The organism is Rhizobium sp. HT1-10 (assembly GCF_049472505.1).
Taxonomy (GTDB): Bacteria; Pseudomonadota; Alphaproteobacteria; order Rhizobiales; family Rhizobiaceae; genus Rhizobium.
Map to the genome: position 1 here is coordinate 173,015 of NZ_JBCEBQ010000002.1, position 455,136 is coordinate 628,150.

A 455,136-nucleotide genomic window follows, 5' to 3' on the forward strand; every position below is an offset into this window, starting at 1 on the left:
TCCGTTCCCATCCGTCCCGCGGGTTCGGGAGCTTCGCATCCTGAGATCCCGCCTGGTGGCTGTTGCCGATCCTGGCCGCTTGGCCCGAGCGAAAGCTACAGCGGATTTTGGAAGCGGATGCAAGTCCGAAGGGACAAGTTGCAGACTTGGCTTCTGCAAAGCCAGTCCTCGGGCCGAAATCGCTAATCTTGTGACTTGCAAGCTCCAACGCGATAGGCTACCGAACTGTACGGTTCGGTTCGAAAGCGTAATCGAGATGTTATTGTCTCGGTCGTGAGATGGGCCTCACCCGTCGGCGTTACAAGCGACGTCATTATTTTAAGCGGCGTGAAATGTCTGTGAATCCCAAAGAGATGGTCCACCGTTTACCTCGGGGTCGTCCTCGTCTCGATCCCGATCTTCGCAGGACCGGCATCGTTCGCACCGCGCTCAGGGTGTTCATCGAGAGCGGCTATGTCGACACCACCATGGAAATGATCGCGGCGCGCTGTGGCATATCCAAGGCAACGCTGTATGGCGCCTTTTCCAGCAAGAGGGACCTCTTCACTGCCGTCGTCGAAATCGCGGTTCGATTGGACATACCGGAGGAAATCGAAGACCAGTCGGTGGCCAAGACTCTGGAAACGATCCTCATACCGACTTCCGATGGACATGAATCGGAACTGGACGATCGCGATGCCATCCTGCGGATCGTCTACAGCCAGGCGCAGGACCATCCCGAGCTGTGGGATATCTATCGGAGCACCACCAGCAAGGAATCCGAGCGCCTCACCGAATGGCTGCTGGAGCAACAGACGAAGGGCCTCCTGGTGGTCGACGACGCACCGATGATCGCCCAGATGTTGATGAACGTGGCGCTTGGCTATCCGCCGAACCGCGCCGAGGTGGTTGTAGGGCCACTGACGCGGGTGCCCTACCTGAGAGAGTTCGTGACCATATTCTGCCGCGGACTTGCCATCGGCTGAGGCCTATCTCGTGACGCCGAAGATAGCGCCGGACCAGATTCCAATGTGGATAAATGTATCCCTCACGATAATCCAGCGAGATAAGAGAAAGCGCTTTTGCGCTCGCAGACGCGCGGGCCGCAGATTGTCGCCGGACGAATCCTCGCCACAAAGCGGTGGACTTTTGCCATAGCCACATCGCGCGTGGCAATTTATGCGCCCCACGGCCTCCGACTAGCGATCATAGCGCTCGATCATCATTTTGAGCTGATCATTCTGCATACGAAGCCTCATGGCCAGTTGCTGCCTGAGTTCTTTGATCTCGTTATCCAGCGTGATGGCCTCTGAGGCAGGCTCTGCCACCAGGGCCGGAGTGGCGTCATCGACATCCATGCGCAGGCCCGCTTCGGGCTTATTCTTTTTGGCGCTGTTGCCTTGTTTCGTTCGCGGTGACTTTGCTGACCTTGTTGACCTCAAAACCGGTTCAACGGAAGCTCCCATCTCATCGCTCGAAGGCTTGTTTTCGAGCGCCGCGCTTTCCTGAACGTCTTCGACTGTGATGGGAAGGTCGGCCGGAAACGACCCATCGCGATCGCCTGGTGGAATAGCGGTGGTCGCCAGAAGATCATTCTGAGAGCTTTCGTCAAGGACGGGACTCGGTTGCGTCTCTCCGATTAACTGAGGAACGCGGAGGGTCTCTTGCTCGGCCGCCTCTGGCGCGCGCGCGATCTCGACCGCAGCGCCTTCAGCTGTTTGCGGCTGTCGACGAGACGTCAACTTGGCGAAAAGCTTCCATGGTGATTTCATATTGTTCGGCCTCGTGATGCGTTTTGCGCGACGTCGCATCGATTTACATCGTGACCGAAGCCAAGGACAGCTTAATATCGATGGAAGTGCAAGTTTAGGCCGAGCGGACGAAGCCGCCTCTTGCTGGAACCGAAGCACCTCGGGCGCCTCGCTGTTTTGTGCCCTCGAGAGATGTTCAGAAGCGGCGAGAGCCGGTCGCTTGATAAATCAGCGAAGAGTGCTGGCAGATTGCGACGTCATCTGAGTAAGGTCTTAGCGCGGCCGCATCAGACAGGCGCTTACCTATCTGCGAAAATCCAATACGAGATCTTAAAGGTATAAGCCGGCGTCAAGCAGCAGAACATTTCGACATATCTAGCGACAGTGTAGCCAAGACGATGTCTTATTCGGCGGCGCAGGTCGACCTCGGTGCGGATCGATCTCAGGACCGATCCGCCGCCTTGACCCAATCAGGCCTGGCCAAGCCGCTTGCGCAGGTCGGCATTTTCGGCGCGAAGCTTCTCGGAAAGAGCCTTGCGAAGTGCTTTGTTTTCTTCTTCGAGCTTAAGCAGGTCGGCAAATTCGTCGATGGGTGCAGATGTGGCCGGCCGTGGCTCGGCCTTAGTGGCGCCGCCAGTTGTAGAGGCTCCCCTAGCGATCGGCTTGCTTGCCGTCGACTTGCCGGCAGTGTTCGGCTTGCTCGCTTCAACAGATGCGCCCTGCTTCTTGGCATTGGCCTTCTGCAACTTTGCTGCGGCGACAGCCGCCAGTTCAGCGGGAGTACGACGCTTTGCTCGCTGCTTTTTGGGCTTGGACGTAGTAGCTGGCTGTTCTACGTCTATGTTTTCAGTGGCGGCATTCGTGTCGTTCTCATCAACCATTGAACTCTCCTTTTGTGCGTGATTCTTCTCGACCGAGTATCAGTCGGAGTCAACATGAATACTATGCACCGACGCTTCAATTGGAAAGAAGACATTGACTTATGACTTACGAATAGGGCGTCCGATCTGCGGATTGGTTGCCATTGTTGCAAGCCATCAAACGTCCCGACGGTGCGTGCTATCGCGAGAAGACCACACTTCGGTTCCGTCAACGCAGCGGGACTTGGGAAATGCAGGCTGGAAAGATCAAGCTACGGATTCAGAGCGACAAATGGGCAGCGAGGTCCGGAGCAGTGCCAGGAAGGAGGTCGACGTTGGAAAATCCCCGAGGGTCAACGATTCAAGGGGCGCTGGCGCGCTACGACAGGAGCGACAAATTCGACAGGGTAATTCGAAGCGAGCTCGACTAGACCCGAAACCATGGTCGCTAATGTCGGTCGACCAGTACGGAGCAAGCCGCGCCTCTTGTGATTCGATCGACGACGGAGCCGAACAGGGCGTCGGTGATGTCCTGGACATGGGAGCCGACGATGATGAGATCGGCTTTTTGCTCCCGCGCGACATCGAGAACCGTCGGTGCGGCACGGCCGACCTTGACGAGGCACGACGTCTCGACATCGAGGCCGTTGCAGAGTGATTTCAACTTGTCCTCGACCTCGTTTATCCAATTGAGCTGCGCATTCGACGGCGTCAATTGAGCCAGATTTTGCGGCACGGATTCGACCACGTGCAGCACGATGATCTCACCGGTGCTGTCGAGCAGGTCGCGGGCGCGGCTCAGAATGTGCTCGGCCTTTTCGCGTGGCCCAAGCCCAATCGCGCAGATAATCCTGGAAAACATGCTGTTGATACCCGGCTTGACGTTGATCGATCCGTCATAGTGCCTCCATGCGCTTAATGCTGCGTTGATGAAGATCAATGTAACTGAGATCGGGCGCGCCGCGCGGCCGGCGTCAGGGAAAAAGTCCTGCACAGCGCGCGGTATTGCGAACATGGGTTTCCATCTCGAACTTGGCGCGGTCGACATCGTTCGAGCGCAGGGCAGCGATGATGGCGCGGTGTTCGGCGACGGAGGCCTGCATCCGCGATGGTTCGGTGATCGGGATAGGCTGCCGCTGGGTTTCGGTGAGCTGCTCGCGCACGGTCTGATAGAGTGCTCTTAGCATGGCATTGCTGCAGGCGGATGCGACGATGCCGTGGAATTCAAGATCGGCTTCGACATTGGTCAGGAGATCGCCGCTTGCCCAGCACTCTTCCATGGTCCTGGTCGCCTGCTCCATGGCCTGCAACTGGCTGCCCGTCAGCCGACCCGCGGCGAGGCCGGCAATGCTGCCTTCAAGCAGGATGCGCGTCTGGAAGACATCGAACACGGAATAGCTGTCGGCATAGCGCCAGGGTGCCATGGCGTTGGTCGCCGAAGGTCTGTTTCCCGCCACGAAGGTCCCCCGCCCCGCCTCCGTCTTCAACAGGCCAAGGGTTTCGAGGGTCAGCAAGGCTTCGCGCAGCGATGCCCGGCTGATGCCGAGCCGGACGGAGAAATCGCGCTGTGACGGTATTTTCTCGCCTGCCTTCAGTTCTCCCGCCTTGATCATATCCTGGATGAGCCGGGCGGCAGACTGGGGGACGAGTGTTCTGGTGAGCATAGAGACGTCTTCTTCGTGCTGGAGCGCCCGACCCTGCCGACCGCGATTTGTTCAAACTCTATTTTACTTTGCCGCCGTCTTGCAAATGGGCAGCCCGCGTGCTTGATTGGTCTAACTGGTCCGACCAGTTAGACCACATAAAACTTATGGGTAAAATAAATCAAGGGGAACCCATGCGCACTCCGTCATTTCTGAAGACAACTATTCTCACCGCCGTCCTGGCCTTTGCCGGGACCTCGCTTTCCCATGCCGCCGATCTCTCGGTCGGCGCCAATATCGGCAACGTCCCCTGGGAGTTCCAGGACGAAACCGGCAAGACCGTCGGCTTTGAGGTCGATCTCGTCACCGAGGTTGCCAAGCGCCTCGGCAAATCCGTCGAGTTCGTCAATATTCCGTTCAACGGCCTGTTCTCGGCCGTGCAGTCCGGCCGCATCAACATGGCCGTCTCGTCGATCACCATCACGCCGAAGCGCTTGGAATCCGTCACCTTCGCTCAGCCCTACTACGACAGCGACCAGTCGCTGACCGTGACGGCAGCCAGCGGCATTGCCGATGTTGCCGGCATGAAGGGCAAGGTCGTGGGCGTCGACACCGGCTCCACCGGCGACATGTGGGCGACCGAAAACACCGGCAAATACGGGCTCGGCGAAATCCGCCGCTTCGAAGGCCTGCAGCCGGCCATGCTCGATCTCGTCGCCGGCCGCATCGACGGCTACATCAGCGACATCCCGGCCCTCCAGTATTACGTCAAGGACAAGCCGAACCTGAAGGTCGTCGAGCGCATTCCGACCGGCGAGAAATATTCGATCATGTTCAACAAGGGCGATGCGCTCGCCAAGCAGGTCAACGACGTCATCACTACGCTGAAGGGCGAAGGCTATATTGCCAAGCTGCATCAGACCTGGTTCGGCGCCAAGGCCGAAGACACCACCTCGACCGTCAAGGTCATGGACATGCCAGCCGCCAAGTAGCCGCTTGCCCTCAGGGATGGCGGCTGACGCCGCCATCCGTTTCCCGACGATCTGACCGGCGGTTTCATGGATATTTTCACGACGTTTTTCAACGTTCCTGTGCTGATCAGGGCGTTTCCACTGTTGATATCGGGGCTCTGGGTGACGCTGGAGATCGGCATCACCAGCATTGTCGCAGGCCTCGTCGGCGGCATGTTTCTGGCCCTGCTGCGCCTTTACGCGCCGGCGCCGATGCGGGCGGTCGCCAAGATCTATACCGATTTCTTCCGTTCCATCCCGCTGCTGGTGCTGCTGATCATCGTCTACTACGCCCTGCCCTTCGTCGGCATCCGCTTTTCGCCGTTCTTCTCGGCCGTGGCCGCCCTGACGCTGGTGTCGATCGCCTACACAGCGGAGATTTTCCGTGCCGGCATCGAGGCGATCCCGCGCGGCCAGTTCGAGGCGTCCGAGGCGCTCGGCCTCTCCTATCGGCCGATGATGGTCGACGTCATCCTGCCGCAGGCGATCAAGATCGTCATTCCGCCGCTCACCAACAATTGCATCAACGTCATCAAGGACACGGCGCTTGCCTCCGTCGTTGCCATGCCGGATCTCTTGAAGCAGGCGACGCAGGCACAGGCGCTGATGGCCAACCCCTCGCCGCTGATCGGCGCGGCCATCATCTACGTCGCCTTCCTCTGGCCGCTGGTGACCATCGTCGCGCGCCTTGAAAAGCGCTTCAACGTCGGGAGACGCCCATGAGGCCGATCATCAGCATCAAGGATCTGCGCAAGTCCTACGGCGATTTCGAGGTCCTACACGGCATCGATCTCGAGATCGGCGAGGGCGAGGTCGTCTGCGTCATCGGGCCGTCCGGCTCCGGCAAGTCGACGCTGATACGCTGCATCAACCATCTCGAGGCCTTCTCGAAGGACAGCACGATCCATGTCGACGGCATCAAGGTCGAGCGTGGCAAGGCGCTGGCACAGGTCCGCGCCGAGGTCGGCATGGTCTTCCAGTCCTTCAACCTGTTTCCGCATCTGACAGTGCTGAAGAACGTCATGCTGGCGCCGATGCGGGTGCGCGGCACGAAGCCGGCGGATGCGGCCCGCAAGGCACGCGAGCTTTTGGCGCGCGTTGGTATTTCCGAGCAGTCCGACAAATATCCGGAGATGCTCTCTGGCGGCCAGCAGCAGCGCGTCGCCATTGCCCGGGCACTGGCCATGGAGCCGCGGGTGCTGCTGTTCGACGAACCCACCTCATCGCTCGATCCGGAAATGGTCGGCGAAGTACTCGACGTCATGCGCAAACTCGCAGGTACCGGCGTGACGATGATCGTGGTTACCCACGAAATGGGCTTTGCCCGCCAGGTCGCCGACCGGGTGATCTTCATGGATGGCGGCCGCATCATCGAGGCGGGCACGCCGGGCGACATCTTCGACGCCCCGACCCAGGATCGGACCAGGAGCTTCCTGCGCGCCGTCCTCAATCACTAAAAAAATTTACAAATCCGGGAGACACCAGGCCATGCAACGCACCCTCGACATCGATTTTGCCCGAAGCCAGTTTCCGGGCCTCGCCAACGGATGGACCTTCTTCGACAATGCCGGCGGATCGCAGATCCTCAAGCCCGCCGTCGATCGCATGGTCAGCTTCCTCTACGACAAGAACGTCCAGATCGGCGGCAGCTATGACATCTCGCTTCAGGCGGCCAAGGCACTGGCAGACGGACGGATGGCGGCGATGCACCTCGTCAATGCCGCCCGCCCCGAGGAGATCGTCTTCGGAGGCTCCACGACAGTGCTGCTACAGAACCTTGCCAAAGGCATGCGCAGCCAGTTGCAGCCGGGCGACGAGATCATCGTCACGATTTCCGACCACGAATCCAACATCGGCCCCTGGGAAAGCCTCAAGGAATTCGGTATCGTGCTCAAGTTCTGGCCGCTCGATACAAAGACCTATGTGCTCGACATGGCCGATCTCGCGCCGCTGATGACGGAGAGGACGAAGCTCGTCTGCGTCACTCACGTCTCCAATATCCTCGGCTCGATCAATCCGATCGCCGACATCACTGCCTTCGTCCACGCACGCGGTGCCCGCATCTGCGTCGACGCCGTCGCCTATGCACCGCATCGGGCGATCGACGTGCAAGCCTGGGACGTCGATTACTATGTCTTCAGTCTCTACAAGACCTACGGCCCCCACTACGCCATGATGTACGGCAAGTACGATCATCTGCTTGAACTCGATCCGCTGTATCATTTTTTCTACGGCCGCGACAAAGTGCCCGGCAAGCTGGAGCCGGGCAATGCCAACTACGAACTCGCCTATTCCCTGACCGGGATCGTCGACTACCTCAGCGAGCTCGGCACGCGGGCAGGCGCGGGCGGCACGCAGCGCGACAAGATCGCCGCCGCCTTCGACGCCATCGCGCAGCAGGAGAACGCGCTTGCCGACCGGTTGCTCGCCTATCTCCGGGGCCGCAACGACTGCCGCATTTTCGGCGAACGCGACAATGCGCGGGGCAGCCGCATACCAACCATCAGCTTTGCCTTCGAGGGACGCAACTCGGAGAGCATCTGCCGGGCCATGGACGCCTACCAGATCGCCATACGTTTCGGCGATTTCCATGCGCGCCGTCTCGGCGACCATATCGGCCTGCCGCAGTATCATGGCGCGGTCCGCGTCTCCATGGTGCACTACAACACGCTTGAAGAAGTCGACCGGCTGATCGCAGCGCTCGACGAGATACTCGCCAGCGACGCCGCTCCGATAGGCGCGACGGCCTGATACGAAACTGACGGGGAGACTAGGAAGAATGCGCTTCGATACGATCATCAGGAACGGCACCGTCGTCACCGACACCGAGACATTGGTCTGCGATGTCGGCATCCTCGACGGCCGCATCGCGGCCCTTGCGGCGGGTTTGGCGGATGCCGATGAGATCATCGATGCGAGCGGTCTGTATGTCATGCCCGGCGGCATCGACAGCCATGTGCACATCGCCCAGCCCTCGGGCGATGGCATCGTCATGGCCGACGATTTCGCCAGCGGCACGCTTTCGGCGGCCTTCGGCGGCAACACGACGGTTCTGCCCTTCTGCATGCAGGAGAAGGGCACCAGCCTGCGCGAAGGGCTGAAGATCTATCACGCCGAGGCGGACGGCGAGTGCTATGTCGATGTCGCCTTCCATCTCGTGGTCACGGACCCGACGGCAGCCGTGCTCGGCCAGGAACTCCCCGCCCTCGTCGAGGATGGCTACACCTCGATCAAGGTCTTCATGACCTATGAAAACCTGCGCCTGCGCGACGACCAGATCCTCGACACGCTGGATGCCGCCAGACGCTCGGGCGCCGTCGTCATGGTCCATTGCGAAAACGAGGACGCGATCCAGTATCTGATCGGCAAGCATGAGGCCGAGGGAGAGCTCGCGCCGAAATATCACGCATCGAGCCGGCCGATCGCCGCCGAGCGCGAGGCGACTCACCGCGCTTTGTCGCTGGCCGAGATCGTCGACACTCCCATCGTCATCGTGCATGTGTCCAACCGCCAGGCAATGGAAGAGATCCAGCGGGCGCGTCTTCGCGGAGTCAATGTGACGGGCGAGACCTGTCCGCAATATCTGGTCCTCACCGCCGACGATCTCGATGCTGCCGAGCTGGAGGGTGCAAAATTCGTCTGCTCGCCGCCGCCCCGCGATGTCGAAAGCCAGGTCGCCTGCTGGGAAGGCCTGCAAAACGGAACCTTCGAGCTATTTTCCTCGGACCATTGCCCCTTCCGCTATGACGACGATCAAGGGAAACTCAACGAAAAGGGCAAGCGGAACTTCCGCTGGATCCCGAACGGCATTCCGGGTGTCGAAACGCGGCTACCCATCCTGTTTTCCGAGGGCGTGACCAAGGGTCGGATCGACATCAACCGCTTCGTCGCTCTGTCCTCCACCAACCATGCCAAGCAGTATGGTCTCTACCCGCAGAAAGGCACCATCGCCATCGGCTCCGACGCAGACATCGCGCTCTGGGATCCCTCGCGCTCGGTGACGATTACCAACGACATCCTTCACCACGGCGCCGACTATACGCCCTATGAGGGCTTCGAGGTGACCGGATGGCCGGTGCGCGTCATCCTGCGGGGCAAGACCATTGTCGACGGCGAGCAACTGCACGGCGCAAAGGGAGCCGGCCGCTATCTCGAGAGATCGGTCGGCTAGCGCTGATCCATCTTGATCGTTGTCTGAGTTGTTGCCCGGCTACCGGCACCTGTGCACAGCCTGCCAGCCTTCGCTGCGGCTATTTGACGTAGTCGCCGCGTACAATGCCGTGCCTCTGGAGCTTGTCGTAGAAAGTCTTGCGGGGAATGCCGAGCGCCTCGATCGTCAGGCGGATATCGCCGTCATGCTCCCGCAACGTTCCCCGGATGAGGTCGGCCTCGTATTGTTCCATCCGGGCGGGCAGGGATAGGGACATGTCCGTCGCCGCGCCGGCCCCATTCGCATCGGTATCGATATCGGCCAGCCCAAGCACGAAACGCTCCGCGAAATGGGCGAGTTCGCGCACATTTCCCGGCCAATCATGGGTCAGCAGATGGTGCAACGCGTCCGGCGAAACCGGTGGCGCCAGCTTGTTGAACCGCACCGCCGCACGATCGAGGAAATGGCCGAACAGCAACGGGATATCGGCCCGCCGGTCTCGCAGCGGCGGGATCGAGATCGTCACCACGTTGAGGCGATAAAAAAGGTCTTCGCGAAAGGTGTCGCGCTGTTTCGGGTCACCCAGATCGACCTTGGCGGCGGCGACCACGCGAAGATCCACCGGTCTCACCTCGTTGGTCCCGAGCGGCGTCACTTCGCGCATTTCCAGCACGCGCAGCATCTTGACCTGGGCCGATTGCGGCATGCTCTCGATCTCGTCGAGGAAGAGCGTCCCCTCGCTGGAATGCTCGATGCGGCCGATGCGCTTCTTCTGGGCACCGGTGAAGGCCCCGGCTTCATGGCCGAAAAGCTCGCTCTCGATGACGCTCTCAGGCAAAGCGCCGCAATTCAGCGCCACGAAATTGCCCTTGGCGCGGCGGCTCCAGCGGTGCAGCAGGCTTGCCACCACCTCCTTGCCACTGCCCGTCTCGCCGGTGACGAGAACGTCGACATCGGTATCGGCGATCTGGCGCAGCGTCCGCCGCAGCCGCTCCATCGCCGGTGTCTGGCCGATCAGTGGCAATCCATCCTGGGCCTGGTCGGTCGCCTCGCGCAGCGCCCTGTTGTCGAGCACCAGGCGCCGCTTCTCGATGGCGCGCCGCACGCTCTGCACCAGCCGGTCGGTGGCAAAGGGTTTGGGGATGAAGTCGTAGACGCCGTCCTTGATCGCCTGGACCGCCATCGGAATATCGCCATGGCCGGTCATCAGGATGACCGGCAGATCCTCGTCCATCTGCCGCACCCGGGCGAAGAGCTCCAGCCCGTCCATCCGTGGCATCCGGATATCGGAGACGACAACCCGCACCGAGCCGATGTCGAGAGCCTGGAGCGCATCCTCCGGTCGCAGGAACGGCGTGACGGCAAACCCGGCCAGTTCGAGCGTCTGCGCCGTTGCCCGCAACAGGTCTCTATCGTCGTCGACGAGCATGATGAGGGGCATATCGTTCATGAAGGCGCCTTTAACAGATGCAGGGTGAACCGCGTTCCGGTCTCGCCGCTGTCGACATCGATGCGACCGCCGAAATCGGCGGCGATGTCCTTGGAAATGACCAGGCCGAGGCCGAGGCCACCGGGCTTGGAGGTGTTGAACGGGGTAAACAGCGAGCCGAGAATCTCCGGCGCGATGCCGGGGCCGTTGTCGGCGATGCGGATGGCAACTTCCCGCGCCGTTTCTCGGACCGAGACTTCTACCCTTGCATCGTCGCGACCCTCGAGCGCCTCCAATGCGTTCTGGAACAGATTGATGAGGACCTGCTCCAACCGCACGCGGGTGCCCATCACCATGAGGCCCTTTGGTGGCAGGTCGATCGCCAGCGCATCCAGCCGGCCGGCGAAGCGGCTCCTCAAAAGCACCACGGCGCCCTCGATGATGCTCCTGACATCGACCGGCACCGGCGACGTCCGACCCTTGCGGGCAAAGGCCTTCAGTTCCTCGGTGATCGTGCCGATGCGCTCGGTGAGGGCGGCGATGAGGCCGAGATTGTCCTTGACCGGCCCGACCTGCTGGCGCTCCAGGAAGATCTGGGCATTGTCGGCATAGGCGCGGATGGTGGCAACCGGCTGGTTGATCTCGTGCGCGACGCCGGCCGCCACCTGGCCAAGGATGGCTAGTCGGTTCGCCTGGACGAGTTCCTGCTGCACGACCTGCAGTTTCGCCTCGGTGCTGCGGTGGCCCGACATTTCCGCCTCGAGCCGGTCGCGGGCACGGGTGAGGTCGTCGGTGCGCTCGAGCACCCGCCGCTCCAGCTCCTCGCGCGCCACCCGCCCGACCGCCAGCTCCATCGCCGAAACATGGCGGCGCCGGAGCAGGAAGGCGGCGAGCGCAAGAATAGGCAGCACCGTCGCCAGGGCGATAAACCGGTCCTCACGGATGGTTGTCGCGACGGCGGCCTCGGTCGGCACCAGATAGTTCAACAGCCAGGGCGTCGAGGGGACGGGGGCTTTCAGGCGCAGAAATTCGCTGGCGTTCGTGCCGGGCAAAACGGCCCTCAGGATCGAGGTCTCCGCATTAAGAGCTGTCATGGAGGTGATCGGCAATGGGGCGAGCGGCGCGTCGCCGAACTGCAGGCTGGCGCGGATGGCGGTCAGCTCTTGCCTAGAGAGCGGCGCATCGGTCATGAACCGCCAGGACGGAATGCTCGTCACAAGGACCACCCCGCGCTCGTCCGTCACATAGGCCGGGCGCGCGGTTTCGCGCCAGTCGGCTTCCAACTGGTCGAATTCCATTTTTACGACAACCACGCCGATCGGCGACTTCGCGTCGCCGACACGCCGCGAGATGTAGAGGCCCGGCCGATTGCTCTTGTTGCCGAGCGCGAAATGCTCGGCCGTGCCATCGGTCATGGCCCGGCGAAAATAGTCGCGGAAGGAATAGTCGTTACCGACGAAACTCAGCGGGTCCTGCCAGTTGCTGGAGGCGATGGCGACGCCATGCCGATCGATGACGTAGAGCACCGACGCGTTGGTGCCGGAGACCAGGCTTTCGAGCTTGCGATCGAGCACCCGCACTGGTTGGTCGTCGACGCTGGCGAGTGCATCGCGAACCTGCTGGTCGTCGGCAAGCAGCAACGGCAGCGCGCGCGGCCGCTCGAGGACGGCCCGCAGCAGGGCGATCTTCAGGTTTGCGTCGGTGCGGCCCTGGCTTTCGAGTGCCTCAAGGGCGACGGAGCGGCCGTAGATGCCGGCGCTGTAAAGCAAGCCGGTCAGGATCAGGGCGCTGACGGCGGCAAGCACGATCCAGACGCGGCGGTGACCTTGTGCGAGGTCCGCTGGGGTGGGCATCGGCTGTTGCGCTGTTCGCTGGAGCATCGACCATCTTGTGCATAAATCCAGCCTGATCTCAACGTGTTTTGTCCGGAATTCCGCACTAGCATTATGCCGTTTTTCACTCGATTGCAAAAATATTATTGGATTTCAAACGCCTGGCGCTGGCGGGTGCATCTGGCATGGCGGTTGCTAACTAAACGACTTGCAGTCGGAGGACTGCGTTTAATCTGCGCCCCGGAGGGCCGAGCGATCGGTTGGGGTTATAAGGAGGACTCCATGATCGTTCCCGCATCAGCCGGCTCCGTGCCTGCCAAACTACCCTTTTACCGTCAGATGTACGTCCAGGTTCTGACGGCGATCGCCGCCGGCATATTGCTGGGGCATTTCTATCCCCAAATCGGCGCCTCGATGCAGCCTTTGGGCGATGCCTTCATCAAGCTGGTGCGCATGGTTATCGCCCCCGTCATCTTCCTGACCGTGACGACCGGCATCGCCGGCATGTCGGACATGAAGAAGTTCGGCCGCGTCGTCGGCAAGGCGCTGCTCTACTTCCTCGTCTTCTCGACGCTGGCCCTGGTCGTCGGCCTGATCGTGTCGAATGTGCTCCAGCCCGGCGCCGGCATGCACATCAACGCCGCCACGCTCGATACCAAGGCGGTCAATAATTATGCCGCCCAGGCCCATGATGCCACCATCATCGGCTTCCTGATGAACATCATCCCCGACACGATCGTCGGCGCCTTTGCCAAGGGCGACATCCTGCAGGTGCTGTTCTTCTCGGTCTTCTTCGGCATCGCGCTCGGCGCCGTCGGCGAACGCGGACGCGTGGTCTCGGATTTCCTGCAGGCACTGACGGCGCCGATCTTCCGGCTCGTCGCCATCCTGATGCGTTTCGCGCCCATCGGCGCCTTCGGGGCGATGGCTTTCACCATCGGCAAATACGGGATCGGCTCGATCGCCAATCTCGCCTTCCTGATCGGCACGTTCTACCTGACCTCGATCCTGTTCGTGCTGGTCGTGCTCGGAGCGGTTGCCTGGTACAACGGCTTCTCGATCCTCAACCTGCTGCGTTACATCAAGGAAGAGCTTCTGCTCGTGCTCGGCACGTCCTCGTCCGAGGCCGCCCTGCCCGGCCTGATGAACAAGATGGAGCGGGCGGGCGTCAAGCGCTCGGTCGTCGGGCTGGTCATTCCGACCGGCTATTCTTTCAACCTCGACGGCACCAACATCTACATGACGCTGGCGGCCCTGTTCATCGCCCAGGCGACCGATACGCCGCTGACCTTCGGCGACCAGATCCTGCTGCTGCTGGTGGCGATGCTGAGTTCGAAGGGCGCCGCCGGCATTACCGGCGCGGGCTTTATCACCCTGGCTGCGACGTTGTCGGTCATCCCCTCCGTACCGATCGCCGGCATGGCGCTGATCCTCGGCATCGACCGCTTCATGTCGGAATGCCGGGCGCTCACCAACCTGGTCGGCAATGCGGTTGCGACCGTCGTCGTCGCCCGCTGGGAAAATGAGCTGGATGAAGTTCAGTTTGCCGCCGCCATGAAGGGTGAACTCACCGGCGAGCCGGAACTCTCGGCGCTGCAGCCGGCGGAATAGCGATACGGCTCGACAAGGCCTTGCACGGCGCCCGTCACTCCGGGCGCCGTGTTTACTGAACGATCAAGTACTTTTCTAAAATTGAGATCGACGAAGCGACGGCGGCGCTTGCCTCCCGCCGATCCCGCTTGAGAGCCGCACGGGGTTGATGTCCGCAGGCCTGATCGTAGGTCGCAAGGACGACATCGACAGCCTCCAGAAGAAACTGCTCCGGATCGGCTCCTTCCTCGCCAGAGAGCGAGGTGCTCGGCAAGAACTGCCGCAACAGCGTCTCCGGAATGACGACGCCGCGCAGTGCGGCCAGCAACCTGGCCACGGCCTCAACAGCCTCCGACTTGCCCCAATAGTAACGGATTCGGTCGCTGTAGCTGTAGTGCCGCTGGATGCGCAGTGCCTGGTCGTCGCCATGATAATGCCCGCGCCAATGGGCGGGGTCATCCAGCATGATATTCTCCATAGCCCTTGCAAGCGGGCGGTCGCCATAGTCAGCCACCAGCTCGGTGGCGATCAGGTCGAGCCCGTAGAGCGCCTCGCGATAGGCGAAGGTGAGGCCTGGTCCGACCTTGAGGATCGGATAGCCATCGCGCACCAGCGCAGACAGGACCTCGACGGTCTGGTAGTCGGTGGAATGAGCTTCGAACACGAATTGCGGCACATCGCCAAGCACGGCGCTGAGCGCGGACGCCGCCTCCGGCCGATAGGCGATGACGTTGGCGTTGCCGAACTCGACGCCGGGCTGCACGACGAAGGCGATGACACGCGTGAAGGCCTCGGCCAGGCCTGCCTGTTCGAAGACCCCGCGGTGAACGTCGATGGTCGCCCGGGCGTCGGCAGCCGAGGTCGGGACGACACTGTCGAGCGCGTGGTCGGCGCCACCGGGAACAGGCACTTCGGTTCCGAGCACATAGACCGGCGGGACGAGACCGTTGGCAAGCGCCGTCTGCTCGGCAACCGCGGTGAGACGCACGGCGCGTTCGGCGATGATCCTGTCGCCGAGATTGGTGGGCTCGCCGGCACAGGCCATCGAGGTATCGAGGTGGATCTTGCTGAAGCCGGCAAGCACGTAGTCCCGCACCAGCACTTCCGAGTTCGCCATCGCCGCTTCGGCCGGCTCACCCTTCCAGGGATTGGGGCCAAGATGATCGCCGCCGAACAGGATGCGGGAGCCGTCGAGCCCTTCCTCGCCGGCAATGCCCCGGACGAAGGCGATGAAATCCGCCGGCGTCATGCCGGTATAGCCGCCGAACTGGTTGACCTGGTTGCAGGTCGCCTCGATCAGGACCTGGCGACCATTGTCTTTCGCCCGCCGCAGCGCGGCCCGGATGACCGTGGGATGGGCGGAGCAGACGGAGGTGATGCCGAAGGGCTCGCCGTCCTGCCGAGCCGGGGCAAGGCGGGTCAATAACTGGTTCATCTAGTTCACCCTTGGCGTCGATTGAATGAAGGCTTGCAACTCAATGAGCGTCGACACGCCCTCCATCGGCCCCTGTCGCGTGACGTTGCGGGCTCCTGCGGCATTGGCAAGCAGCAGCGACTGGTCCGCCGTACGGCCCATCCGTCTCGCCGTCAGATAGGTGGCGCCAAAACAGTCGCCGGCTCCGGTCGGATCGACTTCGGCAACCGAGAAGGCCGGGCAGTCGAGCCATGTCTGACCGGATGCGAAATAGGAAGAGCCGTAACGGCCGCGTTTGAGGACGATCTCGCCGATGCCGGCGCCGAGCAGCCGGTCGACCGCGGAGCGCTCATTGTCTACGCCCGCCGCGACCAGCAGTTCGTCGTCCGAGGGAAGCAGCAGATCCGTCACCGCGAGCATGTCATCAAGCAGTTGCCGGCCCTGTCCGTCATCGGCCAGTTCCTTGCGGATATTGGGATCGAAGGACACCGACCCGCCGCGCGCCTTCACGGTGTCGATGGCAAGCCGGATGATGTCGGCGACGCCGGGGATGGCAAAGGCCGATCCCATCACATGCACATGGCCGGCACGCCCGATCAGCGCCTTCGCAGCTTCGGTCAGCGCGATGTGGCCGGCGGCGGAGTGGGCGATGTTGAACACGAAATCGCGGGCGCCATCCGGCCGGTAGCGCACGAAAGCGCTGCCCGTCGGTCGGTCGGCAATGACGGCAATGGCCGAGACATCGACGCCATCGCGGCGCAGCCTGTCGATGTTGAGCCTGCCGAAGTCGTCATCGCCGACGCTGGCAATGATGCCCGACGCGCCGCCCATCCGCGCGACCTGATCGATGAAGATCGCCGGCGCGCCGCTGGCGAAGGGGCCGGCCAGTGCCTGCGGCTCCAGAAATCCCGTTCCCACCGACATCGCCATGATCTCGACGAGGATCTCGCCGATCGTGATGGTCGGCCCGAGGGCCTCCGGCGCCAGCCCGGCGCTGCGTGAATTCGACATGCTGCCTCCCTCGCCCCGGCGCCATGCCTCCGAGGCTTTCCAAAAGAGCTATTCAAGGTTTTGGTGCGAGTCAACAAAATTGACGCGGGCAAACTAGTAGCGGCAGGATATTTTCTCTTTCGAGCGGCGTCCCTCCGCATTCGCATATTTTGTAGTCAATTTATCAATAATTTAGGCAGGAAGATGCGTTTTGGCCGCTGAATTTCCCCGTGATCCAATTGACAAAGCTTGGCCAGATGGATCATAAAAATTTACGCATGTAATTTTTGTGCGCTCGCTTTCGTTTAAGGAGGAGAAACGAAGCCATGACCAGAATTATTCGTACGCTTTACGCATCCGCCGTCGGTGTCGGCCTGATGGCCGGCATCGCTCAGGCCGAAGAGCTGACCATCGCCACGGTCAACAATGGCGACATGATCATCATGCAGAAGCTGGCGCCCGCTTGGGAGAAGCAGACCGGCAACAAGCTCAAATGGGTCGTGCTTGAGGAAAACGTCCTGCGCCAGAAACTGACCACGGACATCGCAACGAAGAGCGGCCAGTTCGACATCATGACCATTGGTGGCTACGAGGCACCGATCTGGGGCAAGTCGGGCTGGCTGGAATCCGTCGATGATCTCGGCGCCGACTATGGCTATGACGATCTTCTGCCGCCGATCAAGGCCGGCCTGACTGTCGACGGCAAGCTCTACGCCGTGCCCTTCTACACCGAAAGCTCCTTCACGCTCTACCGCAAGGACCTGTTCGACGCGGCCGGCATCAAGATGCCCGATCAGCCGACCTACGACCAGATCAAGGAGTATGCCGCCAAGCTGACCGACAAGTCGAAGGAGCAATACGGCATCTGCCTGCGCGGCAAGCCGGGCTGGGGCGAGAACATGGCGTTCCTCGGAACCATGATCAACACCTATGGCGGCAGCTGGTTCGATATGAAGTGGAAGCCGCAGATCAATTCGGCTCCTTGGAAGAAGGCCGTCACCGACTATGTCGAGCTGCTGAGCAAATACGGCCCGCCCGGCGTTACCTCGAACGGCTTCAACGAAAATCAGGCTTTGTTTGCGACCGGTCATTGCGCCATGTGGATCGACGCGACGTCTGCCGCTGGCCGTGTTTTCGACCCGAAGCAGAGCAAGGTCGCCGACAAGATCGCGTTTACCAGCGCCCCTATTGCCGTGACGCCGAACGGCGCCAGCTGGTCCTGGTCGTGGAACCTCGCGATCCCGGCCACGTCGACCAAGGTCGAGGCGGCGAAGTCGTTCCTGAAATGGGCGACCTCCAAGGACTACATCAAGCTGGTCGGCGAGAAGGAAGGCTGGGTTTCCCTGCCGCCCGGCACCCGCAAATCGACCTATGACCTGCCGGAGTACCAGAAGGCGGCGCCGTTCGCGGCCACCGTCCTCAAGGCCATCCTGTCGGCCGATCCGACCAAGGCAACCAAGGATCCGGTTCCCTACACCGGCGTCCAGTTCGTCGCCATTCCCGAGTTCCAGGGGATCGGCACGATCGTCGGCCAGCAGATCTCCTCGGCGCTTGCCGGCCAGCAGACCGTCACCGCCGCCCTCGACAATGCCCAGCGCCAGGTCGAGCGCGACATGAAGAAGGCCGGCTACCCGAAATGATCGTTCCAGCCTGCGGCTGTCGGGCCGCAGGCAACTCCCGGAGGAGCCCCGGCAGTCTACTGCCGGGACTTCCGCTTTCTGAATGGGATAGGGTCTTCCCATTGCCGGCATGCCTCGAAAGACTACCGGACCGATCGACCACTGCGACGCCGCGGCCCTTCCGAGACCGGCCGGCAGACACCCGCAAACATCGTCAATACGGAGCGTGATATGAAACTGAAGGACAAAGTGGCCCTGATTACCGGCGGCGCCCGGGGTATCGGCCTCGCTTTCGCAGAGGCCTTCGTTGCAGAAGGTGCGCGGGTCGTGATCGCCGATATCGACATCGATCGCGCTACCAAGGCCGCGGCTGTCATCGGCGACCGCGCCCGGGCGATCAAGCTCGACGTCACCGATCTGGCGGCGATCGAGACCGCGGTCAAGGCCGTCGACGCAGAGTTCGGCGGCATCGACATCCTCATCAACAACGCCGCCATCTTCGACATGGCGCCGATCACGGATATCACCGAGCAGAGCTATGAGCGGATCTTCGACATCAACGTCAAGGCGCCGCTGTTCCTGATGAAGGCGGTCTCCAACGCGATGATCGCGCGCGGTCGCGGCGGCAAGATCATCAACATGGCAAGCCAGGCCGGCCGGCGCGGCGAAGCGCTGGTGCTGCTCTATTGCGCCTCGAAGGCGGCGATCATCTCCGCCACCCAGTCGGCGGCCCTCGCGCTCGCCAAGCACGGCATCAACGTCAACGCCATTGCTCCCGGCGTGGTCGACAGCGAAATGTGGGATGTGGTCGATGCGAGTTTTGCCAAGTGGGAGGGTCTGAAGCCCGGCGAGAAGAAGGCCGCGGTAGCCAAGGCCGTGCCGATCGGCCGCTTCGCGCAGCCCGACGATCTTAAGGGCATCGCCGTCTTTCTCGCATCCGCCGACAGCGACTACATTCTCGCCCAGACCTACAATGTCGACGGCGGAAACTGGATGAGCTGACCGATCGGTCGGGTCGCAAGCAGGCTGGAGGACGTCTTGGAAGCCATCAACTACACATCCATGGGCGTCGCCGCCATCGCAGAGCTGCCCATGCCGGAGCTCGCGCCCGGTCATGCCCTGGTCCGGGTCAAGGCCTCCGGCCTCTGCCATACCGACATCGACGTGCTCTACGGCCGCTATGGCGAGGGGCACTATCCGGTGGTTCCGGGGCATGAATATGCCGGTGTCGTCGAGGCCGTTGCCGCCGATGTCCGCACGCTTAAGGTTGGCGCCCGCGTCGTGGTCGACCCCAATCTCCCCTGCGGCCATTGCGACGCCTGCCGCAAGGGGCTGAGCAACCTCTGCCGGACCCTCAAGGCCTATGGCGTGACCCACAATGGCGGCTTTGCGGCCTACAGCGTCGTCAAGGCCGGGCATCTGCACGATATCGGCGACATGCCCTTCGAGCTGGCGGCCCTTGCCGAACCGCTGGCCTGCGTCATCAATGGCCTCGGCAGCGCGGACCTGCGCACCGGGCCGATGGGAACCCGCACGGCGCTGGTCTTCGGTGCCGGACCGATCGGATTGCTGCTTGCCCTGTCCCTGAAGGCCGAAGGCGTCGAGGACGTCACCGTCGCCGATCTCAACGAGAGCCGGCTTGCCTTTGCCGAAAGCCTCGGCCTCGGCGCTGTCGTCTCGGGTTCGCAGGCGCTCGGCGAGCGCCGGCGCGGCTTCGATTTCGTCGCCGATGCCACCGGCATTCCAGGCGTCGTCGAGGGCATGATCGACTTCGTCACCGATGGCGGCACGATGCTGGTATTCGGCGTCTGCGCCCCGGATGCGAGGATCGCGCTCTCGCCGTTCGAGATATTTCGGCGCCAGCTGAAACTCGTCGGGTCGCATTCGCTCAACAAGACGATCCCGGATGCGCTGGAAATCCTCAGACGGGACGGCGACCGGATGGGGCGGCTGGTCTCGCACCGCCTGCCGCTTGCCGAGGTTGTTCCCTTCCTCACCAGCAAGTCGAAGGACGCGGCGACCATGAAGGTTCAGTACGTCGCCGACTGATCGACGGGCCTGGCAACCGCCCTCGATTTCCGCCTTTTCGCCGGATGGTGAGTCATCTAGAGGTGGAAGCTGCGCGCGCTCAAGGAGATCAAGTTGGCGAAACCGATAAGGACGATGGAGGATTTCGCCGAACTCGTCGGCCTCTCCCGCCCGACCGTGTCGAAATATTTCAACGATCCGACGTCGGTGCGCCGCAAGACGCGCGACCTGATCGAGAATGCGCTGAAGAAATCCGGCTTCCGCCCGAACGTGTTTGCCGTCAATCTCAACCGTCGGCGCAGCAACATCATCGGCGTCATCATCCCGAACTCGACCGATCCCTTCTATATGGCCCTGACGCGCCGGATCGAGCTGATCGCCAACAGTGCCGGTTTCCTGGCCTTCGTGCTTTCCTCCGATGGCAAGGCAGGCATGGAGGACGAGGCGATTAAGACCTTCAAGTCGCTGAATGTCGCCGGCGCCATCATCGCGCCGCTGGGCATCCAGTCGCATCACGCCACGCTCGAGGCGCTCGGACAGAGCATCCCGCTGGTCTATGTCGATTCGCCGCTCGACGAGACCTCCGCCTTCGTCGGCACCAACAACCGCCAGAGCTTCAATCTGATCGTCGATTACCTTTGTCGTTCCGGCGCGCCGCCCTGCTATTTCGGCATGCCCGAGGTCAACACCAATGCCGCCACCCGGCGCAGCGCCTATGTAGAGGCGATGGAGAAATTTCGGATGACGCCCGAGCTGGTGGCGATTTCCGATATGGCGAGCTGGGATTTCGAACGCTTCGGCTTCGAGGAGGCGACCCGCATCCTGGCTTCGACATCCGGCTTCGCTTCGAAAACGATCCTCTGCGCCAACGACCGCGTCGCCTTCGGCGTCATCTCGGCTGCCTACCAGCGCGGCTTGCGGGTCGGGCACGGCGCCGACTGCGACCTGCGCGTTGCCGGCCATGACGACCATCCCTTGTCGCGCTACGCCTGCCCGCCGATCACCACGGTGGCGCAGAACTACAACGAGATCGGCAAGCGCGCCATCGAGATGCTTCTGACCAAGCTGGGCGAGGCAGCCTCCTCCTCCGTCTCGCCGATCGCCGAAGAGCGTGTGCTGCTCGATGCCGAGCTGATGCTGCGCAGTTCCGCGTGATCGAGGTCTGGTAGCGCTGAACGCAGTTTGCGGAGGACAAGCCGCTCCGCTCACGCGGCGGATTCCGTCCGTGTCATGGGCATTTTCGGTATCCTTTTCGCCTTTCGGGCAGGCTTTCGCCGCCTGGGCAGGCCGGATCGGCCGGGGCACATCGGGTGCCTGATAGGTTTAGTTTAGGTGACACACGATGTGCCCCGTTCGGCTTTTTTATCCGCAACTTCGGATCCTCTGTTTCCGACCCAGGTTCCCTTGCGGGAAAAAGCTGCCGGAGTTACGCCACACAGGCATGCCGGGCTGCTTGATGCCGCCGCCCGAAGGGATCCATTTTCTGCGGACTCCTGTCGAAACCGCCTGCGTAGACAGCAACCCCGACAAGCACCGGCCCCACCTCGCCGGCAACGCAGACCGGTGTATCCGAGGGTGGAACGGGAGAATTATAGGCCGGGCCGGAAAAGTGGGGACGAAATTATGCTGTTTTCATTGATTCCATTGGAAAATCCCGATGGTTTATCCCCAGGTGTGCCGCAAGCGACGCATCGTTTGGCGGCGCGCACAGTCCCTGCCTCACCTCATTCCTGTGCTCGTCACAGGAATCCAGCCACGGCGCGTCAGCGCCGTCAATATCCTTGTAGCTGAGGAGCCTCGCGCTAGTAATGAGAAGGAACCCCTTACACTCAGTTTCTGATTGAAATATACAACCCAAAGGCATCTCATTGAGGATGTGGGCGGTGCGGAGCTTTCATGGCAAATGGACAATCGTTAGAGCTATTCTTCATCGATGGGAAACCGGATGGAATGCTGACGGCGGAGATTTTCAATTGGACTGGCCACGTGTTGATGACTCCCAGGACGCAGATTAGCGAGGCGCTTCGCAGAAAGGAAGCACGCTACACCGGTGTCTATTTGCTACTCGGTGAGGTCGAGGGCGAGCCTCAGGCCTACATTGGTGAAGGAGAGGATATTTCTGAGCGCATTCGCAATCACGATTCACGGAAGGAGTGGTGGTCTACCGCGGTTCTGATCGTGTCGAGCGCCAACAATCTCAATAAGGCTCACGTAAAGTACTTGGAATCGAGGCTGATTGAACAAGCACGGTCCGTCGGAAGCCTGCGCTTGGAAAACGGCAACGTTCCGGCGAGACCATCGCTCTCTGAGGCGGCACAGTCCAACATGGAGGCGTTCCTTGAATACATACTTATGGTGCTGCCCGCGCTGAGGATCGACAGTTTCCTTGAGAAGAAGCGGCCACAGGTTTCATCCGTGGCGGTAGCCGAGACTGGGATCGAGTTCGAGCTTTTCCTTAAAAAGGAGAACATTGCTGCGACGGCGGTACTTTTGAATGGAGAGTTTATCGTTGAAGCTGGTTCAATGGCTCGGAAAGCCTGGATAGGTGGCCGCGAGGACAAAACATCTTATTGGAAACTGTTTGACGATCTGGTTGAAAAAGGTGTCCTTGCCGATTCTGGCAGCCATCGAGTCTTTAGGGAAAGTTACGCCTTTTCAAGTACTAGCGCTGCTGGCGCTGTGGTCAACGGTCGCTCGACTGCGGGTCCTCTGGCTTGGAAGCTCAAGGGAAGCAGTAAAACCTATCGGGATTGGGAAACGGAGCAACTCACCCTGCAAAATCCTTCCCCCTCCTGACTGCGCAGCCAACCCCAACCTCCCTCATTCCTGTGCTCGTCCGGAATTCAGCCGCCCAAGTCCTTGGGCGAAAAACTCTTCGCGGAGGTCACTGAGTCTTCTCACGGCGCAGACGCGCCGTGGCTGGATCCCTGTGACGAGCACAGGAATGCCGGAACTGTAGGCCTTGGAGGCCTCGAAATTCGGGGCGTTGCGGCGCTGGCAAGACAGGCCTTGCTTGCCTGCCGGGCTTTCGACCATTATGCAGACACCCAGATGATCCGCCTCAACTGCGCCAGGATAAAGCCATGAAGCCCATTTTCGTCCAGCTGCAATGCGCGCCCGGCAAGACCTATGAGGTTGCCGATGCCATCTATCAGACGGAACTGGTCTCCGAACTCTATTCGACCAGCGGCGACTACGACCTGCTGATGAAGGTCTATGTCGGCGAGGACCAGGATATCGGCAAATTCATCAACGACACCATCGCCAATATCCCGGGCATCGTTCGCTCGCTGACGACGCTGACCTTCCGGGCTTTTTGACGGGCGACCGGGTGGCCATGCCGGACGTTGCCGCCAGGCGCGTTAACGGTCCCGCAGTTCGCATTAACCTTACAGCAGCTATGCCGACAGCGATTGAGCCACATTAGCGCTTCCTTAAGCGGCGCGGTGATTTCCTGTTCCATCGGCATGGGACGGATGTCGCGCCGCGGATCAGCCGCCGGCTGGGGAGCGGACGGATGGCATTGGCGCAGGTGGACGGCTTCGACGACGGCAGCGCTTTAGAGCAGCGACCGCTTGTCGTCCACGTCATCAGGCAGTTCCAGCCGCAAGAGAGCGGCCCCGACGATCTCATCGCCAATCTCTGCCATCAGCTATTGGCCCGCCGCTACCGCGTCCGCGTCGTCACCTGCGACAGCTCCGATCCGGAGCGCGACAGGCCGGGTGATGGCGGTACCGACGGCCTCGAAATCGTCCGCATTCCCTGGTTCGGCAGCGCCAGCTATCCCGCCGCGCCGCAGGTCTTCAGGCACCTGGCCGATGCCGACCTGCTGCATGTCCACGATGCCGGCTTCTTCTTCGACGCGCTCGCCTGGGGGCGGTTGCTGCATCGCCGACCGATGGTCGCCACGACGCGCGGCGACTTTGCCCAGGACCAGGAACGGGCTGGCCTTCGCAGGCTGTTGCCGCGTCTTGCCAACAGGATCTCCTGCCACGCCTATCGGCGGCTCATCTGCAGCCGCCCGGCCGACTACCGGCTGTTGGAACCGATTGCCGGCAGCCGCGCGACACTGATCGAAGGCGGCGTCGACATCACAAAATTTGCCAGTTGCGCCGCCCTCGACCCTCGCCGCAGGATCGTCACCCTTGCCCGGCTTTCGTCCGATGAACGGTTGGAACGGCTGCTCGCCGTCATGCAGGCCCTGGCGCCGCGCCACCCCGACTGGCATCTCGACATCATCGGCATGTCGGGCGATCTCGACCGGACGGTGCTGGAGACGGAGATCAGATCTCGCGGCCTGTCGCGGCATGTCTCCGTACATCTGTCGCTCGACGACGGCGCCATCCGCAACCTCATCGCCCGCGCCTCGCTGTTTGCCTCGGCCTCGGACAGCGAGACAAGCGACCGTGCCGCTGTCGAGGCCATGAGTGCCGGTCTGCTGCCGGTGCTGCACGACAACCTATCTTTTCGGTCCCTGGGGGACGCCCATCCGGCCCTGAGGATCGCCGATTTCTCCTTGCCCCAGCAGGCCGCGAGATCCCTCGAGACGGCCTTCACGCAGCTGGCGACGGAGGGAGAGGCTTTGCGCGAAACGCTGATCCGGGGCTCGCGCGCCCATGCCTGGGACCGGGTGGCGGAGCGCTATATCGCCGCCTACGACGCGGCGCTGCTTGCCGACCACCGCTCTAGCGCGGCGCCCCACCGGTAACGCCTGCGGGCATGGCGTCGATCACCGCGCCGGAAATGTGCGCCCGGCAGTTCAAGCCGAAAAGCCGCGACGACTGCTGACGGTGCCGATCTCCAAGCGCGGCGGCACTTCGCCCTGTCCTTCCCCGGTCGGGATGAGCTTGACCCTGCGCAGGACGCCGGGTGCGAGATGGAACCAATCGTCCTCTGCGCGGTATCCGTCGGCGTCGATGTGGACGCTCTGGGCGAGCCTGTCGCTCTGCAGGTCGACGAACCACTGCCCCTCGCCACCGCCCAGGCTTGCGACGATTTCGGCATCGTGGAAGGCCCTGGCGCGGCCGAGCGGAAAATGGAAGGCCTCGGCGACAAGGTCGCCCGAGACCAGCGACCGCAGCCGCGCAACGGTGACATCGTGGGAGGGAGGGCCGAAGCGGAACGCGTAGGTCGTGTCGAAAAAGGCGCCGAACAGGTCGGTGCAGGCGATTTCCGCGTTGGCGCGCGCCGCCAGCGCCACCTCGCGGCGGCCGCTGACCACCACCTGCCGACCGTCCCGCAGCGCCGAGACCTCGAGATCGAGCGCCAGCGGCAGGCCGGTCTCATTGATGACATGGACGCTGAGGCCATTGGTGCCCTCGTCGGTCAGCAGCACCTGTACCGCCCGGAAGGCCCGGCGCATCGCATACCAGACCGGCTTCGGCAGGGCGGTGGAATCGATCACGCCCCAGCCGGGGCCGGGCATGAGGTCCTGCAGCGTCCAGACCAGCGCGCCGTTGCAGCCGGAGCCACTGCGGCGCCACTCGCCATAGGTCGCCTCCAGCACCTCGCCGGTGACGGCACGCGACAGATCGAGATAGAACTCCGGGTCCTCGCGGCGCAGGCGATCCGGCTCGAAGCCGTAGAGTTCCCTGAGATAATGATCGCGGACATCCTCGAAATCCCAGGAGGCGCCGCGGTCGCGTGGCACGCGAGATTTCCATAGCGGGCTATGGACTGCGGGCACGGCGAGATGGGCGGAGAGCGTGCTCTGGCACGGAACATGCGCGAAGGCGAGGCTTTCGGCCGCAAAGCGGACGTCGGCGCGGCGCGCATCATCGAGCGGCCGCATATAGGCGCCGACGCCGTAGTAATGCGTAACGCCATGGCTGGGCGAAAACGGCATGGGGCCGCCGATGGGAGAATTGGCGACATAGGCAAGGTCGGGACGCTCGCGGAGCGCTACGCCCGGCAGGATCTGCTCCGTCACCGGGTTCAGCCAGAAGCGTTCCGGCAGGCCCATCATCGCCGCCTGCTGATACATTTCGCTGCCACCGCAGAGGATCGCAAGCGACGGCGACAACCGCGTCGCATCGAAAAACTGTGTGGCTTCACGCTCGACATGGGCGTGGAAGGCCTTGTCCGCCTTCGGATAATCGAAATTGGCGAACATGAAGTCCTGCCAGACGAGGATGCCGAGTTCGTCGCAGAGACGGAAGAATTCGGGCGTCTCATAGGCCATCGTGCCGCCGATCCGCACCATGTTCATGCCGGCTTCCGCCACCAGCTGCAGCCAGGGCTCGTAGACCTGTCGATCGCCGGGCATTCGGACGATGTCGGCCGCAGCCCAGACGGCGCCCCGGCAGAAAATCCGCTCGCCATTGACGACGAGGCCGAAATCCCGGCCATCGGCGCCGCGGTCGATCGTGATGCGACGAAAGCCGGTCCGGCCGGCATCATGGGCAACGCCATCGATAACAAGCGCGATGTCATGGAGAACGGGCGATCCGTGGCTGTTCGGCCACCAGGGCTGGACGTTGGGGATGCGCAGCGTTCCGGCCCAATGGCCGCTGCCATCGTGAACGAGGCTCTGTTCAACACCGGCGCAGCGGAGAAGAATGGAGCCGGTGGTGCCCTCGACATCGAACGAGGCGTGCAGCACGCCCTCGCCGGCCTCGGTCAGATCAGGCTGCAGCTTGAGATCGCGGATGACGACGACGCCCGGTCGCAGCAGCGACACCGGCCGCCAGGGGCCGACGCAATGGATTTCCGGGCACCAACCGGGCATGTAGCCGAGCAGCGTCGTGCGCACCATGCGCAACCCCTGCTGCGCAATCATCTGCGGCCGCCAGCGGGCACGCGGACCGGGCTCTGACAGAAGCGGCGCAAGCGCGCGAAAACACAGCGCCAGCTCGTCGCCGCCGACAAGCGTCACCGGCAGGTCATGGCTCTCGAACATGCTGTCGCTGGAGAGAAGCTTCACACCGTTGAGGAAGACGTCGCAAAGCGTGGCCAAGCCGCCGAGCCTGAGCACGGCATCGCCCGGCGCAGCATCGACCAGCCGGCAGAGATACCAGGCATCCTGATTATCGAGCGGCCTCGGCCGCTCGCGGTCGAACAGCCCCGCCTTCTCCAGCGCCCCGGCAACCGTGCCCGGCACCATCGCCGGAATGAAGGCCGCCCCGATCGACACGTCGGCCGGCGTCTCCCAGGCGCCCGGCGCGGTCAGCACCAGGTTCCATCCCTCGGTCAGCAGCACCTCTTCAGCACCGATGCCTGCCAAACGCCGCTGCATTGTCATGTTCCGATCAGATCTGCCGTTCCAACTGCCCGACCATGGCATCCCATGCCTCGGCGGCCGGATCAAGGGCTGCGTGCAGCGGCTCGAATTTCCGCCGCGTCACCGCCCGGGCCATCTGGAACTGCACCGATTTCGCTGCCTCGGACAGGCAACGGGCAGCGCTACTGGCGGCTGCGAACTCAGGCGAAAGCCAGTCGAGATGGCTGCCGGCCAATTCGAAATTGGCGCCGACCTGGCGCAGGGTGTTGAAGGCATATTTGTGGAAGACGGAGAACGGCCGGTCGGCGATGGCCTCGACCTCAGCGGCAAACACCTTGGCAAAGGCGCGGATCGGGTTTTCCGCCGGGCGCCGGGCAAAGTGAAAGGCCAGCAGACGACGCGCCGTTTGGCGGATCTCCGCCTCCGCAGGCGGGCGTTCGGCGAATTTGGCGAATTCGGCATAGGGCAGGAAAGGCAGCGCGTCTGCGGGCTGGTTCTTCTGGAAGACGCCGTCGTAATCCTCGCCGTCAAGCCGGAAGAAGCCGCCATTGTGGAAGTAGTCGAGCTCCCGGCCAATGGGGTCGAGCCGGTTGATCGCCACCGTCGTCTTGCCGTGCTCGATGCGATAGGCGACGCCCTTGGTATCGGGCATATGGAAGGAATCCATCTCGACGAGGCAGAGCCGGCCGCGCGCGATCTGGACGGCAATATGCCGCTCGACATCGTCGTAGATGGCAAGTTCGGTGCATCTGATGCCATAGAGCGCCTCGAGGTCCTCGAGCGGCACCTTGAAGAAGGTGAACTGGTCGCCCTCGAAATCCTGGCCCATGGTGAAGCCGAGCATGGCCTCCGGCGGCAGGCCGATTGTATTCAGGACCTCGATCCACAGATCGATATAGCAGTTGGTTTCCGGCCACATGCGCGCGCTATCGTGCAGCACATGGGTTGAATAGGCTGCCGGATCGAGCCCTGAAAAGACTGATGGCATCGACGCGATCAGCCCCACAGGACGTCACGCACCGAAGCTGGCCAAGCCTTGACGTCGAGGCCGTGGTGGTGGAACAGCGCCAGCGCGATGCGCTCGAGGCCGAAACCGACGCAGGCCGTGTGCGCGACCTTGCCATCGGCAAGGTTGAGGCCCCACTTGGTGCCGAACGAATCCTGGTGATAGTTGAAGCTCATGCAGGCCGTCGGATTGGCGGTCGAGGTGATCGGGATCAAGAGCTCGAATTTCAGGTTCTGGTCGCGCTGGTTGTTGACCATCATCTTGCCGGCGCGGCCGAAGAAAGGATCGTTGGCGACATCGATGACCACCTCGAGACCGACCGACTTCATCATCTCGACGCCGCGATCCATCCAGCTCTGGCGGAAATCGGTGACGTGCTGCTCGGTGCCCATGCAGACATATTCGCGCATGCGGAACAGCTGCTGGCGGGCCGGATCCTGCGACGGTTCATGGCGGAAGCAATAGGACTGCAGGTCGAACAGCGCGCCCTCCGTCGGCAGATTGCCGCGCTTTGCAACCGTCGGATAGAGCGGATAGCAGGCGGCCGGCGTCAGCACGATCTCGGTCGCTTCCTGGCCCTTGGTCCAGTCGTCGCCGACTTCCATGCATTTCAGAAGGTTCATGTGGTCCATCTCGCCGCCGCAGAAGCTGTGGACCGTGCCGGCCAGCTGCGGGAAGCTCTTCATGTAACCGCTCTTTTCGAAGATGGCGCGGTTCATGCCGGGCGGGAAGCGCATGGCCTCGGCGCCATCGCCGCCGCCGAACCTGTCGATCAGCCGCTCGAAGGCGGCGATGACGTCCTCGAACTGGCCGCTGCGGCCGTAGAGGCCGTCGACGCCGGTGTCGATCAGTAGTCCGGATTCAAAGAGGCGGTCGAGAAAGGAAACCTGCATGTCCATGGCGCTTACCCCAGCAAATTTGTGTCTTGTTTGTGGACCAGCAGCATCGTCGATGTGTTGGCAAGGATGCGGTCGTTGGAAATCATCAGCTGCGCGGAATAGGCATCGCGCAGATGGCGTCCGAGGCTGTAGGGCGTGCCGTTCTTGTAGCCCATGATGCCGCAGATCAGCATGGCCTCGTTGATGATCGGCAGGATCGCCTCCGAGGTGGAAATCTTGACGTTGTTCATCGATGCGGCGAAGGCCATCGACGACAGCCGGTCGACATCTGCCTTGGCGTCCTCATAGACTTTCAAAGCGGCAACGACGTTGGACTTGACCATCTGCAGCTGGCCGGAGGCATCCGCCAGACGCAGGGCACCGGGAGGCGCTGTACCCGGCGACTTGCGGGCGGCAGCGCGCACGAAAGCCTGGGCCCGGGCAACCGCGTCGGCGGCGATGCCGTACCAGAGGGCGCTCCACAGCAGATGCGAGGTCGCCAGCATCGACTGCGCCGCGATTTCGGCGAAGGGCTTCGGCAGGATCTGGACGGCAGGTGCCTCGCCCTTGAACAGAAAACCGTCCGAGCAGGTGCCGCGCATGCCGAGCGTGTCCCAGACGACCGTGCGCTCGAGCGAATATTGATCCTTGAGGAAGGCCGTCAGCACCTGGTCGGAGGGCGCTGCATCCGCGTGGGCGCGGGAGGTGATGAGGATGGCATCGGCGTGGTTGCCGTAGGAAATGACCGTGGCGTCCTTTTCCAGGAAGCACTGGTCGCCTTCGACGCGGATGGCGCAGATGCTGTTGCGCATGTTGCCGCCAATGCCGCCTTCGGTGGTGGCGGAGGCAAGCAGCAGTTGGTCGCGGGTGATGCGGCGCATGAACTCGCGATGCCAGTCGCTGGCGGCGCCATGTTCGACCAGGCTCGACAGCTTGATCTGGTGCATGGCGAAAATCATCGCGCTGGCAGCGCAGGCCTGGCCCAGCACGGCGCAGAGGGCTGCGATATCGGTGATGCTCGCCGCCTCGCCGCCGAAATCCGTGGGGATCTGAATGGACAGCAGCCGCTCGGCTTTCATGGCGGTCACCGCCTCGCGCGGAAACCGGCTTTCGCTATCGACCGCATCGGCGTGCTTGGCTGCGATCGCGGCGACGCGCGCGGCGCGGCTCGTCAGGTCGTCTGTCCCAATCGCCACCGCCACGTTCATCAGGCGACCTTTCGACTGCCGAGGATCATGTCCACCGTCTTTTCGATGGCGCCGATGCTGGCGAAGGATTTGCGGTTGAGCAGATTGTCCGGGAATTCCATGTCAAACTCCTCTTCCAGGCCCAGCATCAGCTGGACCGAGGCGAAGGAGGACAGGCCTGCCGCATACAGATCGGCATCGTCGGCAATGTCGGCAACCGGCACAGGCAGGCCACCAAAACGGGTCAGCAATCCGCGAATTGTTTCATTCATTCGATCATCTCCAGGTGTCGCAGGCAGCCAGCCCGCCTCATCTGGAGTTGTTCTAGCGTTAAAAATCGAACATTCCGCTAACTGGTCTGGTTAAAGAAAAGTAAGGTTTTCCATCGAATTTTAGTGGAGCGCGCCGGGCCTATGAACAAAATCGGACAACAGACATGAGAATAGCATAGTTTAGCGAAGCTCGCCTTACGGAATAAACTCGTGCGCCCACAAAATTACCTGTGGTTTTCTAAAACATGGATCACTACGGCACACTTTCATTGGTTAACGCAGCCCGTTCTACGAACTGCCTTTTGCCGGCGGATAGTCATGCGACTGGCCTTGATAGTCCGAAACCGAATAACACCCCTCGCCGACGTCGCGGATGGCGCTCTTCCCGATGTCGGCCTTGCCATAGCCGCCGGGGATGTCGAGGATGTAGGTCGGTTGGCAAAGCCCCGACAACCGGCCGCGCAACTCCGCCACCAGCCGCTGCCCCTCGGCGATCGCCAGCCGGAAATGGCTGGTGCCCGGCGCAAGGTCGGGATGGTGCAGGTAATAGGGCTTGATCCGCGTCTCGACGAAACCGCGCATCAGCGCGGCGAGCACGGCGGGATCGTCGTTGACCCCCTTCAAAAGCACGGACTGGCTGACCATGACGATACCGGCATCGACCAGCCGGGCGCAGGCGGCGCGCGCCTCGGCCGTCAGCTCGCGCGGATGGTTGGCATGCAGCGCCACGTAGACGGTCTTGCCGCTGGATTTCAACGCCGCGACCAGCGCCGCGTCGACCTTCTGCGGGTCGACGACCGGCACGCGCGTGTGGAAGCGGACGATCTTGACGTGGTCGATGGCGGAGAGGCCGGCCAACAGCTCCTCGAGCCGACGCGGAGACAGCACGAGCGGATCGCCGCCGGTCAGGATGACTTCCCAGATCTCCGGATGATTGCGGATATAGTCGAAGGCGCCGGCGAGCTCGCCCGCATCGAGCGTGCCGAGACCCTGCGGACCGACCATTTCGCGGCGGAAGCAGAAGCGGCAATAGACCGGGCAGACATGCACTGCCTTCAGCAGCACCCGATCCGGATAGCGGTGGACGATGCCGGCCACCGGACTATGGGCCGCATCGCCGATCGGATCGGCCCGCTCCTCCGGCGTCACCACCAACTCAGCCTGGTCGGGGACAAATTGCCGGGCGATCGGATCGTTGGGGTCCGAGCGGTCGATCAGCGCCGCGATGGCAGGCGTCAACGCGATGGCATAGCGGGCGGCAACTGCCTCCAGCGACGCCGCCTGCGCCGCATCGACCAGCGATGCCCGCTCGAGATCCTCGACGGTCTTGATCGGCCGCAGCACATTCATGCGCCGAACTCCGCCACCGGCGCCCACAAAACCTGCTCGATGCGCGAGGCACCGGTCGCCAGCATCGCCAGCCGGTCGAAACCGAGGGCAATGCCGCTCGCTTCTGGCATGACGGAAAGCGCGTCGAGAAAATCCTCGTCGAGCGGATAGGTCTCGCCGTAGATCCGCGCCTTCTCGGCCATCTCGATCTCGAACCGCCGCCGCTGCTCGTCGGCATTGGTGAGCTCGCCGAAGCCATTGGCGAGTTCGACGCCGCAGGCATAGAGTTCGAAGCGCTCGGCGACACGGGGATCGCGGGCGGAAGGCCGGGCAAGGGCCGCTTCCGATACCGGATATTCGTCGAGCACAGTCGGCCGGCCGAAGCCGAGATGCGGCTCGATCTTTTCCACCAGCACGCGGCTGAACATATCGGCCCAACCATCGTCCTGGGCAACGCGCATGCCGACACGCCTGAGTTCCGCAGCCAGGCTCTCCCGGTTGGTCTGCCCGTCCGGGGCGACGGAAGACAGAAGGTCGATGCCGGCATGGCGTTCGAAGGCAGCGGCGACGCTGAGGCGCTCCGGTTCGGCAAAGGGATCGCACTCGGCGCCGCGATAGGTGAGCCGGCCGGCGCCGACGGTTGCTGCGGCAAGCCGCAGGATGGCAACGCAATCGGCCATCAACTGCTCGTAGCCTTCACCGACGCGATACCATTCGAGCATGGTGAATTCGGGATGGTGCAGGGGCCCGCGCTCGCGGTTGCGATACACATGCGAAAAGCATGCAATGCGCTGCTCGCCGGCCGCCAGCAGCTTCTTGCAGGCAAATTCGGGCGATGTATGCAGATAGAAGGCCGCCGCCTGGCCGTCCGTCGTCAACGCCTCGGTGGCGAAAGCATGCAGATGGGCCTCGTTGCCCGGTGATCGCTGCAGCGTCGCCGTATCGACCTCGATGAAGTCGGCCGACGCGAAAAAGCCGCGCAGGGCCGCCTGGATGGCGTTGCGGCCAAGTAGAAAGGGTCGCCGATCCGCATGAACGCCGGGTGTCCACCAGGGAGATGCTTTTGTCATGCTGGCGTTCATTCCGCGCTTTCTTTCAAGGATACGCCGCGACGGGGTGGCTATTTCCGCGATTTTAGGTTAGTTGCGCCCCCACGAAAACATTGCTGCATCGGGAACTCGGCTCTGCCCGTCCTCTACGATGCCCAAAGCCGCGTTACAAGGAAGTCTTATGGTCAAGGTTATCGCCTCTTCGATCCGCAAGGGCAACGTGCTTGAAGTGGACGGCAAGCTCTACGTCGTGCTGACGGCCGCCAATTTCCACCCCGGCAAGGGCACGCCGGTCACCCAGATCGACATGCGCCGGATTTCCGACGGCACGAAGGTGTCGGAACGTTGGCGCACGACCGAACAGGTCGAGCGCGCCTTCGTCGAAGACGTCAACCATCAGTATCTCTACGAGGACAGCGAAGGCTTCCACTTCATGAACCCGGAAAACTACGACCAGGTCGTGGTTGATGTCGAAACCATGGGTGACGACAAGGCCTATCTGCAGGAAGGCATGACCTGCATCCTGTCGATGCATGAAGGCATCGCGCTCGCCATCCAGATGCCACGCACCGTGACGCTGGAAATCATGGAGACCGAGCCGGTCGTCAAGGGCCAGACGGCGTCTTCTTCCTACAAGCCGGCCATGCTGTCGAACGGCGTGCGCACCATGGTACCGCCGCACATCAATGCCGGCACCCGCGTCGTCATCATGACTGAGGACAACTCCTACATGGAACGCGCCAAGGACTGATCCGAACCTTGAGCCGCCCACATGACAAAGCCCCGAACGCGCAAGCGTCGGGGCTTTTTCGTATCCGGCGACCATGAACATCAGACGGGAGGCGCCGGTTCCTTGCGGAGCGGCACGCGCCGGGTGGCGCTCGGCCTGCGGACGCCTGCAGCCCCCGGCTTTTGCGGTGGCGCCGTCGGGTCCGGTGGCACCAGGGCCTGCAGATGCAGCACGCGTGGCGACATGGCTTCCAGATAGGCCTCGGAGCGGCCGATGTAGATCATCGTCGTCTCCTTCAGCTCGCTGAGAACGGCAACGAGCCGCTTCTGCAGATCCGGTTCGAGGCCCTCAAGCGTCTCGTCGAGGATCAGCCAGCGGGGCTTGGCCAGAAGCGCATGGGCAAAGCCGACGGCCTTCTGCTCGTCGCTGTCGAGCACGCGGTCCCAGCGGGCCTGCGTGTCCAGCTTGCCCTTCAACCTGCCAAGCCCGGCCTTCTCGATCGCCATCATGAGATCGGCGTCCGGATAGGCCTGGTGTTCCTGCGGGAAGGTCATCGCCTCGCGCAGCGTGCCGCTCGGCACATAGGCGCTGTGCGGCATGAACAGCATGTCTTCCATCGGCGGCAGATCGATTTCGCCCTTGCCGCAATGCCATTCCCCGGCCAGCGCCTGGAACAGCAGCTTGCGGTTCACCCCGTGGTCGCCATTGATCATGATGTGTTCGCCGGCCGTGATGGTGACAGTTCCCTCGCGGATGCGGAAACCGTTCTCGATGACGTCATCGGCCGTCTTGGTGGAGACTTCGAGATCCTTCAGCACCAGCATGTCGGGCGCGGCGCGGGCGACCTCGATCATGTTCGGCAGCTGTTCCTCGACATCCATCTCGACCACCGCCTCGCGGAAATCGGTGACGCGCATCAGGGTCGCCCGCCATTCGGCGATCGGGCCGAAATTGGCGACATACCAGCGCAGCGCCGTGTTCACCTGGTTGAAGGCGCCGACCACCATCATCAGCTGGCCGATGCTGAGCCCGCCGGAGAAATAGGCGGGGGCCGCCACCAGGATCGGGATGACAAGCACCATCCAGCCATAGCTGGCCGACACCCAGGTCAGGTTGGTGTTGGCCATCGCCAGCTTGCGGATGACGCCGAGCACCGAGGAAATATCGCCGTTGATGCGCCGGCGCTCGTTTTCCTGGCCGCCGGCGATGGTGATCGACGGCATGTATTCGTTGGCATGCATCAGCGCGAAGCGCAGCTCGGCTTCCTTGGAGTAGCGGTCGGCATTCAGCCGCACCAGCTTGCCGCCGACGAACTGGCTGAGGAAGGAGGCGGACGCCGCATAGATGATCGCCGCCCAGACCATGTAGCCGGGGATGGAGAAGCTGGTGCCGCGGAAATGGAAGATGAAGCCGCTCGACAGCTCCCAGAGCACGCCGATGAAGCTGATCAGAAGGATGGTCGACTGGACGAGGCCGATGGCAAGACCGGTGGTGCTTTCGGCGAGATTGCGGGCGTCCTCGTGCAGGCGCTGATCCGGGTTGACGCCGATCAGGCCCGATGACGCCAGCCTCAGCGCGCGCTTGCCCTTTAGCCACTGGTCGACCAGGTCGCGCGCCAGGCCCTCGCGCATGTAGAGCGCCGCCATCTGGTTGAGCCAGGCCTGGATGACGTTGAGAACGAGCAGGGATCCGGCGATCATTCCGAACACGCCGAGCTGCTTGACGAATTCGTCGATATCCCGCCGGGCGAGCGAATCGTAGAAGGGCGCGTTCCATTCGTTGAGCAGGACCTGCACATAGGCGGTCACGAGAATGATGGCGAACAGCGATACGACGAGCGAGATGAGCCGGAAGCGGACCGGCGAATGCCAGAAGGCCGATATCATCATTCTCAGCCTGTAAAGGAGACTGAACTCGTAACCGACGCGGGCATCGCCCTGTACGCTGGGCTTCTCTGTCGTATCAACGGCCATTCGTCATTCCTGAATTCTCTTCCCTCAGATAGTCATGGCCACCGCACATGTCCATCCATGCGAGCCCAAAGCGCCTGGCGCCTGCGGTTCCTGGCCTGGAACCGCCCTCCTCCAGCCCGAGATTGCGCTCCAAACCTTATAAAAGCCTTATACGGCCCAGGCGCATCAGAGTTTCGCAGCCGACCCTTGCCCGAGGCGTTCAAGCGATGCTTATTGATTCGCAGCCCGTCCGGCGCTATCTAGGCTCGGTGGTGATTTGGCCGGCCGGCTTGCAGCCACGTTAAATAAGTCGCTAAAATCTGGGCCGCATGCGGACCTCTAGCGATTCGATTTATCGCCGCCGGTTTTTGTTAGATCGAGTAACGCGCATGCCCATCAAGATTCCCGACACGCTGCCCGCCTTCGATACCCTCGTCAACGAAGGTGTCAGGGTGATGACCGAGACGATGGCTGTCCGCCAGGACATCCGTCCGCTGCAGATCGGGCTTCTCAATCTCATGCCGAACAAGATCAAGACCGAGGTGCAGATGGCCCGCCTGGTCGGCGCCTCTCCCCTGCAGGTCGAACTGTCGCTGGTCCGCATCGGTGGCCACAAGGCGAAGAATACCTCGGAAGAGCATCTGCTGTCCTTCTACGAGACCTGGGACGAGATCAAGCACCGCAAGTTCGACGGGTTCATCATCACAGGTGCGCCGATCGAGCTGCTGGACTACGAGGACGTGACCTATTGGGAAGAGATGCGGCAGATCCTCGACTGGACGGCCACCAATGTCCATTCGACGCTGAACGTCTGCTGGGGCGCCATGGCGGCGATCTACCACTTCCACGGCGTGCCGAAATACACGCTGAAGGAAAAGGCATTCGGCGTCTACCGGCACCAGAACCTGAACCCTTCTTCGGTCTATCTGAACGGCTTCTCCGACGATTTCGGCGTGCCGGTGTCGCGCTGGACCGAGGTGCGGCGCAAGGAGGTCGAGGCGGTGCCGGGGCTCGAAATCCTGATGGAATCGCCGGAAATGGGCATTTGTCTGGTGCACGAGAAGGCTGGCAAGCGGCTCTACATGTTCAACCATGTCGAATACGATTCGACCTCGCTCGCCGACGAATACTTCCGTGACGTCAACGCCGGCGTGCCCATCAAGATGCCGCACGACTACTTCCCGCACAACGATCCGACGCTGACCCCGCCGAACCGCTGGCGCAGCCACGCCCACCTGTTCGTCGGCAACTGGATCAACGAGATCTACCAGACGACGCCTTATGATATGGCCAAAATCGGCGAGCAAAAATAAGCACTTCGACAGAGTCCCGACAGGCTTCGCCCAGTTCGCGGGTTGCGGATGACAGCGAATGGAGGCAGGGTCGGGGCCTCACTTTATAGCCAGATGGGATGAGCAAATGACGGACAGCACTTTGCAGCGAGACGTTTTCGGCAAGACCGCGGACGGCGAAACGGTCCACCGTGTCAGGATACAGGGCGGCGGGCTGACCGCCCACGTCATTACCTGGGGTGCCGTGATCCAGGACCTGCGGCTCGAAAACCATGGCCCTTCCCTGACGCTCGGCTTCGACACGTTCGAGAACTACCCGCTCTATTCGCCCTATTTCGGCGCGACGCCGGGCCGCTGCGCCAACCGGATTGCCGATGGCAGGTTCACCCTCGAGGGCAAGGACTACCAGCTCGACCTCAACGAGAAGGGCACCACCCACCTTCACGGCGGCAAGGACAACATTGCACTGCGCAACTGGACGATCGTCGAGCACGCGTCCGACCGCGTCGTGCTCAAGATCGTCGATCCCGATGGACGCGGTGGCTATCCGGGCAATTGCACGATCCAGGCGACCTATTGGGTGCATGGCAGCGGCGAGCTGTCGGTGACCTACGAGACGACCAGCGACCAGCCGACCGTCGCCAATGTCTGCCAGCACGCCTATTTCAATCTCGATGGCCGCGACGATGCGCTCGACCACGACATCATGATTGCCGCCGACCACTATCTCCCCACCGACGAACGCCAGATTCCGACCGGCGAAATCGCCCCCGTCGCCGGCACGCCTTTCGATTTCCGCGAGATGGCGCCGATGAAGCGCTTCGTCGGCAGCGAGCAGGTTCTCTACGACCATAATTTCTGCCTGTCGCGCACGCATGTCGCCAAGCGCGCAGTGGTTCTGGCCCGCAGCATCAATTCCGGCGTCTCGCTGGAAGTGCGCACCACTGAGCCCGGTGTCCAGCTCTATGCCGGCTTCAAGCTCGATGTGCCGGTGCCCGGCATCGACGGCAAGAAGATGGGGCCATTCGCCGGTTTCTGCCTGGAGACGCAGATCTGGCCCGACGCCATCAACCAGCCAGGCTTCCCGAATGCAGCGCTTCATCCCGGCGAAGTGCTGCGCCAGGAAACCGATTACATCTTCAGCAAGAACTGAGCCGAGCCACCGAGCAAACCGGCCGAGCAGCGCTTGGCCGGTTTTTTCACGTCGACACTTGCAAATTGGTTCTACATAGGTTCTAGTCTGGATCTATGGATAGAACCAGTTTGATCGTTGAGCTGAATGGCCGGGGCCTACGCGATGCGGCGGCCAGCGGTCCGCTGTACAAGCGGCTGGCGCTGGCGCTCGCTGGCCTCGTCCAGGAAGGCCTGCTGAAGCCGGGGGCAGCCCTGCCGGCCGAGCGCGATCTCGCCGAGGCCCTGCAGCTCGGGCGGGTGACGGTGCGCAATGCCTATCGCGACCTCCTGACCTCGGGCACGCTGGAATCCCGCCATGGCAGCGGCACCTTCGTCTCCCAGAAGGTCGAGCGCATGGAGCAGTCGCTCTGGCGCCTCTCGTCCTTTTCCGCCGACATGCGCTCACGCGGCCGCTCGCCGGCGGCGCGCATCCTGTCGCGCACCGTCTCCGAGCCCTCCCCCGAGGAGACCTTCCTTCTGGCGCTCGGTGTCGACGAGCCGGTGCTGCGTCTGGATCGGTTGCGGCTGGCCGACGGCCTGCCGCTTGCCATAGAACGCTCCGTCATTCCGACGAAATTTCTGGCCGAGCAGGCGGCCGGCGAAGGCTCGCTTTATGACGCCCTGACCGCCAATGGTTTTCGGCCTGTGCACGCCCTTCAGCGCCTGACCGCCGTCACCCTCGACCCATCATCGGCGACGACGCTGAACGTCCAGGCGGGGGCCCCGGCGCTGCTGATCGAGCGCATCTCGCGCCTGGCCGACCAGCGGATCGTTGAATACACAAGATCGCATTATCGCGGCGACGCCTATGACTTCGTTGCCGAGCTGAAAATTGGAGATGACCTATGACGCAATCCCTGATGCTAACCGAAGCCGGCCAGTCGCCGGAGGTCGTGGCTGATCTGCTGGACAAGGAGCGGCCGGTCTTTGCCGAGATCGCAAGACTGTTCTCGACGGCGAGACCCTCGGTCATCACCACGGCGGCGCGCGGCTCCTCGGATCACGCTGCCACCTTCTTCAAATATCTGTTCGAGATTTCCTGCGGCGTGCCGGTCGCCTCGATCGGACCGTCGATCGCCTCGGTCTACGGCGCGCCCCTGCATCTGAAGGGCGGCGTCCACTTCACCGTTTCGCAATCCGGCGGCAGCCCTGACATCATCGCGCTGCAGGCAGCCGCGAAGACGGGCGGCGCAACAACCATCGCCGTCGTCAACGTCACCGACAGCCCGCTCGCCCAGCAGGCCGACATCGTTCTCGACCTGCATGCCGGACCGGAGAAGAGCGTCGCCGCCACCAAATCGTTCATTACGGCCGTTGCGGCCTTGTCGGCCGTGACAGCCGCGATCGCCGACAGCGGCAGCTTGCGGGACGGATTGTCGCGGCTGCCGGAAGCGCTGGCGGCGACGGCGGGTATCGATGGGGCGGCGGCGGAAGATGTGCTGTTCGGCGCCAGCTCGCTCTATACCGGCGGTCGCGGCCCGGCCTTCGCCATCGCGCTGGAATCGGCGCTGAAGGCCAAGGAAACCTCCGGCCTGCATGCCGAGGCCTTTTCGCTGGCCGAACTGATGCACGGACCGATGCGGCTGGTGCAGCCCGGTTTCCCGGTCATTGCCTTTGCCCCCGATGACGCAGCCTTTGCCAACAACGCCCAGGCACTGGAGCGGTTGGCCAAGCTCGGCGCAACCGCCGTATCCTTCTCGACGACACCGCTGCCGGGCGTCAACCTGCGCATGCCGTCGACCGGCAACGGCCTCTTGGACCCGCTGGTGTCGCTGCTCTGCTACTACCGCCTGATCGAACAGGTCACCCGTCGCAAGGGTTTCGACCCTGACAAGCCTGCCAATCTTCTGAAGGTCACGGAGACGATGTGATGGACTATACCGTCTTTACCGGCGCCCGCATCTTCGACGGCGAGCGCTTTCACGAAGACAGCGCGCTGGTCGTCGGCGACGGCCGGGTCCAGGCGATTACGTCGTGTAACGACCGGCCGGAAGCAGCCGAGCATGTCGAGCTTGATGGCGGCGTGTTGTCGCCCGGTTTCATCGATGCGCAGGTGAACGGCGGCGGTGGCCGGCTGTTGAACGAGGACCCGACACCGGAATCGATGTATGTGATTGCCGATGCCCATCGGCGCTTCGGCACGACCGCCCTGTTGCCGACGCTGATCACCGACGTCGGCAGCGCAACCACGCACGCGATCGAGGCCGCGATCGAGGCGGTGAAGGGCGAACGTGGGGTGGTGGGGCTGCATCTCGAAGGCCCGCACCTGTCTCCGGCCCGCAAGGGTGCGCATCTGCCGGAGCTGATGCGGCCCGTCGAGGATAGCGACGTCGAGAGCTTCATCCGGGCGCGCGAGGCGATCGGCACGCTGCTGGTCACCATCGCCGCTGAACAGGTCACCCCGCGACAGGTGCAGGCGCTGAACGAAGGCGGCGTCATTGTCAGCCTTGGCCATTCCGATTGCTCGGCCGATGAGGCCGAAGCGCGCTTCGACGCCGGCGCGAGGGGTGTCACCCATCTGTTCAATGCCATGAGCCAGCTCGGCCACCGTACCCCCGGCCTGGTCGGGGCGGCGCTCGACCACCCGCTCGCCTGGTGCGGCATCATTGCCGACGGCCACCATGTCGATCCGCGCGCCCTGCGCATCGCCCTGCGCGCCAAGCGCGGCGAGGGAAGGCTGTTCTTCGTGACAGACGCCATGCCGCTTGTTGGCTCCGACGCCAACAGTTTTGAACTGAACGGCCGCACCGTCTATCGCAAGACGGGCGACTTCTGCTCGAAGATCGTGCTGGCCGACGGCACATTGGCCGGCGCCGATATCGATATGGCCTCGACGATCCGCTACGGCGTCGGCATGCTCGAGCTGCCGCTGGCGGAAGCCTTGCGCATGGCGACCGCCTATCCCGCCCGCTTCCTGCGGCTGGCCGACCGTGGCCACCTGTCGCCGGGTGCCCGCGCCGACCTCGTCCACATCAACGACGGGATCGAGGCAACTGCCACCTGGATCGGCAGCAAACCCGCCTGACATTTCTGGAGATGCTGCAATGACCGCGATCACAGATGCCTATTTCCTCGAGGTCATCGCCCGGATGGAGGCGTTGCGCCAGTCGCTTGCCGAGCCGATGGCCAAGGCCGCCCGCGTCATCTGCGCGGCCGCGCGCTCGGATCGGCGAGTCTATATCTTCGGCACCGGCCATTCGCACATGCTGGCCGAGGAGGTGCATTACCGGGCGGGTGGCCTTGCAATCACAATTCCGGTGCTGGTCGGCTCGGCGATGCTGCATGAGGGCGCGGTCATCAGCTCGGTCTACGAGCGCACCGAAGGGCTGGTCCGCCCGGTGCTCGAGCGCTACCGGATGGAGCGCGGCGACGTGCTGATCATCGCCTCCAACTCCGGCGTCAACGCCGCGCCGACGGAGGCGGCCGATTATGGCCGCGAGATCGGCGCTACGGTCATCGCCATCACCTCGCTCGCCTACTCCACGGCGATTGCCAACGGCCGCAGGCGGCTGGCTGATCTGGCCGATATCGTTTTCGACAACGGTCTGCCGCCGGGCGATGCGCTGGTGGACCTGCCCGGCAGCGACATCAAGGTCGGCCCGGCCTCGACGGCCATCGGCGCAACGCTGCTGAATGCCATTTTTGCGGAAGTCGCCGCCAGATTGTCGGATGAGGGCGATCCGCCGGTCTACCGCAGCGCCAACATGCCGGGCGCCAGGGACATCAACCAGGCGCTCGTCAGCAAGTACAGGCCCCGCAACCCGCATTTGTAACCTGCGGAAACGGTAATAGGCCGAAGACCGGGTCTCGGCGCGCTCGGGAATTAAGACAGCATGCTATGGAATTAATCCGGCCTGTTCTGAAGCCGGACAAATGTCATCGCGATCAGGCGGCGAAGACCTGCATGTCGGATGGCACGGCTGCCAGCTGGCCCGAGATGCGGCGGAGCGCATATTTCAGCGTCTGCGCAACCATTCCAGGCTGCACAGGCTTGCGCAGCACGCCGAGCGTGCCTGCAATGCCACCGGCAACGGCTTCCGGATTGGCGGTCATGAAGATGACGGCTATGCCGTATTGCTCCGCAAGCATACGGCCGATGGCCGGACCGGTTGGGCCGTCGGAAAGATTGACGTCGACCAGAGCGATGTCAGCATAGGGTGCGGCGGCCATGGCCCTCGCCATGCTGTTGGCGACGCCGGCAACCTTCAGCCCGTTGCTTTCCACCATATATTCGAGGTCGAGAGCAATCAGCATCTCGTCCTCCACGATCAGAACCTTCTCGTCCATCACTCAAGACCTCCAGCAGGCTGGCAAAGGCATAAGCCCTACCGCGTCAGCCCTACGATACAGCTACATCGCCTGGCGCCGTAAGTTGTCGCGCTCGCCACGTCGAAATCGCATGGTCAATGTACCGCTACGGCAATGGTTCCATTCGAGATAACGAATACTGCTCGGATCGCGTGCGGCGTGTTCAACCGCTTGCGGCCGTTATCCGCCCATCTGCTCGCGCAGCGTCTCCAGCTCGAGCCATTCCTCTTCCATCTTCGTTACCTTGGCCCGGAGCTTTTCCACTTCCTTGGCAAGCGCGTTGAACGTTGCCGGGTCCTTGGAAAACAGCTTCGGATCGGACATTTTCAGTTCGCGCGCGGCGATCTCGGCCTCGGCCTTGGCGATTTCCTTCGGAATGTTTTCGAGCGCGTAGGTCTGCTTGAAGGAGAGCTTCGCCTTGCCCTTGTTGCCGCCCTGGCTGCCGTTTGAGCCGCCGGAGGTCCGCGCCTTTTCGGCCTTGGCCGCCTTGCGCAATTCGTCGGCAACGCCCTTGCGCTGTTCCAGCATGTCGGTATAGCCGCCGGCATATTCGATCCAGCGGCCATCGGGCGCATCGGGGTTCATGGGCGCGATGGTCGATGTCACGGTGCGGTCGAGGAAGTCGCGATCATGGCTGACGAGGATGACGGTGCCGGCGAAGCTGGCGACGGTTTCCTGCAGCAGGTCGAGGGTCTCGATGTCGAGGTCGTTGGTCGGTTCGTCGAGGATCAGAAGGTTGGTCGGCCGCGACAGGATGCGGGCGAGCATCAGCCGGGCGCGCTCGCCGCCCGACAGTTTCCGGATCGGCGTGCGGGCCTGTTCCGGCGCGAACAGGAAGTCCTTCATGTAGCCGGTGACATGGCGCTGCTCGCCGTTGACGATCAAGCTTTCTCCGCGTCCGTCGGTGAGATAATGGGCCAGCGTTTCTTCCGGGTCGAGATCCTCGCGCTTCTGGTCGAGCGTGGCGATCTCGAGATTGGTGCCGAGCTTGATCTTGCCGCTGTCGGGCTTCAATTGGCCGGTCAGCATCTTCAGGAGCGTGGTCTTTCCGGCGCCGTTCGGACCGACCAGGCCGATGCAATCGCCTCTGTGGACGCGGATCGAGAAGGGCGCGACGATGCTGCGCTCGCCATAGGTCTTGGTGATCAGCTCGGCCTCGATCACCAGCTTGCCGGATTCCTGCACGTCGGAGATATTGGCGTTGACCGACCCCTGCGGACCCTTGTGGCCGCGATAGTCGGCGCGCATCGTCTGCAGATCGCCGAGGCGCCGCATGTTGCGCTTGCGCCGCGCGGTCACGCCATAGCGCAGCCAGTGTTCTTCCCGCTCGATCTGCTTGCCGAGCTTGTGCTGTTCCAGCTCCTCCTGTTCCAGCACCTGGTCGCGCCAGGCCTCGAAGAAGCCGAAGCCCCTGTCGAGGCGACGCGAGGTGCCGCGATCGAGCCAGACGGTGGCTGTCGAGACCTTTTCCAGGAAGCGACGGTCATGCGAGATGACGACGATGGCGCTGCGGGTTTTCTGCAGCTCGCCTTCCAGCCATTCGATGGTCGGCAGGTCGAGATGGTTGGTCGGCTCGTCGAGCAGCAGGATGTCAGGCTCCGGCGCCAGCACGCGGGCGAGCGCCGCCCGGCGCGCTTCGCCGCCCGACAGGCTGTTCGGGTCTTCCTCGCCTGTCAGGCCCAGATGCGACAGCAGGTAGGTCAGGCGATAGGGATCGTCGCCCAGCGTCAGGCCTTCCTCGGCATAGGAGAGCACCGTCTTGTGGTCACCGAAATCAGGTGCCTGCTCGAGATAGCGGATCGTCGATGAGGGATGACGGAAAACCTCGCCGGACTGGGCTTCGACCATGCCGGCCGCGATTTTCAGCAGCGTCGACTTGCCGGAACCGTTGCGGCCGACCAGTGAGATCTTGTCGCCGGGCTCGACCTGGAAGTTGGCGCCAGCCAGCAGCGGCGCACCGCCGAAGGAAAGAAAGATGTCGTCGAGTTTCAGAATGGGAGGGGCCAAGGGTCAGACTCCGGAAAGGTCATAGGGGCGGGCAAGGACGATGGCCCTGCCGCTCGAAAGCGAGAAGGTGACCGCACCTTCCGCCACATTGGAAATGGTGCGGGATGCACCGAAGGGCAAATGGAAACCGGCGAGCGGATAACGGGCATTGGCGATCGACAGCCCCTCGAGGGCGTCGAAGCCGGAGACGGAGAACAGGCTGCCGGCCGGCAGGTCGAGTTGTAGCTCTCCCGCAATGAGCGGCACCGCTTCCTCCTCGCCTGATGTCAACAGCATCGAGAAGCCCTGCTCCGCAAGATGGACGCCATAGAGCAGCAGCGCCAATGCATGATCGGAGCGCTCCCCGCCCAGGGCGCCAGCGAGCACCAGGCGCCGGGCACCGCGGCGGATCGCCTCCTCGATGGCGATCTCGCCGTCCGTCTGGGCCTTGGCCGCCGGATAGGGCTGACGGGGCACGTCGGGGAAGGCAAGGCCGAGGTTTGCTGACGTGGAATCGAAATCGCCGACCCACAGCTCCGGCATCACGCCGAGCGCCTGCGCATGGCGCATGCCGCCATCGGCTGCGATGAAGCGGCTATCCGCGACCGCAGCTTTGAGCCGCTCGGTCAGGTGCAGCGCCCCGCCGAGCAGGATCGTGAAGGTGGATGAGGTCATGGGCAAGCCCATAGCGCAAACACGGGTCGATAGGGAAGAGCGGCAGCCCGTCATCGGCGAAATGAGGGGTTCAGTCCTCCGATTCGCGGTAGCGGGCCTTGAACGCCTGCTCGAAGCCGCCGATGAACTGGTCGAACAGCCGCGAGAACAGTTCGAGGTCCGCCTCCGACCAGTCGCCGACGATGTCGCCGATCAGCGCCCGCTTCTGCGCCTGCACTTCCGCCAGAAGCCGCTGGCCAAGCGCCGTCATGACGACGACGATGCGCCGGGCATCCGCCTGCGAAGCCTTTCGGCGCAGCACGCCGCGCGTCACCATCTCGGCAACGATGCGGCTCGCCCGTGACGGATCGATACGCATGATCTCGGCGACCGAGCCGACAGTCACTTCGCCAGCGGCCTCTGCCCGCCTGACGGCATCGAGCACGTCGAGATGCGACAGTTCCAGGTCCGGCGCCACGTTCTGGATCGCCAGCCGGCTGATCATCCGGCGGCCCGTCATCAGGCGCATGCGCGTCATCACCTGGCCGATCCGCAGGATCATCTCCTCCTGCGTCGCGTCTGAAGCCGGCTCTTCTGTCTTCACAACTGATGTCATCTAGCCAATGTAACAGCTCCTCTCGGAAAATTGAACATGCAGAATGCATTAAAGTGCTCTTGACAGATATATGCTGTTAGCACATATGTCGGTCATTCTCGCTGGATACTCATCATGGACATGCAAACCACGCCTGCGCCCCTCGTGACGGATCCCCGTCGGCGGCTGATCCTCTATCTATTCCTGATGGTCGCCATGTTCATGGCGATGCTCGACAACCAGATCGTCTCAACGGCGCTGCCGACCATCGTCGGCGAGTTCGGCCATCTCGAGCGCTTTGGCTGGATCGGCTCGGCCTACCTTCTGTCGCTGAGTGCCGTCATGCCGGTCTACGGCAAGCTCGGCGATCTGTTCGGCCGCAAGTATGTCATGATCACGGCCATCGCCATCTTCACCGTTGGCTCGGCCATCTGCGGCCTCGCCGTGTCGATGAACACCCTGATTGCCGCCCGTGTCCTCCAGGGGCTGGGCGGCGGCGGCATCCTCGTGTCAATCTTCTCGATCAATGCCGACCTGTTCGAACCGCGCGAACGGGCCCGCTACCAGAGCTATTCGAGCCTCGTGCTGATGGCGTCAGGCGCCATCGGCCCGGTGCTCGGCGGTACGATGAGCGACCTGTTCGGCTGGCGCTCGATCTTCCTGGTCAACATTCCGATCGGCTTTATCGTGCTCGCCGGTCTCATTACCATGCTCCCCTATCGCAAGCCCGCGCGCAAGCCACGCATCGACTATGCTGGCGCCATCGCTCTGGCCATGACGACCACCTGCATCGTGCTCGCCGCCGACGGAACGCAGCTGTTCGGCTCGCTGCTGTCGCCGGGCGTGCTTGGCATCATCGGCGTCGGCATCGTCTGCGCCGTCGCCTGGGTCTTCATCGAGCGCCGCGCGCCGGAACCGATCGTGCCGATGCAGTTGTTTCGCAACCCGACCTTCGGGCTGCTACTGATCACCTCGCTGACCAGCGGCGCCGTGGCCATCGGCATGGTCAACTATTTCGCGCTGTTCCTGCAAACGACGACGGGACTTTCGCCTTCCGTCGCCGGCCTGCTGTTCATTCTTCTGACCGGCGGCATCGTCTGCGGCTCGCTGTCGGCCGGACGGCTGATCTCGGCCACCGGCCGCTACAAGCCCTTCGCCATCGGCAGCGCCGCCTGCAGCATGATTGCCTTCGCGGCGCTGTCGCAGGTGCATGCCGGCACGCCGGTCTACCTGATCGGCGCGCTGATGCTGCTGCACGGCATCGGCATAGGCCTTGCCCAGCAGGTGCCGGTCATCGGCATCCAGAACGCCGCACCCAGCCGCGACATCGGCGCCGCCACGGGTGCCGTCACCCTGTCGCGCATGGGCGGCGCCTCGATCGCCATTTCCATTTACGGCGCCATTATCGGCTCTAGTTTGCTGCATGTGGGCCTGTCGATCCCCGGCATCGCCAATATCGAGGAAGTGACCCCGAAAATGATGGCGAGCCTGCCGGAGGCCACCCGCGAGGCCGTCGCCGAAGCCTACGCCGCCGCCTTCAACCCGCTGTTCCTGACTGCTGCCGGCATCTGCCTCGTGGGCCTGGTGACGGCGATCTGCCTGAAGAACGTCCAGTTGCCGGGCGCGACCGCCATCCAGAAGGTCGATCCGTCGGCTGCCGCCCATGCCGCTGAGTAACGAGCCATAAGCACGCTACCAATAGGGGAAACGCCCTCTTGCCATCGGCCGGCCGCCCGGCTACATCTCTCGTCGCTCTAACGGGGTGCCTTATGTCCATCAGGACATCTGGCTGAGAGGCCTTCACCGGCCAACCCGCGGAACCTGATCCGGTTAACACCGGCGGAGGGATTAGACGCGCGAAAATCATAGCGCCTATTCTCCGTGACAACACCAACCAAGGAGGAGGCGCTGCAATGCCCACCCGATCACTGACGACATGGATGGCCGGCCTGATTCTGGCGGCCGGCGCGAGCCTTTTGACCGCAACCGCCAGCCAGGCGGCCGACAAGACGCTCACCGTCTATACCTATGAGAGCTTCACCGCCGACTGGGGCCCCGGCCCCAAGGTCAAGGCCGCTTTCGAGAAGACCTGCAGCTGCACCGTCAACTACGTGGCCGTCACCGACGGCGTCGCCCTGTTGTCGCGCCTGAAGCTCGAGGGCAAGGACACAAAGGCCGACGTGGTCCTCGGTCTCGACACCAATCTCGTCGACGAAGCCAAGGACACCGGCCTGTTCGAGCCCGCCGGTATCGACACATCCGCCGTGAAACTGCCCGGCGACTTCAAGGACGATGTCTTCGTGCCCTATGATTACGGCCACTTCGCCGTCGTCTACGACACCCAGACCATCAAGAACCCGCCGAAGAGCCTGAAGGAACTGGTCGAGGGCGATCCCACCCAGAAGATCGTCATCGAGGATCCACGCACATCGACGCCCGGCCTCGGCCTTCTGCTCTGGGTAAAATCCGTCTATGGCGACAAGTCGGCGGAAGCGTGGAAGAAGCTGAAGGGCCGCATCCTGACGGTCACCCCCGGCTGGTCGGAAGCCTATGACCTCTTCACCAAGGGCGAGGCACCGATGGTGCTCTCCTACACGACCTCGCCGGCCTATCACATGATCGCCGACAAGACCGACCGCTACCAGGCGGCATCCTTCTCGGAAGGTCATTACATCCAGATCGAAGTGGCAGGCCTGACGAAGACGTCCAAGAACCAGGAGCTCGCCCGCGACTTCCTGAAATTCATGATCACCCCCGGCTTCCAGGATATCATCCCCACCAACAATTGGATGATGCCGGTCTCCGCCACCTCGGAGCCGCTGCCGGACGCCTTCGGCAAGCTCGTCGTGCCGACCAAGACTTTCCTGATGAGCCCGGCCGAGGTCGACAAGAACCGCAAGGCCTGGATCGACGAATGGCTGACCGCCACCAGCGGCAACTGACAAAGCCTGGATGCTGACGGCACCCGAGCGAAAACAGGCACTGACCGGTGGGGCAATCAGCCTTGCCGGCATCCTGCTGTTTATCGGCCTTGCCGTCGGCGCCCTGCTCGCCGCCGGGATCGAGGCGACGGACAGTGCGCCGCTACTCGATCCCTATCTTCTGCGCATCCTGCGCTTTACCCTTCTCCAGGCTGTTCTCTCCACCTTGCTTTCGGTGGTCTTGGGCATCCCGATCGCCCGGGCACTGGCCCGCCAGCCCCGCTTTCCCGGCCGCCTCTGGATGATCCGGCTGATGGCGGTGCCGATGGGCCTGCCGGTGCTGATCGGCGCCATGGGCCTGCTCGGCATCTGGGGCCGGCAGGGCATCGTCAACGGCGCGATGCAGGCGCTGGGTCTGGCGCAACCGGTCAGCATCTACGGCCTGTCCGGCATTTTGCTCGCCCACGTCTTCTTCAACCTACCGCTGGCCGTGCGTCTGATGCTGCCCGGCCTCGAACGCGTCCCGCCGGAATACTGGCTGGTGGCCTCCGGCCTCGGCATGCGGCCAGGCTCGGTCTTCCGCTTCATCGAATGGCCTGTGCTGCGAGGCCTCATCCCGGGCATTGCCGGACTGATCTTCATGCTCTGCGCCACCAGCTTCACCCTGGTGCTGATGCTCGGCGGCGGACCGGCGGCAACCACGATCGAGGTCGCCATCTACCAGTCGCTGCGGTTCGACTTCGATCCCGCCCGTGCCGTCGCGCTGTCCCTGCTGCAGATCGCCCTCACCGGCGGCGTGCTTGCCGTGATGGCGCTGCTGCCGGCACCTGCGGACGCCGGAGTGTCCAGCGGTAGGCCGCCGCGCCGCCTCGACGGTCAAAGTCCGCAGGCCCGTTTTGCCGACGGAGCGCTGCTGGTCGGCGCCGCACTCTTCGTGGGCCTGCCGCTGGTCTCCGTCGTCTCCCATGGCCTGGAAGCCGATCTTAGCAAGCTCGTAACCCAACCGGTCTTCCTGCAGGCGTTGCTGACAAGCCTCGCCATCGCGCTTGCCGCTGGGATGCTCGCCGTCCTCGCCGCGCTGGTGATCGTGCGCGCCCGCTATGCCATCTCCTCCAGGCGGCGGGCGAACCTCGGCCTGCGGTTTTTCGGCTCGACGCTGGGGGCGGTCTCGTCGCTCGTGCTCTTGGCGCCCCCGATCGTGCTGGCAACAGGCTGGTTCATGGCGCTGCGACGGTTTGGCGATCCGACGCAGTTCGCGGCAAGCCTCATCGTCTGCATCAACATGCTGATGGCGCTGCCCTTCGTCATCCGTGTCGTCGAGCCGGCCTTTGCCATTCACACCCAGCGCACCGGCCGGCTCTCCGCCAGCCTCGGGCTCACAGGCCTGTCGCGCCTGCGTTTCGTCGACTGGCCGGGGCTGCGCAAGCCGCTGCTGACGGCTCTGTCCTTTGCCATGGCACTGTCGCTGGGCGACCTCGGCGCTGTTGCGCTGTTCGGCTCCGGCGATCTCGTCACCCTGCCCTGGCTGGTGTATAGCCGGCTCGGAAGCTACCGTACCAACGACGCGGATGGCTTTGCCCTGCTTCTCGGCATCCTTTGCCTGCTGCTGACGGTGGCCGGAACCGCAGGCCAGGGAGAGCAGCGCGAGAAAGGCAACACACCGTGACGTCTCCTTCCGATCTTGTCCTGTCTGAGGTGCGGCTGCGGCTGGGCAGCCACGATTTCGCCTTTGACTGCACCCTGCCGGAGGGGCGGATCATCGCCGTCACCGGACCGTCCGGTTCCGGCAAGACGACCTTTCTCAACCTGCTCGCCGGCTTCGAGACCGCCGACAGCGGCAGCATCCGCCTTGCCGGCGTCGACGTGACGGCGATGAGCCCTGCGGACAGGCCGGTATCGCTGGTGTTTCAGGACAACAACCTCTTTGCCCATCTCGATCTCTTCACGAATATCGGCCTCGGCCTGAACCCCGCCTTGCGCCTAGACGCCAACGACCGGCGCCGCATTTCCGAGGCGCTCGAGCGGGTTGGCCTGCCAGGCTTCGAAAAGCGACTTCCCGCCACGCTGTCCGGCGGCGAGCGGCAGAGGGCGGCCTTTGCCCGAGGGCTGATCCGCGACCGGCCGATCCTGTTGCTGGACGAGCCCTTCGCAGCGCTCGACCCGAGCTTGCGCGCCGGTATGGTCGATCTCCTCCTTGAACTGCACAGGGAAAGCCGAAACACGGTTCTGATCGTCTCGCACGATCCCCGCGAGGTCCGGCAGCTGGCCGACCACGCGCTCTTTATCGAGGGCGGGAAAATTGCCCTTTCCGCGCCGATCGACGTCTTCCTGGACACCACGGATCTGCCCGCTCTGCAGCGATTCATGCAGATTTGAGGGAGCTGCCGCGCGGGCGCTCGACTTTTGCCGTATTTTACGTGTTGCACGGCAGGGAATATCCGCAGCATGCTTGCCAAAATGCAACGACGCCACAATTAAGCAGAGTCTCGCTATGCAACAATGGCCGAAATCAGCTAGAGCAAAGAATGCAGACTATCTAAAAAATGGGCCCGACAGTCGGGATGGATGCAGAGTTTGAGCATGCGGGAAAACGATCAGCAGGATCCGAATACCCGCCTATCCGAAGACGAGACGAGCGGAACCGAAATCCTGAAACAGCCCCAGCGCATGGAACGATCGGCAAGACGCTTGCGCCAGACCTGGACGCGCGGCGCCGTGGTGTCGTGCCGGCGCTTTGCCCTGCTGCTGGCGGCGGCAACGGTGCTGAACAGCTGTCAGTCGCTGATGGACCAGACCTATCAGCCGAACGTGTCGCCATCGGCCAATCCGCAGATCGTCTCGGAAGTCCAAAAGAACGACCCGCGCGCCCAGATGGGGGCCCGCGAACATCCCCGCATCGTCGCCAGCTACGGCGGTGAATACAAGGATGCCAAGACCGAGCGACTGGTCGCGCGCATTGCCGGCGCGCTGACCAGCGTGTCTGAAAATCCGCAGCAATCCTATCGCATCACCATCCTCAATTCCCCGGCGATCAACGCCTTCGCGCTGCCCGGCGGCTATCTCTATGTGACGCGCGGCTTGCTGGCGCTGGCAAACGATGCCTCCGAAGTGGCTGCCGTGCTCTCCCACGAGATGGCCCACGTCACCGCCAACCACGGCATCGAGCGACAGAAGCGCGAGGAGGCTGAGGTCATCGCCAGCCGCGTCGTCGGCGAGGTTCTGTCCAGCGATATCGCCGGCAAGCAGGCGCTGGCACGCGGCAAGCTGCGCCTCGCGGCCTTCTCGCGCCAGCAGGAACTGCAGGCCGACGAGATCGGCATCCGCACGCTCGGCCAGGCCGGCTACGACCCCTATGCCGCGGCGCGTTTCCTCGATTCGATGGAAGCCTACAGCCGCTACCAGTCGGCCAACTCAGACGCCGACCAGAGCCTCGACTTCCTGTCAAGCCACCCGAGCACGCCGCAGCGTATCGACCTTGCTCGCGAACATGCGCGTGAGTTCGGCGAGCAGGGCAAAGTCGGCGACAACGGCCGCGACTACTATCTGAACGGCATCGACGGGCTGCTCTACGGCGACAGCCCCGAGGAAGGCTATGTCCGCGGCCAGGTCTTCCTGCACGGCGGTCTCGGCATTCGCTTCGAGGTGCCGCCGGAATTCCGGATCGACAACAAGGTCGAGGCGGTGCTGGCGACGGGTCCGGGCGATATCGCCGTTCGCTTCGACGGCGTCGCAGATCCGCAGAACCAGACGCTGACCAACTATATCTCAAGCGGCTGGGTGACGGGCCTCGACCCGGCGACGATCCGGCCGCTGACGGTCAACGGCATGGAGGCGGCGACAGCCCGTGCCTCGGCCGACCGTTGGGATTTCGACGTCACAGTCATCCGGGACAAGTCGCAGATCTTCCGCTTCCTCACCGCCGTGCCGAAGGGCAGTGGGGCGCTGGAGCAGACCGCCGAGGTCCTGCGCGCCAGCTTCCGCCATATCACGCCGGCGGAGGCCGCCTCGCTGAAGCCGCTGCGCGTGCGCGTGCTGACGGTCCAGCAGGGCGACAACATCACCACGCTTGCCTCGCGCATGATGGGCACCGATCGCAAGCTCGATCTGTTCAAGTTGATCAACGCCCTGCAGACCGGCTCCTCGGTGTCGCCAGGCGATCGCGTCAAGATCATCTCGGAATAGCAAAAGGCGCGGCCATTGCGACCGCGCCCTGCAAAATGTCTTATCGATTTGTGGCGCCTCAGGCGAACGCCGCCATGTGCGGGTCGGCGACGACAAGCGCACTGCGCAGCTTTTCGATGGCGCGGCTTTCGATCTGGCGGACCCGTTCCTTGGAGATGCCGAGGTCGGCGCCGAGCTCTTCCAGCGTCGCACCGTCTTCGGCAAGGCGGCGGGCGCTGATGATCTTCATCTCGCGCTCGTTGAGATGCGTGAGGGCCGATGCCAACCACTTGCGGCGACGCTCGCCGTCGATCATCGAGGTCACCTGCTCATCCGGCAGCGGCTCGTTGCTGACCAGGAAATCCATCCGTTCGGCGCTGTCGGAATCGCCAGAGATCGATGGCGCCTGCAGCGATGCGTCGTTGCCGGACAAGCGGGCATCCATCACCTGGACGTCGTTGAGGCTGACACCGAGGGCCGCGGCAATCTCCTGGTGGATCGACTGCACGGTCAACTGCGTGTCGCCCTTGGCGAGCTTGGCCCGCAGACGACGAAGGTTGAAGAACAGCGCCTTCTGCGCCGAACTTGTGCCGCCACGGACGATCGACCAGTTGCGCAGGATATAATCCTGGATCGAGGCACGGATCCACCAGCTGGCATAGGTCGAGAATCGCACTTCCCGCTCCGGCTCGAACCGCGCTGCGGCTTCCAGCAGGCCGACATAGCCTTCCTGCACCAGATCGCTCATCGGCAGGCCGAAGTTGCGGAACTTGCCGGCCATCGAGATCACAAGGCGCATATGGGCCGTTGCAATCTTGTTGCGGGCGCCACGGTCGTCGTTTTCCTTCCAACGGAGCGCCAGAGCATGTTCCTCGCCACGCTCGAGATAGGGGGCTGCCATTGCCATCTTAATCATGCGCCGATCTGCAGACATGGTCGTCATATCATTCTCCCTAATGTCGGCGTCGCGCCGGAAGCAGAAAAAGCAAAACCGTTTCCGCGCAGGGGGCTGCGCGGATGACATTCAGCGTTCTTGAACCGGGGCTTGAAGGAATGAGCCCCGGACACTCGTCGAGATTTCGTTAGGGGTTGTCAGATCGATGCGGCGAACTATCTACTGTCTGAGAGACACAAAAGTCCGAGGTTGGGCGCATGATCCGGTCCCTTGTTGGTGGACACGGCAGGTCCTCTGCCGAAGATACATGCGATAAACGCCATTAAAAAAGAAAAGTTCCAAAGAAAAACCCGGCACAGGGCCGGGTTTTTGAAAAATGCTGCCTATATGGTTTAGGCCGCTTCGTCCTGCGACTCATCCTCTTCCAGAACCTTGCCGCGCTTCGGTCCCTTGTTGAGGTTGGTCTCGACAATCCGCACCGCTTCCGTATCCGAAAGGCGATTGACGGCAGCGATTTCGCGGGCCATCCGGTCCAGCGCCGCTTCATAAAGCTGGCGTTCGGAATAGGATTGCTCGGGCTGGTTCTCGGCACGATAGAGATCGCGGACAACCTCAGCGATGGAAATCAGATCGCCGGAATTGATCTTGGCATCATATTCCTGCGCCCGACGTGACCACATGGTGCGCTTGACCCGGGCCTTGCCCTGTACGACCTTCAAGGCGCGCTCGACGAAATCGCTTTCGGAAAGCTTGCGCATGCCGATACTCATGGCTTTCGCCACCGGAACCTTCAAACGCATCTTGTCCTTTTCGAAATCGATGACGAAAAGTTCAAGCGTCATGCCAGCCACTTCTTGATCTTCAATCGCGGTGATCGTACCTACGCCGTGGGCGGGATAGACGATCGATTCGCCGGTCTTGAAGCCGTGGCGCACTGAAGGTTTCTTCTGTTGGGTCGTCATTCTTATCAAAAACTCCCTGTTATGCACCCGGCGAGCGCCGAGGCCGGGTCAGTCAGGCCCGGATGAGACGGTAAACCGTCGGGGTGACTACAAGCTGGTCCAACGAAGGCGCAGAAAAAAGATCCGTTCATCGCGATCCCTGACCCGACAACTCATAATGTTGATATGTCAAGGAAACCGCGCGCGGATTGTTTGGTTGCATTCGTGGTGAAAAGAAGCATCGGGATGCCTCAATGGATCAGTTCTTAGACGTTACCACAAAAATCTGAGGAAATCAATAATTTGCTTTGCCGTGCCGCATTTGCACACGGCACGAACGCAAAGTTTGATTCGAGGCATCGCCCGATCGGAGATGGGATTTAGTCGCCGGAGCCAGGGTTGGCCGAGAAGTACTTCTCGAACTTGCCGGTCTCGCCATCCATCTCCTTGGCCTCGGCCAACGGCTCGCGTTTGACGGTGATATTGGGCCAGATCGCCGCATAATCGGCGTTGATCTTCAGCCACTTGTCGAGGCCCGGCTCGGTATCCGGCTTGATCGCCTCGGCAGGACATTCGGGTTCGCAGACACCGCAGTCGATGCACTCGTCGGGATGAATGACGAGGAAATTCTCGCCTTCATAGAAGCAGTCGACGGGGCAGACTTCGACGCAATCGGTATATTTGCAACGTACGCAGTTGTCGGTCACGACATAGGTCATGATGCACTCCAGGATTTTTCACATTGTCCGGGGACGCACGACCTGGAACGTCGCGACTTCCTTCGGGTGCCGACACGATCTGCTCCCGCATGGATAAGCAGCCGGCCGGTTGTCTGAGCAGGTTGCTCGTCAAGTATCGGCTTTGCCCGCGAATTTCAAGAATAAACAATTCGCAAGTCCGGGCCAGATGGCCGCAGTCTATTCGTCGTCGGACATCAACCGATCGATTTCGCGCCGTTCTCGCTTGGTCGGTCGCCCGGTGCCGGGGTCGCGCAGAGCCTGTTCGAACGGCGTCAGCTTCTTGGTCTCGTCGGGGGGCAGCGTCAGATCCTCATAAAGGAGCTTTGCCTCCTCGAAAGGTCCGCGTCGATCCCCCGGCAGACGGACAACGAGAATGATGTCCCGTCGTTCCAGTGTGAGCTCGACCTTGTCGCCGGGCCTGATGCCGTGGCTCGGCTGGATGATCCGCTCGCCGTTGATCCGCACATGGCCCTTCATCACGAAAGCCTGTGCCAGCGAGCGGGATTTCAGCATGCGGGTGAAGAACAGCCATTTGTCGATGCGCTGTCGCGAACCGCTGGAGACCTGTCTCTCATCCGCCATAGCCTACTTCTTCATCTGCTCCTTGAGCGCAGCCAGCTTGGCGAAGGGCGAATCCGGATCCATCGGCTTCTCCTTGCGGGGAGGCTTCGCCTCGAAGCGCATGGGCTGCGGCGCGGGACGGTTGTTGCGGTCGTTGCGATCTCCGCCACGGTCGTTGCGCTCGTTGCGATCGCCGCCGCGGTTATCGGGACGCTTGCCCTGCTGGGGCGGACGACCACCCTCCTTGCCGCCGCGTGGGCCGCGATTGTCCCGGCCTTCGCGTTCGCCCTGCGGCTGATCGCCGGAGGGACGACGGTTGTTGTTCGGCTGCGCCTGCGCCTGATCCTGTCCCTGACGGGCACCCTGCTGTCCACGGCGATCGCCCTGGCGCGGCGCTGGGCGCTGATTGTCGTTGCGGCCACCCAGGCGCCACAGCAGCACCGGCTTCGGCGGCTCGACGGCAACCACCTCTGCGGCAGAATTTGCGTCCGTCGCCTCGGCGTCGGCTTTGCCTTCGGTCGAAGCAGCAGCTTCCGGCTCGGCAGCGGGGGCTTCTTCGGCAACCGGAGTTGCGGCTTCGGCCTCCGGCGCGCTGGCCACCGTCTCGGCCGGCTCGGCATCCGTGACCTCGGCGCCAGGCGTCTGCTCGGAGGTCGTGGCGGCGTCGCCATCGACGGCTGCGGGCGCTTCGGCAGATGCCACGGGCGCAGCAGCAGCCGGGACATCCTGCTTGCTGAGATGGCCTGCAGCTTCTTCCGCCGGCACCGCATCGGCGCGATAGCCGAGACCCTTCAGGATCTCTTCCATGTCGTCGAGCGTTGCGCCGAGGATCGACAGCATTGCCGTCGTCGTCGTGAAGCGACGGCCGTCATAGGCACCATCGGGGCGCGACGGCTGGCCCGGCTTCCACTGCAGCAGCGGCCGGATCAGGTCGGCGAGACGTTCGAGGATGTCGATACGCACGGCGCGCTTGCCGAGGAAACGGAAGCCGGCGAGCTTGTAGAAGGTACGCTCATAGGTCGAATCCGTCACCACGGAGGTGCGGCCGGCGGCCAGCACCGGAATAAGGTCACCGTAGCCAGGCTTGTCGATGCCGTCATTCTTCAGCGCCCAGAGCAGGGTGATGAGTTCGGCCGGAGCCGGCTTCAGCAGGGCCGGAACGAAGATGTGGTAGGCGCCGAAGCGGATGCCGTAGCGGCGCATCGAGGCGCGCGCGTCCTGATCAAGCGACTTCACTTCTTCCGTCACGTCGCGGCGGAACAGCACGCCGAGATTCTCGACGATCTGGAACGCCAGACCCTTGGCAAGGCCATGCAGGTCCTCGGCGCGCGAGAGATCGTCAAGCGGCTTCAGCACGGTCGAGATGTGATGATTGACGAAGCGCTCGATGCGGGCTGCGACATGGTCACGGGCGTGGCCGGTCAGCTGCTCGTCGGCGAGCAGGATGACGCGCGGGCGCATGATATGATCGCTACCGGTCAGTCGGGCGACGGGATCGCCGAGCCAGCGCACCGTGCCATCGGCACTGATCGCCAGGTCGCCATTGCCGGCCGCATGCATGCGGGCCGCGCGCGCCTCGAATTCCAGACCAAGCGCTTTGAGCGACGCGTTCTGCACGGCCTTGGCGTCCGGACCGTCGGTGCCGCCAATGGGAGAGAACCGGAAACCGGTCAACTGCCCAACATGATGCCCTTCGACGAAGACATCTCCATTTACACTGATTTCAGCTTCCAGCATCGCATTCTCTCTCAGGCGCTTCATGAGCACAGATGTCCTGCGATCAACAAAGCGGTTCGTCAACCTTTGATGTAACGCGTCGGACAATCGATCTTCGATTTCCCGCGTCTTTTCTTGCCAGTGTGTCGGATCGGCAAGCCAACCGGGCCGATTCGAAACATAGGTCCAAGTTCTTATCTGCGCGATTCGCGCCGAAAGCGTGTCGATCTCGCCATCGGTACGGTCAGCGCGCCTGACCTGCTCGGCCATGAAATCCTCGTTCACCGTGCCATGCTGCACGAGATCGGAAAACAGGGCCGAAATCAGATCGGCGTGTTGGGCAGGTGTGATACGCCGATAATCCGGCAATGCACAGGCTTCCCATAATTTTTCTACACGCGCCCTTCCGACGGCGAGACGGGCAACTTCCGGATAGCCGGTCAGTTGCTCCAATGCCTGCTGGTCGACGGAGGGCAGCGAGCGTGTCAGGCCATGGACGCGCGGCGCCGCATCGAGGCTGAGCTTCAACTCCGCAACCGAAGAAAAATCGAGATCCTTGGTGCGCCACTGCAGCACTTTGACATTGTCGAACTGGTGGCTCTCGATGCGGCGCACCAGATCGGAATCGAAGGGATCGACCTGGCCGGTCACCCCGAAGGTGCCATCGCGCAGATGACGGCCGGCGCGGCCGGCGATCTGGCCGAGTTCGCCGGGATTGAGATGGCGGAACTGGTAGCCGTCGAATTTCCGGTCCTGGGCAAAGGCGACGTGATCGACGTCGAGATTGAGGCCCATGCCGATCGCATCGGTGGCGACCAGATATTCGACATCACCGTTCTGGTAGAGCTCGACCTGCGCGTTGCGCGTGCGTGGGCTGAGGGCGCCCAGCACCACGGCGGCGCCGCCGCGCTGGCGGCGGATCAGCTCGGCGATCGCATAGACCTCGTCAGCCGAAAAGGCGACGATGGCGCTGCGCTGCGGCAGGCGGGTGATTTTCTTCTGGCCGGCATAGGCAAGATGAGAAAGCCGTGGCCGCTCGACGACGGTGATGCCCGGCAGCAGGTGTTCGAGGATCGGCCGCATGGTACCGGCACCCAGCAGCAGGGTCTCGTCGCGGCCGCGCAGATGCAGGATACGATCCGTAAAAATATGGCCGCGCTCGAGATCGCCTGCCAGCTGAACTTCATCGATGGCGACGAAGGAGGCGCGCGTTTCGCGCGGCATGGCCTCGACGGTACAGACCGAATAGCAGGCGTTCGGAGGCGCGATCTTTTCTTCGCCGGTGAACAGGGCAACATTCTTGATGCCCACCTTTTCAACGAGACGGGTATAGACTTCGCGCGCCAGCAGCCGCAAAGGCAGGCCGATCATGCCATTGCCGTGCGCGACCATGCGCTCGATGGCGTAATGGGTCTTGCCGGTATTGGTCGGTCCGAGCACCGCGGTTACACCGCGACCGCTCAAAATCATGGGCTGCGAAGTCAGGGTCATATGTCCATGCAAGATGAGGCGCAGCAGCCTTCAGGTTCAGGAACGCTTCGATGAAGCTCCACACAGATGACGAGCATACGTGGCAAACGCAAGGCCCGTGAGCAAAAACAATCTCGATCCCGCAACCACCGCCAGTATTGGAGGGCTGCGCAGCCGCATCGCCGAGCCTATGAATGCACAGGAACAGCCAAGGAACAAAGCGGCGACGAATCAGTGACTCCTGTGGATTCACCCTTCGTTCCAGGCTGCATGGTGGCTGATGCGCGCCCCGAGAGGGTCGCCTCGGCACCCTGCCCCATCTCTTTTCTTGCGCCTGACGGGCTTACGTTGGCGCAGGCGCCTTGATGGTCGTCAAAGCAAATATTTGAAGAGACAAGCGGAACAAGTTTCCGTGAGTCGCGTTGCTAGGGTCAGTGAAATCGACTGGAGTGAAGGGAACAGACCATGCTAGGCACAATCTTACTCGTTGTACTGGTTCTTCTATTGATTGGTGCTCTGCCGAACTGGGGCTATAGCAGCGGTTGGGGCTACGGTCCTTCCGGTGGCCTTGGTCTCGTCGTGGTCATTATTCTCGTTCTTGTCCTGATGGGACGGATTTAGTTCGTAATATGTGTTAGACCGTTCCGGTCCATTAACTAGGGAGCAAGACATGAAAAAAATCATTATCGCAGTCGCACTTATCGGCACGCTCGCATCGTGCACGCCTGAAGAGCGCGGCACGGCCATTGGTGCCGGCACCGGCGCGGTTATCGGCGGTGCTGTCACCAATAGCTGGGGAGGCGCAGCAGTCGGCGCAGTCGCAGGCGGCCTCGTCGGCAACCTGATCGGCCACTCGGAACGCCGCGGCTACTGCGTCTATCGCGACCGTTATGGCCAGCGTTACGAAGCACGTTGCCGCTAAGCTTCGGCACAAGCATTGGAATTGGGCGCTGCGGCGCCCTTTTTCATGGGCGCTTTCGGAGGGCGGCACGCCGTTGACGACGAAGTGAACGGTAGCCCCTTTCATTTCCCATCCGCTGTACCGATATACCTGGAACACGAGCAATACTGCCCGTTCCCTGATGGGATACTCGCTGAAAGGAGTGGCTGCTTCATGGTTGAGTTGGTCACAGAAATAGCAGCGATTGCCTCGATCGCAGTCGCCGCCGCCGTCACTACCGCCGCCGTATTGTCCAACCAGCGCAAGGAGCGCAGTCGCGTGCTCGTGCCGGTTCGCTCGAGAAACGGCCGCCGCTGAGCCGTTTGCAGGGAGAGCGTTTCTAGGAAAACGGAAACGCTCAGGCTCCTGACCTCGATGTGCTCGGACGTAAATCCCAGCCTACTCGGTGAAATCTCCTAGGCGAAATACTGACCGCCATTGGCGGATATCGTAGATCCCGTGATGAAACCGGCGTCGTCGGCAACGAGAAAGACGACGCAGCGCGCGATCTCTTCCGGGTCTCCCAGCCTGCCGACCGGGATCTGCGGCAGTATCTTCTCTGTCATGACCTTTTCAGGCACCGTCAGCATCATGTCCGTCGCGGTATAGCCGGGGCAGATCGCATTGACGGTGATGTTTTTCGAGGCGCCCTCCTGGGCAAGCGCCTTGGTAAAACCGATGTCGCCCGCCTTGGCAGCGGAATAATTGGCCTGGCCCATCTGGCCCGTCTGCCCGTTGATCGATGAAATATTGACGACACGGCCGAAATTACGCGCGCGCATGCCTTCCCAGACCTGGTGCGTCATGTTGAAGAGGCCGTTGAGGTTGGTGTTGACCACCTCATGCCATTGCTGCGGCGTCATCTTGTGGAACATCGCATCGCGGGTGATGCCGGCATTGTTGACGAGAATCTCGACCGGCCCGACATCGGCCTCGACCTTTGCGACGCCTTCGCGACATGCCTCGTAGTCGGTAACGTCCCAGCGATAGACGGAAATACCCGTCACGGTGTGGAAGGCATCGGCCCGCTCGTCGTTACCGGCATAGGTTGCAACGACCCTGTAGCCGGCATTGCGCAGCGCCATGGAGATCGCTGCGCCGATACCGCGTGTGCCCCCGGTGATAAGTGCCACCCTGCTCATGATACGTCCCCCGTCTGGCCGCCCAAAATGCAAGCCGCGTCGTCAATACAGCACGGCACCGGATGGATCAAAATGCTTCGATGCACATTGCCACGCCCATGCCGCCCCCGATGCACAGGGTCGCGAGACCCTTGTTTGCACCGCGGCGCTTCATCTCGAACAACAAAGTGGTCAGAATACGGGCACCGGATGCACCGATGGGATGGCCGATGGCAATCGCGCCTCCATTGACGTTGACGATAGCGGGATCGAAGCCCAGTTCGCGGCTGACGGCACAGGCCTGGGCGGCGAAGGCCTCGTTGGCTTCCACCAGATCGAGATCGCGCACCGTCCAGCCTGCTTTTTCCATCGCCTTGCGCGAGGCCGGGATCGGCCCGGTGCCCATGATCTGCGGATCGACGCCCGCCGTTGCCCAGGAGACGATACGACCAAGCGGCGCGATGCCGCGGCGCGATGCCTCCGCTTCGCTCATCAGCACGGTCGCCGCCGCGCCATCGTTGAGACCGGATGCATTGCCGGCCGTGACCGTGCCATCCTTGTCGAAAACCGGACGCAGACGCGCCATGCCTTCGAGGGTCGAGCCGGGGCGGATGTACTCATCGCTGTCGACGATGATGTCACCCTTGCGCCCGGCAATCGTGAAGGGCACGATTTCGTCGCGGAATCGGCCTGCGGCCTGCGCTGCCTCGGCTTTGTTCTGTGAACCAACAGCGAATTCGTCCTGGTCATGGCGCGACAGCTGGAACTGGCGGGCGACATTTTCCCCCGTGATACCCATGTGGTAGCCATAGAAGGCATCGGTCAGGCCATCCCTGATCATCGTATCGATCATCGTCATGTCGCCCATCTTGGTGCCGGATCGCAGATGCGCTGCGTGCGGCGCCATCGACATCGATTCCTGGCCGCCGGCAACGATGATGCGAGCATCGCCCATGGCGATCTGCTGCATGCCGAGCGCGACGGCGCGCAAACCCGAGCCGCAGAGCTGGTTGACGCTCCAGGCGGTGGCTTCCTGCGGCACGCCGGCCTTCATCGCCGCCTGGCGCGCCGGGTTCTGGCCCTCGGCCGCCTGCAGCACCTGACCAAGGATGACTTCGTCGATTTCAGCCGGATCGACGCCAGCGCGCTCGACCGCGCCACGGATCGCCGCGGCTCCGAGCTCATGGGCCGGCACGGCTGCGAAGGCGCCATTGAAGGCGCCGACCGGCGTGCGTGCTGCACTTGCGATAACGACGGATGGTTGGCTCATAAGATCCTCCTCGATGCTAGGCCGGCGGGGGAGAAACTGTCAAAGCCGCGGGGGCAAGTCAAACGACAAGACTTCAACCCGACATCTTTTCTCTCTGCCTCACAAAACCGAAAAAACCGACTGCGGGAAAGGGATTGCCGCAGCGCACAAAGCGATTGTCACCGGGCTTCCTTTCCGTCTACACTCTCTGGTGGAGGAGTATCCATAAAATCAGACGGGGTTAGGAGACTGATAATGGCAAAAAACGAGGGCCAGGTTCTCATAAAGAAATACGCCAATCGCCGACTCTACAACACAGGCACCAGCACCTATGTGACGCTGGAAGATCTGGCCGAGATGGTGAAGAAAGGGGAGGAGTTTACGGTTCAGGACGCCAAGAGCGGCGACGACATCACCCATGCGGTGCTGACGCAGATCATTTTCGAACAGGAATCGAAGACGGGCAACACGTTGCTGCCGATTTCCTTCCTGCGGCAGCTGATCGGCTTCTACGGCGATCAGATGCAGATGGTGGTGCCGAGCTTTCTCGAGCACTCGATGAAGTCCTTTACCGAGCAGCAAGTGCAGATGCGCGAGCAGATCGGCCGCGCCTTCGGCGAAACGGCACTTGCCAAGAATTTCTCGCTGCCGATCCAGATGGTCGAGGAACAGGTGCGTCGCAACACGGACATGTTCCAGCAGGCCATGGAGATGTTCTCGCCCTTCATGAAGGCGCCGGTCAAGGAAAGCCGCAAGGCCGAGGCGCGCGACATCGACGAGCTGAAGGAGCAGATGAAGGCGTTGCAGGCCAAGCTCGACAGCCTGTGATCCAAAAACAGGCCGCAGTACGCCTTTCAGGCTGCGGCCTTGTTCACAGCCCGATCGACACGTCCCGTCCAGCGGTCCGGATGGAGACGGCGAAGCCGCCGATGACATCGATGAAGGCGGTGGTCATCAAGATGAAGAAAATCTGCGTCGCGGCATCCCGCACCAGCAGGAACTCCACCAGGAAGGCGATGAAGACCAGCATCGACAGCATGTGATTGCCGAGCGAGCCGACGTTGCGGGTGGCCTTCAGGATCTCGAAAAACAACAGAACCAATGCGATCACGATGAAGAGGTCGCCGAGCGCCATGCTCCACATCGCCCCCGACAGCATCGACAGGACGATGACGTCGTTGCCGAGCGCGCCAATCCCGCCGCCGCCCATCAAGCCGACCATGGCGAGATTGTAGAGCACGAAAGGGATAACCATCAGCGGGAAAGCGGCAATCATGATCGGCAAACTCCATCGGGGATGAACAGCTGTGCCGCACTCATAGCGCATGTCGTATCGGTTTGAAACCTAAGCGTTCAAAAGCAAAAAGGCCGGCCAATGGCCAGCCTCAATACTGAAATCGCGAAAGCAAAGCTTATGCGGATTCCTTCGGCGTCAGAACCTGACGGCCGCGATACATGCCGGTCTTGAGATCGATGTGATGCGGGCGGCGCAGTTCGCCGGAGTTCTTGTCTTCGACGTAGGTCGAGGTCTTGAGCGCATCAGCCGAACGGCGCATACCGCGCTTGGACGGGCTTGTTTTTCTCTTCGGTACAGCCATTTTCGTTACTCCACTGTGCGGATAGACATGACAACGGCCAGCCAGGCGGCCGAAACGACATGCAATCGATTTCGGAAATTTGGCGCGCTTATACATCGGGGTTGGGCCTTTGACCAGTCCCTTGCCGCATTTTTTGCGGAAGCGGCTGATTCAGGCGTCAAGCCTCGTCTTCAACGACGATCCAGGTTTCTTCCAGCGCCGCCGTCTGCCACTTCTGCCAGGCCGGATGGGCTTTCATGACGGCCATATAACTCAAAGTGTCCTCGGCGACAACAAGGTCGTAGGTTTCGAAGCGATTGACGACCGGCGCGAACATCGCATCCGCCGCCGAGAAGGCACCAAACAGGAAGGGACCGCCCGACTGCGCCCGCATCTCGCGCCAGATGGTTTCGATCCGGGCGACGTCGTCCATGACCCCGGCTGGCAGCTCGAGCAACCGCCGCTTGGGGCGTCTGAGGTTCATCGGGCAGGCATTGCGCAGCGCCCGGAAGCCCGCCAGCATCTCCATCGAAATCGAGCGTGCCTGGGCGCGGTGGGCCGCATCCGCCGGCCAGAGGCCTGCCTGCGGAAACAATTCGGCGACATATTCGATGATGGCAAGCGATTCCCAGACCCGCAGGCTGCCATGGTGCAGCACCGGCACCCGCGCCGTCGGCGAAATCGCGTGAAAGCGTGGATTGCCGGCCGGGAAATCGAAGGGAATGAGCACTTCCTCAAAATCGACGCCGCACCCCTGCATCGCCAGCCAGGGTCGGAACGACCAGGACGAATAATTCTTGTTGGCGATGTAGAGGGTCAGCTTGTCCATAGGGCATTCCTGTCTCAGGGCTTGAAGTTGAAAACCTGCAGTTCTTCGAAATGGTTCATGTCGTCGAACGAGCAGAAGGCCGGCGGCTGCAGCTCGAGGATCGGCACGCGGGCAAGAATGTCATTGGACACCTCGTCGAGCAACTGCTGCCAGCGTGGCAGCGCCTCGTCCGACAGCCGCTCTATGACATAGGCAAAGGTGATGTGGAACGCGTAGGTGTCATGGTCCGGATGGCGGTAGCCGAGAAGATCGGCGAAGGCGTCGCGCCAGGCGCGCATCGTGCGGCGATCTTCCTCAGTCGCGCCGTCGACAACCAGGCCGGACGGACGCGCATGGGTGACGGCCACCTTGAACGGGTCGCGCATCGAAAAGCTTTTGAGACGCTCGCCCATGACCTCGGTGATCTCGTCGATCGGCATGTCGGAAGGCAGGTCCGCCGGCCAGAAATTCGCACCGCGGCGATGTTCGATGATGCCCTGGAAGAGCGTCATGTGCAGGCTGGAGATTGGCGTGAAGGTAAATTGCCCTGCCTCCGGCATGGCCAGATACTTTGCACGCGCGTCGACCAGCGCCTGCTGGGTCTCCGAGCCCTCCACCACATGGCAGACCACGGTATTGCCGGGCTCGTATTGGAATGTTCCGGAGAGATCGAAGCGCCGGCCGAGATGGACCGAAGGCTCGGGATGGCGGCTCTTGGAATAGAACAGCAGGTCAGGTGAAAGGTGGGCGGCGCTCATCGGGACATCCGTTTATTGATGGGAGACGATGCGCCCCTTACGTCATGACCAAGAATGCCAGATGACAACAGCCTGTTCGAGCGACAAGTTGTGATGTCAGTTATAAAGGCATTTGATGTAATCGCCGGCCCCCTGCGCTCGCCGCTGGATCAGAGCGGCGAGTTGCCGGAGACCACGACCCGGCTTGCTGGCGACCCGCTCGATCGGATTGGGCAGGGATACGGCGAGCAGCGCCGCCTGGCGGGCCGAGAGTTTAGAGGCCGGAATCTTGAAATGGTGCTGGGCCGCCGCCTCGATGCCGTAGATGCCGGGACCCCATTCGGCGATGTTCAGGTAGTTCTCCATCATCCGGCGCTTGGACCAGACGACGGAGGCCGTCACCGCCAGCGGCAGCTCCAGCGTCTTGCGCACGAAGGACCGGCCGTTCCAGAGGAACAGGTTCTTCACCGTCTGCATCGGAATGGTGCTGCCGCCGCGCGTCGACTGGCCGTGCAGCGTATCGGCCACCAACATGCCCATCTCGCCCCAGTCGACGCCACCATGGAAGCAGAACTGCCCGTCCTCGGAAACCATCACCGATTTCACCAGCACGGGCGCGATCTGCTCGAAGGAGACCCAGCGGCGATCATAGCCGCGCAACAGAACGGCATCGCGCAGCATGAGGTTTGATACGGGATGGATGAACGGCAGCAGGTAAATAAAGATCAGAACGTAGGGCAGCAGCAGCAGACCGACGACCCCGATCACCACGCGCTGCCAAATCGGCCGGCCAAAAAACCAGGCCAATCGCTCCTCCCTGGCAGGCGCAACCTCCTGCTCGTCATTCTGCGTCGATATGTCCAAATCCGAACGCCTGCCTTCACCCCTGCAAAAATGTCATACCGTCTGGATAAGGGGATGGCCAGAGCGGCTTTCCGGCAAAACCGCTCTCCTGACAATTTCGTTGCCAGCATCTGGCACTCATGGCAAACAGCGGCAATGGATAGCACGACCCGCCTCTTCGAACAGCGTCTCAAGACCAACGCCGTCAAGGTCGAGGCCATGCTTGCCGCGGTTCTGACCGACACGCCGCTTGCAGACGAGATTGATCGCCCGGCGCCGCTGATGGCAGCGATGCGCCACGGCGTGCTCAACGGCGGCAAGCGGCTGCGCCCATTCCTGGTGCTCGAAACAAGCCTGCTCCTTGGCGGCGATGCCGATGCGGCCCTGCGCATCGGAGCGGCGCTCGAAGCGGTCCACTGCTATTCGCTGGTGCATGACGACCTGCCGGCGATGGATGACGACGACCTGAGACGCGGCAAGCCGACCGTGCACATCGCCTTCGACGAGGCGACCGCCATTCTCGCCGGAGACAGCCTGCTCACCTATGCCTTCGATATCATCGCCGCGCCGGAAACGAACCTGCCGCCGGCGCAGAAGTTGGACATCATCCTTGCCTTGTCGCGGGCCGCCGGTATCGGCGGCATGGCGGGCGGCCAGGCGCTCGATTTGGCCGCCGAGAGGAGCGCGCCGGACGAACAGGGGATCAAGACCCTGCAGGCGATGAAAACAGGTGCGCTGATCCGCTTTGCCTGCGAGGCGGGCGCCATCATCGCCGGCGCTTCCAGCGACGACAGACAGAGGCTGCGGGCGTTCGGCGAGAAGATCGGCCTCGCCTTCCAGCTGGCCGACGACCTTCTCGACCTCACTGCCGACGCCGAAACCATGGGCAAGGCCACCGGCAAGGACGCCGGCCGCGGCAAAGGCACGCTGGTGGCACTGCATGGGATCGCCTGGGGCGAGGAACATCTGGCGCGCCAGGTCCGCGAAGCCGCAGAGCTGCTGGAACCCTATGGAGACAAGGCCGCCGTCCTGACCGAGGCCGCCCAGTTCATCGCCAGCCGCAAGAGTTGAACACGGCCATTCTCACGCAGCCCGCGCTGCGGAGAGCAAGGCCAAGCCTCGAAACCACCGAACCGGAGTATCGCCGCATGCATGAGGCGCTCGCCTACCTTCCTCAGATCCTGCCTGCCTATGTGGCCTATCTGATCGCCGTCGCGAGCCCCGGCCCCGCGATCATGGCGATTATCTCGACCTCGATGACCCAGGGCCGCAGGGCCGGAATGACGATCTCGCTTGGGATTTTCGGCGGTTCGATGACCTGGGCCTGCGCGGCAGCGCTCGGTCTCGCCACCCTGCTCCAGACCTACGCTACCGCACTGGAAATCATGAAGATCCTCGGCGGCCTCTATCTGCTTTATCTCGCCTACAAGGCTTTTCGCGCCATGCGCTCGCGGATCGACATGCCTGCCGCAAGCGCGGCCAAGAAGGACAGCGCCCGATCACTCCTGCTCCGTGGCTACGGCATCCACGTCACCAATCCCAAGGCGATCTTCGCCTGGCTGGCGATCATCACACTTGGCATGCCGCAGGGCGCGCCTGCATCCGTGGCCGTGCTGATCATCGGCGGCTGCATGATCATCGGTTTCACGACGTTCATGGGCTATGCAGCGATCTTCTCGACCCCGCGTGCCCTCAGCGTCTACAAACGCCTTCGCCGCTGGATTGAAGGCGCAATGGCGACCTTCTACTGCTTTGCCGGGCTGAAGCTGTTGGCCAGCCGCATCTGAAGCCGGCCTATTCGTTGGCCAGCCGCATCTGAGGCGAGCCGGTTTCGGCCTATTCGGCGGCCAGTGTCTTCTGGCCGAATCGCTTTTCGATGTACTCGGCGACCAGTGCCTCGAAATCCGATGCGATGTTCGGCCCGCGCAGGGTCATCGCCTTCTGGCCGTCGATGAAAACGGGGGCAGCCGGGCTCTCGCCGGTCCCAGGCAGCGAAATGCCGATATCGGCATGCTTGCTCTCGCCGGGGCCGTTGACGATGCAGCCCATGACGGCCACGTTCAGCGCTTCCACGCCCGGATATTTCTCGCGCCAGACCGGCATGTTCTTGCGCAGGTCGTTCTGGATGTTCTGCGCCAGTTCCTGGAACACCGTCGAGGTGGTGCGACCGCAGCCCGGACAGGCGGCGACGACAGGCACGAACTGGCGGAAGCCCATGACCTGCAGCAGCTCCTGGGCCACTTGCACTTCGCGCGTCCGGTCGCCATTCGGCTCCGGCGTCAGCGACACGCGGATCGTATCGCCGATCCCGTGCTGCAGGACGTAGCCCATGGCTGCCGACGAGGCGACGATGCCCTTGCTGCCCATGCCGGCTTCGGTGAGCCCGAGATGCAGGGCATGATCGGAGCGTTCGGACAGCATCGAATAGACGGCGATCAGGTCCTGCACCTGGCTGACCTTGGCGGACAGGATGATGCGGTTGCGCGGCAAGCCGATTTCCTCGGCAAGCTGCGCCGAAATCAGCGCCGATTGGACGATCGCCTCGCGCGTTACCTGGCGGGCCGAGAGCGGGAAGCCTTCGGCCTGGTTCTTGTCCATCAGGGCGGTGAGCAGGTCCTGGTCGAGCGAGCCCCAGTTGACGCCGATGCGCACTGGCTTGGAGTATCGGATCGCCATCTCGACGATCTCGGCAAATTGCTTGTCCTTCTTGTCCTTGAAGCCGACATTGCCCGGATTGATCCGGTATTTCGCCAGCGCCTCGGCGCAATCAGGATGGTCGGCGAGCAGCTTGTGGCCGATATAATGGAAGTCGCCGATCAGCGGCACATCCAGCCCCAGCCGCACCAGGCGATCGCGGATGCGCGGGACGGCAGCAGCACTTTCGTCCCGGTCGACCGTGATCCGAACCATCTCCGAACCCGCCTTGAACAGCGCGGCCACCTGCGCGACCGTGCCATCGATATCGGCCGTATCGGTATTGGTCATCGACTGCACGACAACGGGCGCACCGCCGCCGACAATGACGCCGCCGACATCGACGGCAACGCTGGCGCGGCGGGGTTTGGGATCGAATTCGCTGGCTGAAGACATGCAAAGCTCGTTTTGGCTTAGGGATGCTAGGGCCTTCAGGTGGCGTACCGCGTTCGGCTTGTCAACCATTCCAAGCATCACTTTTGCTCGGCCGATGGCTCAATGGCCACTCTCGTGACCGTTGTCGGCATAGCGCGCCAGACCGGAAAAGCCGAGGACGATCAGCAGCAGCAGCGGCAGCAGCAGGAACACGGCGGAAAAGCCGATATGCTCGGCGGCAAAGCCGATGGCCGAGGGTGCCACCAGCATGCCGGAATAGCCGAGCGTCGTCACTACCGAAATGCCGATGCCCGGCTGCAGCCCCGGAATGTTGCCGCCGGCCGAGAAAGCAATCGGCACCATGTTGGAAATACCGACGCCGCAGAGCGCGAAGCCAATGATCGCCAGCGCCGCATCCGGCGAGAGGGCCGCCATCAGCATACCGACGATGGCAATCACCGTGCTCACCCGCAGCGTGTTGACGGCGCCGAAACGATCCCGCACGGCATCGCCGGCAAAGCGCATGATCGACATGGTGAGCGAGAAGGCGGCAAAGGCAAAACCGGACAGCGTCGCCGTCGCACCGAACTCCTGGCGCAGATAGAGCGCGCCCCAATCGAGAACCGCACCCTCCGGCACCATGCAGAACAGCGCGATCACGCCGAGCAGCCAGGGCAGCGGCGTCATCGGCAGCTTGGCCTTCGTCTTGACCTCGCTCGGATGCGGCTGGTCGCTGAAGATGATCGGCCAAGCGGCCACCAGGAAGACGATGGCGAGCACGGTCGCCACTTCGGCATGGATGAGAACGCCCCAATGGCCGATCAGAAAGCCGCCGATTGCCGAACCGATCAGACCACCGAGGCTCCAGAAGGCGTGGCAGGACGACATGATGGCACGGCGCATGGATTTCTCGACGACAACCGCATTGGCGTTCATCGCCACATCCATCGCGCCGACGAACCCGCCGAACAGAAACAGCACCGCCGCGCCGGTCCAGACATCCGGCACCAGGGACAAGAGGATCAGCATCGGCAGCAGCAGCACCGCCGTGACCTTGACCACGAATTTGGAACCACGCCCGGCGATCTGCGCGCCGGCAACCGGCATCATCACGAGGGAGCCGATGCCGAAGAACAGGATCATCAATCCGAGCTCGAATTTGCTCAGCTGCAGGCGTTCGGCGAATTCAGGAATCTTCGGCGCCCAGCAGCCAACGACAAAGCCGTTCAAAAGGAACAACAGCGACACGGCCACACGCGGCCGCGTCAGCCAAGGCGCTTTCGCACCGCCTAAAATTTCAGTCGTCTGCACTGATTCTCTCCCCAGCAATCCAGCCCGCACCCTATTTCAATCGATTGAATTCACAAGTACCGATCGACGGCGGCAGAATCACGTTTGATCTCGCCTCGTAACCTGAGCAATTGCGCGTCCGATCGAGACATAGAGGCCAATGGAAAAAGGCGACCCATGCGGGCCGCCTTTACATCCATAGCACTGCATCTATCCGGTCAGGCCTTGTAGACGACCAGCAGGTCCTTGGCGTCGATCTGGTCGCCGGCATTGACCAGCACTTCGGCAATCGTGCCGTCGGCCTCGGCGTGCAGCGCCGTTTCCATCTTCATGGCCTCAATCGACACCAGCACGTCGCCGGCCTTGATCGCCTGTCCGGCCGCCACGAAGACGCGGGAGATAACGCCTGGCATCGGCGCGCCGACCTGGGCGGCATTGCCGATCTCGGCCTTGCGGCGAACCGCGCCGCCAGCGGCACCATGGACGCGATCCGGCACCTTGATATGGCGCGGCTGGCCGTTCAACTCGAAGAACACGGTGACCATGCCTTTTTCGTCGGTCGCGGTCATCGCCTGGTTGAGGATAACCAGCGTCTTGCCCTTTTCGATCTCGGCAAACAGCTCCTCCCCCTCGGGAAGGCCATAGAAATAGGCCGGCGTCGGCAGGGCCGAGACGGGGCCGTAGGTATCGTGGGCAAGCGCGAAATCTGTAAAGACCTTCGGATACATCAGGTAGGAGGCAAACTCGAAGTCGTTGACCCTACGCTCGATCTTGGTCTCGATCGCCTTGCGTTCGGCATCGAGATCGGCCGCTTCGAGCAGCGAGCCTGGGCGAACGGTATAGGGCTTCTCGCCCTTCAGCGCCTTCTTCTGCAATGCTTCCGGCCAGCCACCGGGCGGCTGTCCGAGATCGCCCTTCAGCATCGACACGACCGAGTCCGGGAAGGAGACATCCTTGGCCGGGTTGACGACATCGGCAACGGTAAGGTCCTGGCTCACCATCAGCAACGCCATGTCGCCGACCACCTTGGACGACGGCGTCACCTTGACGATGTCGCCGAACATCTGGTTGACGTCGGCATAGGTCTGGGCGACCTGGTGCCAGCGGCTTTCGAGCCCCAGCGAGCGGGCCTGCTCCTTGAGATTGGTGAACTGGCCGCCCGGCATTTCATGCAGGTAGACTTCCGAGGCTGGCCCCTTCAGGTCGCTCTCGAAGGCCGTGTACTGATGGCGCACCGCCTCCCAGTAGAAGGAGATGCGGCGGATCCATTCGGGATCGAGGCCGGGATCGCGCTCGGAGCCGCGCAGCGCCTCGACGATCGAGCCGAGGCAGGGCTGCGACGTGTTGCCGGACAGCGCATCCATGGCCGCATCGACGGCATCGACGCCGGCATCAACCGCCGCCAGCACGGTCGCCGCGGCAATGCCCGACGTGTCGTGGGTGTGGAAATGGATCGGCAGGCTGGTCGCCTCGCGCAGGGCCTTGAACAGCACCTTGGCCGCAGCGGGCTTCAGCAGGCCGGCCATGTCCTTCAGCGCGATGATATGGGCGCCGGCCTTTTCCAGCTCGACCGCGAGATCGGTATAATATTTGAGATCGTATTTCGGCCGCGCGGAATTGAGGATATCGCCGGTGTAGCAGATCGCCGCTTCGCAGAGCTTGTTCTCTTCGATGACGGCATCCATCGAGACGCGCATGTTCTCGACCCAGTTCAGGCAGTCGAAGACGCGGAACAGGTCGATACCGCCCCTGGCCGCCTGGCGGACGAAGTATTTCACCACGTTGTCAGGATAGTTCTTGTAGCCGACGCCGTTGGCACCGCGCAAAAGCATCTGCAGCAGCAGGTTCGGCGCGCCTTCGCGGATGGACGCCAGCCGCTCCCAGGGGTCTTCGGTCAGGAAGCGCATCGACACGTCGAAGGTGGCGCCGCCCCAGCATTCGAGCGACAGCAGCTCCGGCAGCGCGCGGGCATAGGTGCCGGCGACCTGGGCGATATCGAAGGTCCGCATGCGGGTGGCGAGCAGCGACTGGTGGCCGTCGCGCATGGTGGTGTCGGTCACCAGCACACGCTTTTCGTTGCGCATCCATTCGCCGAATTTCTTCGGCCCGAGCTGATCGAGCTTCTGCTTGGTGCCGTCGGGGATCTTGGCGTCGATATAGGGCAGCACCGGCTTGGCTATATTGTCCGACGGTGCGGGGCGCCCGCGGGCTTCCGGATGGCCGTTGACCGTGACATCGGCAAGATAGGTGAGCAGTTTGGTGGCGCGATCCTGGCGCTTGACCTGCTGGAACAACTCCGGCGTCGTGTCGATGAAGCGGGTCGTATAGGTGTTGTCGCGGAATTTCGGGTGGGTGATGATCGCTTCGAGGAAGGTGAGGTTCGTGGCAACGCCGCGAATACGGAATTCGCGCAGCGCACGGTCCATGCGGGCAATCGCGTCGCCGGGCGACGGTGCCCAGGCTGTGACCTTTTCCAGCAGCGGATCGTAATAGCGGGTCACAACACCGCCGGCGTAGGCGGTGCCGCCGTCGAGCCGGATGCCAAAGCCGGTGGCCTGACGATAGGCGGTGATGCGGCCATAGTCCGGAATGAAGTTGTGCTCGGGATCCTCTGTCGTAATGCGGCACTGCAGAGCATGACCGTTCAGCCGGATGTCCTTCTGCGCCGGTACGCCCGATTCCGGCGTGCCGATGGCAAAGCCGTCGAGGATATGGATCTGCGCCTTGACGATGTCGATGCCGGTGACGACTTCGGTCACGGTATGCTCGACCTGGATGCGCGGGTTGACTTCGATGAAGTAGAACTTGCCGGTGTCCATATCCATCAGATATTCGACCGTGCCGGCACCGATATAGCCGGTGGCATTGGCGATCTTCAGGGAGTAAGCGGCCAGTTCCTGGCGCTGCTCCTCGCTGAGATAGGGGGCGGGCGCGCGCTCGACGACCTTCTGGTTGCGCCGCTGCACGGAGCAGTCGCGCTCGAACAGGTGCACGGCGTTGCCATGGGTATCGCCGAGGATCTGACTTTCGACGTGGCGGGCGCGCTCGACCAGCTTTTCGAGATAGACTTCGTCCTTGCCGAAAGCCGCCATCGCCTCGCGCTTGGCTTCGGTAACTTCCTTGATCAGGTCCTTGGGGTCGCGGATGGTGCGCATGCCGCGTCCGCCGCCGCCCCAGGAGGCCTTGAGCATGATCGGGTAGCCGATGCTGTCGGCCATTCTTGCCACTTCCGCCATGTCGTCGGGCAGCGGCGCGGTGGCAGGCACGACAGGCACGCCGATCTCGATCGCGAGATTGCGGGCCGCGACCTTGTTGCCGAGGCGTCGCATGGTATCGCCGGTCGGACCGATGAAGATGATGCCGGCTTCCTTGCAGGCATCAACGAACTCAGGGCTTTCCGACAGCAGGCCGTAGCCGGGATGGATGGCGTCCGCGCCCGACATCTTGGCGACGCGGATAATTTCCTCGATCGACAGATAGCTTTCGATCGGCCCGAGATCCCTTGCCAGATGCGGGCCGCGACCGACCTGGTAGCTCTCGTCCGCCTTGAAGCGGTGCAGCGCAAGTTTGTCCTCCTCCGCCCAGATGGCCACCGTTTTAATGCCCAGTTCGTTGGCGGCGCGGAACACGCGAATCGCAATCTCGGAACGGTTGGCAACCAGGATTTTGGAAATGGGCAAGACAATCTCCTCATGGGTCGAAACGAGCATGTTGCACCCGCGAAGAAAATTCTTAACGGCTTGTCACAAGAAGTTCAATTTGCTCGCAAGGCTGTAAATCAAATTTCTTGATTAGACGATTAAGCCATAACGGAAGGCCAGAGCGACGATGTTCTGCCTGTTCTTGGCTTTCATCTTGTCCTGTATCCCGTTCATGTACCAGTCGACGGTATGGTTCGAGATCTTCAGCAGCTTACTGATCTCTATCGAAGTAAGCCCTTCGGCGAGATAGTTGAGGATCTCCATTTCTCGCCTGGTCATCTGGATATCGATGTCCGAACCTTTCTCGAGAGCCTCGGCCTCTCCACGCAACTCGAGTATTTTCCAGAAAGCCTTGCGCGCCGCCGCATCGAACAGGCTTATCTCGATCGGCGAAAGATCTACAATATCCCCGCCGATCGTCATGTTGCCTAGCAGGCCGCCCTGGCCGTGGATGGGGAATATATAGCCGTCCAACAGCCCGTGGCTGCGGGCATCCATCATCATCTGCTCCATCCGCCGCCGATGAGGATCATTGCGGAAGGCGACCATCGTGTCGCGCCAGCGAAAGGGCCGCTGCGCGCGCGACAGATAGCGGACAGTCGGATCGATCAGCACATACTTCTTCGCAATGTAGATGGGCGGCCATTTTTCCGGCCATTTGCCGGCAAGCACCAGTGTCATCGGATCGATGTTGGGCTTCGGCTGCTTTAGCAGCCCGTAATAGTTGAAGCGATAGGAGCGAATGACGCGTTCCAGTTCGGTGACGACTTCTTCGATAGTGCGGCATTCTTCGATAACGACAAGCAATTGATTTAAAGAATGAATATTCACATATACCCCCTGGCGCCCGAGAGCGACGGACGCGTGGAAACCACCAAAACACGTCCGCCCCATACGAAGCGCATGCTATTTACAAAGCCATTTTTGCAGGAAATTCAGGGGGCGTCACCCGAGAATTTTCACGCGGCGCGTGCGGACCATCCAAACCCTCCCCCAACCCGCTAAAAACCTTGATCCTTATCAAGTGACGCTCAGCGGCAGCCTGCTGCTAGGCCTTGGTAAACCGACACTTGCGTGCGGCGCAGCCCGCGATAACGCCTTGTCAGGATTCGTTAATCGCCGGTTCAGGTAGCAAATCGTAAAGGTGGCACCATCGGAATTCGCAGATGCACAAGGGGTATCGACGTGTCGCTTATAAGAGTTTACGCAAGAGCTTTGCAGTATCTTGCCGCATATCGGCTCCGCGTTTCTTTTGTCGTGCTGGCAAACATCGTACTGGCCGCCATCACGATCGTGGAACCGATCCTGTTCGGTAAGATCATCGATGCCATGTCTTCCAAGGCACCGGTCCAGCCGATCCTGATCATGTGGGGCGCGTTTGCCGTCTTCAACACGATCGCCTTCGTGGTGGTCGCCCGAGAAGCAGACCGGCTGGCCCATGGCCGCCGCGCCACTCTGCTGACGGAAGCCTTCGGCCGCATCATTTCCATGCCGCTCTCCTGGCACAGCAAGCACGGCACGTCCGCTGCCTTGCACACGCTGCTGCGCGCTTGCGAAACGCTGTTCGGCCTCTGGCTCGAATTCATGCGCAACCATCTCTCGACGGTTGTCGCCCTTGCCCTGCTCGTGCCCACGGCGATCTCCATGGACGTCCGTCTGTCGGCAGTCCTCGGCGTGCTCGGCGTCGCCTACTGGCTGATCGGCCGCGTCGTCATGAGCCGCACCAAGGACGGCCAGGCTTCTGTCGAAGACCATTATCATACGGTTTTCTCGCATGTCAGCGACTCGATCAGCAACGTCTCGGTGCTGCACAGCTACAACCGCATCGAAGCTGAAACCCGCTCGCTGAAGTCTTTTGCCGACCGCCTGCTGGCTGCCCAGTATCCGGTTCTCGACTGGTGGGCTCTTGCCAGCGCGCTGAACCGCATGGCCTCGACCATTGCCATGATGATCATCCTGATCATCGGCACGACCCTGGTCCAGGCCGGCAGCCTGCGCGTAGGTGACGTCATCGCCTTCATCGGCTTTGCCAACCTTCTGATCGGCCGCCTCGACCAGATGCGCATGTTTGCCACGCAGATCTTCGAAGCCCGTGCCAAGCTTGTCGACTTCTACGCTCTGGAAGACAGTGTCCGTGATCGCGAAGAGCCTGCTGGCCTTGCCGAGATCAAGGACGTCAAGGGCGACGTCGAGTTCCGCAACGTGTCGTTCGGCTTCGGTGGCGAAAGCTCGCAGGGCCTGCATGATGTCAACTTCACGGTCAAGGCTGGCCAGACGGTTGCCATCGTCGGTCCGACCGGCGCCGGCAAGACAACCATGGTCAACCTGCTCCAGCGCGTCTTCGATCCGCAGGTCGGCCAGATCCTCGTCGACGGCACCGACATCTCCAAGGTCACCCGCAAGTCGCTGCGCCGCAGCATTGCCACGGTGTTTCAGGATGCCGGCCTGCTGAACCGTTCGATCAGCGACAACATCCGCCTCGGACGTGAAGATGCGACGCTCGAGCAGGTGATGGAAGCAGCCAGCGCTGCCGCCGCTGCCGACTTCATCGAGACCCGCGACGACGGCTACGACACCCGCGTCGGCGAACGCGGCAACAAGCTCTCCGGCGGCGAACGCCAGCGGATTGCCATTGCCCGCGCCATCCTCAAGGATGCGCCGATCCTGGTCCTCGACGAAGCAACCAGTGCGCTGGATGTGGAAACCGAGAACCGCGTCAAGGTAGCCATCGACAACCTGCGCCAGAACCGCACGACCTTCATCATCGCCCACCGCCTGTCGACGGTCCGCGAAGCCGATATCGTGCTCTTCCTGGAAAACGGCCGGGTCGTGGAAAACGGCAGCTTCGATGACCTGAGCAAGAGCAACGGCCGCTTCGCTGCCCTGCTCCGCGCCAGCGGCATCCTGACGGACGACGAAGTCCGCAAGGCACACGCCACGTCGGCAGCCTAAAACGGCATGCACATTGCGAGACAAAGGCCGGAGGGATGACATCCCTCCGGCCTTTTGCGTTGTGGGCGGCGCGATCTAGAGGGTGCGGAACGTCGAGCCGGCGTGACGCGACGGAAGGCGGTCGCCTTCGCCGAACAGCCGGTTTCGCAGGCATCCCTCGCCATAGGCCGTCTTGTAGATGCCGCGATCCTGAAGGGCCGGCACGACATAGGCGATGAAATCCTCATAGCTCTCCGGCGTCACCGTCCGCGTCAGGTTGAAGCCATCGATCTCGCCTTCGACGATCCATGATTGAAGCTCGTCGGCCACATGCGAGCCGTCGCCGACGATTGTCGGGTAGCGCCCACCGATCGCCATTTCGCCGAGCAACTGCCGTTTGGTCCAGCCGCGCTGCTGCGCCACCTGGGCCGCCGACTGGCTGGCGTTCGACGGGCCACCATAGGCGATGGTTTCGTCCATGCCGTAGCGGGAAAAATCGATGCCGGTGCTGGCGGAAAAATGCGCAAGCCCCGCCTCGGGATTGGCATAGCGCAGATAGTCGGCGTATTTCTCCTCCGCCGCTTGCCGAGAGTGATCGGCGACGACGGTGATGCCGACGAGGATCTTGATATCGTCGGCGCGGCGTCCTGCGGCCACCAGTTCCTCCCGCAACAGCCTCGACGTCTTGCGGGCCGATGCCTTGTCGGTCGCAGTGATGAAAACGCATTCGGCATGGCGGATGGCAAACTGCCGGCCACGCCCCGAGGTCCCCGCTTGAAAAATCACCGGCGTCCGCTGGATCGACGGCTCGGAGAGGTGACAGCCGTGCACCTGGTAATAGGGTCCGTCATGATGAACGGCCCGCACCCTGGCCGGATCGGCATAGATCCGAGCGGCGCGATCGGCGACGACGGCATCGTCGTCCCAACTGCCCTCCCAGAGCTTGTAGAGCACGTCGAGATAATCGTCGGCGCGGTCGTAGCGCGTGTCATGGGCGGCCTGGCCGTCCTGTCCCAAAGCCCGCGCGGCGCTGTCGAGATAGCCGGTGACGATGTTCCAGCCGATCCGCCCGCCGGTCAGATGATCGAGCGTCGACATGCGGCGGGCAAACAGATACGGCGCCTCGTTATTGACATTGACCGTCACCCCGAAGCCCAGATGCCTGGTCACGGCCGCCATCCCGGACACCAGCAGCGCGGGGTCGTTGAGCGGCAGCTGGATCGCTTCGCGCAGCGTCAGGTCGACGGAGCTGTTGTAGACATCGTAGACGCCGAGGATATCGGCGAGGAACACGCCGTCGAACAGGCCGCGCTCCAGCGTCTTGGCAAGCGATGTCCAATAATCCAGTGTCTTGTATTGGTCGGATCGGTCGCGCGGATGGGTCCACAGGCCGTGGTTGATATGCCCCACCGAATTCATGGTGAAAGCGTTGAGAACGATCTGCTTTTTTACATCGCTGCCCATCAATCGGTCACCTGCTGATCATTCTGTCTGACATCCATACGCACGATCATTCCTCCGCAATCCCGTCAAGCTCGTCGGCTGGCGACGGCTGGCCGCAATCATAGGGGCGTTGACGGGACCGACAAAGGACCGACTGCCTTCTGTGGAGGCGGCCTTAGAGAAATCGGCCTGCTGTGCACAGCAAATCAGAAAACCGTTCTCATTTTCGACTCCCGCTCGCTGACCCCAGAATCCTCTTGGGCGACCCGGGCAGCATTCTGTTCAAGACTTCATCCCCAAAAGCGTAGTGGTGCATCAACGCCGCAACCGCGTGCAGTCCAGCGACAGCGATGATTCCCCAGCCGATGTCGTTGTGCAACGCCGCCAATAGCGGCCGGAACGACGGGTTAATAAAGACCGGAACGGGAATGGCGAAGAGATCGAAGAAGGGCAACGGCTTCCCGGTCGACCAGCTGAACATCAGGCCGACCGCCACCTGCCCGGCCAGCAGAGCATAAAGAACCATGTGGACGGCCGAGGAAGCCAGTTTTTGCAGCCCGTGCACCGCAGACGGCAACCTGTCGCGCTTCAATAGCCGCCAGCCGATCCTCACCACCATGGTCACGGCAAGCAGAATGCCGAAGGCCAGGTGCATCATGATCAGGTCGATCCGCAAGGGCGTACCCTTTTCCAGAAGATCCCAGACATGGGCGCTGGCAAATTGCGCCAGCACCAGGAACGCCGTGATCCAGTGAAAGGCGATCGTAACAGGGTCGTGGCGGACGGCGGTGCGTCCCAAGGGGCGCCGAATCGTAAGGCTGGTCATATGCATGCTCTCCAGGATTTATGGACTGCAAACACCTCGGGAGACGAATTATTCGGTCGGAGCAGAAGCTTGGCCGACACTGGCGTAGAATATACGTCCCTGCAACGAAGAGGAGCCCGGCATCGAAATTGCCAAGGCGATGACTTGGCCGCTATAAGTCGCTCCCGGTTGGCAGCGGGGACTTCGATGGCGAAGAGCGAGACGGACGAAGGCGAGGAAACCACGCGGGTGCGAGGCTCCGGCACCCAGAGCGTCTATGCTGCCCTGCGCGGCGAGATCCTTGCCATGACGCTGGCACCGGGAAGCCCGCTCGACGAGGTGCGGCTATCGGAACGCTTCAAGATGTCGCGCACGCCGATCCGCGAGGCACTGCTGCGGCTGGCGTCGGACGGCTTCGTCACCACGCTGCCGAACCGCAACACCATTGTCGCGACCATCGATTTCGCAACCCTGCCGACCTATTTCGAGGCTCTGACGCTGATGTATCGCGTGACCACACGCGGTGCGGCGCAACGCGGTGCGCCGGCGGCAATGGCGGCGATACGGGCTCGACAACAGGAATTCGCCGATGCGGTCGCAGCGCAGGATGCCTATGCAATGATCGAGGCAAACCGCGAATTCCACGTCGCCATCGCCGAACTCGGGGGCAACGCCTACTACACCACCTTTTTTGCACGCCTGCTGGACGAGGGCCGGCGCATTCTCAGGCTCTATTATTCGACTTTCGACGACCGGCTGCCGCGCCAATATGTCGAGGAACATGAGGAAATGATTGCCGCCATCGAGACCGGGGATGTCGAGCGCGCCGATCGGCTGGCCATCGATCACGCCGCCCAGATCGTTCGGCAGATCCAGGAATACGTGGCTCGCGACCTGCGGAAGCCGATCGAGCTGAAGATCGAATGAGCGCGGTCCGCGCGGAAATTTTAGGGACGGCCACGTCGTTTCGCGGCAGCAGGAGAGACGTCAATCTGCCCGCCCGATCCTATCCTTAAGTTGATAGCAATCGCGCCCTGTCCTTGCGGACGGTGGCTTGTGGCAGATTTTTGACAGCAGTGAAATCGGTACGGCGCTAAAATCTGGAATTTTTCTCAAAAGCATATACAAATGAGCAGATGTCGCCGACCTCTGCGGTGACGGAATGAACAACGATCGCCAGGCCGGTCGGAGCACTGCAGACCGGGGATCGTATTGAAGTCCATCCACCAGCGAATTTACGACGACATCGAAACCAAGATCATGGACGGCACCTGGCAGCCCGGCCAGCGCATCCCGTTCGAGCACGAACTGGAGCTGGAATATGGTTGCTCGCGGATGACGGTCAACAAGGCGCTGACCGCCCTTGCCGACCGCGGGATGATCCTGCGCAAACGTCGCGCCGGATCATTCGTCGCACCGCCGCAGATCGACCGGACGGTGATGGAGATCCAGGACATCGCCGCCGACGCCCGCAGTGCCGGGCACGAGTACACGTTCCAGATCCTGTCCAGCAGGGTCGATCGGCTGACCCCGGCGGAGGCAGTCAAACTCGGCGAGGAGAGTGGCAAGGAAATGCTGCGCCTGAGTTGCCTTCATGTCGTCGACCAGAAAGCCCATGCCCTCGAGCATCGGATCATCATGCTGGACACAGTACCGCGCGCCAGATTCGAGACCTTCGAGACGAAGCCGCCCGGCAGTTGGCTGCTGGAGCAGGTACCCTGGTCGGAAGCCCGACATGTCATCAAGGCAATTGCCGCCGACAGCACCACCGCAAAAGCGCTTGGCATGCAGAAGGGCGAGCCGTGCCTCGTGCTATCCCGTCAGACCTGGCAGAGCGGCCGCACCGTCACCTTCGCCGAGCTCGTCCACCCCGGCGACCGATATCAGTTTGCCGGCGTCTTCCGGCCGCTGAGCGCGACGACATGAGCCGATGTCGCATCGATGACACCGCCGCCACAACCGCAAGCAGGAAGCGACCATGCATGTCCTTCGCCTGAACGACTATAAGAGGATGCCTTGGAAGAATGGTGGCGGCGAGACGCTCGAGATCGCCGTCTGTCCAGCAGATAGTCCAACCGTCCCCTTCGACTGGCGCGTCAGCATGGCGACAGTCGCCTCCGACGGCCCCTTCTCGTCTTTTCCCGGCATCGACCGCGTGCTGACGGTCATCGACGGCGACGCCATGGAACTCACGGTGGAAGGTCGCGCGCCGATCCTGCTGGACCAGCACTCCGAGCCCTACGGCTTTCCGGGGGACCTGCCCACGTCCGGCCGCCTGCGGGACGGACCGATTGTCGATCTGAATGTCATGGCGAGGCGAGGCTTGCCCCATGCAGTCACCCGGCTCGACGCCGCCGATCTGCCGCGAACGAGCGTGACGGCGGCAACACTGTTCGTCGTCGCGCTCGAGCGCGTTGTTTTCCGCACAGGCTCGGATGAACACGAACTCCAGCCGCATGACACGGTGTCACTGGCGGGAACGAGACTGTCCGACCTCGAGGTCCTCGGCTCAGGTCCCATCCTGTTGATCGCGATCGGCTGATCCACCGGCAGCGTTTCAAAGGCCGCGTTCCTTGATGGCCTGCATGACGACGAAGGTCGAAGTGCTGGCGACATGCGGCAGGCTGGAGATCTTCTCGCCGAGCACCTGCCGATACTTCTTCACGTCCGAAGTCCGCACCTTGAGCAGATAGTCGAACTGCCCAGCGATCATGTGGCACTCCTCCACTTCCTTGATCTTCGCCACCCGGCTGTTGAATTCATCGAGGGCCTTCTCGCGCGTATCCGATAGCTTCACTTCGGCAAAGGCAATGTGATCCAGCCCCAGCTTCTGCGGATCGAGGCGAGCATGGAACCCCAGAATGTAGCCCTCCTCCATCAGTCGTTTCAGCCGAACCTGACACGGCGTCTTCGACAGGCCGACCCGTTTCGACAGCTCGGTGATGGTCATCCGCCCGTCTTCAACCAGCGCATCCATGATCTTGCGATCGAAATGATCGATTTCACCGCCGCTGCTGTCGATAGCCATCGCTTTCACCTCCAAAGACAATTTATTTAGAGAAATGACGATTCTGCATTCAGATATACGGGCAGATCGACTTTGCGACCAGTGCTATGAATGATTCACGTGAAATAGCCCGTTGGGCAGGGGTGATCGCATGCAGACCGAAGCTTTGGACACATCAGTCGCGACCGGCCGCGCGCCGCAGATTTTCGCGGATTTTGCGCCTCCCGTCTCACCCCCGACGCCCTTGCGCCAAGCCATCACCGCCGCCTATCGGGTGCCAGAGACGGAATGCGTCCCACGCCTGGTCGAGGCCGCCACGCTTTCCGACGATATCCGCGCTGCCGCCAGGAAAACGGCGACCAAGCTGATCCTCGCCCTGCGCGCCAAGCACAAGGGCAGCGGCGTCGAAGGACTGGTGCACGAATATTCGCTGTCAAGCCAGGAAGGCGTGGCGCTGATGTGCCTGGCCGAGGCGCTGCTCCGTATCCCCGACACCGCGACGCGCGACGCGCTGATCCGCGACAAGATCGCCAATGGCGACTGGCGTTCGCATATCGGTGGCGGCCGCTCCCTTTTCGTCAACGCGGCAACATGGGGCCTTGTCGTCACCGGCAAACTGACCTCGACCGTCAACGATCCTGGCCTTTCGGCAGCCCTCACGCGGCTGATCGCGCGCGCCGGCGAACCGGTGATCCGCCGTGGCGTCGACATGGCGATGCGGATGATGGGCGAGCAATTCGTCACCGGCGAAACAATCGACGAGGCCCTGCGCCGTTCACGCTCGCTGGAAGCCAGAGGCTTTCGCTATTCCTACGACATGCTGGGCGAAGCAGCGACGACGGCGGCAGACGCCAGGCGCTATTTCGCCGATTACGAGAATGCCATCCACGCCATCGGCAAGGCCTCGGCCAGCCGTGGCATCTATGACGGCCCCGGCATCTCCATCAAGCTGTCGGCCCTGCACCCACGCTATTCCCGCGCCCAGAGCGCCCGCGTCATGGCCGAGCTGCTGCCGGCCGTCAAAAAGCTGGCGCTGATCGCCAAGGGCTACGATATCGGGCTCAACATCGATGCCGAGGAGGCCGACCGCCTGGAACTCTCGCTCGACCTGCTCGAAGCCCTGCGCCTCGATCCGGATCTTTCCGGCTGGAACGGCATGGGTTTCGTCGTCCAGGCCTATGGCAAGCGCTGCCCCGCTGTGCTCGACTTCATCATCGACCTCGCCGAAAGGTCGAAGCACCGCATCATGGTCCGCCTGGTGAAGGGCGCTTATTGGGATGCGGAGATCAAGCGCGCGCAGGTCGACGGCCTCAGCGATTTCCCGGTCTATACCCGCAAGATTTACACCGACGTCTCCTACATCGCCTGCGCCCGCAAGCTGCTGGCCGCAGGCGACCGGGTGTTCCCGCAATTCGCCACTCACAACGCCCAGACGCTGGCCACCATTCACGCAATGGCAGGCCCTGCCTTCAAGGTCGGCGACTATGAGTTCCAGTGCCTGCATGGCATGGGCGAGCCACTCTATGATGAGGTTGTCGGCCCCGCCAACCTCGATCGGCCCTGCCGGATCTACGCACCCGTCGGCACCCATGAAACGCTGCTTGCCTATCTCGTGCGGCGGCTGCTGGAGAACGGTGCCAATTCCTCCTTCGTCAACCGCATCGCCGACCCCGCTATCTCCGTCGACGAACTGACGACCGATCCGGTGGAGATCGTGCGCGGGATGCCTGTCGTCGGCGCCCAGCACGAGCAGATCAAGCGCCCGGCCGACCTCTACGGCGAACGCCGCAATTCCCACGGTCTCGACCTCTCCAACGAGGCCACCCTCACCGAACTCTCCGACGTAATGCGCAAGAGCACGGAAGTCCGCTGGACGGCCGCACCGCCGCAGGACAACGGCAATACCGCCCAACCCGTTCGCAATCCCGGCGACCACCGCGATATCGTCGGCACGGTCAGGGAGGCCAGCGATGACGACGTGCAGCAATCCGTCGCCAAGGCCGTGGCTGCAGTCGCCGGCTGGAGCGCAAGGCCGACGAGCGAGCGCGCCGCCTGCCTGCTGCGCGCCGCCGACCTCCTGCAACAACGCATGCCCGAGCTGCTCGGGCTGATCATGCGCGAAGCCGGCAAGTCGCTGCCGAATGCGGTTGGCGAAGTGCGCGAGGCGATCGATTTCCTGCGTTACTATGCCGAACAGGCAAACCGAACGCTCGGGCTAGCCCACCACGCGCTGGGGCCGATCGTCTGCATCAGCCCCTGGAATTTCCCGCTGGCAATCTTCTCGGGGCAGATCGCCGCCGCACTGGTCGCCGGCAATCCGGTGCTGGCAAAGCCCGCCGAAGAGACACCGCTGATCGCCGCCGAGGCCGTGCGCATCCTGCACGAAGCCGGTATTCCGGCGGATGTCCTGCAACTGCTGCCCGGAGACGGTAAGGTCGGCGCAGCACTGGTCGGCAGCGAGGCCATTGCCGGCGTGATGTTCACGGGCTCCACGGATGTGGCGCGCCTGATCCAGGCCCAGTTGGCACCGCGGCTTTCACCAGCCGGCAAGCCGATCCCCTTCATTGCCGAAACCGGCGGCCAGAATGCCATGATCGTCGACAGCTCGGCGCTCGCCGAACAGGTGGTCGCCGACGTCATCGCCTCCGCTTTCGACAGCGCCGGCCAGCGCTGCTCCGCCTTGCGGGTCCTTTGCCTGCAGGACGAAGTCGCCGACCGTGTCCTCGACATGCTGAAGGGCGCGCTCAATGAGCTCGTGATTGGCCGCACCGACCGCCTGGCCGTCGATGTCGGCCCAGTCATCTCGGCGGAAGCCAAGACCAACATCGACCGGCATATCGACGCCATGCGCGGCATCGGCGCCAAGGTCGAGCAGCTGGCATTGACGGCGGCGTCACGCGAAGGCACGTTCGTGCCGCCAACGATCATCGAACTGAAGCGCTTGTCGGATCTGAAACAGGAAGTCTTCGGGCCTGTTCTGCATGTGCTGCGCTACGAACGCGATGACCTCGACCGGCTGATCGATGATATCAACGCCACCGGCTATGGCCTCACTTTCGGCCTGCACACACGGCTCGACGAGACGATCGCCCACGTCACCAGCCGCGTCAAAGCCGGCAATCTCTATGTCAACCGCAACATCATCGGCGCGGTGGTCGGCGTCCAGCCATTCGGCGGCCGCGGCCTGTCCGGTACCGGCCCGAAGGCTGGCGGCCCGCTTTATCTCGGCCGCCTGGTATCGACGCCTCCGGTTCCGCCGCAGCATAGCTCGGTCCACACCGATCCGGCCCTGCTCGACTTCGCCAAGTGGCTGGATGGCAAGGATTTAAAGGCGATGGCAAGTGCTGCGCGCAACACCGGCATGGGTTCGGCGCTGGGGCTGATTTCGGAACTGGCCGGCCCGGTCGGCGAGCGCAACCTCTACGCATTGCATCCGCGCGGCACGATCCTGCTCCTGCCGCAAACGTTGGAGGGCCTGTACCGACAGCTGGCGGCGGTGCTTGCAACCGGCAACAATGCCATCATCGATGCATCGACGGGCCTGGAGCCCGGGCTTGCCGCCCTCCCCGCCAGCCTCTCGGCCAGAGTGTCGTTCAGCGCGGATTGGACATCGGCAGGGCCCTACGCCGGCGCGCTGGTGGAAGGCGATAGCGAGCGGATACGGGCCGCGAACAAGGCGATTGCCGGACTGCCCGGACCGCTGATCATCGTTCAGGGCGCTTCGAGCCAGGGGCTGATCGACGACCCTAATAGCTACTGCCTCAATTGGCTGCTGGAGGAAGTCTCGACCAGCATCAACACCACGGCCGCCGGGGGCAATGCCAGCCTGATGTCGATCGGCTAACGAACAGGCCTTGAAGCAAAGATGGCCGCCTTGGGGCGGCCATCTTCATATCTATGAAAGCTGCCTGGAATCACTCAGGAGCCTTCTGGGTCTGCATGCATTCGGTGAGGCCCATGAAGGCCTTTTCGACGCCTTCGAGCGGGAAATCGGCGCTCTGGGTGTTTGCCTTGACGGTCAGCGTCTTACCCGAAGTCAGCGCGATGACAGCCTCGGTGGTGTTCGGCACGTCGAGGGTGGCGGTGCTGGCGGTATCGGCGGTCGACGAAAACTCGGTTGAGGCACCGCCGTCCACGGACCAGCTGCCCTTGACTTCATCGCCCTTGGCGATGGTGAATTTCGGCGAATTGGCAAACAACACGACCTTGTCGCCAACGGCCAGGAGGCCGACGGTGGAGGTGGAGTTCTGGGCGAGGCAGCCGGTGAAGCTGTCGCCATCCTTCAGCGGCGTGATGTTGAAGTCGGCGGCCTCGGCGGCAGCGCCGGAGAGCAGCATGGCGGTAATGGCCAAGCCGGAGAGATTGAAGAGATTCACGGATATTTCCTTAAACGGAGGATATGGACGGCACGGCACGTGTGTCTGCCAGGCTGGATAGGCCCGGCAGACGGTAGTCCCGCGACAGCCAAAGCCGCCGCTGGAAACTTAGTGATTGTCGCGCGGAATGCCTTTGGTCTGGGCAATCCGCTGATAGTTGACCGCCGGCTCGAGTACGGCACCGGTTTCCAGCTGACCGACAAAGCTCCGCTGGATTTCCTGCCAGGGCGTCTGGCTGTCCGGGTAGACATAGCCGCCGGCCGCTTCGAGTGCCTTGCGGCGCGACGCCAGTTCCTCGTCGTCGATGAGGATGTTGGCGGACCCCTTTTTGAGGTCGATGCGCACCATGTCGCCGGTGCGCAGCAGCGCCAGCGCGCCGCCGGCCGCAGCCTCAGGCGAGGCATTGAGGATCGATGGCGAACCCGACGTGCCGGACTGGCGCCCGTCGCCGATACAGGGCAGAGAATTGATGCCCTGCTTCAGCAGATAGTCAGGCGCCCGCATGTTGACCACTTCGGCTGCGCCGGGATAGCCGATCGGACCGGCGCCCCGCATGAACAGGATGCTTTTGAGATCGATAGCCAGCGATGGATCGTCGATGCGCGCGTGGTAATCCTCCGGACCGTCGAAGACGATTGCGCGCCCGGTGAAGGCCTCCGGGTCCTCAGGATCAGACAGATAATGCTCGCGGAATTCAGGCGAGATGACGCTGGTCTTCATGATCGCCGAGGAAAACAGATTGCCGCGCAGCACCCGGAAGCCGGCCCTCTCCTTCAGCGGCCGGTCGAAAGGCCGGATGACCTTCTCGTCCTCGATGCGGGAGTTCGTGTAATTTTCACCGACGGTGCGGCCGTTGACGGTCATGGCGCTGGTGTCGAGCATGTCATGCTTGATGAGCTCCCCCATGACAGCCGGCACGCCGCCCGCATGGTAATAGTCCTCGCCCAGATATTCGCCGGCCGGCTGCAGATTGACCAGCAGCGGAATGTCCTCGCCATGGGTCTGCCAGTCATCGATATCGAGTGCGACGCCGACATGGCGGGCGAGCGCATTCAGGTGGATCGGCGCATTGGTTGACCCACCGATGGCGGAATTGACCTTGATGGCGTTGATGAAGGCTTCGCGGGTCAGGATGTCCGACGGCTTCAGGTCCTCGCGGACCATCTCGACGATGCGCAGGCCGGTCTCATAGGAGATTTCCTGGCGATCGCGATAGGGCGCGGGAATGGCGGCCGCGCCGGGCAGCTGCATGCCCAGCGCCTCGGCCAGCGAATTCATTGTCGTCGCCGTTCCCATCGTGTTGCAGTAGCCGGTCGACGGAGCCGACGACGCAACGAGCTTCAGGAACCCCTTCTGGTCGATCTCGCCCTTGGCGAGCAGTTCGCGGGCCTTCCAGACGATGGTGCCCGACCCGGTGCGCTCGCCGCGAAACCAGCCATTGAGCATTGGACCGACGGAAAGTGCGATGGCCGGAATATTGACGGTGGCCGCCGCCATGAGACAGGCCGGCGTCGTCTTGTCACAGCCGATCGTCAGCACCACGCCATCGAGCGGATAACCGTAGAGAACCTCGACAAGCCCGAGATAGGAGAGATTGCGGTCGAGACCGGCAGTCGGTCGCTTGCCGGTTTCCTGAATAGGATGAACCGGAAACTCGATTGCTATGCCGCCGGCATCACGGATGCCCTCGCGCACGCGCTTGGCAAGTTCGAGGTGATGACGATTGCACGGCGACAGGTCCGACCCGGTCTGGGCAATGCCGATGATCGGCCGTCCGGACTGCAATTCTTCCAGGCTCAGCCCGAAATTCATGTAGCGTTCGAGATAGAGCGCCGTCATGTCCGGGTTTTGCGGATTGTCGAACCAGGCACGCGAGCGGAGCGGCACGTCGCCCGACAACGGCGTTGGAACAGAGGCGGGTGTTTTCTTGTCCATGACGATATCCATTTGACGATGAAGCAATCGCCAGACTAACGGATCGCGCGAGATTTTATAATCACATTCGTGCCGACTTGCGGAGAGCAGATCGCGGTTCGCACCAATCTTGAGCTTCATCGGTGACCGAGTCGCGGAAATCCTTGGCCGGACGAGCGATGTGCTCATCCGGCGGCTTTGCATAGCCGGCAATCCAATCCTCACACTATTTGGTGAGGCTCCCTTCAGCGTGAAACTGGTCGAGCGCCGCGATGACGCCACGGAGTTCAGCCAGCCCCTTCAACCGTCCGATGCAGGAATAGCCCGGGTTGACGACCTTTTCCTGGTCATCGATCAGCAGATGCCCGTGATCAGGCCGCATCGGAATGACCGCATCGCTGCGACCGGCGGCCAACCGGCGACGCTCCTCACGGCGCAACACCGAGATCAGCGACACCATGTTGACGTCGCCACCCAGATGTTCCGATTCGATGAATGAGCCATCCGGCTCCTTGGTGACGTTTCGCAGATGGGCGAAATGGATGTGCTCGGCGAAGTCAGACGCCAGCCCGACCACATCGTTGCCTTCACGCGAGCCATAGGAACCGGCGCAGAGCGTGATGCCGTTGGCGGGATCGTTGACGGCACCCAGAATCGTCCGGATGTCGTCTGCCTGCGAGACGACCCGCGGCAGGCCGAACAGGGAGAACGGTGGATCGTCGGGATGAATGGCCAGCCGAACCCCGTTTTCCGCTGCCACCGGAACTACCTCGCGCAGGAACTCGACGAGGTTGGCACGCATGTCGTCGAAGGACAGGTCGTCATAGGAGGCAATCTGGCCACGGATGGTTTCGCGGGTATGGCTGTCCTCGCCGCCCGGAAGACCGGCGATGATGTTGGTCTCCAGCGTCAGGATCTCGGCCTCGCCCATCGCCTCGAAGCGGCGACGCGCCGTCTCGACAATGTCGGATGCATAGCTCTCCTCGGCCGCACGGCGCTTCAGCACGAACAGATCGTAGGCGGCGAAATCGACCATGTCGAAGCGCAATGCGAGACCGCCTGCTGCCGTCGGGAAAAGCAGATTGGTGCGCGTCCAATCGACGACCGGCATGAAATTGTAGCAGACGACCGGAACGCCACCCTTGCCGAGATTGGCAAGGCTTTCCTTCCAGGCATCGACATAACGCCGCCAGTTCGCGTTGCGCAGCTTGATCGCCGAATTGACCGGGATGGACTCGCAAACCGACCAGACCATTCCGGCCTTCTTCACCAGCGCCATCCGCTCGGCGATGTCGTCAGGCGTCCAGACGCGCCCGTCGTAGATATGATGCAGGGCGGTCACGACGCCATGGGCACCGGCTTGGCGCGCATGCGATAGCGTTACCGGATCCTGCGGCCCAAACCACCGCCAACTTTCAAGCATGTTGTCCTCCCGATATAATGTTGGGCAATTAAAGCGAAAAAATTTGGATTGACAAGATACTGCTCCATATTGTGACTTTAAACCCAACATAATAAAACTAACCAGGAGCAATTGAGGATTGACGTATGGGGGATGGTAGCAAGGCGTCAGCCGTCGACGACGTGGTCCGACAGATCCGCGGGATGATCCGGGAACGGGGCATGGGCGTCGGCGATGTCCTGCCTGGGGAAGCCGAGCTTGCCGTCCTCTTCGATTCCAGCCGAAACACCGTTCGCGAAGCATTCCGTACGCTGAAGGCCTATGGCGTCGCCGAATCCCGGCAAAAGATCGGCGCCGTGCTGACGGACCAGCACCAGAGCGCCATGCAGCGGCTGTTCGCTTTCGCCATGGACGTATCGGTCGATGCCTTTCGCGACATCCAGGGCTATCGCCGGCTAACCGAGATGAACCTGTTCGACCAGCTGATGGAGCGCCTGACGCCCGAAATCTTGGACGAGATGGAGGCGCTCAACCAGACGATCCTGTCGAGCCAGGATGCCGAGCAGGCATCGGAGCGCGACTTCCGGTTCCATGCTCTGCTGGTCAATGCGGCCGGCAATCGCACGCTCTCCGAGACCTATGGCATGCTGCAGCCAGTGATCCAGCGGCTGATGATGGCCGGCAAATCGCAGCGGCTGACGCTGGAGACCGTCGTCGGCGAACATGCGGCGATCGTTGCTGCCCTTCGCAGCGGAAATCGCATCGCCTTTTCCTACCAGATGGATCGGCATCTCGATGCCGGTCTCGAATTCATTCCAGAGGCGCCGCGTGCGACGCCATCAAACAATCGCACCATGCCGCGCAAAGGACGCAAGTAATGGCAGAGTTTACCAACAAGGTGGCAATCGTCACGGGAACGACAGGCATCGGCCGAGCCGTTGCTCTCCATCTCGCGCGCCGGGGCGCCGCTGTCGCTGCCCTTGGGATCGATGCGGCGGCGAATGTCGAGTTGCAGCAGCAGGCATCGACCGAGCGCCTGCCGCTCATCGTCCTTACCGCCGACGTTTGTATGCCTGACATGGTCGAAAGCGCGCTGCAGGAGGTCGTCGTGGGCTTTGGCGGCGTCGATATCATCGTCAACGCGGCAGCCGTGCATCCCTATGGCGACGCCACGGACACGTCTTTCGAGACCTTCATGCGCTGCATGGCAGTCAATGTCGGCTCCATCCACCTGATGGCGCAGTTCGGCGTGCCGGAGATGCGCAAGCGCGGCGGCGGCGTGATCGTCAATCTCTCAAGCGTCCAGGGCCATGCCTGCCAGCAAGGCGTCTCCGCCTACGTCGCCTCCAAGGGCGCGATCCACGCGATGACCCGCGCCATGGCACTGGATTTTGCGTCCGACCGCATTCGCGTCGTGTCGATCAGCCCTGGCTCGGTGCGCACGCCGATCCTGGAGCTCGCCGCCCGCACCTTCGGCGGACCGGATGCCGATATAGACGATGCCTTCCGGCGCTTCGGCGAGGCCCACCCGCTCGGCCGCATCGGCGAGCCGGAGGAAGTGGCAGAACTCGCGGCCTTTCTTGCCTCCGACAAGGCTGCCTTCATCACCGGCTCCGACCACCGCATCGATGGCGGCCTGACAGCCGGTATCGGCGTCAAATAACGAGGGAAGGCGAGGAACTCCCATGACAAGCCTCATGAAGCGCAGCGAAATCAACCGGATCATCCGTGAGGCCGAGGCCTTCATGCGGTCCTTTGGCTATATCCTGCCACCCTTTGCCCATTGGTCGCCCGCAGAAATGCAGGCCCGCAGGGGCGAGATCGGCGCCATCACCGGTGCCAACCTCGGTTGGGACATCACCGACTTCGGCCTCGGCGACTTCACCCAATCCGGCCTCTTCCTCTTCACCGCCCGCAACGGGAGGTTCGAGGATCTGCGCAAGGGACGCGGCATGCTCTACGCCGAGAAGGCGATGATCTCGCGCGAGGGTCAGGTCACGCCGAGCCACACCCACGTGCTGAAGGCCGAAGACATCATCAATCGTGGCGGTGGAACGCTGGTGATCGAACTTTTTGGCGATACCGATGGCCGCTGCGACCGCTCGAAGGGGACAAGTGTGTTTTGCGACGGTCTGCAGCGCAGCCTAACGCCCGGCGAACAGCTGCGGCTGGCACCGGGCGAGAGCGTGACGTTGATGCCGGGCGACTGGCATGCCTTCTGGGCCGAGGAGGGCGATGTCTTTGTCGCCGAGGTCTCCACCGTCAACGACGACGCCACGGATAACATCTTCGACAACCCTGCCGTCTCGCGCTTTTCAGGAATAGACGAGGACGAGGCACCGATGCGTCTGCTGGTTTCCGACTATGCGACGTGGCTGGGCTGAAGCGCCATTTGATTTCCAAGGGCGCTGCCGCTATCCGTTGACGGGAAGCAGCGATGAGCAAGAAGGGTGCAAAGCATGTCCGAGGATCTGAAAGACTGGCAGCCGCGCCCGAGGCCCGAGCGCCGGGTCATCGAAGGACGCTACGTCCGGCTCGAACCGCTGAATGCGGCCAAGCATGGCGACGGTCTCTATGAAGCCTCGACGGTCGAGGACAGCGATGATCGTTTTGCCTGGCTGCCGGACTCCCCGCCGGAAAGTCGCGCCGCCTTCCAGCCCTGGCTCGACAAGGCGGAAGCCAGCGACGATCCGCTGTTCTTCGTTCTGATCGACAAGGCGACCGGCGAGGTGGCCGGACGACAGACCCTGATGCGCATAGAGCCAGCGCTAGGCGTGATCGAAATCGGCAATATCTATTGGGGACCGCTCGTCTCGCGCAAGCCGGCGGCGACGGAGGCATTCTTCCTGTTTGCACAATACGTCTTCGAAGAACTTGGCTACCGCCGCTACGAGTGGAAATGCAACAAGCGCAATGAACCCTCGAAGCGAGCGGCCGACCGTTTCGGCTTCAAGTTCGAGGGCGTGTTCCGCCAGCATATGATTGTGAAGGGCGAAAACCGCGACACGACCTGGTTCTCGATCATCGACAAGGAATGGCCGGCCTTGCGCGCGGCCTATGTCGCCTGGCTAGATCCCAGCAACTTCGACCAGGATGGAAGGCAGAAGCGCCGGCTCGAAGACTTTCGCGCCGGCTGACGAGCTTAGCGAGGGTCGCGACGAGACGGCAGCGCCATCGCTGGAGCGACCGGCGTCACGCGCGAACGTTCGCGATCGAGCAGACGCTTGTTCTCAAGATGCTCGGCATAATAAAACTGCACCACGATACCGAAGACAACGAAGAGCGGACCAACCACGTGGTCGTTGTTGGTCACGTAGAGCAGGACCTGGCCGATCATGGCCAGGATCGTGCCTGCCGCAAAGATGTTGAGCGAGTGGCGACCGAGAACCGTCAGCGGGTTGGCCGAGGAAAGCCGGAGCAGACGCGAGATCGCTGGGATATTGATCACCAGATAGGCGAGCGCCAGGACATGCAGCAGGCGGGGCAGCGACAGGAATGTCTTGTCGAAGCCGCTAATGACCGGCGGCAACCCGGTCGCGGCAAGCAGGCCGCCGAGTGCCCAGAGCTTGAACGTCACCCAAATGAAGGACAGCGCGACATAGCCCGCCGCCAGCGCAAACAGCGCCGGGTGCTTGGGCAGAGTGCCGCCGCGGCGGACATGCATCATGCAGACGATGCCGATCACGAACAGGAACTGCCAGGACAGCGGATTAAGGAACCAGAAGCCGGGCAGCAGAAAATTATGGGGCGCGATCTGGTAGACGCCGGCCGCCATCCAGACGGTCGCCGAAATCAGCAGCAGCAACTTCGGGCTTAGCGCCTCGAGCCAGAGAATAGCCGGCACCATCAGCAGCAGCGCGCCATACATCGGCAGGATATTGTTGTAGCCGATCTGGTGACCGAGCAGCACGAGCGAGGGAATGCCGGCCGTCAGGTTGGTCAGCACCGGCAGGATGTTGATTTCGCAGAGCAGGCCGGGCCGGCTGAAAACCCAGGCGCCTGTGATGAACAGGCCGATCGTCATGAAGGTCGTGATCATGTGCGCCATGTACAGCGTGCCGGCCCGCTTGATCGCCTTGTAGGACGCTGCGAGGCGATTTCCGACCACGAAGCGGCCGCCGTAGGCAAGGCCGATGGAAATGCCGGAAATCAACACGAAGGCCTCTGCCGAATCGGAGAAGCCGAAATGCTTAGTCGTCAGGTTCTCGAAGATCTGGCCGGGGACGTGATTGATGAAGATCGCGATCAGGGCCAGCGCGCGTAGCACGTCGAGGCGTGTATCGCGTTGTCCTGCGCCTCTCGAACCACCGGCATTGCCTGTGGAAACGGACACTGTCCTCATGTTCGGGGCCATCCGGTCCACTCCTGTTCGGCCTTAAAACGCGAAGGCGGCCAAAGGGTTCCCCCTTTTGGCCGCCTCCGTCAATTCGAGCCGGATCAAAAAAGAGTGACCGTCAGCCGATCGGATGTCCCTCCTCGGGACCACCGAGCGCCCTGTCGTTGATGACGACAGAGTAGCCATCGGCATTGGCCGATTTTGAGACCACAATGCGATATTTTGTGTCTGCTATGTCCAGTTCCGCCGTAAAGCCATTCCACGCAGATGGCAAGGCAGGCTTAACATAAAGGTGGCCATTGGCGACGCGGATCCCCAGCAGCCCCTCGATCGCGACGCGGTACATCCAGCCAGCCGAGCCGGTGTACCAGCTCCAGCCACCACGCCCGGCCAGTTCGCCCTCGCCATAGATATCGGCCGCCACGACATAGGGTTCGACCCGATAGAGATCGCTGGCGTCCTTGTCGAGCGCGTGGTTCACCGGATTGAGCAGACTGAAGCAGCGCCAGGCATCGTCTCCCCGGCCCATCTCAGCCAGCGCCAACACGACCCAGGTCGCCGCGTGGGTATACTGCCCGCCATTTTCGCGAACGCCCGGCGGATAGGAGCGGATATAGCCGGGATCGCGCGGAGACTTGGCGAAGGGCGGCGTGAACAGCCGGATAATTCCCTTTTCCTCGTCGACCAGCCGCTCGAGCACGGCATCCATGGCCTTTTCGCCTCGGGCCCGGTCGCCCTCGCCGGACAGGATGTTCCAGGACTGGGCGATGGAGTCGATCTGGCATTCGAAGTTCTCGTTCGAACCCAGCGGCGTACCATCGTCGAAGAAGCCACGGCGATAGTAGGCGCCATCCCAGCCGGCCGCTTCCAGAGCCTTCTTCAGCTCCGGCAGATGGGCCGACCAGCGGGCGACGCGGGCGCTGTCGCCGCGTGCTTCCGCGTAGGGAATGAACGAGGTCAGCGTGCCAGCCAGGAACCAGCCCAGCCAAGTGCTTTCGCCTCGGCCCAGCATGCCGACGCGGTTCATGCCGTCGTTCCAGTCGCCGCCCAGAATAAGCGGCAGGCCGTTTCCGCCCTTGCGACGAATGGCAAGGTCAAGCGCCAGCGCCGCGTGTTCGTAGAGGCTTGCCTTGGTGGAAGACAGGTCGGGCTTGTAGAAGGCATCGTGCATGCCCGACGTCAAAACAGCACCTTCGATGAACGGCAGTTCTTCGTCGAGAAGAGCGCGATCGCCGGTCACCGTGCAGTACTGGTCGATGGCATAGGCGAGCCAGACGACGTCGTCCGAGATATGGGTGCGCACACCCGCACCGCTGCCGGGCAGCCACCAATGCTGCACATCGCCTTCAGGGAACTGGCGCGATGCCGCGTTGAGGATCTGCTTGCGGGCAAGCTGCGGCGAGTGCGTCAGGAACGCCAGCGTATCCTGCAGCTGGTCGCGGAAGCCGAAGGCGCCGCTTGCCTGGTAGAAAGCCGTGCGAGCCATGATCCGGCATCCGAGGCTCTGGTAGGGAAGCCAGGTATTGACCATGTTGTTCATGGCCTTGTCCGGCGTCGAGATCTGCAACCGGCCGGTAAATCCGTTCCAGAAGGACTGGCTTGCCTGCAGCAACTCGTCGAAGCTTTCTGAGCGTATGGCGGATACCAAGGCTCGTGCTTCGTCGGTCGAAGCGGTATCGCCCATATAGAAGCAGATATCCCGCTGTTCGCCCGCCTGGAGCGTCACGTCGATGGCGAGAGCCGCGCAGGGGTCGCCCTCGAGATCGAAGGAGCCCGAGAGGATGGCACCGGAAGCAACCGCCTTGGGCATCTGGATCGAGCCTGAGCGTCCGATGAACTCGCGCCGGCTGCTGGAGACGCTGCTCGGCGTCTCGTTTGCTGCCATGAAGGCAACATGGGTCGAGTAATCGATGCTGTAGGGATTGCTCGCAAACAGCGCGCCGGTCTCCGCATCCTGCGATGACAGGATGAAGGGGCCGGTCTTGCGCGGATTATTGCCCAGGACCCATTCTGCGTAGTTGTAGAGCCGCAGGCGGCGTGCCGTCGATCCGTCGTTGCGCAGGCGGAGACGGGTCATCTTCACGGGCCGCTTCTGGTCCACCGTCTGCGTTACCTCAAGCGCGATCTCGTCCTGAACGCTGGTGAAGACGGAATAGCCGAGGCCATGGCGTGCTTCGAAGACGACAGACGAGCGGCGCGACAAGGCCGCATAGGGGGTCATCACGGCACCGCTGTCGAGATCGGCGACATACATCGCTTCGCCCGGACGGTTGATGACCATGTCGTTCGACCAGGATGTCAGCTGGTAGTCGCGCGAATTGGTGCTCCAGGTGAAGGCAGCCCCTTCGGCGGCAACGTGGAAGCCGAAGTTCTCGTTGGAGATCACGTTGATCCACGGCTGCGGCGTCGACTGGCCGCCAAACAGGCGAACCACATATTCGCGGCCATCACCGGAGAAGCCGCCGTAACCGTTCCAGAAATCGAGGTCGCCGCGATCTTCCACCGCTGCGGCCGTCAACGCCCGCTCCTGGATCGTGGCCACGACCGAGGTGCGCCGCATTTCCGGCTCGCCACTGTGGACGGAGGCGAACAGGGCCGGCGCACGGGTGATCTGGTCGACGATCGTGCCATTGCGGGCATGGAAGACGACGCGCGAGGCAGCCAGCACGGCCTGGTAGGTTTCCGGCTCCATCAGATCCTTGCGAGCCGCAAAGATGTTCGGCCGCAAGCCTTCGCCCTGACTGGAATGGCGCACGGCTTCGCAGAGCGCATCCAGATCATGCTGCATATCCTGCGCGTAGGACGCAGCACGCTCGTTCATGATGACGAGGTCGGCGGCGATGCCCCGCGAGCGCAGATATTCCTGCGCACTCAAGGCTTCCTTCGCGATCTCGAGATCGACGTCATCGTTGATACGCAGCGTAAAGATCGGGAAGTCGCCCGAAATCGCCAGCGGCCAGAGCGCCGACTGCGGCTGCAGTCCTGCCTGAACGACGGCCGCTTCGGCACGCAGATGCATGTCGGGATAGATCAGGTAGCGGGCAAGATGCTGGAAGATCTTGGCCTGCTGCGAGGTGACGCTGATCTGGCGCATCTGCACCTGGGTGCGGGTCCAGGCATGCACCATTTCCTGGCCGAAGACTTCAGGATTGCGGAAGCGTTCGACGGCCTTGTCGATATCCTCCCGGTTCGGGGCGGCGATCGTCCAGAAGATGACGCTGACCTTCTTGCCGGCCGGCACGCGCACGACGCGGCGCAGCGACAGGCAGGCATCGAGCGTGAACCCATCGGTACCGGAAAGGTTTGCACCGGCATCGAAGGCTGCCGCATCGCCGAGGCTTCGGCCACGGCCGATGAAGCGACGGCGGTCGGTTTCGAACTCCGTCGGCCGCTCGGACCCGGCATTGTCCGCGACCATGTGAGCCATCGCCATATCCGGCTCGTTCGGATCGCGCTTGTTGCGCTCGACCCGGATCACATCCCCACGCTTGCCGATTTCGGTCTTCACGAACATTCGGGCAAAGACCGGATGGGCCGCGTCGACATCGTCGTTGGCGATGACGGGCTCGAGATAGGAGGTCACTTCGATGAAGCGGTCTTCCGAGCCGGCATTGTGCAACGTCACCCGGCGGCCTTCGGCGTCGTGATCCGTGGCGATGATGCACTCAACATCGCTGGTCAGCTCGCCGACCGTCTTCGAGAATTCGGCCTTGTCGTCGCTGAAGACGACGCTCGCCTTTTCACCTTCGACACTGCGCGGTTCTGATGTCGCCGACCACCACTGATGCGAGACAGTATCGCGCAGGAAGATGAACGTGCCCCAGCGGTCTTCAGTCGGATCGGGCTTCCAGCGCGAAACGGCAAGGCCGTTCCAGCGCGAGTAACCGGCACCGGTTGCCGTCAGCATGACGGAATAGTGGCCGTTAGAAAGCAGCGCCAGTTCGCGATCCTGACGGGCAGGATTGTTGATCTTGCGGACTTCCGCCTTGAGAAGATCCTCCTGGATATTGGCCGGAGCATCGGTCTCGTGTTTGGCCGCCATGACAGGAATATCCCGCGGCGCCTTTTCCTGCAGCAGCAGCTCGGCCGCTTCGATCACCGGATCGGCGTGGAAGAGCTCGCGAAGCCTGCCGTTGAAGGCGACGTTGGCGACGGCCGCGATCGACATGCCATGGTGGTGGGCATAGTAGTTGTAGACGATCGCGTATTTCTGGCCGTCCGGAACGCGGGTCGGTGTGAAATCGACGGCATCATGGAAACCGTACATGCCGAGAGCGCCAACCTTGCGCAGACGGTTGAGGTTCTCGAGCGCCGCCTCCGGATCGTACATGGCCGCCAGCAGCGAGGCGTAAGGCGCGATTACGGCGTTCTGACCGAGACCCCGCTTCAGACCGAGCGAGGGCACGCCGAAGTTGGTGTACTGATAGTTCATCTGGTGGTCGCGGGCATTGAAAGCCGCTTCCGAGATACCCCACGGCACGCCCAGCCGGCGACCGTAGTTCATCTGCTCGATGACGATCAGGTTGTTCGTCTGGTTGAGAATGCCGCCCTGACGCTCCTGCATGACCAGCGGCGGCATCAGATATTCGAACATCGAGCCCGACCAGGAGACCAGCGCACCGCGCGAGCCGACCGGCACGACCTGACGGCCGAGACGATACCAGTGCTCCGTCGGCAGGTCGCCCTTGGCAATCGCAAACAGGCTGGTGAGACGGGCTTCGGACGCGAGAAGGTCGTAGCAAGCCGCATCCAGCTCGCCGCTTTCGACGCGATAGCCGATCGACAACAGGCGCCGCTCCGGTCGGAACAGGAAGGCGAAGTCCATCGAGAAGGCAATGTCGCGGCTGCGATCCCTGAGGTTGATCAGACGCTGGCGCAGTGCCTCGACGTTGGACAGGTCGAAGACGCTGTCGGCAATATGGGCTTCGCAAACCTGGATCAGCGATTCAGACCAGCAGATGACCTCAGCGCTTTGAGGCGACTTGACTTCGTGATCGAGGTTGGCCGCGAGCTTCTTGATGTCGCGGGCGAGCACGGCAAGGTTAATGATGCGGATCGAGGCAAATTCGTGCTCGCGCTTGACGGCTGCAAGCGCGTTCTGGAAGCCGATGATACGCTCTTCCAGCCGGCGGCGCAGCGGACGGACGGTCTTTCGGTCATCGGGAAGATCCGCAAGGATTTCCTGAAGAACGCCCGACACATCGCCGACGCCATCGAGGCTGCCCTGCATGTGCGCCGACGGCGCTTCGGCCCAGATGCGGCAGGCCGACGAGACGGCGATCAGGTGGCCGGCAAGGTTGCCGCTATCGACGGCCGATACATAGCGCGGCCCAAGCGTCTTGAGGGTGTCCGTGTGATACCAGTTCAAAAGGTGGCCGCGGAATTTCTCCATCCGGTCGACCGTGGCGATCGTCTGTTCGAGACGGGTAATCGTCTCCTCGAAGGACACCCAGCCAAAATGGCGGGCCGACACGACGGAAAGCAAATAGACGCCGATATTTGTGGGCGACGTGCGCGGCGCGACGACCGCGTGCGGTGTCTGCTGGACGTTGTCCGGCGGCAGGAAGTTCTGCTGCTCGACGACGAAGGTCTCGAAATAGCGCCAGGTACGCCGGGCGATCTTGCGCAGCTCGGTCGAGACATGCTCGGACACGTCGAGCCGATCCTCCGTCTCCGCCGACTGGCTGACATAATAGGCAACAGCTGGCGAGAGGACCCAGAGGACGACGAAAGGAATGCCGACCAGATAAGCATAATCGCCACTCAGAGTAGCAAGTCCGAGCGCCAGCAGTGCCAGGACGGGAGCCTGCCACATGACCTTGTAGTGGCCGAGGATCGTGGTCTGCGCCGCGGCCTGGGCGCTGGCGGCCGTGCGCCATTGCAGCATCATCTTGCGGCTGACGAAGGTGCGGTAGAGCGAGCGACCGATGGCATCGGCCATGCCGCAGGCGGAGTCCGCCAGGAACACGATGCGCAGTGCCACCTGGGCATTGGCATCGCGGATGTCTGTCCAGATCGTATAGAGATGGGCGCGCGCGACGATATCGCTGGTGCGCGGGATGATGCCGTTGATGAGGCCGAGCGTCGGGGCGACGAACAGGCAGAAGATCAGCACGATCTGCCAGACCAGCGCCGGGAACGGCGCCAGGAAGTACCAGCCGAGCACGGAGGCGAAGAACCAGGCGATCGGCGTCAGCGAGCGGCGCAAATTGTCGAACATCTTCCAGCGGCCGAGGCCGGTGATACCGCGCAGCGGATTGAAGATGTAGGGCAGCAACTGCCAGTCGCCACGCGCCCAGCGATGCTGGCGCGAGACCTCGACTTCGTAGCGGATCGGGAAGTCTTCCACGAGTTCGCAGTCGGTGACGAGGGCACAGCGCGCCATCGAGCCTTCGAGCAGATCGTGGCTAAGGACGGAGTTTTCGTCGATCTTGCCACGCAGGGCATTCTCAAAAGCATCGACGTGATAGAGGCCCTTGCCGGTAAAGGTGCCTTCGCCGGCGAGATCCTGATAGACGTCGGAAACGGTGAAGACGTAGGGATCGAGACCCCTGTTGATCGAGAACACGCGCTGGAACACCGAGGCGTCCTTGCCCGTGGTCAGCGACGGCGTCACGCGCGGCTGCAGCACGCCATAGCCACTGACGACACGCTTGGTTTCCGGATCGACCACCGGACGATTGATCGGATGGTAGAGCTTGCCGACCAGCTTGGTGACGGTGTCGCGCATCAGGCGCGTGTCGGAATCCAGCGTCATGACATACTGGACGTTTTTCGGAACGATGTTGGCGCCGGGCAGGAAGGTGGTGTCGCGGTCGCCGCGCAGCAGCAGGTTCAGCTCGTGCAGCTTGCCGCGCTTGCGCTCCCAGCCCATCCAGGCCTCTTCGGCCGGATTGTAGAGGCGGCGGCGGTGCAGGAGGTAGAAACGCGTCTTGCCGTCGAAATCGTAGCGCTGCGATAGATTAGCGACTTCGCGGCGGGCGTAGTCGAGAATTTCAAGATCGCCTGCGGTTTCCTCGACCTTGCTGTCGGGCCAGTCGCTGAGCAGAGCGAAATAGACTTCGCCGCGCGGATTGGCGAGATAGTGGACCTCGAGGTTGCGCACCAGTTCGTCGACGCTGTCGTGGCTCGATATGAGTGTCGGGACGACGACGAGGGTACGGGCATCCTCGGGGATACCCTCCTTGAACTCATAGCCGACAAGCCGCACCGGCGTCACGAAGAAGGTGATGATGGTGTTGAAAAGCCCGGTCGCGCCTTCGGAAGCCGGCAACGAGAACATCAGCAGCAGGATGACGATCCCGGCTGCGCTCAAACCGGCATTCGCCAGGAAACTGCCGACCAACGCCATGGCGATGATCGTCAACAGCACGACGGGGCCGGCGATGGCGAGCCAGCCGAGCTTACGGACCTGGCGGACGAAATGCTGGACCGGCAAAGGCTTGTAGTTGATTGCCTCTTCCAGCTTCATCCGCTGCATTCCAACCAGGAAGCCGCCGACATTCGGCTCATGCGATTGCGGCTCGGACGAGGCCTTGGCCGCCGCCGTCATGTCGATCGCCTTCTGGGCGATCTCGATCTCCGTCTTGTCGGAGCGACGCGCCAGCTTTTCGATCTGCTTGCGATATTTGTTGCGCGAGCCTGCGTCGAGCGCGCCGTAATCGGTCTCCGCCCAGAGCAGCTTGTCGACCTTGCTGACCTCCTCGACCCAGACGGACCATTCGGTGTCATCGATTTCCCGCAGGCTGCGGATGATGTGACCCATCGTGGCATTACCGGCGGCAAGCCGGGTATGCTCGGCCAACATAACGGCTTCGTAATCGGTGCCGGCTGCTTCTATCCGCTGCTCCAGCCAGTCGATGGCCATGCTGGACGTCTGGGACCCGTCACGCAAACGATAGAGAAACTGCGTCGAAAACGTATTGTCGTGGGTAAGCGGCTCGAGCGTCGTCAGATATTCAGCGCATTTGGCCGGGTCCGCAAGACGGATCAACTCGTCGGCCGCCTCGTTCGCCTTGCTGCGCATGCGGCGGCTATGCTCGACCCGGATCGATATCCGGCGAAGATTGTCGACCAGCACGTAGCGCACCAGCGACGGCAGCGCCCAGAGCTCGCCGATCTTGAAGATCTCGCGCTCCTGGAAGCCATCAACGATGGCCATCAGGCCCTTGTAGGAAATCCTGCTATGGGTATGGGCGACGTAAAGCCATGCGACGGCCAGCGCACGCGGCATCACCATCCCCTGGATGGTGATGGTCGGCAGCTGCCTGTAGAATTTCTTCGGGAAATCGCGCCGGACTTCCTGGATGGCCTCTTCGATCACGTAGTGATTGTCGAGCAACCACTCGGCCGCGGGCGTGATCGACTGTCCTGCTTCGACGTCCGCAGCCGCTGCGCGGTAGACGCGCAGGATTTCCGTCTCGTTCTCGCGGTGACGGGCAAAAAACTCGAAGGGCTGGAAATTCGGCAGCGAGGCTGCGCCATCGCGGGCGAAGGCTTCCCCGCATTCTCTCAACTGGTCGTTGGACAGAAAGCTCGCACGGATCGAATCGTTGAAATCGATCGGGTTGGATTCAGGAGCGCGCGGCGAAGGGGTCGGGGAATTTTCAGCTGACATGGGTCGGGTTCTGGATCCAAACGGAGTGACGAGCATTCGCCGAGACCGTTATCCGGACAACACCCATCGTGACTCTAACCCTCGGCCCACCGGGCATAGGAAAAGGCTTTGACGGCATTACCGTAGCATAACCAGTTTCGGCGGAGATTTTCATGGGCGTTCAACCATTGGGCAATTCCCCATTGTCGATCCGGTTCCATGAAACCTTGGAAGCGCCCACTATAAGTTAAGCGAGCACGGCGGCAAGATTACATCAAGGCGATCGAGTTCATCGGACATTCTCCACATTGCACCGCGAATCGCGCCGGCAAGACGTCAGCGTGACACGTACCTAACTCCATAGGCCCGCAAATATGAACTTAAACTGAACTGAGCGAGCAAGATGATGAAGACGGCAGCATCTTGCTAGACGCCGCTGCGCTCGGGGTAGGAAATGATAGACAAGAAGCGGATCGGCAACTCGACCAGCACTTCCGGGCCGTGCGGCGCATCGGCATCGAAAAACAGGCTGTCGCCCGGCAGCATCGTATAGAGCTTGTCGCCATGGCGGTATTTGACCTCGCCTTCCAGCATATAGATCAGTTCCAGGCCATCATGCTGAAACGCGGGGAAGACATCGGAATCCGCTGTTAGCGTGATCAGGTAGGGCTCGACCTGCAGGCCGCTGGCACTGTTGCCGATATGACCGAGCAGGTTGTACTGATGACCGGCACGGGTGCCCCGCCGCTCGATTTCCAGTCCCTCCCCCGCCTTCACGAAAACCGCGTTGCGCACCTCCTCGAAGCGGCGGAAGAAGGCCGTGACGGGCACGCCGAGCGCGGCGGCCAGCGCCTGTAGGGTTGTCAACGAGGGCGAGGTGTTGCCATTCTCGATCTTCGACAGCATGCCGAGCGAAATCCCTGTCGCCGAAGCGAGATCCGCGCCGGTGATGCCCAGCGTCTTGCGGAAAGACCGAACCTCGCGACCGATGGCGACTTCGAGATTATTTTCCTTGGGATCGCGAAGCGAATGGGGATCCTGCTTCAAAACGGCCTTGGCGGGAGTGCTCTTGATCTTCACCGCCCCTGGCTCGACGCTTTCGGGCGTCGTTTCCGTCTTATCCATTCGTCTTTCCCGCGCTTTTCGACGTCGCAGCTTACTGGTTTCCGCCGGTGCATGCCATCCGGAAGGTGAAATTTATGAGCCGGCGTGCATCCCGCACACAGAAATCCGGCAGCCCTTGGACCGCCGGATTTGAGTTGGACGCGAATCAGGCACGCCGAATGACCCGGGCGATCAGCGACACGACGAAAAGGACGAGGAACAGGAAGAACAGAACCTGTGCAATTGATGCGGAAGCGCCGGCAATGCCGCCGAAACCCAAAACACCGGCGATGATAGCCACAACGAGGAATACGAGTGCATAATAAAGCATGGCGATCTCCTTGGTCTCAATGGACAGGAGAACGGCGATTTCACTCTATTGTTCCAATCGGGAAAGCTCAGGGTTGCGCCGATATTTCCGGCGACATTTGATCGTCGGTCCTAAAGTCCGATCCCGCAGACGATAGCAGCCACAAAAGCGAAGGCTGCCACGAAGAGCGCGACGTGGAATGCGGTTTCCCACTGACGCCGCTTGGAAATCGCAGTCGTCGAAGCCAGGCGCCGACGCTCCGAGGGCTCATCGAAACCACGAACGGGCACATTGGATAGACCAAGATTTGCCATGTGCTACCTCCGTTGTCAGATTGGATGCGTCATCGTTCGGCTATAGTCGGGCAATAACGTCCGGATTGGGAGAGAAGGATTTTCGCGCCCGGCACCCGTGCGGAAAAATTAACCCTCGATCAGCCGAAAATGCAGAACTAGCAGAGAATGCGACGGGCCCAGAGAAGGGTCCGCTCCAGGGCACCGTCTCCCGGTGCCGGTGCCGGCGGCAAGCGTTGCACCACCCCATTGTCTTCTTCAGAGGCCGTAGCACTGCCGTCGGCGCGTTTTGCCCGAACGGGAGCATGAAGGTAGCCAAGGGTCATACCGCCCATGAAAAACATGCCTTACCTCCGTCACGCGATCACAAAGTGTTAATCACCGTTAACAAGATCATGACACAAATGCGGCAGCTGTCAATAGTCTAGGTTCTTGGTCGTGTTTAAACCAGGCCTTAACCCTCCTTAGAGTTAACACGTTGAAATCTATACTTAGTCTCGGGAAAAGCCTTTGCTCGCGATCATCAGATTACGCGTATAATCCTCAGAGACGCGGCCGGCTGCCAGATCGGAAGATGAAATTCGCTCGACGACGGAGCCGTTCTGCATGACGGCCAGATGATCGCACATATGGGTGACGACGCCGAGGTCATGGCTGACCATGACGAAGGTGAGGTTGCGATCGCGGCGGATCTGTTCCAGCAGGTTGAGGACTTCGGCCTGCACGGAGGCATCGAGGGCCGATGTCGGCTCATCCAGCAGCAGGATCGACGGCTCGATAATCAGCGCCCGCGCGATTGCCACCCGCTGCCGCTGGCCGCCCGAGAGCTGGTGTGGGTAGCGGAAGCGGAAGCCGGCGCCGAGGCCCACTTCGTCGAGCGCCCGGGTGATGCGCCGCTCGCCGTCGTCGATCCCGTGGATCAACAACGGCTCGAGCAGCAGCCGGTCGATCGTCTGGCGTGGATGCAGCGATCCATAGGGATCCTGGAACACCATCTGGACATCGCGATAGAAGCGCTTGCTGCGCCTGGCGCCCTTCAGCGTTTCGCCTTCGATGCGGATCGTGCCTTCGTTGACCGGCGCAAGGCCTGCGACCGCCCGCAGCAAGGTCGACTTGCCGGAACCGGATTCGCCGACCAGACCGAAGGACTGGCCCTTTTCGACGGCGACGCTGACAGCGTTCAGCGCGTAGTAGCCTTCATAGATGACGCTGAGATTGTTGATCGACAGGGTCGTGGTCATGCAGCCCACTCCGGCTTGCGCTCGAGCACCGGCAATGGATGACGATCTTCGCCAATGACGGGCATGCAGTTGAGCAGGCCCCTTGTGTAGGGGTGCTGGGCGTTGCGCAGTTCCGACGCCGGCAGTTCCTCGACGATCTTGCCCGCATACATCACAATCACGCGGTCGCAGAAGGACGATACCAGCCGCAGATCGTGCGACACGAAGATCAGCCCCATGCCGCGCTCGGAGACCAGCTTGTCCATGATCCTGAGCACATCGAGCTGCACCGTCACGTCGAGCGCCGAGGTCGGCTCGTCGGCGATCAGCAGTTCCGGACCGGCGATCAGCATCATGGCGATCATCACCCGCTGCCCCATGCCGCCGGACACCTCATGCGGATGCAGGTCGTAGACCCGCTGCGGCTCGCGGATCTGCACCGCCTCCAACATGGCGAGCGCCCGATCGCGGGCCTCGGCCTTGCTCACCCGCTCATGGGTCCGCAGGGTTTCGCAAACCTGCCTGCCGATGGTCATGACCGGATCCAGCGAATATTTCGGGTCCTGCAGCACCATGGCGATGCGCTTGCCGCGCAGCGCCCGCCGCTCCCTGGGCGTGGCCTTCAGCAGATCCATGCCGTTGAAATCGAGCCTGTCAGCGGTCACGATCCCATGCGACTGGGTGAGGCCCATGATGGCACGGCCCGTCTGTGATTTGCCGGATCCGCTCTCGCCGACGATGCCGAGCCGTTCGCGACCGAGGGTGAAGGAAACGCCGCGAACGGCCTCGATCACGCCGGTGCGTGTCGGATAGCTTACCTTCAGGTTATCGACCGTCAGCATCGTCATCGGCCGCTCTCCTGCGGATCGAGCGCATCGCGAAGGCCGTCGCCCAGAAGATTGAAGCCGAGGCTGACGATGAGGATGGCAAAGCCCGGCATGGCGGCGACCCACCATTGGTCGAGGATGAAGCGGCGACCGGCCGCGATCATGGCGCCCCATTCGGGAAGCGGGGGCTGCGCGCCGAGCCCGAGGAAGCCGAGACCGGCAGCCGTGAGGATGATACCAGCCATATCGAGCGTCACCCGGACGATCAGCGAGGAGATACATAGCGGCATGACATGGCGGAAGATGATCCGCAGCGGCGAGGCACCCATCAGCCTGACGGCTGAAATATAATCCGAGCGCCGGACGGTCAGCGTTTCTGCCCGGGCAATGCGCGCATAGGGCGGCCAGGAGGTGATGGCGATGGCGATGATCGCATTCTGGATACCCGGCCCGAGGGCTGCCACGAAGGCCAGCGCCAGGACGAGCTTCGGGAAGGCAAGGAAGATGTCGGTGATGCGCATCAGAACGGCATCGAGCCATCCACCGACATATCCCGACACGGTGCCGACCAACAGTCCGATCGGCGCCGAGATGATCGCCACCAGCACGATGACCAGCAATGTCAGCCGCGATCCGTGCATGATCCGCGAGAAGATGTCCCGGCCCTGGTCGTCGGTGCCAAGCAGATAGCCCTGCGTTCCCGGCGGCAGCAGCCGGGCATTGGCCAGATCGCCGATCACGGGAGACTTGGTGGCGATCACATCGGCAAAAACCGCCATGAACAGCAGCCCGACGATGATCACCAGGCCGAGCACAGCCAGGTGATTGGCGGAAAACTGCCGCCAGGTGATGTAGGCGCGCCCGAGTCTTGCCTGCAGGCGGGACTGGGGCCGGTCGGAAAGAAGCCACTGGCGGCGGGTGAGCGGTGCTGCTGGTGTCGTTGGACCCGTCATTTGCGTCGTGTCCTTGGGTCGAGCGTCCGGTAGAGGATGTCGGACAGAAGGTTGATGCCGATGAAGACAGTGCCGATGACGATGGTGCCGCCGAGCACGGCGTTCATATCGGCATTCTGCAGAGAATTGGTGATGTAGAAGCCGATGCCCGGCCAGGAGAACACGGTTTCGGTCAACACGGAGCCTTCGAGCAGGCCGGCGTAGGACAGCGCGATGACCGTTACCAGCGGCACGGCGGCATTGCGCAACGCATGCGCCCAGATCACCCGTGTCTCGGACAAGCCTTTCGCCCGCACGGCAACGATGTATTCCTGGCCGAGCTCGTTGAGCATGAAGCTGCGCGTCATGCGGCTGATATAGGCAAGCGAGAAATAGCCGAGCAGCGAGGCCGGCAGGATGATGTGACGGAAGACGTCGTTGAACACGTCCCACTCGCCCTGCAGGGCGGCGTCGAGCAGGAACAGTCCGGTGATCGGCGTGAACGTGTATTCGTAGGTGATGTCGATACGGCCCGGGAAGGCTACCCAATTCAATTTGGCATAGAAGATCACCAGCGAGATCAGCGCCATCCAGAAGATGGGCACCGAATAGCCGACCAGCCCGATGACGCGCACCAGTTGATCGACAAAACTGCCCCGACGAACGGCGGCGAGCACGCCGAGCGGCACGCCGATCACAGAGCCGATGATCGTTCCAAGCGTTGCCAGCTCCAGCGTTGCCGGAAAGGCGCGGCGGATGTCGGTCATCACGGGGTTGGTGGTCAGCACCGAGGTGCCGAAATCGCCTGACAGCACGCCCTTGATATAGATGAAAAACTGCTCGTAGAGCGGCAGGTCGAGGCCGAGCTCTCGCCGCGTCCGCTCGATGACATGGGCCGGCGCCCGGTCGCCGAGGATGGCGAGAACCGGATCGATCGGCACGACGCGGCCGATGAAGAAGGTAACGGCCAAAAGGCCGAGATAGGTTGTTATGGCGATGCCGACAAAGCGCAGCACGGCCTTGACGATGGGCATGGTGCGGCCACCTGCGGGCCGCACCTCCATCCTGCGTTCAACTATGCTCAATGGACCAAACCTTCCGGACTACTCCTTCGATATCGGTCCGACGAAGTTGGTGTCGAAGCTCGGGCCGAGCGCGAAACCCTTGAGGTCCTTCTTGAAGGCGGCCACTTCGATCTGCTGGAAGATGATCGCGAACGGGCTGTTGTGCAGGAACTGCTTCTGCACGTCCTGATACATGGCAGCGCGTTTGTCAGCATCCGGCTCGAACAGGGCTGCGCGCGTGATCTTGTCGAGTTCAGGCGTCACGAAGGTGTTGCGCCAGGCGAGCGTCTTCACCTTGCCGGCGTCCGAGTTGTCCGGGTTGGTGGTGAAGGTTTCCGCGTTGGAGTTCGGATCCCAGTAGTCCATCCCCCAGTTGCCGATATAGATATCGTGGTTGCGGGCGCGGTACTTCGTCAGCGTCTGCTTGCCGTCGCCGGGAATGATCTCGAGCTTGATGCCGGCCTGCCCCAGCGTCTGCTGGATCGACTGGGCAACGCCGGTGATCGGCTCGATGTTGCGCACGTCCATGGTCACCGAGAAGCCGTCCTTGAGGCCTGCCTTGGCCAGCAATTCCTTGGCCTTGGCGACGTCGAACGTGAACGGCTTTTCCTCGAGCGCGCCGAGCACGCCCTTCGGCTCGAACGTCTGGCGGATTTCGCCGACGCCCTTGATCAGCGTCTTGCCGATGGCATCGTAGTCGATCAGGTAGCGGAAGGCTTCCTGGACTTCCGGCTTGGCAAGGTTGGGGTTCTTCTCGTTGAGGCTGATATAATAGACCGTGCCCTTCGGCGCGTTGGTGACGGAAACCTTGTCGCCCTTGGTGAGCGCATCCAGATCGCCCGGCTCGAGGTTTCGTGCGACGTCGATGTCGCCGTTTTCAAGCGCCAGCCGCTGGCCGGAGCTTTCCTTCATGAAGCGATAGATGACGCGGGCAAGCTTCGGCTTCTCGCCGTAGTAATTGTCGTTGCGCTCGAGAACGATGGCCTCGTTGGCGCGCCATTCGCGCAGCTTGAAGGGTCCAGAGCCGGCATAGCCGGTCTTCAGCCAGCCATTGCCGAAATCATTGTCGTACTTGTAGTCGGCCGACGGCGTGACCGGCTTGACGTGGTCGAGCACCAGCTTCTTGTCGACGACATTGGCAACAGTCGAGGTCAGGCAGTTCAGCACGAAGGACGGCGCATAGGCCTTGTCGACAGTGAAGGTGAAGGTCGTGGCATCGACAGCCTTCGCCTTTTCAGTCACGTTGTCGCCAGTAAGGCCGAACTGGGTGAGGATGAAAGCGGGGCTCTTGTCGAGCTTGACGGCGCGCTCGAAGGACCAGGCGACGTCTTCGGCCGTGATCGGGTTGCCGGAGGCGAACTTGAGGCCAGACTTGAGCTTGAACGTATAGGTCAGATGATCGTCGGATACCGTCCAGCTCTCGGCCAGGTCGCCCTTGACCTTGGTCGTGTCGGCGACGTCGAGGCGAACCAGCAGGCTGTAGGTATTGCCGGTGATCTCAGCCGTCGAGAGCTCGTAGGCCTCGCCCGGATCCATCGAGATGATGTCATCGAAGGCAAAGCCCTCGACCAGCGTATCCTTCGGCGTTGCAGCAAAGGTCACGCCCGGCGCCGAGGCCATCAGGATGGAAAGCGCAGCGCTCGCCGCGAGAAGGCGGGCGTTGCGGTGAATTGTGGTGATGATCATTTTGCTATTCCCCTGTTTTTTTAAAGTTTTATTCTTCGATGTCTCAGTGGGCGCTCGTCTCTCCCCAGGCGGACGCCAGAACCCGAAGCCAGTTTTCCCGGCACAGTTTCACCAGATCCTCCTCACCATAGCCAACGTTCAGCAGGGCAGCAATCAGCTTCTGGTTGCCGGCGGCATCCCCTATTTCCTCCGGAATGGTCGCCCCGTCGAAGTCCGAACCAAGCCCGACGCAGTCGATGCCCATGCGCTGCACCAGGTAGTCGACATGGCGGATCATGTCTTCAAGCGGGGTGTCTGCCTCTGAGCGGCCGTCGGCCCGCAGCATCGCCGTCGCGTAGTTCAGGCCGACGATACCGCGTCTCTCCTTGATGGCATCGAGCTGCCGGTCCGTCAGATTTCGGGCAACGGGGGTAAGCGCGTGGGCATTCGAATGGCTGGCAACCAGCGGCTGGTCGGAGGTTTTCGCCACGTCCCAGAAGCCCTTCTCGGTGATATGGGCAAGGTCGATCAGGATGCCGAGTTCGTTGCAGCGCCTGACCAACGCGAAACCGGCGCCGGTCAAGCCGGGACCTGTGTCTGGCGACATCGGAAAGGCGAAGGGCACGCCATGCGCAAAGACGTTGTTGCGGCTCCAGACGGGGCCGAGCGAACGCAGTCCGGCTGCATGGAATGTCTCGAGCGCCACCAGATCGGCATCGATCGCCTCGCAGCCTTCCATATGCAGCACGGCAGCGAAAACGCCCTTCGCCATGCTGTCGCGGATATCACTGGTGGTGCGGCAGAGCTTCCAGGCACCGTCGCGATCGAGGCGGAGGGCGATCGCCGCCATCTCGTGCGCGATGTCGAGCGACGCGTGGCGCTCGAGCGGCGCAGCCATGGGTGTGACGTAGTGGCCGTTGTGGTCCGGCTCGGCGAAGACGAGATCGCCGGAGGGAATGTAGATGGCACAGAGCCCGCCTGCCAGGCCACCCGCCTTGGACCTCGGAGCGTCCATATGGCCGCTGGACGTTCCGTCCCTGAACTCGGCGACCGGATCGGCCCCTTTTTTCTGATGCGACCAAAGCCGCAGGAGCACGTCGTTGTGGCCGTCGAATACCAATTGCATGTTCAATCCTGGCAGTCTGCCGATCTATCGGAATCATCAGCATAAAAAGGCTGACAGGATTCGCCATCCCCCAGCGAAAATAAATCGTGCCGCCGTGACCCCTGCCCCAACGCGCAAGGTTTAATCTTCGCGGCAGCGAAACGGCCGATGACATCGGCCACGGCGGACCCCATTTCTTGCGCCAGCGTCATGCGATGGACCGCCGGAACGGGCAGGACGTCGCTCGCAACGCGCCACCACTCGTCACAAGGGAGATTACGATGACGCTTTCAATGTACCGCATGACTGTGCCTGTCTTTCAACGCGGTCTCGCGACCCTCAACGCCTATCTCGATAAGGCGGAGGCTCACGCCACGGAAAAGGCGCTCGATCCAGGGATGCTGGTCAATGCCCGCCTGGCTCCCGACATGCTGACGCTGTCCGGCCAGTTCCAGCGCGCCAGCGATACGGCCAAGCTGACGATCGCCCGGCTCGGCGCCATCGATGCACCCTCGTTCGAGGATAGCGAGACAACGATCGCCGAGTTGCGCGAGCGCGTGGCTAAAACGGCGGCTTTCCTGGCAACCATAGGAGAGGACACGCTCGCTGGCAGCGAGACGCGCCAGGTGACGATCTCGCCCGGCGGCGTCAAGATGACGTTCCGGGGCGACGATTATCTCGCCAGCTTCGCGCTGCCGAACTTCTACTTCCATATCGCCACCGCCCACGCGATCCTGCGCCAGCAGGGAGTGGCCATCGGCAAACGGGACTATCTCGGCGCTTTTGCCTGAGCCTAGGCTCCGGGCCGGTACGTCACCGGCCCGTCTGCCGTGAGCTCGGTATAGGCGAGCGTCTGGTCGAGATGCTCTGCCCTTAGCGCCAAAAGGCGCTCGGCATAGGCAAGCCGTGTCGCCAGGTAGTCGGGTTCGTCGGCGAGATTGACGAGTTCGGACGGGTCGGCCTTGAGGTCGAACAGCAATGGCGGCAAGCCGGCAAAATGCACGTATTTGAATGCCTCGTCGCGAATGACGGAAAGATTGCAGGCATTCGACTTCAGCCCGAAATGCGCTTCCGCCTGTCCTTCGGCGATGTCGCGGAAATCGAACTCCCAGAACGCCGCATCGCGCCATGTCTGTGGACCTTCGCCATCGAGAAATGGGACCAGCGTCTCGCCATCGACATGGTTGCCAGGTCGAAGACCAAGCCTGTCGCAGAGGGTCGGGAAGACGTCGACCGAGCTGGTGAAGCTTTCGACCACGGTCCCGGCGCTGTGGGGCGCCTTAGGGTCGCGAATGACCAGCGGGATATGGTAGCTGCCGTCGAAAAAGCCGGCCTTGCCCAGCGTCCAGTGGTCGCCGGCCATCTCGGCATGATCGGAAGTGAAGATGATCAGCGTGTTGTCCCAGGCACCCGCGTCCTTCAGCGCCTGACAGGCGCGGCCGATCTGCGCGTCGACTTCCGCGATCATGCCGTAATAGATGGCGCGGATGGCGCGGAAATCCTGCGACGACCAGTCGCTGAGCGGCCCATCGGCACCGTGGATGAAATGGCCCTGATTCCCCCGTGACATCATATAGGCGAGGAACGGATGCGACGCCTGCTCGACCGCCGCCGTTTCGGCGCGGGGCATGTCCGGCCCGTCATCGGCGCTGAACATGGTGTTGTAGGGCGCTGGGACGGAAAAGGGCGGATGCGGCCGCAGCAGCGACACATGGGCGAACCAGGGTGCCTCCTGTTCTCCCAGCCAGCGCTGGAATTCCCCGATCAGGAAGGCCGTCTGCGTCTCATCCTTGGAATAGCAGGGGGAGCCATCCGAGATCTCTCCGGGTTTGGCCCCGACGGGAATATGAATATCGCGGCTGGTCGCCTCGCTGTGGCCACGTTCCCGCAACCAGGAAAGCCACTGCTTCTCGTGCTCGGGTAGCAGCTGGCGGGCGGTGAAGCCGGGAAGGACGCCTTCATAGGTCGTCAGGTGCGGATCCCGGGCATCGAGGCGGCGCGGATCGCGCGCAGTGTCAGTATAGCCGAACAGGGTCGGCTCATATCCGGCTCGGCGGGCGGCCAACGCGACATTGTCGAAACGGGCGTCGAGCGGAGACCCATTGCGACAGACGCGATTGTTCATCTGGTAGAGGCCGGTATAGAGCGTCGCCCGCGCCGGCGAGCAGGGTGCGGTTCCCGCAAAATGCCGGCGGAACAGCACGCCCTCGGCGGCCAGTGCATCGATGTTCGGCGTACGCACAGCGGGATGCCCGACGACTGAAAGGCAATCGCCTCGCCATTGGTCGGCAGTGATCAGCAGCACATTCGGCCGGTCGGGATGGGAAGGCTCAGTGATGGTTGGTTTTTGCATGCCAGTTCCAGGCAGATTGAATGATCTGCGAGAGGTCGTAGCGCGGCACCCAGCCGAGCACGGCCTTCGCCTTGTCGTTGTTGGCAACAAGCGTGGTCGAATCGCCTTCGCGACGATCGACATATTCGACCGGGAAAGGCTGCTTCGTCACGTCCTCGATCGCCGATAGAAGCTCCTTCACCGTCGTGCCCGTCCCGGTCCCGAGATTGAGCGCCACGGAGGCCCCGCCCTCCAGAAGATACTGGACGGCCCGGACATGGGCATCGGCGAGATCGAGCACGTGGATATAATCGCGCACACAGGTGCCGTCGCGCGTCTCGTAGTCGCTGCCGAACACCTTGAAGCCGGCGCGCCGACCGAGCGCCGCATCGATTGCCAGAGGGATGGCATGGGTTTCCGGCTTGTGCCACTCCCCGACCCGACCCTCGAAATCAGCGCCGGCCGCGTTGAAGTAGCGCAGGATGACCGAATGGAAGCCGGTGTAGCGATCGTAATCCGCGAGCGCCTGCTCGACGATATATTTGGTCTGGCCGTAGGGATTGATCGGCACCTGCCGATGGGTCTCGTCGAGCGGCACGCTCTGCGGCAGCCCATAGGTGGCGCAGGTCGAGGAAAACACGAAGGCCTTGATCCCGGCCGCCTGGGCCGCCGAGAGCAGCGTCAAGGTACCGACAACGTTGTTCTCATAAAAGGCGACGGGGTCCTTGACCGATTCTCCGACTTCGATCAGCGCCGCGAAATGCAGGATGGCCGATGGCTTGTGTCGCGCGATCACCTCGTCGAGCCGCGCCCGGTCGCGAATGTCGCCCTGTTCGACAGGGCCCCATTTGACGAATTCGGGATGGCCGTTCGAGAAATTGTCGTAGACGACGGGCAGGAAGCCCTTGTTGGCGAGGTCGAGGCAGGTATGCGAGCCGATATAGCCAGCGCCACCCACAACGAGAATCGTTTCTCCGGCCATGCGTCGCTCTCCGATTGTTAAGCCCTGAAAGCCTTAGACCAGTCGCTTGACAAGAAAAAGGTAGGCCGATCAAAAATCGAACCGATGGGCCGCTTGACTGTGCACGGGCTCCCACGCTCCGCCAATGACGGAAAACCTGAGCGCCTGAACCGAGACAAGCGGAATGCTCGGATGGATCGAAGCCGCCTAGCGTGCAGACATGGCAAAGCCGCCGGTTCGCGGCTATGCAGGCTCAGATGTATGGAGAGTCCGGGAGGACCGGCCTTTCGACCGGAAGCGCCTACTTGTTGCGCATCAGCCAGATCTTGCCGGCCATGGTGATTTCGTGGGCGTCCAGCTCGGGCGCTTCTTCCTGGTTGCAGCGCTCGACCAGCCCCATCTCGCGCAGTTCTTCGAGGGTCGTGTTGGTCAGGAACTTGACCTTCTGCGGCCGCTCCTTGAAACGGTCGGTCTTTGCATAAGTCACCACGGCATTCAGGTGAGTCCACTTCTTCGGTGGCTGCGGAAAAAGCTTCCCGTCCTTGGCAAGCTTCAACCCTCTGATCTGAGTCGGCGTGAGCGTAATCATAGTGTGTCCTTGAGATTCTAAAAGTTGTGCCTTACGGCCAAAAAGAGGGCTTGAACAACCCTCTTGTTTTTCTGTTGTCGCCCTCCCTAGCAGATCAATCGGCAAAAAGATAAGGATCTGTGCAATCCGACCGCGTTTCAGCGCAATCAAGGCTAACGCGATCCCATTATTTCGTCTTATATTGCAAATTCAGCAGGCGGCACCGGCCAGTCTCGCGACTTTCATTGACCGCCGAATACGGGCGGCGCCCCGTGGATCACCACCAGCAGCGCTCTTATATCTACATGCGAAGGCCCATCTCCCCATTGCCGCAGCGCTACGCAGGCCATGAAGCACATGATTTTCTCCACCAACAAGGGCCCGGCCAGTGCGGAGGTAGAGAGTCGGGCGCGTCGATAAAACGACGGCCGCAGGCGAATGCGCAGTCCGCCCTCGTTCAGGCGATGTTCTGATGAACGCCCTGCACGGGCTTTCCCCATGTCAAAGTCCACAACGGCTCTTCACCGGGCATGTGCGTATAGGTAAAGCGCTCCGTCACGGCGGCCTCTCCGAGCACGTCGACGATCCATTCCGTCGGAGCGCGGCGACAAAGCTGTCTGTTCTTCAGCCACGAACTGAGATCCTGCCTGCTGCCGTAGACGATTTCGGTCGGCTTATCGGGAAGTTCGAGAGTCCAGTATATCATTGCCGTTCTCTAATTTAGATAATGGCCCGTTACTGGAAAAAGCTTACACCTGCCTGAACAACCCTCGCGCCGAGAACGGTTCCACAGACATCTCGCAGGAGATGGCGAATAGGTTAGGGCTGGTCGGGTCAGAAACGGCGGAAGACGGGAATGGCGGAGAGGGTGGGATTTGAACCCACGGTGCCCTTGCAGGCACGCCGCATTTCGAGTGCGGTACATTCAACCACTCTGCCACCTCTCCGCGGAACCGGTTGACGCTGTGAAGCGCGCCGTCCTCATAGCGAGAGAAACTTCATATGGCAAGGGCGAAAGTCGATAGTTTTCACCCTTTTGCCTTGACAGATTTTGACCCCTCGCGTAAGTGCCGAGCCCAATAGGCGTGGAGAAGTCCCGCCCTTTGCGCTTTCGCGTTCCGCGCAAGCATCACCGGCAGGCCGGTTCGGGCACAAGCCCTTTCCCCTGCTCAATGTCGACTGATAAAAAGACGGCCCCCTCAGGGAGAGCCGGAACGAACATGAAAGGATAACCAATGTTCGCAGTCATCAAGACCGGCGGTAAGCAGTACCGTGTGGCAGCAAACGACGTGCTGACCATCGAGAAGCTCGACGTCATCGCCGGCGATATCGTAGAATTTAACGAAGTCCTGATGATCGGCGTCGGCGCCGACGCTTCCATCGGCGCTCCCTTCGTTGTCGGCGCAACCGTCAAGGCTGAGGTTGTCGAGCACAATCGCGCCCGCAAGGTCATCGCCTTCAAGAAGCGTCGTCGTCAGAATTCCAAGCGTTCGCGCGGTCATCGTCAGCATCACACGGTTGTCCGCATCACCGACATCGTCGCTGCCGTTTAAGATCACGGACAGGTTTAAAGGAGAAATCCCATGGCACATAAAAAAGCAGGCGGTTCGTCGCGCAACGGTCGTGATTCCGAGTCCAAGCGCCTCGGCGTGAAGAAGTTCGGCGGCGAAGCTGTGATTGCAGGCAACATCATTCTGCGCCAGCGTGGCACGCAGTGGCATCCGGGCGCCAATGTTGGCCTCGGCAAGGACCACACGATTTTCGCGCTGACCCCAGGTAACGTCGCCTATCGTACCAAGGCCAATGGCCGCGTCTACGTATCTGTAATGCCGAAAGCAGAAGCAGCGGAATAAAGCCGGAAGCGTTCTAGCAGCCGGCGTCTCATCGACCCGGCTGACCGCATCAGGTTCAGTCTTAGAAAAAGGGGAGATGGGGCGCCATCTCCCCTTTTTTCTTTACCCCCACAGGAGGACTGAACAGTGCAAAGCGAATTGTTAAGGGAGGACCAATCGAGGTCGCCCCAAGACCGGTCGAGGCCGGAGAGGTTAAGGCCCGATTGCCCCGTCTTGTTATCGGAGCGGCTCGTTCTGCGCGCGCCGCACAAAGACGACATCGAAGCCCTTGCCCATCTCGCCAACAACGCCAATGTCGCCACCATGGTATCGCGCATGCCGCACCCATATACGACCAAGGACGCCGCCGATTTTGTGCGACGCACGACGTCTGGCGAGATTGGCAAGTGCCTCTATGCGATCACCAAACAGGAAAACGGCGCCTTTCTCGGTTGCTGTGGCATAGAGCCGGGCCAGGATCCCGCAACCGTCGAGATCGGCTACTGGCTGGGCGAGCCCTACTGGAACCAGGGCTTCATGACGGAAGCAGCCCACGCGCTGATCGACATGGTGTTTCGCACGAGGCCTGAGGTCGAGCAAATCGACGCGCGCTGCAGGGTTACCAACGTCGCGTCGCGGCGGGTGATCCACAAGTGCGGCTTCCAGTTCCAGGGCTCCGGGCTGGTGGCGTCGCTGGCGCTCGGCAGCACGGTGTCGGTCGAGTGGTTCCGGCTGGATCGCCGGACCTGGATGTCGTTGCGCAGCTGGGGGGCACTGAGATGAACGCCGCCGTCCTCCAGCGTCGCCCGACCCCGATGACGGGCCCCGGCCCCGAACCGGTCATACGCACCGCCCGCCTGACGCTACGGCCCCATCGCCTGAGCGATGCCGACGCGATCACCGGCTCCCTGTCGGATTTCGCGGTCACCCGCATGCTGGCGCGGGTGCCGGTGCCGTACGTCAGGCAGGACGCCCTCGACTGGCTGGTGCCGCGCGCGTCCGGCATCCTCGATGACTGGGCGCTCGCCATCACCGAGGGTGACGATGTCCATATCGGCACAGTTGCCATCGAGCGGCGCCACGACCGCTGGCACGTCGGCTACTGGCTGAACCGCTACTACTGGAAGCGCGGCTTCATGGGCGAGGCGGTTGCTGCCACTCTGGAACGTTTCGGCCGGCGGATGCCGGGCGAGACTATCCATTCCGGCGTGTTCGTCGACAATCCTGCGTCGCTGAAGCTGCAGGCCAATCTCGGCTTCCGCATCACCGGCTGCTCGGAGGTCTACAGCTTTGCCCGCAGCACCATGGTGCCGCATGTCGAAACCGTGTTGGCGCTCGGCGATTTGCGGTTGCCGACAGCCGCCTGACACAGAAAAACCGCCGCCGGATTGCCGGCGGCGGTCCTTTATAAGCAGACTGCGAGACCCTCGCCGGCAGCTATGCTATAGCTGCTGCAGATAACGATAATCTTTGACCTCCGTCACAACCGCCTATATCGAAGGCGGAATGACGGGCGCAAACTGACCGAATAGCGAAGAATACGATGAAATTTCTCGACGAAGCAAAAGTCTACATCCGCTCCGGCGACGGCGGCGGCGGCAGCGTCTCCTTCCGGCGTGAAAAATTCATCGAGTTCGGCGGCCCCGATGGCGGCGACGGCGGACGCGGCGGCGACGTTTGGGTCGAGGCGGTCAACGGCCTGAATACGTTGATCGATTTTCGTTTCCAGCAGCATTTCAAGGCGCAGATCGGCACCCACGGCATGGGCCGCAACCGCACCGGCGCCAATGGCGAGCACGTGACGCTGAAGGTGCCTGTCGGCACGCAGGTCTTCGAGGAAGACGCCGAGACGATGATCTGCGACCTCACCTTCGAGGGCCAGCGCTTTCGGATCGCTGCCGGCGGCAATGGCGGCTTCGGCAACGCCCATTTCAAATCCGCGACCAACCAGTCGCCGGATTGGGCCAATCCGGGCCTCGAGGGCGAAGAGAAGACCATCTGGCTGCGGCTGAAGCTGATTGCCGATGCCGGTCTCGTCGGCATGCCGAATGCCGGCAAGTCGACCTTCCTCGCCTCGGTCACCCGCGCCCGGCCGAAGATCGCCAACTATCCTTTCACGACGCTGCATCCCAATCTCGGCGTTGCGACCGTCGACGGAACCGAATTCATTCTGGCCGACATCCCGGGCCTGATCGAAGGCGCCCATGAGGGCGTCGGCATCGGCGACCGCTTCCTCGGCCATGTCGAGCGCACCCGCGTGCTGCTGCATCTGGTCTCGGCCCAGGAAGAGAAGGTCGGCAAGGCCTACAAGACGGTCCGGCACGAGCTCGAGGCCTATGACGAGGCGCTTGGCGAAAAGCTTGAGATCGTCGCCCTGTCGCAGGTCGACATTCTCGACGATGCCGAACTCAAGAAGAAGACCAAGGAACTCGCCCGCGCCTGCGGTCACACGCCCTATCAGATCTCGGCGATCACGGGCAACGGCATGACCGACCTGCTGCGCGCGCTGCGCGACATCATCGCCATCGGCGAAACTGAAGACAAGCCGATGAAGGCGCTGAAGAACCGCCACAGGGATACGGTCGACCTGGTCGCGGACGAGAGCAACGAAAGCGGGGACGAGGAGCAGGAGGGATGACAGCCCGACAGCCGCTCGACCGCTACCGGCGCATCGTCATCAAGATCGGCTCGGCGCTGCTGGTCGACCGCGGCACCGGGCTGAAGAAGGCCTGGCTCGATGCCATCTGCGCCGACATCGCAGCGTTGAAGGCCGGGGGTGTCGATGTCCTCGTGGTCTCCTCAGGCGCCATCGCGCTTGGCCGCTCCGTGCTCGATCTCGCCAGCGGCGCCTTGAAACTCGAGGAAAGCCAGGCGGCAGCGGCTGTCGGACAGATTGCGCTGGCCCGTGCCTGGTCGGAAAGCCTGTCGCAGGGCGACATCGTCGCCGGCCAGATTCTCCTGACGCTCGGCGACACGGAAGAGCGCCGCCGCTATCTCAATGCCCGCGCCACCATCAACCAGCTGTTGAAACTCGGCGCCGTGCCGATCATCAACGAGAACGACACCGTCGCCACCAGCGAGATCCGCTATGGCGACAATGACCGGCTCGCGGCGCGTGTCGCCACCATGACCGGCGCCGACTTGCTGATCCTCCTGTCCGACATCGACGGCCTCTACACCGCTCCGCCACATCTTGACCCGGACGCCCGCTTCCTCGAAACCGTCGCTGAAATCACGCTCGAAATCGAGGCGATGGCCGGCGGTGCTGCTTCGGAGTTGTCGCGCGGCGGCATGCGCACCAAGATCGATGCCGGCAAGATCGCCACCGGTGCCGGCTGCGCCATGATCATTGCCTCCGGCAAGACCGACCGACCGCTCTCCGCCATCGACCAGGGCGCCCGCTCTTCCTGGTTCGCGCCCTCGGGCACACCGGTGACGGCGCGAAAGACCTGGATTGCCGGACAATTGCAGCCGGCTGGCGAGCTGCATGTCGATGCCGGCGCGGTCACCGCGCTCGGGGCCGGCAAGAGCCTGCTGCCGGCCGGCGTGCGTTCGGTCGTCGGCCACTTCGGCCGCGGCGATACGGTCGCCGTCATCGGCCCCGCCGGCCGCGAGATCGGCCGCGGGCTCGCCGGTTACGATGCCGAAGAGGCGCGTCAGATCACCGGCCGCAAGTCGGCGGAGATCGAGGCCATTCTCGGCTATGCCGGCCGCGCCGCCATGGTCCACCGCGACGATCTGGTGATGACCGCCGGAACACAGGCGGCGAAGAACCGAAGGGACGAAGCCCATGCTTGATGCCGTGACATCCAGCCCCGACATCGATCGCCTGATGGCAGAGATCGGCCGGCAGGCCCGCGCCGCATCGCGGCCTCTGTCCTTTGCCTCGCCCGATTCGAAAAACCAAGCGTTGAACGCCATGGCCGACGCCATCCTCGCGCGCCGTGCCCACATCCTGGCTGAAAACGCTAGGGACCTGCACGACGTCGAAGGCACCGGCATGCTCGCCTCGTCGATCGACCGGCTGACGCTGACCGATGCCCGCATCGACGCCATGACCGACGGCATCCGCACCATCGCCGCCCTTGCCGATCCGGTCGGCGAAGTCATTGCCGCCTGGGATCGGCCGAACGGCCTGAAGATCGAACGGGTCCGCACGCCGCTCGGCGTCATCGGCGTCATCTTCGAAAGCCGCCCCAATGTTACAGCCGATGCCGGCGCGCTTTGCCTCAAGGCCGGCAATGTCGCGATCCTGCGATGCGGCAGCGATTCGCGCCGGTCGTCGCAGGCGATCCATGCCTGCCTCGTCGAGGGATTGAAGGCGGCAGGCCTGCCGGAGCACGCGATCCAGCTGGTGCCGGTCACCGACCGCGCCGCTGTCGGCGCCATGCTTGCCGGCCTCGACGGCAACATCGACGTCATCGTGCCGCGCGGCGGCAAGAGCCTGGTGGCGCGCGTGCAGAGCGAGGCCCGCGTGCCGGTCTTTGCCCATCTCGAAGGCATCTGCCACATCTACATCGATGGCTCCGCCAAACTGGATATGGCGAAGGACATCGTCGTCAATGCCAAGATGCGCCGCACCGGCGTCTGCGGTGCCGCAGAGACGCTGCTCGTTGATCGGTCGGTCGCAGCCACGCATCTGAAGCCGCTTGTCGACGCGCTTTCGGCAGCAGGCTGCGAAATCCGCGGCTCGGGCGAGGTGCTCCAGACTATCCCCGGATTGAAGCCGGCTACCGACGAGGATTGGTCGACGGAATATCTCGATGCCATTATATCGATTGCTATCGTTGATGGAGTCTCCGGCGCGATCGAACATATAGCCCGCTATTCGTCCCACCACACGGAAGCCGTCATCGCCGAGAATCCTGATGTAGCCGAACGATTCTTCACCGAAATCGATTCGGCGATCCTGCTGCACAATGCCTCGACCCAATTTGCCGACGGCGGCGAGTTCGGCATGGGCGCGGAAATCGGCATTGCCACGGGCAAGATGCATGCGCGCGGGCCCGTCGGCGTCGAGCAACTGACCTCGTTCAAATACCGGGTACGCGGCAGCGGACAGATTCGGCCTTGATGTGACGATAGACAAAGTCGACGCCCATTATCTGCGCATGCCACATGCTGAACGCGGCATGGTCGTTGGCCTGTTCGGCGGCTCCTTCAATCCGCCGCATCCGGGCCATTTTCTGGTCGCCGAGATCGCCATTCGCCGGCTCGGGCTTGACCAGCTCTGGTGGATGGTCACGCCGGGCAACCCGTTGAAAAACATCAGCCAGCTGGCGCCGCTTGCCGAGCGTATCGCGCTCAGCGAGAAGATCGCCACAGATCCGCGCATCAAGGTGACCGGCTTCGAACAGGCGCTGAACATGCGCTACACCGCCGATACGCTCGCCCGCGTCAAGGCGCTGAACAGCCACGTCAATTTCATCTGGATCATGGGCGCCGACAGCCTCAGCAGCTTTCACAAGTGGCAGAAATGGCAGACCATCGCCAACACCTTCCCGATCGCCGTCATCGACCGACCGGGTTCAACGCTGTCGCATCTGTCGGCAAAGATGGCAAAGACCTTCCACTACGCCCGCGTCGACGAGGATGACGCCCGTATCCTGTGGAAGAAGCGCGCGCCAGCCTGGACCTTCATCCATGGACCGCGCTCGACGCTGAGCTCGACCGCCCTGCGCGAAGAACAACAGAAGACTTAATTTCGGAAATTGAAACCCTCCAAAATGAAAAGCCCGACGGGGGAGGAGATCCGTCGGGCCTATCAAAACTGATTAACAGCTGGGAGGAGGAGCGCTGTCAATCCAAATCGAAAGGCGCTGGGAGGAGGAGTGCGCCGTTCGATGATTTGAATTTAGCATTTTTATCCGGGATGAAAATCCCCGATATCGCAATGCAGCCATGCATAAAACGCATGATTAGAAGATGATGGTGCCCAAAATTAGCTCTTTTGAAAGGTTTGAGGGGGCGCACCGACTGGATCACCCGACATACACCTGCAATTTCTCGACAATCACTCCATTTTGCGAGCCGGCAACACGGCGTGAAGTCGCCGTCGTGGCGTGAGCTATGCGCAATCGACAAGACCGGTAGAGTTTCGCCTAGTGGACGAAATAGCTGAAATCGTTGTCAATTAGCTCTCTTTCCCACGCCCCTCTAGTCAAAGGCAGATGAGCGATATATTCCTTGAAATATGTCGCTTGTCCGGAGATCCTCATGTCCAACAGCCATTCATGGTGGAAGCCTGCCGTCGCCTTTGTTGCGCTCTTTTTAGGATTTGCGTCTGGCTCGGCACCGGCCGCTGCTGCTAGCTCTCAGAAGATCGTCATTTTCGCGGCCGCTAGCCTGAAAAACGCCCTCGACAATGCCAATGCGGCTTATACCGCCCAGACCGGCAAACAGGTGACCGTCTCCTATGCGGCGAGTTCGGCGCTCGCCAAGCAGATCGAGGGCGGCGCTCCTGCCGATATCTTCATATCAGCCGACACCGACTGGATGGCCTATCTCGGCGAGAAAAATCTTCTCAAGCCGGACACGCAGGTCAACCTGCTTGGCAACGAAATCGTTTTGATCGGCGCGAAGGACAAGGCCCAGCCGGTTGAAATCAAGGCCGGCATGGACCTGGCGGGCCTTCTCGGCGCCGGGCGCCTTGCCATGGGCCAGGTCGATTCCGTGCCTGCCGGCAAATACGGCAAGGCAGCGCTGGAAAAACTTGGCCTATGGTCGTCGGTCGAAAACAAGGTGGCCGGCGCCGAGAGCGTCCGCGCCGCGCTGGCGCTCGTCTCGCGCGGCGAGGCCCCCTATGGGATCGTCTACCAGACCGACGCCGCCTCGGACCCCGGCGTTGCTATCGTCGGCACATTTCCGCAAGCGAGCCACCCGCCGATCATCTATCCGCTGGCCATCACCGCAACCAGCAAGAACAAGGACGTCGATGCCTACTATGATTTTCTGAAATCCTCGAAGGCCGAGCCTTTCTTCCAGGATGCAGGCTTCACGATTCTGAACTGACGGGTTCTCGTAACAATATTCCGATATCGAGGCTTGCCGGCGGGCTGACGTGAAGAGAGGGCGGCTTTGGACGGGTGGCAACTGAGCAACGACGAGTGGACGGCGATTCTGCTCAGCCTGCGCGTCTCCTGCGTCGCCATGCTCGTTAGCCTGCCTTTTGGCATAGGCGCCGCACTCCTGCTTGCTCGCGGCCGCTTCTGGGGCCGGTCGCTGCTGAACGGCGTCATCCACATGCCGCTCATCCTGCCGCCCGTGGTGACTGGCTTTATCTTGCTGATCCTGTTCGGTCGCCGCGGCGTCATCGGCGCCTTTCTCGACAGTCATTTCGGGATCGTCTTCTCGTTTCGCTGGACCGGCGCAGCACTTGCCTGCGGCATCATGGGCTTCCCCTTGATGGTGCGCAGCATCCGCCTCTCGCTCGAGGCAGTCGACCGCAAGCTCGAGGAGGCCGCAGGCACGCTGGGCGCCAGCCCCCTATGGATATTCCTGACCATCACCCTGCCTCTCACCCTGCCCGGCATCATCGCCGGCATGATCCTCTCCTTCGCCAAGGCGATGGGCGAATTCGGCGCCACCATTACCTTCGTCTCGAACATTCCCGGCGAGACCCAGACCCTGTCCTCGGCGATCTATACCTTCACCCAGGTGCCGGGCGGCGATGCCGGCGCGCTGCGCTTGACTGTCGTTGCTATACTGATCTCGATGGCCGCGCTGCTGGCCTCCGAGTTCCTCGCGCGCTGGGTCGGTCGGAGGGTCGAATTCGAATGACGCTGACCGTCGACATCCGCCACCGGCTCGGCGCCTTTGCGCTGGAAGCCGCCTTCACGGCAGAAGGCGGCGTTACCGCGCTTTTCGGACGCTCCGGCTCGGGTAAAACCTCTCTGGTCCGCAGCATTGCGGGTCTCATTCGCCCCGACCACGGCCATATCGCCCTCGACGGCCGGGTCCTGACGGATACCGACCGCAATGTCTTCACACCGCGCCACCGTCGCCGCTTCGGCTACGTCTTCCAGGAGGCACGGCTGTTTCCGCACCTTTCGGTGCGCCAGAACCTCGCCTATGGCCGATGGTTTGCCAAGAGCCCTCCACGCGACGACCAATTCGGCACCGTCGTCGAATTGCTCGGCATCGGCGAGCTTCTCGACCGCCGACCCGGCCGGCTTTCCGGCGGAGAGAAGCAGCGTGTGGCGATCGGGCGCGCCCTGCTCGCCAGACCTCGGCTGCTGCTGATGGACGAGCCGCTGGCGGCTCTCGACGAAGAACGCAAGGCCGAGATCCTGCCCTATCTCGAGCGGTTGCGCGACGAGACGAAAATTCCGATCGTTTATGTCAGCCACTCGATCGCCGAAGTGGCGCGGCTCGCCAACCAGGTTGTGCTGCTTCGTGACGGTCGGGTCGAAGCCATAGGCAGCGCCGTCGAGGTGCTGAGCATGCCATCGACCGCCCAGGGCATGGAACGCCGGGAGGCCGGCGCGCTGCTGCAAGGCCGCGTCGAGAGCCTATCGCAGCAGCACCACCTGTCGACCATTGTCCTGAAGACGGCAACGCTGCTGGTGCCAGGCATCTCCCTGCCGGTCGGCAAGGACGTGCGGATCCATATCCCTGCCCGCGACGTCATGCTGGCAACGCGCCGGCCGGAGGGACTGAGCGCCCTCAATGTTCTCGAAGGCACCATTACCGCCATTACCACCATCGCCGACGGCACGTTGGAGGTCCGCGTCGCCTGCGGTGGCGATGCCATCCTATCGCGCATCACCCAATTGTCGGGCGAGCGGTTGGGGCTTGCCGATGGAATGACGGTCTATGCGGTGATTAAAACGGTCGCCCTGCAGTCCTGACCGGCGTTGTCAGCCCTCGGGCGGCGGCGTGCCGGCTGAGCCTGGACGATAATGGGCTTCGAGCCATCCGATATCGTCGGCAAGCAGCGTCTCGGCGGCACGCTCCATTGTGCGGAACCGCTGCAGCAGCGCCTCGCCGAAGGGCGTCAACGCTGCCCCGCCGCCCTTTTGCCCGCCGCGCTGGGATTCCACCGATGGCTTGTCGAACATCCGGTTGAGATCGCTCACCAACAGCCAGGCACGGCGATAAGACATATTCATCGCCCGGCCGGCGGCAGAGATCGAACCGGTGGCACGAATATGCTCGAGCAGGGCCATTTTGCCACGGCCAAGCCTGTCTTGTCCGGGAAAGGCGATTCGCAGGATGACATCTGCAGTCTGGCGGGAATCTCTGGTCATGACCGGCAACTTTCGAGCGATGTCACCCTATACGCGGCGACGTCCGGGCTGTATATGGGCGAACCCGGAGCCAAGGAGCCTGGACTGGGCTTCATTTGCGTGCATTTGCGCGCGAGCGATGCCACAAAAGCACCAGATGCCGATAAACTCGGCTCCGACCGACCACGCAGACCTGCGCGCGTCTTGAAACCTTAAGGGTTTAATGTCTATCTTATGAGTCGATTTGGACGCTCGTTCAGATCGATCGCGTGCATGTTCTGTTACTCCTGAAAGGAAAAGCACTGACAACAGTACACGCCAAGGGAAGAACGCTCGCCGTTGCCCCGAAGAGCCCGGAACGTGGCGTTGATGCCGCCGCCCGCGCCCTGCAAGCCGTCCTCGCCAGCCTCGAGGATTCCAAAGCTGAAAATATCGCCACCATCGACATTGTGGGCAAGTCCGCGCTCGGCGACTACATGGTAGTCGTATCCGGCCGTTCGAACCGCCATGTCTTGGCGATCGCCGACCACCTGACCTCCGATATCAAGAGCGAAGGTTTTGGCAACCCGCGCGTCGAGGGTCTGGACGCCGGCGACTGGGTGTTGATCGACACCGGTGACATTATCGTCCATGTCTTCCGTCCGGAAATCCGCGAGTTCTACAACATCGAAAAGATGTGGGCCGCGCCGGATCTCGACGAGGGTACGATACACTAGCAGATCCGGTTTCCCGGACTGTCGCGCAGATTTGACTGGCCGCCATGGCGAATGCCGCGCGGCAAGCTCATTTTTGTGGCCTTGATGGCCTTAGTCTCGGGAGTGGATATGCGCATTGGATTGTTTGCCGTTGGCCGGTTGAAAACCGGTCCGGAAAAGGATCTTGCGGCCCGCTATTTCGACCGCTTTGCCAAGACCGGGCCGGCCATCGGCCTGGATTTCTCGCGCGTCAACGAGGTGGCCGAAAGCCGCGCCTCGAACGGTGAAACGCGAAAACGCGAGGAAGCATCGATGCTCTTGAAGGCGCTGCCGGACGCCGGCGTCCTGCTGTTGCTCGACGAACGCGGCAAGGCGATGGACAGCGAAGCCTTCGCCGCTCTTCTCGGCCAATATCGCGACCAGGGTAAGCGCGACCTGACGATCGCCATCGGCGGCGCCGATGGTCTCGATCCCTCGCTCTACGACCGCGCCGACGCCACTGTCTGCTTGGGCAAGATGACCTGGCCACACCAGCTGGTGCGCATCCTGATTGCCGAGCAACTCTATCGCGCCGTCACCATTCTGTCCGGCCATCCCTATCATCGCGTCTGATCTTAACGGATCACTCACAGAGGCGTGATTTCGGCCGACATCCGCGGATAACTCTTGGCCATCGGCGGCAAATCAGCTTACGCCTGCGCGACAGAGAAACCTTAAGCATAACAGAGATGAACCGATCCGCCGCCCCGCTGCCGCGTCTGCTCCTGCCGCCCGTCGCGGCATGTTTCGGCATGGCCTTGCTGCTGGCCGCAATCGCCACAGGTGGCTGGCAGGCGCGGGCCGAAGACGGCGTCGCCGACCCGACGGCCGCCCGCACACCGTCAGACCAGACCGCGAGCCCGGACGCGGAAGCGGCGGCCAGCCAACCGCCGGTCGATCCCGCCGCCGACCTGGCAGAGAAACGTGACCAGACGCGCGCCGAGCTCGATAGTCTGTCGAAATCCATCAGCCTTTCAGCTGAAAAACAGAAACAGCTTCAGGACAGCGTCGCCACCCTCGACAAGAGCAATGCCAGCCTGCGCCAGGCGCTCATCGATTCGGCCGCGCGCCGAAAGACGCTCGACCAGAAGATTGAGGACAGTGAAAGGGCGCTGACCGATCTCAAGGTCAAGGAAGGCGGCATTCGCCGCTCGCTGCACCAACGGCGCGGCCTGTTGGCCGAAGTGCTGGCCGCCCTCGAGCGAATGGGACGCAACCCGCCGCCGGCCCTGCTGGTCAGCCCCGACGACGCGCTGAACTCGGTGCGTAGCGCTATCCTTCTCGGCGCCGTCGTGCCTGGAATGCGCAAGGCGACGGAGAAGCTGCTGGCCGACCTTGGAGAACTCTCGACGCTCGAAGCCTCGACGGCAAAGGCAAAGGCCGATCTCTCGAAGACGCTGACCGACAGCCTCGAGGAAGAGCGCCGGATGGATCTGCTGATCGCCGAGAACGATCGTCAGAGCAAGGAAAGTGCGGCGCAGATCGAAGCGGAGCGCAAGCGCGCCGAACAATTGGCGGGACAGGCAACCAGTCTCGAAGGCCTGGTAGCCTCGCTCGAAAGCCAGATCGGCTCGGTGCGCAGCGCCGCCACGGCCGCGCGCGAGGAGGAAGAGCGCCGCCAGCTGATGACCGACGAACAGCGCGCCGCGGCCAAGGCCCTGGCCGAAAGCGGGGTGCCCGATAAAAACCGCATTGCCCCCGCATATCGATTTTCAGACCTCAAGCAGAAGCTCGAGCTGCCTGTGGCCGGTGACATTCTTCGGCATTTTGGAGACGACGACGGAACGGGACATACGGCCTCCGGCTTGACGCTGGCAACGGGTCCCGGCGCGCTTGTCACAGCGCCCGCCGATGGCCTGGTGGTTTATGCCGGCGCCTTCCGCAGCTACGGACAGATGATCATCCTCGATACCGGCGACGGCTTTCACATGGTGCTTTCAGGCATGGATGCGATCAAGACGCGCCAGGGAAAATTCGTTTTTGCCGGTGAACCGCTTGCGGTGATGGGCGAAAAAAGAGTGGCAAGTGCGACGGCATTGGCGCTGGAAACGAACAGGCCAACGCTTTACATTGAATTTCGAAAAGACGGTAAGCCGGTTGATTCTCAACCCTGGTGGACCGCAAAGGATACTGGAAAGGCACGCAATGATTCGTAGGGCTTCTCTTGTCGTCATCGGCGCATTGATGGGTGCGACCGCCATGGGCGTCATTTACTCAGCAGGAGTCCCGGCGGAAGCTGCGAGCGGTTCCACCTATAAGGAACTGTCGGTATTCGGCGATGTCTTCGAAAGGGTGCGCGCGCAATACGTCACGCCGCCGCAGGAAGACAAGCTGATCGAGGCCGCCATCAACGGCATGCTCGCCTCGCTCGATCCGCATTCGAGCTACATGAATGCCAAGGACGCCCAGGACATGCGCACCCAGACCAAGGGTGAGTTCGGCGGCCTCGGCATCGAAGTGACGATGGACAAGGACCAGATCAAGGTCGGCTCGACCATCGAGAACACGCCCGCCGACAAGGCCGGCGTCAAGGCCGGCGACTTCATCACCGCCATCGACGGCGCACCGGTCAAGGGCCTGAAGCTCGAAGACGCCGTGCTGAAGATGCGTGGCGAGGTCAAGACACCGATCAAGCTCACCCTGCAGCGCACCGGCGTCGACAAGCCGATCGAACTGACGATCGTCCGCGACATCATCCCCGTTGCCGCCGTACGTTCGCATGTCGAGAACGATGTCGGCTACATCCGCATCCTGCAGTTCACCGAAAAGACGACACCGGATCTGGAAGCGGCGATCCAGAAGATCAAGCAGACGGTTCCGGCCGACAAGCTCAAGGGCTATGTCCTCGACCTGCGCCTCAACCCGGGCGGCCTGCTCGACCAGGCAATCAATGTCTGCGACGACGTGCTGGAACGCGGCGAGGTCGTTTCGACCCGCGGCCGCAACCCGGACGAAACCCGTCGCTACAATGCCGGTCCCGGCGACCTGACCGACGGCAAGCCGATCATCGTCCTGATCAACGGCGGCTCGGCCTCGGCCTCGGAAATCGTCGCCGGCGCCCTGCAGGACCTGCGCCGCGCGACTATCCTCGGGACGCGCTCCTTCGGCAAGGGTTCGGTCCAGACGATCATCCCGCTCGGCGAAAACGGCGCGCTGCGCCTGACCACGGCGCTCTACTACACGCCGTCGGGCCGCTCGATCCAGGGCACCGGTATCACGCCCGACATCAAGGTCGACGAGCCCCTGCCCGACGACCTGAAGGGCAAGATGGTCACCGAAGGCGAATCCACCTTGCGCGGCCACATCAAGGGCCAGTCGGAAACTGACGAAGGCTCTGGCTCGGAAGCCTATGTGCCGCCTGAGGTCAAGGACGACGTCCAGCTGAACTACGCGCTCGACCTGTTGCGCGGCGTCAAGAAGGACCCGGCCTTCCCGCCGAACCCGGACAAGGCGGTCGTCGCCAAGTAAGAACAATAGCGCCGGGCTGGAAACAGACCCGGCGCCTTCACGAGACGAACAGCGTTTCCGGTTTTGGGGCGGACAGGAAAATTGGGAACGGATCTACACGCACCGCTTGGACAGAACCGTCCTCCGCGCCGCAAGCGCCGTCTGCCGCCCTTCGGGAGCCTCCTGGCTGCCCTTTGCCTGATGGCCGTTGCCGGCTTTTCCCTTTACACATCGCTCATCCGCGATCCGCTCGAGAAGACCGCTCCGGTTGAAACCGCGGCAAAAGCGCCGCCGGCGACGGTTCCCGGCGATGCGCCGGCCGTCGATGACGCCACGCCCGAGGGCATGCCCCGAGCCGATCCGCAGTCGGGCGCCAATGTCCAGCGCACCTTGACCGGCGATGGCTCCGTCGTCACCACCTATGCGCCCAAGTCGCGTGACGGCAGTGGCGCCGTTCTGGTCGCCGGGAACCAGATCGGGCAGGACCCGCGCATGGCCGCCACGCCCAATGACACACTGTTGGAGACTTCGCCCTTTGGCCGCCTGCCGATCGTCTCGCCCACGGGCCTGCGGCCGATGGACCAATATGCACGCCCCTGGTCCGGCGCCCATGGGACCCGCATCGCCATCGTTGTCGGCGGCCTCGGTCTCAGCCAGACAGGCACGCAGCGGGCCATCAAGCAATTGCCGGAAGAGGTGACGCTGGCCTTTGCTGCCAGTGGCAACAGCCTGCAGCGCTGGATGCAGGACGCTCGGCGCAGCGGCCATGAGATCCTTCTGCAGGTGCCGCTCGAGCCTTTCGACTACCCCGCGAACAATCCTGGCCCCGACACTCTTCTCACCTCCCAATCCGCCGCCCGGAATATCGAGAACCTGCACAAGGCGATGGGCGAGATCACCAACTATACCGGCGTCATGAATTATCTCGGCGGCCGCTTTCTTGCGAGCCCCGCGGCGCTCGAACCCGTCATGCGCGACATCGGCAAGCGCGGCCTTCTGTTTCTAGACGACGGCACTTCGGCGCAGTCGAAATCCGGCACCCTGGCAAAGAGGCTGGCGGTGCCCCACGCCTTTGCCGATATCCAGCTCGACGGTGAACTCAACGCCGACGCCATCACCCGCAAGCTCGATGAGCTCGAGCGGATTGCCCGCCGCAACGGTTCGGCGATCGGCATTGCTTCCGCCTTCGACGAAAGCGTCGACGCGATCTCCGCCTGGTGTGAGAATGCTGCCACGCGCGGCATCGAGATCGTCGCCGTTTCGGCGCTGGCCAATGACCCGAAACGCCCCTGACACGAGGATCCCATGAGCAACAAATCCACTCCCGTCAAAGCCGACGACCTGCCCTATCGCCCCTGCGTCGGCGTCATGATTCTCAACGCCGAGGGCCTCGTCTGGGCCGGCCGGCGCATTCCGATCGGCAATTCGGAATATGACGGCTCGTCCAACCTTTGGCAGATGCCGCAGGGCGGGATTGACGACGGCGAGGATCCGCTGGAGGCCGCGTACCGGGAGCTCTACGAGGAGACCGGCATGAAGACGGTGACGCTGCTTGCCGAAGCCAGCGACTGGATCAACTACGATCTTCCGCCGGCGCTGATCGGCATCGGCCTCAAGGGCAAGTTCCGCGGCCAGACACAGCGCTGGTTTGCTTTCCGCTTCGACGGCGACGAAAGCGAGATCGCCATCAACCCGCCACCCGGCGGGCATCAGGCGGAATTCGACCAGTGGGAATGGAAGAGGATGGAAGAACTGCCGGAGTTGATCGTCACCTTCAAGCGCGCGGTCTATCAACAGGTGGTGGCCGAATTCCAGCATCTCGCCGGCATCGAAAAAAGTGACGGCTGATCGGGAAGGGGGCGCGGCAGCCTGAGCTGCCGTGCAAAGCTATTCGGCTGAATCTGCCGAGTCGGCGTTGAGCTGGCCGTATTTTTCGGCACCGATCTTGGAGAACAGCTCGAGCTGCGTCTCCAGGAAGTCGATGTGGCCCTCTTCGTCGGCGAGCAGCGTTTCGAACAACTTCATCGAGACATAATCGCCGGCATCGTGACAGATGTCGCGTGAAATCTTGTAGGCCGCGCGAGCGTCATATTCGCCGGCAAGATCAGCCTCGAGCACTTCCTTGACGTTCTGGCCGATGCGCAGCGGCGCCAGTGTCTGGAGGTTGGGATGGCCGTCGAGGAAAATGATGCGCGCGACCAGCTTGTCGGCATGCTGCATCTCTTCGATCGATTCGGCGCGTTCCTTCTTGGCGAGCTTGGTGTAGCCCCAGTCTTCAAGAAGGCGGTAGTGGACCCAGTACTGATTGACTGCGCCCAGTTCGAGGAACAGGGCCTCGTTAAGCCGCTCGATGACTCTTAAGTCGCCTTTCAATATCCGCTCTCCTCTGGTCTTCATGGAATTTTTTGAGACGGGACATGAAATCAACTATTTCGCTGTCTGTCGAGTGGCGGCGGGCGTGGTAGTCTTCGGTTGTCTGTATGATCAGGTCGACAACAGCGGGAAAGCACCCGCAGCAGCGGCCGCGCTTCGACATCGCGTGATAGACTTTCGAGGGCACGATCAACTGCCAGCAATCCTGATCCAGCAGCTCGGTGATGACCGCCCTGATGTCGTGATCGGTGATGTAATTACAGCTGCAAACCAGCATGGTTCTTCAGTCCGTCAAACATGACACTTGCTATCCTGTTTTTGCAAAAGAAGAGCCGGGATGTCAAGAAAGATTCCGTTGCTAGCCGCCTGAAGCCGTTGTCAAAGTGTCACATCGCCGTGAGCCGCACTGAATTCAATGGAAATTCCGCCCGCGTGGCATGACGCTGGCGGTCTCGGCGACCTCGGCATCATGGGCAAGACTGCGCGCAAGGCGCTCCTTTTTCAGCCGTTCGCTCTGCAAGGCCTGCTTCTTCTGCCGGTGATCGGCTGTCGGTCGCAGGGCCTCGTCGGCCCTTTCGCTGGCACCGAAGCGGCGGGCCTCGCGCTGGAGGAGGCCGAGCGACGGTGTCAGATCCTCAAGATGGTCGGCAACGACGTGAATGACGCCATTGGCGCTCTGCAGCCGGCCACGCACTTTGACCAGCCGCGCCCCCATGGCGATGGATCGGTATTTCTCGAAGATCTTCGGCCAGACAATGGCATTGGAAACACCGGTCTCGTCCTCCAGCGTCATGAAAACCACGCCCTTGGCCGAACCGGGCCTTTGGCGCACCAGCACCAGGCCGGCAATGGTAAGCTTGCGGCCGGACGGCACGGTCAGAAGATCGACATTGCGGACAATGCCCATCTGCGCGAAATCAGCCCGCAGGAAGGCCACCGGATGCGCCTTCAGCGACAGCGACAGGGCGCGATAATCCTCGATCACCTCTTCGCCCGGGAGCATGGCGGGGAGGATGACATCGGGTTCGATTTGCAGATCGGCGCGGTCGGCAAGATCGAACAGCGGCAGCTTTTCCGCAGCGCTCCTGGCATCGAGCGCCCGCACCGCCCAGAGAGCCTCGCGCCTGCTAAGCCCAATCGACTGGAAGCCATCGGCATCGGCCAGCTTCTCGATGTCGCTTTTCGTCAGTCCCGAGCGCAGCCAGAGATCGCGCACGGACCCATAGCCACCACCACGCCGGGCCACGAGCCTATGCCGGATATCCTCCTCCGACAGGCCGCGCACCTGACGGAAGCCGAGCCGCACCGCCTTTTGCGTCCGGATGACATCGCGCATCGAGGCATGCCGCCGATCGATGGGCGATCCCCTCGCACAGGATTCGAGGGTCGAATCCCATTCGGACAGGTTGATATCGACCGGACGCACCTCAACCCCATGCTCGCGGGCATCGCGCACCAACTGCGCCGGCGCGTAGAAGCCCATCGGTTGCGAATTCAAAAGGGCTGCGCAGAACACATCTGGATAGTAGGCCTTGAACCAGCAGGAAGCATAGACCAGCAGCGCGAACGAGGCGGCGTGGCTCTCCGGGAAGCCGTATTCGGCAAAGCCCTCGATCTGGCTGAAGCAGCGCTCGGCGAATTCTTGGGTATAGTTGTTCGCCAACATGCCGGCGATCATGTCATCCCTGAATTCGTTGACCTTTCCGGAGCGCTTGAAGGTTGCCATGGAGCGGCGTAGGCGATCGGCCTTGGCCGGGGGAAAGCCGGCGGCGGTAATGGCAATCTGCATCGCCTGCTCCTGAAACAGCGGCACGCCGAGGGTGCGCTTCAGCACCTCCTTCAGCGCCGGGCTCGGATAATCGATCTCCCGTCCGAGGCGGACATCTTCCCGCCGCTTCAGATAGGGATGCACCATGTCGCCCTGGATCGGCCCAGGCCGAACGATGGCCACCTCGATCACCAGATCGTAGAAAACGCGGGGCCGCAGGCGTGGCAGCATGCTCATCTGCGCCCGGCTTTCGATCTGGAAGACGCCGATCGTATCCGCCCGGCAGATCATGTCGTAGACCGGCTCGCCATCCTCGTGATCGCGGTTGCCGAGATCGGCCAGCGTCTTCTTGACCTCGTAGTGCAGCGCCAGCATCTGGAACGCTTTGGCAAGGCAGGTCAGCATGCCGAGCGCCAGGATGTCGACTTTCAGGATGTCGAGCACATCGAGGTCGGTCTTGTCCCATTCGATCATGTAGCGATCGGGCATGGCGGTATTCATGATCGGCACGATCTCGTCGAGCCGGTCGCGGGTGATGACGAAGCCGCCGACATGCTGGGTCAGGTGGCGCGGAAATCCCATCAGTTCCGACGCGTAGGACAGCACCCGCTGGGTGGTGCGGTCCGACAGGTCGAGCCCCGCGGCGCGCGCCTCGCGCTCCGACAGGTCGTCGGATGACCAGCCCCAGACGGTGCTCGCGAGAGCCGACTGCACGTCTTCCGAGAGCCCGAAAGCCTTGGCGACCTCGCGACCGGCAGAGCGCGCGCGGTAGCTGGTCACCGCCGCCGTCAGGCCGGCATGGGCGATGCCATAGGTCTTGTAGATGTGCTGGATTACCTCCTCGCGACGGGCATGCTCGAAATCGACATCGATGTCAGGCGGCTCGTCACGGTCCATCGAAATGAAGCGCTCGAACAGCAGCGTGCTCTTCTCCGGATTGACCTCGGTGATCTCAAGACAATAGCAGAGCGTCGAATTGGCCGCCGAGCCGCGCCCCTGGCACAGGATATTCAGCTCGTAGCGGGCGTGCTGGATGATGTTGTGAACCGTCAGGAAGTAGGATTCGTAGCCCTTCTGGCGAATGAGGTCGAGTTCGTAGCGGATCTGCGTGGCGATTTTCTCCGTCACGCCCGCCGGATAGCGCCGCGCGGCGCCAAGCCATGTCAAGCGCTCCAGGGTCTGCGCCGCCGTCTCGCCCGGCGCGCTTTCGTCCGGATAATTATGCTTCAGCTCATCGAGCGAGAATTGCAGGCGCGCAAAGAAGCTCTGGCTGTTTTCGACCGCACTGGGATAGGCGGCAAACAGCCGCGCCATTTCCCGCGCCGGCTTCAGGTGCCGCTCGGCATTCGGCGCCAGCAGAAAGCCGGCGTCGGCGACCGCCACATGTTCGCGGATGGCCGTGACGATATCGGCCAGCGGGCGACGGGCAGGGACATGGTAGAGCGGCTGGTTGGTGGCGATCAGCGGCAACCGCACTTTCGATGCCAGCATCGCAAAAGCCTCGAAGACCAAGCGGTCGCGGCCGTCATAGGACGGTGAGAGGACCAGGTGCAACTGCCGTGGAAAGCGCGTCCGCAATCGTTCGAGACAGTCAGACAGGGCCTGCCAGCCGGCCTTGTCCTCGACAAGGGCAGGCGCGGGGACGGCGGCCAGCATCATCGCGTCGCCCCAGGCAATAAGATCCTCCTCATAGAGGATGCAGGCGCCCTTTTCCGCGCGCAGATTGCCGGCGCTGAGCAGGCGGCAAAGATGGCCCCATCCCTTGCGGTTTTGGGGGTAGGCGAGAATATCCGGCGTCCCATCGGCAAACACCAGCCGGGCGCCGGGCTGGAAACGATAATTGCTCTGCCGGGCAATCGCATGGGCGCGCACCACGCCCGCCACGCTGTTGCGATCGGCGATGCCCAGCCCCGCAAGGCCCACGACCTCGGCCGCCCCGACCATTTCCTCCGGGCTCGACGCTCCCTCGAGGAAGGAGAAATTTGTCCTGGCGCCGATCTCGAAAAAGACGGCGGAAGCGGCCGGGCTCACGCGAAGACCCCGTGCATCAGCCAGCGCGGTGGCGCGCCATGGCCATAGAGCCCCTCGCGAAACATCCAGAAGCGATGGCCGCCCTGCACTTCCAGCCTGAAATAATCGCGCGGCGGCGCATCCTCGCCGTCGATCCACCATTCACGCGCCAGCCGCTCCGGCCCCTCGGCGCGCAGCACCTCATGCATCGTCCGCCGCCAGCGAAACCGTTGCGGCGGCCCTTCCGGAACCTCGGCCATGAAGGTTTCGACCGGCTCGGGCGTCCTGAAAAGCCGCACCGGCCGCTCGGAGCGGCCTGAGCCAGCTGCAGGAGCGCGATCCGGAGCCGGCTTTTCCGACAACAGCCCGGCCGCGGGCACAAACTGGGCCGCGCGCTCCGGCACGTGGCTTTCCACCATTTCCAGCGCCTGAAGGCAGGCGCTCCCCAAACGGGCCGCGACCTGGTCGACAAAAGCAGCCAAAGACTGTTCCGACTGCCCCGCAGCGGTAAAATCCGCCTGCAGCGCATCGAACACCTCGTGCTGCAGCACATTGAGCCGGACGATTTCATAGCCGAAGCCGGCATCGAGGTCGTCGTGCACAGCCTTGATGCGCTCGCGAAACAATGCCGCAATCCGTTCCGGCTCGCGCAAAGGCTTGGATGCTCCCGCCAAAACCCGGAATACGGCACCATCGACCCGGAAGAGAAGCAGTTCGAACAGCCTCCCGCCGACGCCACGCGCCTCCAGCCCCGGCTTCAGCGCGAGCCCGAGCTGGCCTGCCAGTTGAAGAATATCGTCCTCCGCGCGCACTGGTTCGATCAGGCGCCGTTCGGCCGAAAGGCTTGCCACCGGACGGCGGGGCGAGATCGGCTCCTCGTCGAGCCCAAGCGCCTGGTCGAGGCGCAGCAGCAGGAGCGAGCCGAAGCGGCGCGCCAGCGGCGCCCGGGCGGCCGACAGGATGTCGCCGACCTGCTTCAGGCCGAGCTTGTGCAAAGCGGCCACGGTTGGGCCGTCGAGCCGCAGCGACGCCACCGGCAGCGGCGCAAGCACCGTCTCCATCTCGTCCTCTTCCACAATGCCGCTGCGACCGAAGCGGGCGACGGCCCAGGAGAGGCCCGGCGAGGAGGAAATCGCACCCCTCACCTCCAGGCCGAGATGGAACAGCCGGAACAGGATGTCCTTCAGCAGGGCCTTTTCGCCGCCGAACAGATGGGCGCAGCCGGTGATATCGAGGAACAATCCGTCGCGACCGTCGAGCGACACCAGCGGCGTATAGCGATCGCACCAATCGGCCATGGCCTCCAGCAGCCGCCGGTCGGCCACCTCGTCATCCTCGACCACATCGAGATCCGGGCACATCGCCCGCGCCTCCGCCACGCCTTGCCCCGGTTTCAGCCCGATGACCTCGGCCGCAGCTTCCAGCGCCGTCAGCCGCATGGCATTCTTCACCCGCCCGGCGCAGACCAGCGGCGACGCCTCAGGACGCCCGGTGGTACGCCAGGACAGACCCCATCGCTTGCGGGCGATCCGATCGGTCGGCAGGCGCGGAAAGCTGAGCGCCAGGATACGCTGCTGGCCGCGCGACAAGGGCAGGGTACTGGGAGACAGGGGAAAATTGGCGGTCATGGGCATTCCATTCCAGGACAAAGGAGAGGGGAGCCGGGTTGCGGCTTTTTTCCAGGTTGAGACGGAAAGACGGGTTGCCGATGCTGCCGCCCAGCATCGATCCGTCCGGCAAGGACCGCGCCGAGGCCGGCGCAGGTTCGACATGGAGGCGCAGCAGGGCGCTGCTCGCCTCCTCTTCTCCGGCCTGCCGAAGGACGAACAGCGGTCGCCCTGCCGCCTTGGCCCGGAGACTGAGGCGCCGACTTTCCGTCAGCCCGAAATGGTTGGGATTGCCGCGCACCTCCAGCACGACGAGGGTAAAGGCGGCGCTGGCAAGGGCAGCCTCCGCCAACCACAGCGCCTCGTCGAGCTTGCGCGGCGCTGCGTAGAGGAAACCGCGGGGCGCGACGCCAAAATCCCGAAGCCCCAGCGCGTAGGGCAGGCCAGCTTCCAGCATCGCCATCCGCTCGCCGATCCACAGGACCGGAGAAAGTCCGGCCTCACCGTCCCGTGTCCTCAGCCTTGCCGTCAGCGCCAGAGCAAAGCCTGTCGTCGCTCCAGCATCGCGCAGGCTTGACGAGCGGATCTCAGTCAGCGCGTCCAGGGGAAAACCACCCTGCAGCACCGCGTCGAGATCGGGCACGCCGGTGGAAAGCACCTTGGGTGCCTTTGGGCCAGGGGGTCGCGAGACCGGCGAAAGGCCTGCCAGAACAGCGTGTTCAGCCGCCGCAAGGGCCGGCACGGGCTTGCCTTCCAGACGGGCGATGGTTTCGCGCAGGGCAAAAAGCGTCTCCCGCGCCACGGCATTGTGGGCCATGGACGTTAGCTCCTGATGAGATCGTTCCTGTTATGTTCCCATAGATTCCAGACCGCTAAAGAAGAGTCAACAGGGATTCGTTGTGAATTTATTCCTGCATTGAATTGGCTCTCGAAAAATTCCGCCAAAGCCTCTATATGGGCCGAAAGAAGGGAATGAAATCATGGCGCGCATTGACCAGAGCGACGATTGGCGGGACCGCCATGCGCCGACCATCAGCGCATTCGAGTCGCTGGCGGCCGAAGCCTATGGTCATCTGCCAGAGGAATTCCGCGCGCTGACCGGCAACCTCTCGATCGAGATCGAGGACTTTCCGGACGACGAGATCTTCGAGGACATGGCACTGGAAACGCCGTTCGACCTGCTCGGCCTGTTCGAGGGGCGCGGCATTTCCGAGCGTTTCACCGTAGAAACCGGCGAGATGCCGAACCGAATCCGGCTCTATCGCCGACCGATCATCGACTACTGGGCCGAGAACGACGAGACGCTTGGCGATATCATCACCCATGTGCTGATCCACGAGATCGGCCACCATTTTGGTCTCAGCGACGCCGACATGGAGCGCATCGAGGCAAGTGCCGAAGAGGCGACCGACCGCTAAAGCTGCTGGCTATTGCTCGGACAGCTTCATCTCGGGATCGTAGTCCTTGCCCTCGACGTCCTTCACCACCGCCTGGCCGCACTGCATTGCGCCGGTGGCCGCGTTGAAGGCGTAGGTCGGCGAGCCCGACAGCACCCAGCCCTTGGCAAGCGCGGCCGAAACCTTGTGGCAGAAGGAGGCATCGTCCGGGCCGGTGAGGAAGCGATAGAGTTTCATGAAGGCGTCTTTCTATCTGCAATCAGGCTGGCCTTATGGACCAGCGCTTCGGCCTCGACAAGATGCAGCCGCTCGACCATCTGCCCATCAAGAGTGATGACGTTGAGCCCGGCAGCGGCCGGATCGGCAAAGGCGGCGATGATCTTTCGTGCCTGTTCGATGGCCGCCTGGTCGGGGCCGAAATGCCGGTTGGCAGCCTCGATCTGGGCCGGATGGATCAGCATCTTGCCGTCGTAGCCCATCGCCCGCCCCTGCGCGCATTCGGCGGCAAGGGCATCGAGGTCCTTGAAATCGTTGAAGACGCTGTCGATCGCGTCGAGCCCGTAGGCGCGCACCGCCAGCACCACCTGCATCAGCCATGGCACTAGATAGCTGCGGCCCGGCAAAGGCAGCACGCCGGTCTCCTTGCGCAGGTCGTTGAGACCGACGACGAAACAATCGAGTCGCGAGCCGGCTGTCCGGCCGGCCTCGGCGAGCGCGGCGGCATTCAGAATCCCGCTCGGCGTCTCGATCATCGCCCAGATGCGAAGGCTCTCCGGCGCATCGGCCTCATAAAGCCGGTCGCTGACCGCCATGATATCCTGTGGCTCGTCGACCTTGGGCAGAAGCACGGCATCCGGCTGGAGGGCCAGCACCAGATCCAGGTCCGCATTGCCGTATCCGGAGGCCAGCGCGTTGATGCGGATGATGCGCTCCTTGCCGACTGGCAGAGGGCCGGCGAAGAAGGTGCGCAGATTGTCGCGGGCTTCGGCTTTGCTGTCCGGCGCCACCGAATCCTCAAGATCGAAAATCACCGCATCGCAGTCGAGACTGTGGATCTTGTCGAGCGCCCGCCGGTTGATCGCCGGCACGCTGAGGACGGAACGACGCAGGCGGGTGGAACGGGTGTGCGGTAAACGGCTCATCAGCGAGTTCTGCCAAGCTTTACCCTCTCAGGCAAGACAACAAAAAGCCACGCTCCTCTTGCAAGCAAGGAGATCTGGGGCCACATTGGCTGCAGAGAAAGGTCCCAAAGCCATGAAGAATATCCGTTCGCTGTTCTTAGCCGTCGTCGGCGTCGCCGTTTTTGCGGGGCTTGCGCTTCTCACCGTTTCACTGACGCTGGTTTTCGCCGCCATTCTCACGTTGTTTCTCGCCGTTCGCGTGCTTTCGACCCGCGCCAAGCCGGTGCCCGTTCGCGCCAAGGCGGACCGCAGCCGATCCATGCGCGTCTGGAACGATGGCCGAGGCACGATCATCGACATGTGAGCAGCGCGGCCTGATCGCCAGGGTACGCGTCGACCGGGCATCGCAGTGATATTTTTCTTCATTTCTTGCCCGATTTGCTCTATGGGCTGAAAAAATCCGTTGATACGGCGAAATCGCAGGCAGGAATTCCCATGGACAAGTTCGTGAAGCTGACGGGTGTCGCGGCACCTCTTCCGGTCGTCAATGTCGATACCGACATGATCATCCCGAAGGATTATCTGAAGACCATCAAGCGCACCGGCCTCGGCGTCGGCCTGTTTGCCGAAGCCCGCTACCGGGACGACGGCACGCCGAACCCCGATTTCGTTCTCAACAAGCCAGCCTACCAGAACGCCAAGATCCTGGTTGCCGGCGACAATTTCGGCTGCGGCTCGTCGCGCGAGCATGCGCCCTGGGCCCTGCTCGACTTCGGCATCCGCTGCGTCATCTCGACCAGCTTCGCCGATATCTTCTACAACAACTGTTTCAAGAACGGCATCCTGCCGATCACGGTCTCGCCCGAGAATCTGGAAAAGCTGATGGACGACGCCTCGCGCGGTTCCAACGCCGTCCTGACGGTCGACCTCGAAAACATGACGATCAGCGGCCCCGATGGCGGCTCGATCACTTTCGACCTCGATGCCTTCAAGCGCCATTGCCTGCTGAACGGCCTCGACGACATCGGCCTGACATTGGAAAAGGGCGCGTCGATCGACCGCTTCGAAAAGGCAAACGCAGCCTCCCATCCCTGGGCCTGATGCTAGCGACTGACGATCTCCAAAGCCGGGCTGAAATGCCCGGCTTTTTTGTATTTCGTCAATTTTGGCACCGCCGCGCACCAGCCAACCTTGCTGCTCGAATTTGGCACAGTCTCGTCCGAGACCGGGGTTTTCGGCTTAACTCTTTCTTCGTTTGAATCCTTTAGTCCTCGTCCGAGGACAGATAGCTGTGTGTTATCGGGAATGAAAATGAGCGGCACCAAGAACTTTACCGGCTGGGCCATCGATCGGGCTGAAGCCATCGTTGCCGATCAGGGATTCGATATCATTGAATCGACAGACAACTCTTCAGGCTGGACGCGGGAGCAGCGGGTTGTCCGGCTGACGCTCGCCATCATCGAAGCTCTTGTCGATGCTCACAATTACCATCGCGGCGACGAAAGACCGACGCGCGGGCTGCATTCCTGAGACGAAGCCAAAAACCCGCTTCCTCCGGCCTTGATAACCCCGCCTCTATGCAGACAAAGCCCCGCCAACTGTGGGCGCACAGATCCGTTTCCATGACCGATATTGAAACGCCGGCTACAGTTTAAGCTCAGCCGCGAATAAGCATGCCCTTAATAATTTTGGGCTATATGTTCACATTCGTGACAATACAGGACTGATATGGACGAGCGTGACATCATCCCCCCGGAGGTATTGGCTTCTATGCTGATGCGGATGTTCGAGCTGGCACCGATCGCCATGGCGATAACCACCAGTGACGCGAAAACCTCGAGCTACGCCAAGGTGAACGACGCCTATCTGCGGCTCACCGGGCAGAGCTGGGACAGGATCAAGGGCAAGATATTGACCTCCGAGGGCTCGGCCATCGATAGCCCGGCCCGCGACCGACGTCATCGCCTGCTGACCGAGGAGGGAAGCTTCGAACTCGAAGAGGTCGATATCTGCCATGTCGACGGCACGACGATACCGACGCTGATCTCCGCCCAGCGCACCGTCGTCGATGGTGTCTCCTTCGATGTCGAGGTCATCGTTGATGTCTCGTCGCGCGTCCGCCAGCAACGGGAGATCGAAAACGCGTTGAAGGCATCTGCCCGCACGGACGCCCTTTCGGGACTGCCGAACAGGGCCAGCTTCGACGAATTTATCATAGATCATATCGCCAGTCACGGGCCGACCAATGACACGCTGGCGCTCGCCTTCATCGATCTCAATGGATTCAAGGCCGTCAACGACAGGCTGGGCCATGGCGCGGGAGACGAGGTCCTGCGGACTGTCGCAGCGCGCCTGCGAGAACATTTCCGTGCCAACGACTTTATCGCACGGATCGGCGGCGACGAGTTCGCCGTGCTGATCAACATCGACCCGGCATTGCGGATAAGCCTCGGGCAGACCATCCAGGAGACCATGGAGCGTGTCTTCAAGCCGATCGCCATTGACGGCATGGTGACCTATACCGGCGCCGCCATCGGCGTAGCCTTCCTGCAGGCCGACGACGGAATGGCATCCTTCGTCAAGCGTGCCGACAACTACATGTACATCGCAAAGACCACAGGCGAGCGCATAGCCGTCGTTTGCTTCGGGCAAATTCTCAACCCTATCCCGACACCGACAGGTGTCAGACGTGCCGCGATCGGAGCGAAACGGGGCTGACGCAGCCGACATCGCGAACGGGTAGGCTCAATGCGCACCGGCTGGCGCTCCGCCACTGAGGTCGATCTTGCGCAGGATTAGCGCCAGCGGGATGACGGCGAGCGAGATGACCATCAGCGTGTGGAACACGTCGATATAGGCGAGATAGCTCGCCTGTTGCTGCACCTGATTGCTGATCCAGGCGAGCGCCTGCGATTGCGCATCGGCCATGCTCGATCCGCGCCCGATGAAATAGTTCGTCACCGATTGCAGGCTGCTGGTATAGCCCGGATCCGATGGCACCACGCCTTCGACCAGCCGGCTCTGGTGGAACTGCTCGCGATGGGCGAGCACGTTCGAGGCAATTGACACGCCGATCGACCCGCCGGTGTTGCGCGCCGCGTTGATCAGCGCCGAGGCCTGGTCTGTCTGGTCGGGCCGCAGCCCATCATAGGAGGCGGACGTGATGGGGATGAAAATCAGCGGCAGGCCGAGACCCAGATACATGCGCGACCAGACGAAGAAGCCGAAATTGAGATCGCCGTAGAGCCGCGTCATGTCCCACATGGCGGCCGCGATGATGCCGCCGCCGATGGCGATCAGATAGCGCGGCTGCACCTTGGTCGCCAGCCGACCGCAGACGAACATCATGACCATCGTGACGAGGCCGCCGGGAGACAGCGCCAGGCCCGCCCAGGTCGCGGTGTAGCCGAAGTTTTCCTGCAGGACCTGCGGAATGAACTGGGTCGTGGCGATCAGGATGGCGCCGGTTGCCAGCATCACGATGAAGCAGGACCCGAACTGCCGGCTGGCCAGCAGCCCGACATCGATGATCGGGTTTCGCTTCGTCATCAGCCACGGGATGGCGGCGATGAAGGCGGCGACGCAGAGGGTGGTGGTGACGACGATGAAGGTCGAATCGAACCAGTCTTCCGTCTGGCCGCGATCGAGCACCATCTCGAGGGCACCGAGGAAGGTCGCAACAAGCAGGAAGCCGACGATATCGAAGCGGATACCCTTGCGGCGCATCTCAGCCCGCTCCTGGCGCAGCTTTTCCGGCTCCTTCACCAGCATGTAGACCAGCGCGATGGCAAGCACGCCCACGGGGCCATTGATCAGGAAGCACCAGTGCCAGGAGAAGTTGTCGGACAGATAACCGCCGAGCGTCGGGCCGACGACCGGCGCCACGACGACGGCGACACCGAACAACGCAAAGGCCTGGCCGCGCTTGGCCGGCGGAAAGGAATCCGCCAGGATCGACTGCGAGATCGGCACCATGCCGCCACCGGCAAAGCCCTGGATCATGCGGAACAGCAGCAGCGACTCGAGGTTCCAAGCCAGCCCGCAGAGGATCGAGGAGACCGTGAACACGGCAAGGCAGGCGAGATAGAAGCGACGACGGCCGTAGCGCTTGGCGATGAAGCTGCTCGCCACCAGAACGATGGCGTTGGAAACGAGATAGGTGGTCACCACCCAGGATGCCTGGTCGGAACTGACGGCGAGGCCGCCGGAGATATAGCGCAACGCCACATTGGCGATCGTCGTATCCAGCACCTCCATGAAGGTCGCCAGCGAGACGACCATCGCGATGAGCCAGGGATTAACGGTGGGGGAAGCATCCGACTTCGCCCCGCCGGCGGTGACAGCGCCGCTCACGCTCAGTGCCTCGGGCGCACGGTGACGGTCGGGATCACCGACATGCCGGGTCCGATCGAAACATCTGATGGCCATTTGTCTACGACGATCTTGACCGGCACCCGCTGGGTCACCTTGACGTAGTTGCCGGTGGCGTTCTCGGCCGGCAACAGCGAGAAGGCCGTGCCCGAGCCGGGCTGCACGGAGGCGACCTTGCCTGCAAGCACATGATCCGGATAGGCGTCGATCGTCACATCGACCGGTTGCCCCGGGCGCATGTCGGTCAACTGCGTTTCCTTGAAATTGGCCGTTACCCAGATTTCATCCGGCACGAACATGGCCACCGCCTGCGCCGCCTGCACATACTGGCCCTTGGAACCGCTGAGCCGGACGACGCGGCCCGGCTGGGCCGCCGTGATCGTCGTATATTTGAGGTTCTGCTCGGCGGTCTCGACCTGCGCCTCGGCCTGGTGAAGATCGGCGACGGCGCTGGCGCGCTGGGCTTCGGCCGCCGCCTTGTTCTTGACGGCGGAGGTGACGCTCGCCTGCGCCTGGGCCAGATTGGCTTCGTTCTGGCGCAGGGTCGACGTCGCCTGCTGTTGCGTCTGCTGCGAGCCGGCACCGGTTTTAAGCAGCTGATCCTGACGAGCAGCCTCGTCCTTGGCGAACTGCAGCGCGGCCTTTGCCGAGGCTTCCTGCGCCTTTTGCTGATCGATCGAGGCGGCGCTGGCTGCGATCTGCGCATCGGCATTGGCAATGGCGGCATTCGACACGTCGATCTGGCTCTTCGCCTGGTCGAGCGAAATCTGATAGTCGCGCGGATCGATCCTGAGGATCACGTCGCCGGCATTGACATGCTGGTTGTCTGTCACCGGCACATCGGAGACATAGCCCGACACCTTGGTCGCAACCGAAAAGCTGCGGGCATCGACAAAGGCATCGTCGGTCGTTTCATAGGGATGCACATAGATCAGCCAGTAGGCATAGGCGCCGACAGCAAGCAGAACGATGGCGATCGCCGCCAGCAGCACGATGAAGGGATGGCGGCGAAATACCGAGGGTTTCTTTTCCGCCTCGGCCTGCGCTTCGTCCTGTTCCTGCCCATCGGCGGTCGGCGTCTGGTTCTCGTCCTCCACGGCATCGGCAGGCCTTTCGGCGCGACGGGTCGGGGCGTGCGGGGTATTGTCCAAGGTGGCATCCTGAGATGATGGAGAATGACCACCAGAACGCAGTCCCGATCAATAGGTTCCCAATCGAATTAGTCGCCGAGATCGCTATTCCGTCTCGAAAAACACGAAGGAGCGATCGGCGGTTTCGAGCAGCGTATCGGCGATGGCGCCATAGGACAGGCGCTCGCCCGCCCTGCGGCTGACGCCGAGCACGATAAGGCTGTAGTTGCCGCGCCGGGCATGCCGCAGGATCGACAGTTCCGGGGCTGAGCCCTCCTGGACGATCTTGCGCACCTTGACGCCATTGTAGAGGGCGATCTCGTCGATCTTCTTGAAGGCGGCGACATGGGCATTGCTGGAATCGCTGACACGCGGCAGCGAACGCATCTGGTGCGGTTCGCGGATGTAAAGCACGGTGATCCGGCACCCCGTCGCCTTGGCGATGACGAAAGCCAGCTCGGCCGCGCGCGTCGAGCGCTCGGTGCCGCTGATCGGCACGAGGATGCGCAAGTCCGGGTCCGACGGCAAATCGCCACGACAGGAGACGATCGCAGTCGTTCCCTTGAAAGCCGAGGTCATCACCGACAGTTGCTCGTGGAAGCCGCCGGCCGCATCGACGGTCGGCTCCACCCCGACGAACAGCAGGTCATGCCCCTTCTCGGCACTCTCGCCGAGGATCTTGCGCAGGTTGGCATCCTTAATCTTGGTGGTGATGTGAATATCGGTTGTTTCGGTCGATGCCGGATCGGTCGTCGCGGCCACTGCCTCATCGGCCGCCGCCTGGACGCGCCCGGCGCCGTCCTCGAGGCGGGCCTCGGCCGCCTTGGGATCCGTATCGGCATCCGCCTTTTCAGTGCCCGTTTTCGACTGGGTCGGAGCATCTTCCCCGACGATATCGAGCACGGTGACAGGTGTCTTGCGCACGGCGGCGAAATGGCCGGAGATGCGCGCCGCCAGATGGCTGCTCGGCGACACGTCGATTGCGAGCAGGATGCGCTCGAACTTCTGCAGGAAGCTGCGCTCCTCGAACTCCTCGTGCTTCAGCCGCTCACGCTCCTCGTCGCGCATCGGCAGGCGCGCCAGGGCCCAGCGCAGCGTCGGCGGCATGGCCATGGTGGTCACGACCGCCATGGCGACGATGACCGAAAACAGCCGCTCGTCGAGAACGCCGACCGACAGGCCGATGGTGGCGACGATCACCTCGGTCGAGCCGCGGGCATTCATGCCGCAGCCGAGCGCCAAGGCCTCGGCATTGGAGAATTTGCCGATCTTGGCACCGGCAAAGGCACCGCCGAACTTGCCGAGGCTGGCGATGACGATCAGCCCGACGGCCAGCAACAGCGTCGAGGGATCGGCCAGCACGCTGAGGTCGGTATGCAATCCGGTGAGGCCGAAAAACACCGGCATGAACAGGGCCGTCGTCAGTGCCCGCAGCTGCTCGTCGATCTGTCGCGTCAGGATCGGCGATTCGCCGACCAGAATACCGGCCACGAAGGCGCCGAGCACCGTATGGACACCGATCGCGTTGGTGATGATCGCCATGCCGCCCATGATGGCGATGATGGCGCTCAGAACCGGCAGGTCGCTGCGGAAGCGGTCATTGGTGAAGCGAATGATCTCGAACACCAGTTTGCGGCCGATGGTGAAGCTGAAGGCCATGAAGGCGAGCGTGCCGATGACGGCCTTGGCAAGCGTCGGCAGGTCGACCGCACCCTTCTCCGCCAGGCTGAAGGTGACGGCGATGATCACCCAGCCGACCGTATCGTCGATGATCGCCGAGGCGACGATCAGCTGGCCGACATTGCGGCGCATGAAATCCATCTCGCGCACGACAGAGGCGACGATCTTGACCGACGAGATCGACAGCGCGGTGCCGAGAAACAGCGAGGTCACCAGCCGCTTGTCCGGATCGGGCAGGAAATCGGTCGGGATCAGCTCGCCGAGCGCAAAGCCGAAGGCGAACGGCACGACGATGCCGGTCAGCGAAACGCCGAGCGCCGCCCGTCTCAGGCGCTTCGCCAGCCCTAAGTCGGTCTCCATGCCGGCCAGCAGTAGCAGGAACAGGATACCGAGCTGCGCCACGGCATCGATCATGCTCTTCTGCTCCGGCGAGCTCGGGAACATCTGCGCCTGCGCATCCGGCCAGATCTGGCCGAGCACGGAGGGACCGAGCAGAATTCCGCCGATGATCTGTCCCATGATCGATGGCTGGCCGATCCGCACCATGGCCTCGCCGAGCAGGCGTCCGATGACCACCAGGATGACGATCTGGATCAGGAACAGGCTTTCCGAGCCCCCGCCCTTGGCGCCTTCGGCGGCAAAGGCCGCTGACGGCGCCAGCATAGCGGAGGCTGCCGCCGTCCACAGGGCGCGACGGCGGGAGAAATCTGGTAATTTACGAAAGAGCATCAATCGGAGGGCCTCGTTGCGTCTGCCTGCAACGTCGATGGAGACGGCGCGTTCCCTGGCAATAAACGTCCAGATGGGCTCGATCCAGAAAAATCAACCCGAGCACGCCTTGCGGCACGGGCACCGGGCTCGCGGCCGGTGTTCAGACATCGGATCGGGCGGCGGCATAGCAACATTGGCGCACGCCCTTGCATACGGACAGGTGCAGGCTTAAATCGCCCGCTAACGAGACCGGATCGGAGACAAGATGAACCCGCTCACCAAGCCGCAGCGCGAAGGAAAGTATCGCGACAGGGATATCGACTGCCAGGAGGCCTTGGAAAAGGCGTTCATGGAGATCGCCGGCGTTCAGTCCAACACCGTGGTCGCGGCAGCAGGCGGCACCATGTCTCCGGCGCTGGCAGCACTTGCCAAGCGCGCCGAGGCTGTCGGATGGTCGCTGGAAGAAGCCGAGGTCGCCATCAGCGAGCTGGCACAGAACCTGCTGGACGAAGACGCAGCCAACGCGGCCGAAGACGAATAGCTGGCTTGACGGGGGAGGCGGTCAGCCGCGCAGGATGGCGTCCGCCTCTTCCAGGCTCATCTCGAACACGGCATTGCCGATCGTGAAGCCAAAACCGTTGCGGGCAAGCGCCGAGAGTTCCTTGGCCTTGCGCTTTTCGTCCGCGTCTCCGCGTCGGAATGGACCAAAGGCGCGCTTGCGGGCAAAGACAACAGCGGCGTAGAGATCGTCGGTTTCCTGAAGGGCAGTGGCGGCAACTTCCGTATCGACGCCTTTCGCCGACAGCGTCTGGGCAATAAAGCGCTTGGACTTGCCGTTGCGCACCGCCGATTGCGTCTTCTGCCGGGCATAGGCGCCGTCGTCCAGCGCCTTCTGCTCATAGGCCAGCGCCACGGCCGCAGCCGAAATGGCTTTCAGCTGCTCCTCCGTGACATCCTCGAATTTTGCCTTGGCTTTCTTGACGATCGCTTCGGAGAGTTCCCGCTCCGTCATCATCCGGCGTTCGAGGCGGGAAAGCGTCGCATTGCGCGCCCAAGAGAGCATCCGCGGCGTCGGCAGGGCTGCCTGTTCCTCCTCGCTGACTTCGGGAGGGCGGGCTTTTGCCTTCGGAAATTCGATCAGAATCGCCGCAGACCCCATTCGCGCTCGAATTCGGCGTCGGCATCCAGTTCCTGGACGACCGGGTTCGGGCTGCGCTTCTGCTGGACGGGCGCTTCAACCTTGGGGGCAGGAGCCGGCGCTGCCAGCAGCACCAGGTTTTCGGCAAAGATCTTGCCGTTCTTGTCGCCCAGCGTATATTCCAACGATGTCCCAGGCTCGAGCGGCGGAAGCTTGGCCTCTTCTATTTTACGAAGGTGCAGAAAGACATCGGCACTACCATCGTCCGGCGTGATAAAACCATAGCCCTTGGTTACGTTGAACCATTTTACCTTGCCCGTGGCCAAATCCCGCTTTCCCCGTCGCTGCAAATCATTTGAACCATACTGGCACTACGCCCGCTGAAATTCAACGCCGCGGCGACCCTATGGCCCTGGCAACAGTGAATATTGTTGCCATTCGGTCGGCAAAAACGGCGTCGGTGGCAGGCGCGGGGTCGCCGCTTCGTGACTGGCCCTTCGTCAGCGCTGGTCTATAATGACCGAATGCGGCTGTGGTCGCTTTGCCCAAATCGATCAGGAAGAGGAAGCACCGTGAGCAAGAAGCGTCCCGAAGGCATCGAAACCTATGACGCGCCGGCTGGCGGCTGGGGCGCGCTGCGCGCCGTCGCCAAGACGCTGGCCCAGCAGCAGGTGGTGGCGCAGGGGACAGCGACGCTGCTGAAGGCGAACCAGGCTGATGGCTTCGACTGTCCCGGCTGCGCCTGGCCCGATCCGAAACACACCTCCTCCTTCGAATTCTGCGAAAACGGCGCCAAGGCGATCACCTGGGAATCGACCGCCAAGCGCGTCGGCCCGACCTTCTTTGCAGACAACACCGTCAGCGACCTCTGGCACTGGACCGACCACAAGCTCGAAGACGCCGGCCGCCTTACTCACCCGCTGGTCTACGACCGCGCCAGCGACCGCTACGTGCCGATCGAATGGGACGAAGCCTATAGGCTGATCGGCGCCGAGCTGAACAAGCTGCCCGATCCGCACATGGCCGAATTCTACACCTCCGGCCGCGCCTCGAACGAGGCCGCCTTCCTGTTCCAGTTGTTCGTTCGCGCCTACGGCACCAATAATTTCCCCGATTGCTCGAACATGTGCCACGAGGCGACCAGCGTCGGCCTGCCGAAATCGATCGGTGTCGGCAAGGGGACGGTGACGCTCGACGATTTCGACCACTGCGATGCGATCTTCTCGTTCGGCCACAATCCCGGCACCAACCATCCGCGCATGATGGGAACCCTGCATGAGGCGGCCCGCCGCGGCGTGCCGATCATCGTCTTCAACCCGCTGAAGGAGCGGGCGCTGGAGAAATTCGCCTCGCCGCAGAGCCCGGTGGAAATGGCGACCTTCTCCTCGACGCCGATCGCTTCGGCCTATCACCAGGTCCGCACCGGCGGCGATCTGGCGGCGCTGAAGGGCCTGATGAAGGCGATCTTCGAGCGTGATGCCGCCGATCTCGCTGCCGGCGGCACGGGCGTGCTGGACCGCGAGTTCATCGAGACCCATACGGTCGGTCTGGAGGCATTGAAGGCGGATGTCGACGCCACCAGCTGGGAGACGATTCTCGAAAGCTCGGGCCTGACACGCACCGCGCTCGACAGTGCCGTCGACGTCTACCTCAATGCCAACAAGGTCATCCTCTGCTACGGCATGGGCATCACGCAGCATGCCAACGGCACCGCCAATGTCCAGCAGCTTGCCAATTTCCTGATGCTGCGCGGCAATATCGGCAAGGAAGGCGCCGGCATCTGCCCGTTGCGCGGCCACTCCAACGTCCAGGGCGACCGCACGGTCGGCATCACCGAGATTCCCACCAAGTCACTGATCGACGGCATCGAGCGTGCCTTTGGCTTCCGCCCGACGATGGACAAGGGCCATAATGCGGTCGAAGCCGTCGAGGCGATCCGCGACGGCACGTCGAAGGCGCTGATCTGCCTCGGCGGCAACCTCGCCGTGGCGATGCCCGATCCCGACGCCACCTTCGCTGCCATGCGCAAGCTCGACCTCGCGGTCCACATCACCACCAAGATTAATCGCTCACACCTGCTGCTCGCAAAGACATCGATCCTGCTGCCGGTCTTCGGCCGCACCGATCTCGACACCCAGAAGTCCGGGCCGCAGTCGGTGACGGTCGAGGATTCCATGTCGATGGTGCATGCCTCGCGCGGTTTCCTCAATCCGCCGAGCGAGCACCTGCGCTCCGAACCCTCGGTCGTTGCCGGCATGGCCAAGGCGACGCTGGGCGACCGCTATGGTATCGACTGGGACGGCATGGTCGACAACTACGACCGTATCCGCGACAAGATCGAGGTGGTCTTTCCGGATTTTCACGATTTCAACGCGCGCGTCCGCGTCAAGGGCGGCTTCCGGCTGGATATTCCGGCAAGCTACCGCACATGGAAGACCGAAAGCGGCAAGGCGACCTTCCTGGTCGCCCCCGGCGTCGACGAAGATCCACGGCTCTCCAATGACAACATCCTGGTGCTGACGACGCTGCGCAGCCACGACCAGTACAACACCACCATCTACGGCATGGACGACCGCTATCGCGGCGTCTTCGGCCGGCGCGACGTGGTGTTCATGAACAAGGACGACCTGGCGGCGCGTGGCCTCGCGGAGGGCGACAAGATCGACATCATCGCCAGCCACTACCCCAACGAGAGCCCGGCGGCAGAAAAAACGGTGCGCGGTTTCACCGTCGTTACCTACGATATCCCGAAGGGCTCGGTCGCCGGATACTATCCGGAAATGAACAGCGTCATCGCCCTTGGCCATTACGACCGGAAATCGGGAACGCCGGCCTACAAGGGTGTTCCGGTCGAAATACGCGCGTCCGTCTAAGGACGCGTTACGCCGTAGATAGCATGCGATGGAGGCCTCTTTCTGTGGGACGGCGCCTCGCTTCCTTGCCTTCGCGCGCTGTTTGACAGCGGAAATCGGCATCAGAGCTTAAAACTGTGATCTGCACTCCCTATATGGAGGGCTGGACAATTCGTGCCTCACAGGAGAAGCAATGCCCGCTGCCCCGCGTTTCGCCAAAATCGCCCTTATTGCCGTCGTTTCCGCGGCGAGCGTCTTTGCCACAATGAGTGACGCGGACGCCCGGCGCGCCGGCGGTGGCATGAGCTTCGGCAGCCGTGGCACCCGCACCTATTCGGCACCGCCCGCAACCAGCACCGCTCCCACGACGGCAGCGCCGATCGAGCGCTCGATGACACCGCAGACCGCGCCGCAATCGGCTCCGCAGCCCGGCGTCAACGCACCGCGCACCGGCGGCATGTTCGGCGGCTTCGGCCGTTCGCTGCTCGGCGGCCTGGCGATCGGTGGCCTGCTCGGCATGTTCCTGGGCCATGGCTTCGGCGGCGCTGCGGGCTTCCTCGGCATGCTGCTGCAGATCGCCGTGGTCGGCGGCCTCGTCATGCTGGCCATGCGCTTCTTCGCCAATCGTCGGCAGGGCGCTTCTGCAGCACCGTCGGCGCGCCCTGGCGCCAATGCCTATGCCGGTCCGTCGCCGATGACGCCGTCCTTCCGCATTCCGACCATGGGCGGGTCTGGCTACGGCTCCGGCAATGGACCGAAGACGGCCGCCAAGCCGAGCGACGAAATCGGCCTGTCGCCGACGGACTATAGCCGTTTCGAAGCGCTGCTCACGAAGATCCAGACCGCCTATGGTGCCGAGGACTACGGTGCCATCCGCGCCCTGACGACGCCGGAAGCTATGTCCTATCTCGCAGAGGAACTCGGCGAAAACGCCACCAACGGCGTGCGTAACACGGTTTCTCAGGTGAAGCTGCTGCAGGGCGACGTCTCCGAAGCCTGGCGTGAAAACGGCGTCGACTTTGCCACGATGGCCATGCGCTATTCGAGCATCGACGCCATGGTGGATCGCAGCAGCGGCAAGCTCGTCGACGGCGACGACCGGAATGCCAGCGAATCGACTGAAATCTGGACCTTTACCCGCCGCCCGGGCACGGAATGGCTTCTGTCCGCCATCCAGGGAACAGAGACGACACGGCATTAAGTCTGCAGACTGCCACGGCTGGGGTCAAACCCAGCCGTATGCCCAGACACCCGACAGAATGACGATGCCGATCAGCACGAGGTAGGCGACGAACGGCCAGGCGGAAAATTTCTCCAGAAACCGCATCAATCCCCATATCGCTGCAAACGACGAGATGCTGCCGACGATCAGTCCGACGACCAGCACGCTCCAGGCCTCCGCCGGAATATGGGCGCGATAAAGCTCGAACAGCTCCTTCAATCCCGCCAGGGCAATCGCCGGCACACCCAGCAGAAACGAGAAGCGCGCCGCTTCCTCGCGCTTCAGGTCGAGAAACAGCGCCGCCGTCAGTGTCGAGCCGGAGCGCGATACGCCCGGCCACAATGCACCGACCTGGGCAATGCCGACGATCAGCGCATGCCGCAGCTTCATGTTGTCCATCGTCTTGGTATGACGGCAGTAAAGCTCTGCCACCGCCAGCAGCCCGCCCATGCCGAGGCAGGCGGCGCCGATGACCGACAAGCTGCGGATCGACGTGCCGCAGGCATTCAGCCGGGACGAGAGAAGCAATCCGCCAATCACGATCGGGATCGTCGCAACGACGATCGCCACCGCCATGCGAAAGGCCGGCGCCTGCCATTGCCGGTCGCGCAACGCCACCAGCGACCCTGTTGTCACGGAACGGACGTCACTCCAGAAATAGGAAACGATGGCGGCAAGGGCTGCCAGCTGCATCGCCGCCGAAAAGGCAGAGCCCGGGTCCTGCCAGCCGAGAAGTGCCGGCACCAGCCGCATATGCGCGGTCGAGGAGACCGGCAAAAGTTCGGTCAAACCCTGCACCAGCCCGAGGAAGGCGATCCTCGCATAGCCGAGACTGGCAAAGCCGGTGTCTATCCCCTGCGTACAAACTCCGGCCATGGCGCGCTCCCGTGATCTGCCGAAACTCTGATCGGTTTCCGCCACGCGCGCCCCACGTTCGATGCCGGATTTAACGCCAAGCCCAACCATCCGACCTGGCCCTTTCCAAGGCCGTCATCGGGATTGCGCTTGTACTTGGCGCAAAGAAAAACCCCGGCAAAAGCCGGGGTCTGGTGCAGGTCCATCGAACGAACGGAAACTCAGTACTGGTCTTCGTCCTCGTCCTTCGGGGCGCGCAGCGACTTGAGCTTGGCGAAGACGGCATCGGCGTCGATGGTCTTTTCCTTTTCTTCGCGCTCGTAGGAGAACGGCAGCTTTTCGGTTTCCTGCGACGGCTGCAGGGTGGCGCCGAGTTCGGCGGCGGTCGGCAGCGGACGGCCCTTGGCAGCCTTTTCGACTTCGAAGTCGAGGTCGATCTGGCTGCAGAGGCCGAGCGTCACGGGATCCATCGGCGCAAGGTTGGTCGAGTTCCAGTGGGTCCGGTCGCGGATCTGCTCGATCGTCGACTTGGTGGTGCCGACGAGACGCGAGATCTGGGCGTCCTTCAGTTCCGGATGGTTGCGCACCAGCCAAAGAATGGCGTTCGGGCGGTCCTGACGCTTCGACACCGGCGTGTAGCGCGGGCCGCGACGCTTGGATTCGGGCACGCGCACCTTCGGTTCGGAAAGCTTCAGCTTGTAGTCCGGCTTGCCTTCGGCGCGGGCGATTTCCTCGCGCGACAGCTGGCCGGTGGAAATCGGGTCGAGGCCCTTGATGCCCTGCGACGCTTCGCCGTCGGCGATGGCTTTGACTTCCAGCGGGTGAAGCTTGCAAAACTGCGCGATCTGTTCGAACGACAAGGCAGTGTTGTCGACAAGCCAGATGGCCGTAGCCTTCGGCATAAGCAGTTGTTGGGCCATGCATATAGTCCTTCTGTCCGTCCGCGCCGGGGTCGCGGTCCGTGGGTGTTTTTCACCACTGATGTCCGGGAAATGACGCTCTGTATATCGCGAGTGCCGCAGAATTGCAATTCTTTGCCGACGAAATGCGCTTTGTCCAATGGACGCTGTATCTTAAGCTGCTATTTGTGAGGACAAAGACCGCAGCTTCTGCGCAAAAGCAGGGCGCGCCAGGCATTTCGAGGAGGAAACATGTCTGAAAGAATTTATCCGGTCACCAAGCCGGCCAAGCAACGCGCTCTGATCACACGAGAAAAATATGACAGTTGGTACGCCCGCAGCGTCACCAATCCGGACGCCTTCTGGGGCGAGCACGGCAAGCGGATCGACTGGTTCAAACCCTATACCAAGGTGAAGAATACGTCGTTTACCGGCAAGGTGTCGATCAAGTGGTTCGAGGACGGGCTGACCAACGTCGCCTACAACTGCATCGACCGCCACCTGAAGACGCGCGGCAACCAGGTCGCCTTCATCTGGGAAGGCGACAATCCCTATATCGACAAGAAGATCACCTATAACGAGCTCTACGAGCAGGTCTGTCGCCTTGCCAACGTGCTGAAGAAACACGGCGTCAAGAAGGGCGACCGGGTGACGATCTACATGCCGATGATCCCGGAAACGGCCTATGCGATGCTCGCCTGCGCCCGCATCGGCGCAGTGCATTCCGTCGTCTTCGGCGGCTTCTCGCCTGATGCCCTGGCCGGCCGCATCGTCGATTGCGAATCCACCTTCGTCATCACCTCGGACGAGGGCGTGCGCGCCGGCAAGCCGGTGCCGTTGAAGGACAACACCGATACGGCGATCCATATCGCCGCCCGCCAGCAGGTGATGGTCGACAAGGTGCTGGTCGTGCGTCGCACCGGCGGCAAGACCGGCTGGGCGCCGGGTCGCGACCTCTGGTATCACCAGGAAATGGCCAAGGTTCCGGCCGAGTGCCCGCCGGCAAGGATGAAGGCCGAGGATCCGCTGTTCATCCTCTACACATCAGGCTCGACCGGCAAGCCGAAGGGCGTGCTGCACACCACCGGCGGCTATCTCGTCTACGCCGCCATGACCCACGAATACACCTTCGACTACCACGACGGCGACATCTACTGGTGCACCGCCGATGTCGGCTGGGTCACCGGCCACTCCTACATCGTCTACGGCCCGCTCGCCAACGGCGCGACATCAGTCATGTTCGAGGGCGTTCCCAACTTCCCCGACCAGGGCCGCTTCTGGGAGATCATCGACAAGCACAAGGTCAATATCTTCTACACCGCGCCGACAGCGATCCGCTCGCTGATGGGCGCAGGCGACGAATTCGTCACCCGCGCCTCGCGCGCAAGCCTGCGGCTGCTCGGCACGGTCGGCGAACCCATCAATCCGGAAGCCTGGAACTGGTACTACAATGTCGTCGGCGATGGCCGGTGCCCTGTCGTCGACACCTGGTGGCAGACCGAGACCGGCGGCCACATGATCACGCCGCTGCCTGGCGCCACCGACCTCAAGCCGGGCTCGGCAACCAAACCCTTCTTCGGCGTCATCCCGGAGCTGGTCGACGCCGAGGGCAAGGTGCTCGAGGGCGCCGCCGACGGCAATCTCTGCATCGCCGACAGCTGGCCCGGCCAGATGCGCACCCTCTACGGTGACCACAAGCGCTTCATCGAGGCCTATTTCTCGACCTACAAGGGCAAATACTTCACCGGCGACGGCTGCCGGCGCGACGCGGACGGCTATTACTGGATCACCGGTCGCGTCGACGACGTGCTCAACGTCTCCGGCCACCGCCTGGGCACGGCCGAAGTCGAATCGGCGCTGGTCTCCCACAATCTGATCTCGGAGGCGGCCGTTGTCGGCTATCCGCATGCGATCAAGGGGCAGGGGATCTACTGCTACGTGACGCTGATGTCGGGCCACGAAGGCACAGATGCTCTCCGCGCCGAGCTGATCAAGCATGTCCGCGCCGAGATCGGCCCGATCGCCACGCCCGACAAGATCCAGTTCTCGCCGGGCCTGCCGAAAACCCGCTCCGGCAAGATCATGCGACGCATCCTGCGCAAGATCGCCGAAGACGACTTCTCGGCCTTGGGCGATACCTCGACGCTGGCCGATCCCGCCGTCGTCGACGACCTGATCGCCAACCGGCAGAACAAGGCGGAGGCCGCCTGAGCGACGGCGCTACTGCGGGCAAAGCTCGGGCGCCTTACGCCCCCCATGGTAGGACACGGCATAGCCGGACGACAGCAACATGTCGGCCGGGTTGCGGCCATCGGCGATGGTGACATCGGCGAGGATCCGACCGAAATACTTGTCGCCCGATATTTTCGTCAGCTGCACCTCGCCGGAGGCCGGCATGATCTCTTCGAGCGCCGCCTGCGCCCGCTCGGCCTCCTCGCGCACCGCGGCGCATTTGGAATGCAGCTCGGGTGCATCGATGCCGCGCAGCCGCACATAGACCTCGATTGTCTGCTGCGGCCAGGGCGCTGCATCGACAAGAATGGTGTCGCCGTCGATCACTTCGATGATCTCGGCAGAGACAGGGCCCGCGATGGTCTCACGGACAGTGCTGGTCTTCGCACCCGCAGAGAGCGGGGAGACGAGAAAGAGACAAAGGATGATGAAGGATCGGACCATAATTCAGGAATTATTTCCTGAATTGCTGGAATGTCAATAGGAATAATTACCGGTCAAAAATCGATCGCGCGGCCGTTGATCTCCCAGTCGCCGAAACGGGATGGCTCTGCGCCGCCGCGACCGCCGATTTCGGGCGGCAGATCGGCCCCTGCCTGCAGCCGGCGACGCTCTTCGGCCTCGGCCAGGGCCCGCTTGGCAGCCGGCGACAGCGGCTTGCGGGGTGCTACGGTCTCGCCCGTGGTTTCGACGGGTTCGCTGTTGTCGTTGTCAGCCATTTGCATGCCGCTCTCCAGCAAATATTGATTTAGGCGGGCGAATAGCCAGATTATAGGCTGTCGCGCCGGAATTGGAAGCGCGACAGGGGCAATTGACGGAGAAGACCATGAACATGAAGCGAACCGCGATGCTGCTGGCCTTCATGACGGCGCTCTTCATGGGTGTCGGCTTTCTGATCGGCGGCCGGTCCGGCATGATGATCGCCTTCGTCGTGGCGGCCGGCATGAACTTCTTTTCCTACTGGAATTCCGGCAACATGGTGCTGTCGACCTACAATGCGCAGGCGGTCGACGAGCGCAGCGCGCCTGAATTCTTCGGCATGATCCGCGATCTCGCCGCCAATGCCGGCCTGCCGATGCCGCGCGTCTACCTTTACGACAGCCCGCAGCCGAACGCCTTTGCCACCGGCCGCAATCCGGAGAATGCCGCCGTCGCGGCCTCGACCGGCCTGCTCAATGCGCTGACACCGCAGGAAGTGGCGGGCGTCATGGCCCATGAACTCGCCCATGTGCAAAACCGCGACACGCTGACGATGACGATCACCGCAACACTCGCCGGCGCCATCTCCATGCTCGGCAACTTTGCCTTCATCTTCGGCGGCCGACGCGACAGCAATAGCCCGCTCGGCGGCATCGGCGCGCTGGTGGCGATGATCGTCGCGCCGCTGGCGGCCATGCTGGTGCAGATGGCGATCAGCCGGACGCGCGAATATGCGGCCGACCGCCGTGGCGCGGAGATCTGCGGCAATCCGCTGTGGCTTGCCTCGGCGCTCGGCAAGATCGCCGGTGAGGCCTCCCATATTCCCAACGAGGACGCCGAACGGCATCCGGCAACGGCCCATATGTTCATCATCAACCCGCTCTCCGGCCGGCCGATGGACAACCTTTTTTCCACCCATCCGAATACCGAAAGCCGCATCGCCGCCCTGCAGGCCATGGCCATGCACGGCAGCCCGAGCACCGGCGCCTTCACCGGTGACGGCTCGACGTCGCCGGTCCGGCCTGCTAATGCAGTGCGCAAATCGCGCTCGGTGCCGAATACGGGGTCCAGTCGCGGTGGTCCACAACCGCCCAAAGGACCCTGGTCTTGACGTCAGACGACACGAAATCCACCGGCCGCCGCCCGGCTCGCTCAAACCAGGCCGAACGCGGCGCCCGCCGCCCGGACGATCGCGGCCCGGTGAAGCCCGGCCTTGCCGCCCGTGCCGCCGCCTCGAAGATCCTCGCTGCCGTCATCGACCGCAAGACGCCGCTCGACGGCATGCTCGACGGAGACCATGGCAACCCGGCCTACCGCGTGCTCGAGGACAACGACCGGGCGCTCGTGCGCGCCATTCTCAACTCCGCCCTCCGCCACCTGCCGCGCATCGAGGCCGCCATTGCCTCGCTGCTCGATGCGCCCCTGCCGGAGGGTGCGCGCGCCCTGCACCATGTGCTGGTCGTGGCCGCAGCGCAGATGCTCTATCTCGATATTCCGGACCACTCGGCCGTCGACCTTGCTGTCGAGCAGGCGAACCAGGACCCGCGCAACCGCCGTTTCGCCAAGCTGGTCAACGCGGTGCTGCGCCGAATGGGGCGCGAAAAGGACGAGATCCTCAGCCGCACCGCCACAGTCCCGGTCATGCCCGCCTGGTTTCTGTCACGGCTGGAGAAGGCTTACGGACGGGCCGAAGCGCTAACCATTTCGGACACGCAGCTGCAGCCAGCGGCCATCGACGTGACAGTCAAATCCGATCCCGAAGGCTGGGCGCGCCGGCTGAACGGCCTGGTCCTGCCGACAGGCAGCGTCCGCCTTGCCAACTTCGACGGTACGATCCCCGCTCTCGACGGGTTCGATGAGGGCGAATGGTGGGTTCAGGACGCGGCCGCCAGCATTCCGGCAAAGCTGTTCGGCTCGCTTGCCGGCAAGCGCGTCTTCGATCTCTGCGCCGCCCCGGGCGGCAAGACGGCCCAGCTGATCCAGGCAGGCGGCACCGTCACCGCGCTCGACCAGTCGGAAAGCCGCCTGCGGCGCCTGACGTCCAATCTTGCCCGCCTTGGCCTCAAGGCCGAGACGGTCGTCGCCGATATGGCAAAATATGCGACCGACGAGCTGTTCGATGCCGCCCTGCTCGATGCACCCTGCTCCTCGACCGGCACCACCCGTCGCCATCCGGACGTCCTGTGGACCAAGGGCCGTGAGGATATCGCCAAGCTCGCCGCGCTGCAGGAGCGGCTCCTGCGCCATGCCTTGACCCTGGTCAAGCCCGGCGGCATCGTGGTGTTTTCGAACTGTTCGCTCGATCCCAGCGAAGGCGAGGAGATCGTTGCCCGGATTCTTGCCGATATCCCTGACGTCGAGCGCGTCGCCATCCGGCCACAGGACTGGCCGGGTCTCGAAATGGCGATTTCTCCGCTCGGAGATTTCCGCACCACTCCCGCCATGCTGTCCTTGCCGGAAGGTTTTGCCTCCGGCCTCGATGGATTCTATGCCAGTGTGCTTCGCCGTGGCGATTGATGGACGAATGCCTTTGGCGCCCTATCTGCGCCGCTATGGGGCAGTTTTTCGCCGCTAGCGCCGTTTGCTAACGCTGCGTTAACGCTAGAGGCGGACAATCGCGATCGATAATATCAAGACTTTGGCGGGCGTTGTGTGAGTCTTTACGCACGGGAGGCATGGCGGCGGCTATCGCGTCGCGCAGCGTTGACACGTCTGCGCCTGACCCGACACACGGTGCGTGTGCCGGAACGTCTGATCGTGGCGCCGACCGACCTGCGTAGCATCGATCCCTTCATTGCCGAGGAAATGATCAACGGCCGCATCACGCTCGCGGGTCGAGTGATGGAGACGAACGGCCGCTCGCCCTTTTCTCAGGAACTGCCGTCCGAGATCTTTGCCACAAGGCTGCACAGCTTCAGCTGGCTGCGCCACATGCGGGCCGACAAGACAGGCCAGGGCAGCGTGCTTGCCCGTTCGCTTGTCAACGACTGGATCAGCCTGCACGGACGAAAGACGGTCGGCGTTGCCTGGGACACCGACATCGCCGCCCAGCGGCTGATCGCCTGGCTGTCGCATTCTCCCGTGGTGCTGCAGGGCACCGACAGCGGCTTCTACCGCCGCTTCATGCGCTCGCTCACCCATCATGTCCGCTACCTCCGCCATGTCGCGGCAACGGCGCCGGATGGCGAAGCACGTTTCCGTGTGCGCATTGCGCTGGCTATGTCGTCGGTGTCGATGCCGACGCGCGCGGCGACCATCAAGCGGGCGGGGCAGGCGCTGGACCGCGAAATCGACCGGCAGATCCTGGCCGACGGCTCGCATGTTTCGCGCAATCCCCGCGCCGCCCTCGAACTCTTGCTCGACCTGCTGCCGCTGCGCCAAACCTATATCAATCTCGGCCATGACGTACCCTCGCGCCTGATTGCGGGCATCGACCGCATGTACCCGGCGCTGCGCTTCTTCCGCCACCAGGACGGCGATCTCGCCTTGTTCAACGGTGCCACCTCGACCTTTGCCAACGAGCTGATGTCGGTTCTGCGCTATGACGAAACGGCCGGCAAACCGTTCAAGGCGCTGCCCCATGCCCACTACCAGCGCCTCTCTTCTGGTCAGACGCTCGTCATCATCGACACCGGCGGCCCGCTGTCTGTCGACCTGTCGCGTACCGCCCATGCCGGCTGCCTCTCGTTCGAAATGTCGTCCGGCCGGCACCGGATCGTCATCAATGCCGGCTCGCCGAAATTCGCCGGCAGCCGCTACGTGCAGATGGCCCGCGCAACGGCGGCGCATTCGACCGTGACACTGGACGACAGCTCGTCCTTGAGTTTCTCCCGATCCGGCATGCTCGGGCCGGTCATGACCAGCGGCGTCAGCGCGGTTTCCGTCGAAAGGCAGGATACCGAGGATGGACGCGACAGCGTCAAGGCCGCCCATGACGGCTATGTCGCCAACTTCGGGCTGATGCATGAGCGCGAGATCACACTGAACAGCGCCGGCACCATCATCACCGGCTGCGACCGTTTTTTCGCGCCGGAGCAGCGCAAGGCTCCGAAGAAAGCGGATGCCGAGCGTCGCGCCTCGGCCCGGTTTCACATCCACCCCTCCATCAGCATCGACCAGACGCGGCCCGACGCCGTCACGCTGACGGCACCGGACGGCGAGACATGGACATTTTCTTCGCCCGGCAACGACGTGCTGATTGGCGAGGACGTATTTTTTGCGGATTCGTCGGGCGTTCGTGCCTCCGAGCTGCTGGAGATCGCCTTCTCGATCCCGGAAAAAACCGAGATCCGCTGGTTTTTATCGCGCCGCTGAGGTGCCCGAAGGTTTTATCATCCGGCCGGCTGTGCTAACGCGACGCCATCATCTCGAGCGTCCCTGCCGGACGCCTTCCGAAGACAGGACCGGAGAACGATCATGGCCGTTGTATCGAAGAAAATCCCAGCTCCCGACAAGGTGAAGGTCAGGACCGCGCTGCTGTCGGTGTCCGACAAGGCGGGCATCGTGGAGCTGGCCCAGGCGCTGCACGACAAGGGCGTCCGCCTGCTGTCGACCGGCGGCACCCACAAGGCCATTGCCACCGCCGGGATCGCCGTCATCGACGTCTCCGAGATCACCGACTTCCCTGAGATCATGGACGGCCGCGTCAAGACGCTGCACCCGCGCGTCCACGGCGGCCTGCTCGCCATCCGCGACGATGCCAAGCACCAGGCGGCGATGAAGGCGCACGGCATCGAGGGCATCGACCTCGTGGTCGTCAATCTCTACCCCTTCGAGGATGTTCGCGCTGCCGGCGGCGACTATCCGACGACGGTGGAAAACATCGACATCGGCGGCCCCGCCATGATCCGCGCCTCGGCCAAGAACCATGCCTATGTCACCATCCTCACCGACCCCACGGACTATCCCGAACTGCTGGCGCAGCTGTCGGGCGATGCCGGTCAGACCGCCTATGCCTTCCGCCAGAAGATGGCCGCCAAGGCCTATGCCCGCACCGCCGCCTACGACACGATGATCGCAAACTGGTTCGCTGAAGCCCTCGACATCTCGACGCCGCGCCACCGCACCATCGGCGGCGTGCTGCGCGAGGAAATGCGCTACGGCGAGAACCCGCACCAGTCGGCCGGCTTCTACGTGACTGGCGACAACCGCCCGGGCGTCGCCACGGCGAAGCTGCTGCAGGGCAAGCAGCTCTCCTACAACAACATCAACGACACGGACGCAGCTTATGAGCTGGTGGCGGAATTCCCGCCGGAGCAGGGTCCTGCCTGCGCCATCATCAAGCATGCCAATCCCTGCGGCGTCGCCACCGGCCCGACGCTGGCAGAAGCCTACCGGCGGGCGCTCGCCTGCGACAGCACCTCCGCCTTCGGCGGCATCATCGCGCTGAACGGCCTGCTCGACGCCGAAACGGCTGAAGAAATCGTCAAACTGTTCACCGAAGTCATCATCGCCCCCGAGGTCAGCGACGAGGCCCGCGCCATCATCGCCGCCAAGCCGAACCTGCGGCTGCTCTCGGTCGGCGCCCTGCCGGATCCGCGCGCCCGCGGCATCACCGCCAAGACCGTCTCCGGCGGCCTCCTGGTCCAGAGCCGCGACAATGTCATGGTCGACGATCTCGAACTGAAGATCGTCACCAAGCGCGCACCGACGGCCCAGGAGCTGGAAGACATGCGCTTCGCCTTCCGCGTCGCCAAGCATGTGAAATCCAACGCCGTCGTCTATGCCAAGAACGGCCAGACCGCCGGCATCGGTGCCGGCCAGATGAGCCGCGTCGATTCCGCCCGCATCGCCGGCATCAAGGCCGAGGACGCAGCCAAGGCACTCGGCCTCCCCGAGCCCCTGACCCGCGGCTCCGCCGTCGCCTCCGAAGCCTTCCTGCCCTTCGCCGATGGCCTTCTATCCGCCATATCCGCTGGCGCCACCGCCGTCATCCAGCCCGGCGGCTCGATGCGTGACGCCGAAGTCATCGCCGCTGCCGACGAGCACAACGTCGCCATGGTCTTCACCGGCGTCCGCCACTTCCGCCACTGAGGGATATCCTCATCGCAAATTGGGATATACCGTCGCCCACTCGTCTTTAGAGAGGAGCGGGCGACACCCCGCCGTCGTCATCCTCGGGCTCGTCCCGAGGAGCTACCGGGCCAGCCAAGGGGCCGGGATGGATGCTCGGGACAGGCCCGAGCATGACGGAGACACACGAGGCTATACCAGCGCCTCGTCGTTCTTTGAATGGTGACTTGACCCACACCCTCCGCCGTCATCCTCGGGCTCGTCCCGAGGATCTACCGGGCCAGCCAATGAACCGGGTTGGATGCTCGGGACAGCCCCGAGCATGACGGAGAGCACGTCAAACGCGCTGCGGCTTCGCATCGGCGGGGTAGGGCGCCGGTAGCAGCAGCAAGAGGCCGCCGGCGAGAAACAGGATCAGCGTCGCCATCCCGAGGCGGGCCGAGCCGCTCCAGGTCGTCACAACCGAGAACATCAGCGTCGCCATGAAGCTCGTGGCGCGGCCTGACAGCGCGTAGATGCCGAAATACCGGCCGGCCTCCTCGAGGCTGACGCTGCGCGCCAGATAGGAGCGCGACGAGGCCTGCACCGGCCCGAAGGACAGCCCGATCAGCAGCCCGTACAGCACATAGGCCTTTTCCGCCGCCGTCCCGAACAGTCCGCCGGAATCGACGGTCGATAGTTGCACCAGTCCGAACAGCGTGAAGCCGGGACCGGTCGAGATGAATCCGACCGTGGCGATCAGCAATATCACCAGGCTGGCGACGATCATCGTCTTCGAGCCCAGCCGCGCATCGAGCCGGCCGGCAGCGAGGCACCCGAAGATCGCGACGACGTTGAGGATGATGCCGAAGATGCCGATCTCGATGGTCGGCCAGCCGAACATGCCGGCGGCAAAGGTGCCGCCGAGAATGATGACGCCATTGACTCCGTCCTGATAGACCATCCGCGCGATCAGGAACCGGGCGATGCCCGGCCGGTGTTTCAGTGTCTTGACGGTCTTCACCAGCTCGCTGATGCCGCTGCCGACGGCTGTTCGCAACGGCAGGCCGCGCGGCGCGTCGGGCGTGAACAGGAACATCGGCAGGATGAAGATGAAATACCAGATAGCGGCAATCGGCCCTGTGATGCGGGCATCTTCCCCGAGGACGGCGTCGAGGCCGAACAGCGGCTTCAATCCAAGGATGGTGCGCCCAGTCTCCGGGTTGCCGGCCAGCAGCGCCACGACCGCGATCAGCACGATCATGCCGCCGAGATAGCCGAGCCCCCAGGCGGTATTGGAAAGCTTGCCGACATCGTCCTTCGAGACCAGCCGCGGCATCATCGAATCGTTGAAGACGATGGAAAACTCCGCCGCGATGGAGGCGAGGATGATGAACACGAAGGGATAGATAACAGGCGAACCCGGTGCCGCCCACCACAGGCCGAACAGGCTGGCAATCTTGATGACGGCGAAGAAGGCGATCCATGGCTTGCGGGAACCGGACTGATCGGCGATCGAGCCGAGGATCGGCGACAGCACAGCAATGACGATCGAACTGATCGTCGCCATGTTCGACCACATCGCCTGCGCGCCGACCGGATCGGTGGTCAGCCGGGCGACGAAATAGGGGCCGAAAATGAAGGTTATGACGACGGTGTAGAAAGGCTGCGCCGCCCAGTCGAACAGCATCCAACCCCAGATGCCCCGCGCCGGCACTTTCGCCGTCACGGCATCGTCACGCTCTGTAACGGTCACTCTCTATTCCCTGCTAGGCCAAAGGCTATCGCCCGGACCTTGCCATCCCGAACCAGGCAGTGCAAGCGCGGGGGGCATGGTGGCAGCAAGGGTGACGGACGAGGGTGCCATCCTCGCTGGTCCCTATGACAAAGACAGGGCTCAGGGAAGCACGATACCCGACCGTGCCCGCCCGCTCGTCGCCGCCCCGTTATATTTCGGACGCGCAACCGAAGGGCAATCGAGCCGCTGCCGATAACCCTCTCCTCGCTCATCCCTGTGCTCGTCACAGGGATCCAGTGCGCCCAAGTCCTTGAGCGCCGGGAACTATCTGTTGCTGCGAATCGACTCATCCCACAGCGCGGACGCGCCGTGGCTGGATCCCTGTGACGCGCACAGGGAAGAGGGAAGGAGAGGGCCTTCGTCCCTTACAAATGTCGACCGGCACTCAAACCGACATGCTCCGACGCCCCGCGTCGCTCCGGCGCGCCAACCCCGCCCCGCCTCACCGCGGCAAATCGTGGGCGAAGTCGCTGAGCAAGCCTGCCGCCACGGTGATGCGGGCGAGGTTTATGTCGCCGCCTTCGCTGAGGCCGGCCAGCTCCTCGGCGATGCGGTTGATGCGGATGCGGTCGCTGGCATGCCAGGCGGCGATCGGCTGCTTGTCCTGGCGGTGGGCGTTGAGGGCGGCGATGACGATGTCGCGGCGGGCGGTGGCGATGCGGTCGAGGCTGCGGGCGAGCGCCAGGTTCTCGTAGTGATCGCCGGTGACGATGCGGCTGCCGGACACCAGTAGCCGGCTGACGCGGAATGTCTGCGAGACCTCGAAATAGGTCTCCGCCGCCCGCGACAGGGGCTCGCCGGTGTTCTCGGCGATCTGCATGACGTCGGGGACGAGCGCGAAGGTGCCGAGCGTGGCGATTTCGGCTGCGAGCGCCTCGGGCACGCCGGCCGCCAGGTAGTCGGCGCGGCGGCCGTCGATCTCGGCGGCGAATTCGGCCGGAATGCGGCCCGACAGCAGCGGCCGCAGCTTCTTCGACGCCTGATGCAGCCGCGCGACGGTCTCGCCGATCTCGGCCTTCACCATGGTGGTCTTCAGGAGCAGGCGGGTGAGCACCGTATAGATCTGGCCGATGTCGCTGTAGAGCCTGTTCTGTATCTCGCCGCCGATCTTGCCGTCGAGCGCATCGGTTTCGGCCCAGAGCCGGTCGAGGTCGAAGCCGTCGCGGGCAAGCACCGCCGCCTTGACCACTTCTGAAGCGCCTGCCGCCGTCGCATCCATCATCGACACGACGAAGGCCGGCCCGCCCCGGTTGATCGCCTCGTTGGCGAGATCGGTGGCGACGATTTCACGGCGCAGCCGGTGGCCGGCGATATCGCTCGCATGGCCGCGCTGCATCTTCTGCGGAAAATAATTGGTCAGGGTGGCAGCGAAATAGGGATCGTCCGGCAGGGGACTTTCCAGCAGCGCGTCGAACAGCACGATCTTCGCATAGGAGAGCAGCACGCCGATCTCCGGGCGGGTCAGCGGCCGGCCGTTGGCATAGCGCTCGGCGAATGTCGCCTCGTCGGGCAGTGTCTCGACCTTGCGGCTGAGCTTGCGGGCGGCCTCGAGTACGCCGATGAAGCGGCCGAGCTCCAGGCCGTTGCCCGTGCCCTTGCGCTCGGTCAGCGAAATCGCCAGCGATTGCAGATAGTTGTTGCGCAGGACGAGGGTTGCGACCTCAGAGGTCATCGAGGCCAGCAGCTGGTCGCGCTTGGCGCGTGTCAGGCGGCCGTCCTGCATCGCGGAGGCCAAGGCGATCTTGATATTGACCTCGACGTCGGAGGTGTTGACGCCGGCGGAGTTGTCGATGGCGTCGGAATTGCAGCGTCCGCCCTTCAGGCAATAGGCGATGCGGCCCTTCTGGGTGACGCCGAGATTGGCACCCTCGCCAATCACCCGCGCGCCGACCTCGTCGGCATTGATGCGGATCGCATCGTTGGCGCGGTCGCCGACATCGGCGTCGGTTTCGGTCGGCGATTTCACATAGGTGCCGATGCCGCCGAACCACAGGAGGTCGACCTTGCTCTTGAGGATCGCGGTGATGATCTCGAAGGGCGTGGCGACGCTCTTGCCGATGCCGATGGCGGCAGCGGCTTCCGTCGTCAGCGTCACCGATTTTGCCGTTCTCGGAATGATCATGCCGCCCGGAGACAGCAGGCTCTTGTCGAAATCCTGCCAGCTGGAGCGTGGCAGGTCGAACAGCCGCTGGCGTTCGGCAAGCGTTGCCGCCATGTCCGGGTCTGGATCGATGACGATATCGCGGTGATCGAAGGCGGCGATGAGCCGGATCTTCGGCGACAGCAGCATGCCGTTGCCGAACACGTCGCCCGACATGTCGCCGACGCCGACGACGCTGAACGGCGTCGTCTGGATGTCGATGTCGAGCTCGCGGAAATGCCGCTTGACGGTTTCCCAGGCGCCACGGGCGGTGATGCCCATCTTCTTGTGGTCGTAGCCAGCCGATCCGCCCGAGGCAAAGGCGTCGTCGAGCCAGAAGCCTGCCTCCTGGGCGAGGCCGTTGGCGGTGTCCGAGAAGGTTGCCGTGCCCTTATCGGCGGCGACGACGAAATAGGGATCGTCGCCATCCAGCCGGAGCGTATCGGCCGGCGCGATGATGTCGGCGCCGGAGATGTTGTCGGTGATCGATAGCAGCGTGCGGATATAGGTCTTGTAGGCCTCGCGGCCGGCATTGAAGATGGCGTCGCGGCTGCCGCCGACCGGCAGCTGCTTCGGATAGAAGCCCCCCTTGGCACCGACGGGCACGATGACGGCGTTCTTCACCTGCTGCGCCTTGACCAGACCCAGCACTTCCGTTCGGTAGTCTTCCGCCCGGTCGGACCAGCGAAGGCCGCCACGCGCGACCTTGCCGAAGCGCAGGTGCACGCCCTCGACCTCGACGCCATAGACGAAGACTTCGCGGAAGGGCCGCGGCTCCGGCAGGCCTTCGAGTTCCTTCGGGTCGAGCTTGATGGCAAACATCGCCTTTGGCAAACCATCAGGGTTGCGCTGGAAATAGTTGGTGCGCAGCGTTGCATCGACCGCATTGACGTAGCGCCGGAGAATGCGGTCGTCGTCGAGGCTCGGCACGGTGGCAAGCTCGGTCTCGATCGTCGCGTGGAGAGAAGCCAGCCGCTTCAGCCGTGGTTTTTCCTCGAGCGACGGGTCGAGCGAATCCAGGAACAGCCGGACGATGCTGGCGGCGATGCCGGGATATTTGTCGAGCGTGGTGGCGATATAATCCTGCGAATAGGGAATGCCGGCCTGGCGGAGGTAGCGGGCATAGGCGCGCAGGATATTGACGGTGCGGGCCGTGAGATCGGCCGACACGATCAGCCGGTTGAAGGCATCGTTGTCGATGCTGCCCTCGAAGGCGGCGAGGAAGGCCTCCTCGAGGGCAGCACCATGGCGTTTCAGATCGAAGGCGACGCCATCGCGCGCCTCGAGTTCCATGTCGTGCAGCACGACATCGCCGTGAACGTGGTCGCCATCGACGCGGATGTCGAAGGTTCGTTCGCTGAGGACGTTGAAGCCGAGGTTTTCGAGCAGCGGCACGCGTCGGGAAAGGGCAAGGTTGCCTTCGCCGTGGAAGATTTTCAGTGACAGGATATCGTTGTCGCTGAAACTGCGGGTGTAGAAGCCGATGCGAATAGGCGCATCAGAGGCGCAGGCAATGATGTCGGGAAGGTCGGCAACGGTTTCTTCGGGCGTGAACGCCTCCTGAAAGGCCTGGCTGACGGCAAGGCGCGGTGCGGCGGGACCGCCCAGCGCCACGAGCCTGTCGATCCAGCGTGCCGCGATCGACCGCACCGCAGCCTCCAGCACGGCCTGCGCAATATGTGGCGTCTTGCCGATCGTCCGGCCGATGATGAAGTGCACACGCGCGACACCGCCTTCGGGGAAGGCCGGATAATAGGCCGAAACGCGGCCGTCATAGACGGTGCGCAGATAGGCGCCGATCTTCTCGCGCACCACAGAGTCATACTCCTCGCGCGGCACGTAGACGATGACCGAGACGAAGCGGTCGAAATGATCGATGCGCGGCAGGACGCGAACCCTTGGCCGCTCCGTCAGGTCGTTGATCTGCTCGCAGAAGGTGGCGAGCAGCGTCGTGTCGATCTGGAAAAGATCGTCGCGTGGATAGGATTCCAGCGTGTTCTGCAGCATGCGGCCGGAATGGCTGGTCGGATCGAAGCCAAAGTGATTGGTGACCTCACGGGCCTTCGCCCGAAGCAGCGGAATATCCGAAAGCTCCGCCGTGTAGGCGATCGAGGTGAACAGGCCGACGATGCGCAGCTCGCCTGTAATATTTCCGTCCGCATCGAAGCGCTTGACGCCGACATAATCCATATAGGCGCGCCGGTGGACCACCGACTTGACGTTGGCCTTGGTAACGATGAGGAAATTCGGCCCGTTGAGGAAAGCGAGGATCTCGGGCGTCGTGGTGACCGCGTCCTGGCCCTGGCGCAGGACCCGCACGTCGGGATTGGAGAGGATGCCGAGACCGGTGCCCCTGTCGCGCTCGACGGTGGCGTCCTTGCCCTTGCCGGAATAGACATAGTCGCGCATGCCGAGGAATGTGAAATTATCGTCGCGCAGCCAGGAGAGGAAGGCCAGCGCCTCGTCGCGATCGGCCGCCCGACGGCCGGCGGAATGGACTGCGAGTTCCTCGATCACGGTATCGAGCTTGGCCAGCATCGGCTGCCAGTCGCCGACCGCCAGATGCGTCTGTTCCAGTACCGTACGTACCCGCGCGGCGAGCGCTTCCGCCTGCTCTTCCGTCAGCGGTGCGAGATGCAGCTGGATGTGGCTGAGCCGCTTGCCGGCGTCGCTATTCGCCGCTGCCTTCAAGGCAGGTCTGCCGTCCTCCTGCAGCGGCAGGATGGGATGGACGGCCATGGAGACGTCGCGGTAGCTGCTGGTGACCTCGCCCATGACGGATTCGTAGAGAAACGGCATGTTGCGATCGGTGATAGACAGCACCGAAACGGCAATGCCTTCGGGCGTCACGCCTTCGATCGGAGCGACGCTGACGCGCGCTTCGCCCGACCATTTGTCGAGCTCGTCGGCAGTGTGGATGGACGCCAGCGCCAGCATCTCGGCGCTGTAGCGGGCAAGATCGTCGTTGCTGGCCTGGCCAAACAGGATCCTGGGATCGAGAAAGCTCTTGCCCGATGCGCTGGCAACCTTCGCAGCCGCCTCGATCAGCTTCTCGCGCTTTGGATTTGTTCTGGCCACGAATACATCCTCCCGATGGATCAAGTTTTTCAGCAAATCATTAGACGTGATAGAGATGCAATTGCAAAACAATATGACGGAGGCCCGGATCGTCATAAATGCCTTGGAAGAGACTGCTACCGGCAGGGAGCATGGCCCCGGCGCATCGTACTGGGGCTGGCATCGGCTCGACCTCCGATTGACAGATTCTGCAACAAAATATCATCTAGCTGCCAGAAATTACGGAAAACAACAGCATGTCTGACACAGCCCAAGGCGCCGTTCTCGTCATCTCCAGCCACGTGGTGCGCGGCTCGGTCGGCAACCGCGCCGCCGTCTTCGCACTCGAGACGCTGGGGCACCCTGTCTGGGCGCTGCCGACCATCGTGCTGCCCTGGCATCCAGGCCACGGCCGATCGACGCGGCTGACTTTTTCCGAAGCGGATTTCGACCTCGCCATCGACGATATTCTTGCCGCCCCTTGGCTACCGGAGGTCAAGGCAGTGCTGTCGGGCTATTTCGCCAATGCCGCGCAGGCCCGTTCGGTGGCAAGGCTGGTGACGGCGCTGCGCGAAAAATCGCCGGAGCTGTTTTACGCCTGCGATCCGGTCATCGGCGATCTCGGCGGCCTCTACGTGCCGCAGCCGACGGCGGAGGCAATCCGCGACCATCTGCTGCCGCTCGCCTCGCTGGCGACGCCGAACCGCTACGAGCTGGCCTGGCTCTCCGGCGCACCGCTCGACGACAACAATGCGGTGATGGAGGCGGCCTTAGCGCTCGGGCCGTCGCGCATGCTGGTGACCTCGGCCGTGCCGATGATGACCGGCGGCACCGGCAATCTCTACCTCAGCGGCCGCAATGCGCTGCTTGCCGAGCATCGGTCGATCGACAATGCCCCGAACGGCCTTGGCGACCTGCTGGCGTCGTTGTTTCTGTCGCGGCTGATGTCCGGCATGGAAGAGGAAAGGGCGCTGCAGCTGGCCACCGCCAGCGTCTTCGAAGTGCTCGCCCGGGCGGTCAAGCGCGGCAGTGACGAACTGACGCTCGCCGCCGACGCCGCCAGTCTTTCGACCCCCATGGCCATGGTTCAGATGCGCCATCTCATGCATCCATCCCAGCGCCGAAAGAAGTGACAGGCGGCTTCAAGAGTTTCAAACGGGTGTTGATCTCCGCGCCTCTCCGCGCTAATCGAGAAACATGCAGAGATTTCCATCGTTCCTGATCGACGGTTACAACAACTTCATGAGCGGTCGCTACGTCGACGAGCGCGAACGCTATCGCAGCCTTGCCGAACAGGGCCAGAGCCCCTCGACAATGGTGATTGCCTGCTCCGATTCGCGGGCAGCGCCGGAGACCATCTTCGACGCCGGGCCCGGCGAGATGTTCGTCATCCGCAACGTCGCCAACATGGTGCCCCCCTACGAGCCCGACGGCCATTTCCATGCGACCTCGGCGGCCCTGGAGTTTGCAGTTCAGGCGCTGAAGATCGAAAACATCATTGTCATGGGCCATGGCCGCTGCGGCGGTATCCGCGCAGCACTCGATCCGAGTGCCGAGCCGCTGTCGCCGGGCGATTTCATCGGCCGCTGGATGTCGCTGGTGGCACCTGCTGCCGAGCAGATCCAGAGCAATGACATCATGACAATGGCCGAGCGTCAGACGGCGCTGGAGCGGGTGTCGATCCGCAACTCGATCGCCAACCTGCGCACCTTCCCGGATATCACCGCCCTGGAAGAAGAAGGCAAATTGCACCTTCACGGGGCATGGTTCGATATCTCGACCGGCGAATTGTGGGTCATGGACAGCGAAACCGGCGATTTCATCCGCCCCGGCGCCTGACGGACTCAACAGAAAGTTTAGCAGGATCTCAGAAACCGTTACCCCTGCTCCCGCATCCGGTGATAGCATCCTATGCGTTTATGCAAGGGGCTTCGATGAAGTTCGAAACTATCAAGAAGACCGTGATCACGGCAATCATGCTGCCGTTCATATTCATGGTCGCGGAAAGTGTGCAGCTCATGCGCCTTTCCTTCGAGCAATACGGTACGTTAGAAAGCGACCGTAGGGTTGCCGCGCTGCTGGCAACGGGCGGCGCCATTGCCTCGACGGAAATACCGGCCGAGATGAACGCCACGCATGCCTTCTTGCGCGATCCCGGCCCGGAGACAGCCGCAGAGTTGCGCCGCACTCGGCTGGCGGTGGATGGCGCCCGCCAGGCCTTCTTCGACAGATTGCCTTTATCAGGGACTTTTTCGAGCGGCATAAACGCCCAGCTGACAAAACTGCGTTCCGCTTACAGCCGGATCGTCGGCCTCAGGTCGGCGGTGGACGACGGGCGCTATGACAGCCAGGCCGATGTCGGCTACGTCTATCGTCAGGCAGCCCTTCGCCAGCTGGGCGTCGGCGATTCCTTCTCCGCCCTGATCCACGACCCGCTGCTGCTGCGCAAATCGAACGAACTGATGAGCATTCTGCTGACCTATCACGGCGAGCTCATCGTCGATTACATCGGCGGCCATTATCTCAAGCGCTCTGGCTTTTCCACCATGTCGCACGAGCAGCTGCTGCAGGGCGACGTGACGCGGCGGCTTGGCACTGACCGGCTGCGCTTCCACACCTCCGTGCCTGTCATCCGCGGCATCATCGACTTCCTCAATCGTCCGAGCGAAAAGCGTGCCGATATCTATACCCAGGCGATGATGTCCGGCGTCCTTCGCCCGACGCCCGAGCTACGCCAGATGTGGACCGTCGGGGAGCAGGCGAGGCTTGCCTTTCTGCGCCAGAATATCCTGGCGGTGACCCATGATCTCGAGGAAACCGGCCAACGCATGTCTGCGGAGGCTCAGAAGCATCTGATGATCGTGCTCTCGCTTGTGCTGGCATTGGCGTTGCTTGCGGCCGTCGTCGGCGGGCTTGGCGTCAAGGGCATCCGGCTTCTCGACCGCTTGACCCGGGAGCGCGAAGCGTTGGTCGAGGAGTTGCGCAGCGCCTCCGAGACCGACCTTCTGACCGGGCTCTACAATCGCCGCGGCTTCGAGGCCGCCGCCGCTGCCATGCTCGATGGCAACCATGACGGTCCCGTCGCCATCGTTCTGTTCGATCTCGATCATTTCAAGATGATCAACGATAAACACGGCCATGATGTCGGCGACCTCGTGCTTCGCCATGTGGCGGAGATTGCCAAGCGCACCTTCCACAGCATCGACTTGATCGTCCGCCATGGCGGCGAAGAGTTTCTGGCCCTGTTGCCCGAGCTGGACAGGGAAGAGGCGGCGCTCGTTGCCGAGCGGGTGCGGGTGGCGGTCGAGGAGGCCCGGATCCCGCTTCCGTGCGGCGAGACGCTTGCCGTCACCGCCAGCTTCGGCTGCGCCGCCCGTCCCCGTTCGGCCAAGGGCGACCAGTTCGAGGACCTGATCAAGAAGGCCGACCTTGCGCTCTATGCCGCCAAGGCCAGCGGCCGCAACTGCGTCGCGACCTCGGCCATCATCGGGCAGCGCCGCCACAAGCCGGCATGAACCATAAAAAAGGGCCCCGATCGCTCGGAGCCCCTCACATCATGACAACGACAAGGCCTATCTTGCGTCGATCTGCTTGCCGATATAGGCGATCGCCTGCTGATAGACGACAGCCGCGTTCCAGCCGGCAATGGCATTGAAGTTCGGCTCGCCGGGCTGATAGCCTTCGCCCGGACGCCAGCCATGGCCGCGCAGGAAGTTGGCGGTGGAGGCAAGCGCATCGGCCTTCGAGCCGACCATGTCGATGCGGCCGTTGCCGTCGCCATCGACGCCGAAATTGACGACGTTGCGCGGCAGGAACTGCGTCTGGCCGATCTCGCCATGGGCAGCACCGCGCGCCGACGGGCTCAGATAGCCTTCGCCCACCAGTTTCAGCGCCGCATAGAGCTGGTCGGTGAAATAGTCGCTGCGGCGGCAATCGTAAGACAGCGTCGAGACGGCCGACAGCGTGTGCTCATTGCCCATGTAGCTGCCGAAGCCGGTTTCCATGCCCCAGATCGCGATCAGCGGGCCGGCGGGAACGCCATATTTGCGCTCGATGCTGGCAAACAGCGCCGCGTTCGCCTGCTTCATGCCGCGGCCGCGATTGATCACCGTCTGGCCGCCGCGCTTCTTCATGAACTCGTCGAAGGACAGCTTGAAGCTCTTCTGGCCGCGATCGGCGCGGATGGTCGGCTGGTTGTAGTGCACCTCGGCGAAGGCCCGGTCGAGCACCTGGCGGCTGACGCCCTGGGCTGACGCTTCCTGCTTGAACTGCTCGACCCAGGCAGGAAATCCTGCCGCAGTGTTCCCGCATTGGGCAGCCTCTGCCGCCACCGGTGCCGTCATCATGAGCACGGCAGCCAGAGCCGCCCAACCAGACCTTTTCATCCGCATTCCTCGTTCCCGTGTTCTGACGCCTACCCATCCTGGCGGCGCAACCGATTATTTGACCCGTCGAGCCTGACGGGATGTACCGGGCGTGGCGGCAAGAGCCGCCGGCCGTGGAAAAACCCCGCCATCCGTGGTCGAATAGCGGGGTATATAGGTAAAATATTTATAAACGGTAGTGCCTCAGGCCGCTTGCGAGCGCGGCTTGATGAGACCCCTGTTGATCAGCAGTTCGGCGATCTGGATGGCGTTGAGCGCGGCACCCTTGCGCAGGTTGTCGGAGACCACCCAGATGTTGAGACCGTTCTCGACCGTCGCGTCCTCGCGGATGCGCGAGATGTAGGTGGCATCCTCGCCGGCGGACTCGTATGGCGTCATGTAGCCGCCGTCCTCGTGCTTGTCGATGACGATGCAGCCGGGTGCCTCGCGCAGGATATCGCGAGCCTGGTCGGCGCTGATCTCGTTTTCGAACTCGATATTGACCGCTTCCGAATGGCCGATGAAAACAGGAACGCGCACGGCCGTGCAGGTCACCTTGATCTTTGGATCGAGGATCTTCTTGGTCTCGGCCAAGACCTTCCACTCTTCCTTCGTATAGCCGTCCTCCATGAACACATCGATGTGCGGGATGACGTTGAAGGCAATGCGCTTTGGAAACTTCTTGTTCGACAGCGGGTCGGCGACGAAGACGGCGCGCGTCTGGTTGAACAGCTCGTCCATGCCGTCCTTGCCGGCGCCCGATACCGACTGGTAGGTCGAGACGACGATGCGCTTGATGTTGGCGAAGTCGTGCAGCGGCTTGAGGGCCACGACAAGCTGCGCCGTCGAGCAGTTCGGATTGGCAATGATGTTGCGGCGGGTGAAGATGTCGATGGCGTCTGCGTTCACTTCCGGAACGATCAGCGGAACATCCTGATCGTAGCGCCAGGCCGACGAATTGTCGATGACGACGCAGCCCTGCGCACCGATCTTCGGCGACCACTTCTTCGAAATCTCACCACCGGCCGACATCAGGCAGATATCGGTGTCGGCAAAATTATAGTTTTCGAGGTTCTGAACCTTCAGCGTCCGGTCGCCGAACGACACTTCGGTACCCTGCGAGCGGGCCGAGGCGAGCGCCACGACTTCGTCGGCGGGAAAGCCGCGTTCGGAAAGGATGTTGAGCATCTCGCGACCGACGTTGCCGGTAGCGCCTGCAATTGCGACTTTGAAACCCATTTCGTGCTCTCTTTTCTCATCTCTCCACTGTCCGGTGAGGGGGGAGCCGCCATTGGCGGTTCCCTGTCCCCAGCCGAGCCGGGGAGAGAGCGGCGGGCCAGGAACGTCAGACGGTTTTCGTCGTGGTTTTGGCCTTGGTTTTGGAAGACAGTGGAAAACGGCAATCAGGCCCGGCATGCGATGCCAGGCGAGCGCAGACGCGGATCTGTTCGAAACGAACCATGGACCGTCTTCCTTTTCCGCCGCAGGTAATAAAATATTTTGTGAAAGAGTCAAGAGATCAGCCGATGGGCCGGTTCTGGAGCGAGCCTGCGGCTGGATCTTCGCATTTGTCAGCGAAACGGTTCGATCTGCTGCGCAATGGCGCAGGATTTTGAATAGGAGGCGTTCGCAATGATACGCCTGCGGCCGCAACCGCTTTAGATAGCACGCGATGTTGCACATAGACCGTAGGCTATGTGTTATGTCGCCGGAGCAGGGATATGGAATTTATAGTATCGGTAAGACTCGAAACGGCATCGATACGATTTGCGGTTTCTGTGCCTCATACTCGGGACGCGTCGCCAGGACAGGGAGCGGCGACTGCGTGCGGCAAGGGCGTCTTGCGCCCAAGACCGTGTCGATTAGCCGACGAACTGAAACATCAGGCCGAGCGCAGCGGCAGAAGCAGCGATGAAAGCGATAGCCGTGAGGCAAGAAGACTTGAGCTGGGTTACATCATAATCGGTCATTTTATCTTCCTTTGTTTTCCTGCCTATACAATGCGCCACAACTGGAAAGGTTGCATCGGCGGTCAAACAATCGAAATCCTCGATTATAGTGATGTTCACCGGCTATTACTTGCCATGCTCCTCATAGGAGCGAGAGAAACCCAAAAGGCCAAAACGCGAAAGGACGGGGATGCGATCCCCGTCCTTCCTCATTCATGCCCGAATAATCAGAGCTTCTTGTCGGCGTAGTCCGAAGCCGCATGGGCGCCGTCCTTGACGGTGGCTTTTGCATCGCCGACGGCCTGCTGGCCTTCGCCCTTGATTTCCTGCAGCTTGCCTTCGGCCTGCATCTTTTCGTTGCCGACCATCTTGCCTACGCCCTGCTTGACGTTGCCTACGGCTTCGTTGGCGAGACCTGCGGCTTTATCAGATGTGCTACCCATTTGACTTCTCCTTTTGATTTCCAACCAATTAACGGATGGCCCCGGAGATTCGTTCCAAAAGACGCCGGGAAAATCAGATCCGGGAACAGAACCGCGCGCGCTGGCGCAGTGGAGGGGCCGCCGTCGCATGCAATTCATTCGTCAAATGGGGGACGTTTGGCGGCACAAGACGCGATCTGCATTCTGCCAACGCGTAGTCTCATGACACCCGTTGCCATGCCGACACGCCTCCCCAAGCTTCCCGTCATGCGACCACGCCCCGCTTGAGAAAGTGCTGCGGCGCTTGCGGCATCGTGGGGGACAAACCGTTGGGATTTTCCAATGGAATCAATGAAATGAACATTATTTCATCCCCACTTTTCCGGGCTCACCTATACTTCTCCCTGTTCCACCCTCGGATACACCGGTCTGCGTTGCCGGCGAGGTGGGGCCGGTGCTTGTCGGGGTTGCTGTCTACGCAGGCGGTTTCGACAGGAGTCCGCAGAAAATGGATCCCTTCGGGCGGCGGCATCAAGCAGCCCGGCATGCCTGTGTGGCGTAACTCCGGCAGCTTTTTCCCGCAAGGGGACCTGGGTCGGAAACAGAGGATCCGGAGTTGCGGATAAAAAAGCCGAACGGGGCACGTCGTGTGTCATCTAAACTAAAAACTATCAGGCACCCGATGTGCCCCGGCCGATCCGGCCTGCCCCAGGCGGCGAAAGCCTGCCAAAAAGGCGAAAAGGATACCGAAATGCCCCATGACACGGACCGAAACCGGCCGCGTGACCGGACAGATGTGACCTTCGGAGGCTGTGTCGGCGGTGCCTGGGCCGGGCGTCGCAAATGGCCTTTCGCAACCGCAAGTCGGGCGCTAAGGTGCCGTGACGCAACGACCGGACAGAATGATGCTCAATGACCCGCGCTCCCATGGCCTATGGGAAAAGACCGCCCCGCAACCGCCCGTGACCGAGCCGCTTTCCGGCGCGATGTCGGCCGATGTGGTGATTGTCGGTGGCGGCTATACGGGCCTGTCGTCGGCGCTGCATCTGGCCGAAGCCGGCACCCGCGTCGTGCTGCTCGAGGGTAACGAGATCGGCTTCGGCGGCGCCGGGCGCAATGTCGGGCTGATCAATGCCGGCATGTGGGTGATGCCGGACGACGTGCCGGGCGTGCTCGGCCCTGTCTACGGCGAGCGCCTGCTCGATATTCTCGGCAACGGGCCGCAGCTCGTCATGGCGCTGATCGACAAGCATCAGATCGCCTGCGAGCTCGAGCGCAACGGAACGCTTCACTGCGCCGTCGGCGCCGAGGGTTTTAAGGAAATCGAGGCCCGCTGTTCCCAGTGGGCAAGCCGTGGTGCGCCTGTCAGCGTGCTCGACGCCGAGGAAACGCGCCGTCGCGTCGGCAGCGCCGGCTATTCCGGATCGCTGCTCGACCTCAGGGCCGGCACTTTGCAGCCGCTCGCCTATGCCCGGGGCCTCGCCCATGCCGCCATCCGCGCCGGGGCGACGCTGCACACCGGCAGCCGCGTCACCGACACCAGCCGCGACGGCAGCCGCTGGGTGGTGAAGACGGCAGGCGGCAGCGTCACCGCCGACTGGATCATCGTCTCGACCGATGCCTATTCGACCGGTCCCTGGCAGCAGGTGCGCGGTGAGCAGGTGCATCTGCCCTATTTCAATTTCGCCACCGTGCCGCTCGGCGATAACCTGTGTAAATCCATCCTGCCCGCTCGCGAGGGCGTCTGGGACACCAAGGAAGTCCTCTCCTCCTTTCGCATGGACCAGGCCGGCCGGCTGGTGTTCGGCAGCGTCGGGGCGCTGCGCAACACGGGTGCGGCGATCCACAAGGGCTGGGCCCGGCGGTCGCTGAAGCGGCTGTTTCCGCAGCTCGGCGATGTCGAGTTCGAATGCGAATGGTACGGCAAGATCGGCATGACCGACGATGCCCTGCCGCGCTTTCACAAATTCGCCGATAATGTCGTCGGCTTCTCCGGCTATAACGGCCGCGGCATCGCGCCCGGCACGACCTTCGGCAAGAGCCTTGCCGCCCATATCCTCGGTGAGATCGGCGAAAGCGACCTGCCGCTGCCGACAAGCGCGGTCGGCGCCCCCCGCTTCCGTGCCGCCAAGGAAATGTGGTACGAGGCCGGCGCCCAGATTGCCCATCTGGCCGAGTCCCGCTTTTAAGCAGCGGCCAGGCCATCATCAGACAAGAACAAGGGACAGCCCGCTATGACCGCTCTCGACCTAGCCCAGGAAACCAAGAAGATCCTCGCCGATCTCGGCGTGCCCGCCGACCGCTTCACCGGGGGCACGCTGGCTGTGACCTCGCCGATATCGGGCGCCGAAATCGGCCGCCTGCCGGAGCACTCGGTCGCTGAGGCCAAGGCTGCGATCGATGCGGCGCATGAGGCCTTCCTTGCCTGGCGCCAGGTGCCGGCGCCCAAGCGCGGCGAACTGATTCGACTGCTCGGCGAGGAGCTCCGGGCCGGCAAGGTGGCACTCGGCCGGCTCGTCTCCATCGAGGTCGGCAAGATCACTTCCGAGGGGCTTGGCGAAGTCCAGGAGATGATCGATATCTGCGATTTCGCGGTCGGTCTGTCGCGCCAGCTCTATGGCCTGACGATCGCCACCGAGCGTTCCGAACACCGGATGATGGAAAGCTGGCATCCGCTGGGCGTCACCGGCATCATCTCGGCCTTCAATTTCCCCGTTGCCGTCTGGTCGTGGAATGCGGCGCTCGCCATGGTCTGCGGCAATTCGACGGTGTGGAAGCCGTCGGAAAAGACGCCGCTGACGGCGCTTGCCACCCAGGCGCTGTTCGAGAAGGCGCTGAAGCGCTATGTGGCCGAGGGCGGAACGGCGCCGGCTAACCTTTCGACGCTGCTGATCGGTGGCCGCGCTATCGGCGAGGCGCTGGTCGATCATGCCAAGGTGCCGCTGGTGTCCGCCACCGGTTCGACCGCCATGGGCCGCACCGTCGGCCCGAAGCTCGCCGCCCGCTTTGCCCGCGGCATCCTCGAGCTCGGCGGCAACAATGCCGCCATCGTCTGCCCGACGGCTGATCTCGACCTGACGCTCCGAGGCGTCGCCTTCTCGGCCATGGGCACGGCCGGCCAGCGCTGCACCTCGCTGCGGCGCCTGTTCGTGCACGACAGCGTCTACGACCAGCTGGTGCCGCGCCTGCAGAAGGCCTACGGCTCGGTCAGCGTCGGCAATCCGATGGAAGACGGCGTGCTGGTCGGACCGCTGATCGACAAGCCGGCCTTCGACAAGATGCAAGCCGCACTGACGGCAGCCAAGGCCGAGGGCGGCTCGGTAACCGGCGGCGAGCGCGTCGATGCGGCGGGGGCGGATGCCTTTTACGTGCGCCCGGCGCTGGTCGAGATCCCCGGCCAGACCGGTCCGGTCGTCGAGGAAACCTTCGCGCCGATCCTCTATGTCATCAAATACAGCGATTTCGATGCGGTGCTTGCGTTGCATAATGCCGTGCCGCAGGGCCTGTCATCGTCGATCTTCACCAACGACGTGAGGGAAGCCGAAACCTTCCTCTCATCGCGCGGTTCCGATTGCGGCATCGCCAATGTCAATATCGGTCCGTCCGGCGCCGAAATCGGCGGGGCGTTCGGCGGCGAGAAGGAAACCGGCGGCGGCCGTGAATCCGGCTCGGATGCCTGGCGCGCCTATATGCGCCGCGCCACCAACACCATCAACTACGGCCGCACGCTGCCGCTCGCCCAGGGCGTCAGGTTCGACGTGGAATAAGGGCGAAAGCCTGCGATGCGCGGTGGCTCGGGCCACCGCGTGTTCCTTGACGAGAAAGTTGGAAGATCAGGCGACGGCGGCCGTTTCGCCGTCCAGCCAGCCGCCCTTGAATCCGGCCTTTTCCAGGCCTTTGCGGATGATCGGCGAGCCCCGCAGCAGCTTCCAGATCATGCCGGTGCGGTCGTTCTCGATCATGATCACCAGCAGGCCTTGGTCGATGGCGACGGAGCGGTCGTCGACCCAGCCTTCGGGACCCTTGCCTTCGACGGTCGGGTTGAAGCCGCCGACGAAGCAGCCGTCGAGCAGGATGGCGGGATAGGCGGCCATCATCGTCCGCGTGCCGCTGAGGGCCGCCTTGCGGTCGAAGGGCAGGCAGGCCAGCGGTGCCCAGGGGGCGATGGTGCCGTCGTCGGGACCGAATGGGGCGCCACGGGCGGCGTAACCCAAAACCTTCTGCCGGCCGCGGCGGCTGTGCCGGCTTCCGGTGGGGTTAGGGCCGTCGCAAGCGGTCAGGCCCCAGACCTCGCGGCCGTAGCCGGAAAAGTGTCCGGGGTTGCGGTCGGCATAGTCTCGCTGCGCGTCGATGGCGATCTGGGTGTTGAGGAAATAGTCGCTGTCCTTTTCTGTCATGTACTTGTCGCGGATGCCGCGGAAGTCGATCCAGGCGTGGGAGAACAGGTGGATGAACAGCGGCCCGGCATAGAGGAACGGCTTGTCCTTGACCATCATCCAGCTGTAGGTCGAGGCGAAGGCGTCGTAGCATTTCGCCGGGATCGGATGGGTCGGCGAGGCCATCGCCATGGCGTAGAGCAGGATGGCTTCGTCATAGCCCTGATAGCGCCAGCGCAGAAAGCCGCCGCCCGGCTTCCAGCCCATCGACAGCGTGTCGCCCTTGTTCAGCGCCCAGCGCCAGTCGGCCCGTTCGTAGAGGAATTTGGAAAGTTCGCGGATCTCGACATCGTCGGCCTCGTCGCGGTCGAAATATTCGGCGATCGTCAGCACGCCCATGAACAGCAGAGCGGTGTCGATCATCGACAGCTCGCTGTTCCAGGCGCGGTTGCCGGTCTTCATGTCGATGAAATGGTAATAGAAGCCCCGGTGGCCGGTGGCGCCGCGCATTTCGCCCTGGTCGCTGTCGGCAAAGAAATTCAGCGTCGTCAGGATGATCTCGGCGGCTTCCGTGCGGTCGATCCAGCCGCGCTCGATGGCGACGGGATAGCTCGAAAGCGCAAAGCCGACGGCGGCGATGCTGCAGTGACTGCCGCCGATCGAGGTATCAGCGACGAGCCCATTCTCTCGGTTGGTGTGGCGCAGGAAATATGTGAAGGCAGATTTCTGCAGGCGGTCGACGAGAAGTTCGTCGGTCTCCTCACTGCGCTGAAGCATTGCAAATCCATCCATTGTCCGCTCCCCCCATGTGCTGCGCGACACGTCTAACGTCAACTGCAAATCACTGTGATCGATGCTGCCACCTGTTTATCAACGAGTGCTTAAGAATGCGGCGTTTGCCCTATCGTTCGGCAAAGATAGTTGCGCAAAGCTTTCGCGGATCAACTCCTAAAGGCATTGATCGATTTTGCCGGCTAAGACGCTGGCGGGCCTCAGCGGTAACCATGACGAGAAAATTGTGCCGCCGTGCCGCCGCGTTGCTTTCTTTTTTTGTTTTCGGCACTATTTCGCGACTGCTGCCATCCCGGCATCGGATCCGCTCGGCGCCTGGCGCCCAACAACATTGCAACGGGTATTCCATGGCCTTGGTGAAGACATCCGATCTGGCCGCTAAGCGCAGCTCTCCGCCGACCCCTGTCGGCTCCTCGCCGACCCCCGTCCGCAGCGCGGAACAGCCTGAAATCAAGCCTGTCGCGGCGCGCCGGGCGCAGGATCGCTCCCGCGCTCGCCAGCAGAAGGCAGCCGAGAGAATCGGAGCTGCCACGGAGGAGCTCGCGAGCGGCGTTTCCGAGGCCGCATCGGCCGCCGAGGAGCTGCGGCGCGCGCTGGAGCAGATCGCCGCCGGCGCCGAAGAGGCGGCCGGTGCCGCCCATGAATCGCTTTCCGCCACCATCCATCTCGCCAGCCGCTTCGCCGAGACCCGGCTCGAGGTCGAGGCCTCCAGGCGTCGGACGGAGGCGCTGCAAGCCTCGGTGTTCGATGCGACGGCGCAGATCGATGCCTCCATCGACGCCATCGCCGCCAATGCCGAACGACAGCTGACATCGGTCGCCGTCATCGACAGGCTGCAGGCGCAGGCGGAATCGATCGGCGCGACGACGCTGATGGTCGCTGATATCTCCGATCGCACCAATCTGCTTGCCCTCAACGCCGCCATCGAGGCGGCCCGGGCCGGTGCCGAAGGCAAGGGCTTTGCCGTTGTCGCCGATGAGGTGCGGGCGCTCGCCGAGACAGCCGAGCGCAGCTCGCGCGACGTCACCGAAAATGCCGCCACCATCGTCGATGGCGTCCGCGGCGTGGCCGACCGTATCCGCGCGGCTGCCAACACGGCGCGAAGCCAGTCGGACGCCAGCCGTGACATCACCGAAGAGCTGAGCGCGATCCGAACCAATCTGACGGCCCTGTCGGAGAGCAGCCAGTCGATCCTGACGGCCGCCATCGAGGCCGATGTGGCGACGCGGGAGGCGCAGAAGGGCTCCGAAATCGTCGCTTCCGCCGCCGAGGAACAGGCCGCCGCCGCAGCGCAGGCGCAGCGCTCCGTCGAGCAGCAGAGTGCCGCGCTCGATCAGAGCCAGCGCACCGCGCAATCGCTGGCGGTGCTGGCCGACGATCTGCTCAGCGACGTCAAGACGGCGACCCTGTCGGAAGAGGTGAGCTCCGCCGCCGAGCAGCTGTCGGCCACGGTGCAGGAGCTTTCGGGTGCGGCCGGCGAAATTCTGATCGCCATCGAGCAGATCAGCCGAGGCGCCGAGGCGCAGGCGGCCGCCACCCAGCAGTCGCACACCGCCATGGCGCAGATCGAGAAGAGCGCGCTGCAGACCCACCGCAGCGCCGAGCAGGCGAGGAACCGGGCGGAAGACATCATCCAGCTGATCAGCCGCAACAAGAAGAGCGTCGAGGCCGTCGCCTCCGGCATGGCATCCGCGCTTCGCGAAACCCGTGTTGCGCTGGACAGGTTGTCAGCGCTGGGCGAAATCGGCTTCCGGATTGAGCGCACCGTCGATCGCATCGTGCTGGTGGCCGTCCAGACCAGCATGCTCGCCGTCAGCGGTTCGGTCGAGGCGGCGCGGGCCGGCGAGGCAGGACGCGGCTTTGCTCTGGTGTCGTCCGATATCCGCAAGCTGGCGTCCGATGCCGGCGAAAACATCGACAGCGTCAAGGACGTCGTCCGGGCGCTGCAGATCCAGATTGCCACGGTGGCCCGCGAGCTCGAGATGATCGTGATCGCCTCGGAAGCGGAGATCGCCAAGAGCCGGCTGATCATCGATCGGCTGTCCGTCATCGATGCGGATGTGGGCCTCATCGCCAAGGGGAACGACAGCGTGATTGCCGCCGCCGAAGCGATCCTGCTGGCGGCCCGCGAAGTCCAGGCCGGCACGCAGCAGATCGCCACCGTCGCCCAGCAGGCGAGCACGGCAACCGAGGAGGCGGCGACTGCCGCCCGCCAGCAATCGCGCGGTGCCGAGGATCTGGCGGCTGCCGTCGAGGAGATTGCCTCGCTCGCCGACGAGTTGCAGCTGGCGGGGGCCTGATCATGGATGGGGCTTTGCCCACGACGCAGGCCGACCGTCGCCATCTGGTCTTCCGGATCGGCAGCGAACTCCATGCGATCGATGCCGGCCGGGTTCTGGAAGTGATCCGCACGCCTGCCGTCACGCGCGTGCCCTATGGTTTTGCCGCACTGGTGGGCATCGCCAACCTGCGCGGAACGCCCTTGCCGGTGGTCGCTGTCGCAACGCTTCTCGGCAAGCAGCAGAGCGGCGCGCGAAAAGTCATCGTCTTCGAGCATGGCGAACCGGTCGGACTCCTGGTCGACGACGTCGTCCGTTTCGATACGAATGACGCCCCGGATCGGCCGACGGTGGTGGATATCGCCGCCCTGCTGGCCTCGGCCATGGTGGCGCCGGCGAGACCCCGTCCGGCGCTGGCCCGTTCGCTCGGGGCCGTCGACCGGTCGCGCGTGGCAGCCGAGGTTGACCGCATCCGGACGTTGCTGACCTTCCGCGCTGCCGGCCAGACGTTCGGGCTGAGGCTCGACAGCGTCTCCGAGATCCTCGCCTGGCCGGAAGGTCTCGTCACACCTGCAAACGGCAAGAGCTTCGTCGGCATGACGACCTACCGGGACAGAGCGCTGCCGATATTCATGCTCGCGGCGCTGCTGGCTCTGCCCGATGCGGGATCGACAGCGTCGCGCATCGTCGTCGTCGAATATCGAGGTGGCCTGGTCGGTCTTGCCATCGACCAGATCGATGCCATCCGCCGCGTGCCCGAAAGCGCTATCGAGCCGCTGCCGCCGGTGCTTGTGCGGAGCGCGGAAAGCCCGGCGGAAATCGAGGCGATCGGCCGGGTCGAGGGCGGCCGGGCGTTGGTCTCGATTCTTTCGGCGGAAAAATTGTTCGGCAACGACGCGCTCGAACAGGTGGTCAACAGCAGCGGCGGGGAAGCACCAATGCCGATCGAAGCGGACGACATGGAATTCGAACGTTTCCTGATCTTCACGCTGGGCGAGGAGAGCTATGGCCTGCCGATAACAGCGGTGGAGGAGGTCATTCGTTTGCCGGATTCGATCACCCGGTTGCCGAACGCCCCGGCTTTCGTTTCCGGCATCATCAATCTGCGCGGCAAGGCCCTGCCGTTGATCGACCAGCGGCTGCGTTTCGAGGCCTTGTCCGGCGGCACGACGGCTCGACCGCGCGCCATTGTCGTGACCATCGACCGCTTGACAGCCGGATTCATTGTCGACGGGGTGTCGGAAGTGGTGGCCATTCCTGCCTCTGCCCTGTCGGTGGCGCCGGAGTTCTCCGACGATCGCGCCGCCGTGTTCGATCGCGTCGCCCATATCGAGGCGCTCGACCGGATGATCCTGCTGGTCGATCCGCGCGAGCTGCTCAGCCGCGCCGAGCGGGATGTGGTGGCATCTCTTTCGGAAACGCCCGTGGCGGTCGCCTCGTGATCAGGCTGCTTGTTGTCGACGATTCCGCGCTGATGCGCAAATTGCTCTCCCGCATCTTCAAGGACGAGGGCGACTTCGAGGTCGAGGTGGCGCGCGACGGACTGGAGGCCCTGGCGGCCATCAAGGCCTTCAACCCGGATGTCGTCACGCTCGACATCCACATGCCCGGTCTCGACGGTCTCGCCTGTCTGGACAGGATCATGCTCGAACATCCCCGCCCGGTCGTCATGGTCTCGGCGCTGACCGAGGAGGGCGCCGAGGAGACGCTGGCGGCGCTCGACATGGGCGCGGTCGATTTTGTCGCCAAGCCGGGCGGCGCCATTTCGCTCGAGATCGACAGCCTGGCGCCGCAGCTGGTGGAGAAGGTGCGCAACGCTGCCACCGTCCGCGTCCGCCGCAGCCGCCGGCTGGTGGAGCGCTTGCGCGGCGGACAGCGGGAACAGCCGATCGCCCGGCCTGCTCTTGCGCCGACTCCAAGGCTGAAGCCGCGTCCGGCAACGCAGGAGGTCGAGGGTGTCGTGCTCATCGGCGCCTCCACAGGCGGGCCGCCGGCACTGGATGCCGTGCTGTCGCTGCTGCCCAAGGATTTTCCGTGGCCCGTCATCGTCGCCCAGCACATGCCGGCGTCGTTCACCGGTCCGCTGGCGCGCCGGCTCAATGCGATCTGCGCCCTCGAGGTTCGGGAAGTGACCGCCCAGACGAGGATCGAGCCCGGCAACATCTACATCGCCAAGGGCGACGCCGATATCATTGTCGCCATGCGGGCCGGTCGGCTGGTCTGCCTTCCCAGCCCATCGGATTCCAATTGGCTGTGGCACCCGAGCGTCGAGCGGCTGGTGCGCTCGGCGGGAGAGCACATTGCGGCCCCCAACCTCGTCGCGGTGCTGATGACCGGCATGGGCAATGACGGGGCCGCCGCCATGGCCGCGCTGCGGCGCGCCGGCGGCCGGACCATCGCCGAATCGGAGGAGACTGCCGTCGTCTGGGGCATGCCGGGGGCGCTGGTCGGCCTGGAGGGCGCCACCGTCATCGCGCCGCTCGACCGGATCGCCGCCACCGTGCTGGAGATGGTGGCATGACGAACAATGGATCACCGGGGCGGCCGACCGGCAACGAGCCGCTGGGCTCGGCGGAACTGGAGGAGCTCTGCGCCATCATCTATGCCCGCACCGGCATGGTGTTCGGCGAATCCAAGCGCTACTACATCGAACGCCGCATCACCGACCTGATGGAGGCAAGCGGCGCCGCCTCGGTGCGGGCCTATGTGGCGATGCTGAAAGACGATCCACGCGCCGTGGAGCCGCTGATCAACAGCTTCACCGTCAACGAGACCTATTTCTATCGCGAGGAACATCAGCTCGCCTGCCTCAGCCGATCCATCCTGCCTGACATCATCAGGACGAAGAAGCCTGGCGACCGTATCCGGATCTGGTCGATGCCATGCTCGAGCGGCGAGGAACCCTACTCGATCGCCATCTGGCTCCTGGAAAACTGGGCGCTGGTCGATGCCTACAACGTCGAAATCATCGGCTCGGACATCGATACGGCAATCTTGAAGCAGGCGGCCGAGGCGGTCTACAGCCAGCGCTCCCTGTCGAGGCTGCCGGACGCGGTGGTACGGCGCTACTTCGAGCCGGAGCAGGACCTGCCACGCAGGCTGATCGGCGATCTCCGCGAATCGGTTTCCTTCGTCAAGGCCAACCTGGTCGACCGGGCCAGCCTGTCCTCGCTCGGCAAGTTCGATGTCATCTTCTGCCGCAACCTGCTCATCTATTTCGACGATGCGGCGCGGGAAACGGCGGTCGACAATCTGCACGACTTTCTTGCGCCGGGCGGCTACATTTGCCTTGGGCACACGGAATCGATGACGCGCATTTCAGGTCTCTTCGAAGCGGCGCGGTTCCCCGACGCGATCGTCTATCGCCGTGCCGGAGGCGCGTGATGGAAGAGTTGATGCAGCAATTCGCCCTGGAGGCGCGCGAACTGGTGCAGCAGGCCTCCGACGACCTTCTGGCGCTGGAGCGGACACCGCGCGACAGGCCTCGGCTGGAGAGCGCCTTTCGCGCCATTCACACCCTCAAGGGCTCCGTCGGCCTGTTCGATTTCGGACCGATGCATGGCGTTTTGCACCAGGCGGAAGACCTGCTGATGGCGGCACGCGCCGACAGCATCGACATCGATGCCGGCTTGATCGACCCGTTGCTGGCGGTTGTCGAATGGGTCGAGCGATGTGTCGAGGATATCGCCCGCGACGGCTTGCCCTCAGTGCCGGTGGCCGGCGAGGCGGGCTCGCTGCTGGCCATGCTTCGGCAGGAGGGCGAGACCTCGACGGACGCCACTGGTGCCCATGCGCCTGAAGAGGGCATTCCCGAATGGGCGAGCGAACTTCTTCAGCTTTCCGGCCAGGCGCTGGACGCGGGCAGCGCTTGTGTGGCGCTGCGCTACGAACCCCATGCGGAATGCTTCTTCAACGGCGACGACCCCCTTGCCACCATGGCGCGGGTCCCGGGCATCCTTCATCTGCGGGTCCAACCGCGCGAGCCCTGGCCGGCGCCCGGCGAATTCGACCCCTTTCGCTGCAATCTGCTGATCGAGGCAATCACGGCCGCGCCGCTCTCGGAGATCGAGGCGGTGTTCCGGCTGATCCCCGACCAGGTGCGGATGATTGCCATGGCACCGGCGCTGCGGCCCGAGCCCGAGGCGGACGTTCCGCAGGCAGCGGTGCAAGCCGAGAACGCGCCGGCGACGATGCGGGTGGATACGGCGCGGATCGACGCGCTGGTCGAGATCGCCGGCGAGTTGATCACCGCCAAGAACGGGCTGCTGCCTCTCGCCGACGAAGCACGGCGGGCTATCGGGGACGAACGCCTGTCCCGGCAGATCCTTGCCAGCCACCATGAGATCGAGCGCCTGGTCGGCGCACTCTACGGCGCCGTCACCAAGGCGCGGCTCATTCCGCTCAGCCAGACCTTCCGGCGCTTCCCGCGTCTCGTGCGGGAAACGGCCGGTCGTCTGGGCAAGGCGATCGACCTGGTCATGGAAGGCGATGGCGTCGAGGCGGACCGGGAGATCGTCGAGGACCTGTTCGAGCCGCTGCTGCATCTGCTGCGCAATGCGCTGGACCACGGGATCGAGCCCGAAGCGGAGCGGCTGGCGGCGGGAAAACCGGCCCGCGCCACCGTCAGGCTGACGGCGCGGCAGCGGGGCGAGCATATCGAGGTGGAATTGCGCGACGACGGTCGTGGCATGGCGCCGGCCCGCATCGCGGCGGCGGCGGTCTCCAAGGGACTGCTCAGCGCCGCCGAGGCGGCAGAACTGCCTGATGCCGCGGCCCTGCAGCTGGTGTTCCTGCCCGGCTTTTCGACGGCTGCCAGCGTCAGCGATCTCTCCGGGCGCGGCGTCGGGCTCGATGCGGTGAAAAGCGCGGTGCAGCGGCTGGGCGGCACGGTCGAGCTGTCGAGCGAACCATCGGTCGGCACATCGTTCCGGCTGACGCTGCCGGTCAGCTTCGCCATGTCGCGGCTGATGGTGGTCGAGGCGCGGGGGGAACGCTACGGCATTCCGATCGAGGGCATCGTCGAGACGTTGCGGCTGCCGGCGGCGGCCATCATGCCGGTCCGATCCGGCGAGGCTTTCGTGCTGCGCGACGGGACGATCCCCTTGCTGCATCTGGGCACGCTGCTGCAGCTCGATCTGGAGCGGCGGCCGGCCGGCGATGCGCGGGTGCTCGTCGTCGAGGCGAACGGCCGGCGCGTCGGCATCGCGGTCGACGCCATCGCCGAACGGGCCGAGACCCTGATGCGGCCGCTCTCCGGCCTGCTGCGCGGCATGCCGGGCATCGCCGGGACGACGCTGCTCGGCGACGGCAGGGTGCTTCTGGTGCTCGATCTGGAGGCTTTGATCGGATGACGGTAAGACTGGAAGCCCACGCGATCATTCTGGAAGGCCCCTGCGGCGTGGAGCAGGCGGAAGCGCTGTTCGGGCATATCGAGACCCATCCGACGCTGCCGGTGGATGTCAGTGGAGCGGAGGCTGTGCACACCGCGCTCTGGCAGGTCATTCTCATGTTCAAGCCAAGGCTGGAGGGCGCCCCGAACAATATATTCATCAGCGAGCATATTCTGCCGGCGCTGGCCAAGCACTATCGATGAACAAATCGACCCCGACTGGCGCTAAAACTTGCGAAGGTCGCGTCTACACCTTAATACGACAGCTTGAAATTGCTGCACGTTCGACAATACGGAGAGATAATATGCCGGTAACAGTTCTTGTCGTCGATGACAGCAAGCTTGCACGGATCGTAGCCGGCAAGGCCATTGCCGCCCACCAGCCCGATTGGCTGCGGGTCGAGGCCAGCAGTGCGGCCGAAGCGATCGATATCGTCGAGGGGCAGACGATCGACGTTGCGGTGCTCGATTTCAACATGCCGGAAAAGGACGGGCTGGCGCTTGCGGCCGAACTGCGTGCCGCCCACCCGCACATGCCGATCGCCGTGATCACCGCCAATATCCAGGACGAGATCATCGCCGCCGTTCGCGCCCTCAACGCTACCTTCGTCGGCAAGCCGGTCACCGAAGATGCCATCGGACCGTTCATCGCCGGGGCTGCCTTGCGGCTCAGAAAGAGCGGAGTATGACGGGCGAGGTGTACCTGGACGAGCTGGAACGCGATGCGCTGACCGAACTGGTGAATATCGGCGTCAGCCGTGCTGCCGCCAGCCTGCGCAAGATGGTGAGCAAGCAGGTGCTGCTCTCCGTCCCCTCGGTCGAGATCGTCACCCGCGCCTCCGCCGCCGCCCTGATCGGCCAACGGGAGAGCGAAGACCTGATCGCCGTGCAGCAGCAGTTCGACGGCGCCTTTTCGGGCAGGGCGTTGCTGATGTTTCCGGAGAGCAACGGCTTGCGGCTGGTGCGCGCCATGGTCGGCGACGACATGGAACAGGACGAGGTCGTCTCGATGGAAAGCGAGGCCCTGGCCGAGGCCGGAAATGTCATCCTCAACGGCTGTCTCGGCTCGATGGCCAACATGCTGCAGCAGTCGCTGAAAATGACGCTGCCCGATGTCCGGCGCGGCAACAGCGAGATGCTGTTCGATGTCGCCAGCAATCCGGTCGAGGAGAGCTTCGTGCTGTTCCTCTACATAAATTTTTCGGTGCGTGACCGCGACATTCGCGGCTATATTGCCATGATCTTGGATCTGCCGTCATTGGAAATCCTGAAGCAATTGATTGCAGCCTTCGTCGAGCGCGTAACACAGGATACGCCTTGACCCATCTGATCGCCGAACGGGGCCGTGCATGAACGAGGAAATTTCCGATTACCCAGCAACAGCTTTGCCGGATTCGGGAACGGAAGCGCGCGGCCTCGAGAGGGAGCTGGCGCAGCTGAGAGGCGAAGTGGAAGTCGCACGCCGGCGTCTCGACCTGACGCTGGAGGCGGCTGGCGCCAGCTGCGGCTGGGAGTGGGACATTCCGACCAGCACGCTTGTCGCCGATGCGCGCTTCGCGGCCGTCACAGGCCAGGACGAGGTTGCGCTTGCCGAGGGCGTGCCCAGTCGCCAGTTCTTCGTCGGCATCCATCCGGACGACCTGAAGCGCATCCGTCTGGCGGTGGCCGGCATCATTGCCGGCGCGGAGGTCTTCTCCAAGGAATACCGGCTGATGAAGGAAGATGGCGGCTTTCGCTGGGTGCATGCCCGCGGCCGCGCCGTCTTCGACGAAGATGACCAGCCGGTGAAATTCATCGGCATGCTGGTCGACATCACCGAGCAGAAAAGCATCCAGGAGCAGCTGCGCATCGCCCAGGTGGCGGGCGGCATCGGCACCTTCGAATATGTCTCCGGCTTCGGCACGGTCACGGTTTCCGAACAGTTCTGCCGGCTTTTCGGGCTGCATCCGACCCGCGTGCTGCCGGTGCGCACGCTCAACATCCTGATCCATCCGGATGATCCGCCGATCATCGACATTACCGCGCCCCACGGGATGCAGGACAATGCCAGCAGCGAGTTCCGCATCACCCGCGCCGACGACGGCGCCGAGCGCTGGCTGGCCCGTCGCGGCGAATATGCCGAGGATGCGAGCGCGCCCGGTCGCCGCTTCATCGGCGTGATCTACGACGTCACGGCCGCCAAGCAGACCCAGGCGCGGCTGCGCGAGGCGAACGAGGCGCTGGCCGAGCGGGTGCGGGAAAGCACCCGGGAGCGGAACCGAATGTGGCAGAACTCGCGCGACCTTCTGGTCGTGCTCGGCGCGGACGGGATTTTCCGGGACGTCAACCCGGCCTGGTCGGAGACGCTCGGGCATGGTCCGGAGCAGGTCATCGGCAAGAGCATCTTCGACTTTACCTTTCCGGACGACACCGAGGTGATGCGCGCCGGTATCGAGAGGGCGGCGGACAACACCCACACCGATCTCGAAGCGCGGCTGATCCACCAGGATGGCTCGACCATCTGGATTTCCTGGATGACCTCCCACGAGGAGGACATCATCTATGCCTATGGCCGTGACGTCACCTTCCAGAAGGAGCAGGGCGAGACGCTGCGCGACACCGAAGCGCAGCTGCGCCAGTCGCAGAAGATGGAAGCGCTCGGCCAGCTGACCGGCGGCATCGCCCATGATTTCAACAACATGCTGACTGGCGTCATCGCATCGCTCGCCATCCTGCGCCGGCGGATCAGCGCCGGTCGGCTCGACGATGTCGACCGCTTCATCGATGCCGCCACGACCTCGGCCCAGAGGGCGGCAGGGCTGACGCATCGGCTGCTGGCCTTCTCACGCCGGCAGTCACTCGATCGCCAGCCGCTCGATATCAACGCGCTCGTGACCTCGATGGAAGACCTGCTGCATCGCACGCTCGGCGAGCAGATCGCCCTGTCCGTTGCCCTCGACGACAGCGCCTGGCAGGCGGTCACCGATGCCAACCAGCTGGAAAATGCCATCCTCAATCTGGTCATCAACGCTCGTGACGCGATGCCGGAGGGCGGCAAGCTCACCATCGAGACCGCCAACGCCGTCTTCACCGCCGCCGATCTCCTGCGCAACGAGGAATTCCAGCCGGGCAGCTATGTCGTGCTTGCCGTCAGCGATACGGGCATCGGCATGTCGAAGGCGACGATGGAAAAGGCCTTCGAGCCGTTCTTCACCACCAAGCCAATCGGCCAGGGCACCGGGCTCGGCCTGTCGCAGATCTACGGCTTTGCCCAGCAATCCGGCGGCCATGTGCGCATCTATAGCGAGCTCGGCCAGGGCACGACCATCAAGCTCTATCTGCCGAGCAGCGACGTCGTGGCCGGGGCTGAGGCAGACGCGGTGGTCGAGGACAGTGCGCCGCCGATGGGCGACGGCGAAACGGTCATGGTCGTCGAGGACGATGATGCCGTCCGCATGCTGGTCATCGCCGTCCTGCAGGAGCTCGGCTACAAGGCGTTGGAGGCAATCGACGCGGACAGCGCGCTGCCGATCATCGAATCCCGCCAGCGCATCGACCTGTTGATTTCGGATGTCGGGCTGCCTGGTCTGAACGGACGGCAGCTGGCCGAAATCGCCATTTCCGCCCGCCCTGAACTGAAGGTGCTGTTCATCACCGGCTATGCGGCCACCGCTGCCTCGCGGGCAGACTTCCTGGCCCCCGGCATGCGGATGATCACCAAGCCCTTCGCCATCGACGATCTCGCCGAGACGGTGCGCGACATCCTGACGACATCGCGGGCATAGGCACAACGTTGCTGCTCGCAGCCGTCAGTGTTCCTCGCTGGTAAAGACGATATGGGCCGTGCAGACGAGGGTGCCCTCGTCGTCGAACAGCTCGACCGTGAGATCGATGCTGGCGGGGAAGCGGTCGCTGAGCGAATCGATGGCGGCGCGTTTTGCCTCATCCTTGGCAATCTCGAGATTGGGCATCTCGAAGCCGCCGTTGACGTCCGTCCACTCCTCGCGATCGCGGATATTGTAATAGAATTTCGGCAAGAATTTCGAATTCGCTCTGTGGATGCATGTCTGCAGTCAAAACCGTGTCACCTTTCAATTGGTTCCGTTCCACTGCGTCCGTATCCACGCTGTGCGCGTAGCTTGCGACCCGGATGGTCCCTACGTGTCCCCAAAAGAGGGTCGATTCGCCGGCAAAATGCCTGACCTTCCTCCGCCGGAATAGGCTCGGAACAAATGCTCGGGATGCAGGTTGAGTCACCGGAATACAAACCCCAAGGAGAATATCATGGCTGAGAAGACCCTCAACGACCTGTTCATCGACACGCTCAAGGACATCTATTTCGCCGAACGCCAGATCCTCAAGGCACTGCCGAAAATGGCACGCGCCGCCCAGTCGGACGAGCTGAAGGCTGCATTCAAGAAGCACCAGGAAGAAACCCAGGGCCAGATCGAGCGCCTGCAGCAGGTCTTCGAACTGGTCGGCAAGCCAGCCCGCGGCAAGACCTGCGAAGCCATCCAGGGTATCATCGCCGAGGGCGAAGAAATCATGGAAGAATTCGCCGGTTCGCCAGCTCTCGATGCCGGCCTGATCTCGTCTGCCCAGGCTGTCGAGCACTATGAAATCGCTCGCTACGGCACGCTTAAGAACTGGGCCGCCCAGCTTGGCATGACAGAAGCGGCCGAACTGCTCGACGCGACGCTGCAGGAAGAAGGCGCCACCGACGAAGCCCTGACGCAGCTGGCCGATGCCTCGGTCAACGCCAAGGGCAAAAAGAACAAGGCTGCCTAAGCTATCTTAGCTGGCTAACTGAAGGACGGCCGCTCCAGGATCGGCCGTCCTTCGGCGTTTTATCGCTCGACGCGCCGGCCGTCGTATCTGATATGCCGGCCCCGACTGCAGTGACGGTTCAACCGGTCGCGGCCCAAGGCGGTGCCTCCGGAGTGCATCTAACCTGGCACGCGGCGAGGCTGTGCGGCGCTGGCGGATGAGCTATGCGAAGCTTGGCCTTGCCGGTTGCGCGCATCAGGGCGTATTGAGGATTGCCTGCAGAATGATGTCGTCCGGCCTGGCGGCTGGTGGCGACGGGAGACCGCGATGACCTTCTTTTCCGCCTACGACCAGGGTTTCGTCCGGGTCGCCGCCTGTACCCCGGTATGCGAGATTGCCGATCCGGTTGCCAATGCCGCTGAGATCATGCGCATGGCAGCAGAAGGTCACGCGCAGCATGTGGGGTTGATGCTGTTTCCCGAGCTGTCGATATCAGCCTATGCGATCGACGACCTGCTCGGGCAGAGCGTGCTGCTCGACAGCGTCGAGCGAGCCCTCCTCGACATCGCCGCCTTTACCCGCACGATCGCGCCGGTGCTGATCGTCGGGGCGCCGTTGCACAAGGATGGCAGGCTCTACAATTGCGGCATCGCCATCCATGGTGGCCACATCCTCGGCGTGGTGCCGAAGGCCTATCCGCCCAATTACCGCGAATTCTACGAGCGCCGCTGGTTTGCCTCGGGCCGCACCATCCGCAATTCCACGATCACGGTCGGCGACCAAAGCGTGCCCTTCGGCGTCGATCTCCTGTTCGAGGCGGAAAACCGCAGGGACTTCGTCTTTCATATCGAAATCTGCGAGGATTTCTGGGTGCCGACGCCGCCGAGCGATTTCGGCGCGCTGGCAGGCGCAACCATCCTCACCAACCTGTCCGCCAGCAACATCACCGTCGGCAAGTCCGACACCCGCAAGCGGCTCTGCGCCACCCAGTCGTCGCGGGCGCTGGCGGCCTATGTCTACTCGGCCGCCGGTCCCGGCGAATCGACCACCGATCTTGCCTGGGACGGGCAGGCCTGCATCTATGAACTCGGCGACCTCCTGGCCGAGACAGAGCGTTTTCCGTCCGGTGCGCAGATGTGCATCGCCGATGTCGATGTCGAGCGCCTGAAGCAGGAGCGGCTGCGGCAAGGGACATTTGGAGAAGCCGCGCTCAATGTCGGCCCGGACCGCGAATTCCGCCGCGTCGGCTTCATTGCCGCGCGACCGGAAGGCGATACGGATTTGCGCCGCAGCGTTGCCCGCTTTCCCTTCGTGCCCGCCGATGCGAGCCAGCTGGCGCAGGATTGCTACGAGACTTTCAACATCCAGGTGCAGGGCCTGCAGAAGCGGCTGCAGGCGACCGGCATCAAGCGGCTGTGCATCGGCATCTCGGGTGGGCTGGATTCGACCCATGCGCTGCTGGTGGCAGCGCGCGCCTTCGACCAGCTCGGCTGGCCGCGCTCCGACATCCTCGGCTTCACCATGCCGGGCTTTGCCACCGGCGACGAGACGCTGGCCAATGCCTGGGCATTGATGCGCAGCCTGCAGATCACGGCCGACGAGATCGACATCAAGCCGCTGGCGCTGCAGCTGCTCAAGGATCTCAGCCATCCCTTCGCCGGCGGCAAGCCGGTCTATGACGTCACCTTCGAGAACGTCCAGGCGGGGCTGCGGACCGACTTCCTGTTCCGCGCCGCCAACCAGCGCAATGCCTTCGTGCTCGGCACCGGCGATCTCTCGGAGATCGCGCTGGGATGGTCGACCTATGGCGTCGGCGACCATATGAGCCATTACAACGTCAATGCCTCGGTCTCGAAGACGCTGATCCAGCATCTGGTCCGCTGGGTCATTCAATCAGGCGATTTCGATGCCGATACCAATGCGACGCTCGACAGGGTGCTGAACACGATCATCTCACCCGAGCTGGTGCCGGCCGATGCCAATGGCGAGATGCAGAGCACGGAGGACCGCATCGGCCCCTACGCGCTGCACGATTTCGCCCTCTATTATATCAGCCGCTACGGGTTGAAGCCGTCGAAGGTGGCGTTTCTGGCCTATCATGCCTGGAGGGATATCGAGGAAGGCGCCTGGCCACCCAATTTCCCGGCGGAGAAGCGGCATGCCTATGGGCTGCCTGAGATCAAGCACTGGCTGGAGACCTTCCTGTTCCGCTTCTTCACCATCAGCCAGTTCAAGCGCTCGGCCTCGCCGAACGGCCCGAAGGTCACCTCGGGCGGCTCCCTCTCGCCCCGCGGCGACTGGCGCGCGCCGTCTGACGGCAATGCAAGGATCTGGCTGAAGGAACTGGCCGACAACGTGCCGGACGTGTGAAGCGGGGGAGAGGGCAGGCGGTCGCCCGGGTCATCGACGGGCGGGGCATGCCGCCCGGCTCCCTGCCTGTCCGCAGAGGCGCGTCGAGACGATGCCCGATCACCGGCAGAGGTGGTCGCTGGACAAAGCAGGTCCGATCGTGCCGGACAAAGTGGCGGGCTGTTTTAGGAAATGGGGCTCGCGATATTTGCTGGGATTGTGACCGGCATTCGGTCGCTTCAGACTAAGGCTTGCAGCAAACAAAGCTGAATGCTGCTGTATCGAGTAATTTAAAATCTGGATGGATTTTTTCCCGTAGGCGTCTCTACACCGACAAAGGCCGGGAGAGAAATTGGAGCGGGTGAAGCGATTCGAACGCTCGACCCCAACCTTGGCAAGGTTGTGCTCTACCCCTGAGCTACACCCGCTCAATCCATCGGTCCGGGGGTAGTCGGTGGACCGTGGCGTCACCTTGCGGCGACGGGCGCTATATGGCCCAACCGTTTTTCAAATGCAACAGGAAATCTTTCGACGACGCGAAAAAAGTGTCACACGCTCCGTGGCATCGGCAAAAAACCCAGCAAATGCAGGAGTTTCGGCCGGAAAGATTGCCAAAGACCGGGCAGGAACGTATCAACGCAACGACCATTTCCGCACCGTGCCGAGCGAGACCCATGACCGAGCCCTCTTTGAAAACCCGCACCGAGCTGTTTGCCTTCCTGGACGGCTTGGGAATCGCCCACAAGACGCTGGATCACCCTGCCGTGTTCACTGTGGCCGAGTCGGTCTCGCTGCGCGATGCGATCCCCGGCGGCCACACCAAGAACCTGTTCGTCAAAGACAAGAAGGACAATTTCTTCCTGCTGACCGTCGAGGAGAATGCTGTCGTCGACCTGAAGACGGTTCACACCATCATCGGCGCGGCCAGCAAGGTGTCGTTCGGCAAGCCTGAGAAGCTGATGGAATACCTGGGCGTCATCCCGGGCGCGGTCACGGCCTTCGGCGCGATCAACGACACCGGTCACAACGTCACCTTCGTGATCGATTCGGCGCTGATGGAAGAGGAGATCATCAACTGTCATCCGCTGGCGAACGATGCGACCACGTCGATCGGTTCGCAGGACCTGCTTCGCTTCATGGAAGCGACCGGACACACAGCGCTCGTCTTGAAAGTCGCGGGCTGAGATACGATTATAACGCTATAATTTCGGTCCGACATGCGGACAGGCGGGAGACACTCATGAGCGGCACAGACAACCCTTACAACGCGGCCTCCCTCGGCGGCCAGATGTCGGCCTCGATCAATACGGGTGCCCCGGTGGCGGCCGGCGGTTCGCACATCAAGGACACGACCACCGCGAATTTCACGCGTGATGTTATCGAAGAATCGCGTCGCCAGCCCGTGCTGGTCGATTTCTGGGCGCCCTGGTGCGGTCCGTGCAAGCAACTGACGCCTGTCATCGAAAAGGTGGTCAACGAAGCCGCCGGCCGGGTCAAGCTGGTGAAGATGAACATCGACGACCATCCCTCGGTCGCGGGCCAGCTCGGCATCCAGTCGATCCCCGCCGTCATCGCTTTCGTCGATGGCCGGCCGGCCGACGGCTTCATGGGCGCGGTGCCGGAAAGCCAGGTGCGGGCCTTTATCGAAAAGATCGCCGGGCCCGCCGGTCCGACCGACGAAGCGGCCGAGATCGAAGCCATCCTAGAGGAAGCGGCGGTCTTGCTCGCCAATACCGATATCCATGGTGCTGCCGAGCTGTTCGGCGCCGTTTTGCAGGCGGACCCGGAGAATGCCAAGGCGCTGGCCGGTATGGCCGAGTGCATGATCGCCGCCGGACAGAGCCAGCGGGCCCGTGAGGCGCTGACGGACCTGCCGGAGACGCTGTCGAAGGATGCCGGCATCCAGGCCGTCGTCAAGAAGCTCGACCAGATCGAGGAAGCAGCCAAGCTCGGAGATCCCGCAGCGCTCGAGCAGCAGCTTGCCCTGCAGCCGGACGATCATGCGGCGCGCCTGAAGCTTGCCAAGATCCGCAATGTCGAAGGCGATCGCAACGCTGCGGCCGAACACCTGCTGACGATCATGCGGCGCGACCGGACATTCGAGGACGACGGCGCCCGCCGCGAGCTTCTGGCGTTCTTCGACGTCTGGGGGCCGAAGGATCCGGCGACGATCGCCGCAAGACGGCGGCTGTCGTCTATCCTGTTCTCGTAAACTTCGGCCTGCCGCCTTGCGTTTTCGGCGGCAGGCACCACATTTTGAAGAGACAAGGGCGCGTCACGGGTGCAGTGTGCTCGAAGCTCCGGGATGGGAAATGTTTTCATGCAGGTTGGCAACGCCAGATATCTGAAGCCCAGCGATCTTCCCCAGGCCGTGCCGATCTTCCCTCTGAGCGGCGCGCTGCTGCTGCCCGGCGGCCAGCTGCCGTTGAATGTCTTCGAGCCGCGCTATCTCGCCATGTTCGACGCGGCGATCTCGGGCAACAGGCTGATCGGCATGATCCAGCCGGCGCTCACCGAGCCCTCCGAAAGCGGTCAGCTCGCCCATGTCGGCTGCCTCGGTCGCATCACCTCCTTCGCCGAGACCGGCGACGGGCGGTACATGGTGTCGCTGACCGGCATCTGCCGTTTCCGGTTGATCGACGAGGTCTCTGGCCATCATCCCTTCAGGACGTTCCGCATCGCTCCCTTCATCGCCGACCTCAAGTCCGAGGACGAGGAGGGCAGTGTCGATCGTCCGGCCCTGCTGTCGGCCTTCAAGGCCTATCTCGAGGCCAACAAGCTGGAGGCGGACTGGGAGAGCGTCGAGCGGGCCGGCAACATGACGCTGGTCAATTCGCTGGCGATGATGGCGCCGTTCGAGCCGGCTGAAAAACAGGCTCTGCTCGAGGCGCCGGACCTGAAGACGCGGGCGGAAACCTTCGTTGCCATCACCGAAATCGTGCTCGCGCGCGGCTTCGGCGATTCCGACCTTATTCTGCAATAGGCTGACGTGATGGACGATGCCGTCAGCAAAGTTGATACCAAGCTGCTTGACCTGCTGGTCTGCCCGCTCACCAAGGGCCGGCTGAGCTACGATCGCGAGCGCAACGAGCTGATTTCCGAAAAGGGCCGACTGGCCTATCCGATCCGCGACGGCATTCCGATCATGCTCATATCAGAAGCGCGCCGCCTCGAGGACTGAGGCGTCGTTGCCTTGACTGGACGCCTCCGGCTGAGATCAGATCGCCTGACCCGTCAGCAGGCGCGGATTGTGGGGTGCCGTTGTCCCGGACGCTTCGCCGATAAAGTAGGATTTCATCATGGGAAGCCGGTCGACCAGACCGAGGCCGAAGTCGCGGGCGGCGCGCAGCGGACCGATATCGTTGGAAAACAGCCGGTTCAGCACATCCGTCGTCACACCCATGCGGAAGGTGTCAAAGCGCCGCCAGGTCTGGTAGCGCTCGAGCGTGTGGATGGAGCCGATATCGATGCCGAGCCGATCGGCCTCGACGATGGTTTCGGCGAGTGCGGCGACGTCCTTGAAGCCGAGATTGAGGCCCTGGCCGGAAATCGGGTGGATGCCATGGGCAGCGTCGCCGGCGAGCGCGAAGCGGGGCGCGACGAAGGCGCGGGCGAGCGTCAGGCCGAGCGGGAAGGCGCGCTTGCTGCCGACCACCTTGAGGCCGCCGAGCTTGTGGCCGAAGCGGCGCTCCAGTTCCTCTTCGAAGATCAGGTCGTCGGCCGCCACCAGCCGGTCGGCATCGGCGGTGCGCTCGGTCCAGACCAGCGACGAGCGGTTGTTCTTGAGCGGCAGGATGGCGAAGGGGCCGGAGGGCAGGAAATGCTCCTCGGCGCAGCCATTGTGCGGCCGTTCGTGCTCGATGGTAGTGACGATGCCGGACTGGCCGTAGTTCCAGCTGACGGTCTTGATGCCGGCCATGTCGCGCAGCTTCGACTTGACGCCATCGCAGGCGACCAGCAGCTTGGTCTCGATGGTGCTGCCGTCCGAGAGGGACAGAGACACGGAAGCATCTGTGGTCTTGAAGCCGGTCGCCGACAGGCCCTCGCGGATGGTGATGCCAAGCCGCTCGCAGGCACCGCGCAGCGCGCCGACCATGGCGACGTTGGGCACCATATGGGCAAAGGGTGCGCCATCGGTGACGGCGCCCTCGAAGGTGAGGAAAACCGGGCGGACCAGATCGGCGGTGCGCGAATCGGTGACGATCATTCGGGTAATCGGCTCGGCCTCGGGGCGGATTTCATCCCAGACGCCGAAGACATCCAGCATCCTCGAGGCGGCGGTGATGATGGCGGAGGCGCGCTGGTCCTTCTTCCAGCTGCCCTCTGGAGCAGCCTCGATGACCATCACGTCGAGATGCGGCGCCGCCTGCTTGACCGCCACCGCTGCCGCCAGGCCCACATAGCCGCCACCCACCACCAGCATGTCCAACATTGCCTGCTCCTGCTTCCCGTGATCCATTGCGACTGTATATAGAGCAGCCTGTCGTCCGTTCCTACAGCCGGAGTGCATCCATTATGTCGCGCCATCCCAATCCCGATGCCATGGAGCAGCTGCTTTCCATCCTCGACCTCGAGGCTCTGGAGGTGAACCTGTTCCGCGGGCTCAGCCCCGATGTCGGGTGGCAGCGCGTCTTTGGCGGCCTGGTGGTTGCGCAGGCTGTCATGGCGGCGCAGCGGACGGTGGATGCGGAGCGCCACATCCATTCCCTGCACGGCTATTTCATGCGCCCGGGCGATCCCGCCGTACCGATCCTCTATCAGGTTGAGCGGCTGCGCGACGGCGGCAGCTTCGCCACGCGCCGGGTGCTGGCCATCCAGCACGGCCAGGCGATCTTTTCGATGTCGGCGTCGTTCCAGTTCGACGAGCCCGGCTTCGATCACCAGATCGCCATGCCGGACCGGCCGGCGCCCGAGGATCTGCTCGGCGAGCAGGAGATCAAGGAGACCTACCTTTCCAAGGCGCCGGCGCCGATCCGCAAATATTGGGAGCAGCCACGGCCGATCGAGATCCGGCCGGTGTCGCTCACCCATTATTTCTCCAACACCAAGCTCGATCCGCAGCAGGACGTCTGGGTCCGGGCGACCGGTCCCGTTCCCAGCGACCGGCACTACCAGGCGGCGGTCCTTGCCTACCTGTCCGACATGACGCTGCTCGACGGCGCGCTGTTTGCCCATGGCACCTCGATCTTCGATCAAAGCCTGCAGGTTGCCAGCCTCGATCACGCGATGTGGTTCCATCGTCCCTGCCTGCTCGACGACTGGCTGCTCTACACTCAGGACAGTCCCAGTGCCTCAGGTGCCCGGGGACTGGCGCGCGGTAGCCTGTTCACGCGATCCGGCGTCCTGATTGCGTCCGTCGCCCAGGAAGGTCTGATTCGGAAAAAGGCAAATGCCTAAATAGTTTGCAAATTCTTGAATTTGCCTCATATTTGCTCGGTTTGGCCGGGCAAATTTGCCTCCTTTTTGGCAATGCGATTTTAAATCTTATTATTTCAATAACTTAATCACTCCTTTCAAACTGGCACGGCCTTTGAATGTAGAAGGGCAGTCGCTGCCCATTTGCTGGTCGGCGTCGAGGAGAGTCGGCCCCGCGCCGAGGGTAACAAAGGATGGGAACCAGATGAAAATTGTGATGGCCATAATCAAGCCGTTCAAGCTCGATGAGGTCCGCGAGGCCCTTACGGCGGTCGGCATTCAGGGCCTGACCGTGACGGAAGTGAAGGGTTACGGACGTCAGAAGGGGCACACCGAAATCTATCGCGGCACGGAATATGCGGTCAGTTTCCTCCCGAAGCTGAAGATCGAGGTCGCTGTGGCCACCGAGATCGTCGACAAGGCGGTCGAGGCCATTGCCACGTCGGCAAAGACCGGCCAGATCGGCGACGGCAAGATTTTTGTTTATTCGATTGATCATGCCGTGCGTATCCGTACCGGCGAAACCGATTCAGAAGCGCTGTAAGTCACGGCCGATCAGGGAGTTTTCCGCAATGTCTCTTTCTAAGTTGTCTTCCACGCTGACAGGGCTGGGCGTCGCTTCTGCCGCTCTGCTCGCGCCGGTGATTGCGTTCGCGCAGACGGCCGCGCCTGCCGCCGCCGACGCTGCTGCGACCGCCGTCGCCGCTGCCCCGGTTCCCGACAAGGGCGACACCGCCTTCATGTTCATCTCGACGATCCTCGTCCTGTTCATGCTCGTTCCCGGCCTCGCGCTGTTCTACGGCGGCCTCGTCCGCTCCAAGAACATGCTCTCGGTTCTCATGCAGTGCACCGTCATCGGCGCCACCGTCATGCTGATCTGGGTGATCTACGGCTACTCCTTCACCTTCGGCGGCGGCACCAGCCCCTACTGGGGCGGCACGGCCAAGATGTTCCTGTCTGGCGTGAACATGAACTCCACGGCTGCGACCTTCTCGAAGGGCGTCGTCATTCCTGAATTCATCTTCATACTGTTCCAGATGACCTTTGCCGCCATCACCCCGGCCCTGATCATCGGCGCCTATGCCGAGCGCATCAAGTTCTCGGCCTCGGTGCTGTTCTGCGCTCTCTGGGTTACCTTCGTCTACTTCCCGATCGCTCACATGGTCTGGGATGCGAACGGCTTCCTGTTCGGTTTGGGCGCCCTCGACTTCGCCGGCGGCACCGTCGTCCACATCAATGCCGGTATCGCCGGGATCTGCGGCGCCCTGCTCATCGGCAAGCGCACCGGCTACGGCAAGGACATGATGGCGCCTCACTCGATGACGCTCACCATGGTCGGCGCTTCCATGCTCTGGGTCGGCTGGTTCGGCTTCAACGCCGGCTCCAACCTTGAAGCTTCGGGCGGCGCGATGCTCGCCACCGTCAACACCTTCGTCGCCACGGCGGCTGCCATCATCTCCTGGTCGCTGGTCGAAACCGTCACACGCGGCAAGGCTTCCATGCTCGGCGGCGCATCCGGCATGGTTGCCGGCCTCGTTGCCGTCACGCCGGCTGCAGGCATCGTCGGCCCGATGGGTGCCATCGCTCTCGGCCTCATCGTCTCGCCACTCTGCTACTTCTTCGTCTCCGTTGTGAAGAACAAGTTCGGCTACGACGATACGGCTGACGTGTTCGGCGTCCATTGCATCGGCGGCATCTTCGGCGCGCTGGCCACCGGCGTCTTCGCCAGTGCATCGCTCGGTGGTGTCGGCTATGTCGGCGAAGGAAACAACATGGGCCACCAGTTGTATGTTCAGGCAATCGCTGTGCTGACCACCATCGTCTGGTGCGGCGTCGGCTCGCTCATCCTCTACAAGGTTGTCGATGTCATCGTCGGCCTGCGCGTCACCGTCGAAGCCGAGCGCGAAGGCCTCGACCTCGCCTCGCACGGCGAAGCTGCCTACCACAGCTCGTAAGTTCCAAGCCTTGCCCTGCCGCAGCAACGTCTGCGGCAGGGCTGAACATCCCGTCGCTGCCTGTGGAAACACAGGCCGCTTTTGGCCCGGACCCTGGTTCGGGCCTTTTTTGTTGGCCTGCCGCTGCTTTTGTTGGCCTGCCGCCGCGGCGTGTCCGCATGGTTAACATCGCTTTAACCCTCCTCTGGTTAGTTGGACGGGACGTATTGAATGATCGGCATTGCGTCGATTCGTCCGATCATCGCCAACAGACGGGCTTAAGCATCATGGGCAGAAGCAATTCGGCAGCGTTGGATGGTCGTCCCGACCGGTTCACGCTCTCGACATTCGTAATTCGGCAGATCACCGGACTTGCCGGTTTCGCGCTGTTTGGCCTGCTGGCGCTGGCGATCGCCGCGCTGGCGACCTGGAACGTGATGGATCCGAGCTATTCCTACGCCACAGGCAATGCGCCCACCAATATCCTCGGCAGCTACGGCGCCATCTTCTCAGACATCGTCATGCAGGCGCTCGGCCTTTCCAGCGTCATCGTCATGCTGCCTGTTGTCGCCTGGGCCCTGGCCCTCATCTCGGGACGCCGATTGCACCGGCTGCCGGCCCGCTTGAGTGCCTGGGTCGGGGGCGCCGCACTTTCGGCTGCGGCCGTCGGCTGCATGCCGGAGCCGTTGACCTGGCCTATCCCGAACGGCATCGGCGGCGTCGTCGGCGACATGATCCTGCGCTTCCCCGCCCTGTTCGTCGGCGCCTATCCGAGCGGCGTCTTCGGCGCCATCGTCGGCACCGTCTTTGCCGTGCCGGCCATCTGGTGCATGCTGTTTGCCGCCGGCCTGATCGGCAACACCATCGACGACTTCGAAGAGGAAGACGAAGACGATATCCCGAGCCGCATGCGCGCGGTCGGCGACGACGAGGAAGACGAGGAGCCTCGCTTCCTGGCCTTCGGCGTCGTCATCCACATGTGGTACAACGCCAAGGCGCGCCTGCGCCGGCTGTTCGGCATGGGCCCGCGCCAGCGTCGCGACCACGCCTTCGATGCGCCCTATGATTTCAACGACGACGAATTCGGCCGCCTGAACGAACCGGCGCGGGCCAAGGCGCCGGTCCTGCGCGGCGAACGGCTGGAACCGTCGATGGACGGCGGTCCGTCGCGCCGCGTCATTTCGGCGCCGCCGATCTCTGTCGGCAACGACGGCTATGACGACGACAACGATCCGCCGTTCGACGCCGATCCGCGCCGCCCGGCCGGCATCCTGCCCGATGACGAGGATGACGATGTCATTCGCCCGATCGGCTCGCGGGCTTCGCCGTCCAACGCTGGCCACCGAGTCATTCCGCCTGCTCCACGCCCGAAGCCCGGCGCGCGCGCCGAGCGCGAGGCGCAGACCTCGTTCATCCGTCCGCAGGGCTTCCAGCTGCCGGCCGTGCACCTTCTTGCCGAGCCGAAGGCCGTCGTGCGCGATTCGACGCTGTCGGCCGATGCGCTCGAACAGAATGCCCGCATGCTCGAAGGCGTGCTGGAGGATTTCGGCGTCAAGGGCGAGATCATCCATGTCCGTCCCGGGCCCGTCGTCACGCTCTACGAACTGGAGCCGGCGCCCGGTATCAAGTCCTCGCGCGTCATCGGCCTTGCCGACGACATCGCCCGCTCGATGAGCGCGATTGCCGCCCGCGTCGCCGTCGTGCCCGGCCGCAATGCCATTGGCATCGAGCTGCCGAACAACATTCGCGAAACCGTCTATCTGCGCGAGATGATCGCGTCGCGGGATTTCGAGACCTCCAAGGCGAAGCTCGCCATGGCGCTCGGCAAGACCATCGGTGGCGAACCCGTCATTGCAGACCTTGCCAAGATGCCGCATCTGCTGGTGGCCGGTACGACCGGCTCGGGCAAGTCGGTGGCGATCAACACGATGATCCTGTCGCTGCTCTATAGGATGACGCCGGAGCAGTGCCGGTTGATCATGATCGATCCGAAGATGCTCGAATTGTCCGTCTATGACGGCATCCCGCATCTGCTGTCACCCGTCGTCACCGACCCGAAGAAGGCTGTCGTCGCGCTCAAATGGACCGTCCGCGAGATGGAAGAGCGCTACAAGAAGATGTCGAAGATCGGCGTGCGCAACATCGACGGCTTCAACACCCGTGTCGAGCAGGCCGCCGCCAAGGGCGAGGCGATCTCGCGCACCGTGCAGACCGGCTTCGACCGGGAGACCGGCGAAGCCATGTACGAGACGGAAGAGTTCGATCTCAAGCCGCTGCCCTATATCGTCGTCATCATCGACGAAATGGCCGATCTGATGATGGTCGCCGGCAAGGACATCGAAGGCGCTGTGCAGCGTCTGGCGCAGATGGCGCGTGCCGCCGGCATCCACGTCATCATGGCGACGCAACGCCCCTCGGTCGACGTCATCACCGGCACGATCAAGGCCAATTTCCCGACCCGCATCTCGTTCCAGGTCACCTCCAAGATCGACAGCCGTACGATCCTCGGCGAACAGGGTGCCGAGCAGCTGCTCGGCATGGGCGACATGCTCTACATGGCCGGCGGCGGCCGCATCCAGCGCGTCCACGGCCCGTTTGTTGCCGACGGCGAGGTCGAGGACATCGTTGCCTACCTGAAGACGCAAGGGCAGCCGCAATATCTCGACGCCATCACCGCAGACAGCGACGAGGACGACGAAGATGGCGACGGCCCGGCCGGTACCGGCAACCTGTCGGATTCGGACGATCCCTATGATCAGGCCGTGGCCGTGGTGCTGCGCGACGGCAAGGCCTCGACATCCTATGTCCAGCGTCGTCTCGGCATCGGCTACAACCGCGCTGCCTCGCTGATCGAGCGGATGGAGCAGGAGGGCATCATCGGACCCGCCAACCACGCTGGCAAGCGCGAGATCCTGGTGCCGACCGAAGCCGACATCCTCGACCGCTAGGCGGGATAGTCGGGGTCGCGTGGCCGGGGCGCCGTCGGGCACTCGGCAAATCCGCGCCGCGCTCTATATCCGTTGCCGAAAAGGTCATGAAGCCGCCGATTTTCAGCGCCATAGAATCGGCAAAGGAGATTTGAATGAAAAAGACCGAAGCCGGCGCCGTCGCGCGCAGCCCGTTGCATTTGACGCGCCGCCATTTTATCGGCGCCTGCGCCATCGGGATGGTGGCCGCCGCCTTGCCCTTCAACGCCTTCGCCCAGGCAACCTCCAACGCACCGCCACCGGCCCTTGCCCAGGCGATTGCCGACCATTTCTCCGCCACCCGGACCATGCAGGGCGCCTTCGTGCAGTTTGGCCCGCGTGGCGACCAGACCGGCGGCCGGTTCTTCATCGAGCGGCCCGGCAAGATGCGCTTCAACTACGACGATCCGTCGCCGATGCGGGTGATCTCGGATGGCTACAATGTGGTCGTCGGCAATTCGCAGCTGAAGACCTGGAACACCTATCCGCTGTCCAAGACGCCGCTGACGCTGCTGCTCGCCAGCAAGATCGACCTGTCGGCCGACATGGTGCGCAGCGTCAAGGTCGAGCCGGAGTTGACGACCATCGTGCTCGGCAGCCGGACGATCTTCGGCGATTCGACCATCACCATGATGTTCGATTCCAAGACCTACGACCTGCGCCAGTGGACGGTCACCGACAACCAGGGCAAGGACACCTCGGTCGTCATTAGCAACGTTAAGACCAACGTCGCCTTCGACGAAAGCGTGTTCAAGATTCCGAGCGATACGTCCGCCCGCCACTGAGCTTCGATCGGGCGTTTTCAAACCGTCACAAAGCGGGCAGGCCTTCGGTTTTCGAAGGCCTGCCCGTTTCTTTTCAACGCGGCTCGGTCTAATCCATGGGCTTTCGTTCAAGAGGCATGGCATGGGCTTTTCGATCACCACCTGGAATATCAACTCGGTCCGGCTGCGCATGCCGATCATCGAAAAGCTTGTGATGGAGCGACAGCCCGACATTCTCTGCCTGCAGGAAACCAAGGTCATCAACGACCTCTTTCCGCTCGCGCCGCTGAAGGCCATGGGCTACGAGCACATCATCATCCACGGTCAGAAAGGCTATCACGGGGTCGCCATCGCCTCGCGCATTCCGCTCGTCGAGGATCGCCGCCAGGATTTTTGCGGCGTCGGCGATGCGCGGCACATCTCGGCGATTTTCGAGCAGGGCGGACGGCGGGTGCGGCTGCACAATTTCTATGTGCCGGCCGGCGGCGACGAGCCGGACCGGGCGATCAATCCGAAATTCGGCCACAAGCTCGATTTCGTCGAGGAAATGAAGCAACTGAGCGCCAACGCCGAACCCGACACCTCGGCGATCCTCGTCGGCGACCTCAACATCGCGCCGCTGGAGCATGACGTCTGGTCGCACAAGCAGCTGCTGAAGATCGTTAGCCACACGCCTGTTGAAACGGACGGTCTGCTCGAGGTGATGCAGCGCGGCGCCTGGGTCGACCTGATGCGCCAACAGGTGCCGGCCAGCGAGAAGCTCTACACCTGGTGGAGCTATCGGGCCAAGGACTGGCAGGAGGCCGATCGCGGCCGCCGCCTCGACCATATCTGGTCGTCAGCCGATCTCGGGCCGCTCCTGCAGCGCATCGAGATCCGCAAGGATGCGCGCGGCTGGGATCGTCCGTCCGACCATGTCCCGGTTACTGCCTATTTCGATCTCTGAGCGCGTCAGGTGAAGCGGTGGAGCATGGCGGTTGCCTGCTTCACCATGGCCGCGAAGTTCTCGCGCAGCCGGCCTTCGATCAGCTGGGCTGCCTCTGGATATTCCTCGATCAGGCGGTGGAAGAGGGCCCGGGTGATGCGGATGACGGTGGAATCCTCCAGCGCGACCGCAGTATATTTGCGCTCGACCAGTGTTACCAGCGCCAGTTCCGACAGCAGCGTGCCTGCCTCCACCACGGCTTCGACACGTGAGGCGCCGCGGGCATCCAGCGTCGTCAGCTCGAAGCGGCCGCTTGCCACCACATAGGCGCATTCGGCCGGCGAGCGCTCGCGAAACAGCGTCTGGCCGGCTGCCAGATGGCGGCGGTCGGCACCGAAGGCGATCAGCCGCAATTGGTCGTCGCCCATGCCCTGAAACAGCGGCAGCTGCGAAAACAGATTGATATCGTCAACCAGCGCCATCGGTAATCGCCTTACGGAATGATCTTGTAGCCGCCATTTTCAGTCACGAGAATTTCGGCGTTGGAGGGATCGCGCTCGATCTTCTGGCGCAGGCGATAGACATGGGTTTCGAGCGTGTGAGTGGTGACGCCGGAATTGTAGCCCCAGACTTCCTCGAGCAGGATGTCGCGGGTGACGACCTTCTGCTCGGCGCGGTAGAGATAGCGGATGATCGCCGCTTCCTTTTCCGTCAGCCGAATCTTCTGCCCGTCCTCTGTCGTCAGGAGCTTCTGGCTCGGCTTGAACAGGTAGCGACCAACGGTGAAGGTCGCGTCCTCGCTTTGCTCATGCTGGCGCAGCTGCGCCCGGATGCGGGCGAGCAGGACGGCGAAGCGGAAGGGCTTCGTCACGTAGTCGTTGGCGCCGGCTTCGAGGCCGAGAATGGTGTCGCTGTCGGTGTCGTGGCCGGTCAGCATGATGATCGGCGGCTTGAAGCCACCCTTGCGCAGCAGCTTGACGGCTTCGCGGCCGTCCATGTCGGGCAGGCCGACATCCATGATCAGCAGGTCGACGGCGGTGGCGCGGGCTGTGGCGATGCCCTTGCCGGCATTGGCTTCCTGCAGGACGGTAAATTCCTCGTAAAGCGACAATTGTTCGACCAGCATCTCGCGCAGATCGGTGTCGTCATCCACCAGCAGAATGGTGCGTGCAGTCATACGGCTATCGTCCTCGTGCTTCGATCGAGTGAAAGGCTTACGCCAAATTGCATTTTTGGCAAGCGAAGCGACGCTTGCTGCTTGGTCGTCCCCTTGAAACTGCTAGAGTTTCATCAAGACGCCGTTGAACGCAGAACATGGGAAAAAGATGGGCAAAGCAAGGCAAAGGGCGCCGAAGTTGACTTCCGTTGTCACCGTGCGCCCCGCGCCGGGAGATCGCAGCCGCGCGCTGGTGGCATTTGGCACCGTCGTGGTGCCGGCGGCGATCGGCAGAAATGGGCGGACAGTGCGCAAGCGAGAAGGCGACGGGGCGACACCGATCACGGCGATAAAGCTGCTCTCCGGCTTCGTGCGAGGGGATCGTTTGCGACTGCCACCGACGACGCTGCCGATGCGCCGCATCCGGCCGGACATGCTATGGTGCGATCAACCCGGGGATGCCAATTACAATCGCCTCGTCCGAAGGCCACTCCGATCCAGCCACGAGACGATGCGCCGCCCGGATGGGCTTTACGACATCTGCCTGGTGCTCGACTGGAATATCTCGGACCGCCGCCGCAATCGTGGGTCGGCAATCTTCTTCCATCTGATCCGCCCCGGCTACGAGCCGACCGCCGGCTGCATTGCCGTCAGCCTGCCCGATATGCGCCGACTGATTCCGTATCTGCGCGCAGGCTCCGTCGTGCGGGTGCTGTGACGCGGCCGTCACAAAAAGGGATGATAAACGCCGACGAAGACCTATATCGGAGCTGTCGGTTCTTTTGGCCGGCGGGGGCCTGGTGCCCGGGCAGATGCGGTCCGGGCCCGCCCTGCGCAACGATAACATACCATTCTGGAGAGACAGCATGACCGATCAAACCAGCATTACCTTCAATGACGGCCGCTCCATTCCGCAGGTCGGCCTCGGCGTCTGGCAGACACCGAACGAAACCGCAGCGCCGGCCGTCAAGGCCGCCATCGAGGCCGGCTATCGTCATATCGACACGGCCGCCATCTACGGCAACGAGGAGGGCGTCGGTGAGGGCATCCGCTCTTCCGGTGTCGACCGCAAGGACATCTTCCTCACCACCAAGCTTTGGAACGAGGCGCAGGGCTTCGACAGCACGCTGAAGGCCTTCAACGAGAGCCTGAAGCGTCTCGGCACGGACTATGTCGACCTCTACCTCATCCACTGGCCAGCGCCGAAGAAGGACCGTTACCTCGACACCTGGAAGGCCTTTGTGCAGCTACACAAGGAAGGCCGCGCAAAATCGATCGGCGTTTCCAACTTCGCCGGCGAGCACCTGAAGCGGATCATCGGCGAAACCGGCGTCACGCCGGTCCTCAACCAGATCGAGCTGCATCCGGATTTCCAGCAGCGGGCGCTGCGCGAGACCCATGATGCGCTCGGCATCAAGACCCAGTCCTGGAGCCCGCTCGGCCAGGGCCAGCTGCTCGACAATGCCGTGATCGGCAAGATCGCTGGCAAGCACGGTCGCACCCCGGCGCAGGTGATCATCCGCTGGCACATCGACAACGGCCTGATCGTCATTCCGAAGTCGGTAACACCGAGCCGTATTGCCGAGAATTTCAAGGTCTTCGATTTCAAGCTCGATGCCGACGACCTGAAGGAGATCGACACGCTCGATACGCCTGATGGCCGCATCGGTCCGGATCCGATGACGGCGACGTTCTGATCAATCGTCAAAGAATTTCCCGCTCCCGTCTGGCCTGCCGGCCGGGAGTGGGGTAGGCATCTCGCATCGAACCCGTGATCCCGAGTGCTGCCCGTGAGCTTCCTGCATGATGCCTGGTCGTCTATCCAGCCTTTCCTTCACGAATACGGGCTGCTCACACTCTTCCTCATTATCTATTTCGAATCGCTTGGAGCGCCGCTGCCCGGAGAAAGCGCGCTTGTCAGCGCCTCGCTGCTGGCGTCCCGTGGCGAACTGGATATCGTCAGCGTCTTCTTCGTGGTCTGGGTGGCGGCCGTCGCCGGCGATTTCACCGGCTACCTGATCGGCCATTACGGCGGTAGGCCGCTTCTTGAGAAGCATGGCTGGATGGTGCGGCTGACACCCGAACGACTGCACAAGTTCGAGGAGATCTTTCGGGTTCGCGGTCCGATCATCGTCGTCACCGCCCGCTTCTTCATCCTCTTGCGCCAGCTCAACGGCCTCATCGCCGGCTCGATGGGCATGCCCTGGGCCCGCTTTCTCGGCGCCAACATCATCGGCGCAGCTCTCTGGACCGCAGTGTGGGGTCTCGGCCCCTATTTCTTCGGCGACTTCGTCGGCCGGGGCTTTGCGGCGGTGAAGGCGATGTTCTGAGGGGAGTGTCGCACGAAGTGGGCTCCTCCCAACATCCCTCATTCCTGTGCTTGTCACAGGAATCCAGCCACGGCGCGTCTGCGCCGTGAGAGGACAACGTTATGTGAAGGTTTATACGCGCCGCAGACGCGGCGCACTGGATTCCTGTGACAAGCACAGGAATGAGGGAGGAGAGGGTAGCGCCACGCTGACCAATTCTCGTACGGGGCTATCCCCAAACTGAAGGCCGGTCTCCCGGCCTCCAGAAAAATCATAATCTATTCCTACCCGCCTACTTCCACTCGCGGATGTCGACGAAGTGGCCGGCGATGGCGGCGGCGGCGGCCATGGCGGGGGAGACGAGATGGGTGCGGCCCTTGTGGCCCTGGCGGCCTTCGAAATTGCGGTTCGAGGTGGAGGCGCAGCGCTCGCCCGGCTTCAGCCGGTCGTCGTTCATCGCCAGGCACATCGAACAGCCAGGTTCGCGCCAGTCAAAGCCGGCGGCCTTGAAGATCTTGTCGAGGCCTTCGGCTTCCGCCTGTTCCTTGACGAGGCCGGAGCCCGGCACGATCATCGCGTCGACGGTGGAGGCCACCGTGCGGCCCTCGACGACCTTGGCAACGGCGCGCAGATCCTCGATGCGGCCGTTGGTGCAGGAGCCGATGAAGACGCGATCGATGCTGATGTCGGTCATCTTGGTGCCGGCAGTCAGGCCCATGTAGTCGAGTGCGCGCTGCTTGGAGGTGCGCTTGTTCTCGTCTTCGATCTCAGCCGGGTTTGGCACGACGCCCTGGACGGAGACGACGTCTTCCGGCGAAGAACCCCAGGAAACGATCGGCGGCAGGTTGGCGGCGTCGAGCACGACGATCTTGTCGTAGTGGGCGCCTTCGTCGGTCTGCAGTGTCTTCCAGTAGGCGATGGCCTTTTCCAGGTCCTCGCCCTTGGGCGCGCGCGGCTTGCCCTTGATGTATTCGAAGGTCTTTTCATCGGGCGCGATCAGGCCAGCGCGGGCGCCGCCCTCGATGGTCATGTTGCAGACCGTCATGCGACCTTCCATCGACAGCGCGCGAATGGCTTCGCCGGCGAATTCGATGACGTGGCCGGTCCCGCCGGCCGTCCCGATCTCGCCGATGATGGCCAGGATGATGTCCTTGGCGGTGACGTGGTCGGGCAGCTGGCCGTCGACCCGCACCAGCATGTTCTTGGCCTTCTGCTGGATCAGCGTCTGGGTGGCGAGCACGTGCTCGACCTCGGATGTGCCGATGCCATGGGCGAGCGCTCCGAAGGCGCCGTGGGTCGAGGTGTGGCTGTCGCCGCAGACGATGGTCATGCCGGGCAGGGTGAAGCCCTGCTCGGGGCCGACGATGTGGACGATGCCCTGGCGGATGTCGCTGGCGGAGTAATATTCGACGCCGAATTCGGCAGCGTTGGTGGCCAGCGCCTCGACCTGAATGCGGCTTTCCTCGTTTTTGATGCCGAGGTGGCGATCCGGCGAGGTCGGCACGTTGTGGTCGACGACGGCGAGCGTCTTTTGCGGCGCGCGCAGCTTGCGACCGGTCATGCGCAGGCCTTCGAAAGCCTGCGGCGAGGTCACTTCGTGGACCAGGTGGCGGTCGATGTAGAGCAGACAGGTGCCATCGTCTTGCGTGTCGACGACGTGGTCGTCCCAGATTTTGTCGTACAGGGTGCGGGGTGCGCTCATGGCTTCAGATCCATATGGGGTTGGGCGTGGCAAAGAATGGAAGCGACGGAAAGGGTCCGCCGGCCGCAGGGCGAGATCAGCGAAGTCGGCTGTTGAGCGCGCCTGAAATCATCGCAAAGAAACGGGCCGGCAGACGCTTATGGTCCTGCAGCACGAAAGTCTCTCCACCGATGCACTTAAACTTCGATTCCATGGGTTCGGCTTTATCAATTTTTCCGACGCTCGGCAATTCGAATCATCGGAGCCCTATCGCCGGGTCTGGCGCATCCGCTTTTCGAACTGGCGCAAGAGCAGCGACAGGCCGACCGTCAGGATCAGATAGATATAGGTGACGATCGAATAGGTTTCAAAGAAGCGGAACGAGCCTGAGGCATAGACCTTGCCCATCTGGGTGAGGTCGGCGACGCCGAGCACCGAGACCAGCGAGGAATCCTTCACCATCGACACGAAGTCGTTGGACAGCGGCGGCAGGATGACGCGGATCGCCTGCGGGAAGACCACCAGGCGGAAGCGTTGCACCCTGGACAATCCGAGCGCCTTCGATGCCTCGATCTGGCCGTGGTCGACCGCCTCGATGCCGGCGCGGAAAATCTCGGCGATGAAGGAGGCGTAGCCGATCGTCAGCGCGATGATCGCCCGCCACATCAGCGACAACTCGCGCACCATCATGGGCTCCGTCCAGCCGGCTGACACCAGCGGCGCGGTCAGGAAATTGTAGAAGGCGACGATGGCCGGCGCACCGACGAAGGCGACGTAGAACAGCAGCACCAGCATCGGGATGCCGCGGATCACCTCGATGTAGAAACGCGAGATCTGCCTGAGGACGACGTTGTCGGCGCGGCCGAGCAGCATGATGCCGAGCCCCAGCAGCGTCGCCAGCGCAAAGGACACCAGCGTCACGAAGACAGTGATGCCGACGCCGGTGACGACGGTCAGAAAGACCTGGGTATAGAGGCCGCTGGTGGCGATGACGACGGCGACGGCCAGGCAGATGACGACGAGGGCGACCAGCCACCAGGGATAGTCGCTCCGATCCTTGCCGCCTGGCGAGGGACGGGCTGCGATCACCGGCGGCGCTTCACTATAGCGCGCATCAGTTGCCCATCTTGTAGTCGACGAACCACTTCTGATCGAGCGCCTTGAAGGTGCCGTCGGCCCTCAGCGCCGCGATGGCAGCGTTGACCGGCGCCACGAGATCGGAACCCTTCGGGAAGATGAAGCCGAAATCCTCGACGCCGAGCGGGCCGCCGATCAGCTTCAGGGCGCCGGCGGAGCTGTCGACGTATCCCTTGCCAGCAGTGCCGTCGGTCAGCACGGTGTCGACGTCGCCTGTTTTCAGCGCCTGAACGGTGGCGCCGAAGGTTTCGAACAGCTTGATGCGCGGGTTCTGCTCGTTGCCATCAAGCACTTCGTAGACGGCGGTGTAGAAAGGCGTGGTGCCCGGCTGGGCGCCGACCAGGCCGTCCTTGAAGGCTGCGAAGGTCTTGGCGTCGGTAAAGCGCTTCTCGTCGCCGCGCACCAGCATGAATTGCTGGCTGCGCATGTAGGGATCGGAGAAGTCGACCTTCTGCTTGCGGTCTTCCTTGATGGTGATGCCGGTCATGCCAATGGCATACTGGCCGTCGGAGACCGCCTGGATCATCGCGTCCCAGCTGGTGTTCTGATACTCGACCTTGAAATTCAGCCGCTTGGCGATCTCGTTCATCGCATCATATTCCCAGCCGATTGCCTTGCCGGTCTTCGGCTCGACGAACTGCAGCGGCGGATAGGCATTCTCCGTCACGACAACGACTGTCTTGCCCTTAAGATCAGGCAGGTCGGCGGCGAAGGCCGCCAGGGGCGACAGGACAAGGGCGGTGAGGCCCAGCAGGAACGAGCGGCGGAACGGCATGCAATATCTCCCCAAAGGACGTCGGCAATTTAGTCATCAAATTCTGCCGCGTGGCAACAGGCACGGACGGCTATTTAAAGTTTCCGCTGCGAAAGCAACCAGAATTTATGGATCCAATCTTCCACCACGTCGGCATCGTGCCACGACATTTCAATCATCTTGATGGCGGCGTAATCCTCGCCATTGCTGGCACGTGCGACGAAATCGTCCAGGCAGCCGAGTCGGATGCGCAGCAAAGACAGATAAAATCGCCTCAGATAGGCGAAATTGTAATGCTCCAGCAGGTTGCGGCTCGACAGCCACGCGTTTGCAGATGCAATGGCATAGATGGGGTTTGCGAAATAGGCCACGTTGGACGTGAGATTGTCGGGTTCAGATGGTTCGAAGGGCCGCAAGGCCATGACGGACAGGGCCGACAGTGCAGCCTTCTTGTAGTCGTCGGTATTGCTTATCTGGTTGCGTCGAATCTTGTAGGAATCATTGAGCAGAAAATAGGCATGTCCCAGAAGGACCGGGGCATCGGCTCTGAATGTTGTCGCATCGGCCAAGCCAGGAATTTTGCTCTGCATCCAGTTGGCTATATCCGCAAACACCGGCGCCCGCTTCAATGCACGAATGCGGACAGGTTCGGGATCCACGGATCACTCGCCCAGTTTCGCGTCACCGAGGAACTTGAGCTGCGTGGAGAGATACGAGTCCGAAAAGCTGCGGAAATTTTCCAGCGCCTTCGCTTCATCTGCCGCATCGGCATGATTGTCATCGCAGGCGAGCTGCAGCCTGTCAACCGCCGGGCCATGCAGATCGTAAAGTCCGAGTTTTGATTTTTCTGTCATCAAACCCTCCGAATCAAGATCGCCGGACCATGCCCGGCGATCTGTGTCAAGATCATTCAGTTGACCATGCAAGTCAACCCTAGATTTTATTCTGCTGCAGGCTCGGCAGCGGCGGCGGCTGCTTCAGCGGCCTTTGCCTTTGCTGCTTCTTCGGCGGCCTTGGCTTCTGCGGCTTCGGCTGCTGCCTTCTCGGCGGCCAGAGCCTGTGCTGCGGCTACCTTCTCGGCTTCGATGCGTGCCTTTTCTTCGGCAACGGCAGCGCGCTCGGCGTCGTTCAGCTTGCGGGCGCGGATGCCGGTGTCTTCAACGATACGAGCCGACTTGCCGCGACGATCGCGCAGGTAGTACAGCTTGGCGCGACGGACCTTACCGCGGCGAACGACTTCGACGCTTTCGATCATCGGCGAGAAGATCGGGAATACGCGCTCGACGCCTTCGCCGTAGGAGATCTTGCGAACGGTGAAGTTCTCGTGGATGCCGCCGCCCGAACGGCCGATGCACACGCCTTCATAGGCCTGTACGCGGCTGCGGGTACCTTCGGTCACCTTGACGTTGACGCGGAGCGTATCGCCAGGGGAGAATTCCGGCAGCTTGCGGACGGCTTCGATCTTGGCAGCCTGTTCGGCTTCCAGCTGTTGAATGATGTTCATTGGTCTAACCTTTTCGAGTTCTTCTGAAACAGCCAGAGCGCTCTGCCGGAATCCTCAGGTCGATGCCGCGGGATTTTGTCCTTTCGGACGGGAGCGAATGCACTATTCTTTATTTGCTGGTCGACGGGGTTGACCCCATGTCCGGGTGGGCAGTTACACCAACGAGGACGGTTTGTCATCCCTTGGCCGGTATTTTTCTCGATGGACAGGCCGGAAACGCCGGGTTTCCGGGGCGCGTATCATTCCAACGGGACATCGAGCACCTCACCGGCCTGTAGCGCACGGAACCGCTCCGGCGCGACGCCCGCAACGATGAGGGCTGCCTTCAGCCTGACCAGCGGATCGTCGATCGCCTCGTCCGTCAGCTGGAACGTGCCGAAATGGTGCCCGACGGCATGGGCGGCATTGCAGAGCTGCATCCCCTCGACGGCTTCCTTCGGGTCCTGGTGCTGCCCCTTCATGAACCAGCGCGGCTCGTAGGCGCCGAATGGCAGGATGGCGAGGCGGAAGCCGCCATGCTTTTCGCGCGCCGCCCGGTAATTGATGCCGTCGTGAAAGCCGGTATCGCCGATGTGGTAGATCTTGCCTGCCGGCGTCGAGAGAACGAACGCCGCCCAGAGCGCCATCCTCCGGTCGCCCGCCCCACGCGCCGACCAGTGGTGGCAGGGCTCGGCGTCGATGCTGACGCCATCGGCGATCTCGAGCCTGTGGCCCCAGTCCATGGTGACAATATCGGCGTCCGGAACGGCACGGCGGATGATCGTGTCGTTGCCGAGGGGCGTTGCAAATCGCGGCCTGTGCGCCTGCTGCAGACGTTTCAGCGTCGAAAGGTCGAGATGGTCGTAGTGGTTATGCGAGACGAGCACGATGTCGATCGGCGGCAGGTCGGCAAAGGCAATGCCGGGGGCGATGACGCGTCTGGGCCCTATAAAGGAGAAAGGACTGACTCGCTCCGACCAGACGGGATCGGTGAGGATGTTGAGGCCAGTGACCTGGATCAGCATCGAGGCATGCCCGACCATCGTCACCCGCAGCCCTTCGCCGGAAATCCGCGCCTCAGGCTTGGCCGGTGCAAAAGGGCTTTCCACCGTCTTCGGCCAAGGCACCCGCTGCCGCCCGCTGCCGAACTGCCATTTCAGCACATCGCGAAACCCACCGGGCTCGATGCCATCCGGATTGAAGAAGCGCACGCCATCGAAATGGTCGGTGACCGGCCCGGAGTAGTAGGGATTCTTCGTCTGCGCCACGCGGGATTTTTCCATCCGGTTGATGTCGCCCTAAGGTGGGGATGGATACGCGGCCGTCAAGCAGCGTTTGCAACCGCATTCGATCTATCTATTGCCGAACGCCATGTTATGGATTGCGCATGGCTTTCGGCGTTTTCATCCACCGTGCAGATTCAATATACAAAGACCGGCCGGCCGAGCATTATCGGTTCCCTAGCCAGTATCTCGGTCGCGTTGAAGCGTGCCTAGGCAGCTGGATTATATACTATTCGCCTGTGAAAGTCTCCGAATCGCGGGGGTACTTTGCCATCGCAAAGGTTCAGCAGATCGTTCGCGATCCGGAGACGTCGGACATGTACCTCGCGTTGATTGAGCCGGGGACCTATCTGGATTTCGCCGATCCCGTTCCATTCCGCAGGCTTGAGGGAGTGGTCGAACTCGGCTTGCTGAACGCATTGGGCAAGATCTCCGGCAGAGCACAATCGGCCGTTCGACCAATTTCGGCTAGCGACTTCAACCGTATCCTGGCCTTGGGCTTCAGTGACAGCGACCCATTGCTGCCACGTGTTGACGACGCCTTCAATTCGACCGGATTTGCAGAAGACCAAGCGCCTTTCGATTTCGAACAGCAACGCGATCGAATAAGCTATGTAAATTCGCGGATCGTCCGCGACCGCGTTTTCCGGCGAATTGTGTTGCGCGCCTACGACGAACGATGCGCGATAACCGGATTGAGATTGATCAATGGCGGCGGGCGAGCGGAAGTGGAAGCGGCCCATATCCGACCCGTCGAGGCCAACGGCCCGGACAGCGTTACCAACGGCATCGCCCTTTCCGGCACGGCTCACTGGATGTTTGACCGGGGACTGATAAGCCTGACGGATGAGTTCGAAGTCTTGGTGTCCCGGCAGGCGAACGACCAAGATGCCGTGCGCGCCTTCATCAACAAGAGTGGTCGCGCCTTGGTGCCGCGTCAGGTACTGCAGAGACCACACCCACAGTTTCTGAACTGGCACCGCGAAAATTGCTTTAAGCAGTAGAACTGCGTTTCATAGGGACAGGGCATCCGGCCAATTTCCCCACCGATCTTGACTTTCCCGGCCAATTGCTGTTTACCGCGCCCATCTGCGACGAGCTCAAGCCTCCTAGCCGCCGACCGGGACCCCCGAAAGGGATGTGGATCCCGGAGGTCAACACCCGACAGCGCGATGCGCCCTCGGGTGCTTTTTGGCTTTGCGTCTTGTTTTCGTCAAGGAAAAGAACAACGTTTCCGGCGGGCGACGGGCAGGCCATCAGGCATGCGCGGCAGATGATCTGGAAGCGAGAAGGAAGAGCAGATGTTTGAAAACCTCCAGGACCGCCTTGGCTCCATTCTGAATGGACTGACCGGCCGTGGCGCTTTGTCGGAAGCCGATGTTGCCGCGGCGCTCCGCGAGGTTCGTCGTGCCCTGCTCGAAGCCGACGTGGCGCTCGATGTCGTGCGCGGCTTTACCGACCGCGTCCGCGAGAAGGCCGTCGGCGCCGAAGTCCTGAAGTCGATCAAGCCCGGCCAGATGGTCGTCAAGATCGTCCATGACGAGCTGATCGAGATGCTGGGCGCCGACAGCGTCGGCGTCGACCTCAATGCGCCGGCCCCCGTCGTCATCATGATGGTCGGCCTGCAGGGCTCGGGCAAGACCACGACCTCAGCCAAGATCGCCCACCGGCTGACGACGCGCGACCGCAAGAAGGTGCTGATGGCATCGCTCGACACGCGCCGCCCGGCAGCCCAGGAGCAGCTGCGCCAGCTGGGTGTGCAGGCCTCGATCGACGTGCTGCCCGTTATCGCCGGCCAGTCGCCGACCGATATCGCGGCGCGTGCTGTCCAGGCTGCCCGCCTCGGTGGCCACGACGTCGTCATCCTCGACACCGCCGGCCGCACCCATATCGACGAGCCGCTGATGGTCGAGATGGCCGAGATCAAGCGCAAGTCGAACCCGCATGAAATCCTGCTGGTCGCTGACTCCCTGACCGGTCAGGACGCCGTCAACCTCGCCCGCAATTTCGACGAACGCGTCGGCATCACCGGCCTCGTCCTCACCCGCATGGACGGCGATGGCCGCGGCGGTGCGGCGCTTTCGATGCGCGCCGTCACCGGCAAGCCGATCAAGCTGATCGGTGTGGGCGAAAAGATGAGCGAGCTGGAGGAATTCCATCCGCGCCGCATCGCAGACCGCATCCTCGGCATGGGCGACATCGTTTCGCTCGTCGAGCGTGCCGCCGAGAATATCGACGCCGAAAAGGCGTCCGCCATGGCCGCCAAGATGGCCAAGGGCAAGTTCGATCTCGACGATCTCGCCGACCAGCTGCGTCAGATGCAGAAGATGGGCGGCATGGGCGGCATCATGGGCATGATGCCCGGCATGTCCGGCATGAAGGACAAGATGGCCGCTGCCGGCCTCGACGACAAATTGTTCGGCCGCCAGATCGCCATCATCCAGTCGATGACCAAGGCCGAGCGCGCCAATCCCGATATCCTCAAGCATTCCCGCAAGAAGCGCATCGCCGCCGGCTCCGGCACCGATTCCGCCGCCATCAACAAGCTCCTGAAGATGCACCGCCAGATGGCCGACATGATGAAAGCCATGGGCGGCAAGGGCAAGGGCGGCATGATGAAGCAGATGATGGGCGGGCTGGCCGGCAAGATGGGTCTTGGTGGCATGGGCGGAATGGGCGGAATGGGCGGCATGCCCGATCTGTCGAGCCTCGATCCGAAGCAGCTGGAAGCCCTGCAGAAGCAGGCGGAAGCCGCCGGTCTCGGTCGTCCGGGCGCCATGCCCGGACTTGGTGGCATGGGCGGACTGCCGGGTCTCGGCGGTCCGAAGCTGCCGGGCCTCGGCGGCGGTTTTCCAGGCCTGCCCGGCCTGCCGAAGAAGAAGTGAGGGAGTGCCCGCATGACTGATATCGACGTCAAATCCCAGCTTGCCGGCTACCGCCAGTCGATCGACAACATCGACGCGGCGCTGGTCCACATGCTGGCCGAACGCTTCAGCTGCACCAAGGCCGTCGGCGTTCTCAAGGCCAAGTACAATTTGCCGCCGGCCGATCCGGCGCGCGAGGAATACCAGATCGAACGTCTGCGGCGGCTCGCCAAGGATGCCAATCTGGACCCGGATTTCGCCGAGAAGTTCTTGAACTTCGTCATTACCGAAGTCATCCGGCACCACGAACAGATCGCCGCCGAATTCAAGGCGTGATCGTCAAAGACTGAAAGACCAAGGCCGCCCGCCAAGGCGTCCGGACAACACTCTGAAGGAGTATGATACAATGGCACTGAAAATTCGTCTCGCCCGCGGTGGCTCCAAGAAGCGTCCTTACTACCACGTCGTCATCGCCGACGCCCGTTCGCCACGCGACGGCCGCTTCCTGGAAAAGGTCGGCTCGTGGAACCCGATGCTTGCCAAGGACGATGCCAAGCGCGTCGAACTCGACACGGCCCGCATCCAGCATTGGATCGAACAGGGCGCCCAGCCGACCGACCGCGTCCTGCGCTTCCTCTCGGAAGCCGGCGTTGCCAAGCGCGACCCGCGCAGCAACCCTGAAAAGGCAAAGCCAGGCAAGAAGGCCGAAGAGCGTATCGCTGAACGCGCCCAGAAGGCCGCTGACCTCGCCGCCGCTGCCGAAACGGCTGCCGCCGAATAAGCCTTCACCGGCAATCCTTGAGCGGGTGGCATGGCAACATGCCGCCCGCTTTTTATTTGCCATCGTTCCCGGTTCCTCTATGAAAAGAACGATGTTCACCCTCACAGTCTGCGGCATAGTCATGGCGAAACTCGAAAACCCTATCCTGATGGCCACGCTTGGCGGCGCGCAGGGGCTGCGCGGCGAGGTGCGGGCCAAATCCTATACCTCCGATCCGATGGCGCTCGGCGAATACGGCAATTTGCATGCTGCCGACGGCCGTGTGTTCGAGGTGCTGGATATCCGCCCCAGCAAGAATATCGTCATTATTCGCTTCCGCGGCATCAACGACCGCGATGCTGCCGAGGCACTGAACGGCCTGGAGCTTTTCGTCGAGCGCGACAACCTGCCGGACGACGAGCTCGAAGACGACGAGTTCTTCTACGCCGATCTCGAGGGCCTCGAGGCCGTCGATGCCCAGGGTGTCGGTTATGGCGTCGTCAGCGGCGTCTACGATTTCGGCGCCGGGGATCTGCTGGAGCTGAAGGGGCCGGGCAAGCGGCCGGTGCTGATCCCGTTTTCCGAAGCGGCCGTGCTGGAAATCGACCTCGAGAACGGCAAGGTGCTGATCGACCCGATGGCCGCCGGCCTGATCGACGATCCGACCGATATCGGCCAGCCGCCGAAATCCGACCGCCCGAAGAAGTAGGCCCGATGACGTTTCGGGCGACCATCCTGACGCTCTATCCGGAAATGTTTCCCGGCCATCTCGGCACGTCGCTCGCCGGCAAGGCAGCGGCGCGCGGCCAATGGTCGCTCGACACGCTGCAGATCCGCGATTTTTCCACCGACCGCCACCGCACCGTCGACGACACGCCCGCCGGCGGCGGCGCCGGCATGGTGCTGAAGCCCGACGTGCTCGCCCGTGCCATCGACGAGGCCGGCACCGACGACGGCCGTCCCCGCCTGCTGATGAGCCCGCGCGGCAAGCCCTTGACGCAGGCTCGCGTCCGCGAACTGGCGGATGGCCCGGGCGTCGTCATCGTCTGCGGCCGTTTCGAGGGCGTCGACCAGCGGGTGATCGATGCCCGCCATCTCGAGGAAGTCTCGATCGGCGATTACATACTCTCCGGTGGCGAGCCGGCAGCACTTGTGCTGCTCGATGCCATCGTCCGCATCCTGCCTGGTGTCATGGGCAACGATCTCTCAGGCACCCATGAGAGCTTTGAGAACGGTATGCTGGAGCATCCGCACTATACGCGCCCCCAGCAATGGGAAGGCCGCGACATTCCGGCGATCCTCACCTCGGGCAACCATGCCGCCATTGCCAAGTGGCAGGCCGAGCAGTCCCTGCAGCTAACCCGGAAGCGTCGGCCGGATCTGCTGGACAAGGCAGATGTTGCCGACGATTGATGCTCGGGCAGCTGCTTGCCCATGGGAGTGAATGTCTGTGTCTGACGGCGGGTCACGCATCGCACCAGGCTGGTTGCAACGCCTGGGCGCAGGATCGGCATGAACTGGGGCTTCCCGGTTTTCGATCTTGGGCACAGATCGGAAGGCGGGCAATTTTTTACGTCTTTGCGGTAAGAACTGCAGCATAATTCAAGTCGAGGCCGTCGATGCTGAAAGCTGCCCTTGCCAGACGTCTAGCACGACCACGGCGGCTGTCTGCCATCGCGTGGCTTGCCTTGCCTTTGCTGCTGCTGATCGCGGCATACGTTCTTTATGCAAATCCGTCGGTCGATCTCGAGCACAGGCTCGAGAAAATGGACTTTACCAATTACTGGGTGGGATCGAAGCTGATCCTGGGCGGCAGGGCGATGGAGCTCTTCAGTGGGCAGCAGACCTATTTCGCGGCGTTGCGCGAATTTGCCGGGCCGGACATCGGATGGCACAACTGGAGCTACCCGCCGCATTATCTCTTCTTCATCATGCCGTTCGGGCTTTTCGGCTACCTGCCGGCGGCGGCCGTCTTCCTGGCCCTGACGCTTTGCATCTATCTCCACGCCGTTTTGCTGTCGGCCGGGGGATCAAGGATGCTGCTGCTCCTTCTGCTGCTTCCGGCCATTCTCGGCAATGTCGTATTCATCCAGAACGGGTTTCTGATCTCCGGCCTCTTTGTCTATGGGCTGACGCTGCGCCAGAGCCGGCCGGTGCTTGCCGGCATCGCCCTCGGCATGCTGACCATCAAGCCGCAGCTCGGCTTTCTGCTGCCGGTCCTGCTGATCTTCGAGCGCCGTTGGGCTGTCATACTTTCGGCCACGGCCACGGCATCGATGATGATCGGCCTGGCAACCCTCATTTGGGGGCCGCAAGCCTGGGTCGGCTATTTCACAGTCAACCTTCCCTACCAGGGCGATGTGATGCTGCACCTCACCGGCATCTTCACGCATATGATGCCTTCGGTCTACGGATCGCTCCGGGCGCTGTCGGTCGCTCCTGATACGGCGCTTCTCGCGCACCTTCCGGTCGCGCTCCTGTCTTTCGTTGCCTACCTCATCTGCCTGCGACGGACAGACGGTCTACAAGCCCGCGCCACGGCAACGGTCTTTGCCACCTTCATGATCTCGCCCTATTCGCTGATCTACGATTTCTGCGCGCTGGCTGCGGTCGCGGCGCTTGCCGTCGTTTCGGCGGTCGAAACGGGCGCTCTCAATCGTCGGAACGGTCTTCTTGGTCTCGTGCCTCTGTTTATCGTGTGCCTGTTGCCGCTTCTGACACTGCCGCTCGCCCTTGCAGGCTTGCCCGTATCGCCCGTCATCATCGCCTTTGGCTGGTTTGCCGCCATGAGGTCCACCCAGACTGGTAATTCCCGGCAGTTTCCGCCATATACAGCCGAGAACAACGGAACGGTCTGATGAGCAACACGGTCGAATTCGCGCGGATGAACGGGCTTGGCAACAAGATCCTGGTCGTCGACATGCGCGGTCGCAAGGACAAGGTGACGCCCGAGGCGGCGATCGCGCTGAATGCCGACCCTGCCACCGCCTTCGACCAGATCATGGCGATCCACGATCCCAAGGCATCGGGCACGGATGCCTTCATCGATATCCTCAACTGCGATGGCACCAAGGCGCAGGCCTGCGGCAACGGCACGCGCTGCGTCGTCCAGGCGCTGTCGTCGGAGACCGGCCGCAAGTCGTTCACCTTCCAGACGGTCGCCGGCATCCTGAATGCCGTCGAGCACGACGACGGGACGATCTCGGTCGATATGGGCAAGCCGCAATTCGCCTGGGACAGGATCCCGCTGTCGGAAGAGTTCTTCGACACCAGCCGCATCGAACTGCAGATCGGGCCGATCGAGGCGCCGATCCTGCATTCGCCGTCCGTCGTGTCGATGGGCAATCCGCACGCGATCTTCTGGGTCGAGCGCGATGTGATGTCCTACGATCTTGCCCGCTTCGGGCCGATGCTCGAAAACCATCCGATGTTCCCGGAAAAGGCGAATATTACGCTGGCGCAGGTCACCTCGCCGTCGTCGATGATCACCCGCACCTGGGAGCGCGGCGCCGGGCTGACGCTCGCCTGCGGCTCGGCCGCCTGTGCCGCCGGCGTGTCCGCCGCCCGCACCGGCCGTACCGCTCGCACCGTCGAGATCGATGTGGCGAGCAGCGTGCCGCGCGGCACGCTCCAGATTGAGTGGCGCGGCGACGACCACGTCGTCATGACGGGTCCTGCCGTTTGGGAATGGTCCGGCCGACTCGATCCGGTGACGGGCGTCTTTACGCGCGACGAACAGCAGGCAGAGGTCCTGGCGCGGTGAGCGGCGTCGAGGTCATCACCTTCGGCTGCCGGCTCAATACCTACGAATCCGAGGTCATGCGCGGCGAGGCCGAGAAGGCCGGGCTCAACAACGCCATCTTGGTGAACACTTGTGCTGTGACCGGCGAGGCGGTGCGCCAGGCGCGCCAGGCCATCCGTCGGGCGCGCCGCGACAATCCGCATGCCCGCATCATCGTGTCAGGCTGTGCCGCCCAGACCGAGAAACAGACCTTTGCCGCCATGCCCGAGGTCGACATGGTGCTCGGCAACGAGGAGAAGCTGACGCGCGACAGCTACCGGGCGCTGCCTGATTTCGGCGTCTCGGCGGAGGAAAAGCTGCGGGTCAACGACATCATGAGCGTCCGCCACACGGCGCCGCAGATGGTCAAACATATCGACGGGCATGTGCGCGCCTTCATCCAGGTGCAGAACGGCTGCGACCATCGCTGCACCTTCTGCATCATCCCCTATGGCCGCGGCAATTCCCGCTCGGTGCCGATGGGAGCGGTCGTCGCGCAGGCGCGGCAGCTGGCGGCCTCGGGCTATGTCGAGATCGTGCTGACAGGCGTCGATGCCACGAGCTATGGTGGCGACCTGCCGGGCCAGCCGTCGCTCGGCATGCTCGCCAAGACCCTGCTCCGCCAGGTGCCCGAAATCCGCCGGCTGCGGCTGTCGTCGATCGACAGCATCGAGGCCGACCGGCATCTGCTCGACCTGATTGCCGACGAGCCGCGCTTCATGCCGCATCTGCACCTGTCTCTGCAGCATGGCGACGACATGATCCTGAAAAGAATGAAGCGACGCCACTCGCGGGCGGATGCGCTGGCTTTCTGCGCGCAAGTGCGCTCGCTCAGGCCCGACATCAGCCTCGGTGCCGACATGATCGCCGGGTTCCCCACGGAGACGGAGGCGATGTTCGACAATGCCGTGAGCATGGCGGAAGAGGCCGGCATCGCCCATCTGCACGTCTTTCCCTACAGTCCGCGACCCGAAACGCCGGCAGCGCGCATGCCGCAGCTCGACCGGGGTGTGGTCAAGGAGCGAGCGGCGCGGCTGAGGGCCACTGGACTTCGGCTGCAGCAATCCCATCTCGATGCCATGGTCGGCACGACGCAATGGCTGCTTGTCGAAAACAACGGCATGGCGCATACGGAAAACTTCACGCTTGTCGCGGCACCTGGCCTTGCGCCCCGCGCGCTGGTCGCAGCCGTCATTACCGGCCACGACGGCAAGCGTCTCGACATGCAACTTGACCCCGCGCAAGCGGCCTGACTGACGGAAATTCCATGGCGCTCGGATTCATCAAGAAAGTCTTCACCTTCCGTCACGACCAGCCGGGCTTCAACGATGTCCCGGAGGTGCCGGTCGAGGACAAGGCTGTCACGTCCGAGCTGGAGCCGAAAAGTCGCGAGGAACATCTGCCTGTGGCGGCCGATCCCGTTCTCGCAGCGGAGATGGAGACGGCCGGCGGGCCTGTGGCCGATGGGATCGTGGGCGATGGCGAGGATGAAACGCCGCCGATCCTGCCCGATGTCATGGCGCTCAACGATCTCGGCGTCACGCCTTTGGCGTTGCTGGAAGCCGAGGCTGAGATTCCCGAGGGTGGGGCGACACCCCCCTCTGTCCCTGCGGGACATCTCCCCCACAAGGGGGGAGATCAGCCGGAGGATGACGCGGCTCCGACGACAATCGTTGATAGCCTCGCCTCCCCAGCGAAGGGAGTGGTGCCCGAAGAGGCTGCCGCATCCCCAATCTCCCCCCTCGTGGGGGAGATGTCAGCGAAGCTGACAGAGGGGGGCGATCTGGCCCCGCAGCCGACCATCCCGTCCCCTCCCATCCTCCCCAAGGGTTTTTCCACCGGCCCGGCCATCGTCGCGCCCGTGCCGGAAGCCCCGAAGACCACCTGGTTCGAGCGCCTGCGCGCCGGCTTGTCGCGCACGTCTTCGCAGTTGACCGGGCAGATCACCGCGCTGTTCACCAAGCGCAAGCTGGACGACCAGACGCTGCAGGATCTCGAGGATCTGTTGATCCAGGCCGACCTCGGCGTCGAGACCGCGCTGCGCATCACCGATACGCTGGCCTCCGAGCGCTACGGCAAGGATGTGTCCGGCCAGGATGTCAGCCGCATCATGGCGGCCGAGATCGTCAAGGTGCTGAAGCCGGTGGCCAAGCCCTTGCAACTCGACCTCAGCCACAAGCCGCATGTCATCCTCGTCGTCGGCGTCAACGGCACCGGCAAGACCACGACGATCGGCAAGCTGGCCTCCAAACTGTCGGGCTCCGGCCTGAAGGTGATGGTGGCGGCGGGCGACACGTTTCGCGCTGCGGCCATCGAGCAGCTGAAGATCTGGGCCGACCGGACGAAGTCGACCTTTGTCGGCACCAAGATCGGCGCCGATGCGTCCGGGCTCGCTTACGAAGCCTTCCAGCAGGCAAAGGCCAACGGCACCGACGTGCTCATCATCGACACCGCTGGCCGGCTGCAGAACAAGAAGGAGCTGATGGACGAGCTGGAAAAGATCGTCCGCGTGCTCGGCAAGCTCGATCCCGAGGCGCCCCATACCGTGCTGCAGACGCTCGATGCCACCACCGGCCAGAACGCCCTCAACCAGGTCGAGATCTTCCGCAATGTTGCCGGCGTTAACGGTCTTATCATGACCAAGCTTGACGGCACGGCCCGCGGCGGCATTCTTGTCGCCATCTCGGCCAAGCACAAGCTGCCGGTCTATTTCATCGGCGTCGGCGAAGGGGTGGACGATCTGGAGCCGTTCGAGGCCGAGGAGTTCGCCCAGGCGATCGCCGGGATTGACGGATAGGGCCGGCTGGCGGCGCAAGCGCCTTGCCCGCCATAGATAAGCCATCGACGCCGATCATGGCGCAACGGAATTTGGACCAGGTCAGGACGGATAATGACGAGCAGCGACAACGACGTAACACCGAGCACAGCGGATCGTCAGAATCCGATGTTGAAGATGGCGCTCGAGATCGGGCCGCTGATGGTGTTCTTCTTTGCCAATTTGCGCGGCCCCTGGCTGGTGACGCAGTTCCCAGCGCTCTCCACACTGGGCGGACCGCTGTTCGTTGCCACCGGGCTGTTCATGGCGGCCACCATCCTGTCGCTCGTCGTCTCGAAATTCGTGCTCGGCCATCTGCCGATCATGCCCTTCGTCTCCGGCATCGTTGTGCTGGTGTTCGGCACGCTGTCGATCTACCTGCAGGACGAGACCTTCATCAAGATGAAGCCGACGATCATAAACGCGCTGTTCGGCTGCGCCCTTCTCGGCGGGCTGTTCTTCGGCAAGTCGCTGCTCGGCTATGTGTTCAACGCCGCCTTCCAGCTCGATGCCGAGGGCTGGCGCAAGCTGACCGTGCGCTGGGGCATCTTCTTCCTGTTCCTCGCCGTCCTCAACGAAGTGATCTGGCGCAACTTCTCCGACGATTTCTGGGTCGCCTTCAAGGTCTGGGGCACGATGCCGATCACCATCCTCTTCACGCTCTCGCAGATGCCATTGATCATGAAGCACACCGTGCAGCCGCCCGCTGCCGCGGATGCCGAGAAATGACGGTCGTCGAAGAGACGCACCGGGCAAACCGCCACACGGCATGGTTCGTCGCCTGCCTCGCCGTGCTGCTGGTGCAGGTCGTTGCCGAGCACTTCATGGGCCGGGTTGCCATCTGCACCTGCGGCTATGTCAAATTGTTCGAGCCTGGTGTCAATTCCAGCGGCAATTCGCAGCATATCGCCGACTGGTACACGCCGTCGCACATCATTCACGGCTTCCTGTTTTTCGGTCTGACGCACCTCATTCTGCGCGCCAAGCCTCTGTCGCTCCGGCTGTTCGTCGCCATGCTGATCGAAACCGGCTGGGAGATCCTCGAGAACTCGCCCATCATTATCGACCGCTATCGGACGACGACGATGTCGCTCGCCTATGTCGGCGACAGCATCCTGAATTCCGCGATGGACACGGTGTTCATGGTCGTCGGCTTCCTCTTCGCCTGGCGCGCGCCGGTGTGGCTCACCATTGCCATCGCCATCTTCTTCGAGCTCCTGACAGGCTGGCTGATCCGCGACAACCTCACTTTGAACGTGCTGATGCTGGTCTGGCCGGTCGAGGCGGTGAAGACCTGGCAGGCGGCGCTGTAGGTCTGGCAGCGTTCTGGCTTTGCAGGCAGCGATATAGGTGTGTCGGGGCAGCGCTGTAAGTTTGGCAGGCAGCGCTGTAGGTCTGTTGAACGAAGAAGCGCCACCCCCACTCTCCCTCATTCCTGTGCTTGTCACAGGAATCCAGCCACCGCGCGTCTGCGCGGTGAATGATGCCCTTGCAGAGTCATGTCCCCCCGCGCCGCAGACGCGGCGCACTGGATCCCTGTGACAAGCACAGGGATGAGGGAGGAGAGGGTGGCGGCTAACGCTGTGGCTAGTGGTTCAGGTGCGACTGGTGGCCCGCCGCGCGAGGTTAATGAACGACGGCGGGCGTATCGAGGTTACGATCCCGGCTTGCCCAATACCTTGTCGATCGCTGGATAAAGCCCTTCCTTCAGGCTGAGTGCGTCGAAGGGGCCGACGCGTTTGTAGAGGATGGTGCCATCAGGGGCGACCAGGTAGGATTCGGGGACGCCGTAGACGCCCCAGTCGATGGCCGCTGCCCCCTTCGGATCGACACCGATCGCCTTGAAGGGATTGCCGAGTTCCTCGAGGAAGCGCAGCGCGTTGGCGGGCTGGTCCTTGTAGTTGATGGCGACGATGTTGAGCCTGCTGTCGGCGGCCAGCTGCTTCAGGAGCGGATGCTCCTCGCGGCAAGGAATGCACCAGGAGGCAAAGACGTTGACCAGCGTCAGCTTGCCCTTGATCGCCTCATCCGTGAGGGCCGGTACGTTGGCGCCTTCAAGCGGCGGCAGCGCCAGCGAGGGCGCCTTTTCCCCAATCAGCGCCGAGGGAATGGCGGCGATGTCCTTGCCGTGAAAATCCTGGTCGTAGAGCATCTTGCCGGCTGTGCCGGCGATGATCCCGAAGACCGCGAGCGGCAGCAGGGCAAAGGCAAAGCGGCCGATGCCGCGTCGCGGCGGGGTGGTATCCTCGTTGATGTTTTCGGTCATGGTGCGGTCGCTTCCGGCTTGGGCTGCGACCGGCGGCGGATGCCGGAGGCTTCGAGGGCTGCCAGTTCGCGCAGGCGCAGGCGGCCGTCGGCCCATGTCCAGCCGACGAGGGCAAGGACGACAAACGCGGCGAAGCCGTAGGATCCGTAGACGTAGAAGGCGTGATCCATCGTCTCAACCCTCGCGGCTTGCCATGCGGGCGGCAAGGCGGCGCTGGGCGGCGATGCGGCGGCGCCAGATTTCGTTGCGGATCGCCATCAGGTGCAGCGTGAAGAACAGCAGCGTGAAGGCGAGCGCCATCACGAACAGCGGCCAGAGAAATTCCGGCGCGATGGTCGGCCCGTCCAGCCGCATGATGCTTGCCGGCTGGTGCAGCGTGTTCCACCATTCGACGGAGAACTTGATGATCGGGATGTTGACGAAGCCGACGAGGATCAGCACCGCCGTCACCCGCGCACCGCGCGAGGGATCGTCGATGGCGCGGCTGAGCGCGATCAGGCCGAGATACATCAGGAACAGGATGAAGACCGAGGTCAGCCGCGCGTCCCAGACCCAGTAGGTGCCCCACATCGGCTTGCCCCAAAGCGAGCCGGTGACCAGCGCCAGCAGCGTGAAGGCGGCGCCGAGCGGGGCTGCGGCCTTGGCGGCGACGTCGGCCAGCGGATGGCGCCAGACCAGCGTGCCGACGGCAGCAAGGCTCATCACCGTGTAGCACATCATCGACAGCCAGGCGGCCGGCACATGGATGTACATGATGCGCACGGTATCGCCCTGCTGGTAGTCGGCATCGGTCGAGAAGGAGAGATAGAGGCCGATAGCAAAGAGGAGCGCTGTGATCGCCGCAAGCCAGGGAATGACACGGCTCGCCAGCGCCAGAAACCGGGTCGGATTGGCCAGATCGGAAAACCGGAGGGCAGGGCTGACGTCGCTCATCGATTGTCCTTAGCGCGATATTGTGAAGGCTGCAATTCATAGGCCGATGGCACGGCAATCAATCCGTCGTGTTTCTGAGTGCCAGCACGGCTGCGACGGGTCCGAGGACCGCAAAGAACAGCGTCAGGGCGATGAGGATCAGGAAGGGCGGCAGGAACGGCGCCGGCCCCTCGACCGCCGCATAGGTGGCGGAAACGCCGAAGATCAGCACCGGGATTGCCAGCGGCAGGATCAGGATCGACACCAGCAGCCCGCCGCGCGGCAGGGCGACGGCGACGGCTGCGCCGACCGCGCCGATCAGCGTGATGGCCGGCGTGCCCACCAGCAATGTCAGCATGGTGGCACCGATTGCCGTCTCGTTCATGTTCATGAACAGGCCCAGCAGCGGCGAAGCGATCACCAGCGGCAGGCCTGTCGCCGTCCAGTGGGCGGCGCATTTGACGAGCACGGTCAGCACGAGCGGCGTCTCCTGCATCAGGAGCAGATCGAGCGAACCATCGTCGCGCTCGGCCTGGAACAGCCGGTCGAGGCCGAGCAGCGCCGACAGCAACGCGCCGATCCAGACGATGGCCGGGCCGATCCGGGCCAGCAGCTTCAGGTCCGGCCCGACGCCGAAGGGGATGACCGCGACGACGGTGAGGAAGAACAGCACGCCGATCAGCGCGCCGCCGCCGGAGCGTACGGAGAGTTTTAGGTCGCGCAGGAAGAGGGCGATCATGGGTGGGCTCCGTCGGTGGGCAAGTTGCGCGTGTCCGGAGAGTTGCCGAGGCTTCTGTCGTGAGGAGGGTCACCCCCCTCTGTCACCTTCGGTGACATCTCCCCCACAAGGGGGGAGATTGGGCGGTCGTGGCTGCTTTTGACAAGCAAGGACCTGCGATCGCGTGCGAGGTTGGCAAGGAAAAAGAATGATCTCCCCCCTTGTGGGGGAGATGTCACGCAGTGACAGAGGGGGGTAGGCTGCCGCAAACTCAAGACCATCAACCCCACACTCCCTCATCCACCCCGGCAAATCCGGTCATTGCCAGATCGCGGGCATTGTTGAGCCCGAGAGGCTGGTGGGTGGCGGCGAGGACGATGCCGCCGCGTTGCTGGTGGGCGGTGATGAGGTCGGCAAACAGGAGGTCGGCGCTGGCGTCGAGGGCGGCGGTGGGCTCGTCGAGGATCCAGACCGGGCGATGGGCGACGAGCAGCTTGGCAAAGGCGAGGCGGCGCTGCTGGCCGGCCGAGAGATAGCCGAACGGCAGGTGCAGGATGCCGGCAAGACCGACGGCGTCGGCGGCGTCCTCGACGGGCAGTCCAGGGGAGTGGCCGGGGCTTGTGCCGTCGTCGGCATCGCCGAGGAAGGCCCGCCAGAAGGTGAGGTTTTCGGCCACGGAAAGCTCGCTTTTCATCGCGTTGCGGTGGCCGAAATAGTGGCTGATTTCCCGCACCGGGCGCTCGGCACTGCCCTTTTCGTCGACGAAGATCGTCCGTCCCTTATCTGCGGCCAGAAGGCCGGCGACGACCCGCAGCAGGGTCGATTTGCCTGAGCCATTGCGGCCGGTCAGGATCAGCGCCTCGCCGGCGCTCAAGTGAAAGGAAATGTTAACGAAAATCAGGTCTTCGCCCCGCCTGGCAGCCAGCTTTTCGGCACTCAGATGCATGGGTGAAGGCCTTCCCTGTTGGCACGAAGCAGACGCAAAAAATTGTCCGATTTTGCGCTTGTCTGCTATGGCAAGTTTTTTAGAAATTATCTATAAGACCTGCAACGCGCCAGCGGTCGGCGTGAACTTCATCCTAGCGCCGAACTTGCGGTTGTTTTCAAAGCAATCTCACGTGCGGACAGCGGAAATGGCCGTACCCGCATCCTGATGTGCATTACGTGCATAGGCGTCCCGCACGACTGTGTTGGCTATCAGAACGGGGTCTCTCGTGTCTAAATCTCTCGATAGTTTCAATTGCCGTTCCACGCTCAGCGTGAACGGAAAGGAATATGTCTACTACAGCCTGCCCAAGGCTGAGGCAAACGGCCTTTCCGGTATTTCCAAGCTGCCCTATTCCATGAAGGTCGTGCTGGAAAACCTGCTGCGCAACGAAGACGGCCGCTCGGTTGTCAAGAAGGACATCGAAAGCGTCGCCGCCTGGCTCTCCGACAAGGGGACCGCTGAAAGCGAGATCGCCTACCGTCCGGCCCGCGTGCTGATGCAGGACTTCACCGGCGTTCCCGCCGTCGTCGATCTGGCCGCCATGCGCGATGCCATGGTCGCTCTCGGTGGCGATCCGGAGAAGATCAACCCGCTGGTTCCGGTCGACCTGGTCATCGACCACTCCGTCATCGTCGACGAGTTCGGCACGCCGACGGCGCTCGCCCGCAACGTCGAGCTCGAATACGAGCGCAACGGCGAACGCTACCGCTTCCTCAAGTGGGGCCAGCAGGCCTTCAAGAATTTCCGCGTCGTTCCTCCGGGAACCGGTATCTGTCACCAGGTGAACCTCGAATATCTCGGCCAGACCGTCTGGACGAAGGAAGAGGATGGGGAAACGGTGGCTTACCCCGACACCTGCGTCGGCACCGATAGCCACACCACGATGATCAACGGTCTCGGCGTTCTCGGCTGGGGCGTCGGCGGCATCGAAGCCGAGGCTGCCATGCTCGGCCAGCCGGTTTCCATGCTCCTGCCAGAGGTCATCGGCTTCAAGCTGACCGGCAAGCTCAAGGAAGGCTGCACGGCAACCGACCTCGTGCTGATGGTCGTGCAGATGCTGCGCAAGAAGGGCGTCGTGTCCAAGTTCGTCGAATTCTTCGGCGTCGGTCTCGACAGCATGTCGCTTGCCGACCGCGCCACCATCGGCAACATGGGTCCGGAATACGGCGCCACCTGCGGCTTCTTCCCGGTCGACGGCGAAACCATCAACTACCTCACCATGTCCGGCCGCACCACCGACCGGATCGCGCTGGTCGAAGCCTATTCCAAGGCGCAAGGCATGTGGCGCGACAATGACGGCTCCGAGCTGGTCTTCACCGACACGCTGGAACTGGACCTCGGCGACGTCGTGCCCGCCATGGCCGGCCCGAAGCGTCCGGAAGGCCGCGTTCCGCTCGAAGGCATCGCCGCCGGCTTTGCCGCAGCGCTTGAAGCCGACTACAAGAAGCCAGGCCAGCTCGGCATGCGCTACCCTGTCGAAGGCACGGACTATGACCTCGGTCACGGCGACGTGGCGATCGCCGCCATCACCTCCTGCACCAACACGTCCAACCCGTCGGTGCTGATCGCTGCCGGCCTGTTGGCGCGCAATGCCGTTGCCAAGGGCCTGACGTCCAAGCCGTGGGTGAAGACCTCTCTCGCACCAGGTAGCCAGGTCGTTGCCGAATATCTGGCAAAGTCCGGCCTACAGACCGATCTCGACCAGCTCGGCTTCAACCTGGTCGGCTTTGGCTGCACCACCTGCATCGGCAATTCCGGCCCGCTGCCGGCGCCGATCTCCAAGACCATCAACGACAAGGGCCTGATTGCCGCCGGCGTTCTCTCCGGCAACCGCAATTTCGAAGGCCGCGTGTCGCCCGACGTCCAGGCGAACTATCTCGCCTCGCCGCCGCTGGTCGTCGCCTACGCGCTTGCCGGTTCGGTACAGATCGACCTGACCAACGAGCCTCTCGGCACCGACAAGAACGGTAGCCCGGTGTTCCTCAAGGACATCTGGCCAACCTCGCATGAAATCCAGGAATTCATCCTGAAATACGTCACCCGCGAACTCTACGAAACCAAGTACGCCGACGTGTTCAAGGGCGATGTCAACTGGCAGGCCGTGCAGGTTCCTCCGGGCCAGACCTATGCCTGGGACGACAATTCGACCTATGTGCAGAACCCGCCCTACTTCGTCGGCATGGGCAAGAGCGGCGCCGGCATCTCCGATATCAAGGGTGCCCGCGTTCTCGGCCTGTTCGGCGACAAGATCACCACCGACCACATCTCTCCGGCCGGTTCGATCAAGGCGGCGTCGCCTGCCGGCGCGTATCTCCTGGAACACCATGTCGGCGTTGCCGACTTCAACCAGTACGGCACGCGGCGTGGCAACCATGAAGTGATGATGCGCGGCACGTTCGCCAACATCCGCATCCGCAACCACATGCTCGGCCCGAACGGCAAGGAAGGTGGCTACACCATCCACTACCCGTCCAAGGAAGAGGAATCTATCTACGACGCGGCCATGCAGTACAAGGCCGAAGGCGTGCCGCTGGTCATCTTCGCCGGCGTCGAATACGGCAACGGCTCGTCGCGTGACTGGGCTGCCAAGGGCACCAACCTGCTCGGCGTCAAGGCCGTCATCGCCCAGTCCTTCGAGCGCATCCACCGCTCGAACCTGGTCGGCATGGGCGTCATCCCCTTCGTCTTCGAAGAAGGCACGACCTGGGCCTCGCTCGAATTGAAGGGCGACGAGACCGTCACCATCGAAGGTCTCGAGAACATCAAGCCGCGCGAAAAGAAGACCGCCGTCATCACCTACGGCGACGGCACGGTGAAGAACGTGCCGCTGATCAGCCGCGTCGATACGCTCGACGAGGTGGTCTACCTCAACAATGGCGGCATCCTGCAGACCGTTCTGCGCGACCTCGCCGCCTGATCGCATTCCTGTCGATCCATAACGCCGCCGGAGAGCGATCTCCGGCGGCGTTGTCGTTTCACGCTGATGTGTATTGCCGCGTGTCGTTGCGGCGCTGTCTCACCCGTTCGTGACTTTGCTGCGAGGTTGCGAGCCATTATCTCTTGTTTCAGGTTTGTCAGGCTTGATGCCGGCCACGGATTTTGACAATCAAGGTCTGAAATGAGGTGTTCTGCCATGTCCCTTCGGCTCTTGATCCCCCTGCTGGCTGGCGTTGCCCTTGCCGGGTCGGCGCATGCGCAGCAGCTTGGTAAGCTGAAGGGCGTCGTCGAGCTGTTCACCTCGCAGGGCTGCGCTTCCTGTCCTCCCGCCGATGCCGCCTTGCAGCGGCTGATCGCCCAGGGCGACGTCGTCGCGCTCGCCTATCACGTCGATTATTGGAATTACCTCGGCTGGAACGACACCATGGCGTCGAAGGAAAACACCGATCGCCAGTACAGCTATGCGCGCACCCTCGGGCGAAGCAGCGTCTACACGCCGCAGGCCGTCCTCAATGGGCGGGATCACCTGAACGGAGCGGATCTCGGCGCCATCAACGTCAAGCTCGACGATCTTTCCCGGGCCGGGCAGGGGCTGGTCGTCCCGGTCAGTGCGGCCATGAAGGGCGACGAGCTGGAAATCGATATCGCGGCGGGTCAGGGCAAAGCCAATGTCGTCGTCGCCTATTTTGATAGACAGCAGCGCGTCGACGTAACCAAGGGCGACAATGTCGGTCAGCAGATCGCCTATATGCACAGCGTTTCGGACGTCGAGACGGTTGGCATGTGGGAGGGCAAGCCAATGCACCTGACGCTGCCTGCCAACGTCATGGAAAAGGCTGGCCGCAAGGGGCTCGCGGTTCTGCTGCAGTCCTCGACGCCGGCGGGAGACCCGGCGGCGATCATTGGTGCAACGGCCATGACCCTCGGCGCGGACGACTAGGCAGTTATATGCCAAGTCCAAGGCGGCCAGCCCGGCAGGCGATTCAAGGCTTGAGGGGGGATGCCGAACCTGCCCGCCGGGGATTCCTGGCAACGCGACCAGGAATAGCAATAGAACTGGCGCAGCGAGGCTTGTCGTCAAGACAGACAGATCAAGAACTCCGCCGTCTTGCATTTTTGCAGCGGCGGGGCGACACTGTCATCCTGCTGTCACGAGCGGAGGCTTCGAGGAATTAATGACTGATCAGCCGGATTTAAGGCGCGGCGAAGGCCATGGCGTCGAGAACAACAGTTCCGTCGTCGTCGATATCAGCCAATACAAGCAGAGCAAGGACACCTTGCCGGTGACCTTCCATCGCCGCGAGCTTGACGCCATTCTGTGGATCTACGGCCGCATGGTCGGCGAAAACGAGTGGCGCGACTACGCCATCGACCATACCCGCGACAAGGCGATTTTCTCGGTCTTCAAACGCTCGGGCGAACTTCCGCTCTTTCGCATCGAGAAGGATCCGAAGCTTGCTGCCAAGCAGGGCGCCTATTCCGTCATCAACACCAACGGCATGATCCTGAAGCGTGGGCATGAACTGCGGCAGGTGCTGAAGGTGTTCGACAAGGCGCTGAAGCTGGTGGAAAAATAGCCAGACCGCGCGCCAGTCTGAGGCGGCGTGCCGTCCGCCAGCATGTCTCAATGGGTGCGGTAGACGAGATAGAAGGCCAGGGCCCAGCACATGATGGTCGATAGGCTCAGAAGAATAATTCCGGTACGCAAAAAATCTCTCCGCAACTTGTGGTGCCAAGCAACCGGGTACGAAGTCGGTGGCTAAAGAGTTTCAACCCACGACCAGATTCGGCAACTCCCGTGGGTATGTCCCGCCAAAATGATGTCGAGCGCCAGCGGTGCGAAGCGTGGCGGTTCCACCAGATAGCCCGCTCCTCGTTGACTGCAAAAGCAGGATCGAAATCCTAACTCCTTCCTTGCCGTGAAGTTTATCGACACGCGCGCTTTCCTCAGCTCTCCCGTCAATATTCACGGTGAACGGCGCATTGTGGGTTGGGATACCTCCTCACACCGGCGGTTGTATACTTATATGGTGCTATTCAAGATAGAAATAGACTAGGATTTTCATCCTATCTGATTCTGCCTTGGGACGATCCCGTGGAAATATCAACGCAGTCGGAGGCGGTCGCCGTTACGCCCGGTGCGGTCCCCGAGCTGCGTCTTTTAACCTCTGGTGTCGATGATCCCGTCGATGCCTGGCGCGCCTGCCTCGATGTTCTGTTTGACGGCGTGCATTTTTCCACAGGCAATGATTTTCAAGCCAGCCTGACCGTCCGGCATCTTGGTACGTTTCTCCTCTGCAGGAGTTTTGCGGGCGGTGCTCGGTTTTCGCGTAGCGCGCGGCTGGTCGAGAGGGACGACGTCGATCATCTCGTCATCTCGTGCCTGCTGAGTGGCCGCATTGCGGCGGGCAGCCCAGCGCGGGCCATTCGCCCGGGGATATCACCATCGTCGACCTTACTACACCGCTTGTCTTTGCGATGTCGGCGGCGGATGCGCTGCACGTGATCGTGCCGCGCACGGCACTGCCCAGCGCCGTCGCCTCGACGGGCTCCATGCCGTGGCGCGTCCTGAAGAAGGAGACGGCGATGGGTATCCTGCTGCGCGGCGTGATCGATGGGCTCTTCAAGGCGTCGCAATATTTCGATGCCGGCTAGGCCGGTGCGCTCGGCGCCTATTTTCCCGAACTTCTCGGCTGTCTGCTCGCTACGCCGTCTGGCGCGGTGATCGCGGTGGCGGCGAAGGGCGGTCTCGGCCGCCGGCTGCGCCGCCACATCGAAGACAATCTCAATCGGACGGATCTGACATCGGCACGGCTGGCGCGCGAGGTCGGCATTTCCCGGAGCCAGCTTTATCGGCAGTTCGAGGCGAGCGGCGGTGTCGACCGCTATATCCGCCGGCGCCGGCTGCGCCGCTCGCTCCAGGCCCTGACCGATCCCCGTCGCGCCGGTCTCAGGATCGGAGACATCGCCTTCGATGTCGGCTTTTCCGACGAGGCGCATTTCAGCCGCCTGTTCCGGCAGGCCTATGGACAATCGCCTCGGGAGGCGCGGACGGCGGCGCGGGACAAGCGCAGCCAGGCTGCGGCCGCCAATTTTCCTGGCTCCGGCACGTCTTTTGCCGAGTGGCTGCTCACCCTCGGAGTTCAGTGATCCGCCGTCTGTCGATTGGGACGGCCGTCCAGGTTTTCGGGACGCCTGTCCAAGGACATTCGGCACCGCATCGCTACTATCGACCCCAACGAAGCCATTGTTACTGCAACGAAATCTTGTGAACCCAAGGCGAGGAGATGCGCCCATGTCGACTGCGACACCATCCAGCGAATATGATCCAGCCGCTATCCAAGCGCCTGCCAGCGCCGCCACGACCTTTCAGCTGGCTGCGAGCAATCAATCCAGCACCCTCGGTGATGGCTATTTCAACGTATACCCGCCGGCGCTCACGAATCCACTGGCGAGTGTCCAGACGCTGCTGGCGCTGGTGTCCGATGGCATCTCCCAAGGCAACGCTACCGCTATGACGTGGCAGGGCGGGAGCGGCGCGCTCGCTTTGTTTGCCCTGGCTGCCGGCTCCAAGCTCGCCGATGCGCCGAGAGAACCGGTGGCGCTCGGCGATACAGTCACCCTCGACTGGGCGAATGGAGCTTTCACATTCACAGCCGTGTCCGGTGGGCCGGCGGATAGCATCGTCCTGACGTTTGCGCCGGCAGTGCCCGTCGATACATGCATTGGAATGGTGGTCGGACCCGGCGCCATTCTCGTCGGGCGGGCGGGCAGTCAGGCGAACTTGACGCTGACGCCGGATCTTTCTCCCGTGGCCACCGTGGTGTTCGGCACCGCCTTCCAGTTTCCCGCCGGCGATTTCTCGGATGTCGGCGCTCCGCAACTCATCACCTTCACGCCGATAGCCTCGAGCGCCGAGCCTACGGCCGGCGCCAGCATCGAAGTCAACGCCGACAATCTCATCGTCCAGATTGGCTGATTACCCGTTTGCCCGGCCTCCGCCAACCGAGCCGGGCATTCCCTCGCCGCTCCCAAGCGCCCTGCCATGGGAGCGGCGAGGACGGACCTGCACCGCGTCCTCTCCCGGGCGGTGCCGGTCCCCTTTGATCCGGGGGATGCACCGAAACGAAAGGCTACTCCAATGACCTCTTACTCACTGACTTGCGTCAACAATTCGCAGATGTCCGGCAGCTTTGCGATCTTCCAGAAGCCGCCACCGATGACAGTCCCCGGCAATGTCTTCTCGTTGGCCTGGTTTGCCCGCCCGACGGCCATCTCCAGCACGGTTACCTTCACCTGGGGCCTCGACTACAGCTTCGTCTGGTCGGAAACCGGCGTGCTGCAGGCGGGTATCAACTTCGCGGCGAACCAGAGTCGGCCGGCCGATCCGAACGGGCAGAATATTGTCCAGCTGACCAAGGACAGCTTCGGTGCAACGACCTTCGCAAATCCCGGCAGCACCGGTGCGCTCGGTTCGTTGACGATCCAGCAACTGCCCAATGTCGCGCCGGGCCGCACATCCGTCGGCGTCGGAATGGCCGGCTCCGGAACCTTCGCGGTTCAGGCCGCACCGAACATGACGGCGGTGTTCACGCCGCACCCGAACTACTGGGTGATCTTCGGCAACTACCGGACAGGCGACGTCATGGACATCGAGGACATCACCTCGGCCGTCGAAGTCACCTATGGCGGCGCGCTGACGTCACGCACGGCCACCCTCGGCCTGAACAACGTGATCGTCGTCGATTGATCCTGAGGACGGCGGCCCGATTGCCGCCGTCCCCCTTCGCCAGTCAGAACAAGTGACTGGAGATGCACTGGTCCCGAGTGTGCGGCAAGCACGCGCGCGGCCAGGCATCCGATGAGCGGGTTGCGTTTTGTCACCCACTCGGACCCGGCGCGCACCGAACGCGCTCCGCATGCCCCGTAAACTGGCGGCGACACCGTCTCCGCAACTCCCAAACGCTCCAGCGACGACCTCGCCGGGCAACGCTCCCCGCATGGTGCGACGAGCGATCAACCTCTGTTGTGAAAAGGAAAATCAGTCGTGAAAACGTATAAACTCCATCTGCGCTTTCTTGCCGTCGTGTTCGCTCTGGCGACCGCCCTTGGTCTTGCAAGCCACGCAAATGCCTACGACGTCTACCGCCGCGTTGCCGCTAATCCAGGCAACGGTGCTGTGGTATGGAACGCCGCCAACTTCGGAGTTGGTGGCCACGCCCCGACATTGTCGTTCTTCCACTTTGCCAATGATCCGGCAGCGCTGGTCGCCATGCCGGCGGCACAATGCTTTGTCAAGGTCGACCTCTCGGCCACCGGTCCCGCGCCGATCCCTGGCGCCACCGATACGGTGGGCGTGCTGGGTCTCGGATTTGTAGCCAACCCAGCTGACCAAGCGCAGCCCTTCCTCTGGACAATCGATTTCGACAACAATCCGGCCAATCACTGGAGCATCGCAAAGGCGCAGATGACGGCCGCAGCTTCAAACAATGCCGCAAGCCGTGTCGCCGCGGCGGGCTTTCATATCCTGGCATTGACACCGGGCGCCCATGTTACTGTTGTCAACGGCACCCTCGGCATTTGTCACGCTTGATGAGCTGCTGATACAGAAGATCATTTACTAACTTCGATAACTCCGCCGGGGACCAGTCCGGCGGTTTTTGAAGGAGAAGTGACATGGCCGTTTTGCACCACGCCTTTCGACGACCGTTCACGGCGGACTTCGAAGCAGAAGTTGCTTGTGTTTTCGCCGCCTGGGAATCTGGTGATCTAGCCCGACTCTCAGCGATCTCGCTTGATGGCTATGCGAAGCTGGCGGAGAGAGAAGAAGTTCATCGTGCCTTCCTGTTCGATCCTGAAGGCTCAGCCACCTCCTGGATGCAGCCGGATTTCGTCAGTCCGGGCCTGGCGGCGCTTGCCGTCCTCGCCGATGGAATGGCCGAAGTGCCCAATCTCAGCGCCAGCGCGGACACCAACCACTACCTGCTCGAGACGCACTTGCCGCAACTCGGCTGGTCCGTGGCAGACATTGCCCTGCTCGTGCACGGGCGGCCGATCGAGGCGATGTTGCAGAGTTATGTGAGCTCGGTGCGACCCATAGAACAGGGCGGCTTTCGTCACACCGGCGGCTGGACGACGGGCCAGGCGGCACAGGCGATGAAAGCCCGCATCGACCGGCTGGTCGTCGGTCCTCCTGATGGCAGCGATGAGAGTGCTATGGCAGCTTGGCGATTGCTGGCGGACAGCGGCGCGCTTGCCGATGCCCATGCAATGCTGGCGGCGATCGGCGAAAGCGACTGGCTGGTGATGGCGATTACGCATTGATTGCAGAGGTCTTGACGCGATAGGCGGGGCCACCTGCGCACAAAAAAACGGGAGCAATCATGCCCCCGTTTCCCGAAGAATTTCCAACTGCTGCCGGCAAAGCCGACCAGCTGTCTTACTTGCGGTTGCCCATGAACTGCAGCAGGAACATGAACAGGTTGATGAAGTCGAGGTAGAGGGTCAGTGCGCCCATGATGGCCTTGCGGCCGGCAACGACGCTGTCATCTGCTTCGAAGTACATTTCCTTGATCCGCTGGGTGTCGTAGGCCGTGAGGCCCGCGAAGACCAGGACGCCGATTGCCGAGATGGCAAACTGCAGGGCCGAGGACTGCATGAAGATGTTGACGACCGAGGCGATGATGATGCCGAACAGGCCCATCATCAGGAACGAACCCATGGCCGAGAGGCTGCGCTGGGTGGTGTAGCCGTAGAGCGACAGGGCACCGAAGGCGGCAGCCGTGATGAAGAAGGTCTGGACGACGCTACCGGTCGTGTAGACCAGGAAGATCGACGACAGCGACAGGCCAACCAGCGCCGCATAGACCATGAAGGTCGTGCGGGCAGCCGAGACGCTCATGCTGTTGATGCGGAAGCTGAGGAAGAACACGGCCGCCAGCGGTGCGAGCATGATGACCCACTTCAGCGGCGAGCCGTAGACGGCAACGCCGGCGCTGGTCAGCATGACGCCGTGGAAGTTGGCCGCAGCCTGAGCCGGGTCGTTGGTGGTCGTCGCAGCAATCAGCGCGTAGGCGGCAAGACCGGTGATCACCAGGCCAAGTGCCATCAGATTGTAGACCTTCAGCATGTAGCTGCGAAGGCCCTCGTCTATCATCGCGCTCGATTGCGCACCGGTTGCCCGGTTGGGAATATTGCGAAAGTCAGCCATGTTTTCCTCTTTCAAGCTCCGAGTGGATGACGGTGTCGGGCACTTCAGTCCCGGGCGCCGCTGCGGAGCTCCAGCATGCCTGACGAGAATATGAGGCTTTCGCGTCGCGCGTACAAGAGCCCCATAACGCGAATCGGGTTAAATCGATGTAACTTTAGGGCTTTTGGTCGCTTGGGTTAAAGTCGTCCCCTAGAGTTCGCGCAGCACGGGTGCGGCTTTCTGGCCGAGAATGCGCCAGGTGCCGATCAGGCCGATACCGACCGTCAGCACCAGGGCGATGACAATGGTCGAGACGGCGACATCAGGCAGGAAGCTCGACGGCAGCTTCATGATGCGGCTGACGACGTACCAGGCGGCGACCGCGCCGGCGGCCAGCGCGAAGATCGCCGTCGCCACGCCGAGGATCAGGTATTCGAAGGTGAAGGCGCGGATCAGCACGGCGCGCGTCGCCCCCAGCGTCTTCAGCACGACGGCATCATGAATTCGGGCGCGGTTGCCGGCGGCCAGCGCGCCGGCCAGCACCAGCACCGAGGCAATCAGCGCGATCGAGGCGGCGGCGCGGATGGCGGTGGCGAGCTGGGCGACCAGCGAATTGATCATGTCGAGCGCGTCCTTGACGCGGACGCTGGTGATGGTCGGGTAGGCGTTGGTGACGGTCCGCAGGATCGTCGCCTCTTGCGCAGCGGTAGCCGACGGGTCCGTCAGCGTCGCCAGCCAGGCGTGCGGGGCGCCCTTGAAGGTGTTTGGCGAAAAGACCATGACGAAGTTGATAGAGAGATTTTGCCATTCGATCTTGCGGAAATTGGCGATCTTGGCGGTGATGTTGCGGCCGAGGACGTTGACGGTGACGGTGTCGCCGAGCTTCAGGCCGAGCGCCTTGCCTTCTTCCTGCGAGAAGGACACCAGCGGCTCGCCGGCGTAGTCCTTGTCCCACCACTTGCCCTCGGTGACGGAAGCGTTTTCCGGCGCTGTCTCGGCATAGGTGATGCCCCGGTCGCCGCGCAGCACCCATTGGCCGGCCGGCGGCACCTGGCGCTTGGTGACGTCCTCGCCGTTGAAGGCGGTGATGCGGCCGCGCAGCATCGGCACCTCGGTCAGTTTGCCCTTCGGCGCCTGTCCCTGGACCAAGGTCTTGAAGCCCTCGAGTTCGCTGCCCTGGATATCGACGAAGAAGAAATTCGGTGCCTGATCTGCCATGTGGCCGGTCAGTTCGCGGCGCATGTTGCTGTCGATCAGCGTCAGGGTCACCAGCAGAGCGAGGCCAAGGCCGAGAGACAGCACGACCGATGCCGTCAGCGCGCCGGGCCGGTGGATGTTGCCGATCGCCAGCCGCAGCGCCGGCGAATTGACCCGCGGGCTTCGCTTGGCAAGCCATGCGAGGCCCCAGGCCACCAGCCGCAGCACGACGAAGGCGGCGGCGATGGCGACGATGAAGACGATGGCGATGAAACGGTCATAGGCGGTGAAGATCGCCAGGGCCGAGAGAGCAGCGAGCAGCAGGGCTGCGCCGAGCAGGTAGGGCCAGGAGGGGAGTTTGCGGGTTTCGAAGCCCTGCTCTCGGAACAGCGCGGTCGCCGGCACTTCACGGGCATGGCCAAGTGGCAGGATGGCGAAGGCAAGCGTGGTGAGCAGGCCGAACAAGGCGGCCAGCAACAGCGCGCCGGGATAGAGCGTAGGCGCGGTCGAAACCGGCAGGAACTGCGCCATGAATTGCGCCGCGAAAAGGGGCGCAACGGCTCCGAGGACAAGACCGACGAAAATACCGGCAAGGGCAATCAGCGCAATCTGGATCAGGTAGATCACCACCACCACGGCAGCCGGCGCTCCGAGGCATTTGAAGGTGGCGATGGTGGTGCGCTTGCTGTCGAGAAAGGCGCGCACCGCATTGGCAACGCCGACGCCGCCGACGATCAGCGCGGTCAGGCCGACCAGAGTGAGGAATTGCGAGAAGCGGGTGATGTTGTCGGCCAGCGAAGGCGCTGCCTTGTCGCTGGTGCGGATCGACCAGCCGGCTTGCGGAAAGGCCTTGTTGGCGCGGTCTGCGATATTCCGCATACCATTGACGGGGTCAGCCATGCGGATCTTGTAGCCGTGCTCGACGAGGCTGCCGTTCTGCACTAGGCCGGATGCGGTCAGCGCATCGGCGCTGGTGAGCAAGCGGGGTGCAAAGGCAAAGCCCTCGGAAATCGCGTCCGGCTCGTTCTTGATCGTGCCCGAAATTCGCAGTTTCGCGTTGCCGAGCAGCAGTTCGCTGCCGATCTTCAGGTTGAGGCGGTCGAGCAGCAAGGGAGCGACGAGTGCGCCGTAGGTGCCGTCCTTGGCCGTCAGCAGCGTTGGCAGCGGTTGATCCGGTTCGGCTTCGAACTTGCCGTAGAGCGGATAAGCCTGGTCGACAGCCTTGACCTCGACCAGCGACTGGTCGGAGCCATCCGGCAGGCGCGCCATCGAGCGGACGCCAGTCGTGGCCGACAGGGTGCCGAGGCCCTTGAGGTAGGCAAGCTCCTCAGGGGTCGCCTCGCGATTGTTGATCTCGAAGCGCACGTCTCCGGCCAGCAACGTCTGACCCTGGGTGGAGATCGCATCGGTGATGGATTGCGACACGGAATTGACGGCGGCGATCGCGCCTGTGCCAAGCGCGATACAGGCGAGGAAGATGTAGAATCCGCCGAGGCCGCCGCGCAGTTCGCGCAGCGCCAGACGGAAGGCGAGGGACAGGCGGGCGCTGCCAAGCGTCATGCGAGGACCGTCCGCTGCTCTGTCGTGCGCGTGTTGTCGCTGTCTATGGCGCCGGAGCGGACGCGGATCTGGCGCGAGCAGCGGGCAGCCAGCGCGTTGTCGTGGGTGACCAGCAGCAGCGTCGTGCCGCGCTCGGCCTGCTTTGCAAACAGCAGGTCGGCAATCTGCCTGCCGGTCTCCGTGTCGAGGTTTCCGGTCGGCTCGTCGGCGATGATGAGGGCGGGCGAGGGCGCGAGCGCCCGGGCAATCGCCACGCGCTGCTGTTCTCCGCCCGACAACTGGCCCGGATAGTGGCTGAGACGCTCACCGAGCCCGACGGAGTGCAGTTCGCGCCTTGCGATGTCGAAGGCGCCGCGGACATTGGCCAATTCCAGCGGCACCGCAACGTTTTCCAGCGCCGTCATGTTGGCGATCAGATGGAACGACTGGAAGACGATACCGATGTTGCGGCCGCGGAAATCGGCGACCTTGTCCTCGCTCAAGGCATGCAGCGGCGTATCGCGGATGACGATCTCGCCGCTGTCGAGGCTTTCGAGGCCGGCCAGCACCATCAGCAGCGTCGACTTGCCGGAGCCGGACGGGCCGACGATGCCGACGGATTCGCCCTCAAGGATGGTTAGGTCGATGCTCTTCAGCACGTGAACAGATGCGGCGGCGTTGCCCAGCGTCAAATCCGCCTTCTTCAGCTCGATGATTGTTTTAGCCAATGACAACTGCCCTATATAAGCGAAGACGGGTCGGCGCCGTGCGACCGATGCAGGCAATCTAGGGAATCGATCATGCGTTTTAAAGTTGCTGGGTTTCAATTCGTCGTCATCGCCACGGCGATCATGCTTGGCCTTAGCGGACCGGCGGCGGCAAAGACGATTAATCTGGTCGGTCTCGGCGACAGTCTGATGGCCGGCTACATGCTGCCGCCGGGCGACGGCTTTCCGGCCAAGCTGCAAGCCGCGCTCAAGGCCAAGGGGCTCGACGTCGCGGTCTCGGACGCCGGCGTATCGGGCGATACGACCTCCGGCGGTCTGGCGCGGGCGGATTGGTCGGTGCCAGACGGTACCGATGGCGTCATCCTCGAGCTCGGCGCCAACGATGCGCTGCGCGGCATTGCCCCGGAGGAAAGCGAGAAGAACCTGGACGCGATCATCGCCAAGCTGAAGGCCCGCAACATTCCGGTGCTGCTCGCCGGCATGCTGGCGCCTCCCAACATGGGCGGCGACTATGCCGCGCGTTTCAATCCGATCTACACGCGTCTGGCCGACAAATATCAGCTGCCGCTCTACCCTTTCTTCCTTGACGGCGTTGCCGCGCAGCCCAAGTTACAGCTGGAAGATGGCATGCACCCCAACCCTCAAGGGGTGGATGTCATGGTGCAGCGGATTATGCCACAGGTGACAAGTTTCGTTGGGACGATCGGGGCCGCGGGGAAATAGACACTTGCGCCCCATTTGATTGCGTGATTCGCTGCGTGTATCTGCAAAAGATTCGGGGATCTCGCCATGCCGAGACTGTTTACCGCCCTCGAAATTCCCCGCAACGCGGCGATGAGCCTGTCGTTGTTGCGCGGTGGTCTACCGGGCGCCCGGTGGATTGACGTAGAGAACTACCACATCACCTTGCGCTTCATCGGCGACGTCGACGGTCGGACCGCCGATGAGATCGTCGAGCGGCTCGACCGGATCGAAAGGCCCGAATTCCAGATAAAGCTGGATGGTATCGGCGCCTTCGGCTCGAAGAAACCGCATTCGGTCTGGGCCGGCGTTACGCCCAATCCGGAAATGTACGCGCTGCAGGGCGAGATCGAGCGGATCTGCCAGCGGGTGGGCCTGTCGGCGGACCCCCGGAAGTTCATGCCGCATGTGACGCTGGCGCGGCTGAAATCCTCCCGGCTGGACGATGTCGCGCATTATCTGTCTGGGCGCGGCAATTTCCAGACGTCGCTGTTCACTGCCTCGCGCTTCGTGCTGCTGTCATCCCGGGAATCGGTCGGTGGCGGCCCCTATCTCACCGAAGAGGTGTTCCCGCTTCACGAGGTGCGCAGCTTTCCGGCGGTGTCCAGCAAGGATGTGCATCCGGTCAAGAGCATGGTGTAGACGCGATCGAAGTCCTCCCGGCCGCCGTAATAGGGGTCGGGGATGTCTTCATCGATGCCACGCGCATAGCGGCTGAAAAGCTGGAGCTTGTCGGTCTCTCCCGCCGGGACGATCTTTCGCAGATTCCTCAAAATGTCACGATCGAGCGCCAGGATCAGGTCGAAGCGGTCGAAATCGCCGACCGCAATGCGTCTCGCACGCTGGGTGGAGATGTCGACGCCGTGGGCTGCCGCAACGGCGACGGAACGGGGATCTGGCGGGTTCCCCTGGTGCCAGCCGCCGGTGCCGGCGGAATCAATTTCGAACTCACCGGCGCGTGCGGCGTTGTCAGTCATATGTTTGAAAATGCCTTCGGCCAGCGGCGAGCGACAGATGTTGCCCATGCAGACGAAGAGGATCTTGAAGCGGTGCATACGATCTTTCGGTTGTTAAGAAGGGACCATCGCATGAAATACGAAAAACTGGAACGTGCTGCCGTCGATGAAAAATTGACGGCGCTGGAGGGCTGGACATTGGCGGGCGATGCAAAATCCATCGCCAAGGCATTCAAGTTCGCAAATTTCCGCGAAGCCTTCGGCTTCATGACGCAAAGCGCGCTGGCGGCGGAAAAATTCGACCACCATCCGGAATGGTTCAATGTCTACTCGCGGGTCGAGGTGACGCTGACCACCCATGACGCGGGCGGCCTGACTGAACAGGATTTCCGCATGGCGAAGGCGATGGACAAGGCGGCGACCGGCCGGCTTTCTTGATATGACGCCTGACCGGTCGCATATATGCACGGAGCTTAATAGGACGTTCGGCCATGGAAAACATCAAGTTCGGTGAGATTCTGCTTCCCGGCGACGAGGATACCCGTCAGCGCCGGGAGAAGATCGTGCGTGGCAAGTTCTGGCCCGCGCTGCGCAAGGCGGTCCGCTATGTGCCGTTCTCGCGTGACCTCGTCGCGGCGTTCTACTGCGCGCTCGACCCGCAGACGCCGACCCGCGTGCGCGGCATTCTGCTCGCAGCGCTTGCCTATTTCATCATGCCGTTCGACATCATCCCTGATTTCATGGCGGTGGTCGGCTACACCGATGACATCGCCGTGCTGACGGCGGCTTTCCGGATGGTCAGCGGGCATATCAATGACAGTCACTACCAAGCTGCCGACAAGGCGCTGGCCGACGAAGGCGAGGCGGACAAGCCGGCCTGAATTGGCCGTCACCAGCAGGACCGGCTGGTGAGGTCGTTGCGGAATTGCTTCAGATTGCTTGCGCTTCCAGCCGCTTCTTCAATTTACCGAAAGCCAGCCGGATGCGCGATTTCACCGTCCCAAGCGGCAGCCCGGTGATCGCGGCGATCTCCGAGTGGGATTGCCCGAGAAAGAAAGCGGCGCGCAGGAGCTCCTGTTGCTCGCGGGGCAGTTCTGCCAGGGCCCGCCGAACCTGCGCATCTCGATCTTCGCTCTCCAGCGTTGCGTCGGCGGCCGGTGCCGCCGACGGCTGGAGACCAGGGTCGCTGTCATCGAGAACACGAACTCTTGATCGACGCTGCATGTCTATACGGCGATTGCGAGCGATGCGGAAAAGCCAGGTGGAGAGCGAAGAGCGCGTCGAATCGTAAAGTGCGGCCTTGTGCCAGAGAACGATCATCACCTCCTGCACCAATTCTTCCGCTTCGCCGTCCGGCATGCGCTGCCTGAGCAGCCAGGATTTAAGCCTGGGCGCGAAATAATCGAACAGGTGCGAAAAGGCCGTCTGGTCGCGGCGCTCTGCAACGGCCCTGGCGAGGGCAGCGAAGCGCTGCTGTTCCTTCGCATCCATTCCCCGTCACCTGCCCCTTACGACTGCCGTGCGCAACCAATTGTTCGATTGCTTAATGAGGTACAGCGGATTCAAAAAACGTCAAACTCTTGCCTGAATCTTTCTGGATTAAATCGCCGTGAGGGCTGGTGTTGTTGTCCTCCAGGCCCATCTCTCTTCAAACTTCGAATTCAGTCATCATCATTTGGCTGCAATGGCACAGTTAACAGGCAATCACCCCATCCCATTGACGGTTTGGTAACCAGAATTACGCCAAAATACAGCGCCTCGTGAATACGCATCTCCCGACGATATTCACGTCGGGCTCTGGATCGCAAGAAACCGGCAGGAAATCATGTTTGTAAAAAGCTCCGCACTCGCCCTTACGCTCGTTCTGGCCACCGCCGGCATCGCATCCGCCCAGAAGACAAAGCCGAAGGCCGCCCCTGCCGCCGCGGCGCAGACCCAATCGGCAGCCCCGACCCGCATCAAGCAGTTCGATGCCTGGGGCGCCTATTCCTACCAGTCGGGCACCGGCAAGGTCTGCTACGTGCTGTCCGTACCGACGGCAAAGCTGCCGGCGACCGGCATCGACCATGGCGATAACTTCTTCATCGTCACACAGCGCCCTGGCCAGAACATCTCCTACGAGCCGCAGGCAATGATGGGCTACGTGCTGAAGGAAAATTCGAAGGTCAACGTCACCATCGACAACAAGACCTTCGTGATGTTCACCAAGGACAAGGCCGCCTGGGTCGAAAACGCTGCGCAGGAGCCGGCGCTGGTTTCGGCCATGAAGACCGGCCATTCGCTGACCGTCACCGCGACGTCGAAGAAGGGCACCGGCACGTCCTACACCTATTCGCTGGCCGGCATTTCCGCTGCTCTGAAGCAGATCGAGAGCTGCAAGTAAGCTATCGCGGATCTTCGGCCTTTCGCCGAATCGCGAACTTGTCATCATTGAGGCTGGCCGTGGGCCGGCCTCTGCTGTTTTCAAGGGGATGACGAACAGCGAAAATAGTGCTATTGCCGCCGCGAACTGCGGATGTGCCTGCGACAGCGTCGCCCCTTCCGTCTCCGAATTCACTTTTTCAGTGCCCTCGATCGCGCCTGCAGCTTCCCGGAAGCACGGCAGGCATCAACCGTTTGGATGATCCCATGTCCGTGATAGATGCCATGACCATTGCCAAGCCGATGCCGGCCCCGGTTCCCCGTGGCGGCGAAGCCTTGCCAAAACCGTCGCTGATCGGGCTGACGCGCGAGGAGATGGGGCAGGCCCTGCGCGAGAAGGGCGTGGCCGAAAAGCAGATCAAGATGCGCGTCAGCCAGCTCTGGAACTGGCTCTATGTGCGCGGCGTCTCGGATTTCGACGCGATGGTCAATGTTGCCAAGGACATGCGCGAGATGCTGAAGCAGCATTTTACCATTGCCCGGCCTGAGATCGTCGAGGAGCAGGTTTCCAACGACGGCACCCGCAAGTGGCTGATGCGCTTTCCGGCCCGCGGCGCCGGCCGGCCGGTTGAAATCGAGACCGTCTATATTCCCGAAGAAGGCCGTGGGACGCTCTGCGTCTCCAGCCAGGTCGGATGCACGCTGACCTGCTCCTTCTGCCACACCGGCACGCAGCGCCTGGTGCGCAATCTCACTGCCGAGGAAATCCTGTCGCAGCTGCTGCTCGCCCGCGACCGGCTTGGCGATTTCCCGGACCGCGACACGCCCGTGGGCACGGCCATGCCTGCCGAAGGCCGCAAGGTCTCGAACATGGTGATGATGGGCATGGGCGAGCCGCTCTACAATTTCGATGCCGTCAAGACGGCGCTGCTGATCGCCTCCGATGGCGACGGCCTGTCGCTGTCGCGCCGCCGCATCACGCTCTCGACCTCGGGCGTCGTGCCGGAGATTTTCCGCACCGGCGACGAGATCGGCGTCATGCTGGCGATCTCGCTGCATGCGGTGCGCGACGACTTGCGCGACATTCTCGTGCCGATCAACAAGAAGTATCCGCTGAAGGACCTGATCGACGCTTGCCGCAAGTATCCCGGCCTGTCGAACGCCCGCCGCATCACCTTCGAATATGTGATGCTGAAGGACGTCAACGACAGCCTGGAGGACGCCAAGGGGCTGATCCAGCTGCTGAAGGGCGTGCCGGCCAAGATCAACCTGATCCCGTTCAACCCATGGCCGGGCAGCAACTACCAGTGTTCCGACTGGGAGCAGATCGAGAAATTCGCCGATTTCATCAATGCGGCCGGCTATGCCTCGCCGATCCGCACGCCGCGCGGCCGCGACATCCTCGCCGCCTGCGGCCAGCTGAAGTCGGATTCGGAACGCATGCGCAAGACCGACCGGCTTGCTTTTGAGGCCATGATGATCGCCAATCACGGTGAGGACTGATGAATAGCCTCGTCCGCAACGAAAGGACGAAGTTGACGGCAACCTATTTTAACGGGGTTGCCATTGCGATTTTTGCAGTCGGTGCCTTGGCGCCGTCGATAAATGCTGCGGGCTCCCAGGCCCCGTGGTGGCCAGTCGTTGCACCCACCATCGTGGTTTGCATTTTGATCTCCGCCATATTACATTTCACTGCGAGGCGTATTTTGAAAGGCCTTGAAGATGACGAATGAGCTGATCCAGTTTCTGACATTCATGATCGCACCCGCAGGCGCGCTGATTTTTGCTGGAATCATGCTCTACATCACCCGTCACGATCGTCGTGACGCTGAGAAAAAGCACTCTTCCCACTAACTATCTTGCATGCGTGAACAGGATCTTCGCTGCGAAGATCGAGAAGACGCCGGCGAAGGTATAGTCCATGCCGCGCAGCACTTTCCTGTTGTCCTGCAGCCATGACGCCAGCTTGTCCGAAGCCAGAACGACCAGTGCGTTGACCGGCATGCCAACCAGGATGAACAGGAAGCCGAAGAACAGCAGTTTCTGGGTGACGCCAGGATCGCCTGCGGTGACGAACTGCGGCAGGAAAGTCATGAAGAAGATGATGACCTTCGGGTTCAGGAGATTGACCCAGAAGCCGCTGGCCATGTTCGACAGCGGCGATCGCTTGGGCTCCTCGACTGCATTGACGCTCAACTTAGAGCCGAAGCGGATGGCCTGCACGGCCAGCCATAGCAGATAAGCCGCGCCGCCGGTCTTCAGGATGGTAAAGGCGAGAGGCGAGGCGGTGATCAGTGCTGAGATGCCGAAGGCGACCAGCATCGTATGGACGACGATTCCTAGGCTCGTGCCGAGCACCACGAACAGCGCCGGTGTCTTGCCTTGCGACAGCGCCCGGCTGATGGACAGCGTCATATCCGGCCCGGGTGTCGCGGCCAGAAGCAGACTGGTCCCGATAAAGGTCAGCGCCGTCGCAAAGCTCGGCAGGAAGTCCATGTCATGCTCCTCGGATGCAATGCGATCTCGGACTTCCTAGCCGGTTTGCAGGCTATTGCCAATCAGCCCTTCGCGTTGAGGAAGGCCTTGAAGGCCTCGTCGTATCCGCCATGCCAGCGCGACAGCGGCGGGCGGTTTTCGACGATGTCGCCGGCGGCCCAGAGGATGCGGCGTTCGTCGGTTGCCCGGGGCACGTCGTTGTCGGGGCAGAGGATGTAGAAGTCGCCGCGTTCGAGGCTTTCCATCATGAAGGCGACGGTCTGCTCCGAGGTCCAGGCCGCTGCCGGCTTCTCCGTGCGGTCGCCCTTGGTCAGGCCGGTGAAGACAAAGCCGGGGATCAGCAGGTGGGCGGTGATCTTGCAGCCTTCCGTCGTGCGCAGTTCGTGCTGCAGCGCCTCGGTGAAGACTTTGACGCCGGCCTTCGAGACATTGTAGGCCGGGTTGCCTGGTGGCGTGGTGATACCCTGCTTGGAGCCGGTGTTGATGATCACGCCGGGCTCGCCGTGGCCGATCATATGCTGTCCGAAGGTGCGCGTGCCGTTGACGACGCCCATAAGGTTGACGCCGAGGATGTTGTCCCAGCCGGCCTGCGGGCTGAAGATCGACGTCTCCGGGCCAATGCCGGCATTGTTCATCAGCACATGCACGCGGCCGAAGCGCTGGATGACCGTCCGTTCCAGCGCGTCCAGGGATTCCTTGCTGCTGACATCGGTCTCGATGGCCATCACCTGCTCTTCGCCGCCTTCGGCGAGCGCGATGACGGCGGCCTTGGCCTCGGCCAGCCGGTCGCCGCCGAGGTCAGCGAGCACGACGCTCATGCCCAAGCCGGCAAAGTGCTTGGCAGCGGCAAGGCCGATGCCGGAGGCGCCACCGGTGATCACGGCAACGTTGGATTTCGCAAAGACTGCCTGGGTGTTCGTCATGTCGTCTCTCCCGGTTGAGACATTGTTCGGACGCTGGCAGATATGGTAGTTTGGCAAGCCAAGTCAAACCGCAGGAGACGAGGATGACCAAGGTCGTGTCGGTGACGCTCGATCCGCAGATGAACGAATTCATAGATGCGCAGGTGACCGGCGGCTTCTACGGCTCGACCGCCGAGGTTGTGGAGGCCGCGCTGCGCCTTTTGCGCGACCACGCGGAAATCGAGGCGATCCGCGCTGCGATCATCGAGGGGGAGGAATCGGGGGAGCCGGAGCCGTTCGATTTCGATGAATTCCTTGACGAGATGCGTCGCAAGCATGGCCGCTAGCCGATCGCCTGTCCAATCCCACTTCGTCGTCTACAAAGCCGACGCGACGACCATCACAATCATTCGTATCCTGCATCAACGCATGAATATTACTGCGCATCTGGGCTGAATGCAGGCTTCAGTTTTTCTTGCGCGCCGCGACAATCTCGATAAAAGTGCCGCGACATCCAGATTTGCGGCACCTGGCGCCGCGTATATTCGAACGGACCTCACAACCATGGCATCGCACAAAGACGTGAAAAAAGTCGTTCTCGCCTATTCCGGCGGCCTCGACACCTCGATCATCCTGAAATGGCTTCAGACCGAACTCGGCGCTGAGGTCGTGACCTTCACGGCCGATCTCGGCCAGGGCGAAGAGCTCGAGCCGGCCCGCAAGAAGGCCGAGATGATGGGCATCAAGGAAATCTACATCGAGGACGTCCGCGAAGAATTCGTGCGCGATTTCGTCTTCCCGATGTTCCGCGCCAATGCCGTCTACGAGGGCGTCTACCTGCTCGGCACTTCGATTGCCCGGCCGCTGATCTCCAAGCACCTGATCGACATCGCCCGCAAAACCGGCGCCGATGCCATCGCCCATGGCGCCACCGGCAAGGGCAACGACCAGGTTCGTTTTGAGCTCTCGGCCTATGCGCTGAACCCCGATATCAAGATCATCGCTCCCTGGCGCGACTGGAACTTCAAGTCCCGGACCGACCTGCTGGCCTTCGCCGAAGCCCACCAGATCCCTGTGGCCAAGGACAAGAAGGGTGAGGCGCCGTTCTCCGTCGATGCCAATCTCCTGCACTCCTCTTCCGAAGGCAAGGTCCTCGAGGATCCGTCCCAGGAAGCGCCTGAGTATGTGCACATGCGCACCATTTCGCCGGAGTCAGCCCCTGACAAGGCGACCATCATCAAGATCGGTTTCGAACGCGGCGATGCGGTTTCCGTCAACGGCATCAGGATGAGCCCGGCGACCTTGCTCGCCACTCTCAACGACTACGGCCGCGACAACGGCATCGGCCGCCTCGATCTGGTCGAGAACCGCTATGTGGGCATGAAGTCGCGCGGCGTCTACGAGACCCCCGGCGGCACGATCCTGCTCACCGCCCACCGGACGATGGAATCGATCACGCTCGATCGCGGCGCCGCCCATCTGAAGGACGAGCTGATGCCGCGTTATGCCGAGCTCATCTATTTCGGCTTCTGGTACTCGCCGGAGCGCGAGATGCTGCAGGCGGCAATCGACAAGAGCCAGGAGCATGTCGAGGGCGAAGTGACGCTGAAGCTCTACAAGGGGAATGTCATGGTCATCGGCCGCGAGAGCCCGAAGTCGCTCTATTCCGACAAGCTGGTCACCTTCGAGGACGACCAGGGCGCCTACGACCAGAAGGACGCCGCCGGCTTCATCAAGCTCAACGCGCTGCGTCTGCGCACGCTCGGCAAGCGCAACCTGTCGAACTGAGCCATAACGCAAAGCCATCAATGCCCGTCATCGCTTGCGATGGCGGGTTTTCTGTTTGTGGTGGCAACTGACGGGACGGACGGGCGAATGCGCGAGCTGTCGCGACGGCTTGTTCGCTGAAAAGCGTAGTGGTCAGCTGTCGGGTGAGAGAGGCTGGTGCGGCGTCAGCGGTCGCCAGCGAGCACCAGTTCACTTGCCGGCTGATCGGCCTTCTGCAAATTCTGGCGGAAGCTCTTCAGCGAACGGCTGACATGGGCAAGAGCCTCCTCGTCGAGACCCTGTGTCGCCTCCCGCTGGACGGCGGCGATTTCGATGCTGATAGCGCGGATCATGTCTTCGGCGGCATCCGAGAGAAAGATGCGCTTGGCGCGGCGGTCGAGCGGATCGGGCTGCCGCTCGATCAGGCTGCGAGCCTGCAGGCGGTCGAGGAAGGCGCTGACGGTCATCGGCTCGAGCCCCATTCGGATGGCAATGTCCAATTGGCGGCTACCATTGACGGCGGCAATCTGGATGAGGGTCCGCGCCTCTCCAGCGGTCAGTCCAAGACCAGCAGAGAGAATCCGCTTCTCGAATGCCATTCTCATCAACCGCGCGCAGTCGTAGACAAGAAAAGCAAGCGAGTCGGTGTCTATGGTGATGCCCATGGTGTTTCTCTGTTCAGTTCTTTGACTTCCCCTGATTTTCCATAGTGACTTCAAGGTACAAACACAATTGAATCTTTAAGCGTACTCCAATGCCTTGACCCGGAGCAGGCCGGCGCTAAGCTGCCTAAATACTCTTTGGAATCCGCGTCATGACATATTCCCTCCTCGCCGGAACGTTCCTCGCAGCGTTGTTCTACGTTCTGATCCCAGGGCCGGCTTTCCTGGCGTTGCTGGGGATCGGCGCGGGCCAGGGCCGGCGGGCGGGAGCGCTCTTCATGTGCGGCCATCTGTTCGGGGATCTCCTGTGGTCGGCCCTGGCGCTGACCGCAATCATCGGTGCACGAACGATCGGCAACTTCGTTTTCGACCTGCTCGGGCTGTTCTGCGGCCTCTATCTCGCCTGGATCGGCTGGCACGCGGTGACCGCCAAGCCGAGGGCCGATGGCGCCGCGCTGCTTGCGGTCGAGAGGCCCTTTCGCCGCGGGTTGATCTTCGGCGCCACCAATCCCAAGGGCTATCCGGTCGCGCTCGCGACCTTCACGGCCCTAGTCGCCGGATCGGCCGGCGCGCTGCAGTTCAGCGCATTGCCCGTGCTGTTGGCTGTTGCCTTTGCGGGCTTTGTGACTGCCGACATCATCCTGATCGGCATCATCGGGGCCGGGGCCGTGCGGCGCGTCTACCGGTCGCACGAGCGGCTGATCGTGCGCTGCTCCGGCGTGCTGTTCATGGGTTTCGCGGCGCAGGCGCTCTGGCATTCCGCGCCAGGGCTGCTTGGCTGGCGGAAAGCCTGAGACCTACGCGTCGCAAACCGTCCAAACTGTCTTTTGCCGCATGGCGGCGATGGCCATAACAATCGCGATTTCGGGCTCCTATATGGCCCCTAATGCCTATGATGCCGAAAGGATGCCCAATGTCATCGAAACCCCTCGTCAATACCGCGCTGGTCGAATGGACCGGGCATCAGGGACTGCCTCACTTCAACCTGGTGGTCGATAGCGACTTCGGGCCTGCCTTCGATGCGGCGCTGGCCCTGCATGATGGGGAGATCGACCAGATCGCCGGCAACCCCGAGGCGCCGACCTTCGCCAACACGATCGTCGCCCTGGAAATCGCCGGAGACGAGCTTTCGCGCGTGTCGGCGCTGTTCTGGAACAAGGCCGGCGCGCACACAAACGAGGTGATCCAGGCGCTGGAGCGCGAGATCGCGCCGAAGATGTCGCGGCATTATTCGAAGATCGGCATGAACGTGGCGCTGTTTGCCCGCATCGATGCGCTCTGGGAAGCCAAAGACACGCTCGGACTGACGCTCGAGCAGAGCCGCGTGCTGGAGCGCCATTGGAAGGGTTTCGTGCGCTCAGGCGCGAAACTGGCAAAGCCGGAGCAGGAGCGGCTCGCCAAGATCAACGAGACGCTTGCGGGCCTCGGCGCCAGTTTCGGCCAGAACGTTCTGGCCGACGAGAAGGGCTGGGCGCTGGTGCTGTCCGACGAGGCCGACCTTGCCGGTCTGCCAGGCTTCGTCACCGAGGCGATGGCGGCAGCGGCGACGGAACGCGGCGACGCCGGCAAGTATGCGGTGACCCTCTCCCGCTCGATTATCGAGCCCTTCCTGACCTTCTCCGAACGCCGCAATCTGCGCGAGCAGGCCTTCGAGGCCTGGGTGGCGCGCGGCCGCAATGGCGGCGCCACGGACAATCGCGAGATCATTGCCCAGACGCTGGCGCTGCGCTTCGAGAAGGCGACCCTTCTCGGCTACGCCAACTATGCCGAGCTCAAGCTCGACAACACCATGGCCAAGACCCCCGAGGCAGTGAATGAACTGCTCACCACCGTCTGGGGCAAGGCGGTCGCCCGCGCCCGCGAGGAGGAGGGCGACATCGCCGCGCTGATCAGCGCCGGCGGCGGCAACCATGACGTCATGCCCTGGGACTGGCGCTTCTATTCGGAAAAGATTCGCACGGAGCGTTTCGATTTCTCCGAGGCGGAGCTTAAGCCTTATCTACAGCTCGACAAGATCATCGACGCCTGCTTCGACGTTGCCAATCGCTTGTTCGGGCTGCATGCCGTCGAGATCTACGACACGCCGGCCTATCATCCCGATGTCCGCGTCTTCGAGATCCGCGATCGGTCGAATGCCCTCGTCGCGATGTTCCTCGGCGATTATTTTGCTCGTCCGTCGAAGCGTTCCGGCGCCTGGATGAGCGCCTTCCAGTCGCAGCACAAGCTGCCCCTGAAGAATGAAGCGCTCGGCGAGCGGCCGATCATCTATAACGTCTGCAATTTCGCCAAGCCCGCCGAAGGCAAGCCGGCGCTGCTGTCGATGGGCGATGCCTTCACCCTGTTCCACGAGTTCGGCCATGCGCTGCACGGCATGCTGTCCGACGTCACCTACCCGTCGGTGGCCGGCACGGGCGTGTCGCGCGATTTCGTCGAACTGCCGTCGCAACTCTACGAGCACTGGCTGACCGTGCCCGAGATCCTCAAGCAATATGCGGTGCATTACCAGACGGGCGAGCCGATGCCGCAGGCCCTGCTCGACAAGGTGCTGGCTGCCCGGACCTTCAATGCCGGCTTCAACACGGTGGAGTTCACCTCCTCGGCGCTGGTCGACATGGCGTTCCACACCCGCGGCCCGGTCGAGGATCCCATGGCCGTTCAGGCCGAGGTGCTGGAGGCGCTCGGCATGCCGAAGTCGATGGTGATGCGCCATGCCAGCCCGCACTTCCAGCATGTCTTTGCCGGCGACGGATATTCGGCCGGCTACTATTCCTACATGTGGTCCGAAGTGCTCGATGCAGACGCGTTCGCCGCCTTCCAGGAAACGGGCGATGCCTTCAATCCTGATCTTGCCGAAAAGCTGAGGGCGAATATCTATTCGGTCGGCGGCTCGATCGATCCGGAAGACGCCTATCGCGCCTTCCGCGGCAAGCTGCCGAGCCCGGATGCCATGCTGGCGCAAAAAGGGCTTGCAGCTTAAGGCCTTATCCGCCGCTCTGCCCAATGAAGAAGCAGTCCCTGCTCCAGCCTTGCGAAAGCGCTGGGGCAGGGATGATGCCGCTTTGTCGTGCCCCCCCTTTCGCAAATGCGAAAAACAGGGTAAGAGCGCCTCAACTGAAGATTAGGGCCGCACATCGGCTGCCCGCAAACCCTCCGAGTAGCCCATATGTCTATGCGAAATATCGCGATCATCGCGCACGTTGACCACGGCAAGACAACGCTTGTCGACGAACTCCTGAAGCAGTCCGGTTCGTTCCGCGACAACCAGCGCACGGTTGAGCGCATGATGGATTCGAACGAACTCGAAAAGGAACGTGGCATCACGATCCTGGCCAAGGCGACCTCGGTCGTCTGGCGCGATGTTCGCATCAACATCGTCGACACCCCCGGCCACGCCGACTTCGGCGGCGAAGTCGAGCGTATCCTGTCGATGGTCGATGGCGCGATCGTTCTGGTCGATGCTGCCGAAGGCCCGATGCCACAGACCAAGTTCGTGGTCGGCAAGGCGCTGAAGGTCGGCCTTCGCCCGATCGTCGCGATCAACAAGATCGACCGTCCGGACGCCCGCCACGAAGAAGTCGTCAACGAAGTGTTCGACCTGTTCGCAGCGCTCGATGCCACCGACGAACAGCTCGATTTCCCGATCCTTTACGGTTCGGGCCGTGCAGGCTGGATGAACACCGCGCCTGAAGGCCCGATGGACCAGGGCCTCGGCCCGCTTCTCGACCTCGTGCTGAAGCATGTTCCGGAGCCGACCGTCGGCGAAGGCCCGTTCCGCATGATCGGCACGCTGCTCGAAGCCAACCCCTTCCTCGGCCGTATCATCACCGGCCGCATCCATTCCGGCTCGATCAAGTCGAACCAGCCGATCAAGGTCATGGGCGTCGACGGCAAGACCATCGAAACCGGCCGTATCTCGAAGATCCTCGCATTCCGCGGCATCGAGCGCCAGCCGATCGAAGAAGCTTTCGCAGGCGACATCGTTGCCATCGCAGGCCTCTCCAAGGGCACCGTTGCCGATACCTTCTGCGACCCTGCCGTCACCGAGCCGCTGCATGCCCAGCCGATCGATCCGCCGACCGTCACCATGTCCTTCATCGTCAACGACAGCCCGCTGGCTGGCACCGAAGGCGACAAGGTCACCTCGCGCGTCATCCGTGACCGCCTGATGAAGGAAGCCGAAGGCAACGTCGCGCTGAAGGTCGAAGAGTCGGAAGGCAAGGATTCGTTCTACGTCTCCGGCCGCGGCGAATTGCAGCTGGCCGTTCTGATCGAAACCATGCGCCGCGAAGGCTTCGAGCTGGCCGTGTCGCGTCCTCGCGTCGTGATGCATGACGACGAGAACGGCAACAAGCTGGAGCCGATCGAAGAAGTCGTCATCGACGTCGACGAAGAGCATTCCGGCATCGTCGTGCAGAAGATGTCCGAGCGCAAGGCCGAGATGATCGAGCTGCGTCCGTCGGGCGGCAACCGCCTGCGCCTGGTGTTCTACGCGCCGACCCGTGGCCTCATCGGCTACCAGTCGGAACTGCTTACGGACACGCGCGGCACGGCGATCATGAACCGCCTGTTCCACGACTACCAGCCGTACAAGGGCGAAATCGGCGGCCGCAGCAACGGCGTGCTGCTGTCCAACCAGTCGGGTGAAGCGGTGGCCTATGCCATGTTCAACCTCGAAGACCGCGGCCCGATGATCATCGAGCCAGGCGAAAAGGTTTATGCCGGCATGATCATCGGCATCCACACCCGCGACAACGACCTCGAAGTCAACGTGTTGAAGGGCAAGCAGCTCACCAACATCCGGTCTGCCGGCAAGGACGAAGCTGTTCGCCTGACGCCGCCGATCCGCATGACGCTCGATCGCGCGCTCTCCTGGATCCAGGACGACGAACTGATGGAAGTCACGCCTAAGTCTATCCGTCTGCGCAAGACCTACCTCGACCCGAACGATCGCAAGCGTTTCGGCAAGAAGAGCGCCTAAGCTTTTCAGCCGCTGAATGATCGGACCCCGGTGCTTGCACCGGGGTTTTTTATTTGTTCCGTTCGAATCCCGCCCCCTTGTGACATCGGTTAAAAAAGGGTTAACTTTGGTTGCTCGTCCACAAATAAAGCCTGTGGGCAAACAACCGCCTGATATGTTGATGGATGGTTAATTTGCCGTTGCCGGGCCAGAGTGCGCGTTATGAAAACGTTATCTATCGATGTCCGGCGGGCTGAACCGCACGATGCCCGAGCCATTTCGGAGACGCATCGGCTTTCATGGCAGTATGCCTATACCGGCATCATTCCGCACCGCTCGCTGGCGCAGATGATTGAGCGCCGCGGCGAGGCCTGGTGGCGGCGCGCGACGCGCGGGCCGGCGACACTGCTGGTTCTCGATGTCGCCGGCACGGTTGCCGGCTACGCCACACTCGGTCTCAACCGGGCCCGGGCGCTGCCGCAGGAAGGCGAGATCTACGAACTCTATCTCCGCCCCGAATACCAGGGTATCGGCCTCGGGCGCCTGCTGTTCGGCGAGGCCCGCAGACTTTTGAAATCGCTGGGCTGCAAGGGCATGGTCGTTTGGTGCCTGGAAGACAACGAGAATGCCGAGCGCTTCTATCGCGGCCATGGCGGGGTCGATTTGTGCGAGGGCCTGGAAACTTTTGGCGAGGCGCAGGTCAAGAAGATCGGCTTTGTCTGGCCATAGTGGCTGTCGATTTCGGCGGAGGCGCTGTCTATCCGCTCTTGCGAATTTCGGGACGAGCGCCAGAGCTTCTGCCTGGATCGGCGCTTGCAAATGCCCTGTATTCGAGCCGCAGGAATTCGCCGAATATCCCGCTGCGGCCGCATAGGGTGGTTTCTCTCCCGCCATTTTGCGGTCGCCGCCAATCTTCGGGCAGGTTTGAAAGCCTTGTTGCCTTACCGAATAATTCCGATTAAGTGGCTGCCAGGCATCATAGTTTAGAGGACTCCCATGCGCATCGACGCTATTTCCATCGGCAAGAACCCGCCCGAAGACGTCAACGTCATCGTCGAAGTCCCTGTTGGCGGCGACCCGATCAAGTATGAAATGGACAAGGAAGCCGGCACGCTGGTCGTCGACCGCTTCCTCTACACGCCGATGACCTATCCGGGCAATTACGGCTTCGTGCCGCACACGCTGTCGGAAGACGGCGACCCGATCGACGTGCTGATCGCCAGCACGCGGCCGCTGGTTCCCGGCTGCGTTATCAATGTTCGCCCTATCGGCGTGCTGATGATGGAAGACAATTCCGGCAAGGACGAGAAGATCATCGCCGTGCCGTCGCCGAAGCTGACGTTGCGTTACGAGAAGGTCAAGGAATATACCGACCTTCCCGACATCACCATTAAGCAGATCGAGCATTTCTTCCAGCACTACAAGGATCTGGAACCCGGCAAGTGGGTGAAGATCTACGGCTGGAAGGGCGCCAAGGAAGCCGGCGAACTGATCATGGAAGCCATCGCCCGCCACAACGAGACAAAGAAGGCCTGATCAGGCTTTATAGACCGCATCGCCCAAAGCCTCCGGATCGTCATCGATCCGGAGGCTTTTTTTTGTTCGCGGCATTGGAAGAGACGATACGGAGGCGGCGGGCTTCCTGCGGTGCTCGAGTTCCTCGCGGGAAGGGTGCTATCTCGTCGACCCTACCCAGACGATGTGTCGGTCTGGGTGCTATCTCTCCTCCGTCATCCCTTTGCTTGTCACAGGGATCCCGTGCGCCCAAGTCGTTGGGCGCGGGAGGCTTCTCGAGTGGCTGCGCGGTCATCTCTCAGGATGCAAAGTTCAGTGGCGGCGCCCGATGGCGAGCGCTTCCATGGGAACAGCGGAAGCAGCCTCGCTGTTTACATGGTCAGCTGGAGAAGGGCTGGGTAGACGGTGTTGTGCAGGACGGCCTGGATGAAGAAGATGATGAGCAGGACGACGATCGGCGAGATGTCGATGCCGCCGAGGTTCGGCAGGACGCGGCGGAGCGGGTTGAGCACCGGCTCGGTGACGTTGTAGAGGAAGCGGCCGACCGAGTTGACGAACTGGTTGCTCGAATTGATCACGTTGAAGGCATACAGCCACGAGAAAATGGCGCTGGCGATCAGGACATAGACGTAGAGCTGTAAGATAATATCGATGACTTGAAAGAGCGCCAGAAGTATCCCGGACATGTAAGTCTCCATTTCGCTGGTGACAGACATGTAGACATTGGCGAAGGCACGAGCAAGTGCTATGCCCGCCGCCATGCTGAATCATGTTTAACGGCAGCGGGCATGCCGCGCCCCGGGCCTGAAACCGAAAGCCACAGATGTCGCTTCTAACCTCCACGGATCGCTTTGCCGCCTTCCGCCACGTCTCCTATACGCGTTTCTTCTTCGCTCGCTTCCTTGTCTCCTTCGCCGCGCAGATCATCAGCGTCTCGGTCGGCTGGCAGATGTACGATCAGACGGGCAGCGCCATCTATTTAGGCCTGATCGGTCTCGTGCAGTTCCTGCCATCCCTCGTGCTGACGCTGGTCACCGGTTCGGTGGCCGATCGCTATAGCCGCCGCCATATCGTGGCGATCTGCACGCTGGTCGGCGCGCTCTGCGCCGTGGCGCTCTGGGTAATGACCGCGACCGGCTCCTTCGCGCCGCTGCCGGTGTTTCTCATCCTCACCGTCATGGGCATCGAGCGAGCCTTCCTCGGGCCGGCGACCCAGTCGCTGGCGCCGAACCTGGTGCCGCCGGAGGATCTCTCCAACGCCGTCGCCTGGAACTCGTCTTCGTGGCAGACGGCTGCCATCGTCGGCCCGGTCGCCGGCGGACTTCTCTATGGCGTGGGACCAAGCCTGGCCTATGCCGTCGCGGCGATCTTCTCCATCCTTGGGGCCATCCTCATCCAGATGATCGCCAAGCCGGCCCAGCACAGCACCGGTATGGCGACCAACTGGAACACGATCCTTGCCGGCTATCGCTTCATCTGGTCGGAGAAGGTGGTGCTGGGCGCGATCTCGCTCGACCTGTTTGCCGTGCTGCTGGGCGGTGCCGTCGCGCTGATGCCGATCTTCGCCCGCGATATCCTGACGCTCGGGCCCTGGGGCCTCGGGTTGCTGCGGGCAGCCCCCGGCGTCGGCGCCATCGCCACGGCGGTGCTGCTTGCCACCTATCCGCTGCGCCATCGCGCCGGCATCTACATGTTTGCCGGCGTCGCCATGTTCGGCGTGGGCACGCTGCTGTTCGGCCTGTCTGAGACGCCGTGGCTGTCGATCGTCGCCCTCATGATCATGGGTGCCTCCGACATGATCTCGGTCTATGTGCGCGAGACGCTGATCGCGCTGTGGACGCCGGATCATGTGCGCGGCCGGGTGAATGCCGTCAACATGGTGTTCGTCGGCGCGTCCAACGAGCTCGGCGAATTCCGCGCTGGGACGATGGCATCGCTGTTCGGGGCGGTGCCCGCCGTGGTCATCGGCGGCGTCGGCACGCTGGCGGTGGCGATCATCTGGGCAATAGGCTTTCCCCAGCTGCGCAAGATCGACACGCTGGATGCGCCGGAACCTGAAGGCGCTGCCAAGCCCGTCTGAAGGTGTCGGGCCCGTCTGATTGTGTCAGGCTGCCAGCGCGCGCTGCTTGGCAAAGACGATATCGAGGAAGTGCGACAGCCATAGCTTGAGGGCATCGTCGAACAGCATGCGGCCGTCGAGGTGCTCGCGCCCCTGTTGGGCGTTGGGCAGGACGAAGCGATGGGCGCCGTGCACGACCCAGCGGTGCATCATGGCGCGGGTGAGCTCGGCGTGGAACTGCAGGCCCCAGGCATTATCGCCATAACGGAAGGCCTGGTTCGGATAGGTTTCGCCCGTCGCCAGCAGCTCCGCCCCATGAGGCAGATCGAAGCCTTCGCGGTGAAAGTGGTAGACCATCTGCGGCCAGGCGCTCAGCAAACGGCGGCCGCTGTCTGTCGGATGCAGCGGATACCAGCCGATCTCGGCCTTCTCGTCGGCCCGCGCCTGGACGTTGCCGCCGAGATGGCGGACCAGCATCTGGGCGCCGAGGCAGATGCCGAGGAAGGGGCGGTTTTCCTTCAGCGGCACGTTGAGCCAGCCAATTTCCGAGCGCACGAAGGGATCCGGATCGTTGGCGCTCATCGGGCCGCCGAAGACCACCGCGCCGCCATGGTCGACAAGCGTCGCTGGCAGGGGATCGCCGAGCACCGGGCGGCGGATATCGAGATCGAAGCCCTTCTGCAGCAGCATCTGTCCGACCCGGCCAGGGCTGGAGCTCTCCTGGTGCAGGACGATCAGGATCGGCCGGCGGTGGTTGCTGTCAGCGGCGTCAATCCGCATCGTCTGCCTCGATCACCAGGCCGGGAACGCGCGCGGCTGCCTCCTGCCGCTTCATGATACGCTCGCGGCCGGAGACGCCGAGCAGCTCGGCGATGCGCCAGATGGCGTCGTCCTCCATCTCGCTGCGCTCGCCATCGGCATAGACGATGTCCCAGAGAATGCCGATCAGCTCGATCCGCTGATCGCCGTCGAGATGGCGCTTGAGATCGGAGGTGAAGCGGAAATAGTCCACGGCCTCGTTCTCCGCCTCGGTGCCGGCGGCGATCAACGCGTCGAGTTCGCGGCCGTCGAGGCCGTATTGGTCCTTGAGCAGCCGGCGCAGCGCCTTCTTCTCGCTCGCCTCCACCGTGCCGTCGGCTTCCATCACCTGGATGCAGAGGGCTGCGACGGAGATCCGCGGATCGTCGGGGGCAAGGCCCGTCTTTGGGTGCTCGGTGGTCAGGCTTTGAAAGAATTCCTGGAAACGTTCAAACATGCGGTCTCGTTCTCAAAAGAGCTTCAGCCGGGTCTTGGGCTCCGGGTCGGCGGGGGTCTTGCGAACGCCCGGATCGTCCGGCGCGCCGCCGAAGAAGGGGCGCGGCTCGGGCGGTCTCGGGCTTTCGGGTTTGGTCACCGTCACCAGCGCCGTCGACGGCTTGGCGGGGGCGGCTTTGGCTGGCAAAGGCTTTGCCGGTGCGGGCTGGGTCGAGGCAGGCTGAGCCACCGCGGGTTTGACAGGTGTCGCTGGCGTCGACACAGTTTGGGCCGGAACAGGACGCGCCGCAACGGGCTTGGCGACGGCTGATGCATCCCTGGCAGATTGAGCGGGAGCGGCAGGCGCAGGGGGGCGGAAGTCGGAGAGCGGTGGCAGGCTGCGCAGAGCTGTCTCGAAGGAGGCGAGCGAGCCTTCCTCGACGGGGCCGTCGATCTGGCTGAATGGCGATTTCCATTCGAAGGCGTCAAGTTTGCCTGTCACCGGCGAGATCGGCAGCCATTTGTCGGAGATGACGCCGTCGGCCATCCAGGCGGGATCGCGGGGCGCCCGCAAGGCCTGGGCAAGCCAGTGGCGGGTGCGACCCTGATCACGGGTCTCGGCGTCCTCGATGTCGGCCAGGAGCATGAAGGCGCCCTCGCGTGGGCTCATGCGGGCGGCGGCTTCGGCCTTGCTGCGTGCCACGGCGAAATTGCCGGCGTCGAGCGCCGCCTGAGCGGAAATCAGCAGCGCCTCGACATTGTTTGGGCGCAGCGCTTCCAGCTTCTCGGCTCGCTTCAGGCGGTCCAGCACGCTGTCGCCGCTGCGGGCGCGGACATAGGCGCGGCCGATTTCCGGATGGGGCGAGACCTTCCAGGCATCCTCGAGCACGGAAGCGGCCTTGCGACCCTTGTCTTCGCGGAACAGGGCCTTGGCGGCGATCAGGGCTGCCGGCACCAGGTTGTCGGCGAGCTTCAAGGCGGCCAGCGCGTCCTCGCGGGCGCCAGCCGGGTTGGCATCGAGCCGGTCGGCGGCGCGGGCGGTGAGAAGCACGGCGCGCAGACGGTGGGCCTCGTCCTTGTCGATCACTCTGGCGATCTTCTGCTGGTCGAGCAGGCGGATGGCATCGTCCCAGCGGCCGGCGCGGCTGCGATATTCGAGCGTCGCCTGTGCGGCCCAGGGGAGGTAGGGTGCCTTGTCGGCGGCCTGTTCGGCATATTGCCGGGCTGCTTCGTCGGCACCGAGGCGCTTGGCCTCGAGATAGAGACCGCGCAGGCCCAGTTCCTGGGTTTCTGGATCCTTGGCCATCAGCTCGAATTTGGCGCGCGCTTCATCGTGATTGCCTTCGATGAGGGCTGCCTGCGCCTCCAGAAGATTGATCAGCGGTTCCTGGTCGGCGCTGATCAAGCCGCGCGTTCGGGCTGCCATCTTGCGGGCCAGGAGGGCGTTGCCGGCGCCGGCGGCGATAAGGCCGGTCGACAGCGCCTGGTAGCCCCGGTCGCGCTTGCGGGCACGGAAATAGCGGGTGACGGAATGGGGCGAGGTCCAGATCATCCTCACCAGCGACCAGAGCAGCATGACAGCCGCGATGATGGCGATCAGCAGGCTGGCCGCGACGATCAGCTTGGTCTGGTAGAGCTCTCCGCCCCACATCAGCGAGAGATCGCCGGGGCGATCGGCCAGCCAGGAGAAGCCATAGCCGAGGGCCAGAACGATAACTATGAAAACAAGCAGTCTGACGATCATTCTCTTACCCTCAGCTCTGCTTGCCGGCGCCGGCGATGGCCTTGGACAGGGTCTCGCCGACGAGATCCTCGACCTTTATTCTCGCTTCAATCGACTGCTTGAAGGCGGCGGACGCCGTCTTGGATGCTTCCGGCAGGCTGTTCCACTCAGTGACGGCGCCCGGCAGGTCGCCGTTGCGGATCTTGTCTTCGAAGCGGGCGGCAATGGCCTCGACCGTGGTGCCCTCGATATTGCCGACTGGGCGCACGGTGACCAGCGACTTGGCGCCGGCCATCAAGCGGTCGCTCCAGCCCTGGCTTTCATCCGTCTTCTTTGAAGCGCCGATGATGGCATTGGCGACATCGGGCACCTGCCGGATCAGCTCGGCCCGCGACGGCACGCCGGTGTCGGCAAAACTGCTGAGCGTGGCGACGGCGGGGTCGTTCGGCGAGACGCCGGCGAAGGTGTCGAGCTCAGGCCGGAAGGAGCCGCCACGGTCGATGGCGGCCTTGAGGCCGGCAGCCGCGATCGCCTGGGCAACGGCGACGTCCTTGCCCGGCTCGCTCAGCTTCTTCTCGGCATCGTCCAGCCGCTTGGTGATATCGGCGCCGGTGGCGGCCTGGGTTTGCGTCGTCTGCGTCACGTTTGCCTTCAGCTGGTCGACTTCGGCCGTCAGCTCGGAGATTTTCTGCGCGGAGGCGGCATCGGCCCCCGGCGCTGCGCCACCGGCAGAGGCGGTCTGCGGCTGGTTCTTGATGGCGGTCTCAAGGGCGGCCACGCGCGCCTGCAGTGCCTGATCCGGCTCGCCTGCCGGAGCCGCTGCGAGCTTGGCAACCGTCTGCTTCAGACCCTCGACATCGCTGCCCAGCGTCGCGACTTCCTGGCTGCTGTCCTTCGAGACGGAGGGCGTCGGCAGCAGGCCGGCATATTGCACCGCTCCGGCGCAGACGAGGGCAATCAGGCCTCCGACGATGCCCGATGCGATCAGCGCCGAGGTGCTGTGGCCTGATGGCGCTGCCGATGGCGATGAATGTTGCGGCGGGGAGGGTGGCTCCGTCGCCGCATGGGGAGCAGCGTCCTCCCGGATTTTCGCGGCAGCGTCGCCCGGTGTTTCCGGTTCTGCCTGCGGCGGTGTCTGGACGTTGTCCGTCGAGGGTTTGTCGACGGTGCTTTCGCGGCCGTGCGCAGCGTTGGCTTCCAGCTCGATCGTCACTGGTTCGTCGTCGGGCTTCGAATGATGCGGCGGATTCCCCGGGATCATGGCGTCCTCATTTCATGCAGTGCGAAGAAGGTAGACAGTGAAGCGGTTTAAGGAAAGGCCTCAGAGCAAATTAGCATTCCCGTCGGGATCGAGAAGGTCCATCAGGCGCTCTTCTTCCGGCACCGAGGCGACGGCGATCCCAGACCGCAACGGGTAGGGGACGATTGTGGCAATCGTCGCGCTCAGGCAGAGAAGCCGCGTGTTTTTCAGCCGATCCAGGTTTTTCCCGACATAGTCGAGACCGAAGAAGCGCTCGGCCCCGTGGCGAGAATAGAAGAGCATGGCGCCGACAGGCCGGTCGAGGAGGGCCTGGCGAAGCTGCACATCGGATGGGTCGACCGGCTCCATGCGGTAGCTTTCGACGATGTCGAAGGCGATACCCTGTGCCAAAAGCCCCGCTTCGAGCCCGGAGGCGCGGGGGGAGCCGGCGAGATAGGTGAGCGGCCGATCGCCGAGCAGGTGGCGCAGGCCGGCAATGTGATCGGCGAGTTCTGCGCCATCGCCGGTGGAGTGATGGACGGTAGAAAAGCCAGCAGCGCTGGCTTTCTCGGCGGTTGCCTTGCCTACCGCAAAAAGCGGGCGTCCGAGATGCGCAGACAGTGACCCGCCCAGCGCGCCGAGCGCGCGGATGGCTTCGGCGCTGGTGACGACGAGGGCACCGGTCGAGGCTGCGAGACCGGCACTCGTTGCCTGCAGATCGTGAACCGCTTTTGTCAGCGGCAGGAGCACTGGCTGATGGCCGCGCGCCTCAAGTTTCTTCGCGGTGCGCTCGCCCGATGCCTTGGGACGGGTGACGAGCACGCGCATCGCTCAGCTCCAGCTATCGAAGAAGGTAGCGCCCGCCTTGTCGCGGACCGTCTGGCCGGCGGCGATCCCGAGAGCCTCGGCATCCCGGCGGTGGCCCTCGACGGTGATGCTGTGCTCGAGGCGCCCGTCCGGCGTCAGTATCATGCCGAAAAAGCGGAGATGATCGCCATTGCAGGTGGCGTAGCCGGCGATCGGCGTGCGGCAGGAGCCGTCGAGGGTCGCGAGGAAACCGCGCTCGCAGGAGACCGCATCGAAAGTGGGGATGTCGTTGAGCGGCGCCAGCAGCGCCTCGGTGCGCCGGTCGCCGACGCGGCTTTCGATGGCGATCGCGCCCTGCGCCGGGGCGGGCGGAAAGGCGTCGGGATCGAGGATGTCGGTGAGGACCTCGACTTTGCCCAGCCGTTTCAGCCCGGCAACGGCGAGAAGCGTTGCGTCCGCCTGTCCTTCGTTCAATTTGCGCAGACGCGTGTCAACGGCGCCGCGAAACACGATGACATTGATATCCGGGCGCAGCCTGCGGATCAGCGCCTGGCGCCGCAGCGAGGCGGAGCCGACGGTGGCACCCTGCGGCAGATCCTGCAGTCTCGGTGCAGTCCGACCGATGACGGCATCGCGTATGTCTTCGCGCGGCAGGAAGGCGGAGAGGTACAGACCTTCCGGCAGCTTGGTTGCCATGTCCTTGGCGGAATGGACCGCAAAGTCGAGATCCTCGGTCATCAGCCGCAGTTCCAGTTCCTGGGTAAACAGGCCCTTGCCGCCGATTTCGGCCAGCGAGCGGTCGGTGATGCGGTCGCCCATCGTCGTCATGACGACCAGCTCGAACATTTCCGGCGGCAGGCCATGGGCGGCGATCAGCCGGTCCCGCGTCTCATGGGCCTGGGCCAGCGCCAGCGGGCTTCCGCGCGTGCCGATCCGGAAAGGTTTTGTTTGCATCCGTCATGATCCGTTGTTACCGACAGTTCTCGTAAACAGGTTTACCCACCACCGCAATCCGACGTTCAGGTTCCATGACGCCCTTCCTCCGCATTCTCGGCATCGAAACAAGCTGCGACGAGACCGCCGCCGCCGTTGTCGAGCGTCAGGCGGATGGCGCGTGCACGGTGCTGTCCGACGTCGTTCTCAGCCAGATGGAAGAACACAGCGCCTATGGCGGCGTGGTCCCCGAGATCGCCGCCCGTGCCCATGTCGAGGCGCTTGATACGCTTATCGAAGACGCTTTGAAACGCGCCAATGTGTCGCTTGCCGATGTCGATGCCATTGCCGCCACGTCGGGGCCGGGCCTGATCGGCGGATTGCTGGTAGGCCTGATGACGGCGAAAGCGATGGCCCGCGCCTCGGGCAAGCCGCTCTATGCCATCAACCATCTCGAAGGCCATGCGCTGACGGCGCGGCTGACCGACGATCTGTCTTTTCCCTACCTGATGCTGCTGGTCTCGGGTGGGCACACGCAGCTGATCCTGGTGCGTGGCGTCGGCGTCTACGAGCGCTGGGGCACGACCATCGACGACGCGCTCGGCGAAGCCTTCGACAAGACGGCCAAGCTGCTGGGCCTGCCCTATCCCGGAGGTCCCGCTGTGGAAAAGGCGGCCAAGACCGGCAATGCCGACCGCTTCGTCTTTCCGCGACCGCTGGTCGGCGAAGCGCGGCTCGACTTTTCGTTTTCCGGCCTGAAGACCGCCGTCCGGCAGGCAGCGATGGAGATCGCGCCGCTGTCCGATGAGGATATCGCCGATGTGTGCGCCTCCTTCCAGAAGGCGATCTCGCGGACGTTGAAGGATCGCATCGGGCGCGGGTTGCAGCGCTTCAAGTCCGAATTCCCGGCCTCATCCGAGCCTCCGGCCCTGGTCGTCGCCGGTGGCGTTGCCGCCAATCTCGAGATTCGCCGCACGCTGCAGACCCTCTGCGACGAGCAGCGCTTCCGCTTCATCGCACCGCCTCTCCACCTTTGTACCGACAATGCCGTGATGATCGCCTGGGCCGGGCTCGAGCGGATGGCGTTGGGTGAGCCCGCCGACGATCTCTCCGTCGAACCGCGCTCGCGCTGGCCGCTTGACGCCAATGCGACGGCGCTGGTCGGCCACGGCCGGCGGGGCGCCAAATCGTGAGCGGTCCCGAGCGCATCGCCGTTATCGGCGCCGGTGCCTTTGGTACAGCACTCGCTTCCGTTGTCGCGCAGACCGGGCGCAGTTCGGTGGTGCTGGTCGGCCGCGATGCGGCGCTGATGGCACGGATGGCAACGACCCGTCTGCATGAGACTGCGCTGCCCGGCATCGTGCTGCCCGACACGCTTGAATTTTCGGCAGAACCGGAGGCGCTTGCTGCCGCCGATATCGTGCTGTTCGCCATGCCATCGCAGGCGCAGGCCGAGGCCGCCCGACATTATGGTCCCCATCTCGCCAGGCACGCTGTTGTCGTCACCTGCGCCAAGGGGATCGATCGGGTGTCCGGTTCGTTGCTGACGGAGATGCTCGAGCGCGAATTGCCCGAACACGCCATCGCCGTGCTGTCCGGGCCCGGTTTCGCCGCCGATATCGCCAAGGGCCTGCCAACGGCCATGGCCATTGCGGCTGCCGACATGGCCATTGCCGAACGGCTGGCGCTGGCAATCTCGGGCCGGACCTTCCGGCTCTACGCCTCCGACGACCGGATCGGCGTGCAGCTGGGCGGCGCGCTGAAAAACGTGCTGGCGATTGCCTGCGGCATCGTCGAGGGCCGGGGGATCGGCGATTCGGCCCGGGCCGCGCTGATCAGCCGGGGGCTCGCGGAAATGTCGCGCTTCGTCGGCGCGCAGGGCGGGCAGGCGGAGACCGTCCGTGGTCTGTCCGGCCTTGGCGATCTCGTGCTCACGGCCACCAGCCACCAGTCGCGCAACCTGCGCTTCGGCATCGCGCTCGGCCGGGGAGAGCAGCATAAGCCGGCGCAGGGATCGTTGGTCGAGGGCGCCCTTGCGGCCTCCGTTGCTGCCCGGCTTGCCGCCGGTCTCGGCGTCAGCATGCCGATCACCGATGCCGTTGCCGCCATCATCGATGGCAGGCTCGACATTGCCGACGCCATCGAACAGCTGATGACGCGGCCGATCACTACCGAATAGATATGACGATCAAACAGGAGCAACCGATGCTTTTCGCTTTTCTCTGCAAGGACAAGCCCGACCATCTCCAGGTCCGCATGGACACCCGCCCGGCCCATGTCGAGCACCTGAACAAGCTCAATGCCGAGGGTACCTTGAAAATGGCCGGCCCCTTCCTCGGTCCGGACGAGAAGCCCTGCGGCAGTCTGGTGATCGTCGAGGCCGCCTCGCTGGCCGACGCGCAGGCGCTGGCCGATGCCGATCCCTATGCCAAGGCAGGCCTGTTCGAGAGCGTCGAGGTCAAGCCGTTCAACTGGGTGTTCAACAAGCCGGAGGCGTGATCATGGCCCACTGGCTGTTCAAGTCCGAGCCAAAGACCTGGGGCTGGCAAGCCCAGAAGGATGCGGGCGAAGCCGGCACCGAATGGACCGGCGTGCGCAACTATCTGGCGCGCAACCACATGCGGGCGATGAAGATCGGCGACAAAGGCTTTTTCTATCACTCGAACGAGGGGCTCGAGGTCGTCGGCATCGTCGAGGTCTGCGCGCTCTCGCATCCGGATTCCAGCGCCAAGGGCGATCCGAAGTGGGATTGCGTCGATATCCGCGCCGTCTGCGACATGCCGAAGCCGGTGACGCTGAAGGATGTCAAGGCAAGCGAGAAGCTCGCCAAGATGTCGCTGGTCACCTCGATGCGGCTTTCCGTGCAGCCTGTCACGGACGAGGAATATCTGGAGGTCTGCCGCATGGGTGGCCTCGACAATCCGCCGCGCTGAGCCCGGTGTGAAGACCGATCCGGAAACCTTCATCCGCGCCAACACCGATGTGATGGCGCCGCCGCACGTGCCGGAAATCCGGCTGCATCTGGCGACGGAAGCCCACGATCTCTGGCTGAAGACCGAGGAGGAGCTGGAGGAAATCGGCCTGCCGCCGCCGTTCTGGGCCTTTGCCTGGGCAGGCGGGCAGGGCCTCGCGCGCTTCGTGCTCGACAATCCGGACATCGTCGCCGGCAGGCGCGTGGTGGATTTTGCCAGCGGCTCCGGGCTGGTGGCGATTGCCGCAGCACAGGCCGGTGCCGCCTCTGTGCTGGCCGTCGACATCGATCCCTGGGCGGCCTGCGCGGTGCGGCTGAATGCAATGGAAAACGATGTCACGATCGGCTTTTCCGGCGGCGACCTCATCGGCCTGCCGGTCGACGCCGACATATTGCTGGCCGGCGACGTGTTCTACGATCGCGAACTCGCCAGCAAGCTGGTGCCGTGGTTTTCTGAACTGGCGAGCGGTGGGACTGTCGTGCTGGTCGGAGATCCCGGCCGCGCTTATCTCCCCAAGGACGGTCTGACATTCCAGGCGACCTATCAGGTGCCGGTGACGCGTGCGCTTGAGGACAGCGAAGTCAAGAAAACGACGGTCTGGCGGTTTCAGCCCGCCTGACCTCAGGGCCTGATGACGCAGACGCCGCCTTCATAGCTGCAGGCGCTGCCCGCCTTGGCGACGTCGATGATCTTCGCGCGCGGGCGCAGAACCAACACGCTCGGCCCATCATAACCACCGTCGCTGTAGCCGGTGACGTAGGTGCCGCCATTGGCGTGGTAGACATCGATCGAGCCGGAGTAGCTGCCGGCAAAGCTGTCACGGATCTCACCACGCTCCACGACTGAAATGCCGCTGCCACGCTGAGGGGGCAAGCGGTTCGAGGACAGCATGCGCAGATGCCGCACATGGCCCTGGCCAACCCATCCCTGATGGTCGAAGCCGTTGCCTACGCCGTGGAAGCGGCTCCTATGGTGCCAAGCGTGCCGACCTCCGGCGTCAAATGCGAAGGCGTTGACCCCGTGTATGAAATTGCCTGGACCGGGGCGATGACCTCCGCGATGGAATACGGCTCCATCCTGCCCGTGGTCGGCGGCTCCCACCGGCAGGGCAAGCGCGCTGCACAGGGCAATCCCGGCAAACAGCATTCCGATTCGCGAAAAACCGCCAGACATTCCGGCCTCCATGACACAATCGTTAACGAAACGTTAACGCAAGGTGCCGGAAATGGAGGGACAAGTCCACGCGAAGGGCTGGGAAACCCTGTCGAATGGTTAATTTGCAAGAGAGTCATACGGCGAAATCGGCGTGCGGATGGGGTCAATCGATTAAATTTTTCGATCACAGCAATTGTGCTTGTCGCCAGGCGTTCCGGTGATTAAACCACGCGTTTGATGCAACGCACATAGGACTTTGTCATTCGTGTGTTGCCCGGGATTGCCCGCATTGGAAGCGCATCGTAACGCCGCGAGGTCTTGATGGCGAACGTCACACATAATCGGCCTATATCGCCGCATCTTCAAATCTACAAACCCATTCCCACCATGATCATGTCGATCGTCCACCGCATCACCGGTGGTGCGCTCTACGTCGGCACCCTGCTGGTCGTCTGGTGGCTCGTCGCTGCTGCCTCCGGGCAGTTCTATTTCGACTGGGCCAACTGGTTTCTCGGCACGATCATCGGCCGGTTGATCCTTCTCGGCTATACCTGGGCCTTGCTGCACCACATGCTCGGCGGCTTTCGCCACTTCATGTGGGATCTCGGCTACGGCTTCGGCAAGGCGTTTTCCACTAAGCTGGCGATCGCCAATCTCATCGGCTCGCTCTGTCTCACCGTCATCGTCTGGGCCATCGGCCTGGCGATGCGTTTCTGAGGGCAATGTCCATGGATATGCGCACTCCGCTCAGCCGCGTTCGCGGTCTCGGCTCTGCCAAGGATGGTACCGAGCATTTCTGGCGCCAGCGGCTGACCGCCGTCGCCAACGTCCCCTTGTTCCTCTTCTTCGTCGTCTTCCTGATGATCTATGCCGGCGCCCCTTACGCCGTCGTCGTGCACGCGCTGTCGAACCCGTTTGTTGCCGTCATCTTCGCGCTGATGGTGATTTCGGGCGTCGTCCACATGCGCCTCGGCATGCAGGTGATCATCGAGGACTACGTCCATGGCGAAATCAGCAAGCTCGTCTTTCTGATGCTCAACACGTTCTTCTCGATCGTCGTTGCTGGGCTCTGTCTCTTCGCCATTCTGAAAATCGCGTTTGTAGGATAATTGCATCATGGCACCCACCGCACCCCATCAGAATGGGCCAGAACGGACCGGCAAGGACTACAAGTATGTCGATCACTCCTATGATGTGATCGTCGTCGGCGCCGGCGGCGCGGGTCTGCGCGCCACGCTCGGCATGGCCGAGCAGGGTTTCAAGACCGCCTGCATCACCAAGGTTTTCCCGACCCGTTCGCACACGGTCGCCGCCCAGGGCGGCATTGCCGCGTCGCTGCGCAACATGACGCCGGATTCGTGGCAGTGGCATCTCTATGACACCGTCAAGGGCTCTGACTGGCTCGGCGACGTCGACGCCATGCAGTACCTGACGATGGAAGCGCCGAAGGCTGTCTACGAGCTCGAGCATTACGGCGTGCCCTTCTCGCGCAACGAGGAAGGCAAGATCTACCAGCGGCCGTTCGGCGGCCACATGCAGAACTACGGCGAAGGCCCGCCGGTACAGCGCACCTGCGCTGCCGCCGACCGTACCGGCCACGCCATCCTGCACACGCTGTATGGCCAGTCGCTGAAGCACAACGCCGAATTCTTCATCGAATATTTCGCGCTCGATCTGATCATGTCGGACGACGGCTCCAAGTGCATCGGCGTCGTTGCCTGGTGCCTCGATGACGGCACGATCCATCGCTTCTCCGCCAAGATGGTGGTGCTGGCGACCGGCGGCTATGGCCGCGCCTATTTCTCGGCAACGTCTGCCCATACCTGCACCGGCGACGGTGGCGGCATGGTCGCGCGCGCCGGCCTGCCGCTGCAGGACATGGAATTCGTGCAGTTCCATCCGACCGGCATCTATGGCGCCGGCTGTCTCATCACCGAAGGGGCGCGCGGCGAAGGCGGCTATCTCGTCAATTCGGAAGGCGAGCGCTTCATGGAGCGCTATGCTCCTTCAGCCAAGGATCTTGCCTCGCGTGACGTCGTGTCGCGCTGCATGACGCTGGAAATCCGCGAGGGTCGCGGCGTCGGCAAGAACAAGGACCACATCTACCTGCACCTCGACCATCTCGATCCGGCCGTTCTCAACGAGCGCCTGCCGGGCATTTCGGAATCGGCTAAGATCTTTGCCGGCGTCGACGTGACGCGCGAGCCGATCCCGGTCCTGCCGACGGTGCACTACAACATGGGCGGCATCCCGACCAACTACTGGGGTGAAGTTCTCAACGCCGACAGCGAAAACCCGGAGCGCATCCTGCCCGGCCTTATGGCTGTCGGCGAAGCCGGCTGCGCTTCGGTGCACGGCGCCAATCGCCTCGGCTCCAACTCGCTCATCGACCTGGTCGTCTTCGGCCGCGCTGCCGCGATCCGTGCTGCCGAGGTCATCGACCGCGCGGCTCCGATCCCGCAGCTGAACGTCGCTGCCTGCGAAAAGATCATGGATCGCTTCGACAAGCTGCGCTTTGCCAACGGCAACACGCCGACCTCGGTGCTGCGTGAAAAGATGCAGCATGCGATGCAGGACGATGCTGCCGTGTTCCGCACGCAGGATTCGCTGGCATCGGGCTGCGAACGCATGTCGGCGATCTGGAAGGAACTGGCCGACGTAAAGGTTACAGACCGCTCGTTGATCTGGAACTCGGACCTCGTCGAGACGCTGGAGCTGCAGAACCTGATGGCCAACGCCATCGTGACGATCTACGGCGCCGAAGCCCGCAAGGAAAGCCGCGGTTCACACGCCCGGGAAGACTTCACCGACGGCCCGTTCGGCGGCCGCGACGACGTCAACTGGCGCAAGCACACGCTCTCCTGGGTCAACGATGCCGGCGAGGTGAAGCTGGATTACCGTCCGGTTCACACCCAACTGATCGCCGAAGGAATGGATCCGCAGAAGATCGAACCGAAGGCGCGTGTTTATTGACGAGGGTTGTGGCAAGATAGGCGGAGGTCATCGCCGGAGGCACTGTGATGGGTGAAATGCGGATCAGGATCGACGAAGGCTTGCTCACCAAGCTTGAGAGCCTCGCGCGCGCCCATCAGAGAACGCTGGAGGAGGAGATCAACGAACGGCTAACCGCTTCAGTCGCTCCGGGTAAGGAGAGCCTATATGAAGCTGCCGTTCGCATCGCTGCGATGACGCCGAAAGGCGTCAAGCAGACCGACAGTGTCGAGATATTACGCCAGATTCGTGATGAGGAATGATTATCGTCGATGCTTCGGTGGTGGTGAAATGGTTCATTGATGAGGAAGATCATCTTGAGGCCCTGGAACTCACGAAAATGCCGAAGAAACTGAAGGCTCCCGATATTGTGTTGCCAGAAGTGGCGCACGTTCTTCGTAGAAAAGTCCGCATGAATATCATCTCCAACAGTCAAGCAGCCGATGCTCTTACGACACTCAAGTCAACATTCAAAAATGCGACACCGTCGATCGCCTTGATCGACGTCGCTTTCGAACTTTCGAGGCTGATGGATCATTCAGTCTATGACACGATGTATCTGGCATGCGCCCTTGGGGATAAGGACGATGTTCTTGTGACCGCTGACAAAAAGTTTGCTGCAAAGGCCATAGCGGCCGGATTTGACGATAAAATTCGTATTTTGGGAGCCGCATCGGCGGAAACTTCCCTGCGACAGGAAAACGGACATGGTTGAACTCGCTCTACCCAAGAATTCCCAGATGCGCGAAGGCAAGGTCTGGCCGAAGCCGCAGGGTGCAAAGAACACGCGCGAACTGCGGATCTACCGCTGGAGCCCGGACGACGGGCAGAACCCGAGCATCGACACGTTCTACATCGATGTCGACGATTGCGGTCCGATGGTGCTGGATGCGCTGCTCTACATCAAGAACAACATCGACCCGACGCTGACGCTGCGCCGCTCCTGTCGCGAGGGGATCTGCGGTTCCTGCGCGATGAATATCGACGGCACGAACACGCTCGCCTGCACCAAGGGCCTGGATGAGGTCAAGGGTACCGTCAAGGTCTACCCGCTGCCGCACCTGCCTGTGGTCAAGGATCTCGTGCCTGATCTCACCAACTTCTACGCCCAGCACCGCTCGATCGAGCCCTGGCTGAAGACGGTGTCGCCGGAGCCGGCGAAGGAATGGAAGCAGAGCCACGACGACCGCCAGAAGCTCGACGGTCTCTACGAATGCATTCTCTGCGCTTGCTGCTCGGCCTCCTGTCCGAGCTACTGGTGGAACGGCGACCGCTATCTCGGCCCCGCCGTCCTGCTGCAGGCCTATCGCTGGCTGATCGATTCGCGCGACGAAGCCACCGGCGAGCGTCTCGACAATCTGGAAGATCCTTTCCGGCTCTATCGCTGCCACACGATCATGAATTGCGCCCAGACCTGCCCGAAGGGTCTCAATCCGGCCAAGGCGATCGCTGAAATCAAGAAGATGATGGTCGAGCGTCGCGTCTAGCCGCTGCGTATGCCCTTCTGACAAGACCTCGAGGCGCTCTTCTTCGAAAGAGGGAGCGCCTTTTCTCTTGAATTCGTCAAAAATGCGCCAAATTTGTCCCAGACTTGCGCCATGGACCTGTCCGTCAACAATTTGTCCTTGTGCTGACTTGATTCATCAAGGCCTTTCACGATAATTCCGCCGTGATTGCGCGCCACCTTCGGGGCAGGGCCGGGCTAATTCAGGAGTTTGACGATGCGATTTCAATATGCTGCGACGGCTGCGGCAATCGGCCTGACGCTGGCGGGATGCCAGCGCACAGGTTACAACAACGATTACAGCGCCTCGCCAGCCTATTCGCCGCCGCCTATCCAGGCCGCGCCAGTGGGGCAGGTCCAATCCAGCCAGCTCCCCGATCCGACAGGCAACGGCTCGCAGTTCCCGGCTCCTCCGACCACTGCGCCAGGCAACGGCGCACCGCAGCAGAATGCGGCGATTGCGGCCTCCGGTCTCGATGTCACCAAGGAATCGATGGTCGGCAGTTGGAAGGTCGGCAACGGCGGCACCACCTGCGACATGTTCCTGACACTTACCAATCTCGGCAGCGGATCACGCGGCGGCACGCGCGGCTGCGTCGGCGAGCTGACCAACATGGGTTCGTGGGAAGTGGCCGGCAAGCAGGTCGTGCTCAAGGATCGCAGCGGCAACCAGCTGGGTTCGGTCTACAAGACAGCCGATTCGCGCTTTACCGGAACTACAGCATCCGGCCAGCCAATCAGCCTGAGCCGCTAAACTCCCCGGCCGGCGGGCCATCTCCCGACGCTTGAGGCAGTCTTGTCCATGCAGCCTATGCCTGACTACTCCATCAGCGTCAGCGAAAAGTTGAAGTCGCTGACGGCCTCCGGTTCATTGCAAGTCGATGCGGCGCAGATGGACGTCGCAAAACATCTCGACCGAGTGCTGGCCGCGCTGAAGCAGCGGCGCCCGGCCGCCAAGTCGAGTGCGCTCGGCTGGCTGTTTGCCGCGCGCAAGAAGCCCGAACCGATCCGTGGCCTCTATATCCACGGAAGCGTCGGGCGCGGCAAGACGATGCTGATGGACATGTTCTTCGCCATGGCGCCGTCGAAGAAGAAACGGCGGGCGCATTTCCACGAGTTCATGGCCGACGTCCACAACAGGATCGCCGCCCACCGGCTGAAGATCAAGAACGGCGAGACAAAGCTTGCCGACCCGGTGCCGCCCGTTGCTGCCGATCTGTTCGCCGAGGCCGAACTCCTGTGCTTCGACGAGTTCAGCGTCACCGACATCGCCGATGCGATGATCCTGTCGCGGCTGTTCTCGGAGCTTTTCTCGCTCGGCTGCGTTCTGGTCACGACCTCGAATGTCGAGCCGGACAATCTCTACCGCGATGGCCTCAATCGCTCGCTGTTCACGCCGTTCATCACCCTTCTCAAGACTTATGTCGACGTCGTAACGCTGGATTCGCCCACCGACTACCGGATGGAGAAGGACGACAGCCAGCCCGTCTATCTGACGCCGCTTAATGCCGAGACCGACCGGGCGATGGACGCGGCCTGGGCAAGGGCGCTGCACGGGCGCACGGCACAGCCGACCGAGATCCCGCGCAAGGGACGCGTCGTCCATGTGCCGGCTGCGGTCGACCGGCTGGCGCGCTTTTCCTTCGCCGATCTCTGCGAAGCGCCGCTCGGGGCAGGCGACTTTCTTGCCATCGCCGCCCGCTTCGATACCATCTTCATCGATCACATTCCCGAACTAGGACCGGAAAAGCGGAACCAAACCAAGCGCTTCATCATTCTGATCGACACGCTTTACGATCATGCGACGCATGTTACAATCTCGGCGGCGGCGATGCCGGAGGCGCTGCTCGTGCAGCGTCGCGGAACGGAGGGCTTCGAATTCGACCGGACGGCATCGCGTCTTTTCGAGATGAGAAGTGCGGAATATCTCGCCCAGATTCGTAACCGGTCTGCGGCAGAGTAACGTTTTGGTGACAATTGTTCTTACGTTTACGTAAGAGTTTTTATATCTAACCGATTGAATTTTAACGTCACAAAATAATCAATTGCCATTTTAGCCCGTTGGGTCTAAGCGATTGCTGCCGTGGTCGATGCTTCAATGTGTCGCGCCATCGTTTTCGATCGCAAAGGATATTCCGAAATGGCGCGTAACAAAATCGCACTCATTGGTTCTGGCATGATTGGTGGCACGCTGGCGCATCTCGCCGGCCTGAAGGAACTGGGCGACATCGTCCTGTTCGACATCGCGGACGGCATTCCCCAGGGCAAGGGCCTTGATATTTCCCAGTCTTCGCCGGTCGAAGGCTTCGACGTCAACCTCACCGGCGCCAGCGACTATTCGGCGATCGAAGGTGCTGATGTCTGCATCGTCACCGCCGGCGTTGCCCGCAAGCCCGGCATGAGCCGTGATGATCTGCTCGACATCAACCTCAAGGTCATGGAACAGGTCGGCGCCGGCATCAAGAAATATGCCCCCAACGCTTTCGTCATCTGCATCACCAACCCGCTCGACGCGATGGTCTGGGCGCTGCAGAAGTTTTCCGGCCTGCCGGCCAACAAGGTCGTCGGCATGGCCGGCGTTCTGGATAGCTCGCGCTTCCGCCTCTTCCTTGCCAAGGAATTCAACGTTTCCGTCCAGGACGTCACCGCCTTCGTGCTCGGCGGCCACGGCGACACCATGGTGCCGCTCGCCCGTTACTCGACCGTCGGCGGCATTCCGCTCACCGACCTCGTCACGATGGGTTGGGTCACCAAGGAACGCCTCGAAGAAATCATCCAGCGCACCCGCGATGGCGGCGCCGAAATCGTCGGTCTGCTGAAGACCGGCTCGGCCTACTACGCACCGGCCGCCTCTGCCATCGAGATGGCTGAGTCCTATCTCAAGGACAAGAAGCGCGTCCTGCCTTGCGCCGCCTATCTCTCCGGCCAGTACGGCGTCAACGACATGTATGTCGGCGTGCCCACCGTCATCGGTGCCGGTGGTATCGAGCGGATCATCGAGATCGACATGAACAAGGCTGAAAAAGAAGCCTTCGACAAGTCTGTCGCTGCCGTCGCCGGTCTCTGCGAGGCATGCATCAACATCGCTCCGTCGCTGAAGTAAATTCGGCGCAGAAATAAGTCTGGCGCTGAAGCAGGCGTCGCGCTCCAATAGGGATAGATCCATGAATATCCACGAATACCAGGCCAAGGCTCTGCTCAAGAGCTTTGGCGCCCCGGTCGCTGAAGGTGTTGCCATCTTCAACGCGTCGGAAGTCGAAGCCGCCGTCAAGCAGCTTCCCGGCCCGCTTTATGTCGTCAAGAGCCAGATCCATGCTGGCGGCCGCGGCAAGGGCAAGTTCAAGGAACTGCCGCCGGAAGCCAAGGGCGGCGTACGTCTCGCCAAGTCGCTCGAGGAAGTCCAGGCTTTCGTCAAGGACATGCTCGGCAACACGCTGGTAACAGCCCAGACCGGTGACGCCGGCAAGCAGGTCAATCGCCTCTACATCGAAGACGGCGCAGACATCGACCGCGAACTCTATCTGTCGATCCTGGTCGACCGTGCCGTTGGCCAGGTTTCCTTCGTCGTTTCGACCGAAGGCGGCATGGACATCGAGACCGTTGCCCACGACACCCCGGAAAAGATCATCAACGTCGCGATCAACCCGACGACGGGCGTCACGGCCGCTGATGTCGCCAAGCTCAGCGATGCGCTGAAGCTCGAAGGCGAAGCCCGTCAGGACGCTGAAAAGCTTTTCCCGATCCTCTACAAGGCCTTCGTCGAAACCGACATGGCGCTGCTCGAAGTCAACCCGCTGATCGTCATGACCAACGGCCGCCTGCGCGTCCTCGACGCCAAGGTGTCGTTCGACGGCAACGCGCTGTTCCGTCACGAAGACATCGTGGCGCTGCGCGACACCAGCGAGGAAGACGAGAAGGAAATCGCCGCCTCCAAGTACGACCTCGCCTATGTCGCCCTCGACGGCAACATCGGCTGCATGGTCAACGGCGCCGGTCTCGCCATGGCCACCATGGACATCATCAAGCTCTACGGCGCCGAGCCTGCGAACTTCCTCGACGTCGGCGGTGGCGCGACGAAGGAAAAGGTCACGGCCGCCTTCAAGATCATCACTGCCGATCCGGCCGTGAAGGGCATCCTGGTCAACATCTTCGGCGGCATCATGAAGTGCGATGTCATTGCTGAAGGCGTTCTGGCTGCCGTCAAGGAAGTCGGCCTTCAGGTCCCGCTCGTCGTTCGCCTCGAAGGCACCAACGTCGCGCTCGGCAAGAAGATCATCAACGAATCCGGTCTCAATGTCATTTCCGCAGACGACCTGGACGATGCCGCCCAGAAGATCGTCTCAGCTGTGAAGGCGCTTTAATCGATGGCCAAATCACCGAAGAACCCCAATCGCCAGCCTTTCGGCCCGAACGAGACAGATGCCAATCTGTGCTACTTCGTCTGCTGGGACAGTGAATACGACAGCGAAGACGGTACGGCCGAGCGTTGGGCGCATTTCACGCACAATGACGACGCGCAGGCCTATTTTGCCGAGAAGATCAAGGATGCAGACCTGTTCGTCTGGAAGGGCGAGCTGGGCATTTCCCAGGTCGACCAGCATTATGACTGGTTCCGCACCCAGTGGTCCAAGAACCTCGAGGCGCACCTGACGCAAAAGTCGGCCGCCGGCAAAGGCTACCGCTTTTCCAATGACGCCTTTGAAGCATTCGATCCCCTCGAGTTCGAGGAAGAGGAAGACAACTAATGTCCATTCTGATTAACAAAAACACCAAGATCCTTGTTCAGGGTCTGACCGGCAAGACCGGCACGTTCCACACGGAACAGGCGCTTGCCTACCACGGCACCAAGATGGTCGGCGGTATCAACCCTAAGAAGGGTGGCGAGACCTGGTCGGGTTCGGCTGGCGAATCCCTGCCGATCTTTGCGACCGTTGCCGAAGGCAAGGAAGCAACCGGCGCCGACGCATCGGTCATCTACGTGCCGCCAGCTGGCGCTGCCGCTGCGATCCTCGAAGCCATCGAAGCTGAAATTCCGCTGATCGTCTGCATCACGGAAGGCATCCCGGTTGCCGACATGATCAAGGTCAAGGCTCGCCTCGACGCCTCCAAGTCGCGCCTCATCGGCCCGAACTGCCCGGGCGTGATGACACCGGACGAATGCAAGATCGGCATCATGCCGGGCTCGATCTTCAAGAAGGGCTCCGTCGGCGTCCTGTCGCGTTCGGGCACGCTGACCTATGAAGCCGTGTTCCAGACGACCAACGAAGGCCTCGGCCAGACCACGGCTGTCGGCATCGGCGGCGACCCGGTCAAGGGCACCGAGTTCATCGACATCCTGGAAATGTTCCTCGCAGACGAAGAAACCAAGTCGATCATCATGATCGGCGAAATCGGTGGTTCGGCTGAAGAAGACGCAGCCCAGTTCATCAAGGACGAAGCCAAGCGCGGTCGTTCCAAGCCAATGGTCGGCTTTATCGCCGGCCGTACGGCCCCTCCCGGACGCACCATGGGCCATGCTGGCGCCGTGATCTCCGGCGGCAAGGGCGGCGCGGAAGACAAGATCGCTGCCATGGAAGCCGCAGGCATCCGCGTCTCGCCGTCTCCGGCGCGCCTCGGCAAGACGCTGGTCGAAGTCCTCAAGGGCTGATCCTATATACAAAGGGCAGGGACGCGAGCCCCTGCCCATTCGGATTCTAGGGTCTAGGCCCGAGTGACTGCCGCTTCTGGCGGAAACATTGAAAATGCGGCCGCCGGACATGCCGGCAATCCAATCAAGTCGGGAGGCGGACCTCAGTCCGCGGATCACCATGGCAAGACAAGAAGCCAACGAGCAATTTCAGATCACGTCGTTCCTCGACGGCGCCAATGCTGCTTATATCGAGCAGCTCTACGCCCGTTACGAGGCGGACCCGAAGTCGGTCTCCGACGAGTGGCAGTCTTTCTTCAAGGCGCTGGATGACAATCCAAGCGACGTGAAGCGCGCTGCCAAGGGTGCTTCGTGGCAGAAGAAGAACTGGCCGATCGCGGCCGGCGGCGATCTGGTCTCGGCGCTTGACGGCAATTGGGGCGTGATCGAGAAGGTCGTCGAGACCAAGGTCAAGGCCAAGGCCGAAGCAGCCGGCAAGCCGACCGACGGTGCCGACATCATCCAGGCGACCCGCGATTCGGTGCGCGCCATCATGATGATCCGTGCCTACCGCATGCGCGGCCATCTGCACGCCAAGCTCGATCCGCTCGGCATTGCCGCTCCGGTCGAGGATTATCACGAGCTGTCGCCCGAGGCCTATGGCTTTACCGACGCCGACTACGACCGCAAGATCTTCATCGATAACGTGCTTGGCCTCGAATACGCCTCGGTCCGCGAGATGATCGAGATCCTCGAGCGCACCTATTGCTCGACGATCGGCGTCGAATTCATGCACATGTCCAACCCGGAAGAGAAGGGCTGGGTTCAGGAGCGCATCGAAGGCAAGGAAAAGGGCGTCGCCTTTTCGCCTGAAGCCAAGAAGGCGATCCTGCAGAAGGTCATCGAAGCCGAAGGCTACGAACAGTTCCTCGACGTCAAGTTCAAGGGCACCAAGCGCTTCGGCCTCGACGGCGGCGAATCGCTGATCCCGGCGCTGGAGCAGATGCTGAAGAGCGGCGGCGCGCTCGGTGTGCGCGAAGCCGTGTTCGGTATGGCCCACCGCGGCCGCCTCAACGTGCTGTCCCAGGTGATGGGCAAGCCGCACCGCGCCATCTTCCACGAATTCAAGGGCGGCTCCTATGCGCCCGACGAAGTCGAAGGCTCCGGCGACGTGAAGTACCATCTCGGCGCCTCCTCCGACCGCGATTTCGACGGCAACAAGATCCACGTCTCGCTGACGGCCAACCCGTCGCACCTGGAAATCGTCGACCCGGTCGTCATGGGCAAGGTTCGCGCCAAGCAGGACATGGGTGCCACCGTCTGGGACGGCGACACCATTCCGTTGACGGAACGCGCCAAGGTCATGCCGCTGCTCATCCATGGCGATGCGGCGTTTGCCGGCCAGGGCGTGATTGCTGAAATCCTTGGCCTCTCCGGCCTGCGCGGTCACCGCGTTGCCGGCACCATGCACGTCATCATCAACAACCAGATCGGTTTCACCACCAATCCGGCCTATTCGCGCTCGTCGCCCTATCCGTCCGACGTCGCCAAGATGATCGAAGCGCCGATCTTCCATGCCAATGGTGACGATCCGGAAGCCGTCGTCTATGCGGCCAAGGTTGCCACCGAATTCCGCATGAAGTTCCACAAGCCTGTCGTCCTCGACATGTTCTGCTACCGCCGCTACGGCCATAACGAAGGCGACGAACCGTCCTTCACGCAGCCGAAGATGTACAAGGTCATCCGTGGCCACCAGTCGGTGCTGCAGCTTTACTCGGCCCGCCTGATCGAAGAGGGCGTCGTGTCGCAGGAAGACGTCGACAAGATGAAGGCCGACTGGCGCACCCATCTCGAGCAGGAGTTCGAGGCTGGCCAGCACTACAAGCCGAACAAGGCCGACTGGCTCGATGGCCAGTGGTCGGGACTGCGCGCGGCTGACAATGCCGACGAGCAGCGCCGCGGCAAGACCGCCGTGCCGATGAAGACGCTGAAGGATATCGGCCGCAAGCTGTCGGAGATCCCTGAGGGCTTCAACGCCCACCGCACGATCCAGCGCTTCATGGAAAACCGGTCGAACATGATCGCCTCGGGTGAGGGCATCGACTGGGCGATGGCGGAAGCACTTGCTTTCGGCGCGCTCTGCGTCGAGGGCACGAAGATCCGCCTGTCCGGTCAGGATTGCGAACGCGGCACCTTCTCTCAGCGCCACTCGGTGCTCTACGATCAGGAAACCGAACAGCGCTACGTGCCGCTCGCCAACCTGTCGGCGACGCAGGGGCGCTACGAAGTCATCAACTCGATGCTGTCCGAAGAGGCCGTGCTCGGCTTCGAATACGGCTACTCGCTGGCCCGTCCGAATGCGCTGACCCTCTGGGAAGCCCAGTTCGGCGACTTCGCCAACGGCGCGCAGGTCGTGTTCGACCAGTTCGTCTCGTCGGGCGAACGCAAGTGGCTGCGCATGTCGGGCCTCGTCTGCCTGCTGCCGCACGGCTACGAAGGCCAGGGTCCGGAGCATTCGTCGGCCCGCCTCGAACGCTTCCTGCAGCTCTGCGCGGAAGACAACATGCAGGTCGCCAACGTCACGACGCCGGCTAACTACTTCCACATCCTGCGCCGACAGCTGAAGCGCGACTTCCGCAAGCCGCTGATCATGATGACGCCGAAGTCGCTGCTGCGCCACAAGAAGGCCGTGTCTGGTCTGGCCGAAATGGCCGGCGAGAGCTCCTTCCACCGCCTGCTCTGGGACGATGCCGAAGTCATCAAGGACGGCCCGATCAAGCTGCAGAAGGACGCCAAGATCCGTCGCGTCGTCATCTGCTCGGGCAAGGTCTATTACGACCTGCTGGAAGAGCGCGAAAAGCGTGGCGTCGACGACGTCTACCTGCTGCGCATCGAACAGCTCTATCCGTTCCCGGCCAAGGCGCTGATCAACGAGCTCAGCCGCTTCCGCAATGCGGAAATGGTCTGGTGCCAGGAAGAGCCGAAGAACATGGGCGCCTGGTCGTTCATCGACCCCTATCTGGAATGGGTGCTTGCCCATATCGACGCCAAGTACCAGCGCGTCCGCTACACCGGTCGTCCGGCCGCTGCCTCGCCAGCAACGGGCCTGATGTCGAAGCACCTGGCCCAGCTGGCCGCCTTCCTCGAGGACGCCCTCGGCGGTTGAAAATCGGTCGGGGGAGAGGCTGCAAGGTCTCTCCCCCGCATCCCGTAATTGATGACGTCCGCTGCCGCGCTACATGAGATTATTCTTCGGCCTGCCGCCGTCCCACCGATAACGATCAAAAATTCAGGATTTGAACATGGCCACTGAAATTCGCGTACCCACCCTCGGCGAGTCCGTCAGCGAAGCGACCGTCGGCACCTGGTTCAAGAAGGTCGGCGACGTCGTCAAGGTCGATGAGCCGCTGGTTGAACTCGAAACCGACAAGGTGACGATCGAAGTGCCGTCGCCGATCGCCGGCACGCTGTCGGAAATCGTCGCCCAGGCTGGCGAGACCGTCGGTCTCAATGCGCTGCTTGGCCAGATCGCTGCCGGTGGCGCCGCCGCTGCTCCGGCTGCTGCCGCCCCTGCCAAGGCCGAGCCTGCTGCTCCTGCGGCGGCTGCACCTGCCGCTTCCGTATCCGCTCCGGCTGCTCCTGCCGCACCGACATCGATGCCGCCGGCGCCTGCCGCTGCCAAGATGATGACGGAGAACAACGTTTCCGCTGATCAGGTCGATGGCTCTGGCAAGCGTGGCCAGGTTCTGAAGGGCGATGTGATCGCTGCCGTGGCCAAGGGCCTTTCGGCGCCGGCTGCCGCTGAGCCTGCCAAGGCCGCAGCACGTGCGCCGACGGCGGTCGAAGACGCGCCGCGCGAAGAGCGCGTCAAGATGACCCGCCTGCGCCAGACGATTGCCCGTCGCCTCAAGGACGCGCAGAACACCGCTGCCATGCTCACCACTTACAACGAAGTGGACATGACGGCTGTCATGGCTCTGCGTACGAAGTACAAGGACATCTTCGAGAAGAAGCACGGCGTGAAGCTCGGCTTCATGGGCTTCTTCACCAAGGCGGTCACCCACGCGCTGAAGGAACTGCCTGCTGTCAACGCCGAGATCGACGGCACCGACATCATCTACAAGAACTATTGTCACGTCGGCATGGCCGTCGGCACCGACAAGGGTCTCGTCGTCCCTGTTATCCGCGACGCCGACCAGATGACGGTCGCCGAAATCGAGAAGGACCTCGGTCGTCTCGCCAAGGCTGCCCGCGACGGCACGCTGTCGATGGCCGACATGCAGGGCGGCACCTTCACCATCACCAATGGTGGCGTCTACGGGTCGCTGATGTCCTCGCCGATCCTCAATGCGCCGCAGTCCGGCATCCTCGGCATGCACAAGATCCAGGAGCGCCCGGTCGTCGTCGGCGGCCAGATCGTCATCCGTCCGATGATGTATCTGGCACTCTCCTATGACCACCGCATGGTCGACGGCAAGGAAGCCGTCACCTTCCTGGTCCGCGTCAAGGAAAGCCTCGAGGATCCGGAACGCCTGGTTCTCGATCTCTAAGAACATCACCTGCCCTTCAGCGGCATCCTTGCGGGGATGCCGCTGACCTCGTTCGCCGGAGAGCATCATGCAGCCGACATTTCTTGCCGCGTCGCCGTTTCTGCCGCTGGTTGGCCTCAGCGTCGTGCTGCTGATTATCCACATCATGCTACAGGCGATGTCGGCGACAAAGGAACTTGGCTCCAGCTGGAATGCCAGCCCGCGGGATGATGAAAAGAAGCCGACCGGCAAGCTTGCCGGCCGCGCTGCGCGTGCTTCCGCCAACTTCCTCGAAACCTATCCAGCCTTCATTGCCCTGGCGTTTGGCCTCATCCTTGCCGGTGATCCCCATGGTTTCGGCCTGACCGGCGCATGGCTGTGGCTGGTGTGCAGGATCATCTACATCCCGCTCTATCTGGCAGGCATTCCCTACATCCGGTCTGCCGTATGGGTGGGGTCGATGGCTGGTCTGGCCACCATGTTGCTGGTGTTGTTGTTCTAGGGCTATCGCTGCCGTGTCGCATCGAATGAGGAAAGTCTATGCATCCCTACTTGCTTGAACTTGCATCGCTGATGGCGATTTTCTCCTTCGGTATCATATCTCCCGGTGCCGATCTGGCCATGGTGATGCGCCAGTCCCTGCTGCATGGCCGGCGCGAGGCGCTCATCACCAGTTTCGGCATCGGTACGTCGCTGATGTTCCACGTCACCTATACGATCCTTGGTCTCGGGCTGATTATTTCGCAGTCGATCTACCTGTTTAATCTCGTAAAATGGTGCGGCGTCGCCTATCTCTTCTATATCGGTTACAAGGCGCTCAGGGCCAAAAAGGCTGACTTGACGGTTCAGCCAAAGGAACAGGTCGGCGAGAAAGTGCAGCAATCCGCTGCAAAGTCGTTTTTGCTCGGCTTCGCCGCCAATGCGTTGAACCCGAAGCCGGTATTTTTCTTCCTGTCCATCTTTTCTACCGTGGTCAGTGTCGAGACGCCTATCGCGGTCAAGTTTTGCTATGGTCTGGTGATGGCGACGGCGCTCATTGCATGGTTTGTCGGCGTGAGCTTGTTCATGACGACGCCTGTCATGCGCGCCCGCTTCACGCGCGTCAGCCATTGGATCGATCGCGTCAGCGGCGTGGTCTTCATTGGCCTCGGCCTCAAGCTTGCCACGGAACGGGCAGCGTAATTCTCTGGAGGGCCCTGCTCTTCATCCCTATAGTCGCGACCGGGTGCACAGAGGCCGCGAAACAGTCGATGCAAAGGAACATCTTCAATGGCATATGATCTTATCGTTATCGGAACCGGCCCTGGCGGCTATGTCTGCGCCATCAAGGCCGCGCAGCTGGGCATGAAGGTTGCCGTGATCGAGAAGCGTGCCAGCTTCGGCGGCACCTGCCTCAACATCGGCTGCATTCCGTCCAAGGCGCTGCTGCATGCCTCCGAAATGTTCCACCAGGCCGGTCACGGCATGGCGCCGCTCGGTGTCGATGTGGCCCCCCCGACGCTGAACCTGCCGAACATGATGGCCCACAAGGACGCCACGGTGAAGGCGAATGTCGATGGTGTCGCCTTCCTGTTCAAGAAGAACAAGATCGACAGCTTCATCGGTGCAGGCAAGATCGTTTCGGCCGGAAAAGTCTCCGTCACCGGCGATGACGGCCAGGTGCAGGAAGTCGAAGGCAAGGCCATCGTGATTGCCACCGGCTCCGACGTCGCCGGCATCCCGGGCGTTCCGGTCGAGCTCGACGAGAAGATCATCGTTTCGTCGACCGGCGGCATCGCGCTCGACAAGGTTCCCGCGACAATGATCGTCGTTGGCGGCGGCGTCATCGGGCTCGAGCTCGGCTCGGTCTGGGCGCGCCTCGGCGCCAAGGTCACCGTCATCGAATATCTCGACACCATCCTCGGCGGCATGGACGGCGAGATCTCCAAGCAGTTCCACCGGATGCTCGCCAAGCAGGGCATGGACTTCCATCTCGGCGCCAAGGTCACCGGCGTCGCGAAGTCTGACACCGGCGCCAAGGTTACTTTCGAGCCTGCCAAGGGTGGCGACGCCACCTCGCTCGATGCCGACGTCGTGCTGATCGCCACCGGCCGCAAGCCCTACACGGCAGGCCTCGGCCTCGAAGAGGCCGGCGTTGTGCTCGACAATCGCGGCCGCGTCGAGATCGACCACCACTTCAAGACCAATGTCGCCGGCATCTATGCCATCGGCGACGTCGTCAAGGGCCCGATGTTGGCCCACAAGGCCGAAGACGAGGGCGTGGCACTCGCCGAAATCCTCGCAGGCCAGGCCGGTCACGTGAACTACGACGTCATTCCGAGCGTCGTCTACACCCAGCCGGAAGTCGCCTCCGTCGGCAGGACTGAGGAAGAGCTGAAGGCCGCAGGCATCGCCTACAAGGTCGGCAAGTTCCCGTTCACCGCCAACGGCCGCGCCCGCGCCATGCTGGCAACCGACGGCTTCGTCAAGATCCTGGCTGACAAGGAGACTGACAAGGTTCTCGGCGGCCACATCATCGGCTTCGGCGCCGGCGACCTGATCCACGAAATCGCCGTGCTGATGGAATTCAGTGGCTCGGCCGAAGATCTCGGCCGCGTCTGCCACGCCCATCCGACCATGTCGGAAGCCGTCAAGGAAGCGGCGATGGCTGCGACGTTCAAGCCGATCCATATGTAATAACGGATAGGGAGCGCCAAGGCCGGCAGGCCCTGGCGCTCTCGCCGTTTCTGGACGCCGGCTGATTCCGGGCACGCTGAAGGGCGTCGCTCCTGGTTTGGCCGGACGTCTTAAGAAAATGGCAGGCAGCCGGGTGGCTGGTATGTGTTTCATGTCGGGGTATAGCTGCCTGCCGGTCGTTTGCGACTTGATGATATCGATACGGAGGGACCGAATTCCGTTACCTGATATCCCGATCACTCAGCCCAACGCATCGTGATCATCGCTTCCAACCATCAGAGGACACCGGATCTCGTTCCGCTGGAGCGACCGGTTCGCGACCCGGTTTCCCCATCCTTTGACCCGGACAGAATAGGCCTTCTGCTGCGGGTGGGGATGAAATCAGCCATGGAAATCTTCAAGTTCCTGATTTGATTGGGAAGAAAAATAAATCTTCCGGAATTTATCCCCGAGCCTGAAAACCGTGTTATGGCGCGCCGAAACGGGGTCTCTCAAACCCCGCTCAGGGCGCCTGAAGCATATTGCCGCAGCGTGTATCCCGGCAGTGGTTGGTCCTGCGGCGTGTGGTAGGCTACGTCTATTGACGCGGAGCCATGTGCCATGCAGCCACTTACTGCCAGACCGATAAAGAGCCATCCGCCTCTGCCGCATCCCGCCTTGCCGGGAGCCGACTGGGCCGATTGTTTCCAGGTGACCGTGCCCGGCTCCGACCTGACGGCCATCGAGGCAGCCAGACGCGCGCTCGGGCATTTTCCACCATGGGTGCAGATGCTGATGACGGTCCGCGACAGGGTCGTCGCGCCCTTCGGCGTTAAGCCTTCGACCGTGCATTCGGCGAGCGATATGGAAATGGTCGGCATCTTCCCGGTGGTCAGCCAGTCGGCCGACCAGGTGGTCGTCGGGTTCGACGACCGGCACCTCGATTTCCGCGCGGTCATCGATGTCAGTCACGCAGGTGGAGGGACAACGGTGTCGGCGATGACGCTGGTGAAGCGCAAGATCCTGTTTGGAAGGCTCTATCTCGCGGCAATCACGCCGTTCCACAATCTTATCGTGTCGACGGCGCTTGCAAATCTCGCCAGTGCGCCGGTCAGTCGACCGCCGTCAGCGTAAAGCCTTGGCTGCGCAGAAGTTCGACCAGCCCCTGGTTGCCCGACAGATGCAGGGCGCCGACGGCCATGAAGACGTTGCCGTTCGCAAGGATCGGGGCGGCGCGCTCAGCCATCACCTTGTTGCGGTCGAGGATGATGCGCTGCTCGAAGCTGGCGTAATCGCTGTCGCTGTCGGCATCGTCGCCATCGGGTGTCACGACCTTCAGCATCGCCATGGTCGCGCCGACATTGCCGGAGAGATAGAGATCCGTCATCGTCTCGACGACGTCGTTCATCTTGTCGCCGAGCTCAAGCGTTTCGATCAGGGATTTCAGGTGGAAGGCGGCGGGCAGGTCGGCCATCGCCTGCAATTGCTCGACCAGCGTCTCCAGCCCCTTGACCTGTTTGCCGGCGGCAGCGGCCTCAGTGGCGATTTTCTGGTCGAGGAATTTTGCGCCCTTTGCCTTGCGGGCGAGTTCGCAGGCGGGCGAGGCGACGACGCTCGAGATCATCCAAGGCTGCATGCGCGAGACGGCGCCGAGCGGAATGCCGCGCTTGGCAAGGCCGGCCTCGAGCTTGGAAGCGTCGGCCGCCGGCAACAGCGAGCTGATGGTTGCGCCATTCGCCAGCATGGTGAGTTCCGGGCGGGAGAGGATCGCAGCCGTTGCCTTGTTCTCGTCGAGGATTTCGTCGGATTCGACGATGATGGTATCGGCCTTGGCGTCCGCCTCGGCGGCGCCCTTCGGCATCACCAGAACGCGCGGATCGGTGACGTGCATCGTGCCGAGCAGCCAGGAGGTCTTCACCCCGGGCTTCTCGATCTTCCAGAAGATGCTGTGGCCGTTTTCGACCTTGTCGCCGTCGGACAGGAATTTCGCGTATTTCGCCGGATCGCTCTTTTCCAGCTCGGTCAGGAGGTTCTTGCCGCCGCAGGTCGCATCGTCATCGGCGCGGGCGGGCGAGAGCTGCGCCAGCGTGGCAAGCAGCAGCATGGCCAGCGCCAGCGGCAGGGCTGCCGCCGCCCAGAAGCCAGCGGTGCCGAGCTTCGACAGAAGGGGATGCCGATGTCTTTCGCGGGATGCAGTTGTCATGTCGATCTTTCGGCGGAAGGCGTGTTCTGCTCATGTAAGTGCGCGGAGCGGATATTTCCTTAACGGATGCGGTTAACGAAAGCTTACGCCCGCGGATGGGCGCGGTCGTAGACCTCGAGCAGGCGTGAGGCGTCGACACCGGTATAGACCTGGGTGGTCGACAAGCTCGCATGGCCGAGCAACTCTTGGATGGTCCGGAGGTCGCCGCCGCCGGCCAGCAGATGGGTGGCGAAGGAATGGCGAAGCGAGTGCGGCGTCGCCGTCTCCGGCAGGTTGAAGGCGCTGCGCAGCTTCTGCATGCCACGCTGGATCAGGCCGGCATGCAGCTTGCCGCCGCGCGCGCCGCGAAACAGCGGCAGCGCCGGGTCGAGATCGTAAGGGCACAGCTTTTTGTAGCGCTCCACAGCATCGAAGACGACGGCAAGCAGCGGCACGATGCGGGTCTTGTTGCCCTTGCCGGTGATGCGCAGCGAGGTGGCGCCGGGGTGCAGGTCGTCCGGCATCAGGTCGAGCGCCTCGGAAATGCGCAGGCCGCAGCCGTAGAGCAGCGTCAGCACTGCGGCGTCGCGGGCGGCGATCCAGGGCTCCTCGTGCAACTGCGCCTCGTCGCTGACGACGTTGATCGCCTGGCTGTCGGACAGCGGCTTCGGCAGTGATTTCGGCTGCTTCGGCGAGCGGACGGCACCGGCGCCGGCGGCATTGACCAGGCCCTTCTTCTCGAGATAGCGCAGCAGCGACCGCAAGCCGGCAAGGTTCCGCCCGAGCGACCGGGCGCCGGCACCGTCGCGGCGGCGGTTGGCGAGGAAGGCGCGGAAATCGGCCGGGCGCAGCGCCTGGATGTCCTTCAGCGTTGTCGGTCCGCCGAGATGGCCGGTCAGGAAGAACAGGAACTGGCGGGTATCGCGTTCATAGGCTTCCAGAGTATGGGCGGACAGCCGCCGCTCGCCGCGCAGCGCGTCCAGCCATTTCTGCCGCTCGTCCAGCAGTTGCGGATGGGCCATGATCAGAATCTCGCCCACGGGAAACCTCTTGAATTTCAATTATAGTCTGCCACTTTGCTCCAAGGGGGGTTATGGAATCGCTAACGTTCCGACCGGCGTGTCATGGTGTCATCATCTTACGCCGCGATAACCTAGACCTAAGCATGCAGGACATTCGATGACGCGCCGCGATTCCACCTCAGCCCTCGGACAGCTTGCCGGCGCCATTGCCCTGGTTTCGCAGGGGAGGCCCGGTCATATCGTCGATACGCTGATTGCCGAGCGTGGCGAGAAGATCGTCAAGAGCCCGTTCTGGCCGGTGCTGCGTCCTTTCCTGCACGCCTTGCTGCGCTATCACAAGGCGATCGGGTTCGCCGATGACGTCGCCAAGCTGACGGGCTTCCAGTCCTTCGAATATATGAGCGACCTGCTGCGGCTCGATATTCGCGTCGAGAATGCCGACCGCATCCCGGTGACAGGTGGCTTCATCCTGGTCAGCAACCATCCGACCGGCATTGCCGATGGCGTGGCGATCTTCGACCTGTTGAAGGCGCGCCGGCCCGACATGATGGTGTTTGCCAACCGCGATGCGGTGCGCGTCAATCCGCGCTTTTCCGAGATGATCATCCCGGTCGAATGGCGCGAGGAACACAAGAGCAAGCTGAAGACGCGCGAGACGCTCGTGCTCACCAACAAGACGGTCGAGGACGGCAAGGCGATGGTGCTGTTTCCCTCCGGCCGCATCGCCTACTGGGCCAACGGCCGGCTGAACGAGCGCCCCTGGAAGACCTCGGCCGTGGCGCTGGCGCGCAAATACAACCTGCCGATCCTGCCGGTGCATCTGTCGGCCCGCAATTCCGGCCTGTTCTACTGGTTCGCCAAATGGTCGACCGAACTGCGCGACATGACGGTGTTCTACGAACTCCTCAACAAGCGCGGCGACCGCTTCGACTTCCGCGTCGGCAAACTGATCCAGCCCGAGGCGCTGGAGGGCGATGTCAACGAGGTGACGCGGGCGCTGGAAAAGCTGACCGCCCACGACATGGAAACCGATCCGGATGCGGCGTTTGTGCCGCTGTCGCCACCAACGGCAGAGCCGGCAAGGCAGCCGCTGGTGGCGACGGCGCAATGAAGCGCTAGGCAGGATGAAGCAGCATGGCGCTGGTCGCAATCCGCTGCCGGACATTGCCGGCTGACATCGACGGGCTCGGGCGCGATGCGCGCCGTCAGGGCTACGGCTCGATCGATCGTCTTATTTCTGAATGGCAGGATGGCAGCAACCGCTTCGCCGGGGCGGGCGAGTGCCTGCTCGCCGTCCATTCGGATCGGCGGCTGGTCGGGATAGGCGGGATGACGAGAGAGCCCTCCGATGCCTCGATGATGCGGATGCGCAGGTTCTACGTCGACGCCGCCATGCGCGGCCGGGGCGTGGGTCGCCTGCTGGTGGAGACCCTGCTGGATGCCGTCCCGGAAGGGACTGCCGGAGTGACCGTCAACGCCGGCACGGCCGATGCTGCCGCATTCTGGCTGCGCATGGGATTTCCCCCTGAGGTCGCCGATGGGTATGCGCACGCGCGGCTCTTCGCCTCATTATGCGACTAACGCCATGCCTGACGTGAACTGCGACCAAGTTGCAGCCATTGCGGCCGCAACCAGCATCGAACCTGGCGCAAATAAAAAAGACCCTTGCGGGTCTTTATTATGGCCATCGCCGAGTGAGTGCCCCTTACCGTGGTATTCTGGCCGCTAGGGCGGGCTTGCAATGGCGTCCTTGCGGAAGCCTCACTGTCCATTGCTGTAATAAAAATTAGAGATGCAACGTCAAATTGTCAAGGTCGATCTCTGGCGGGGGACATCAAGGGATTGCCTTCTGCTTGTAGTAACATGTTTTCAAAAGACTTTTCACAAGCTCGCGTTTTCGATAGTGAGCCATGTCGATCTCCAGCCGATAAGCGCTTTTGACGACGAACTCGACATGAATGTTTTTTGCTCGGCTGGGATAGAGATAGTAGAAAACCGCGTATCGGCTCCCCGAGGTAGGCTGACGCTCGGTAATCGCCATATTGCTCTGACCATTCCTGTCCTTCGACAGCCAGGATGGGAAATTCTCGTTCATCATCGTTCGGCATAGAGCGGGAAGGTCCACAGAGGCCAGGTGCCTGACAGGGCAAAATTCGCGCCACCGCCTACCTTCATCAATAAACCTGAATTCGATCGCCTGGGCGGTGTCCATTTTGGAATAGACATGGCAGGTGAATGAAACACGCACGATGAGGTCTGATCCGCTGGGCCCATGGCCCACAAGCGCATGTCGAAATGGCTGGAGGTGGTGATTCGAGTATTCTACCGAGCGAGACGTGATTGACGGATGATTGGCGGGTGTGTGGGTCAATCAAATTTCCGCACCATCTGCATTGATGACCACATATGTTCTGCGGAATTCCTGTCAGCCCTGTGCCAAGACAGGGAGCTTTCTGCAGTTCAGATGTTCTATGCATAGTTGCATTCGCTGGCGCTTGCAAGAGTGAGCGACGAGTGCATAACCCCGTTTCGCGAACGCGTCTAACGTCGAGGTCCTACCGCATCACTTTGCATGCAGAGAGATACGATGGCCGTTCCGGCATAATGGCGTGTGTACCTGACAGCACAGTTGCGCTTCTCGCCCCTCGTCCCCAGTTGATGGGGACCGCCGCCACTCGCCGGTTTCCTTTCTTTCCAACTCCGGGCATGGTCTGCCGCAATGAATAACGATTCCTCCGATCTGTTCGGCGCGCTTCCGGTCGCGCCGCCGCTGACACGTACCGTGCCGGTTCTGGTGCCGATGCCGGCGCCTCGGCCCTATTCCTATGCGGTGCCTGAAGGCATGGCGGTCGAGCCGGGCTCGATCGTGCAGGTGCCGCTCGGGCCGCGCCAGGTGGTCGGGGTGGTCTGGGACGGCGGCGATGGCAATGGCGTCGATCCGAAGAAATTGCGGCCGATTACCCGCGTTTTCGATTGCCCGCTGCTTGCCAAGGAGATGCGCGATTTCATCGACTGGGTCGCGACCTATACCCTGTCGCCCCCCGGCCATGTCGCGCGCATGGCGCTGCGCGTGCCGGCGGCTTTCGATCCGGAGCCGATGGTCGAGGGCCTGCGCTTTATCGGCGGCGCGCCCGAGAGGCTGACTCCTGCCCGCAGCCGCGTCATGGAGATGGCCGTCGGGGCGCCGTCCTGGACGCGGACGGGCCTGGCGCATGCGGCCGGCGTCTCGACCAGCGTCATCGATGGTCTGGTGACGCAGGGGATATTCGAGACCGTTTTTCTGACGCCGCCGCCGGTCGTTGCCAAGCCCGATCCGGATTTCGTCGCCGCAAGGCTCGAAGGGCCGCAGAAGCAGGCGGCGGTCGAGGTCATCGACGAGGTGAGGAAGGGGGCGTTCTCGGTCTCGCTGATTGACGGGATCACCGGCTCGGGCAAGACGGAAGTCTATTTCGAGGCCATTGCAGAGACGCTGCGGCAGGGGCGGCAGGTGTTGATCCTGCTGCCGGAAATCGCCCTGACGGCCAGTTTCCTCGAGCGTTTCCAGCAGCGGTTCGGCGCCAAGCCGGCCGAGTGGCATTCCGAGCTTGCCCCACGGACGCGGGAAAAGGTCTGGCGGCAATCGGTGACCGGCGATGTGCGCGTGGTGGCCGGGGCGCGCTCGGCGCTGTTCCTGCCGTTCGAGGATCTCGGGCTGATCATCGTCGACGAGGAGCATGACCCTGCCTACAAGCAGGAGGACCGCGTCTTCTACAATGCCCGCGACATGGCCGTGGTGCGCGCCCGGATCGGCGATTTCCCGGTGGTGCTGGTCTCGGCGACGCCCTCGGTCGAAAGCCAGGTCAACGGCCAGAGCGGCCGCTACAGCACCATCCACCTGCCCACCCGGTTCGGCGATGCGGCGCTGCCCGACCTGCACCTGGTCGACATGCGCAGGCACGCGCCGGAGCGCGGCGGTTTCCTGTCGCCGGTGCTGTTGCGCGCCGTCGGCAAGACGGTGGCCGACGGGCACCAGGCGCTGTTGTTCCTCAACCGGCGCGGCTATGCGCCGCTGACGCTCTGCCGCGTCTGCGGCCATCGCTTCCAGTGCCCGCAATGCTCCAGCTGGCTGGTCGAGCACCGCTTTCGCCAGCAGCTGCAGTGCCACCAGTGCGGCTATGCCGAACGGACGCCGGAAGCCTGCCCGGAATGCGGGACCTTCGATCATCTCGTCGCCTGCGGTCCAGGGGTCGAGCGGATCGCCGAAGAGGTGGAGAAGCATTTTCCGGATGCCCGCACAATCGTGCTCTCCTCCGACATCCTCGGCGGCGTCAAGCGGCTGCGGATCGAGCTCGATGCCATTGCCAACGGCGAGGCCGATATCGTCATCGGCACGCAGCTGGTGGCCAAGGGTCATAACTTTCCGCTGATGACGCTGGTTGGCATCGTCGACGCCGATATCGGCCTTGCCAATGGCGATCCGCGCGCCGCCGAGCGGACGTTCCAGCTGCTCAGCCAGGTGACCGGGCGCGCCGGTCGCACCGGGCTGAAGAGCCATGGCCTGCTGCAGACATACCAGCCGCAGCATCCCGTCATGCAGGCGATCGTCTCGGGCGATTCCGCAGCCTTCTACGACCGCGAGATCTCCGAGCGGGAGAGGGCCTTCCTGCCGCCATTCGGACGGCTGGCCTCGATCATCGTTTCGGCCGAAACCCGCCAGGACGCCGAAACCCATGCCCGCGGCTTGCGCAATGCAGCGCCCGCGGTGTCGGGCATCGCCGTGCTCGGTCCGGCGGAGGCGCCGCTGGCGCTGGTGCGCGGCCGGCACCGCTTCCGGCTGCTGGTGCACGGGCGCCGCAATTCCGACATGCAGGGTTTTTTGCGCACGCTTCTGGCCCAGGGGCCGAAGGAACGGGGATCGGTGCACGTCCAGCTGGACATTGATCCGCAGAGCTTTTTGTAAGGGCGAGGCCCCCTTTTTCCCATCAGGCCCAAATGGGGCTGAGGTCTTACGCTATTGACCGGTAGCGAACCAAGAGCGACTTTGGCGGCAACGAGTTTTCTCCGCCAACATTTCCTCGACAAATGCTTCGTGTCATAACGCCGTCAAAGCATCAGGTGATTTGGGGACGATTATGGAGTTTTATTTTCCGACGGAACAGGGAGAGCAGCTCGCCTATTGCGCGGCGGCGGCGACGATCCTGCTGGGCCTCGTCATGATGTTCGCGCCAGGATATGCCTATCGCTTCCTCGGACTGCAGCCGCGGGAAGGACGGCTCGGCGCCTATGCCGAAAGCCGGTCGATCGGCGGCACCTATATCGGCCTCGGCCTGACCGCGATACTGCTCGCCCAGCCGATGGTCTACCTGGCGCTCGGGGCATCCTTTGTCTTCGCTGCCTTCGGACGCATCCTGTCGCTGATGTCGGACAGGGGAAACGTGGTTGCCAACCTCGTCATGCTTGTCCTTCAGGTCGCCCTTGCAGCTTTGCCGATCATCTACTTTCTTGGCTGGGTCTGAGCAAAAAGCCGACCTGCGCCAGTTCGTCGCGGGCAGATTTGGGGTTTTTCCGACAGAAACCCCCGTGAAAGCCGCAATCGGGACCCAGGTGTGTTGCGAGTCTCAACTTCCTATGTTAGACGGGCTCGGAAATGGGAAGAAGCGGGGGCATCTCCCGCGGATTTCTGGGGGAAATCAAAACCAATTCAAAGTACTAGGCATCCGCACGCCCGGATCCTAACTTTCGGGTTGAAATCAGGGAAAATTGTGCCCGTGGCAGACACATCCCATCCTATATCCGGTGTGGCAGAGCGATATGCATCGTCTTTGTTCGAGCTGGCGCTCGCCGAGGGTGCGGTCGACCAGGTGACCGCCGATCTCGATCGCTTCCAGGCCATGCTTGACGAAAGCGAAGATCTTCGCCGCTTCGTCGCCAGCCCGGTTTTCTCGTCCGGAGATCAGGTCAAGGCCGTCGAGGCGCTTGCCGCCAAGGCCGGCATCAGCGGTTTCTTCGCCAACTTCCTCAAGGTCGTTGCGCGTCACCGTCGTCTGTTCGCCCTGCCGGGCATGATCCGCGCCTATCGCATGATCGCCGCAGCACAGCGCGGTGAAGTTACTGCCGAGGTCACGTCTGCGCATGCGCTGACGACGGAGCAGGAAAACGAATTGAAGGTGGCGCTGAAGAGCGTTACCGGAAAAGAAGTCACGGTCGCCGTAACGGTGGACCCGTCTATTCTTGGTGGTTTGATCGTGAAAGTGGGGTCGCGACAGATTGATACGTCGCTACGCACCAAACTTTCTACCCTTAAGCTTGCATTGAAAGAGGTTGGCTGATGGATATCCGCGCCGCGGAAATTTCCGCAATTCTGAAAGACCAGATCAAGAATTTTGGCCAGGAGGCTGAGGTTTCCGAGGTCGGCCAGGTTCTCTCCGTCGGTGACGGCATCGCCCGCGTCTACGGTCTGGACAATGTCCAGGCCGGCGAAATGGTCGAATTCCCAGGCGGAATTCGCGGCATGGCGCTGAACCTTGAATCCGACAATGTCGGCGTCGTTATCTTCGGATCCGACCGCGACATCAAGGAAGGCGACATCGTCAAGCGCACCGGCGCCATCGTCGACGTTCCCGTTGGTCCGGAACTGCTCGGCCGCGTCGTCGACGCGCTCGGCAATCCGATCGACGGCAAGGGTCCGATCAACGCGACCCGCCGTTCGCGCGTCGACGTCAAGGCTCCCGGCATCATCCCGCGCAAGTCGGTGCATGAGCCGATGTCGACCGGCCTCAAGGCCATCGATGCTCTCATCCCAGTCGGCCGCGGCCAGCGCGAGCTCGTCATCGGCGACCGCCAGACCGGCAAGACCGCCATCATCCTCGACACGATCCTCAATCAGAAGGCCATCCACGACAACGGCCCTGATGCTGAGAAGCTCTATTGCGTCTACGTCGCCATCGGCCAGAAGCGCTCGACCGTTGCCCAGTTCGTCAAGGTGCTCGAAGAGCGCGGCGCGCTGAAGTATTCGATCATCGTGGCCGCTACGGCTTCCGACCCGGCTCCGATGCAGTACCTGGCACCGTTCGCCGGTTGCGCCATGGGCGAGTATTTCCGCGACAACGGCCAGCACGCGCTGATCGGCTACGACGACCTGTCGAAGCAGGCTGTTGCCTATCGCCAGATGTCGCTGCTTCTGCGCCGCCCGCCGGGCCGCGAAGCCTATCCTGGCGACGTTTTCTACCTTCACTCGCGTCTTCTCGAGCGCGCTGCCAAGCTGTCTGACGAAAAGGGCGCCGGTTCGCTGACCGCTCTGCCTGTCATCGAGACGCAGGGTAACGACGTTTCGGCCTTCATCCCGACCAACGTGATCTCGATCACCGACGGCCAGATCTTCCTCGAAACCGACCTGTTCTACCAGGGTATCCGCCCGGCTGTGAACGTCGGTCTGTCGGTTTCGCGCGTTGGCTCGGCCGCCCAGGTCAAGGCGATGAAGCAGGTTGCCGGCTCGATCAAGGGCGAGCTTGCCCAGTATCGTGAAATGGCTGCCTTCGCGCAGTTCGGCTCCGACCTTGATGCCTCGACGCAGCGCTTGCTTAACCGCGGTGCACGCCTGACCGAACTCCTGAAGCAGCCGCAGTTCTCGCCGCTGAAGACGGAAGAGCAGGTCGCCGTGATTTTTGCGGGCGTCAATGGCTACCTCGACAAGATCGCGGTCAGCGACATCGGCAAGTTCGAGCAGGGGCTGCTGTCCTACCTTCGGTCCGACGGCAAGGAAATCCTTGACGCGATCCGCGACCAGAAGGCCATCAGCGACGATATCAAGGGCAAGCTCCAGGCTGCCATCGATAGCTTCGGCAAGTCTTTCGCCTGATCAGGGCATCACTTTAGGACGGATAACGGATGCCTTCACTTAAGGATCTGAAAAACCGGATCGCCTCCGTCAAGGCGACGCAGAAGATCACCAAAGCGATGAAGATGGTCGCAGCGGCGAAGCTTCGGCGTGCGCAGGAGGCGGCCGAAGCGGCCAGGCCTTACTCGCAGCGCATGGGCGCCGTGCTTGCAAACATCACGCAGGCTGTCGGCACCAGTGACGAGGCGCCTGTGCTGATGCGCGGGACCGGTGAGGACAAGGTTCACCTTTTGGTGGTCTGCTCGGCCGAGCGCGGTCTCTGCGGCGGTTTCAACTCGCAGATCGCCCGTTTCGCCCGCGACCATATCCGCAAGCTGCAGGCCCAGGGCAAGACGGTGAAGATCTTTACCGTCGGCAAGAAGGGCTATGACATCCTGCGTCGCGAGTTTGCGCCGCTGATCATCGAGCGCAAGGAAATGCGCGACGTGAAGAAGATCGGCTTCACAAATGCAGACGCCATCGGCAAGCGCATCGTCGAGATGTTCAATGCCGGCGAATTCGATGTCTGCACGCTGTTCTACTCCGAGTTCAAGTCGGTGATCTCGCAGGTTCCGACCGCATTGCAGCTCGTCCCGGCCATCGCGCCGATCACGGCTGCAGGCACGGAAGTGGCGCAGTCGAACGCGATCTACGAATACGAACCCGATGCCGCGTCGATCCTCACGGATCTTGTGCCGCGCAACCTCTCCGTCCAAATTTTCCGCGCGCTCCTCGAGAACGTCGCCGGCGAAATGGGCGCGAAGATGAGCGCGATGGACAACGCGACCCGGAACGCAGGTGAGATGATCAACAAACTGACGCTCAGCTACAACCGCCAGCGTCAGGCGCAGATCACCAAGGAACTCATTGAAATCATTTCGGGCGCGGAAGCGCTCTGAGGTTAGGAAGAGGGTAAGAATATGGCTATGGCAGCTACCCCCGCAGCAGCAACGCCTGCAACCGGTTCGGCCGGCAAGGTCACGCAGATCATCGGACCGGTCGTCGACGTCGTGTTCGACGGCGAACTGCCGAAGATCCTGAATGCGCTGGAAACCATGAACAACGGCAACCGCCTGATTCTGGAAGTCGCGCAGCATCTCGGCGAGAACTCGGTTCGCACCATCGCCATGGACGCGACCGAAGGTCTGGTTCGCGGTCAGGCCGTGACCGACACCGGCAGCCCGATCACCGTGCCAGTTGGCCCGGAAACGCTCGGCCGCATCATGAACGTCATCGGCGAGCCGGTTGACGAAGCTGGCCCGCTGGTCACCGCCACCAAGCGCTCGATCCACCAGGAAGCGCCTGCCTACATCGAACAGTCGACCGACGCACAGATCCTCGTCACCGGCATCAAGGTCGTCGACCTGCTCGCACCTTACGCCAAGGGCGGCAAGATCGGCCTGTTCGGCGGCGCCGGCGTCGGCAAGACGGTTCTGATCATGGAACTGATCAACAACGTCGCCAAGGCGCATGGTGGTTACTCGGTCTTCGCCGGCGTCGGCGAACGGACCCGCGAAGGTAACGACCTTTACCACGAAATGATCGAATCCGGCGTGAACAAGCTGGGCGGCGGCGAAGGCTCGAAGGCAGCCCTCGTTTACGGCCAGATGAACGAACCGCCGGGCGCCCGCGCCCGCGTCGCTCTCACCGGTCTGACGATCGCTGAAGACTTCCGCGACAAGGGCCAGGACGTTCTGTTCTTCGTCGACAACATCTTCCGCTTCACCCAGGCAGGTTCGGAACTGTCGGCTCTGCTCGGCCGTATTCCTTCGGCCGTGGGCTATCAGCCGACGCTCGCCACCGACATGGGCCAGATGCAGGAACGCATCACCACGACGACCAAGGGCTCGATCACCTCGGTACAGGCCATTTACGTCCCCGCCGACGACTTGACCGACCCGGCGCCAGCCACCTCGTTCGCCCATCTGGACGCAACGACCAACCTGTCGCGTTCGATCGCTGAAAAGGGCATCTACCCGGCCGTCGATCCGCTCGACTCCACCTCGCGCATGCTCGACCCGCTGGTTGTCGGCGAAGAGCACTACGAGGTTGCCCGTAAGGTCCAGTCGACGCTGCAGCGCTACAAGGCCCTGCAGGACATCATCGCCATCCTGGGCATGGACGAACTGTCGGAAGACGACAAGCTGTCGGTTGCCCGCGCCCGCAAGATCGAGCGCTTCCTGTCGCAGCCGTTCTTCGTTGCCGAAGTGTTCACCGGCGCGCCCGGCAAGCTGGTTGCGCTTGAAGACACGATCAAGGGCTTCAAGGGCCTCGTCAACGGCGAATACGACCATCTTCCGGAAGCCGCCTTCTACATGGTCGGCACCATCGAAGAAGCGGTCGAAAAGGCCAAGAAGCTGGCTGCTGCCGTCTAAGGCTTGCCAAACCAGTGGCGCCCGGATTGCCGGCGCCACTGCTTTTCCAAAGACAATCGAGAAGTGACGGGCCATGGCTGATTTCAAATTCGAACTGGTGTCTCCCGAGCAGCTGCTGCTGTCCGAAATGGTGACGGCTGTCGTCATTCCGGCGACCGAAGGCGAGATGACCGTCATGGCCAACCATGCGCCGACCATGACGACCATCAAGCCAGGCATCGTCAGCGTCCGCACGGCTGCCGGCGCGAAGAAGGATTATGTGGTGTTCGGCGGCTTTGCCGACATCCTGCCGACCGGCTGCACGCTGCTTGCCGAATCCGCCGTGCCGATCGACGAGCTGCATCGCGACGAGCTGACCCGCCGTATCGAGGCTGCCCAGGCGGAGCTCAACGATGCGACGCATCACGAGCACAAGTCGAAGCTCGAGCACTTCATCATGGAACTGACGCATCTGCGCGGCAACGTCATCCGCGATTGAGCGCGGCACATTGAATGACCATGGAAAGCGGCTTCGGCCGCTTTTTTCATGGGCGGGAGCAGGAGGCTCGGATGTCCGACCCCAGCCGCTCGCACGTGTGTGATGGTCACTGATGGCCGCCTTTCTTCCGCTGGCCGGCATCCTGTGCTAGAGCGGCGGCAGGGCGGGGTGGAGCCGCCAATCTGTGGAGGGTTTCGATGTTTCAATCCAATCTGTTTGCCGGTCGCACGGTGGTCATCACCGGGGCCGGACGCGGTATCGGGCTCGAGGTGGCGCGCCAGTTTCTGGCATGTGGCGCCCGCGTTCTCGCCCATGTTGGTCGGTCTGCGGATCGCGAACTGCCGGCGTTTCTCACCCAGGCCGAAAACGAAGGCCGCGCGGCGCTGTTTACGGCGGATTTCGGCGATGGCAAGGGGACGGCCGGTTTCGTTGCCGCCGTTGCCGAACAGGTCGCAACGGTCGACGTGCTCATCAACAATGCCGGGACGATGTTCGGGCGCTATCCCGCCGCAACACTGACGGACGAGCAGTATAATGCCGTTGTGCAGTTGAACCAGACGGCGGTCGTTGAAGTTACGCGGGGCCTGCTGCCGTTGATGCGGGCCGCCGGCACGGCTGCTATCGTCAACACCGTGTCGATCTCGGCCTTGACCGGCGGGAGCCCCGGATCGTCGATCTATTCGTCCTCCAAGGCCTTCGTCTCCACCTATTCCAAGGCACTGGCGCGCGAGCTGGCGCCCGATGGCATCCGGGTCAACTGCGTGTCGCCGGGAACGATCAGCACCGATTTCCACGAGCGCTATTCCTCCGCCGAAAAGCTGGAAGCAACGCGGCGGACAATTCCGCTTCAGCGGCTAGGCACGCCGGAGGATTGTGCTCCGACCTATCTGTTCCTCTCGGCACCCGCCCTATCTGGATACATTACGGGCCAGGTCATCGAGGTGAATGGCGGACAGTTGATTTGCTGAGGCTTGGCCTATGACCGATTTCAAGACCACCGCTCGGGTGACACGGACCGCGCGTCGCGACGGAGCGGTGGCGGTGGGAGAGCGGTGCGTGCCGGAAGAGGTGCCCGTCGCCTTCTCCTATGGCGGCTCTTCGCATGCGGTGATGATGGCGACCCCGGCCGATCTGGAGGATTTCGCGGTCGGCTTCAGTCTCACGGAGGGCATAATCGGCAACGCCAGCGAGATCGCGTCCATCGAGGCGGTGGAGGATGTGCAGGGAATCGACATGCAGATCACCCTGGTCGATGCCGTGGCGGATGCGCTGAGGACCCGCAAGCGGCATATGGCGGGGCCGGTCGGCTGCGGGCTCTGCGGTATCGAATCGATCGAGCAGGCGGTGCGCCAGGTGCCGGATGTCTCGAAGATCGCCCTGACGCTTTCGATGGCTGATGTCGTCGGAGCGATCGCGCTGCTCAATGACGCGCAGCCGCTGCATCGGGAAACGCGGGCCGTGCACGGGGCGGGGTTTTATCGTCCGGGGATCGGGCTGCTGGCGGTGCGGGAGGATGTGGGGCGCCACAATGCGCTCGATAAGCTTTGTGGGGCGGTTGTCAGGGCAGCACAACCTCCGGCGGAAGGAGCGGTCGTCGTCACCAGCCGGCTTTCGGTCGAAATGGTGCAGAAGGCTGCCATTCTCGGCAGTGCGGTGCTGATCGCCATATCCGCGCCGACGGCTCTGGCCATCCGCACGGCGGAGGCGGCCGGCATGACCCTGATCGCGTTGGTGCGGGGCGACGATTTCGAGGTCTTCACCCACCCGCACCGTATCGCCGGCCTAGAGGCGGTTTGATACCTGGGTGCGGAGCGGAGACGCCTGACCCAGGCAGGTCAGACGCTCAGAACTCCTCCCAGTTCGCGTTGGCAGGCGCGGCCGAGCCCTGGGCCCTCGCAACCCGCGCGACCAGCTGTCGGGCCGGGGAAGGGGAGGGCCGAGACCGCGAGGTGGCGATAGCCGGCGCGGAAAACTGTTCACCGCCGGTCTTGAATTTGGTGAGGAGAATCCGCAGTTCCTCCGCTTCCTGCGCCAGGCTGTGGCTGGCTGCGGTATTCTCCTCGACCATGGCGGCGTTCTTCTGCGTTGCCTGATCCATGACGTTCACGGCCTGGCTGATTTCCTGAAGGCCGGTTGCCTGCTCCCTTGATGCTTCGACAATGGCATTGACATTGCTGCTGATGTCGGCGACCTGCCCGACAATCTCGTGAAGCGCTTTGCCGGTCTGATCGACGAGGTCGACGCCGTTCTTCACCAGCTCGCTCGAGGTATTGATCAGTGTCTTGATCTGCTTGGCTGCGGTGGCAGAGCGTTGCGCCAGTTCGCGAACCTCCTGCGCAACCACCGCAAAGCCTTTGCCGGCTTCGCCGGCGCGGGCTGCCTCGATACCGGCGTTCAGCGCCAGAAGATTGGTCTGGAAGGCTATGTCGTCGATGACGCCGATAATCTTGCCGATCTCGCGCGATGACTGTTCGATCTCGTCCATCGCGACAATGGCGTTGCGCACCACGATGCCGGATTGTTCGGCGCCTAGCCTTGTCTTTTCGACCACCCGTCCTGCCTCATTCGCCCGCTTGCTGGAGTTGCTGACGTTGGTGGTCATCTCCTCAAGGGCGGCTGCCGTTTCCTCAAGCGAGGATGCCTGTTGCTCCGTGCGCTTGGCGAGTTCGCCGGTGGCTATGCCGATCTCCTGCGCGCTGTGAGCAATGGTGCTGGAGTTGCCGCCGATGGTCTTCAAGGCGCCTGACAGCTTGTCCAGTGCGTCGTTGAAATCATGACGCAGCTTTTCCATCGAGGGGACGAAGGGCGTAGGCAGCGTCTGGGTCAGGTCGCGTTGCGCCAACGCCTTCATGCTGTCGCCGAGCTTGGCAATGGCGCTCATGCGGGTTGTCACGTCGGTTGCGTATTTGACGACCTTGCTGACCTTGCCGTTGGCATCCAGAATCGGATTGTAGGCTGCCTGGATCCAGACCTCGCGGCCGTCCTTTCCATAACGAACGAATTCGTTGGCAATGAATTCGCCGGCGGCGAGCCTGCGCCATAGTTCCTTATAGTCTTCCGTGCGCACATAGCTCGGTTCGCAGAACATGCTGTGGTGCTTGCCGACGATCTCGCCCGGGGCATAGCCGAAAGCCGCACAGAAATTGTCGTTGGCGCTGAGGACCTCGCCTGTTGGCGTCAACTCGATGACGGCCTGGGAGCGTGAGATTGCGGCGAGTTTGCCGGCATCCTCGATGGCTGCCGTCTTGGCGGCCGTGATATCGGAGGCGATTTTGACGATCTTATAGGGCTTTCCGCCCTTCGTGACCGGATTGTAGCTTGCCTGGATCCAGACATCCTGGCCGCTCTTGCCGATCCGCTTGTAGACGGCGGAATCGAACTCGCCGCGGCCGAGGCGCAGCCAGAAGTCCCGATAGGCCTGGGTCGCCACATAGTCGGGATCGCAGAACAGGCTGTGATGCTTGCCGACGATTTCGCTTTCCTGATAGCCGAGCGCCTTGCAGAAGTTGTCGTTTGCCCGCAGGATCTTGCCGGTCAGGTCGAACTCGATCATCGCCTGGGATTTGGACATCGCAACAAGGATGTAGTGGGCATCCGATTTCAGGCTAAAGCTCATAAGCGTCCCCTCCTGCGCGCCGGTCGAGCCAGCGCGGCTGTCACCCAAAGTCAGGGGAGTCGACAATACGAACAAAGGGTGTGCGGCTCAGGAAGAACCTGTGACAACCAGTCCGATGACGATGCTACCCGCAGCTCCCGTCGCTGCAGATGACATTATGTTACCGACTTCATTAAGTAATCGTATATGCTAAATAAGCGATATGAACTTTGTTGCTACTTGACGGTGCGCGGACTGGGGTGCGCGGCCTGGTTGGAAGAGACAAAAAAACCGCCCCAGGCTGGAGCGGTTTGTTGTCGCCAACGATGGCTTGAAATCAGGCGGCGAGATCTTCGCCGTCTTGCTCCTTGAACATCTTTGCCAGGTTCAGGAAGCAGATCATTCCGTTTTCCGAGGCAATGATGCCCTCGCAGAACGCCCGGTCGAAGGAGGCGGTGACTTCCGGAACCGGCTGCACCTGATTCGAGCCGATGGTGAGAATGTCGGAAACGCGGTCGACCAGCATGCCGATAACCATGTTATGGACCTCGGCGACGACGATGGCGCTACGCTCGTTGGCAATGGTGCTGCTCATGCCGAGCTTGTAGGCAAGGTCGATGATCGGAATGACCGAGCCGCGCAGGTTCATGACGCCGATGACGTCCGCCGGCGAATGGGGGATGGGCGTCGATGGCGCCCAGCCGCGAATCTCGCGGATGGTGGTGGTCTTGACGCAGAACTCCTGATCATGAAGCCTGAAGGCAATGATCTCAAGCATGTCGCCGCTGAAGCTGGTGGTGGTGATCGTTGCCATCAGAATTCTTCCCAATTTTCATGTGCAAGAGCAACGGCAGCCCCGCCGCGACCAGCGCGGACAGCCTTGGCCCTTGGAGCCGGAGCCACCTGTGCCGCGTGCCGGGCATCAGGTCGCCTTTGTTGAATATTAGCGGAAGAAGGTTTCTCAAATCTAAATTGCGTCAGCAACTCGCGCAGGCTGTCGGCCTCGTCGGCCAGGCTATTGCTGGCCGCCGTGGTTTCCTCGACCATAGCGGCATTCTGCTGGGTGTTCTGGTCCATCGAGTTGACGGCAGTGTTGATTTCCTTCAGGCCCGTTGCCTGTTCCCGAGCTGCCACGACAATGGCGGCAACGTTGGTGTCGATCTCGCCCACCTGGCCGACGATCGTCTGCAATGCGCGACCGGTCTGGTCGACCAGCGCGACGCCGTTTTTGACCTGGGTGGCGGAGGTGGTGATCAGCGTCTTGATTTCCTTTGCCGCCTTGGCAGAGCGCTGCGCCAGTTCGCGCACCTCCTGGGCAACGACAGCGAAGCCCTTGCCGGCCTCACCGGCGCGGGCGGCCTCGACGCCGGCATTCAGCGCCAGAAGGTTGGTCTGGAAGGCAATGTCGTCGATGACGCTGATGATGTTGCTGATTTCGCGCGATGACTTGTCGATCTCCCCCATCGCCTCGACGGCGTTGCGAACCACAGATCCCGATAGTTCGGCGCCGCCGCGTGTCTGAGCCACAAGATTGGATGCCTCTTCGGCCCGGCGGGCGCTATCGGCGACGGTCTGGGTAATTTCTTCAAGCGCTGCTGCCGTCTCTTCCACGGCTGCCGCCTGTTGTTCGGTGCGCCTGGAAAGTTCATCGGAAGCGATGCGAACTTGGCCGGCCCCGGCGGCGATGCCGTTGGCGTTCTCGGCCACGAGGCGCATGGCAGATCCGAGCTTCTCGAGCGAGTGATTGAAATCGACGCGGACCGCTTCAAGCGTCGGCATGAATGGTTTGTCGATGCGCGACATCAGGTCGCCGTTCGACAGCGCAGTCAGGCCCGAGGCAAGCTCACTTACCGCGCGGACACGCTCGGTCACGTCGGTGGCGAACTTGACGACCTTGAAGACCTTGCCGCTCATATCGCGGATCGGGTTGTAGGAGGCCTGGATCCAGACGATCTTGCCACCCTTTCCGACGCGCATGAATTCCTCGGCAACGAACTCGCCGCCAGCCAGCTTTTCCCAGAAGGCCTTGTAGGCCGGCGTGGCGATATAGGCCGGGTCGCAGAATATCCGATGATGGCGGCCACGGATCTCGTCGAGGCTATAGCCGAGCAGCGACAGGAAGTTTTCGTTGGCCGTCAGCACCTCGCCGGCGGGCGTGAATTCAATCACGGCCTGGACACGGGAGACGGCTTCGATCTTGCCCTGGGCATCGGCGGCAGCGAGCTTTGCGCTCGTCACGTCGCTGGCGAACTTGACGACCTTGTAGGGTTTGCCATGCGACAGGATCGGATTGTAGCTCGCCTGCAGCCAGACCTCGCGGCCACCCTTGGCGAGGCGCTTGTATTCGCCAGCGTTGAATTTGCCGGCGCCAAGATTTGCCCAGAACTCGCGGTAGGTAGGTGACGCGACATAGTCCGGTTCGCAGAACATGCTGTGATGCTTGCCGACGATCTCGGTGAGCTTGTAGCCGAGCGCATCGCAGAAATTGGCATTGGCCGTGATGACCTTTCCCGTCAGATCGAATTCGATCACCGCCTGCGAGTTCATCAAGGCTGCGTTAATCGCCTTCGCGTCAGTTCCAAATCCAATCGACATCAAGGACATATTATTCTCCCGCTGTTGCAACGTCGTCAAACCCCAAGGCGAATAACGATGCGAACAGAAGGGAGATGTGTCAGAGACACTCTCTACCAGATATTTCCGTCTCAACGGGCGCTTTGTTCGGCGACTTGCATGCTTAATGATTTTTTTACATGCCGATACTTCGGCTGGCAGTCACATCATGCTCGAGAAGTTATCCCGCTGCCCAGTTAGACTGTATAATCCTACAGTTATTAAGAAAATCCTTAACAACGCCCACCCCCCTCGAGTTTTAGGGGGTTTAATTTAATCATTTGTCTGGTTCTGAATGCACCCCCCCGGCGTACCCGTTAGGCGAGAACGCGGGCTATTCTTTCCAGGGCCCAATCGACCTGATCGGCGGTGATGACCAGCGGCGGTGCCAGGCGAATGGTGTGGCCGTGGGTGTCCTTGGCAAGGATACCGAGCGCCCTGAGCGCGTCGCAATAGGCCCGCGCGCCGCCGGCTTCAGGTTCCAATTCTACTGCCATCATCAAGCCGCGGCCGCGCACCTCCCGGACGATGTTGGAGCGGATCGTGCGCAGGCCCTTGAGGAAGCGGTCGCCCATGACAGCGGCGTTCTCTATCATGCCCTCTTCCGTTAGCGCCTTGAGCGCAGCCCGGGCGACCGCACAGGCCAGCGGGTTGCCGCCAAAGGTCGAGCCGTGCTGGCCAGGCTTCAGGACGCCAAGCACCTCCGAATTGGAGAGCACGGCCGACACGGGATAAAACCCGCCCGACAGCGCCTTGCCGATCAGCGTCACGTCGGCCTCGATGCCCTCATGTTCCTCGGCCAGCAATCTGCCGGTGCGCCCAAGGCCGGTCTGGATCTCGTCGAGGATCAGCGTGACGTTGTGCGCGGTGCAGAGCTCGCGGACGCGGGTGAAATAGCCTGCCGGCGGGATGATGACGCCGGCCTCGCCCTGGATCGGCTCGATCAGAACGGCGACGGTGTTTTCGGTGATGGCGGCGGCCAGCGCATCGGCATCGCCGAACGGGACGGTGACGAAGCCGGGGGCATAGGGACCGAAGCCGTTGCGGGCATCCGGATCGGTCGAGAAGCTGATGATGCCGAGCGTGCGGCCGTGGAAATTCTCCGAGCAGACGATGATTTCCGCGCGGTTCTCGGGGACCCCCTTGACCTCGTAGCCCCATTTGCGGACGGCCTTGACGGCCGTCTCGACAGCCTCGGCGCCGGAATTCATCGGCAATATCTTGTGCGAGCCGGTCAGCGCCGCCAGCTCCTCATAGAGATAGGCCAGCTGGTCGTTGCGGAAGGCGCGCGAGGTCAGCGTCAGCTTGGCCGCCTGCTCGGTCATGGCGGCCAGAATCTTCGGGTGGCAGTGGCCCTGGTTGACGGCGGAATAGGCCGAGAGGCAATCGAGGTAGCGATTGCCGTCGGTGTCCCAGACATAGACCCCTTCACCCCGCGCCAGCACGACGTCGAGCGGCTTGTAGTTGTGGGCGCCAAGCCGCTGCTCGGTGGCGATGAGATTGGCGGACAGGGTCACGGATATTCCTCCTCTGGCGTTATGCGGCGCGGGTCGGGCGGTCGAAGATGCGGCGGCCGAACAGGCTGGCCGTCAGCTCGACGAGAACGCGGGCGCTCTTGCCGCGATCATCGAGAAAGGGGTTGAGTTCGACGAGGTCGAGCGACGAGACGAGGCCGCTGTCAGACAGCATTTCCATCACCAGATGCGCCTCGCGGTAAGTGGCGCCACCCGGAACCGTGGTGCCGACGCCCGGCGCCACATCGGGATCGAGGAAATCGACGTCGAAGCTGACATGCAGCAGGCCATTGGCGTTGGCGACCGTCGCCAGGATGTTGCTGATGATCGCAGCAACCCCCTGTTCGTCGATGGCGCGCATGTCGAAGACGTTGACGCCGTGCTCATGGATCTCGTCGCGCTCATGCGGGTCAACCGAGCGTATGCCGACCTGGTAGACATTGCGCGGGTCGACGAAAGGACGATTGGCCGGCAAGATGTCGGCGAACTCGGCCTCGCCGCAGAAGAAGGCGACGGGCATGCCGTGGATATTGCCTGACGGCGAGGTCTCGGGCGAATTGAAATCGGCATGGGCATCGAGCCACAACACGAACAGCGGCCGGCCGACGGCGGCCGCATGGCGGGCCATGCCGGACACGCTGCCCATCGACAGGGCATGGTCGCCGCCGAGGATCAGCGGGAAACCGCCGGCTGCGGCGACGTCGTGGACGCGCGCTTCCAGATCGCGGGTGAAGGCGCCGACGATCTTCAGATGATGGGCTTTTGGATGATCCGGCAGATCGGCGGCGGGCGCTGGGTGCAGGTCGCCGCTGTCGACGACCGAATGGCCGAGATCCGTCAGCATCCTGTCGATGCCGGCGATCCTGAGCGCCGTCGGACCCATGGCGGCGCCGCGGCGGCCGGAGCCTTCTTCGAGGGGTACGCCAATCAGCGTCACGGCGGTCGGGTTGGTGTTCATGAAGCGGCTCCGGAATTTGCATCGGCAGTATGGCCTGCGGCGATGACAGCAAAAAGGTGGAAAAGTGTCGGTTTAGGCGTATGATTGAACAAGTTGAGAAGTATGACATAGCAAAGTGACAGGACCATGGATGATCTGGACCGGGATCTACTGAGTGCACTCCGGCATAACTCGCGCACCTCCGTCTCCTCGCTGGCGGCGGCCACCGGTGCATCCCGCGCGACTGTCGCTGCCCGCATCGACCGGCTTGTCGAAAACGGCACCATCACCGGCTTTACCATCCGCACCGGCCACGAGGGGCGAGCCGCCGGCGTCCGGGCCATCGTTATGATCGAAGTGTTGGGCCGGCTCGCCGACCGGGTGGCGGATCAACTGCGCGGACTGCCGCAGGTGAGGGCGCTGCATAGCACCAACGGCAAATGGGACTTCATCGCGGAGCTGGAGAGCCATGATCTTGTCGGCTTTGACGAGACGCTGCGCCGCATCCGGCTGATCGACGGTATCAACACGACGGAATCGAATATCCTGCTGAAGACCAGCAAGACCGGGTTCTAACCCTTAGCACGACGTGTTGCGGCCGCGGCAAAGTCTCTCTGCGTCGGCGCCGGCCAGCGCCTGAGGTCAATCGTATTCGTGTTCGTAGACGATGCCGGCGCCGCCGGCCCCGTTCGAGCCGGCTGAGCCCTGCAGCTTGACGCCGCGCCCGACATCGAGGTTGATGACGGCCTTGGTCGAATTGCCGGTCCCTTGCTGCAGTTCGAGATAGGTGCGCTTGTTGATATAGCGACCGACGCCCACCTGAGCCTGCCCCTTGGAATCCGTGGTGACGTCGAGATCGTCAACGCCGAGCTGGTTGCGCAGGCCTTCGAACAGCGAGGTCGAGCGGCCGCCGGCGAGCTGGCTGGCGGCATCGGCCAGCTGGGCGATCTGAACAGGCGAGAGCTTCGCCATGGATTGGCCGAAGATCAGCTGCGCCAGCACCTCGTCCTGCGGCAGGGCCGGGGAGGAGGAGAAGCCAATGGTCGGATCGGTGGCGACCCCGGTGACATTGACCGTGACGGTGGTCGAGCTGGCGGTCGAGCTGGCTTCCATGTCGAGCGTCGGCGTCAGGTCGCCGGCAAAGCTGATACGGCTCTTGTCGGTGAAATCCAGGCGGCGGCTGAGAATGGTCATACGGCCACGGCGCATGGTGAAGCCGCCTGTGACGGCTGGCGCTGCCGCGGTGCCCTTGATGATGACGCTGCCACCGAGCTCGGCGTCGATGCCACGCCCGCGCACGAAGATCTGCGAAGGTGCGTCGAGCTGCAGGTCCAGACCGAGGCTGGTCGACTTTTCTCTCGTCCCCTGGGCCCTGTCTTTCTTGAACTGGGCAGTGACGGCGCGCGGCGCGTTCTTGTGGCGGATGTTGATCTCCGACAGGGAGGCAGGCAGCTTCTCCGGCACGGTGATCGACGCCTTGCGCAGGTTCAGCCGGCCGCTGAGAACAGGCGCTGTCACGATCGGCCCCTTGACGCCCAGCGTGCCGTCGACGGTTGCCGTCACAAGCGTACCGTCGACATAGGTGGCGTTGTTGAGCTTGATGAGGATATCGGCGGGGAAGTCGCCCGATATGCCGATGGTGCCGCTGGCCGAGACAGTGCCGCCGCTCGTCAGCGTGGCGCTGACATTCGAGAGGCGGGCCTGCTGGCCGTCCAGGGTCACTGTTGCGGTGATGCCCGTTGCGCCGAGATTGCGGCGGACGTCGGTGATCTTGGCGCCGCTGACGTTAACACTGCCGCCGAAGGAGGGCGCGGCGGTGGTGCCGCCGATCTGCAGGTTTATCCTGGCCGCGCCGTTGGCGACGAGCCCCTGGGATGCGAGCTGTGCGCCCAGAACCTCGAAGGGAACGGTGCCGTCGAACTTCATGGCGAGCGCCTTGCTGCCGGCCACCTCGACGCTGCCGCCACCATTGAGAGTGAGGCCCGATGGGCCTGTCAGCGCCAGGTCGATGGTCACCTTGTTGTCGGCGAAGCGCCCTGTGGTCTTGACCCCGAGCGCGCCGATGCCGGCTGATTTCGTCTGGCTGGTGGCGGCGTTGGCCCAGTCCGCCTGGAAGGCGACATCCGGCGCGGCGGGCTTGCCGGTTACCTTCGCCGTTCCGGAGATGGCGCCTTCTGCGTCGAGGCTCGGCACGAAGGTATTGGCAAGGCTTGCAGGCAGGCTGGTGATCTTGGCCTGGATGTTCAGCGTATCGCCGGCGCTGCCGGTGACGGTGATCGAGCCGCTGCCGGTCTGGATGGTAAGGCCTTCCAGCGCCACGGTGCCGTCCTTGATCGTCACCTTGGTCGGCGCGCTCAGTTTCACCGGTATGGCACGCGGTGTGGCGGCAAAGCTGTCGAGGCTGACGACGGTCTGGCCGTCGCCGGTCTCGACATTGCCGGCGGCCGTCACGGGCTTGTCGTCATAGTTGGCCTTGAGGTCGAAATCGGTGCGGTTGCCTTGCTGCCGGAAGGTCAGAGCCGGGGAGACAATGCGGTTCGTGCCCGAGGCAATCTCGCCGGCGCGGACGCTGCCATTCGCCGAGAAGGCCTTGAGGTCGCTGATGGTGAGGCCGATCTCCGGCTTGACAACGGCGAGATCGTCCCGCCTCAAACCTTTGCCCGAGGCATTGACGACAAGCGAGGTCTTGCCGTTGTCGTTGTCGATCTTGACGTCGCCCCTGAGATCGCCGTCGGCGCGCTGGCCGGCGAGCGCCGCCAGCAGGCCGATGTCCGGCAGATCGAAGGTGATGGCGCCGGCCGGTTGAAAGCTGGGGGAAAGCGTCAGCCAGCCATTCAGGCTGTTGCCGCCGATTTCGACGTCCAGGCCCGGTATGTCGGTGACGCCATCCTTCGAGGTGGCATTGGCGCTGATGCTGATCGGCTTGCCGTCCATCGAGCCTGTCGCGTTGACAGTGCCGGACGGTGCCTTCGGATCGGCGACGCCCTTGACGGAGACATCGAGCGTGTCGAGCAAGCGGCCGGCCAGCTTGACATTGATGGCCTTGAGGCTGGCATCGACGTTGAGCGTCGAGAGCGGCCCTGATGCCTTGAGGGCGAAATCCGCCTGGCCATCGGCCGTTTGCAGCAGCTTGGAGAGGTTCAGCAGGCGGCCGGTAAGGTCAGCCGTCAGGGTCTGGTTGGCAAGCGCCAGGTTGCCGTTGAGTTCGGCCGTGGCGGTCTTCAGGTGCAAATTGGAAAGATTGATTTTCGACGGAATGGTGCCGGCAACCTGTGCTTCCAACGACAGGGGAGAATCGAACTTTGCCGCCACCGCATCCGGGAGCGCGGTCGGCGCCATCTGCAATTTGAAATTCCCGTTCAGCGATTGCGAGCTGAAGGTGTAGCGGCCGTTCAGCGTGCCGCCGATGCCGGCGCTCTGCAGCGCCGAACCATTGAAGCCGATATTGCCGGAAGACAGTTGCAGCGGCGCCGAGAGGGTCACCGGGCCACGCACGGCGCGGTCGAGATCGAGGTTGGCAAAGGAGGTCTCGCCGATCGCCAGGTTGACAAGGAGTGGACCGGAGCTTGCCGCGAGATTGAAGTCCTCGCTCTTGGCGGTGAGGTCGATCTTGCCGAGACGGCCCTGCGGCACGCTGGCGCTGTCCAGCTGCGCCCGCGCCTCGATCTTCGCCGACTGAGCAGCACCCGTCAGCGCGAGGTCGACCCGGGAAATCAGGGCGCGCGCTTCGCCATCGGCCAGCGGCCAGCGGAAGTCGACGGGGCCGGAGGTGCCGATCAGGTTGGCGTTGAGGCTGTTGTTGCCGGCAGGGTCGAGCGTACCGGAGGCGGCAAGCACGACGCTGCCGGTGGCGAGATTACCCGTCTGGATGTCGATCTTGCCCTTGCCGTCGAAGGCCGCGGCGACATCGATGTTGGTCTGTCCGGCAAACAGCGGCCGGAAGTTCGGGGGCAGCAGCGAATCGACCTTGCCGCCGCCCTTGACGGTGATGCGGCGGATACCGTCGGCGGCAAGGATGTGCCGGCCCTCGATCGTTGCCGTCGGCTGGCCGTTCAGCGCGGCCTGCAGCTTGCCGCTCCAGTCCGATAGCGGTCCCTGGCCGGAGAGGTCGATGGTCATCGCCGGGTTGCCGGGCAGCCGCAACATGGCGGCCAGCATGCCGCCTTCGGGCTCGGCGAGATTAGCCTTCAATTGCAGGCGGTTTTCGTCGGGGGCATAGACCACGTCGGCGGAAAGCCTGGCTTCCGGCACATCCTGGCGGTTGGCGGTCAGCTTCAGCGCCATGCTGTTCGCCTCCGCCCGCACGCTGCCCGACGCCGCGAGCGCAAAGTTCTTGCCGGCCAGCTGCTGGCTCAGGCGGATGTCGGGCAGGTTGAAGGCATCAATGGTGACGGCGACCGGCAGAGTGAAGGCCTGGCGCGTCGCCTGGGTGGGTTGCGGCACTTCCTCGGCGGTCGCGACCGGCGCATGGGCGATCTCGACCTTGGCGGCGGCGATACGTTCGGCGTGAAAGGTGCCGTTGAGGAGGGCGAGGGGAGACCAGTCGATCGAAAGATCGGAGATATGGGCAAAGACGCCCGTGGTGTCGGAAAGCGTGATGTCGGCCGCACGCAACCTGCCGGTCAATAGGCCGGAAGGGTCCGTCACGGTGATCGTGCGGTCTGGGGTCGAGGCAAGCTTGGCGACTTCATCGACGGCAAAGCGGGTGACACCAGGCGCAAAGCCGATCGCCAGCACCAGCGCGACGGCGATCGCGACGAAGGCAACGAGCACGATGCCGACGAGCTTGGTCAGTCCGCTCAAAACTCTTATCAAGGTGCTCATCAGAGCGACTTTACCCCACTTGGTGCCAGACAGGAAAGCGTGTCTCCCGCTGCCTGTTTAAAAGGATTGTCCGATACCGGCATAGATGCCGTAGGACGCGCTGCCCTGGTACTTGTTCAAAGGAACCGCGACGTCCAGCCGGATCGGACCGAAAGGCGTGGCGTAGCGCAGCCCGACGCCGGCGCCGATGCGAAGGTCGGAAAAGTCCGGAACGACGCCGCTGGTGACGCTGCCGACGTCAACGAATGGCACTAGGCCGATGGTCTTCGTGACTTTCACGCGCGCTTCGAGCGATGCGGTGGCGTAGGAACTGCCGCCGACCGCCTGGTTCTTATCGTTGTACGCGGTGATCTCTTGGTAGGCATAACCGCGCACCGAGCCGCCGCCGCCGGCAAAGAAGCGGCGGGTCGTCGGAATGTCGGAAATATCGTCGGCGCCCAGCAGCGAGCCGGCCGCCAGCTTGCCGGCAAAGATGACATTGTCGTCGGAGCCGATGCCCTTGTAGCCTGAAATCGAGCCTTCGATCGAGGTGAAGATGGTGCCGCCCAAGGCCTCGTAGCTCGGCTGTGCGTCGACGCTTGCCCGGTAACCCTCGGTCGGATCGAGCTTGTTGTCGCGCGTGTCGCGGATATATTGCAGCGGGATCGAGAAGGTCAGGAACTGCTGGTCGCCGAAGGCATCGGTGGTGCTGTCTTCATAGGTGACGCGGCCGCTCGCCAGGGCAGTGTCGTAGTCGCTGAGTTTATAGGCGTAGCCGGCATCGGCGGTAATCGTCCGGGCGCTGTAGTTGTCCGGATTGGAGCTGAGCGCCTTGAGGCTGGCCGTGAAGGTGCCGGCGGCGAGCACAGCGGCGGGCTTGGTGTAGATGATGCCCGCCTCGTAATCGAGGTCCTGGTAGTTGGTGGTCTCGCCGAGGCGCGAGACGGTGCCTTCGATGCGCAGCGATTCGGCCTGGCCGAACAGGTTGCGGTCGCCCCAGTAGCCCTGCAGGCCAAATCCATCGGTGGTCGAATATTGTGCGCCGACGCCGAAGTAATGGCGCTTCGCCTCGGAAATCTCGAGTTCGAGCGGCAGCGTGCCATCCGGAGCGAGCTTGTCGGGCTGATGCAAGGTCGCGCTGCCGATAGCGCCCAGCTTGCGCAGTCTCTCGGCCGCCTTCTTCAATGCGTCAGGCGAATAGCGGTCGCCCTTGTTGATGCGCGAGTAGCGCTGGACGAAGGTCGGGTTGAGGCGCTTCTCGCCCGTGACCGTGATGTTGCCGATATTGGCGACCGGGCCGCTCTCTGCTGCGAGGGTCACATCGACCGTATTGGTCGCATGGTCGGCGACGACGTCGCGTCTCGACACTCTTGCCAGCGGCCGGCCTTCGTTCTTGAGGTCGGCGACCATCTTGTCGGCAGCCTTGATGATGACGACCGAGCCGGCGGCGCCTCCGGGCGTCAGCCCGTAACTGGCAGCGTCCAACTTGGCGGCATCGTCTTCCAGGCGGATCTTGCCAAGCTTGAAAATCGGGCCGGGATCGACCGTCACAACGATCGGAACAGGCTTTCCGCGCGGAAAAGTCGGCTGCGGCGGCAGCTTGTCGATGTCGGTGCCGTTAACGGTGATGACCACGACGGCGCCGTAGCGGGCGTTCTCGTAAAGGGAGGCCAGCAGCCGGTCGCGATCGTCGCGCGCCTTGATGACGACGCCGAGGTCGCCCGATACCGCCTTGTCCTTGTCGGCGACGAGCATGGAACTTTGCTCCAGCGCCGATGCCAGGTCCTTGTCGGCAGGGCCGGTATTCAGCGTGACGGAATAGCTTACGGGGTCGGCGACCGCGTCCTTGGTGTCATCGTCCTTGCCGAAGAAATTGATGCCGAAGAGCTTGAAGGCGAAAGCGTCGCCGACGAAGGCGGGAGTCACGGATATACAGGCTGCGACCGCAATAACGGTGCCTGCTCGTCGATACGCAAAACCAATCCCCGGGCCGGTTCGTCTGATGTACATACGCCGCTTTACGGTTACTACAATTGAGCCAGCTTTGCGTTTCCAACGGTTAACGCATCCCACCATAGCTGCTAAAATTTGCCATGTGTAGCATTTTAATAATATACGCTGGATGGCAAAGAAGACGGGTGCGGGGCCCGGATCCTGTCCGGAACCCGCCACTCGAGATGGCTCAGTAGCCGTCGTCGCGATAACCGCCGCGCGGGCAGTCATCGATGTAGCGGCGACCATAGCGGTCGCGATAATAGCATTGTCCAGGCTGTTCTGCGACGCTGCCGATGGCCGCGCCGGTCAGACCGCCGATGGCGCCGCCAATGGCCGCGCCGCGGATATTGCCCGTTGCGGCGGCGCCGATCAGCGCGCCGGAGGCAGCACCGATGCCGGCACCCTGTTCCGTCTGTGTGCAGCTTGCAATCGACAAGCCGATCAAGACGAAGGCTAAGACTTTCTTCATGTTTCTCTCCACGTTCATACGCCGTTATACGGCAGGCCGTCCCCATCGGTCTAACGCGGCGTCGACGCCGTCTTGAAGCTCGCTATATAATCAAAATATAGGGTAAAGTGTGTTTGTCCATGGACACGCGAAGATTTTTAAGAGCGCTTTTCTAGCGGGAGATCACAGGCTGGCTTCGTCGGCCCGCGCTGCTGTCGGCGTTAGGTGGTATTTTACTTTAATTTAATATACGCCCGTGACAATACGTCACTAAAGAGTTGCCATGGATCAATTGCAAATGCCGGACGATGGGTTATTTTCTCTTTCGAGTAATTCCAAACTATGGCCATTTGCCGCAATCGTGCGGTGAGGATTGACGTGCCGTGTAACCGTCCTACACATCAGACACGGCACTGGAGAAAATGATGGACTTCGAAGCATTTTTTAAGGGTGAACTGGACGGGCTGCATCAGGAAGGCCGCTATCGCGTGTTTGCCGATCTGGAGCGCCATCGCGGCAATTTTCCGCGCGCCACCCGCCACACGCCTGACGGCCCCCGTGATGTGACCGTCTGGTGTTCAAACGACTATCTCGGCATGGGCCAGCACCCGAAGGTGGTGGACGCCATGAAGGAGGCGATCGATCACTGTGGCGCGGGTGCGGGAGGCACCCGGAATATTTCTGGCACCACCCACTACCACGTTCTCCTGGAGCGCGAACTAGCCGACCTTCACGGCAAGGAATCGGCGCTGGTCTTTACGTCAGGCTATGTCTCGAACTGGGCTGCGCTTGGCACGCTCGGCTCGCGCATCCCCGGCATGATCATCTTCTCGGATTCGCTGAACCATGCCTCGATGATCGAGGGCATCCGTTATGCGAAATGCGACCGGGTGATCTGGCGCCACAACGACCTCAAGGATCTGGAGGCAAAGCTTGCCGCCGCCGATCCCAAGGCTCCAAAGATGATCGCCTTCGAATCCGTCTATTCGATGGATGGCGATATCGCGCCGATCAAGGAGATCTGCGATCTCGCCGACAAGTACGGCGCCATGACCTATCTCGACGAAGTGCATGCCGTCGGCATGTATGGCACGCGCGGCGGCGGCATTGCTGAGCGCGAAGGCCTGATGGATCGCATCACCGTCATCGAGGGAACGCTCGGCAAGGCTTTCGGCGTCATGGGCGGCTATATTGCCGCATCCACCGCGCTCTGCGATTTCATCCGCTCGTTTGCTTCGGGCTTCATCTTCACGACGTCGATCCCGCCGGCCCTTGCTGCCGGTGCCGTCGCCTCGATCCAGCACCTGAAGACCAGCAGTTTCGAGCGCGCCCGTCACCAGGATCGCGTCCGCAAGCTGCGCGCCATGCTCGATGTGGCCGGCATCCCGCATCTGCCGAACCCGAGCCATATTGTTCCGATCCTCGTCGGCGATGCGGCCAAGTGCAAGTGGATCTCGGATATCCTGCTCGACAGCTTCGACGTCTATGTTCAGCCGATCAACTATCCGACCGTGCCGAAGAAGACCGAGCGCCTGCGCATCACCCCGACACCGCTGCACAGCGATGCCGACATCGCCCATCTGGTCGATGCGGTGCAGTCGCTATGGGCCCGCTGCGCGCTCGCCCGCGCCGTTGCCTGAGGCGCGGTATCGTCTGACAGCTGATTAGTTCAGGAGCCCGGTCGCCAGTCGCCGGGCTTCTTCGTCTGCGGCAAAGACATCATCCATGGTGGTCGCCGCCGGCAGGTGGGCCAGCCGGTCCATGACGGTTTCCGCCACCCTTGCCATCGTCAGAAAGCCGGTGCGGCCGTCGATGAAGGCCTCGAGCGCCATTTCCTTGGCACCGTTCAGCACCGCGCCCTGCACGCCGCCGCGGGTCATCGCCAGCCGGGCAAGGCGAAGTGCCGGAAACCGCTGCTCATCCGGCACTTCGAAATCCAGCCGGGACAGCCGCGTGAAATCCAGTCGCTCGACCGGCAGATGCGACCGGCGCGGATAGGAGAGAGCATAGCCGATGGCGGTTCGCATGTCGGGCGCGCCGAGCTGGGCCAGCACCGAGCCATCGGCATAGCCGACCATCGAATGAACCACCGATTGCGGATGCACGACGACCTCGATCTGCTCGGGCGTCAGATCGAAGAGATGGCGCGCCTCGATCATTTCCAGCGCCTTGTTGAACATCGAGGCGCTGTCGATCGAGATCTTCAGGCCCATCGACCAATTCGGGTGGGCGCGGGCGGTTTCGACCGTGACATCGGCCATCTCGTCGAGGCTGAAGGTGCGGAACGGGCCGCCCGAAGCAGTGATGATGACGCGCTCAAGCGCATGGCGCTGGTTTTCCTCCAGCACCTGGAAGATCGCGTTGTGTTCGCTGTCGACCGGCAGCAGCCGGCCTCCACCCTTCCTCACCGCCGTCACGAAAAGGTCGCCGGCGGAGACGAGGCATTCCTTGTTGGCAAGCGCGATATCGGCGCCGCGGCGGGCGGCGGTCAGTGTCGGCGCCAGGCCGGCCGTGCCGACGATGGCGGCCATGACCCAGTCGGAGTCCATTTCGGCAGCTTCCATCAGGCCGTTGCGGCCAGCGGCGACAGCGATACCCGAACCGGACAGTGCTTCCTTCAGCGCAATGTAATGCGCGTCGCTGGCGGTCACGGCGAGGGAGGCACCCGTTGCCCTGGCCTGTTCAGCGAGAAGAGCGACGTTGCCATTGCCGGTCAACGCCTTGACCTCGAAAGCCGCGCGTCCGCCCAGATGGGCGATGACATCGAGGGTATTCTGGCCGATGGAACCGGTCGAGCCCAGAACCGTCAGCCGGCGTGGCGCCTGCGTGTCCGTTGTCATGGTTGAATATGTGCCTCATTCCCACGTCTTGCACGGCTCTAGCGTGGAAGGTTCGGGGCGGCAAGTGTGCGATGCAGCATAAATCTTTTGTGCAGGGGTTTACAAGCCAAGGTGCGGATGGGATCATTAGCCGACAACCACACGGCTTCTCTCAAAAAGCTGTCCGGCGCTTTCGCCGGCGACGATCCGATCGTCCGGGCCCTTGCCCTTTCCAACAAAGCGTACCCGAACCGCGGCGCCTGCCGATATTCGGTTGCAAGTCATTGCGGACGGTGTCCGCCTGTTTCTGTGCAAACCCTGGAGATAATCCATGGCCAAGTCGGTTTTTCTCATCGCGTCCCTCGGGTCCTTCCTCGGCACCAGCCTGATGTCCGAGCGGGCCATGGCCGATGGCGCGCTGATCTGGACGCCGGTCAGGGTGGCGCCGCGGGTCTACCAGACGACGGTCGGCGTGCGTCTCCCCGTTCCCCTCGAGGCGAGCGCCGGTGCCGATCTCGGGCTGAGCACCGGGCAGGGCGGCAAGCTGATGAGCGGCTCCGAACTGGCGACGCTGTGGGGCAAGGTCACTGACAGCAGGAGCACGCTCGCCGGGAAGGACAGCCGGGCGCTGGTCATCCGCATCGACACGCTGCGCGGCAATGGCGGCGTATCCCTCAGCCAGTCGAAGAAGTGGATCTATTCCCAGGATCTCGACCTGCAGGCGTCGCGCTCGCTCAACATCAACTATGCGACGACCAGTGGCGTGCCGGCTTCGGTCGACCTCACCCAGGCGCTGACGATGACCTATCCCTGGGCCGGCACCGCGCTGTCGGCGAGCAGCACGGTGACGAGCGCCACCGGCAGCCTGACCGGCTCGCTGGGGCTGAATCAGCCGATTGCGCCGCATCTCAATCTCACCGCCTCGATGGCGGACCCGCTGTCCGCGACGCGTTCAGGCGACGTGCGGATGCGCTACAATATCAAGTGGTAGCCTTGAAGCGCCGCGGAAGGGCGTCCGGAGCCCCCGACTGAACCATTCCAGCCGTGTCGACGTTTCATCCCCAGCAACAGGAGGAGAGACGGCCATGGTTTCCAAACCCCGCGAATTTTTCGGCAGCGAGCCGGAAATCGAAATCGAAAACAAGAACCGCGCCACCCTTGAGGTCAGCGTCGCCGACGCCTTGGCAGTCTCGGGCGGTATCGACGCCTCGGACGTGCTGGTGACGGTGGAGGGCGATGCGATCGTGCTCAGCGGTGCCGTCGCCACGCAAGAGGAAGTCGCGCGCGCCGCAGAGGTGGCGTCGGCGGTTCCGGGCGTCGCATCGGTGGACAACCAGATCCGGGTCGGCTGAAACGGCTGACCTCAGGGCTTGCTCTGGGCCCCGGGCGGCGTGGCGCGCAGGGAGGCATACATGCCTGTCGTGCGAAACTCGGTCGGATTGATCCCATAGACGCGGCGGAAGGCCTTCGAGAAGTAATTGGCGTCGTCGAAACCCGACATGATCGCCACCTCCTTCACCGGCAGGAAGGCGGTCTTGGTCAAAAGGGTCGCCGCGCGCTGCATGCGCTGCTGCAGCACGAACTCGGCCGGCGGCAGGCCCTCGCTCTCGGCAAAGACGCGCGAGAAATGGGCGCGGCTGAGCCCGCTCACCTCTGCCAGTTCATGGACGGGCAATGGCTTGTCGAGGTTGGCATGGATGTGGTCGATCACCGTCTGCATTGCGCTCTGGTCGGTGGCCACGCCATGGGAACTGAAGACGTCGTCGTAGAGCGCCATGGCTGCGGCATAGGCGATGGCAGATGCCCTGGCCGGCGTGTTTGCCTCGTGAATCAGCTGCAGGCTGCAGTCCGCCAGGTGGTCGATGGTGCTTTGCTGCAGCTTCAGAACGGGGCCTGCGGCCGCGAGCACCAGCCGGTGGATGCGCAGCGCCTCCTCGCCATTCATCGAGATCCAGAAATAGTCCCAGCGGCCGTTCTTCTCCAGCCAGTAGCGGTGGTTGTGCGGCACCAGGACCAGCAGGGTATCGCCGGCACCGACGCGGTGGTTGCGGTTCTCGTAGCGCAGCCGTCCTTCGCCGCCGATCGTGTGCTGCAGGACGGTGAACGGCGTCTGCCCGCGCTTGCGACCGTCCCAGTCATAGACTTCGTCCTGCCGGATCTCGTAGCCGGCGCTGGTCGGCATGGCATGCAGCCGATGCCGTCCCCGCGGCAGCGACACCGTGCGCGTCACCGGTCCGCCGTCGATCAGTCGTTGCAGCATGAAATTACCCCTGGACGTTTCGCCGATCGATGATCGCTCGAAACCTATAGGCAAAATCCGGGGAGAAAAACAGACGGAGGCGGGCTGCCGGGGGGAGGCGCGTCAGTTCGGCCGACACGCCGACGCCCTCATGCATCGATATCGGTCGCGAGGGTCACGTCCCTGGAGGCTTCGAGCACGGCAAGCCGATCGAGCAGCGCAGCGCGGATCGATGTGTAGGAGCTGCTGCCAAGTGCCAGACGAAACGGTGCCGGGGTCCGCTCGGTCGAATCGATCATCGCCTGCACCATCTTCTCGGGATCGCCCTTGATGGCGAAGCCGCCGGTTAGCAACGCTTTGCGAATGTGTGCCGCCGGCGTGTTGTCGTAGGCGGCCATGGGTGGTGGGCTGACGAGGCCGCCGGCGAATTCGGTGCGGGCCGGGCCGGGTTCGACGAGGGTGAACTCGATAGCGAACGGGGCGACCTCCTGGGCGACAGCCTCAATGAAACCTTCGATGCCCCATTTGCTGGCGTGATAAAGGCTGAAATTCGGATAGGCGATCTGTCCGCCCTCCGATGACACCTGCAGGATCCGACCTCCGCCTTGCGCCCGCAGATGCGGCAGGGCTGCGCGAATGACCTCGATGGAGCCGATCAGGTTGGTATCGATCTGGTGGCGGATCTGCTCGCTGGTGACCTCTTCCCCGGCGCCGAAGAGAGCATAGGCAGCATTGCTGACGATAGTGTCGATGCGGCCGAGTTCCGCAAAGGCGCGATCCATTACCGCGTGCACGGCGTCGGTATCCGTGACGTCGAGCGCGGCTATCCAGAGCTGGTCGGGGTAGCGCGCCTTCAGCTCATCCAACACGCCGACTTTGCGCAGCGTCGCGGCGACGCGATCGCCGCGCACTAGGAGTTTTTCGGTCATGATTCTGCCGAAGCCGGACGAGGTGCCGGTGATGAACCAGGTTTTTGTCATGGAAGAATTCCTCTGCGGTTGGTGTCGAGCCACGGATACCGCTTGTCGTTCATGGCAACTATCCGCAGAATGCTGCATGAACTGATGAAAGTTACCCATGAAAGCAAAGCCAACACTCGGCGACCTCACGGCCTTCGTGACCATTGTCTCGCACCGCAGTTTCAGGAAGGCTGCCGACGAACTCGGCTTGTCGCCGTCGACCCTCAGCCACGTCATCCGGACGCTCGAGCTCAACATGGGTGTGCGGTTGCTGAACCGGACGACCCGCAGCGTGTCGCCGACCGAAGCGGGCGAGCGGCTTGCGGCGCGGCTGATGCCGGTCATCCGGGATTTCGATATCGCCCTGGCGGAAGTCGACGAATTCCGGGGCCGCCCGAGCGGCATGCTGCGGATCAATACCAGCGCGGTCGGCGCCCGTGCACTGCTGGCATCCGTGGTGCCGACATTTCTCAAGCGCTACCCGGAGATGTCGCTCGATCTGGTGACGGAGGGACGGCTGGTGGATATCGTGGCCGATGGCTTCGATGCGGGCATCAGGCTGGGCGAGCAGTTGCCGCAGGACATGATCGCCGTACCGTTCGAGGGGGCGACCCGCTTTGTCGCTGTGGCGTCCCCTGATTATCTAAGAGGCCGTGACGCTCCGAAGACGCCGGATGACCTGAAGGATCATGCCTGCATCCGCTTCCGGCTGACGAGCGGCAAGCTGTTCCGGTGGGAGTTCGAGAAGCGGGGCCAGGAAATGGCGGTCGACGTCGCCGGTGCGCTGACGCTCGACGATATGCAACTGATGATCGAGGCTGCCGTCAAAGGCATGGGCATCGCCTATGTCTCGGAGCGCGGGCTTCGGCCATATCTCGAAAGCGGCGCTCTGGTCCTCGTCCTCGAGGACTGGTGCCCCTGGATACCTGGGCTGTTTCTCTATTATCCCGGTCGGCGTCACGTGCCGCCCGGCCTGCGCGCCTTTATCGACGTGCTGAAGGAAGCATCGAACGCGGATGCCTGAGCTGCTCGCGGATGCAGATGCCGCCTAAAGCAGCGTCGAGGCGCCGCGGTCGAGGTAGGTGTCGAGGAATTGCTCGAGGCGGGGGTGGCGGGGTTTGGCGAAGACCTCTTGCGGGGTGCCGCTGAACAGTATCTTGCCGTGGTCGAGGAAGGTCATCTGCTGGCCCACGGTCGCGGCAAAGCCGATCTCGTGGGAGACGACGACCATGGTCATGCCTTCTGCGGCGAGATCGCGCATGACGTTCAGCACTTCCCCGGTCAGTTCCGGGTCGAGCGAGGAAGTCGGTTCGTCGAACAGCATGATCTTCGGCTTCAGGGCCAGCGCCCGGGCGATGGCGACGCGCTGCTGCTGACCGCCCGACAGCTGCGACGGATAGTGGCCGGCGCGGTTTTCCAGGCCCACCTTGACCAGTTGCTCCATGGCGCGGGCCTCCGCATCCCGGCGGCTCATCTTGTGCACCGTCTTCAGCGCCTCGCTGACATTGCCGAGCGCGGTCATGTGCGGCCAGAGATTGAACTGCTGGAACACCATGCCGATGCGGCTGCGAATGGCGCGGTTGGTTGATGCCGGCAGGCGTTCCCGCACGCCTTGTGTATTCTCGGAAAAGCCGAGCACTTCGCCGTCGATGGTGATGGTGCCCTGTGTCGCCTCCTCGAGGAAGGCCATGCAGCGCAGCAGCGTGCTCTTGCCGGAGCCGGAGGGGCCGATCAGGCAGGAGACCTGGCCTTGAGGGATCTCGAGGTCGATGCCGTGGAGGACGGTCGTCTCGCCGAACTTCTTGACCAGGTTCTTGACTGCGATTGCCGGGATACTCATGCGTTGAAAAACCTGAATCTGGTGAGTTTCGTTTCGGCGAGATGGCCGAGCCAGCCGGTGGCTTCGACCAGGACCCAATAGAAGACGGCAAGCACGAACAGCGCTTCGACGAAGGCATATTGCTGCGAGCCGATGGCGCTCAGCGTCGCCGTCAGCTCGGGCACGGTGATGATCGACAGCACCGCCGTCTCCTTCATCAGGATGATGGTCATATTTAGCGAGGGCGGCAGCACCAGCATGATCATCTCGGGCAGGAGAATGCGGCGGATGATCTGGCCCTGGCTCATGCCGACGCATTCGCCGGCCTCGATATGGCCTGTCGGCACGGCGGCAAAGCCAGAGCGGAAGATCTCGCTGTAATAGGCGGCACCATAGATCGACAGGCCCATCAGGCCGGCGGGGATCGGGTCAAGCGACAGGCCGATGAAGGGGCCGCCGTAATAGACGAGGAAGATCTGGATCAGGAAGGGCGTGCCGCGCAGCACGGCGACCACGAGGCCGAGGACAGCGTCGACCGCGCGGCCGCCGTAACGGCGGGCGACGGCGACCAGGAAGCCGAGGATGGCGGCTGCGATGGTGCCGAGGATCCAGATGAGGATGGTGACGAGGCCGCCGCTGACGATGGCCGGCCACTGGTCGATGATGACGTGGATGTCGAAGCTCATCGTGGCGCTCCCGGCAGCGAGCGCTCGATCGCGCCGCCTGCCAGTGCCACGATCCAGTTGATGATCAGGTAGATCAGGCCGGCGGAGGCGAAGATCTGCAGCGGCAGGAAGGTGCTGGCGGAGAGATCCTGGGCCATCCGGGTCAATTCGATGATGCCGACCACGGAGACGAGCGACGAGGCCTTCAACAGCAGGATCGCCTCGTTGACGAGGGCCGGGAAGGTGAGCCGCATGGCGATCGGGGCCTTGATGCGGCGGAAGATCTGGGCCGGCGTCAGGCCGACCATTTCGGCGCATTCGATCAGGCCGCGCGGCACGCTGGCAAAGCCGCCGCGCAGGTTTTCCGCCTGATAGGCTGCGGTCGACAGCGACATGCCGATGATGGCGGCAACGATGCTCGGCACGTTGATGCCGATGGCCGGCAGCAGATTGTAGATCAGCAGCAGTTGCACCAGGAGGGGCACGCCGCGGAAGAAACTGATGAAAAGTTGGGCGGGCCAAACGAAGAGGCGCCGGCCCGACAGCATCATGGCCGAGATGACCAGTGCGAGCAGAAAGCCGATCAGGATCGACGCGACGCTGATCGCGACCGTGTAGATCGACGCTTGCAAAAGCAGTTCGAAGAGTTTGAAGGACATGTCCGCAATTCGCTCGGCTGGCAGTCAGGGAGACCCGATGTGGTCTCGACCAGCGCCCCGGCGGCAAGCCGAGGCGCAGTCGTCATGGTGACGATCAGATCAGAATGCCGGGTCCTTGACGGCATCGGGCGTGTCGAAGCTGGCGCCGAACCACTTCTTCTGCAGCGTCGCCATGCGGCCGTCGGCCTTGATCTTCAGAAGGGCGGCGTCGATGGCGTCCATCAGCGGCGCATGGTCGGCATCCTTCAGGCCGATGAAGCCGAAATAGGACTTCTTGCCGAAGGTCGGCGTGACGACTTCGAAGACGCCTTCGCGCTGCTTGGCGACGAAAGCGATGTTCGGCAGCGAGTTGGCAACGCCTTCGATACGGCCGGCGGCGAGATCGGCATAGGCGTCGTTGAAGGAGACGTATTCACGCACTTCAACCGGCTTTGGCAGGGTTGCCGAATATTCCTTCAGCTGGTCGAGCTGCGACGTGGCCTTGCCGACGCCGATCTTGGTGCCGGCGATGTCTTCCGGCTTCAGGATCTTCTTGTCGCCGGCCTTCTTCAGGATGGCGATGCTGGCCTCGGCGATCGGCGGGGTGAAGCGATAGTGCTCGAGGCGCTTCTTGGTGATGGTCGCAGGACCGGCGACAACGTCGAACTTGCCGGCTTCAAGCGCCGGGAAGACGCCGTCCCAGGGGAGCGTGACCCACTCGATCTTGACGCCGAGTTCCTTGCCGATTTCGGCGAAGAGGTCGACGTTGAGGCCGACATGCTCGCCGGCATCGATGAAGTCGAAGGGGGCGAAGGCAGTCTCGGTGCCGACCTTCATGGTGCCGGCGGCCTTGACGGCAGCGAGCGTATCGGCGGCTTGGGCCGACAGCGTCGCGCCGAGCAGGAAGGCAGCGCCCAAGAGGCCCTTGAGCAGGGAATTGGTCTTCATGATTTCTCTCCAGTTTTCATCCTCCTGGCGGAGGAGGTGAATGTGTTTGTTCCCTTAGCGGGATTTCTACGATCCGCTTATGACTATACAAATAGATATGGGCAGTCCGGGCGAGTCAATGCAAAAGTCCTGGGATGCAAAAAATGTGCCGGGCATCGGGTATCTGTCCTTGGACCTGCCAGGGTCGGCGGGTTGCTTGCTGCAGCAGCCCCGCCGCGGGAGCGCTCAACGAAGTGTGGGATCAGCGTAGGCGGTCCGTGAGCAGGGCGATGGAGGCGGCATCGGCATTGGCGAAGGCGAGGCGCAGGTAGTTTTCCTGATCCGCGCCGAAATAGCTGCCGGGGATGCAGACGACGCCTGCCTGCCTCGCTAGCCGCTCGGCCACCGCCGCCGACGATTGTCCGGCGAAGGGGTGGCGGACGAAGGCGAAATAGGCGCCGATGGCGCCGATTTCCCATTCCGGCAAATCGGCAAACACCTTTCGCAGCACCTCGGCGCGATGGGCGATTTCGCGGCGATTGCCGGCGCGCCAGTCGGCGAGGATGGGCAGGGCCCAGGCAACCGCCGTCTGCGGCGCGCGGGGCGCGCAGATCTGCATGTTGTCCATCACCTTGGCGATTTCCGCGACCAGGGCAGGTCCGGCGGTGATGGCGCCCAGCCGGTGGCCCGGGATGCAGAAGGATTTCGAGAAGCTGTAGAGCAGCACCAGCGTCTCTTCCCAGCCGGGCTCGGAGAGAAGTGCATGCGGCCGGGCGTCGCCCTCCGGCAGGAAATCGCGGTAGGTCTCGTCCACGATCAGCCAGGCGCCGTGGCTTTGGCAGAGCCTGAAGAGCGCATGCAGCAGGCCCTTCGGATAGACGGCGCCGGTCGGGTTGTTGGGGGTGACCACCACCAGTGCCCGCGCGCCGGCGACCAAGGCCGTTTCGGCTGATGCGAGATCAGGCAGGAAGCCGTTGGCGGCATCGCAGTGCACCAGGCTATAGTCGATGCCGAGCATCGACAGGGTCGTCTGGTGATTGAAGTAATAGGGATCGGTGAGCGCAATGGTGTCGCCCGACGCCGCGACGGCGATCGCGACAGACATGAAGGCCTGGTTGCAGCCGGCGGTAATATGGATGTGCTCGGAGCCGATGTCCGCCTCGTAGACCGCGCCGACATGGTGCGCATAGGCCTTTCGCAGCACTGGTTCACCCTCGATCGGCCCATAACCTGTCATGTCAGGCGAGGCGGCCGCTTCACCCAGCAGCCGTAGCATCTCAGGATGGGTCGGATAGCCCGGCACCGCCTGCGACAGGTCGATCAGCGGGCCGCGGCGGCCATCATAGGCCCTGCCCCAGGCATGGACCGAGGGGATCGGCGGCGGCGACAGGCGGGTGATGAGGGGATTGGCTTCGGCGCGGGTCATGTTGGCTTTCTCGTTTTTCTATTGCTACAACGAGTGCGGCGGCATTCTCAACCGGTCTGTCGGCAAAATCCGTCAGGACAACAGCAAGCAGGGGAAGCGGCGATGAGCTGGGACAAGACGAAGCTGGAGGCGCTACGGGCGAAATTCAGCGATGCCGCAGGCGGCGCGATTTTTGACGAGGCATTCCGGAAGGTCGGCGAGAAAATCTTTTCGAAAAGCGGCACGCGCCTGGCGCCCTATTCCGGGCTGCCGACCTTCGTCAGCGCGCCCTCCATGCCGGTGGCTGCCGAAGATCCCGATTTCGGCAATCTGCAGGTGGCGATCCTCGGCATCCCCATGGATCTCGGGGTCACCAACCGTCCGGGTTCGCGTTTCGGACCGCGCGCCCTGCGCACCGTCGAGCGCATCGGGCCCTATAACCATGTTCTGGGGACCGCGCCGGTCTTCGATATAAGGGTGGCCGACATCGGCGACGTGCCGTTCCAGAGCCGCTACCGGCTCGAATTGTCGCATGACGACATCGAGAAGCGCATCAACCAGATCGTCGATGCCGGGGTGCTGCCGCTATCGGTCGGCGGCGATCATTCGATCAGCCATCCCATCCTGAAGGCGGTCGGCAAAAACAGGCCGGTCGGGATGATCCACATCGATGCCCATTGCGACACCAGCGGCCCCTTCGACCAGACCAAGTTTCACCATGCGGGGCCGTTCCGCAATGCCGTGCTCGACGGCGTTCTCGATCCGACGCGGACGGTGCAGATCGGCATTCGCGGGTCGGCCGAATATCTCTGGGAGTTTTCCTTCGAGTCCGGCATGACCGTCATCCATTCGGAGGAGGTCACCGGTCTCGGCATTCCGGCGATCATCGAGAAGGCACGGGCGATTGTCGGCGATGGGCCGACCTATCTGTCCTTCGATATCGACAGCCTCGATCCGAGCTTCGCGCCGGGAACCGGCACACCTGAGATCGGCGGCCTGACGACGCGCGAGGTGCTCGAACTCATCCGGGGCCTGAAAGGCATCAATCTGGTGGGAGGCGATGTCGTCGAGGTGGCGCCGCAATATGACACGACCACCAATACCGCCCAGGCGGGCGCCCAGGTGCTGTTCGAAATTCTCAGCCTGATGGTCTTTAGCCCGTCGCTCGGCGGGCGCTGATTGCAGGCGGCAACGGATGCGAGCCTGCCGCATCCGTCGCTTGCTTGAGGCCTAGAATACGGCCAGATACTTCAGCAGCGAAATGATGCCGATGATGATCACGATGATCTGCACGATCTGGCGCATGCGCGCCTCGATTGGCAGGCGCTGGACGAGCCAAAGCACTAGAATGATCACCAAAAAGGTGATCAGAATACCAATCAAAACAGATGAACCCATTGTCCCCGACTCCTTGCGTCTTAAAAATGCCTTGCGGCCACTTGGCTTAACTATGCAGGTGACCTCGGAAGGAAAGACCGATGGGTGAAGATTCGGTGCGATTTCGCTCAGATCACGTCCCGCAGGGGTACGAAGCACGTGTCATGGCCTCACGGCGGCGGCAGGCGGCCCCCTGCCATGGCCCCTGGCGAAGAGGCAGCGGCTTCCTATATCGGGTAAGCTCCCGAGATCGACATCCTCAGGAGATGATCTCGGACGGGAGTGCTGTTGCAAAGAATGTTTGTATCGATGGAACGCTTCGACCCCTGGTTGACTTATAGGGGTCAATGCTTCTGGGAGAGCACAATGACGCTCGCGGATAAGCAGTGGTCTGAAAGTTGTTACGTCGAGCGCGACAAGATCGGCATGTACATGGTCATCAGCTCGACCAGGCAGGCGATGAACCTGCTGTCGCGCTACTGGCCGGTCACCGATGGAGAGGCCTATTTCCAGGCGCTGCGGGTGTTCGGGCAGGTGATGATGGAAAAATTGCCCCCGGACAGCGCCCGCGAGGCCTTTCTTGCCGCCGCCGCGGAAGCGGACGTCTTCGTGTCGAACAAGCCGCAGCTGTTTCATTTGCCGAGAGGCTGAAAGCCGCGCCGTGGGGCGTTGCGTACGGGCTTCTCGCGTGAGCGTTTAGCGAAGTGCGCCGAACTGCGCATCGTGCAGCTCAGCATAAGCGCCCTTTCGGGTCAGAAGCTCGTGGTGCGTGCCGTCCTCGACGATACCGGAGGGGCCGACGACGATGATCCGGTCGGCATTGCGGATGGTGGCAAGCCGGTGAGCGACGACCAGCGTCGTGCGTCCCTCCGACAGCGCCGCCAGCGATTGCTGGATGGCATATTCCGTCGCCGTGTCGAGCGCCGAGGTTGCCTCGTCGAGGATCAGGATCGGCGGGTTCTTCAGGAAAATCCGGGCAATCGCCAGCCGCTGCTTCTGGCCGCCTGAAAGCTTGACGCCGCGTTCGCCGACGCGGGTCGACAGGCCGTCCGGCAGCGACAGCACGAAGTCCGCAAGGGCTGCGCGCCGCAGCGCCTCTAGGATCTCCTCATCGCTGGCGCCGAGGCGGCCATAGGCGATGTTCTCGCGGATCGTTCCGCCGAACAGGAAGACGTCCTGGGCGACGATGCCGATCTGGGCCCGCAGCGAGGCCTGCGTCATGTCGCGGATATCGATCCCATCGATGCTGATGGTGCCGCTATCGACCTCGTAGAAGCGCGGCAGCAGCGAGCAGATGGTTGTCTTCCCGGCACCAGAGGGGCCGACGAAGGCGATGGTCTCGCCGGCCCTGATGGACAGGTTCAGCCCGTCGAGGATTTTGCCGTTGGCATCGTAGCCGAAGCTGACGTCCTTGTAGGCGATGTCGCCCTTCAGATGCGCGACCGCGACGGCGCCGGGACGGTCGGCGATGTCGGGCGCCGTATCGATCAGCGTGGTGAAGCGCTTGAATCCGGCAATCCCCTTCGGATAGCTCTCGAGCACCGAGGTGATCTTGTCGATCGGGCGGAAGAAGACGTTGACCAGCAGCAGAAAGCCGACGAAGCCGCCATAGCTGAGTTCGCCGTGGATGACGAAATAGGTGCCGGCGATCATCACGACGAGCTGGACGAAGCGGGTGCCGAAGTAGGAGAGGGTGATGCTTGCCGTCATATAGGCATAGGCATTCAGCTTGGTCGCCCTGTAGCCCTCGTTGTTGACGGCAAACAGCGCGCGCTCGTGGTCCTCGTTGGCAAAGGCCTTGACGACGCGGATGCCGCCTACGCTCTCTCCGACCCGGGCGTTGAATTCGCCGACCTGGCCGAACAGCTTGCGCCAGTTCTCGGTCATCCTGGCGCCGTAGCGGCTGACCATCCAGGTCATGACCGGGACGATGGCTGTCGTCAGCAGCGCCAGTTTCCAATGCACCGTGAACATCAGGATAAAGGCGCCGACAAAGGTCATGATGGCGATGAAGACATCTTCCGGACCGTGATGGGCGACCTCGCCGACCTCCTCGAGATCCTTGGTGACGTGGGTGATCAGGTGGCCGGTCTTGTTGTTGTCGAAATAGCGGAAGCTGAGCTTCTGGATATGGTCGAACGCCTGGCGGCGCATGTCGGTTTCGATGCCGATGCCGAGCGCATGCCCCCAGTAGTTGACCACCGCCATCAGCCCGGTGTTGACCACGTAGACAACGAGCAGCAGGGCTGCGACGCCGGCGATCAGGCCCCAGTCCTGGCCCGGCAGCAGCGTGTCGATGAACAGCTTGGTTGCCAGCGGAAAGCCGAGCTCGAGCAGGCCGGCCAGCACCGCGCAGCCGAAATCGAGGAAGAAGAGCTTTTTATAAGGTGCGTAATAGGAAAAGAACCGACGCAGCATGGGGATCTCGATCAAAACACTCGACAGGGAATAAACAAAGAAAAGGGCCCGGAATCCGGGCCCTGGTATCGACTATAGCTGAATCCGGTCGGATCAGAAGCTCCTCTGGAAGCGCAGGATGCCGGCCCAGGTGTCGCTGTTGGTCGAATCCCAGTTGGTGTATTCGACTTCCGGCTCGATGGTGAAGCCGCCGACCGGCTTGTACTGCAGGTTGGCTGCAGCCGCGAAGATCTTCGAGTCGGTGTAGGCCAGCTGCACGTTGCCCTTCAGCTTGTCGTTGATCGCAACGTTGACGCCGCCCCAGACAGCCCAGTCACCCCAACCGCACAGCTCTTCCCTGTTCGCCGGGCAAGCGCCATCGGTGACGTAGCCGGAAGCATACTTGTTGAGCTTGTCGCCGTCCGTGTTCCAGCCGCCCATCAGGAAGGCCGAGAAGGTGCCGAAATCGGCGTCGATACGGGCCTTGATGGCGCCTTCCTCGACGATCGAATCATAGCCGCCGACGACCTTGATGCCCCACATGCCGGACTTGTAGCCGAGACCGGCGACGACGTCGGGCGTGTAATGATCGGCCTTCGAGACCTGCCAGCTGCGGCCGTTGCTCTGCACGTAGCCGCTGTCATAGTCGGCATCGGAAGCCGACTGCGAATCTTCCAGCGAGACCATCGCGGTGAAGCCGTTGCCCGGCTCGTAGGTGTAGGTCAGCTGGTTGAGCTCGGTGTTGATCGGTCCGGGGCCGTAGGAGATGACGTCGTCTTGGATGATGTCGCCGGCATAGCCCGGATAGGACGAAAACTGCGAGTCAGCCTTGCCGACCAGGAAGCCGCCGATGCTGATATTGGCAAACAGCACCTTGTTGGTGTTGATGCCTTCCGACGATTCGAAGCGGTAGACCATCTCGGTCTTCAGGGCGCCGTACTCGGTATCGGTCGCCGTATCGACGTTGAGCTCGACGCGGGTGTGCCAGAAGGTGCCGATCTTGTGGTCGGGCTGGTAGGCATCCTTCCATTCGCCTTCGGTGCGGACCATGCCGCCGATCTTCAGGCAGGTTTCAGAGCCCGGAATGTAGAAATAGCCGGCACCATAAGCGTCGCAGATGCGAACATATTCAAGAGGTTCCGGTTCCGCGGCGACGATCGCGTCAGCAGCGCGCGCGCCGGAGACCATGGAGAGAGCCGCAACCGAGCCCAACAGCAGTGTCCGAATGTTCATGATCAATCCAAATGTTTGGGACTGGTGGGAAAGAACCGAATACCAATCGCCGTGGGACCCCATCGCGGGACATTTCCGCCTGAAAGCGGCGAATCTCACTGACCCCGAGAATATCGCAGCGACGAAATGTAGCAATAACGATCACGTGGAGAGCACCCCGCAACGGGCGCATCGTGCAGCCCGGTTGCGCAAATGTCACAACGCGTCAGCCGGGTTCACTCGACCGGATGCTGATTTTAGGCCATGCAGTGGCTGTCTAAGCTATTGTTTTAAAGGTAAAAAATAGGAAAATGGTGTCCACGAGAGGATTCGAACCTCCGACCCCAGGATTCATACCACTTCGGCTTTAGCCGCCGTCCTAAGACGTTCGTGGTCTGGACTGTCCCTTCACCATAGGCTTAAGGCCCTTAGGTGCTGCCCATCCAGTCTCTACACCTTCAACGGATTTCTCCGAAGCTTGGCTCGGGATTGGCATGCTGGAAGACCAGCGAAGCGTTCCCCGACTTTGAGCAGATCGACTAAAGCCTTTCAGCTGTAGCCCCCAATTAATGCAACCAGGAATCCTGTGCTCTATCCTACTGAGCTACGTGGACATAGGCACTTAGCCTCGGTCTCCAATAACGCAGCCTCGCCTTGCTCGCAACTCATCTTTTGCCGAAATCAGCCTTCGGCGTTTGCTGCAGGGGAGGGGTCGCATGGGGTGATCGGCCGCTATTCCATGATATGCAGTTCCGCCTGGCGCATGGCCTTGCCGATACATCCGTTCGGCTGCAGCGCCATGACGTCGAAGGCCGTGATGGCGCCGGGAAGCTTGCCCGAAAGCAGGCATTTCATGGCGATGTCGCGGTCTGTCACCGTGCCGATGACGACGCCGCCTTCGACCACCAGGACGGTGCTGACGTTCTCGCGCTGCATGATCCCCAGAACGTCGTTGGCGAAGACGCCGCGCGACACGGTCTGGAGGGGCTTGTTCAGTCTCTGGGATTTGTTCATGGCGTTTCTCGACGGGCCGATCCGGGAAGATCAATCTGGCAGGGTGGTGTTGTCGACATAGGCGGCGACGCCGCGAACGCTTTCGACAAGCGCGCGGACGGCCTTCTTCTGGAGGTTGGTCTCCAGACGTCCGCCGACGGAGACGCGCGCATCCGATACCTTGAGGTCGACACGCTCGGGATCGATGCCGAGGTCGCCCCGCAGCCGGGTGGCGATGGCAAGCCGAATGCTTTCGTCACCAGAAGCGACGATGTCGAACGGCGCATCGATGATCATGCCGAGCAGGTCGCAGCGGCTGATAATGCCGATGAGCTGCCCCTTGTCGACAACGGGCACGCGCTTGATCCGCCGGGAGAGCATGATGCCGGCGATTTCCCGGACATCGGTATCGGGACCAACGGTGACGATCTCGCCGCACATGGCGTCCGCGACCGACCAGCCGTGGGTAAGCACATATTCGGTCAGGGCCCGGCGCTCGTCCCGCGCGTCGCCATTGTGCACCGGTTCCGTCGGCCGCAGCGCCACGCGGCGCAGAAGGTCGCCCTCGGTGACGATACCGACGATGCGGCCGTCGTCGACGACGGGTAGACCGCTGATGTTATGGGCAGTCATCGAAAGGGCGGCACTGCGCACGCTTGCGGTCGGGGGGATGGAGACGACCTTGGTGGTCATCACGTTCTTTGCCTGCATTGCTTCGTCCTCCGAAATATCTGCCAGGGCGATAGACAGGCAGATCTTGCCTGCTGTCGTCGTCCATTCCCTGCAGACTAGAACGGAAGTCGCAGTCGGCATTGATTTTGATCAATGCCGACTGCGAGCAGGTTTAAATCGGTTGGGCCGGATCGAGCTCCGGAGGCACAGGGCGATGGCCGCCCGGCCGTTGGCGGCGCTGCGGTCGTAGCGCGCCTGGCGTTGGACTAGGCGCCGAGGCGCTGTTCGGCAAGCCGGACCCAGAAGGAGATGCCGTGGGCGATCGCCTCGTCGTTGAAGTCGTAGGCGGCATTGTGCAGGCCTGCCGTGTCGCCGTTGCCGAGAAACAGGAAGGCGCCGGGCCGGGCGTTGAGCATGTAGGAGAAATCCTCGCCCCCCATCATCGGGTCGACCTCGGCATTGACATTGGCGTCGCCGGCGATGGAGCGGGCGGCCTCGGCCGCATAGTCCGTCTGGTCGGCGTGGTTGAACGTCACCGGATAATTGCGGTTGTAGCGAACCTCGGCCTCGGCGCCGTGGGCGGCGATGATGCCGGCAACGACCTGGCGCAGGCGCTGCTCGGCGAGGTCGCGCACGGCTGCATCCAGGGTGCGCACGGTGCCGGCGAGCGTTGCCTCGTTGGCGATGGCGTTCTGGGCGAAGCCGGCGTTGAACTTGGTGACGGAGACGACGGCCGAGCCGAGCGGATCGACGTTGCGGGACGCGATCATCTGCAGGTTGGTGACGATCTGGGCGCCGATGGCGATCGGGTCGATCGTCGTGTGCGGCATCGCGGCATGGCCGCCACGGCCCTTGACGACGATGCTGAACTCGTCGGTTGCCGCCATGATCGCACCCTTGCGGATGGCGAACTGGCCGACGGGAATGCCCGGCATGTTGTGCATGCCGTAGACTTCGGCGATCTTGAACCGGTCCATCATGCCGTCCTCGACCATCAGCTTGCCGCCGGCGCCGCCTTCTTCGGCCGGCTGGAAGATGACGGCGACGTTGCCGGTGAAGTTCCGGGTCTCGGCAAGATATTTTGCGGCGCCGAGCAGCATGGCGGTGTGGCCATCGTGGCCGCAGGCATGCATCTTGCCTGCTGTCTTCGAGGCCCAGGGCTTGCCGGAGATTTCTGTCATCGGCAGCGCATCCATGTCGGCGCGCAGGCCGATGGTGCGGCCTTCGCCGCGGCCGCGGATGATACCGACGACGCCGGTGCGGCCGATGCCGGTGACGATTTCGTCGACGCCGAATGCTTTCAGCTTCTCAGCGACAAAGGCAGCCGTTTCCTCGACCGCATACAGAAGTCCCGGATGGGCGTGGATGTGGCGGCGCCATTCAGTGACTTCGTCCTGCAGTTCCGCTGCTCTGTTCAAGATAGGCATAGTGGACTTTCCTGCTGATCAATCTTTTGCTGTGGCGTGGGACAACGGAAATAAACCGCCGATCGCCTTTGCCATCTCATAGCCATATAGGTTAAATAAATGCGGCGTTCGAGAAAATTCCGGACATTGAAGGACAGACTGTGCCGACAAAGCAGAATTCCTTGTTTGCCGCCCTGCGACTTTTGCCCCTCGGTGCGGCCGTCACGGCGGTCTTCCTGAGCGGCGCTTCGGTGGCCTCAGCCAATCCGCATATGCTGGTCGATGTCAGCACTGGCCGCGTGCTGGAGCACGAAGAGGCATTCCGAAAGTGGTATCCGGCATCACTGACCAAGCTGATGACGGTCTATACGACGTTTCGTGCCATCCAGGCCGGCCAGATCAGCCTCGACACGCCTGTCGTGATGACGAAGCATGCCGCGGCCCAGCCGGCTGCCAAGATGTACTTCAAGCCTGGCCAGAAGATGACGCTCGACAGCGCGTTGAAGATGATGCTGGTGAAATCGGCCAACGACCTGGCCATGGCGATTGCCGAGACGGTCGGCGGCTCGGAACAGGGCTTCGTCGCCAAGATGAATGCGGAAGCGGCGCGTCTCGGGATGACCAGCTCGCATTTTATTAATCCGAACGGCCTGCCGGGCAAGGGCCAGTATACCACCGCCCGTGACCTGGCGATCGTCACCGTCGCGCTCCGCCGCGAGTTTCCGCAATATGCCGGCTATTTCGCGCTTGAGGGCTTTACCAATGGCGTCAAGCAGGTGCCGAACATCAATCTCCTGATCGGTCGCTACAATGGCGCCGACGGCATGAAGACCGGCTTCATCTGTGCCTCCGGCTTCAACCAGATCGCATCAGCCACCCGCAACGGCAGGACGCTGATTTCCGTCGTGCTCGGGACCAACAGCCTGGCGGAGCGTGCCGACATGTCGGCGGATATGCTCGAAAAAGGCTTCACCACGCAGCTTCCCGGCAACGACACGCTGCAGACACTGAAGCCCTATGGCCCCGGCCAGGATCAGGTGGCCGATGTCACCAATGAGATCTGCAGCGCCAAGGGCGCGCAGATGCGCAGCGAGACGCGCGACCCGACCGGCCGGATGAAGATCCTTTCTCCCTATATCCACGAGAGAACTCGTGAGCCGATCTTCACCTATGCCGGCCTGATCGGCGGGCCGGATGCAGCGGCCGACAAGGCTTCAGTGCAGGACGGTACACAGCCTGGCCTCGGGGATGTGGCCGGCATCCCGGTGCCGCAGCCGCGCCCGACAAATTAAACGGAATCCAATCATGAACAGCAGGCCTGACAAGGTGCCGGCGTCCATCCTCACCGGCTTTCTCGGCGCCGGCAAGTCGACGCTTCTCAACCGCATCCTCAAGGATCCGGAGATGCGCGACACGGCTGTCGTCATCAATGAGTTCGGCGATGTCGGCATCGACCATCTGCTGGTCGAAAGCTCCGGCGATGCGATCATCGAACTGTCGGACGGCTGCCTCTGCTGCACCGTGCGAGGCGAACTGGTCGACACGCTGGCGATGCTGATGGACCGGATGCAGACCGGCCGCAGCCGGCCGCTGCGCCGTATCGTCGTCGAGACGACGGGACTTGCCGATCCGGCTCCGGTCATGCAGGCGATCATGGGCAATCCGATCATCGCCGAGAGTTTCGATCTCGACGGCATGGTCACCGTTGTCGATGCGGTCAATGGCCTGCGAACACTCGACAATCACGAAGAGGCGCGCAAGCAGGTGGCTGTCGCCGACCGGCTCGTCATCTCCAAGGCTGCGATGGAGGGGGCTGCGCCATTTTCCGAGCTGGAAGCGCGGCTGCGGCTGCTCAATCCCCGGGCCGAAATCGTCGATGGCGACAGCGAGGCGGCAGGCCGCGCCGCCATCCTGGTCAACGGGCTCTACGACCCCGGTTCGAAGATTGCCGATGTCGGCCGATGGCTGAAGGATGAGATGGCGGCCGACGCCCATGGGCACGACCATCATCACGATCACGATCACGATGATGAGCATCATCATGAGCACAGCCATGGGCATCACCATCACCATGCCCACGATCATCAGGATGGCCACGACGTCAATCGGCACGACGCGTCGATCCGCTCCTTCTCGATCGTCGAGAGCAAGCCCATCGATCCGATGGCGCTCGAGATGTTCATCGATCTGCTGCGCTCCGCCCATGGCGAGAAATTGTTGCGGATGAAGGCGATCGTGGCGCTGTCCGATCGTCCGGAGCGGCCGGTCGTGCTGCATGGCGTGCAGAACATCTTTCACGCGCCGGTGCGGCTTCCCGCCTGGCCCGATCCGGCCGACCGGCGCACGCGCATGGTGCTGATCACCAAGGACCTGCCGGAGGCTTTCGTGAAGGACCTGTTCGACGCCTTCCTCGGCAAGCCGCGCATCGATACGCCGGACCGTGAGGCGCTGGAGAACAATCCGCTGGCTATCCCCGGCATGCGTCTCTGAGGCGGTCGCGGGGCGGGGGCGAATCTGTACGCTTCCGTCTGACGGCCTTTCGCTCAGGCCTTGCGGATCACGAAGCGATGGCCGTCTGACGTCTTCGTGCTCTCAACGAGCGCGTGGCCGTTCTCGTTGCAGAAATGCGGGATATCGATGACGGCGAGCGGGTCGCTGGTCTCGACCGTGAGCGTGGCGCCCACAGCGAGCGACGCCAGCCGCTTCTTGGTCTTCAGCACGGGAAGCGGACATTTCAGTCCGCGCAGATCATAGGTCCCGGCGTCTGGACTACTCACTCTTCGACCAGAATTTCCAGAAGGGCGCCTTCTTGTCGGAAGGCTGGTTCTGGGCGCTCTCGACCGGCACCTGGGTGTAGGCGAGCGGATTTTCGGCCGGCACCGGTACGGTCGCCGGCAGCGTGACAGCGACCGCGGTCGGCTCGGGGACCGGCGTTGCCGTTGCGATGGTCGCCGTTGTCAGTGGCAGTTGGGCGATGTTGGCCTTGGCCGTGTGGATGCCCGACGGCATGCCGGCCATGACGGTCGGCGATGTCGTCGGCAGGTTCGACTGCCGGGCCATCAGCGTCTCGAGTTCCGTCACCTTCATGATCTTGCCGGCAGCCAGCGCCGACCCTGTCGGGGCGTAGGCGAGGTCATGGCCGGCACGCTGCTTGGCGACGACGGCCTTGCGCTCGGCCTCGGTCGGATCGTACCAGGCGGTATCGCTGTATTTGCTCATCGCCTTGTCGTAGTCGAGCTTGTAGCTCTTGTTGTAGGCCACAAGTGCCGACTGCAGCGCCGGCGGGGTCGTCATGGCAGGGCATTTGCCGCTGGCGTTGAACGGGCCATCCGCCTGCTGGTTGAAGACATATTTCTTTTCGCAAACCTCGACCTCAGGCGGCCGCTTGGTCACCTCGAAATCGTCGTAGCCGGCCTTCAGCATCTTCCAGAAGTCGATATTCGAGCTCAGGCGATGGCGGACCATGTTTTCGGCCGTCATGCGGAAGGGGAAGGCTTCGAGCTGGATAGTCTTCTGGCCGCCCTTGAAGGCGTCGCGGGCAAAGGCGTAGATTTCCAGCACCTGCTGGTCCGTCATCGAATAGCAGCCGGAGGACGAGCAGGCGCCGTGGATCATCAGGTTGACGCCGCTGCGGCCGTTGGCACTGTCGTACTTGTTCGGGAAGCCGGTGTTGATGGCGAGGTAATATTTGGAGTTCGGGTTCAGGTTGGCCGGCGTGAGGTTGTAGAAGCCTTCGGGCGCCTGCCGGTCGCCTTCCTTGACCTTCGGGCCAAGGCGGCCCGACCAGGCGCAGATCTTGTAGTCGGCGATCTTGTCGAAGCGGTTGTCGGTCTTCGCCTTCCAGATCTCCATGACGCCCTCTTCCTTGAGGATGCGGATCATGATCGGCGAATTGCGGTCCATGCCCTTCTTCGCCATCTCGGCGACGATGCGGTCGGGAAGCGGCTGTTCGACCTTGTTCTTGACCTTTGAGAGGTCGATCGCGGTGGCGGAGTCCAACGTATCGTTGCAGCCGGCGAGTGCCAGCGCCATCAGCGAGAGAGAGGCAAGGTAACGTATGCGCATGTCTGACTAAGCCCTAGACGCGATAATTGTCCACCGACCCCTATCGCAACCCCATCAACGAAACCAATTCATAGGCAATTATGCTTGACGATTCCTTACCAGCCTATGCATCGGCCAGTGCCCCCAGGCAAGCATTTCTTTGCCAAGAGGTTGTTGGATAACATTATTGTGGCCAAGGTTTGGCCCCATTGGTCTGCATCGACGCGCCGAGAGGCGCGTCTGCGCGCGTCTTGGCTAGAGATTGCGGCCCATGGCGAGGAATTTCTGGCGGCGTTCGTTGCGCACCTGTTCGCCGGAAATACCCGAGAATTCGCCGAGCGCAGCGGCAATCACATTGCCGGTCGCAGCGATCGCCGTCTGCGGATCGCGATGGGCGCCGCCGAGCGGTTCGGGAATGATGCCGTCGATGACGCCGAAGGCCTTCAGGTCCTCGGCCGTGATCTTCATGTTGGTCGCCGCTTCCTTGGCGCGGGCGGAATCGCGCCAGAGGATAGAGGCAGCGCCTTCGGGCGAGATGACGCTGTAGATCGAATGCTCCAGCATGTAGATGCGATTGCCGGTGGCAATCGCGATGGCGCCGCCGGAGCCGCCTTCGCCGACGATCACCGATATGATCGGAACCTTGAGGCCGAGGCACATTTCCGTCGAACGGGCGATGGCTTCCGCCTGGCCCCGTTCTTCGGCACCGACGCCGGGATAGGCACCGGCGGTGTCGACCAGCGTGATGACCGGCAGACCGAAGCGGTCGGCCATCTCGAGCACGCGGATGGCCTTGCGGTAACCTTCCGGACGGGCGCTGCCAAAATTGTGCTTCAGCCGCATCTTGGTGTCGCTGCCTTTTTCCTGGCCGATGACGGCGACAGGCTGGCCGCGGAAGCGGGCGAGGCCGGCCTGGATGGCGGCGTCCTCGGAAAACTTGCGGTCGCCGGCGAGCGGCGTGAACTCTTCGAACAGGGCCGAGGAGTAATCGATGAAGTGCGGACGCTGCGGATGGCGCGCGACCTGCGTCTTTTGCCAGGCGTTGAGCTTGGAATAGATCTCGAGGGTTGCCTCGTGGACCCGGCCCTCGAGCCTACCGACCTCGTCCGACGTATCGATGCTCTCGTCTTCGAGGGCGAGCTTTTTCAGCTCATGGATCTTGCCTTCGAGGTCGGAGATGGGCTTTTCGAAATCGAGATATTGGTGCATGAGGGGCGTTTCCGTTCCTTTTGCGCGGGCGGGTTTTTCAGGCTCCAGCCTTTGTTGCCGGTCCTAATCCTGCTTTTTCGCCTGTTTGGCAAGGGGGTGATGCGTTTGCACCAGTTGGTGAAGGCGTTCTTCCAGCACATGGGTATAGATTTGTGTCGTGGAAATGTCTGAATGGCCAAGCAGTTCCTGCACAACGCGCAGATCGGCGCCATTGGCAAGAAGATGGCTGGCAAAGGCGTGGCGCAGCACGTGCGGCGAGATCATCGACGGCGTCAGGCCGGCGCGAATGGCCAGATCCTTGAGATCGCGGGCGAATACCTGGCGCGGCAGATAGCCTTCCTTCGACGAGGACGGAAACAGCCACGGGCTCTCCGGCGGCGGCTCCTTGGCCGCAGCCTCGAGCGCCAGCCGCATCCGGCCGTAGGCCTTCATGGCAATGATGGCCGAGTGCGACAGCGGCACCATCCGCTCCTTGTTGCCCTTGCCGCGGATCATCAGGAAGCGGCCTTCATGGTCGAGCACCTTGGCCGACAGCGAGACGAGTTCGCTGACGCGCATGCCCGTCGCATAGAGCAACTCCAGCAGCGCCAGCATGCGCATGCGCTGCAGCTGGTTCGGACCTTCCTGCTCGGCTTCGGTTTCCGCCTGGGCGAGCAGGCGGCTGACCTCCTCGACGCCCATGATCTTCGGCAGCGAGCGGCCTTTCTTCGGCGCGTCGAGGATGCCGGTCGGGTCGTCGGTGCGCAGTCCCTCGGCATAGAGGAATTTGTAGAACTGGCGCATGGCCGACAGACGGCGGGCCTGCGACGAGGCCTTGAAGCCCTGGTTGGAAAGTCCTGCGAGATAAGCGGCGAGGTCGGCCGAAGCGGCCTCGGTGATCCCTACGGAGCGGGCCTTCAGGAATCCTTGGAGATCGTCGAGATCGTGGTGGTAGGACGCCAGCGTATTGGCCGCAGCGCCGCGCTCGGCGCTCATCATCTCGAGGAATGACTCCATATGGGCGCGGCCGAGGTCCCTCATGGCTTGATCGTGCCCGTTGACGGCGGATTGAGCTTTTCGGCCGGGATGCGGATGGTGATGTCGCGCGGCTTTGGCTCGACGAAAAGCGCCAGCGCCCACATTGCCCCATAGACTGCCCCCGCTACTACCACGCAGAAAACGAGGAAGCGAAACAATGTGGGCATGCGGTCTCCTGAGCGATGTTGCAGGGGGAGCTTAGATCATTTCGGCCAAGCAACCGTTAGCGAAGATGTATTGCAGAGGTGTTTATAGTGCGGCGACTTGACGCTATGGGCGCATTTGACGATACCCTTTGCAAACAATTTATGAATGGCCCGATGACTGAACCTGTTCTGACCCTTGCGCAAAGCCTCAAAGACAGAGCCCGAGCGGCGCTCGGTCCGCGCAACCTTATTCTGGTCGGTCTGATGGGCGCCGGCAAAACCTCCATCGGCAGGCTCCTTGCCACCCATCTCGCCATTCCCTTCGTCGATGCGGATGCCGAAATCGAGCGGGTTTCGCGCATGAGCATTGCCGAACTGTTTACGGCCTATGGCGAGGAAGAGTTTCGGTCGCTGGAAACGCGGGTGATCAAGCGGCTGTTGAAGGGCGGTCCGCGGGTCGTCTCGACCGGCGGCGGCGCCTTCGTCAACGATCGCACCCGCTGGCATATCAAGCGCAAGGGGCTGTCCGTCTGGCTGAAGGCCGATCTCGATGTGCTGTGGGATCGCGTCAACAAGCGGGATACAAGGCCGCTGCTGAAGACCGAGAACCCGAAGGGCACGCTCGAAGGTCTGATGAAGGCCCGCTACCCCATCTATGCGGAGGCCGACCTGACCGTGTTGTCCCGGGATGTCCACAAGGACGTCATTGCCAGGGATGTGCTGGCGGCGATCGTCCGGACAAGCCAGGAAAGTGAAGCATCATGACTGCCACCATGCCGACATCCGAACGCCTCGTCCATGTGCCGCTCGGCGAACGGGCCTATGATATCCTGATCGGCCCCGGGCTCATTGGGCGGGCCGGCGCGGAGATTGCGGCGCGGCTGAAGGGCCGGCGGGCCGCCATCATCACCGATGAGCATGTCGGGCCGCTCTATCTCGCAGCCCTCACGGCCAGCCTCGAGGCGGCCGGCATCGCGGTCGCCAGCCTGGTGCTGCCGGCCGGCGAGAAGACCAAGAGCTTCGATCACCTGATTGATGTCTGCGACACGGTGCTGGAAGCCCGGGTCGAGCGCAATGACATGGTGATCGCGCTCGGCGGCGGCGTCATCGGCGATCTCGCCGGCTTTGCGGCCGGCATCGTCCGGCGCGGCGTGCGCTTCGTGCAGGTGCCGACCTCGCTGTTGTCGCAGGTGGATTCCTCGGTCGGCGGCAAGACCGGCATCAACACGCGGCAGGGCAAGAACCTCGTCGGCGTCTTCCATCAGGCCGATCTGGTGCTCGCCGATAGCGATGTGCTGAACACGCTGAGCGAACGGGAGTTTCGCGCCGGCTATGCCGAAGTCGCGAAATACGGGCTGATCGACAAGCCGGACTTCTTCGCCTGGCTCGAAACCAACTGGCGCGACGTGTTTTCCGGCGGTCCGTCGCGCATCGAGGCGATTGCGGCGAGCTGCCAGGCGAAGTCCGACGTGGTGGTCGCCGACGAGCACGAAAACGGCGCCCGGGCCCTGCTCAACCTCGGCCACACCTTCGGCCACGCGCTGGAGGCGGCCACCGAATACGACAGCAGCCGGCTGGTGCATGGCGAGGGCGTCGCGATCGGCATGGTGCTGGCCCATCAGTTTTCCGCCCGGATGAACCTCGCAAGCCCAGACGACGCCGTCCGCGTCGAGGCGCACCTGAAGACAGTCGGCCTGCCGACGCGGATGAGCGATATTCCGGGCGCGCTGCCGCCGGCCGAGATGCTGATGAAGGCCATCGGCCAGGACAAGAAGGTGAAGAGCGGCAAGCTGACCTTCATCCTCACCCACGGGGTCGGACAATCCTTCGTCGCCGGCGATGTTCCCCCATCGGAAGTCCTGAGCTTCCTCAAGGAAAAGCACCCGCAATGACCATCGAAGGCACGCTCGGCACGCTTGCTGCATATTGGCAGGAGATCGTCTCCATCGTCGCGCTTGTCCTTTTCTCGGCATTCTTTTCCGGTTCCGAGACGGCGCTGACGGCCGCCTCGCGCAGCCGCATGCACACGCTGGAAGCCAATGGCGAGATCCGGGCCGGCGTCGTCAACGGGATGATCGAGCGCCGCGACCGGCTGATCGGCGCGCTCCTGATCGGCAACAATCTCGCCAACATCCTGTCGTCGTCGATCGCCACCAGCCTGTTTCTCGGGCTGTTCGGCAATTCCGGCGTTGCCATCGCCACGCTGGCGATGACGGTCATTCTCGTCATCTTCGCCGAGGTTCTGCCGAAGAGCTGGGCGATCTCTGCGCCGGACCGCTTTGCGCTTACCGTCGCACCGCTGGTGAAGATCTTCGTCACCATCGTCGGTCCGCTGTCGAGCGTCGTCAACACGATCGTCCGCCACATCCTGGCGCTGTTCGGCGTCAACCTGTCCAAGGAAGTGTCGATGCTGTCGGCGCATGAGGAGCTGCGCGGTGCCGTCGATTTCCTCCACCGCGAAGGGTCGGTGGTGAAGGCCGACCGTGACCGTCTCGGCGGTGTTCTCGATCTCAGCGAGCTCGAGCTTTCCGACATCATGGTTCACCGCACGGCCATGCGGGCGATCAATGCCGACGATCCGCCTGAGGTCGTCGTGCGCGCCATGCTGGAGAGCCCCTATACCCGCATGCCGCTCTGGCGCGGCACGACGGACAATATCATCGGCGTGGTCCACGCCAAGGATCTGCTGCGGGCGCTGGCCGAGCCGAATGTCGAGCCGGAAAACCTCGATATCGCCAGGATCGCGCAGAAGCCTTGGTTCGTGCCCGACAGCACCAATCTCGAGGATCAGCTGAACGCCTTCCTGCGGCGCAAGCAGCATTTCGCCGTCGTCGTCGACGAGTATGGCGAAGTGCAGGGCATCGTCACTCTCGAGGATATTCTGGAGGAAATCGTCGGCGACATCGCCGACGAGCACGATCTCGACATTTCGGGCGTGCGGCAGGAGGCGGACGGTTCGATCGTCGTCGACGGCGTCGTGCCGATCCGCGACCTCAATCGGGCGCTCGACTGGAACCTGCCGGACGAGGAGGCAACGACCATTGCCGGCCTGGTGATCCACGAATCCATGACCATCCCGGAGGAGCGCCAGGCCTTCACCTTCTACGGCAAGCGCTTCATCGTCATGAAGCGCGAGAAGAACAGGATCACGAAGCTGCGCATCCGGCCGGCCGAGGCGGCGGATACGGATCCGGTTTGATGCAGTCTCGGTCAGGTATCGAGACTTCTGACCAGTTCATGCCGCGATCTTTTGTGCCAGATCGCCCCCCTCTGTCACTTCGTGACATCTCCCCCACGAGGGGGGAGATTGGCTGGAGCGCCTGCGCTCGTCACACCGACATAGAAAGCCAAGCATCTCTGCGTGAGGCGGCCTGGAGGCTGCGGTAATCTCCCCCCTTGTGGGGGAGATGTCGGCGTAGCCGACAGAGGGGGGCATCTGGCGCTGAAGCCGATGAGACCGCAGGAATGCCGGCCGCTCCCTACCAGCCGACCGTTTCACCCGGTGCTGCCGGCTCGATGGCCAGCGCGTGCAGGCCGGCGTCCAGTTCGGGCTTCAGCAGGGCGGTGATGGCGCGGTGGCGGGCGAGGCGGGGCATGCCGGTGAACTTGTCGGAGACGATCCGGACCCGCATATGGGTCTCTCCGGCACCCGTTATGTCGGGGTGATGGCCGGCGTGGAGATGGCTTTCGTTGATGACGGCAAGCCGCTCCGGCGCGAAATTCTGCGTCAGTATTTCTTCGATGCGAGATTGAACGGTCATGGGCATGCGGCCTGCTTCGGTGCTTGAGAAAACGGACCACAAAGCCAGCAAGATTTCCGTTTGTCAATTCTTGTTGTCAGCGCCGCCAAAGCCCATAATTAGGGCCATGGGACTTGATTCAAAATTCTTCGATGGCATCCGGACGCGTCGGAGAAAAATACCGGAAGAGCAGCCTGCCGACCCCGTTTGCCAATGGGACGGCTGCGACAAGAAGGGTGTGCATCGCGCGCCCGTCGGCCGCAATGCCGAAGGCAAATTCTTCCTGTTCTGCTTCGAGCATGTCCGCGAATACAACAAGGGCTACAACTACTTCTCCGGCCTGTCGGACAACGAGATCGCCCGCTACCAGAAGGAAGCCATCACCGGTCATCGCCCGACCTGGAGCGTTGGCGTCAACAAGGCGGCGCGCAACAGCCCCTTGCATTCGGACGTGCGCTCCGGCGCCCATCCGCGCATGCGCGATCCGTTCGGCTTCGTGGCCGAGGGGCTCGGCCGCGGGCCGCGCTTCGAATCGCCGGTGCGCAAGCTGAAGTCGCTGGAGGCGAAAGCCTTCGACACGATGGAGCTGACCTTCGGGGCCACGGCCACCGAGATCAAGAGCCGCTACAAGCAGCTCGTCAAGAAGCATCATCCGGATGCCAATGGCGGCGACCGGGGTTCCGAAGACCGCTTCAGGGCCGTCGTCCAGGCCTATCAATTGTTGAAGCAGAACGGTTTTTGTTAATCCGTCTCCTTGAGTTCGAATTGGGATGAGGTATGGTCCGGAACGACCGGGATTGCCGGGCGAGCAAGGTGCCTCATGGCGCATTCGTCGCTGCCATCTCCGGTCTACACTCCGGACGCGGCGTTTCTTGTCCGGGACTTTGTTTGGCATGCTCTCCGGCGCACCCCGGTCGCACAGAGATTTCGCTTTAGTCCCGGAGAAGAATCGCCGTCGTCTTGACCATTCGGGATGAGCGGCCATCTTTCGTGGCGAAGCAGTCGCGACAAAGAACATGCAATGCGGCCGGGTGCGACCACCCGCCTTGGAGACATGATGAGTAAGATTGACGTTGATATCTCGCAGCTGCCAGACACCACCGTTTCGCTGCGCGAAGCCTTTGGCATCGATTCCGACATGCGCGTGCCGGCCTACAGCAAGGGCGACGCCTATGTGCCGGACTTCGATTCGGACTATCTTTTCGACCGCGACACGACGCTCGCCATCGTTGCCGGCTTTGCCCATAACCGCCGGGTGATGATTTCGGGCTATCATGGCACGGGCAAATCGTCGCACATCGAGCAGGTCGCCGCCCGCCTCAACTGGCCCTGCGTGCGTATCAACCTCGACAGCCATGTCAGCCGTATCGATCTCGTCGGCAAGGATGCCATCGTCGTCAAGGACGGCATGCAGATCACCGAATTCAAGGACGGCATCCTGCCCTGGGCCTACCAGCACAATGTCGCGCTGGTCTTCGACGAATACGACGCCGGCCGCCCGGACGTGATGTTCGTCATCCAGCGCGTGCTGGAATCGTCCGGTCGCCTGACGCTGCTCGACCAGAGCCGCGTCATCCGTCCGCATCCGGCCTTCCGCCTGTTTGCGACGGCCAACACCATCGGCCTCGGCGACACCACCGGCCTCTACCACGGCACGCAGCAGATCAACCAGGCGCAGATGGACCGCTGGTCGATCGTGACGACGCTGAACTACCTGCCACACGAGCAGGAAGTGAACATCGTCGCCGCCAAGGTCAAATCCTTCCGCACGACGGCCGGTCGCGAAACGATCTCGAAGATGGTCCGCGTCGCCGATCTCACCCGCGCTGCCTTCATGAACGGCGACCTGTCGACCGTCATGAGTCCGCGTACGGTCATCACCTGGGCGGAAAATGCCGAGATTTTCGGCGATGTCGCCTTTGCCTTCCGCGTCACCTTCCTCAACAAGTGCGACGAGCTGGAGCGGCCGCTGGTGGCGGAGCACTACCAGCGCGCCTTCGGCGTCGAGCTGAAGGAAAGTGCCGCCAACATCGTCCTCGAGGCCTGAGAAAGACCGAAAATAGCATGGCAGGTCGTGGTGACAATCTGAAGGGCAAGCCCAACACGCAGGTCGACATGGAGCCGCTGCGGCGCGCGATCACCGGCTGCGTGCGCTCGATCGCCGGCGATGGCGAGGTCGAGGTGACCTTTGCCAACGAGCGTCCGGGCATGACCGGGGAGCGCATCCGGCTGCCGGAACTGTCGAAGCGGCCGACTCTTCATGAGCTCGCGGTCACCCGCGGTCTCGGTGATTCCATGGCGCTACGGCTTGCCTGCCACGATGCCCGCGTGCATGCGACGATGGCACCGCAGGGCACGGACGCACGCGTCATCTTCGACGCCGTCGAGCAGGCGCGTGTCGAATCGATCGGTACGCTGCGCATGGATGGCGTTGCCGCCAACATCTACTCGATGAACACCGAAAAATACGCCAAGGCGAATTTCGCCGGCGTCGAGCGCCAGGAAGACGCGCCGCTCGGCGAAGCCATGGCGATGATCATCCGCGAGAAGCTGACCGGCCAGAAGCCGCCGGAAAGTGCCGGCCAGGTGCTCGAGCTCTGGCGCTCGTTCATCGAGGAAAAGACGGCCGGTGCGTTGGACAAGCTGCCCGAGGCGATCAACGACCAGCAGGCCTTCGCCCGCGCCATGCGCCATGTGCTCTCGGCGATGGAGATGGCCGAGGACTACGGCGACGACGAGGCCGAGCAGAACGAGGAGGACACGACCTCCGAGGAAGATCAGCCGCGCAGCGACGAGCAGGACCAGGACGAAGTCGACGAGGACGCCGGCGCCGATGCCGCACCTGCCGAGGACAGCGAGCAGGCCGACGAGCAGATGGACGACGGCGAAATGGACGGCGCGGAAATTTCCGACGACGACATGACCGACGAGGGCGAGGACGATTCCGAGACACCCGGCGAGACGCGCCGTCCGAACACGCCGTTCTCCGATTTCAACGAGAAGGTCGACTACCACGTCTTCACGCAGGATTTCGACGAGACCATCAGCGCATCCGAACTCTGCGATGCCGCCGAGCTGGAGCGCCTGCGGGCTTTTCTCGACAAGCAGCTGGCCCATCTCCAGGGCGCCGTCGGCCGGCTTGCCAACCGGATGCAGCGCCGCCTGATGGCGCAGCAGAACCGCTCCTGGGATTTCGACCTCGAGGAGGGCTATCTCGATCCGGCCCGCCTGACGCGGATGATCATCGATCCGATGCAGCCGCTGTCCTTCAAGATGGAGCGCGATACGCAGTTCCGCGATACGGTCGTGACGCTGCTGATCGACAATTCCGGCTCGATGCGCGGCCGGCCGATCACGGTTGCCGCCACCTGCGCCGATATCCTGGCACGCACGCTGGAGCGCTGCGGCGTCAAGGTCGAGATCCTCGGTTTCACCACCAAAGCCTGGAAGGGCGGACAATCGCGCGAGACCTGGCTTGCCGGCGGCAAGCCGCAGACGCCGGGACGCCTCAACGACCTGCGCCACATCATCTACAAGTCGGCCGACGAGCCGCTGCGCCGGGCCCGCAACAATCTCGGCCTGATGATGCGCGAAGGCCTGCTCAAGGAAAACATCGACGGCGAGGCGCTGATCTGGGCGCACAACCGGCTGCTGGCGCGGCGGGAGCAGCGCAAGATCCTGATGATGATCTCCGACGGCGCGCCGGTCGACGATTCGACGCTGTCGGTCAATCCGGGCAATTATCTGGAGCGGCATCTGCGCGCCGTCATCGAGCAGATCGAGACCCGGTCTCCGGTCGAGTTGCTGGCCATCGGTATCGGCCACGACGTGACGCGCTATTATCGCCGCGCCGTGACCATCGTCGATGCCGACGAACTGGCCGGCGCCATGACCGAGCAGCTGGCATCGCTGTTCGAAGACCAGACGCAGCAGCGCGGCGCCCGTCGCCGCAAAGCCGGCTAACGATCGCGAATAAGGGCGGTTCCCGGCCGCTGTTTGAATTTCAGAGGGCTGAATGAAGCGACTTTTCCGGGTCTGCCTGCTGGCCGCCGTGCTGGCCGGCTGTGTTTCGGTCGGCGACCCCTCCGCCGGCGGGCCGGCGGTAATCCGGGCCAGCAAGATTTCCGCCTTCCGTTTCGGCTCGACGGTGACGAAGTTCGGCGACCTCGAGTTTCTGGGCGGGCTGCAGATGACCTCCAGCAACGATCTGTTCGGGGCTGCCTCCGCCATCCGCCTGCAGCCCGACCGTCGCCATTTCATCTCGGTGCTGGATACCGGGCACTGGTGGACGGGCGTCATCGACCGCAGCCCGGATGGCACCCTGCAGGGCATATCGGAGGCGGGGATCACGCCTATAATCGATCGTTTCGGCAAGACCCATGAGGGCAAGGGCGTGATGGATGCCGAGGGCCTGGCCTTGCGCGGCAATACCGTGCTCGTCAGCTTCGAGCAGAACCACCGCGTCGACGTCTATCCCGATCCCGGCTTCGAGACATCGCCACCCTCCGGCTTCCTTCCGATCCTCATGAACCGCAATGCCCTTCGCGGTAACCAGAGCCTCGAGGCGCTGATGGTCGGGCCTCCGGGCAGTCCGCTCGATGGCAATGCCGTGCTGGTGGCCGAGCGGAGCCTGGACAGGGACGGCAACATGCTGGCGGCCGTCCTCGACGGCCCGCTGAAGGGGCGCTTCACCGTGCGCCACTACGATGGTTACGACGTCAGCGACGGCACCTTTCTGCCCGATGGCGACCTGGTGCTGCTCGAGCGCCGCTTCGATTTCGCCCATGGAATCGGCATGCGCCTGCGCCGCATTGCCGCCCGCGACATCAATCCGGGCGCCGTGGTCGATGGCCGGGTGATCTTCGAGGCCAATGCCGATTTTCAGATCGACAATATGGAGGGCATCGACGCCTTTCGCGCCGACGACGGCAGCGTTCACCTGATCATGGTGTCGGACGACAACCACTCGATCCTGCAGCGCAATCTGATGCTGGAGTTCCGGCTGCTGCGCTGAGGGGCGGCATGCGCCCCTCCCGTTGATCGCGCGTTGGCTCCGGTCTTCGCCTAGGCGCGTATCGTCTGTGCCGGCTTCAGCACGTTCATCAGCGCGCCGTAGGGCAGCAGCATCACCAGTCCGACGATCAGCTTGACCGTGAAATCGCCGATGGCCCAGGAGATCCAGCGCGGTGCTTCGACGGCGAAGATGCCGAGGATCGGGGCCTGCTCCAGCGCGAAGGGCGTGTTGTCGCCGAGAAAGACGAAGAAGGCGGCAAAGGACAGCGAGAAGAAGATCACCGTATCGAGCAGCGAGCCGACCAGCGAACCGACGAGCGGCGCGCGCCACCAGGCCTGGCGGCGCAGGCGGTTGAACAAAGCGATGTCGAGCAGCTGTCCGAGCAGGTAGGCTGCCCCCGAGGCCACCGCGATGCGCGGTACCGACGAGAAGAACGACATGGCGATGCCGACGACGAAGCCGGCCAGCATGACGCGGCGGGCGATGGTCGGGCCGAACTGGCGGTTGGTGAGGTCGGTGACGAGGAAGGCGACCGGATAGGTGAAGGCACCCCAGGTCAGGATATCGCCGAGCTTGATGCCGGCGATCTCGCCGTTCAGCGGGAACTGGACGAGGAAATTGGAGGCGACGACGACCAGCGTCATCAGGGCAACATAGATCAATAGAAAGCGCGGGTTAGGCATTTTTTTATCCTGGGTGATGCCACCAGTTGGAGGGACGGGCCGGTCAAAGCAAAGGCTTGAGCGGGAGAGACCCGTCAAGCCTTTGAAAGAACGTATAGTATAGGATCGATAAAGTCTTAGGCAGCCGGTGCTGCTGCAACTTCAGCGGTCTTCTTGACGATCTGGCGGCGCAGCAGGCGGGCGCGCTGGCTGAGCGTGGTTTCGTCTGATTTCAGAAGGAAGGCATCGAGGCCGCCACGGTGTTCGACGGTACGCAGCGCTGCTGCCGAAACGCGCAGGCGATAACGCTGGCCGAGCGAATCAGAGATGAGCGTTACCTGGCACAGGTTCGGCAGGAACCGGCGCTTCGTCTTGTTGTTTGCGTGGCTGACATTGTTACCCGTCAGGACGGCCTTGCCGGTCAATTCGCACATGCGGGACATGGTACACCTATTTTATTTTTGTCTGCCATCGGATAGCTTGCCGGCAAAACCGGATAGGCAATCCAACAGGCCATGATTGGAAAGTTGCGGTTCTATAGTCAGCGCAGGCGTGGCAGTCAAGCCAAACCTTGGCATTTCCCGCAATTCCGCCAAAAAGCTGGTGCTTGTTGCCATCGCAGACATCAACAGAGTGTCTATATAGGGTACACCCGCTCATATGAAGGCAATCACGATGTCGCATCTTGGAAAATGGCTTTTCGCCACCGCTCTCGCCGGATTGCTGCCGGCCGTGTCCTATGCCGAGGAGATGCGGCATGAGACGGAATACCGGGTGGCGCTGGCCGGCCTGCCGATCGCGCATGCCGATTTCAAGACAGAAGTGATCGACAAGCACTTCACCATCAAGGGGAAGGTCAATTCCTCGGGCCTTGCAGACCTGGTCACGACGATCTCGGCGGAAGCCGATGTCGCCGGCGTGGTCGGACCGCAGAAGCTCGAGGCGTCGCGCTACACCCTCTATTACAAGAGCGGCAAAAAGAACCACACCTATGACGTCGTCTACAACAACGGCAACGTCACCTCGACGACGACGACGCCTACGCCGCGTCGTCCGCAGAACTGGATCCCGGTTGCCGACGGCGACCTGAAGTCGGTGCTCGATCCGATCTCCGGCCTGATCTTTTCGGCAAACACCAATGTCTGCGCCCAGACGCTGCCGATCTACGATGGCGAGACGCGGATGACCCTGAAGCTGTCGCCGAAGGGGTCGAAGCCGTTCTCGACCGAGGGTTTCAAGGGCGATGCCATCGTCTGCTCCGTCCGCTTCAAGGCGCTCGGCGGCTACAAGAAAAGCCGCACCGATTTCGACTATCTGGCGAAAAGCAACGACATGGAGATCTGGTTTGCCAAGGCCGACGCCATGAAGGTATATGCTCCGGTCTATGTCCGTATTCCTACCAAGTACGGGACGGTGACGATCACGGCGGTCAAATACGGCGCATAAGAACATCCCTACCGGCGACGGGCGGATCGACACGCGCCGAGGGGGATGATGAATGAGTTTTCGGGCGACGCTGATCGGCTTTTCGGCCATTCTGATGTGGTCGTTTCTGGCGCTGTTCACGGCGGCCTCGGGGACGATGCCGCCGTTCCAGCTCTCCGCCATCTGCTTTGCCATCGGCAGCATTCCCGGCATCGTCGTGCTCACCCTCAAGCCGGAGCGGTTGAAGCTGCTGCGCCAGCCGGCCAAGGTCTGGATAACGGGTATTGCCGGGCTGTTCGGCTATCATTTCCTGTATTTCACGGCACTGCGCAACGCGCCGGCGGTCGAGGCGGGGCTGATCGCCTATCTCTGGCCGCTGTTGATCGTCGTCGGTTCGGCGCTGCTGCCGGGCGAGCGGCTGCGCTGGTATCACGTGGCGGGGGCCGTGGCCGGCCTTGCCGGCACGGTGCTGATCGTCGGCCGTAACGGTTTCCACTTCGACGCCGCCTATGGGCTTGGCTATGGCGCGGCTTTTCTCTGCGCGTTTACCTGGTCGGGCTATTCGCTTTTGACCCGCAGGTTCGACGCCGTGTCGACGGATGTCGTCACAGGCTTCTGCCTGGCGACATCGCTGCTGTCGTTTCTCTGCCATCTCGGCCTTGAAGCCACCGTCTGGCCGGAGACCGCATTCCAGTGGGCAGCTGTTGTCGGCCTCGGGCTGTTCCCGGTCGGTGCCGCGTTTTACGCCTGGGACTATGGCGTCAAGAACGGCGATATCCAGATCCTCGGCGCCGCCAGCTATGCGGCGCCGCTGCTGTCGACTCTCATCCTGACGCTGTTCGGCTTTGCCGCACCGAGCTGGGGCATTGCCGGCGCCTGCCTGCTGGTCACCGGCGGGGCGGTGCTGGCCGCTCACAAGATGATCCTGCGCCGGCCGGCAATGGCGGATACTGCGGTTGCCGAGTAGAGGCTAGCTTCCGGAAGGCGCCCAACCCGGTGGGGCCATCTCGAACTTCGAAAACTCGAAGCCGGGTGCGACGGTGCAGCCGACCAGGGTGTAGTTTCCCGTCGTCTCAGCCGACTGCCACCAGTTGGCTCGGACGATCGCCTGCGGCCGCTCGCCGTTGACGAGGTCGGTCCCGAGCATCGTCGTGTGGCTTTCAGTGCCATCTTCCGAGAGATGCAACGCCAGCGGTGCGCCGGAATGATAGTGCCAGACCTCGGCAGCGTCGATGACGCGGTGCCAGTGGGAGCGTTGGCCGGCCTCGAGCATGTAATAGATCGCCGTCGAGTGGCCACGCTCTTCGCCCGGGCTGTCGCGAAACGTCTGGACGTACCAGCCGCCCTCGGGATGCGGCTGCATGTTCAGTTCGCGAATGATGTCTTCGGGGCGCATCAGAAATTGTCTTTCCGCTTGCGGATCTCGGCGAAGACTTCCTCGTTGCTGCGGCTCTCCATCAGCAGATTGCGGCGGATGGCCGGGTCGGCGGGGCGCAGGAAGGGGTTGGTTTCCTTTTCCATCGCCAGCGTCGTCGGGATGGTGAACTTGCCTTCGGCGCGCATGGCCTCGATGTCGGCGGCGCGGGCCTTCAGGCGTTCGTTGCCGGGATCGATTGTCAGCGCGAAGCGGGCATTGGCCAGCGTATATTCGTGGCCGAAGTAGATCGCCGTCTCGTCGGGTAGCACGGCGAGCTTCTGCAGCGAGGCCCACATGTCGGATGCCGGCCGTTCGAACAGCCGACCGCAGCCGAGCGCGAACAGCGTGTCGGCGGCAAACAGCAGCTTGTCGTCCTCGAAATGGTAGCAGATATGGCCTGCCGTGTGGCCGGGGGTCTCGATGACATTGACGGTGTGGCTGCCGAACTTGAAGCTGTCGCCGTCGCCGTAGGCATGGTCGAGCCCGGGAATGGCCACCGCCTCGTTGAGCGGGCCGAATATCTTGCAGCCGAATTGCTCCTTCAGCGCCAGATTGCCCTCGACATGGTCCATATGGTGGTGGGTGGTGAAGATGTGGCTGATCGTCCAGCCGCGACGGGCTGCGGCTGCGGCAACGGCGGCGGCCTCGGGCGCATCGATCGAGGCCGTCAGGCCGGTCTCGGGATCGTGGACGAGAACGCCGTAATTATCAGTTCGGCAGGAAAATACGTCGAGTTCCAAAGGCTGCATGGCTTAAATGTCCTATCCTTGGTCAGTGCACACGAATGTAGAGGTTGCGGCCTTGAAGTCCAACCGCTGGCTGATAACATTCCCACCATGCATGCCGATATCGTCGACCTCCGCCAATTCTATCATTCCGAGCTCGGGCGCCTGGCGGAGCAATCCGTTGCCATGGCGCTGTCGTCGCTCTGGGCGCGACTGCCGGAGGAGCGGCTGGTCGGTCTTGGCTATTCTGTTCCCTATCTCGACCGGTTTCGCGCCGACACCGAGCGCACCTTCGCCTTCATGCCGGCCGGGCAGGGGGCAGTGAACTGGCCGATGGGCTCCGCCTCGTCGACGGCACTGATCTTCGACGAGGAACTGCCGCTGCCGGATTCCTCGATCGACCGCGTGCTGATGGTGCACTCGCTGGAATATGCCGAGAGCCCGCGTGAGACGCTGAAGGAGCTTTGGCGCGTGCTGGCACCGGGCGGGCGGCTGGTGATCGTCGTGCCGAACCGGCGCGGCGTCTGGGCGCGCATGGAGCACACGCCCTTCGGCTCGGGCCGGCCCTATTCCCGCAGTCAGCTGACGGCACTGCTGCGCGAGACCAATTTTACGCCCGGCGCGACGGCGGAAGCGCTGTTCTTCCCGCCCTCCAAGCTGCGCGCCATCCTCCGGCTGCGTCGCGCTTTCGAGCGTATCGGCCGGACGCTCTGGCCGGCCTTTTCCGGCGTCATCATCGTCGAGGCGCAGAAGCGGCTCTATCAGGGTCTGCCGGTGGCCGTGCGTGCCTCCCGCCGCGTCTTCGTGCCGGTGCTGGCGCCGCGCGGCGTGCCGACGACGCGCGAGGAAAGCCTGCCGAAGCGCTGAGCGCGCCGCCGGCTTCTCCCTCGACAAAATCGTCATTCCGGATTAATGCCACGGGATGTTTGAAGCCGGATATGCCGGCCCTTGTCCAAGGTCGTCCCCATGAACAGCGAAATCAGCAAGCCCGTTCCCCGTCCCGGCATTCTCGACATTGCTGCCTATGTGCCCGGCAAGGAGGGCGCGCCTGGCGTCGCCCGGGTGTACAAGCTGTCGTCGAACGAGACGCCGCTGGGCGCCAGCCCCAAAGCCATCGCCGCCTTCAAGGCTGCGGCCGACGAGCTGGAACGCTATCCCGACGGCCAGGCGACCGAGCTGCGCAAGGCGATTGCCGAGGTCAACGGGCTGAATGCTGCCAATATACTCTGCGGCAACGGTTCCGATGAGCTGCTCGGCCTGCTCTGCCACGTCTACCTGGCGCCGGGCGACGAGGCCGTCATCACCGAGCACGGCTTTCTGGTCTACAGGATCCAGATCATGGGCGCTGGCGCCACGCCGGTAACCGTCAAGGAAAAGGATTGCACCGTCGACGTCGACGCCATCCTCGCTGCGGTCACCGACAAGACCAAGATGGTGTTCATCGCCAATCCCGGCAATCCGACCGGCACCTATGTTCCCGTCAGCGAAATCCGCCGCCTGCATGCAGCGCTGCCGAAGAACGTCATCCTGGTGCTCGACGCGGCCTATGCGGAATATGTCCGCCGCAACGACTACGAGGCCGGCCTCGAGCTCGTCTCCTCCAACGCCAATGTCGTCATGACCCGGACCTTCTCCAAGGCCTATGGCCTTGCGGCGCTGCGCGTCGGCTGGATGTTCGGACCGGCCGAGATCGTCGACGCCCTCAACCGCATTCGCGGGCCGTTCAACATGAATTCGGCCGCCATCGCCGCCGGTGCCGCTGCCATGCGTGACCAGGCCTTCGTCGAGACGGCCGTTGCCTATAACCTGATGTGGCTAGACAAGCTGACCAGCGCGCTCGAAGCCATCGGCCTCAAGGTCACGCCGTCGGTGGCGAATTTCGTCCTCATCCACTTCCCGGATGTCGATGGCAAGCGCGCCGTCGATGCCGACGATCTCCTGACCAGCCGTGGCTATATCCTGCGCGCCGTGCGCGGCTACGGCTTTGCCAATTCGCTGCGCATGAGCATCGGACCGGAAGAGGCCAATCGCGGCGTCATCGAGACGCTCGGCGAACTGATGGGTCGCGCGGCATGAGCGATGTCCAGTTCGACCGGATCGCGCTCGTCGGCATTGGGCTGATCGGCTCGTCGCTAGCCCACGATATCCGTCGACTGGGGCTTGCCCGCGAGGTGGTCATCGCCACCCGCGGTGCCGAGACGCTGAAGCGGGCCGAGGAACTGGAGCTTGGCGACCGCTACACGCTATCGGCGGGCGAGGCCGTCGAGGGCGCCGATCTGGTCATTGTCTCCGTGCCTGTCGGCGCCTCGGAGAGCGTCGCCATCGAGATCGCCCCGCATCTGAAGAAGGGTGCCATCGTCACCGACGTCGGATCGACGAAGGCCTCGGTCATCGCGCAGATGCAGCCGCATATTCCGGAAGGCGTGCACTTCATTCCCGGCCACCCTTTGGCCGGCACGGAAAAGTCGGGTCCCGATGCGGGCTTTGCCGGCCTGTTCACTGGCCGCTGGTGCATTTTCACGCCGCTGCCCGGCACCGACGAAACCGCCCTGAAGACGCTGCGGCATTTCTGGGAAACGCTCGGATCACGGGTCGACGAGATGGACCCCGAGCATCACGACAAGGTGCTGGCGATCGTTTCCCACCTGCCGCACCTGATCGCCTACAACATCGTCGGCACCGCCGCCGACCTGGAAACGGTGACGCAGTCGGAAGTGATCAAATACTCCGCCTCCGGCTTTCGCGATTTCACACGGCTTGCCGCTTCCGACCCCACCATGTGGCGGGATGTCTGCCTGCACAACAAGGATGCCATCCTCGAGATGCTGGCGCGCTTTTCCGAGGATCTCGCCTATCTGCAGCGGGCGATCCGTTGGGGCGAGGGCGACAAGATCATGGAACTGTTCACCCGCACCCGCACCATCCGGCGTTCGATCGTCGAGGCCGGCCAGGATGTCGACGCGGCGGATTTCGGCCGCCACGCGCTGGACAAGAAGGCGCCCTGAGGAATTCAGATCGGCGGGATTCGTCCCAGCGGGATGAAGCCGCTGAGTGTCACCGCACCGTGTTCGACGGTCAGGTCGATCGACACCCGGTCACTGCCGGCTGCGAGCGATTTCAAAAGCTTGCCCGCCATGTCGACCGTTTGCTTGGCAGCGGGGATGACCTGCTTGATGCTGTCGCGCCAGTGCCCGATCTTCTGGATCTCCAGCTTGAACTGGCCCGTGACATAGCCATCGTCATCGAAGGAAAACGGGCCGGATAGGGTCATGATGCGCCCGTCGCCGATGTCGGCGGTCACATGGCGCAGGATGCCGGCGGCGCCGAACAGGCCGCGACCGTCCTTTTCGCTGCCATCGAGCAGGCCAGCCTTGCCGCTCAGCGTGATATCGACGCTGGCAGCCAGCGCCGGGAGCTGGGGGAAGTCCTGGATGACGGCATTGGAGTTCTTGACCTCGAACACAGCCTCGAGATCGTCGCCGTTCTGGCGGACGTGAATTTCGGTCTTGTCGGCGGTGAAGTTGAGCGTCTGGCCGGTGGCGGCCGAGACGACGGATGTCTTCAGGCCGTTGATCGTCGTCGCGCCCTGCTCGATGCCGTTGCCGCGGGTCACCAGGGTGGATTGCAGCGCCGTCCATTCCGAGGAGATCGTCAGCCCCTGCGAGGTGCGGATCTCGGCCGGTGAATTGAGCTGCCAGTCGATGTTGCCGGGTGTGTAGACACGGGCGGAAGCATTCAGATTGTCGAATACAGCCGAGACGCCCCTTACATGGTCATCGATCTGCACCTTGGAACAAGTGAGGCCGATCCGGAAGGGAAAGCCCTGCTGGTTGAGGTCGGTGCACTGGCCGGTAAAGCCTGCTGCATCCTGCTTGCCCAGCGCCCTCAGAACATTGGTCTTCAACGCCGAGGCGGCATAGAACCAGCCGCCAGTATAGACGGCGGCGAGCAGGACGATGATCCCCAAGAGGATGAACATTCCCCTGAAGCTTCGGCCGGATCTCTCGCTCTGGCTTGACGCTGACATGATGTTCTCCAATGGTGCGGCGCAACGGTGATTTGGTATGGTCTTGGATATGGACGAATTTTGGGTGTTTGGCTACGGATCGCTGATGTGGAATCCGGGTTTCGGCTTTGTCGAAAAATCCGACGCGGTGATTTTCGGCTATCGGCGTTCGCTCTGTGTCTATTCCTGGGTGCATCGCGGGACTGAGGAAAGTCCGGGACTTGTGCTCGGCCTCGATCGCGGCGGGGCCTGCCGGGGCGTCGCCTTCCGGGTGGCCGATGCCGATCGCAGCAGTGTGCTCGACTACCTGCGCGAGCGGGAGCTGGTGACCAAGGTCTATCTTGAGCGCCAGGCGCCGATCCGGCTTGCCGACGGTCGAAAGGTGACGGCGGTGGCCTATGTCGTCGACCGGGCGCATCGTCAATATGCCGGTGCGCTCGATCCTCTCGACGCGGCCCGCATCGTCGATGTCTCCGCCGGCCAGTCCGGGCCGAACGATGCCTATGTGTTCAACACCCTCGCCCATCTGCGCGAGACCGGCATTCGCGATGCCTGGCTCGAAAGCGTCAATGCCGAGGTCTTGCGGCTGCGCGGCGCCGCCTGAGGTCAGCCGCTGGCTTCTGCGGTTCGGACGGCGCGCAGCGTGGCCAGCCGCTCGACGGCGGTGGGCGGCAGCGGCAGATGCGGATTGCTGGCCACGGTCTCCAGAAGCAATTGGTCGCTCGCGTCTTCCGTGACCTTGATCAGGTGGGCGAAGAAGGCGTCGGGATCCATGCCAGGCTGGATCGGCGGCAGGATGCGCACCTTGAAATGGCCGGGATAGCGGCGGAAGTTGCGACGCGGCCAGAACAGGCCGGGATGCATGGCGACGGCGACGACGGGAACGTCGAGATCGCGGTACATGCGGGCGATGCCGTATTTGTAGACCGGCTCGGCGCCGGGCGGGCGGCGCGTGCCCTCCGGGTAGATGATCAGCTGGCGGCCGGCGGCGAGCACGGCCCGGGTGCGCTTCAAGACTTCGACCATCACCTTGCCGCGGGCGCCGCGGTTGACGGGGATCATTTGCTGCTTCTTGGCATACCAGCCGAACAGCGGAATCCACAGGAGCTCGCGCTTCAGGATGTAGACGGGGTCGTCGAGGTAGGGCAGCAGCGCAAACGTGTCCCAGAAGGACTGGTGCTTGGGCGCGAAGATGTAGCCGCCCTTTGGAATGTTCTCCAGGCCTTCGATCTCGAAGGTGGTGCCGACGATCTTTTCCATCAGCCAGGTGCTGGAGGAGGCCCAGGCCTTGGGAATGGCGTAGCCGGCCTTGCGCGGCATCAGGAAATAGATCGGCGAGAGGACGATCATCCGGACGATCAGGTTGAGATAGAAGGCGGTGTTGAAGAGGATCGAACGAAGGGTAATCATGCAGCTGTCCCAAAACGCCCATCGACGGCGCCTGGACCCGTGCCTACACGATATCGATCGCAATAAAAAGACAGCGACAGCCGTTGCTAGCTCTTCTGCAGCGCGTCATCAGGCTCCTGCGAGCGAAGGCCGGCCGGGCGGGCGAAACCGAACAGGTTTCGCGCGCCGGTCAGCAGCACCTTGGCATATTCGGACAGCATGGTGCGTAGCGCATTGGGGTCGGTGAACCAGGCCTTGGTCTTCAGGTCGGAGTTGACCACCGGGTAGGGGATGAAGTTCATCTCGGGATCGGCATAGCGCAGTTCGGCGATGCTGCGCGGCATGTGGTAGTTGTTGGTGACCACAAGAATGCTGCGATACCCCTTGGCGTGAATCCATTTCACCGTTTCGCTAGCGTTGCCGATCGTGTCGATGGCGTCGTAGCCGATATCGACACAGCAGGCGAAGAGATCGGCGGGCGTCTGCGTCGCCTTGGCGATCTGCTTGCGGGTGGTCGCCGGATAGGCGCCTGAAATCAGCAGCCGGTTGCCAGCGCCACTGCGCAGCAGCTCGATTGCCTGGTCGATGCGCTGGTAGCCTCCGGTCAGTACGACGATGGCATCCGCCTTCGGATCGACCGGCGGTCGCAGCGTCGAGACCGAATCGGCAAAATGCAGGAAGCCGACGAAGATCAGGGCGCCTGCGAAAATCATCGCAAAGCCCGTCCAACGCATGATCCGCCGGAAAACGCTGCGGCGCGGCGGGCGTTCGCCGGCCGCTGTCTGCTGCATCGTCGCCGGAGGTCGGTCGTTGGGTGTCATCTGTTCCATGGTTGCCATACGTCAATTCCGCCGCATTAGAGCATGGTCCCGGCGGTTTGATGGCAGAAAGTCCGGGCTCTTTTGCTTAGGCTGCATTGTCGCTCCTGCCCGGGTCCGATCTGATCTGGTCGATTTCATAGATGGTGCGCATGACGGTAAATCGAGCGGTGACTGTGGTCAGCAGGGCAATGATCAGCATGGTTGCGAAAATGCCGAGATAACCGAGCGCACCGACCGAGAAGGTGCCGAACAACGCAGTTGCCTGATCCGTCTGCGGCGTGGCGATCGTATTTCTCTGCAGAAGGCCGGCCGCAGCAAAGAACAGCGCTGCCAGCGCGCTGCCGACAGCCGAGCCCTTGAAGCTGATCATCAGGAAATGTTTCTGGAACTCCTTGGCGACGAAGGACCCCTCGGCGCCGACGAAATGCAGGACCTCGACGATATGGCGATTGCCCGACAGCGCGCCGCGGGTGGCGAAAACCACTGTCAGAACCATGGCCGTGAACACCAGAAGCAGGATGCCGGTGCCGATCATCACCGTGGTGTGGGCCATTGACACCAGCCGGTCGACCCAGGTGCGGTGATCGTCGAGCGATGCCTGCGGGATGGAGTCCTTGAGCAGCGCGCGCATCGCGTCGAAATCCGGCGGATGGCTCTCGTCGATGGTGATGATGACAAGCCGCGGCACCGGCAGTTCCTTGAGGTCGAGGCCCGAGCCGAGCCAGGGCTCGAGCAGCCGCGCCGTTGCCGCCTCGTTAACGATCTGTCCGGTCTTGGTGCCGACGAAGGTCATGGCGATGTCGCGGGCCTTGACCAGCGTCTTCTCCATGTCGAGGTCGTCGTCCGGCTTGATCTGGATGGTGATCTCGCGGGCGATCTGGCTTTCCCAGCTGGCCGCGGTCGAGCGCACCATGCTGACGGCGCCGAGCGTCAGGCAGGCGAGAAAGGCCATGATGGCGATCACCACCATCAGCGCATTGCCCTGGATGTTGGAGGACGGCACGATCGGGCCGGTCGGGCGGACGCGCATCACCGGCCGGCGTGGCTCAGCCGGCACCGGCGTGTCGGGCTGCTTCTGTCTCCTGGGGGCTACCGGCTCAATCATAGATGTCGAGATGCCCCTCGGAGAGGATCATGCGGCGGGCTTCGACCTGGTCCATCAGCGTCAGGTCATGGGTGGCGATGACGACGGCGGTGCCGAGACGGTTGAGCTCGAGAAAGAGATTGAGAAGACGGCGGGCCATGGGCGGATCGACGTTGCCGGTTGGTTCGTCGGCCAGCAGGATTTCCGGCCGGTCGATCAGCGCACGGGCGATGGCGGCGCGCTGCTTCTCGCCGCCCGACAGCACCGGCGGCAGCACGTTGATGCGCTCGCCAAGGCCGACCCATTTCAGGAGTTCGAGCACGTCGTTGCGATAGGAGCTCTCGTCCTTACCGCGCACGCGCAGCGGCAGAGCGACGTTCTCGTAGGTGGTGAGATGGTCGAGCAGGCGGAAATCCTGGAAAACGATACCGACCCGGCGGCGCAGTAGCGGCAACTCGCCGCGCGGGATGGCCGAGATGTCGCGGCCGAACATGCGGATCAGGCCGCGGGTCGGCTGCAGCGACATGAATAGCAGGCGCAGCAGCGTCGTCTTGCCGGCGCCCGAGGGGCCGGTCAGGAACTGAAAGGACTTTTTCGGTATGTCGAAGGTCATGTCCCGGAGGATTTCCGGGCCCATGCCATAGCGCAGACCGACGTTTTCAAAATGAATCAACGGGTACCCAGTCTTCCGCGGTTTCGATGGCTGACTTGTTAACCAACTGCGTTAACAGACCGTAAACTTTTGCGGCCCCAGGCGGCTCCGGCGACCATCTTTGCGAAGCATTAACCATTAAAATTTACTTCTAGGCGGGATACGTTTCAATGGCCCGTCTTGTCGGGACGTCGAAACGATGTGGATCACCACTGAGGACGTCACCATGGGCGCATTTCGCAATCGCCGACAGCAGACGGGACTGGCTTATGATCTGATCCCGCCGGAGGCGCAACCGCCAAGGCGATCACTTCGCCGTTTCGAACGCGCCGAAGACGTCGTCGATGCGGAGTTCGTCACCGTCCTGCCGACGCGAAACAATGGCTATGCGGCGCGTAACGGCAACGACAACCAGCGCGGCAAGCTTCCGCGGCCGTCCGTCGCCGCCGTGGTCTCTACTGCCCTGGTCTCGGCCCTGGTGTTCCTGCTGCGGGCCGGCGAAGGCTGGCTGCAGCGCGCCTCCGGTCGCAGCTTCGCGGCGTTGATCGCGTCGCTCTTCGTGCTGGTGTTCGGGCTCGTTGGCGGCTTTGCCGGCCTCTCGGCGCCACCGCCGGTGCGCACGCCGCCGATTGCCGCAGCACCACTGCAGTTCATCAATGTCTCGCTGACGCCGCGCGATGCCAATGGCATGCATATCCTGGTCCTTAACGGCATCATCGATAATGTCTCGGCCGAAGGGCGATCCGTCCCGCAGATCCGTGCCGACCTCTTCACCGACGAGCAGCTCGTCACCAGCGTCATCATCTCGCCGCCGATCGACCGCATCGGCGGCGGCGAAAGCCGTGGTTTCTCGGCCCGATTGCCGCATGCAGGGGAAAAAACGCCCGAGGTCCGGCTTTCCTTCGTTCAGGCGGGTGCCGACGCGCGGTGATTGTGCTAACGCCTTGGGATCTATCCGGCGGGCAGTCCGCCGATGATGCCAGGGAGCCTGCCGACCATGCCAGTCGTTCGCGGAAAGAACATCGAGCCGCTTTTCACCGCCGCGCAGATTGCCGCGCGCAATCTCGAACTGGCTGCCGAGATCGCCAAGGGGCCGACGAAGGACCTGCTGGTCATCGCCATCCTCAAGGGCTCCTTCATCTTCGCCGCCGACCTCTTGCGGGCGCTGCACGATACCGGGCTTGCACCCGAGGTCGAATTCGTCACCCTGTCGAGCTATGGCACCGGTACGGTGTCGCAGGGGGTGCGGATCGTCAAGGACATTGACAGCGACGTCCGGGATCGCGACGTGCTTCTGATCGACGACATTCTCGAATCCGGCCGGACGCTGCAGTTTGCCAAGAAAATGCTCTACGAGCGCGGCGCGCGCAATGTCACCGTTGCCGTGCTGCTCGACAAGAGCGTCAAGCGCCAGGAGGAACTCGAGGCCGAGTATGTCGGGTTTGAATGCCCGGATTATTTCGTCGTCGGCTACGGCATGGACGTCGCCTATGCCTTCCGCGAACTGCCCTTCGTCGGCGTGGTCACCGGCGACGCCTGACCCCTTTCGGGACGCTTTAGCAGACTCCTTGTTAACCATGCGGCCGTTTCGCGTGTCGGTCGTTTACCGATCGCAAAGGAAAGTCTGGTGATTTCGCAACCGGGACATGACCGTCCGACGGAGCGATGCACATGGCAAAGATACTGATCACCGAAGACGAGGATTCCCTGCGCCGGTTCGTGGCGCGGGCGCTTCGCATGGACGGTCACGAAACGGAAGAAGCGGCCGATGGCGCCGAAGGCCTGGAAAAGCTGCAGGCCGGCGGCTTTGATCTGCTGCTGTCGGATATCCGCATGCCCGTCATGGACGGCATCGAGCTTGCCCACCAGGCCTCATCCCATTGGCCCGACATGAAGATCCTGCTGATGACCGGCTATGCCGAACAGCGCGAGCGGGCCGACGACCTGATGACGAAGATCGTCGACGTCGTCTCCAAACCCTTCGCCCTGCCGGACATTCGCAAGGCCGTGGCGCTGGCGCTCGCGGCGTAATTTCCCACTTATACTGTGAGCGCGAAGCGATGGGCTTATTACATTAGCCAGGGGGCCGTTCGCGTCGCGTGAGAGATCTCGCCTGGCTTCCTCCGTAGACGATTTCTGTGATAAGCCCGAATGGGAGGTTGAGGTGCTACGGCCCAGGCTATCCCGCTCCAGCTTCCTTCCGGTCGCATGTTGCTCCGTGCAGGGGAGTGAGCAATAGTCCCTCCGTCCGGCATCGCGAATGGGCTGGGCATGAGAAACGAAGTGTTCGGTCCATTTCGGACGGCTCCACCCTCTCCCCCTCATCCCTGTGCTTGTCACAGGGATCCAGCTGCGGCGCGTCTGCGCCGCGAGGAAACCGTCTTTTGCAAAGAAGAGGTCTTTCGCGCCCAGGACTGGGCGCACTGGATTCCTGTGACAAGCACAGGAATGAGGGAGGGTGGGGAGCGGGCACGGGAGTATCAGCATGCGATTTGCGGCTAACTTGAGCGCGGCGACTGATGGACTGATGGAGCACTACTGAGAGGTCGTGACATCGAGGGAAATCCGGCATTGGCTGCCGGATCTCAAACCCTCAAACCCTTAGTCCCTCAGACCTCAATCCAGAATGCCTACTGTATATCCAGCAACCGCTCGAGATAGCGCCGTTCTTCTTCCTGGGTCGGATTGTTGCCGAGACGCTGGCGGATGGCGTCGAGGATTTCGCGGGCGCGTTGGGCGTCGATCTGGTCCGGGATTTTCGTGTTACCGTCGTCGAGCGGGCCCTTGCCGTCTCCCCTTGCGCGGCCGAGCGGATCGCGGTCGCCCTGGCCGCCCTGTCCCTGCTGCTGTCCCTGGCCCTGGCCTTGCCCCTGTTGTGCCTGCATCATCTGGTTGAGCATGTCGCGGGCGCCCTGGCGCAGGGCCTCGAGCGCACGGCCCTGGCCCTGGGTAGCGCGTTCTCCGTCGCCCTTGCCGAGCGCCCCGCCGGCGCCCTGCATCTCGCGCTGTGCCTGGCCGAAGCCCGGGCCGGGCTTGACGCCCATCTCGCCGAGGCCCTTCTGCAGCTCGCCGAGCTGCTTTTCCAGCGCGTCCTGCTGTTCTTTCAAGGCTTTCAACGCGTCGCGCAGCTGGTCGGCGGTCATATCGTCTTCCTGCGATTGGCCCGGTTGTTGACCCTGTTGCTGGCCTGGCTGCTGACCTTGGCCCTGTTGCGGATTTTGCGGTTGCTGCGGCTGTTGGCCCTGCGGTCCGGGCATCGGCTGGGCGAAGGGGTCGTTGTCCTCGCTCGGATCGCCGCTCTGCATCTTGTTGCGCATCGCCTGGTCGAGCTTGAAGGTCTTGTCCAGCAGCTTCTGCTGCTCGCGCAGGATCTGGCCGAGCTTGTCCATCTGCTGGCGACCCTTGCTGTCGTCCTTGCCCTGCTGCTGTCCCGGCTGCGGCCGGCCGGCCTGCATGTTGTTCATCATCCGCTGCAGCTCCGACAGCATCTGCTGGGCCGCCTCGCGGTTGCCTGAGCGGGCAAGATTTTCGATCTGGTCCATCATCCGCTCCAGATCCTGCTGGCGCAGGACCCGCGCATTCTTCTGGTTGGGCTGGTTCGGCGCGTTCTGCATGCGCTGTGCCAGCTCCTTCATGTAACCGTCCATCGCCTTGCGCAGCTCGTCGGTGAGCTTCTTGATTTCCGAATCGGGCGCATTGCGCTGCAGCGCTTTCGACAGCTTCTGCTGGGCATCGCGCAGCTTCTTTTCGGCATCGGAGAGCTGGCCGTCCTCCATGCCGGTGGCGATCTGCCAGAGATAATCGGCGGTATCCTTGAGCGCGACGTCGTCGGCAGCGAGCCTCATCCGGGCGAGCGCCGACTGCAGCAGCAGGTAGTGGGTGAGGTTGGGGATGGTCTCGTCGGCGCGGAGGGTCAACGCCTCGTTGAGTTCGATGGCGCGGGGCATCTTGCGGGTGTCGAGGGCGAAAACCTGGCGCTCCTCGGCCACCGCGCCGGCCAGCGGTTCGTTGAAGGTGCGCGCGGGCATGATCATCTCGTGCGGCGGGCTGCGGCCGGTCTGGCCGGCGCCGTCTCGGGCGACCAGGGTGATGCGGACGCGCTTGCCGGCCAGCGGGTCCTGCGTCAGGTCATGGCTGCCCAGCCCCTTGGCATCCCGGCGGTTTCGGCGCGGCACCTCGAACTTGAAGTCCGGCAGAGCATAGAGCGGCCGCGCCTGCGGGTCGGCATCGACCGGAACGATCTCGGCATGGGCTTCGTCGATGCCATAGTCGTCCTTGGCCTTGAAGCCGATTTCCAGGGCGCCGTTGACGGTCGATCGGGGCAGGCCGTCAAAGGCGATTTCCGGCGGCTTGTCGGTCAGAACGTTGAACGTCCATTGCCGGCCGTTGACGGAGAGCGTGCCGCCCTTGTCGAGCTTCATCACGTGGGTGCGCGCCGCCGCCGGAGCAGCATCGTCCACGGGCGTCGCTGCCGAGGTCGGGGCGCCTGTCTTGTTGGTCGCTGCCTCCTCCTGCAGGGCAACCTCGGTGCCGCTTGTGCTGCCGCTCGCCTGGAACAGCACGGTCTCGCTGCCGGCACCGCCGGTGACCCGCACCGTCAGCTCGGAGAATTGCGGCACGGAGACCGCGGCGTTGGCGGTCGCGGTGTTGCCGGTGAGGTAGGTCGGCGGCTGGCCGGTATAGGTCGGCGGCGTCACCCAGGCATCGATGCGCAGGTCGGGATTGCTGCGGACAGGGAGCGGATTGGTGAAGGCATCCGTCAGCGTGCCGGCGCTGTTCGACATGGAGTATCCGAAGGCGACGGCCAGCAGCAGCGCCGGCAGGGCGCGCAACGCATAGGGGTCATGGCGGGCGATGTCGGGGCGCGGCAGCCCGGCATCGAGCGCGGCGATGCGCTCGGCCATGCGTGCCTGGTGCTCACGCCAGAGCGCCCGGGAAAAGGGCGTCTCGAAGGCCGGGTCGTCCTCTTGCACTGCCACCGGCTGGTGCGACAGCCCATTGCGCGTCTCCAGCAGTCGGTCGGCATCGACCACCGTCGGCCATCGCAGACGGCGGAAGGGAATGAAGGATGCCACGAAGGCAAGGATGAAAATCGCGATCAGCGCCAGCCGCGGCACGGTCGGCAGGATGCGGAACAGGCCGAACCAGGAGGCTGAAACGTAGAGCGCCATGACGCAGGCGAGCGGCAGCAGCATGGGCAGCAGCTGCTCGGCGACGAGGACCAGTCTTGCCAGGAAACGCTTGGTCGCGACCTGGCGCGCGAGCGCGGGCCGGGAGGCGAGCGCGCCTTTCCTGTCTTTGCTGGCATTGGTCATCGGCTCGTCGTTCCCCGGTCTGGTGTTGCCGGCCTTTGCGGACCCGGGCAAGCCTCGGGATCTGCAGGGCCGATCGCGCGCTGCCCGCAGGCGCTCCACATCGTCCGCGCCAATTCCCGAGCACGGCGGCCGATGGCGCGGCGCGGCGGATCAGGCAGCACGGGTGAAAGGATAGCATTCTTTGTGGCGAAGACGAGGGCAACAGGCGACAAAGCCGGTTTTTCCATGCGTCTTTGCTGAAACGCGACCTGCCGGATCAGGCAAGCCAGGCTGGCACGGAATCGAGGTTGATCAGATCCTGGTAGGTCTGGCGCGGCCGGACGACGTGGAAAGCGTCGCCCTTGACCAGGACCTCGGGCACCAGCAGGCGGCTGTTGTAGGTGCCGGCCTGGACTGCGCCATAGGCGCCGCCGGACGAAACGGCGAGCAGGTCGCCTGCTTTCGGCATGCTCATCTCGCGATCGAGGGCCAGGTAGTCGCCGGTCTCGCAGACGGGGCCGACGACATCGGCCTTGATGCGCGGCGCGTTGGCGGCGGTGACGATGGCCGGGCGGATCTCGTGATGGGCCTCGTAGAGCGTCGGGCGGATGAGATCGTTCATGGCCGCATCGACGACGACGAAGCTCTTTTCGCCGCCATCCTTCACATAGATGACCTCGGTGACGAGGATGCCGGCATTGCCGACCAGCAGGCGGCCGGGCTCGGTGACGATCCGGCAGTCGAGCGAGCTGAGCTCATTCTTGACGATCTCGGCATAGGCGTCCGGCGAGGGCGGCGGGTTGTTGTCGTCGTGGTAGGGAATGCCGAGGCCGCCCCCGACGTCGACGTGGTGGATGGCATGGCCATCGCCGCGCAGCGTCTCGACCAGTTCGCGCAGCAGCTTGAAGGCGGCCTGGAAGGGCTGCAGCTCGGTGATCTGGCTGCCGATATGCATGTCGATGCCTGTGACCTCGATGCCGGGCAGCGAGGCTGCGCGGGCATAGACGGCGCGGGCGCGCTCATACGATATGCCGAACTTGTTTTCCTTCTTGCCAGTCGAGATCTTCGCATGGGTGCGGGCATCGACATCGGGATTGATGCGGAAGGAGACGGGGGCCTTTTTGCCGGCGCGGACGGCCCTCTGGTTGAGGACTTCCAGTTCCGGCTCGGATTCGACGTTGAAGCAATAGATGCCGGCTTCGAGCGCCGCATCCATTTCATGGGCGGTCTTGCCGACGCCGGAAAACATGATGCGCTCGGCCGGTATGCCGGCGGCCAGCGCCCGCGTCAGTTCGCCCAGCGAGACGACATCGACGCCGGCGCCGAGGCGTCCCAGCGTCTTCAGCACGGCCTGGTTGGAATTGGCCTTCATCGCGTAGCAGACCATGGCGTCGACACCCTGGAACGCTTCGGAGAACACCCGGTAGTGGCGCTCGAGCGTTGCCGTCGAATAGCAGTAGAATGGCGTTCCGACCGTCTTGGCGATCTCGGAAACAGGGACATCCTCGGCGTAAAGAACGCCGTCGCGGTATTGAAAGTGGTTCACGGCGGCGCCTGTTGCTTAAAGAAGCGGATCGAGGAGGAAGGGCTTGTCGGCCGTGCCCGGCTGCTTGGTCGGCTTCGACGTGTCGCCGCCCTTGGTGGCGTTGACGCTCGGCGGATCGAGGTCGCCCTTGCGGCCGCAGGCAACGGTGGCGAGACCTACGAGCGAGAGCACGACGGTCATGCGGATGATGTGCGGCACGTTGATTGGCATCGATTTCCTCTTGAAGCACAGCGTCGGGCGGGCAGACCTTCATAGCGAAGTTTCAGTGCCTTGTGCACCCTGATTGTTGCGTTGCGGCTTTGGCGCGGCCGCTCAGTTGCGGGCGCGCCAGTAGGCGATCTGCTTGCGCACCTCGGAGGGTGCCGTTCCGCCAAAACTCTTGCGGCTGGCGACGGAGGCTTCGACGGTTAGAACGTCGAAAATCTCCGCCGTGATCGCCGGGTTCAGCGCCTTGAGGTCCTCGAGCGAAAGCTCCGCCAATTCGCAGCCCTTGCTCTCGGCCAGCGCCACGGCGTGGCCGGTGACGTGGTGGGCGTCGCGGAACGGCAGGCCGGCCTCGCGCACCAGCCAGTCGGCAAGGTCGGTGGCCGTCGAATAACCGGAGCCGGCGGCGGCCTTCATGCGGGCGACGTTGATCGTCATGTCGCGGACCATGCCGGTCATCGCGGCTATGGCGAGCTCGATGCTCTCAGCGGCGTCGAAGACCTGTTCCTTGTCTTCCTGCATATCCTTGGAATAGGCGAGCGGCAGGCCCTTCATGATCGTCAACAGGGCCACAAGCGAGCCGTTGATGCGGCCGGTCTTGGCGCGCACCAGTTCGGCGGCATCCGGGTTTTTCTTCTGCGGCATGATCGAGGAGCCGGTCGAAAAGGCGTCGGAGAGGCGCACGAAGCCGAATTGCGGCGTCGACCAGATGACGATCTCTTCGGCAAGTCGCGACAGGTGCATGCCTGATATCGCGGCGATCGACAGGAATTCGAGCGCGAAGTCGCGGTCGGAGACGGTGTCGATCGAATTGCGGGTCGGCTCGCGGAAGCCGAGCGCCTTGGCGGTCATGTGGCGGTCGATCGGGAAGCCGGTGCCGGCAAGGGCCGCAGCGCCGATCGGCGATTCGTCCATATGCTCGATGGCGTGGCGGACGCGCGAGCGGTCGCGGCCGAACATCTCGACATAGGCCATGCAATGGTGGCCGAAGGTCACCGGCTGCGCTGTCTGGAGATGGGTGAAGCCGGGCATGACGGTATCGGCATGTTCTTCGGCGCGCTCCAGGAAGGCGGCAATCAGGCCGGTCAGCGCCTGTTCGCAGCGCTGCAGCTCCTCCTTGACCCAGAGGCGGAAATCGAGGGCGACCTGGTCGTTGCGCGAGCGGGCGGTGTGCAGACGGCCGGCGGAAGGGCCGATCAGCGTCGCCAGCCGCGCCTCGATGTTCATGTGGATGTCTTCGAGCTTGCGGGAAAACTCGAAATTGCCGCTTTCGATTTCTGACAGGATCGTGTTCAGGCCGTGAACGATCTTGTCTTTGTCCTCGGTCGAAATGATGCCTTGATGAGCCAGCATGGTGGCATGGGCGATCGAGCCGCGGATGTCCTGCGCAAAGAGTTTCTTGTCGAAACCGATCGACGCATTTATCTCCTCCATGATGGCTGCCGGGCCGGACGCGAAACGTCCGCCCCACATCTGGTTGGAGGCGTTGGTGTCCTTGGTGTCGTCAGCCATGAGATGCCTATCTGGAGAACGAAATGACAGCAAAAAAGCCGCTCGGTCTGCCGTCCTTGAAATTGGTCCTGATCGCAGCCGTCGCCGGGGTCGTCGCGGGTGCGGCTGCGGTATACGTGAAGGAGACGGGGTCTGGCAATGGCATGGCTGAAACTGCAGCCACGGGCGACTGCCAACCGGCCCAGGCGCAAGGGGCGGCGCTGACGCCGTTTGCCAAGGGACAGGTGGCGGCCATGGCGGCGGCCCGCGCGCCGCTGTCGCTTGAGACCGTTGCCTTCAAGGGTGCCGAGGGGCAGCCGCTGACCGTCCAAAACTTCGCCGGCAAGACCGTGCTTCTCAATCTCTGGGCCACTTGGTGCATTCCCTGCCGGGAGGAGATGCCGGCGCTGAACGCCTTGCAGAAAAGCTTGGGCAACGACAAGTTCGAGGTCGTCGCCGTCAACATCGACACAGGCGACGACGAGAAGCCGAAGGCGTTCCGTAGCGAAAATGGCATCGACACGCTCGGCTACTACCGCGACAGCAGCATGGGTGTGTTCAATGCGCTGAAGAAGCAGGGCCTTGCCTTCGGCCTGCCGGTCACGCTGCTCATCGACGGCAAGGGCTGCCTGATCTCGGCGATGAACGGCCCCGCGGCTTGGGACAGTGACGATGCCAAGGGCCTGATCAAGGCTGCCACTGCCCTGTAAGATTGCGGTGGCGGGCCGCCATCCAATTTATGCCCGGCTGCATCGGCCAGATCGGCGGCTGCAGCCGGGCGCATCGGGTCATCCTCGAACAAGGCCCGGTGTCTAGAATGCCGGGATTGTCCGTCTGCTGCTATTGGAACGCGATTTCGATGACCCAGTCCCCTTCCGCCACTTTGCACGATCTTTCCGCCGAGCCCATGATGAACCTGTCGCCCGAGGAGGAGGCGAGCGCCTGGTCGAAACGCGGCAACCTGCTGCAGAAGGCGGGCGAGTTCAACCTGGCGATCTCCGCCTATGACAGGGGCCTCGCCCGCTTCCCCAATCACATCAATTGTCTCTGCAACAAGGCGCAGGCGCTTGAGCAGGTGGGGCGCAGGCTCGAGGCGCTGGCTTCGGCGCAAATGGCGCTGCGTCTGGCGCCGGAACACCAGGAGGCTCTGCTGCTCTGCGGAACCTACGAGTTGCGTCTCGGCAATGCGGTCGCCGCCCACGCCTGTTTCCTTGCCGTGGCCGAGAAGGGCGTGGTGCGCAACTACCCGACGGCGCAAAGGCCGGCCCGGTTCCGCATTCTGATGCTGTTCTCGCCGGAGGCCGGCAACACGCCCTATGAGGACCTCATCAACGGCGGTTCATTCGACAGCGAAGTGATCATGGTGCTCAAGGGCTACCGCAATGACCCCGAGGTCCGTGACCCGCGCGTTGACGTCGTCGTCAATCTCGTCTCGGAGACGGATTTCGGCCTCGACGTCATCGCCTCCGCCATCGATCTTGCCGATTCGCTGGAAAGGCCTGTCGTCAACCATCCCCGCCTGATCCTCGGCACGGATCGTGAATCGATCTCGCGGCGGCTCGCCCATGTGCCGGATACCGTCATGCCGGCCACAATGCGCATCGAGGCCACCGACCTGTACCGGCGTGTTCGCGATGATGCGGCTCCGGCCTTGCCCGTCATCGTCCGTCATGCGACGACCCATGGCGGCGAGATGATGGAACTCGTCCACACGCCGGAGGCGCTACTCGACTTTGCCGAGGATGCCGGCGAACGCATGCTCTATCTGACGGACTATGTCGATTACAGTTCCGCCGACGGGCTTTTCCGGAAATACCGGTTCCTGTTCGTCGGGGACGACATTCTCCCCTATCACCTGGCGATCGGCGACGGCTGGAAGGTCCACCACGCCTCGACGCGGATGGGCGAGGTGGAATGGATGCGGCTGGAGGAACAGGCCTTTCTCGCCGACCCGGGCGGCGTCTTCGGCGCGGTCGGCATGGCGGCGCTCGATACCATCCGCCGCCAGGTCGGTCTCGACTATTGCGGTATCGACTGCGGGTTGGATGCGCAGGGCAGGGTGGTGATCTTCGAGGTCAATGCCTCGATGCTGATTCACAGCGACAATCCGGGGTTCGAATACAAGACGCCCTATGTGCTTGCCATCAAGGCGGCTTTCGAGCGTCTGCTGGAGCGTCGCGCCAATGAGTTCAGGGCGTCTGTCGGGCGTCCGGCCACGGTCTGACGCAGAGGTCGCGATAGAGATTAGCTGGCTACATAATTCGTCCGAACGGGTGCGGTCGGGTCGGCCTGTCCTGTCCGGCGGCGCCGGTCAGCGCGTCGGCACCGGGACTTCGCCGCGATAGTCGTAAAAACCGCGGCCGGATTTGCGGCCGAGCCAGCCGGCCTCGACATATTTGACCAGCAGCGGGCAGGGGCGGTATTTCGAATCCGCCAGGCCGTCGTGCAGCACCTGCATGATCGACAGACAGGTATCGAGGCCGATGAAATCGGCCAGCTGCAGCGGTCCCATCGGGTGGTTGGCGCCGAGCTTCATGGCCGTGTCGATGGCATCGACGGTGCCGACGCCTTCATAGAGCGTGTAGATCGCCTCGTTGATCATCGGCAGCAGGATGCGGTTGACGATAAAGGCCGGGAAGTCCTCGGCGACCGTGAAGGTCTTTTCCAGCGACGTGACGTAGGCTTGCGCCACCTTAAAGGTGACTTCCTCGGTGGCGATGCCGCGCACCAGCTCGACGAGCTTCATCACCGGCACAGGGTTCATGAAGTGGATGCCCATGAAGCGTTCCGGCCGGTCGGTGGAGGCCGCAAGGCGGGTGATCGACAGTGACGAGGTGTTGGTGGCGAGAATGGCCTCGGGCTTCAGCACGGCACAGATCTGGGTGTAGATCTTGCGCTTGACGCTTTCGTCCTCGGTGGCAGCCTCGATGACGAGGTCCATCGGCGCCATGTCGTTGACATCAGAGGAGCCCGTGATGAGGGCCAGGGCGGTCTTGCGCTCGTCGTCGGTCATCTTGCCCGACGATACCTGGCGGGCGAGATTGCCGTTGATGGTGGCAAGCGCGCTTTCGATGCGCTCCTGCGACAGGTCGTAGATATGGACCTTGTAGCCGGCGACTGCCGAGACCTGAGCGATACCGCAACCCATCTGACCGGCGCCGACAATACCGATCGCATTTAAAACCGTGCCCATCGCCCACTCCCTGGACGCCGCATCCGGAGATGCCGACCGTCCTTTTACAAATATTGCCGGACCATCCCTAGCCCGGCAATATTGATAGACTGATAATAGACAAGTTTCCAGTCGCGCGACGGCGCGCAAACCGGAAGTTGTTGCATCAAAGCGCTTTTTCGAGCTCGGGCAGCAGCTCGAAGAGATCGCCGACCAGGCCGTAATCGGCGACCTGGAAGATCGGTGCCTCGTCGTCCTTGTTGATGGCGACGATGATCTTCGAGTCCTTCATCCCGGCCAGGTGCTGAATGGCGCCCGAGATGCCGACGGCGATGTAGAGCTGCGGTGCGACGACCTTGCCGGTCTGGCCGACCTGCCAGTCGTTCGGCGCATAGCCGGCGTCGACGGCAGCGCGCGAGGCGCCGACGGCAGCGCCGAGCTTGTCGGCGAGCGGCAGGATGACTTCCTTGAATTTTTCCGCCGAGCCGAGCGCACGGCCGCCGGAGACGATGATCTTGGCCGAGGTCAGCTCCGGCCGGTCAGACGAGGACAGCGCGTCGCCGACGAAGGTGGAGAGGCCGGAGTTGGCGACCGGCGCAATGGCTTCGACCGGGGCGGAGCCACCCTCTTCCGCCGAGGCGAAGGAGGCGGTGCGCACGGTGATCACCTTCTTGGCGTCGGTCGACTGGACTGTCTGGATGGCGTTGCCAGCATAGATCGGCCGCTTGAAGGTGTCCGACGACACGACCTCGATGATTTCCGAGATCTGCGCGACATCGAGCAGGGCCGACACGCGCGGCAGCACGCTCTTGCCGACCGAGGTGGCGGCGGAGATGATCGTGTCGTAGCTGCCTGCCAGCGAAACGATGAGGTCGGCCAGCGGCTCTGCGAGATTGTTGGCGAGATCGTCGCTTTCGGCGAGCAGCACCTTGGTGACGCCGGTAAGTTTTGCCGCAGCATCGGCCGCAGCCTGTGCGCCCTTGCCCGAGACCAGGACATGGACCTCGCCGCCGATCTTGGCGGCTGCGGTCAGGGTCTTGGCGGTCTGGTCGGAAAGGCTTGTGTTGTCGTGGTCAGCCAGAAGAAGAATGGCCATGGTGATTGTCTCCCTTTCCTGCCTTAAAGCACGCCGGCTTCGTTTTTCAGCTTGTCGACCAGTTCGGCAACCGAGCCGACCTTGACGCCGGCCTTGCGGCCGCCGGGCTCTTCGGTCTTCAGCACCTTCAGGCGCGCCGCCGTCGAGACGCCGAAATCGGCCGGTCTCTTCTTGTCGAGCGGCTTCTTCTTCGCCTTCATGATGTTGGGCAGCGAGGCGTAGCGCGGCTCGTTGAGGCGCAGGTCCGAGGTAACCACGGCCGGCAGCTTGATGTCGATGGTCTGCAGGCCGCCATCGACTTCGCGGGTGACGGTCGCCTTGCCGTCGCCGAGTTCGATCTTGGACGCAAAGGTCGCCTGGGCAATGCCCATCAGGGCTGCCAGCATCTGGCCGGTCTGGTTGCTGTCGTCATCGATAGCCTGCTTGCCGACGATGATGAGGCCGGGCTGCTCGGCTTCCGCCACGCCCTTGAGGATCTTGGCGACGTTCAGCGGCTCGACGGCGTCGTCCGTCTCGACCAGGATGGCGCGATCGGCGCCCATGGCGAGCGCCGTGCGCAGCGTTTCCTCGGCCTTGGCCGGGCCGATGGAGACGACCACCACTTCCGTCGCCTTGCCGGCTTCGCGCAGGCGAAGGGCTTCCTCGACCGAGATTTCGTCGAAGGGATTCATCGACATCTTGACGTTGGCAAGCTCGACGCCTGTGCCATCCGGCTTGACGCGGATCTTGACGTTGTAATCAACAACCCGCTTCACGGTCACGAGAATTTTCATGCAGTCCTTCCTTCAACTGGTCGCCCGAAAATGCGCTGTTTAGCGCCAATCCATTTGTCGAATGGCGACATCGATACGCGTTTTTTATCCAATTACAACGCTTGGCCGTCGCAAAAGGTCGATTTTGCGGGCGCGCGAATTCATCGCGGAAAGCCTGTGGCCGGGGCGTGGTCAGCGGTTCTTGCCGGGAACCCACAACACGTCGCCCCGACCGAGGTCGTTGGCATGGCGCGCGGCGACGAACAGGAAGTCGGAAAGCCGGTTGACGTAGTTCAGCGCTGCCGTGCTGACCCGCTCGCCTTCCGTCCGCGACAGTTCCACCATCAGCCGCTCGGCGCGGCGGGCGATCGTGCGGGCAAGGTGCAGGTGGGAGGCCGCAGCGCTGCCGCCGGGCAGCACGAAGGAGGTCAGCGGCTGCAGCTCGGCGTTGAGATAATCGATGTCGCGTTCCAGGCGGTCCACCTGCGTGTCGATGATGCGCAGGGGCTCCCATGCCGGCGGCTCGTCCGTCTCGGGCGTCGACAGGTCGGCGCCGAGGTCGAAGAGGTCGTTCTGGATCGCCATCAGCATCATGTCGAGGACGGGCATGGTGTGGCTGTGCAGCCGGGCGATGCCGATCGCCGAATTGGTCTCGTCGATGGTGCCGTAGGACTCGACGCGCAGGTCGTATTTCAGTCGGCGGGGTCCGCAGACCAGCCCGGTCGTGCCGTCATCGCCGGTTCTGGTGTAGATCTTGTTCAGCTTGACCATGTTGTTCTCCGTTATCGGCGTGCGTGACTGCCATAGGCGCCGAGCGACCGTACGCCTGCGCAGCAAAGGTCTCGTTCGTGCCCACGAACCTGGCGCACTGGACCCCTCTGACAAGCACAGATACGCATGAATTCAGGAAGAGCGCATGACTTCCGATATTTATTTTCTTCTTAGTTAAATCAGGCCGGTCTTCCGCCGCCGGTCAGCCACAGGGTCAGCATGATCAGGATGAGTGCTACCGCCTGCAGCAGGATGCGCATCTGCATCAGCCGGTTGGACAGGCTCGGGTTGTCGCCGCGCGTCATGTTGTAGAGGCCGCGCACCAGCACGATGGCGACGAGGCCCATGAAGATGATCGCGAGCACATAGGTTACCGTGGACATCGAACTGAACCTCCTCTTTCAATCGAATCGACGCATCAGGCGGTAGAAGAGATCGGCCGGCAACAGCCGCTTCAACCACGCTCCCTGCCGGGCAGGGGCCGTCACCAGATAATGCGGGCGAGGCCTCCCAGCCTCCAGCGCATGCTTTAGCACAGAATAAACGGCCTCGGGACCGAGTTTGTCGCGATTGATGGGGCCTGTGCCATTCAGTCGCGCCAACTGTCGGCGGTATTCGGCTGAATGAGCCGAGCCGGCGATATCGATGTTGGCCTCGAACTGGGCAAGCGCCGTCGCGGTGAAGCGCGAGGCGATCGGGCCGGGCTCGATCAGGCTGACATGGATGCCGGAGCCCTGCAGCTCCATCCTGAGGCTGATGCTCAGCCCTTCGAGGGCGAATTTCGAGGCGGTGTAGGCGCCGCGATAGCGATAGGGGATGAGGCCGAGGATCGACGAGCACTGGACGATGCGACCTTGCCCGTGCCGGCGCATCAGGGGAATGACCTGGCGCGTCAGCTCGTGCCAGCCGAAGAAATTGGCCTCGAACTGGCGGCGCAACACGTCGGTCGACAGGTCTTCGACGGCGCCCGGCTGGCCATAGGCGCCGTTGTTGAACAGCGCGTCGATGCGGCCGCCGGTGCGGGCACTTACGGTTTCCACCAGCGCCGCGATCGACCGTTCATCGGTATAGTCCATGATCAGCGCTTCGATGCCGTCGGCCTGCAGCGGCGCAAGGTCGCGCTCCTGCCTGACGGTGGCAAAGACCCGCCAGCCATCGGCCTTCAGGGCTCGGGCGCAATGGGCGCCGATCCCTGTGGAACAGCCGGTAATGACGATGACGCGGTGATCCGCCATGCAATGATTCCTGTACAAAGCAGTCCTCGTTTCCCATATTCGCGGCAACGGCACAATCAACTCACCTACGGTTGCCGACCGGGCAGCGCGGAGACGGAATGCGGACGATACTGGGTACGCTCTACAAGGTGGTCTACGACGCGATCTTTCACTTCGTCGAGGATGACGGCTTCGCAATGGCAAGCCATGTGGCCCTGTCGACCCTGCTTGCGGTCTTTCCCTTCCTGATTTTCGGCACCGCGCTCGCAAGCTTTCTCGGCGCCAGCCAGTTTTCCGGCACGGCCATCCATCTGATCTTCGACACCTGGCCGGAAACCATCGCCAAGCCGCTGGCCGACCAGTTGCTGCAGGTGCTGACCATCCCGCGCGGTGGGCTGTTGACGGTTTCCGTGCTGGCAGCCGCCTATTTCGCCTCGAACGGCGTCGAGGCGCTGCGGATCTCGCTCAACCGCGCCTACCGCGTGCCGGAAACGCGGCCGTGGTATTTCACGCGTCTTGCCAGCCTCGGCTATGTGCTGATCGCCGTGTTGATCTTTGCGGCGATCAGCATCCTGTTGTTGGCCGTGCCCGTGGTGCTCGACTATATCCGCGCCAAGCTGCCGTGGCTCGCCAATACGCTCGACATCGTCGCCAGCTGGCGGATCTACGGTACGTTGTTTGCGCTGACCGCCGGGCTGCTGATCGTGCATCTCTGGCTGCCGGCCGGGCGGCGCAAGGTGCTTGATGTGGTGCCGGGCGTGCTTTTGACGCTGCTGGCCTGGCTCGCCGGGGCGCTGATCTTTGCCTATTACCTGCAGACCTTTGCCAACTACACCGCCACCTATGCGGGCCTGGCATCAGTGATGATCGTGCTGGTGTTTCTCTACATGGTCGGGGTGATCTTCATCATCGGCGCCGAAATCAACGCGGCGCTGATGAAGTTCCGCGTCCGCAAGATGATCGCGAGCAACTATTACGGCCTCGACAGCAAGGCATCAAAGTCCGACCCTTCGGCGGATGTCGGCCGCTGACAGGCCGCTTGCCCTGAGGGTTGCAAGGCCGACGTCGCCGGCGCTCTTCGACAGTTTCCGCCCGTCCGGGCCTGTTATCAGCCGGTGGTGATGGTAGAGCGGTTGCGGCAGGCCGAGCAGAGCTTGCAGCAGGCGGTGCACCGAGGTCGCTTGAAAGAGGTCGAGACCACGCACCACGTGGGTGACCCCCTGCAGCGCATCGTCGATGACGACAGACAGATGATAGCTCGACGGCGCATCCGAGCGCGATAGCACGACATCGCCCCAGGCGCCCGGATCGGCGGCAATGTCGCCGCGCTCGCCATCGCCGCTTTCAGTCCAGGAGAGCGGCTCACCGAGGCTGGCGAGCGCCTTGCCCATGTCCAGCCGCCAGGCATGCCTTTGCCCGACGTCGATCCGCTGCCGACGCTCCAGGTCGCTGCGTTCGCGATCGTCGGCCGGGTAATGCGGCGCGCCATCGGGATCGCGCGGCCAGACGGCTCCCGAACGCTCCGCCTCCTCGACCCGCTGGCGCACCTCGCCACGGGTCATGAAGGCGGGATAGACCAGGCCGCGCTCGATCAGCGCGGCGAGTGCCAATTGGTACTCGCGGAAATGGGCCGACTGCCGGCGCACGGGCTGTTCCCAGGCAAGGCCCAGCCAGGCGAGGTCAGCGATGACGGCGGCCTCCAGCTCGGGGGTGCAGCGCGCCAGATCGATGTCCTCGATGCGCAGCAGGAAGCGACCACTCGCCAAGTTTGCCATGTCGTGGTTGAGCAGCGCCGACAGCGCATGGCCGAGATGCAGCGGCCCGTTCGGGCTCGGGGCAAAGCGGAAGGTCGGCTTTTGACGGGGCGGGGCGATCATGCTTTCTTCTGCCACGATTTGCAGGCCTCGGCCAACAGGCCAGAAATTCGGCGACCACACAGGAGGAACGGCCATGCGTATCATCCGCGACGCCAACGACATCGCGGAAGGGTTGGCGGCCTTGCTCGAGATTGACCCACGTCTGCGCCCGATTGCCGCACAGTCAGGTCCTCTGCCGCTGCGGCTGGCCGAGCCCGGATTCGCCGGCCTCTCCCATGTCATCGTCTCGCAGGCTGTGTCGCGGGCAAGCGCCAATGCCATCTGGAGCCGCATGTGCAGCCCGGACGGGCCGCTTAGCGCCGAGGCTTATGCCGCGCTTGAACCGGACGCCTGGCGCGGCTTTGGTCTGTCGCGCGGCAAGGCCGAAACCCTGCGCGGTATGGCGCTTGCGGTCGTGGCGGGGGAGGTGGACCTGCTCGGTCTCGGCACCAAAAGCCCCGAGGAGGGTTTTTCCAGGCTGACGGACTTCAAGGGAATCGGCCCCTGGACGGCAGAGGTCTACCTGATGTTCTGCTGCGGCCATGCCGACCTGTTTCCTTCAGGCGATGTTGCGCTGCAGGCGGCAGTGGGCATGGCATTCGACATGGATGCGCGGCCCTCGGCCAAGCAGGTGGGGACGATGGCTGCGGCCTGGGCACCATGGCGATCAGTGGCCGCAAGGCTTTTCTGGGCCTTTTACGCTGTCCGCACCGCACGCGACGCGCTGCCCGTCGGATGATCGACCGGGTGCGGCGAAAATGCTGCTTTGCACTGAATTTATTGGACTTCACATTCCTGTAACAACAGGCCTAATATGGTGGTGCAGATGAATCGACCAGGAGGATTTCCTTGACGATTGCAGTGTCACCCCAGTCCTTGCCGGCGCTCGTGCTGAACGCCGACTACAGGCCGCTGAGTTATTATCCCTTGTCGCTGTGGTCCTGGCAGGACGCGATCAAGGCGGTTTTCCTCGACCGTGTGAACATCATCGCGGAATACGACCACTCGGTCTCTTCGCCGAGCTTCTCCATGCGCCTGCCGAGTGTCGTCTGCCTGAAGACCTACGTCCAGCCGTCCCGCAACCCCGCCTTCACCCGCTTCAACGTCTTTCTACGCGACCGCTTCGAATGCCAGTATTGCGGTGCCCATGACGACCTGACCTTCGACCACGTGATCCCGCGCGCCCATGGCGGCGAGACGACGTGGCAGAATGTCGTGGCCGCCTGCTCGCCCTGCAACCTGCGCAAGGGCAGCAAGCTGCCGAAGCAGGCGCAGATGTTCCCGGCGCAGAAGCCCTACCAGCCGACGGTGCAGGACCTGCACAACAACGGCCGGCTGTTTCCGCCAAACTACCTGCACGAAAGCTGGCTCGACTATCTCTACTGGGATACCGAACTGCAGCCGTAACCGGGTGTGCCGGACCGGGCGGCCTCAGGCCGTCTTGCGCAGGCCGGCAACGGCGATGGCAGCTAGGATGGCGCTGGCAATGACATTCCAGCCGGCCATCGACAGGCCGAGAACGCGCAAGGCTGCGACCGAGCAGGACGGGCCATGCACCTTGTTGAGGCTGCCGAGCACGCCCCCGCTGGCGGGCGCTGTTGTCGAGAAGGCCGGGCCGGTGCAGGACGACGGCCCCTCCCAGAAATTCCATTCGACACCGGCGTGATAGACGCCCATGCCGCCGCCGACCACCATCATGATGCCGGCAATCGCCAGCAGCGTCCGGGTGAGCGCGACGGGCAGGCGCATGAGCGCGCTCAGGGCCGCGAGAATGGCGACGGGTATGCCGTAGTAATAGGGCAGGCGCTGCATCAGGCAGAGCTCGCAGGGCGTATAGCCGCCGATATACTGGAAGCCGAGGGCCGAGCCGACGGTGGCCGCCATGCCGAGCGCCAGCAGCGCTGCGTAGGGAAATGCGGGGCGGGCAGGGGTGAGCGTATCGGTCATGGCAGGGCTCCGCGGGTGGTCAGTGCGTCAGGTAGTGCAGGATGAGGTAAAGCAGGATCAGCACCGCAGCGACGGCGGCGGCGATCAGGCCGAGGCGCTTCTCGATGAAGTGACGGATCGGCTCGCCGTAGCGCTGCAGCAGCCAGGCGAGGAAGAAGAAGCGGGCGCCGCGGGCGATGATCGCCGAGATGATGAACAGGCCGAGATTGATGTTGGCCACACCCGACAGGATGGTGACCACCTTGATCGGCGGCAGGTGGGCAAGGCCCGACGTGACCAGCAGCAGCACGACAGCCTCGTAGGTGATGCCGTTGCGCAGCTTGTCGAAGGCGTCCAGCTTGCCGTAGAATTCGAGGATCGGCTTGGCCACAGTCTCGAAGGCATAGTAGCCGATCGCCCAGCCGGCGATGCCGCCGAGCACCGAGGCGACGGTGGCGATCAGCGCGTAGCGATAGGCGCGATTGGGCTTGGCCAGCGTCATCGGCAGCAGCATCACGTCGGCCGGCACCAGAAAGACCGAGCTTTCGACGAAGGCGATCACCGCAAGCCAGATTTCAGCGGAGGGGCGGCCGGCAAGCGACATGGTCCAATCGTACAATCTGCGCAGCATGCATTCCCTCACCCGGTTGCGGTGCAAGAGCTTTAGGGGGCTCGGTTCCGGCTGTAAATGCCAGCCAGGCAGGGTTTTCTCGGCACAGCCGAAAAAACTTCGTGATCTCGGTGGCATCGGGCGCTGTCGCAAACTTGTCACGCAGACCGAAATCGCGCGCCGTTACGGGCTGATGGCGATGGTCGGCAGTTGTAAATCCGGGACGGCCGCGCAGAGTGGAGACAGCCGAACCTGCGGAGTGTACCGATGAAGCTTCTGGTGATCGAGGGTGGCAAGAGCACCGGTATCGAGGGAGCGATCCTCTCGGTCGCCACGCCGTCGAGCGCTGCAGGCCCGCCTGCCGCTGCCGACGTTCATGCGGAGGCGCGCCGGCGCATCCGTCTCATAGGCTACGATGTCTGGTGCCGGCGTGCCCTTGCGACCGGTACCGCTGTGCCGGCTGCATTGCGCCACCTGAAACTGCAAATTTCCTTCTCAGCCGAAGTGCTGGCCCGGCTCGAGCCCATTCCGGATGATTTTCGCTCCGATGTCTACTGGCCGCCGGGATAGCCGCAGGTCGCACCGAGGAGCGGACTGCCGGCATCGCCGCTATGTCGCAGCGCCGGCGAAGCGAACGCCGAGTGAGTCGATCCGGCGCCATTTGACGGTCGCCTTGAAACTCCGTCCGTCGGAGATCAACAAAGTGAAATTTTGCGGAACGGAAACGGCATTCTCCACCTTCAGGCGGGCGCCTGCTTCCGATATGTCCCTCACAATGCAATCGAAGACGGAAAAACCCCCGTCCAGGACGATTTTTGCGCCCAGAAATGCACGTGCACGGACATGTTCTCGATCTTGCACAACGGAGCCCTCAAACGAAGTATTGGCTCTAGTTAGTCAGCCCAAAGGTTAAGGAAAAATCAACGTTTGGGCGTAAGCTTTTGTGCAAGCGCGAACGCGATTGCTCTCGGGCCGCGAGGGCGGCGGAAGCTATCGCATACTCGACTGCCAAGCTCAGTTTGAGGGACTTGAGTCGGGTTTGAACCGGCGACATCGGCATGGCCATCGTCGCGTGCCCGTGTTGTTGCCGCGTCCATGGTGATGGTCCAAACCCTTTTTCGTCAGCATCTGTTCCGACAGCATGCTGATGGATGATTCGATCTTCTGGCCGCGCTCCCGATAGGCCGACAGACCAAGCCGCCAACGATGGTGCGGAACGAACAGTGCTGCTGCAATGGCCTGCCACTGCCGTCTCTTCTGGTCGGCCATGCCAGTCTAGAAATTTCTGTATATTTCCATGCGTTGAGATCGCTCTGGACACTCAATCACTGTATATTTACACTTTGATTTTTATAAAAGTGCCCAACCCATTCTGTCCCTTCATCACCTTCAAGGTTGATTGTACAAGAGTCGTTGGGTACACGTAATGCTGCAGCACCCATTAAAAAATTTTGCTGCGGAGGCGTTCAATGAAAACTTCAGATATTTTTGGAATCCGACCAACCTTAAGTGATTATTCTTACGTAGACAGAAAAAATTTAGATACAGAATTGGCAAAACTGCTAGGGCGGCAACAAACTCATATCGCGGTCCGAGGCGCTTCTAAGTCGGGAAAATCTTGGTTACGGCAGAAGGTTCTGTCTAATCCGATTATCATTCAGTGTCGGCTATCCTATGATGTCGTTGATATTTACAAAGATGCATTGGCTGAGTTGGGGATATCGGTTGAGATTGAGCACAAAACCGGCAAGACCCTTACCGGGCATGTGACAGGTGTAGCGGAGGCCGGCATTCCTCTTTTGACAAAGGTTTCCGCCGAGCTGGAGTTAGAAGGCGAGACGAGAACTGAGATCACAAAAAAGATCTTGGGGCGTGATATCAACGACTTGAAGTTCGTATCAACGCTGATCAAAGCTTCGGGAAGAACGCTTGTTATCGAAGATTTTCACTATCTCAAGACTGAGGAACAAAAGAAGTTCTCTTACGATCTCAAAACTCTCTGGGATTACAATACTTTCGTGATGATCGTTGGCGTTTGGATCAGCGAAAATATGCTCATTACCCTCAACCCAGATCTGGCTGACCGGATTGAAGAGCTCTCAGTTACGTGGCAGCCTGAAGAACTAAAGCGAGTTTTAACGCAAGGGTGCGGTTATCTGAACCTCAGGCTTTCCGACAAAGTTGCCGATGAGCTATCCGAAATATCCTACGGTAGTGTGGGCCTCCTCCAGAAACTCACCCTGCGCATGATTGACGATGAACTCGGAATCGAGAAGGGCGAGGAAGCTGGAACTGAACTTTTGCTCGCTGATGACAAGTTCGTTCATGATGCAGCCATGCACGTCGCCGAGCAATTGAATATGCTTTACCAAGCCTTCGCAAAAAGGGTCTCGGACGGCATTCGCAACAGAAAAAACTCTACCGGCATTTATGCGCACGCAATGGCCGCCATAATGAGCGCTTCAGACAGCGACCTCGTTAACGGCTTGTCGGCGAAGGCTCTTCACGCCGTAGCGCATGCGAGGCAGCCACGAGTGCAATATGGAAATCTTAAGACGGTTCTAACGCGCTTTCCTGAACTGCAGATAGATGAGGGGGGCCGTGGGCTCGTTATCGCATACGACACACTGGACGAAAAAGTCAGCGTCGTTGACAAGCAGTTGCTGCTGTACAGAAAGTTTGCGACGATCAAGTGGCCCTGGGAAGAGATTATAGATGAGGTCGGGGTGAAGGAAGACGTGTACGGCGACGACGTTGACTGAGTTGCAACCCTAAAGTCGCGAGATCGACGTCGCGATATTCACGACCGCCAAAGAGGTGGGGCTGACGCCACCAATCCCGCTCGCGACGTCGCATATTTCCCAAGCCAATACGTGCACTACCACACCTGGTCGGAGGCAGAGTGAACGCCGGCCGTATCAAGTTCACGCAGTTGAAAGGCCGAAACCGTAAGCCGATCACGCTTAAGATCTCAATTCACCCGGAGCTGCAGAAGATTATCGATGTGAGCACATTTGGTGATCCAAGTTTTCTGGTGAGGGAATTCGGCTAGCCCTTTTCGTCGGCCGGTTTCGGCAACTATATCTGCACGCGCTGCACGGAAGCTAAGTTGCCTCATTGCAGCGCATGACCTGCGCAACCCAACGCCAAATTATGTCGGTTACCGGCCGCACCACATCAAAGGAAGTCACCAGATCCATGAAAGCCGCAAATCAGCGGCGTCTTGCAGACGGTGCCATGGGGCTTTTTAATAGCGAAAATCAGGAAGACCGAGTGATCAAAGGACCAACAAAAGTGTCCAGCCTTTTAAGGGCGTGCGTGTTTTCTGGATGTTTTGCGCTGAAATAACAGTCTTTTCAACGTCAAAAAACAGTGGTGGTGCCCCATGCCGGAGTCGAACCAGCACTTCTTGCGAAACTCGATTTTGAGTCGAGCGCGTCTACCAATTCCGCCAATGGGGCAACGGATACCGACGAGCCGGGTCTCTACCATGCGACCGGCTTCAGGCGCAAGACGGTGAAGGCTGCTTGCCGGCAATTTCCATTGGTTGGCGTTTGCCGATAGGGCCGGCAGTCGCGCGCCGGCCGGTTCGTCAGGCTTAGTGGGCCGCGGTTGCCGTGCGCAGCGTGATGCCGGGTTTGTTCAGCGTTATCGCCAGGATCGCGGCCAGCAGGCAGAAGGCGCCGGCAACGAAGAAGGCGGGCAGGTAGCTGTCGAGCGCGGTGCGCGACAGGCCTGCCCCGAAGGCGGCGGTGGCAGCACCCAGCTGGTGGCCGGTGAAGATCCAGCCGAACACCAGGCCAGCCTTTTCCGGGCCGAAACGGTCGGCGGCAATCTTGACCGTCGGCGGCACGGTGGCGATCCAGTCCAGCCCGTAGAAGACGGCGAAGATCGACAGGCCGTAGAAGCCGAACTGGCTGAACGGCAGGAAGAGCAGGGCAAGCCCGCGCAGGCCGTAATACCAGAACAGGAGCCAGCGATTGTCGAACCGGTCGGAGAGCCAGCCGGAGCCGATCGTGCCGAAGAAGTCGAAGATGCCCATGACGGCAAGGACGCTGGCGGCTGCCACCGGCAGGATGCCGTAATCGCCGCAGAGTGTGACGAAATGCGTCTGGATCAGGCCGTTGGTGCTGAGCCCGCAGATGAAGAAGGTGGCAAACAGGATCCAGAAGGTCGAGCTGCGCGAGACTTCCTTGAGCGCCAGCAGCGGCGACATCAGCATGGCTGACAGGCTCTTGTTGAGGGGAGGGGCCGGGGTAATCTTGGCGTCGCCATAGATCGGCAGCGCGAGGTCTGCCGGCCGGTCGCGCATCAGGCCGAGCACGACGACGGCGGCAACGGCCAGCATGGCGCAGACGAAGACGACGGTGGTGCGCCAGCCATAGCGCTGGGTCAGCTCGGCCATCAGCGGCAGGAAGACCAGCTGGCCGGTGGCCGAGCTTGCCGACAGCATGCCGACGACAAGGCCGCGATGCTTGCTGAACCAGCGGGCCGAGACCGTGGCGGCCAGCACCATGGCGGTCAGCCCGGTGCCGAAGCCGACGATGATCCCCCAGAACAGCAAGAGCTGCCAGAGCTCGGTCATGAACAGCGAGCCGATGAAGCCGATAGCGACCGTTGAGAGCGCGAAGATGATGACGTTGCGCACGCCGAAACGGTTCATGAAGGCCGCCGCAAAGGGTCCCATCAGGCCGAATAGCACCAGCCGGATGGCCAGCGCCGAGGAGATCGACGAGGTGCTCCAGCCGAACTCGTCCTGCAGCGGCTTGATCAGCACGCCGGGCGCGCCCATGGCGCCGGCGGTGACCAGCATGGTCAGGAAGGTGGCGCCGACCACGACCCAGCCATAGTGGATGTTGCGGCGGGCAAGCGTCGAGGCGAGAACGGTAGACACCATGGGACTGTTCCAGTGATCGCGGGCCGGCCGGGACTGCGGGCGCGGATTGTTTCGGCGGCAACTTCGCCAGTCTTCGCGGCAAAGTCCAGCAAAACCGCCGGGCGTGGCTTAGATGATTGGCGTCATATATCTTGCATTGATGATGGTGGTCATCTAAATTGTCAAGATGCAATCCGATGGGGCAGGCCGATGCGCGTGAGCCACGAGAAATTCGCCGAGAACAGGGCCCGGATCCTCAATGTAGCCTGCGACCTGTTCCGCGAGAAGGGGTTCGACGGCATCGGGGTCGCCGATATCATGAAGGCCGCCGGCTCACCCATGGTGGTTTCTACCGTCATTTCGATTCGAAGGAGAGCCTTGCCTTCGAAGCGAGCCGGGTGCTGGTCGAAAAGACCCGGCTGCGCTGGTTGGAGATCGTCGACACGGCCGAGGGCGATCCGCTCGAGGCGCTTCTCCGCCACTACCTGTCGCGGCGCAACCTGCAGAGCCGGGCCTGCGTGTTCGCGTCGCTGGTCCAAGAGGTCAGCTGCCAGGGCGCCGGCCTGCAATCGACCTTTTCCGGCGGCCTGAACGATCTGGCGGATGTCTTGGCCGGGATCGTTGAAGGCGAGACGCCGCAGGCGCGCCGCGCCACGGCACTGGCCACCCTCTCGGCCATGATGGGCGCTGTCATCCTCGCCCGGGCCATGGACGATGCCGATATGGCCGACGAATTTCTGGCTGCCACCCATCGCCAGCTGTTGCGCCGACAAGGCTAGCACCCCCGCCGTCTTCTATTCGCTGCGGAAGGCCAGCAGGGCCTTGGATTCGACGATCTCGGTAAACTTGCCATCGGGCGCCGCCTCGGACAGCGCCTGGCGCAGGGCCGCCTCGAAGGGTGCTGCGGCCTCGCCGAGCACCTGCGGCGACGTGGTGGACATGGAAAAGGCGCGCCCGACGAGATCGTCGATGCCAGGATGGCGCTCCTGTATGATGCCGATGCTCTCGAGATTGTTGAAGGTGGAGCGCAGCAGGATGCTTTCGTGCCGCGGCCATTCGCTGCTGCGCCTGACGGCGCTGTCGGCGCTGCGCTCCGGCGAGAAGGTTTCGCCGAGCTGCTGGATGATCTTGCGACCATCGGGGTTCATGGCGATGTGGGTGTCGTGAAACAGCACGACAGCGCCGCCCGGCACCACCAGCCTGTCGAGCGCATCCAGCGTGGCGGCACGATCCATCCAGTGGAAGGAGCGCCCCATCACCGCAAGCTTCAGGGGGCCGATGTCGGGGCCGAGATCGTAGGATGAGCCCTGGCGCACAACAATCTCAACGCCGGCTTCCCGTGCCCCTTCACGCGCGGCAGCCAGCATCTCCGGCTCCGGATCCATCGCCGTCACATCAGCGCCGAGCCTGGCAAAGGCGATGCCGAGCTGGGCCGGGCCGCAGCCGAGGTCGAGCAGCGGATCGCCGATCTTCAGGCCGCATCGGTTGGCGACGCGCGCGATCAGCCTGTCGGGATAGGGAACGCGGTAGCGCAGATAGTAGGCGGCGGTCGACTGGAAGCGTCGGGCATCGAAGGCAATGGTGGACATGGGAGATCCTATGCAATCCGCCTGCCCAACCTCGACGGCGATTGCGGCCCAACTGTGGCCTTGCGTCATGCACCCTTCCTAGGGCCGATCGGCCGCCAGGGGGGTGTCTCGATCCAACGGAAGCACCGGCGATCTGGCAGCCTCGAGCGCGGTGCGGAACATCGCGACCAGCTGCGCCGATATGGTCTCTTCGAGCAGGTCGGCCATATCGCGGTCGAAAAAACTGCGCACCGTGCCAAAGAGCACATTGAGGATCGTCAGGTTGACGGTGGCAAGATTGTCGAAGGTGGCGTCTGAGGCGCTGCAAAACATCGCCTCGCTGGCGGCCTCGACCCTCTGGTTCATTTGTTCGACGAGGTCGGCGACGCTGATCTCGGCGGCGGCAAGGTAGAGCACGCGTGTCACATCCCGCCGGTCGATCTTGACCGCGATGTAGGTTCTCACCAGCGCCTCGGCCATCTCGATATAGGACCGTCCCTGATGCATCAGGCAGGCAGCCTCGACGCGGTCGGCCAGCCCCTCCAGGTAGCGCTGGTTGACGGCATAGAACAGCGACTGCTTGTTCGGGAAATACTGGTAGAGCGTGCCGACGGAAACGCCGGCGCGGCTGGCCACGCGGGTCGTCGTCAGCCGGATCGGTCCCTCGGTCAGCAAAACCTGAATCGTCGCTTCGTAGATCGCCTCCACCGTCGTCGCCGAGCGGGCCTGACGCGGCTCTTTGCGGGCATTGAAGGGCAGGGAGGGGGCGCCGGTCATATGCGAATTCAAAACCTGAAGGATTGTTCGTATCCTTAGATCGATCATGTGATCGCGGTTTACAAGGAAATTTCCATGGCTGACACAGTTGAACGCATCGCGCTGGTGACCGGCGCCAACAAGGGCATCGGATATGAGATCGCACGGCAGCTGGCGCAGGCCGGCGTATCGGTGCTTCTGGGCGCAAGGGATGCCGCCCGCGGGGCAGCCGCGGCGGACAGGCTGGTGGCCGAGGGTCTGACGGTGGCCTTCATCCCGCTTGACATCTGCGATCCGGACAGTGTCGCTGCTGCTGCGGCAAAAATCGCCACGGAGCACGGCCGTCTCGACATTCTCGTCAACAATGCCGGCATCTCGGTCGTTGGCGATGGCGCGCCGGGCACGGTTCCGATTGATGTCGTTCGCCAGACGCTGGAGACGAATTTCTTCGGCGCGCTGGCGGTGACGCAAGGCGTGCTGCCGCTGCTGCGCAAGTCGGAAGCCGGGCGGATCGTCAATGTGTCCAGCACGCTCGGCTCGCTGAAGCTCAACAACGACCCCGCCTATTCGGGATACGAGGTTCGCCTCGCCGGCTACAACACGTCCAAGGCAGCACTCAACATGCTGACGGTGCAGCTGGCCAACGAGCTGCGCGACACCCGCATCACGGCGGTGTCGGTCTGCCCCGGCCTGACCCAGACCGATCTCAACGGCCATATGGGCAACCGCTCGGCGGCAGAGGGTGCTGCGGCCCCGGTACGGCTCGCCCTTGCGACGGCAAACGATGCCTTGGGTCTCTTCCAGGACGAGCACGGCAGCTTGCCGTGGTGACCGGCCGCAGGAACCGACGGGCGGTCGCCTGCCGGCTGCAGGCCTGCTAACGCTAGAGGCTGTCGGCCGCAGCCGGCAGTGGCAGTGATGTCGTCGGGGCGGTGGGGTCATGCCTGCCGCCCCGACCGCGCCGGCTTACTCGAAGCCGGCGATGCCGCGCGGCACATAGGGTGCCTCGAGGGTGGCGATTTCTTCCGCCGTCAGTTTTACCGACAGCGCGGCGACGGCATCGGTCAGGTGATGCGGCTTGGAGGCGCCGACGATGGGGGCGGTGACGGCGCTCTTCTGGGCGACCCAGGCCAGGCCGATCTGGGCGCGCGACACGCCGCGGGCCTTGGCCAGCGCGCCGACGGCATCGATGATCTGCTTGTCGCTGTCGATTGCCTGGTTGTAGAGCGTCTTGCCGAACTGGTCGCTTTCCTGGCGCGAGGTGCTTTCGTTCCAGTCGCGGGTGAGGCGGCCGCGCGCCAGCGGGCTCCAGGGAATGACGGCGATCCTCTGGTCCTCGCAGAAGGGCAGCATCTCGCGCTCTTCCTCGCGGTAGAGCAGATTGAGGTGGTCCTGCATGCTGACGAACTGGGTCCAGCCGTTCATCCTGGAGATATAGACGGCCTTGGCGAATTCCCAGGCATGCATCGACGAGGCGCCGATATAGCGCGCCTTGCCGGCCTTCACCACGTCATGCAGGGCTTCCAGCGTTTCCTCGATCGGGGTTGCGTGATCGAAGCGGTGGATCTGATAGAGGTCGACATAGTCGGTGCCGAGGCGGCGCAGGCTGTTGTCGATCTCGTCGAAGATCGCCTTGCGCGACAGGCCGGCGCCATTGGGGCCGGGGCGCATGCGGTTGAACACCTTGGTCGCCAGCACGATGTCCTCGCGGTGCGAAAACTGCTTGATGGCGCGGCCGACGATCTCTTCCGAGCTGCCATCGGAATAGGCATTGGCGGTGTCCCAGAAATTGATCCCGAGTTCGACCGCCTGGCGCAGCAGCGGGCGGCTCGCCTCCTCCGTCATCGTCCAGGCATGGTTGCCGCGATCGGGCTCGCCATAGGTCATGCAGCCGAGGCAGATGCGCGAGACCTCAAGGCCCGTCGGGCCGAATTTCACATAATCCATCGTTCTACTCCATTGGTGCTGAAATCGAGACAGCCAATACATCGCGACCGGCCGCGGTGGAGTGAAAGCTAGGCCCAGGCGGCAGTGCCGGGTAGGGGTTCACGCATAAGTGTTTGCAGCCCAGCCAAAGATACGGTCGTGCCGCGGCGCAGTCGCATGACGACCGATGTCCGTGGTCCTGCCAACGGGAAAGAGACGGCGACCTGAACGCTACGAGATTTTCGACGGTTCGGCGCCGGCCATTCGGTCGAGATTTGCGATGAGCCGTGTCAGCAGGTCGACGAATTGTGTCGCTTCTTCCGGCGTGAAGCCGCTCATCGCCTCGGCATTTCCCTGGAACAGCGTAGTGATGGCCCCGGGCATCCGTTGCCGCGCGGTGCTTGTCAGAACAATGTGGCTACTCCGACCGTCGGCCGCGTCCCGCGTGCGCTCGATCAAGCCGTCCCGCTCCATGCGGGCCAGCATCTGTGCCATCGGCGGTTGTTCGACCTTGGCGAAGCGGGCGAGATCGCGCTGGGTGCTGGCCTTGCCGTCCTGCAACGCTACCAGCACCGGCAATTGCCCGACGCCAAAACCGTGCGGTTTCAAGCGCGCCTCACTAAGGCGGGCGAAGCCACGCGCCGCAAGACCGACGAGATGCCCCGGCGTTAACAAGACGTCTTCAGCCATTCGCCACCCTCCACCTACACTTGACCGAAATACATATGCACATATATATCTAGCCAGGTAATCCCATGCAATGCTGTTTGATGCCGATCGACAGCCAGCAACCCGTTTTGAGGACATATGATGTCGAAAGCCAACATCGCGCTTATAAAAAGCCTATACGACCGCTTCAATGCCCGGGACATCGATGGTGTCCTTTCCGCGCTTGCCGACGATGTCGCCTGGGCCAACGGCATGGATGGCGGCCACGTTCACGGGCATCAGGGCGTCCGGAGCTACTGGACCAGCCAATGGGCCGTCGTTAGCCCTCATGTGGAGCCGATCAATTTTAGCGAGCCGGGGGATGGTCTCGTCGCTGTGGAGGTAATCCAGTCGGTGTTCGATCTGGATGGTCGGCCGCTCAGTGGTCAGACCCACGGCCTTAAGGACAAGACGGTGACCCATATCTTCCGCATGGACGGCAACAGGATCGCACGCTTCGACATTGGGGATGCGATTTAAGCGTGTGTCCTAATGAGCAGACGCGGATCGGCTCTGCCATGATGTGTGGCCTGGACCAACGCCGGTCGAGGGCATCGCCGCCCTGCAGCGATGGCCAGTCGGTCTTCACCGCCTCGTCAGCGACAGGATCCGGTCGCGCAGGGCCTTGGCCATGTTGCGGGTGCTGCGGTACATGTGCAGCTGGGCGGCGGCCTGGCGGACGTCGCGGTCGCTGTTCTGGGTGAGGCCGACGATCAGCGTGCCCATGTCCTCGCGCTCGCGCCAGAACCGGCTCATGATCGGATGGTCCGACACGGCGCAGCTATCCGAGCGAACAATATTGGCGTCGTCGAGCTGCCATTCGGTCAGCTCGCCCATCAACAGCTTGCCCGGCGAATAGCGGGCGAATTCTTCGTTGTAGGCGGTCTTCCAGGTGTAGGCCTCGCCGCCCATCATCAGCACGATCATCGAGGCAATGGCCTTGCCGTCGAGGTCGATGGTGTGGATACGCACGGCGTCGACGGCGGCGAGATTGGAAATCGCCTCGCGCGCGAAAGCCGCGTGATGGCGGTCGAGCACCATAGCGCTGCGCTTCTTGCCCTTCCAGCCGGCGGCCTCGATCGCCATGAACTCTTCCATCCGGCGGTGGATCTCGCCCGGTTGGCGGGCGACGTTGTAGACGAGCTCGCCCTGTTTCTCCAGCAGGCGCCACTGGCGGCGCATCTCGCGCAGATGGCTCGGTGAAATCGCCGCCGTCAGGTAGTCGAGCGCCTCCTGCGAGCTATGCAGCATAGGCCGCTCATAGGGATTGGCGACCGTCACCGGCAGGTTGCGGCCGATGGCGACGGCCTTGAGCATCTGGACGAGGGGGCCGTTCAGCCGCACGTCCGGCATCACCAGGGTGGTCGGCAGTTGCAGCTCCCGGCGGAGCAGGCCTTCCAACAGGTTGTCCAGGGTTTCGGCGGCGTCTTCGCCATCGACCAGCGGCGTGCCGAGCGGCCCGAAATTGTTGGACCAGACGCGGATGATCGAAGGGCCGACGGCAAAGCCCGGCTTATCGATGGAAAAGGGCATGAGCAGGCGCATCCGGCTGCTATTGGGCTTACGGTCGCGGATGAGCGCCATGCGCACCTGCCGCTCCTCGATGCGGGGCATGGCAGGCGCGAGGAATCGGGCCGAGAAGAACACGTTCGGCTCCATGGCGCGGTTGGACAGGAAGTCCAGCTCGTCCTGCAGATCGTAGCCGAGCCTTGCCGGATAGAGGCAGAGCTCCCGGCCCGGCCGTCCGATTTCGATATGCGCCTCGGCGCGCGGCTCGGCGTCAAAGCGCAAAGAGGCGAGTTCGTGCATCATCGGATTGGCCATGCTGTCGGTGCTTTCGGTCATCGGGGGACGCGCCATCAGGGGAATGCCTTCACAGTCAGAGATGTCGGTGCAGCTCGGCCGAAGGCGAAAAGCACGATGCCGAGCGTCCGGCGCACGGCTAGATGCAGCAGCAGTGCCTCGACCCCCATGGCCGAGGCCGTGGCGATCGCCGCGCCCTCGATGCCGAGGTGCGGGATGAGCAGCAGGTTGAGGCCGAGGTTGGCTGCGAGCGCCACACCGTAGAGCCAGGCGCATAGAAGCTGCCGGCCTGCCATCATCAGCAGCACTTCGCCGGGGCCGACCAAGGCTTTGGCAAGGATGCCGGCCAGTAGCACGGCCATGACGACGTGGCCCGCCATGAAGGCAGCGCCGAACAGCGATAGCAGGAAATCGCCTGCTGCCAGCACCAGGAGGCCGACGGCAAGCGAGGGCCAGAAGGCCCAGCGGGTCGCCTGCGCGGCGAAGGCGGCAAGCTTTCCCCGGTCGCCCTCGGCGATGATCGCTGCAAATCGCGGTCCGGCGGCGGCCTTGACCGAGAAATAGACGAAGTGCACCAGCGCCATGGTCTTGGCGGCGGCAAAATAGATCGCCACCTGCTCCGGCGGCAGAAACAGGCCGACGACGATGACGTCCGAATTGGTCAGCAGATAGCCGACGCCTTCGATCAGGAAGATCGGAAAGGCGACGCCCATCCAGGTCGAAAAGGCGATTTCCCGTGGCCCGGCCGGAACGTGGCGGCGCAGGCGTAGCGTGACGGCGAGCAGTTGCCCGAGCGTGGTGATGAGCGTGGCGGCCAGCGCTGCCTCAGTCGCGGTGACGGCGCTGTGCGGCGCTCCCGAAAGCACGGCACCGACCATGAAGACGAGGATCAGGATCGGGCGGATGAGGAAGGTGGGGCTCAGCGCCATGACCGGCCAGTGGTTGGCGCGGGATGTGCCGTCGAGAATGTCGCCAAGGGCGATCAGCGGCATGATCAACAGCCCGATGAAGACCGGCAGGACATAATAGGGCTCCATCGACTGGCGCGCGAAATGCAGCGCGACCATGCCGGCAAGCGCAAGGCCGCCGGCCGAAACAAGCGCGAACCTCCGGGCGGTGCTGGTAAGCCCCCGGAGCAAGGCCATGTCGCCGGAGAGCTTGTATTGCGGCAGGAAGCGGATGATGGCGGTGTGGAAGCCGACGCAGGACAGATTGCCGAGGATGATGACCAGCACCCAGACGAAGACGAAGATGCCGTATTCGAATTCGCCCATGGCGCGGGCAAGGACAATTTGTGAGACGAAGGCCAGCGCCGCGCTGGCAATGCGGATGATGAAGGCGACCAGCGCCATGCGCCTCGAAGCATCCTGCTCGCCGCGCGCCGTAAGAATAGCCGAAAGCCGCGACGGCACCGAGGACACTCTCGTCCACAGGCCCGAGGGCAGCAGTTTTTCAGCTGTTTCGTCGAACGCCTCGATCACACGCAATACTCGGCATACCGTTCTAAATCTTTACCAGTCCTAACTGGTTAGGGTTAAAAAACGGTTCCGCGCGATGCTTTTCCCCAACTGAGATCGACATCGTCGGGGTCATCTGGCAGCCGGGTCGCTGAAACAAAAATGCCGCCCGGAGGCGGCATTTTGGATCAGACGACGGTGGTGCCTTCCGGCTCTGTCTCGAATGCACCGTGGCAGTGCTTGTACTTCTTGCCGGAGCCGCAGGGGCAGAGTTCGTTGCGGCCGACGCGACCCCAGGTCGCCGGATTTTCCGGATCGCGGTTTTCCGGCGGCACGACCATCTCGGTCGGCGGCTGCAGCAGGGCGAACTCGTCCTCGCCCGTCGTTGCGTCTATGTGGTGGGCTTCCATGAAGCCCGGCTCCGGTTCGCGCGGCTGCTGCACCAGCTCGACCCGCGCCAGCTGGGCCGTCACGGCCTGGCGCAGGTTGTTGAGCAGCGACTGGAACAGCTCGAAGGATTCCGACTTGTATTCCTGCAGCGGATCGCGCTGGGCATAGCCGCGGAAGCCGACGACAGAGCGCAGGTGGTCGAGGTTGACGATGTGCTCGCGCCACAGACCGTCGAGCGTCTGTAGGATGATCGAGCGTTCGACATAGTGCATGATCTCGGGGCCGAAACGCTCGGCCTTGTCGGCAGCTGCCTTGTCGGCGATCTCGGTCAGGCGTTCGCGGATGTCGTCCTCGCCGATGCCTTCTTCCTTGGCCCATTCCTCGACGGGCAGGTCCAAGTCGAGCAGGTTGGCGATCTCGACCTTCAAGCCGGCCATGTCCCACTGTTCGGCATAGGCGCGCTCAGGGATATGCTTGGCGACCAGTTCCTCGATGGCCTCGTGGCGCATGTCGGCAATGGTCTCGGAGATGTTCGTCGCTTCCATCAGCTCGACGCGCTGCTCGAAGATCACCTTGCGCTGGTCGTTGAGGACGTCGTCGTACTTGAGCAGGTTCTTGCGGATGTCGAAATTGCGGGCTTCGACCTTCTTCTGGGCGCGTTCCAGCGCCTTGTTGATCCAGGGATGGACGATTGCCTCGCCTTCCTTGAGCCCGAGCTTCTGCAGCATGCCGTCCATGCGGTCGGAGCCGAAGATGCGCATCAGGTCGTCCTGGAGGGACAGGTAGAATTTCGAGCGGCCGGGGTCGCCCTGGCGGCCCGAGCGGCCACGCAGCTGGTTGTCGATGCGCCGGCTTTCGTGGCGCTCGGTGGCGATGACGTAGAGGCCGCCGGCGTCGATCGCCTGCTGCTTGAAGACCTTGATCTCCTCGGCGATGGCCTGGATGGCGGCGTCCTTCTCGGGGCCGGGCTCCATCTCGCCGAGCTCGCGCTCGACGCGCATCTCGAGGTTGCCGCCGAGCTGGATGTCGGTGCCGCGGCCGGCCATGTTGGTGGCGATCGTCACGCCGCCGGGAACGCCGGCCTGGGCGACGATATAGGCTTCCTGCTCATGGTAGCGGGCGTTGAGGATGTGGAACTTGGTGAAGCCCTGGCTGCGCATCCGCTCGGCCAGCAGCTCCGACTTCTCGATCGAGGTGGTCCCGACCAGCACCGGCTGGCCGCGATTGTGGGCTTCGATGATGTCGGCGGTGATGGCGTTGAACTTTTCCTCGAAGGTCCGGTAGACCTCGTCGTCCTGGTCGATACGCTTGATCGGCAGGTTGGTCGGGACTTCGATGACTTCGAGATTGTAGATGTTGCCGAATTCTTCCGCTTCCGTCTGCGCCGTGCCGGTCATGCCGGCCAGCTTGTCGTACATGCGGAAATAGTTCTGGAAGGTGATCTGCGCCAGCGTCTGGTTTTCAGGCTGGATCTTGACCCGTTCCTTGGCTTCCAGCGCCTGGTGCTGGCCGTCCGAATAGCGGCGGCCTGGCATCATGCGGCCGGTGAATTCGTCGATGATGACGACTTCGTCGTTGCGGACGATGTAGTCCTTGTCGCGGCTGAACAGCTTGTAGGCCTTCAGAGCGTTGTTGACGTGGTGGACGATCGCAACGTTTTCGATGTCGTAGAGGGCGTTGCCCTTCAACAGGCCGGCTTCGCGCAAGAGGTTTTCAAGCTTCTCCGTGCCGACTTCCGAGAAGTTGGCGGAGCGCTGCTTCTCGTCGATTTCGTAGTCTTCGTCGGAGAGCTGCGGAATGAAGGCGTCGATGGTGGTGTAGAGGTCCGAGCGGTCGTCGAGCGGGCCGGAGATGATCAGTGGCGTGCGGGCTTCGTCGACGAGGATCGAGTCCACTTCGTCGACGATCGCATAGTAATGGTCGCGCTGCACCATCTGGGCGCGCTCGTATTTCATGTTGTCGCGCAGATAGTCGAAGCCGAGCTCATTGTTGGTGGCATAGGTGATGTCGCAGGCATAGGCCTCCTTGCGCTCCTCGTCCGACAGGCCGTGAACGATCACGCCGGTGGTGAGGCCGAGGAAGCCGTAGAGCCGCGCCATCGTCGCGCTATCGCGCTGTGCGAGATAGTCGTTGACGGTGACGACATGGACGCCCTTGCCGAGCAGTGCGTTGAGGTAGACCGGCAGCGTTCCGACCAGCGTCTTGCCTTCGCCCGTCTTCATCTCGGCGATGGCATTGGAATGCAGGATCATGCCGCCGATCAACTGGACGTCGAAGGGGCGCATGCCGAGGACGCGGCGCGAGGCCTCGCGGGCGACGGCGAAGGCCGGCACCAGCAGGTCGTCCAGGGTCTTGCCATTGGCCAGCTGCTGGCGGAACTCAGCGGTCTTGCCGGCCAGCTCCTCGTCGGACAGCTTGCGCATATCGTCTTCGAGCGCATTGATCGCGGCGACGTTCGGATTAAACGCACGCACGCGCCTGTCGTTGGACGAGCCAAACAACTTTCGGGCAATTCCACCAAAGCTGACCATATGACTGGCCCTTTCTGAATTTACATCCCGCCGTTCCTGCAATCGCCGTCCCGAAAAAATCGGCTGATTGACCCGAAACGGCCGGAAACTGTTCTGGACGCAAGGTTGCGTGACAGATAAGAGGGGGGTCGATTGATGTCAACGGGATTGGCCGATACACAAAGGCCACATTCTGATGGTGAAGGCTTTTTCAGGCCGGATTCACGCGAGTTGAAGCCGGCGGGAACTTCAAAAGGGTAATTCATGTCGCGATATAACAAACTTGCAGCTGCTGTCGCCTTCGCAGCCATCGTTGCGTTCCAGGCTCCGGCTTTTGCTGCGGACGCCGTCGTTGCCAAAGTTGGCGACCTCGAGATCCACCAGTCGGAACTCGACCTTGCCATCTCCAACCTCGATCCGCAGCTGGCCCAGCTGCCTGACGACCAGAAGAAGGTCGCAGCCCTTTCGGCTGCCATCGACGTCAAGCTGCTGGCCAGGGACGCTCTCGCCGAGAAGCTCCAGGACACCCCTGACTTCAAGACCCGCATGGCCTATCTCCAGGACCGCGAACTGCACAACGCCTACTTCAAGAAGCATGTCGTCGACGTCGTGACGGATGCCGAAGTCAAGGCACGCTACGACAAGGAAGTCGCAGCCCTGCCGAAGCAGGAAGAAGTGCACGCCCGCCACATCCTGGTAAAGACCGAGGACGAAGCCAAGGAAGTCATCAAGGAACTCGACGCCGGCAAGGATTTCGCTGCCGTGGCTAAGGAAAAGTCGACCGATCCGAACAAGTCTGACGGTGGCGATCTCGGCTACTTCCAGCGCGGCCGCATGGTCAAGGAATTCGACGACGCAGCCTTCTCGCTGCCGGTCGGCACCTATTCCAAGACGCCTGTGAAGACCGATTTCGGCTTCCACGTCATCAAGGTCGAAGACAAGCGCGATGCGCCTCCTCCGCCGTTCGACCAGGTCAAGGACCAGGTCAAGCAGCTCGTCATGCGCGACAAGTATCTCGACCTCCTGAAGCAGGCAAAGACCGCCTCGAAGGTCGAGATCTCCGATCCGGCGCTCGCCAAGGCCTATGCCGATGCTGACAAGCAGCAGCAGCAGCCGGATGCGGCCGCAGGCGACGCCCCCGCCGCAGATGCACCGGCCGCCGACGCGCCGAAGCCGTAAGCAGCAACAGTACGATCGGGGCTCGGTTCATCCGGGCCCTGACGGCTTAGGTGGAAGCAGGCTTTCTTCAGGCCACCTCGCCGGTCATGTGTTCGCCTTGTCCTGTGAGATGATCGTGGCCGAAGGTTCTCCTTCCCTCATCCTCGCCCTTGTGGCGGGGATCCAGCGCGTTCAAGTCCGTGAACGCAAGAGACTCCTTTCACCGCGCAGACGCGCGGTGGCTGGATTCCTGTGACAGGCACAGGAATGAGGAGAGCTTTGGCCGAGACGCGGTGCACTGCCTATACAACAGGCCCGGTTCATCCGGGCCCTTTCCATTGCAAAGGTATCAAAATGTCCGGTTCCGTCTCTCCGCTTGCCCCGACAACCTTCGCCTCTCTTCCGGCGCTGCGCGGCCTGCGCATGGCGACCGCGTCTGCCGGCATCAAGTACAAGAACCGCACCGATGTGCTGATGATGGTGTTCGACGCACCGGCCGCCGTCGCTGGTGTGTTCACCAAGTCGAAATGCCCCTCCGCCCCGGTCGATTTCTGCCGCCAGAATCTCTCGCACGGTACCGCCCGCGCCGTCGTCGTCAATTCCGGCAATGCCAACGCCTTTACCGGCGTCAAGGGTCGCCAGGCGACCGAACTCACCGCCAAGTCGGCTGCCTCCGCCGTCGGCTGTAGCGAGAACGAGATTTACCTCGCCTCGACCGGCGTCATCGGCGAGCCGCTCGATGCGACCAAGTTTGCCGGCGTGCTCGACCAGATGCAGGCCGAGGCCACCGGCGACTTCTGGTTCGAAGCCGCCAAGGCGATCATGACGACAGACACCTATCCGAAGGTAGCCACCCGCAGCGCCGAGATCGACGGCATCGCGGTCACGATCAATGGCATTGCCAAGGGTGCCGGGATGATCGCTCCCGATATGGCAACCATGCTCTCCTTCGTCGTCACCGATGCCGATATCGCGCCTGCCGCGCTGCAGGCGCTGCTGTCGGCCGGGGTCGATCCGACCTTCAATTCTATGACCGTCGACAGCGACACATCGACCTCCGACACGCTGATGCTGTTTGCCACCGGCGCCACTGCCGCCGATGGCCAGAAGCGCGTCGAGACAGCGACAGACCCGCGGCTTGCCTCGTTCCGCACGGCGCTGAACGCGCTGCTGAAGGATCTGGCGCTGCAGGTGGTGCGCGACGGCGAGGGCGCCACCAAGATGCTCGAGATCACCGTCACCGGTGCCGAGAGCGATGCTGCCGCCAAGACCATCGCGCTGTCGATCGCCAATTCGCCGCTGGTCAAGACGGCGGCTGCCGGCGAAGACGCCAACTGGGGCCGTATCGTCATGGCCGTCGGCAAGGCCGGCGAAATGGCCGACCGCGACAAGCTTGCCATCTGGTTCGGCGACGTCCGCGTGGCAGTCAACGGCGAGCGCGACGCCGGCTATTCGGAAGCTGCGGCAACGGCCGTCATGCAGCGCCAGGATATTCCGGTCAAGGTCGAGCTCGGTCTCGGTAAAGGCCAGGCAACGGTCTGGACCTGCGACCTCACCAAGGAATATGTTGCCATCAATGGCGACTACCGGAGCTGATATCCTTTGATGCCCTTGCATTCCCTGTCCAATACCCTGCCGCTGGTGCGCAGGCTCGAAGCCGTCGGCTTTCGGGCCTGGCCTGCCTCATCCGTCCAGTATGACGGCAGCTGGCAGGTGCGGCTGACGGCCGGGCATCCGTCGAAGCGGCTGAATTCGATCGTGCCGCTCGATCCCTCCGACCACCGCGACGTGGCGATCCGGCTGGAAAAGGCGCAGCGCAAGTTCGAAGCCTATGGCCGGCCGCTGGTGGTGCGCGAAACGCCGCTGGCGCCGCCGGTGCTGATGACGTTGCTGCGGGAAGCGAATTGGGAGGCTTTCGAAGAGACGATCGTCATGACCTGCGACCTCGTCGACGTGGTCCTTCCGGATACGCTCGATCATCTGCCGACCCACGATGTCGGTCGCTATGTCGATGCCAGCCTGCTGGTCGATCGCTCCGATCCTGCCCTGAAACCGGCGCTGGCCGAGGTGGTCAGCGGCATCAAGCCACCGTCTGGGCTGTTCGTCATCGAGGATCCGGAAGCCGGCGCGGTCGCAACGACCCTCTGCGTCCAGGACAACGATCTGGCCGGGCTGATGTCGGTATCGGTCGCGCCGGAGTATCGACGCAAGGGTTTCGGTATCGAGATCGTCGCCTCTGCGCTTCGCTGGGCGAGAGCCCGCAGCGCCAGGACCGCCTGGCTGCAGGTCTCCGCCGACAACTTGCCGGCGCTCAACCTCTACGCCGGCATCGGCTTCTGCGAGGCCTACCGTTATCGCTACTGGCGGCCGGAGGCGTGACCATGACAGCCGCGCGCAACATCCTGCTGGTCGCTGCCTGCGCCTTGATCGACGCCGACGGCCGCATTCTTCTCGCGCAGCGGCCGGAAGGCAAGAGCCTGGCCGGGCTCTGGGAGTTTCCGGGCGGCAAGGTCGAGCCGGGGGAAACGCCGGAAGAGTGCCTCATCCGCGAACTCGACGAGGAGCTGGGGGTGACGACCCGCGTCGCTTGCCTGGCGCCGCTGACCTTCGCCAGCCACACTTACGAGACCTTCCATTTGTTGATGCCGCTCTATGTCTGCCGTCGTTACGAGGGCGTCCCGCGGGGCCGCGAGGGACAGGCGGTGAAATGGGTGCGGCCGCAGGCGCTTCGCGACTACCCGATGCCGCCGGCCGACGCGCCGCTCATCCCCTTCCTGCAGGATCTGCTCTAATTCGAGACATGATTTAGCAATTACTTCTTCACAACTGTTTTTGTGGAGGTTTTGCCTGTGGATATTAATGAATCGTTTAAGACCTTCTGGCAATTATCGACCTCAATCAAGCGATGGGCGTGGTCGGTAAAGAGGCTTGACACAATGGATGACGATTTCTGGAAGGCCGTTCGCGAAAAGGAACAGGTAACCTCCAAGTCTCGCAAGACAGGGGCGCTGAATATCGCACTGTTGTTCGGCACCGCGGCAGTGGCGCTGTCGCTGATCCTGACGCCGATGCTGTCCGACAAGTCTAAGTCGAGCGTGCTTGCAAGCGCGCCTGAGTTCGACGACATTACCACGGGCTCGATCCCCAAGGGCGAAAACGGCAAGCGCTACACGATCCGGCGCAGCGTGCTCCAGCAGGAGCCTGGTTCGGTTTGCGTCGTGCAGGGATACGGCAGCGACAGCAACTGCTGACGGCTTTCAGCCGATCTTGTGCCGGGGGCATTGGGTTCGCTGATTTCGGATGGATCAGAGGACGTGGGGCATGATTTTAGTACGAAAGCTTTTCGCCGATAAGGCCGGAGCTACGGCCATAGAATACGGGTTGATCGCCACCCTGATCGGTGTCGCGCTGATCGGCAGCCTGACGCTCGTGACAGGCGGTATTTCCAATACATTCAACATTGTCACCAACAAGGTCAGCGCCCCCTAATCAGGACTTCAAGGGGTGCTCCTCGACCTTCAGCGCATCGGCCAGGCGCGCCTTGGCGGAGCCCGGCTTCAGCGGCTTCTGCTGGCTTTCGTGCGGCTTCCAGCCGGATGCGTAGATGATATTGAACGTGGCCCGGATGCGGCCGTCGGCATCGGCGAAGCGCTCGGCATAAATCTCCGCGGCGCGCAGAAAGAAGTTCCGGCCGACCGGCTTGCGGCTGCGGTCGACCAGCGGGTTGGCCATGCCCATGGCCCGCAGATCCTGCATCAGCGGAAACAACGACGCATAGCGCACGGTGTAGGTCTCGGCATCGACGACCGGCAGCGCAAAGCCCGCTCTTTGCAGCAGCCCGCCGACGTCGCGAACGTCGGGGAAGGGGATGACCCTCGGACTTGCCCCACCCGCGATTTCGATCTCGGTTGCCAGCAGCACCTCGCGTAGTTCCTGCAGGGAGCCTGCGCCCGGAATGGCGGCGAGGAACAGCCCGTCGGCCTTCAGCGCGCGGTTCACCTGGATGAAGACGCCGGGCGTGTCGTTGGTGAGGTGGAGACCGAGCGGCGACAGCACGAGATTGAGGCTGTCAGGCGCGAGCGACAGCCGCTCGGGCGGCGCGACGATTACCCTTTCGCCGGCTAAGGATGGCGCATCCTCGCTCTCGATCCGCGTGATAGTCCCGATCTTGCCGGTAGCCATCGCCAACCGCGCGGCAACGCCGGTGGCGCCGTGCAGCTCCACCGCCTCGTCGAAGCTGCGCTCGACCAGCGACAGCCGGTCGGCCAGTTCCTCGGCGGCGATGTCGAGCAGGAAGGCGGCCTTGCCGTCGCCCCTGGCGAGTGCCCGGCGACGGTTGGCGGCAATGAGGTCCTGGTCGAAGACGATGTCCATGCGCTGGTCCCAGTTCGATGCATTCGCGGCGGAGGCCGCCGCAGTTTCCCTTCGCTTTGACGTCACGAAGGCGCTATTGTCAAATATATGGGGATGGGCAGGCCGGAAATCACCGCGTCGCTGATCGGGCGTGGCCTGCTGCGCCCCTGGTCGTTGCTCGCCGATTTGCTCTATCCGCCGATCTGTGCCGCCTGCGGCGCCTCGACCGGCACCCATCGCAGCCTCTGCCCGGCCTGCTGGTCGACGATCCGCTTCATCGAGCGGCCCTATTGCGAGGTGCTCGGCAGCCCCTTTTCCCACGATCTCGGTCCGGGCATCCTCAGCGCCGAGGCGATCGCCGACCCGCCACCTTTTGCCCGTCTTCGCTCGGCGGCTATCCACGAGGGCGTGGTGCGCGATCTCGTGCATGGTCTCAAATATCGCGACCGCATCGATCTGGCGCCGATGATGGCCGAATGGATGCTGCGGGCGAGCGACGGCGCGGTGGCGGCCTGCGACGGGCTGATCCCGGTGCCGCTGCACCGAACGCGGCTGTTCTCGCGCAAGTTCAACCAGGCGGCCGAGCTTGGCCGTCACCTGGCGCGGCTGTCGGGCAAGCCGCTGCTGCCGGCGACGCTGGTGCGCGTCAAACGGACAACCCAGCAGGTGGGGCTCGGCGCCCGTGCCCGGCAGGACAATGTCCGGGGTGCCTTCGCGATCGGCCGAAACCGCGAGCCCGATGTGTTCGGAAGGCGCCTCGTGCTGATCGACGATGTCTACACGACAGGGGCAACGGTCGCGGCGGCTGCAAGGGTGCTGAAAAAGGCTGGTGCCGCTGAGGTCACCGTCTTGACCTTTGCAAGGGCGCTCGCCATGCCTATATGAGGGAAAACCTCTTTGTATCCGGAGTGATCATGGCATCCGTCGTCATCTATACGCGCGAATATTGCGGCTATTGTGCCAGGGCGAAATCGCTGCTCGAGGCCAAGGGCGTCGCCTATGTCGAGCACAATGCAACCTATTCGCCCGAGAAGCGCCAGGAGATGATCGCCAAGTCGAATGGCGGCAGCACCTTCCCGCAGATCTTCATCGACGACCAGCATGTCGGCGGCTGCGACGACCTGCATGCGCTCGACCGGGCCGGCAAGCTCGATCCGCTGCTGGCCGCCTGAGGGACAAGACAATGCGCTTCAAGGCCGCCGCCATCCAGATGTGCTCGGGCATCGACCCGGAAAAGAACGTCGCCGACATGGTGCGGCTGGTGCGCGAGGCGGCAAGCCAGGGCGCGGTCTATGTCCAGACGCCTGAAATGACCGGCGCCATCCAGCGCGACCGGCCTGGCCTCAGGGCCATCCTGCGCGACGAGGCGCATGATCTCGTCGTTGCCGCTGCGGCAAAGGCCGCTGCCGAGCTCGGCATCCACCTGCATATCGGCTCGACCGCCATTGCGCTCGACGATGGCAAGATTGCCAACCGCGGTTTTCTGTTCGGCCCGGACGGCTCGCTGCTTGCCCGCTACGACAAGATCCACATGTTCGACGTCGATCTCGACAATGGCGAGAGCTGGCGCGAGAGCGCCGTCTACAGGCCGGGCGCGGAAGCCCGCGTGGTGACGCTCCCCTTCGCCAGGCTCGGCTTCTCGATCTGCTACGATGTGCGCTTCCCGGAGCTGTTCCGCAGCCAGGCGGTTGCCGGCGCCGAAGTGATGAGCATTCCTGCCGCCTTCACCCGTCAAACGGGCGAGGCTCATTGGGAAATCCTGCTGCGAGCCCGGGCGATTGAAAACGGCATGTTCGTTATCGCCGCCGCCCAGGCCGGCCTGCACGAGGATGGGCGCGAGACCTTCGGTCATTCGATGATCATCGATCCCTGGGGCAGGGTGCTTGCCTCCGCCGGCGGCAGCGGGGAAGCGGTGCTGGTTGCCGAGATCGATGTGGCGGCCGTCAAGGCTGCCCATGACAAGATCCCCAATCTGAAAAACGCCCGTGCGTTTTCGCTGGAAACCGTCGAAGCACCGCCGGCCGGAGGCTTTGCCGCGTGATCCGCTATGCCCTCAGCTGCGACCATGGCCACGAGTTCGAGGGATGGTTTTCGGAAAGCGCCGATTTCGACCGTCAGGTCGAGGGCGGTCTCCTCACCTGCCCGACCTGCGGCTCGGCCACCGTCACCAAGATGCTGATGGCGCCGTCGGTATCGACCGCGCGGGGCAAGGAGGCGCTGACGACGCTGGCGATGGACGCGGTGCGCAAGCAGGCGATCGACAAGCTCAAGGAAGCGGTGGCGGCGATCAAGGCGACGACGGAGGATGTCGGCGGCCAGTTTCCCGAAGAGGCGCGCAAGATCCATTACGGCGAGGCCGACGCACGCGGCATTATCGGCCAGGCAACGCCGGCCGAAGCCCGCGCGCTGATCGAGGAAGGCATCGAGATCGCGCCGTTGCCGACCCTGCCCGACGACATCCACTGACCGAGCTCGGCCGCCTCGAAACCGTCTCCGCTCCATATTCCGTGCGCGATGCAGGATTTCGACTGCCGTTGCCGTGACGCGATAGAAGATCAACCCTGTCAAAGAACCCTGCGTCGCGCGCAGCAGCGGCCGTTGCCTGCGGCCGCGTCATTTTGGGCGCTTGGCGACCATCATGTAGTTGACGTCCATGTCCTTCGACAGGTTCCACTGGTTCTGCAGCGGCGAGAAGAACACGCCGGTGCGGGCGGTGAAGACGAGGCCGTTTTCCAGCAGCGGCTTTTCGACCTCTTCCGGGCGAACCAGCTTTTCATATTGATGGGTGCCGCGCGGCAGCCAGCGGAGCACGTTTTCGGCCGCGAAAATCGCCAGCGCGGCGGCCTTCATGGTCCGGTTGATCGTGGCAACGAACATCATGCCGCCGGGGCGCACCATCTGGGCGCAGGTCGAGAGGAAGAAGGGCACGTCGGAGACGTGTTCGACGACTTCCATATTGAGGATGATGTCGAAGGTCTCGCCTGAAGCCGCCAGCTGTTCGGCGGTGACGGGTCGGTAGTCGACCGTAACGCCGGACTGGCGGGCATGGGTGGAGGCGATGCCGATGTTCTTTTCCGACGGGTCGGCGCCGACCACCTCGGCTCCCATCCGTGCCATCGGCTCCGAGAGCAGCCCGCCGCCGCAGCCGATGTCGAGGACGCGCAGTCCCTCCAGCGGGCGGGCAGCGCGCGGGTCACGGCCGAAATTCTCGGCGGCGCGATCGCGGATATAGGCGAGCCGCACCGGGTTGAACTTGTGCAGCGGCTTGAACTTGCCGGTCGGGCTCCACCATTCCGCCGCCATTGCCGAAAAGCGGTCGACCTCGCTCTGGTCGATGGTGGTCTTGGCCTTGGTGTTCTCAGCCGCTTCGGTCATCGTCTGGCTCCTTGTCCTGTTCCTGTGAAGTCGGACGATCGGTGTCGGAAGTCAAGGGCGGAGGGCCGCGCTTTGCGTGCCGGAGCCGGTCCGCAGGCGGACCGCGTCACTCAACCGCAGTTCGGTGGCACCTCCCGCTTCTTCCATGGGACCTGGTTGCCCGGAGCCAAGCCGCTTCGGTCACGCGGCGGGTCTCCGTCCGTGTCATGGGGCATTTCAGTATCCTTTTCGCCGTTTGGGCAGGCTTTCGCCGCCTTGGGCAGGCCGGATCGGCCGGGGCACATCGGGTGCCTGGTAAGTTTTTAGTTTAGGTGACACACGATGTGCCCCGTTCGGCTTTTTTATCCGCAACTCCAGATCCTCTGTTTCCGACCCAGGTCCCCTTTCGGGAAAAAGCTGCCGGAGTTACGCCACACAGGCATGCCGGGCTGCTTGATGCCGCCGCCCGAAGGGATCCATTTTCTGCGGACTCCTGTCGAAACCGCCTGCGTAGACAGCAACCCCGACAAGCACCGGCCCCACCTCGCCGGCAACGCAGACCGGTGTATCCGAGGGTGGAACGGGSAGAAGTATAGGYSRGSCCGGAAAWGYGGGGATGAAATWATGTNWTTTTCATTGATTCCATTGGGAAATCCTGATGGTTTATCCCCAGGTGTGCCGCAAGCGACGCATCGTTTGGCGGMGCGCACRGTCCCTGCCTCACCTCATTCCTGTGCTCGTCACAGGAATCCAGCCGCCCAAGTCCTTGGGCGAGAAACCCTTCCTTTGACGTGGAGTCTTCTCACGGCGCAGACGCGCCGTGCCTGGATTCCTGTGACGAGCACAGGAATGAGGGAAGCTGGGGTCGTCGCCTCAACCCATGCGATTGGTGTTTTGCGCAGATCAGGAGCAATCGCTTGTGTGCGTTCTCCGTCGGGCCGGGCGTGGTGATAGTGCCATGGCAGCTTTCATTCTTCCAGTCGGCAAGGGAGGCGAATTCTCGGCGCCAAGCCATCTTGTCACCATCGCCGCTCGCTACAGACTGACCTCCGGAATCCGGTCGTCCAGCGCGAATTCTCCGCCAGCCGGGTATCGGCCCGTCCCTCGCCTTCGGAAAGTCTCTCGTAAACCCGCTCCCCGGCTTGTTCATTGCCGCGCGCGCAATTACCACTGGTCCGATGTCCATCGAGACAGAAGACCTACACTTGCGAGAGAACCGCGATGGCACGCCAGGACAAGTTGAAGCTCGGCACATTCGTCTACACATTCGGGTTCCACCCGGCAGCCTGGCTGCATCCCGACAGCGACGTCAACGGCGCCAATGACTTCAGCCATCTGTTGAATGTCACCAAGCTGTCGGAAGCGGCGAAGCTGGATTTCATGTTCCTGGCCGATTCCGCCGCCGCTGCCGTCGGCGATGCCGATGCGCTCGCCCGTCAGCCGACCAAGATGAACCGCTTCGAACCCACCTCGCTGCTGTCGGCGCTGGCGGTCAGCACCACAAGGCTTGGCTTGGTCGGAACCGTCTCGACCAGCTATTACGAGCCCTACAATGTCGCCCGCATCTTTGCCTCGATCGATCACCTGTCGAAGGGGCGGGTGTGCTGGAACGTCGTCACCTCCGACCACAACGAGACCGGCTACAACTTCAACCGCGAAGGTCTCGATCCGCATGAGGTTCGCTATGAGCGCGGCCGGGAGTTCGTCGATGTCGTCTTCGGCCTCTGGGACAGTTTCGAGCGGGATGCCCTGCTTCTCGACCGCGACAGCGGCCTCTACTACGACAAGGACAAGCTGCACACGCTCGACCACAAGGGCAAGCACTTCCAGGTTCGCGGGCCCCTCAACATCGCCAGTTCGCCGCAGGGCCGCCCGGTGATCGCCCAGGCCGGCGGGTCGGAGCCCGGCATGGAGCTTGCCGCCCGCACCGCCGAGGTGGTGTTCAGCCTTGCCTCCAACATCGAGCGCAGCCGTGCCTTCTACAAGAACGTCAAGGGGCGCATGGCCGCCTATGGCCGCAACGAAGACGATCTGAAGATCATGCCCGGCGTGGTCCTCAACGTCGGCGCCACGGCCGAAGAGGCGCAGGCCAAGGTGGACTTCATGCTCGACAGGCTGCACCCCGATGTCGGGCGGCTGATGCTCTCGGAGTTTCTCGAGGCCGATCTCACCGGCGTGCCCATGGACAAGCCCTTCCCCATGGACAAGCTGCCGGAGACGCCGCGCGGGTCGAAGGCGCTGTTCGACGAGTTGGTCGACTTTGTCAACAAGGGCCATACCGTGGGTGAACTGGTGCGCCACTACGCTGAAAAGCACACCGGCAATGGCATCACCGGCACACCTGCGCAGATTGCCGACTTCATGGAGGAATGGTTCGAGACGCGGGCAGCGGATGGGTTCATCCTGATGTTTCCGACCCTGCCAGCGAGCCTTGTCGACTTTACGGAATTGGTGCTGCCGGAATTGCGGCGGCGCGGCCTATTCCGCGAGGAATACGAGGGCACGACTTTGCGCGAAAACCTCGGGCTTTCCATGCCGATCAATCGCTACACGGCGGCCCGCAACAAAGATTGAACCGGCGGATTTGACTTGCGGCAGCGGTCTGGAACCGGGGCGCGGGCATTGTCTTGCACCAAGCCGCTGGTTTGCGGGCGATCGGCGGCCAAGCCCGAATCGAGGGCTGCTGGCTGCATATAAACAATAGGTTATCAACTCTTGAACTCGTCTCACGGATGCCCATTTCGGCAGCGAAGTTAGTCCGTGGAGTAGACATGAAAGTTTTAGTCGTTGAGGACGAACCCATCATTGCGTTCGATCTTGAAAACCTCGTGCTCGACAACGGATTCGAAATTGCCGGCCTGGCGCGCACCCAGGCAGAAGCCTTGGCGCTGGCGCCCAAAGCCGACATTGCTCTCGTCGACGTTCAGCTTGCGGATGGTCCAACCGGGCCGGCGATCGCCCGGACGTTGATTGACCAATACGGGATCGAGGTTATCTTCATGACCGGAAACCCCGAAATGGTGGCGAGCTTCGCCGGCAAGGTCTGTGTCGTTCCCAAGCCCCAGAGCCTGGGGAAAATCGAGGGAGCCCTGGTGATGGCTCTCTCCAACCTGCAAAAGCGGCGACAGGCGCGCGCTTCCTAACTTCCGATCACCACTCTCTCAACTATCGATTTTAGACAGGCATGACTGGCATTGACGAATACCCCGCAGACACGTGCAGCCGTATTACAGCAGACCATCGAAAAATTCCGGACAGCCGGCATTCCCATCGACAGCGATCCAATCCTACACGGCTGGTTGGAAACCTGGGTCGATGGCGGGTTGAAGATGTCTGATATCGCGCAGCGCTACCAGGACCTTCTGAAGACGAGACTTGCCGGCAAGGCGAGAGCGGTCAAGCCGAACGCGGCGGATGCGCCGATGGGGATTGAGGACAATCTTCGCTTCATGGACCAGCACGAGCTGCTGGAAGAAGTGGCGCGGCTGCTGGCGGACAGGCCGGACAGTCACGAATGAGCGCTATCCGATTCCCCCCGCTATCTTGATCTATGCAAGAGCTCACTTTCCTCCGCTCGCGCATGACGCGAAACTACGAAGGCGCTCTCACAATTGGTGTGGCAAGATCGCAACGGTATGTGATTAGCTGCCTAGTGAATTGTTTAAAACTGTCGTTTCGAGCAGGCAAATCAGCTCAACCCGCCTATATCAGTCATGTATTGAACACGCCCGGTCCTATGCCCGGTGCAATGTCTAAGGAAATCAAATGAAGAAGCTCCTCCTCGCGGCCCTGGTCTCGACCTCGCTTGTGTCTGTAGCCGGCGCTGCCGATCTGACCCCGCCAATGCAGCCGCCGTCGGTCGTCGACAACGGCGTTGGCTTTTACATCGGTTCGCTGAGCTCGGTTTCCTTCCTAAAGCACACCGACTTCGACATCGCTGGCCTCAACATCGACACCAAGTACGACACGGGCTTCTACAGCGCGATCCGCGGCGGTTATAACTTTGGCTCGATGGGCTTCGTTACGCCGCGCGTCGAACTCGAAGTCGGCTACGGCACGGCATCGGTCGACGAGCACCGCGTAGGTGGCATCGGCACCTTCGCCTCGATCAATTCCTACGGCGATGCAAACACCATCCAGGGCTTCGTCAACGGCTACCTCGACATCCCGCTCGCGCCTGCTGGCGACACCGGCATGCTGTCGGTCTTTACGCCCTATGTCGGCGGCGGCGTCGGCGCCATGAACCTGAAGCTGCGCAAGCAGGGCGTTGGCGGCGTCGGCACGCTGATGGACGACAACAACACGGCATTCGCATATCACCTCGACGCCGGCGTCGGCATCAACCTGCAGAGCATTCCGATGTTCTCCGGCTCTTCGCTGTTCGAAAAGACGACGCTCGATATCGGCTATCGCTACACGGCCGCCGACAACTTCGACTTCAAGGCGATCGACAACTCGTCGTCCAGCACCGACTTCCGCAGCAATGCTGTCACCTTCGGTCTGCGCAAGCAGTTCTAAGCTTCGGCTGAATTCGACAAGTCTGAAAACGGCCCCGGCATTGTCCGGGGCCGTTTGTTTTGGTGCGGTGTTCGAAAGCGGCGCCAGAGGCGCCTGGCGTTACACGATCAGCGATGTGTCGCGCCAGAGACGGAAGCCGCCCTCGAAGGCGCGGGTGTTGTCGCCGCGCTGGCAGGCGGCGGGAAGTTCATCCAGCTTGTCGACATTCCCACCACCGATGACGATATAGTCGGGCTGCAGGGCGGCCTTGATCTGCTCCACGACATCAAAGACATGGCCGCGCCACTTCTTCTTGCCGCGCTTTTTCAGGCTAGCCTCCCCGACGGAGTCCTCGAAGGTCCGGCCCTTCTTGTGCGGCAGATGGGCAAGCTCCAGGGGCTGCGCGACATTGTCGAGCACCATCGCCGAGCCGAGCCCCGTTCCAAGACCTAGGAACAGCATTCGCCCGCCGTCATAGCTGCCGATCGCCTGCATCAGGGCATCATTGACCACTTTCACCGGCTTGCCGAGGCTGTGTTCGAAATCGAAACCGGCCCATCCGCTGCCGAGATTAACGGGTTCTGCAAAGGCGCGATTGTTGCGTACCGGGCCGGGATAGCCGATCGACACCACATCATAGTTGAGATCGGCCAGCAATGGCGCGATCGCGTCAAGCATGGCTCCGGCGCTCATTGACGGCCCGGATTCTATCTTTTGCTCGGTGCCGCCATCGCTGGTCATCACCTTGACGTGGGAGCCGCCCACGTCGATCGACAGGATAACGGGCTGGGCAACTTCAGTCCGGCTTTTGGTTTTCGTCATTTTCAGTTCCTGCATAGGCGGGTCTCGCGATCGATCCCGGTCGTTCCTGCTATATTGCTGTGGATCGTCTGTGGAAGACAATATTCAGAGCGGCTCATCAAATGTTTAAGGGCGCAGACGGTTTGAGTGCAAGCACGGACGCGGCTATCAGCCGACATAGGCCGCCGCTGCGACAGTTGTGCCGAGCAAGCCCAGCGCCAGCGATGCATACCACGGCCAACGCTGGCCGCCAGTGATGATGGCGATGGTTGCGATCGCGATCGCGATATGCAGCAAGGTCGCGGCTATGGTCAAAAAATGATGCCGCTCTTCATGGATCTCGGCCTGTTCGATGGATTGATCGGACCTTGTTTCGAAGTCCTTCGCGGCCTTGGCGATCTCCTGTCCCTCCGCCTCGTTGCCCTTGGCGCGCGCCTGCCAATCGGCCGCAGCCGTCCCGCCCTGCGTCGCGGCGATCTCTTCCATGGTCTTCTTGAGGCTTTTCGCCTGGAAGAAGTTCCAGTTGTCCGTCGCCTTGTTCTGGAAAAGCACGGCCTGCGACCGCGCCGCCGTTGCAGCGCCGCTTTCGATAGTTTCAAGGCTGCCGGCGCCCGCTGCCAATACGGCGAGGGCCGCGATGCTGACCGCCACTTTCGATAGAAAGCTGTTGCCGCTATGGGCGGCATGCTGGGCGTGCTCGGTATGTTCGTATGCTTCCGTCGGTTCCTGATCCATCGCTACCCTCTTTCAATCGCGCCGCCCTCCCGTGCGGACACAGAGTTGGCCACCAAGGCAATTTTGTGATCGCCAACGGGAAGGTTGTCTCTTGGTTGTGGCGGGTTGAGGGGGCAAGGGCACAGGGCCGGAGTGTGAAGGACAACCTGAAATTAACGCCGATGGCTGAAATATGGCGATCTGCATTGACAGGATGAAGCGACGATCTAAACTCAAGTCAGGTGGTATGGGGTAGCACAAATGACGCGTTTCGAGGAGACGAGAAGAATAAACTGCCGCGACGATGCCGGGAAACATATCGTCATTGTCGAGCACCGGAAGTGGCCGCGCTTTTCCAAGGCCGACACGCCGGTAGAGCCCATTTTCGACTATATGACCGAAGACGGCCAGGTGGCGAACAAGCTCAACGGCGAGCAATTCCTCTTGTTGTTGACGGACGAAGTCTACCGGGCCTCTTGAAGGTTCGCCTGCTCCGCTGAGCTAGGGCAGGCTTGTCTTGCCGAAATACTTAAGTTGCCAACTGGCAACTGGAATGACGGCGCGCTCTTCCTCTGCCCACCGCATTAACCCACGGTTGAGGCTAGGCTTTCGTTAACCCTTATTTTCTTGCCAAGCCTTGCGACTCGCGGCATCCTCGCCTACGGGATATGCATGGACTGTGGAGAAAATGCGTAGTTATGACGAAGGCCCGTAGCCAGCCCCTGGAGGCCGTTGCTCGAAGGCGCCCGATGACGGAAGTCATCGCAGCCGACGGCGCTGCCTTGTCGCAGGAGTTGCTGGCCATGCGGCAGGCGCTGTTTCCGCCGGTTTCGCAGAAGACCTTACGCTCCTTCTCTTCCGTCGAGTCGGCCAAGCTGATCGGCATCGCCGACGCTTATCTTCGCCAGCTGTCGCTGAATGGCAAGGGGCCGCAGCCTGCGATCGGCAGCGGGGGCCGTCGCTCCTACACGCTCGACCAGATCAACATGATCCGCGCGGTGCTTGACGAAAATTCCAAGGGCAAGCGCTATGCGCCCCGGCGGCGTGGCGAAGAGCATTGCCAGGTGATGGCGGCGGTTAACTTCAAGGGCGGCAGCGGCAAGACGACGACGGCCGCCCATCTCGCGCAGTATCTGGCGCTGAAGGGATACCGCGTTCTGGCTGTCGATCTCGATCCGCAGGCATCGTTGACGGCGCTGCACGGCTATCAGCCGGAGTATGACATCGGCCCGAACGAGACGATGTACGGCGCGGTGCGCTACGACGGCGATCGCCGGCCGCTGCGCGACATCATACGCAAAAGCTATATTCCCGGCCTCGATCTGGTTCCGGGCAATCTGGAACTGATGGAATTCGAGCACGATACGCCGAGGGCGCTCGCGGAGCGCTCGGCCGAACCGTTTTTTGGACGCGTGGCCTCTGCGCTCGGCACCGTTGCCGAGGATTACGACATCATGGTTCTCGACTGCCCGCCGCAGTTGGGCTTTCTGACGCTCGGCGCCCTCTGCGCGTCGACCGGCCTGCTGATCACCGCGCATCCCCAGATGCTCGATATCATGTCCATGTGCCAGTTCCTGCTGATGGCTTCCGATCTTCTCGGCGTGGTCCAGGAATCCGGCGGAGATCTTGATTATGATTTCATTCGCTATGTGGTGACGCGCTACGAGCCATCGGACGCGCCGCAGGCGCAGATGGTCGGCTTCATGCGCTCGCTTTTCCGCGAACGCGTTCTGACAAACGTCATGGTGAAGTCGACGGCAGTCTCGGATGCTGGGCTGTCGAAACAGACGCTCTACGAAATTGGCCGCGAAAACTTCTCCAAGAGCACTTACGACCGGGCAATCGAGTCGCTCGATTCCGTCAATGGTGAAATCGAAGGTCTGATCCGACAGGCCTGGGGGAGAGCGGCATGAGCAGGAAAGACACGCTAAAGGCCATGCTGTCCCGCCGCGAGCAGGAGTTGCCAAATGACAACTCCCCTGCCCAGGATATGACCTCGATCCTGGAGACGGGCGCCGAAAAGAAGCTTCATCACATTCGATCCGGCGCCGTCGGCGCCATGGGCCGTACGCTCGGCAACATCGCTAGCGCCGCCGACCAGGCCAGAGCGTTGATCGCGGCAGGCGCGGCGGTCGTGGAAATACCCACGGACAAGATCGAGGCCTCGTTCATTTCAGACCGTCTTGACCATGATGGCGAGGATTTTGCCCGCCTGACCTCGGCGATCAGGGAATCCGGACAGAAAAGCCCGATCCTGGTGCGGCCGCATCCGGATGATCCGGAGGGCTACCAGATCGTCTTCGGACATCGGCGCGTCCGCGTCTTGGCCGCGCTCGGTCTTCCCGTCAAAGCGGTGGTGCAGAACCTCAGCGACGAAGAACTCGTTATCATCCAGGGGCAGGAGAATTCCGCCCGTGCCGACCTCAGCTATATCGAGCGCGGCCTGTTCGCCTTGGCGCTGGAGAAGCACGGCTTCGACAGGCGGGTCATGATGTCGTCGCTCGGCATGGAGAAGACCCAGCTTTCCAAACTGCTGACAGTCGTCCATTCCCTGCCACGATCTCTGATACAGGCAATCGGCGCGGCCCCCAAGGCAGGACGGCCGCGGTGGGCGTTGCTTGCGGAGCGGCTCGGTGAGAAGAAAAAGGGCATCCTGCTGGATGATCTGCTGAGCAGCCGTGCCTTCCAGGAGGCCGACAGCAATGGCCGTTTTGCGCTTGTGATGAGAGCCTTGTCCGTGCAGAAGGTGGCCAAGAAAGCCGAGGCGCTGAAACGCGACGACGGCGTCAAGATTGCCACGGTCGAGCGTAGCGGTGGCAAGGTCAGCATGATTTTCAATGAGAAGGCAGCACCTGCCTTCGCCGACTATATCGCCGCCCGCCTTGCCGAGCTGCATCAATCCTATCTCGCCGAGCAGGCCGACTAAGCCTGCGGATCGAGCGATAGCTTTAAACGAACTAAGAGAGGACTATACCGCAAAAGAAAAAGGCCCCCCAAACGTTTCCGTCCAGGAAGCCTTCCTCGTATTCTAGCAGATCGAGAATCGCACTTCCCGGAATCACTGTCAAGAGTTTTGGCGCCGTTTGGTGAGCGGATTTCTATTGCCTTATTGAAGGTGATGAGAAGATGCAAACAGGAAGTGTGACGACGCCCTTTGGGCGGCGGTCAATGACGCTCGGCATGCTGGCAAGCCAGCAGCAGGCCCAGGCTATCGCTCCGGACCAAGCGGTCGACAAATGGAAGATCTTTCGCGCGCTCTGCGAGGCTAAGCCGTTGCTCGGGCTATCCGACCGGGCGCTGGCAGTGCTTAACGCGCTGCTCAGCTTCTATCCCGGCAACGAAATGAGTGCGGAGCGCGGATTGGTGGTCTTTCCCTCCAATGTGCAGCTGTCGATCCGCGCCCATGGGATAGCCCCCGCGACGCTTCGCCGTCATCTTGCGGCCTTGGTGGAAGCGGGGCTGCTGCTGCGCAAGGACAGCCCGAACGGCAAGCGTTTTGCACGTCGCGACGGTGAGGGCGAGGTCGACCAGGCCTACGGCTTCAATATCGCGCCGCTGATTGCCCGCGCCGGCGAGATCCAGCTGCTCGCAGCCCAGGTGGCAGCCGATCGCGAATTGTTTCGGGCAACGCGGGAGCGCCTATCTCTCTGCCGGCGCGACATTGCCAAGCTGATCGAGACCGCGCTGGAAGAGGGCGTTTCGGGCGACTGGATGATGGTCCACGGACATTTTCGCGCGCTGGTATCGGCCATTCCGCGCTCACCTTCAATCCACGACATCGAGCCAATCGTTGAGGAAATGGAAATGTTGCGCCAGGAAGTAATCAACCTGCTGGAAACACGTCTAAATTCAACAAAAATGCACGGCAATGAGTCTCATCTTGAGCGCCACATACAGAATTCAAATACCGAATCTACATCTGATCTTGAACCGACTTCGATAAAGAAGCGGAGCGAAACTCCGGCATTACCCAATCGGCTTGGCGGGATGCCGGAAGAAAACGATGCGCAGCAAAAGCAATCCGATCTGTCTCCGTCGGCGGCCGAGGTAAGTCCGGTCGATCCGGCCAGGCTGACATTGGCGGCGGGCGGGCCATCCGCTGCCATGGCGGGCGAAACGAAATCTGCGCGGCGGCCATCCGCGGCGCCAGCGTCCGGACTGAAATCCTTTCCGCTCGGCCTGGTGCTTCAGGCTTGCCCGGAGATCGCCGCCTACGGACCGGACGGCGGGATTGCCAACTGGCGCGAGCTGATGACGGCGGCCGTCGTGGTGCGCTCGATGTTGGGCGTCAGTCCAAGCGCCTACGAGGAGGCGTGCGGCATCATGGGACCGGAGAATGCGGCAACCGTCATCGCCTGCCTGCTTGAGCGGGCCAACACTATCAACTCGGCCGGCGGCTATCTTCGCGATCTCACCAGGCGTGCCGAACGCGGCGAGTTCGCCATCGGCCCGATGCTGATGTCGCTGGCCCGGGCAAATGCCGGGAGGTCGGAACTGGCGGGATGAGAGGGGCGAAGCCTGATGGGACGGGTCGCGGCTGCTCGGCACTCGCCAGCCCATGCCGGCAATTCTGCATCGAGAGCAGTTCGCCTGAAGGAGCTTTGCGGGCTTTCGTCACCTGCAAACAGGCGAGATTCTCGGCTCCCCGGTCTCGCTGTTCAAGACGCTGGACGAGGCAAGGCCCCGATCTTGCAGGGAACAGCCGCCGATCCGGCGGCTGTTCACCCTGTTCTTGCTTAGGCCGTCTTCACCCTGGGATGGTTCAAGGCCGTGAGGAGCGTTTCGGCCGCCTCGCCGGAGGAGCCAGGGTTCTGGCCGGTGATCAGCTGGCCGTCGACGACGGTATGGACGCCCCAGTCCTTCACCCTCGAGAAGATCGCGCCCTGGCTGATGAGTTCATCCTCGACCAGGAAAGGAACGACATTGGTGAGACCGACGCCCTCCTCTTCCTTGTTGGTGAAGCCGGTCACATAGCGTCCCTGGACGAAGGGCGAGCCATCGGCATTCTTGACATGACGCAGGACGCCCGGGGCATGGCAGACCAGCGCAATCGTCTTGCCGGCGGCGATGAAGGATTCGATCAGCCGGATGGAATTCTCGTCCTCGGCCAGATCCCACATCGGGCCATGACCGCCGGGATAGAAGACCGTGTCGAAGTCCTTCTGGTCGACGCTGTCGAGGCGCACCGTCCGGGCGAGCTGTGCATTGGCTTCTGCGTCGGCCTTGAAGCGATGGGTCAGTTCGGTCTGGAACGTTGGTTCATCGCTCTTCGGATCGAGCGGCGGTTGGCCGCCCTTGGGCGAAGCCAAGGTGATTTCGGCGCCGGCGTCCTTGAGGACGTAATAGGGGGCCGCCAGTTCCTCGAGCCAGAAGCCGGTCTTGCGGCCGGTGTCTCCGAGAGTGTCGTGCGAAGTCAGTACCATGAGAACTTTCATCGTCTTGTCCTTTGCTTGTCGGCCGATGGGCCTGCTGTCTCGATCAGGCCGTGCGCCTTTCGATGAAGACATCATCGCACTGAGGGAGATATTTAAGAAATTTACTTGTTGGATTTTAGATATGCATCTGACACTATAACTGGATGAAATATGACCTGAACCTCCTGCCGGTCTTCTTGGCTCTGATGGAGGAGCGAAGCGTCACCCGGGCTGCCAATCGTCTCGGCATCACCCAGCCCGCCCTTTCAAATTCGCTCAATCGGCTGCGCGATATGCTCAAGGATCCGCTGTTCATCCGCGAGCGATATGGCATCAGGCCGACCCAGCTGGCGGAAGAGATCGCGCCGACGATCGAGGCGGCATTGGCGCAGCTCGACGAGCTGATCGTCCATCAGCAGGACTTCGAGCCGGCAAGCGCCGAGCGGTTGTTCCTGATCGCGCCGAACAGCTACGTCGAACTGGTGCTGATGCCGCCGCTGGTGGCGCGGTTGCGGGAGCTGGCTCCTGGCATAAAACTGCGGCTGACCCCGTTCGGAAACGATCTCGCCGATACCGGGGTCAGTTCGGGCACGACGGCCATGGTGCTTGGCAGGATCATCGATCCGCCCGACAATCTGGTCGTCCAGCATCTGATGGACGATGGGCTTGCCTGCGTCGTGCGCCGCGACCATCCCGACGTCGGCGATAGCCTGAGCCGCGATCTCTATGAGGGCCTGAAACATGTCAACGTGCTGCCGCCCGGGCGAATTCGGGCCGGCGTCTTCCAGGCTCTGGGGCAACAGAATCTGAAGCGCGAGGTCGCCGTGTCGGTGACCCATTTCCTAGCCGTCCCCGAGATGATCGCCGTCACCGACTATTGCGCAACGCTGCCGCGCCTGATCTGCCGCAGCCTGGAGCGCGACCCGCGCCTGAAGGTCATTCCGGCACCCGTCGACCTTGGTACCTTCCCTGTCGAGATGGCCTGGCACGTCCGGTATCGTCACGATCCGGCCCATCGCTGGCTGAGAAGCCTGGTGAGCGACCTCGCTAAAGGCGTAGCAACGCCGTGACGGATGGCGGCGGCTGGATCGCGGAGGGACAGTCGCCGGTCCGATCATCGGCAGAACAAACGCAGACGCGCGCTGTTTGGAATGCCTGACGCCACCATCGGGGCGGCGCTGAAGACCTTCGACAGCATGATCATGCCGCATTTCACTGGGTCTGCGGCATTCGCCACTGTGACCAGAAATCCGAGCGTGACCTGATCGAGGCTCGGACGCCGGCGTTTTCACCTACCAGGTATATTTTAACGTGCCGATGACGGTGCGTCGATCGCCGTAATATTCCGTACCGTAATAGGCGGTGGCGACATATTTTCGGTCGAAGAGATTGGTGGCGTTGATGGCCAGACTGACGTCCTTGGTGACCTTGTACTTGACGGCGGCATCGATCGTCGCATAGCCGCCGACCGACACCGTATTGGCATCGTCGCCGTAGGTTTGGCCGATGTAACGCACGCCGCCGCCGATGGTCAGGTCGCCGCGCTTTCCCTCGCCTGGAATGGTGTAGTCGAGCCAGGCGGAGGCCATGTTGCGGGGCACGCGCGAGGGCCTGTTGCCGATATTGCCGCCATTGCCATCCTCCCGGATTTCGCCATCCCAATAGGAATAGGCGAGCGTGAGGTTCAGATTGTCGACGATGGCTGCCTTGCCTTCCAGTTCGATCCCCCGCACGCCGACTTTTCCGATCTGCTTTTGTATCAAGGGGTTGATGTAGGTCGGGACGTTCGTCTGCGTGAGGTCGAACAGCGCAACCGTGAACAGGCCATCGAACCCGTCGGGCCGGTATTTGAGGCCGATCTCATATTGCTCGCCCTTCTGCGGTTTCAGCGAACCCGAAACCTCATAGGCATTGGCGCTGGGCGTCACCAGCGGCTGGAAGCTGTCGGAATAGTTGGCATAGGCCGCCAGATTGGGCGAAAACTTGTAGGTCAGCCCGATGCGCTTGGTGAAAGCCGAGGCGGTGTCGTCGTCTCTTGCTCCCGTATCCAGATAATCGGCCGTAGTGTGCACATGATCCCAGCGCCCGCCGAAGGTCACGATCCATTTGTCGTCGATGGTCAACTGCTCCTGCGCGTAGACGCCGAGCGCCTTCTGCCTGACGCGCCAATCGATGTAGGGGCCGAGGTTGATGCAGGAGAGGCCGCAGTAGGACGGGTTGTCGATATCCAGCGGACCGGCCGTGCCCATCAGGATATTCTCCCGCGTGTTGTCATCGGCGTAATCGGTACCGACGAGCGACTTGCTTTCGACGCCGCCCCAGCTCGCATCATATTGGAGCTGGTTGTCGATGGCGTAGCGGTTGGACCCGCCGTCGACCGAAAATGCGGTGCGGTCGGCGGTCGGATCGAGCGATGCCCCGTAGACCTCGGCATAGTCGAGGCTCACATGCGAATAGCGGGCGTTCGAGCGAAATGTCAGGCCGTTGTCGAATTCATGCTGGAACTGGTAGCCGAGATCCGTCTGCTTGGTGTCGAAGCGGTTGAAATCCGGCTCCCCGAGGAAGCGGCTGATATCGATATCGGCGCCGGCCGGAAAACCGCGTGCGCCGGTATTGTCCCGCTTGTTGTAATCCGTGAGGATCGTCAGCGAGGTGCCCTCCTCCGGTTTAATGGTCAGAGCCGGGGCGATATAGAAGCGGTTGTCGTTGGAATAATCCCAGCCGAGATCGCCGTCCTTGGCAAGGGTCGTAAGCCGGTATGTCCATATACCGTCCGGGTCGAGAGGGCCGCCGAAGTCGGCGCCGACTTCCTTCGTCCCGTCGCCATACGATGTATAGACCTCGCCGAATTTCTCGTCCTGCGGACGCTTGGTGATCGCATTGACCAGCCCTCCCGGGCCGTTCAGTCCGAACAGCGTCGATGTCGAGCCCTTCAGGACCTCGACGCGCTGCAGGCCATAGGGCTCAAGCCGGCCTGCGGTAAAGAAGGCAGGGACGCGCGCCGCCAGGCCGTCGCGATAGGTGCCGAGCGTTGTCTGGTCGAAGCCGCGGATGCGGATATAGTCGTAGCGGTCGTCGCTGCCGAACTCGTCGCTGAAGACGCCCGAGGTGTAGGAGATGGCCTGCTGCAGGTTCTGCACATGCCGCGTTTCCAGCTCTTTCTGCGTCACAACCGAAACGGAGGCAGGGATGTCGATGATGGCCGCATCGGTCTTCGTCCCCGTCGCCGTATCCTCGGCGACGAAGTTCTTGTCCGGCCCGACAGCACGATCGGACTTGCCGCTGACGACGATGTTCTTCAGCTGGGTCGCAGCGTTGTCAGAGGCGTCCTGCGCCCAGCCATTTGCGGCCATGCCAAATGATATCGTCATCAGGGCGCTGCTCGTCACCAAATATCTTCCGAACGGACGCACTCTTGCCTGTCGAATCATCTGTCTTTTCCCCTGTCTACGATTGAGCCCCAACACGATTCCAGGTGAACCGCGCTACGGACCTATCAAAACAGGATAAAATGAGTCAACTTAAAATTCACGGGTGCGTGAAGCCCATACCGGGATAAAGCCTTTCAAGGCTATGCCCTGGTAATTCTTTGGGATTCGGGAGAATGTTGAGATGTCGGGCACCAGGCGAATACGGCAATCCACCGATTGCACAGCCGCTGCGGACCGGTCCTATGCCCTGCTGAAACGTCGCGTACACGGTGGGAACACTCTGCCGGGCGATCCGTGAGCCGTGCTGGTTGGCGATGAGCCTTGCGGGTGGTTGCGCAGCCATCGTGGTGGTAAAGTTATGGAAATGGCCTGCCGTGATAGCGGCAGGCCATGGTCATGCGATCGAGACGAAGGTTACTTATCGAGGTCCTGCGCCATCATGAGATGGTGCTCGAGGGCCGGACGTGTGGTTGCGGCCCAGCTCTTCAGCTCGGCGTTTTCCCCACCATCGCCGTAGCGCTTGAAAAGATCGACGGCGTCCTTGTGGGCCGAGACCTGGTCGCTGTGATACTGATCGTTGAAGTCATCGCCCTTGAGGCCGTTGAGCTTGTCGATCATGCTCTGCTGCGACGAGGTCATCGCCGTCGGGATCATCGCCTTCACCTTGCCGGAAGTGACCATCTGCTTCAATTCGGCGGTCGTCTTCGTGTGGTCGGCAATCATCTGCTGCGCGAATGCCTTGGTCGCCGCATCGCCGCGTTCGGCGGCGAGCTTGCTGGAGGCAATTTCAAACATATCGCTCGATGCCGCTTCGGTGACGAAATCCTCGGTCTTGGGCGCGTTGCCCATCAGCGAGTTGACACCCGTGGACTCGGCCGCCGTCTGTGCAAAGGCAACGGTCGATATCAGTGCGAATGCGGTGGAAAGTAAGATTTTCTTCATATTTTTTCTCCTTCGCATCCTCAACTTGTACCAGAATCATTTGTTCCCGGACTTCGTCCGCCTTGAGTAGGCCGGCAACCCAACTTCAATGTCTTCGGGAGATTGTAGCCGGCAGCGATCGGCTGGGATGAAAATGCTATCAAAGCTTCGACGAAGCAGGCGCCCAAATGGCGTGATCGCGGGCTCAGGCAGATAGCTCTGCACGCGACAGGCCTGACAATGCTCAATCTGCGCGGTTTAATGCCGATTTGAAGAGCCCGGTTCGCAGAATGTCCCCGGTGGCGTCACAGATTTCGATCGAGCGGCCTGAGATGTCCCGTCCCTCAAGGATAGCGTCGCTCATCAATCTCCTGGCATCCAGTATCGCTTCAGCTTCGGCGATTTCGATATTCGCAAGCTCGCTGCCTTCTGGATCACAGATCTTTCCGGCGGTATTTATGACGTTGAAATAGAATACCGGCATCGGCAACCCTCCGCTTGGGTATCAAACCAGCTTCGCGGTCAACTGTTCCAGGCCCTTTTTTGACGCTGGTTCAGTGCCTCCGGCCTCAATCGGCGGCTTGGCCTGCGTTGATGCTTTGCCGATCGGCATCTCATCTCTTGGCATCTGACGGCGTCACCGCACCTTCGGCTAGAGAAATGGCAACCTTTCGATCACGTCCACGTTGACTGGCACGGGAAGCGAGGGACAAAAATTTTGACGCAATCATCAATGCATGGAGACAAGCCAACGGCAGCTTCGCCGGCCGGGCTCAAGGATCACAAGGAGCTTAGCGCGGCAGCCTTCGAGCGCACGAGAATGCCGATGGTGATTTCCGATGCCCGCCAGCCCGACAATCCAATCGTTCTCGCCAACCAGGCCTTCTTCCAGCTGACCGGCTACCCTGCCGACGAGGTCATCGGCAGGAACTGCCGCTTCCTGCAAGGCCCGGGGACTTCGCAGACTGCCGTGGCGGAGCTCCGGCATGCGGTGGCCGCCGGTCTCGACGCAAATGTCGAAATCTTGAACTATCGCAAGGATGGTTCGCCTTTCTGGAACCAGTTGCACATCAGCCCGATCGAGGACGATGACGGGCAGGTCGCCTATTATTTCGCCTCGCAGATCGACGTGACGGAGTATCGGAGAGTCCAAGGGCTGGAAGCGTCGGAGCATCGCCTTCTAATGGAGGTCGACCACCGGGCCAAGAATGTCCTGGCGATCGTCGATAGTATCGTCCGGCTGAGCAGGGCCGATGATCCGGCCGTCTACGCGGCCTCGGTCCAGCAGCGCGTCCGGGCCCTCGCCCAGGCGCATGGGCTCCTCGCCCACCATGCATGGCGGCCTGTCGAATTGCGGGAAGTCATCGATACGCAGGCGAAGCCCTATCTCCACGCAAACATCACGCTCGGCGGCCCATCCGTTGCCGTGGCTGCCGATGTGGTGCAGCCATTTTCGCTGGTGATCAGCGAACTGCTGGACAATGCCGTTGCCCACGGTTCGCTCTCCAAGGCCAATAACGGCGCGCTGTCGATCCACTGGGGGGCCGCCCCCGAAACCGGCGGCTTCCACCTGACCTGGGAGGAACAGGGCGCCGAGTTGCAACCTGTCGAGCGCTTCAAGGGGTTCGGCACGATCATGGTGGACGCCTTGATCGAAAAGCAACTGGGAGGCCATGTCGGTCGGAACTGGGCGCCGGGCGGTCTCGCGGTCGATATTGATGTGCCGGGAAAACGGGGCCAGACGGGGCGGCATTTTTAAGCCATCAGGTACTGGATGTTGCATCGGCCGTGAATGTCTGACTTGGCGATATGGGCGCGGACGCCGAACACCGCGGCAATCAGGTCTTCGGTCAGCACCTCCTCCGGCGCGCCTGCGGCAACCACCCTGCCCGCCTGCAGCACGACCAGGCTGTCACAGAACATCGCCGCGAGGTTGAGATCGTGCAGGGCAATGATGCAGGTCATGTCCAGTTTTGCCACGAGCGAGAGGATTTCCAGTTGATGCTGGATGTCCAGGTGGTTGGTCGGCTCGTCGAGAAGCAGCTCGCTCGGCGACTGCGCCAGCGCTCGGGCAATGTGCACCCGCTGCCGCTCACCGCCGGATAAGGTCTGCCAAAGCTGGCTCGCTCTCTTTTGCATGTCGACGCGGGTAAGCGCCAGCGCCACGGCTGCGTCGTCCTCGCTGCTCCACGGGGACAGGAGGCCGCGATGCGGTGTGCGCCCGAGCCGGACGACGTCGGCCACGGTCAACTGGGTTTCGGTCGTCGATTGCTGCTCGACGAACCCGACGCGGCGGGCAAGCTCGGCCCTCGACAGCGCGGCGACGTCCTGGTCGCCCAACCGTATGATGCCGCTGCTCGCCTTGCGCAACCGGCAGATCAGCCGCAGCAGGCTCGATTTCCCCGATCCGTTCGGCCCAAGCAGTCCCAGAACCTTTCCGCGCGACACGTCAAGGCTGATGCCGTCAATGATCAGTGTATTGCCGGCGGAAAACGATACCTGATCGACCGCAATGCTCATGAGTTCCTCCGAACGCGATAGAGGATGATCGCAAAGGCCGGGGCGCCGAAAAGCGCTGTGACCACGCCGATCGGCAAGATCTGTTGCGGAATGATGATGCGCGAGACGATGTCGGCCGCGACCATGAAGATCGCGCCTCCCAGCGCCGTTGCCGGCAGCAGGCGCCCGTGCGACGGCCCGACGAGAAAGCGGGCAGCATGGGGAATGACAAGCCCGACGAAGCCGATGGAGCCGACCATGCTGACCACGCTTGCGGTCATCAAGGCGGTGGTGCCGAGCAGGACGATCTGCACGCGCCGGACGGCAATGCCGAGCGAAGTCGCCGCGTCGACACCGAACACGAAGGCGTCCAGCGCCCGGACGTGACAAAGACAGATGACGAAGCCCGCCAGCGTCACCGGTACCGAGAGATAGACGTCCGGCCAGCGCACGCCGCTGAACGAACCGAGCAGCCAGAAGAGCACGCCCCGGGCCTGTTCGGCATTGGCCGATGTGGTGACGATGTAGGAAGTCAGGGCATTGAATAGCTGCGATGCGGCAACGCCACAGAGAATGATGCGGTCGCCTGAGCCGCCGGCACTGACTGCAAGAATGCCGACCAGCCCGAAAGCGACGACCGCCCCGATGAAGGCGCCGCTGGAAAGGCCGAGCACGCCGTAGCCGACGCCGAGGATCGTGATGCAGACCGCGCCCGTCGAGGCGCCGGCCGAGATGCCGAGCACATAGGGTTCGGCCAGCGGATTGCGCAAAAGCGCTTGCAGGATCGTGCCGCAGAGCGCCAGGGACGCGCCGGCGCTGGCCGCCACCAGCGCCCGGCTGAGACGATAGTCCCAGACGATGCCCTGGTGGATGCGGCTGATGTCGAAGGCCGTGCCGAAGAGGCGGTTCGACACCGCCTCCGCCGTCGTCAGCAGCGGGATCGATATTTCGCCGATCGACACCGCCAGGCTGATCGCCAGGCCGAGCAGCAGGATCGCGGTTGTGGCGAGCACGGAGAGGGCCCACCACCGACCATATCTCTCGCCTGCCGCCGCGTTCACTGGGTTGGGCCGAAGGACTTGATCCCCTTGGCGAGGACCTCGATGCCGTCGATCGTCCGGATCGTCGGGTTCATCGACTGGGCGTCCATCAGGACGAAGCGCTTGTTCTTGACGGCATCCATCTGGCTTGTGACCGGGTCGCTCTCAAGGAAGTCGAGCTTTACCTTCGGATCGTCGGCGGCATAGCGGCGGCGGTCCATTGTCGCGATGACGATAACGGCCGGATTGGCCTCAGCGATCGTCTCCCAACCGACAAGCGGCCATTCTTCTTCCGTCGTGACGACGTTTCGGGCATCCAGCGTCTTCATGATGTAGGCCGGCGCGCTGTTCTTGCCGGCGATGAAGGCGTCGCCGCGAACGTCCTTGCTGGAGTACCAGAAGACGACGGGCAGGTTCCGGGCCGATGGACCTTCTATGGAAGCGACGGCGGTCGCTTCACGCTTGCGAAGGTCGGCGATCAAGGCATCGCCGCGCTCTTTGATATCGAAAATGTCAGAGAGTTGGCTGATTTCCTGGTAGATCAGGTCCATCGTGAACATCTCCCTGCGAACGCCGTCTCCGCCACCGGCATTGACCTTGGCGACGCAATCGGCCGGCGAGATGTAGCTGTTGATGCCGAGATCGGAGAACTGCTCCCGCCGGCCGACGGATCCCTGCGGGCCGACATGCCATTCAAATTCCGCCGCGACGAGATCGGGCTGTTGACCGACAACCGACTCGAAGCTCGGATCGTTGTCGGCGAGGCGTTTGATATGGCTGTTTGCCTCCGCATATTGCGGCAGCACCGGGCCGACCCAGACCGCCGTGCCGGCAATCTTGTCGGCAAGACCGAGCGAGAGGAGGATTTCCGTCATGCCCTGGCCGATCGACACGATCCGCGACGGAGCCTTGGTGAAGGTGACCTGCTGGCCACAATTGTTGATAGACAACGGATAGGCCGTTGCGGCATGGCCGGGAGCGGCGGCGACAAGGAAGCCGCAGGCAAGCGTGATGCTGGTCAGAAAATGGCGCATGATCATGTCTCGATTTGGGGGAATGGCGAGCGTCACCGCGCCGCTGGTGGCGACGTGGAAACTAGGTCACGCCGGGACTAACGACGGAAAATCCAATCGAGACGGATGCGTGCCAAGGCATGGCGAAGGGTAAGATGGGTCATATCTGTTCCTTTCCGGGCATCCCCGCCCGGGTGATTGGATGGTGCTTGACGGCAGGTCTCCTGACTTGCGGATGTCTGCTTCCCATCTGCCTTCCCGCGAAACCTTCGCAGTGGCATGGCCCTTGAGCCCGAGGATGAGCGGCAATCCGCTTACAGTTGCGGGGGCAGTCACGGTCTTGGTCCCTTTTGGGTTGCCCGCACCGTGTTCCCTATTAATCCCCTTGGAGTCATCCTAAGGGAACCGTCATTGTCATCTATGACAGCCCTGCGATCCGGGTCAAGGCCGTGCGTTGCGGACGCGCCGCTGAAACTAGGGTTGCATGCGCTCACGGCGGTGCAGCGGTGCCTTTCCAAAGGAGGTGCGCAAGTTTGCATAAAGGGTGAATCCGTCTTTCCGTATCATCGATATAAAATGTTATAACGTTACAAACGTATTTCAGGTTGCCTGTCAAGTCGCTCGGTGAGGAATGCGGCTTTGGCTGCATAGCCGTTGAAAGCCGCGTGCGAAAGATCGCTAAAATCACTTCGGGCGGTTGACTTCCAAGCGGCATACAAAATACAGGAGTGAAATACTCCACTTATTTGTCCCGATCGTTGGATGATATTCGAGGGCGCTTCCATGCATCATCACGCCACACGCTTTTGCCTGATCGCTGCCACCTTCACGAACTTAAGCCGCCGGTCGGACGTCTTTCCGCGCGCAACGCGATAGGCCACGCCGGCTAAGCTTCTTGCGGCTGCGACAACAAGACGGGAATGCAGACTTTGCCTTTTTCATTTTTCAGCCGACGCGACATTCTCTGCGGTATGACCGCAACCGCGGCCCTTGCGGCCCTGAAAATGCCCGCCATCGCTGCGGATGAGCCCCTGCGGTTTGAGTGTGACTATGGCGTGGCCGTCCTGCCGAAACCTGCGCAGCGCGTCGTCTCGCTCGGCTACACCACGCAGGATACATTGCTCGCCCTCGAGGTCGTTCCCCTTGCCATTCGCGATTGGTACGGCGATCAGCCGTCGGGCGTCTGGCCGTGGGCGCAACCCTATCTGAAAGACGCCCATCCGCGGCTCATCAAAGGCGCTGTCAGCCTCGAGCTCATCGCCACCCTCAAGCCGGACCTCATCGTCGCCATCAGTTCCGGGATTACGGAAGCGGAATATGCCGGACTGTCGCGCATTGCGCCGGTGCTGATGCAGCCGAAGGGCGTTTCCACCTATGGCCTGCCCTGGGATGAAATGACATTGCTGATCGGGCGCGCCGTCGGCAAGGATCGGCTTGCCGCCGAACTGATCGCCAGGACGCGCCAGACGATTGCCACTGTCCGCCAGCGACATCCCGATTGGGCCGGACGTACGGCCACCGCCGCCTACCACGAGGGCGGCGAGACCGGCCTGTTCGCGCCTTCCGACACCCGCGGCCATTTTCTGGCGGAACTGGGATTCCAGCTGCCCCCCGCAGCGATGGGTCTTATCGGCCCAGGCGGGTTCTATCAGAAGCTCTCGCCCGAGGACCTTGCCGTCCTCGAAGCGGATCTGCTTCTTTGGGTATCGGCGTCCGAGGATGCCGGCGATCTGCGCAAGCTCCCCATGCGGCTGCTGTTGAAGTCCCACACGGAGGGACGCGAAGTCTTTGCGGGCGCAACTGTTGCTGCGGCGATCTCTTTTGGCAGCGTTTTGTCATTGCCCTTCGCGGTAACCTCGCTCGAGGCGGATATCGCGGCTGCGCTGGATGGCGACCCGAAGACCCCGGTGCCAGGCGCCGTGCGGGCGGGGATCGCACCGTGATGCCGGCCGCTGCTCAGCTGGCGCCGAGATGGCCTGCCTCAAGCCGACGGTGGGCGATGGCCGCTCTGGGCATCCTGATTTTGGTCCTGCTCTGCCTGCTCAGCCTCAGCCTCGGCGCCCGACCGATTGCCCCTTCGACGGTGCTCGATGCCTTTCTCGCCTATGACGGCCAGTCGATGGAGCATGTGGCGGTGCGGGCCTATCGGGTTCCCCGCACCCTGCTCGGGCTTGCCTGCGGGGCAGCCTTCGGTGTCTCCGGGGCGATCATGCAGGCCGTCACACGCAATGCGCTCGCCGATCCCGGTCTTCTCGGCGTCAATGCAGGGGCTGCCTTCTTCGTCACCATTGCCGCCGGCGTTCTCGGTATTCAGGCGATCGGCGACACTCTCTGGTTCGCGCTGCTCGGCGCCATCGTCGTAACCGTGCTGGTCTATGCGCTCGGCTCCCTCGGGCGCGCGGGATCGACGCCGCTGCGGCTGCTTCTTGCCGGGGTTGCGGTCGGCTCGGTCCTCGGCGGCCTCGGGTCGGCGATCGTGCTTCTCAATCCCGTTGGTTTCGAAAGCATGCGTGTCTGGTCCATCGGTGCCCTTAGCGGCCGCGACATGGGCATTGTCTCGGCCGTCACGCCCTTCATTCTTCTTGGACTGGCGATTGCAGCCTTCATAGCCCCTGCCCTCAACGCCATGGCTCTCGGTAGCGACAATGCCCAGGCGCTGGGGACGCATGTCATCCGCACCCGGGTGATGGCGGCCGTTGCCGTCACGCTGTTGGCCGGCGCTGGAACGGCGGCTGTCGGCCCGATCGGCTTCATCGGGCTGATGACGCCGCATGCGGTCCGGGCACTGTTCGGGCCGGATCAACGGCTGATTATCGGTGGCACGATGATCGTCGGCCCCATCCTCTTGCTTTCAGCCGACATTCTGGGACGCTTCCTGATCCCCGGAGAGCTCGAAGCCGGCGTCGTCACCGCTTTTCTCGGCGCACCTATCCTGATCCTTCTGGTGCAGCGGCAAAGAGTAAACCGGCTGTGAGCGGGGCCATGGCAGAAACGACCGGCATCATCGTCGTCCGCCCGTTTGGCGGCGTTCTTTCCCTGCGCCTGCATCGCCGGACGCTTGTGGTCGCCGTCATCATGCTCCTGCTGTGCCTGGCGGTCGTCCTGTTATCGCTCTGCTTTGGCGACTACGCCGTCTCGCTGCCGGATGTGGCGCGGACGCTCATTGGTCGTGGCGACGAAACCACGGCAATGATCGTCCTCGAGTGGCGTCTGCCGCGCGCGTTGCTGGCGCTGCTGCTGGGGGCAGCCCTCGGGCTCAGCGGCGCTATCTTTCAGTCGCTGACGCGCAATCCGCTGGGTTCGCCCGATATCATCGGCTTCTCGGCCGGGGCGCACACCGGTGCGCTGGTGACGATGCTGCTTCTGTCCGGCAGTTTCCTGCAGACAGCTTGCGGGGCGCTGATCGGCGGTCTGACCACGGCTGCTGCGGTCTTTCTGCTGACCTATCGTCAGGGGGTCGAGGGATTCCGGCTGATTGTCGTCGGCGTTGGTATCGCGGCGATGCTTTCGGCCGCCAATCTCTGGATGATCCGCAAGGCGGATCTGCAGGTGGCGATGTCGGCTGCGATGTGGGCGGCGGGCTCGCTGAACGGCCTCGGTTTCGACCGACTTCTACCCGTGGCGCTGGTCCTCACGTTTCTCATTCCGTCGGCGCTCATCCTTGCCCGACCGCTGCGTCAGCTCGACATGGGCGACGATGCTGCCATGGCGTCCGGGATGATGCCCGATCGCACCCGGCTGCTGCTGGCGGTGATCGGCGTTGCCCTCGTCGCCGTCGTCACGGCAGCGGCAGGTCCCATTGCCTTCATTGCCCTGGCCGCTCCCCAGCTTTCCCGGCGGGTGACGCGCTCGGCGGGCATCGCACTGATGCCCGCCGCGCTGATGGGAGGACTGCTGCTGCTCATCTCCGACTGGGCGGCCCAGCACGCGCTCGGCCTGCAATTGCCTGTCGGCATCATGACTTTCAACATTGGCGGCCTTTATTTCGTATGGTTGCTCGCCAGCGAGGGGCGGAAATGACGACGGCAAGACTTCATGCGGACGCGGTCACCCTGCGCTACCGGCAATCGACCGTTGCCCGCGACCTGTCGGTGACGATCCCGGATGGTTCGCTCACCATCATCATCGGCCCCAATGCCTGCGGCAAGTCGACCCTTTTGCGCGCCCTCTCCCGGCTGCTGCGGCCAGCGGAGGGGCACGTCATCCTCGATGGCGCCAGCATCGCCAGCCTGCCCGCCAAGGAGGTCGCCCGCCGGATCGGCCTTCTGCCGCAAAGTTCGGATGCGCCTGATGGCATCACCGTCGAGGATCTTGTCGCGCGCGGGCGTTATCCGCACCAGTCGCTGTTGCGCCAGTGGTCTGCGGCCGATCAAGCCGCCGTCGCCTCGGCGCTGGTTGCGACCGGAATCTCGGACCTTGCCCCGCGGCTGGTCGATGAGTTGTCGGGCGGACAGCGCCAGCGGGTGTGGCTGGCAATGGTGCTCGCCCAGCAGACACCTATCCTGCTGCTGGATGAGCCGACGACCTTTCTCGACATCGCCCACCAGATCGATCTGCTCGATCTGCTCAATGATATCCATGCGGAGGGGCGGACCGTCGTTGCCGTGCTGCACGATCTCAACCAGGCCTGCCGCTATGCCACGCACCTCATCATCATGCGCGACGGCGCCATCGTTGCCGAAGGCTCGCCCGCAGAGATCATGTCGGAGCAGTTGGTCGAAAGCGTCTTCGGCCTTGCCTGCATGATCATTGCCGATCCTGTCACCGGCAGTCCGATGGTCGTTCCGCGCAGTCGGCACGCCGTCACGTCCGGCCATCCCCACGCCACCAAAGCGGCGCGGCCGGCTGAAACATCACTCCATCACCTGGTCACGGCAATAGAGAAGGACGGCCTATGAGTATGATGCAGGAGTTCAAGCTATCCGGCGTCGCCATACCGCACGACGCCAAAGGCATGCTGGACGAGATGTGCGAGCATTTCATCGAGCACTCCGTGGTCGAGCGCGACGGCAACCTGGCGCTGCTCAAGGGCGATACCGGCGTGGCCGCGCTTCGCCTGCAGGACAACCGCCTGCTGATCGAACTCAATTGCCCGTCAGAACAGGCCATGCAGATGACCTGCAACAGCATCGCCGAGCACCTGGCCTATTTCGCCGGGGAAGATCCCTTCGAAATCAGCTGGTCGATGCCCCAGAAACCGAGGATCCTGCCCGATCTTCACGAGGTCACCGTTGTTTCGGCAGAGGATGTCACGCCCTGCATGCGGCGGGTGAAGATGGCATGCGACGATCTCAGCCCGTTTGCTGTCGACGGGATGCATGTTCGCCTCCTCATTCCGCCAAAAGACCGGCCGCCAGTCTGGCCGAAGCTTCTGCCGGACGGCAGGACCGGCTGGCCGGAGGGAGAAGACGAACTCGTCGCCCGCATCTACACCATCCGCGCCGTCGACCTTGAGCGCCGGGAGCTGTGGATCGATTTCTTCCAGCATCCGTCGAGCGTCGCGACCCCCGGCGCCGATTTTGCCCGCGATGCCCAGCCCGGCCAGAGGCTGGCGCTTGTCGGGCCGGTTGGAGGCGGATTTCCGCCTGTGGCGAAGGTTCTCGTCGCCGGCGATGAAACCGCCCTGCCCGCCATTGGCCGCATGCTCAGTGAAGCCGCCCCGCACAGCAGGATACAGGCCATCATCGAGGTCAACAACGCCGCCGAGGAGCAGGTCTTGTCGTCGCCGGCCGAGTTGGAGGTGCGCTGGCTGCATCGGGAGGCCTATCAGAATGGGAACGGCTCCAGCGATACGTTTGGCAACGTCGTTAAGGCGGCGATCGCTTCGATGGACGAGCAAACGTTCGTGTGGGTGGCATGCGAAAAGGAGGAGCTGCGCTCCATCAAGGCGCTTCTGAAGCAGCGCGGCCATGATCGGAAGATGATGTATGCCGCGTGGTACTGGGACAGGAAACAGGCATAAGGTCGACGCAGCAGCGTGACTCGAGCGCTGACCGCGACGGTGTGACATCATGGTTGCGGTGGCGATGAAGCTTCCCGACAAACTATCCGATCTTTCTCGTTCATTGCGATCGCCTTCGTTTTCGCGCAAGGTGAACCCAAATGAAGGATCAACCGATGTTTCTCACGGATCGACAGACCGAAATCGTTGCGCTTGCCAAATCCGCCGGGCGCGTCCTTGTCGACGATCTGGCGACGCGGTTCAACGTCACGCCGCAGACCATTCGCAAGGATCTGAACGATCTCTGCGATGGCCAGATCCTGACGCGCATGCATGGCGGCGCGAGCCTGCCGAGCGGCACCGCCAATGTCCGCTACGAGCAGAGACGGCAGATAGCCTCGGCGGAAAAGCAGGCGATCGGCGCGGCGGCAGCTCAACTCATTCCCAACAATGCGTCGCTGTTCATTAATATCGGCACGACCACCGAGGCGGTGAGCGAGGCGCTGATCGCCCATCACGAGCTTATGGTCATCACCAATAACATCAATGTTGCCAACCGTCTGCGACTGTATTCCGCCATCGAAGTCGTCGTGGCCGGGGGCGTTGTGCGGGCGTCCGACGGCGGCATCGTCGGGGAGGCTGCCGTGGATTTCATCCGGCAGTTCAAGGTCGATTACGCCGTCATCGGGGCCTCGGCCATAGACGCCGATGGCGCGCTGTTGGACTATGATTTTCGCGAGGTGAAGGTGGCGCAGGCCATCATCGCCAATGCCCGGCACGTCATTCTTGTGGCTGATTCCACCAAGTTCGAGCGAACGGCACCCGTCAGGATCGGCCAGCTCTCGCAGGTCCAGACGCTGATCACCGACCGCTGTTCCGTCGATGCCATCCGGCTGATCTGCAACGACAACAATGTCGCGCTTATCGAAACATCCAATATCAGCTGAGTAGAACATAACTTTCGTTTGACATTCGTTCTGTTTTCGCTTTTGATGCACCTCATGATGCAAGCGCAATAAATTTGTGCATTGCGAAAGTCTGGCTCTTGGGAGAGAGACAGTGGGGGACGGCGTGTTCGATCTTTTTGTCATTGGTGGCGGCATCAACGGATGCGGCATTGCGCGTGATGCTGCCGGCCGGGGTTACTCGGTAGCGCTCGCCGAAATGAACGATTTCGCCTCTGGCACGTCCTCCGGCTCGACGAAGCTTATCCATGGCGGGCTGCGCTATCTCGAACATTACGAGTTCCGCCTCGTTCGCGAATCCCTGATGGAGCGCGAAGTCCTCTGGGCGATGGCGCCGCACATCATCTGGCCGATGCGCTTCGTGCTGCCATACCAGAAGGGCGGCATCCGCCCGGCCTGGCTCATCCGCCTCGGGCTGTTTCTCTACGATCACCTCGGCGGCAGAAAGCTGCTGCCACCGACATCCGTTCTCGACATGCGCCGCGATCCGGCCGGTCGGCCGCTGAAGGCGCTGTTCTCAAAGGCTTTCGAGTATTCCGACGGATGGGTCGACGATGCCCGTCTGGTGGTGCTCAACGCGAGAGACGCAGCCAATCGCGGCGCCCGCATCATGCCGCGGACCCGCGTCCGTGCGGCGCGCTGGGAAAACGGGGCCTGGACCATCGAGACGCAGGATATGGCGTCGGGCAAGACTGACGAGTTCCAGGCACGCATGCTGGTCAATGCGGCGGGCCCTTGGGTGGATCAGGTGCTTTCGAGCGCCTTTGGCAAGAACCAGGTCCACAATGTCCGCCTCGTGCAAGGCAGCCATATCGTCGTCAAGAAGAAGTTCGACGATCCGCGCGCCTACTTCTTTCAGAACCCGGACAACCGGATCATCTTTGCCATTCCATACGAGCAGGATTTCACCCTGATCGGCACGACAGATCAGGACTTCGATGGCGATCCGAAGGACATTCGCATCACGCAGCGCGAGGTCGACTATCTCTGCAACGCCGCCAGCGAGTATTTCGCGGAGCCGGTGACGCCTGCCGATATCGTCTGGTCCTATTCCGGGGTGCGGCCACTGTTCGACGACGGCGCTTCCAAGGCCCAGGAAGCCACGCGCGACTACGTGTTGAAGCGCGACGAACTGCCCGGTGGCGGGCTGCTGCTCAATATCTTCGGCGGCAAGCTCACCACCTACAGGCGGCTGGCCGAGCATGCGCTGGAAAAGATCGGCGAGGCGATCGGCCCCAGGGGCAAGCCCTGGACGGCGGGCAGCCATTTGCCCGGCGGGGAATTTCCTGCCACCGGCTATGACGACGAAGTCGCCAAGCTGAAGCGTGCCTATCCGTTTCTGGCCGACCGGCATGCGCGCCGTCTTGTCCGGCTCTACGGCACCTCGGCTGCGACCTTGCTTGGCAAGACGGCGAGCACTGCCGAACTCGGCCGGAATTTCGGCGACGACCTCTTCGAATGCGAGGTGCGCTGGCTGATCGAAAACGAATGGGCAAGGCACGCGGAGGATGTGCTTTGGCGCCGGACGAAGAAAGGCCTGTATCTTTCCAAGGATCAGGCCGTCGAACTTGAGAGATTTATCGCCGGGGTGACCAAGCACGAGGAGCGTTAGCCCGCTCAGGACATACATCACCGCTGGTTTGGGGGAGGCACGGGGATTTAATGCTGGAATTGCGCAATGTGGCCAAGATGGCGGGCAGTGAATATCACATTCACCCGACCAACCTTGTCCTTCAGGCAGGAACGCTGAACGTTCTGCTCGGCCCGACCCTGTCGGGCAAGACATCGCTGATGCGCCTGATGGCCGGGCTCGACAAGCCGACGTCCGGGACCGTTCATTTCGATGGCGTCGATGTCACCGGCCTGCCCGTGCAGAAACGCTCGGTCGCCATGGTCTATCAGCAGTTCATCAACTATCCCGCGATGAGCGTCTACGAGAACATCGCGTCGCCGATGCGCATCGCAGGTAAGGACGCTGCGACGATCGATCGCGAGGTCCGCAAGGCCGCCGAGCTGATGAAGCTGACGCCTTATCTCGATCGGCTGCCGCTCAACCTCTCCGGTGGCCAGCAGCAGCGCACGGCAATCGCCCGGGCGATCGTCAAGGACGCCCGTCTCGTCCTGCTCGACGAGCCGCTCGCCAACCTCGACTACAAGCTGCGCGAGGAACTGCGCGAAGAATTGCCGAGGCTGTTTGCAGCCTCCGGCTCGATCTTCGTCTACGCGACAACCGAACCCTCGGAAGCTCTGCTGCTCGGTGGCAACACGGCATCGCTCAGCGAAGGGCGCATCAGCCAGTTCGGTCCGACCATCGACGTCTACCGCAATCCCACTGACATCGTCACCGCCCGGACCTTCGCCGATCCGCCGCTGAACACCATCGACCTCGTGCGCTCCGGAAACACGCTGCAGCGCAATGGCGAGACGATCCTGCAACTGCCGGATCATCTGGCGCGCGTGCCGGAAGGTCACTGCGTGATCGCCTTCCAGCCGCACCACTTGTCGGTCGCCAGGCGGCACGACACGTCGTCAGCCCTGAAGGCGCGGGTGATCATTTCCGAAATTGCCGGCTCCGAGAGCTTCATCCATGTCGAGGCCGTGGGCTCGCGCTGGGTTATGCTGGAACATGGCATCCACGACATCGACCCCGACACGATGGTCGATCTCTTTGTCGATACACGCCACTTGATGGCCTTCGATACTGCGGGGCAGTCGATTGCCCACGCTGTGAACGGATAGGAGACCGGATATGGCACGCATCACGCTCGATCACATCCGCCATGCCTACGCCCCGAACCCGACGGCGGACAAGGATTATGCACTCCGAGAAGTCCACCACGAGTGGCGCGACGGCGGCGCCTATGCGCTGCTGGGGCCTTCCGGCTGCGGCAAGACGACCTTGCTCAACATCATTTCGGGCCTGCTGCGCCCGTCGCACGGCCGCATCCTCTTCGACGGTCGCGATGTCACCGACCTGCCGACGCAGGAGCGCAACATCGCCCAGGTGTTCCAGTTTCCGGTCGTCTACGACACGATGACCGTCTACGACAACCTCGCCTTTCCACTGCGCAACCGCGGCGTCGCCGAAGCCGATGTCGACCGTAGGGTGCGTGAGACGCTCGAGATGATCGATCTTGCGAGCTGGGCGAACCGCAAGGCGAGCGGCCTCACCGCCGACCAGAAGCAGAAAATCTCGCTCGGACGCGGCCTCGTGCGCAACGACGTCAGCGCCATCCTGTTCGACGAGCCGCTGACGGTCATCGACCCCCATATGAAATGGCAGCTGCGCTCGCAGCTGAAGCTCCTGCACAAGCAGTTCGGCTATACCATGGTCTACGTCACCCATGACCAGACGGAGGCGCTGACCTTCGCCGACAAGGTGGTGGTGATGTATGACGGTCAGATCGTCCAGATCGGCACGCCGGCCGAACTGTTCGAGCGGCCAAGCCATACTTTCGTCGGCTACTTCATCGGCTCGCCAGGTATGAACGTCATGCCGGCCAAGGTCGACGGCAGCTCTGTGCAGGTGGGCGACCAGAGGCTTGATCTCGGCTACTCACCTGACACCGGCAGCGCTGTGAAAACGGAACTCGGCATCCGCCCAGAGTTCATCCGCATCGGCCGCGAAGGCATGCCGGTGGCGATCAGCAAGGTCGAGGATATTGGCCGGCAGAAGATCGTCAGAGCCCAATTTTCCGGCCAGCCGATCGCCATCATCGTGCCTGAGGACGGCGAGATTCCATCCGAACCGCGGATCACCTTCGATCCCGCCGCCATCAGCATCTACGCCGATTCCTGGCGTGTCGGCAGGGAGGCCTGATCATGAACAAGCCATGGAACAACAAAGCCTGGTTCCTCGTCATGCCGGTGCTGATCCTCGTCGCCTTTTCGGCGGTCATCCCGCTGATGACGGTTGTCAATTACTCGGTGCAGGATACGTTCGGCAACAACCAGTTCTTCTGGGCCGGCACCGACTGGTTCGTCCAGACTTTGCGCTCGGACCGGTTCTGGTCGGCGCTGGAGCGTAATCTCGCCTTCTCGTTCATCATTCTCGCGCTGGAAATCCCGCTCGGCATCTTCATCGCGTTGAACATGCCGAAAACCGGTCCCGGCGTCCCGGTCTGCCTGGTGCTCATGGCGCTGCCGCTGCTCATTCCGTGGAATGTCGTCGGCACCATCTGGCAGGTCTTCGGGCGCAGCGATATCGGCCTTCTCGGCCACACGCTGAATGCCATCGGCATCGACTACAACTACGTTCGTAATCCGCTGGATGCCTGGCTCACGGTTATCGTCATGGACGTCTGGCATTGGACGAGCCTCGTGGTACTGCTGTGCTATGCGGGCCTGGTCTCGATCCCGGATGCCTTTTACCAGGCGGCGAAGATCGATGGCGCATCGCGCATGGCGGTGTTCCGCTACATCCAGTTGCCGAAGATGAAGCGCGTGCTCACCATCGCCATTCTGTTGCGGTTTATGGACAGCTTCATGATCTACACGGAGCCCTTCGTCGTCACCGGCGGCGGACCAGGCAACTCCACGACCTTCCTGTCGATCGACCTCGTGAAGACGGCGCTCGGGCAATTCGACCTCGGCCCGGCGGCTGCCATGTCGATCATCTACTTCCTCATCATCCTGCTGCTCTCATGGGTGTTCTACACCGTGATGACCAGCTACGACGCGGAGACCTGATATGGCTGTCGCTCTCGCCCCATCCGCCAATCCGGCCCTGAAGGCAGAAGGATCGCGCTTCGGATTCCTGATCCCGACGATCTATATCCTGTGCCTGTTGCTGCCGATCTACTGGCTCATCAACATGAGCTTCAAGACCAACGAGGAAATCGTCACCTCGATGACGCTCTATCCCCATACGCCGACGCTGCACAACTACATCGTCATCTTTACGGACAGCTCCTGGTATTCCGGCTACATCAACTCGATCATCTACGTCGTCATGAACATGGTGATCTCGGTCTGCGCCGCGCTGCCCGCAGCCTATGCCTTCTCGCGCTACCGGTTCCTCGGCGACAAGCACCTGTTCTTCTGGCTGCTCACCAACCGGATGGCGCCGCCCGCCGTCTTCGCCCTGCCCTTCTTCCAGCTCTATTCCGCCTTCGGGTTGATCGACACGCATATCGCGGTCGCCCTTGCCCACTGCCTGTTCAATGTGCCGCTGGCGGTCTGGATTCTCGAGGGCTTCATGTCGGGCGTGCCGAAGGAGATCGACGAGATGTCCTACATCGACGGCTATTCCTTCCCGCGCTTCTTCGTGAAGATCTTCGTTCCGCTGATTGCGAGCGGCATCGGGGTGGCGGCTTTCTTCTGCTTCATGTTCTCCTGGGTCGAGCTGCTGCTCGCCCGGACCCTGACGACGACGGATGCCAAGCCGATCGCAGCCACGATGACGCGAACCGTTTCGGCATCCGGGATGGATTGGGGCCTGCTGGCGGCGGCCGGCGTGCTGACGCTGATCCCCGGCGCGCTCGTCATCTATTTCGTCAGAAACTACATTGCCAAGGGCTTTGCCCTCGGGAGGGTATGATCATGAACCTCGATTTCAGCTGGATGGCATGGACGCCGCCGACGATCATCTTCTTCGTGGTCATCTTCGCCCTGCTTCTCGGCATGGGTTTTTGGGAATATCTTTCGCCGGGCGGCAATCCGCGCGTCGGCATCCTGCATTTCGAAACGACCCGCGGCGACAGGCTTTTTGTCACGCTACTGGGTTCCGCTTTCATTCATCTCGCATGGCTGGGTCTTGTCGGACCCAACCTTTGGTGGGCTCTTGCTCTCTCCGTGGTCTACGCCATCGGCGTATTCCGCTTCGTGTGAGGCAAGTCGATGCGGGTCGCCGAACCTTCGGCGATCCGAGACTGACGCAACTGCAATCGCAAATGGGGAGGATTCTATGCGAACGCATCTATTGACGACGACGGCAGCCCTGCTGCTGGCCGTGACGGGCACTGCCTATGCCGGGATGGAGGAGGCTAAGACCTTTCTCGGCAAGGAAATCGGCGACATGTCGACCTTGTCGAAGGCCGAACAGGAAAAGGAAATGCAGTGGTTCGTGGACGCCGCCAAGCCCTTCAAGGGCATGGAAATCAAGGTCGTCTCGGAATCGCTGACCACCCACCAGTATGAATCGCAGGTCCTGGCACCAGCCTTTACCGCCATCACCGGCATTAAGGTCACCCATGACGTCATCCAGGAGGGCGACGTCGTCGAGAAGATCCAGACGCAGATGCAAACCGGCCAGAACCTCTACGACGGCTGGGTCAACGATTCCGACCTGATCGGCACCCATTGGCGCTACCAGCAGGTCCGCAACCTGACCGACTGGATGGAAGGCGAAGGCAAGGACGTGACCAATCCCGGTCTCGACCTGAAGGATTTCATCGGCACATCCTTCACCACGGCTCCGGACAAGAAGCTCTACCAGCTTCCCGACCAGCAGTTCGCCAACCTCTACTGGTTCCGGTACGATTGGTTCAACGATCCGAAGAACAAGGCCGACTTCAAGGCCAAGTATGGCTATGAGCTCGGCGTGCCGGTCAACTGGTCGGCATACGAAGACATCGCTGAATTCTTCACCGGCCGCGATGTCGGCGGCAAGAAGGTGTTCGGCCACATGGACTACGGCAAGAAGGACCCGTCGCTCGGCTGGCGCTTCACCGACGCCTGGCTGTCGATGGCTGGCAACGGCGACAAGGGCCTTCCGAACGGCCTTCCCGTCGACGAATGGGGCATCAAGGTCAACGAGAAGTCCCAGCCAGTCGGCTCCTGCGTTGCGCGTGGCGGCGATACCAACGGTCCTGCCGCCGTCTACTCGATCCAGAAATATCTCGACTGGATCAAGGCCTATGCGCCCCAGGAATCTCAAGGCATGACCTTCTCCGAATCCGGCCCCGTGCCGGCGCAGGGGAATATCGCCCAGCAGATCTTCTGGTACACGGCGTTCACCGCCGACATGGTCAAGCCCGGCCTGCCGGTCATGAACGACGACGGCACGCCGAAATGGCGCATGGCACCGAGCCCGCACGGCGTCTACTGGAAAGACGGCATGAAGCTCGGCTATCAGGACGTCGGTTCCTGGACGCTGATGAAGTCTACCCCGACAGACCGCGCCAAGGCCGCCTGGCTCTATGCGCAGTTCGTCACCTCGAAGACGGTCGACGTCAAGAAGAGCCATGTCGGGCTCACCTTCATTCGCGACTCGACCATCCACGACAAGAGCTTCACCGAGCGTGCTCCGAAGCTTGGCGGCCTGATCGAGTTCTATCGCTCGCCGGCCCGCGTCCAGTGGTCGCCGACAGGCACCAACGTTCCGGATTATCCGAAGCTCGCACAGCTCTGGTGGCAGGCGATCGGCGATGCGGCATCGGGTGCCAAGACCGCGCAGGCGGCGATGGACTCGCTCTGCGAAGCCCAGGAAAAGGTCATGGAGCGTATCGAGCGCTCCAAGGTCCAGGGCGACATCGGTCCGAAGCTCGCCGAAGAGCATGACTTGGCTTTCTGGAACAAGGATGCTGTGTCCAAGGGCAACCTCGCACCGCAGCTGAAGATCGCCCAGGAAAAGGAAAAGCCGCAGACCGTGAACTACGACGAACTGGTCAAGAGCTGGCAGTCGAAGTAATCACTACCGACTAGGCCGGGCATCGCAGCCCGGCCGACCGCCGCCGGCACTCATGCCGGCGGCATTTCCCCAAACACGACATCCTCACCCTGCCTTGTGGCGGGACGGATATTTTTTGCCTTATCGGAGCCGTCCATGAGCGGATATATCCTCGCAATCGACCAGGGAACGACGTCGTCGCGCGCGATCGTCTTCGATGCGGCGATGCAGATGGTCGCCGTCTCGCAGCGCGAGATTACCCAGCATTTCCCCCAGCCCCGTTGGGTGGAACATGATGCGCAGGAAATCTGGCAGTCGGTTCTGGACGTTTCGCGCGCCGCGCTTGAGATGGCCAAGCTCGAGGCCAGCCAGATCGCCGCCATCGGCATCACCAATCAGCGCGAAACGACCGTCGTCTGGGATCGCGCCAGCGGCGAACCTCTCCACCGCGCCATCGTCTGGCAGGACAGGCGCACCGCCGAGATCTGCGAAAGCCTGAAGGCGGACGGCTACGAGAAACTGTTTACCGCAAAGACCGGCCTGCTTCTCGATCCCTACTTTTCCGGAACCAAGCTGCGCTGGCTGCTCGAGAGTGTCGATGGGCTGCGTGCACGGGCGGAGACAGGCGAGGTCTGCTTCGGCACGATCGACAGCTGGCTGATCTACAAGCTCACCGGCGGCGCACGACACCTGACCGACGCAACCAATGCCTGCCGCACCCTTCTCTACAATATCACCGACAATGGCTGGGACGAGGAACTGCTTGGCATCCTCAGTATCCCGCGCGCCATGCTGCCCGAGGTCAAGGATTGCGCGGATGACTTCGGCTGCACGACGGCCGATCTGTTTGGCGCCGAAATCCCGATCCTCGGTGTCGCCGGCGATCAGCAGGCGGCGACGATCGGTAATGCCTGCTTTGCTCCGGGCATGATGAAATCGACCTATGGGACCGGTTGCTTCGCGCTTCTGAACACCGGCACAGAAAAGGTCGTCTCCACCCACCGGATGCTGACGACGATCGCCTACCGCCTTGACGGCGTGACGACCTATGCGCTGGAAGGCTCCATCTTCATCGCCGGCGCTGCCGTCCAATGGCTGCGCGACGGGCTGGGCGTGATCGAGCAGGCATCCGAGGCGGGTCGACTGGCCGAGGCGGCTGCCGAAGATCAGCAGGTTTACATCGTGCCGGCGTTTACGGGTCTGGGCGCTCCCTATTGGGATGCCGAAGCGCGGGGCGCGATCTTTGGCTTGACGCGCAACAGCGGGCCTGCAGAAATCGCCCGCGCCGTGCTTGAGGCCGTTGCCTACCAGACGCTCGATCTGCTCTTTGCCATGAAGCGAGATTGGGGCGACCACGAAATAGAGACGGTGCTGCGGGTCGATGGCGGAATGGCGGCGTCAGACTGGACGATGCAGCGGCTGGCCGATATTCTCGCAACATCGGTCGATCGCTCCGCCGTCCTGGAGACGACGGCGCTTGGAGCAGCCTGGCTTGCCGGTAGCAAGGCGGGTGTCTGGCCTGGGCAGCAGGCATTTGCCGCAGAGTGGCGCTGCGACCGACGCTTCGTGTCGGGGATAAGCGAAAGCCTGCGCCAGGCCAAGATCGCCGGCTGGCGCGACGCCGTGTCCCGTACGATCACCCGCGAATAGCGCCTAGCAGGCTGGCCGACGGAACCGGTCGTAAACTGCGATTCCGCAGTACTAATCGGATGAGGCCGATGCTATCAGGGGGGTGATAGCGTCGTCGTCGTACGCCGCTTCTATCTTGCGTGCCCGTCCGATCAACGCTGTCCCGTGAAGGTAGCTGGTGAATGTTGTCCATAGCCTATGAATTGGCTGCAGCCCTGCTTTTGCCCTCGAATTTCGTTGCGCTTCTTGGTTTGCTGGGCGTTGCGGCTTTAATTCTGCGGTGGAGAAGGGCTGCTTCCTGGTTGCTCGTCACGGGGGTGGTGTTGCTTTGCGTCGCCGGCTGGTCGCCCCTTGGTCCGGCCCTTCTCATGAAACTGGAGAACCGGTTCCCCGTCCCGCAGTTTCCCGGAGCCGTGACCGGCATCGTCATGCTCGGGGGCGCCGAAGAAGCGCATATCACGGCAGACAGACACGTCCCGACCCTCAACAACAATGCCGAGCGGGTCTTCGAGACTGCCGTGCTGGCACGTCGCTATCCCAACGCTCGCATTCTTCTGTCCGGCGGCGGTGGCCACGTCGTCGCTGGACAATATCGGACCGAGGCAGAGATTGCCCAGAGCATTCTGGTCGATCTCGGCATAGCTGCGGAGCGCATCGAAATGGAACGCCGTTCCCAGACCACTTTCGAGAATGCGGCCCAGAGCGTGGCCCTGGCCAAGCCGCAGCCTTCCGACACCTGGCTGCTCGTCACGTCAGCCTATAATATGCCGCGGGCGGTGGCATCGTTCAGATCGGTCGGCTTTCCGGTGATCCCCTATCCCGTCGACTACCGAACCAAAACCGCAGACCTTCTCCTTCCCTTGAGTACCATCGCCGAAGGCCTGGATATCAGCGACAACGCCGTCCACGAGTGGCTGGGTCTTGCCACCTACAGGCTTACCGGCAAGACGCAGACCTTCTTTCCGGCCGCCAATTAGTAGGCGGTCGACAAGGGCGAAACAAATCACCGTCTCACCCATTTTACTTACCCAATAGACGGTCGTAAGCCAGCATGCCGACCAGCATTGCGCCAACGAAAATCAAGGGGCTCGTCATCCCCATGGACAGGGAGGCGAGGGCGGGACCGGGGCAGAAACCGCCGAGCCCCCAGCCGATGCCGAAGAGGGCTGAGCCGAGGACAAGAGGCACATCGATCCTGCGGTTTGTCGGCAGGTGGAAGCGATCATCCAACACGGGGTGCGGCAGGCGGTGCATGATCCGCACGCCAAGCAGTGCGACGATGACAGCTCCACCAAGGACGAAGGCAAGGCTTGGATCCCAGGCGCCGAAGATATCCAGAAATGCATGAACCCGCGCCGGGTTCAGCATACCTGACAGCGAGAGCCCGAAACCGAAGACGGCACCGGACGCCAAGGCTGTGGCGATCCGCCAAGGAACCCGGCTCATTGCCCGATTGCCTTCAGGATCACGACGGCGAGCACAGCGGAGGTCATAAATGTCGCGACAGCGACCATGGAGCGCGGCGACAGCCGGGCAAGACCGAGGATGCCATGCCCGCTCGTACAACCGGACCCCATGCGCGAACCGAAACCGACGAGAAGCCCGGCAACGATCAGGAGCGGCCACCCGACCGTTACTTCGATCAGGGGCCAGCCGCCAAACAAAATCAGGTAAATGACAGGTCCGAGCGTCAGCCCGAGCACGAAGGCAAGGTTTGTCGCCAGGCCGATGCCGCCGAGAAGACCCCCGACGATCCCGCTGACGCCAGCAATACGACCGTTCAAAAGCAGCAGCATCACAGCCGCAAGGCCGATCAGCATTCCGCCGAGAAGTGCCGGGAGATATTGAATCATCGAGCGTCCTCGCTCTTGCAGAAGATGGTGTAGAGGGCGCCTATGAGTTGTTCGACCTTGTCCTCGGCCAGCCGGTAGAAGATCTGCTTGCCGTCCCTGCGGGTGGCGACGATCATGGCGTCGCGCAACACCGTCAGTTGCTGCGAGAGGTGCGGCTGGTGCAGGTCCACCTTCTCTTCCAACTGACCCACCGAATGCTCCCCCTCCACCAGTGTGCAGACGAT

General features: G+C 62.7%; 428 protein-coding genes, 3 tRNA genes, 3 pseudogenes and 3 riboswitches (1 of these 437 running past the window's edge). Of the genes and pseudogenes, 242 read left to right on the forward strand and 192 right to left on the reverse strand.

The genetic code is table 11. The features are described 5' to 3' along the window. Nucleotides 1-332 precede the first annotated feature (332 nt). Nucleotides 333-965: a TetR/AcrR family transcriptional regulator gene (locus tag VH564_RS05920; RefSeq protein WP_423338891.1), complete on the forward strand. Its 633-nt coding sequence runs from the start codon at nt 333-335 to the stop codon at nt 963-965. 213 nt (nt 966-1,178) lie between these two features. Here the strand turns inward: VH564_RS05920 and VH564_RS05925 are convergent, their stop codons facing one another. The 4 genes from VH564_RS05925 to VH564_RS05940 all read right to left on the reverse strand — a co-directional run bounded on the left by VH564_RS05925 (nt 1,179) and on the right by VH564_RS05940 (nt 4,254). Continuing rightward, nucleotides 1,179-1,751 (reverse strand): hypothetical protein, encoded by a 573-nt coding sequence (locus VH564_RS05925; RefSeq protein WP_423338892.1) that lies wholly within the window; start codon nt 1,749-1,751, stop codon nt 1,179-1,181. Between the two features lie 449 nt (nt 1,752-2,200). Then, nucleotides 2,201-2,611, reverse strand: a complete 411-nt coding sequence (locus tag VH564_RS05930; RefSeq protein WP_423338893.1) for a SyrB-like regulator — start codon at nt 2,609-2,611, stop codon at nt 2,201-2,203. 427 nt (nt 2,612-3,038) lie between these two features. Further along, entirely contained in the window at nt 3,039-3,452 is a 414-nt protein-coding gene (locus VH564_RS05935) for a universal stress protein (RefSeq protein ID WP_423338894.1), read from the reverse strand. 112 nt (nt 3,453-3,564) lie between these two features. Next, nucleotides 3,565-4,254 (reverse strand): FadR/GntR family transcriptional regulator, encoded by a 690-nt coding sequence (locus VH564_RS05940; protein WP_423338895.1) that lies wholly within the window; start codon nt 4,252-4,254, stop codon nt 3,565-3,567. A gap of 173 nt (nt 4,255-4,427) precedes the next feature. On the opposite strand from VH564_RS05940, the gene VH564_RS05945 reads away from it, so the two are divergent. From VH564_RS05945 to hydA, 5 genes are all read left to right on the forward strand, one after another. Further along, nucleotides 4,428-5,225 carry an ABC transporter substrate-binding protein gene (locus VH564_RS05945; RefSeq protein WP_423338896.1) on the forward strand — a complete coding sequence of 266 codons (798 nt, stop codon included), beginning with the start codon at nt 4,428-4,430 and terminating at the stop codon, nt 5,223-5,225. Nucleotides 5,226-5,291: 66 nt separating this feature from the next. Beyond that, nucleotides 5,292-5,966, forward strand: coding sequence for an amino acid ABC transporter permease (locus VH564_RS05950; protein ID WP_423338897.1), 675 nt, complete (start codon nt 5,292-5,294; stop codon nt 5,964-5,966). Further along, nucleotides 5,963-6,700: an amino acid ABC transporter ATP-binding protein gene (locus tag VH564_RS05955; protein WP_423338898.1), complete on the forward strand. Its 738-nt coding sequence runs from the start codon at nt 5,963-5,965 to the stop codon at nt 6,698-6,700. The genes VH564_RS05950 and VH564_RS05955 overlap by 4 nt, the downstream gene beginning before the upstream one ends. 31 nt (nt 6,701-6,731) lie before the next feature. Further along, nucleotides 6,732-7,994: a cysteine desulfurase-like protein gene (locus VH564_RS05960; RefSeq protein ID WP_423338899.1), complete on the forward strand. Its 1,263-nt coding sequence runs from the start codon at nt 6,732-6,734 to the stop codon at nt 7,992-7,994. Nucleotides 7,995-8,022: 28 nt separating this feature from the next. After that, on the forward strand, nt 8,023-9,414 hold the full coding sequence (gene hydA / locus VH564_RS05965) for a dihydropyrimidinase (protein ID WP_423338900.1): 1,392 nt from the start codon (nt 8,023-8,025) through the stop codon (nt 9,412-9,414). A 79-nt stretch (nt 9,415-9,493) separates the two neighbouring features. On the opposite strand, the gene VH564_RS05970 is transcribed toward hydA, so the two are convergent. Both VH564_RS05970 and VH564_RS05975 read right to left on the reverse strand, forming a co-directional pair. Then, entirely contained in the window at nt 9,494-10,843 is a 1,350-nt protein-coding gene (locus tag VH564_RS05970) for a sigma-54-dependent transcriptional regulator (protein ID WP_423338901.1), read from the reverse strand. After that, nucleotides 10,840-12,702 carry a sensor histidine kinase gene (locus tag VH564_RS05975; RefSeq protein WP_423338902.1) on the reverse strand — a complete coding sequence of 621 codons (1,863 nt, stop codon included), beginning with the start codon at nt 12,700-12,702 and terminating at the stop codon, nt 10,840-10,842. The genes VH564_RS05970 and VH564_RS05975 overlap by 4 nt, the downstream gene beginning before the upstream one ends. Before the next feature lie 234 nt (nt 12,703-12,936). Here VH564_RS05975 and VH564_RS05980 point away from each other — a divergent pair, with 234 nt between their 5' ends. Beyond that, the gene (locus tag VH564_RS05980; protein WP_423338903.1) at nt 12,937-14,265 is read left to right on the forward strand and encodes a dicarboxylate/amino acid:cation symporter; all 1,329 of its coding nucleotides are present in this window, start codon (nt 12,937-12,939) and stop codon (nt 14,263-14,265) included. 52 nt (nt 14,266-14,317) lie between these two features. Here the strand turns inward: VH564_RS05980 and VH564_RS05985 are convergent, their stop codons facing one another. Next, nucleotides 14,318-15,679, reverse strand: coding sequence for a D-tagatose-bisphosphate aldolase, class II, non-catalytic subunit (locus VH564_RS05985; RefSeq protein WP_423338904.1), 1,362 nt, complete (start codon nt 15,677-15,679; stop codon nt 14,318-14,320). After that, complete coding sequence (locus VH564_RS05990; protein WP_423338905.1) at nt 15,680-16,669, reverse strand: tagatose kinase; 990 nt, start codon at nt 16,667-16,669, stop codon at nt 15,680-15,682. Between the two features lie 305 nt (nt 16,670-16,974). On the opposite strand from VH564_RS05990, the gene VH564_RS05995 reads away from it, so the two are divergent. From VH564_RS05995 to VH564_RS06025, 7 genes are all read left to right on the forward strand, one after another. Then, nucleotides 16,975-18,288: an ABC transporter substrate-binding protein gene (locus VH564_RS05995; RefSeq protein WP_423338906.1), complete on the forward strand. Its 1,314-nt coding sequence runs from the start codon at nt 16,975-16,977 to the stop codon at nt 18,286-18,288. Between the two features lie 210 nt (nt 18,289-18,498). Then, the gene (locus VH564_RS06000; RefSeq protein WP_423338907.1) at nt 18,499-19,269 is read left to right on the forward strand and encodes an L-iditol 2-dehydrogenase; all 771 of its coding nucleotides are present in this window, start codon (nt 18,499-18,501) and stop codon (nt 19,267-19,269) included. 60 nt (nt 19,270-19,329) lie between these two features. Next, nucleotides 19,330-20,316, forward strand: a complete 987-nt coding sequence (locus VH564_RS06005; RefSeq protein ID WP_423339384.1) for a zinc-dependent alcohol dehydrogenase family protein — start codon at nt 19,330-19,332, stop codon at nt 20,314-20,316. A 114-nt stretch (nt 20,317-20,430) separates the two neighbouring features. Continuing rightward, the gene (locus tag VH564_RS06010; protein ID WP_423339385.1) at nt 20,431-21,450 is read left to right on the forward strand and encodes a LacI family DNA-binding transcriptional regulator; all 1,020 of its coding nucleotides are present in this window, start codon (nt 20,431-20,433) and stop codon (nt 21,448-21,450) included. A 741-nt stretch (nt 21,451-22,191) separates the two neighbouring features. After that, nucleotides 22,192-23,091 carry a GIY-YIG nuclease family protein gene (locus VH564_RS06015; RefSeq protein WP_423338908.1) on the forward strand — a complete coding sequence of 300 codons (900 nt, stop codon included), beginning with the start codon at nt 22,192-22,194 and terminating at the stop codon, nt 23,089-23,091. A 287-nt stretch (nt 23,092-23,378) separates the two neighbouring features. After that, nucleotides 23,379-23,615 (forward strand): Lrp/AsnC ligand binding domain-containing protein, encoded by a 237-nt coding sequence (locus VH564_RS06020; protein ID WP_111219583.1) that lies wholly within the window; start codon nt 23,379-23,381, stop codon nt 23,613-23,615. Nucleotides 23,616-23,812: 197 nt separating this feature from the next. Then, the gene (locus tag VH564_RS06025; protein ID WP_423338909.1) at nt 23,813-25,003 is read left to right on the forward strand and encodes a glycosyltransferase family 4 protein; all 1,191 of its coding nucleotides are present in this window, start codon (nt 23,813-23,815) and stop codon (nt 25,001-25,003) included. 51 nt (nt 25,004-25,054) lie between these two features. Here the strand turns inward: VH564_RS06025 and VH564_RS06030 are convergent, their stop codons facing one another. The 7 genes from VH564_RS06030 to epmA all read right to left on the reverse strand — a co-directional run bounded on the left by VH564_RS06030 (nt 25,055) and on the right by epmA (nt 33,268). Continuing rightward, nucleotides 25,055-27,529 (reverse strand): glycoside hydrolase family 2 protein, encoded by a 2,475-nt coding sequence (locus tag VH564_RS06030; RefSeq protein ID WP_423338910.1) that lies wholly within the window; start codon nt 27,527-27,529, stop codon nt 25,055-25,057. 13 nt (nt 27,530-27,542) lie between these two features. After that, the gene (locus tag VH564_RS06035) at nt 27,543-28,502 is read right to left on the reverse strand and encodes a DUF1839 family protein (RefSeq protein ID WP_423338911.1); all 960 of its coding nucleotides are present in this window, start codon (nt 28,500-28,502) and stop codon (nt 27,543-27,545) included. 8 nt (nt 28,503-28,510) lie between these two features. Next, the gene (locus VH564_RS06040; protein WP_423338912.1) at nt 28,511-29,419 is read right to left on the reverse strand and encodes an amino acid--[acyl-carrier-protein] ligase; all 909 of its coding nucleotides are present in this window, start codon (nt 29,417-29,419) and stop codon (nt 28,511-28,513) included. Between the two features lie 5 nt (nt 29,420-29,424). Continuing rightward, the gene (locus VH564_RS06045) at nt 29,425-30,606 is read right to left on the reverse strand and encodes an acyl-CoA dehydrogenase family protein (protein ID WP_423338913.1); all 1,182 of its coding nucleotides are present in this window, start codon (nt 30,604-30,606) and stop codon (nt 29,425-29,427) included. Next, nucleotides 30,606-30,857: an acyl carrier protein gene (locus VH564_RS06050; RefSeq protein ID WP_423338914.1), complete on the reverse strand. Its 252-nt coding sequence runs from the start codon at nt 30,855-30,857 to the stop codon at nt 30,606-30,608. The genes VH564_RS06045 and VH564_RS06050 overlap by 1 nt, the downstream gene beginning before the upstream one ends. Before the next feature lie 288 nt (nt 30,858-31,145). Beyond that, nucleotides 31,146-32,207: a lysine-2,3-aminomutase-like protein gene (locus VH564_RS06055; RefSeq protein WP_423338915.1), complete on the reverse strand. Its 1,062-nt coding sequence runs from the start codon at nt 32,205-32,207 to the stop codon at nt 31,146-31,148. Further along, nucleotides 32,204-33,268: an EF-P lysine aminoacylase EpmA gene (gene epmA, locus VH564_RS06060; RefSeq protein ID WP_423338916.1), complete on the reverse strand. Its 1,065-nt coding sequence runs from the start codon at nt 33,266-33,268 to the stop codon at nt 32,204-32,206. Before epmA ends, VH564_RS06055 begins: the two co-directional genes overlap by 4 nt. A gap of 148 nt (nt 33,269-33,416) precedes the next feature. On the opposite strand from epmA, the gene efp reads away from it, so the two are divergent. Next, the gene (gene efp, locus VH564_RS06065; RefSeq protein ID WP_423338917.1) at nt 33,417-33,986 is read left to right on the forward strand and encodes an elongation factor P; all 570 of its coding nucleotides are present in this window, start codon (nt 33,417-33,419) and stop codon (nt 33,984-33,986) included. A gap of 80 nt (nt 33,987-34,066) precedes the next feature. On the opposite strand, the gene VH564_RS06070 is transcribed toward efp, so the two are convergent. Then, nucleotides 34,067-35,938 carry an ABC transporter ATP-binding protein/permease gene (locus tag VH564_RS06070; protein ID WP_423338918.1) on the reverse strand — a complete coding sequence of 624 codons (1,872 nt, stop codon included), beginning with the start codon at nt 35,936-35,938 and terminating at the stop codon, nt 34,067-34,069. A 238-nt stretch (nt 35,939-36,176) separates the two neighbouring features. Next, a riboswitch (SAM riboswitch) is annotated at nt 36,177-36,252 on the forward strand. Nucleotides 36,253-36,306: 54 nt separating this feature from the next. Here VH564_RS06070 and metA point away from each other — a divergent pair. The 6 genes from metA to VH564_RS06100 all read left to right on the forward strand — a co-directional run bounded on the left by metA (nt 36,307) and on the right by VH564_RS06100 (nt 42,155). Continuing rightward, nucleotides 36,307-37,230, forward strand: a complete 924-nt coding sequence (gene metA, locus VH564_RS06075) for a homoserine O-acetyltransferase MetA (RefSeq protein ID WP_423338919.1) — start codon at nt 36,307-36,309, stop codon at nt 37,228-37,230. 106 nt (nt 37,231-37,336) lie between these two features. Next, nucleotides 37,337-38,362, forward strand: coding sequence for an aldose epimerase family protein (locus VH564_RS06080; RefSeq protein WP_423338920.1), 1,026 nt, complete (start codon nt 37,337-37,339; stop codon nt 38,360-38,362). A 95-nt stretch (nt 38,363-38,457) separates the two neighbouring features. After that, nucleotides 38,458-39,231: a GntR family transcriptional regulator gene (locus VH564_RS06085; RefSeq protein ID WP_423338921.1), complete on the forward strand. Its 774-nt coding sequence runs from the start codon at nt 38,458-38,460 to the stop codon at nt 39,229-39,231. Then, a complete protein-coding gene (locus VH564_RS06090; protein ID WP_423338922.1) occupies nt 39,228-40,253 on the forward strand; it encodes an SIS domain-containing protein in 1,026 nt (341 codons plus the stop codon). Before VH564_RS06085 ends, VH564_RS06090 begins: the two co-directional genes overlap by 4 nt. Beyond that, nucleotides 40,253-41,407 carry an N-acetylglucosamine-6-phosphate deacetylase gene (gene nagA, locus VH564_RS06095; protein ID WP_423339386.1) on the forward strand — a complete coding sequence of 385 codons (1,155 nt, stop codon included), beginning with the start codon at nt 40,253-40,255 and terminating at the stop codon, nt 41,405-41,407. Before VH564_RS06090 ends, nagA begins: the two co-directional genes overlap by 1 nt. A gap of 19 nt (nt 41,408-41,426) precedes the next feature. Then, on the forward strand, nt 41,427-42,155 hold the full coding sequence (locus VH564_RS06100) for an SIS domain-containing protein (RefSeq protein ID WP_423338923.1): 729 nt from the start codon (nt 41,427-41,429) through the stop codon (nt 42,153-42,155). A 112-nt stretch (nt 42,156-42,267) separates the two neighbouring features. On the opposite strand, the gene VH564_RS06105 is transcribed toward VH564_RS06100, so the two are convergent. The 4 genes from VH564_RS06105 to VH564_RS06120 form a co-directional block, all read right to left on the reverse strand. Then, the gene (locus VH564_RS06105; protein ID WP_423339387.1) at nt 42,268-42,669 is read right to left on the reverse strand and encodes a response regulator; all 402 of its coding nucleotides are present in this window, start codon (nt 42,667-42,669) and stop codon (nt 42,268-42,270) included. A 201-nt stretch (nt 42,670-42,870) separates the two neighbouring features. Then, complete coding sequence (locus VH564_RS06110; protein ID WP_423338924.1) at nt 42,871-44,697, reverse strand: ABC-F family ATP-binding cassette domain-containing protein; 1,827 nt, start codon at nt 44,695-44,697, stop codon at nt 42,871-42,873. Between the two features lie 3 nt (nt 44,698-44,700). Next, on the reverse strand, nt 44,701-45,351 hold the full coding sequence (locus VH564_RS06115; RefSeq protein ID WP_423338925.1) for a thiamine diphosphokinase: 651 nt from the start codon (nt 45,349-45,351) through the stop codon (nt 44,701-44,703). A gap of 70 nt (nt 45,352-45,421) precedes the next feature. Further along, nucleotides 45,422-45,946, reverse strand: a complete 525-nt coding sequence (locus VH564_RS06120; protein WP_423338926.1) for a MarR family winged helix-turn-helix transcriptional regulator — start codon at nt 45,944-45,946, stop codon at nt 45,422-45,424. Nucleotides 45,947-46,060: 114 nt separating this feature from the next. On the opposite strand from VH564_RS06120, the gene VH564_RS06125 reads away from it, so the two are divergent. The 5 genes from VH564_RS06125 to VH564_RS06145 all read left to right on the forward strand — a co-directional run bounded on the left by VH564_RS06125 (nt 46,061) and on the right by VH564_RS06145 (nt 53,028). After that, the gene (locus tag VH564_RS06125; protein WP_423338927.1) at nt 46,061-47,602 is read left to right on the forward strand and encodes an MDR family MFS transporter; all 1,542 of its coding nucleotides are present in this window, start codon (nt 46,061-46,063) and stop codon (nt 47,600-47,602) included. Between the two features lie 71 nt (nt 47,603-47,673). Then, a riboswitch (TPP riboswitch) is annotated at nt 47,674-47,790 on the forward strand. 48 nt (nt 47,791-47,838) lie between these two features. After that, on the forward strand, nt 47,839-48,867 hold the full coding sequence (gene thiB / locus VH564_RS06130; RefSeq protein ID WP_423338928.1) for a thiamine ABC transporter substrate binding subunit: 1,029 nt from the start codon (nt 47,839-47,841) through the stop codon (nt 48,865-48,867). Between the two features lie 10 nt (nt 48,868-48,877). Then, a complete protein-coding gene (gene thiP / locus VH564_RS06135; protein ID WP_423338929.1) occupies nt 48,878-50,512 on the forward strand; it encodes a thiamine/thiamine pyrophosphate ABC transporter permease ThiP in 1,635 nt (544 codons plus the stop codon). Then, nucleotides 50,509-51,222: an ATP-binding cassette domain-containing protein gene (locus VH564_RS06140; RefSeq protein WP_423338930.1), complete on the forward strand. Its 714-nt coding sequence runs from the start codon at nt 50,509-50,511 to the stop codon at nt 51,220-51,222. The genes thiP and VH564_RS06140 overlap by 4 nt, the downstream gene beginning before the upstream one ends. Nucleotides 51,223-51,513: 291 nt before the next feature. Next, nucleotides 51,514-53,028: a M48 family metalloprotease gene (locus tag VH564_RS06145; RefSeq protein ID WP_423339388.1), complete on the forward strand. Its 1,515-nt coding sequence runs from the start codon at nt 51,514-51,516 to the stop codon at nt 53,026-53,028. Nucleotides 53,029-53,086: 58 nt separating this feature from the next. Here the strand turns inward: VH564_RS06145 and VH564_RS06150 are convergent, their stop codons facing one another. The 5 genes from VH564_RS06150 to VH564_RS06170 all read right to left on the reverse strand — a co-directional run bounded on the left by VH564_RS06150 (nt 53,087) and on the right by VH564_RS06170 (nt 59,351). Continuing rightward, on the reverse strand, nt 53,087-53,950 hold the full coding sequence (locus tag VH564_RS06150) for an RNA polymerase factor sigma-32 (protein ID WP_423338931.1): 864 nt from the start codon (nt 53,948-53,950) through the stop codon (nt 53,087-53,089). Nucleotides 53,951-54,294: 344 nt separating this feature from the next. Beyond that, nucleotides 54,295-54,864, reverse strand: coding sequence for a CarD family transcriptional regulator (locus tag VH564_RS06155; protein ID WP_423338932.1), 570 nt, complete (start codon nt 54,862-54,864; stop codon nt 54,295-54,297). A gap of 359 nt (nt 54,865-55,223) precedes the next feature. Beyond that, the gene (gene fdxA / locus VH564_RS06160) at nt 55,224-55,562 is read right to left on the reverse strand and encodes a ferredoxin FdxA (protein ID WP_423338933.1); all 339 of its coding nucleotides are present in this window, start codon (nt 55,560-55,562) and stop codon (nt 55,224-55,226) included. A gap of 198 nt (nt 55,563-55,760) precedes the next feature. Beyond that, nucleotides 55,761-56,165, reverse strand: a complete 405-nt coding sequence (locus tag VH564_RS06165; RefSeq protein ID WP_423338934.1) for an RNA-binding S4 domain-containing protein — start codon at nt 56,163-56,165, stop codon at nt 55,761-55,763. A gap of 3 nt (nt 56,166-56,168) precedes the next feature. Further along, nucleotides 56,169-59,351: a helicase-related protein gene (locus tag VH564_RS06170; protein WP_423338935.1), complete on the reverse strand. Its 3,183-nt coding sequence runs from the start codon at nt 59,349-59,351 to the stop codon at nt 56,169-56,171. Nucleotides 59,352-59,795: 444 nt separating this feature from the next. Here VH564_RS06170 and VH564_RS06175 point away from each other — a divergent pair, with 444 nt between their 5' ends. From VH564_RS06175 to VH564_RS06185, 3 genes are all read left to right on the forward strand, one after another. After that, nucleotides 59,796-59,951 carry a DUF3309 family protein gene (locus VH564_RS06175; protein WP_423338936.1) on the forward strand — a complete coding sequence of 52 codons (156 nt, stop codon included), beginning with the start codon at nt 59,796-59,798 and terminating at the stop codon, nt 59,949-59,951. 49 nt (nt 59,952-60,000) lie between these two features. Further along, nucleotides 60,001-60,252, forward strand: a complete 252-nt coding sequence (locus VH564_RS06180; protein WP_423338937.1) for a YMGG-like glycine zipper-containing protein — start codon at nt 60,001-60,003, stop codon at nt 60,250-60,252. A gap of 192 nt (nt 60,253-60,444) precedes the next feature. Then, on the forward strand, nt 60,445-60,588 hold the full coding sequence (locus tag VH564_RS06185) for a hypothetical protein (RefSeq protein ID WP_423338938.1): 144 nt from the start codon (nt 60,445-60,447) through the stop codon (nt 60,586-60,588). Nucleotides 60,589-60,686: 98 nt separating this feature from the next. On the opposite strand, the gene phbB is transcribed toward VH564_RS06185, so the two are convergent. Further along, nucleotides 60,687-61,412, reverse strand: a complete 726-nt coding sequence (gene phbB / locus VH564_RS06190; RefSeq protein ID WP_423338939.1) for an acetoacetyl-CoA reductase — start codon at nt 61,410-61,412, stop codon at nt 60,687-60,689. A 67-nt stretch (nt 61,413-61,479) separates the two neighbouring features. Further along, on the reverse strand, nt 61,480-62,661 hold the full coding sequence (locus VH564_RS06195) for an acetyl-CoA C-acetyltransferase (protein ID WP_423338940.1): 1,182 nt from the start codon (nt 62,659-62,661) through the stop codon (nt 61,480-61,482). Between the two features lie 234 nt (nt 62,662-62,895). Here VH564_RS06195 and phaR point away from each other — a divergent pair, with 234 nt between their 5' ends. After that, nucleotides 62,896-63,468: a polyhydroxyalkanoate synthesis repressor PhaR gene (gene phaR, locus VH564_RS06200; protein ID WP_423338941.1), complete on the forward strand. Its 573-nt coding sequence runs from the start codon at nt 62,896-62,898 to the stop codon at nt 63,466-63,468. A 43-nt stretch (nt 63,469-63,511) separates the two neighbouring features. On the opposite strand, the gene VH564_RS06205 is transcribed toward phaR, so the two are convergent. The 5 genes from VH564_RS06205 to VH564_RS06225 form a co-directional block, all read right to left on the reverse strand. Then, nucleotides 63,512-63,916, reverse strand: coding sequence for a hypothetical protein (locus VH564_RS06205; RefSeq protein ID WP_423338942.1), 405 nt, complete (start codon nt 63,914-63,916; stop codon nt 63,512-63,514). 136 nt (nt 63,917-64,052) lie between these two features. Next, nucleotides 64,053-64,238 (reverse strand): 50S ribosomal protein L32, encoded by a 186-nt coding sequence (gene rpmF / locus VH564_RS06210; RefSeq protein ID WP_111219506.1) that lies wholly within the window; start codon nt 64,236-64,238, stop codon nt 64,053-64,055. A gap of 157 nt (nt 64,239-64,395) precedes the next feature. Then, nucleotides 64,396-65,046: a glutathione S-transferase family protein gene (locus VH564_RS06215; RefSeq protein WP_423338943.1), complete on the reverse strand. Its 651-nt coding sequence runs from the start codon at nt 65,044-65,046 to the stop codon at nt 64,396-64,398. A 14-nt stretch (nt 65,047-65,060) separates the two neighbouring features. Further along, entirely contained in the window at nt 65,061-65,783 is a 723-nt protein-coding gene (locus tag VH564_RS06220; RefSeq protein ID WP_423338944.1) for a DUF1868 domain-containing protein, read from the reverse strand. Between the two features lie 96 nt (nt 65,784-65,879). Further along, complete coding sequence (locus tag VH564_RS06225; RefSeq protein ID WP_423339389.1) at nt 65,880-66,620, reverse strand: transglycosylase domain-containing protein; 741 nt, start codon at nt 66,618-66,620, stop codon at nt 65,880-65,882. A 141-nt stretch (nt 66,621-66,761) separates the two neighbouring features. Between VH564_RS06225 and VH564_RS06230 the strand changes: the two genes are divergently transcribed. After that, nucleotides 66,762-67,676 carry a polyprenyl synthetase family protein gene (locus VH564_RS06230; protein ID WP_423338945.1) on the forward strand — a complete coding sequence of 305 codons (915 nt, stop codon included), beginning with the start codon at nt 66,762-66,764 and terminating at the stop codon, nt 67,674-67,676. A 77-nt stretch (nt 67,677-67,753) separates the two neighbouring features. Then, a complete protein-coding gene (locus tag VH564_RS06235; RefSeq protein WP_423339390.1) occupies nt 67,754-68,392 on the forward strand; it encodes a LysE family translocator in 639 nt (212 codons plus the stop codon). Between the two features lie 49 nt (nt 68,393-68,441). Here VH564_RS06235 and ispG read toward each other — a convergent pair whose 3' ends face one another. The 4 genes from ispG to VH564_RS06255 all read right to left on the reverse strand — a co-directional run bounded on the left by ispG (nt 68,442) and on the right by VH564_RS06255 (nt 75,496). Continuing rightward, nucleotides 68,442-69,695 carry a flavodoxin-dependent (E)-4-hydroxy-3-methylbut-2-enyl-diphosphate synthase gene (gene ispG / locus VH564_RS06240; protein ID WP_423338946.1) on the reverse strand — a complete coding sequence of 418 codons (1,254 nt, stop codon included), beginning with the start codon at nt 69,693-69,695 and terminating at the stop codon, nt 68,442-68,444. A 99-nt stretch (nt 69,696-69,794) separates the two neighbouring features. Continuing rightward, nucleotides 69,795-70,985, reverse strand: a complete 1,191-nt coding sequence (locus tag VH564_RS06245; protein ID WP_423338947.1) for an MFS transporter — start codon at nt 70,983-70,985, stop codon at nt 69,795-69,797. Between the two features lie 197 nt (nt 70,986-71,182). Further along, nucleotides 71,183-74,644: a pyruvate carboxylase gene (pyc, locus tag VH564_RS06250; RefSeq protein WP_423338948.1), complete on the reverse strand. Its 3,462-nt coding sequence runs from the start codon at nt 74,642-74,644 to the stop codon at nt 71,183-71,185. A 111-nt stretch (nt 74,645-74,755) separates the two neighbouring features. Then, nucleotides 74,756-75,496: a LuxR family transcriptional regulator gene (locus tag VH564_RS06255; RefSeq protein WP_423338949.1), complete on the reverse strand. Its 741-nt coding sequence runs from the start codon at nt 75,494-75,496 to the stop codon at nt 74,756-74,758. 354 nt (nt 75,497-75,850) lie between these two features. On the opposite strand from VH564_RS06255, the gene VH564_RS06260 reads away from it, so the two are divergent. Further along, on the forward strand, nt 75,851-77,617 hold the full coding sequence (locus tag VH564_RS06260; RefSeq protein ID WP_423338950.1) for a glucan ABC transporter ATP-binding protein/ permease: 1,767 nt from the start codon (nt 75,851-75,853) through the stop codon (nt 77,615-77,617). A gap of 75 nt (nt 77,618-77,692) precedes the next feature. Here the strand turns inward: VH564_RS06260 and VH564_RS06265 are convergent, their stop codons facing one another. Both VH564_RS06265 and VH564_RS06270 read right to left on the reverse strand, forming a co-directional pair. Further along, nucleotides 77,693-79,060, reverse strand: a complete 1,368-nt coding sequence (locus VH564_RS06265; RefSeq protein WP_423338951.1) for an LLM class flavin-dependent oxidoreductase — start codon at nt 79,058-79,060, stop codon at nt 77,693-77,695. 199 nt (nt 79,061-79,259) lie between these two features. Continuing rightward, a complete protein-coding gene (locus VH564_RS06270; RefSeq protein WP_423338952.1) occupies nt 79,260-79,865 on the reverse strand; it encodes a cytochrome b in 606 nt (201 codons plus the stop codon). Nucleotides 79,866-80,051: 186 nt separating this feature from the next. Between VH564_RS06270 and VH564_RS06275 the strand changes: the two genes are divergently transcribed. From VH564_RS06275 to VH564_RS06285, 3 genes are all read left to right on the forward strand, one after another. Then, nucleotides 80,052-80,771 (forward strand): GntR family transcriptional regulator, encoded by a 720-nt coding sequence (locus VH564_RS06275; RefSeq protein ID WP_423338953.1) that lies wholly within the window; start codon nt 80,052-80,054, stop codon nt 80,769-80,771. A gap of 285 nt (nt 80,772-81,056) precedes the next feature. Beyond that, the gene (gene hutC / locus VH564_RS06280) at nt 81,057-81,770 is read left to right on the forward strand and encodes a histidine utilization repressor (RefSeq protein WP_423338954.1); all 714 of its coding nucleotides are present in this window, start codon (nt 81,057-81,059) and stop codon (nt 81,768-81,770) included. 52 nt (nt 81,771-81,822) lie between these two features. After that, a complete protein-coding gene (locus VH564_RS06285; protein ID WP_423338955.1) occupies nt 81,823-82,386 on the forward strand; it encodes a HutD family protein in 564 nt (187 codons plus the stop codon). A gap of 15 nt (nt 82,387-82,401) precedes the next feature. Here VH564_RS06285 and VH564_RS06290 read toward each other — a convergent pair whose 3' ends face one another. Further along, nucleotides 82,402-82,872 carry an Lrp/AsnC family transcriptional regulator gene (locus VH564_RS06290; protein WP_423338956.1) on the reverse strand — a complete coding sequence of 157 codons (471 nt, stop codon included), beginning with the start codon at nt 82,870-82,872 and terminating at the stop codon, nt 82,402-82,404. Between the two features lie 130 nt (nt 82,873-83,002). Between VH564_RS06290 and putA the strand changes: the two genes are divergently transcribed. After that, complete coding sequence (gene putA / locus VH564_RS06295) at nt 83,003-86,695, forward strand: trifunctional transcriptional regulator/proline dehydrogenase/L-glutamate gamma-semialdehyde dehydrogenase (RefSeq protein WP_423338957.1); 3,693 nt, start codon at nt 83,003-83,005, stop codon at nt 86,693-86,695. 70 nt (nt 86,696-86,765) lie between these two features. Here the strand turns inward: putA and VH564_RS06300 are convergent, their stop codons facing one another. From VH564_RS06300 to uxuA, 3 genes are all read right to left on the reverse strand, one after another. After that, entirely contained in the window at nt 86,766-87,227 is a 462-nt protein-coding gene (locus VH564_RS06300) for a hypothetical protein (protein ID WP_423338958.1), read from the reverse strand. A 108-nt stretch (nt 87,228-87,335) separates the two neighbouring features. Further along, nucleotides 87,336-89,162: an IlvD/Edd family dehydratase gene (locus VH564_RS06305; protein WP_423338959.1), complete on the reverse strand. Its 1,827-nt coding sequence runs from the start codon at nt 89,160-89,162 to the stop codon at nt 87,336-87,338. Between the two features lie 205 nt (nt 89,163-89,367). Then, entirely contained in the window at nt 89,368-90,564 is a 1,197-nt protein-coding gene (gene uxuA, locus VH564_RS06310) for a mannonate dehydratase (RefSeq protein ID WP_423338960.1), read from the reverse strand. Nucleotides 90,565-90,689: 125 nt separating this feature from the next. Here uxuA and VH564_RS06315 point away from each other — a divergent pair, with 125 nt between their 5' ends. From VH564_RS06315 to VH564_RS06330, 4 genes are all read left to right on the forward strand, one after another. Next, nucleotides 90,690-91,421 carry a FadR/GntR family transcriptional regulator gene (locus VH564_RS06315; RefSeq protein WP_423338961.1) on the forward strand — a complete coding sequence of 244 codons (732 nt, stop codon included), beginning with the start codon at nt 90,690-90,692 and terminating at the stop codon, nt 91,419-91,421. Continuing rightward, complete coding sequence (locus VH564_RS06320) at nt 91,421-92,206, forward strand: SDR family NAD(P)-dependent oxidoreductase (RefSeq protein WP_423338962.1); 786 nt, start codon at nt 91,421-91,423, stop codon at nt 92,204-92,206. Before VH564_RS06315 ends, VH564_RS06320 begins: the two co-directional genes overlap by 1 nt. 34 nt (nt 92,207-92,240) lie before the next feature. Then, nucleotides 92,241-92,927: a D-lyxose/D-mannose family sugar isomerase gene (locus VH564_RS06325; RefSeq protein WP_423339391.1), complete on the forward strand. Its 687-nt coding sequence runs from the start codon at nt 92,241-92,243 to the stop codon at nt 92,925-92,927. A 75-nt stretch (nt 92,928-93,002) separates the two neighbouring features. Then, nucleotides 93,003-93,680 carry a GNAT family N-acetyltransferase gene (locus VH564_RS06330; protein WP_423338963.1) on the forward strand — a complete coding sequence of 226 codons (678 nt, stop codon included), beginning with the start codon at nt 93,003-93,005 and terminating at the stop codon, nt 93,678-93,680. 5 nt (nt 93,681-93,685) lie between these two features. Here the strand turns inward: VH564_RS06330 and VH564_RS06335 are convergent, their stop codons facing one another. From VH564_RS06335 to VH564_RS06385, 11 genes are all read right to left on the reverse strand, one after another. Next, nucleotides 93,686-94,885 (reverse strand): OpgC family protein, encoded by a 1,200-nt coding sequence (locus VH564_RS06335; protein WP_423339392.1) that lies wholly within the window; start codon nt 94,883-94,885, stop codon nt 93,686-93,688. 112 nt (nt 94,886-94,997) lie between these two features. Further along, nucleotides 94,998-103,496: a GH36-type glycosyl hydrolase domain-containing protein gene (locus tag VH564_RS06340; protein ID WP_423338964.1), complete on the reverse strand. Its 8,499-nt coding sequence runs from the start codon at nt 103,494-103,496 to the stop codon at nt 94,998-95,000. Between the two features lie 405 nt (nt 103,497-103,901). Next, nucleotides 103,902-104,600: a helix-turn-helix domain-containing protein gene (locus VH564_RS06345; protein WP_423338965.1), complete on the reverse strand. Its 699-nt coding sequence runs from the start codon at nt 104,598-104,600 to the stop codon at nt 103,902-103,904. 145 nt (nt 104,601-104,745) lie between these two features. Further along, complete coding sequence (locus tag VH564_RS06350; protein WP_423338966.1) at nt 104,746-104,910, reverse strand: DUF1328 domain-containing protein; 165 nt, start codon at nt 104,908-104,910, stop codon at nt 104,746-104,748. Between the two features lie 110 nt (nt 104,911-105,020). Continuing rightward, nucleotides 105,021-105,203: a hypothetical protein gene (locus VH564_RS06355; protein ID WP_423338967.1), complete on the reverse strand. Its 183-nt coding sequence runs from the start codon at nt 105,201-105,203 to the stop codon at nt 105,021-105,023. Between the two features lie 470 nt (nt 105,204-105,673). After that, nucleotides 105,674-106,423, reverse strand: coding sequence for an ABC transporter ATP-binding protein (locus VH564_RS06360; protein ID WP_423338968.1), 750 nt, complete (start codon nt 106,421-106,423; stop codon nt 105,674-105,676). Continuing rightward, on the reverse strand, nt 106,420-107,250 hold the full coding sequence (locus VH564_RS06365) for an ABC transporter ATP-binding protein (RefSeq protein WP_423338969.1): 831 nt from the start codon (nt 107,248-107,250) through the stop codon (nt 106,420-106,422). Before VH564_RS06365 ends, VH564_RS06360 begins: the two co-directional genes overlap by 4 nt. After that, nucleotides 107,247-108,182 (reverse strand): ABC transporter permease, encoded by a 936-nt coding sequence (locus VH564_RS06370; protein WP_423338970.1) that lies wholly within the window; start codon nt 108,180-108,182, stop codon nt 107,247-107,249. The genes VH564_RS06365 and VH564_RS06370 overlap by 4 nt, the downstream gene beginning before the upstream one ends. Beyond that, nucleotides 108,179-109,246 carry an ABC transporter permease gene (locus VH564_RS06375; RefSeq protein ID WP_423338971.1) on the reverse strand — a complete coding sequence of 356 codons (1,068 nt, stop codon included), beginning with the start codon at nt 109,244-109,246 and terminating at the stop codon, nt 108,179-108,181. The genes VH564_RS06370 and VH564_RS06375 overlap by 4 nt, the downstream gene beginning before the upstream one ends. A gap of 18 nt (nt 109,247-109,264) precedes the next feature. Beyond that, complete coding sequence (locus VH564_RS06380) at nt 109,265-110,911, reverse strand: ABC transporter substrate-binding protein (protein ID WP_423338972.1); 1,647 nt, start codon at nt 110,909-110,911, stop codon at nt 109,265-109,267. Nucleotides 110,912-110,954: 43 nt separating this feature from the next. Continuing rightward, nucleotides 110,955-112,016: a dipeptidase gene (locus VH564_RS06385; RefSeq protein WP_423338973.1), complete on the reverse strand. Its 1,062-nt coding sequence runs from the start codon at nt 112,014-112,016 to the stop codon at nt 110,955-110,957. 260 nt (nt 112,017-112,276) lie between these two features. Here VH564_RS06385 and VH564_RS06390 point away from each other — a divergent pair, with 260 nt between their 5' ends. After that, nucleotides 112,277-112,786 carry a DUF1993 domain-containing protein gene (locus VH564_RS06390; protein ID WP_423338974.1) on the forward strand — a complete coding sequence of 170 codons (510 nt, stop codon included), beginning with the start codon at nt 112,277-112,279 and terminating at the stop codon, nt 112,784-112,786. 2 nt (nt 112,787-112,788) lie between these two features. Here VH564_RS06390 and VH564_RS06395 read toward each other — a convergent pair whose 3' ends face one another. The 5 genes from VH564_RS06395 to VH564_RS06415 all read right to left on the reverse strand — a co-directional run bounded on the left by VH564_RS06395 (nt 112,789) and on the right by VH564_RS06415 (nt 116,803). After that, on the reverse strand, nt 112,789-114,348 hold the full coding sequence (locus VH564_RS06395) for an alkaline phosphatase family protein (RefSeq protein WP_423338975.1): 1,560 nt from the start codon (nt 114,346-114,348) through the stop codon (nt 112,789-112,791). After that, nucleotides 114,326-115,309 (reverse strand): UDP-glucose 4-epimerase GalE, encoded by a 984-nt coding sequence (gene galE, locus VH564_RS06400; protein WP_423338976.1) that lies wholly within the window; start codon nt 115,307-115,309, stop codon nt 114,326-114,328. The genes VH564_RS06395 and galE overlap by 23 nt, the downstream gene beginning before the upstream one ends. A 280-nt stretch (nt 115,310-115,589) precedes the next feature. Next, nucleotides 115,590-115,877, reverse strand: coding sequence for a hypothetical protein (locus VH564_RS06405; RefSeq protein ID WP_423338977.1), 288 nt, complete (start codon nt 115,875-115,877; stop codon nt 115,590-115,592). A gap of 436 nt (nt 115,878-116,313) precedes the next feature. Further along, nucleotides 116,314-116,562: a hypothetical protein gene (locus VH564_RS06410; protein WP_423338978.1), complete on the reverse strand. Its 249-nt coding sequence runs from the start codon at nt 116,560-116,562 to the stop codon at nt 116,314-116,316. A gap of 151 nt (nt 116,563-116,713) precedes the next feature. Next, nucleotides 116,714-116,803 (reverse strand) — tRNA-Ser (locus tag VH564_RS06415). A 288-nt stretch (nt 116,804-117,091) separates the two neighbouring features. On the opposite strand from VH564_RS06415, the gene rplU reads away from it, so the two are divergent. From rplU to modC, 11 genes are all read left to right on the forward strand, one after another. Next, complete coding sequence (gene rplU, locus VH564_RS06420; RefSeq protein ID WP_111222079.1) at nt 117,092-117,409, forward strand: 50S ribosomal protein L21; 318 nt, start codon at nt 117,092-117,094, stop codon at nt 117,407-117,409. Nucleotides 117,410-117,439: 30 nt separating this feature from the next. Next, nucleotides 117,440-117,709: a 50S ribosomal protein L27 gene (gene rpmA / locus VH564_RS06425; RefSeq protein WP_142824524.1), complete on the forward strand. Its 270-nt coding sequence runs from the start codon at nt 117,440-117,442 to the stop codon at nt 117,707-117,709. A gap of 126 nt (nt 117,710-117,835) precedes the next feature. Next, nucleotides 117,836-118,471, forward strand: a complete 636-nt coding sequence (locus tag VH564_RS06430) for a GNAT family N-acetyltransferase (RefSeq protein ID WP_423338979.1) — start codon at nt 117,836-117,838, stop codon at nt 118,469-118,471. Beyond that, nucleotides 118,468-119,055 (forward strand): GNAT family N-acetyltransferase, encoded by a 588-nt coding sequence (locus VH564_RS06435; protein ID WP_423338980.1) that lies wholly within the window; start codon nt 118,468-118,470, stop codon nt 119,053-119,055. The genes VH564_RS06430 and VH564_RS06435 overlap by 4 nt, the downstream gene beginning before the upstream one ends. 176 nt (nt 119,056-119,231) lie before the next feature. Beyond that, on the forward strand, nt 119,232-120,326 hold the full coding sequence (gene obgE, locus VH564_RS06440) for a GTPase ObgE (protein ID WP_423338981.1): 1,095 nt from the start codon (nt 119,232-119,234) through the stop codon (nt 120,324-120,326). Then, nucleotides 120,323-121,486, forward strand: a complete 1,164-nt coding sequence (proB, locus tag VH564_RS06445; protein ID WP_423338982.1) for a glutamate 5-kinase — start codon at nt 120,323-120,325, stop codon at nt 121,484-121,486. Before obgE ends, proB begins: the two co-directional genes overlap by 4 nt. Further along, nucleotides 121,479-122,762, forward strand: a complete 1,284-nt coding sequence (locus VH564_RS06450) for a glutamate-5-semialdehyde dehydrogenase (protein ID WP_423338983.1) — start codon at nt 121,479-121,481, stop codon at nt 122,760-122,762. Before proB ends, VH564_RS06450 begins: the two co-directional genes overlap by 8 nt. Before the next feature lie 37 nt (nt 122,763-122,799). Continuing rightward, nucleotides 122,800-123,390, forward strand: coding sequence for a nicotinate-nucleotide adenylyltransferase (locus tag VH564_RS06455; protein ID WP_423339393.1), 591 nt, complete (start codon nt 122,800-122,802; stop codon nt 123,388-123,390). Between the two features lie 514 nt (nt 123,391-123,904). After that, complete coding sequence (modA, locus tag VH564_RS06460; protein WP_423338984.1) at nt 123,905-124,699, forward strand: molybdate ABC transporter substrate-binding protein; 795 nt, start codon at nt 123,905-123,907, stop codon at nt 124,697-124,699. 66 nt (nt 124,700-124,765) lie between these two features. Further along, nucleotides 124,766-125,467: a molybdate ABC transporter permease subunit gene (modB, locus tag VH564_RS06465; RefSeq protein ID WP_423338985.1), complete on the forward strand. Its 702-nt coding sequence runs from the start codon at nt 124,766-124,768 to the stop codon at nt 125,465-125,467. Beyond that, entirely contained in the window at nt 125,464-126,537 is a 1,074-nt protein-coding gene (modC, locus tag VH564_RS06470; RefSeq protein WP_423338986.1) for a molybdenum ABC transporter ATP-binding protein, read from the forward strand. Before modB ends, modC begins: the two co-directional genes overlap by 4 nt. 9 nt (nt 126,538-126,546) lie before the next feature. On the opposite strand, the gene VH564_RS06475 is transcribed toward modC, so the two are convergent. Beyond that, nucleotides 126,547-126,936, reverse strand: coding sequence for a winged helix-turn-helix domain-containing protein (locus VH564_RS06475; RefSeq protein WP_423338987.1), 390 nt, complete (start codon nt 126,934-126,936; stop codon nt 126,547-126,549). Between the two features lie 252 nt (nt 126,937-127,188). On the opposite strand from VH564_RS06475, the pseudogene rsfS reads away from it, so the two are divergent. The 6 genes and pseudogenes from rsfS to VH564_RS06505 all read left to right on the forward strand — a co-directional run bounded on the left by rsfS (nt 127,189) and on the right by VH564_RS06505 (nt 132,944). Then, nucleotides 127,189-127,631: pseudogene (rsfS, locus tag VH564_RS06480) on the forward strand (ribosome silencing factor). Nucleotides 127,632-127,739: 108 nt separating this feature from the next. Further along, nucleotides 127,740-128,222, forward strand: coding sequence for a 23S rRNA (pseudouridine(1915)-N(3))-methyltransferase RlmH (rlmH, locus tag VH564_RS06485; protein ID WP_423338988.1), 483 nt, complete (start codon nt 127,740-127,742; stop codon nt 128,220-128,222). Nucleotides 128,223-128,338: 116 nt separating this feature from the next. Next, nucleotides 128,339-129,805, forward strand: a complete 1,467-nt coding sequence (locus tag VH564_RS06490; protein WP_423338989.1) for a murein hydrolase activator EnvC family protein — start codon at nt 128,339-128,341, stop codon at nt 129,803-129,805. After that, nucleotides 129,795-131,117: a S41 family peptidase gene (locus VH564_RS06495; protein ID WP_423338990.1), complete on the forward strand. Its 1,323-nt coding sequence runs from the start codon at nt 129,795-129,797 to the stop codon at nt 131,115-131,117. The genes VH564_RS06490 and VH564_RS06495 overlap by 11 nt, the downstream gene beginning before the upstream one ends. 81 nt (nt 131,118-131,198) lie before the next feature. Continuing rightward, nucleotides 131,199-132,389: a divergent polysaccharide deacetylase family protein gene (locus VH564_RS06500; protein ID WP_423338991.1), complete on the forward strand. Its 1,191-nt coding sequence runs from the start codon at nt 131,199-131,201 to the stop codon at nt 132,387-132,389. 12 nt (nt 132,390-132,401) lie between these two features. Further along, nucleotides 132,402-132,944, forward strand: coding sequence for an RNA pyrophosphohydrolase (locus VH564_RS06505; protein WP_423338992.1), 543 nt, complete (start codon nt 132,402-132,404; stop codon nt 132,942-132,944). Between the two features lie 39 nt (nt 132,945-132,983). On the opposite strand, the gene bfr is transcribed toward VH564_RS06505, so the two are convergent. From bfr to VH564_RS06530, 5 genes are all read right to left on the reverse strand, one after another. Continuing rightward, nucleotides 132,984-133,469 carry a bacterioferritin gene (gene bfr / locus VH564_RS06510; protein ID WP_423338993.1) on the reverse strand — a complete coding sequence of 162 codons (486 nt, stop codon included), beginning with the start codon at nt 133,467-133,469 and terminating at the stop codon, nt 132,984-132,986. Further along, nucleotides 133,435-133,746 (reverse strand): (2Fe-2S)-binding protein, encoded by a 312-nt coding sequence (locus tag VH564_RS06515; protein WP_423338994.1) that lies wholly within the window; start codon nt 133,744-133,746, stop codon nt 133,435-133,437. Before VH564_RS06515 ends, bfr begins: the two co-directional genes overlap by 35 nt. Before the next feature lie 135 nt (nt 133,747-133,881). Continuing rightward, nucleotides 133,882-137,268 carry an error-prone DNA polymerase gene (locus tag VH564_RS06520; protein WP_423338995.1) on the reverse strand — a complete coding sequence of 1,129 codons (3,387 nt, stop codon included), beginning with the start codon at nt 137,266-137,268 and terminating at the stop codon, nt 133,882-133,884. Beyond that, nucleotides 137,265-138,836 carry a Y-family DNA polymerase gene (locus tag VH564_RS06525; RefSeq protein ID WP_423339394.1) on the reverse strand — a complete coding sequence of 524 codons (1,572 nt, stop codon included), beginning with the start codon at nt 138,834-138,836 and terminating at the stop codon, nt 137,265-137,267. Before VH564_RS06525 ends, VH564_RS06520 begins: the two co-directional genes overlap by 4 nt. After that, nucleotides 138,727-139,671 carry an ImuA family protein gene (locus tag VH564_RS06530; RefSeq protein WP_423338996.1) on the reverse strand — a complete coding sequence of 315 codons (945 nt, stop codon included), beginning with the start codon at nt 139,669-139,671 and terminating at the stop codon, nt 138,727-138,729. The genes VH564_RS06525 and VH564_RS06530 overlap by 110 nt, the downstream gene beginning before the upstream one ends. A 163-nt stretch (nt 139,672-139,834) precedes the next feature. Between VH564_RS06530 and VH564_RS06535 the strand changes: the two genes are divergently transcribed. Continuing rightward, nucleotides 139,835-140,272 carry a metallopeptidase family protein gene (locus tag VH564_RS06535; RefSeq protein ID WP_423338997.1) on the forward strand — a complete coding sequence of 146 codons (438 nt, stop codon included), beginning with the start codon at nt 139,835-139,837 and terminating at the stop codon, nt 140,270-140,272. Between the two features lie 9 nt (nt 140,273-140,281). Here the strand turns inward: VH564_RS06535 and VH564_RS06540 are convergent, their stop codons facing one another. Both VH564_RS06540 and VH564_RS06545 read right to left on the reverse strand, forming a co-directional pair. Next, nucleotides 140,282-140,488, reverse strand: a complete 207-nt coding sequence (locus tag VH564_RS06540; RefSeq protein WP_423338998.1) for a DUF1737 domain-containing protein — start codon at nt 140,486-140,488, stop codon at nt 140,282-140,284. After that, nucleotides 140,485-141,393 carry an HpcH/HpaI aldolase/citrate lyase family protein gene (locus VH564_RS06545; RefSeq protein ID WP_423338999.1) on the reverse strand — a complete coding sequence of 303 codons (909 nt, stop codon included), beginning with the start codon at nt 141,391-141,393 and terminating at the stop codon, nt 140,485-140,487. Before VH564_RS06545 ends, VH564_RS06540 begins: the two co-directional genes overlap by 4 nt. Nucleotides 141,394-141,505: 112 nt before the next feature. Between VH564_RS06545 and VH564_RS06550 the strand changes: the two genes are divergently transcribed. The 4 genes from VH564_RS06550 (at nt 141,506) to VH564_RS06565 (ending at nt 144,090) form a co-directional block, all read left to right on the forward strand. Further along, nucleotides 141,506-141,736 carry a hypothetical protein gene (locus VH564_RS06550; RefSeq protein ID WP_423339000.1) on the forward strand — a complete coding sequence of 77 codons (231 nt, stop codon included), beginning with the start codon at nt 141,506-141,508 and terminating at the stop codon, nt 141,734-141,736. Between the two features lie 131 nt (nt 141,737-141,867). Then, nucleotides 141,868-142,473 (forward strand): 3-isopropylmalate dehydratase small subunit, encoded by a 606-nt coding sequence (gene leuD / locus VH564_RS06555; RefSeq protein WP_423339001.1) that lies wholly within the window; start codon nt 141,868-141,870, stop codon nt 142,471-142,473. Nucleotides 142,474-142,683: 210 nt separating this feature from the next. Next, the gene (locus tag VH564_RS06560; RefSeq protein WP_423339002.1) at nt 142,684-142,902 is read left to right on the forward strand and encodes a hypothetical protein; all 219 of its coding nucleotides are present in this window, start codon (nt 142,684-142,686) and stop codon (nt 142,900-142,902) included. Nucleotides 142,903-143,100: 198 nt separating this feature from the next. Further along, nucleotides 143,101-144,090, forward strand: coding sequence for a GGDEF domain-containing protein (locus tag VH564_RS06565; protein WP_423339003.1), 990 nt, complete (start codon nt 143,101-143,103; stop codon nt 144,088-144,090). Nucleotides 144,091-144,117: 27 nt separating this feature from the next. On the opposite strand, the gene VH564_RS06570 is transcribed toward VH564_RS06565, so the two are convergent. The 3 genes from VH564_RS06570 to VH564_RS06580 all read right to left on the reverse strand — a co-directional run bounded on the left by VH564_RS06570 (nt 144,118) and on the right by VH564_RS06580 (nt 149,282). Then, nucleotides 144,118-145,653 (reverse strand): DHA2 family efflux MFS transporter permease subunit, encoded by a 1,536-nt coding sequence (locus VH564_RS06570; RefSeq protein ID WP_423339395.1) that lies wholly within the window; start codon nt 145,651-145,653, stop codon nt 144,118-144,120. 74 nt (nt 145,654-145,727) lie between these two features. After that, entirely contained in the window at nt 145,728-146,894 is a 1,167-nt protein-coding gene (locus VH564_RS06575; protein WP_423339004.1) for an HlyD family secretion protein, read from the reverse strand. 84 nt (nt 146,895-146,978) lie between these two features. Continuing rightward, complete coding sequence (locus VH564_RS06580) at nt 146,979-149,282, reverse strand: cation:proton antiporter (RefSeq protein ID WP_423339396.1); 2,304 nt, start codon at nt 149,280-149,282, stop codon at nt 146,979-146,981. A gap of 247 nt (nt 149,283-149,529) precedes the next feature. On the opposite strand from VH564_RS06580, the gene VH564_RS06585 reads away from it, so the two are divergent. After that, a complete protein-coding gene (locus tag VH564_RS06585) occupies nt 149,530-149,805 on the forward strand; it encodes a hypothetical protein (protein ID WP_423339005.1) in 276 nt (91 codons plus the stop codon). A 21-nt stretch (nt 149,806-149,826) separates the two neighbouring features. Here VH564_RS06585 and recX read toward each other — a convergent pair whose 3' ends face one another. Both recX and VH564_RS06595 read right to left on the reverse strand, forming a co-directional pair. Next, the gene (recX, locus tag VH564_RS06590; protein ID WP_423339006.1) at nt 149,827-150,423 is read right to left on the reverse strand and encodes a recombination regulator RecX; all 597 of its coding nucleotides are present in this window, start codon (nt 150,421-150,423) and stop codon (nt 149,827-149,829) included. After that, nucleotides 150,402-150,728 (reverse strand): cold-shock protein, encoded by a 327-nt coding sequence (locus tag VH564_RS06595; RefSeq protein ID WP_423339007.1) that lies wholly within the window; start codon nt 150,726-150,728, stop codon nt 150,402-150,404. Before VH564_RS06595 ends, recX begins: the two co-directional genes overlap by 22 nt. A gap of 246 nt (nt 150,729-150,974) precedes the next feature. Between VH564_RS06595 and VH564_RS06600 the strand changes: the two genes are divergently transcribed. Then, nucleotides 150,975-153,275: an FdhF/YdeP family oxidoreductase gene (locus VH564_RS06600; RefSeq protein ID WP_423339008.1), complete on the forward strand. Its 2,301-nt coding sequence runs from the start codon at nt 150,975-150,977 to the stop codon at nt 153,273-153,275. A gap of 172 nt (nt 153,276-153,447) precedes the next feature. Then, the gene (locus tag VH564_RS06605) at nt 153,448-154,455 is read left to right on the forward strand and encodes a Tim44 domain-containing protein (protein ID WP_423339009.1); all 1,008 of its coding nucleotides are present in this window, start codon (nt 153,448-153,450) and stop codon (nt 154,453-154,455) included. Between the two features lie 24 nt (nt 154,456-154,479). On the opposite strand, the gene uppP is transcribed toward VH564_RS06605, so the two are convergent. Continuing rightward, nucleotides 154,480-155,352: an undecaprenyl-diphosphatase UppP gene (gene uppP, locus VH564_RS06610; RefSeq protein ID WP_423339010.1), complete on the reverse strand. Its 873-nt coding sequence runs from the start codon at nt 155,350-155,352 to the stop codon at nt 154,480-154,482. 200 nt (nt 155,353-155,552) lie between these two features. Next, nucleotides 155,553-156,251 carry a DUF1013 domain-containing protein gene (locus VH564_RS06615; RefSeq protein ID WP_423339011.1) on the reverse strand — a complete coding sequence of 233 codons (699 nt, stop codon included), beginning with the start codon at nt 156,249-156,251 and terminating at the stop codon, nt 155,553-155,555. 231 nt (nt 156,252-156,482) lie between these two features. Between VH564_RS06615 and acs the strand changes: the two genes are divergently transcribed. Further along, the gene (acs, locus tag VH564_RS06620; RefSeq protein WP_423339012.1) at nt 156,483-158,441 is read left to right on the forward strand and encodes an acetate--CoA ligase; all 1,959 of its coding nucleotides are present in this window, start codon (nt 156,483-156,485) and stop codon (nt 158,439-158,441) included. A 9-nt stretch (nt 158,442-158,450) separates the two neighbouring features. Here the strand turns inward: acs and VH564_RS06625 are convergent, their stop codons facing one another. Further along, the gene (locus VH564_RS06625; RefSeq protein ID WP_423339013.1) at nt 158,451-158,906 is read right to left on the reverse strand and encodes a thermonuclease family protein; all 456 of its coding nucleotides are present in this window, start codon (nt 158,904-158,906) and stop codon (nt 158,451-158,453) included. Between the two features lie 53 nt (nt 158,907-158,959). Beyond that, the gene (locus VH564_RS06630; protein ID WP_423339014.1) at nt 158,960-159,187 is read right to left on the reverse strand and encodes a DUF1674 domain-containing protein; all 228 of its coding nucleotides are present in this window, start codon (nt 159,185-159,187) and stop codon (nt 158,960-158,962) included. 101 nt (nt 159,188-159,288) lie between these two features. On the opposite strand from VH564_RS06630, the gene htpX reads away from it, so the two are divergent. From htpX to purH, 4 genes are all read left to right on the forward strand, one after another. Then, complete coding sequence (gene htpX, locus VH564_RS06635) at nt 159,289-160,272, forward strand: zinc metalloprotease HtpX (protein ID WP_423339015.1); 984 nt, start codon at nt 159,289-159,291, stop codon at nt 160,270-160,272. Continuing rightward, nucleotides 160,263-161,678, forward strand: coding sequence for an RsmB/NOP family class I SAM-dependent RNA methyltransferase (locus VH564_RS06640; RefSeq protein WP_423339397.1), 1,416 nt, complete (start codon nt 160,263-160,265; stop codon nt 161,676-161,678). The genes htpX and VH564_RS06640 overlap by 10 nt, the downstream gene beginning before the upstream one ends. A gap of 240 nt (nt 161,679-161,918) precedes the next feature. Continuing rightward, nucleotides 161,919-163,475, forward strand: coding sequence for a heparinase II/III family protein (locus VH564_RS06645; RefSeq protein WP_423339016.1), 1,557 nt, complete (start codon nt 161,919-161,921; stop codon nt 163,473-163,475). Nucleotides 163,476-163,577: 102 nt separating this feature from the next. After that, entirely contained in the window at nt 163,578-165,194 is a 1,617-nt protein-coding gene (gene purH, locus VH564_RS06650; protein WP_423339017.1) for a bifunctional phosphoribosylaminoimidazolecarboxamide formyltransferase/IMP cyclohydrolase, read from the forward strand. A gap of 316 nt (nt 165,195-165,510) precedes the next feature. Here the strand turns inward: purH and VH564_RS06655 are convergent, their stop codons facing one another. Both VH564_RS06655 and VH564_RS06660 read right to left on the reverse strand, forming a co-directional pair. Next, on the reverse strand, nt 165,511-166,908 hold the full coding sequence (locus VH564_RS06655; RefSeq protein WP_423339018.1) for an MFS transporter: 1,398 nt from the start codon (nt 166,906-166,908) through the stop codon (nt 165,511-165,513). A gap of 484 nt (nt 166,909-167,392) precedes the next feature. Next, a complete protein-coding gene (locus VH564_RS06660; RefSeq protein ID WP_423339019.1) occupies nt 167,393-172,168 on the reverse strand; it encodes an NAD-glutamate dehydrogenase in 4,776 nt (1,591 codons plus the stop codon). Nucleotides 172,169-172,404: 236 nt separating this feature from the next. Here VH564_RS06660 and pdxY point away from each other — a divergent pair, with 236 nt between their 5' ends. The 3 genes from pdxY (at nt 172,405) to VH564_RS06675 (ending at nt 175,662) form a co-directional block, all read left to right on the forward strand. Continuing rightward, nucleotides 172,405-173,280: a pyridoxal kinase PdxY gene (gene pdxY / locus VH564_RS06665; protein ID WP_423339020.1), complete on the forward strand. Its 876-nt coding sequence runs from the start codon at nt 172,405-172,407 to the stop codon at nt 173,278-173,280. A gap of 64 nt (nt 173,281-173,344) precedes the next feature. After that, nucleotides 173,345-173,986: a carbonic anhydrase gene (locus VH564_RS06670; RefSeq protein ID WP_423339021.1), complete on the forward strand. Its 642-nt coding sequence runs from the start codon at nt 173,345-173,347 to the stop codon at nt 173,984-173,986. A gap of 95 nt (nt 173,987-174,081) precedes the next feature. Next, nucleotides 174,082-175,662, forward strand: coding sequence for a diguanylate cyclase (locus tag VH564_RS06675; RefSeq protein WP_423339022.1), 1,581 nt, complete (start codon nt 174,082-174,084; stop codon nt 175,660-175,662). A gap of 57 nt (nt 175,663-175,719) precedes the next feature. Here the strand turns inward: VH564_RS06675 and VH564_RS06680 are convergent, their stop codons facing one another. From VH564_RS06680 to VH564_RS06690, 3 genes are all read right to left on the reverse strand, one after another. Continuing rightward, nucleotides 175,720-176,538 (reverse strand): lytic murein transglycosylase, encoded by an 819-nt coding sequence (locus tag VH564_RS06680; protein ID WP_423339023.1) that lies wholly within the window; start codon nt 176,536-176,538, stop codon nt 175,720-175,722. A gap of 177 nt (nt 176,539-176,715) precedes the next feature. Continuing rightward, a complete protein-coding gene (locus tag VH564_RS06685) occupies nt 176,716-177,750 on the reverse strand; it encodes an aspartate-semialdehyde dehydrogenase (protein WP_423339024.1) in 1,035 nt (344 codons plus the stop codon). 937 nt (nt 177,751-178,687) lie between these two features. Then, complete coding sequence (locus VH564_RS06690; protein WP_423339025.1) at nt 178,688-178,903, reverse strand: CsbD family protein; 216 nt, start codon at nt 178,901-178,903, stop codon at nt 178,688-178,690. A gap of 884 nt (nt 178,904-179,787) precedes the next feature. Between VH564_RS06690 and VH564_RS06695 the strand changes: the two genes are divergently transcribed. Beyond that, nucleotides 179,788-181,071 (forward strand): NAD(P)/FAD-dependent oxidoreductase, encoded by a 1,284-nt coding sequence (locus VH564_RS06695; RefSeq protein WP_423339026.1) that lies wholly within the window; start codon nt 179,788-179,790, stop codon nt 181,069-181,071. A 45-nt stretch (nt 181,072-181,116) separates the two neighbouring features. Next, nucleotides 181,117-182,649, forward strand: a complete 1,533-nt coding sequence (locus VH564_RS06700; RefSeq protein WP_423339027.1) for an aldehyde dehydrogenase family protein — start codon at nt 181,117-181,119, stop codon at nt 182,647-182,649. Between the two features lie 66 nt (nt 182,650-182,715). On the opposite strand, the gene VH564_RS06705 is transcribed toward VH564_RS06700, so the two are convergent. Continuing rightward, nucleotides 182,716-184,035 (reverse strand): glucoamylase family protein, encoded by a 1,320-nt coding sequence (locus tag VH564_RS06705; RefSeq protein ID WP_423339398.1) that lies wholly within the window; start codon nt 184,033-184,035, stop codon nt 182,716-182,718. Nucleotides 184,036-184,397: 362 nt separating this feature from the next. Between VH564_RS06705 and VH564_RS06710 the strand changes: the two genes are divergently transcribed. The 9 genes from VH564_RS06710 to VH564_RS06750 all read left to right on the forward strand — a co-directional run bounded on the left by VH564_RS06710 (nt 184,398) and on the right by VH564_RS06750 (nt 195,482). Continuing rightward, on the forward strand, nt 184,398-186,350 hold the full coding sequence (locus VH564_RS06710) for a methyl-accepting chemotaxis protein (protein WP_423339028.1): 1,953 nt from the start codon (nt 184,398-184,400) through the stop codon (nt 186,348-186,350). A 2-nt stretch (nt 186,351-186,352) separates the two neighbouring features. After that, nucleotides 186,353-187,771: a chemotaxis protein CheW gene (locus tag VH564_RS06715; RefSeq protein WP_423339029.1), complete on the forward strand. Its 1,419-nt coding sequence runs from the start codon at nt 186,353-186,355 to the stop codon at nt 187,769-187,771. After that, nucleotides 187,768-188,850, forward strand: a complete 1,083-nt coding sequence (gene cheB, locus VH564_RS06720; RefSeq protein WP_423339030.1) for a chemotaxis-specific protein-glutamate methyltransferase CheB — start codon at nt 187,768-187,770, stop codon at nt 188,848-188,850. Before VH564_RS06715 ends, cheB begins: the two co-directional genes overlap by 4 nt. Beyond that, entirely contained in the window at nt 188,847-189,713 is an 867-nt protein-coding gene (locus VH564_RS06725) for a CheR family methyltransferase (RefSeq protein WP_423339031.1), read from the forward strand. The genes cheB and VH564_RS06725 overlap by 4 nt, the downstream gene beginning before the upstream one ends. Nucleotides 189,714-189,724: 11 nt before the next feature. Beyond that, nucleotides 189,725-191,680 carry a chemotaxis protein CheA gene (locus tag VH564_RS06730; protein ID WP_423339032.1) on the forward strand — a complete coding sequence of 652 codons (1,956 nt, stop codon included), beginning with the start codon at nt 189,725-189,727 and terminating at the stop codon, nt 191,678-191,680. Then, nucleotides 191,677-191,922: a hypothetical protein gene (locus VH564_RS06735; RefSeq protein ID WP_423339033.1), complete on the forward strand. Its 246-nt coding sequence runs from the start codon at nt 191,677-191,679 to the stop codon at nt 191,920-191,922. Before VH564_RS06730 ends, VH564_RS06735 begins: the two co-directional genes overlap by 4 nt. Nucleotides 191,923-192,023: 101 nt before the next feature. Further along, nucleotides 192,024-192,407 carry a response regulator gene (locus VH564_RS06740; protein ID WP_423339034.1) on the forward strand — a complete coding sequence of 128 codons (384 nt, stop codon included), beginning with the start codon at nt 192,024-192,026 and terminating at the stop codon, nt 192,405-192,407. After that, a complete protein-coding gene (locus tag VH564_RS06745) occupies nt 192,404-193,039 on the forward strand; it encodes a chemotaxis protein CheX (protein WP_423339035.1) in 636 nt (211 codons plus the stop codon). The genes VH564_RS06740 and VH564_RS06745 overlap by 4 nt, the downstream gene beginning before the upstream one ends. A gap of 28 nt (nt 193,040-193,067) precedes the next feature. Further along, nucleotides 193,068-195,482 carry a PAS domain-containing protein gene (locus VH564_RS06750; RefSeq protein ID WP_423339036.1) on the forward strand — a complete coding sequence of 805 codons (2,415 nt, stop codon included), beginning with the start codon at nt 193,068-193,070 and terminating at the stop codon, nt 195,480-195,482. A gap of 24 nt (nt 195,483-195,506) precedes the next feature. Here the strand turns inward: VH564_RS06750 and VH564_RS06755 are convergent, their stop codons facing one another. Further along, nucleotides 195,507-195,734 (reverse strand): DUF6894 family protein, encoded by a 228-nt coding sequence (locus VH564_RS06755; RefSeq protein ID WP_423339037.1) that lies wholly within the window; start codon nt 195,732-195,734, stop codon nt 195,507-195,509. A 247-nt stretch (nt 195,735-195,981) separates the two neighbouring features. On the opposite strand from VH564_RS06755, the gene VH564_RS06760 reads away from it, so the two are divergent. Together VH564_RS06760 and VH564_RS06765 are read left to right on the forward strand one after the other, a co-directional pair. Further along, nucleotides 195,982-196,485, forward strand: coding sequence for a ferritin-like domain-containing protein (locus tag VH564_RS06760; RefSeq protein ID WP_423339038.1), 504 nt, complete (start codon nt 195,982-195,984; stop codon nt 196,483-196,485). A 306-nt stretch (nt 196,486-196,791) separates the two neighbouring features. Next, a complete protein-coding gene (locus VH564_RS06765) occupies nt 196,792-198,834 on the forward strand; it encodes an NAD(+) synthase (RefSeq protein ID WP_423339039.1) in 2,043 nt (680 codons plus the stop codon). 332 nt (nt 198,835-199,166) lie between these two features. On the opposite strand, the gene VH564_RS06770 is transcribed toward VH564_RS06765, so the two are convergent. Then, nucleotides 199,167-199,241 (reverse strand) — tRNA-Gly (locus VH564_RS06770). 246 nt (nt 199,242-199,487) lie between these two features. Here VH564_RS06770 and VH564_RS06775 point away from each other — a divergent pair. The 4 genes from VH564_RS06775 (at nt 199,488) to VH564_RS06790 (ending at nt 201,994) form a co-directional block, all read left to right on the forward strand. Then, the gene (locus tag VH564_RS06775; RefSeq protein WP_423339399.1) at nt 199,488-199,997 is read left to right on the forward strand and encodes a prolyl-tRNA synthetase associated domain-containing protein; all 510 of its coding nucleotides are present in this window, start codon (nt 199,488-199,490) and stop codon (nt 199,995-199,997) included. A gap of 56 nt (nt 199,998-200,053) precedes the next feature. Next, nucleotides 200,054-201,025 carry a thioredoxin gene (gene trxA / locus VH564_RS06780; RefSeq protein WP_423339040.1) on the forward strand — a complete coding sequence of 324 codons (972 nt, stop codon included), beginning with the start codon at nt 200,054-200,056 and terminating at the stop codon, nt 201,023-201,025. A gap of 93 nt (nt 201,026-201,118) precedes the next feature. After that, nucleotides 201,119-201,796, forward strand: coding sequence for an LON peptidase substrate-binding domain-containing protein (locus VH564_RS06785; RefSeq protein WP_423339041.1), 678 nt, complete (start codon nt 201,119-201,121; stop codon nt 201,794-201,796). Between the two features lie 9 nt (nt 201,797-201,805). Continuing rightward, a complete protein-coding gene (locus VH564_RS06790) occupies nt 201,806-201,994 on the forward strand; it encodes a Trm112 family protein (protein WP_423339042.1) in 189 nt (62 codons plus the stop codon). A 36-nt stretch (nt 201,995-202,030) separates the two neighbouring features. On the opposite strand, the gene VH564_RS06795 is transcribed toward VH564_RS06790, so the two are convergent. Further along, the gene (locus VH564_RS06795; protein ID WP_423339043.1) at nt 202,031-203,272 is read right to left on the reverse strand and encodes a ubiquinone biosynthesis hydroxylase; all 1,242 of its coding nucleotides are present in this window, start codon (nt 203,270-203,272) and stop codon (nt 202,031-202,033) included. Nucleotides 203,273-203,328: 56 nt separating this feature from the next. On the opposite strand from VH564_RS06795, the gene tesB reads away from it, so the two are divergent. The 6 genes from tesB (at nt 203,329) to VH564_RS06825 (ending at nt 210,838) form a co-directional block, all read left to right on the forward strand. After that, on the forward strand, nt 203,329-204,210 hold the full coding sequence (gene tesB, locus VH564_RS06800) for an acyl-CoA thioesterase II (RefSeq protein WP_423339044.1): 882 nt from the start codon (nt 203,329-203,331) through the stop codon (nt 204,208-204,210). 223 nt (nt 204,211-204,433) lie between these two features. Next, nucleotides 204,434-204,772: a P-II family nitrogen regulator gene (locus VH564_RS06805; protein ID WP_423339045.1), complete on the forward strand. Its 339-nt coding sequence runs from the start codon at nt 204,434-204,436 to the stop codon at nt 204,770-204,772. A gap of 28 nt (nt 204,773-204,800) precedes the next feature. Further along, entirely contained in the window at nt 204,801-206,183 is a 1,383-nt protein-coding gene (locus tag VH564_RS06810) for an ammonium transporter (RefSeq protein ID WP_423339046.1), read from the forward strand. Nucleotides 206,184-206,449: 266 nt separating this feature from the next. Next, on the forward strand, nt 206,450-209,110 hold the full coding sequence (locus VH564_RS06815; protein ID WP_423339047.1) for a DNA translocase FtsK 4TM domain-containing protein: 2,661 nt from the start codon (nt 206,450-206,452) through the stop codon (nt 209,108-209,110). A gap of 134 nt (nt 209,111-209,244) precedes the next feature. Further along, entirely contained in the window at nt 209,245-209,913 is a 669-nt protein-coding gene (locus VH564_RS06820) for an outer membrane lipoprotein carrier protein LolA (RefSeq protein WP_423339048.1), read from the forward strand. A gap of 121 nt (nt 209,914-210,034) precedes the next feature. Then, on the forward strand, nt 210,035-210,838 hold the full coding sequence (locus VH564_RS06825) for an exodeoxyribonuclease III (RefSeq protein WP_423339049.1): 804 nt from the start codon (nt 210,035-210,037) through the stop codon (nt 210,836-210,838). Nucleotides 210,839-210,843: 5 nt separating this feature from the next. Here VH564_RS06825 and VH564_RS06830 read toward each other — a convergent pair whose 3' ends face one another. Next, nucleotides 210,844-211,299: a cyclic nucleotide-binding domain-containing protein gene (locus VH564_RS06830; RefSeq protein ID WP_423339050.1), complete on the reverse strand. Its 456-nt coding sequence runs from the start codon at nt 211,297-211,299 to the stop codon at nt 210,844-210,846. A gap of 11 nt (nt 211,300-211,310) precedes the next feature. Continuing rightward, entirely contained in the window at nt 211,311-211,994 is a 684-nt protein-coding gene (locus VH564_RS06835; RefSeq protein WP_423339051.1) for a response regulator transcription factor, read from the reverse strand. Nucleotides 211,995-212,142: 148 nt separating this feature from the next. Here VH564_RS06835 and VH564_RS06840 point away from each other — a divergent pair, with 148 nt between their 5' ends. The 3 genes from VH564_RS06840 to VH564_RS06850 all read left to right on the forward strand — a co-directional run bounded on the left by VH564_RS06840 (nt 212,143) and on the right by VH564_RS06850 (nt 214,303). Then, nucleotides 212,143-212,691: a L,D-transpeptidase family protein gene (locus VH564_RS06840; RefSeq protein WP_423339052.1), complete on the forward strand. Its 549-nt coding sequence runs from the start codon at nt 212,143-212,145 to the stop codon at nt 212,689-212,691. A 148-nt stretch (nt 212,692-212,839) separates the two neighbouring features. Further along, on the forward strand, nt 212,840-213,670 hold the full coding sequence (locus VH564_RS06845) for an aldo/keto reductase (RefSeq protein ID WP_423339053.1): 831 nt from the start codon (nt 212,840-212,842) through the stop codon (nt 213,668-213,670). Nucleotides 213,671-213,763: 93 nt separating this feature from the next. Next, a complete protein-coding gene (locus VH564_RS06850; RefSeq protein ID WP_423339054.1) occupies nt 213,764-214,303 on the forward strand; it encodes a DedA family protein in 540 nt (179 codons plus the stop codon). A 271-nt stretch (nt 214,304-214,574) separates the two neighbouring features. On the opposite strand, the gene leuC is transcribed toward VH564_RS06850, so the two are convergent. The 7 genes from leuC to VH564_RS06885 all read right to left on the reverse strand — a co-directional run bounded on the left by leuC (nt 214,575) and on the right by VH564_RS06885 (nt 220,605). Beyond that, complete coding sequence (gene leuC, locus VH564_RS06855; protein WP_423339055.1) at nt 214,575-215,984, reverse strand: 3-isopropylmalate dehydratase large subunit; 1,410 nt, start codon at nt 215,982-215,984, stop codon at nt 214,575-214,577. 246 nt (nt 215,985-216,230) lie between these two features. Next, nucleotides 216,231-217,049, reverse strand: a complete 819-nt coding sequence (locus VH564_RS06860) for an amino acid ABC transporter permease (protein WP_423339400.1) — start codon at nt 217,047-217,049, stop codon at nt 216,231-216,233. 28 nt (nt 217,050-217,077) lie between these two features. Further along, nucleotides 217,078-217,875, reverse strand: a complete 798-nt coding sequence (locus VH564_RS06865) for a transporter substrate-binding domain-containing protein (RefSeq protein WP_423339056.1) — start codon at nt 217,873-217,875, stop codon at nt 217,078-217,080. Between the two features lie 74 nt (nt 217,876-217,949). Then, nucleotides 217,950-218,513, reverse strand: a complete 564-nt coding sequence (locus VH564_RS06870) for a hypothetical protein (protein ID WP_423339057.1) — start codon at nt 218,511-218,513, stop codon at nt 217,950-217,952. A gap of 3 nt (nt 218,514-218,516) precedes the next feature. Beyond that, entirely contained in the window at nt 218,517-218,708 is a 192-nt protein-coding gene (locus tag VH564_RS06875; protein ID WP_423339058.1) for a hypothetical protein, read from the reverse strand. Nucleotides 218,709-218,794: 86 nt separating this feature from the next. Continuing rightward, nucleotides 218,795-219,358 (reverse strand): 50S ribosomal protein L19, encoded by a 564-nt coding sequence (rplS, locus tag VH564_RS06880; protein WP_423339059.1) that lies wholly within the window; start codon nt 219,356-219,358, stop codon nt 218,795-218,797. Nucleotides 219,359-219,597: 239 nt separating this feature from the next. Beyond that, nucleotides 219,598-220,605, reverse strand: coding sequence for an MBL fold metallo-hydrolase (locus VH564_RS06885; RefSeq protein WP_423339060.1), 1,008 nt, complete (start codon nt 220,603-220,605; stop codon nt 219,598-219,600). Nucleotides 220,606-220,724: 119 nt separating this feature from the next. On the opposite strand from VH564_RS06885, the gene VH564_RS06890 reads away from it, so the two are divergent. The 12 genes from VH564_RS06890 (at nt 220,725) to VH564_RS06945 (ending at nt 232,153) form a co-directional block, all read left to right on the forward strand. Then, a complete protein-coding gene (locus VH564_RS06890; protein WP_423339061.1) occupies nt 220,725-221,624 on the forward strand; it encodes an HNH endonuclease in 900 nt (299 codons plus the stop codon). A gap of 297 nt (nt 221,625-221,921) precedes the next feature. Further along, nucleotides 221,922-223,505, forward strand: coding sequence for a signal recognition particle protein (gene ffh, locus VH564_RS06895; protein ID WP_423339062.1), 1,584 nt, complete (start codon nt 221,922-221,924; stop codon nt 223,503-223,505). 12 nt (nt 223,506-223,517) lie between these two features. Then, nucleotides 223,518-223,820 (forward strand): chorismate mutase, encoded by a 303-nt coding sequence (locus tag VH564_RS06900; RefSeq protein ID WP_423339063.1) that lies wholly within the window; start codon nt 223,518-223,520, stop codon nt 223,818-223,820. Between the two features lie 70 nt (nt 223,821-223,890). Beyond that, on the forward strand, nt 223,891-224,265 hold the full coding sequence (gene rpsP, locus VH564_RS06905; protein WP_423339064.1) for a 30S ribosomal protein S16: 375 nt from the start codon (nt 223,891-223,893) through the stop codon (nt 224,263-224,265). Between the two features lie 121 nt (nt 224,266-224,386). Then, nucleotides 224,387-224,953, forward strand: coding sequence for a ribosome maturation factor RimM (gene rimM, locus VH564_RS06910; RefSeq protein ID WP_423339401.1), 567 nt, complete (start codon nt 224,387-224,389; stop codon nt 224,951-224,953). A gap of 5 nt (nt 224,954-224,958) precedes the next feature. Beyond that, entirely contained in the window at nt 224,959-225,657 is a 699-nt protein-coding gene (trmD, locus tag VH564_RS06915) for a tRNA (guanosine(37)-N1)-methyltransferase TrmD (RefSeq protein WP_423339065.1), read from the forward strand. A gap of 206 nt (nt 225,658-225,863) precedes the next feature. Then, on the forward strand, nt 225,864-227,102 hold the full coding sequence (locus tag VH564_RS06920; RefSeq protein ID WP_423339066.1) for a glycosyltransferase family 87 protein: 1,239 nt from the start codon (nt 225,864-225,866) through the stop codon (nt 227,100-227,102). After that, nucleotides 227,102-228,007 carry a diaminopimelate epimerase gene (gene dapF, locus VH564_RS06925; RefSeq protein WP_423339067.1) on the forward strand — a complete coding sequence of 302 codons (906 nt, stop codon included), beginning with the start codon at nt 227,102-227,104 and terminating at the stop codon, nt 228,005-228,007. Before VH564_RS06920 ends, dapF begins: the two co-directional genes overlap by 1 nt. Further along, nucleotides 228,004-229,278 (forward strand): tRNA (N(6)-L-threonylcarbamoyladenosine(37)-C(2))-methylthiotransferase MtaB, encoded by a 1,275-nt coding sequence (mtaB, locus tag VH564_RS06930; RefSeq protein WP_423339068.1) that lies wholly within the window; start codon nt 228,004-228,006, stop codon nt 229,276-229,278. The genes dapF and mtaB overlap by 4 nt, the downstream gene beginning before the upstream one ends. A 14-nt stretch (nt 229,279-229,292) precedes the next feature. After that, on the forward strand, nt 229,293-230,822 hold the full coding sequence (gene ftsY, locus VH564_RS06935; RefSeq protein WP_423339069.1) for a signal recognition particle-docking protein FtsY: 1,530 nt from the start codon (nt 229,293-229,295) through the stop codon (nt 230,820-230,822). A gap of 93 nt (nt 230,823-230,915) precedes the next feature. Next, the gene (locus tag VH564_RS06940; RefSeq protein WP_423339070.1) at nt 230,916-231,569 is read left to right on the forward strand and encodes a septation protein A; all 654 of its coding nucleotides are present in this window, start codon (nt 230,916-230,918) and stop codon (nt 231,567-231,569) included. After that, nucleotides 231,566-232,153 carry a DUF2585 domain-containing protein gene (locus VH564_RS06945; protein WP_423339071.1) on the forward strand — a complete coding sequence of 196 codons (588 nt, stop codon included), beginning with the start codon at nt 231,566-231,568 and terminating at the stop codon, nt 232,151-232,153. The genes VH564_RS06940 and VH564_RS06945 overlap by 4 nt, the downstream gene beginning before the upstream one ends. Nucleotides 232,154-232,494: 341 nt before the next feature. On the opposite strand, the gene VH564_RS06950 is transcribed toward VH564_RS06945, so the two are convergent. The 5 genes from VH564_RS06950 to ccmA all read right to left on the reverse strand — a co-directional run bounded on the left by VH564_RS06950 (nt 232,495) and on the right by ccmA (nt 235,682). Continuing rightward, entirely contained in the window at nt 232,495-233,106 is a 612-nt protein-coding gene (locus tag VH564_RS06950; protein ID WP_423339072.1) for a DsbE family thiol:disulfide interchange protein, read from the reverse strand. Then, nucleotides 233,103-233,276 carry a heme exporter protein CcmD gene (ccmD, locus tag VH564_RS06955; protein WP_423339073.1) on the reverse strand — a complete coding sequence of 58 codons (174 nt, stop codon included), beginning with the start codon at nt 233,274-233,276 and terminating at the stop codon, nt 233,103-233,105. The genes VH564_RS06950 and ccmD overlap by 4 nt, the downstream gene beginning before the upstream one ends. Before the next feature lie 4 nt (nt 233,277-233,280). After that, a complete protein-coding gene (locus tag VH564_RS06960; RefSeq protein WP_423339074.1) occupies nt 233,281-234,039 on the reverse strand; it encodes a heme ABC transporter permease in 759 nt (252 codons plus the stop codon). Nucleotides 234,040-234,097: 58 nt separating this feature from the next. Further along, nucleotides 234,098-234,757, reverse strand: coding sequence for a heme exporter protein CcmB (gene ccmB / locus VH564_RS06965; RefSeq protein ID WP_423339075.1), 660 nt, complete (start codon nt 234,755-234,757; stop codon nt 234,098-234,100). Between the two features lie 259 nt (nt 234,758-235,016). Then, entirely contained in the window at nt 235,017-235,682 is a 666-nt protein-coding gene (gene ccmA / locus VH564_RS06970; protein WP_423339076.1) for a heme ABC exporter ATP-binding protein CcmA, read from the reverse strand. Nucleotides 235,683-235,950: 268 nt separating this feature from the next. On the opposite strand from ccmA, the gene acnA reads away from it, so the two are divergent. From acnA to VH564_RS06985, 3 genes are all read left to right on the forward strand, one after another. Continuing rightward, a complete protein-coding gene (gene acnA / locus VH564_RS06975) occupies nt 235,951-238,641 on the forward strand; it encodes an aconitate hydratase AcnA (RefSeq protein WP_423339077.1) in 2,691 nt (896 codons plus the stop codon). Between the two features lie 216 nt (nt 238,642-238,857). Beyond that, the gene (locus tag VH564_RS06980; protein ID WP_423339078.1) at nt 238,858-239,601 is read left to right on the forward strand and encodes a DUF1223 domain-containing protein; all 744 of its coding nucleotides are present in this window, start codon (nt 238,858-238,860) and stop codon (nt 239,599-239,601) included. Nucleotides 239,602-239,836: 235 nt separating this feature from the next. After that, nucleotides 239,837-240,238, forward strand: coding sequence for a DUF2794 domain-containing protein (locus VH564_RS06985; protein ID WP_423339079.1), 402 nt, complete (start codon nt 239,837-239,839; stop codon nt 240,236-240,238). Nucleotides 240,239-240,822: 584 nt separating this feature from the next. Here VH564_RS06985 and VH564_RS06990 read toward each other — a convergent pair. After that, nucleotides 240,823-241,029 carry a hypothetical protein gene (locus VH564_RS06990; protein WP_423339080.1) on the reverse strand — a complete coding sequence of 69 codons (207 nt, stop codon included), beginning with the start codon at nt 241,027-241,029 and terminating at the stop codon, nt 240,823-240,825. A gap of 11 nt (nt 241,030-241,040) precedes the next feature. Between VH564_RS06990 and VH564_RS06995 the strand changes: the two genes are divergently transcribed. The 6 genes from VH564_RS06995 to VH564_RS07020 all read left to right on the forward strand — a co-directional run bounded on the left by VH564_RS06995 (nt 241,041) and on the right by VH564_RS07020 (nt 244,985). Continuing rightward, the gene (locus tag VH564_RS06995) at nt 241,041-241,316 is read left to right on the forward strand and encodes a hypothetical protein (protein WP_423339081.1); all 276 of its coding nucleotides are present in this window, start codon (nt 241,041-241,043) and stop codon (nt 241,314-241,316) included. A gap of 75 nt (nt 241,317-241,391) precedes the next feature. Then, nucleotides 241,392-241,811 (forward strand): helix-turn-helix domain-containing protein, encoded by a 420-nt coding sequence (locus VH564_RS07000; protein ID WP_423339082.1) that lies wholly within the window; start codon nt 241,392-241,394, stop codon nt 241,809-241,811. 145 nt (nt 241,812-241,956) lie between these two features. After that, the gene (locus VH564_RS07005; RefSeq protein WP_423339083.1) at nt 241,957-242,640 is read left to right on the forward strand and encodes a hypothetical protein; all 684 of its coding nucleotides are present in this window, start codon (nt 241,957-241,959) and stop codon (nt 242,638-242,640) included. A 162-nt stretch (nt 242,641-242,802) separates the two neighbouring features. Further along, nucleotides 242,803-243,411 (forward strand): protein rhiA, encoded by a 609-nt coding sequence (locus VH564_RS07010; protein ID WP_423339084.1) that lies wholly within the window; start codon nt 242,803-242,805, stop codon nt 243,409-243,411. Nucleotides 243,412-243,708: 297 nt separating this feature from the next. Continuing rightward, complete coding sequence (locus VH564_RS07015; RefSeq protein WP_423339085.1) at nt 243,709-244,254, forward strand: hypothetical protein; 546 nt, start codon at nt 243,709-243,711, stop codon at nt 244,252-244,254. An 83-nt stretch (nt 244,255-244,337) separates the two neighbouring features. Then, complete coding sequence (locus VH564_RS07020; protein ID WP_423339086.1) at nt 244,338-244,985, forward strand: hypothetical protein; 648 nt, start codon at nt 244,338-244,340, stop codon at nt 244,983-244,985. Nucleotides 244,986-245,100: 115 nt separating this feature from the next. Here VH564_RS07020 and VH564_RS07025 read toward each other — a convergent pair whose 3' ends face one another. The 3 genes from VH564_RS07025 to VH564_RS07035 form a co-directional block, all read right to left on the reverse strand. Beyond that, the gene (locus VH564_RS07025) at nt 245,101-245,871 is read right to left on the reverse strand and encodes a Bax inhibitor-1/YccA family protein (RefSeq protein WP_423339087.1); all 771 of its coding nucleotides are present in this window, start codon (nt 245,869-245,871) and stop codon (nt 245,101-245,103) included. Between the two features lie 189 nt (nt 245,872-246,060). Beyond that, the gene (locus VH564_RS07030; RefSeq protein WP_423339088.1) at nt 246,061-248,607 is read right to left on the reverse strand and encodes an ABC transporter permease; all 2,547 of its coding nucleotides are present in this window, start codon (nt 248,605-248,607) and stop codon (nt 246,061-246,063) included. Further along, nucleotides 248,604-249,314, reverse strand: coding sequence for an ABC transporter ATP-binding protein (locus VH564_RS07035; protein ID WP_423339089.1), 711 nt, complete (start codon nt 249,312-249,314; stop codon nt 248,604-248,606). Before VH564_RS07035 ends, VH564_RS07030 begins: the two co-directional genes overlap by 4 nt. A 72-nt stretch (nt 249,315-249,386) precedes the next feature. On the opposite strand from VH564_RS07035, the gene VH564_RS07040 reads away from it, so the two are divergent. Continuing rightward, entirely contained in the window at nt 249,387-250,037 is a 651-nt protein-coding gene (locus VH564_RS07040; protein WP_423339090.1) for an arylesterase, read from the forward strand. A gap of 66 nt (nt 250,038-250,103) precedes the next feature. Next, entirely contained in the window at nt 250,104-250,697 is a 594-nt protein-coding gene (gene thpR / locus VH564_RS07045) for an RNA 2',3'-cyclic phosphodiesterase (RefSeq protein ID WP_423339091.1), read from the forward strand. Here the strand turns inward: thpR and VH564_RS07050 are convergent. Next, nucleotides 250,631-251,110 carry a low molecular weight protein-tyrosine-phosphatase gene (locus VH564_RS07050; RefSeq protein WP_423339092.1) on the reverse strand — a complete coding sequence of 160 codons (480 nt, stop codon included), beginning with the start codon at nt 251,108-251,110 and terminating at the stop codon, nt 250,631-250,633. The two genes, thpR and VH564_RS07050, sit on opposite strands and share 67 nt — an antisense overlap. A gap of 33 nt (nt 251,111-251,143) precedes the next feature. Between VH564_RS07050 and VH564_RS07055 the strand changes: the two genes are divergently transcribed. Further along, nucleotides 251,144-251,449: a 4a-hydroxytetrahydrobiopterin dehydratase gene (locus VH564_RS07055; protein ID WP_423339093.1), complete on the forward strand. Its 306-nt coding sequence runs from the start codon at nt 251,144-251,146 to the stop codon at nt 251,447-251,449. A gap of 53 nt (nt 251,450-251,502) precedes the next feature. Continuing rightward, nucleotides 251,503-251,892, forward strand: coding sequence for a YkvA family protein (locus VH564_RS07060; protein ID WP_423339094.1), 390 nt, complete (start codon nt 251,503-251,505; stop codon nt 251,890-251,892). A 49-nt stretch (nt 251,893-251,941) separates the two neighbouring features. Here the strand turns inward: VH564_RS07060 and VH564_RS07065 are convergent, their stop codons facing one another. Then, nucleotides 251,942-252,502, reverse strand: coding sequence for a sigma-70 family RNA polymerase sigma factor (locus tag VH564_RS07065; protein ID WP_423339095.1), 561 nt, complete (start codon nt 252,500-252,502; stop codon nt 251,942-251,944). A 334-nt stretch (nt 252,503-252,836) separates the two neighbouring features. On the opposite strand from VH564_RS07065, the gene VH564_RS07070 reads away from it, so the two are divergent. The 3 genes from VH564_RS07070 to VH564_RS07080 all read left to right on the forward strand — a co-directional run bounded on the left by VH564_RS07070 (nt 252,837) and on the right by VH564_RS07080 (nt 255,226). After that, a complete protein-coding gene (locus VH564_RS07070) occupies nt 252,837-253,394 on the forward strand; it encodes an invasion associated locus B family protein (protein WP_423339096.1) in 558 nt (185 codons plus the stop codon). A gap of 245 nt (nt 253,395-253,639) precedes the next feature. Then, nucleotides 253,640-254,875, forward strand: a complete 1,236-nt coding sequence (gene rlmN, locus VH564_RS07075; protein ID WP_423339097.1) for a 23S rRNA (adenine(2503)-C(2))-methyltransferase RlmN — start codon at nt 253,640-253,642, stop codon at nt 254,873-254,875. A 219-nt stretch (nt 254,876-255,094) separates the two neighbouring features. Continuing rightward, nucleotides 255,095-255,226 (forward strand): hypothetical protein, encoded by a 132-nt coding sequence (locus tag VH564_RS07080; protein ID WP_423339098.1) that lies wholly within the window; start codon nt 255,095-255,097, stop codon nt 255,224-255,226. On the opposite strand, the gene VH564_RS07085 is transcribed toward VH564_RS07080, so the two are convergent. Both VH564_RS07085 and VH564_RS07090 read right to left on the reverse strand, forming a co-directional pair. Beyond that, the gene (locus VH564_RS07085) at nt 255,227-255,868 is read right to left on the reverse strand and encodes a LysE family translocator (RefSeq protein WP_423339099.1); all 642 of its coding nucleotides are present in this window, start codon (nt 255,866-255,868) and stop codon (nt 255,227-255,229) included. A gap of 62 nt (nt 255,869-255,930) precedes the next feature. After that, nucleotides 255,931-256,791, reverse strand: coding sequence for an SDR family NAD(P)-dependent oxidoreductase (locus VH564_RS07090; protein ID WP_423339100.1), 861 nt, complete (start codon nt 256,789-256,791; stop codon nt 255,931-255,933). 83 nt (nt 256,792-256,874) lie between these two features. On the opposite strand from VH564_RS07090, the gene VH564_RS07095 reads away from it, so the two are divergent. After that, complete coding sequence (locus tag VH564_RS07095; protein WP_423339101.1) at nt 256,875-257,117, forward strand: type II toxin-antitoxin system ParD family antitoxin; 243 nt, start codon at nt 256,875-256,877, stop codon at nt 257,115-257,117. A 217-nt stretch (nt 257,118-257,334) separates the two neighbouring features. Then, on the forward strand, nt 257,335-258,558 hold the full coding sequence (locus tag VH564_RS07100) for an argininosuccinate synthase (RefSeq protein WP_423339102.1): 1,224 nt from the start codon (nt 257,335-257,337) through the stop codon (nt 258,556-258,558). 164 nt (nt 258,559-258,722) lie between these two features. Here VH564_RS07100 and VH564_RS07105 read toward each other — a convergent pair whose 3' ends face one another. Next, nucleotides 258,723-259,202, reverse strand: coding sequence for a MarR family winged helix-turn-helix transcriptional regulator (locus tag VH564_RS07105; RefSeq protein WP_423339103.1), 480 nt, complete (start codon nt 259,200-259,202; stop codon nt 258,723-258,725). Between the two features lie 149 nt (nt 259,203-259,351). On the opposite strand from VH564_RS07105, the gene VH564_RS07110 reads away from it, so the two are divergent. The 5 genes from VH564_RS07110 to ppa all read left to right on the forward strand — a co-directional run bounded on the left by VH564_RS07110 (nt 259,352) and on the right by ppa (nt 265,692). Further along, nucleotides 259,352-259,993: a LysE family translocator gene (locus tag VH564_RS07110; protein WP_423339104.1), complete on the forward strand. Its 642-nt coding sequence runs from the start codon at nt 259,352-259,354 to the stop codon at nt 259,991-259,993. Between the two features lie 119 nt (nt 259,994-260,112). Then, nucleotides 260,113-262,176 (forward strand): M3 family metallopeptidase, encoded by a 2,064-nt coding sequence (locus tag VH564_RS07115; protein WP_423339105.1) that lies wholly within the window; start codon nt 260,113-260,115, stop codon nt 262,174-262,176. A gap of 186 nt (nt 262,177-262,362) precedes the next feature. Further along, nucleotides 262,363-264,177: a translational GTPase TypA gene (gene typA / locus VH564_RS07120; protein WP_423339106.1), complete on the forward strand. Its 1,815-nt coding sequence runs from the start codon at nt 262,363-262,365 to the stop codon at nt 264,175-264,177. Nucleotides 264,178-264,378: 201 nt separating this feature from the next. Next, on the forward strand, nt 264,379-264,885 hold the full coding sequence (locus tag VH564_RS07125; protein WP_423339107.1) for a GNAT family N-acetyltransferase: 507 nt from the start codon (nt 264,379-264,381) through the stop codon (nt 264,883-264,885). Between the two features lie 267 nt (nt 264,886-265,152). Further along, complete coding sequence (gene ppa, locus VH564_RS07130) at nt 265,153-265,692, forward strand: inorganic diphosphatase (RefSeq protein WP_423339108.1); 540 nt, start codon at nt 265,153-265,155, stop codon at nt 265,690-265,692. A 350-nt stretch (nt 265,693-266,042) separates the two neighbouring features. Here ppa and VH564_RS07135 read toward each other — a convergent pair whose 3' ends face one another. Further along, entirely contained in the window at nt 266,043-266,387 is a 345-nt protein-coding gene (locus VH564_RS07135; protein WP_423339402.1) for a YggT family protein, read from the reverse strand. A gap of 107 nt (nt 266,388-266,494) precedes the next feature. Here VH564_RS07135 and VH564_RS07140 point away from each other — a divergent pair, with 107 nt between their 5' ends. Continuing rightward, the gene (locus tag VH564_RS07140; RefSeq protein ID WP_423339109.1) at nt 266,495-267,751 is read left to right on the forward strand and encodes an MFS transporter; all 1,257 of its coding nucleotides are present in this window, start codon (nt 266,495-266,497) and stop codon (nt 267,749-267,751) included. Between the two features lie 24 nt (nt 267,752-267,775). On the opposite strand, the gene VH564_RS07145 is transcribed toward VH564_RS07140, so the two are convergent. The 6 genes from VH564_RS07145 to hemC are packed head-to-tail and all read right to left on the reverse strand — an operon-like array spanning nt 267,776 to nt 273,687. Next, complete coding sequence (locus VH564_RS07145; protein WP_423339110.1) at nt 267,776-268,510, reverse strand: glutamine amidotransferase; 735 nt, start codon at nt 268,508-268,510, stop codon at nt 267,776-267,778. Continuing rightward, entirely contained in the window at nt 268,500-268,985 is a 486-nt protein-coding gene (locus VH564_RS07150; RefSeq protein WP_423339111.1) for a TerB family tellurite resistance protein, read from the reverse strand. The genes VH564_RS07145 and VH564_RS07150 overlap by 11 nt, the downstream gene beginning before the upstream one ends. Nucleotides 268,986-268,997: 12 nt before the next feature. Beyond that, nucleotides 268,998-270,707, reverse strand: coding sequence for a heme biosynthesis HemY N-terminal domain-containing protein (locus VH564_RS07155; protein WP_423339112.1), 1,710 nt, complete (start codon nt 270,705-270,707; stop codon nt 268,998-269,000). Nucleotides 270,708-270,717: 10 nt separating this feature from the next. Next, nucleotides 270,718-271,947, reverse strand: coding sequence for a COG4223 family protein (locus VH564_RS07160; RefSeq protein WP_423339113.1), 1,230 nt, complete (start codon nt 271,945-271,947; stop codon nt 270,718-270,720). Nucleotides 271,948-272,007: 60 nt separating this feature from the next. Continuing rightward, on the reverse strand, nt 272,008-272,754 hold the full coding sequence (locus tag VH564_RS07165; RefSeq protein ID WP_423339114.1) for a uroporphyrinogen-III synthase: 747 nt from the start codon (nt 272,752-272,754) through the stop codon (nt 272,008-272,010). A gap of 3 nt (nt 272,755-272,757) precedes the next feature. After that, nucleotides 272,758-273,687, reverse strand: coding sequence for a hydroxymethylbilane synthase (gene hemC, locus VH564_RS07170; protein WP_423339115.1), 930 nt, complete (start codon nt 273,685-273,687; stop codon nt 272,758-272,760). A 74-nt stretch (nt 273,688-273,761) separates the two neighbouring features. Between hemC and tsaD the strand changes: the two genes are divergently transcribed. Genes tsaD through VH564_RS07195 form a run of 5 tightly spaced genes read left to right on the forward strand, consistent with a single transcriptional unit; the run spans nt 273,762 to nt 277,257 of the window. Then, nucleotides 273,762-274,859 (forward strand): tRNA (adenosine(37)-N6)-threonylcarbamoyltransferase complex transferase subunit TsaD, encoded by a 1,098-nt coding sequence (tsaD, locus tag VH564_RS07175; protein WP_423339116.1) that lies wholly within the window; start codon nt 273,762-273,764, stop codon nt 274,857-274,859. Continuing rightward, nucleotides 274,856-275,845, forward strand: a complete 990-nt coding sequence (locus tag VH564_RS07180) for an NAD(P)H-dependent glycerol-3-phosphate dehydrogenase (protein WP_423339117.1) — start codon at nt 274,856-274,858, stop codon at nt 275,843-275,845. The genes tsaD and VH564_RS07180 overlap by 4 nt, the downstream gene beginning before the upstream one ends. 26 nt (nt 275,846-275,871) lie before the next feature. Beyond that, nucleotides 275,872-276,165 (forward strand): YciI-like protein, encoded by a 294-nt coding sequence (locus VH564_RS07185; protein WP_423339118.1) that lies wholly within the window; start codon nt 275,872-275,874, stop codon nt 276,163-276,165. Between the two features lie 2 nt (nt 276,166-276,167). Further along, nucleotides 276,168-276,599, forward strand: coding sequence for an EVE domain-containing protein (locus tag VH564_RS07190; RefSeq protein WP_423339119.1), 432 nt, complete (start codon nt 276,168-276,170; stop codon nt 276,597-276,599). Nucleotides 276,600-276,606: 7 nt separating this feature from the next. Continuing rightward, entirely contained in the window at nt 276,607-277,257 is a 651-nt protein-coding gene (locus VH564_RS07195; protein ID WP_423339403.1) for a class I SAM-dependent methyltransferase, read from the forward strand. A gap of 2 nt (nt 277,258-277,259) precedes the next feature. Here VH564_RS07195 and VH564_RS07200 read toward each other — a convergent pair whose 3' ends face one another. Next, complete coding sequence (locus VH564_RS07200) at nt 277,260-277,529, reverse strand: hypothetical protein (protein WP_423339120.1); 270 nt, start codon at nt 277,527-277,529, stop codon at nt 277,260-277,262. Nucleotides 277,530-277,544: 15 nt separating this feature from the next. Between VH564_RS07200 and VH564_RS07205 the strand changes: the two genes are divergently transcribed. The 19 genes from VH564_RS07205 to VH564_RS07295 all read left to right on the forward strand — a co-directional run bounded on the left by VH564_RS07205 (nt 277,545) and on the right by VH564_RS07295 (nt 296,232). After that, entirely contained in the window at nt 277,545-278,018 is a 474-nt protein-coding gene (locus tag VH564_RS07205) for a hypothetical protein (protein ID WP_423339121.1), read from the forward strand. A 96-nt stretch (nt 278,019-278,114) separates the two neighbouring features. Beyond that, on the forward strand, nt 278,115-278,510 hold the full coding sequence (gene sdhC / locus VH564_RS07210; protein WP_423339122.1) for a succinate dehydrogenase, cytochrome b556 subunit: 396 nt from the start codon (nt 278,115-278,117) through the stop codon (nt 278,508-278,510). An 11-nt stretch (nt 278,511-278,521) separates the two neighbouring features. Next, nucleotides 278,522-278,902, forward strand: a complete 381-nt coding sequence (sdhD, locus tag VH564_RS07215; protein ID WP_423339123.1) for a succinate dehydrogenase, hydrophobic membrane anchor protein — start codon at nt 278,522-278,524, stop codon at nt 278,900-278,902. A 7-nt stretch (nt 278,903-278,909) separates the two neighbouring features. Then, a complete protein-coding gene (sdhA, locus tag VH564_RS07220) occupies nt 278,910-280,766 on the forward strand; it encodes a succinate dehydrogenase flavoprotein subunit (RefSeq protein ID WP_423339124.1) in 1,857 nt (618 codons plus the stop codon). Nucleotides 280,767-280,813: 47 nt separating this feature from the next. Then, entirely contained in the window at nt 280,814-281,047 is a 234-nt protein-coding gene (locus VH564_RS07225; protein WP_423339125.1) for a hypothetical protein, read from the forward strand. Then, the gene (locus VH564_RS07230; RefSeq protein WP_423339126.1) at nt 281,044-281,499 is read left to right on the forward strand and encodes a type II toxin-antitoxin system VapC family toxin; all 456 of its coding nucleotides are present in this window, start codon (nt 281,044-281,046) and stop codon (nt 281,497-281,499) included. Before VH564_RS07225 ends, VH564_RS07230 begins: the two co-directional genes overlap by 4 nt. Continuing rightward, nucleotides 281,492-282,271, forward strand: a complete 780-nt coding sequence (locus VH564_RS07235; protein WP_423339127.1) for a succinate dehydrogenase iron-sulfur subunit — start codon at nt 281,492-281,494, stop codon at nt 282,269-282,271. The genes VH564_RS07230 and VH564_RS07235 overlap by 8 nt, the downstream gene beginning before the upstream one ends. A 234-nt stretch (nt 282,272-282,505) precedes the next feature. Continuing rightward, on the forward strand, nt 282,506-283,042 hold the full coding sequence (locus VH564_RS07240; RefSeq protein ID WP_423339128.1) for a protease inhibitor Inh/omp19 family protein: 537 nt from the start codon (nt 282,506-282,508) through the stop codon (nt 283,040-283,042). A 48-nt stretch (nt 283,043-283,090) separates the two neighbouring features. Further along, nucleotides 283,091-284,251: a cell division protein ZapE gene (gene zapE, locus VH564_RS07245; RefSeq protein ID WP_423339129.1), complete on the forward strand. Its 1,161-nt coding sequence runs from the start codon at nt 283,091-283,093 to the stop codon at nt 284,249-284,251. Between the two features lie 177 nt (nt 284,252-284,428). Next, nucleotides 284,429-285,391 carry a malate dehydrogenase gene (mdh, locus tag VH564_RS07250; protein ID WP_423339130.1) on the forward strand — a complete coding sequence of 321 codons (963 nt, stop codon included), beginning with the start codon at nt 284,429-284,431 and terminating at the stop codon, nt 285,389-285,391. Between the two features lie 61 nt (nt 285,392-285,452). Continuing rightward, nucleotides 285,453-286,649 (forward strand): ADP-forming succinate--CoA ligase subunit beta, encoded by a 1,197-nt coding sequence (gene sucC, locus VH564_RS07255; protein ID WP_423339131.1) that lies wholly within the window; start codon nt 285,453-285,455, stop codon nt 286,647-286,649. A gap of 3 nt (nt 286,650-286,652) precedes the next feature. Further along, nucleotides 286,653-287,033, forward strand: coding sequence for a hypothetical protein (locus VH564_RS07260; RefSeq protein WP_142824714.1), 381 nt, complete (start codon nt 286,653-286,655; stop codon nt 287,031-287,033). Continuing rightward, nucleotides 287,033-287,935, forward strand: a complete 903-nt coding sequence (gene sucD, locus VH564_RS07265) for a succinate--CoA ligase subunit alpha (RefSeq protein WP_423339132.1) — start codon at nt 287,033-287,035, stop codon at nt 287,933-287,935. Before VH564_RS07260 ends, sucD begins: the two co-directional genes overlap by 1 nt. A 160-nt stretch (nt 287,936-288,095) precedes the next feature. Next, nucleotides 288,096-291,080, forward strand: coding sequence for a 2-oxoglutarate dehydrogenase E1 component (locus VH564_RS07270; RefSeq protein ID WP_423339133.1), 2,985 nt, complete (start codon nt 288,096-288,098; stop codon nt 291,078-291,080). A 136-nt stretch (nt 291,081-291,216) separates the two neighbouring features. Next, a complete protein-coding gene (gene odhB, locus VH564_RS07275; RefSeq protein ID WP_423339134.1) occupies nt 291,217-292,464 on the forward strand; it encodes a 2-oxoglutarate dehydrogenase complex dihydrolipoyllysine-residue succinyltransferase in 1,248 nt (415 codons plus the stop codon). A gap of 67 nt (nt 292,465-292,531) precedes the next feature. After that, entirely contained in the window at nt 292,532-292,945 is a 414-nt protein-coding gene (locus VH564_RS07280) for an MAPEG family protein (RefSeq protein ID WP_423339135.1), read from the forward strand. Between the two features lie 38 nt (nt 292,946-292,983). Then, on the forward strand, nt 292,984-293,625 hold the full coding sequence (locus VH564_RS07285) for a LysE family transporter (protein WP_423339136.1): 642 nt from the start codon (nt 292,984-292,986) through the stop codon (nt 293,623-293,625). 87 nt (nt 293,626-293,712) lie between these two features. Continuing rightward, nucleotides 293,713-295,119 carry a dihydrolipoyl dehydrogenase gene (lpdA, locus tag VH564_RS07290; protein WP_423339137.1) on the forward strand — a complete coding sequence of 469 codons (1,407 nt, stop codon included), beginning with the start codon at nt 293,713-293,715 and terminating at the stop codon, nt 295,117-295,119. 600 nt (nt 295,120-295,719) lie between these two features. Continuing rightward, the gene (locus VH564_RS07295) at nt 295,720-296,232 is read left to right on the forward strand and encodes a DUF2867 domain-containing protein (protein ID WP_423339138.1); all 513 of its coding nucleotides are present in this window, start codon (nt 295,720-295,722) and stop codon (nt 296,230-296,232) included. On the opposite strand, the gene VH564_RS07300 is transcribed toward VH564_RS07295, so the two are convergent. Both VH564_RS07300 and VH564_RS07305 read right to left on the reverse strand, forming a co-directional pair. Beyond that, a complete protein-coding gene (locus tag VH564_RS07300) occupies nt 296,210-297,301 on the reverse strand; it encodes a TraB/GumN family protein (RefSeq protein ID WP_423339139.1) in 1,092 nt (363 codons plus the stop codon). The genes VH564_RS07295 and VH564_RS07300 overlap by 23 nt on opposite strands. A gap of 83 nt (nt 297,302-297,384) precedes the next feature. After that, the gene (locus tag VH564_RS07305; RefSeq protein ID WP_423339140.1) at nt 297,385-298,320 is read right to left on the reverse strand and encodes a tyrosine recombinase XerC; all 936 of its coding nucleotides are present in this window, start codon (nt 298,318-298,320) and stop codon (nt 297,385-297,387) included. A 139-nt stretch (nt 298,321-298,459) separates the two neighbouring features. On the opposite strand from VH564_RS07305, the gene VH564_RS07310 reads away from it, so the two are divergent. Further along, nucleotides 298,460-299,413, forward strand: coding sequence for a GNAT family N-acetyltransferase (locus tag VH564_RS07310; RefSeq protein ID WP_423339141.1), 954 nt, complete (start codon nt 298,460-298,462; stop codon nt 299,411-299,413). A gap of 23 nt (nt 299,414-299,436) precedes the next feature. Continuing rightward, nucleotides 299,437-299,883 carry a GNAT family N-acetyltransferase gene (locus tag VH564_RS07315; RefSeq protein WP_423339142.1) on the forward strand — a complete coding sequence of 149 codons (447 nt, stop codon included), beginning with the start codon at nt 299,437-299,439 and terminating at the stop codon, nt 299,881-299,883. A 253-nt stretch (nt 299,884-300,136) separates the two neighbouring features. Here VH564_RS07315 and VH564_RS07320 read toward each other — a convergent pair whose 3' ends face one another. Beyond that, complete coding sequence (locus tag VH564_RS07320) at nt 300,137-300,673, reverse strand: hypothetical protein (RefSeq protein ID WP_423339143.1); 537 nt, start codon at nt 300,671-300,673, stop codon at nt 300,137-300,139. A 348-nt stretch (nt 300,674-301,021) separates the two neighbouring features. On the opposite strand from VH564_RS07320, the gene VH564_RS07325 reads away from it, so the two are divergent. From VH564_RS07325 to fdhD, 9 genes are all read left to right on the forward strand, one after another. After that, a complete protein-coding gene (locus tag VH564_RS07325; protein WP_423339144.1) occupies nt 301,022-303,241 on the forward strand; it encodes a primosomal protein N' in 2,220 nt (739 codons plus the stop codon). A 172-nt stretch (nt 303,242-303,413) separates the two neighbouring features. Then, entirely contained in the window at nt 303,414-303,797 is a 384-nt protein-coding gene (locus VH564_RS07330; RefSeq protein WP_423339145.1) for a DUF4345 domain-containing protein, read from the forward strand. A 246-nt stretch (nt 303,798-304,043) separates the two neighbouring features. Next, a complete protein-coding gene (locus tag VH564_RS07335) occupies nt 304,044-304,610 on the forward strand; it encodes a F0F1 ATP synthase subunit delta (RefSeq protein ID WP_423339404.1) in 567 nt (188 codons plus the stop codon). Next, nucleotides 304,610-306,139: a F0F1 ATP synthase subunit alpha gene (gene atpA, locus VH564_RS07340; protein ID WP_423339146.1), complete on the forward strand. Its 1,530-nt coding sequence runs from the start codon at nt 304,610-304,612 to the stop codon at nt 306,137-306,139. Before VH564_RS07335 ends, atpA begins: the two co-directional genes overlap by 1 nt. Nucleotides 306,140-306,168: 29 nt before the next feature. Beyond that, nucleotides 306,169-307,056, forward strand: coding sequence for a F0F1 ATP synthase subunit gamma (locus VH564_RS07345; RefSeq protein WP_423339147.1), 888 nt, complete (start codon nt 306,169-306,171; stop codon nt 307,054-307,056). 21 nt (nt 307,057-307,077) lie between these two features. Next, nucleotides 307,078-308,532, forward strand: a complete 1,455-nt coding sequence (gene atpD, locus VH564_RS07350; RefSeq protein ID WP_423339148.1) for a F0F1 ATP synthase subunit beta — start codon at nt 307,078-307,080, stop codon at nt 308,530-308,532. A 73-nt stretch (nt 308,533-308,605) separates the two neighbouring features. After that, on the forward strand, nt 308,606-309,010 hold the full coding sequence (locus tag VH564_RS07355; RefSeq protein WP_423339149.1) for a F0F1 ATP synthase subunit epsilon: 405 nt from the start codon (nt 308,606-308,608) through the stop codon (nt 309,008-309,010). Between the two features lie 197 nt (nt 309,011-309,207). Next, nucleotides 309,208-309,978 (forward strand): SDR family NAD(P)-dependent oxidoreductase, encoded by a 771-nt coding sequence (locus VH564_RS07360; protein ID WP_423339150.1) that lies wholly within the window; start codon nt 309,208-309,210, stop codon nt 309,976-309,978. A 10-nt stretch (nt 309,979-309,988) separates the two neighbouring features. Then, nucleotides 309,989-310,807: a formate dehydrogenase accessory sulfurtransferase FdhD gene (gene fdhD / locus VH564_RS07365; RefSeq protein WP_423339151.1), complete on the forward strand. Its 819-nt coding sequence runs from the start codon at nt 309,989-309,991 to the stop codon at nt 310,805-310,807. A gap of 46 nt (nt 310,808-310,853) precedes the next feature. Here fdhD and VH564_RS07370 read toward each other — a convergent pair whose 3' ends face one another. The 5 genes from VH564_RS07370 to rocF all read right to left on the reverse strand — a co-directional run bounded on the left by VH564_RS07370 (nt 310,854) and on the right by rocF (nt 317,690). Then, the gene (locus tag VH564_RS07370) at nt 310,854-312,626 is read right to left on the reverse strand and encodes a methyl-accepting chemotaxis protein (RefSeq protein WP_423339152.1); all 1,773 of its coding nucleotides are present in this window, start codon (nt 312,624-312,626) and stop codon (nt 310,854-310,856) included. 316 nt (nt 312,627-312,942) lie between these two features. Next, on the reverse strand, nt 312,943-313,419 hold the full coding sequence (locus tag VH564_RS07375) for a chemotaxis protein CheW (RefSeq protein ID WP_423339153.1): 477 nt from the start codon (nt 313,417-313,419) through the stop codon (nt 312,943-312,945). Beyond that, complete coding sequence (locus VH564_RS07380; protein WP_423339154.1) at nt 313,419-315,209, reverse strand: methyl-accepting chemotaxis protein; 1,791 nt, start codon at nt 315,207-315,209, stop codon at nt 313,419-313,421. The genes VH564_RS07375 and VH564_RS07380 overlap by 1 nt, the downstream gene beginning before the upstream one ends. Before the next feature lie 326 nt (nt 315,210-315,535). Continuing rightward, the gene (gene rocD, locus VH564_RS07385) at nt 315,536-316,735 is read right to left on the reverse strand and encodes an ornithine--oxo-acid transaminase (RefSeq protein WP_423339155.1); all 1,200 of its coding nucleotides are present in this window, start codon (nt 316,733-316,735) and stop codon (nt 315,536-315,538) included. A gap of 19 nt (nt 316,736-316,754) precedes the next feature. Then, nucleotides 316,755-317,690, reverse strand: coding sequence for an arginase (rocF, locus tag VH564_RS07390; RefSeq protein ID WP_423339156.1), 936 nt, complete (start codon nt 317,688-317,690; stop codon nt 316,755-316,757). A 126-nt stretch (nt 317,691-317,816) separates the two neighbouring features. Here rocF and VH564_RS07395 point away from each other — a divergent pair, with 126 nt between their 5' ends. Continuing rightward, nucleotides 317,817-318,245: an Lrp/AsnC family transcriptional regulator gene (locus VH564_RS07395; RefSeq protein WP_423339157.1), complete on the forward strand. Its 429-nt coding sequence runs from the start codon at nt 317,817-317,819 to the stop codon at nt 318,243-318,245. Nucleotides 318,246-318,311: 66 nt separating this feature from the next. Here the strand turns inward: VH564_RS07395 and VH564_RS07400 are convergent, their stop codons facing one another. The 3 genes from VH564_RS07400 to VH564_RS07410 all read right to left on the reverse strand — a co-directional run bounded on the left by VH564_RS07400 (nt 318,312) and on the right by VH564_RS07410 (nt 324,936). Further along, the gene (locus VH564_RS07400) at nt 318,312-322,493 is read right to left on the reverse strand and encodes a translocation/assembly module TamB domain-containing protein (protein ID WP_423339158.1); all 4,182 of its coding nucleotides are present in this window, start codon (nt 322,491-322,493) and stop codon (nt 318,312-318,314) included. A gap of 57 nt (nt 322,494-322,550) precedes the next feature. Then, entirely contained in the window at nt 322,551-324,482 is a 1,932-nt protein-coding gene (locus tag VH564_RS07405; RefSeq protein WP_423339159.1) for an autotransporter assembly complex protein TamA, read from the reverse strand. Between the two features lie 172 nt (nt 324,483-324,654). Beyond that, nucleotides 324,655-324,936: a YMGG-like glycine zipper-containing protein gene (locus tag VH564_RS07410; RefSeq protein WP_423339160.1), complete on the reverse strand. Its 282-nt coding sequence runs from the start codon at nt 324,934-324,936 to the stop codon at nt 324,655-324,657. A 404-nt stretch (nt 324,937-325,340) separates the two neighbouring features. Here VH564_RS07410 and hemA point away from each other — a divergent pair, with 404 nt between their 5' ends. Beyond that, entirely contained in the window at nt 325,341-326,555 is a 1,215-nt protein-coding gene (hemA, locus tag VH564_RS07415) for a 5-aminolevulinate synthase (protein ID WP_423339161.1), read from the forward strand. A gap of 24 nt (nt 326,556-326,579) precedes the next feature. Here hemA and dxr read toward each other — a convergent pair whose 3' ends face one another. Further along, nucleotides 326,580-327,755 (reverse strand): 1-deoxy-D-xylulose-5-phosphate reductoisomerase, encoded by a 1,176-nt coding sequence (dxr, locus tag VH564_RS07420; protein WP_423339162.1) that lies wholly within the window; start codon nt 327,753-327,755, stop codon nt 326,580-326,582. A gap of 310 nt (nt 327,756-328,065) precedes the next feature. On the opposite strand from dxr, the gene VH564_RS07425 reads away from it, so the two are divergent. Together VH564_RS07425 and VH564_RS07430 are read left to right on the forward strand one after the other, a co-directional pair. Further along, entirely contained in the window at nt 328,066-328,725 is a 660-nt protein-coding gene (locus VH564_RS07425; RefSeq protein ID WP_423339163.1) for a hypothetical protein, read from the forward strand. 94 nt (nt 328,726-328,819) lie between these two features. Beyond that, a complete protein-coding gene (locus VH564_RS07430) occupies nt 328,820-329,086 on the forward strand; it encodes a BON domain-containing protein (protein ID WP_423339164.1) in 267 nt (88 codons plus the stop codon). Between the two features lie 11 nt (nt 329,087-329,097). On the opposite strand, the gene VH564_RS07435 is transcribed toward VH564_RS07430, so the two are convergent. Together VH564_RS07435 and VH564_RS07440 are read right to left on the reverse strand one after the other, a co-directional pair. Next, complete coding sequence (locus VH564_RS07435; RefSeq protein ID WP_423339165.1) at nt 329,098-329,994, reverse strand: AraC family ligand binding domain-containing protein; 897 nt, start codon at nt 329,992-329,994, stop codon at nt 329,098-329,100. Between the two features lie 128 nt (nt 329,995-330,122). Next, nucleotides 330,123-330,953, reverse strand: a complete 831-nt coding sequence (locus tag VH564_RS07440) for an SDR family oxidoreductase (RefSeq protein ID WP_423339166.1) — start codon at nt 330,951-330,953, stop codon at nt 330,123-330,125. 97 nt (nt 330,954-331,050) lie between these two features. On the opposite strand from VH564_RS07440, the gene VH564_RS07445 reads away from it, so the two are divergent. Continuing rightward, a complete protein-coding gene (locus VH564_RS07445; RefSeq protein WP_423339167.1) occupies nt 331,051-331,956 on the forward strand; it encodes a LysR family transcriptional regulator in 906 nt (301 codons plus the stop codon). 24 nt (nt 331,957-331,980) lie between these two features. Here the strand turns inward: VH564_RS07445 and VH564_RS07450 are convergent, their stop codons facing one another. The 5 genes from VH564_RS07450 to VH564_RS07470 form a co-directional block, all read right to left on the reverse strand. Beyond that, nucleotides 331,981-332,772 carry an amino acid ABC transporter ATP-binding protein gene (locus VH564_RS07450; protein ID WP_423339168.1) on the reverse strand — a complete coding sequence of 264 codons (792 nt, stop codon included), beginning with the start codon at nt 332,770-332,772 and terminating at the stop codon, nt 331,981-331,983. After that, entirely contained in the window at nt 332,769-333,437 is a 669-nt protein-coding gene (locus VH564_RS07455) for an amino acid ABC transporter permease (RefSeq protein WP_423339169.1), read from the reverse strand. The genes VH564_RS07450 and VH564_RS07455 overlap by 4 nt, the downstream gene beginning before the upstream one ends. Beyond that, nucleotides 333,434-334,075 carry an amino acid ABC transporter permease gene (locus VH564_RS07460; RefSeq protein WP_423339170.1) on the reverse strand — a complete coding sequence of 214 codons (642 nt, stop codon included), beginning with the start codon at nt 334,073-334,075 and terminating at the stop codon, nt 333,434-333,436. The genes VH564_RS07455 and VH564_RS07460 overlap by 4 nt, the downstream gene beginning before the upstream one ends. Before the next feature lie 99 nt (nt 334,076-334,174). Then, complete coding sequence (locus VH564_RS07465; RefSeq protein ID WP_423339171.1) at nt 334,175-335,002, reverse strand: transporter substrate-binding domain-containing protein; 828 nt, start codon at nt 335,000-335,002, stop codon at nt 334,175-334,177. A 241-nt stretch (nt 335,003-335,243) separates the two neighbouring features. Then, nucleotides 335,244-336,407 (reverse strand): aminotransferase, encoded by a 1,164-nt coding sequence (locus tag VH564_RS07470; protein WP_423339172.1) that lies wholly within the window; start codon nt 336,405-336,407, stop codon nt 335,244-335,246. 102 nt (nt 336,408-336,509) lie between these two features. On the opposite strand from VH564_RS07470, the gene speB reads away from it, so the two are divergent. Then, nucleotides 336,510-337,565 carry an agmatinase gene (speB, locus tag VH564_RS07475; RefSeq protein ID WP_423339173.1) on the forward strand — a complete coding sequence of 352 codons (1,056 nt, stop codon included), beginning with the start codon at nt 336,510-336,512 and terminating at the stop codon, nt 337,563-337,565. Nucleotides 337,566-337,616: 51 nt separating this feature from the next. Here speB and VH564_RS07480 read toward each other — a convergent pair whose 3' ends face one another. Continuing rightward, nucleotides 337,617-337,784, reverse strand: a complete 168-nt coding sequence (locus tag VH564_RS07480; protein WP_423339174.1) for a Thivi_2564 family membrane protein — start codon at nt 337,782-337,784, stop codon at nt 337,617-337,619. A 345-nt stretch (nt 337,785-338,129) separates the two neighbouring features. Between VH564_RS07480 and VH564_RS07485 the strand changes: the two genes are divergently transcribed. Beyond that, entirely contained in the window at nt 338,130-338,414 is a 285-nt protein-coding gene (locus tag VH564_RS07485; protein ID WP_423339175.1) for a DUF982 domain-containing protein, read from the forward strand. Between the two features lie 45 nt (nt 338,415-338,459). Here the strand turns inward: VH564_RS07485 and VH564_RS07490 are convergent, their stop codons facing one another. From VH564_RS07490 to VH564_RS07510, 5 genes are all read right to left on the reverse strand, one after another. Then, nucleotides 338,460-340,181: an ABC transporter ATP-binding protein gene (locus tag VH564_RS07490; protein WP_423339176.1), complete on the reverse strand. Its 1,722-nt coding sequence runs from the start codon at nt 340,179-340,181 to the stop codon at nt 338,460-338,462. Between the two features lie 93 nt (nt 340,182-340,274). Beyond that, nucleotides 340,275-341,393 carry a porin gene (locus VH564_RS07495; RefSeq protein ID WP_423339177.1) on the reverse strand — a complete coding sequence of 373 codons (1,119 nt, stop codon included), beginning with the start codon at nt 341,391-341,393 and terminating at the stop codon, nt 340,275-340,277. A 711-nt stretch (nt 341,394-342,104) separates the two neighbouring features. Further along, nucleotides 342,105-342,386, reverse strand: coding sequence for a CBS domain-containing protein (locus tag VH564_RS07500; protein WP_423339178.1), 282 nt, complete (start codon nt 342,384-342,386; stop codon nt 342,105-342,107). A 30-nt stretch (nt 342,387-342,416) separates the two neighbouring features. Beyond that, entirely contained in the window at nt 342,417-343,076 is a 660-nt protein-coding gene (locus tag VH564_RS07505; RefSeq protein ID WP_423339179.1) for a CBS domain-containing protein, read from the reverse strand. Nucleotides 343,077-343,303: 227 nt separating this feature from the next. Then, nucleotides 343,304-344,464: a M20 aminoacylase family protein gene (locus VH564_RS07510; RefSeq protein ID WP_423339180.1), complete on the reverse strand. Its 1,161-nt coding sequence runs from the start codon at nt 344,462-344,464 to the stop codon at nt 343,304-343,306. A gap of 140 nt (nt 344,465-344,604) precedes the next feature. On the opposite strand from VH564_RS07510, the gene VH564_RS07515 reads away from it, so the two are divergent. Together VH564_RS07515 and VH564_RS07520 are read left to right on the forward strand one after the other, a co-directional pair. Next, entirely contained in the window at nt 344,605-345,735 is a 1,131-nt protein-coding gene (locus VH564_RS07515; protein ID WP_423339181.1) for a D-alanyl-D-alanine carboxypeptidase family protein, read from the forward strand. Nucleotides 345,736-345,748: 13 nt separating this feature from the next. Then, entirely contained in the window at nt 345,749-346,933 is a 1,185-nt protein-coding gene (locus VH564_RS07520) for a CobW family GTP-binding protein (protein WP_423339182.1), read from the forward strand. Between the two features lie 53 nt (nt 346,934-346,986). Here the strand turns inward: VH564_RS07520 and VH564_RS07525 are convergent, their stop codons facing one another. The 5 genes from VH564_RS07525 to VH564_RS07545 all read right to left on the reverse strand — a co-directional run bounded on the left by VH564_RS07525 (nt 346,987) and on the right by VH564_RS07545 (nt 350,880). Further along, nucleotides 346,987-347,220: a sulfurtransferase TusA family protein gene (locus VH564_RS07525; RefSeq protein WP_423339183.1), complete on the reverse strand. Its 234-nt coding sequence runs from the start codon at nt 347,218-347,220 to the stop codon at nt 346,987-346,989. Beyond that, entirely contained in the window at nt 347,213-348,508 is a 1,296-nt protein-coding gene (locus VH564_RS07530; RefSeq protein WP_423339184.1) for a L,D-transpeptidase family protein, read from the reverse strand. The genes VH564_RS07525 and VH564_RS07530 overlap by 8 nt, the downstream gene beginning before the upstream one ends. A gap of 234 nt (nt 348,509-348,742) precedes the next feature. Next, on the reverse strand, nt 348,743-349,696 hold the full coding sequence (locus VH564_RS07535; protein ID WP_423339185.1) for an acetyl-CoA carboxylase carboxyltransferase subunit alpha: 954 nt from the start codon (nt 349,694-349,696) through the stop codon (nt 348,743-348,745). 63 nt (nt 349,697-349,759) lie between these two features. Next, entirely contained in the window at nt 349,760-350,716 is a 957-nt protein-coding gene (gene xerD, locus VH564_RS07540; RefSeq protein ID WP_423339186.1) for a site-specific tyrosine recombinase XerD, read from the reverse strand. Beyond that, complete coding sequence (locus VH564_RS07545; protein WP_423339187.1) at nt 350,713-350,880, reverse strand: hypothetical protein; 168 nt, start codon at nt 350,878-350,880, stop codon at nt 350,713-350,715. Before VH564_RS07545 ends, xerD begins: the two co-directional genes overlap by 4 nt. 153 nt (nt 350,881-351,033) lie before the next feature. On the opposite strand from VH564_RS07545, the gene VH564_RS07550 reads away from it, so the two are divergent. The 3 genes from VH564_RS07550 to VH564_RS07560 are packed head-to-tail and all read left to right on the forward strand — an operon-like array spanning nt 351,034 to nt 354,058. Continuing rightward, a complete protein-coding gene (locus VH564_RS07550) occupies nt 351,034-351,624 on the forward strand; it encodes a shikimate kinase (RefSeq protein WP_423339188.1) in 591 nt (196 codons plus the stop codon). Then, nucleotides 351,621-352,751: a 3-dehydroquinate synthase gene (aroB, locus tag VH564_RS07555; protein ID WP_423339189.1), complete on the forward strand. Its 1,131-nt coding sequence runs from the start codon at nt 351,621-351,623 to the stop codon at nt 352,749-352,751. The genes VH564_RS07550 and aroB overlap by 4 nt, the downstream gene beginning before the upstream one ends. Continuing rightward, on the forward strand, nt 352,748-354,058 hold the full coding sequence (locus tag VH564_RS07560; RefSeq protein ID WP_423339190.1) for an HlyC/CorC family transporter: 1,311 nt from the start codon (nt 352,748-352,750) through the stop codon (nt 354,056-354,058). The genes aroB and VH564_RS07560 overlap by 4 nt, the downstream gene beginning before the upstream one ends. Nucleotides 354,059-354,338: 280 nt before the next feature. Here the strand turns inward: VH564_RS07560 and VH564_RS07565 are convergent, their stop codons facing one another. Further along, nucleotides 354,339-354,620 (reverse strand): BolA family protein, encoded by a 282-nt coding sequence (locus VH564_RS07565; protein ID WP_423339191.1) that lies wholly within the window; start codon nt 354,618-354,620, stop codon nt 354,339-354,341. Between the two features lie 106 nt (nt 354,621-354,726). On the opposite strand from VH564_RS07565, the gene VH564_RS07570 reads away from it, so the two are divergent. From VH564_RS07570 to VH564_RS07585, 4 genes are all read left to right on the forward strand, one after another. Further along, nucleotides 354,727-355,344 (forward strand): J domain-containing protein, encoded by a 618-nt coding sequence (locus VH564_RS07570; RefSeq protein ID WP_423339192.1) that lies wholly within the window; start codon nt 354,727-354,729, stop codon nt 355,342-355,344. Between the two features lie 312 nt (nt 355,345-355,656). Beyond that, on the forward strand, nt 355,657-356,646 hold the full coding sequence (gene cobS / locus VH564_RS07575; protein WP_423339193.1) for a cobaltochelatase subunit CobS: 990 nt from the start codon (nt 355,657-355,659) through the stop codon (nt 356,644-356,646). A 17-nt stretch (nt 356,647-356,663) separates the two neighbouring features. Further along, the gene (gene cobT, locus VH564_RS07580; RefSeq protein WP_423339194.1) at nt 356,664-358,562 is read left to right on the forward strand and encodes a cobaltochelatase subunit CobT; all 1,899 of its coding nucleotides are present in this window, start codon (nt 356,664-356,666) and stop codon (nt 358,560-358,562) included. Between the two features lie 52 nt (nt 358,563-358,614). Further along, nucleotides 358,615-359,613, forward strand: coding sequence for an esterase-like activity of phytase family protein (locus VH564_RS07585; protein ID WP_423339195.1), 999 nt, complete (start codon nt 358,615-358,617; stop codon nt 359,611-359,613). Between the two features lie 50 nt (nt 359,614-359,663). Here the strand turns inward: VH564_RS07585 and VH564_RS07590 are convergent, their stop codons facing one another. Both VH564_RS07590 and rpmB read right to left on the reverse strand, forming a co-directional pair. Then, on the reverse strand, nt 359,664-360,296 hold the full coding sequence (locus VH564_RS07590) for a queuosine precursor transporter (RefSeq protein WP_423339196.1): 633 nt from the start codon (nt 360,294-360,296) through the stop codon (nt 359,664-359,666). Nucleotides 360,297-360,412: 116 nt separating this feature from the next. Then, complete coding sequence (gene rpmB / locus VH564_RS07595; RefSeq protein ID WP_423339197.1) at nt 360,413-360,718, reverse strand: 50S ribosomal protein L28; 306 nt, start codon at nt 360,716-360,718, stop codon at nt 360,413-360,415. A gap of 232 nt (nt 360,719-360,950) precedes the next feature. Here rpmB and VH564_RS07600 point away from each other — a divergent pair, with 232 nt between their 5' ends. Both VH564_RS07600 and VH564_RS07605 read left to right on the forward strand, forming a co-directional pair. Then, nucleotides 360,951-361,721: a DUF3108 domain-containing protein gene (locus VH564_RS07600; RefSeq protein WP_423339198.1), complete on the forward strand. Its 771-nt coding sequence runs from the start codon at nt 360,951-360,953 to the stop codon at nt 361,719-361,721. A 52-nt stretch (nt 361,722-361,773) separates the two neighbouring features. Then, nucleotides 361,774-362,667: a DMT family transporter gene (locus VH564_RS07605; RefSeq protein WP_423339199.1), complete on the forward strand. Its 894-nt coding sequence runs from the start codon at nt 361,774-361,776 to the stop codon at nt 362,665-362,667. Nucleotides 362,668-362,670: 3 nt separating this feature from the next. Here the strand turns inward: VH564_RS07605 and VH564_RS07610 are convergent, their stop codons facing one another. Continuing rightward, a complete protein-coding gene (locus VH564_RS07610; protein ID WP_423339200.1) occupies nt 362,671-363,096 on the reverse strand; it encodes a cupin domain-containing protein in 426 nt (141 codons plus the stop codon). After that, complete coding sequence (gene gloB / locus VH564_RS07615) at nt 363,096-363,866, reverse strand: hydroxyacylglutathione hydrolase (protein WP_423339201.1); 771 nt, start codon at nt 363,864-363,866, stop codon at nt 363,096-363,098. Before gloB ends, VH564_RS07610 begins: the two co-directional genes overlap by 1 nt. A gap of 87 nt (nt 363,867-363,953) precedes the next feature. On the opposite strand from gloB, the gene VH564_RS07620 reads away from it, so the two are divergent. From VH564_RS07620 to VH564_RS07630, 3 genes are all read left to right on the forward strand, one after another. Beyond that, nucleotides 363,954-364,709, forward strand: coding sequence for a class I SAM-dependent methyltransferase (locus tag VH564_RS07620; protein WP_423339202.1), 756 nt, complete (start codon nt 363,954-363,956; stop codon nt 364,707-364,709). Between the two features lie 99 nt (nt 364,710-364,808). Beyond that, nucleotides 364,809-365,918 carry a histidinol-phosphate transaminase gene (hisC, locus tag VH564_RS07625; protein ID WP_423339203.1) on the forward strand — a complete coding sequence of 370 codons (1,110 nt, stop codon included), beginning with the start codon at nt 364,809-364,811 and terminating at the stop codon, nt 365,916-365,918. Next, nucleotides 365,915-366,847 carry a prephenate/arogenate dehydrogenase family protein gene (locus VH564_RS07630; protein ID WP_423339204.1) on the forward strand — a complete coding sequence of 311 codons (933 nt, stop codon included), beginning with the start codon at nt 365,915-365,917 and terminating at the stop codon, nt 366,845-366,847. Before hisC ends, VH564_RS07630 begins: the two co-directional genes overlap by 4 nt. Before the next feature lie 5 nt (nt 366,848-366,852). Here VH564_RS07630 and VH564_RS07635 read toward each other — a convergent pair whose 3' ends face one another. Then, nucleotides 366,853-367,869 carry a DUF2125 domain-containing protein gene (locus tag VH564_RS07635; RefSeq protein WP_423339205.1) on the reverse strand — a complete coding sequence of 339 codons (1,017 nt, stop codon included), beginning with the start codon at nt 367,867-367,869 and terminating at the stop codon, nt 366,853-366,855. 49 nt (nt 367,870-367,918) lie between these two features. Here VH564_RS07635 and VH564_RS07640 point away from each other — a divergent pair, with 49 nt between their 5' ends. Then, nucleotides 367,919-368,452 (forward strand): gamma-glutamylcyclotransferase, encoded by a 534-nt coding sequence (locus VH564_RS07640; RefSeq protein ID WP_423339206.1) that lies wholly within the window; start codon nt 367,919-367,921, stop codon nt 368,450-368,452. A gap of 2 nt (nt 368,453-368,454) precedes the next feature. Here VH564_RS07640 and VH564_RS07645 read toward each other — a convergent pair whose 3' ends face one another. From VH564_RS07645 to ftsE, 4 genes are all read right to left on the reverse strand, one after another. Then, nucleotides 368,455-369,258 (reverse strand): lysophospholipid acyltransferase family protein, encoded by an 804-nt coding sequence (locus tag VH564_RS07645; RefSeq protein ID WP_423339207.1) that lies wholly within the window; start codon nt 369,256-369,258, stop codon nt 368,455-368,457. Nucleotides 369,259-369,344: 86 nt separating this feature from the next. After that, nucleotides 369,345-370,058, reverse strand: coding sequence for a YdcF family protein (locus VH564_RS07650; protein ID WP_423339405.1), 714 nt, complete (start codon nt 370,056-370,058; stop codon nt 369,345-369,347). Between the two features lie 85 nt (nt 370,059-370,143). After that, nucleotides 370,144-371,163 carry a cell division protein FtsX gene (locus VH564_RS07655; protein WP_423339208.1) on the reverse strand — a complete coding sequence of 340 codons (1,020 nt, stop codon included), beginning with the start codon at nt 371,161-371,163 and terminating at the stop codon, nt 370,144-370,146. Further along, complete coding sequence (gene ftsE, locus VH564_RS07660; RefSeq protein WP_423339209.1) at nt 371,156-371,815, reverse strand: cell division ATP-binding protein FtsE; 660 nt, start codon at nt 371,813-371,815, stop codon at nt 371,156-371,158. The genes VH564_RS07655 and ftsE overlap by 8 nt, the downstream gene beginning before the upstream one ends. 178 nt (nt 371,816-371,993) lie before the next feature. On the opposite strand from ftsE, the gene VH564_RS07665 reads away from it, so the two are divergent. From VH564_RS07665 to VH564_RS07675, 3 genes are all read left to right on the forward strand, one after another. Further along, nucleotides 371,994-372,725 carry a hypothetical protein gene (locus VH564_RS07665; RefSeq protein ID WP_423339210.1) on the forward strand — a complete coding sequence of 244 codons (732 nt, stop codon included), beginning with the start codon at nt 371,994-371,996 and terminating at the stop codon, nt 372,723-372,725. 66 nt (nt 372,726-372,791) lie between these two features. Continuing rightward, entirely contained in the window at nt 372,792-373,334 is a 543-nt protein-coding gene (gene hpt, locus VH564_RS07670) for a hypoxanthine phosphoribosyltransferase (RefSeq protein WP_423339211.1), read from the forward strand. Between the two features lie 131 nt (nt 373,335-373,465). Then, entirely contained in the window at nt 373,466-373,825 is a 360-nt protein-coding gene (locus VH564_RS07675; RefSeq protein ID WP_423339212.1) for a response regulator, read from the forward strand. A 599-nt stretch (nt 373,826-374,424) separates the two neighbouring features. Here the strand turns inward: VH564_RS07675 and VH564_RS07680 are convergent. The 4 genes from VH564_RS07680 to argH form a co-directional block, all read right to left on the reverse strand. Next, a complete protein-coding gene (locus VH564_RS07680) occupies nt 374,425-377,109 on the reverse strand; it encodes a TIGR02302 family protein (RefSeq protein ID WP_423339213.1) in 2,685 nt (894 codons plus the stop codon). 256 nt (nt 377,110-377,365) lie between these two features. Further along, a complete protein-coding gene (gene lysA / locus VH564_RS07685; protein ID WP_423339214.1) occupies nt 377,366-378,634 on the reverse strand; it encodes a diaminopimelate decarboxylase in 1,269 nt (422 codons plus the stop codon). A gap of 15 nt (nt 378,635-378,649) precedes the next feature. Then, the gene (gene lptM, locus VH564_RS07690) at nt 378,650-378,844 is read right to left on the reverse strand and encodes an LPS translocon maturation chaperone LptM (protein WP_423339215.1); all 195 of its coding nucleotides are present in this window, start codon (nt 378,842-378,844) and stop codon (nt 378,650-378,652) included. 102 nt (nt 378,845-378,946) lie between these two features. After that, the gene (gene argH / locus VH564_RS07695) at nt 378,947-380,350 is read right to left on the reverse strand and encodes an argininosuccinate lyase (RefSeq protein ID WP_423339216.1); all 1,404 of its coding nucleotides are present in this window, start codon (nt 380,348-380,350) and stop codon (nt 378,947-378,949) included. Nucleotides 380,351-380,373: 23 nt separating this feature from the next. Here argH and tlpA point away from each other — a divergent pair, with 23 nt between their 5' ends. Together tlpA and VH564_RS07705 are read left to right on the forward strand one after the other, a co-directional pair. Next, nucleotides 380,374-381,039, forward strand: coding sequence for a thiol:disulfide interchange protein TlpA (gene tlpA / locus VH564_RS07700; RefSeq protein WP_423339217.1), 666 nt, complete (start codon nt 380,374-380,376; stop codon nt 381,037-381,039). Nucleotides 381,040-381,188: 149 nt separating this feature from the next. Then, nucleotides 381,189-382,553: a hypothetical protein gene (locus VH564_RS07705; RefSeq protein WP_423339218.1), complete on the forward strand. Its 1,365-nt coding sequence runs from the start codon at nt 381,189-381,191 to the stop codon at nt 382,551-382,553. 87 nt (nt 382,554-382,640) lie between these two features. On the opposite strand, the gene VH564_RS07710 is transcribed toward VH564_RS07705, so the two are convergent. From VH564_RS07710 to VH564_RS07735, 6 genes are all read right to left on the reverse strand, one after another. After that, complete coding sequence (locus tag VH564_RS07710) at nt 382,641-383,522, reverse strand: 3-hydroxybutyryl-CoA dehydrogenase (RefSeq protein ID WP_423339219.1); 882 nt, start codon at nt 383,520-383,522, stop codon at nt 382,641-382,643. 145 nt (nt 383,523-383,667) lie between these two features. Next, nucleotides 383,668-384,597 (reverse strand): electron transfer flavoprotein subunit alpha/FixB family protein, encoded by a 930-nt coding sequence (locus VH564_RS07715; protein ID WP_423339220.1) that lies wholly within the window; start codon nt 384,595-384,597, stop codon nt 383,668-383,670. A gap of 23 nt (nt 384,598-384,620) precedes the next feature. Beyond that, complete coding sequence (locus VH564_RS07720) at nt 384,621-385,370, reverse strand: electron transfer flavoprotein subunit beta/FixA family protein (RefSeq protein WP_423339221.1); 750 nt, start codon at nt 385,368-385,370, stop codon at nt 384,621-384,623. A 171-nt stretch (nt 385,371-385,541) separates the two neighbouring features. Next, nucleotides 385,542-386,120, reverse strand: a complete 579-nt coding sequence (locus VH564_RS07725) for a cob(I)yrinic acid a,c-diamide adenosyltransferase (protein ID WP_423339222.1) — start codon at nt 386,118-386,120, stop codon at nt 385,542-385,544. Nucleotides 386,121-386,299: 179 nt separating this feature from the next. Continuing rightward, entirely contained in the window at nt 386,300-386,503 is a 204-nt protein-coding gene (locus tag VH564_RS07730) for a twin transmembrane helix small protein (protein WP_423339223.1), read from the reverse strand. 18 nt (nt 386,504-386,521) lie between these two features. Continuing rightward, on the reverse strand, nt 386,522-387,355 hold the full coding sequence (locus tag VH564_RS07735) for an SDR family oxidoreductase (protein WP_423339224.1): 834 nt from the start codon (nt 387,353-387,355) through the stop codon (nt 386,522-386,524). Nucleotides 387,356-387,453: 98 nt separating this feature from the next. On the opposite strand from VH564_RS07735, the gene VH564_RS07740 reads away from it, so the two are divergent. Further along, complete coding sequence (locus VH564_RS07740; protein ID WP_423339225.1) at nt 387,454-388,365, forward strand: YihY/virulence factor BrkB family protein; 912 nt, start codon at nt 387,454-387,456, stop codon at nt 388,363-388,365. Here the strand turns inward: VH564_RS07740 and gluQRS are convergent. Beyond that, entirely contained in the window at nt 388,330-389,211 is an 882-nt protein-coding gene (gene gluQRS / locus VH564_RS07745) for a tRNA glutamyl-Q(34) synthetase GluQRS (protein ID WP_423339226.1), read from the reverse strand. The two genes, VH564_RS07740 and gluQRS, sit on opposite strands and share 36 nt — an antisense overlap. A gap of 73 nt (nt 389,212-389,284) precedes the next feature. On the opposite strand from gluQRS, the gene VH564_RS07750 reads away from it, so the two are divergent. Both VH564_RS07750 and VH564_RS07755 read left to right on the forward strand, forming a co-directional pair. After that, complete coding sequence (locus VH564_RS07750) at nt 389,285-389,929, forward strand: DNA-3-methyladenine glycosylase family protein (RefSeq protein ID WP_423339227.1); 645 nt, start codon at nt 389,285-389,287, stop codon at nt 389,927-389,929. Nucleotides 389,930-390,039: 110 nt separating this feature from the next. Further along, complete coding sequence (locus tag VH564_RS07755; protein WP_423339228.1) at nt 390,040-390,597, forward strand: HNH endonuclease; 558 nt, start codon at nt 390,040-390,042, stop codon at nt 390,595-390,597. A 24-nt stretch (nt 390,598-390,621) separates the two neighbouring features. On the opposite strand, the gene VH564_RS07760 is transcribed toward VH564_RS07755, so the two are convergent. After that, nucleotides 390,622-391,137, reverse strand: a complete 516-nt coding sequence (locus VH564_RS07760) for a disulfide bond formation protein B (RefSeq protein WP_423339229.1) — start codon at nt 391,135-391,137, stop codon at nt 390,622-390,624. A gap of 19 nt (nt 391,138-391,156) precedes the next feature. Further along, complete coding sequence (locus VH564_RS07765) at nt 391,157-391,747, reverse strand: YqaA family protein (RefSeq protein ID WP_423339230.1); 591 nt, start codon at nt 391,745-391,747, stop codon at nt 391,157-391,159. A gap of 246 nt (nt 391,748-391,993) precedes the next feature. Here VH564_RS07765 and VH564_RS07770 point away from each other — a divergent pair, with 246 nt between their 5' ends. Continuing rightward, on the forward strand, nt 391,994-392,296 hold the full coding sequence (locus tag VH564_RS07770) for a hypothetical protein (RefSeq protein WP_423339231.1): 303 nt from the start codon (nt 391,994-391,996) through the stop codon (nt 392,294-392,296). A 39-nt stretch (nt 392,297-392,335) separates the two neighbouring features. Here the strand turns inward: VH564_RS07770 and VH564_RS07775 are convergent, their stop codons facing one another. Continuing rightward, nucleotides 392,336-392,587, reverse strand: a complete 252-nt coding sequence (locus VH564_RS07775) for a PilZ domain-containing protein (RefSeq protein WP_423339232.1) — start codon at nt 392,585-392,587, stop codon at nt 392,336-392,338. 608 nt (nt 392,588-393,195) lie between these two features. Here VH564_RS07775 and VH564_RS07780 point away from each other — a divergent pair. Then, complete coding sequence (locus tag VH564_RS07780) at nt 393,196-394,488, forward strand: hypothetical protein (RefSeq protein ID WP_423339233.1); 1,293 nt, start codon at nt 393,196-393,198, stop codon at nt 394,486-394,488. A gap of 614 nt (nt 394,489-395,102) precedes the next feature. Here the strand turns inward: VH564_RS07780 and VH564_RS07785 are convergent. Beyond that, a tRNA-Leu gene (locus VH564_RS07785) sits at nt 395,103-395,187 on the reverse strand. A gap of 137 nt (nt 395,188-395,324) precedes the next feature. Then, entirely contained in the window at nt 395,325-396,623 is a 1,299-nt protein-coding gene (locus VH564_RS07790) for an MFS transporter (RefSeq protein WP_423339234.1), read from the reverse strand. Nucleotides 396,624-396,812: 189 nt separating this feature from the next. Here VH564_RS07790 and VH564_RS07795 point away from each other — a divergent pair. Beyond that, a pseudogene (locus VH564_RS07795) lies at nt 396,813-397,381 on the forward strand (TetR/AcrR family transcriptional regulator). A 15-nt stretch (nt 397,382-397,396) separates the two neighbouring features. Here VH564_RS07795 and VH564_RS07800 read toward each other — a convergent pair. Together VH564_RS07800 and VH564_RS07805 are read right to left on the reverse strand one after the other, a co-directional pair. Further along, the gene (locus tag VH564_RS07800; protein ID WP_423339235.1) at nt 397,397-398,191 is read right to left on the reverse strand and encodes a class I SAM-dependent methyltransferase; all 795 of its coding nucleotides are present in this window, start codon (nt 398,189-398,191) and stop codon (nt 397,397-397,399) included. 78 nt (nt 398,192-398,269) lie between these two features. Further along, nucleotides 398,270-398,947, reverse strand: a complete 678-nt coding sequence (locus tag VH564_RS07805; RefSeq protein WP_423339236.1) for a TetR/AcrR family transcriptional regulator — start codon at nt 398,945-398,947, stop codon at nt 398,270-398,272. Nucleotides 398,948-399,022: 75 nt separating this feature from the next. On the opposite strand from VH564_RS07805, the gene VH564_RS07810 reads away from it, so the two are divergent. After that, nucleotides 399,023-399,757, forward strand: coding sequence for an SDR family NAD(P)-dependent oxidoreductase (locus tag VH564_RS07810; RefSeq protein WP_423339237.1), 735 nt, complete (start codon nt 399,023-399,025; stop codon nt 399,755-399,757). A 135-nt stretch (nt 399,758-399,892) separates the two neighbouring features. Here the strand turns inward: VH564_RS07810 and VH564_RS07815 are convergent, their stop codons facing one another. After that, the gene (locus VH564_RS07815) at nt 399,893-400,873 is read right to left on the reverse strand and encodes an aldo/keto reductase (protein WP_423339238.1); all 981 of its coding nucleotides are present in this window, start codon (nt 400,871-400,873) and stop codon (nt 399,893-399,895) included. A gap of 210 nt (nt 400,874-401,083) precedes the next feature. Continuing rightward, complete coding sequence (locus VH564_RS07820; RefSeq protein WP_423339239.1) at nt 401,084-401,542, reverse strand: MarR family winged helix-turn-helix transcriptional regulator; 459 nt, start codon at nt 401,540-401,542, stop codon at nt 401,084-401,086. 120 nt (nt 401,543-401,662) lie between these two features. On the opposite strand from VH564_RS07820, the gene VH564_RS07825 reads away from it, so the two are divergent. Continuing rightward, on the forward strand, nt 401,663-402,040 hold the full coding sequence (locus VH564_RS07825; RefSeq protein WP_423339240.1) for a nuclear transport factor 2 family protein: 378 nt from the start codon (nt 401,663-401,665) through the stop codon (nt 402,038-402,040). A 105-nt stretch (nt 402,041-402,145) separates the two neighbouring features. Here the strand turns inward: VH564_RS07825 and VH564_RS07830 are convergent, their stop codons facing one another. From VH564_RS07830 to secA, 3 genes are all read right to left on the reverse strand, one after another. Beyond that, nucleotides 402,146-403,420 carry a GNAT family N-acetyltransferase gene (locus VH564_RS07830; RefSeq protein ID WP_423339241.1) on the reverse strand — a complete coding sequence of 425 codons (1,275 nt, stop codon included), beginning with the start codon at nt 403,418-403,420 and terminating at the stop codon, nt 402,146-402,148. Continuing rightward, on the reverse strand, nt 403,420-404,844 hold the full coding sequence (locus VH564_RS07835) for a lipopolysaccharide biosynthesis protein (protein ID WP_423339242.1): 1,425 nt from the start codon (nt 404,842-404,844) through the stop codon (nt 403,420-403,422). The genes VH564_RS07830 and VH564_RS07835 overlap by 1 nt, the downstream gene beginning before the upstream one ends. Nucleotides 404,845-405,008: 164 nt before the next feature. Next, the gene (gene secA / locus VH564_RS07840) at nt 405,009-407,741 is read right to left on the reverse strand and encodes a preprotein translocase subunit SecA (protein WP_423339243.1); all 2,733 of its coding nucleotides are present in this window, start codon (nt 407,739-407,741) and stop codon (nt 405,009-405,011) included. A 243-nt stretch (nt 407,742-407,984) separates the two neighbouring features. Here secA and VH564_RS07845 point away from each other — a divergent pair, with 243 nt between their 5' ends. The 6 genes and pseudogenes from VH564_RS07845 (at nt 407,985) to VH564_RS07870 (ending at nt 412,367) form a co-directional block, all read left to right on the forward strand. Next, nucleotides 407,985-408,899 (forward strand): peptidylprolyl isomerase, encoded by a 915-nt coding sequence (locus tag VH564_RS07845; RefSeq protein WP_423339244.1) that lies wholly within the window; start codon nt 407,985-407,987, stop codon nt 408,897-408,899. Nucleotides 408,900-409,232: 333 nt separating this feature from the next. Continuing rightward, a complete protein-coding gene (gene argJ, locus VH564_RS07850; protein WP_423339245.1) occupies nt 409,233-410,474 on the forward strand; it encodes a bifunctional glutamate N-acetyltransferase/amino-acid acetyltransferase ArgJ in 1,242 nt (413 codons plus the stop codon). Further along, nucleotides 410,455-411,257 (forward strand): annotated as a pseudogene (locus VH564_RS07855) (GNAT family N-acetyltransferase). The gene argJ and the pseudogene VH564_RS07855 overlap by 20 nt, the downstream one beginning before the upstream one ends. Before the next feature lie 2 nt (nt 411,258-411,259). Further along, nucleotides 411,260-411,670, forward strand: a complete 411-nt coding sequence (gene mutT / locus VH564_RS07860; protein WP_423339246.1) for an 8-oxo-dGTP diphosphatase MutT — start codon at nt 411,260-411,262, stop codon at nt 411,668-411,670. A gap of 144 nt (nt 411,671-411,814) precedes the next feature. Beyond that, nucleotides 411,815-412,129 (forward strand): hypothetical protein, encoded by a 315-nt coding sequence (locus tag VH564_RS07865; protein ID WP_423339247.1) that lies wholly within the window; start codon nt 411,815-411,817, stop codon nt 412,127-412,129. A 70-nt stretch (nt 412,130-412,199) separates the two neighbouring features. Beyond that, the gene (locus tag VH564_RS07870; protein ID WP_423339248.1) at nt 412,200-412,367 is read left to right on the forward strand and encodes a Flp family type IVb pilin; all 168 of its coding nucleotides are present in this window, start codon (nt 412,200-412,202) and stop codon (nt 412,365-412,367) included. On the opposite strand, the gene VH564_RS07875 is transcribed toward VH564_RS07870, so the two are convergent. Next, entirely contained in the window at nt 412,368-413,252 is an 885-nt protein-coding gene (locus tag VH564_RS07875) for an SAM-dependent methyltransferase (RefSeq protein WP_423339249.1), read from the reverse strand. An 87-nt stretch (nt 413,253-413,339) separates the two neighbouring features. Between VH564_RS07875 and VH564_RS07880 the strand changes: the two genes are divergently transcribed. The 4 genes from VH564_RS07880 to VH564_RS07895 are packed head-to-tail and all read left to right on the forward strand — an operon-like array spanning nt 413,340 to nt 415,697. After that, nucleotides 413,340-414,116: a ComF family protein gene (locus VH564_RS07880; RefSeq protein WP_423339250.1), complete on the forward strand. Its 777-nt coding sequence runs from the start codon at nt 413,340-413,342 to the stop codon at nt 414,114-414,116. A gap of 29 nt (nt 414,117-414,145) precedes the next feature. Then, entirely contained in the window at nt 414,146-414,403 is a 258-nt protein-coding gene (grxC, locus tag VH564_RS07885; RefSeq protein ID WP_423339251.1) for a glutaredoxin 3, read from the forward strand. An 11-nt stretch (nt 414,404-414,414) separates the two neighbouring features. Next, entirely contained in the window at nt 414,415-415,272 is an 858-nt protein-coding gene (locus VH564_RS07890) for a carbon-nitrogen hydrolase family protein (RefSeq protein ID WP_423339252.1), read from the forward strand. Then, nucleotides 415,269-415,697 carry a DUF1178 family protein gene (locus VH564_RS07895; protein WP_423339253.1) on the forward strand — a complete coding sequence of 143 codons (429 nt, stop codon included), beginning with the start codon at nt 415,269-415,271 and terminating at the stop codon, nt 415,695-415,697. Before VH564_RS07890 ends, VH564_RS07895 begins: the two co-directional genes overlap by 4 nt. Nucleotides 415,698-415,844: 147 nt before the next feature. Here VH564_RS07895 and ubiG read toward each other — a convergent pair whose 3' ends face one another. Beyond that, nucleotides 415,845-416,606: a bifunctional 2-polyprenyl-6-hydroxyphenol methylase/3-demethylubiquinol 3-O-methyltransferase UbiG gene (gene ubiG / locus VH564_RS07900; RefSeq protein WP_423339254.1), complete on the reverse strand. Its 762-nt coding sequence runs from the start codon at nt 416,604-416,606 to the stop codon at nt 415,845-415,847. 1,200 nt (nt 416,607-417,806) lie between these two features. Between ubiG and VH564_RS07905 the strand changes: the two genes are divergently transcribed. The 4 genes from VH564_RS07905 (at nt 417,807) to VH564_RS07920 (ending at nt 421,103) form a co-directional block, all read left to right on the forward strand. Beyond that, nucleotides 417,807-419,159, forward strand: a complete 1,353-nt coding sequence (locus tag VH564_RS07905) for an LLM class flavin-dependent oxidoreductase (protein ID WP_423339255.1) — start codon at nt 417,807-417,809, stop codon at nt 419,157-419,159. A 53-nt stretch (nt 419,160-419,212) separates the two neighbouring features. Then, entirely contained in the window at nt 419,213-419,728 is a 516-nt protein-coding gene (locus tag VH564_RS07910; RefSeq protein WP_423339256.1) for a response regulator, read from the forward strand. A 51-nt stretch (nt 419,729-419,779) separates the two neighbouring features. Continuing rightward, on the forward strand, nt 419,780-420,103 hold the full coding sequence (locus tag VH564_RS07915; protein ID WP_423339257.1) for a hypothetical protein: 324 nt from the start codon (nt 419,780-419,782) through the stop codon (nt 420,101-420,103). 247 nt (nt 420,104-420,350) lie between these two features. After that, nucleotides 420,351-421,103, forward strand: a complete 753-nt coding sequence (locus tag VH564_RS07920) for an outer membrane protein (protein WP_423339258.1) — start codon at nt 420,351-420,353, stop codon at nt 421,101-421,103. A 99-nt stretch (nt 421,104-421,202) separates the two neighbouring features. Here VH564_RS07920 and VH564_RS07925 read toward each other — a convergent pair whose 3' ends face one another. Together VH564_RS07925 and VH564_RS07930 are read right to left on the reverse strand one after the other, a co-directional pair. Then, nucleotides 421,203-421,904 (reverse strand): ROK family protein, encoded by a 702-nt coding sequence (locus VH564_RS07925; RefSeq protein WP_423339259.1) that lies wholly within the window; start codon nt 421,902-421,904, stop codon nt 421,203-421,205. Between the two features lie 147 nt (nt 421,905-422,051). Next, nucleotides 422,052-422,618, reverse strand: a complete 567-nt coding sequence (locus VH564_RS07930; protein ID WP_423339260.1) for a DUF4337 family protein — start codon at nt 422,616-422,618, stop codon at nt 422,052-422,054. A 240-nt stretch (nt 422,619-422,858) separates the two neighbouring features. On the opposite strand from VH564_RS07930, the gene VH564_RS07935 reads away from it, so the two are divergent. The 4 genes from VH564_RS07935 (at nt 422,859) to repC (ending at nt 427,103) form a co-directional block, all read left to right on the forward strand. Further along, on the forward strand, nt 422,859-423,077 hold the full coding sequence (locus VH564_RS07935) for a hypothetical protein (RefSeq protein ID WP_423339261.1): 219 nt from the start codon (nt 422,859-422,861) through the stop codon (nt 423,075-423,077). 218 nt (nt 423,078-423,295) lie between these two features. Beyond that, nucleotides 423,296-424,510, forward strand: coding sequence for a plasmid partitioning protein RepA (gene repA, locus VH564_RS07940; protein WP_423339262.1), 1,215 nt, complete (start codon nt 423,296-423,298; stop codon nt 424,508-424,510). Continuing rightward, nucleotides 424,507-425,523: a plasmid partitioning protein RepB gene (gene repB, locus VH564_RS07945; RefSeq protein WP_423339263.1), complete on the forward strand. Its 1,017-nt coding sequence runs from the start codon at nt 424,507-424,509 to the stop codon at nt 425,521-425,523. The genes repA and repB overlap by 4 nt, the downstream gene beginning before the upstream one ends. Nucleotides 425,524-425,723: 200 nt before the next feature. Continuing rightward, on the forward strand, nt 425,724-427,103 hold the full coding sequence (gene repC, locus VH564_RS07950; protein ID WP_423339264.1) for a plasmid replication protein RepC: 1,380 nt from the start codon (nt 425,724-425,726) through the stop codon (nt 427,101-427,103). A 230-nt stretch (nt 427,104-427,333) separates the two neighbouring features. On the opposite strand, the gene VH564_RS07955 is transcribed toward repC, so the two are convergent. Continuing rightward, nucleotides 427,334-428,032: a type 1 glutamine amidotransferase domain-containing protein gene (locus VH564_RS07955; protein ID WP_423339265.1), complete on the reverse strand. Its 699-nt coding sequence runs from the start codon at nt 428,030-428,032 to the stop codon at nt 427,334-427,336. A gap of 143 nt (nt 428,033-428,175) precedes the next feature. Between VH564_RS07955 and VH564_RS07960 the strand changes: the two genes are divergently transcribed. Beyond that, complete coding sequence (locus tag VH564_RS07960; protein WP_423339266.1) at nt 428,176-429,081, forward strand: LysR substrate-binding domain-containing protein; 906 nt, start codon at nt 428,176-428,178, stop codon at nt 429,079-429,081. A 222-nt stretch (nt 429,082-429,303) separates the two neighbouring features. Here VH564_RS07960 and VH564_RS07965 read toward each other — a convergent pair whose 3' ends face one another. From VH564_RS07965 to VH564_RS07975, 3 genes are all read right to left on the reverse strand, one after another. After that, nucleotides 429,304-431,382: a TonB-dependent siderophore receptor gene (locus VH564_RS07965; RefSeq protein WP_423339267.1), complete on the reverse strand. Its 2,079-nt coding sequence runs from the start codon at nt 431,380-431,382 to the stop codon at nt 429,304-429,306. Nucleotides 431,383-431,856: 474 nt separating this feature from the next. Beyond that, nucleotides 431,857-432,384 carry a DUF4142 domain-containing protein gene (locus tag VH564_RS07970; protein WP_423339268.1) on the reverse strand — a complete coding sequence of 176 codons (528 nt, stop codon included), beginning with the start codon at nt 432,382-432,384 and terminating at the stop codon, nt 431,857-431,859. A gap of 223 nt (nt 432,385-432,607) precedes the next feature. Next, nucleotides 432,608-432,847, reverse strand: a complete 240-nt coding sequence (locus VH564_RS07975; RefSeq protein WP_423339269.1) for a DUF6894 family protein — start codon at nt 432,845-432,847, stop codon at nt 432,608-432,610. 249 nt (nt 432,848-433,096) lie between these two features. Here VH564_RS07975 and VH564_RS07980 point away from each other — a divergent pair, with 249 nt between their 5' ends. Further along, on the forward strand, nt 433,097-434,122 hold the full coding sequence (locus VH564_RS07980; protein ID WP_423339406.1) for a PAS domain-containing protein: 1,026 nt from the start codon (nt 433,097-433,099) through the stop codon (nt 434,120-434,122). Here the strand turns inward: VH564_RS07980 and VH564_RS07985 are convergent. The 3 genes from VH564_RS07985 to VH564_RS07995 are packed head-to-tail and all read right to left on the reverse strand — an operon-like array spanning nt 434,119 to nt 436,936. Then, on the reverse strand, nt 434,119-434,883 hold the full coding sequence (locus VH564_RS07985; protein ID WP_423339270.1) for an ABC transporter ATP-binding protein: 765 nt from the start codon (nt 434,881-434,883) through the stop codon (nt 434,119-434,121). The two genes, VH564_RS07980 and VH564_RS07985, sit on opposite strands and share 4 nt — an antisense overlap. Further along, nucleotides 434,880-435,923 carry a FecCD family ABC transporter permease gene (locus VH564_RS07990; RefSeq protein WP_423339271.1) on the reverse strand — a complete coding sequence of 348 codons (1,044 nt, stop codon included), beginning with the start codon at nt 435,921-435,923 and terminating at the stop codon, nt 434,880-434,882. Before VH564_RS07990 ends, VH564_RS07985 begins: the two co-directional genes overlap by 4 nt. Continuing rightward, nucleotides 435,920-436,936, reverse strand: a complete 1,017-nt coding sequence (locus VH564_RS07995; protein WP_423339272.1) for an ABC transporter substrate-binding protein — start codon at nt 436,934-436,936, stop codon at nt 435,920-435,922. Before VH564_RS07995 ends, VH564_RS07990 begins: the two co-directional genes overlap by 4 nt. A 176-nt stretch (nt 436,937-437,112) precedes the next feature. Further along, nucleotides 437,113-437,340: riboswitch (cobalamin riboswitch) on the reverse strand. Nucleotides 437,341-437,844: 504 nt separating this feature from the next. Between VH564_RS07995 and VH564_RS08000 the strand changes: the two genes are divergently transcribed. The 15 genes from VH564_RS08000 (at nt 437,845) to VH564_RS08070 (ending at nt 454,036) form a co-directional block, all read left to right on the forward strand. Continuing rightward, the gene (locus VH564_RS08000) at nt 437,845-438,858 is read left to right on the forward strand and encodes an ABC transporter substrate-binding protein (RefSeq protein WP_423339273.1); all 1,014 of its coding nucleotides are present in this window, start codon (nt 437,845-437,847) and stop codon (nt 438,856-438,858) included. Between the two features lie 56 nt (nt 438,859-438,914). Beyond that, a complete protein-coding gene (locus VH564_RS08005) occupies nt 438,915-439,889 on the forward strand; it encodes a FecCD family ABC transporter permease (protein WP_423339274.1) in 975 nt (324 codons plus the stop codon). Between the two features lie 8 nt (nt 439,890-439,897). Next, the gene (locus tag VH564_RS08010) at nt 439,898-440,935 is read left to right on the forward strand and encodes a FecCD family ABC transporter permease (RefSeq protein WP_423339275.1); all 1,038 of its coding nucleotides are present in this window, start codon (nt 439,898-439,900) and stop codon (nt 440,933-440,935) included. After that, nucleotides 440,932-441,813 carry an ABC transporter ATP-binding protein gene (locus VH564_RS08015; protein ID WP_423339276.1) on the forward strand — a complete coding sequence of 294 codons (882 nt, stop codon included), beginning with the start codon at nt 440,932-440,934 and terminating at the stop codon, nt 441,811-441,813. The genes VH564_RS08010 and VH564_RS08015 overlap by 4 nt, the downstream gene beginning before the upstream one ends. Continuing rightward, a complete protein-coding gene (locus VH564_RS08020; protein WP_423339277.1) occupies nt 441,810-442,877 on the forward strand; it encodes a DUF2218 domain-containing protein in 1,068 nt (355 codons plus the stop codon). The genes VH564_RS08015 and VH564_RS08020 overlap by 4 nt, the downstream gene beginning before the upstream one ends. 155 nt (nt 442,878-443,032) lie before the next feature. Next, the gene (locus VH564_RS08025) at nt 443,033-443,803 is read left to right on the forward strand and encodes a DeoR/GlpR family DNA-binding transcription regulator (RefSeq protein WP_423339407.1); all 771 of its coding nucleotides are present in this window, start codon (nt 443,033-443,035) and stop codon (nt 443,801-443,803) included. Between the two features lie 124 nt (nt 443,804-443,927). Then, entirely contained in the window at nt 443,928-445,433 is a 1,506-nt protein-coding gene (gene glpD, locus VH564_RS08030) for a glycerol-3-phosphate dehydrogenase (RefSeq protein WP_423339278.1), read from the forward strand. Nucleotides 445,434-445,483: 50 nt separating this feature from the next. Next, on the forward strand, nt 445,484-446,560 hold the full coding sequence (locus tag VH564_RS08035) for an ABC transporter ATP-binding protein (RefSeq protein ID WP_423339279.1): 1,077 nt from the start codon (nt 445,484-445,486) through the stop codon (nt 446,558-446,560). Nucleotides 446,561-446,570: 10 nt separating this feature from the next. After that, the gene (locus VH564_RS08040; RefSeq protein ID WP_423339280.1) at nt 446,571-447,641 is read left to right on the forward strand and encodes an ABC transporter ATP-binding protein; all 1,071 of its coding nucleotides are present in this window, start codon (nt 446,571-446,573) and stop codon (nt 447,639-447,641) included. Between the two features lie 2 nt (nt 447,642-447,643). Beyond that, entirely contained in the window at nt 447,644-448,510 is an 867-nt protein-coding gene (locus VH564_RS08045) for a carbohydrate ABC transporter permease (RefSeq protein WP_423339281.1), read from the forward strand. A 1-nt stretch (nt 448,511) separates the two neighbouring features. Continuing rightward, nucleotides 448,512-449,360 carry a carbohydrate ABC transporter permease gene (locus VH564_RS08050; protein ID WP_423339282.1) on the forward strand — a complete coding sequence of 283 codons (849 nt, stop codon included), beginning with the start codon at nt 448,512-448,514 and terminating at the stop codon, nt 449,358-449,360. Nucleotides 449,361-449,362: 2 nt separating this feature from the next. Then, entirely contained in the window at nt 449,363-449,650 is a 288-nt protein-coding gene (locus VH564_RS08055; RefSeq protein ID WP_423339283.1) for a DUF2160 domain-containing protein, read from the forward strand. A 76-nt stretch (nt 449,651-449,726) separates the two neighbouring features. Next, nucleotides 449,727-451,451 (forward strand): carbohydrate ABC transporter substrate-binding protein, encoded by a 1,725-nt coding sequence (locus VH564_RS08060; protein WP_423339284.1) that lies wholly within the window; start codon nt 449,727-449,729, stop codon nt 451,449-451,451. Nucleotides 451,452-451,586: 135 nt separating this feature from the next. Continuing rightward, nucleotides 451,587-453,080: a glycerol kinase GlpK gene (glpK, locus tag VH564_RS08065; protein WP_423339285.1), complete on the forward strand. Its 1,494-nt coding sequence runs from the start codon at nt 451,587-451,589 to the stop codon at nt 453,078-453,080. 347 nt (nt 453,081-453,427) lie between these two features. After that, entirely contained in the window at nt 453,428-454,036 is a 609-nt protein-coding gene (locus tag VH564_RS08070; protein ID WP_423339286.1) for a YdcF family protein, read from the forward strand. Nucleotides 454,037-454,079: 43 nt separating this feature from the next. Here VH564_RS08070 and VH564_RS08075 read toward each other — a convergent pair whose 3' ends face one another. The 3 genes in view from VH564_RS08075 to bigR are tightly spaced (each overlapping or abutting the next) and all read right to left on the reverse strand, a layout consistent with a single transcriptional unit that may run on beyond the window. Further along, nucleotides 454,080-454,505 (reverse strand): DUF6691 family protein, encoded by a 426-nt coding sequence (locus VH564_RS08075; RefSeq protein ID WP_423339287.1) that lies wholly within the window; start codon nt 454,503-454,505, stop codon nt 454,080-454,082. Beyond that, nucleotides 454,502-454,912 (reverse strand): YeeE/YedE family protein, encoded by a 411-nt coding sequence (locus VH564_RS08080; protein WP_423339288.1) that lies wholly within the window; start codon nt 454,910-454,912, stop codon nt 454,502-454,504. The genes VH564_RS08075 and VH564_RS08080 overlap by 4 nt, the downstream gene beginning before the upstream one ends. Continuing rightward, a protein-coding gene (bigR, locus tag VH564_RS08085) for a sulfite-sensing transcriptional repressor BigR (RefSeq protein ID WP_423339289.1) crosses the window boundary here: on the reverse strand, nt 454,909-455,136 show its 3' portion. It continues 117 nt past the right edge of the window; the window shows 228 of its 345 coding nt (coding positions 118-345); its start codon lies off the right edge, out of view — the gene reads right to left on this strand; its stop codon occupies nt 454,909-454,911. Before bigR ends, VH564_RS08080 begins: the two co-directional genes overlap by 4 nt.

Bases quoted from the DNA above. Each gene is read 5' to 3' on its own strand.
- VH564_RS07185 (WP_423339118.1), top strand. From the start codon at position 275,872: ATGCTTTTCGCTTTTCTCTGCAAGGACAAGCCCGACCATCTCCAGGTC.
- mdh (WP_423339130.1), top strand. From the start codon at position 284,429: ATGGCGCGTAACAAAATCGCACTCATTGGTTCTGGCATGATTGGTGGC.
- VH564_RS07930 (WP_423339260.1), bottom strand. From the start codon at position 422,618: ATGGATCAGGAACCGACGGAAGCATACGAACATACCGAGCACGCCCAG.
- VH564_RS07750 (WP_423339227.1), top strand. From the start codon at position 389,285: ATGCGTATCATCCGCGACGCCAACGACATCGCGGAAGGGTTGGCGGCC.
- VH564_RS07205 (WP_423339121.1), top strand. From the start codon at position 277,545: ATGGCCCTGGCCAACCCATCCCTGATGGTCGAAGCCGTTGCCTACGCC.
- VH564_RS07295 (WP_423339138.1), top strand. From the start codon at position 295,720: ATGCAGCCACTTACTGCCAGACCGATAAAGAGCCATCCGCCTCTGCCG.
- VH564_RS06760 (WP_423339038.1), top strand. From the start codon at position 195,982: ATGGCTGAGAAGACCCTCAACGACCTGTTCATCGACACGCTCAAGGAC.
- rocF (WP_423339156.1), bottom strand. From the start codon at position 317,690: ATGAACACCAACCCGACCGCCGTGACGCTGATTGGCGTACCCCTCGAA.
- VH564_RS06395 (WP_423338975.1), bottom strand. From the start codon at position 114,348: ATGCAAAAACCAACCATCACTGAGCCTTCCCATCCCGACCGGCCGAAT.
- VH564_RS07560 (WP_423339190.1), top strand. From the start codon at position 352,748: ATGACCATCGAAGGCACGCTCGGCACGCTTGCTGCATATTGGCAGGAG.
- VH564_RS07805 (WP_423339236.1), bottom strand. From the start codon at position 398,947: ATGACCGGCGCCCCCTCCCTGCCCTTCAATGCCCGCAAAGAGCCGCGT.
- VH564_RS06390 (WP_423338974.1), top strand. From the start codon at position 112,277: ATGACGCTTTCAATGTACCGCATGACTGTGCCTGTCTTTCAACGCGGT.
- VH564_RS05960 (WP_423338899.1), top strand. From the start codon at position 6,732: ATGCAACGCACCCTCGACATCGATTTTGCCCGAAGCCAGTTTCCGGGC.
- VH564_RS06450 (WP_423338983.1), top strand. From the start codon at position 121,479: ATGCTTGATGCCGTGACATCCAGCCCCGACATCGATCGCCTGATGGCA.
- pdxY (WP_423339020.1), top strand. From the start codon at position 172,405: ATGTCTGACACAGCCCAAGGCGCCGTTCTCGTCATCTCCAGCCACGTG.
- VH564_RS05950 (WP_423338897.1), top strand. From the start codon at position 5,292: ATGGATATTTTCACGACGTTTTTCAACGTTCCTGTGCTGATCAGGGCG.
- uppP (WP_423339010.1), bottom strand. From the start codon at position 155,352: ATGGCCGGAGTTTGTACGCAGGGGATAGACACCGGCTTTGCCAGTCTC.
- atpA (WP_423339146.1), top strand. From the start codon at position 304,610: ATGGATATCCGCGCCGCGGAAATTTCCGCAATTCTGAAAGACCAGATC.
- VH564_RS06305 (WP_423338959.1), bottom strand. From the start codon at position 89,162: ATGGACAAGAAAACACCCGCCTCTGTTCCAACGCCGTTGTCGGGCGAC.
- VH564_RS06000 (WP_423338907.1), top strand. From the start codon at position 18,499: ATGAAACTGAAGGACAAAGTGGCCCTGATTACCGGCGGCGCCCGGGGT.
- ccmB (WP_423339075.1), bottom strand. From the start codon at position 234,757: ATGATCGCCCTCTTCCTGCGCGACCTAAAACTCTCCGTACGCTCCGGC.
- VH564_RS07165 (WP_423339114.1), bottom strand. From the start codon at position 272,754: ATGCGCGTGCTCGTCACCCGTCCCAAGGCATCGGGCGAGCGCACCGCG.
- VH564_RS07655 (WP_423339208.1), bottom strand. From the start codon at position 371,163: ATGATTGAGCCGGTAGCCCCCAGGAGACAGAAGCAGCCCGACACGCCG.
- VH564_RS07590 (WP_423339196.1), bottom strand. From the start codon at position 360,296: ATGCCTAACCCGCGCTTTCTATTGATCTATGTTGCCCTGATGACGCTG.
- VH564_RS06435 (WP_423338980.1), top strand. From the start codon at position 118,468: ATGAACGCCGCCGTCCTCCAGCGTCGCCCGACCCCGATGACGGGCCCC.
- xerD (WP_423339186.1), bottom strand. From the start codon at position 350,716: ATGAGGGACCTCGGCCGCGCCCATATGGAGTCATTCCTCGAGATGATG.
- VH564_RS06875 (WP_423339058.1), bottom strand. From the start codon at position 218,708: ATGACAGAAAAATCAAAACTCGGACTTTACGATCTGCATGGCCCGGCG.
- hydA (WP_423338900.1), top strand. From the start codon at position 8,023: ATGCGCTTCGATACGATCATCAGGAACGGCACCGTCGTCACCGACACC.
- VH564_RS06775 (WP_423339399.1), top strand. From the start codon at position 199,488: ATGACCGAGCCCTCTTTGAAAACCCGCACCGAGCTGTTTGCCTTCCTG.
- VH564_RS06785 (WP_423339041.1), top strand. From the start codon at position 201,119: ATGGGAAATGTTTTCATGCAGGTTGGCAACGCCAGATATCTGAAGCCC.
- sdhA (WP_423339124.1), top strand. From the start codon at position 278,910: ATGGCACCCACCGCACCCCATCAGAATGGGCCAGAACGGACCGGCAAG.
- VH564_RS06035 (WP_423338911.1), bottom strand. From the start codon at position 28,502: ATGCCATCAGTCTTTTCAGGGCTCGATCCGGCAGCCTATTCAACCCAT.
- dapF (WP_423339067.1), top strand. From the start codon at position 227,102: ATGAGCAACACGGTCGAATTCGCGCGGATGAACGGGCTTGGCAACAAG.
- VH564_RS07705 (WP_423339218.1), top strand. From the start codon at position 381,189: ATGACCCAGTCCCCTTCCGCCACTTTGCACGATCTTTCCGCCGAGCCC.
- VH564_RS06185 (WP_423338938.1), top strand. From the start codon at position 60,445: ATGGTTGAGTTGGTCACAGAAATAGCAGCGATTGCCTCGATCGCAGTC.
- VH564_RS07230 (WP_423339126.1), top strand. From the start codon at position 281,044: ATGATTATCGTCGATGCTTCGGTGGTGGTGAAATGGTTCATTGATGAG.
- VH564_RS05985 (WP_423338904.1), bottom strand. From the start codon at position 15,679: ATGAACCAGTTATTGACCCGCCTTGCCCCGGCTCGGCAGGACGGCGAG.
- lpdA (WP_423339137.1), top strand. From the start codon at position 293,713: ATGGCATATGATCTTATCGTTATCGGAACCGGCCCTGGCGGCTATGTC.
- VH564_RS05980 (WP_423338903.1), top strand. From the start codon at position 12,937: ATGATCGTTCCCGCATCAGCCGGCTCCGTGCCTGCCAAACTACCCTTT.
- VH564_RS08010 (WP_423339275.1), top strand. From the start codon at position 439,898: ATGGCAGAAACGACCGGCATCATCGTCGTCCGCCCGTTTGGCGGCGTT.
- VH564_RS07620 (WP_423339202.1), top strand. From the start codon at position 363,954: ATGCATGCCGATATCGTCGACCTCCGCCAATTCTATCATTCCGAGCTC.
- VH564_RS07235 (WP_423339127.1), top strand. From the start codon at position 281,492: ATGGTTGAACTCGCTCTACCCAAGAATTCCCAGATGCGCGAAGGCAAG.
- VH564_RS06365 (WP_423338969.1), bottom strand. From the start codon at position 107,250: ATGACGATGCTGACGGTCGATAACCTGAAGGTAAGCTATCCGACACGC.
- VH564_RS06020 (WP_111219583.1), top strand. From the start codon at position 23,379: ATGAAGCCCATTTTCGTCCAGCTGCAATGCGCGCCCGGCAAGACCTAT.
- VH564_RS07995 (WP_423339272.1), bottom strand. From the start codon at position 436,936: ATGCGCCATTTTCTGACCAGCATCACGCTTGCCTGCGGCTTCCTTGTC.
- VH564_RS06680 (WP_423339023.1), bottom strand. From the start codon at position 176,538: ATGCGGATGAAAAGGTCTGGTTGGGCGGCTCTGGCTGCCGTGCTCATG.
- htpX (WP_423339015.1), top strand. From the start codon at position 159,289: ATGAACATGAAGCGAACCGCGATGCTGCTGGCCTTCATGACGGCGCTC.
- galE (WP_423338976.1), bottom strand. From the start codon at position 115,309: ATGGCCGGAGAAACGATTCTCGTTGTGGGTGGCGCTGGCTATATCGGC.
- VH564_RS08035 (WP_423339279.1), top strand. From the start codon at position 445,484: ATGCTGGAATTGCGCAATGTGGCCAAGATGGCGGGCAGTGAATATCAC.
- VH564_RS07055 (WP_423339093.1), top strand. From the start codon at position 251,144: ATGAAATACGAAAAACTGGAACGTGCTGCCGTCGATGAAAAATTGACG.
- ppa (WP_423339108.1), top strand. From the start codon at position 265,153: ATGCGCATCGACGCTATTTCCATCGGCAAGAACCCGCCCGAAGACGTC.
- VH564_RS07920 (WP_423339258.1), top strand. From the start codon at position 420,351: ATGAAGAAGCTCCTCCTCGCGGCCCTGGTCTCGACCTCGCTTGTGTCT.
- VH564_RS07080 (WP_423339098.1), top strand. From the start codon at position 255,095: ATGACGAATGAGCTGATCCAGTTTCTGACATTCATGATCGCACCCGCA.
- VH564_RS07495 (WP_423339177.1), bottom strand. From the start codon at position 341,393: ATGAACATTCGGACACTGCTGTTGGGCTCGGTTGCGGCTCTCTCCATG.
- ccmA (WP_423339076.1), bottom strand. From the start codon at position 235,682: ATGCATCTGAGTGCCGAAAAGCTGGCTGCCAGGCGGGGCGAAGACCTG.
- atpD (WP_423339148.1), top strand. From the start codon at position 307,078: ATGGCTATGGCAGCTACCCCCGCAGCAGCAACGCCTGCAACCGGTTCG.
- efp (WP_423338917.1), top strand. From the start codon at position 33,417: ATGGTCAAGGTTATCGCCTCTTCGATCCGCAAGGGCAACGTGCTTGAA.
- VH564_RS06355 (WP_423338967.1), bottom strand. From the start codon at position 105,203: ATGGCAAATCTTGGTCTATCCAATGTGCCCGTTCGTGGTTTCGATGAG.
- VH564_RS05955 (WP_423338898.1), top strand. From the start codon at position 5,963: ATGAGGCCGATCATCAGCATCAAGGATCTGCGCAAGTCCTACGGCGAT.
- VH564_RS07640 (WP_423339206.1), top strand. From the start codon at position 367,919: ATGGACGAATTTTGGGTGTTTGGCTACGGATCGCTGATGTGGAATCCG.
- VH564_RS06625 (WP_423339013.1), bottom strand. From the start codon at position 158,906: ATGGTCCGATCCTTCATCATCCTTTGTCTCTTTCTCGTCTCCCCGCTC.
- VH564_RS06115 (WP_423338925.1), bottom strand. From the start codon at position 45,351: ATGACCTCATCCACCTTCACGATCCTGCTCGGCGGGGCGCTGCACCTG.
- rpsP (WP_423339064.1), top strand. From the start codon at position 223,891: ATGGCACTGAAAATTCGTCTCGCCCGCGGTGGCTCCAAGAAGCGTCCT.
- VH564_RS06695 (WP_423339026.1), top strand. From the start codon at position 179,788: ATGCTCAATGACCCGCGCTCCCATGGCCTATGGGAAAAGACCGCCCCG.
- VH564_RS07115 (WP_423339105.1), top strand. From the start codon at position 260,113: ATGTCATCGAAACCCCTCGTCAATACCGCGCTGGTCGAATGGACCGGG.
- VH564_RS06410 (WP_423338978.1), bottom strand. From the start codon at position 116,562: ATGATATACTGGACTCTCGAACTTCCCGATAAGCCGACCGAAATCGTC.
- VH564_RS06220 (WP_423338944.1), bottom strand. From the start codon at position 65,783: ATGAGCGCCGCCCACCTTTCACCTGACCTGCTGTTCTATTCCAAGAGC.
- VH564_RS07565 (WP_423339191.1), bottom strand. From the start codon at position 354,620: ATGACCGTTCAATCTCGCATCGAAGAAATACTGACGCAGAATTTCGCG.
- VH564_RS05970 (WP_423338901.1), bottom strand. From the start codon at position 10,843: ATGAACGATATGCCCCTCATCATGCTCGTCGACGACGATAGAGACCTG.
- VH564_RS06825 (WP_423339049.1), top strand. From the start codon at position 210,035: ATGGGCTTTTCGATCACCACCTGGAATATCAACTCGGTCCGGCTGCGC.
- VH564_RS06670 (WP_423339021.1), top strand. From the start codon at position 173,345: ATGCAGAGATTTCCATCGTTCCTGATCGACGGTTACAACAACTTCATG.
- ffh (WP_423339062.1), top strand. From the start codon at position 221,922: ATGTTTGAAAACCTCCAGGACCGCCTTGGCTCCATTCTGAATGGACTG.
- VH564_RS06515 (WP_423338994.1), bottom strand. From the start codon at position 133,746: ATGCTGGTTTGCAGCTGTAATTACATCACCGATCACGACATCAGGGCG.
- VH564_RS07395 (WP_423339157.1), top strand. From the start codon at position 317,817: ATGGATGATCTGGACCGGGATCTACTGAGTGCACTCCGGCATAACTCG.
- sucD (WP_423339132.1), top strand. From the start codon at position 287,033: ATGTCCATTCTGATTAACAAAAACACCAAGATCCTTGTTCAGGGTCTG.
- VH564_RS07500 (WP_423339178.1), bottom strand. From the start codon at position 342,386: ATGAACAAATCCCAGAGACTGAACAAGCCCCTCCAGACCGTGTCGCGC.
- VH564_RS05920 (WP_423338891.1), top strand. From the start codon at position 333: ATGTCTGTGAATCCCAAAGAGATGGTCCACCGTTTACCTCGGGGTCGT.
- putA (WP_423338957.1), top strand. From the start codon at position 83,003: ATGCAGACCGAAGCTTTGGACACATCAGTCGCGACCGGCCGCGCGCCG.
- VH564_RS06030 (WP_423338910.1), bottom strand. From the start codon at position 27,529: ATGCAGCGGCGTTTGGCAGGCATCGGTGCTGAAGAGGTGCTGCTGACC.
- VH564_RS06235 (WP_423339390.1), top strand. From the start codon at position 67,754: ATGCATGAGGCGCTCGCCTACCTTCCTCAGATCCTGCCTGCCTATGTG.
- VH564_RS06290 (WP_423338956.1), bottom strand. From the start codon at position 82,872: ATGGCTATCGACAGCAGCGGCGGTGAAATCGATCATTTCGATCGCAAG.
- VH564_RS06360 (WP_423338968.1), bottom strand. From the start codon at position 106,423: ATGACCACGACCCTGTCGATCAACAATCTCAGCGTCATCTATGAAGGC.
- modC (WP_423338986.1), top strand. From the start codon at position 125,464: ATGACGCTGACCGTCGACATCCGCCACCGGCTCGGCGCCTTTGCGCTG.
- mutT (WP_423339246.1), top strand. From the start codon at position 411,260: ATGACAGCCGCGCGCAACATCCTGCTGGTCGCTGCCTGCGCCTTGATC.
- VH564_RS05925 (WP_423338892.1), bottom strand. From the start codon at position 1,751: ATGAAATCACCATGGAAGCTTTTCGCCAAGTTGACGTCTCGTCGACAG.
- VH564_RS06010 (WP_423339385.1), top strand. From the start codon at position 20,431: ATGGAGGATTTCGCCGAACTCGTCGGCCTCTCCCGCCCGACCGTGTCG.
- nagA (WP_423339386.1), top strand. From the start codon at position 40,253: ATGGACTATACCGTCTTTACCGGCGCCCGCATCTTCGACGGCGAGCGC.
- VH564_RS07310 (WP_423339141.1), top strand. From the start codon at position 298,460: ATGACGCGCCGCGATTCCACCTCAGCCCTCGGACAGCTTGCCGGCGCC.
- VH564_RS07710 (WP_423339219.1), bottom strand. From the start codon at position 383,522: ATGGGCACGGTTTTAAATGCGATCGGTATTGTCGGCGCCGGTCAGATG.
- odhB (WP_423339134.1), top strand. From the start codon at position 291,217: ATGGCCACTGAAATTCGCGTACCCACCCTCGGCGAGTCCGTCAGCGAA.
- VH564_RS07300 (WP_423339139.1), bottom strand. From the start codon at position 297,301: ATGACAACTGCATCCCGCGAAAGACATCGGCATCCCCTTCTGTCGAAG.
- VH564_RS07975 (WP_423339269.1), bottom strand. From the start codon at position 432,847: ATGCCGGTATTCTATTTCAACGTCATAAATACCGCCGGAAAGATCTGT.
- VH564_RS07610 (WP_423339200.1), bottom strand. From the start codon at position 363,096: ATGCGCCCCGAAGACATCATTCGCGAACTGAACATGCAGCCGCATCCC.
- sdhD (WP_423339123.1), top strand. From the start codon at position 278,522: ATGGATATGCGCACTCCGCTCAGCCGCGTTCGCGGTCTCGGCTCTGCC.
- VH564_RS07225 (WP_423339125.1), top strand. From the start codon at position 280,814: ATGGGTGAAATGCGGATCAGGATCGACGAAGGCTTGCTCACCAAGCTT.
- VH564_RS07530 (WP_423339184.1), bottom strand. From the start codon at position 348,508: ATGCGCATACGTTACCTTGCCTCTCTCTCGCTGATGGCGCTGGCACTC.
- VH564_RS07630 (WP_423339204.1), top strand. From the start codon at position 365,915: ATGAGCGATGTCCAGTTCGACCGGATCGCGCTCGTCGGCATTGGGCTG.
- ccmD (WP_423339073.1), bottom strand. From the start codon at position 233,276: ATGGATCACGCCTTCTACGTCTACGGATCCTACGGCTTCGCCGCGTTT.
- VH564_RS06920 (WP_423339066.1), top strand. From the start codon at position 225,864: ATGCTGAAAGCTGCCCTTGCCAGACGTCTAGCACGACCACGGCGGCTG.
- VH564_RS07445 (WP_423339167.1), top strand. From the start codon at position 331,051: ATGAAAGCAAAGCCAACACTCGGCGACCTCACGGCCTTCGTGACCATT.
- gluQRS (WP_423339226.1), bottom strand. From the start codon at position 389,211: ATGATCGCCCCGCCCCGTCAAAAGCCGACCTTCCGCTTTGCCCCGAGC.
- VH564_RS07145 (WP_423339110.1), bottom strand. From the start codon at position 268,510: ATGCGGATTGACGCCGCTGACAGCAACCACCGCCGGCCGATCCTGATC.
- VH564_RS06345 (WP_423338965.1), bottom strand. From the start codon at position 104,600: ATGGATAAGACGGAAACGACGCCCGAAAGCGTCGAGCCAGGGGCGGTG.
- VH564_RS07330 (WP_423339145.1), top strand. From the start codon at position 303,414: ATGGAGTTTTATTTTCCGACGGAACAGGGAGAGCAGCTCGCCTATTGC.
- VH564_RS06750 (WP_423339036.1), top strand. From the start codon at position 193,068: ATGAACGAGGAAATTTCCGATTACCCAGCAACAGCTTTGCCGGATTCG.
- hemC (WP_423339115.1), bottom strand. From the start codon at position 273,687: ATGCAAACAAAACCTTTCCGGATCGGCACGCGCGGAAGCCCGCTGGCG.
- VH564_RS06350 (WP_423338966.1), bottom strand. From the start codon at position 104,910: ATGCTTTATTATGCACTCGTATTCCTCGTTGTGGCTATCATCGCCGGT.
- VH564_RS07970 (WP_423339268.1), bottom strand. From the start codon at position 432,384: ATGAAGAAAATCTTACTTTCCACCGCATTCGCACTGATATCGACCGTT.
- VH564_RS06005 (WP_423339384.1), top strand. From the start codon at position 19,330: ATGGGCGTCGCCGCCATCGCAGAGCTGCCCATGCCGGAGCTCGCGCCC.
- VH564_RS07380 (WP_423339154.1), bottom strand. From the start codon at position 315,209: ATGTCCTTGATGTCGATTGGATTTGGAACTGACGCGAAGGCGATTAAC.
- VH564_RS07905 (WP_423339255.1), top strand. From the start codon at position 417,807: ATGGCACGCCAGGACAAGTTGAAGCTCGGCACATTCGTCTACACATTC.
- VH564_RS08070 (WP_423339286.1), top strand. From the start codon at position 453,428: ATGAAACTGGAGAACCGGTTCCCCGTCCCGCAGTTTCCCGGAGCCGTG.
- VH564_RS07430 (WP_423339164.1), top strand. From the start codon at position 328,820: ATGGTTTCCAAACCCCGCGAATTTTTCGGCAGCGAGCCGGAAATCGAA.
- VH564_RS06810 (WP_423339046.1), top strand. From the start codon at position 204,801: ATGTCTCTTTCTAAGTTGTCTTCCACGCTGACAGGGCTGGGCGTCGCT.
- VH564_RS06320 (WP_423338962.1), top strand. From the start codon at position 91,421: ATGGCAGAGTTTACCAACAAGGTGGCAATCGTCACGGGAACGACAGGC.
- VH564_RS07345 (WP_423339147.1), top strand. From the start codon at position 306,169: ATGCCTTCACTTAAGGATCTGAAAAACCGGATCGCCTCCGTCAAGGCG.
- ftsY (WP_423339069.1), top strand. From the start codon at position 229,293: ATGGCGCTCGGATTCATCAAGAAAGTCTTCACCTTCCGTCACGACCAG.
- VH564_RS06085 (WP_423338921.1), top strand. From the start codon at position 38,458: ATGGATAGAACCAGTTTGATCGTTGAGCTGAATGGCCGGGGCCTACGC.
- VH564_RS07125 (WP_423339107.1), top strand. From the start codon at position 264,379: ATGAAAACGTTATCTATCGATGTCCGGCGGGCTGAACCGCACGATGCC.
- VH564_RS06545 (WP_423338999.1), bottom strand. From the start codon at position 141,393: ATGAGCCGTTTACCGCACACCCGTTCCACCCGCCTGCGTCGTTCCGTC.
- VH564_RS07140 (WP_423339109.1), top strand. From the start codon at position 266,495: ATGTCGCTTCTAACCTCCACGGATCGCTTTGCCGCCTTCCGCCACGTC.
- VH564_RS06765 (WP_423339039.1), top strand. From the start codon at position 196,792: ATGACCTTCTTTTCCGCCTACGACCAGGGTTTCGTCCGGGTCGCCGCC.
- phbB (WP_423338939.1), bottom strand. From the start codon at position 61,412: ATGAGCAGGGTGGCACTTATCACCGGGGGCACACGCGGTATCGGCGCA.
- VH564_RS06735 (WP_423339033.1), top strand. From the start codon at position 191,677: ATGACGGTAAGACTGGAAGCCCACGCGATCATTCTGGAAGGCCCCTGC.
- VH564_RS06845 (WP_423339053.1), top strand. From the start codon at position 212,840: ATGACCGATCAAACCAGCATTACCTTCAATGACGGCCGCTCCATTCCG.
- VH564_RS07425 (WP_423339163.1), top strand. From the start codon at position 328,066: ATGGCCAAGTCGGTTTTTCTCATCGCGTCCCTCGGGTCCTTCCTCGGC.
- thiP (WP_423338929.1), top strand. From the start codon at position 48,878: ATGCTGACGGCACCCGAGCGAAAACAGGCACTGACCGGTGGGGCAATC.
- VH564_RS06490 (WP_423338989.1), top strand. From the start codon at position 128,339: ATGAACCGATCCGCCGCCCCGCTGCCGCGTCTGCTCCTGCCGCCCGTC.
- VH564_RS06105 (WP_423339387.1), bottom strand. From the start codon at position 42,669: ATGGACGAGAAGGTTCTGATCGTGGAGGACGAGATGCTGATTGCTCTC.
- VH564_RS07100 (WP_423339102.1), top strand. From the start codon at position 257,335: ATGGCATCGCACAAAGACGTGAAAAAAGTCGTTCTCGCCTATTCCGGC.
- VH564_RS06865 (WP_423339056.1), bottom strand. From the start codon at position 217,875: ATGCCGTTCCGCCGCTCGTTCCTGCTGGGCCTCACCGCCCTTGTCCTG.
- grxC (WP_423339251.1), top strand. From the start codon at position 414,146: ATGGCATCCGTCGTCATCTATACGCGCGAATATTGCGGCTATTGTGCC.
- repB (WP_423339263.1), top strand. From the start codon at position 424,507: ATGAGCAGGAAAGACACGCTAAAGGCCATGCTGTCCCGCCGCGAGCAG.
- VH564_RS06155 (WP_423338932.1), bottom strand. From the start codon at position 54,864: ATGACGACCCAACAGAAGAAACCTTCAGTGCGCCACGGCTTCAAGACC.
- VH564_RS06615 (WP_423339011.1), bottom strand. From the start codon at position 156,251: ATGGCCCAACAACTGCTTATGCCGAAGGCTACGGCCATCTGGCTTGTC.
- typA (WP_423339106.1), top strand. From the start codon at position 262,363: ATGTCTATGCGAAATATCGCGATCATCGCGCACGTTGACCACGGCAAG.
- VH564_RS07935 (WP_423339261.1), top strand. From the start codon at position 422,859: ATGACGCGTTTCGAGGAGACGAGAAGAATAAACTGCCGCGACGATGCC.
- VH564_RS07095 (WP_423339101.1), top strand. From the start codon at position 256,875: ATGACCAAGGTCGTGTCGGTGACGCTCGATCCGCAGATGAACGAATTC.
- sdhC (WP_423339122.1), top strand. From the start codon at position 278,115: ATGGCGAACGTCACACATAATCGGCCTATATCGCCGCATCTTCAAATC.
- VH564_RS07510 (WP_423339180.1), bottom strand. From the start codon at position 344,464: ATGCCTATCTTGAACAGAGCAGCGGAACTGCAGGACGAAGTCACTGAA.
- VH564_RS08060 (WP_423339284.1), top strand. From the start codon at position 449,727: ATGCGAACGCATCTATTGACGACGACGGCAGCCCTGCTGCTGGCCGTG.
- VH564_RS07280 (WP_423339135.1), top strand. From the start codon at position 292,532: ATGCAGCCGACATTTCTTGCCGCGTCGCCGTTTCTGCCGCTGGTTGGC.
- VH564_RS07465 (WP_423339171.1), bottom strand. From the start codon at position 335,002: ATGAAGACCAATTCCCTGCTCAAGGGCCTCTTGGGCGCTGCCTTCCTG.
- VH564_RS06025 (WP_423338909.1), top strand. From the start codon at position 23,813: ATGGCATTGGCGCAGGTGGACGGCTTCGACGACGGCAGCGCTTTAGAG.
- VH564_RS07665 (WP_423339210.1), top strand. From the start codon at position 371,994: ATGTGGATCACCACTGAGGACGTCACCATGGGCGCATTTCGCAATCGC.
- tesB (WP_423339044.1), top strand. From the start codon at position 203,329: ATGTCGCGCCATCCCAATCCCGATGCCATGGAGCAGCTGCTTTCCATC.
- VH564_RS06505 (WP_423338992.1), top strand. From the start codon at position 132,402: ATGAGCAACAAATCCACTCCCGTCAAAGCCGACGACCTGCCCTATCGC.
- VH564_RS07110 (WP_423339104.1), top strand. From the start codon at position 259,352: ATGACATATTCCCTCCTCGCCGGAACGTTCCTCGCAGCGTTGTTCTAC.
- leuD (WP_423339001.1), top strand. From the start codon at position 141,868: ATGGACAAGTTCGTGAAGCTGACGGGTGTCGCGGCACCTCTTCCGGTC.
- VH564_RS07650 (WP_423339405.1), bottom strand. From the start codon at position 370,058: ATGACACCCAACGACCGACCTCCGGCGACGATGCAGCAGACAGCGGCC.
- VH564_RS06215 (WP_423338943.1), bottom strand. From the start codon at position 65,046: ATGGACAAGCTGACCCTCTACATCGCCAACAAGAATTATTCGTCCTGG.
- VH564_RS05945 (WP_423338896.1), top strand. From the start codon at position 4,428: ATGCGCACTCCGTCATTTCTGAAGACAACTATTCTCACCGCCGTCCTG.
- VH564_RS07825 (WP_423339240.1), top strand. From the start codon at position 401,663: ATGTCGAAAGCCAACATCGCGCTTATAAAAAGCCTATACGACCGCTTC.
- sucC (WP_423339131.1), top strand. From the start codon at position 285,453: ATGAATATCCACGAATACCAGGCCAAGGCTCTGCTCAAGAGCTTTGGC.
- VH564_RS06385 (WP_423338973.1), bottom strand. From the start codon at position 112,016: ATGCAATTGGTATTCGACGGCCACAACGACGTGCTCCTGCGGCTTTGG.
- leuC (WP_423339055.1), bottom strand. From the start codon at position 215,984: ATGAGCGCACCCCGCACCCTGTACGACAAAATCTGGGACGACCACGTC.
- VH564_RS07780 (WP_423339233.1), top strand. From the start codon at position 393,196: ATGAAAACTTCAGATATTTTTGGAATCCGACCAACCTTAAGTGATTAT.
- rpmA (WP_142824524.1), top strand. From the start codon at position 117,440: ATGGCACATAAAAAAGCAGGCGGTTCGTCGCGCAACGGTCGTGATTCC.
- VH564_RS06090 (WP_423338922.1), top strand. From the start codon at position 39,228: ATGACGCAATCCCTGATGCTAACCGAAGCCGGCCAGTCGCCGGAGGTC.
- rplS (WP_423339059.1), bottom strand. From the start codon at position 219,358: ATGAACATCATTCAACAGCTGGAAGCCGAACAGGCTGCCAAGATCGAA.
- VH564_RS06535 (WP_423338997.1), top strand. From the start codon at position 139,835: ATGGCGCGCATTGACCAGAGCGACGATTGGCGGGACCGCCATGCGCCG.
- VH564_RS07820 (WP_423339239.1), bottom strand. From the start codon at position 401,542: ATGGCTGAAGACGTCTTGTTAACGCCGGGGCATCTCGTCGGTCTTGCG.
- VH564_RS06690 (WP_423339025.1), bottom strand. From the start codon at position 178,903: ATGGGTAGCACATCTGATAAAGCCGCAGGTCTCGCCAACGAAGCCGTA.
- VH564_RS07800 (WP_423339235.1), bottom strand. From the start codon at position 398,191: ATGTCCACCATTGCCTTCGATGCCCGACGCTTCCAGTCGACCGCCGCC.
- VH564_RS06080 (WP_423338920.1), top strand. From the start codon at position 37,337: ATGACGGACAGCACTTTGCAGCGAGACGTTTTCGGCAAGACCGCGGAC.
- VH564_RS07325 (WP_423339144.1), top strand. From the start codon at position 301,022: ATGAATAACGATTCCTCCGATCTGTTCGGCGCGCTTCCGGTCGCGCCG.
- VH564_RS07455 (WP_423339169.1), bottom strand. From the start codon at position 333,437: ATGAGCTTCGACATCCACGTCATCATCGACCAGTGGCCGGCCATCGTC.
- VH564_RS07060 (WP_423339094.1), top strand. From the start codon at position 251,503: ATGGAAAACATCAAGTTCGGTGAGATTCTGCTTCCCGGCGACGAGGAT.
- VH564_RS07355 (WP_423339149.1), top strand. From the start codon at position 308,606: ATGGCTGATTTCAAATTCGAACTGGTGTCTCCCGAGCAGCTGCTGCTG.
- VH564_RS07735 (WP_423339224.1), bottom strand. From the start codon at position 387,355: ATGGCGGATCACCGCGTCATCGTCATTACCGGCTGTTCCACAGGGATC.
- tlpA (WP_423339217.1), top strand. From the start codon at position 380,374: ATGACAGCAAAAAAGCCGCTCGGTCTGCCGTCCTTGAAATTGGTCCTG.
- argJ (WP_423339245.1), top strand. From the start codon at position 409,233: ATGTCCGGTTCCGTCTCTCCGCTTGCCCCGACAACCTTCGCCTCTCTT.
- tsaD (WP_423339116.1), top strand. From the start codon at position 273,762: ATGACGCCCTTCCTCCGCATTCTCGGCATCGAAACAAGCTGCGACGAG.
- VH564_RS07375 (WP_423339153.1), bottom strand. From the start codon at position 313,419: ATGGCAACGATCACCACCACCAGCTTCAGCGGCGACATGCTTGAGATC.
- VH564_RS06150 (WP_423338931.1), bottom strand. From the start codon at position 53,950: ATGACGACCATGTCTGCAGATCGGCGCATGATTAAGATGGCAATGGCA.
- metA (WP_423338919.1), top strand. From the start codon at position 36,307: ATGCCCATCAAGATTCCCGACACGCTGCCCGCCTTCGATACCCTCGTC.
- VH564_RS07105 (WP_423339103.1), bottom strand. From the start codon at position 259,202: ATGGGCATCACCATAGACACCGACTCGCTTGCTTTTCTTGTCTACGAC.
- VH564_RS06740 (WP_423339034.1), top strand. From the start codon at position 192,024: ATGCCGGTAACAGTTCTTGTCGTCGATGACAGCAAGCTTGCACGGATC.
- VH564_RS07460 (WP_423339170.1), bottom strand. From the start codon at position 334,075: ATGTCCTTCAAACTCTTCGAACTGCTTTTGCAAGCGTCGATCTACACG.
- VH564_RS07090 (WP_423339100.1), bottom strand. From the start codon at position 256,791: ATGACGAACACCCAGGCAGTCTTTGCGAAATCCAACGTTGCCGTGATC.
- VH564_RS06580 (WP_423339396.1), bottom strand. From the start codon at position 149,282: ATGCTCTTTCGTAAATTACCAGATTTCTCCCGCCGTCGCGCCCTGTGG.
- lptM (WP_423339215.1), bottom strand. From the start codon at position 378,844: ATGCCAATCAACGTGCCGCACATCATCCGCATGACCGTCGTGCTCTCG.
- VH564_RS07440 (WP_423339166.1), bottom strand. From the start codon at position 330,953: ATGACAAAAACCTGGTTCATCACCGGCACCTCGTCCGGCTTCGGCAGA.
- VH564_RS06175 (WP_423338936.1), top strand. From the start codon at position 59,796: ATGCTAGGCACAATCTTACTCGTTGTACTGGTTCTTCTATTGATTGGT.
- VH564_RS07740 (WP_423339225.1), top strand. From the start codon at position 387,454: ATGCGGACGATACTGGGTACGCTCTACAAGGTGGTCTACGACGCGATC.
- hemA (WP_423339161.1), top strand. From the start codon at position 325,341: ATGGACTTCGAAGCATTTTTTAAGGGTGAACTGGACGGGCTGCATCAG.
- VH564_RS06685 (WP_423339024.1), bottom strand. From the start codon at position 177,750: ATGGGTTTCAAAGTCGCAATTGCAGGCGCTACCGGCAACGTCGGTCGC.
- proB (WP_423338982.1), top strand. From the start codon at position 120,323: ATGACAGCCCGACAGCCGCTCGACCGCTACCGGCGCATCGTCATCAAG.
- VH564_RS05930 (WP_423338893.1), bottom strand. From the start codon at position 2,611: ATGGTTGATGAGAACGACACGAATGCCGCCACTGAAAACATAGACGTA.
- VH564_RS08005 (WP_423339274.1), top strand. From the start codon at position 438,915: ATGGCCGCTCTGGGCATCCTGATTTTGGTCCTGCTCTGCCTGCTCAGC.
- VH564_RS07435 (WP_423339165.1), bottom strand. From the start codon at position 329,994: ATGCTGCAACGACTGATCGACGGCGGACCGGTGACGCGCACGGTGTCG.
- VH564_RS06565 (WP_423339003.1), top strand. From the start codon at position 143,101: ATGGACGAGCGTGACATCATCCCCCCGGAGGTATTGGCTTCTATGCTG.
- VH564_RS06040 (WP_423338912.1), bottom strand. From the start codon at position 29,419: ATGGACATGCAGGTTTCCTTTCTCGACCGCCTCTTTGAATCCGGACTA.
- VH564_RS06790 (WP_423339042.1), top strand. From the start codon at position 201,806: ATGGACGATGCCGTCAGCAAAGTTGATACCAAGCTGCTTGACCTGCTG.
- VH564_RS07285 (WP_423339136.1), top strand. From the start codon at position 292,984: ATGCATCCCTACTTGCTTGAACTTGCATCGCTGATGGCGATTTTCTCC.
- VH564_RS07980 (WP_423339406.1), top strand. From the start codon at position 433,097: ATGCATGGAGACAAGCCAACGGCAGCTTCGCCGGCCGGGCTCAAGGAT.
- VH564_RS06900 (WP_423339063.1), top strand. From the start codon at position 223,518: ATGACTGATATCGACGTCAAATCCCAGCTTGCCGGCTACCGCCAGTCG.
- VH564_RS06585 (WP_423339005.1), top strand. From the start codon at position 149,530: ATGAACCCGCTCACCAAGCCGCAGCGCGAAGGAAAGTATCGCGACAGG.
- VH564_RS07765 (WP_423339230.1), bottom strand. From the start codon at position 391,747: ATGCTGCGCAGATTGTACGATTGGACCATGTCGCTTGCCGGCCGCCCC.
- VH564_RS06275 (WP_423338953.1), top strand. From the start codon at position 80,052: ATGGCGAAGAGCGAGACGGACGAAGGCGAGGAAACCACGCGGGTGCGA.
- VH564_RS07645 (WP_423339207.1), bottom strand. From the start codon at position 369,258: ATGATTACCCTTCGTTCGATCCTCTTCAACACCGCCTTCTATCTCAAC.
- VH564_RS08025 (WP_423339407.1), top strand. From the start codon at position 443,033: ATGTTTCTCACGGATCGACAGACCGAAATCGTTGCGCTTGCCAAATCC.
- VH564_RS07030 (WP_423339088.1), bottom strand. From the start codon at position 248,607: ATGACGCTTGGCAGCGCCCGCCTGTCCCTCGCCTTCCGTCTGGCGCTG.
- VH564_RS06715 (WP_423339029.1), top strand. From the start codon at position 186,353: ATGGATGGGGCTTTGCCCACGACGCAGGCCGACCGTCGCCATCTGGTC.
- VH564_RS06070 (WP_423338918.1), bottom strand. From the start codon at position 35,938: ATGGCCGTTGATACGACAGAGAAGCCCAGCGTACAGGGCGATGCCCGC.
- VH564_RS06990 (WP_423339080.1), bottom strand. From the start codon at position 241,029: ATGATCGACGTCGTCCCTCTCGACCAGCCGCGCGCTACGCGAAAACCG.
- hpt (WP_423339211.1), top strand. From the start codon at position 372,792: ATGCCAGTCGTTCGCGGAAAGAACATCGAGCCGCTTTTCACCGCCGCG.
- VH564_RS06950 (WP_423339072.1), bottom strand. From the start codon at position 233,106: ATGACCGAAAACATCAACGAGGATACCACCCCGCCGCGACGCGGCATC.
- VH564_RS06100 (WP_423338923.1), top strand. From the start codon at position 41,427: ATGACCGCGATCACAGATGCCTATTTCCTCGAGGTCATCGCCCGGATG.
- VH564_RS07760 (WP_423339229.1), bottom strand. From the start codon at position 391,137: ATGACCGATACGCTCACCCCTGCCCGCCCCGCATTTCCCTACGCAGCG.
- VH564_RS06940 (WP_423339070.1), top strand. From the start codon at position 230,916: ATGACGAGCAGCGACAACGACGTAACACCGAGCACAGCGGATCGTCAG.
- VH564_RS07400 (WP_423339158.1), bottom strand. From the start codon at position 322,493: ATGAGCACCTTGATAAGAGTTTTGAGCGGACTGACCAAGCTCGTCGGC.
- VH564_RS07870 (WP_423339248.1), top strand. From the start codon at position 412,200: ATGATTTTAGTACGAAAGCTTTTCGCCGATAAGGCCGGAGCTACGGCC.
- VH564_RS07410 (WP_423339160.1), bottom strand. From the start codon at position 324,936: ATGAAGAAAGTCTTAGCCTTCGTCTTGATCGGCTTGTCGATTGCAAGC.
- VH564_RS07135 (WP_423339402.1), bottom strand. From the start codon at position 266,387: ATGTCTGTCACCAGCGAAATGGAGACTTACATGTCCGGGATACTTCTG.
- repA (WP_423339262.1), top strand. From the start codon at position 423,296: ATGACGAAGGCCCGTAGCCAGCCCCTGGAGGCCGTTGCTCGAAGGCGC.
- gloB (WP_423339201.1), bottom strand. From the start codon at position 363,866: ATGCAGCCTTTGGAACTCGACGTATTTTCCTGCCGAACTGATAATTAC.
- zapE (WP_423339129.1), top strand. From the start codon at position 283,091: ATGCAGCCTATGCCTGACTACTCCATCAGCGTCAGCGAAAAGTTGAAG.
- VH564_RS07965 (WP_423339267.1), bottom strand. From the start codon at position 431,382: ATGACGATATCATTTGGCATGGCCGCAAATGGCTGGGCGCAGGACGCC.
- VH564_RS07570 (WP_423339192.1), top strand. From the start codon at position 354,727: ATGGGACTTGATTCAAAATTCTTCGATGGCATCCGGACGCGTCGGAGA.
- repC (WP_423339264.1), top strand. From the start codon at position 425,724: ATGCAAACAGGAAGTGTGACGACGCCCTTTGGGCGGCGGTCAATGACG.
- VH564_RS06530 (WP_423338996.1), bottom strand. From the start codon at position 139,671: ATGGCCCACAATGCCGTGGCGCGGGAGACGCTTTTTGCCCTGCGCGAA.
- VH564_RS07480 (WP_423339174.1), bottom strand. From the start codon at position 337,784: ATGGGTTCATCTGTTTTGATTGGTATTCTGATCACCTTTTTGGTGATC.
- VH564_RS08080 (WP_423339288.1), bottom strand. From the start codon at position 454,912: ATGATTCAATATCTCCCGGCACTTCTCGGCGGAATGCTGATCGGCCTT.
- VH564_RS07715 (WP_423339220.1), bottom strand. From the start codon at position 384,597: ATGGCCATTCTTCTTCTGGCTGACCACGACAACACAAGCCTTTCCGAC.
- VH564_RS07790 (WP_423339234.1), bottom strand. From the start codon at position 396,623: ATGGTGTCTACCGTTCTCGCCTCGACGCTTGCCCGCCGCAACATCCAC.
- VH564_RS06985 (WP_423339079.1), top strand. From the start codon at position 239,837: ATGACTGATCAGCCGGATTTAAGGCGCGGCGAAGGCCATGGCGTCGAG.
- hisC (WP_423339203.1), top strand. From the start codon at position 364,809: ATGAACAGCGAAATCAGCAAGCCCGTTCCCCGTCCCGGCATTCTCGAC.
- VH564_RS05975 (WP_423338902.1), bottom strand. From the start codon at position 12,702: ATGCTCCAGCGAACAGCGCAACAGCCGATGCCCACCCCAGCGGACCTC.
- VH564_RS06335 (WP_423339392.1), bottom strand. From the start codon at position 94,885: ATGAGGACAGTGTCCGTTTCCACAGGCAATGCCGGTGGTTCGAGAGGC.
- VH564_RS06405 (WP_423338977.1), bottom strand. From the start codon at position 115,877: ATGATTACGCTCACGCCGACTCAGATCAGAGGGTTGAAGCTTGCCAAG.
- VH564_RS06730 (WP_423339032.1), top strand. From the start codon at position 189,725: ATGCAGCAATTCGCCCTGGAGGCGCGCGAACTGGTGCAGCAGGCCTCC.
- VH564_RS06540 (WP_423338998.1), bottom strand. From the start codon at position 140,488: ATGAAACTCTATCGCTTCCTCACCGGCCCGGACGATGCCTCCTTCTGC.
- VH564_RS07405 (WP_423339159.1), bottom strand. From the start codon at position 324,482: ATGTACATCAGACGAACCGGCCCGGGGATTGGTTTTGCGTATCGACGA.
- VH564_RS07600 (WP_423339198.1), top strand. From the start codon at position 360,951: ATGTCGCATCTTGGAAAATGGCTTTTCGCCACCGCTCTCGCCGGATTG.
- VH564_RS06745 (WP_423339035.1), top strand. From the start codon at position 192,404: ATGACGGGCGAGGTGTACCTGGACGAGCTGGAACGCGATGCGCTGACC.
- VH564_RS06265 (WP_423338951.1), bottom strand. From the start codon at position 79,060: ATGGGCAGCGATGTAAAAAAGCAGATCGTTCTCAACGCTTTCACCATG.
- aroB (WP_423339189.1), top strand. From the start codon at position 351,621: ATGACTGCCACCATGCCGACATCCGAACGCCTCGTCCATGTGCCGCTC.
- fdxA (WP_423338933.1), bottom strand. From the start codon at position 55,562: ATGACCTATGTCGTGACCGACAACTGCGTACGTTGCAAATATACCGAT.
- VH564_RS07520 (WP_423339182.1), top strand. From the start codon at position 345,749: ATGAACAGCAGGCCTGACAAGGTGCCGGCGTCCATCCTCACCGGCTTT.
- VH564_RS06330 (WP_423338963.1), top strand. From the start codon at position 93,003: ATGTCCGAGGATCTGAAAGACTGGCAGCCGCGCCCGAGGCCCGAGCGC.
- VH564_RS06285 (WP_423338955.1), top strand. From the start codon at position 81,823: ATGCATGTCCTTCGCCTGAACGACTATAAGAGGATGCCTTGGAAGAAT.
- VH564_RS07085 (WP_423339099.1), bottom strand. From the start codon at position 255,868: ATGGACTTCCTGCCGAGCTTTGCGACGGCGCTGACCTTTATCGGGACC.
- VH564_RS07925 (WP_423339259.1), bottom strand. From the start codon at position 421,904: ATGACGAAAACCAAAAGCCGGACTGAAGTTGCCCAGCCCGTTATCCTG.
- VH564_RS07010 (WP_423339084.1), top strand. From the start codon at position 242,803: ATGACCTCTTACTCACTGACTTGCGTCAACAATTCGCAGATGTCCGGC.
- VH564_RS07605 (WP_423339199.1), top strand. From the start codon at position 361,774: ATGAGTTTTCGGGCGACGCTGATCGGCTTTTCGGCCATTCTGATGTGG.
- modA (WP_423338984.1), top strand. From the start codon at position 123,905: ATGTCCAACAGCCATTCATGGTGGAAGCCTGCCGTCGCCTTTGTTGCG.
- VH564_RS06015 (WP_423338908.1), top strand. From the start codon at position 22,192: ATGGCAAATGGACAATCGTTAGAGCTATTCTTCATCGATGGGAAACCG.
- VH564_RS07200 (WP_423339120.1), bottom strand. From the start codon at position 277,529: ATGCTGTCCTCGAACCGCTTGCCCCCTCAGCGTGGCAGCGGCATTTCA.
- dxr (WP_423339162.1), bottom strand. From the start codon at position 327,755: ATGACAACGGACACGCAGGCGCCACGCCGGCTGACGGTTCTGGGCTCG.
- VH564_RS06170 (WP_423338935.1), bottom strand. From the start codon at position 59,351: ATGACCCTGACTTCGCAGCCCATGATTTTGAGCGGTCGCGGTGTAACC.
- argH (WP_423339216.1), bottom strand. From the start codon at position 380,350: ATGGCTGACGACACCAAGGACACCAACGCCTCCAACCAGATGTGGGGC.
- VH564_RS06230 (WP_423338945.1), top strand. From the start codon at position 66,762: ATGGATAGCACGACCCGCCTCTTCGAACAGCGTCTCAAGACCAACGCC.
- VH564_RS06815 (WP_423339047.1), top strand. From the start codon at position 206,450: ATGGGCAGAAGCAATTCGGCAGCGTTGGATGGTCGTCCCGACCGGTTC.
- VH564_RS07545 (WP_423339187.1), bottom strand. From the start codon at position 350,880: ATGCCCACATTGTTTCGCTTCCTCGTTTTCTGCGTGGTAGTAGCGGGG.
- VH564_RS07240 (WP_423339128.1), top strand. From the start codon at position 282,506: ATGCGATTTCAATATGCTGCGACGGCTGCGGCAATCGGCCTGACGCTG.
- VH564_RS07875 (WP_423339249.1), bottom strand. From the start codon at position 413,252: ATGGACATCGTCTTCGACCAGGACCTCATTGCCGCCAACCGTCGCCGG.
- VH564_RS06455 (WP_423339393.1), top strand. From the start codon at position 122,800: ATGCCACATGCTGAACGCGGCATGGTCGTTGGCCTGTTCGGCGGCTCC.
- VH564_RS06380 (WP_423338972.1), bottom strand. From the start codon at position 110,911: ATGATCATCACCACAATTCACCGCAACGCCCGCCTTCTCGCGGCGAGC.
- VH564_RS06805 (WP_423339045.1), top strand. From the start codon at position 204,434: ATGAAAATTGTGATGGCCATAATCAAGCCGTTCAAGCTCGATGAGGTC.
- VH564_RS07040 (WP_423339090.1), top strand. From the start codon at position 249,387: ATGCGTTTTAAAGTTGCTGGGTTTCAATTCGTCGTCATCGCCACGGCG.
- VH564_RS08050 (WP_423339282.1), top strand. From the start codon at position 448,512: ATGGCTGTCGCTCTCGCCCCATCCGCCAATCCGGCCCTGAAGGCAGAA.
- VH564_RS07535 (WP_423339185.1), bottom strand. From the start codon at position 349,696: ATGCACCAATATCTCGATTTCGAAAAGCCCATCTCCGACCTCGAAGGC.
- VH564_RS07025 (WP_423339087.1), bottom strand. From the start codon at position 245,871: ATGGCTGACTTTCGCAATATTCCCAACCGGGCAACCGGTGCGCAATCG.
- VH564_RS07360 (WP_423339150.1), top strand. From the start codon at position 309,208: ATGTTTCAATCCAATCTGTTTGCCGGTCGCACGGTGGTCATCACCGGG.
- VH564_RS06340 (WP_423338964.1), bottom strand. From the start codon at position 103,496: ATGTCAGCTGAAAATTCCCCGACCCCTTCGCCGCGCGCTCCTGAATCC.
- VH564_RS07770 (WP_423339231.1), top strand. From the start codon at position 391,994: ATGAAGCTTCTGGTGATCGAGGGTGGCAAGAGCACCGGTATCGAGGGA.
- VH564_RS07890 (WP_423339252.1), top strand. From the start codon at position 414,415: ATGCGCTTCAAGGCCGCCGCCATCCAGATGTGCTCGGGCATCGACCCG.
- VH564_RS07985 (WP_423339270.1), bottom strand. From the start codon at position 434,883: ATGAGCATTGCGGTCGATCAGGTATCGTTTTCCGCCGGCAATACACTG.
- VH564_RS06270 (WP_423338952.1), bottom strand. From the start codon at position 79,865: ATGACCAGCCTTACGATTCGGCGCCCCTTGGGACGCACCGCCGTCCGC.
- recX (WP_423339006.1), bottom strand. From the start codon at position 150,423: ATGGGGTCTGCGGCGATTCTGATCGAATTTCCGAAGGCAAAAGCCCGC.
- rplU (WP_111222079.1), top strand. From the start codon at position 117,092: ATGTTCGCAGTCATCAAGACCGGCGGTAAGCAGTACCGTGTGGCAGCA.
- VH564_RS06700 (WP_423339027.1), top strand. From the start codon at position 181,117: ATGACCGCTCTCGACCTAGCCCAGGAAACCAAGAAGATCCTCGCCGAT.
- cobT (WP_423339194.1), top strand. From the start codon at position 356,664: ATGGCAGGTCGTGGTGACAATCTGAAGGGCAAGCCCAACACGCAGGTC.
- VH564_RS08015 (WP_423339276.1), top strand. From the start codon at position 440,932: ATGACGACGGCAAGACTTCATGCGGACGCGGTCACCCTGCGCTACCGG.
- ubiG (WP_423339254.1), bottom strand. From the start codon at position 416,606: ATGACCGAAGCGGCTGAGAACACCAAGGCCAAGACCACCATCGACCAG.
- VH564_RS08055 (WP_423339283.1), top strand. From the start codon at position 449,363: ATGAACCTCGATTTCAGCTGGATGGCATGGACGCCGCCGACGATCATC.
- VH564_RS06725 (WP_423339031.1), top strand. From the start codon at position 188,847: ATGACGAACAATGGATCACCGGGGCGGCCGACCGGCAACGAGCCGCTG.
- VH564_RS05935 (WP_423338894.1), bottom strand. From the start codon at position 3,452: ATGTTTTCCAGGATTATCTGCGCGATTGGGCTTGGGCCACGCGAAAAG.
- VH564_RS07585 (WP_423339195.1), top strand. From the start codon at position 358,615: ATGAAGCGACTTTTCCGGGTCTGCCTGCTGGCCGCCGTGCTGGCCGGC.
- thiB (WP_423338928.1), top strand. From the start codon at position 47,839: ATGCCCACCCGATCACTGACGACATGGATGGCCGGCCTGATTCTGGCG.
- rlmN (WP_423339097.1), top strand. From the start codon at position 253,640: ATGTCCGTGATAGATGCCATGACCATTGCCAAGCCGATGCCGGCCCCG.
- VH564_RS07150 (WP_423339111.1), bottom strand. From the start codon at position 268,985: ATGTTTGAACGTTTCCAGGAATTCTTTCAAAGCCTGACCACCGAGCAC.
- VH564_RS07830 (WP_423339241.1), bottom strand. From the start codon at position 403,420: ATGGCGCGTCCCCCGATGACCGAAAGCACCGACAGCATGGCCAATCCG.
- VH564_RS06830 (WP_423339050.1), bottom strand. From the start codon at position 211,299: ATGGCGCTGGTTGACGATATCAATCTGTTTTCGCAGCTGCCGCTGTTT.
- VH564_RS07955 (WP_423339265.1), bottom strand. From the start codon at position 428,032: ATGAAAGTTCTCATGGTACTGACTTCGCACGACACTCTCGGAGACACC.
- VH564_RS07550 (WP_423339188.1), top strand. From the start codon at position 351,034: ATGACTGAACCTGTTCTGACCCTTGCGCAAAGCCTCAAAGACAGAGCC.
- VH564_RS07190 (WP_423339119.1), top strand. From the start codon at position 276,168: ATGGCCCACTGGCTGTTCAAGTCCGAGCCAAAGACCTGGGGCTGGCAA.
- ispG (WP_423338946.1), bottom strand. From the start codon at position 69,695: ATGTCTTCAGCCAGCGAATTCGATCCCAAACCCCGCCGCGCCAGCGTT.
- thpR (WP_423339091.1), top strand. From the start codon at position 250,104: ATGCCGAGACTGTTTACCGCCCTCGAAATTCCCCGCAACGCGGCGATG.
- acs (WP_423339012.1), top strand. From the start codon at position 156,483: ATGTCTGAAAGAATTTATCCGGTCACCAAGCCGGCCAAGCAACGCGCT.
- VH564_RS07315 (WP_423339142.1), top strand. From the start codon at position 299,437: ATGGCGCTGGTCGCAATCCGCTGCCGGACATTGCCGGCTGACATCGAC.
- VH564_RS06675 (WP_423339022.1), top strand. From the start codon at position 174,082: ATGAAGTTCGAAACTATCAAGAAGACCGTGATCACGGCAATCATGCTG.
- VH564_RS07960 (WP_423339266.1), top strand. From the start codon at position 428,176: ATGAAATATGACCTGAACCTCCTGCCGGTCTTCTTGGCTCTGATGGAG.
- fdhD (WP_423339151.1), top strand. From the start codon at position 309,989: ATGACCGATTTCAAGACCACCGCTCGGGTGACACGGACCGCGCGTCGC.
- glpK (WP_423339285.1), top strand. From the start codon at position 451,587: ATGAGCGGATATATCCTCGCAATCGACCAGGGAACGACGTCGTCGCGC.
- VH564_RS06605 (WP_423339009.1), top strand. From the start codon at position 153,448: ATGCCCGCTGCCCCGCGTTTCGCCAAAATCGCCCTTATTGCCGTCGTT.
- VH564_RS06165 (WP_423338934.1), bottom strand. From the start codon at position 56,165: ATGGCGGATGAGAGACAGGTCTCCAGCGGTTCGCGACAGCGCATCGAC.
- VH564_RS07020 (WP_423339086.1), top strand. From the start codon at position 244,338: ATGGCCGTTTTGCACCACGCCTTTCGACGACCGTTCACGGCGGACTTC.
- VH564_RS06820 (WP_423339048.1), top strand. From the start codon at position 209,245: ATGAAAAAGACCGAAGCCGGCGCCGTCGCGCGCAGCCCGTTGCATTTG.
- VH564_RS06145 (WP_423339388.1), top strand. From the start codon at position 51,514: ATGGAACGATCGGCAAGACGCTTGCGCCAGACCTGGACGCGCGGCGCC.
- VH564_RS07865 (WP_423339247.1), top strand. From the start codon at position 411,815: ATGGATGACGATTTCTGGAAGGCCGTTCGCGAAAAGGAACAGGTAACC.
- VH564_RS08075 (WP_423339287.1), bottom strand. From the start codon at position 454,505: ATGAGCCGGGTTCCTTGGCGGATCGCCACAGCCTTGGCGTCCGGTGCC.
- rpmF (WP_111219506.1), bottom strand. From the start codon at position 64,238: ATGGCTGTACCGAAGAGAAAAACAAGCCCGTCCAAGCGCGGTATGCGC.
- trmD (WP_423339065.1), top strand. From the start codon at position 224,959: ATGACGTTTCGGGCGACCATCCTGACGCTCTATCCGGAAATGTTTCCC.
- VH564_RS08045 (WP_423339281.1), top strand. From the start codon at position 447,644: ATGAACAAGCCATGGAACAACAAAGCCTGGTTCCTCGTCATGCCGGTG.
- VH564_RS05940 (WP_423338895.1), bottom strand. From the start codon at position 4,254: ATGCTCACCAGAACACTCGTCCCCCAGTCTGCCGCCCGGCTCATCCAG.
- rpmB (WP_423339197.1), bottom strand. From the start codon at position 360,718: ATGTCCCGCATGTGCGAATTGACCGGCAAGGCCGTCCTGACGGGTAAC.
- VH564_RS06835 (WP_423339051.1), bottom strand. From the start codon at position 211,994: ATGACTGCACGCACCATTCTGCTGGTGGATGACGACACCGATCTGCGC.
- VH564_RS06705 (WP_423339398.1), bottom strand. From the start codon at position 184,035: ATGCTTCAGCGCAGTGAGGAGACCGACGAACTTCTCGTCGACCGCCTG.
- VH564_RS06960 (WP_423339074.1), bottom strand. From the start codon at position 234,039: ATGAGCGACGTCAGCCCTGCCCTCCGGTTTTCCGATCTGGCCAATCCG.
- VH564_RS06945 (WP_423339071.1), top strand. From the start codon at position 231,566: ATGACGGTCGTCGAAGAGACGCACCGGGCAAACCGCCACACGGCATGG.
- VH564_RS06315 (WP_423338961.1), top strand. From the start codon at position 90,690: ATGGGGGATGGTAGCAAGGCGTCAGCCGTCGACGACGTGGTCCGACAG.
- VH564_RS07485 (WP_423339175.1), top strand. From the start codon at position 338,130: ATGACGCTCGCGGATAAGCAGTGGTCTGAAAGTTGTTACGTCGAGCGC.
- VH564_RS06495 (WP_423338990.1), top strand. From the start codon at position 129,795: ATGATTCGTAGGGCTTCTCTTGTCGTCATCGGCGCATTGATGGGTGCG.
- VH564_RS07470 (WP_423339172.1), bottom strand. From the start codon at position 336,407: ATGACCCGCGCCGAAGCCAATCCCCTCATCACCCGCCTGTCGCCGCCG.
- purH (WP_423339017.1), top strand. From the start codon at position 163,578: ATGGCCGTTGTATCGAAGAAAATCCCAGCTCCCGACAAGGTGAAGGTC.
- VH564_RS07270 (WP_423339133.1), top strand. From the start codon at position 288,096: ATGGCAAGACAAGAAGCCAACGAGCAATTTCAGATCACGTCGTTCCTC.
- VH564_RS06195 (WP_423338940.1), bottom strand. From the start codon at position 62,661: ATGAGCCAACCATCCGTCGTTATCGCAAGTGCAGCACGCACGCCGGTC.
- VH564_RS07155 (WP_423339112.1), bottom strand. From the start codon at position 270,707: ATGATCGTCAGACTGCTTGTTTTCATAGTTATCGTTCTGGCCCTCGGC.
- VH564_RS07730 (WP_423339223.1), bottom strand. From the start codon at position 386,503: ATGTCCACGGTAACCTATGTGCTCGCGATCATCTTCATGGGCCTCGTC.
- VH564_RS06050 (WP_423338914.1), bottom strand. From the start codon at position 30,857: ATGAATGAAACAATTCGCGGATTGCTGACCCGTTTTGGTGGCCTGCCT.
- VH564_RS08040 (WP_423339280.1), top strand. From the start codon at position 446,571: ATGGCACGCATCACGCTCGATCACATCCGCCATGCCTACGCCCCGAAC.
- VH564_RS07065 (WP_423339095.1), bottom strand. From the start codon at position 252,502: ATGGATGCGAAGGAACAGCAGCGCTTCGCTGCCCTCGCCAGGGCCGTT.
- VH564_RS07160 (WP_423339113.1), bottom strand. From the start codon at position 271,947: ATGATCCCGGGGAATCCGCCGCATCATTCGAAGCCCGACGACGAACCA.
- rlmH (WP_423338988.1), top strand. From the start codon at position 127,740: ATGCGCATTGGATTGTTTGCCGTTGGCCGGTTGAAAACCGGTCCGGAA.
- VH564_RS06045 (WP_423338913.1), bottom strand. From the start codon at position 30,606: ATGAACGTGGCGGTGGCGATTGGGACAGACGACCTGACGAGCCGCGCC.
- VH564_RS06630 (WP_423339014.1), bottom strand. From the start codon at position 159,187: ATGCAAATGGCTGACAACGACAACAGCGAACCCGTCGAAACCACGGGC.
- VH564_RS07370 (WP_423339152.1), bottom strand. From the start codon at position 312,626: ATGAGCTTTAGCCTGAAATCGGATGCCCACTACATCCTTGTTGCGATG.
- VH564_RS06890 (WP_423339061.1), top strand. From the start codon at position 220,725: ATGGCTTTCGGCGTTTTCATCCACCGTGCAGATTCAATATACAAAGAC.
- VH564_RS06570 (WP_423339395.1), bottom strand. From the start codon at position 145,653: ATGGTCGTCTCGCTGGCGACCTTCATGGAGGTGCTGGATACGACGATC.
- VH564_RS07680 (WP_423339213.1), bottom strand. From the start codon at position 377,109: ATGACCAATGCCAGCAAAGACAGGAAAGGCGCGCTCGCCTCCCGGCCC.
- VH564_RS07070 (WP_423339096.1), top strand. From the start codon at position 252,837: ATGTTTGTAAAAAGCTCCGCACTCGCCCTTACGCTCGTTCTGGCCACC.
- VH564_RS07880 (WP_423339250.1), top strand. From the start codon at position 413,340: ATGGGGATGGGCAGGCCGGAAATCACCGCGTCGCTGATCGGGCGTGGC.
- VH564_RS06370 (WP_423338970.1), bottom strand. From the start codon at position 108,182: ATGACGGGTCCAACGACACCAGCAGCACCGCTCACCCGCCGCCAGTGG.
- uxuA (WP_423338960.1), bottom strand. From the start codon at position 90,564: ATGCTTGAAAGTTGGCGGTGGTTTGGGCCGCAGGATCCGGTAACGCTA.
- VH564_RS05995 (WP_423338906.1), top strand. From the start codon at position 16,975: ATGACCAGAATTATTCGTACGCTTTACGCATCCGCCGTCGGTGTCGGC.
- VH564_RS06560 (WP_423339002.1), top strand. From the start codon at position 142,684: ATGAGCGGCACCAAGAACTTTACCGGCTGGGCCATCGATCGGGCTGAA.
- VH564_RS07725 (WP_423339222.1), bottom strand. From the start codon at position 386,120: ATGGTCAAGCTGAACAAGATCTACACCAGAACCGGCGATGACGGCACG.
- trxA (WP_423339040.1), top strand. From the start codon at position 200,054: ATGAGCGGCACAGACAACCCTTACAACGCGGCCTCCCTCGGCGGCCAG.
- cobS (WP_423339193.1), top strand. From the start codon at position 355,657: ATGAGTAAGATTGACGTTGATATCTCGCAGCTGCCAGACACCACCGTT.
- VH564_RS07635 (WP_423339205.1), bottom strand. From the start codon at position 367,869: ATGTCAGCGTCAAGCCAGAGCGAGAGATCCGGCCGAAGCTTCAGGGGA.
- VH564_RS06325 (WP_423339391.1), top strand. From the start codon at position 92,241: ATGAAGCGCAGCGAAATCAACCGGATCATCCGTGAGGCCGAGGCCTTC.
- VH564_RS07845 (WP_423339244.1), top strand. From the start codon at position 407,985: ATGTCGCGATATAACAAACTTGCAGCTGCTGTCGCCTTCGCAGCCATC.
- rimM (WP_423339401.1), top strand. From the start codon at position 224,387: ATGGCGAAACTCGAAAACCCTATCCTGATGGCCACGCTTGGCGGCGCG.
- VH564_RS06205 (WP_423338942.1), bottom strand. From the start codon at position 63,916: ATGATTGCCGCTTTCCCGCTGATGGTTATCCCTTTCGTGCTCTACAAT.
- VH564_RS06475 (WP_423338987.1), bottom strand. From the start codon at position 126,936: ATGACCAGAGATTCCCGCCAGACTGCAGATGTCATCCTGCGAATCGCC.
- VH564_RS07815 (WP_423339238.1), bottom strand. From the start codon at position 400,873: ATGGATTATGTGAAATTCGGCCCGACGGGCCTTGAGGTCTCGCGCATC.
- VH564_RS07005 (WP_423339083.1), top strand. From the start codon at position 241,957: ATGTCGACTGCGACACCATCCAGCGAATATGATCCAGCCGCTATCCAA.
- obgE (WP_423338981.1), top strand. From the start codon at position 119,232: ATGAAATTTCTCGACGAAGCAAAAGTCTACATCCGCTCCGGCGACGGC.
- VH564_RS06980 (WP_423339078.1), top strand. From the start codon at position 238,858: ATGTCCCTTCGGCTCTTGATCCCCCTGCTGGCTGGCGTTGCCCTTGCC.
- VH564_RS06795 (WP_423339043.1), bottom strand. From the start codon at position 203,272: ATGGATCACGGGAAGCAGGAGCAGGCAATGTTGGACATGCTGGTGGTG.
- VH564_RS07050 (WP_423339092.1), bottom strand. From the start codon at position 251,110: ATGCACCGCTTCAAGATCCTCTTCGTCTGCATGGGCAACATCTGTCGC.
- VH564_RS06055 (WP_423338915.1), bottom strand. From the start codon at position 32,207: ATGAATGTGCTGCGGCCGATCAAGACCGTCGAGGATCTCGAGCGGGCA.
- VH564_RS06180 (WP_423338937.1), top strand. From the start codon at position 60,001: ATGAAAAAAATCATTATCGCAGTCGCACTTATCGGCACGCTCGCATCG.
- VH564_RS06710 (WP_423339028.1), top strand. From the start codon at position 184,398: ATGGCCTTGGTGAAGACATCCGATCTGGCCGCTAAGCGCAGCTCTCCG.
- VH564_RS07450 (WP_423339168.1), bottom strand. From the start codon at position 332,772: ATGAGTATCCCGGCAATCGCAGTCAAGAACCTGGTCAAGAAGTTCGGC.
- VH564_RS07675 (WP_423339212.1), top strand. From the start codon at position 373,466: ATGGCAAAGATACTGATCACCGAAGACGAGGATTCCCTGCGCCGGTTC.
- VH564_RS07810 (WP_423339237.1), top strand. From the start codon at position 399,023: ATGGCTGACACAGTTGAACGCATCGCGCTGGTGACCGGCGCCAACAAG.
- VH564_RS07490 (WP_423339176.1), bottom strand. From the start codon at position 340,181: ATGCTGCGTCGGTTCTTTTCCTATTACGCACCTTATAAAAAGCTCTTC.
- phaR (WP_423338941.1), top strand. From the start codon at position 62,896: ATGGCAAAAAACGAGGGCCAGGTTCTCATAAAGAAATACGCCAATCGC.
- epmA (WP_423338916.1), bottom strand. From the start codon at position 33,268: ATGAACGCCAGCATGACAAAAGCATCTCCCTGGTGGACACCCGGCGTT.
- VH564_RS06120 (WP_423338926.1), bottom strand. From the start codon at position 45,946: ATGACATCAGTTGTGAAGACAGAAGAGCCGGCTTCAGACGCGACGCAG.
- VH564_RS06550 (WP_423339000.1), top strand. From the start codon at position 141,506: ATGAAGAATATCCGTTCGCTGTTCTTAGCCGTCGTCGGCGTCGCCGTT.
- VH564_RS06125 (WP_423338927.1), top strand. From the start codon at position 46,061: ATGGACATGCAAACCACGCCTGCGCCCCTCGTGACGGATCCCCGTCGG.
- speB (WP_423339173.1), top strand. From the start codon at position 336,510: ATGAGCTGGGACAAGACGAAGCTGGAGGCGCTACGGGCGAAATTCAGC.
- VH564_RS05990 (WP_423338905.1), bottom strand. From the start codon at position 16,669: ATGTCGAATTCACGCAGCGCCGGGCTGGCGCCGGAGGCCCTCGGGCCG.
- VH564_RS07260 (WP_142824714.1), top strand. From the start codon at position 286,653: ATGGCCAAATCACCGAAGAACCCCAATCGCCAGCCTTTCGGCCCGAAC.
- VH564_RS07505 (WP_423339179.1), bottom strand. From the start codon at position 343,076: ATGCAGGCAAAGAACGTGATGACCACCAAGGTCGTCTCCATCCCCCCG.
- VH564_RS06840 (WP_423339052.1), top strand. From the start codon at position 212,143: ATGGGCAAAGCAAGGCAAAGGGCGCCGAAGTTGACTTCCGTTGTCACC.
- secA (WP_423339243.1), bottom strand. From the start codon at position 407,741: ATGGTCAGCTTTGGTGGAATTGCCCGAAAGTTGTTTGGCTCGTCCAAC.
- VH564_RS07720 (WP_423339221.1), bottom strand. From the start codon at position 385,370: ATGAAAATTCTCGTGACCGTGAAGCGGGTTGTTGATTACAACGTCAAG.
- VH564_RS08020 (WP_423339277.1), top strand. From the start codon at position 441,810: ATGAGTATGATGCAGGAGTTCAAGCTATCCGGCGTCGCCATACCGCAC.